Origin of the sequence: Skermanella rosea (genome assembly GCF_016806835.2) — a bacterium.
Classification (GTDB): domain Bacteria; phylum Pseudomonadota; class Alphaproteobacteria; order Azospirillales; family Azospirillaceae; genus Skermanella; species Skermanella rosea.
In genome coordinates, this window is the sequence record NZ_CP086111.1 from 1,201,648 (window position 1) to 1,657,359 (window position 455,712).

At 67.9% G+C, this 455,712-nt stretch carries 413 protein-coding genes, 5 tRNA genes, 1 pseudogene and 1 riboswitch (2 of these 420 cut by a window edge); of the genes and pseudogenes, 248 read left to right on the top strand and 171 right to left on the bottom strand.

What is annotated here, in order from left to right; translation table 11 throughout:
• Positions 1-588, top strand: the final stretch of a protein-coding gene (locus tag JL101_RS05585; RefSeq protein ID WP_203102936.1) for a putative bifunctional diguanylate cyclase/phosphodiesterase. The gene continues 1,662 nt to the left of window position 1, outside the view; the window shows 588 of its 2,250 coding nt (coding positions 1,663-2,250); its start codon lies beyond the left edge, outside the window; it ends in the stop codon at positions 586-588.
• Between the two features lie 231 nt (positions 589-819).
• Here JL101_RS05585 and rpsU read toward each other — a convergent pair whose 3' ends face one another.
• Positions 820-1,023, bottom strand: a complete 204-nt coding sequence (gene rpsU / locus JL101_RS05590; protein WP_012974546.1) for a 30S ribosomal protein S21 — start codon at positions 1,021-1,023, stop codon at positions 820-822.
• Positions 1,024-1,214: 191 nt separating this feature from the next.
• On the opposite strand from rpsU, the gene def reads away from it, so the two are divergent.
• Both def and JL101_RS05600 read left to right on the top strand, forming a co-directional pair.
• A complete protein-coding gene (def, locus tag JL101_RS05595; protein ID WP_203102938.1) occupies positions 1,215-1,823 on the top strand; it encodes a peptide deformylase in 609 nt (202 codons plus the stop codon).
• 11 nt (positions 1,824-1,834) lie between these two features.
• A complete protein-coding gene (locus JL101_RS05600; RefSeq protein WP_203102940.1) occupies positions 1,835-2,506 on the top strand; it encodes a COQ9 family protein in 672 nt (223 codons plus the stop codon).
• A 3-nt stretch (positions 2,507-2,509) separates the two neighbouring features.
• Here JL101_RS05600 and JL101_RS05605 read toward each other — a convergent pair whose 3' ends face one another.
• Complete coding sequence (locus tag JL101_RS05605; RefSeq protein ID WP_203102942.1) at positions 2,510-3,454, bottom strand: NAD-dependent epimerase/dehydratase family protein; 945 nt, start codon at positions 3,452-3,454, stop codon at positions 2,510-2,512.
• 202 nt (positions 3,455-3,656) lie between these two features.
• On the opposite strand from JL101_RS05605, the gene JL101_RS05610 reads away from it, so the two are divergent.
• Positions 3,657-3,935: a hypothetical protein gene (locus tag JL101_RS05610; RefSeq protein WP_203102944.1), complete on the top strand. Its 279-nt coding sequence runs from the start codon at positions 3,657-3,659 to the stop codon at positions 3,933-3,935.
• Here JL101_RS05610 and JL101_RS05615 read toward each other — a convergent pair.
• From JL101_RS05615 to JL101_RS05645, 7 genes are all read right to left on the bottom strand, one after another.
• Positions 3,925-4,878, bottom strand: a complete 954-nt coding sequence (locus JL101_RS05615; protein WP_228435297.1) for a 3-hydroxyacyl-CoA dehydrogenase — start codon at positions 4,876-4,878, stop codon at positions 3,925-3,927. The two genes, JL101_RS05610 and JL101_RS05615, sit on opposite strands and share 11 nt — an antisense overlap.
• Before the next feature lie 248 nt (positions 4,879-5,126).
• On the bottom strand, positions 5,127-6,068 hold the full coding sequence (locus JL101_RS05620) for a hydroxyacid dehydrogenase (protein WP_203102946.1): 942 nt from the start codon (positions 6,066-6,068) through the stop codon (positions 5,127-5,129).
• A gap of 251 nt (positions 6,069-6,319) precedes the next feature.
• Positions 6,320-6,820 carry a hypothetical protein gene (locus JL101_RS05625; protein ID WP_203102949.1) on the bottom strand — a complete coding sequence of 167 codons (501 nt, stop codon included), beginning with the start codon at positions 6,818-6,820 and terminating at the stop codon, positions 6,320-6,322.
• 31 nt (positions 6,821-6,851) lie between these two features.
• The gene (locus JL101_RS05630) at positions 6,852-7,646 is read right to left on the bottom strand and encodes an anti-sigma factor family protein (RefSeq protein ID WP_203102951.1); all 795 of its coding nucleotides are present in this window, start codon (positions 7,644-7,646) and stop codon (positions 6,852-6,854) included.
• Positions 7,643-8,170 (bottom strand): sigma-70 family RNA polymerase sigma factor, encoded by a 528-nt coding sequence (locus JL101_RS05635; RefSeq protein ID WP_203102954.1) that lies wholly within the window; start codon positions 8,168-8,170, stop codon positions 7,643-7,645. The genes JL101_RS05630 and JL101_RS05635 overlap by 4 nt, the downstream gene beginning before the upstream one ends.
• 16 nt (positions 8,171-8,186) lie before the next feature.
• Positions 8,187-8,993 carry an RNA polymerase factor sigma-32 gene (locus tag JL101_RS05640; RefSeq protein WP_407697398.1) on the bottom strand — a complete coding sequence of 269 codons (807 nt, stop codon included), beginning with the start codon at positions 8,991-8,993 and terminating at the stop codon, positions 8,187-8,189.
• Positions 8,994-9,160: 167 nt separating this feature from the next.
• A complete protein-coding gene (locus tag JL101_RS05645; protein ID WP_203102958.1) occupies positions 9,161-9,676 on the bottom strand; it encodes a hypothetical protein in 516 nt (171 codons plus the stop codon).
• A 428-nt stretch (positions 9,677-10,104) separates the two neighbouring features.
• Between JL101_RS05645 and ileS the strand changes: the two genes are divergently transcribed.
• From ileS to mutL, 8 genes are all read left to right on the top strand, one after another.
• Positions 10,105-12,951, top strand: coding sequence for an isoleucine--tRNA ligase (gene ileS / locus JL101_RS05650; RefSeq protein ID WP_203102960.1), 2,847 nt, complete (start codon positions 10,105-10,107; stop codon positions 12,949-12,951).
• Positions 12,948-13,505 (top strand): signal peptidase II, encoded by a 558-nt coding sequence (gene lspA, locus JL101_RS05655; RefSeq protein ID WP_228435298.1) that lies wholly within the window; start codon positions 12,948-12,950, stop codon positions 13,503-13,505. The genes ileS and lspA overlap by 4 nt, the downstream gene beginning before the upstream one ends.
• 33 nt (positions 13,506-13,538) lie before the next feature.
• A complete protein-coding gene (locus JL101_RS05660) occupies positions 13,539-14,168 on the top strand; it encodes a DUF3035 domain-containing protein (RefSeq protein ID WP_203102961.1) in 630 nt (209 codons plus the stop codon).
• Between the two features lie 96 nt (positions 14,169-14,264).
• Positions 14,265-15,791 (top strand): M16 family metallopeptidase, encoded by a 1,527-nt coding sequence (locus JL101_RS05665; protein ID WP_228435299.1) that lies wholly within the window; start codon positions 14,265-14,267, stop codon positions 15,789-15,791.
• A complete protein-coding gene (locus JL101_RS05670) occupies positions 15,788-17,143 on the top strand; it encodes a M16 family metallopeptidase (RefSeq protein WP_228435300.1) in 1,356 nt (451 codons plus the stop codon). Before JL101_RS05665 ends, JL101_RS05670 begins: the two co-directional genes overlap by 4 nt.
• A gap of 155 nt (positions 17,144-17,298) precedes the next feature.
• The gene (pgi, locus tag JL101_RS05675; protein ID WP_203102962.1) at positions 17,299-18,945 is read left to right on the top strand and encodes a glucose-6-phosphate isomerase; all 1,647 of its coding nucleotides are present in this window, start codon (positions 17,299-17,301) and stop codon (positions 18,943-18,945) included.
• Between the two features lie 72 nt (positions 18,946-19,017).
• The gene (locus tag JL101_RS05680) at positions 19,018-20,310 is read left to right on the top strand and encodes a pentapeptide repeat-containing protein (RefSeq protein WP_203102963.1); all 1,293 of its coding nucleotides are present in this window, start codon (positions 19,018-19,020) and stop codon (positions 20,308-20,310) included.
• Between the two features lie 66 nt (positions 20,311-20,376).
• Positions 20,377-22,212 (top strand): DNA mismatch repair endonuclease MutL, encoded by a 1,836-nt coding sequence (mutL, locus tag JL101_RS05685; protein WP_203102964.1) that lies wholly within the window; start codon positions 20,377-20,379, stop codon positions 22,210-22,212.
• 65 nt (positions 22,213-22,277) lie between these two features.
• Here mutL and JL101_RS05690 read toward each other — a convergent pair whose 3' ends face one another.
• A complete protein-coding gene (locus tag JL101_RS05690; RefSeq protein WP_203102965.1) occupies positions 22,278-23,198 on the bottom strand; it encodes a DUF389 domain-containing protein in 921 nt (306 codons plus the stop codon).
• 512 nt (positions 23,199-23,710) lie between these two features.
• Between JL101_RS05690 and JL101_RS05695 the strand changes: the two genes are divergently transcribed.
• Together JL101_RS05695 and JL101_RS05700 are read left to right on the top strand one after the other, a co-directional pair.
• Positions 23,711-26,191: a tetratricopeptide repeat protein gene (locus JL101_RS05695; protein WP_203102966.1), complete on the top strand. Its 2,481-nt coding sequence runs from the start codon at positions 23,711-23,713 to the stop codon at positions 26,189-26,191.
• Positions 26,192-26,487: 296 nt separating this feature from the next.
• A protein-coding gene (locus JL101_RS05700; RefSeq protein WP_228435301.1) for an IS630 family transposase occupies positions 26,488-27,572 on the top strand; the annotation gives its coding sequence in 2 pieces (ribosomal slippage) (positions 26,488-26,977 and positions 26,977-27,572; 1,086 coding nt in all).
• 680 nt (positions 27,573-28,252) lie between these two features.
• On the opposite strand, the gene JL101_RS05705 is transcribed toward JL101_RS05700, so the two are convergent.
• The gene (locus JL101_RS05705; protein WP_228435302.1) at positions 28,253-29,437 is read right to left on the bottom strand and encodes a fumarylacetoacetate hydrolase family protein; all 1,185 of its coding nucleotides are present in this window, start codon (positions 29,435-29,437) and stop codon (positions 28,253-28,255) included.
• Between the two features lie 215 nt (positions 29,438-29,652).
• On the opposite strand from JL101_RS05705, the gene JL101_RS05710 reads away from it, so the two are divergent.
• The gene (locus tag JL101_RS05710; protein ID WP_203103299.1) at positions 29,653-30,072 is read left to right on the top strand and encodes an Hsp20/alpha crystallin family protein; all 420 of its coding nucleotides are present in this window, start codon (positions 29,653-29,655) and stop codon (positions 30,070-30,072) included.
• Between the two features lie 9 nt (positions 30,073-30,081).
• Positions 30,082-32,475 (top strand): endopeptidase La, encoded by a 2,394-nt coding sequence (gene lon / locus JL101_RS05715; RefSeq protein ID WP_203103301.1) that lies wholly within the window; start codon positions 30,082-30,084, stop codon positions 32,473-32,475.
• Between the two features lie 22 nt (positions 32,476-32,497).
• Here lon and JL101_RS05720 read toward each other — a convergent pair whose 3' ends face one another.
• On the bottom strand, positions 32,498-33,223 hold the full coding sequence (locus tag JL101_RS05720; protein WP_203103303.1) for a ThuA domain-containing protein: 726 nt from the start codon (positions 33,221-33,223) through the stop codon (positions 32,498-32,500).
• Positions 33,224-33,360: 137 nt separating this feature from the next.
• Here JL101_RS05720 and JL101_RS05725 point away from each other — a divergent pair, with 137 nt between their 5' ends.
• Positions 33,361-33,618 (top strand): hypothetical protein, encoded by a 258-nt coding sequence (locus JL101_RS05725; RefSeq protein WP_203103305.1) that lies wholly within the window; start codon positions 33,361-33,363, stop codon positions 33,616-33,618.
• 23 nt (positions 33,619-33,641) lie between these two features.
• On the opposite strand, the gene JL101_RS05730 is transcribed toward JL101_RS05725, so the two are convergent.
• Positions 33,642-33,815 (bottom strand): hypothetical protein, encoded by a 174-nt coding sequence (locus tag JL101_RS05730; RefSeq protein WP_192499293.1) that lies wholly within the window; start codon positions 33,813-33,815, stop codon positions 33,642-33,644.
• 12 nt (positions 33,816-33,827) lie between these two features.
• Positions 33,828-33,959 (bottom strand): hypothetical protein, encoded by a 132-nt coding sequence (locus JL101_RS36485; protein WP_267133549.1) that lies wholly within the window; start codon positions 33,957-33,959, stop codon positions 33,828-33,830.
• 55 nt (positions 33,960-34,014) lie between these two features.
• Here JL101_RS36485 and JL101_RS05735 point away from each other — a divergent pair, with 55 nt between their 5' ends.
• The 3 genes from JL101_RS05735 to JL101_RS05745 all read left to right on the top strand — a co-directional run bounded on the left by JL101_RS05735 (position 34,015) and on the right by JL101_RS05745 (position 38,198).
• Positions 34,015-35,139 (top strand): polysaccharide pyruvyl transferase family protein, encoded by a 1,125-nt coding sequence (locus JL101_RS05735; protein ID WP_203103307.1) that lies wholly within the window; start codon positions 34,015-34,017, stop codon positions 35,137-35,139.
• Positions 35,140-35,167: 28 nt separating this feature from the next.
• Entirely contained in the window at positions 35,168-36,613 is a 1,446-nt protein-coding gene (locus tag JL101_RS05740; RefSeq protein WP_203103309.1) for an FAD-dependent oxidoreductase, read from the top strand.
• A gap of 196 nt (positions 36,614-36,809) precedes the next feature.
• A complete protein-coding gene (locus tag JL101_RS05745; RefSeq protein WP_203103311.1) occupies positions 36,810-38,198 on the top strand; it encodes a peroxidase family protein in 1,389 nt (462 codons plus the stop codon).
• A gap of 83 nt (positions 38,199-38,281) precedes the next feature.
• On the opposite strand, the gene JL101_RS05750 is transcribed toward JL101_RS05745, so the two are convergent.
• Complete coding sequence (locus JL101_RS05750) at positions 38,282-38,980, bottom strand: cold-shock protein (RefSeq protein ID WP_203103313.1); 699 nt, start codon at positions 38,978-38,980, stop codon at positions 38,282-38,284.
• Between the two features lie 153 nt (positions 38,981-39,133).
• Positions 39,134-39,571 (bottom strand): nucleoside deaminase, encoded by a 438-nt coding sequence (locus JL101_RS05755; protein ID WP_203103361.1) that lies wholly within the window; start codon positions 39,569-39,571, stop codon positions 39,134-39,136.
• A gap of 176 nt (positions 39,572-39,747) precedes the next feature.
• Between JL101_RS05755 and JL101_RS05760 the strand changes: the two genes are divergently transcribed.
• The 3 genes from JL101_RS05760 (at position 39,748) to rsmD (ending at position 41,560) form a co-directional block, all read left to right on the top strand.
• Positions 39,748-39,957, top strand: a complete 210-nt coding sequence (locus JL101_RS05760) for a dodecin (protein ID WP_201073093.1) — start codon at positions 39,748-39,750, stop codon at positions 39,955-39,957.
• A 96-nt stretch (positions 39,958-40,053) separates the two neighbouring features.
• The gene (locus JL101_RS05765; protein ID WP_203103315.1) at positions 40,054-41,013 is read left to right on the top strand and encodes a pseudouridine synthase; all 960 of its coding nucleotides are present in this window, start codon (positions 40,054-40,056) and stop codon (positions 41,011-41,013) included.
• On the top strand, positions 40,994-41,560 hold the full coding sequence (gene rsmD / locus JL101_RS05770; RefSeq protein ID WP_203103317.1) for a 16S rRNA (guanine(966)-N(2))-methyltransferase RsmD: 567 nt from the start codon (positions 40,994-40,996) through the stop codon (positions 41,558-41,560). Before JL101_RS05765 ends, rsmD begins: the two co-directional genes overlap by 20 nt.
• Here the strand turns inward: rsmD and glmS are convergent.
• Positions 41,547-43,391, bottom strand: a complete 1,845-nt coding sequence (glmS, locus tag JL101_RS05775) for a glutamine--fructose-6-phosphate transaminase (isomerizing) (RefSeq protein WP_203103319.1) — start codon at positions 43,389-43,391, stop codon at positions 41,547-41,549. The genes rsmD and glmS overlap by 14 nt on opposite strands.
• A 205-nt stretch (positions 43,392-43,596) precedes the next feature.
• Between glmS and JL101_RS05780 the strand changes: the two genes are divergently transcribed.
• Positions 43,597-43,941: a hypothetical protein gene (locus tag JL101_RS05780; RefSeq protein ID WP_203103321.1), complete on the top strand. Its 345-nt coding sequence runs from the start codon at positions 43,597-43,599 to the stop codon at positions 43,939-43,941.
• A 28-nt stretch (positions 43,942-43,969) separates the two neighbouring features.
• Here JL101_RS05780 and JL101_RS05785 read toward each other — a convergent pair whose 3' ends face one another.
• The gene (locus JL101_RS05785; protein ID WP_203103323.1) at positions 43,970-45,319 is read right to left on the bottom strand and encodes an amidase; all 1,350 of its coding nucleotides are present in this window, start codon (positions 45,317-45,319) and stop codon (positions 43,970-43,972) included.
• A 257-nt stretch (positions 45,320-45,576) separates the two neighbouring features.
• Between JL101_RS05785 and JL101_RS05790 the strand changes: the two genes are divergently transcribed.
• Positions 45,577-46,713, top strand: coding sequence for an ATP phosphoribosyltransferase regulatory subunit (locus tag JL101_RS05790; RefSeq protein ID WP_407697399.1), 1,137 nt, complete (start codon positions 45,577-45,579; stop codon positions 46,711-46,713).
• 89 nt (positions 46,714-46,802) lie between these two features.
• Positions 46,803-48,095 (top strand): adenylosuccinate synthase, encoded by a 1,293-nt coding sequence (locus JL101_RS05795; RefSeq protein WP_203103327.1) that lies wholly within the window; start codon positions 46,803-46,805, stop codon positions 48,093-48,095.
• Positions 48,096-48,155: 60 nt separating this feature from the next.
• Here the strand turns inward: JL101_RS05795 and lipB are convergent, their stop codons facing one another.
• Positions 48,156-48,878, bottom strand: a complete 723-nt coding sequence (lipB, locus tag JL101_RS05800) for a lipoyl(octanoyl) transferase LipB (protein ID WP_203103329.1) — start codon at positions 48,876-48,878, stop codon at positions 48,156-48,158.
• 129 nt (positions 48,879-49,007) lie between these two features.
• On the opposite strand from lipB, the gene JL101_RS05805 reads away from it, so the two are divergent.
• A tRNA-Leu gene (locus JL101_RS05805) sits at positions 49,008-49,094 on the top strand.
• 75 nt (positions 49,095-49,169) lie between these two features.
• On the opposite strand, the gene JL101_RS05810 is transcribed toward JL101_RS05805, so the two are convergent.
• The 5 genes from JL101_RS05810 to JL101_RS05830 all read right to left on the bottom strand — a co-directional run bounded on the left by JL101_RS05810 (position 49,170) and on the right by JL101_RS05830 (position 57,594).
• On the bottom strand, positions 49,170-50,504 hold the full coding sequence (locus JL101_RS05810; protein WP_203103331.1) for a lipopolysaccharide biosynthesis protein: 1,335 nt from the start codon (positions 50,502-50,504) through the stop codon (positions 49,170-49,172).
• A gap of 192 nt (positions 50,505-50,696) precedes the next feature.
• Positions 50,697-53,990, bottom strand: coding sequence for a glycosyltransferase family 4 protein (locus tag JL101_RS05815; RefSeq protein ID WP_203103333.1), 3,294 nt, complete (start codon positions 53,988-53,990; stop codon positions 50,697-50,699).
• A gap of 15 nt (positions 53,991-54,005) precedes the next feature.
• Positions 54,006-55,583 (bottom strand): FkbM family methyltransferase, encoded by a 1,578-nt coding sequence (locus JL101_RS05820; RefSeq protein ID WP_203103335.1) that lies wholly within the window; start codon positions 55,581-55,583, stop codon positions 54,006-54,008.
• A complete protein-coding gene (locus tag JL101_RS05825) occupies positions 55,583-56,806 on the bottom strand; it encodes an ABC transporter ATP-binding protein (RefSeq protein WP_203103337.1) in 1,224 nt (407 codons plus the stop codon). The genes JL101_RS05820 and JL101_RS05825 overlap by 1 nt, the downstream gene beginning before the upstream one ends.
• Complete coding sequence (locus tag JL101_RS05830; protein ID WP_203103339.1) at positions 56,803-57,594, bottom strand: ABC transporter permease; 792 nt, start codon at positions 57,592-57,594, stop codon at positions 56,803-56,805. Before JL101_RS05830 ends, JL101_RS05825 begins: the two co-directional genes overlap by 4 nt.
• A gap of 476 nt (positions 57,595-58,070) precedes the next feature.
• Here JL101_RS05830 and JL101_RS05835 point away from each other — a divergent pair, with 476 nt between their 5' ends.
• The 4 genes from JL101_RS05835 (at position 58,071) to mgtE (ending at position 65,259) form a co-directional block, all read left to right on the top strand.
• Positions 58,071-60,623: a sensor domain-containing protein gene (locus tag JL101_RS05835; RefSeq protein ID WP_203103341.1), complete on the top strand. Its 2,553-nt coding sequence runs from the start codon at positions 58,071-58,073 to the stop codon at positions 60,621-60,623.
• Between the two features lie 78 nt (positions 60,624-60,701).
• Positions 60,702-61,298: an NUDIX domain-containing protein gene (locus tag JL101_RS05840; RefSeq protein WP_228435303.1), complete on the top strand. Its 597-nt coding sequence runs from the start codon at positions 60,702-60,704 to the stop codon at positions 61,296-61,298.
• A 159-nt stretch (positions 61,299-61,457) separates the two neighbouring features.
• Positions 61,458-63,749 (top strand): NADP-dependent malic enzyme, encoded by a 2,292-nt coding sequence (locus JL101_RS05845; protein WP_203103345.1) that lies wholly within the window; start codon positions 61,458-61,460, stop codon positions 63,747-63,749.
• Between the two features lie 88 nt (positions 63,750-63,837).
• Positions 63,838-65,259 carry a magnesium transporter gene (mgtE, locus tag JL101_RS05850; protein WP_203103347.1) on the top strand — a complete coding sequence of 474 codons (1,422 nt, stop codon included), beginning with the start codon at positions 63,838-63,840 and terminating at the stop codon, positions 65,257-65,259.
• A 72-nt stretch (positions 65,260-65,331) separates the two neighbouring features.
• On the opposite strand, the gene JL101_RS05855 is transcribed toward mgtE, so the two are convergent.
• Entirely contained in the window at positions 65,332-66,222 is an 891-nt protein-coding gene (locus tag JL101_RS05855) for a TIGR01459 family HAD-type hydrolase (RefSeq protein ID WP_203103349.1), read from the bottom strand.
• Between the two features lie 284 nt (positions 66,223-66,506).
• On the opposite strand from JL101_RS05855, the gene JL101_RS05860 reads away from it, so the two are divergent.
• A complete protein-coding gene (locus JL101_RS05860) occupies positions 66,507-66,755 on the top strand; it encodes a hypothetical protein (RefSeq protein ID WP_203103351.1) in 249 nt (82 codons plus the stop codon).
• A gap of 32 nt (positions 66,756-66,787) precedes the next feature.
• Here JL101_RS05860 and JL101_RS05865 read toward each other — a convergent pair whose 3' ends face one another.
• The 3 genes from JL101_RS05865 to JL101_RS05875 form a co-directional block, all read right to left on the bottom strand.
• Complete coding sequence (locus JL101_RS05865) at positions 66,788-67,603, bottom strand: RNA polymerase factor sigma-32 (protein ID WP_456115346.1); 816 nt, start codon at positions 67,601-67,603, stop codon at positions 66,788-66,790.
• A 262-nt stretch (positions 67,604-67,865) separates the two neighbouring features.
• Positions 67,866-68,756, bottom strand: coding sequence for a rhomboid family intramembrane serine protease (locus JL101_RS05870; RefSeq protein ID WP_228435305.1), 891 nt, complete (start codon positions 68,754-68,756; stop codon positions 67,866-67,868).
• A 117-nt stretch (positions 68,757-68,873) separates the two neighbouring features.
• On the bottom strand, positions 68,874-69,263 hold the full coding sequence (locus JL101_RS05875) for a response regulator (RefSeq protein ID WP_203103355.1): 390 nt from the start codon (positions 69,261-69,263) through the stop codon (positions 68,874-68,876).
• Between the two features lie 546 nt (positions 69,264-69,809).
• Between JL101_RS05875 and rpsL the strand changes: the two genes are divergently transcribed.
• The 40 genes from rpsL (at position 69,810) to JL101_RS06075 (ending at position 95,981) form a co-directional block, all read left to right on the top strand.
• Positions 69,810-70,181 (top strand): 30S ribosomal protein S12, encoded by a 372-nt coding sequence (gene rpsL, locus JL101_RS05880; protein ID WP_037461346.1) that lies wholly within the window; start codon positions 69,810-69,812, stop codon positions 70,179-70,181.
• A 14-nt stretch (positions 70,182-70,195) separates the two neighbouring features.
• Positions 70,196-70,666 (top strand): 30S ribosomal protein S7, encoded by a 471-nt coding sequence (gene rpsG, locus JL101_RS05885; protein WP_037461345.1) that lies wholly within the window; start codon positions 70,196-70,198, stop codon positions 70,664-70,666.
• A 42-nt stretch (positions 70,667-70,708) separates the two neighbouring features.
• Positions 70,709-72,787: an elongation factor G gene (fusA, locus tag JL101_RS05890; protein ID WP_203103357.1), complete on the top strand. Its 2,079-nt coding sequence runs from the start codon at positions 70,709-70,711 to the stop codon at positions 72,785-72,787.
• A gap of 52 nt (positions 72,788-72,839) precedes the next feature.
• Positions 72,840-74,030, top strand: a complete 1,191-nt coding sequence (gene tuf / locus JL101_RS05895; RefSeq protein ID WP_201073040.1) for an elongation factor Tu — start codon at positions 72,840-72,842, stop codon at positions 74,028-74,030.
• A gap of 115 nt (positions 74,031-74,145) precedes the next feature.
• Positions 74,146-74,454 (top strand): 30S ribosomal protein S10, encoded by a 309-nt coding sequence (gene rpsJ / locus JL101_RS05900; protein ID WP_037453618.1) that lies wholly within the window; start codon positions 74,146-74,148, stop codon positions 74,452-74,454.
• Positions 74,455-74,526: 72 nt separating this feature from the next.
• On the top strand, positions 74,527-75,273 hold the full coding sequence (gene rplC / locus JL101_RS05905; protein WP_201073038.1) for a 50S ribosomal protein L3: 747 nt from the start codon (positions 74,527-74,529) through the stop codon (positions 75,271-75,273).
• A 5-nt stretch (positions 75,274-75,278) separates the two neighbouring features.
• A complete protein-coding gene (rplD, locus tag JL101_RS05910; RefSeq protein ID WP_203098931.1) occupies positions 75,279-75,899 on the top strand; it encodes a 50S ribosomal protein L4 in 621 nt (206 codons plus the stop codon).
• 5 nt (positions 75,900-75,904) lie between these two features.
• Positions 75,905-76,213 carry a 50S ribosomal protein L23 gene (locus JL101_RS05915; protein WP_201081528.1) on the top strand — a complete coding sequence of 103 codons (309 nt, stop codon included), beginning with the start codon at positions 75,905-75,907 and terminating at the stop codon, positions 76,211-76,213.
• A gap of 14 nt (positions 76,214-76,227) precedes the next feature.
• Complete coding sequence (gene rplB / locus JL101_RS05920) at positions 76,228-77,055, top strand: 50S ribosomal protein L2 (RefSeq protein ID WP_203098930.1); 828 nt, start codon at positions 76,228-76,230, stop codon at positions 77,053-77,055.
• A gap of 12 nt (positions 77,056-77,067) precedes the next feature.
• A complete protein-coding gene (rpsS, locus tag JL101_RS05925) occupies positions 77,068-77,346 on the top strand; it encodes a 30S ribosomal protein S19 (RefSeq protein ID WP_037453604.1) in 279 nt (92 codons plus the stop codon).
• A gap of 2 nt (positions 77,347-77,348) precedes the next feature.
• Positions 77,349-77,738: a 50S ribosomal protein L22 gene (rplV, locus tag JL101_RS05930; RefSeq protein ID WP_201073032.1), complete on the top strand. Its 390-nt coding sequence runs from the start codon at positions 77,349-77,351 to the stop codon at positions 77,736-77,738.
• 1 nt (position 77,739) lies between these two features.
• On the top strand, positions 77,740-78,495 hold the full coding sequence (rpsC, locus tag JL101_RS05935; protein ID WP_201073025.1) for a 30S ribosomal protein S3: 756 nt from the start codon (positions 77,740-77,742) through the stop codon (positions 78,493-78,495).
• A gap of 30 nt (positions 78,496-78,525) precedes the next feature.
• Positions 78,526-78,951, top strand: a complete 426-nt coding sequence (gene rplP, locus JL101_RS05940) for a 50S ribosomal protein L16 (RefSeq protein WP_037453595.1) — start codon at positions 78,526-78,528, stop codon at positions 78,949-78,951.
• On the top strand, positions 78,948-79,151 hold the full coding sequence (gene rpmC / locus JL101_RS05945; RefSeq protein WP_158044275.1) for a 50S ribosomal protein L29: 204 nt from the start codon (positions 78,948-78,950) through the stop codon (positions 79,149-79,151). Before rplP ends, rpmC begins: the two co-directional genes overlap by 4 nt.
• 10 nt (positions 79,152-79,161) lie before the next feature.
• Positions 79,162-79,428, top strand: a complete 267-nt coding sequence (gene rpsQ / locus JL101_RS05950; protein WP_158044276.1) for a 30S ribosomal protein S17 — start codon at positions 79,162-79,164, stop codon at positions 79,426-79,428.
• 17 nt (positions 79,429-79,445) lie between these two features.
• Positions 79,446-79,814: a 50S ribosomal protein L14 gene (rplN, locus tag JL101_RS05955; RefSeq protein WP_158044277.1), complete on the top strand. Its 369-nt coding sequence runs from the start codon at positions 79,446-79,448 to the stop codon at positions 79,812-79,814.
• The gene (rplX, locus tag JL101_RS05960) at positions 79,814-80,134 is read left to right on the top strand and encodes a 50S ribosomal protein L24 (RefSeq protein WP_203098929.1); all 321 of its coding nucleotides are present in this window, start codon (positions 79,814-79,816) and stop codon (positions 80,132-80,134) included. The genes rplN and rplX overlap by 1 nt, the downstream gene beginning before the upstream one ends.
• A gap of 8 nt (positions 80,135-80,142) precedes the next feature.
• The gene (rplE, locus tag JL101_RS05965) at positions 80,143-80,685 is read left to right on the top strand and encodes a 50S ribosomal protein L5 (RefSeq protein WP_201073021.1); all 543 of its coding nucleotides are present in this window, start codon (positions 80,143-80,145) and stop codon (positions 80,683-80,685) included.
• A 19-nt stretch (positions 80,686-80,704) separates the two neighbouring features.
• Positions 80,705-81,010, top strand: a complete 306-nt coding sequence (gene rpsN / locus JL101_RS05970) for a 30S ribosomal protein S14 (protein WP_201073019.1) — start codon at positions 80,705-80,707, stop codon at positions 81,008-81,010.
• A 15-nt stretch (positions 81,011-81,025) separates the two neighbouring features.
• Positions 81,026-81,424, top strand: coding sequence for a 30S ribosomal protein S8 (rpsH, locus tag JL101_RS05975; RefSeq protein ID WP_201073013.1), 399 nt, complete (start codon positions 81,026-81,028; stop codon positions 81,422-81,424).
• A 9-nt stretch (positions 81,425-81,433) separates the two neighbouring features.
• A complete protein-coding gene (rplF, locus tag JL101_RS05980; RefSeq protein WP_158044282.1) occupies positions 81,434-81,970 on the top strand; it encodes a 50S ribosomal protein L6 in 537 nt (178 codons plus the stop codon).
• 11 nt (positions 81,971-81,981) lie between these two features.
• Complete coding sequence (gene rplR / locus JL101_RS05985; protein ID WP_201073011.1) at positions 81,982-82,344, top strand: 50S ribosomal protein L18; 363 nt, start codon at positions 81,982-81,984, stop codon at positions 82,342-82,344.
• Between the two features lie 12 nt (positions 82,345-82,356).
• Entirely contained in the window at positions 82,357-82,962 is a 606-nt protein-coding gene (rpsE, locus tag JL101_RS05990) for a 30S ribosomal protein S5 (protein WP_228435306.1), read from the top strand.
• A 2-nt stretch (positions 82,963-82,964) separates the two neighbouring features.
• A complete protein-coding gene (gene rpmD, locus JL101_RS05995; RefSeq protein WP_201073009.1) occupies positions 82,965-83,162 on the top strand; it encodes a 50S ribosomal protein L30 in 198 nt (65 codons plus the stop codon).
• 25 nt (positions 83,163-83,187) lie between these two features.
• A complete protein-coding gene (gene rplO / locus JL101_RS06000; protein ID WP_203098928.1) occupies positions 83,188-83,679 on the top strand; it encodes a 50S ribosomal protein L15 in 492 nt (163 codons plus the stop codon).
• A gap of 90 nt (positions 83,680-83,769) precedes the next feature.
• The gene (secY, locus tag JL101_RS06005) at positions 83,770-85,113 is read left to right on the top strand and encodes a preprotein translocase subunit SecY (protein ID WP_203098927.1); all 1,344 of its coding nucleotides are present in this window, start codon (positions 83,770-83,772) and stop codon (positions 85,111-85,113) included.
• Positions 85,110-85,766, top strand: coding sequence for an adenylate kinase (locus JL101_RS06010; RefSeq protein ID WP_203098926.1), 657 nt, complete (start codon positions 85,110-85,112; stop codon positions 85,764-85,766). The genes secY and JL101_RS06010 overlap by 4 nt, the downstream gene beginning before the upstream one ends.
• Before the next feature lie 212 nt (positions 85,767-85,978).
• The gene (gene rpsM, locus JL101_RS06015) at positions 85,979-86,347 is read left to right on the top strand and encodes a 30S ribosomal protein S13 (RefSeq protein WP_158044289.1); all 369 of its coding nucleotides are present in this window, start codon (positions 85,979-85,981) and stop codon (positions 86,345-86,347) included.
• Between the two features lie 21 nt (positions 86,348-86,368).
• On the top strand, positions 86,369-86,767 hold the full coding sequence (gene rpsK / locus JL101_RS06020) for a 30S ribosomal protein S11 (RefSeq protein ID WP_201072993.1): 399 nt from the start codon (positions 86,369-86,371) through the stop codon (positions 86,765-86,767).
• Between the two features lie 237 nt (positions 86,768-87,004).
• On the top strand, positions 87,005-88,021 hold the full coding sequence (locus JL101_RS06025) for a DNA-directed RNA polymerase subunit alpha (protein WP_201072985.1): 1,017 nt from the start codon (positions 87,005-87,007) through the stop codon (positions 88,019-88,021).
• A gap of 115 nt (positions 88,022-88,136) precedes the next feature.
• A complete protein-coding gene (rplQ, locus tag JL101_RS06030) occupies positions 88,137-88,559 on the top strand; it encodes a 50S ribosomal protein L17 (RefSeq protein WP_201072983.1) in 423 nt (140 codons plus the stop codon).
• A 90-nt stretch (positions 88,560-88,649) separates the two neighbouring features.
• Positions 88,650-88,988, top strand: coding sequence for a hypothetical protein (locus JL101_RS06035; RefSeq protein ID WP_203098925.1), 339 nt, complete (start codon positions 88,650-88,652; stop codon positions 88,986-88,988).
• Positions 88,989-89,049: 61 nt separating this feature from the next.
• On the top strand, positions 89,050-90,471 hold the full coding sequence (locus tag JL101_RS06040) for a DegQ family serine endoprotease (RefSeq protein WP_203098924.1): 1,422 nt from the start codon (positions 89,050-89,052) through the stop codon (positions 90,469-90,471).
• Positions 90,468-91,769, top strand: coding sequence for a replication-associated recombination protein A (locus JL101_RS06045; RefSeq protein ID WP_203098923.1), 1,302 nt, complete (start codon positions 90,468-90,470; stop codon positions 91,767-91,769). Before JL101_RS06040 ends, JL101_RS06045 begins: the two co-directional genes overlap by 4 nt.
• On the top strand, positions 91,766-92,692 hold the full coding sequence (locus JL101_RS06050; RefSeq protein ID WP_203098922.1) for a hypothetical protein: 927 nt from the start codon (positions 91,766-91,768) through the stop codon (positions 92,690-92,692). Before JL101_RS06045 ends, JL101_RS06050 begins: the two co-directional genes overlap by 4 nt.
• A gap of 31 nt (positions 92,693-92,723) precedes the next feature.
• A complete protein-coding gene (crcB, locus tag JL101_RS06055; protein WP_203098921.1) occupies positions 92,724-93,116 on the top strand; it encodes a fluoride efflux transporter CrcB in 393 nt (130 codons plus the stop codon).
• Complete coding sequence (locus tag JL101_RS06060; RefSeq protein WP_203098920.1) at positions 93,113-94,099, top strand: RluA family pseudouridine synthase; 987 nt, start codon at positions 93,113-93,115, stop codon at positions 94,097-94,099. The genes crcB and JL101_RS06060 overlap by 4 nt, the downstream gene beginning before the upstream one ends.
• Before the next feature lie 89 nt (positions 94,100-94,188).
• Positions 94,189-94,890: an HAD-IA family hydrolase gene (locus JL101_RS06065; protein WP_203098919.1), complete on the top strand. Its 702-nt coding sequence runs from the start codon at positions 94,189-94,191 to the stop codon at positions 94,888-94,890.
• A 33-nt stretch (positions 94,891-94,923) separates the two neighbouring features.
• Positions 94,924-95,619 (top strand): ATP12 family chaperone protein, encoded by a 696-nt coding sequence (locus tag JL101_RS06070; protein ID WP_203098918.1) that lies wholly within the window; start codon positions 94,924-94,926, stop codon positions 95,617-95,619.
• Positions 95,620-95,678: 59 nt separating this feature from the next.
• Positions 95,679-95,981, top strand: a complete 303-nt coding sequence (locus JL101_RS06075) for an SCP2 sterol-binding domain-containing protein (RefSeq protein WP_203098917.1) — start codon at positions 95,679-95,681, stop codon at positions 95,979-95,981.
• 1 nt (position 95,982) lies between these two features.
• Here the strand turns inward: JL101_RS06075 and JL101_RS06080 are convergent, their stop codons facing one another.
• A complete protein-coding gene (locus JL101_RS06080) occupies positions 95,983-96,894 on the bottom strand; it encodes a LysR family transcriptional regulator (RefSeq protein WP_203098916.1) in 912 nt (303 codons plus the stop codon).
• Positions 96,895-97,020: 126 nt separating this feature from the next.
• Between JL101_RS06080 and JL101_RS06085 the strand changes: the two genes are divergently transcribed.
• The 4 genes from JL101_RS06085 (at position 97,021) to JL101_RS06100 (ending at position 100,341) form a co-directional block, all read left to right on the top strand.
• On the top strand, positions 97,021-98,361 hold the full coding sequence (locus JL101_RS06085) for a CitMHS family transporter (RefSeq protein WP_203098915.1): 1,341 nt from the start codon (positions 97,021-97,023) through the stop codon (positions 98,359-98,361).
• A 13-nt stretch (positions 98,362-98,374) separates the two neighbouring features.
• Positions 98,375-99,694 (top strand): acyclic terpene utilization AtuA family protein, encoded by a 1,320-nt coding sequence (locus tag JL101_RS06090; RefSeq protein WP_203098914.1) that lies wholly within the window; start codon positions 98,375-98,377, stop codon positions 99,692-99,694.
• Positions 99,691-100,008 carry an AtuA-related protein gene (locus JL101_RS06095; protein WP_211111201.1) on the top strand — a complete coding sequence of 106 codons (318 nt, stop codon included), beginning with the start codon at positions 99,691-99,693 and terminating at the stop codon, positions 100,006-100,008. The genes JL101_RS06090 and JL101_RS06095 overlap by 4 nt, the downstream gene beginning before the upstream one ends.
• 102 nt (positions 100,009-100,110) lie before the next feature.
• The gene (locus JL101_RS06100) at positions 100,111-100,341 is read left to right on the top strand and encodes a hypothetical protein (RefSeq protein WP_203098913.1); all 231 of its coding nucleotides are present in this window, start codon (positions 100,111-100,113) and stop codon (positions 100,339-100,341) included.
• A gap of 4 nt (positions 100,342-100,345) precedes the next feature.
• On the opposite strand, the gene JL101_RS06105 is transcribed toward JL101_RS06100, so the two are convergent.
• Positions 100,346-103,525, bottom strand: a complete 3,180-nt coding sequence (locus JL101_RS06105; RefSeq protein ID WP_203098912.1) for a PAS domain-containing hybrid sensor histidine kinase/response regulator — start codon at positions 103,523-103,525, stop codon at positions 100,346-100,348.
• Between the two features lie 274 nt (positions 103,526-103,799).
• Here JL101_RS06105 and JL101_RS06110 point away from each other — a divergent pair, with 274 nt between their 5' ends.
• Positions 103,800-105,707: a glycosyltransferase family 61 protein gene (locus tag JL101_RS06110; protein WP_203098911.1), complete on the top strand. Its 1,908-nt coding sequence runs from the start codon at positions 103,800-103,802 to the stop codon at positions 105,705-105,707.
• Between the two features lie 13 nt (positions 105,708-105,720).
• Here JL101_RS06110 and JL101_RS06115 read toward each other — a convergent pair whose 3' ends face one another.
• From JL101_RS06115 to JL101_RS06130, 4 genes are all read right to left on the bottom strand, one after another.
• Positions 105,721-105,861 (bottom strand): hypothetical protein, encoded by a 141-nt coding sequence (locus tag JL101_RS06115; protein WP_203098910.1) that lies wholly within the window; start codon positions 105,859-105,861, stop codon positions 105,721-105,723.
• A 48-nt stretch (positions 105,862-105,909) separates the two neighbouring features.
• Entirely contained in the window at positions 105,910-106,713 is an 804-nt protein-coding gene (locus JL101_RS06120; RefSeq protein WP_407697401.1) for a YihY/virulence factor BrkB family protein, read from the bottom strand.
• Between the two features lie 177 nt (positions 106,714-106,890).
• A complete protein-coding gene (locus JL101_RS06125) occupies positions 106,891-107,907 on the bottom strand; it encodes a YsnF/AvaK domain-containing protein (RefSeq protein WP_203098908.1) in 1,017 nt (338 codons plus the stop codon).
• Positions 107,904-108,341 (bottom strand): YsnF/AvaK domain-containing protein, encoded by a 438-nt coding sequence (locus JL101_RS06130; protein ID WP_203098907.1) that lies wholly within the window; start codon positions 108,339-108,341, stop codon positions 107,904-107,906. The genes JL101_RS06125 and JL101_RS06130 overlap by 4 nt, the downstream gene beginning before the upstream one ends.
• 39 nt (positions 108,342-108,380) lie before the next feature.
• Here JL101_RS06130 and JL101_RS06135 point away from each other — a divergent pair, with 39 nt between their 5' ends.
• On the top strand, positions 108,381-108,593 hold the full coding sequence (locus tag JL101_RS06135) for a hypothetical protein (protein ID WP_203098906.1): 213 nt from the start codon (positions 108,381-108,383) through the stop codon (positions 108,591-108,593).
• Between the two features lie 440 nt (positions 108,594-109,033).
• On the opposite strand, the gene JL101_RS06140 is transcribed toward JL101_RS06135, so the two are convergent.
• Positions 109,034-109,309 (bottom strand): HU family DNA-binding protein, encoded by a 276-nt coding sequence (locus JL101_RS06140; protein ID WP_201072935.1) that lies wholly within the window; start codon positions 109,307-109,309, stop codon positions 109,034-109,036.
• 375 nt (positions 109,310-109,684) lie between these two features.
• On the opposite strand from JL101_RS06140, the gene JL101_RS06145 reads away from it, so the two are divergent.
• Positions 109,685-109,978, top strand: a complete 294-nt coding sequence (locus tag JL101_RS06145; RefSeq protein WP_203098905.1) for a hypothetical protein — start codon at positions 109,685-109,687, stop codon at positions 109,976-109,978.
• Positions 109,979-110,380: 402 nt separating this feature from the next.
• On the top strand, positions 110,381-110,578 hold the full coding sequence (locus JL101_RS06150) for a hypothetical protein (RefSeq protein ID WP_203098904.1): 198 nt from the start codon (positions 110,381-110,383) through the stop codon (positions 110,576-110,578).
• A 154-nt stretch (positions 110,579-110,732) separates the two neighbouring features.
• Here JL101_RS06150 and JL101_RS06155 read toward each other — a convergent pair whose 3' ends face one another.
• Positions 110,733-111,743 carry a glycosyltransferase family 2 protein gene (locus tag JL101_RS06155; protein ID WP_203098903.1) on the bottom strand — a complete coding sequence of 337 codons (1,011 nt, stop codon included), beginning with the start codon at positions 111,741-111,743 and terminating at the stop codon, positions 110,733-110,735.
• 1,143 nt (positions 111,744-112,886) lie between these two features.
• On the opposite strand from JL101_RS06155, the gene JL101_RS06160 reads away from it, so the two are divergent.
• Positions 112,887-114,311, top strand: coding sequence for a GMC oxidoreductase (locus JL101_RS06160; protein ID WP_203098902.1), 1,425 nt, complete (start codon positions 112,887-112,889; stop codon positions 114,309-114,311).
• A 30-nt stretch (positions 114,312-114,341) separates the two neighbouring features.
• Positions 114,342-114,701, top strand: coding sequence for a hypothetical protein (locus tag JL101_RS06165; RefSeq protein ID WP_203098901.1), 360 nt, complete (start codon positions 114,342-114,344; stop codon positions 114,699-114,701).
• Between the two features lie 77 nt (positions 114,702-114,778).
• On the opposite strand, the gene JL101_RS06170 is transcribed toward JL101_RS06165, so the two are convergent.
• Positions 114,779-114,864: transfer RNA gene (locus tag JL101_RS06170), tRNA-Leu, on the bottom strand.
• Positions 114,865-114,952: 88 nt separating this feature from the next.
• On the opposite strand from JL101_RS06170, the gene JL101_RS06175 reads away from it, so the two are divergent.
• Positions 114,953-115,123, top strand: a complete 171-nt coding sequence (locus JL101_RS06175; protein ID WP_203098900.1) for a hypothetical protein — start codon at positions 114,953-114,955, stop codon at positions 115,121-115,123.
• A gap of 14 nt (positions 115,124-115,137) precedes the next feature.
• On the opposite strand, the gene JL101_RS06180 is transcribed toward JL101_RS06175, so the two are convergent.
• The 4 genes from JL101_RS06180 to JL101_RS06195 all read right to left on the bottom strand — a co-directional run bounded on the left by JL101_RS06180 (position 115,138) and on the right by JL101_RS06195 (position 119,111).
• Positions 115,138-115,359 (bottom strand): hypothetical protein, encoded by a 222-nt coding sequence (locus JL101_RS06180; RefSeq protein WP_228435470.1) that lies wholly within the window; start codon positions 115,357-115,359, stop codon positions 115,138-115,140.
• Between the two features lie 109 nt (positions 115,360-115,468).
• Positions 115,469-116,239, bottom strand: coding sequence for a competence/damage-inducible protein A (locus JL101_RS06185; protein ID WP_203098898.1), 771 nt, complete (start codon positions 116,237-116,239; stop codon positions 115,469-115,471).
• 107 nt (positions 116,240-116,346) lie between these two features.
• Entirely contained in the window at positions 116,347-118,491 is a 2,145-nt protein-coding gene (locus JL101_RS06190; RefSeq protein WP_203098897.1) for a hybrid sensor histidine kinase/response regulator, read from the bottom strand.
• Entirely contained in the window at positions 118,488-119,111 is a 624-nt protein-coding gene (locus JL101_RS06195) for a response regulator transcription factor (protein WP_203098896.1), read from the bottom strand. Before JL101_RS06195 ends, JL101_RS06190 begins: the two co-directional genes overlap by 4 nt.
• Before the next feature lie 133 nt (positions 119,112-119,244).
• Between JL101_RS06195 and JL101_RS06200 the strand changes: the two genes are divergently transcribed.
• The 14 genes from JL101_RS06200 to JL101_RS06265 all read left to right on the top strand — a co-directional run bounded on the left by JL101_RS06200 (position 119,245) and on the right by JL101_RS06265 (position 133,543).
• Positions 119,245-119,754: a mismatch-specific DNA-glycosylase gene (locus tag JL101_RS06200; protein ID WP_203098895.1), complete on the top strand. Its 510-nt coding sequence runs from the start codon at positions 119,245-119,247 to the stop codon at positions 119,752-119,754.
• Between the two features lie 240 nt (positions 119,755-119,994).
• Positions 119,995-120,318: an STAS domain-containing protein gene (locus JL101_RS06205; RefSeq protein WP_228435307.1), complete on the top strand. Its 324-nt coding sequence runs from the start codon at positions 119,995-119,997 to the stop codon at positions 120,316-120,318.
• Complete coding sequence (locus JL101_RS06210) at positions 120,315-120,680, top strand: response regulator (protein ID WP_201072913.1); 366 nt, start codon at positions 120,315-120,317, stop codon at positions 120,678-120,680. The genes JL101_RS06205 and JL101_RS06210 overlap by 4 nt, the downstream gene beginning before the upstream one ends.
• A gap of 7 nt (positions 120,681-120,687) precedes the next feature.
• A complete protein-coding gene (locus JL101_RS06215; RefSeq protein ID WP_203098894.1) occupies positions 120,688-122,823 on the top strand; it encodes a chemotaxis protein CheA in 2,136 nt (711 codons plus the stop codon).
• A 10-nt stretch (positions 122,824-122,833) separates the two neighbouring features.
• Positions 122,834-123,376 carry a chemotaxis protein CheW gene (locus tag JL101_RS06220; RefSeq protein ID WP_203098893.1) on the top strand — a complete coding sequence of 181 codons (543 nt, stop codon included), beginning with the start codon at positions 122,834-122,836 and terminating at the stop codon, positions 123,374-123,376.
• A 24-nt stretch (positions 123,377-123,400) separates the two neighbouring features.
• Complete coding sequence (locus tag JL101_RS06225; RefSeq protein ID WP_228435308.1) at positions 123,401-126,118, top strand: methyl-accepting chemotaxis protein; 2,718 nt, start codon at positions 123,401-123,403, stop codon at positions 126,116-126,118.
• 81 nt (positions 126,119-126,199) lie between these two features.
• Positions 126,200-127,108 carry a CheR family methyltransferase gene (locus JL101_RS06230; RefSeq protein ID WP_203098892.1) on the top strand — a complete coding sequence of 303 codons (909 nt, stop codon included), beginning with the start codon at positions 126,200-126,202 and terminating at the stop codon, positions 127,106-127,108.
• A gap of 8 nt (positions 127,109-127,116) precedes the next feature.
• On the top strand, positions 127,117-127,749 hold the full coding sequence (locus JL101_RS06235) for a chemotaxis protein (protein WP_228435309.1): 633 nt from the start codon (positions 127,117-127,119) through the stop codon (positions 127,747-127,749).
• Complete coding sequence (locus JL101_RS06240; protein ID WP_323374714.1) at positions 127,749-128,798, top strand: protein-glutamate methylesterase/protein-glutamine glutaminase; 1,050 nt, start codon at positions 127,749-127,751, stop codon at positions 128,796-128,798. Before JL101_RS06235 ends, JL101_RS06240 begins: the two co-directional genes overlap by 1 nt.
• A 23-nt stretch (positions 128,799-128,821) precedes the next feature.
• On the top strand, positions 128,822-130,015 hold the full coding sequence (locus JL101_RS06245) for a methyl-accepting chemotaxis protein (protein WP_203098891.1): 1,194 nt from the start codon (positions 128,822-128,824) through the stop codon (positions 130,013-130,015).
• Between the two features lie 62 nt (positions 130,016-130,077).
• On the top strand, positions 130,078-130,383 hold the full coding sequence (locus JL101_RS06250) for an STAS domain-containing protein (protein ID WP_201072901.1): 306 nt from the start codon (positions 130,078-130,080) through the stop codon (positions 130,381-130,383).
• Between the two features lie 23 nt (positions 130,384-130,406).
• On the top strand, positions 130,407-131,129 hold the full coding sequence (locus JL101_RS06255) for an ATP-binding protein (protein WP_203098890.1): 723 nt from the start codon (positions 130,407-130,409) through the stop codon (positions 131,127-131,129).
• Positions 131,126-132,364: a response regulator gene (locus JL101_RS06260; protein WP_228435310.1), complete on the top strand. Its 1,239-nt coding sequence runs from the start codon at positions 131,126-131,128 to the stop codon at positions 132,362-132,364. Before JL101_RS06255 ends, JL101_RS06260 begins: the two co-directional genes overlap by 4 nt.
• Entirely contained in the window at positions 132,365-133,543 is a 1,179-nt protein-coding gene (locus tag JL101_RS06265) for a PP2C family protein-serine/threonine phosphatase (RefSeq protein WP_203098889.1), read from the top strand. It begins immediately after the preceding gene.
• Positions 133,544-133,555: 12 nt separating this feature from the next.
• On the opposite strand, the gene JL101_RS06270 is transcribed toward JL101_RS06265, so the two are convergent.
• The 3 genes from JL101_RS06270 to JL101_RS06280 all read right to left on the bottom strand — a co-directional run bounded on the left by JL101_RS06270 (position 133,556) and on the right by JL101_RS06280 (position 137,547).
• Positions 133,556-134,356 carry a ferritin-like domain-containing protein gene (locus JL101_RS06270; RefSeq protein WP_203098888.1) on the bottom strand — a complete coding sequence of 267 codons (801 nt, stop codon included), beginning with the start codon at positions 134,354-134,356 and terminating at the stop codon, positions 133,556-133,558.
• Positions 134,353-135,153, bottom strand: coding sequence for a 3'(2'),5'-bisphosphate nucleotidase CysQ (cysQ, locus tag JL101_RS06275; RefSeq protein ID WP_203098887.1), 801 nt, complete (start codon positions 135,151-135,153; stop codon positions 134,353-134,355). The genes JL101_RS06270 and cysQ overlap by 4 nt, the downstream gene beginning before the upstream one ends.
• Before the next feature lie 69 nt (positions 135,154-135,222).
• Positions 135,223-137,547, bottom strand: a complete 2,325-nt coding sequence (locus JL101_RS06280) for a xanthine dehydrogenase family protein molybdopterin-binding subunit (protein ID WP_203098886.1) — start codon at positions 137,545-137,547, stop codon at positions 135,223-135,225.
• A gap of 220 nt (positions 137,548-137,767) precedes the next feature.
• Here JL101_RS06280 and JL101_RS06285 point away from each other — a divergent pair, with 220 nt between their 5' ends.
• From JL101_RS06285 to JL101_RS06295, 3 genes are all read left to right on the top strand, one after another.
• Entirely contained in the window at positions 137,768-138,532 is a 765-nt protein-coding gene (locus JL101_RS06285; RefSeq protein ID WP_203098885.1) for an SOS response-associated peptidase, read from the top strand.
• A gap of 570 nt (positions 138,533-139,102) precedes the next feature.
• A complete protein-coding gene (locus JL101_RS06290; protein WP_203098884.1) occupies positions 139,103-139,897 on the top strand; it encodes a hypothetical protein in 795 nt (264 codons plus the stop codon).
• An 81-nt stretch (positions 139,898-139,978) separates the two neighbouring features.
• Positions 139,979-140,065: transfer RNA gene (locus JL101_RS06295), tRNA-Leu, on the top strand.
• Between the two features lie 347 nt (positions 140,066-140,412).
• Here JL101_RS06295 and JL101_RS06300 read toward each other — a convergent pair.
• From JL101_RS06300 to JL101_RS06330, 7 genes are all read right to left on the bottom strand, one after another.
• On the bottom strand, positions 140,413-140,712 hold the full coding sequence (locus JL101_RS06300) for a type II toxin-antitoxin system RelE/ParE family toxin (RefSeq protein WP_203098883.1): 300 nt from the start codon (positions 140,710-140,712) through the stop codon (positions 140,413-140,415).
• Positions 140,699-140,998 (bottom strand): type II toxin-antitoxin system RelB/DinJ family antitoxin, encoded by a 300-nt coding sequence (locus JL101_RS06305; protein ID WP_203098882.1) that lies wholly within the window; start codon positions 140,996-140,998, stop codon positions 140,699-140,701. Before JL101_RS06305 ends, JL101_RS06300 begins: the two co-directional genes overlap by 14 nt.
• A gap of 371 nt (positions 140,999-141,369) precedes the next feature.
• Complete coding sequence (locus tag JL101_RS06310) at positions 141,370-142,686, bottom strand: short-chain fatty acid transporter (RefSeq protein WP_203098881.1); 1,317 nt, start codon at positions 142,684-142,686, stop codon at positions 141,370-141,372.
• Between the two features lie 95 nt (positions 142,687-142,781).
• Complete coding sequence (locus tag JL101_RS06315; RefSeq protein ID WP_203098880.1) at positions 142,782-143,273, bottom strand: PIN domain-containing protein; 492 nt, start codon at positions 143,271-143,273, stop codon at positions 142,782-142,784.
• A complete protein-coding gene (locus tag JL101_RS06320; RefSeq protein WP_203098879.1) occupies positions 143,270-143,548 on the bottom strand; it encodes a type II toxin-antitoxin system Phd/YefM family antitoxin in 279 nt (92 codons plus the stop codon). Before JL101_RS06320 ends, JL101_RS06315 begins: the two co-directional genes overlap by 4 nt.
• A gap of 131 nt (positions 143,549-143,679) precedes the next feature.
• Positions 143,680-143,856 (bottom strand): hypothetical protein, encoded by a 177-nt coding sequence (locus JL101_RS06325; protein WP_203098878.1) that lies wholly within the window; start codon positions 143,854-143,856, stop codon positions 143,680-143,682.
• Positions 143,857-143,937: 81 nt separating this feature from the next.
• Positions 143,938-144,933 carry a 2-hydroxyacid dehydrogenase gene (locus JL101_RS06330; RefSeq protein WP_228435311.1) on the bottom strand — a complete coding sequence of 332 codons (996 nt, stop codon included), beginning with the start codon at positions 144,931-144,933 and terminating at the stop codon, positions 143,938-143,940.
• Positions 144,934-145,107: 174 nt separating this feature from the next.
• On the opposite strand from JL101_RS06330, the gene JL101_RS06335 reads away from it, so the two are divergent.
• The 12 genes from JL101_RS06335 to JL101_RS06390 all read left to right on the top strand — a co-directional run bounded on the left by JL101_RS06335 (position 145,108) and on the right by JL101_RS06390 (position 157,266).
• A complete protein-coding gene (locus JL101_RS06335) occupies positions 145,108-145,812 on the top strand; it encodes an RraA family protein (protein ID WP_203098877.1) in 705 nt (234 codons plus the stop codon).
• A 75-nt stretch (positions 145,813-145,887) separates the two neighbouring features.
• The gene (locus tag JL101_RS06340) at positions 145,888-147,255 is read left to right on the top strand and encodes an ABC transporter substrate-binding protein (protein ID WP_203098876.1); all 1,368 of its coding nucleotides are present in this window, start codon (positions 145,888-145,890) and stop codon (positions 147,253-147,255) included.
• Between the two features lie 83 nt (positions 147,256-147,338).
• Positions 147,339-148,211, top strand: a complete 873-nt coding sequence (locus JL101_RS06345; RefSeq protein ID WP_203098875.1) for a carbohydrate ABC transporter permease — start codon at positions 147,339-147,341, stop codon at positions 148,209-148,211.
• 13 nt (positions 148,212-148,224) lie between these two features.
• A complete protein-coding gene (locus tag JL101_RS06350) occupies positions 148,225-149,076 on the top strand; it encodes a carbohydrate ABC transporter permease (protein ID WP_203098874.1) in 852 nt (283 codons plus the stop codon).
• Between the two features lie 33 nt (positions 149,077-149,109).
• Positions 149,110-150,174 carry an ABC transporter ATP-binding protein gene (locus tag JL101_RS06355; RefSeq protein ID WP_203098873.1) on the top strand — a complete coding sequence of 355 codons (1,065 nt, stop codon included), beginning with the start codon at positions 149,110-149,112 and terminating at the stop codon, positions 150,172-150,174.
• A 6-nt stretch (positions 150,175-150,180) separates the two neighbouring features.
• Positions 150,181-151,269: a mandelate racemase/muconate lactonizing enzyme family protein gene (locus JL101_RS06360; RefSeq protein ID WP_203098872.1), complete on the top strand. Its 1,089-nt coding sequence runs from the start codon at positions 150,181-150,183 to the stop codon at positions 151,267-151,269.
• Positions 151,270-151,334: 65 nt separating this feature from the next.
• Positions 151,335-152,558 carry a putative DNA modification/repair radical SAM protein gene (locus JL101_RS06365; RefSeq protein ID WP_203098871.1) on the top strand — a complete coding sequence of 408 codons (1,224 nt, stop codon included), beginning with the start codon at positions 151,335-151,337 and terminating at the stop codon, positions 152,556-152,558.
• A 7-nt stretch (positions 152,559-152,565) separates the two neighbouring features.
• Positions 152,566-153,975 carry a UdgX family uracil-DNA binding protein gene (locus JL101_RS06370; RefSeq protein WP_203098870.1) on the top strand — a complete coding sequence of 470 codons (1,410 nt, stop codon included), beginning with the start codon at positions 152,566-152,568 and terminating at the stop codon, positions 153,973-153,975.
• A gap of 43 nt (positions 153,976-154,018) precedes the next feature.
• Positions 154,019-154,249: a hypothetical protein gene (locus JL101_RS06375; protein WP_201072861.1), complete on the top strand. Its 231-nt coding sequence runs from the start codon at positions 154,019-154,021 to the stop codon at positions 154,247-154,249.
• Between the two features lie 359 nt (positions 154,250-154,608).
• The gene (gene pcsA / locus JL101_RS06380; protein ID WP_203098869.1) at positions 154,609-155,334 is read left to right on the top strand and encodes a phosphatidylcholine synthase; all 726 of its coding nucleotides are present in this window, start codon (positions 154,609-154,611) and stop codon (positions 155,332-155,334) included.
• A 151-nt stretch (positions 155,335-155,485) separates the two neighbouring features.
• Complete coding sequence (locus JL101_RS06385; RefSeq protein ID WP_203098868.1) at positions 155,486-156,667, top strand: S8 family peptidase; 1,182 nt, start codon at positions 155,486-155,488, stop codon at positions 156,665-156,667.
• A 71-nt stretch (positions 156,668-156,738) separates the two neighbouring features.
• Positions 156,739-157,266 (top strand): hypothetical protein, encoded by a 528-nt coding sequence (locus tag JL101_RS06390; RefSeq protein WP_203098867.1) that lies wholly within the window; start codon positions 156,739-156,741, stop codon positions 157,264-157,266.
• A 42-nt stretch (positions 157,267-157,308) separates the two neighbouring features.
• Here the strand turns inward: JL101_RS06390 and JL101_RS06395 are convergent, their stop codons facing one another.
• The 4 genes from JL101_RS06395 to JL101_RS06410 all read right to left on the bottom strand — a co-directional run bounded on the left by JL101_RS06395 (position 157,309) and on the right by JL101_RS06410 (position 164,225).
• A complete protein-coding gene (locus tag JL101_RS06395) occupies positions 157,309-160,413 on the bottom strand; it encodes an efflux RND transporter permease subunit (RefSeq protein ID WP_203098866.1) in 3,105 nt (1,034 codons plus the stop codon).
• Positions 160,410-161,531 (bottom strand): efflux RND transporter periplasmic adaptor subunit, encoded by a 1,122-nt coding sequence (locus tag JL101_RS06400; protein WP_203098865.1) that lies wholly within the window; start codon positions 161,529-161,531, stop codon positions 160,410-160,412. Before JL101_RS06400 ends, JL101_RS06395 begins: the two co-directional genes overlap by 4 nt.
• A 358-nt stretch (positions 161,532-161,889) precedes the next feature.
• Positions 161,890-162,012 carry a hypothetical protein gene (locus JL101_RS06405; RefSeq protein ID WP_203098864.1) on the bottom strand — a complete coding sequence of 41 codons (123 nt, stop codon included), beginning with the start codon at positions 162,010-162,012 and terminating at the stop codon, positions 161,890-161,892.
• Between the two features lie 413 nt (positions 162,013-162,425).
• Complete coding sequence (locus JL101_RS06410) at positions 162,426-164,225, bottom strand: IlvD/Edd family dehydratase (RefSeq protein ID WP_203098863.1); 1,800 nt, start codon at positions 164,223-164,225, stop codon at positions 162,426-162,428.
• Positions 164,226-164,479: 254 nt separating this feature from the next.
• Between JL101_RS06410 and JL101_RS06415 the strand changes: the two genes are divergently transcribed.
• Entirely contained in the window at positions 164,480-165,775 is a 1,296-nt protein-coding gene (locus JL101_RS06415; protein WP_228435312.1) for an EAL domain-containing protein, read from the top strand.
• 24 nt (positions 165,776-165,799) lie between these two features.
• Here the strand turns inward: JL101_RS06415 and JL101_RS06420 are convergent, their stop codons facing one another.
• The 13 genes from JL101_RS06420 to JL101_RS06480 form a co-directional block, all read right to left on the bottom strand.
• Positions 165,800-166,291 carry a hypothetical protein gene (locus JL101_RS06420; RefSeq protein ID WP_203098862.1) on the bottom strand — a complete coding sequence of 164 codons (492 nt, stop codon included), beginning with the start codon at positions 166,289-166,291 and terminating at the stop codon, positions 165,800-165,802.
• Between the two features lie 57 nt (positions 166,292-166,348).
• Positions 166,349-166,948, bottom strand: a complete 600-nt coding sequence (locus JL101_RS06425; protein WP_203098861.1) for a pesticin C-terminus-like muramidase — start codon at positions 166,946-166,948, stop codon at positions 166,349-166,351.
• A gap of 126 nt (positions 166,949-167,074) precedes the next feature.
• The gene (locus JL101_RS06430; protein WP_203098860.1) at positions 167,075-167,764 is read right to left on the bottom strand and encodes a hypothetical protein; all 690 of its coding nucleotides are present in this window, start codon (positions 167,762-167,764) and stop codon (positions 167,075-167,077) included.
• A 230-nt stretch (positions 167,765-167,994) separates the two neighbouring features.
• Positions 167,995-169,176, bottom strand: coding sequence for a polysaccharide pyruvyl transferase family protein (locus JL101_RS06435; RefSeq protein ID WP_203098859.1), 1,182 nt, complete (start codon positions 169,174-169,176; stop codon positions 167,995-167,997).
• 52 nt (positions 169,177-169,228) lie between these two features.
• Positions 169,229-170,593: a glycosyltransferase family 4 protein gene (locus tag JL101_RS06440; protein ID WP_203098858.1), complete on the bottom strand. Its 1,365-nt coding sequence runs from the start codon at positions 170,591-170,593 to the stop codon at positions 169,229-169,231.
• On the bottom strand, positions 170,590-172,776 hold the full coding sequence (locus JL101_RS06445) for a glycosyltransferase family 2 protein (protein WP_203098857.1): 2,187 nt from the start codon (positions 172,774-172,776) through the stop codon (positions 170,590-170,592). The genes JL101_RS06440 and JL101_RS06445 overlap by 4 nt, the downstream gene beginning before the upstream one ends.
• On the bottom strand, positions 172,773-174,074 hold the full coding sequence (locus JL101_RS06450) for a glycosyltransferase family 4 protein (protein WP_203098856.1): 1,302 nt from the start codon (positions 174,072-174,074) through the stop codon (positions 172,773-172,775). The genes JL101_RS06445 and JL101_RS06450 overlap by 4 nt, the downstream gene beginning before the upstream one ends.
• Positions 174,071-174,961 carry a class I SAM-dependent methyltransferase gene (locus JL101_RS06455; protein ID WP_203098855.1) on the bottom strand — a complete coding sequence of 297 codons (891 nt, stop codon included), beginning with the start codon at positions 174,959-174,961 and terminating at the stop codon, positions 174,071-174,073. Before JL101_RS06455 ends, JL101_RS06450 begins: the two co-directional genes overlap by 4 nt.
• The gene (locus JL101_RS06460; RefSeq protein WP_203098854.1) at positions 174,958-177,231 is read right to left on the bottom strand and encodes a glycosyltransferase; all 2,274 of its coding nucleotides are present in this window, start codon (positions 177,229-177,231) and stop codon (positions 174,958-174,960) included. Before JL101_RS06460 ends, JL101_RS06455 begins: the two co-directional genes overlap by 4 nt.
• 85 nt (positions 177,232-177,316) lie before the next feature.
• On the bottom strand, positions 177,317-178,192 hold the full coding sequence (locus tag JL101_RS06465; RefSeq protein ID WP_203098853.1) for a calcium-binding protein: 876 nt from the start codon (positions 178,190-178,192) through the stop codon (positions 177,317-177,319).
• A gap of 264 nt (positions 178,193-178,456) precedes the next feature.
• Positions 178,457-179,707 carry a glycosyltransferase gene (locus JL101_RS06470; RefSeq protein ID WP_203098852.1) on the bottom strand — a complete coding sequence of 417 codons (1,251 nt, stop codon included), beginning with the start codon at positions 179,705-179,707 and terminating at the stop codon, positions 178,457-178,459.
• 14 nt (positions 179,708-179,721) lie between these two features.
• Entirely contained in the window at positions 179,722-181,065 is a 1,344-nt protein-coding gene (locus tag JL101_RS06475; RefSeq protein ID WP_203098851.1) for an HlyD family type I secretion periplasmic adaptor subunit, read from the bottom strand.
• Positions 181,062-182,735: a type I secretion system permease/ATPase gene (locus JL101_RS06480; RefSeq protein ID WP_407697404.1), complete on the bottom strand. Its 1,674-nt coding sequence runs from the start codon at positions 182,733-182,735 to the stop codon at positions 181,062-181,064. Before JL101_RS06480 ends, JL101_RS06475 begins: the two co-directional genes overlap by 4 nt.
• Positions 182,736-183,310: 575 nt before the next feature.
• On the opposite strand from JL101_RS06480, the gene galE reads away from it, so the two are divergent.
• The 6 genes from galE (at position 183,311) to JL101_RS06510 (ending at position 192,057) form a co-directional block, all read left to right on the top strand.
• Positions 183,311-184,336 (top strand): UDP-glucose 4-epimerase GalE, encoded by a 1,026-nt coding sequence (galE, locus tag JL101_RS06485; protein ID WP_203098849.1) that lies wholly within the window; start codon positions 183,311-183,313, stop codon positions 184,334-184,336.
• 492 nt (positions 184,337-184,828) lie between these two features.
• Complete coding sequence (locus tag JL101_RS06490; RefSeq protein WP_228435472.1) at positions 184,829-185,251, top strand: MarR family transcriptional regulator; 423 nt, start codon at positions 184,829-184,831, stop codon at positions 185,249-185,251.
• A gap of 138 nt (positions 185,252-185,389) precedes the next feature.
• Positions 185,390-186,577 (top strand): DUF2336 domain-containing protein, encoded by a 1,188-nt coding sequence (locus JL101_RS06495; protein ID WP_203098847.1) that lies wholly within the window; start codon positions 185,390-185,392, stop codon positions 186,575-186,577.
• Between the two features lie 38 nt (positions 186,578-186,615).
• Positions 186,616-187,374: a gamma-glutamylcyclotransferase gene (locus JL101_RS06500; RefSeq protein WP_228435313.1), complete on the top strand. Its 759-nt coding sequence runs from the start codon at positions 186,616-186,618 to the stop codon at positions 187,372-187,374.
• A gap of 134 nt (positions 187,375-187,508) precedes the next feature.
• A complete protein-coding gene (locus tag JL101_RS06505) occupies positions 187,509-189,083 on the top strand; it encodes a GMC oxidoreductase (protein WP_203098846.1) in 1,575 nt (524 codons plus the stop codon).
• A gap of 487 nt (positions 189,084-189,570) precedes the next feature.
• Positions 189,571-192,057 (top strand): cation:proton antiporter, encoded by a 2,487-nt coding sequence (locus tag JL101_RS06510; RefSeq protein ID WP_203098845.1) that lies wholly within the window; start codon positions 189,571-189,573, stop codon positions 192,055-192,057.
• A 21-nt stretch (positions 192,058-192,078) separates the two neighbouring features.
• On the opposite strand, the gene JL101_RS06515 is transcribed toward JL101_RS06510, so the two are convergent.
• The 3 genes from JL101_RS06515 to JL101_RS06525 all read right to left on the bottom strand — a co-directional run bounded on the left by JL101_RS06515 (position 192,079) and on the right by JL101_RS06525 (position 196,882).
• Positions 192,079-192,825: an SDR family oxidoreductase gene (locus tag JL101_RS06515; protein ID WP_203098844.1), complete on the bottom strand. Its 747-nt coding sequence runs from the start codon at positions 192,823-192,825 to the stop codon at positions 192,079-192,081.
• 59 nt (positions 192,826-192,884) lie between these two features.
• Positions 192,885-194,315: an aldehyde dehydrogenase family protein gene (locus JL101_RS06520; RefSeq protein ID WP_203098843.1), complete on the bottom strand. Its 1,431-nt coding sequence runs from the start codon at positions 194,313-194,315 to the stop codon at positions 192,885-192,887.
• 155 nt (positions 194,316-194,470) lie between these two features.
• Positions 194,471-196,882, bottom strand: a complete 2,412-nt coding sequence (locus JL101_RS06525; RefSeq protein ID WP_228435314.1) for an esterase-like activity of phytase family protein — start codon at positions 196,880-196,882, stop codon at positions 194,471-194,473.
• 149 nt (positions 196,883-197,031) lie between these two features.
• Between JL101_RS06525 and JL101_RS06530 the strand changes: the two genes are divergently transcribed.
• Both JL101_RS06530 and JL101_RS06535 read left to right on the top strand, forming a co-directional pair.
• Positions 197,032-197,193 (top strand): hypothetical protein, encoded by a 162-nt coding sequence (locus tag JL101_RS06530; protein ID WP_203098841.1) that lies wholly within the window; start codon positions 197,032-197,034, stop codon positions 197,191-197,193.
• Positions 197,194-197,616: 423 nt separating this feature from the next.
• Positions 197,617-200,370: a calcium-binding protein gene (locus tag JL101_RS06535; protein WP_203098840.1), complete on the top strand. Its 2,754-nt coding sequence runs from the start codon at positions 197,617-197,619 to the stop codon at positions 200,368-200,370.
• A gap of 75 nt (positions 200,371-200,445) precedes the next feature.
• On the opposite strand, the gene JL101_RS06540 is transcribed toward JL101_RS06535, so the two are convergent.
• From JL101_RS06540 to JL101_RS06565, 6 genes are all read right to left on the bottom strand, one after another.
• Entirely contained in the window at positions 200,446-202,689 is a 2,244-nt protein-coding gene (locus JL101_RS06540; RefSeq protein WP_203098839.1) for a GumC family protein, read from the bottom strand.
• 275 nt (positions 202,690-202,964) lie between these two features.
• Positions 202,965-204,212 (bottom strand): O-antigen ligase family protein, encoded by a 1,248-nt coding sequence (locus JL101_RS06545; protein WP_203098838.1) that lies wholly within the window; start codon positions 204,210-204,212, stop codon positions 202,965-202,967.
• Positions 204,209-205,234 (bottom strand): glycosyltransferase family 2 protein, encoded by a 1,026-nt coding sequence (locus tag JL101_RS06550; RefSeq protein WP_203098836.1) that lies wholly within the window; start codon positions 205,232-205,234, stop codon positions 204,209-204,211. The genes JL101_RS06545 and JL101_RS06550 overlap by 4 nt, the downstream gene beginning before the upstream one ends.
• A complete protein-coding gene (locus JL101_RS06555; protein WP_203098834.1) occupies positions 205,224-206,540 on the bottom strand; it encodes an MATE family efflux transporter in 1,317 nt (438 codons plus the stop codon). The genes JL101_RS06550 and JL101_RS06555 overlap by 11 nt, the downstream gene beginning before the upstream one ends.
• Before the next feature lie 9 nt (positions 206,541-206,549).
• Positions 206,550-207,458 (bottom strand): UDP-N-acetylmuramate dehydrogenase, encoded by a 909-nt coding sequence (gene murB, locus JL101_RS06560; RefSeq protein WP_203098832.1) that lies wholly within the window; start codon positions 207,456-207,458, stop codon positions 206,550-206,552.
• Complete coding sequence (locus JL101_RS06565) at positions 207,434-208,846, bottom strand: UDP-N-acetylglucosamine 1-carboxyvinyltransferase (RefSeq protein WP_203098829.1); 1,413 nt, start codon at positions 208,844-208,846, stop codon at positions 207,434-207,436. The genes murB and JL101_RS06565 overlap by 25 nt, the downstream gene beginning before the upstream one ends.
• 1,094 nt (positions 208,847-209,940) lie before the next feature.
• On the opposite strand from JL101_RS06565, the gene JL101_RS06570 reads away from it, so the two are divergent.
• Entirely contained in the window at positions 209,941-211,467 is a 1,527-nt protein-coding gene (locus JL101_RS06570; protein ID WP_203098826.1) for a calcium-binding protein, read from the top strand.
• Positions 211,468-211,484: 17 nt separating this feature from the next.
• Here JL101_RS06570 and JL101_RS06575 read toward each other — a convergent pair whose 3' ends face one another.
• The 3 genes from JL101_RS06575 to JL101_RS06585 form a co-directional block, all read right to left on the bottom strand.
• The gene (locus JL101_RS06575; RefSeq protein WP_407697431.1) at positions 211,485-212,288 is read right to left on the bottom strand and encodes a beta-1,6-N-acetylglucosaminyltransferase; all 804 of its coding nucleotides are present in this window, start codon (positions 212,286-212,288) and stop codon (positions 211,485-211,487) included.
• Positions 212,289-212,421: 133 nt separating this feature from the next.
• A complete protein-coding gene (locus JL101_RS06580) occupies positions 212,422-213,261 on the bottom strand; it encodes a beta-1,6-N-acetylglucosaminyltransferase (protein ID WP_203098821.1) in 840 nt (279 codons plus the stop codon).
• A 601-nt stretch (positions 213,262-213,862) separates the two neighbouring features.
• Positions 213,863-217,618 carry a vitamin B12-dependent ribonucleotide reductase gene (locus tag JL101_RS06585; protein WP_203098819.1) on the bottom strand — a complete coding sequence of 1,252 codons (3,756 nt, stop codon included), beginning with the start codon at positions 217,616-217,618 and terminating at the stop codon, positions 213,863-213,865.
• Between the two features lie 449 nt (positions 217,619-218,067).
• On the opposite strand from JL101_RS06585, the gene JL101_RS06590 reads away from it, so the two are divergent.
• The 4 genes from JL101_RS06590 to JL101_RS06605 all read left to right on the top strand — a co-directional run bounded on the left by JL101_RS06590 (position 218,068) and on the right by JL101_RS06605 (position 220,355).
• Entirely contained in the window at positions 218,068-218,454 is a 387-nt protein-coding gene (locus JL101_RS06590; RefSeq protein WP_201072794.1) for an NADH:ubiquinone oxidoreductase subunit NDUFA12, read from the top strand.
• A gap of 95 nt (positions 218,455-218,549) precedes the next feature.
• Complete coding sequence (gene mlaD, locus JL101_RS06595) at positions 218,550-219,089, top strand: outer membrane lipid asymmetry maintenance protein MlaD (protein WP_203098817.1); 540 nt, start codon at positions 218,550-218,552, stop codon at positions 219,087-219,089.
• A 58-nt stretch (positions 219,090-219,147) separates the two neighbouring features.
• The gene (locus JL101_RS06600) at positions 219,148-219,918 is read left to right on the top strand and encodes a class I SAM-dependent methyltransferase (RefSeq protein ID WP_203098815.1); all 771 of its coding nucleotides are present in this window, start codon (positions 219,148-219,150) and stop codon (positions 219,916-219,918) included.
• A gap of 23 nt (positions 219,919-219,941) precedes the next feature.
• Positions 219,942-220,355, top strand: a complete 414-nt coding sequence (locus JL101_RS06605) for a DUF2155 domain-containing protein (RefSeq protein ID WP_203098813.1) — start codon at positions 219,942-219,944, stop codon at positions 220,353-220,355.
• On the opposite strand, the gene aat is transcribed toward JL101_RS06605, so the two are convergent.
• Positions 220,325-220,975 carry a leucyl/phenylalanyl-tRNA--protein transferase gene (gene aat / locus JL101_RS06610; RefSeq protein ID WP_203098811.1) on the bottom strand — a complete coding sequence of 217 codons (651 nt, stop codon included), beginning with the start codon at positions 220,973-220,975 and terminating at the stop codon, positions 220,325-220,327. The two genes, JL101_RS06605 and aat, sit on opposite strands and share 31 nt — an antisense overlap.
• A 303-nt stretch (positions 220,976-221,278) precedes the next feature.
• On the opposite strand from aat, the gene JL101_RS06615 reads away from it, so the two are divergent.
• From JL101_RS06615 to JL101_RS06625, 3 genes are all read left to right on the top strand, one after another.
• Complete coding sequence (locus JL101_RS06615; RefSeq protein ID WP_203098809.1) at positions 221,279-223,342, top strand: methyl-accepting chemotaxis protein; 2,064 nt, start codon at positions 221,279-221,281, stop codon at positions 223,340-223,342.
• A 167-nt stretch (positions 223,343-223,509) separates the two neighbouring features.
• Complete coding sequence (locus JL101_RS06620) at positions 223,510-225,006, top strand: sensor histidine kinase (protein WP_203098807.1); 1,497 nt, start codon at positions 223,510-223,512, stop codon at positions 225,004-225,006.
• 112 nt (positions 225,007-225,118) lie between these two features.
• Positions 225,119-225,895 (top strand): CatB-related O-acetyltransferase, encoded by a 777-nt coding sequence (locus tag JL101_RS06625; RefSeq protein WP_203098806.1) that lies wholly within the window; start codon positions 225,119-225,121, stop codon positions 225,893-225,895.
• 86 nt (positions 225,896-225,981) lie between these two features.
• Here the strand turns inward: JL101_RS06625 and accC are convergent, their stop codons facing one another.
• The 6 genes from accC to JL101_RS06655 form a co-directional block, all read right to left on the bottom strand.
• Entirely contained in the window at positions 225,982-227,322 is a 1,341-nt protein-coding gene (accC, locus tag JL101_RS06630; protein ID WP_203098805.1) for an acetyl-CoA carboxylase biotin carboxylase subunit, read from the bottom strand.
• Positions 227,323-227,334: 12 nt separating this feature from the next.
• Entirely contained in the window at positions 227,335-227,793 is a 459-nt protein-coding gene (gene accB, locus JL101_RS06635; RefSeq protein ID WP_203098804.1) for an acetyl-CoA carboxylase biotin carboxyl carrier protein, read from the bottom strand.
• Between the two features lies 1 nt (position 227,794).
• Complete coding sequence (gene aroQ / locus JL101_RS06640; RefSeq protein ID WP_203098803.1) at positions 227,795-228,259, bottom strand: type II 3-dehydroquinate dehydratase; 465 nt, start codon at positions 228,257-228,259, stop codon at positions 227,795-227,797.
• A 214-nt stretch (positions 228,260-228,473) separates the two neighbouring features.
• Entirely contained in the window at positions 228,474-229,037 is a 564-nt protein-coding gene (locus JL101_RS06645; RefSeq protein ID WP_228435316.1) for a MarR family winged helix-turn-helix transcriptional regulator, read from the bottom strand.
• A 269-nt stretch (positions 229,038-229,306) separates the two neighbouring features.
• A complete protein-coding gene (gene hmpA / locus JL101_RS06650; RefSeq protein ID WP_203098802.1) occupies positions 229,307-230,536 on the bottom strand; it encodes an NO-inducible flavohemoprotein in 1,230 nt (409 codons plus the stop codon).
• Positions 230,537-230,846: 310 nt separating this feature from the next.
• Positions 230,847-231,467 (bottom strand): HAD family hydrolase, encoded by a 621-nt coding sequence (locus JL101_RS06655; protein WP_203098800.1) that lies wholly within the window; start codon positions 231,465-231,467, stop codon positions 230,847-230,849.
• 127 nt (positions 231,468-231,594) lie between these two features.
• On the opposite strand from JL101_RS06655, the gene maiA reads away from it, so the two are divergent.
• A complete protein-coding gene (maiA, locus tag JL101_RS06660; protein ID WP_203098798.1) occupies positions 231,595-232,233 on the top strand; it encodes a maleylacetoacetate isomerase in 639 nt (212 codons plus the stop codon).
• Positions 232,234-232,311: 78 nt separating this feature from the next.
• Here maiA and JL101_RS06665 read toward each other — a convergent pair whose 3' ends face one another.
• Both JL101_RS06665 and JL101_RS06670 read right to left on the bottom strand, forming a co-directional pair.
• Positions 232,312-233,079: a DsbA family protein gene (locus JL101_RS06665; protein ID WP_203098796.1), complete on the bottom strand. Its 768-nt coding sequence runs from the start codon at positions 233,077-233,079 to the stop codon at positions 232,312-232,314.
• A gap of 118 nt (positions 233,080-233,197) precedes the next feature.
• Positions 233,198-234,577: a M48 family metalloprotease gene (locus JL101_RS06670; RefSeq protein ID WP_203098794.1), complete on the bottom strand. Its 1,380-nt coding sequence runs from the start codon at positions 234,575-234,577 to the stop codon at positions 233,198-233,200.
• Positions 234,578-234,713: 136 nt separating this feature from the next.
• On the opposite strand from JL101_RS06670, the gene JL101_RS06675 reads away from it, so the two are divergent.
• Together JL101_RS06675 and JL101_RS06680 are read left to right on the top strand one after the other, a co-directional pair.
• Positions 234,714-236,045, top strand: coding sequence for a gamma-glutamyltransferase (locus JL101_RS06675; protein ID WP_203098792.1), 1,332 nt, complete (start codon positions 234,714-234,716; stop codon positions 236,043-236,045).
• Between the two features lie 45 nt (positions 236,046-236,090).
• On the top strand, positions 236,091-237,236 hold the full coding sequence (locus JL101_RS06680; protein WP_203098790.1) for a pyridoxal phosphate-dependent aminotransferase: 1,146 nt from the start codon (positions 236,091-236,093) through the stop codon (positions 237,234-237,236).
• Between the two features lie 185 nt (positions 237,237-237,421).
• Here the strand turns inward: JL101_RS06680 and JL101_RS06685 are convergent, their stop codons facing one another.
• From JL101_RS06685 to JL101_RS06695, 3 genes are all read right to left on the bottom strand, one after another.
• Positions 237,422-238,978, bottom strand: coding sequence for a GTPase family protein (locus JL101_RS06685; RefSeq protein WP_203098788.1), 1,557 nt, complete (start codon positions 238,976-238,978; stop codon positions 237,422-237,424).
• Complete coding sequence (locus JL101_RS06690; protein WP_203098786.1) at positions 238,975-240,234, bottom strand: YcjF family protein; 1,260 nt, start codon at positions 240,232-240,234, stop codon at positions 238,975-238,977. The genes JL101_RS06685 and JL101_RS06690 overlap by 4 nt, the downstream gene beginning before the upstream one ends.
• A gap of 95 nt (positions 240,235-240,329) precedes the next feature.
• On the bottom strand, positions 240,330-241,310 hold the full coding sequence (locus JL101_RS06695) for a 2-hydroxyacid dehydrogenase (RefSeq protein WP_203098784.1): 981 nt from the start codon (positions 241,308-241,310) through the stop codon (positions 240,330-240,332).
• A 146-nt stretch (positions 241,311-241,456) separates the two neighbouring features.
• Here JL101_RS06695 and JL101_RS06700 point away from each other — a divergent pair, with 146 nt between their 5' ends.
• Entirely contained in the window at positions 241,457-242,278 is an 822-nt protein-coding gene (locus JL101_RS06700) for a cell envelope integrity EipB family protein (RefSeq protein ID WP_211111200.1), read from the top strand.
• Positions 242,279-242,288: 10 nt separating this feature from the next.
• Here JL101_RS06700 and JL101_RS06705 read toward each other — a convergent pair whose 3' ends face one another.
• Complete coding sequence (locus JL101_RS06705; RefSeq protein WP_228435317.1) at positions 242,289-243,650, bottom strand: DNA polymerase IV; 1,362 nt, start codon at positions 243,648-243,650, stop codon at positions 242,289-242,291.
• A gap of 351 nt (positions 243,651-244,001) precedes the next feature.
• Between JL101_RS06705 and JL101_RS06710 the strand changes: the two genes are divergently transcribed.
• Positions 244,002-244,415 (top strand): response regulator, encoded by a 414-nt coding sequence (locus tag JL101_RS06710; protein WP_201072736.1) that lies wholly within the window; start codon positions 244,002-244,004, stop codon positions 244,413-244,415.
• A gap of 37 nt (positions 244,416-244,452) precedes the next feature.
• Positions 244,453-245,850, top strand: a complete 1,398-nt coding sequence (locus JL101_RS06715) for a PleD family two-component system response regulator (RefSeq protein ID WP_203098778.1) — start codon at positions 244,453-244,455, stop codon at positions 245,848-245,850.
• A 218-nt stretch (positions 245,851-246,068) separates the two neighbouring features.
• Here JL101_RS06715 and rpmG read toward each other — a convergent pair whose 3' ends face one another.
• The 9 genes from rpmG to JL101_RS06760 all read right to left on the bottom strand — a co-directional run bounded on the left by rpmG (position 246,069) and on the right by JL101_RS06760 (position 257,266).
• Entirely contained in the window at positions 246,069-246,236 is a 168-nt protein-coding gene (gene rpmG / locus JL101_RS06720; RefSeq protein WP_044426262.1) for a 50S ribosomal protein L33, read from the bottom strand.
• A gap of 135 nt (positions 246,237-246,371) precedes the next feature.
• Positions 246,372-247,943, bottom strand: a complete 1,572-nt coding sequence (locus tag JL101_RS06725) for a S41 family peptidase (RefSeq protein ID WP_228435318.1) — start codon at positions 247,941-247,943, stop codon at positions 246,372-246,374.
• Complete coding sequence (locus JL101_RS06730) at positions 247,919-248,314, bottom strand: DUF983 domain-containing protein (protein ID WP_228435319.1); 396 nt, start codon at positions 248,312-248,314, stop codon at positions 247,919-247,921. Before JL101_RS06730 ends, JL101_RS06725 begins: the two co-directional genes overlap by 25 nt.
• Positions 248,315-248,365: 51 nt before the next feature.
• Positions 248,366-250,618, bottom strand: coding sequence for a ribonuclease R (gene rnr / locus JL101_RS06735; protein ID WP_203098776.1), 2,253 nt, complete (start codon positions 250,616-250,618; stop codon positions 248,366-248,368).
• 47 nt (positions 250,619-250,665) lie between these two features.
• Complete coding sequence (gene topA / locus JL101_RS06740) at positions 250,666-253,497, bottom strand: type I DNA topoisomerase (RefSeq protein ID WP_203098774.1); 2,832 nt, start codon at positions 253,495-253,497, stop codon at positions 250,666-250,668.
• Positions 253,498-253,540: 43 nt separating this feature from the next.
• Positions 253,541-254,668: a DNA-processing protein DprA gene (gene dprA, locus JL101_RS06745; RefSeq protein ID WP_203098773.1), complete on the bottom strand. Its 1,128-nt coding sequence runs from the start codon at positions 254,666-254,668 to the stop codon at positions 253,541-253,543.
• Between the two features lie 79 nt (positions 254,669-254,747).
• Complete coding sequence (locus JL101_RS06750; RefSeq protein WP_203098772.1) at positions 254,748-255,719, bottom strand: ABC transporter substrate-binding protein; 972 nt, start codon at positions 255,717-255,719, stop codon at positions 254,748-254,750.
• Between the two features lie 6 nt (positions 255,720-255,725).
• On the bottom strand, positions 255,726-256,481 hold the full coding sequence (locus tag JL101_RS06755; RefSeq protein ID WP_228435320.1) for an ABC transporter permease: 756 nt from the start codon (positions 256,479-256,481) through the stop codon (positions 255,726-255,728).
• 17 nt (positions 256,482-256,498) lie between these two features.
• The gene (locus JL101_RS06760) at positions 256,499-257,266 is read right to left on the bottom strand and encodes an ABC transporter ATP-binding protein (protein ID WP_203098770.1); all 768 of its coding nucleotides are present in this window, start codon (positions 257,264-257,266) and stop codon (positions 256,499-256,501) included.
• Positions 257,259-257,367, bottom strand: a riboswitch (TPP riboswitch). Its footprint overlaps the gene before it by 8 nt.
• Before the next feature lie 100 nt (positions 257,368-257,467).
• Here JL101_RS06760 and JL101_RS06765 point away from each other — a divergent pair.
• Together JL101_RS06765 and JL101_RS06770 are read left to right on the top strand one after the other, a co-directional pair.
• Positions 257,468-258,619 (top strand): acetoin utilization protein AcuC, encoded by a 1,152-nt coding sequence (locus JL101_RS06765; RefSeq protein WP_203098769.1) that lies wholly within the window; start codon positions 257,468-257,470, stop codon positions 258,617-258,619.
• A gap of 59 nt (positions 258,620-258,678) precedes the next feature.
• Positions 258,679-259,152: a DUF192 domain-containing protein gene (locus JL101_RS06770; protein WP_203098768.1), complete on the top strand. Its 474-nt coding sequence runs from the start codon at positions 258,679-258,681 to the stop codon at positions 259,150-259,152.
• A 12-nt stretch (positions 259,153-259,164) separates the two neighbouring features.
• On the opposite strand, the gene JL101_RS06775 is transcribed toward JL101_RS06770, so the two are convergent.
• A complete protein-coding gene (locus tag JL101_RS06775) occupies positions 259,165-259,830 on the bottom strand; it encodes an O-methyltransferase (protein WP_228435321.1) in 666 nt (221 codons plus the stop codon).
• A 186-nt stretch (positions 259,831-260,016) separates the two neighbouring features.
• Here JL101_RS06775 and JL101_RS06780 point away from each other — a divergent pair.
• The 3 genes from JL101_RS06780 to JL101_RS06790 all read left to right on the top strand — a co-directional run bounded on the left by JL101_RS06780 (position 260,017) and on the right by JL101_RS06790 (position 260,520).
• Positions 260,017-260,093, top strand: a tRNA-Pro gene (locus tag JL101_RS06780).
• Between the two features lie 28 nt (positions 260,094-260,121).
• Positions 260,122-260,415, top strand: coding sequence for an ETC complex I subunit (locus JL101_RS06785; protein WP_201072711.1), 294 nt, complete (start codon positions 260,122-260,124; stop codon positions 260,413-260,415).
• A gap of 28 nt (positions 260,416-260,443) precedes the next feature.
• Positions 260,444-260,520 (top strand) — tRNA-Arg (locus tag JL101_RS06790).
• 71 nt (positions 260,521-260,591) lie between these two features.
• Here JL101_RS06790 and JL101_RS06795 read toward each other — a convergent pair.
• Positions 260,592-260,765, bottom strand: a complete 174-nt coding sequence (locus tag JL101_RS06795; protein ID WP_203098766.1) for a hypothetical protein — start codon at positions 260,763-260,765, stop codon at positions 260,592-260,594.
• A 286-nt stretch (positions 260,766-261,051) separates the two neighbouring features.
• Here JL101_RS06795 and JL101_RS06800 point away from each other — a divergent pair, with 286 nt between their 5' ends.
• On the top strand, positions 261,052-261,255 hold the full coding sequence (locus tag JL101_RS06800; RefSeq protein ID WP_203098764.1) for a hypothetical protein: 204 nt from the start codon (positions 261,052-261,054) through the stop codon (positions 261,253-261,255).
• A 73-nt stretch (positions 261,256-261,328) separates the two neighbouring features.
• On the opposite strand, the gene JL101_RS06805 is transcribed toward JL101_RS06800, so the two are convergent.
• Positions 261,329-261,571, bottom strand: a complete 243-nt coding sequence (locus JL101_RS06805; RefSeq protein ID WP_203098762.1) for a hypothetical protein — start codon at positions 261,569-261,571, stop codon at positions 261,329-261,331.
• 260 nt (positions 261,572-261,831) lie between these two features.
• On the opposite strand from JL101_RS06805, the gene JL101_RS06810 reads away from it, so the two are divergent.
• Complete coding sequence (locus JL101_RS06810) at positions 261,832-265,392, top strand: esterase-like activity of phytase family protein (protein ID WP_228435322.1); 3,561 nt, start codon at positions 261,832-261,834, stop codon at positions 265,390-265,392.
• Here JL101_RS06810 and JL101_RS06815 read toward each other — a convergent pair.
• From JL101_RS06815 to malQ, 3 genes are all read right to left on the bottom strand, one after another.
• A complete protein-coding gene (locus tag JL101_RS06815) occupies positions 265,319-266,260 on the bottom strand; it encodes a DMT family transporter (protein ID WP_228435323.1) in 942 nt (313 codons plus the stop codon). The two genes, JL101_RS06810 and JL101_RS06815, sit on opposite strands and share 74 nt — an antisense overlap.
• Positions 266,261-266,634: 374 nt before the next feature.
• Complete coding sequence (treY, locus tag JL101_RS06820; RefSeq protein WP_203098756.1) at positions 266,635-269,439, bottom strand: malto-oligosyltrehalose synthase; 2,805 nt, start codon at positions 269,437-269,439, stop codon at positions 266,635-266,637.
• Complete coding sequence (gene malQ / locus JL101_RS06825) at positions 269,436-273,104, bottom strand: 4-alpha-glucanotransferase (RefSeq protein WP_203098754.1); 3,669 nt, start codon at positions 273,102-273,104, stop codon at positions 269,436-269,438. Before malQ ends, treY begins: the two co-directional genes overlap by 4 nt.
• Before the next feature lie 180 nt (positions 273,105-273,284).
• Here malQ and JL101_RS06830 point away from each other — a divergent pair, with 180 nt between their 5' ends.
• Positions 273,285-273,674 carry a response regulator gene (locus JL101_RS06830; protein WP_203098752.1) on the top strand — a complete coding sequence of 130 codons (390 nt, stop codon included), beginning with the start codon at positions 273,285-273,287 and terminating at the stop codon, positions 273,672-273,674.
• A 76-nt stretch (positions 273,675-273,750) separates the two neighbouring features.
• Here the strand turns inward: JL101_RS06830 and JL101_RS06835 are convergent, their stop codons facing one another.
• The 4 genes and pseudogenes from JL101_RS06835 to JL101_RS06850 all read right to left on the bottom strand — a co-directional run.
• The gene (locus JL101_RS06835) at positions 273,751-274,038 is read right to left on the bottom strand and encodes a hypothetical protein (protein ID WP_202680008.1); all 288 of its coding nucleotides are present in this window, start codon (positions 274,036-274,038) and stop codon (positions 273,751-273,753) included.
• A 119-nt stretch (positions 274,039-274,157) separates the two neighbouring features.
• The gene (locus JL101_RS06840) at positions 274,158-274,406 is read right to left on the bottom strand and encodes a hypothetical protein (RefSeq protein WP_203098750.1); all 249 of its coding nucleotides are present in this window, start codon (positions 274,404-274,406) and stop codon (positions 274,158-274,160) included.
• 556 nt (positions 274,407-274,962) lie between these two features.
• The gene (locus JL101_RS06845) at positions 274,963-276,585 is read right to left on the bottom strand and encodes an ISL3 family transposase (RefSeq protein ID WP_203098748.1); all 1,623 of its coding nucleotides are present in this window, start codon (positions 276,583-276,585) and stop codon (positions 274,963-274,965) included.
• A 1-nt stretch (position 276,586) separates the two neighbouring features.
• Positions 276,587-277,088, bottom strand: a pseudogene (locus JL101_RS06850) (transposase); the annotation flags it as partial.
• A 275-nt stretch (positions 277,089-277,363) separates the two neighbouring features.
• Here JL101_RS06850 and JL101_RS06855 point away from each other — a divergent pair.
• Positions 277,364-277,585, top strand: a complete 222-nt coding sequence (locus JL101_RS06855; RefSeq protein WP_228435324.1) for a hypothetical protein — start codon at positions 277,364-277,366, stop codon at positions 277,583-277,585.
• Here JL101_RS06855 and JL101_RS06860 read toward each other — a convergent pair whose 3' ends face one another.
• Positions 277,586-277,873, bottom strand: a complete 288-nt coding sequence (locus JL101_RS06860) for a LexA family protein (RefSeq protein ID WP_203104621.1) — start codon at positions 277,871-277,873, stop codon at positions 277,586-277,588.
• Between the two features lie 35 nt (positions 277,874-277,908).
• Between JL101_RS06860 and JL101_RS06865 the strand changes: the two genes are divergently transcribed.
• From JL101_RS06865 to JL101_RS06885, 5 genes are all read left to right on the top strand, one after another.
• A complete protein-coding gene (locus JL101_RS06865) occupies positions 277,909-279,042 on the top strand; it encodes an IS630 family transposase (RefSeq protein ID WP_203104623.1) in 1,134 nt (377 codons plus the stop codon).
• A gap of 104 nt (positions 279,043-279,146) precedes the next feature.
• Entirely contained in the window at positions 279,147-279,671 is a 525-nt protein-coding gene (locus JL101_RS06870; RefSeq protein WP_407697433.1) for an EcsC family protein, read from the top strand.
• 377 nt (positions 279,672-280,048) lie between these two features.
• Complete coding sequence (locus JL101_RS06875; protein ID WP_203101086.1) at positions 280,049-280,468, top strand: VOC family protein; 420 nt, start codon at positions 280,049-280,051, stop codon at positions 280,466-280,468.
• A gap of 330 nt (positions 280,469-280,798) precedes the next feature.
• Positions 280,799-282,328 carry a Y-family DNA polymerase gene (locus tag JL101_RS06880; RefSeq protein ID WP_203101088.1) on the top strand — a complete coding sequence of 510 codons (1,530 nt, stop codon included), beginning with the start codon at positions 280,799-280,801 and terminating at the stop codon, positions 282,326-282,328.
• Positions 282,325-285,579, top strand: a complete 3,255-nt coding sequence (locus JL101_RS06885; RefSeq protein WP_203101090.1) for an error-prone DNA polymerase — start codon at positions 282,325-282,327, stop codon at positions 285,577-285,579. Before JL101_RS06880 ends, JL101_RS06885 begins: the two co-directional genes overlap by 4 nt.
• 22 nt (positions 285,580-285,601) lie before the next feature.
• On the opposite strand, the gene JL101_RS06890 is transcribed toward JL101_RS06885, so the two are convergent.
• Positions 285,602-287,311: a hypothetical protein gene (locus tag JL101_RS06890; protein ID WP_203101092.1), complete on the bottom strand. Its 1,710-nt coding sequence runs from the start codon at positions 287,309-287,311 to the stop codon at positions 285,602-285,604.
• A gap of 235 nt (positions 287,312-287,546) precedes the next feature.
• On the opposite strand from JL101_RS06890, the gene JL101_RS06895 reads away from it, so the two are divergent.
• The 6 genes from JL101_RS06895 (at position 287,547) to JL101_RS06920 (ending at position 294,539) form a co-directional block, all read left to right on the top strand.
• A complete protein-coding gene (locus JL101_RS06895; protein WP_203101094.1) occupies positions 287,547-287,732 on the top strand; it encodes a hypothetical protein in 186 nt (61 codons plus the stop codon).
• 129 nt (positions 287,733-287,861) lie between these two features.
• Positions 287,862-288,788 (top strand): patatin-like phospholipase RssA, encoded by a 927-nt coding sequence (gene rssA / locus JL101_RS06900; protein ID WP_211111266.1) that lies wholly within the window; start codon positions 287,862-287,864, stop codon positions 288,786-288,788.
• 159 nt (positions 288,789-288,947) lie between these two features.
• Positions 288,948-290,111 carry a DUF2336 domain-containing protein gene (locus JL101_RS06905; RefSeq protein ID WP_203101095.1) on the top strand — a complete coding sequence of 388 codons (1,164 nt, stop codon included), beginning with the start codon at positions 288,948-288,950 and terminating at the stop codon, positions 290,109-290,111.
• A 131-nt stretch (positions 290,112-290,242) separates the two neighbouring features.
• Complete coding sequence (locus JL101_RS06910) at positions 290,243-293,143, top strand: ATP-binding protein (RefSeq protein WP_203101097.1); 2,901 nt, start codon at positions 290,243-290,245, stop codon at positions 293,141-293,143.
• Between the two features lie 96 nt (positions 293,144-293,239).
• The gene (locus JL101_RS06915; protein WP_203101099.1) at positions 293,240-293,575 is read left to right on the top strand and encodes a hypothetical protein; all 336 of its coding nucleotides are present in this window, start codon (positions 293,240-293,242) and stop codon (positions 293,573-293,575) included.
• 139 nt (positions 293,576-293,714) lie between these two features.
• Positions 293,715-294,539, top strand: a complete 825-nt coding sequence (locus JL101_RS06920) for an MBL fold metallo-hydrolase (RefSeq protein WP_203101101.1) — start codon at positions 293,715-293,717, stop codon at positions 294,537-294,539.
• A gap of 25 nt (positions 294,540-294,564) precedes the next feature.
• Here the strand turns inward: JL101_RS06920 and JL101_RS06925 are convergent, their stop codons facing one another.
• From JL101_RS06925 to JL101_RS06940, 4 genes are read right to left on the bottom strand one after another with little or no spacing between them, the layout of a single operon-like run.
• Complete coding sequence (locus tag JL101_RS06925) at positions 294,565-295,092, bottom strand: protease complex subunit PrcB family protein (protein ID WP_203101102.1); 528 nt, start codon at positions 295,090-295,092, stop codon at positions 294,565-294,567.
• 3 nt (positions 295,093-295,095) lie between these two features.
• Positions 295,096-296,277, bottom strand: a complete 1,182-nt coding sequence (locus JL101_RS06930; protein ID WP_203101103.1) for a M20 aminoacylase family protein — start codon at positions 296,275-296,277, stop codon at positions 295,096-295,098.
• A gap of 58 nt (positions 296,278-296,335) precedes the next feature.
• The gene (locus tag JL101_RS06935) at positions 296,336-297,262 is read right to left on the bottom strand and encodes a ribokinase (protein ID WP_203101104.1); all 927 of its coding nucleotides are present in this window, start codon (positions 297,260-297,262) and stop codon (positions 296,336-296,338) included.
• 43 nt (positions 297,263-297,305) lie between these two features.
• On the bottom strand, positions 297,306-298,145 hold the full coding sequence (locus JL101_RS06940) for a universal stress protein (RefSeq protein ID WP_203101105.1): 840 nt from the start codon (positions 298,143-298,145) through the stop codon (positions 297,306-297,308).
• 258 nt (positions 298,146-298,403) lie between these two features.
• On the opposite strand from JL101_RS06940, the gene JL101_RS06945 reads away from it, so the two are divergent.
• Positions 298,404-298,583 (top strand): BrnT family toxin, encoded by a 180-nt coding sequence (locus tag JL101_RS06945; RefSeq protein ID WP_203101246.1) that lies wholly within the window; start codon positions 298,404-298,406, stop codon positions 298,581-298,583.
• The gene (locus JL101_RS06950; RefSeq protein ID WP_203101106.1) at positions 298,576-298,848 is read left to right on the top strand and encodes a helix-turn-helix domain-containing protein; all 273 of its coding nucleotides are present in this window, start codon (positions 298,576-298,578) and stop codon (positions 298,846-298,848) included. Before JL101_RS06945 ends, JL101_RS06950 begins: the two co-directional genes overlap by 8 nt.
• Before the next feature lie 126 nt (positions 298,849-298,974).
• Here the strand turns inward: JL101_RS06950 and JL101_RS06955 are convergent, their stop codons facing one another.
• Complete coding sequence (locus tag JL101_RS06955) at positions 298,975-300,033, bottom strand: Ldh family oxidoreductase (protein ID WP_203101108.1); 1,059 nt, start codon at positions 300,031-300,033, stop codon at positions 298,975-298,977.
• Between the two features lie 119 nt (positions 300,034-300,152).
• Between JL101_RS06955 and JL101_RS06960 the strand changes: the two genes are divergently transcribed.
• Both JL101_RS06960 and JL101_RS06965 read left to right on the top strand, forming a co-directional pair.
• Positions 300,153-301,061: an SMP-30/gluconolactonase/LRE family protein gene (locus JL101_RS06960; protein ID WP_203101110.1), complete on the top strand. Its 909-nt coding sequence runs from the start codon at positions 300,153-300,155 to the stop codon at positions 301,059-301,061.
• 17 nt (positions 301,062-301,078) lie between these two features.
• The gene (locus JL101_RS06965) at positions 301,079-302,089 is read left to right on the top strand and encodes a C-terminal binding protein (RefSeq protein ID WP_203101112.1); all 1,011 of its coding nucleotides are present in this window, start codon (positions 301,079-301,081) and stop codon (positions 302,087-302,089) included.
• Positions 302,090-302,105: 16 nt separating this feature from the next.
• Here the strand turns inward: JL101_RS06965 and JL101_RS06970 are convergent, their stop codons facing one another.
• A complete protein-coding gene (locus JL101_RS06970; RefSeq protein ID WP_203101114.1) occupies positions 302,106-302,267 on the bottom strand; it encodes a hypothetical protein in 162 nt (53 codons plus the stop codon).
• A 185-nt stretch (positions 302,268-302,452) separates the two neighbouring features.
• Here JL101_RS06970 and JL101_RS06975 point away from each other — a divergent pair, with 185 nt between their 5' ends.
• The gene (locus tag JL101_RS06975) at positions 302,453-302,605 is read left to right on the top strand and encodes a hypothetical protein (protein ID WP_203101115.1); all 153 of its coding nucleotides are present in this window, start codon (positions 302,453-302,455) and stop codon (positions 302,603-302,605) included.
• A 69-nt stretch (positions 302,606-302,674) separates the two neighbouring features.
• On the opposite strand, the gene JL101_RS06980 is transcribed toward JL101_RS06975, so the two are convergent.
• Positions 302,675-303,058, bottom strand: coding sequence for a hypothetical protein (locus tag JL101_RS06980; protein WP_203101116.1), 384 nt, complete (start codon positions 303,056-303,058; stop codon positions 302,675-302,677).
• Between the two features lie 204 nt (positions 303,059-303,262).
• On the opposite strand from JL101_RS06980, the gene JL101_RS06985 reads away from it, so the two are divergent.
• Entirely contained in the window at positions 303,263-303,709 is a 447-nt protein-coding gene (locus JL101_RS06985; protein ID WP_203101117.1) for a hypothetical protein, read from the top strand.
• A 24-nt stretch (positions 303,710-303,733) separates the two neighbouring features.
• Here JL101_RS06985 and JL101_RS06990 read toward each other — a convergent pair whose 3' ends face one another.
• Both JL101_RS06990 and JL101_RS06995 read right to left on the bottom strand, forming a co-directional pair.
• The gene (locus tag JL101_RS06990; RefSeq protein WP_407697405.1) at positions 303,734-304,678 is read right to left on the bottom strand and encodes a DnaJ C-terminal domain-containing protein; all 945 of its coding nucleotides are present in this window, start codon (positions 304,676-304,678) and stop codon (positions 303,734-303,736) included.
• Between the two features lie 77 nt (positions 304,679-304,755).
• On the bottom strand, positions 304,756-305,229 hold the full coding sequence (locus JL101_RS06995) for an RT0821/Lpp0805 family surface protein (RefSeq protein WP_203101122.1): 474 nt from the start codon (positions 305,227-305,229) through the stop codon (positions 304,756-304,758).
• A 125-nt stretch (positions 305,230-305,354) separates the two neighbouring features.
• Between JL101_RS06995 and pdxH the strand changes: the two genes are divergently transcribed.
• From pdxH to JL101_RS07050, 11 genes are all read left to right on the top strand, one after another.
• The gene (gene pdxH, locus JL101_RS07000) at positions 305,355-305,975 is read left to right on the top strand and encodes a pyridoxamine 5'-phosphate oxidase (RefSeq protein ID WP_203101123.1); all 621 of its coding nucleotides are present in this window, start codon (positions 305,355-305,357) and stop codon (positions 305,973-305,975) included.
• A 45-nt stretch (positions 305,976-306,020) separates the two neighbouring features.
• Positions 306,021-306,977 (top strand): cation diffusion facilitator family transporter, encoded by a 957-nt coding sequence (locus JL101_RS07005; RefSeq protein ID WP_203101125.1) that lies wholly within the window; start codon positions 306,021-306,023, stop codon positions 306,975-306,977.
• Between the two features lie 87 nt (positions 306,978-307,064).
• Positions 307,065-307,427 (top strand): hypothetical protein, encoded by a 363-nt coding sequence (locus tag JL101_RS07010; RefSeq protein WP_203101127.1) that lies wholly within the window; start codon positions 307,065-307,067, stop codon positions 307,425-307,427.
• Between the two features lie 295 nt (positions 307,428-307,722).
• Complete coding sequence (locus JL101_RS07015) at positions 307,723-309,195, top strand: hypothetical protein (RefSeq protein WP_228435325.1); 1,473 nt, start codon at positions 307,723-307,725, stop codon at positions 309,193-309,195.
• Between the two features lie 101 nt (positions 309,196-309,296).
• Positions 309,297-310,679, top strand: coding sequence for a methyl-accepting chemotaxis protein (locus JL101_RS07020; RefSeq protein ID WP_228435326.1), 1,383 nt, complete (start codon positions 309,297-309,299; stop codon positions 310,677-310,679).
• A gap of 218 nt (positions 310,680-310,897) precedes the next feature.
• Positions 310,898-311,548, top strand: a complete 651-nt coding sequence (locus tag JL101_RS07025) for a helix-turn-helix domain-containing protein (protein ID WP_203101133.1) — start codon at positions 310,898-310,900, stop codon at positions 311,546-311,548.
• 167 nt (positions 311,549-311,715) lie between these two features.
• Positions 311,716-312,624 carry a YqaJ viral recombinase family protein gene (locus JL101_RS07030; protein WP_203101135.1) on the top strand — a complete coding sequence of 303 codons (909 nt, stop codon included), beginning with the start codon at positions 311,716-311,718 and terminating at the stop codon, positions 312,622-312,624.
• A gap of 19 nt (positions 312,625-312,643) precedes the next feature.
• Positions 312,644-313,414 carry a hypothetical protein gene (locus JL101_RS07035; RefSeq protein WP_228435327.1) on the top strand — a complete coding sequence of 257 codons (771 nt, stop codon included), beginning with the start codon at positions 312,644-312,646 and terminating at the stop codon, positions 313,412-313,414.
• A gap of 32 nt (positions 313,415-313,446) precedes the next feature.
• A complete protein-coding gene (gene ssb, locus JL101_RS07040) occupies positions 313,447-313,848 on the top strand; it encodes a single-stranded DNA-binding protein (RefSeq protein ID WP_201072556.1) in 402 nt (133 codons plus the stop codon).
• A gap of 99 nt (positions 313,849-313,947) precedes the next feature.
• The gene (locus JL101_RS07045; protein WP_228435328.1) at positions 313,948-314,286 is read left to right on the top strand and encodes a hypothetical protein; all 339 of its coding nucleotides are present in this window, start codon (positions 313,948-313,950) and stop codon (positions 314,284-314,286) included.
• Positions 314,287-314,305: 19 nt separating this feature from the next.
• On the top strand, positions 314,306-314,611 hold the full coding sequence (locus JL101_RS07050) for a hypothetical protein (RefSeq protein ID WP_203101137.1): 306 nt from the start codon (positions 314,306-314,308) through the stop codon (positions 314,609-314,611).
• Here the strand turns inward: JL101_RS07050 and JL101_RS07055 are convergent.
• The gene (locus tag JL101_RS07055; protein ID WP_203101139.1) at positions 314,590-314,910 is read right to left on the bottom strand and encodes a hypothetical protein; all 321 of its coding nucleotides are present in this window, start codon (positions 314,908-314,910) and stop codon (positions 314,590-314,592) included. The genes JL101_RS07050 and JL101_RS07055 overlap by 22 nt on opposite strands.
• A 246-nt stretch (positions 314,911-315,156) precedes the next feature.
• On the opposite strand from JL101_RS07055, the gene JL101_RS07060 reads away from it, so the two are divergent.
• Genes JL101_RS07060 through JL101_RS07070 form a run of 3 tightly spaced genes read left to right on the top strand, consistent with a single transcriptional unit; the run spans position 315,157 to position 318,818 of the window.
• A complete protein-coding gene (locus JL101_RS07060; protein ID WP_203101141.1) occupies positions 315,157-315,456 on the top strand; it encodes a hypothetical protein in 300 nt (99 codons plus the stop codon).
• 36 nt (positions 315,457-315,492) lie between these two features.
• The gene (gene recD2 / locus JL101_RS07065) at positions 315,493-317,721 is read left to right on the top strand and encodes an SF1B family DNA helicase RecD2 (RefSeq protein ID WP_203101249.1); all 2,229 of its coding nucleotides are present in this window, start codon (positions 315,493-315,495) and stop codon (positions 317,719-317,721) included.
• Between the two features lie 47 nt (positions 317,722-317,768).
• Positions 317,769-318,818, top strand: coding sequence for a HEAT repeat domain-containing protein (locus tag JL101_RS07070; RefSeq protein ID WP_203101143.1), 1,050 nt, complete (start codon positions 317,769-317,771; stop codon positions 318,816-318,818).
• A 322-nt stretch (positions 318,819-319,140) separates the two neighbouring features.
• Here the strand turns inward: JL101_RS07070 and JL101_RS07075 are convergent, their stop codons facing one another.
• Positions 319,141-319,983 (bottom strand): cell wall hydrolase, encoded by an 843-nt coding sequence (locus tag JL101_RS07075; RefSeq protein ID WP_203101145.1) that lies wholly within the window; start codon positions 319,981-319,983, stop codon positions 319,141-319,143.
• A gap of 712 nt (positions 319,984-320,695) precedes the next feature.
• Between JL101_RS07075 and JL101_RS07080 the strand changes: the two genes are divergently transcribed.
• The 3 genes from JL101_RS07080 (at position 320,696) to JL101_RS07090 (ending at position 324,488) form a co-directional block, all read left to right on the top strand.
• Positions 320,696-321,376: a LuxR C-terminal-related transcriptional regulator gene (locus tag JL101_RS07080; protein ID WP_203101147.1), complete on the top strand. Its 681-nt coding sequence runs from the start codon at positions 320,696-320,698 to the stop codon at positions 321,374-321,376.
• 186 nt (positions 321,377-321,562) lie between these two features.
• On the top strand, positions 321,563-324,085 hold the full coding sequence (locus JL101_RS07085) for a mechanosensitive ion channel domain-containing protein (RefSeq protein ID WP_203101149.1): 2,523 nt from the start codon (positions 321,563-321,565) through the stop codon (positions 324,083-324,085).
• A 106-nt stretch (positions 324,086-324,191) separates the two neighbouring features.
• Positions 324,192-324,488 carry a hypothetical protein gene (locus tag JL101_RS07090; RefSeq protein ID WP_203101150.1) on the top strand — a complete coding sequence of 99 codons (297 nt, stop codon included), beginning with the start codon at positions 324,192-324,194 and terminating at the stop codon, positions 324,486-324,488.
• Between the two features lie 18 nt (positions 324,489-324,506).
• On the opposite strand, the gene JL101_RS07095 is transcribed toward JL101_RS07090, so the two are convergent.
• A complete protein-coding gene (locus JL101_RS07095) occupies positions 324,507-325,559 on the bottom strand; it encodes a tartrate dehydrogenase (RefSeq protein WP_203101151.1) in 1,053 nt (350 codons plus the stop codon).
• A 149-nt stretch (positions 325,560-325,708) separates the two neighbouring features.
• Between JL101_RS07095 and JL101_RS07100 the strand changes: the two genes are divergently transcribed.
• The 5 genes from JL101_RS07100 (at position 325,709) to nadC (ending at position 331,276) form a co-directional block, all read left to right on the top strand.
• Positions 325,709-326,731 carry an NUDIX hydrolase gene (locus JL101_RS07100; RefSeq protein WP_203101152.1) on the top strand — a complete coding sequence of 341 codons (1,023 nt, stop codon included), beginning with the start codon at positions 325,709-325,711 and terminating at the stop codon, positions 326,729-326,731.
• Between the two features lie 130 nt (positions 326,732-326,861).
• Positions 326,862-327,626 (top strand): hypothetical protein, encoded by a 765-nt coding sequence (locus JL101_RS07105; protein ID WP_203101153.1) that lies wholly within the window; start codon positions 326,862-326,864, stop codon positions 327,624-327,626.
• A 159-nt stretch (positions 327,627-327,785) separates the two neighbouring features.
• Positions 327,786-328,793: a quinolinate synthase NadA gene (nadA, locus tag JL101_RS07110; protein WP_203101159.1), complete on the top strand. Its 1,008-nt coding sequence runs from the start codon at positions 327,786-327,788 to the stop codon at positions 328,791-328,793.
• A 16-nt stretch (positions 328,794-328,809) separates the two neighbouring features.
• Complete coding sequence (locus JL101_RS07115) at positions 328,810-330,462, top strand: L-aspartate oxidase (protein WP_203101168.1); 1,653 nt, start codon at positions 328,810-328,812, stop codon at positions 330,460-330,462.
• A complete protein-coding gene (gene nadC / locus JL101_RS07120; RefSeq protein WP_203101170.1) occupies positions 330,440-331,276 on the top strand; it encodes a carboxylating nicotinate-nucleotide diphosphorylase in 837 nt (278 codons plus the stop codon). Before JL101_RS07115 ends, nadC begins: the two co-directional genes overlap by 23 nt.
• Positions 331,277-331,327: 51 nt before the next feature.
• Here the strand turns inward: nadC and JL101_RS07125 are convergent, their stop codons facing one another.
• The gene (locus JL101_RS07125) at positions 331,328-333,772 is read right to left on the bottom strand and encodes a Tex family protein (RefSeq protein ID WP_203101172.1); all 2,445 of its coding nucleotides are present in this window, start codon (positions 333,770-333,772) and stop codon (positions 331,328-331,330) included.
• A gap of 508 nt (positions 333,773-334,280) precedes the next feature.
• On the opposite strand from JL101_RS07125, the gene hyfB reads away from it, so the two are divergent.
• From hyfB to JL101_RS07155, 6 genes are read left to right on the top strand one after another with little or no spacing between them, the layout of a single operon-like run.
• Positions 334,281-336,290, top strand: a complete 2,010-nt coding sequence (gene hyfB / locus JL101_RS07130; protein WP_228435329.1) for a hydrogenase 4 subunit B — start codon at positions 334,281-334,283, stop codon at positions 336,288-336,290.
• The gene (locus JL101_RS07135; protein ID WP_203101174.1) at positions 336,287-337,252 is read left to right on the top strand and encodes a respiratory chain complex I subunit 1 family protein; all 966 of its coding nucleotides are present in this window, start codon (positions 336,287-336,289) and stop codon (positions 337,250-337,252) included. The genes hyfB and JL101_RS07135 overlap by 4 nt, the downstream gene beginning before the upstream one ends.
• A gap of 9 nt (positions 337,253-337,261) precedes the next feature.
• The gene (locus JL101_RS07140; protein WP_203101176.1) at positions 337,262-337,924 is read left to right on the top strand and encodes a hydrogenase-4 component E; all 663 of its coding nucleotides are present in this window, start codon (positions 337,262-337,264) and stop codon (positions 337,922-337,924) included.
• Entirely contained in the window at positions 337,921-339,369 is a 1,449-nt protein-coding gene (locus JL101_RS07145; protein WP_228435330.1) for a hydrogenase 4 subunit F, read from the top strand. Before JL101_RS07140 ends, JL101_RS07145 begins: the two co-directional genes overlap by 4 nt.
• A 16-nt stretch (positions 339,370-339,385) precedes the next feature.
• Positions 339,386-340,894 (top strand): hydrogenase large subunit, encoded by a 1,509-nt coding sequence (locus JL101_RS07150; RefSeq protein ID WP_203101178.1) that lies wholly within the window; start codon positions 339,386-339,388, stop codon positions 340,892-340,894.
• A 9-nt stretch (positions 340,895-340,903) separates the two neighbouring features.
• The gene (locus tag JL101_RS07155; protein ID WP_203101180.1) at positions 340,904-341,419 is read left to right on the top strand and encodes an NADH-quinone oxidoreductase subunit B family protein; all 516 of its coding nucleotides are present in this window, start codon (positions 340,904-340,906) and stop codon (positions 341,417-341,419) included.
• Positions 341,420-341,421: 2 nt separating this feature from the next.
• Here JL101_RS07155 and JL101_RS07160 read toward each other — a convergent pair whose 3' ends face one another.
• Both JL101_RS07160 and JL101_RS07165 read right to left on the bottom strand, forming a co-directional pair.
• A complete protein-coding gene (locus JL101_RS07160) occupies positions 341,422-341,955 on the bottom strand; it encodes a hypothetical protein (protein ID WP_203101182.1) in 534 nt (177 codons plus the stop codon).
• Positions 341,956-341,960: 5 nt separating this feature from the next.
• Positions 341,961-344,528: an ankyrin repeat domain-containing protein gene (locus JL101_RS07165; RefSeq protein ID WP_203101184.1), complete on the bottom strand. Its 2,568-nt coding sequence runs from the start codon at positions 344,526-344,528 to the stop codon at positions 341,961-341,963.
• A 267-nt stretch (positions 344,529-344,795) separates the two neighbouring features.
• Between JL101_RS07165 and JL101_RS07170 the strand changes: the two genes are divergently transcribed.
• The 7 genes from JL101_RS07170 to JL101_RS07200 all read left to right on the top strand — a co-directional run bounded on the left by JL101_RS07170 (position 344,796) and on the right by JL101_RS07200 (position 352,965).
• The gene (locus JL101_RS07170) at positions 344,796-345,941 is read left to right on the top strand and encodes an ABC transporter ATP-binding protein (RefSeq protein WP_203101186.1); all 1,146 of its coding nucleotides are present in this window, start codon (positions 344,796-344,798) and stop codon (positions 345,939-345,941) included.
• Between the two features lie 39 nt (positions 345,942-345,980).
• Complete coding sequence (murJ, locus tag JL101_RS07175; protein ID WP_203101188.1) at positions 345,981-347,531, top strand: murein biosynthesis integral membrane protein MurJ; 1,551 nt, start codon at positions 345,981-345,983, stop codon at positions 347,529-347,531.
• Positions 347,532-347,630: 99 nt separating this feature from the next.
• Positions 347,631-348,674 carry an ABC transporter substrate-binding protein gene (locus JL101_RS07180; RefSeq protein ID WP_323374715.1) on the top strand — a complete coding sequence of 348 codons (1,044 nt, stop codon included), beginning with the start codon at positions 347,631-347,633 and terminating at the stop codon, positions 348,672-348,674.
• Positions 348,675-348,681: 7 nt separating this feature from the next.
• The gene (locus JL101_RS07185; protein ID WP_228435331.1) at positions 348,682-349,932 is read left to right on the top strand and encodes an ABC transporter permease; all 1,251 of its coding nucleotides are present in this window, start codon (positions 348,682-348,684) and stop codon (positions 349,930-349,932) included.
• A 7-nt stretch (positions 349,933-349,939) separates the two neighbouring features.
• Positions 349,940-350,776: an ABC transporter permease gene (locus tag JL101_RS07190; RefSeq protein ID WP_203101190.1), complete on the top strand. Its 837-nt coding sequence runs from the start codon at positions 349,940-349,942 to the stop codon at positions 350,774-350,776.
• Positions 350,777-350,860: 84 nt separating this feature from the next.
• Positions 350,861-352,339: an ethanolamine permease gene (eat, locus tag JL101_RS07195; RefSeq protein ID WP_203101192.1), complete on the top strand. Its 1,479-nt coding sequence runs from the start codon at positions 350,861-350,863 to the stop codon at positions 352,337-352,339.
• Positions 352,340-352,392: 53 nt separating this feature from the next.
• Positions 352,393-352,965, top strand: a complete 573-nt coding sequence (locus JL101_RS07200) for a histidine phosphatase family protein (protein WP_203101193.1) — start codon at positions 352,393-352,395, stop codon at positions 352,963-352,965.
• 321 nt (positions 352,966-353,286) lie between these two features.
• On the opposite strand, the gene JL101_RS07205 is transcribed toward JL101_RS07200, so the two are convergent.
• Positions 353,287-353,478: a hypothetical protein gene (locus JL101_RS07205; protein ID WP_203101194.1), complete on the bottom strand. Its 192-nt coding sequence runs from the start codon at positions 353,476-353,478 to the stop codon at positions 353,287-353,289.
• 68 nt (positions 353,479-353,546) lie between these two features.
• Complete coding sequence (locus JL101_RS07210) at positions 353,547-353,882, bottom strand: hypothetical protein (protein ID WP_203101195.1); 336 nt, start codon at positions 353,880-353,882, stop codon at positions 353,547-353,549.
• A 176-nt stretch (positions 353,883-354,058) separates the two neighbouring features.
• On the opposite strand from JL101_RS07210, the gene JL101_RS07215 reads away from it, so the two are divergent.
• The 8 genes from JL101_RS07215 to JL101_RS07250 all read left to right on the top strand — a co-directional run bounded on the left by JL101_RS07215 (position 354,059) and on the right by JL101_RS07250 (position 363,127).
• Entirely contained in the window at positions 354,059-354,886 is an 828-nt protein-coding gene (locus JL101_RS07215; RefSeq protein WP_203101197.1) for an NAD-dependent epimerase/dehydratase family protein, read from the top strand.
• A gap of 232 nt (positions 354,887-355,118) precedes the next feature.
• Complete coding sequence (locus JL101_RS07220; protein WP_203101198.1) at positions 355,119-356,360, top strand: outer membrane beta-barrel protein; 1,242 nt, start codon at positions 355,119-355,121, stop codon at positions 356,358-356,360.
• A 362-nt stretch (positions 356,361-356,722) separates the two neighbouring features.
• A complete protein-coding gene (locus tag JL101_RS07225; protein WP_201072495.1) occupies positions 356,723-357,295 on the top strand; it encodes a polysaccharide biosynthesis/export family protein in 573 nt (190 codons plus the stop codon).
• 11 nt (positions 357,296-357,306) lie between these two features.
• Positions 357,307-357,858: a dTDP-4-dehydrorhamnose 3,5-epimerase gene (gene rfbC / locus JL101_RS07230; protein WP_203101199.1), complete on the top strand. Its 552-nt coding sequence runs from the start codon at positions 357,307-357,309 to the stop codon at positions 357,856-357,858.
• Positions 357,859-358,176: 318 nt separating this feature from the next.
• Positions 358,177-359,244 (top strand): NAD-dependent epimerase/dehydratase family protein, encoded by a 1,068-nt coding sequence (locus JL101_RS07235; RefSeq protein ID WP_203101201.1) that lies wholly within the window; start codon positions 358,177-358,179, stop codon positions 359,242-359,244.
• A complete protein-coding gene (rfbA, locus tag JL101_RS07240) occupies positions 359,241-360,155 on the top strand; it encodes a glucose-1-phosphate thymidylyltransferase RfbA (protein ID WP_203101203.1) in 915 nt (304 codons plus the stop codon). Before JL101_RS07235 ends, rfbA begins: the two co-directional genes overlap by 4 nt.
• Before the next feature lie 47 nt (positions 360,156-360,202).
• Positions 360,203-361,399, top strand: a complete 1,197-nt coding sequence (locus tag JL101_RS07245; protein ID WP_203101205.1) for a hypothetical protein — start codon at positions 360,203-360,205, stop codon at positions 361,397-361,399.
• Positions 361,400-361,621: 222 nt separating this feature from the next.
• Positions 361,622-363,127 (top strand): AAA family ATPase, encoded by a 1,506-nt coding sequence (locus JL101_RS07250; protein WP_228435332.1) that lies wholly within the window; start codon positions 361,622-361,624, stop codon positions 363,125-363,127.
• Between the two features lie 286 nt (positions 363,128-363,413).
• Here the strand turns inward: JL101_RS07250 and JL101_RS07255 are convergent, their stop codons facing one another.
• Positions 363,414-363,590, bottom strand: a complete 177-nt coding sequence (locus JL101_RS07255; protein WP_203101206.1) for a hypothetical protein — start codon at positions 363,588-363,590, stop codon at positions 363,414-363,416.
• Positions 363,591-364,340: 750 nt separating this feature from the next.
• On the opposite strand from JL101_RS07255, the gene JL101_RS07260 reads away from it, so the two are divergent.
• The gene (locus tag JL101_RS07260; RefSeq protein WP_158044510.1) at positions 364,341-365,021 is read left to right on the top strand and encodes a LuxR C-terminal-related transcriptional regulator; all 681 of its coding nucleotides are present in this window, start codon (positions 364,341-364,343) and stop codon (positions 365,019-365,021) included.
• Positions 365,022-365,182: 161 nt separating this feature from the next.
• Here JL101_RS07260 and JL101_RS07265 read toward each other — a convergent pair whose 3' ends face one another.
• On the bottom strand, positions 365,183-365,872 hold the full coding sequence (locus tag JL101_RS07265; protein ID WP_228435333.1) for a LuxR C-terminal-related transcriptional regulator: 690 nt from the start codon (positions 365,870-365,872) through the stop codon (positions 365,183-365,185).
• A gap of 1,131 nt (positions 365,873-367,003) precedes the next feature.
• Between JL101_RS07265 and JL101_RS07270 the strand changes: the two genes are divergently transcribed.
• The 9 genes from JL101_RS07270 to JL101_RS07310 all read left to right on the top strand — a co-directional run bounded on the left by JL101_RS07270 (position 367,004) and on the right by JL101_RS07310 (position 377,681).
• On the top strand, positions 367,004-367,660 hold the full coding sequence (locus JL101_RS07270) for a LuxR C-terminal-related transcriptional regulator (RefSeq protein WP_203101207.1): 657 nt from the start codon (positions 367,004-367,006) through the stop codon (positions 367,658-367,660).
• Positions 367,661-367,970: 310 nt separating this feature from the next.
• Positions 367,971-368,363 carry an acyl-CoA thioesterase gene (locus JL101_RS07275; RefSeq protein WP_203101208.1) on the top strand — a complete coding sequence of 131 codons (393 nt, stop codon included), beginning with the start codon at positions 367,971-367,973 and terminating at the stop codon, positions 368,361-368,363.
• Between the two features lie 18 nt (positions 368,364-368,381).
• Positions 368,382-369,056, top strand: coding sequence for a response regulator transcription factor (locus JL101_RS07280; RefSeq protein ID WP_203101209.1), 675 nt, complete (start codon positions 368,382-368,384; stop codon positions 369,054-369,056).
• Complete coding sequence (locus JL101_RS07285; protein WP_228435334.1) at positions 369,043-371,508, top strand: sensor histidine kinase; 2,466 nt, start codon at positions 369,043-369,045, stop codon at positions 371,506-371,508. The genes JL101_RS07280 and JL101_RS07285 overlap by 14 nt, the downstream gene beginning before the upstream one ends.
• 174 nt (positions 371,509-371,682) lie before the next feature.
• Entirely contained in the window at positions 371,683-372,186 is a 504-nt protein-coding gene (locus tag JL101_RS07290) for a thioredoxin family protein (RefSeq protein WP_323374716.1), read from the top strand.
• 143 nt (positions 372,187-372,329) lie between these two features.
• Positions 372,330-373,010 carry a tetratricopeptide repeat protein gene (locus JL101_RS07295; protein WP_203101211.1) on the top strand — a complete coding sequence of 227 codons (681 nt, stop codon included), beginning with the start codon at positions 372,330-372,332 and terminating at the stop codon, positions 373,008-373,010.
• Positions 373,007-374,389 carry an outer membrane protein assembly factor BamB family protein gene (locus JL101_RS07300; RefSeq protein WP_203101212.1) on the top strand — a complete coding sequence of 461 codons (1,383 nt, stop codon included), beginning with the start codon at positions 373,007-373,009 and terminating at the stop codon, positions 374,387-374,389. Before JL101_RS07295 ends, JL101_RS07300 begins: the two co-directional genes overlap by 4 nt.
• A gap of 53 nt (positions 374,390-374,442) precedes the next feature.
• The gene (gene der, locus JL101_RS07305) at positions 374,443-375,831 is read left to right on the top strand and encodes a ribosome biogenesis GTPase Der (protein WP_203101213.1); all 1,389 of its coding nucleotides are present in this window, start codon (positions 374,443-374,445) and stop codon (positions 375,829-375,831) included.
• Positions 375,832-375,992: 161 nt separating this feature from the next.
• The gene (locus JL101_RS07310) at positions 375,993-377,681 is read left to right on the top strand and encodes a methyl-accepting chemotaxis protein (protein WP_203101215.1); all 1,689 of its coding nucleotides are present in this window, start codon (positions 375,993-375,995) and stop codon (positions 377,679-377,681) included.
• Between the two features lie 45 nt (positions 377,682-377,726).
• Here the strand turns inward: JL101_RS07310 and JL101_RS07315 are convergent, their stop codons facing one another.
• From JL101_RS07315 to JL101_RS07350, 8 genes are all read right to left on the bottom strand, one after another.
• On the bottom strand, positions 377,727-378,233 hold the full coding sequence (locus JL101_RS07315) for an arsinothricin resistance N-acetyltransferase ArsN1 family A (RefSeq protein ID WP_203101217.1): 507 nt from the start codon (positions 378,231-378,233) through the stop codon (positions 377,727-377,729).
• A gap of 30 nt (positions 378,234-378,263) precedes the next feature.
• On the bottom strand, positions 378,264-378,971 hold the full coding sequence (locus JL101_RS07320; protein ID WP_203101224.1) for an SDR family NAD(P)-dependent oxidoreductase: 708 nt from the start codon (positions 378,969-378,971) through the stop codon (positions 378,264-378,266).
• Positions 378,972-379,022: 51 nt separating this feature from the next.
• Positions 379,023-380,480 carry an amidophosphoribosyltransferase gene (gene purF, locus JL101_RS07325; RefSeq protein WP_201072459.1) on the bottom strand — a complete coding sequence of 486 codons (1,458 nt, stop codon included), beginning with the start codon at positions 380,478-380,480 and terminating at the stop codon, positions 379,023-379,025.
• 41 nt (positions 380,481-380,521) lie between these two features.
• Positions 380,522-381,229: a CvpA family protein gene (locus JL101_RS07330; RefSeq protein WP_203101225.1), complete on the bottom strand. Its 708-nt coding sequence runs from the start codon at positions 381,227-381,229 to the stop codon at positions 380,522-380,524.
• A 41-nt stretch (positions 381,230-381,270) separates the two neighbouring features.
• Entirely contained in the window at positions 381,271-382,680 is a 1,410-nt protein-coding gene (gene radA / locus JL101_RS07335; protein WP_203101226.1) for a DNA repair protein RadA, read from the bottom strand.
• A 211-nt stretch (positions 382,681-382,891) separates the two neighbouring features.
• Complete coding sequence (locus tag JL101_RS07340) at positions 382,892-383,722, bottom strand: ABC transporter ATP-binding protein (RefSeq protein WP_203101235.1); 831 nt, start codon at positions 383,720-383,722, stop codon at positions 382,892-382,894.
• Between the two features lie 5 nt (positions 383,723-383,727).
• Complete coding sequence (locus JL101_RS07345) at positions 383,728-384,501, bottom strand: MlaE family ABC transporter permease (protein WP_203101237.1); 774 nt, start codon at positions 384,499-384,501, stop codon at positions 383,728-383,730.
• Between the two features lie 262 nt (positions 384,502-384,763).
• Positions 384,764-386,278, bottom strand: coding sequence for a replicative DNA helicase (locus JL101_RS07350; RefSeq protein ID WP_228435335.1), 1,515 nt, complete (start codon positions 386,276-386,278; stop codon positions 384,764-384,766).
• 212 nt (positions 386,279-386,490) lie between these two features.
• Here JL101_RS07350 and JL101_RS07355 point away from each other — a divergent pair, with 212 nt between their 5' ends.
• Positions 386,491-386,895: a hypothetical protein gene (locus JL101_RS07355; protein ID WP_203101242.1), complete on the top strand. Its 405-nt coding sequence runs from the start codon at positions 386,491-386,493 to the stop codon at positions 386,893-386,895.
• Between the two features lie 340 nt (positions 386,896-387,235).
• Here the strand turns inward: JL101_RS07355 and JL101_RS07360 are convergent, their stop codons facing one another.
• Positions 387,236-388,267 carry an IS110 family RNA-guided transposase gene (locus JL101_RS07360; RefSeq protein ID WP_203104619.1) on the bottom strand — a complete coding sequence of 344 codons (1,032 nt, stop codon included), beginning with the start codon at positions 388,265-388,267 and terminating at the stop codon, positions 387,236-387,238.
• Positions 388,268-388,662: 395 nt separating this feature from the next.
• On the opposite strand from JL101_RS07360, the gene JL101_RS07365 reads away from it, so the two are divergent.
• Complete coding sequence (locus JL101_RS07365) at positions 388,663-388,848, top strand: hypothetical protein (RefSeq protein WP_203102026.1); 186 nt, start codon at positions 388,663-388,665, stop codon at positions 388,846-388,848.
• A gap of 99 nt (positions 388,849-388,947) precedes the next feature.
• Here the strand turns inward: JL101_RS07365 and rplI are convergent, their stop codons facing one another.
• From rplI to rpsF, 4 genes are read right to left on the bottom strand one after another with little or no spacing between them, the layout of a single operon-like run.
• On the bottom strand, positions 388,948-389,520 hold the full coding sequence (gene rplI / locus JL101_RS07370; RefSeq protein ID WP_203102025.1) for a 50S ribosomal protein L9: 573 nt from the start codon (positions 389,518-389,520) through the stop codon (positions 388,948-388,950).
• A gap of 2 nt (positions 389,521-389,522) precedes the next feature.
• Entirely contained in the window at positions 389,523-390,470 is a 948-nt protein-coding gene (locus JL101_RS07375) for a DUF2232 domain-containing protein (protein WP_203102024.1), read from the bottom strand.
• 45 nt (positions 390,471-390,515) lie between these two features.
• The gene (gene rpsR / locus JL101_RS07380) at positions 390,516-390,782 is read right to left on the bottom strand and encodes a 30S ribosomal protein S18 (protein WP_044425739.1); all 267 of its coding nucleotides are present in this window, start codon (positions 390,780-390,782) and stop codon (positions 390,516-390,518) included.
• Positions 390,779-391,246: a 30S ribosomal protein S6 gene (gene rpsF / locus JL101_RS07385; RefSeq protein WP_203102023.1), complete on the bottom strand. Its 468-nt coding sequence runs from the start codon at positions 391,244-391,246 to the stop codon at positions 390,779-390,781. Before rpsF ends, rpsR begins: the two co-directional genes overlap by 4 nt.
• Before the next feature lie 352 nt (positions 391,247-391,598).
• On the opposite strand from rpsF, the gene fabD reads away from it, so the two are divergent.
• From fabD to mltG, 5 genes are all read left to right on the top strand, one after another.
• A complete protein-coding gene (gene fabD, locus JL101_RS07390) occupies positions 391,599-392,543 on the top strand; it encodes an ACP S-malonyltransferase (protein ID WP_203102022.1) in 945 nt (314 codons plus the stop codon).
• Positions 392,544-392,596: 53 nt separating this feature from the next.
• Positions 392,597-393,334 carry a 3-oxoacyl-[acyl-carrier-protein] reductase gene (gene fabG, locus JL101_RS07395; protein WP_203102021.1) on the top strand — a complete coding sequence of 246 codons (738 nt, stop codon included), beginning with the start codon at positions 392,597-392,599 and terminating at the stop codon, positions 393,332-393,334.
• Between the two features lie 178 nt (positions 393,335-393,512).
• The gene (locus tag JL101_RS07400; protein ID WP_158044532.1) at positions 393,513-393,752 is read left to right on the top strand and encodes an acyl carrier protein; all 240 of its coding nucleotides are present in this window, start codon (positions 393,513-393,515) and stop codon (positions 393,750-393,752) included.
• A gap of 122 nt (positions 393,753-393,874) precedes the next feature.
• Entirely contained in the window at positions 393,875-395,140 is a 1,266-nt protein-coding gene (gene fabF, locus JL101_RS07405) for a beta-ketoacyl-ACP synthase II (protein ID WP_203102020.1), read from the top strand.
• Positions 395,141-395,147: 7 nt separating this feature from the next.
• A complete protein-coding gene (gene mltG, locus JL101_RS07410; RefSeq protein ID WP_203102018.1) occupies positions 395,148-396,140 on the top strand; it encodes an endolytic transglycosylase MltG in 993 nt (330 codons plus the stop codon).
• Positions 396,141-396,147: 7 nt separating this feature from the next.
• Here mltG and JL101_RS07415 read toward each other — a convergent pair whose 3' ends face one another.
• Genes JL101_RS07415 through JL101_RS07430 form a run of 4 tightly spaced genes read right to left on the bottom strand, consistent with a single transcriptional unit; the run spans position 396,148 to position 399,752 of the window.
• Entirely contained in the window at positions 396,148-396,831 is a 684-nt protein-coding gene (locus tag JL101_RS07415) for an HdaA/DnaA family protein (protein WP_323374717.1), read from the bottom strand.
• The gene (locus JL101_RS07420) at positions 396,828-397,916 is read right to left on the bottom strand and encodes an AI-2E family transporter (protein WP_203102016.1); all 1,089 of its coding nucleotides are present in this window, start codon (positions 397,914-397,916) and stop codon (positions 396,828-396,830) included. The genes JL101_RS07415 and JL101_RS07420 overlap by 4 nt, the downstream gene beginning before the upstream one ends.
• Positions 397,913-398,473 (bottom strand): CDP-alcohol phosphatidyltransferase family protein, encoded by a 561-nt coding sequence (locus tag JL101_RS07425; RefSeq protein WP_203102014.1) that lies wholly within the window; start codon positions 398,471-398,473, stop codon positions 397,913-397,915. The genes JL101_RS07420 and JL101_RS07425 overlap by 4 nt, the downstream gene beginning before the upstream one ends.
• A gap of 19 nt (positions 398,474-398,492) precedes the next feature.
• The gene (locus tag JL101_RS07430; protein WP_203102012.1) at positions 398,493-399,752 is read right to left on the bottom strand and encodes a DUF2066 domain-containing protein; all 1,260 of its coding nucleotides are present in this window, start codon (positions 399,750-399,752) and stop codon (positions 398,493-398,495) included.
• A gap of 106 nt (positions 399,753-399,858) precedes the next feature.
• On the opposite strand from JL101_RS07430, the gene purM reads away from it, so the two are divergent.
• The 4 genes from purM (at position 399,859) to JL101_RS07450 (ending at position 402,824) form a co-directional block, all read left to right on the top strand.
• Positions 399,859-400,941 (top strand): phosphoribosylformylglycinamidine cyclo-ligase, encoded by a 1,083-nt coding sequence (gene purM / locus JL101_RS07435; protein WP_203102033.1) that lies wholly within the window; start codon positions 399,859-399,861, stop codon positions 400,939-400,941.
• A complete protein-coding gene (gene purN, locus JL101_RS07440) occupies positions 400,929-401,582 on the top strand; it encodes a phosphoribosylglycinamide formyltransferase (protein WP_203102011.1) in 654 nt (217 codons plus the stop codon). The genes purM and purN overlap by 13 nt, the downstream gene beginning before the upstream one ends.
• Before the next feature lie 93 nt (positions 401,583-401,675).
• Positions 401,676-401,816, top strand: a complete 141-nt coding sequence (locus tag JL101_RS07445) for an aa3-type cytochrome c oxidase subunit IV (RefSeq protein WP_203102010.1) — start codon at positions 401,676-401,678, stop codon at positions 401,814-401,816.
• 54 nt (positions 401,817-401,870) lie between these two features.
• Complete coding sequence (locus JL101_RS07450) at positions 401,871-402,824, top strand: lipid II:glycine glycyltransferase FemX (protein ID WP_203102008.1); 954 nt, start codon at positions 401,871-401,873, stop codon at positions 402,822-402,824.
• A gap of 37 nt (positions 402,825-402,861) precedes the next feature.
• On the opposite strand, the gene ndk is transcribed toward JL101_RS07450, so the two are convergent.
• Positions 402,862-403,284 carry a nucleoside-diphosphate kinase gene (ndk, locus tag JL101_RS07455; RefSeq protein WP_203102006.1) on the bottom strand — a complete coding sequence of 141 codons (423 nt, stop codon included), beginning with the start codon at positions 403,282-403,284 and terminating at the stop codon, positions 402,862-402,864.
• A 175-nt stretch (positions 403,285-403,459) separates the two neighbouring features.
• On the opposite strand from ndk, the gene JL101_RS07460 reads away from it, so the two are divergent.
• A complete protein-coding gene (locus JL101_RS07460) occupies positions 403,460-405,352 on the top strand; it encodes an ABC-F family ATP-binding cassette domain-containing protein (protein ID WP_203102004.1) in 1,893 nt (630 codons plus the stop codon).
• A gap of 9 nt (positions 405,353-405,361) precedes the next feature.
• Here the strand turns inward: JL101_RS07460 and JL101_RS07465 are convergent, their stop codons facing one another.
• Entirely contained in the window at positions 405,362-406,141 is a 780-nt protein-coding gene (locus JL101_RS07465; RefSeq protein WP_203102002.1) for an SDR family NAD(P)-dependent oxidoreductase, read from the bottom strand.
• Positions 406,142-406,273: 132 nt separating this feature from the next.
• Here JL101_RS07465 and JL101_RS07470 point away from each other — a divergent pair, with 132 nt between their 5' ends.
• Both JL101_RS07470 and gmk read left to right on the top strand, forming a co-directional pair.
• Positions 406,274-407,140, top strand: coding sequence for a YicC/YloC family endoribonuclease (locus tag JL101_RS07470; protein ID WP_203102000.1), 867 nt, complete (start codon positions 406,274-406,276; stop codon positions 407,138-407,140).
• A 14-nt stretch (positions 407,141-407,154) separates the two neighbouring features.
• Entirely contained in the window at positions 407,155-407,808 is a 654-nt protein-coding gene (gene gmk, locus JL101_RS07475; protein ID WP_323374734.1) for a guanylate kinase, read from the top strand.
• Positions 407,809-407,820: 12 nt separating this feature from the next.
• On the opposite strand, the gene rsmA is transcribed toward gmk, so the two are convergent.
• The 5 genes from rsmA to lptF form a co-directional block, all read right to left on the bottom strand.
• Positions 407,821-408,657 carry a 16S rRNA (adenine(1518)-N(6)/adenine(1519)-N(6))-dimethyltransferase RsmA gene (gene rsmA / locus JL101_RS07480; protein ID WP_203101996.1) on the bottom strand — a complete coding sequence of 279 codons (837 nt, stop codon included), beginning with the start codon at positions 408,655-408,657 and terminating at the stop codon, positions 407,821-407,823.
• The gene (gene pdxA, locus JL101_RS07485) at positions 408,654-409,691 is read right to left on the bottom strand and encodes a 4-hydroxythreonine-4-phosphate dehydrogenase PdxA (protein WP_203101994.1); all 1,038 of its coding nucleotides are present in this window, start codon (positions 409,689-409,691) and stop codon (positions 408,654-408,656) included. Before pdxA ends, rsmA begins: the two co-directional genes overlap by 4 nt.
• The gene (locus JL101_RS07490; RefSeq protein WP_228435336.1) at positions 409,691-410,869 is read right to left on the bottom strand and encodes a peptidylprolyl isomerase; all 1,179 of its coding nucleotides are present in this window, start codon (positions 410,867-410,869) and stop codon (positions 409,691-409,693) included. Before JL101_RS07490 ends, pdxA begins: the two co-directional genes overlap by 1 nt.
• 92 nt (positions 410,870-410,961) lie before the next feature.
• A complete protein-coding gene (gene lptG / locus JL101_RS07495; protein WP_203101992.1) occupies positions 410,962-412,056 on the bottom strand; it encodes an LPS export ABC transporter permease LptG in 1,095 nt (364 codons plus the stop codon).
• Positions 412,057-412,061: 5 nt separating this feature from the next.
• A complete protein-coding gene (gene lptF / locus JL101_RS07500) occupies positions 412,062-413,183 on the bottom strand; it encodes an LPS export ABC transporter permease LptF (RefSeq protein ID WP_203101990.1) in 1,122 nt (373 codons plus the stop codon).
• Positions 413,184-413,435: 252 nt separating this feature from the next.
• Between lptF and JL101_RS07505 the strand changes: the two genes are divergently transcribed.
• The 3 genes from JL101_RS07505 to JL101_RS07515 are packed head-to-tail and all read left to right on the top strand — an operon-like array spanning position 413,436 to position 415,845.
• Positions 413,436-414,938, top strand: a complete 1,503-nt coding sequence (locus tag JL101_RS07505) for a leucyl aminopeptidase (protein WP_203101989.1) — start codon at positions 413,436-413,438, stop codon at positions 414,936-414,938.
• Positions 414,935-415,399, top strand: a complete 465-nt coding sequence (locus JL101_RS07510) for a hypothetical protein (protein ID WP_203101988.1) — start codon at positions 414,935-414,937, stop codon at positions 415,397-415,399. Before JL101_RS07505 ends, JL101_RS07510 begins: the two co-directional genes overlap by 4 nt.
• Positions 415,396-415,845, top strand: a complete 450-nt coding sequence (locus JL101_RS07515; RefSeq protein WP_203101987.1) for a DNA polymerase III subunit chi — start codon at positions 415,396-415,398, stop codon at positions 415,843-415,845. The genes JL101_RS07510 and JL101_RS07515 overlap by 4 nt, the downstream gene beginning before the upstream one ends.
• Before the next feature lie 12 nt (positions 415,846-415,857).
• Here the strand turns inward: JL101_RS07515 and JL101_RS07520 are convergent, their stop codons facing one another.
• From JL101_RS07520 to JL101_RS07530, 3 genes are read right to left on the bottom strand one after another with little or no spacing between them, the layout of a single operon-like run.
• Entirely contained in the window at positions 415,858-417,822 is a 1,965-nt protein-coding gene (locus JL101_RS07520; protein ID WP_203101986.1) for a M1 family metallopeptidase, read from the bottom strand.
• A gap of 19 nt (positions 417,823-417,841) precedes the next feature.
• Positions 417,842-419,512: a CYTH and CHAD domain-containing protein gene (locus JL101_RS07525; RefSeq protein ID WP_203101985.1), complete on the bottom strand. Its 1,671-nt coding sequence runs from the start codon at positions 419,510-419,512 to the stop codon at positions 417,842-417,844.
• 33 nt (positions 419,513-419,545) lie between these two features.
• A complete protein-coding gene (locus tag JL101_RS07530; protein ID WP_203101984.1) occupies positions 419,546-420,064 on the bottom strand; it encodes a SixA phosphatase family protein in 519 nt (172 codons plus the stop codon).
• Between the two features lie 192 nt (positions 420,065-420,256).
• Between JL101_RS07530 and JL101_RS07535 the strand changes: the two genes are divergently transcribed.
• Together JL101_RS07535 and JL101_RS07540 are read left to right on the top strand one after the other, a co-directional pair.
• Positions 420,257-422,404 (top strand): RNA degradosome polyphosphate kinase, encoded by a 2,148-nt coding sequence (locus JL101_RS07535; protein ID WP_203101983.1) that lies wholly within the window; start codon positions 420,257-420,259, stop codon positions 422,402-422,404.
• 32 nt (positions 422,405-422,436) lie between these two features.
• Positions 422,437-423,951, top strand: coding sequence for a Ppx/GppA family phosphatase (locus JL101_RS07540; RefSeq protein WP_203101982.1), 1,515 nt, complete (start codon positions 422,437-422,439; stop codon positions 423,949-423,951).
• Between the two features lie 2 nt (positions 423,952-423,953).
• On the opposite strand, the gene rnd is transcribed toward JL101_RS07540, so the two are convergent.
• Entirely contained in the window at positions 423,954-425,114 is a 1,161-nt protein-coding gene (rnd, locus tag JL101_RS07545) for a ribonuclease D (RefSeq protein ID WP_203101980.1), read from the bottom strand.
• 206 nt (positions 425,115-425,320) lie between these two features.
• Here rnd and aspS point away from each other — a divergent pair, with 206 nt between their 5' ends.
• On the top strand, positions 425,321-427,171 hold the full coding sequence (gene aspS, locus JL101_RS07550) for an aspartate--tRNA ligase (RefSeq protein ID WP_203101978.1): 1,851 nt from the start codon (positions 425,321-425,323) through the stop codon (positions 427,169-427,171).
• 154 nt (positions 427,172-427,325) lie between these two features.
• On the opposite strand, the gene JL101_RS07555 is transcribed toward aspS, so the two are convergent.
• On the bottom strand, positions 427,326-431,096 hold the full coding sequence (locus JL101_RS07555; protein ID WP_228435337.1) for an Rne/Rng family ribonuclease: 3,771 nt from the start codon (positions 431,094-431,096) through the stop codon (positions 427,326-427,328).
• Positions 431,097-431,617: 521 nt separating this feature from the next.
• On the opposite strand from JL101_RS07555, the gene JL101_RS07560 reads away from it, so the two are divergent.
• From JL101_RS07560 to JL101_RS07575, 4 genes are all read left to right on the top strand, one after another.
• Complete coding sequence (locus JL101_RS07560) at positions 431,618-433,033, top strand: N-acetylmuramoyl-L-alanine amidase (RefSeq protein ID WP_203101976.1); 1,416 nt, start codon at positions 431,618-431,620, stop codon at positions 433,031-433,033.
• A 122-nt stretch (positions 433,034-433,155) separates the two neighbouring features.
• Positions 433,156-435,651: a penicillin-binding protein 1A gene (locus JL101_RS07565; RefSeq protein WP_203101974.1), complete on the top strand. Its 2,496-nt coding sequence runs from the start codon at positions 433,156-433,158 to the stop codon at positions 435,649-435,651.
• 80 nt (positions 435,652-435,731) lie between these two features.
• Positions 435,732-436,857 (top strand): peptide chain release factor 2 gene (prfB, locus tag JL101_RS07570; protein ID WP_203101972.1). Its coding sequence is split into 2 segments (ribosomal slippage): positions 435,732-435,800 and positions 435,802-436,857, totalling 1,125 coding nucleotides; the frame shifts between segments, so codons are not numbered across the junction.
• A 28-nt stretch (positions 436,858-436,885) separates the two neighbouring features.
• Positions 436,886-437,383 (top strand): peptidoglycan-binding domain-containing protein, encoded by a 498-nt coding sequence (locus tag JL101_RS07575; RefSeq protein WP_228435338.1) that lies wholly within the window; start codon positions 436,886-436,888, stop codon positions 437,381-437,383.
• A 66-nt stretch (positions 437,384-437,449) separates the two neighbouring features.
• On the opposite strand, the gene JL101_RS07580 is transcribed toward JL101_RS07575, so the two are convergent.
• On the bottom strand, positions 437,450-438,685 hold the full coding sequence (locus JL101_RS07580; RefSeq protein ID WP_203101971.1) for a YeeE/YedE family protein: 1,236 nt from the start codon (positions 438,683-438,685) through the stop codon (positions 437,450-437,452).
• Positions 438,686-438,859: 174 nt separating this feature from the next.
• On the opposite strand from JL101_RS07580, the gene JL101_RS07585 reads away from it, so the two are divergent.
• From JL101_RS07585 to JL101_RS07595, 3 genes are all read left to right on the top strand, one after another.
• Positions 438,860-439,180 carry a hypothetical protein gene (locus JL101_RS07585; protein WP_203101970.1) on the top strand — a complete coding sequence of 107 codons (321 nt, stop codon included), beginning with the start codon at positions 438,860-438,862 and terminating at the stop codon, positions 439,178-439,180.
• 92 nt (positions 439,181-439,272) lie between these two features.
• Complete coding sequence (locus tag JL101_RS07590; protein WP_203101969.1) at positions 439,273-439,689, top strand: HRDC domain-containing protein; 417 nt, start codon at positions 439,273-439,275, stop codon at positions 439,687-439,689.
• A 110-nt stretch (positions 439,690-439,799) separates the two neighbouring features.
• Entirely contained in the window at positions 439,800-440,096 is a 297-nt protein-coding gene (locus JL101_RS07595) for a hypothetical protein (protein ID WP_203101963.1), read from the top strand.
• Here JL101_RS07595 and JL101_RS07600 read toward each other — a convergent pair.
• The 6 genes from JL101_RS07600 to JL101_RS07625 all read right to left on the bottom strand — a co-directional run bounded on the left by JL101_RS07600 (position 440,093) and on the right by JL101_RS07625 (position 445,915).
• Positions 440,093-441,034 (bottom strand): DMT family transporter, encoded by a 942-nt coding sequence (locus JL101_RS07600; protein ID WP_203101961.1) that lies wholly within the window; start codon positions 441,032-441,034, stop codon positions 440,093-440,095. The two genes, JL101_RS07595 and JL101_RS07600, sit on opposite strands and share 4 nt — an antisense overlap.
• A gap of 76 nt (positions 441,035-441,110) precedes the next feature.
• Positions 441,111-441,554, bottom strand: a complete 444-nt coding sequence (locus JL101_RS07605) for an NfeD family protein (protein WP_203101959.1) — start codon at positions 441,552-441,554, stop codon at positions 441,111-441,113.
• Between the two features lie 15 nt (positions 441,555-441,569).
• A complete protein-coding gene (locus JL101_RS07610; protein WP_203101957.1) occupies positions 441,570-442,568 on the bottom strand; it encodes an SPFH domain-containing protein in 999 nt (332 codons plus the stop codon).
• An 85-nt stretch (positions 442,569-442,653) separates the two neighbouring features.
• Entirely contained in the window at positions 442,654-443,790 is a 1,137-nt protein-coding gene (locus JL101_RS07615; protein WP_228435339.1) for an AI-2E family transporter, read from the bottom strand.
• Between the two features lie 36 nt (positions 443,791-443,826).
• On the bottom strand, positions 443,827-444,954 hold the full coding sequence (locus JL101_RS07620) for an AbrB family transcriptional regulator (protein WP_203101955.1): 1,128 nt from the start codon (positions 444,952-444,954) through the stop codon (positions 443,827-443,829).
• A 7-nt stretch (positions 444,955-444,961) separates the two neighbouring features.
• A complete protein-coding gene (locus tag JL101_RS07625) occupies positions 444,962-445,915 on the bottom strand; it encodes a M14 family metallopeptidase (RefSeq protein WP_228435340.1) in 954 nt (317 codons plus the stop codon).
• Positions 445,916-446,191: 276 nt separating this feature from the next.
• Here JL101_RS07625 and JL101_RS07630 point away from each other — a divergent pair, with 276 nt between their 5' ends.
• Together JL101_RS07630 and JL101_RS07635 are read left to right on the top strand one after the other, a co-directional pair.
• Positions 446,192-447,049: an N-formylglutamate amidohydrolase gene (locus JL101_RS07630; protein ID WP_203101951.1), complete on the top strand. Its 858-nt coding sequence runs from the start codon at positions 446,192-446,194 to the stop codon at positions 447,047-447,049.
• A gap of 103 nt (positions 447,050-447,152) precedes the next feature.
• On the top strand, positions 447,153-447,476 hold the full coding sequence (locus JL101_RS07635) for an invasion associated locus B family protein (RefSeq protein WP_203101949.1): 324 nt from the start codon (positions 447,153-447,155) through the stop codon (positions 447,474-447,476).
• Between the two features lie 21 nt (positions 447,477-447,497).
• Here JL101_RS07635 and JL101_RS07640 read toward each other — a convergent pair whose 3' ends face one another.
• Both JL101_RS07640 and moaA read right to left on the bottom strand, forming a co-directional pair.
• Positions 447,498-448,271: an NAD kinase gene (locus JL101_RS07640; protein ID WP_203101947.1), complete on the bottom strand. Its 774-nt coding sequence runs from the start codon at positions 448,269-448,271 to the stop codon at positions 447,498-447,500.
• A 59-nt stretch (positions 448,272-448,330) separates the two neighbouring features.
• Positions 448,331-449,380: a GTP 3',8-cyclase MoaA gene (gene moaA, locus JL101_RS07645; protein WP_203101945.1), complete on the bottom strand. Its 1,050-nt coding sequence runs from the start codon at positions 449,378-449,380 to the stop codon at positions 448,331-448,333.
• A gap of 311 nt (positions 449,381-449,691) precedes the next feature.
• Here moaA and JL101_RS07650 point away from each other — a divergent pair, with 311 nt between their 5' ends.
• The 5 genes from JL101_RS07650 to JL101_RS07670 all read left to right on the top strand — a co-directional run.
• Positions 449,692-451,755: an AsmA family protein gene (locus tag JL101_RS07650; protein ID WP_203101944.1), complete on the top strand. Its 2,064-nt coding sequence runs from the start codon at positions 449,692-449,694 to the stop codon at positions 451,753-451,755.
• Positions 451,756-451,795: 40 nt separating this feature from the next.
• On the top strand, positions 451,796-452,170 hold the full coding sequence (locus tag JL101_RS07655) for a CidA/LrgA family protein (RefSeq protein WP_203101943.1): 375 nt from the start codon (positions 451,796-451,798) through the stop codon (positions 452,168-452,170).
• Entirely contained in the window at positions 452,167-452,901 is a 735-nt protein-coding gene (locus JL101_RS07660; protein ID WP_203101942.1) for an LrgB family protein, read from the top strand. Before JL101_RS07655 ends, JL101_RS07660 begins: the two co-directional genes overlap by 4 nt.
• A gap of 93 nt (positions 452,902-452,994) precedes the next feature.
• Positions 452,995-453,999 (top strand): C-terminal binding protein, encoded by a 1,005-nt coding sequence (locus tag JL101_RS07665; protein ID WP_228435341.1) that lies wholly within the window; start codon positions 452,995-452,997, stop codon positions 453,997-453,999.
• Between the two features lie 88 nt (positions 454,000-454,087).
• Positions 454,088-455,712 carry the 5' portion of a PHA/PHB synthase family protein gene (locus tag JL101_RS07670; RefSeq protein ID WP_203101941.1) on the top strand. 106 nt of this gene lie beyond the right edge of the window, so 1,625 of the gene's 1,731 nt are visible here — the first part of the coding sequence; its start codon is at positions 454,088-454,090; its stop codon lies beyond the right edge, outside the window.

The window sequence follows — 455,712 nt, forward strand, 5'->3', positions numbered from 1 at the left end:
CACAGGGCCTGCCACCAGATGGTGCGCTGGACGGCGATGCGCGGGCCGGGCGCCGAGCCGCTGTTCATCAGCGTCAATCTCTCCGCCCGGCAGCTCGGCGACCGCGACCTGCTGGACACCGTGGCCGAGGCGCTGGCCGAAAGCGGCGTCGATCCCGCGCAGGTGAAGCTGGAACTGACGGAGTCCGCGGCCATGAGCCACGCCGGCGAGACCATAGGGCTGCTCTGGCAACTCAAGGCGCTGGGACTGCGGCTGTCGATCGACGATTTCGGCACCGGCTACTCGTCGCTCAGCTATCTCCACCGTTTCCCGGTCGACTCGCTGAAGGTCGACCAGTCCTTCGTCGCGGCCATGTGCCGGTCGACCGAGAGCCGGGACATGGTCCGGATCATCGTCGACCTCGCCCACCTGCTGAAGCTGGAGGTCATCGCCGAGGGCATCGAGACGGCGGAGGACGCGAAGCTGCTGTCCGACATGGCCTGCGGCTTCGGGCAAGGCTACCTGTTCGGCGCGCCGCTGCCGCCGCAGGAAGCGGCCGGCTGGATCACTTCGCCCGGAAGCGCGAAGCGGGAGATATCGCTGACCTGATCAACCGTAGGTCTGCCTTCGCCCGTCAGGGCGAACGCCGACACCCTGCGTCAACGCTCCGGTCACGCTGTCGGCTTCGGCCTTCGGCCGAGGCCGACCTACAAGAATCCACAATCGCGACTGATCGCCGTAGGCCGACAAAGCCGAAAACCGCCGCCGGACGGTGCCGGGGCGGTTTTTGCAAGCTTGGCCTGGAATCCGCGGTCTCGACGGGCGCGGATCGTCAGTCGATCAATAGCCTTCACGCTCCATGCGCTTGCGCAGCAGCTTGCGGGTGCGGCGAACGGCCTCCGCCTTCTCACGCGCACGCTTCTCCGAGGGCTTCTCGTAGTTGCGCCGCAGCTTCATTTCACGGAAAATCCCCTCGCGCTGCATCTTCTTCTTCAGCGCGCGCAGGGCCTGATCGACGTTGTTGTCACGAACCAGCACTTGCACGGTTTGGTGTCTCTCCAACAGTTGAATTCAAACGCACGATGCGCAAAAGGCACCCGTCCGACCTTGGCCGCGGGTTCTAGCATGCCGGGGAGCCCTTTCTCAAGGACTAAACGGTGGCTGACCGCATCCGTTCCGCCAAACCGGTACGGCGCGGGCTTTGCTTCCGCAGCTTATACACCCATACTGGGGCCATGGCTATTCTGAAGATCGCCCGCATGGGGCATCCCGTCCTGCGCCGGGTCGCCGACCCCGTCGAGGATCCGTCCGACCCGGAAATCCAGCGCCTGATCGCCGACATGGCGGAAACCATGGCCGACGCCTCGGGCGCCGGGCTGGCGGCACCGCAGGTCCACGTGCCGAAAAGGGTCATCCTGTTCATCGTGCCGGCCGAGCGCGCGACCCTGGAGGGGGAGGCGGACCGGCCGCGCGGGCTTTCGGTGCTGATCAACCCGGTGGTCGAGCCGGTCGGCACCGGGATGGTGCCGGGGTGGGAAGGCTGCCTGTCGATCCCCGGCCTGCGCGGCATCGTGCCGCGCCACGCCCATATCCGCTACCGCGGCCTGGATGCGGATGGCCGGCCGGTGGAGCGAGAGGCGAAGGGCTTCCATGCCCGCGTCGTCCAGCACGAGCTGGACCATCTGGACGGCGTGCTCTACCTGGACCGGATGCCCGACCTCTCCCTGCTGACCTTCAACGACGAAATCCGTTACTTTCCCGACGACCTCTCGGAGTTGGCTTTGCGGGGCCGCGACGCCACATCCTTAAGCCAAACCAACGACGGGAACGGGACCCAGGAATGAACGGGGCTGGAATGGAAGAAAACGGGTTCGATCTCGACCGGATCAGGGACGACATCCTCGAGGCGATGCTGCCCAACGTCATCTTCGACGGTTGGAGCAACCAGTCGCTGCGTGACGCGATCGCCATGACCGGCCATGACGGCGGCATGGCGCAGCTGGCTTTCCCCGGCGGCATCCCGCAGATCGTGGAGCATTTCAGCGGCTGGGCCGACCGCAGGATGCTGGAGGAGCTGGACCGGCACGACCTTGCCGCCATGAAGGTCCGCGACCGCATCACCCTGGCGGTCCGGGCGCGGCTGGAGATCCTGGAGCCCCACGAGGAGGCGGTCCGGCGCGCGCTGACCTTCCTGGCCCTGCCGCAGAACACGGCGCTCGGGGGCAGGATCGTCTACCGCACGGTCGACGCCATGTGGTACGCGGCGGGCGACACCTCGACCGACCATAACTATTATACGAAGCGCGCCCTGCTGGCCGCCGTGCTGACCTCGACCACGCTCTACTGGCTCAACGACCAGTCCGACGGCAAGGCCGAAACCTGGGCCTTCCTGGATCGCCGGATCGCCGACGTCATGCGGGTCGGGCGGACCACGGGCAGGGTCTCGGGCATCGGAAGCGTGCTCGCCAACCTGCCGTCACCCTTCCGGTTCGCCCGGAACGTGCGCCGCCGGGCGTCCGGCTACTGACGCCTACTCGGCGGCGATCCCGCGGGAGATCGCCGCCAGCGTCTCCCGCAATCCCTCCGCGACGGGAGTGTCGGCGGTGAAGCCGAAGGCCGCCGCCGCCCGGCGCGGATCTCCCAGCGACTCGCGGATGTCGCCGGCGCGGGCGGGGCCTTGGGCGATGCGGGGCTCGATCCCGCCGATGCGCGAGATGATCCGCGCCAGGTCTAGCACCGTCGTAGGCCGCCCGGTGCAGACATTGTAGACGGCGCTGCCGTCCGGCCTGCGGTCCATCGCGGCCACCAGATGCCGGACCACATCCGAGACATAGACGAAGTCGCGGGTCTGGCCGCCGTCTCCGTTCACCGTGATCTCGCGGCGCCCGGCCACCCGGTCGGCGAAGATCGCGATCACGCCGGAATAGGGCGACTTCGGGTCCTGGCGCGGCCCGTAGACATTGAAGAAGCGGAATCCGGTGGACGGCACGCCGTGGACCCGCCACGCCACCCGTCCGTGAAGCTCGCAGCCCAGCTTGTCCGCGCCGTAGGCCGACAGGGGGGCGGTGGCATCGGTCTCCGTCAGCGGCATCTCCGGATTGTCGCCGTAGACCGCCGCCGAGGAGGCGTAGACCACCGGGACGGGACCGCCCGGGTTGCAGGTCCGGGCGGCGTCGAACACGGCGACGGTGCCGGTCAGGTTGACCCGGTGGGTGCCCAGCCAGTCCTCGTTGCCCCGCTGGACCGAGGCGACGGCCGCCAGGTGGAAGCACCCGTCCACGCCGGCCATGGCGCGGGACACCGCCGCGGCGTCCGCCACGTCACCGACCATCAGGTCGACGCCCGGCGGCAGGTTGGACCGCCTTCCCGTCGACAGGTCGTCGAGCACCCGCACGCGGTCGCCCCGCGCGACCAGCGCGTCCACCAGATGCGAGCCGATGAAACCGCAACCGCCGGTAACCAACCAGAAAGCCATCAGAGTCCCCAGGATATGCAAACCTGGGGAAAACGACCGGCCCGCCGCCGGGTTGCCTCGGCCGACGCCGTGCAGAAGCATTGCTTCGAAAGGACGCCCTGCCGGCAAGGCGGCAGCCATCCGGCGGCCGGCGGGTTATAAGGGGACGGAAACACTGCCCGCCGCCCTACTTGCCGCCCCCTTTGCCGGAGGAGAGATTATCGTGGAAGAAACCAAAGTCACCGCCGCCCTGCCGACCGCGACCGTCGAGATGACCGTCCGCGAGCACCGGGACGGCGGGTCCGACGTGATGACCATCAGTATCCGGGCCACCCCGTCGTTCCAGTCGGTCGGCGAGGCGTTCCGGCCGGCCGCCCTGATGTGGGCCAACCCGGTCGGGCTCTGGATGCGGATGGCAGCACTGGCGTGGCAGCCCTGGCTCGATCTGGCGGGAAGCGCCGCCGGCCAGCTGCCGAAGCCGGACGGCCCCCCTACTCGGTGATGGTCTTGCCGGCCTGGGCCTTGTGCGCGGCCAGGGCCATCAGCCGGCGGTCGCGCCAGTCCTGCCGGGCCTGGAGCCGGTCTTCCGACAGCAGCAGCCGGCGCTGGCGCTCGATCCTGCCGGTGGTGTTCTCGTCCCAGGCGCGCGGCTCCGCCTGGCTCTGCGCCATCTCGTAATACATCTGTCCGTACCGCGTGATGTAGTCGACGATGCCTCCCGGCGCGTTCAGGTCGATCGTCTCGAACGGGCCCATGAAGGACCAGCGCAGGCCCAGCCCCTCCCGGATGGTCTTGTCCACGTCGTCCACGGTGACCACCCCGTCCTGGACCAGCTTGAACGCCTCGTTCAGCAGCGCCCCCTGCAGACGGTTGAGCACGAAGCCCGGGATTTCGCGCGTGGTGCGGATCGGCTCCTGCCCAAGGGCCGTCATCAGCGCCTGGGTGCGCAGGACGACCTCCTCGTCGGTCCAGGGGGCGGGGATCAGCTCGACCAGCGGGATCAGGTAGGTCGGATTGACCGGATGGGCCACCAGGCAGCGCGCGCGGCCCTTCAGGTGCTCGGTGAAGCTTGATGCCGGCAGTCCGGAGGAGGAACTCGCGATCGCCGCCTCGGGCTCGGCCAGCCGGTCCAGCTCCGAGAACAGCTCGCGCTTCACCTCCACCTGCTCAAGGACGCATTCCTGCACGTGACTGGCCCCGCCGATCGCCTCCGCCAGGTCGGAGGTCGGCTCGATCCGCTCCAGCAGGCGGTCCGGCTCGACCGCGATCAGGCCGAAATTGAACAGGTCGCGCAGGTTGCCTTCGATGACCTTCATCGCCAGGGGCAGGGCTTCGGGATTGCTGTCGTAAAGGGCGACCCGGCGGTTGGCTCGGGCGCAAACGATCGCCCAGCCGCGTCCCACCAGTCCGGCGCCGACAACGGCGATCTTGTCCACCATGGCCATGGGGTTTCTCCACTTTCTTCGGTATCTAGCGGATCAATTACAGGAGCCTCTTTCCCACGCCGGAAGGGACCGGGGAAGAGCGTCTGGCAGCGCGACCCTAGGCCTTCGGCTAATCCGAATCGAGTCCGAAACGATCCATATCACATTTATTTCGTTTCTACTTTGAAATGAAGTTGAGGCTATTGCCCGGGCTCCATTTCCCGACCTGATCCGGTACGTGTCGTCATGGGAGGGTGACCGCGCCCCGGTCATACGACACGGTGGCGCGGCGCGGCACCCGCCAGCACGGCGGCGACATCCGAGACGACGGCCATGCCCATCCGCTCCATCGACTCCGCGGTGGCCGCCCCGATATGCGGCGTGGCGACGAAGTTGGGCAGAGCCAGCAGGGGATGGTCGCGGGGCGGCGGTTCCTCGACGAAGACGTCGGTGGCCGCGCCGGAGAGGGTGCCGCCGGCCAGCGCGTCGCGCAGGGCCGTCTCGTCCACGATGCCGCCGCGCGACAGGTTCAGCACCATCGCCTCGGGGCGCATCAGGGACAGCCGGCGCGCATCGATCATCTTCTCGGTGTCGCGGCTCAGCGGAATGTGCAGGGTCAGCACGTCGACGCGGGGCAGCAGCTCCTCCAGGGTGGCGCAACGCTCGGCGCCGGCTTCCCGGAAGGCATCCTCGGCCGCGAACGGATCATACCCCAGGATCGGGGCGCCGAACGCCGACCTGAACAGGGCCGCGGTGCGCCTGCCGATGCTGCCCATCCCGACCACCCCGACGGTCCTGCCGGTCAGCTCCGTCCCGCGGGGCGGCGGCCCGTCCAGGCTGCCGTCGCGCAGCATGCGGTCCAGCTGGGCGATCCGGCGCGCCACGGAAAGCGCCAGGCCGACCGAGAGCTCGGCCACCGCGTTGGCATTGGCCCCGGGTGTGCTGACCACCACCACGCCGCGGTCGCGGGCGGCGTCCAGGTCGATGTTGTCGACTCCCACGCCGTGCTTGCCGATCACCTTGAGGCGGGGAGCCGCCGCGATCAGCTCGCGCGGGATCCTGCCGGTCCGCACGATCAGGCCGTCCGCATCCTCGTGCCACCGGATCCTGGCCGGGTCGTCCGCGTCGATCACGTCGCAACTTTGTCTCAGGGTCGCGACCGCGCTCGACGCGATCGGTTCCAGCACATAGACGAGAGGGCGTTCCACCATGTCAGCTTCGCATACCTGTCTTTTTCGCCCCGCCGTCGCGATGCCGGGTTCGGATACCCTTTCGCGCCGGTCGGGAACTTCGTCGTGGCTACCGCGGCCGGGTCTTCGGAACGGACCGAGGGTAACGCCCCAGGGGCGCGGAGGTTCAGACCCGCTCCGCAAGGCCTCGGAGGCCAGCGCGACAAGTATGGCAGACGGTGGAAAAATCCATTGAAAACGGACGCACTCCGGCGGGCATCGACCGGATTCCCCTACCGGATCTCTTTTTCGAGGTAACTCCCCTCGGTACGGACGGCGACGCTGAACTCGTGGACCGCGTGATCGCGCCGATAGCGGACCGTTCTCAACTCGCCGTCACGGCATCTCAGGTCTATGCGGTGCGGCACCAGTCCCGCCTCGCCGAAGGTCCGCGGCAATTCGACCACGTCGCCGATCCTGACGACCCCGGCGCCGTGGCTGCCCGGCATCCCGGCGGAACGGAACCGCAGCGTCACGGCGCCGCCGGCACCGGGCAGGTCGATCGGGCCGAAGCTGACCGGCGGCGTGCCGGCTTCGTCCCCCAGGAGTTCCAGCGGAATCTCGACGTTGGCCGTGCCGAAGCCGAGGCAGCCCGCCAAGGTGACGGCGACCGGATGGGCGGAATGCAGATGGGCCGACAGGAAATAGGCCGCCGTGCCCGCCGCCGCGCCGAGCGGGACGAGCAAGGCAGCCGCCATGCCGCGGTTCATGCCGCGTCCGGTGATCCTGCGCATCGGACCGGCCCGCCCGCGGAAGGCCGGGCGCTCAGTAATAGCGGTCCTGGTACGCCCTGTCCCGCATCAGCTGGCCGACGATGGCCTGGAGCTGGGTCTCGCTCGTGTCGGCGACGATGACGTAGCTCTGCTCGCCGTTGCTCCAGTAGCCGACCCGCACGCCCCCGACCTCCGCCATGTGCAGGCCGTCGGCCGGGCCGTCGTCGCGCGGCGACAGGCATATGGTGAGCCGGTGTCCCTCCCTGTCCTCGTAGACGAGGCCGGCCAGGGGATGGTCCAACCCGCCCATCACCCTGCCGCCGACCAACTTCAGGCCGATCGGCGACAGTTCGGGGATGTCGACCTGCTCGCCCAGGCGGGCGGACAGCAGGCGGGCGAGGTCCGCGCCCGTCGGGCTCGAAGCCCCGACCTGCGGCACCGGCCCTTCTGCGAAGACCAGGTGGGCGCCGGTGGCCTCGACCACGTAGGTCGGCAGGCGGTCCGCGATCACGTGGTGATACAGCTCGTTGGTGGTCCAGCCCGCCGCGACGAGCGCCACGATAGCCGCCGCCTGCCGGAGCCAAACCAGGGGACGGCGCCGGCCCAGCGACCGCTGGAGGCGGGTGCCGAGCTCGTCGGCCAGCTCCCGGGTGTGCTCGGGGTCGGAGTCATGCGCCGCCTCGGCGGCCCCGATCGCCGTCAGGAGCTTCTGTTCGGCATAGTCGTGCAGCCGCTTCCGGGCATCCGGATCGGACTCGAGCCATGCCAGGACGACGGCTTCCTGCTCCGCGGTCAGCTGACCGTCGAGAAAGGCGTGAAGGTCATTCTCGTCGATTTCGATCGTCATTCCGACCCCCCGACCAAGCGGAGCTTCGGCCGCCTGGCCTGATTGAGCATGGAGCGCAGTGCCGCGCGACCGCGGCCGAGCCGCGACATGAACGTGCCGATCGGGACGCCCAGGCGCTTGGCCGCCTCCTCGTACTTCAATTCCTCCGTGGCGATCAGCGTCACGGCGCGGCGCTGGTCCTCCGGCAGCTGGGACAGCGCGGCCATGACGTCCTTCACCTCCAGGTGGCGGTGCTGGGCCGGCTCGGTCACCGCCTCATGGCCGGCGGCCTCGGCGTCGGCCTTGACCGCGTTCTCCAGCGTCCGGCGCCGGAGGCCGCTGACATGGACATTGTGCAGGATGCGGAACAGCCACACGCGCAGATCGGCATCGGGCCGGAAGGTGTCGGCCCCTGCGATCGCCCTGGAGAGGCATTCCTGCACCAGATCCTCCGCCTCGTCCGTATTGCGGGTGAGCGCGATGGCGTACCGGCGCAGGCTGGCGATATGGGTCGCCATCTCCTCCTTGAGCTTGCCGTGCGGCATGGTCGCAGCCGTCCCGTCAGGCCATGGCCAGGGACGGCATGCGCCGTCCGCCGGTCATCATGCGCTGGAGCTTCTCGATCGCCCGCGCCTCGATCTGGCGCACCCGCTCGCGGCTGATGCCGAACTGGCGCGACAGGTCCTCCAGGGTGAGCGGTTCCTCCGCCAGCCGGCGGGCTGCCAGGATCGAGCGCTCGCGCTCCTGCAACTGCTCCATCGCCCGCTTCAACTGCTTCCTCCTGCGTTCCATCTCCTGGCGCTGGGCCAGCAGTTCCTCCTGCGTCTCCGACGGGTCGACCAGCCAGTCCTGGGCTTGGCCGTCCTCCATGCCGGGCAGCGGCAGGTTCAGCGACTGGTCGGGACCCGCCAGCCGGCCGTTCATGCCCGTCACGTCGGCGACCGGCACCTTCAGGGTCTCGGCGAGCTGCCGGGCCTCCTCCGGGCTCAGGTCGCCTTCCTGAAGCAGGTTCATGGCGCTCTTGGCCCGGCGCAGGCTGAAGAACAGCTTCTTCTCCGCCCCGGTGGTGCCCATCCTTACCATCGACCAGGATCGCAGGATATATTCCTGCATGGCCGCGCGGATCCACCACAAGGCGTAGGTGGTGAAACGGTAGCCCCGGTCGGGGTCGAAGCCGTTCAGCGCCTGGACCATGCCCATGTTGCCCTCGGCGATCATGTCGGCCATGGGCAGGCCGTAGCCGGCGTAGCCGCGGGCGACCTTGGCGACGAGGCGGAGATGGCTGCCGATCAGCCGTTCGGCGGCTTCCGGACAGCGGCGGTCGCGCCAGGCTCGCGCCAGTTCCTGTTCCTCGGTCGCTTCGAGCATTGGATACTCGCGAATCCGGGAAAGATAACGCGTCAGATCTGTCCGGCTTGGCGAAGGCTGCATCCAAATGCTCCCGTGTTCTCTATCTGTCTTTCGGTTGATCGGTTCGATCGGCTGCGTTTTGCCCAATTACGCGGGGCGTTCGGTTTTCATCCCGGCTTTTCCGATCATTTCGCGGCGTAGTGCGAATCCTCGCCGGCTCCTCCGGCGCCCTCGGCGACCATGGTGCGGATGACGGGGAAATCCGTCGTCCTGCCGCCGCTGCTGACGTACTGGACATGAGCGACGACGTCGTTCCGGCAGTGCAGCAGGATGCGGCGGGGCGGGTCTTCGGGATCGCCGACCTGGACCGGCAGGTGGATCACGTCGTTGACCCGGCTGACGGTCGGCGCGTCCCCCCGGGCCTCTGCGCTGAACCGCAGCCTGACCACGTCGGAGGTCCCCTGGTGGCGGAACGGCCCGAGCCAGACCGGCACCCGATGGGCGGCGCCGGGCTCCGGGGACGCGTGCGCGAGGTCGAACAGGGGGGCGGGCAGGGTGAAGCTGACCGTCTGTTTCGGAAGGCCGCAGGCGATCTGCGCGACCTCGACCGGCTGCGGCGCCGTCCGCCCCGCCAGGAATCCGGCTCCCGCCGGCACGAGGATGGCGACCGCCGCGATCGCGACGATTCGTCCCCTCTTCAAGGTCCACCACTTTTCCCGCCGCACCGCGCTCTCCCGAGGCCACCAGCCCGTTTCGCGACGATTACGCGGGAGGGAGCGGTTTAATCCGGGGAGCCGGCATGTCGGCGGTTTTTTCTCTGATCCGCGGCAAAGGCAGCGGCGAAGGCAACGGGAGTCGCGGCGCCGCCTTGACCCCCGGCCGCCGCCTGCCTAAACTCCCGCCATCATGTTGGGCTTGACGCATATGGCCGCCCCGCGGCCCCGGCGAATTAGCAACCCGGTCCTCCGCTGAGGGCCGGGCATTCCGCCTTTTGACGGCGCCATCTAGTCGCTTCCCCGCCGCCACGGCTGGACGCGGGAGCCTCCGCGATGCTATCGCTCTTCCCTGATTTCACCCGACGGCCTGCCGGTGCCCGCACCTGCCTGCCGCCGGCTGCCTGGACCCGATCATGACCCGCGACTATAAATCGACCGTTTTCCTGCCCCGCACCGATTTTCCCATGCGCGCCGGCCTGCCCGCGAAGGAGCCCGAGCTGCTGCGGCGCTGGGCGGAGCAGGGGCTCCATGACCGGCTGCGCGAACAGTCGGCCGGCCGGGAGAAATTCATCCTCCACGACGGCCCGCCCTACGCCAACGGCAACATCCATGTCGGGCACGCGGTCAACAAGATCCTGAAGGACGTGGTCAGCCGGTCGCAGCAGATGCTCGGCAAGGACTCGGTCTATGTGCCGGGCTGGGACTGCCACGGCCTGCCGATCGAGTGGAAGATCGAGGAGAAGTACCGCGCCGCCGGGCAGGACAAGGACCAGGTCCCGATCCTCCAGTTCCGGGCGGAGTGCCGGCAGTTCGCCCAGGAATGGGTCGATATCCAGGCCGAGGAGTTCCAGCGGCTCGGCGTGATGGGCGACTGGTCGCACCCCTACATGACCATGACCTTCCCGGCCGAGGCGACGATCGTCCGGGAGATCCACAAGTTCCTGATGAACGGCGGGCTCTACAAGGGCGCCAAGCCGGTCATGTGGTCGGTGGTCGAGAAGACCGCCCTGGCCGAGGCCGAGGTCGAGTACCACGACCATACCTCTACCACGGTCTGGGTGCGGTTCCCGGTCTCCGCCCCCGCCACGCCGGAGCTGGACGACGCCTCCGTCGTGATCTGGACCACCACGCCCTGGACGCTGCCGGGCAACCGCGCGATCGGCTACGGCCCCGACATGGAATACGGCGTGTTCAAGGTGGCCGCCGTGGCCGAGGGCAGCGGCGCCAGGGTCGGGGAACGGCTGGTGGTCGCCACCGCGCTGGCCGGCGACCTCGCGAAGACGGCCGGCATCACCGAATGGCGCCAGCTCTACACTCTCCCCGGCGCCCGGCTGGCCGACACCCGCTGCGCCCATCCGCTGCACGGCCAGGGCTACGATTTCCCGGTGCCGCTGCTGCCGGGCGACTTCGTCACGGCGGATGCCGGCACCGGCTTCGTCCATATCGCCCCCGGCCACGGCGAGGACGACTTCAACCTGGGCCGCAGGCACGGCATCCAGGTGCCGCAGACGGTGGACGACGACGGCTCCTACTATCCGCACGTGCCGCTGTTCGCCGGCAAGCGGGTCTACACGCCCGCGGGCAAGCCGGGCGACGCCAACGGCGCCGTGATCTCGGCCATCGCCCATGCCGGCGGCCTGCTGGCCAAGGGCAAGCTGGTCCACAGCTATCCCCATTCCTGGCGCTCGAAGGCACCGCTGATCTTCCGCACCACTCCGCAGTGGTTCATCTCCATGGAGACGAACGAGCTGAGGCAGGTGGCGCTGAAGGCGATCGACGACACCCGCTGGGTGCCGCCCCAGGGGCGCAACCGCATCGCGTCGATGATCGAGAACCGGCCGGACTGGTGCATCAGCCGCCAGCGCGCCTGGGGCGTGCCGATCGCGCTGTTCATCGACAAGAAGACCGGCGAGCCGTTGAAGGACCAGGCCGTCCTCGACCGTATCGCCGATACGTTCCAGACGGAGGGCTCGGACGCCTGGTTCGCCCGGGACCCGCAGTTCTTCCTGGGCGATGCCTACGCGGCGGCCGACTACGACCAGGTGTTCGACATCGTGGACGTCTGGTTCGAGTCCGGTTCGACCCACAGCTTCGTGCTGGAAGCACGGCCCGACCTGCAATGGCCGGCCTCGCTCTACCTGGAGGGCTCGGACCAGCACCGCGGCTGGTTCCACTCCTCGCTGCTGGAGAGCTGCGGCACCCGCGGCCGGGCGCCCTACGACGCGGTGCTGACCCACGGCTTCGTGCTCGACGAGCAGGGCCGCAAGATGTCGAAGTCGTTGAAGAACGTCACCGCCCCGCAGGAGGTCGTGGACAAGTACGGCGCCGACATCCTGCGCCTGTGGGTCGTCGGCTCCGACTATTCGGAAGACCTGCGCATCGGGCCGGAGATCCTGAAGTTCCAGGCCGACCTGTACCGGCGCCTGCGCAACACGCTCCGCTACCTGCTGGGGGCGCTCGCCGACTTCTCGGAGGAGGAGCGGATCGACGTGTCCGAGATGCCGGAGCTGGAACGCTGGGTGCTCCACCGACTGACCGAGCTGGACGAGACCGTCCGCCAGGGCATCCACGATTACGACTTCCACAGCCTGTTCACGGCGCTGCATAACTTCTGCGCGGTTGACCTGTCGGCCTTCTACTTCGACGTGCGCAAGGACAGCCTCTACTGCGACCGGCCCGATTCGGTCCGACGGCGGTCGGTGCGGACCGTCCTGGACCAGCTCTTCTCGTGCCTGACCGCGTGGCTCGCCCCGGTGCTGTGCTTCACCACGGAGGAGGCCTGGCTCAGCCGCTACGGCAACGACGGCCCGGTCCCGAGCGTCCATCTGCGTAGGTTCGTCGACATCCCCCCGGAGTGGTCGGCCCCCGATCTGGCGAAGAAGTGGGAAGTGGTCCGCGACGTCCGCCGGGTCGTCACCGGCGCCCTCGAGCTGGAGCGGGCGAACAAGCGCATCGGCTCCTCCCTCCAGTCGGCCCCGGTCGTGACCGTCACGCCGGAACTGCACGCGGCGCTGGAAGGCGTCGACCTGGCGGAGGTCGCGATCACCTCGGCGATCCGCGTGGTCGACGGCCCGGTGCCCGACGGCGCCTTCACGCTGGAGGATGTGCCGGGCGTCGGGGTCGTTCCCGATCTGGCCGACGGCGACAAGTGCGAGCGCTGCTGGAGGGTCCTGCCGGAGGTGGGGACCGACGCCGCCCATCCGACCCTGTGCCACCGCTGCTCCGACGCGGTCGAACACCTGCCCGAGGCCGCGGAATGACCGACCAGACCCGCGGCGAGGCCGGCCGGATGGCGCGTTCCCGATCGATGATCCGTCCCGGCCTTATCATCGCCGTTTTCGTGATGATCCTGGACCAGGCGTCGAAGTGGTGGATGCTCGAGGTCGTGGGAATGGCGCACGATCCCCGCGTGATCGAGGTCACCTCCTACTTCAATCTGGTCATGGCATGGAACAGGGGTGTAAGTTTCAGCCTGTTCTGGCATGAGGCGGAGTTCATGCCCTATGTGCTATCTGCGGTTGCGCTGGGCATCGTGGGCTTCCTCCTCTCATGGCTGCGCCGAGCGGACCGTCCGTTCCTTGCCGTGTGCATCGGCATGGTCATCGGCGGTGCGATCGGCAACGTGATCGACCGGTTGCGGTTCGGCGCGGTGGCGGACTTCCTGGACTTCCATGTCCTGGGATACCACTGGCCGGCATTCAACGTGGCCGACACGGGAATATCGGTCGGCGTCATCCTGATCGTGCTCGACAGCCTGTTCGGAGGCGGGCGGGACCACTCCCGGCCGGAGAAGGACGATCGGGACAGAGCCTGAAGACAACGCGAGCTGGATAAAGAGAAAACGGCAATGGACGTGATCAGCACCTCTCATCCCCGTCACAACCCGCCCGACCGCGGCCGGCCGGGCCGGCGGCCCATGGCACCGCTGGTCTGTCTGGCGCTGGGCGCCCTGGTGCTTTCCGGATGCAGCGGCGCGCGCCAGACCTTCGGCCTGGACCGCACGCCGCCCGACGAGTTCAGCGTCGTGACCCGGGCCCCGCTCGCCGTTCCGCCGGAATACCGGCTGCGCCCGCCCCAGCCGGGAGCACCCCGCCCGCAGGAGGCGGAGACCCGCCAGCAGGCGGCGTCGGCGGTCTTCGGCTCGGCCCCGGAAACCCGCCAGCAGGCCGTGGCGAACAGCCCGGCCGCCACCACCGGGGAGGCGGCGCTGCTCGCCCAAGCCGGTGCCGTCGAAGTCCAGCCCGGTATCCGCTCGACGGTGAACCGGGAGTCGGTGACGCTCGCGGCCCAGGACAAGCGGTTCATCGACAGCCTGCTGTTCTGGCAGACGCCCGACGAGCCCGGGACCGTCGTCAACGCCCAGCAGGAACAGCAGCGCCTGCGCGAGAACGCGGCGCTGGGCAAGCCGGTGACCGAAGGCGACACGCCGATCATCGAGCGCCGGCGCAAGGCGCCGCTCGAAGGCTTGTTCAATTAGCCTTCCGCGCCCAGCTACTTGTCTGTCCGATGGGGACCCGCGGCATGCCGCGCGCGGGTTTCCGTCCTGCATTGGCCTTTCCAGTGAGGTGTTGCCGTGGCCGAACCGTCGCGCAGGCTGATCGCCGCGCCCGTTCTCGCATCCCTGCTGCTGTTCGGAGCCTGGGGGCCGTCCCTGGCCCAGGAGCCGCCGAGGCCCGCCGAGCCGGTCCCGGCCACCGCCCCCGAGCCCGAGGCCCGCAAGGGGGTCTTCTTCCCCGAGAGCTTCATGCTCGACAACGGAATGCAGGTGGTCGTGGTGACCAACCGGCGGGTGCCGGTGATCACCCACATGGTCTGGTACAAGGTCGGCGCCGCCGACGAGGAGACCGGGAAGAGCGGCATCGCCCATTTCCTCGAACACCTGATGTTCAAGGCCACCGACGAGCTGAAGCCCGGCGAGTTCAGCCGGATCGTCGCCCGCAACGGTGGCCGCGACAACGCCTTCACCTCCTGGGACTACACCGCCTATTTCCAGAACGTCGCGGCGGACCGGCTGGAACTGGTCATGAAGATGGAGGCGGACCGCATGGCCGACCTCCGCCTGACCGACGAGACCGTGCTGCCGGAGCGCGACGTGGTCCTGGAGGAGCGCCGCCAGCGGACCGAGAACGAGCCCGGCGACAAGCTGTCGGAGCTGGTCCAGGCCTCGCTATTCGTCCACCACCCCTACGGCACGCCGATCATCGGCTGGGCGAACGAGATCGCCGGGCTGACCCGCGACGACGCCAACCAGTTCTACCATACCTGGTACGCTCCCAATAACGCCGTGCTGGTCGTCGCCGGCGACGTGACCGTCGAGCAGGTGCGTCCGCTCGCCGAGAAATATTTCGGGCCGATCGCGCCGCGTCCGGTTCCGGCCCGCGTCCGGGTCGAGGAGCCGCCCTTCGCGGCGGAGCGCCGCGTCATCCTGCGCGACGCCGAGGTCCGCCAGCCGAGCCTGCGCCGCCTGTACCACGCGCCCAGCTACAACAGGGGCGAGACGGTCCATGCCTATCCGCTCCAGGTGCTGAGCGAGATCGTCGGCGGCGGGGCCACCAGCCGGCTCTACCGGTCGCTGGTGGTTGAGCAGCGCCTCGCGACCTCGGCCGGCACCGGCTATTCGCCGGACGCCTTCGATACCTCCGTCTTCGGCGCCTATGTCAGCCCCAACTCGGGCGTCGACATGGACAAGCTGGAAGCGGCGCTGGTCGAGCAGCTCGAGAAGGTCGCCCGGGAGGGCGTCACGGCGGAGGAGGTCGAGACGGCCAAGACCCGGCTGGAGCGGGAGGCGATCTTCGCCCGCGACAGCCTGCGCGGCCCGGCGATGAGCTTCGGCGTGGCGCTCGCCACCGGCAGGACCGTCGAGGACGTCGAGGCCTGGCCGGAGCGGATCGCTTCCGTCACGGTCGAGCAGGTCAACGAAGCCGCCCGCGCGGTGCTGGGTCAGGCCAACCCCGTGACCGGCCTGCTGCTGCCCGCCCCGGTGCGCCAAGCCGCCGCCCAGCCCAATGCCCAGCCCGCAACCCAGCCCTCCGGCCAGACTCCAGCGACGGGAGCCGGAGCCGCTCCGTCCCGGTCCAACGATTCGGGAGTGATCCGATGACGCGCCGCCTTTCGATGCCGGCCTTCCTGTCCGTCTTCCTCCTGGCCCTGGCCTGTTTCGCTTCCGATGCCCGGGCGATCGACATCAAGCGGGTGGTCAGCCCCGGCGGCATCGAGGCGTGGCTGGTCCAGGACACCAAGATCCCGCTGCTCGCCATCAAGTTCGCCTTCGAAGGCGGGGTCGAGACCGATCCGGCCGGCAAGGAAGGGCTGGCGAACCTCGCGTCCACCCTGCTGGACGAGGGGGCCGGCCCCTATGACAGCCAGGAGTTCCAGCGGCGGCTGGCCGACAATTCCATCTCGATCAGCTTCACCGCCACGGTGGACGGTTTCTACGGCGGGGTCGAGACGCTGGTGGAGACCCAGGAGGAGGCCTTCGAGCTGGCCCGGCTGGCCCTGACCGAACCCCGGTTCGACAAGGAGGCGGTGGAACGGATGCGCAGCGGCGTGCTCGCCCAGATCCGCCGGGAGCAGGGCGACCCCGACTTCCTGGCCCGCCGCGCCCTGTACGAGACGGCCTTCCCCGACCATCCCTACGGCAGGCGCGCCCGCGGCACGGCGGAGAGCGTCCAGTCGATCAAGCGGGACGATCTCCGCGCCTTCGTCCGCCAGCGCTTCGCCAAGGACAACCTGACCGTCGCCGTGACCGGCGACATCACGCCCGAGCAGCTCGGCCCGGTGCTGGACCGCATCTTCGGCGGCCTGCCGGAAAAGGCGGCGGTCGAGCCGCCGGCCGACACGGTGCCGAAGGGGGCGGGCGAGACCGTGCTGGTGCCGCGTCCGCTGCCGCAGACCGTCGTCCTGATGAGCCAGCCCGGCGTCAAGCGCAACGACCCCGACTGGTTCCCGGCCACCATCATCAACTATGTGCTGGGCGGCGGCAGCTTCAGCTCCCGCCTGATGGAGGAGATCCGCGAGAAGCGCGGTCTGACCTACGGCGTCTACAGCTATCTCGTGCCGTTCCAGCACGCGGCCCTGGTGATGGCCGGCGGCTCGACCGCCAACCAGAACGCCGGCACCATGGTCGACCTGATGAAGGCGGAGTGGCGCAGGATGCAGGAGCAGGGCGTGACCCAGGAGGAGCTGGACAACGCCAAGACCTACCTGACCGGTTCCTTCCCGCTCCAGTTCACGTCGAGCGAGGCGATCGCCGACGTGCTGCTCCAGGTCCAGCGCGACGACCTCGGCATCGACTATCTCGACCGCCGGTCCGACCTGATCAACGCCGTCACCCTGGAGGACGTCAGGCGGGTCGCCGGGCGGCTGCTCGATCCGGCGGCGCTGCTGACCGTCGTGGTGGGCCGGCCGGAGGGGGTCGAGCCGACCCGGACCAGGGACGACGTCCCGAGCTGACGGCTTTCCAAGCGGAGCGCGGGTGCGATAGCATGATGTGCGCGCCCGCGCCGGAGATGCGCACCGGAGATGCACTGGCGGACGCGGGGCCGAAACGGCGTCTGCCGCGTTCATCCGGCGACACTTGGATCGACCGAAGAGAGGTAAACATCTCCATGTCCGCCCTGACCGATTCCCCCGCCTGGCAGGCCCTCGCGGCGCACCGTTCCCGGATGGAAGGGGTGCACATGCGCGACCTGTTCGCGCGCGATCCCGACCGGTTCTCCCGGTTCTCGGCGCGGCTGGACGGACCCGGCGGGGCGGTGACCCTGGACTACTCCAAGAACAGGATCACCGAGGAGACCATGGGCCTGCTGCTCGACCTGGCGCGCCAGCAGGACGTGGCCGGGTGGCGCGACCGCATGTTCGCCGGGGAACGGATCAACACGACCGAGGACCGGGCCGTCCTGCACACGGCGCTGCGCAACCGGTCCAACCGGCCGGTCTTGGTGGACGGGCGGGACGTGATGCCCGAGGTCAACGCCGTGCTGGCCCGGATGGGGCGATTCGCCCAGGCCGTCCGCGACGGCGCCTGGACCGGACACGACGGCGGCCAGATCACCGACGTGGTCAACATCGGCATCGGCGGCTCCGACCTCGGCCCCTACATGGTCTGCGAGGCGCTGAAGCCCTACGCCCATCCGGACCTCCGGATGCATTTCGTCTCCAACGTGGACGGCACCCACATGGCGGAGACGCTGAAGAAGTGCCGGCCGGCCACGACCCTCTTCATCATCGCGTCCAAGACCTTCACCACCCAGGAGACCCTGGCCAACGCGCACACCGCGCGCTCCTGGTTCCTGGAGACGGTCGCGGACGAATCCGCGGTCGCCCGGCACTTCGTCGCGGTCTCGACCAACGCCGCGGAGGTCGCGAAGTTCGGCATCGACCCGGAAAACATGTTCGGCTTCTGGGACTGGGTCGGCGGGCGCTACAGCCTGTGGTCCGCGATCGGGCTGCCGATCGCCCTGTCCATCGGCATGGACAATTTCGAGGCGCTGCTGGCCGGCGCCCACGCAATGGACGAGCATTTCCGGAACGCCCCGCCGGAATCCAACCTGCCGCTCCTGCTCGGGCTGATCGGGGTTTGGAACGCCAACTTCCTCGGCGCCGACAGCTATGCGGTGCTGCCCTACGACCAGTACCTGCACCGGTTCCCGGCCTATCTCCAGCAGCTCGACATGGAGAGCAACGGCAAGTCGGTGGACCGCCAGGGTAACCGCGTCGATTACGCGACCGGGCCGATCCTGTTCGGCGAGCCCGGCACCAACGGCCAGCACGCCTTCTACCAGCTGATCCACCAGGGGACCCGCCTGGTGCCGGCCGACTTCCTGGCGCCCGTCGAGACGCAGAACCCGGTCGGCAGGCACCATCCGATCCTGCTGTCCAACTTCCTGGCCCAGCCCGAGGCGCTGATGCGCGGCAAGACCGCCGAGGAGGTCCGCGCCGAGCTCCAGGGGGCCGGGGTGATCGGCGACTCGCTCGAAGCCCTGGTGCCGCACAAGGTTTTCGAGGGCAACCGGCCGACCAACTCGATTCTGTTCCGGCGGCTCGATCCGCACACGCTCGGCATGCTGATCGCCCTGTACGAGCACAAGGTCTTCACCCAGGGGATCGTCTGGAACATCAATTCCTTCGACCAGTGGGGTGTCGAACTGGGCAAGCAGCTCGCCAAGGCAATCCTGCCGGAGCTTTCCGAGGCGTCGCCGCCCACCGGCCATGATTCGTCGACATCAGCGCTGATCGAGGCGTGCCGGGAGTAGCGCGGACCCGCCTGCGCACGCTATGCTGTCCATGGTATTTCGAAGTAACCAATTCGGCGTGCGCAGGTTCTTATGTCCCAGTCCCGTCCTCTGACGCGGATCGATCAGGCACAGCTCGACAATGTCGTCCGGCGGCACGAGATGTTCCGCAACGCCCGCATGGGGGGATCGCGGGCGACGCTGTCCTTCTTCGACCTGTCCGGGCTGAGCCTGGCGGGCCGGGACCTGGCGCATGCCGACTTCGTCGGCTCCGCCCTGCGGGGCGCCAACCTGGCCGGCGTCCGCCTGGACTGCGCGGCGATGTTCGCCTGCGATCTCCGGCAGGCCAACCTGGAGAACGCCAGCCTGGTCAAGACCGACCTGCGCGGCGCCTGCCTGCGCGGCGCCGTGCTGATCGGCGCCAACCTGTTCGAAAGCGACCTGCGCGACGGCACCCTGGCGGAGACCGACCGGGGCGGCAATTTCAAGATCGTCCAGGTGGAAAGCCAGCCGACCGAAGCTTCCGGGGCGGACCTGAGCGGCGCCAACCTGACCAACGCGCGGCTGTCCGGCGCCATGGCGCTCCACACCGACTTCACCGACGCGGTCATGCGCGGCTGCAAGCTGGTCCGCGCGACCATGCGCGGCGCCAATTTCAGCGGCAGCAACCTTGAGGGGGCGGATCTCAGCGGTGCCGACCTGCGCGGCGCCTGCCTGCGCGGCGCCGTCCTGACCGGCGCGTCCATGACCATGACCGAGACCGCCGGCGCCGACATGGAGGACATGCTGACCGACCAGCCGGCCGGCCAGTCCGCCGATCAGCTTGGCAAGCCGCTGGACGAGCTGGCGCGTCTCCACACGCTCTGGATCGGCAGCGGCGGCGCCCAGGGCAGCAAGATCGACCTGAGCGGCTACGACCTGCGCGGCTGCCCCTCGCTGGCCCGCATGTGCCTGACCATGGTCGCGGCGGCCGGGACGACCTTCTACGGCATGAACCTGGAGGCGGTGCAGTTCCAGGCGGCGAACCTGGAAGGCAGCGACTTCCGGACCTGCAAGCTCGCCGGGGCCGACCTGCGCGGCGCCAACCTGAAGCGCGCGAAGCTCAACAATGCCGACCTCAGCGGCGCCAACCTTCGGCCGCTGATGCTGGACGAGAAGCGGGCGATGCGCTCCGACCTGGAGGGGGCCAAGCTGCGCTACGTCAACCTGAGCGGCGCCTGCCTGCGCGGGGTCAACTTCGCCGGCGCCGACCTGTCCTTCGCCAACCTGTTGGGCGCCGACATGACCAAGACCGATTTCCGGAACGCCAAACTGTTCGGCGCCCGGGTCGAGCGCAGCGCCGTCCAGACCGCCAACCTGGAAGGCGTGGCCGGCCTCAAGCTGTGATTTTCCTCATGTGATTTTCGTCAATGGCTGGTGACAGGACCGGCCGGGATGCGTACATGTCGGTCCATGACAATCCGCCGCCTGCCTGAAACCCTGGTCAACCGCATCGCCGCCGGCGAGGTCGTCGAACGCCCGGCCGCCGCGGTCAAGGAACTGGTCGAGAACGCCCTGGACGCCGGGGCGACCCGGATCGACGTGATCGTGCGCGACGGCGGCCGCTCGCTGATCGCGGTCACCGACGACGGCTGCGGCATGACCGGCGACGAGCTGGAACTGGCGGTCGAGCGCCACGCCACCTCCAAGCTGCCCGGCGAGGATCTGCTGAACATCGCGACCCTCGGCTTCCGGGGCGAGGCGCTGCCCTCGATCGGCGCGGTCAGCCGCATGACCATCACCAGCCGGGCCAGGGGGGCCGACAGCGCGTGGTGCATCTCCGTCGAGGGGGGCGCCAAGGGCGGGGTGGCCCCGGCTTCCCATCCGCAGGGCACCCGGATCGAGGTGCGGGACCTGTTCTACGCGACCCCGGCACGCCTGAAGTTCCTGAAGCAGCCGCGGACCGAGTTCGACCACGCGGTCGATGCGGTGGAGCGGCTGGCGATGGCCCATCCCGGCGTCTCCTTCTCCGTGTCGGGCGACGCGCGCACCCCGATACGCCTGTCGGCATCCCAGGGCGAGCTGCTGGACGCCCGCCTGACCCGCCTCGGCGCCCTGATGGGCCGGGAATTCTCCGACAACGCGATCCCGGTCGTCGCCGAACGCGGCGCGGTCAACCTGACCGGCCATATCGGCCTGCCGACGCTCAACCGGCCGACCGCGCGCCACCAATACCTGTTCGTCAACGGCCGGCCGGTCCGCGACAAGCTGCTGGTCGGCGCGGTGCGGGGCGCCTATGCCGACTTCCTGGCCCGCGACCGCCACCCCATGCTGGCCCTGTTCCTGGACATCCATCCGGAGGAAGTGGACGTCAACGTCCACCCGGCCAAGGCGGAAGTCCGGTTCCGCGATTCGGCCCTGGTCCGCGGCCTGATCGTCGGCGCGCTCCGGCATGCGCTGGCCCAGGCGGGGCACCGCGCCTCCAACACCGTCGGCGCCGCGACCCTGGACGCCTTCACCCCGCGGACCGAGTCCCCCGCCTTCGCGCAGGCGCCGTCCCGGTTCGATTTCCAGTACGCGCCCGCCGGCGCCCGATCGTCCCACATACCCCGCGACCTGGCCGAAGCGGTGTCATCCTTCCAGGCGCCGCTGACCGGCTTCGCCTCCCAGCCCTCGGCCCGGCCGGCGACCGCGATGGCATTCGCAGCGGAGCAGGCCCCGCCGCCCGACCATCCCCTGGGTGCCGCGCGGGCGCAGCTCCACAACACCTACATCGTGGCCCAGACCGGCGACGGCATCGTGATCGTGGACCAGCACGCCGCCCACGAGCGGCTGGTCTACGAGCGGGTCAAGCAGGCGCTGGTCGACGGCGGCGTCAAGCGCCAGGGCCTGCTGATCCCCGAGGTGGTCGAACTGGACGAGCCCTCCGCCGCCCGGCTGGTGGCGCGGGCCGACGAGCTGGCCGAGCTCGGCCTCGTGCTGGAGCCGTTCGGCGACGGCTGCGTGGTGGTTCGCGAGTTCCCGGCCCTGCTCGGCAAGGCCGACATCAAGGGCCTCGTGCGGGACCTCGCCGACGAACTGGCCGAACTGGGCGACGCCCTGAGCCTGCGCGAACGTCTCGACGCGGTCTGCTCGACCATGGCCTGCCACGGCTCCGTCCGCGCCGGCCGCAGCCTGAACCAGGACGAGATGAACGCCCTCCTGCGCCAGATGGAGGCCACGCCCCACAGCGGCCAGTGCAACCACGGCCGCCCGACCTACGTGGAGCTGAAGCTGTCCGACATCGAGCGGCTGTTCGGCCGGCGGTAGGCCGCCATCGCCAGTGCTGCGGCCCGACGCCTGGACCTCGTCGAAACCACCGGGCAGGCCCCTGATCAGCTCGGCCCGACGCGCTTGCGCCGATGCAGCAGCCGCTTCTTGGCGGCGAGGGTGATCCCGCCGGCCGAGAGAACGCAGAAGGCCTCGACAGCCCAACGCCCCAGGGCATCGATCGCGAGTTCGACATTGCCCGAGCCGAGCCCCATGCCGACCAGCGCCATGCTCGGCACCAGCGCAAGGGCGATCATGACGCCCGTGGCGAAGACGGTCTGCCGCGAAGACGTGATGACGCCGCCCGCGATCCCGGCGATCAGCGAGGTCGCGACCCCTGTCGCCTCGACCTTCGACCAGTAGTTCACCCAGTGCAGGCTGGTCAGGTCGGAGACCGTGTTCTCGTGCAGCGCCAGGGCGAGGGCCATGCCGAGCGCCGCCCCGAACGCCAGCAGAAGGTATCCCGCGACGGTCGACTTGATCCCCGCCATCATTCCGCCGCGATGCCCGAGCGCTCCGAAGGCGATGCGCAGCAAGGGCGCGAAACCCGGTGCGATCAGCATCGCTCCGATCACGACATGGAGGGTGTCCGTGACCAGCCCGAACGCGGCGACGGCTCCGGACAGGGTCATGAGGAGAAGATAGTTGATGGAGAGGTTCGACTCCCGCCGCAACAGCGACCCGACCTCCTCCCAGATCGCCTCGTTCCCCTCCTCGTCGAGGGGGCGCGCGTCGCCGGACGAGATCACCACCGAAGGCTCGCTGACCGTGACCGATCCTGCCTCCAGCACTCCCATGGCATCCAGGAGCCTGATCACGTCGAGGGCGGCATTGTTGGTCAGGTCCACGGTCAGGACGTCGTCGTCGGACCCCATGGCGGCGCCTCGGTGCAGAGTGACGCTCGCGATCCCGGGCTGGTCCCGCAGGCGTTCGGCTATGCGGTTCCGCGTGCCTGGCGAGGTCGTGATGGTGATCGTGCGGGGCAATGTGCCCTCCATGCATCGGGGACGGGGTGACCCCTAAACCGGCGGAGAGGCGTGTCGGGCACGTCGAAGAGTGGCCGGAAATTCCATCATCACGTCGGCCCGCTTCCGGCCTGCCTTGAACGAGGCCGGCATTGAACAAAGAAGATTGGCCACAGATCCACGCAGATGGGCGCAGATAAGTAATTCATAAATATCTGTGTTAATCTGCGTGTATCTGCGGCTAAATAAAGATGCCTGCCCTGAACGACCCTGTACCGGGAGAAAGGGATTCTGCCACAGATTACAGTGATATACCCAGATGATCCGGTCCGTATCTATGTCCATCGCCGTAATCTGTGGCAAAAACCTGAATCACGCTTGCGTCCCTCCCACTATCCCAGCCGGCGGTCGATGGCGAAACGGGCCTTGGAGTTCCCGCGCGTGTCGGATCATGTGCATTTTTGGGAACGGCTTCGCGCAATAATGCTCCCCATACGGTTCCCCCGCTGCTATCCTGCCCGCAATGGTTGACAATGCTGTTCCGGGCGGGGCGGTCGATGGGCTGGGACTACGACATCTTCTTCAGCTACGCCCACGCCGACGGCAAGGCGGCGTTGCCGGTCATCGAGGCACTGCGGGCGCGGAACCTCCGCGTCTTCCACGACGACCGGGAGATCACGGACGGCGAGTCCATCGTCCGGCGGATCGTGGAGGGGCTGGGCCGCGCGCGGATGCTGGTGGCCTGGTACTCGTCCACATACCCGACCCGCCGCGCCTGCCAGTGGGAGCTGACCTCCGCCCTGATCGCCGCCCGGCACGAGTTCCCCGACGGCAGGACGGTCGAGCGCCGCATCCTGGCGCTGAACCCGGAAGCGGGCACCGGGCAACTCCATCCGGCCGACATCCTGGCGAACAAATACGTCGATGCGCGCGGCGTCCCGGCGGAGGAACTGGCCACCCGGGCCGCTGCCCTGCTGGACGGGCTGGCCGGCAGCTTCGGCGAGATCCGGACCCTCGGCGGCCCGCGCTGGTACGGCGGCAACCCGCGCGCCGCGTCCAGCCGGTTCGTCGGACGCTTCCCCGACATGTGGCGGATCGACGAGCGCCTGTCGAAGAACAGGATCGCGCTGATCACCGGCGAAAGCGTCGGGCTGGTCCAGGTGCAGGGCATGGGCGGCATCGGCAAGACCCTGCTGGCGGAGGAATACGCCCGGCGCTTCTGCGCCGCATATCCCGGCGGCATCTTCTGGCTCAACGCCGCCCAGGGGCAGGACCTGGGCGCGCAGCGGCAGGGCTTCGCCGGAAACCTCGGCATCGCCACCGCCGGCCTCGGGCCGGAGGCGGTGGCGGGCGCGCTGAAGGAGAAACTGGCCGACCTGGACGGCTACCTGTGGATCGTGGACGACCTGCCGCCGAACGCCGGCTCGGCCGACCTGAACGCCTGGAGCGCTCCGACCGCCAACGGCGCCACCCTGGTCACCACCCGCGGCACCGGGCTGGGCGACGCGGGCTTCGTCCACCGGCTGGGACTACTGTCGGACACGGAAGCCTACGAACTCCTGACCGGCCGCCGGCCCCCGCGCACCGACGCCAAGCGGGCAGCGCGGGAGATCCTTGACCTCCTGGGCAACCACGCCCTGGCGGTCGATGTGGCGGGTGCCGCCGTCGAGATGCTGGGCTACGCGGGCTTCCGCGACCGGCTGCGCAATCCCGCCGAGGACGCGACGGAACTCGCCGCCGAACTGGCCGACGACCTGCCGACCGACCATGCCCGGCAGATCGCGGCCACCCTGCTGGACAGCATCGACCGGCTGGACGCGGCGGGCCTGCGCTTCCTGCACCTCGCCGCCCTGCTGGCCCCGGCGCCGATCCCCCTGTCTCTGGCAGCGGATGTCTTCGCCCGGCTGCCGGGCGGCGCTGACGGCTTGGCCGAAGCCGCCCGAGCCGTCAAGGCGGCCACGCGTGAAGCCCTGGCCGAACACATTCCGGGCGACGGGGAGGATGACGGCGACGCCGTCTCGGTCCACGTGCTGGTCAGCCGCACCCTGCGCTTCCACAAGGGCGAGCCGCCGCCCGCCATGCGCGACGCCGCCGTGGCGGCGCTGACCGAGGCGATGCGGCAGGCCAAAGACATTCGCACCCATGCCGCCCTGCTGCCCCTGGTCCCCCACGCACGCGCCCTGACTGAAGACCTGCCGGAAGCCCCGGCAGCCACGCTCCTGGTGTGGCTTGGAAACTTCAACCGTGCACGGGGAGCCTACGCCGACGCGGCGGCGGACTTCCGCCGAACAGTCGAAGCCGGGAAACGCCTGCTGGGCAACGAGCATCCCAGCACCCTGACCAGCATGAGCAATCTGGCCGAAATGCTGGGGGCACAGGGCGACCACGGCGGCGCCCGAGCGCTCCAGGAGCAGGAGCTGGCGCTCAGCCGCCGGGTGCAGGGCGACGAGCATCCCGGCACCCTGACCAGCATGAACAATCTGGCCTCAACGCTCTGGGCACAGGGCGACCACGGCGGCGCCCAGGCGCTGCTGGAGCAGGTGCTGGCGCTCAGCCGCCGAGTGCTGGGCGACGAGCATCCCCACACCCTGACCAGCATGAACAATCTGGCCGCAACGCTCCGGGCACAGGGCGACCACGGTGGCGCCCGGGCGCTCCAGGAGCAGGTGCTGGCGCTCAGCCGCCGGGTGCTGAGCGACGAGCATCCCCACACCCTGACCAGCATGAACAATCTGGCCGCAACGCTCCGGGCACAGGGCGACCACGACGGCGCCCGGGCGCTCCACGAGCAGGTGCTGGCGCTCCGCCGCCGGGTGCAGGGCGACGAGCATCCCGACACCCTCGGCAGCATAAGCAATCTTGCCCGAACGCTCCTGCATCTCGGTGATGCCCAGGGAGCGCGAGCGCTGGCAGCCGAGGCGTTGCCGGTCGCGTTGCGGAAGTACGGGCGTGCGCCCGAGCTTTCGCGAGCCTTGATCGCCTTGGCCGAGCATCTCGGCGTGCCCGTGCCGTAGTCCGCCGTCCTGCGCGGATCTTCGGACGGGAGCCGCCGAGTCTGCGTTCGGCAGGACCGCCCCGGCCAAAAAATGCGGGCCAACAATCAGTTGCTCAACCGTAGGTCGGGTAAAGCGAAGCGGCACCCGACAAAGCCGGAGCGTTGCTGTCGGCTGCCGCTTCGCGATGAAAAAACTACCGGTTAGCCAAGGCGCTGTCTTATACCAACGGCATTGAAAAGAGACTCGCTGATTGAGGATTCCCCTGAAGGATGAAATGTGATTCGCTGCGCTCATTGACTTGGAGAGATTTAGCAATGGGAACGGCGGTTGCGATCACGCGACGGGATTTGAGCGCGAGCGACCTGCGTTGTCGGGCGCAACGAGCGGGAAGCATCGAAGCGGCCCGGCGTATGTTGGCCCTTGCCTTGGTCTTGGACGGACGGCCTCGGATGGAGGCGGCCCGGACTTGCGGCATGGACCGTCAAACGCTGTGCGACTGGGTTCACCGCTACAATGCCGAAGGGGTTCGGGGCTTGTCCGATCGCAAGCCTCCTGGGGGCATCCCGAAGCTCACGGCCGGGCAGGAGGCGGAAGTGGCGGAGTGGGTTCGTGCCGGCCCCGATGTGGCGGAGGATGGCGTGATCCGGTGGCGCCGGAAGGATCTGGCGGCGCGCATCGAGCGGCGGTTCGGGGTCGTGCTGGCCGAGCGCAGCGTCGGCGCGTTGCTCAAGCGCCTGGCTTTCCGGCACGTGTCGGTTCGGCCCGTGCATCCGCAACAGGACGCGCAAGCCCTTGAAGCGCATAAAAAAACTTCGCCGCCCTGATAGTCAGGGCAGTACCCGAGGCGGCCAGGAGCAAGCCGGTCGAGGTATGGTGGCAGGATGGGGCGGAGGGGCCCCATGCCCGTGTCGGCCAGCAAGGCACCTTGACCTATGTCTGGGCCGATCACGGCAGCCGGCCGCGCGTGGCGCGCGACCTGCGCTATGAATGGACCTACCTGTTCGGGGCCGTCTGTCCCGCCCGGGACGTCGGTGCCGCTCTCGTCCTGCCCCGGGTCAACATCGACGCCATGAACCTGCATCTGGCCGAAATCGGCCGGCACGTCGCCAGCGGTCACCATGCGGTAGTGGTGCTCGATGGTGCCGGCTGGCACAAGCCGGGCGACAAGCTGAAGGTGCCGGACAACATCAGCCTGCTCCATCTGCCGCCCTACTGTCCGGAACTCAATCCGGTTGAGAACATCTGGCAGTTCCTCCGCCAGAACTATCTCAGTCATCGCGTCTTCGACTCATATGAAGCCATCGTCGATGCCTGCTGCAAGGCTTGGACGGCTCTCACAAGTACTCCGCAGCGCATCCGATCCATCGCAACCAGATCATGGGCGAAGGTCGATGTCTAATGCCGTTGGTATTATGTGGAGGGGCGGCGTCCCGCCGCCCATGGTGCGCGGGACGCGCACCCTCCCAGGCGGCGCGTTGCTGTCGGCTGCCGCTTCGCTGTAGCCGACCTACGGAGTACCGAGCGTGCCATGCCTCTACTTGGCCGGTCCTTATCAAACGATCGCCGATCGCCCGGCGGCACAGCGCGGACCAACCTGCCGCGGCACGCTCCAGGAAATCATTCCTTCACGAGTTCCCGCTATGCTTCGGCGTGCGCCCCGCGCCGGATCTTTTCATCGTGAATACGAACCCCAACGCGGGCGGCATCGCGGCACCGCGCCGGAAGCCCCCGTGGCCGGCCCGGCGAACCGGAAGCACGCGCCCCGCCGCGTCGTTTGTTGACATTCGCGTACATTCCCCGGGGGAGGGGGCAGGCCGCCGTCGCGCCGTTCCCCGCCTCCCGCCCCCGAGGATGTAGACGAATCATGACATCCGCCCCGGTTCACACCCACTTCCGCCAACCCCCGCCGCGCCGGGTCCGGCACCGGCGCCTGCAACCACACCAGGACCCCGCCGCGTCGTTTGCTGACATTCGCGTACATTCCCCGGGGGGAGGGGCGAGCCGCCATCGCGCCTTCCCCCTCGCTCCGCCGCCGCCCCCCAGCCCCCCGATGCTGACGAATGCTGACATCCGCCCCCGTCAGATCCTATCCGCCAGCCCCCGCCGCGCCAGGTTGGCGACCAACGCCCGCACGCCGAATTCCCATTTCGGCGCCTTGTCGCTCGTCGTCACCCGGTTGACCAGGGCGCCCAGCTTCGGCGTCGCGATCCGCACCACGTCGCCCACCTTGTGGGTGAAGCCGGCGCCCGGTTCGTCGCGGTCTTCCACGGGAGCGAACATGGTGCCCAGGAACAGCACGAAGCCGTCCGGGTACTGGTGGTTGGCGCCGATCGCCTGTTCGACCAGGTCCAGCGGGTCGCGGCTGATCTTCGCCATGTTGCTGCTGCCGGTCAGCGTGTAGCCCTCGGGGCCTTCCACCGTCATCGCCAGTTCGGCGCGCCGCACGTCGTCGATGCCGAAGGTGTCGTCGAACAGGCGGATGAACGGGCCGATCGCGCAGGAGGCGTTGTTGTCCTTCGCCTTGCCCAGCAGAAGCGCGCTGCGGCCTTCCATGTCGCGCAGGTTCACGTCGTTGCCCAGCGTGGCGCCCACGGTCTTTCCGGCCGACGAGACCGCCAGCACGATCTCCGGCTCCGGGTTGTTCCAGGTGGAAGCCGCCAGGATGCCGATCTCCGCCCCGGTGCCGACCGAGGCCATGGGCTGGGTCTTCGTGAAGATCTCGGCGTCGGGGCCGATGCCCACTTCCAGGTACTGGGACCAGACGCCGCGCTCGATCAGCAGCTCCTTCAGCCGGGTGGCGCTGTCGGAGCCGGGCTGGATCTCCGACAGGTCGGTGCCCAGCGCGTCGATCATGGTCTTGCGCACCGCCTCGGCCTTGCCGGCGTCGCCCCGGGCCTGTTCCTCGATCACCCGCTCCAGCAGGCTCGCCACGAAGGTCACGCCGCTCGCCTTCACCGCCTGGAGGTCGATCGGGCACAGGAACCACGGCTTCGACGGGTCGCAGGAGTCGTGGGCGCTGTTGGCCAGGATCGCGGCAAGGTCGCCGATCCGCGGCAGGTCCGACGATTTCCGGACCAGCGCCGCCGGGTCGTCGGCGTCCAGCAGGGTGCTCATGGTCGGGGCCAGGGCGGTCAGGTCGTAGACGCCGTCCTCGCGCACCACGACCACGGCCGGGCCGGCATCGAGCTGGACTCGGCCGACCAGGGTTCCGGCGCAGCCGTCTTCCGGCAGGCATGTCTCGGGATTCAGCAGAAGGCTATTCACTCCGGTTCCTCCACGCGCGCCCTCGGGCGCGGCTTTCTTGTTCTGACACCAATCACAGCGATCAGGGATTCAAGTGGACATACCAATCCGTCCAATGACCCCGCGTCAACCATGGAATGCGCCATACGCCGGTCTGGCACCGTGCCATCCCCTCGACATCGCCTGTTGGATGCCCACTTGACATAGCGATGAACGTTTGAGGAGGGAAAGGCTCGATGCCCTCGCGTGATCCCCGAATCTGGATGTGGGCGGAAGCTCTCGACATGATGGACAAGGCGGAGCGGATGCGCCGCCAGTTCTTCCAGCCCGGCTCGCCCGGGAATCCCGGCGCCGCGCGGCGGCCGACTTGGCAGCCGCCGGTCGACCTGATCGAGACCGCCGAGGAATACCTGGTCGTCGTGGCTCTGCCCGGCGTCCGGCCCGATCAGGTCCAGGTCGTGATCGACGGCGGCGTGCTGATCGTCGTCGGCGAGCGGGCGTTGCCGGTCAGCGACCGCGCCGGCCTGATCCACCGCATGGAAATACCCCACGGCCGGTTCGAACGGCACATCGAACTGCCGCCCGGCCCGCTCGAACTGGGCCGGCGCGAACTCGCCGACGGCTGCCTTGTGCTGTCCCTGCGCAAGGCCGGCTGAGGAGCTGACATGGCGACATTCACCCTGAACGACACCACCCCCGCCACCAACGGCAATCCCGCCGCCAACCCGGCCAATGCCCCCGAGAACACCCTGGCCCTCCCGGAAGACGCGATCGCGATCGTCCCGGTGCGCAACCTCGTGCTGTTTCCCGGCGCCGTCCTGCCGATCACGGTCGGCCGCCCGCGCACGATCGCGGCGGCCCAGAACGCGGTGCGTTCCGAGAAGCCGTTCGGCGTCGTGCTCCAGCGCGACGAGACGGTGGACGAGCCGACCGGCCTCGACCTCCACCGGGTCGGTACCGTGGGCGGCGTCCTGCGCTACCTGACCGCGCCCGACGGCACCCACCATGTGGTGACCCAGGGACAGCAGCGGTTCCGCGTGCTGGAATATCTCGACGGCTACCCGTTCCTGGTCGCCCGCGTCCAGATGATGCCGGAGCCGGAGGCCACGGACACCGAGATCCAGGCCCGCTTCTACAACCTGCGCCAGCAGGCGGTCGAGGCGGTCCAGCTCCTGCCCCAGGCCCCGCAGGAGTTGCTGGCCGCCGTCCAGAACATCCCGACCGCGTCGGCGCTGGCCGACATGGTCGCCAGCTACATGGACCTGAAGCCGGAAGAGAAGCAGGAGGTGCTGGAGACCTTCGACCTCGCCCGCCGGCTGGAGAAGGTCGGCAATTTCCTCGCCCACCGCATCGAGGTGCTGCGCCTGTCCCGGCGGATCAGCGAGCAGACCAAGGAGACCATGGACGAGCGCCAGCGCGAATACGTGCTGCGCGAACAGCTCCGCACCATCCAGAAGGAACTGGGCGAGACCGACGCCAAGCAGGTCGAGATCCAGGAACTGACCGAGGCCATCGCCAAGGCCGGGATGCCGCCGGAGGTCGAGACCCAGGCGACCAAGGAGCTGCGCCGGCTGGAGCGCATGCCCGAGGCCGCCGGCGAGTACGGCATGATCCGGACCTACCTGGACTGGCTGATCGAGCTGCCCTGGTCGAAGCTGAGCGACACCTCGATCGACATCGCCGCCGCCCGGCGCATCCTGGACGAGGACCATTACGGGCTGGAGAAGGTCAAGCGCCGCATCCTGGAGTTCCTGGCGGTGCGCAAGCTCAACCCGGAAGGGCGCAGCCCGATCCTGTGCTTCGTCGGCCCGCCCGGCGTCGGCAAGACCTCGCTCGGCCAGAGCATCGCGCGGGCGACCGAGCGCGCCTTCGTCCGGGTCAGCCTGGGCGGACTGCACGACGAGGCGGAGATCCGCGGCCACCGCCGGACCTATGTGGGCGCCTTGCCGGGCACGGTGATCCAGTCGCTGCGCAAGGCCGGCACCCGCAACCCGGTGATGATGCTGGACGAGATGGACAAGCTGGGCCAGGGCTTCCACGGCGACCCCTCGGCGGCGCTGCTGGAAGTGCTCGACCCGGAGCAGAACGGCACCTTCCGCGACAACTACCTCGGCGTGCCGTTCGACCTCAGCCGGGTCATGTTCATCGCGACCGCCAACGTGCTGGAGAACATCCCCGGCCCCCTGCGCGACCGCATGGAGGTGATCGACCTGCCCGGCTACACCGAGGAGGAAAAGCTCGAGATCGCCAAGCGCTACCTGGTCCGCCGCCAGCTCCAGGCCAACGGCCTGACGGCGGAGCAGGCCGGCATCACCGACGAGACGATCCGGGAGATCATCCGCTACTACACGCGGGAGGCCGGCAACCGGAACCTGGAACGGCTGATCGGCGGCGTCTTCCGCAACGTCGCGATGCGGATCGCCGAGGGGACGATATCGAACATCATCGTCGAGCCGGGCCATCTGCCGGAGATCCTGGGGCCGCACCGGTTCGAGAGCGAGACGGCCATGCGGACCAGCGTCCCCGGCGTGGCGACCGGGCTTGCCTGGACGCCGGTCGGCGGCGACATCCTGTTCATCGAGGCGACCCGGACGCCGGGCAACGGGCGGCTGATCCTGACCGGACAGCTCGGCGACGTGATGAAGGAGAGCGCGCAGGCGGCGCTCAGCTTGGTCAAGTCCAGGCCCGAGGTGGTCGGCCCGGAGCCGGTGGAGTTCGACAAGTTCGACATCCACGTCCACGTGCCGGCAGGCGCCATCCCCAAGGACGGCCCCAGCGCCGGCGTCGCCATGTTCATGGCGCTGGTCTCGCTGCTGACCGGCCGGACGATCCGAAGCGACATCGCCATGACCGGCGAGATCAGCCTGCGCGGGCTGGTGCTTCCCGTGGGCGGCATCAAGGAGAAGGTGCTGGCGGCCCAGCGGGCCGGGATCACCACCGTCATGCTGCCGGCGCGCAACCGCCGGGATTACGAGGAGATCCCGGAAGCCGCCCGTAACGCGCTGAACTTCGTCTGGCTGGAACGGGTTGACGACGCCATCGCGGCGGCGCTGACCTGACCAAGGGGGATGGGCTGGCCGCCTAGAGCGGCTCCAAGGGGGCGCTGCGGCCGAATTGCCGCGGCGCCACGTCCCGCGGGGCGGCCCAGCGCACCGCGTTGGCGATCACCCGCTGGACGGTCGGGTGGTGGTACGTGGGATAGGTCTCGTGGCCGGGGCGGAAATAGAAGATCCGTCCCTGGCCGCGGGTGTAGCAACAGCCGCTGCGGAACACCTCCCCGCCCTGGAACCAGCTGACGAAGACCAGTTCCTCCGGCGGCGGGATGTCGAACGGCTCGCCGTACATTTCCTCCGGCTGAAGGTCGAAATGCTCAGGCACGCCCTCGGCGATCGGATGGCCGCGGGCGACCAGCCACAGCCGCTCCCGCTCGCCGGCGACCCGGTGCTTCAGGTGGCAGGTGGTGCCCATCAGCCGGACGAAGATCTTCGAGAAGTGGGAGGAGTGCAGGGGGATCAGCCCCATCCCGTCCAGCACCCGCTTCCAGACCCGCTCGACCACCGCGTCGTCCACGTCGCGGTGGTGCCGGTGGCCCCACCACAGCAAGACGTCGGTGCCGGCCAGCACCTCGTCTGTCAGGCCATGCTCCGGCTCGTCCAGGGTGGCGGTGCGGACCTCGTGGCCGGCGGCGCGGAGGGGGGCCGCCAGCGCCTCGTGCATGCCGTCGGGATAGAATGCTGCCACCTCGGGATTGGCTTTCTCGTGGCGGAACTCGTTCCAGATCGTGACCCTGAGGGGCTTGCTGTCCATGGCGTTTCCCATCTGCCGGCCCGTGTCTCGCTGCGACGCACAAACGAGCGGTCCGGGCGTTGGAACTTAAGGCCGTCCCGCTGGTTGCACGACGAACCCACCACATCATAGATCTCTGGCATCGGGAGACCAAGTCCATGGGGCTTTTCAGACATCGCCCGAAGCCGATCGAGCATCTGCGCCGGGACGCGCGGACGCCGAACGGCACGATCTGGACCTGCTTCGCCACGCCCGCGGAGGAGGAGGCGCTGGAGGAGCCGGAGGTCGTGGACAAGAGCTATCAGCTTAATCCCGGCGACATCGTCAACGTCAAGCCGTGTCGAAGCCGCCGGCGCTTCAGCATCCGTGTCAGGGAGCGGAACGACGCCGTGGTGGCGATCTCCAGGATACGCTGAGGCTTGGCGTCCCGGCCGGAACACTAGGCCTCGACCGTATCCAGCAGTTTCTGCACCTCGGCGATTGTGCGGTCGTAATCGGCCTTCGCCGCCTTGGAGGGAGTGGAAGCCTTATGCTCGTACAGCTTGGTGATGTAATCCCTCAACGCGCCGGCCACGTGTCCGCGCAGTTCCCCCTCGATGGTGACGGTCGTCATGGGGCGGTGTCCTCAGGCTGTGATGACGAGGAGCAGCAGGATCGCGATGGCGATCGAGGACAGTACGATCACGTGGTTCATGTTGTTTTCCATGGGGGTCTCCTGGAGGACGGCTTCGTTGAACGGGCGTTCAGATTCAATCACCCGCCGGGGCCGATTGTTCCCTGTTCCCCGAGCCCGGCCAGGAAAAGGTGAGATTTTGCCCATAGTCGGGATATCGGGCTCCTATGGCGGGCTTAACCTGGGCGACGAGGCGATCCTCGCCTCGGCCATCGTCCAATTGCGGAACGCCTTGCCCGGGGTGGAGATCGTCGCCTTCTCCCGCAACGCCGACCACACCAGGGCCAACCAGGACGTCGACCGCGCGATCAATCCCCGCACTGCACTCCGCGACGAGATCATCCCGGAGGTCGAGCGGCTGGACGTCCTGCTGCTGGGCGGCGGCGGAATCCTCTACGACACGGAGGCCCGGACGTACCTGCGCGAGGTGGTGATCGCCCAGGCCCGCGGCGTCCCGACCTTCGCCTTCTCGATCGGCATCGGCCCCTTGAAAGGGGCAGAAGAACGGGCGGCGGTCCGCGACGGCATGGACATGATGGCCGGCATCACCGTGCGCGAGGTCGCCGCCAAGCGGCTTCTGGAGGAGATCGGCTGCACGCGGCCGGTGACGGTGACCGCCGACCCGGCCCTGCTGCTGGACCCGGCCCCCTTCACCGGCGACATGCTGCGCGCGGAGGGCATCCCGGCCGATCGCCGCCTGATCGGCCTGTCGATCCGCGAGCGGGGCGCCGCGGCGCCCGACCTGGATGCCGGCGGCTACCATGGCGTGCTGGCCCAGGCCGCCGACTTCATCGTCCACCGCTACGACGCCCACGTGGTGTTCGTTCCCATGGAGCGCGCCGATCTGCGGGAGGCCCACCAGGTGATCGCCGCGATGTCGGCGCCGCACTGTGCCGGCGTGCTGCGCGGCGCCTATTCTCCCCGCCAGGTGCTGGGACTGATGCGGCATTTCCAGTTCGCCCTGGGCATGCGGCTGCACTTCCTGATCTTCGCGGCGATATCCGGCGTGCCGCTGATGGCCTTGCCCTATGCGACCAAGGTGGAGGACTTCCTGGACGCTCTCGGCGTGCCCCGTCGGCCCGGCGTCCACGAGGACAGCGCCGGTTCCTTTCTGGCGGCGCTGGACCGGCTGTGGGACAACCGGGACGACCATTGCCGCGAGATGCGGGAACGGATCGGTCGGCTCCAGGACCAGGCGCGCCGCACCGTGCCGCTGATGGTCGAGACGCTGAACCTCGGGTCCGCGGCGCCTGTTGACTGTTGATGTAATTATTCCTAAGTTGGAGGCGTAAATGCCTGTCCTGCGGCCTTCCCCCGATGCAGGCCCCAATTCGCCCACCAACCCGCCCACCATCCCGTTGCCGCCCCGCCGGGCGATCCTGGCCGGCACCGCGGACGTGCTGGTGATCGGGGGCGGCCCGGCCGGCATGGGGGCCGCGCTGGGGGCGGCCTGGGCCGGAGCCGACGTCGTGATGGTCGAGCGGCACGGATTCCTGGGCGGGAACGCGACCGCCGCGCTGGTCATGCCCTTGATGTCTTTCCACACCCAGCGCGGCGCGCCTGCCGATGTTGACAATACCCGGCTGATGCCGACCGATCACGGCCCGGGGGAGCCGATCGTGGCCGGAGCGCTGGCGTCGTTCCTGGAACGGCTGATCGGGGCGGGCGGCGCCATACCGCCTTCCGGCGCCACCGGCTACACCGTTCCGTTCGATCCCGAGACCTACAAGGTCGTGGCGCAGGAGGTGGTCGAGGAAGCCGGCGTCAGGCTGCTCTACCACGCCTTCGCGTCGGGCATCCTGGGCGAGCCGGGGCGGCCGGAGGGCGTCGTGTTCGAGACCAAGTCGGGTCCGGTCGCGGTCCGGGCCGGCACGATCATCGACTGCACCGGCGATGGCGACGTGGCGGCGCTCGCCGGGGCCCGTTTCGACGTCGGACGGGACGGTGACGGCAGGGTGCAGCCGATGACGCTGATGTTCCGGGTCGGCGGCTTCGACCGGCAAGCCTTCGCGGACTATGTCCGGGCGCACCCCGACCAATGGCGCGGCGTCCATGGCCTGTGGGACCTGATCGCCAAGGCCACGGCCGACGGCGAACTGGACCTGCCCCGCGAGGACATCCTGTTCTTCGCGACGCCGCACGAGGGCGAGATCGCCGTCAACAGCACCCGGGTCACCGGAGTGCTGGGCACCGACGTGTTCGACCTGACGGAGGCGGAGCGGCTGGGCAAGGTCCAGATGGGCCGGATCGCCCGCTTCCTGCGCGGCTATGTTCCCGGTTTCGGGATGTCCTACGTGATCCAGAGCGGCGTCACGGTCGGCGTGCGCGAGACGCGGCGGATCGTCGGCGACTATCGCATGACCGCCGACGACGTGCTGGAGGCCCGGAAGTTCGATGACGGCATCGCCCGCGGCTCCTATCCGATCGACATCCATAACCCGGCCGGCAGGGGTACGGTCTTGAAGCGCCTGCCGCCCGGCGAATACTACGAGATCCCGTTGCGCTGCCTGCTGCCGCAGGGCGTCGATCGCCTGATGGTCGCAGGCCGCTGCATCTCCGGCAGCCACGAGGCCCATTCCTCCTACCGCGTGACGCCGACCGCGATGGCGACCGGGCAGGCGGCCGGGATCTGCGCCGCCCTGGCCGCGCGGCAGGGCGGAGCGGCGCGCCAGGTGCCGGCGATCGAAGTCCAGCGGGAATTGCGCCGCCAGGGCGCCAGCCTGCGCGATCCGGCCTGAACCGGTCTGTAACAGTTGCTATCGGAAGCAATCAAATCGGCTTCTATAAGGAATTACCGCAGCCGAAGTCTTCATGGGCTTCGCAATTGGTATTATTTTGCGTTGCCGCCCTGTTGTGTCGAGTCAATACTGTTCTATGACTTCTCGGATCATCCGCCAGCTCTATGGCAAAAAATCAATCCAGAGGGAGAGTCGAATGGCATCCGTCATGCAGCATGGCATCGTGGTTCCCGAAGCCCTGGCCGATCATCTCAAGATGAAGCTCAATCGCGAGGGGCCGTTCGATTACATGATCGAACAGGGCGGCGTCATCCCGAACCTGGAAGACCTCACCCTGCTCGAAACCTTCCTGCGCGACAGCGTCGGCGCGGAGAACGACAGCAGGAGCATTCCGGCCGGCTTCACCTTCCTGGGGCAGTTCATCGACCATGACATCACCCTGATGGAACTGAAGATGAACCAGGACGACCTGTCCCGGCGCTTCCCCGCCAAAGCCTTCGTCAACCGGCGCACGCCCTTCTTCGAACTGGATTCCGTCTACGGCCTGGGCCTGGAGGCGCAGGGTTCGGGCGAGATCCTGTTCCACCCCGACGGCAAGTTCCGCCTGGGTACCGATACCGGCGGGATCGAGCAGGACGTGCCGCGCGATGCGGAGACGGAACGGGCGCTGATCGGCGATCCCCGGAACGACGAGAACAAGATCATCCAGCAGATCCACAACCTGTTCCAGCGCCTGCACAACCGGTTCATCGACGAAGGGCAGGGCTATGCCGACGCGCGCCTCTCCGTCATGCGCCATTACCAGTACATGATCCTGAACGACTACTTGGCGCGGACCATCCGGCAGGATGTGCTGGAATGGGTGATCGGGCACCAGGCGCCGGCCTATCGCGCCCTCAGCGCGCGCCACGGCGGCGTTCCCGTCATGCCGCTGGAGTTCTCGGTGGCGGCGTTCCGCTTCGGCCACAGCCAGGTCCGCGGCGGCTATGCTCTGAACGACCAGTTCGGCGCCGCTATCTTTAGCGATAATCCCGACGTCCCGGACCTCAACGGCGGCAGGAGGCTGGAGCCGCGCCACGCCATCGACTGGAAGTTCTTCTTCGGCAAGGTCGGCGAAGGCACGGTCCAGCCGAGCCGGCGCATCGACCCGCTGCTGTCGCCGGCGCTGCGGCTCCTGAAATCGCCCGGTATCCCGGACGCCACGGTGGACAGCCAGGCCAGCCCGCGCTCGCTCGCCAAGCGCAACCTGTTCCGTGCCGCCCAGACCGGGCTGATCAGCGGCCAGTCCGCGGCGGCCGCGTTCGGCTACAAGCCGCTCGGCGACGACCAGCTCGGCCTTGAGATCGTGCCGCCTCCGGCCGGCCAGAAGCTGATCCGGCACACCCCGCTCTGGTACTACGTCCTCCAGGAGGCCCATGTGCAGGAGGACGGCCAGCGCCTGGGCGAGGTGGGCAGCCGCATCCTGGCCGAAACCTTCGTCGGCGGCATGCTGGCGGCCCATTACTCGGTGCTGAAGGACGGCTGGAAACCCGCCAACCCTGCGCTTGGCACCATGGAAGGCATCGCGGCGCACGTCACGGGCTGACGGCCCCGGCAGCGCGGGCATGAAAAAGGCGATGCGGGCATCATGCCCGCATCGCCCTGGCCTGCCTAGGTGACCGGATGCCGTCAGAGCGTTTCGATGCTGACGGCTTCCAGGCCCTTCTGACCCTGCTGGACCTTCATCCGCACGCGCTGGTTTTCCTGCAGCGCGCCGACGCCGGACCGCTCGACGGCGGTGATGTGGACGAAGACATCCTTGCCGCCGCTGTCGGGAGCGACGAAGCCGAAGCCCTTCGTGGTGTTGAACCACTTCACGGTGCCCTCGACCTCCTCGGCCGGGCCGGAGCTGCGGTCGGCATAACCGCCGCCATAGCCACCGCCGCCGTAGCCGCCGCGGTCCTGGCCGTAACCGCCGCGGTCATTGCCATAGCCACCGCGATCCTGGCCATAGCCGCCACCGCCGTAGCCGCCACGGTCATTGCCGTAGCCGCCGCGCGCGGGGGCGCCCATGCGTCCGCCGGGGCGGGCGGCGTCGTCACGGCGCGGGCGCGGGGAAGCGGTCGTGGTGTCCACGTCGTAGATCCGGCTGACCTGATTGCCCTTCTGGCCCTGGACCAGATCGACCACGACCGTCGAGCCCTCGGGCAGACGGTCATGACCGACCGCCGTCACCGCCGAAGCGGGCAGGAACGCGTCGGGAGACCCGTCGTCGGGAGCGACGAAACCGAACCCCTTGTTGGGGTCGAACCACTTAACGGTCGCCTTGATCTTTTCGGCGACGGGAGTTTGCTGCTGGAAGGAATGACGCGGGGCGTTGAAGCGCATGGGATAGCCGATCCGTGGAGTCTCACGAAGAACGCATTTTGTCCGCCGAACACGTCAAAAGGGTCACGGTCTCCCATGCCCCTCGGGTCAGATCTTGCCTACCCATCCCTGCCATGCCCCGCAACAAAACGCGCCTACAACCAATTATTACAGTCACGAGCGCCGCTTTCGGAAGAAGTCCCTCAGCAGCTCCGCCGCCCGGCGCTCATCCAGCCCGCCATAAGTCTCGGGAACGTGGTGGCAAGTCGCCTGGTGGAAGAAGCGGGGTCCGTGCTCGACCCCGCCGCCTTTTACATCATAGGCCCCGAAGTACACTCGGCGCAACCGAGCAAAACTGATTGCCGCGGCGCACATGCCGCAAGGCTCCAAGGTCACATATAGATCACAGTCCGGCAGGCGCGGTTCGGCACGCGACGCGCATGCGGACCGGATCGCCAGCATCTCGGCATGGGCCGTCGGATCGGCCAGTTCCTCGGTCCGGTTCCCCGCCGACGCGAGCACCCGACCGGTCGAAGCCTCGACGATCACCGCGCCGACCGGAACCTCCCCGCGCGCGGCGGCATCCTCAGCCTCGGCAAGGGCGAGCGCCATGGGGGACGGTGTCGGGGGAGGCCTGGTCATGGGGCAGACTGGCCGGCCGGCCGGGGCGGCGTCAAGGGGACGGCGCACCGGCAAACTTGCCGCACCCCGCATTCCGCGCGGCACCGTTGCGCCGCAGCGCGAGGTCTGCCCATGCTTCAACCTCAACCCCCAGGGAGCATTCCGGCATGAGCGACCACATCTACCAGAAGATCGAGATCATCGGATCGTCCTCCATCAGCATCGAGGACGCGATCCAGGGAGCCGTCGCGCGCGCCGCCAAGATGCACGACCACCTCAACTGGTTCGAGGTGGTCGAGACGCGCGGCCATATCTCGGGCGGCAAGGTCGCCCATTACCAGGTCGTCATCAAGGTCGGATTCCGGCTGGAAGACTGACCGCCGGAAGAGGCCGTCCCTTGCGGCGGTGCCGCCGGCCCCGTAATGTCGCGGCATGTCCGAACACATGCCGCCGCACCGGGCCGGAGCCCGCCGATGACCCCGTCCGACACCTCTCCCGAAGAGGCCTCCGGCGGCCCCGAACGCATCGCCAAGCGGCTCGCCCGCGCGGGCCTGTGCTCCCGCCGCGATGCCGAGCGCTGGATCGCCGAGGGCCGCGTCGCGGTCAACGGCACGGTGCTGACCACTCCCGCGGTGGTCGTGGGGCCGGGCGACACGATCGTCGTGGACGGCAAGCCGCTGCCCGAGATGGAGCCGACCCGGCTGTGGCGCTACCACAAGCCAGACGGCTTGGTGACCTCCGCCCGCGACGAGAAAGGCCGGCAGACGGTGTTCGACACGCTTCCGGCGGACCTGCCGCGCGTCGTGTCGGTCGGCCGGCTCGACCTGACGACCGAGGGGCTGCTGCTGCTGACCAACGACGGCGAGCTGGCCCGCTTCCTGGAGCTTCCGTCCACCGGCTGGGCGCGGCGCTACCGGGTGCGGGTGAACGGCATCGCCGACCCGGCCCGCCTCGCCGGCCTGTCCCGCGGCGTCACGATCGACGGCGTGCAGTACGGCCCGATCGAGGCCCTGCTCGACCGGCAGCAGGGCTCCAACGCCTGGCTGACCATCACGCTGCGCGAGGGCAAGAACCGCGAAGTCCGCAACGTGATGGAAAGCCTGGGGCTGACCGTGAACCGGCTGATCCGCGTCGCCTACGGCCCGTTTCAGCTCGGCAAGCTGGAGCGCGGCGAGGTCGAGGAGGTGCCCAGGCGCGTTCTGCGCGACCAGGTCGCGAAATTCTTCTCCGACCGCGGCGACGAGCCGGTCAAGCCGAACACCGGCACCGCCAAGGCGAAGCCCCAGCCCAAGCCCCACGCGAAGCCGCGGACGCCGGGAGCCGCGCCGGCCAAGCGACCGGCCCCGGGGAGGCCCGCGGGCAACCGACCGGACGGCGGCGGACCGGCCGCCGGCGGAGGGCCGAGAGGCAGGCATGAGACTCGTCGGCGGTAGCCTGCGCGGCCGGCGCCTGGAGGCCCCCGCCGGACGCGACATCCGCCCGACCGGCGACCGCACGCGGGAGGCGGTCTTCAACATCCTCGCCCATGCCGACTGGGCGCCCGACATCGAGGGCGCCCTGGTGCTCGACGCCTTCTGCGGCACCGGCGCCCTGGGGCTGGAAGCCCTGTCGCGCGGCGCCCGGCGCGCCGTCTTCATGGACCAGGGCCGGGAATCGCTGGATCTCGTCCGGCGCAACATCGCGTCGCTCGCCGTCGCGGACCGCTGCGACGTCGTCCGAGCCGACGCCACGCGGCCTCCCCGCGCACAAGCCTCCTGTAGCCTGCTGTTCCTGGATCCTCCTTATGGGAAGGAGCTGGCCCCGGCCGCCCTGTCGGCCCTCCGGGAGCGCGGCTGGTGCGCTCCCGATGCCGTCGCCGTGGTGGAGATCGCCCTGGAAGACCCGTGGGAGACGCCCGCCTTCGCGGAGCCGCTGGACGACCGGACCTATGGGGACACGCGCGTGCTTTTCCTGCGGATCGGCGGTCCTACTCCACCGTGACGCTCTTCGCCAGGTTGCGCGGCTGGTCCACGTCGGTGCCCTTGATCACCGCCGTGTGGTAGGCCAGGAGCTGCATCGGGATCGCGTAGAGGATCGGCGACACGAAGGGGTGGACGGTCGGCAGGGTCACGGTCCAACGGACCTTGTCGCGCATGCGCTCGACGCCCGCCGCGTCCGACAGGAGCAGCACCTTGCCGCCCCGGGCCGCCGCCTCCATGATGTTGGACGCGGTCTTCTCGAACAGCGCGTCATTGGGGGCCAAGGCGATGATCGGGACGTCCTCGTCGATCAGGGCGATCGGGCCGTGCTTCATCTCGCCGGCGGCATAACCCTCGGCATGGATGTAGGAGATCTCCTTCAGCTTCAGCGCGCCTTCCAGGGCGATCGGGTAGCTGGTGCCGCGGCCCAGGTACAGCGCGTCGCGCGCCTCGGCGACCTCGTGGGCCAGCACGCGCAGCCGCTCGTCGTGGTTCAGCACGTCGACCGCCCGGGCCGGGACCTCGCGGAGCGCCGCCGAGATGGCGGCTTCCTGCTCCGCCGTGATGGCGCCGCGGGCGCGGGCCATGGCGAGGGCGAAGCAGGCCAGCACGGTGAGCTGGGTGGTGAAGGCCTTGGTCGAGGCGACGCCGATCTCCGGGCCGGCCAGCGTGCCCAGCACCGCGTGGCTCTCGCGGGCGATCGTGCTTTCGCCGACGTTGATCACGGACAGGATGTGCTGGCCCTGGCGCTTGGCGTAGCGGAGCGCCTCCAGCGTGTCCAGGGTCTCGCCCGACTGGGAGATGAACAGGGCGAGGCCACCCTCGGGCATCGGCGCCTCGCGGTAACGGAACTCCGACGCGATGTCCAGCTCGACCGGCACGCGGGCGACCTGCTCCAGCCAGTACTTGGCGACCATGCCGGCATAGAAGGCGGTGCCGCAGGCGACCACGGTCACGCGCGGGATCGCCGCGATGTCGAAGGGCAGCTCGGGCAGGGTGATGCGGCCGGTGGTCGCCTGGACGAAGGCGTTCAGCGTGTCGCCGATCACCTGGGGCTGCTCGTAGATCTCCTTCAGCATGAAGTGGCGGTGCTCGCCCTTGCCGATCATGGCGCCGGACACGGCCGACAGCTTGATCGGGCGGTCCACCTGCTCGCCGGCGGCGTTGCGGATCACCACGGAGCCGCGATTCAGCACGACCCAGTCGCCGTCCTCCAGGTAGGAGAGGCGGTTGGTCAGCGGCGCCAGGGCGAAGGCGTCGGAGGCCAGGTACATCTCGTCATTGCCGCCCTCGGCGTTGCCGTTGCCGTAGCCGACGGCCAGCGGGGTGCCGCGGCGCGCTCCGATCATCAGATCGTGCTCGCCGGCGAAGATCAGTGCGAGGCTGAAGGCACCCTCCAGGCGCTTCAAGGCTTCCGCCGTCGCCTCCACCGGCCGCAGGCCCTGGTCGAGATAGGACGTCACGAGATGGACGATCACCTCGGTGTCGGTCTGGGTCTCGAAGACGTAGCCGCGGCCTTCCAGCCCGGCCTTCAGGTCCTGGTAATTCTCGATGATGCCGTTGTGGACGACCGCCACCTTGCGGGTGGCGTGGGGATGGGCGTTGGTCTCGGTCGGGCCGCCGTGGGTGGCCCAGCGGGTGTGGCCGATGCCGATGGTTCCGGACAGGGGCTGCTCCTGCACGCGCCTGTCCAGGTTGACCAGCTTGCCCTCGGCCCGGCGCCGGTCGATCCGGCCATTGACCAGCGTCGCCACGCCGGCGCTGTCATAGCCGCGATATTCCAGCCGGCGTAGCCCCTCGATCAGCAGGGGGGCCACTTCGTTCTTGCCGATGATGCCGATAATCCCGCACATGTTCTCTTCGCTCAGCTTTCACACGTCGATTCCGCACTGCACCTTACTGCCATACGGAGGTGCGGCAACCCAAGTAAACTTATGTTTCACCATGTTGCGCAGGTGTTCCGTCCCGGCGCGTGCGGCTTATGACTTGACGATCACGGGAACCGGCGCTGAAGTGCGCCCGTTACCCCAAACTGTAACCATTGCATGCAGGACGACGATGCCGCCCAGAGTGAACCCGCTGAAGCTCAACCCGCTCCAGCTCAAGACCTTGACCCTGCTGCAGGAGTTGGGCCGGCTGATCGGCACGCCCGCACCCGACGAGGGGGAGGGCGCCCTTCTGGTCAACCAGTTCCCCCATGCGCACGGCAACCATTTCCATATGGGCGACGCCGTCGTCTCGACCGCCGACGCCAACGGCCTGAGCAACCCGGCGGTCTGGGTGGCGCTGGAGCGCAAGGGGTTGATCAAGTCCCGGTTCCCCCATGCCGCCGTCATCACCCTCGAAGGCATGGGGTACGATACCGGCCTGAGCGACAAGATCCTTCACCGCTCGGACCACTGAACGCAGGGACCCGGGGAGGGCCGAGGCGTCAGGCGACCACCGGCTCGACCCCGCGGGCCAGCGCCAGCAGCCGGCGGTCGTGGCCGCGCCTGCCGACCAGCATGGCGCCGACCGCCAGCCCGCCGGAAGCGCAGGGCAGGGTGACCGAAGGGCGGTCCAGGAAATTGAACAGCGACGGGTTGCGCAGGACCATCATGTTCAGGCGCGTATAGTCCGCGTCGTCGGCCAACTCGTCGAACCGGGGCGCCACGACCGGGACGGTCGGCATCAGCAGGGCGTCGAAGTCCCGGGTCTGCTCCGCCGCCTCGGCCATGATCGCGTCGCGCGCCTCCAGCAACCCGATGTAATCGACCGCGCTCATCTGCGAGCCGCGCAGGATGCGCGACGCCACGCGGGGGTCGTAATCCGCACCGCGGGCTTCGATCAGGTCCTTGTGCCAAGCCAGCGCCTCGGAGGTGACGAAACCGCCCTTGGCGTTGACGGCGGGGATGCGGGCGAGCGCCGGCACCGACAGGTCGGTGATCCGGGCGCCGGCCCGGGACAGGCGGGAGAGCGCCTCGGTGAAGGCGGCGGCGACGGTGGCGTCCAAACCGTCCAGAACGATCTCCCGCGGGACCGCAAGGCGCAGGCCCGCGACCGGGGCGGCATCAGGCACGGCGGGGGACTCCCCGGCCAGCACGGCGTCGAGCAGGGCGCAGCAGGCGACCGAGCGGGCGAGAGGGCCGACGGTGTCCAGCGTCCGGGACAGCGGCAGCGCGCCGGTTCGGGGCACCCGGGCCTGGGTCGGCTTGAAACCGGCCAGCCCGCAGAAGGCCGCGGGGATGCGGACGGAGCCGCCGGTGTCGGAGCCGATCGCGGCAACGGCCATGCCGTCGGCCACCGACACGGCGGCCCCCGACGACGAGCCGCCGGGAATGCGGTCGCGGTCGCGCGGGTTGCCGGGAGTGCCGTAGTGCGGGTTGACGCCCAGGCCGGAGAACGCGAACTCCGTCATGTTGGTTCGGCCGACGATCACCGCTCCCGCCGCCCGCAGCCGGGCCACCACCGGCGCGTCGGCGATGGCCGGGGTCGCGTCCTTCAGCACGGCCGAGCCGGCGGTGGTGACCTGGCCCGCGATGTCGAACAGGTCCTTGACGGAGATCGGCAACCCTGCGAGCGGCGACGGAACGATCCCGGCGGTGCGCAGCCGGTCCGACGCTTCGGCCTGCGCCAGCGCCGCAGCGCGGTTGACCGCGATGTCGGCCAGGATGAAGGCGCGCGCGCCCTCGCCGGCCGGATCGGCGATCCGGTCGAACGCCGCCTCCGTCAGTTCGAGGCTGGTGGTGCGGCCGGCGGCGAGGTCGGCCGCCAGGGAGGCGATCGTCTGGGCTGTAGGCATTCGGGAACTCTCTCCAGGTGACGTCGTGTGGCTTGGCGATGATACAGGTCCGTGCAGGGTCGATCACGCGGGGCTGTCGGGGAACCGGATTGTCGAGGCTCGCCCCGCTTGCCGGCCATGGCAGCCGCGACCCTTTTCCGTTTGCCCAACGGGGCCGGTTCCGATACTTACCGGCCCGGTGCGTCCGGTCGAGGCCGGACCCTTGAAGCGAGCCCCCTGAAGCGAGCCCGGGATCCATTGCCGGCATGACCGAAACGATGAACAGAGCTCTGCTGCCCGCCGGCCTGCACGACGTGCTGCCGCGCGAAGCGGCCTTCGAAGCCACCATCGTCGAACGGCTGATGGCCGAGTTCGCGCTGAACGGGTTCGAGCGCGTCAAGCCGCCGCTGATCGAGTTCGAGGCGAGCCTGCTGTCGGGGCCGGGGGCCGCCATGGCGACCCAGACCTTCCGCCTGATGGACCCGATTTCCCAGCGCATGCTGGCGATCCGGCCGGACATGACCCTCCAGGTCGCCCGCATCGCGACGACCCGTCTCGCCAACGAGCCGCGGCCGCTGCGCCTCAGCTACGGCGGGCAGGTCCTGCGCGTCAAAGGATCGCAGCTCCGGCCGGAACGGCAGTTCGGCCAGGTCGGGGTGGAGCTGATCGGCGCCTTTCAGCCGACCGCAGATGCCGAGGTGGTGCTGCTGGCCTACGCCGCGCTGAAGGCGGTCGGCGTCGCCAACATCTCCGTGGACCTGAACGTGCCGACCCTGGTCCCCTCGGTCTGCCGCGGGCTGGACCTGCCGGAGGACGAGACCGCCCGGCTGCGCCAGGCGCTGGACCGCAAGGACGCCGCCGAGGTGGCGGCGGTGGGCGGCAGGGCCGCCGACCTGCTGGCCGGGATGATGGGTGCTTCCGGACCGGCGGACCGGGCGGTGGAACTGCTGGCCGGCCTGCATCTGCCGGAGGAGGCCGAGGCCGACCGGCGGCGGCTGACCGAGGTGGTCCGGCTGATCCGGGATGCCGCACCCGAGCTGATGCTGACGGTCGATCCGGTCGAGCACCGGGGCTTCGAATACCAGACCGGCACCAGCTTCACCCTGTTCTCGCGCGGGGTCCGCGGCGAGCTGGGACGCGGCGGTCGGTACCGGGCGGGCGGGGGGCCGTCGGGCGAGCCCTCGACCGGCTTCACCCTCTATCTGGATACCGTGCTGCGCGCGGTGCCCGACCCGGCGCCGCTGCCGCGGGTGTTCCTGCCGATCGAGACGGACGCCGCCGAGGGCGAGCGGCTCCGGTCCGAGGGCTGGGTCACCGTGCGGGCGCTGGAAGCGTTGGAAGACCCGGCGGCCGAGGCGCGCCGGCTGCGCTGCACCCATATTTTCACCGGCGGCCAGATCCATCCGGCCGCCTGATCACCAAGGGACCGGCGCGCCGTTCGGCCGCCCGGCCGATGTCCGGAGGGGGCGCCAACCTTCTCCGCTGAGTAGCGTGGAGAGACGAGATGGCAAACGTAGCGGTGGTCGGCTCCCAGTGGGGCGACGAGGGTAAAGGCAAGATCGTCGATTGGCTGTCCAGCCGGGCCGACGTGGTGGTTCGCTATCAGGGCGGCCACAATGCCGGCCATACGCTGGTCATCAACGGAGTCGAGTACAAGCTGAGCCTGCTGCCCTCCGGCGTGGTCCGGCCCGGCAAGCTGTCGGTCATCGGCAACGGCGTCGTGGTCGATCCCTGGGCGCTGGTGCGCGAAATCGACGCGATCCGGCAGAAGGGCGTCGAGATATCGCCGGAGAACCTGCTGATCGCCGAGAACGCGACGCTGATCCTGCCGATCCACGGTACCGTCGACCGCGCTCGCGAGGAGGCGCTCGGCAATCTGAAGATCGGCACCACGGGCCGCGGCATCGGACCGGCCTACGAGGATAAGGTGGCCCGCCGGGCGATCCGCCTGTGCGACCTGGCGGATGAGGCGGTGCTGGAGGAGAAGGTCGAGAAGCTGCTGTTCCACCACAACGCGCTGCTGCGCGGCCTGGGCTCGGACGAGATCAGCCGCGACGAGGTGCTGCAGGGCCTGCGCGAGATCGCGCCGCAGGTGCGGCCCTACGCGGCGGTGGTGTGGGAGAAGCTGGACGAGATGCGGCGCGCCGGCAAGCGCATCCTGTTCGAGGGCGCCCAGGGCGCCATGCTCGACGTGGACCACGGGACGTATCCGTACGTCACCTCGTCCAATACGGTTTCCGGCAACGCCGCGACCGGCTGCGGCATGGGGCCGGGGGCCGTGGGATACGTGCTGGGCATCACCAAGGCGTACACCACCCGCGTCGGCTCCGGCCCGTTCCCGACCGAGCAGGTCAACGAGATCGGCGACCGGCTGGGCCAGCGGGGCCGGGAGTTCGGCACGGTGACCGGGCGCAAGCGGCGCTGCGGCTGGTTCGACGCCGTCATGGTCCGCCAAGCGGTCAAGGTCGGCGGCATCAACGGCATCGCGCTGACCAAGCTGGACGTGCTGGACGGGTTCGAGGAGCTGAAGGTCTGCGTCGGCTACCGCTACCAGGGGCAGGAGCTGCACCATTTCCCTGCGGGGCAGTCGGCGCAGGCCGGTGTCGAGCCGATCTTCGAATCCATGCCCGGCTGGAGCGAGAGCACCCAGGGCGCCCGGAGCTGGGCCGACCTGCCGGCCACGGCGATCAAGTATATCCGCCGGATCGAGGAGCTGATCGAGGCGCCGGTCGCCATGCTCTCGACCAGCCCGGAGCGCGACGACACCATCCTGGTGACCGACCCGTTCCAGGACTGAGGCCGGAAAGCGCTGCGCGGGCATCGGGGGGACGGCGGGCTTTTGCCCGCCGTTTTCCGTTCAGGCCTCGAAAACGTCTTCCCACGCCGCCTTAAGCGCGAGATCCACTTCCGGCAGGGTTGCCAGATGGCCGAGGGCGTGCAGGCTGGTGACGCCATGCTCGCTGATGCCGCAAGGCACGATGCCGGCGAAATGGCCCAGGTCGGGATCGACGTTGAGCGCGACGCCGTGGAAGGTCACCCAGTGGCGGACGCGGACTCCGATGGCGGCGATCTTGTCCTCCTGGCCGGGCAGGCCGCCATAGGGGCGCTTGTCCACCCAGATGCCGACCCGGCCGCACCGCCGCTCGCCCTTGACGTTGAACTGGGCCAGCGTTTGGATCAGCCATTCCTCCAGCCGGTTGACATAGCCCCTGACGTCGGGGCCCTCCATGCCCGCCCGCGGACGCTTCAGGTCGATCATCACGTAGGCCACGCGCTGGCCAGGCCCGTGATAGGTGTACTGGCCGCCGCGGCCCGACTGGTACGTGGGAAACCGGCTCGGCTCCAGCAGGTCGCTTTCCCGCGCGCTGGTGCCCGCGGTGTAGAGGGGCGGGTGCTCCAGCAGCCAGACCAGCTCCGGGGCCGTCCCGGCGCGAATCGCCGCGGCCCTCGCCTCCATCTCCGCGACCGCCTCGGGATAGGGCACGGGGTCGTCCGATATGCGCCACTCGACGGCCGGCCGGATGGGGGAGGCGTCGGCTGGAGCGGCGAGGGGAACGGTCGGCGAAGGAGCGGCTGTCATGGCCATATCCGGGTGTGATCCTGTTTTCTTCGAAGAAGCCGCTTCAATCGCTTGATCGCGGCATCGGGATTTGGTATTCCCCCCGCACGCTTCAAGCAAGCCCCGCGCTCAATGAAGCGGACGATGTATGCGGTCGTGGCGGAATTGGTAGACGCGCAGCGTTGAGGTCGCTGTGGGCTAACCCCCGTGGAAGTTCGAGTCTTCTCGACCGCACCATCTCTCACGCAAGTGATGCTATGAAAAAAGCGCTGCAACGGCCTCAACGTTGCGGCGCTTTTTCATTTCCAGGCCTCAGGCCGGCGTCGGCGTGGCCCCGGCGAGGGTCGCGCGGTGGTCCTGCACCGCGCGCCAGACCAGCACCACCAGGAAGAAGTGGAACAGGAACCCCACCACCGAATAGGCGGCGATCGCGACTTCCACGTCGGCGATCCAGGCGGCCATGGGCAGCACCAGGAAGCGCGGGATCAGGGTCAGGACTTCCAGGATCAGGAAGCGGCGCTGCAGATTGAGCACGGGGACCAGCATCAGGGCGGGCAGGCTGATGAAGCGCATCGCCCACCAGACGACGATCCACTGCGCGAAATAGCCGGCATCGCGCCACGCCTCGCCGAAGGCGAAGGCGTAGAGCCAGGGACCGAGGGCGATCATGACGAGCACCGGAAGGGCGACCATCGCGGCCAGTCCGCCGGTCGTCCGCAGGAACAGGGCCGACAGGTCCTCGCCCTTGTGGAACATCTCCGCCGCGCGCTGGTAGAAGACCCGGCGGACCGCGTCCCCCAGCAGCGTGATCGGCATCTCGAACAGGCGGTAGGTGAACCAGTAGAGGCCGGCCACGTAGGGGCTGAAAAGGGCGGTCAGCAGGATCGACGGCACGGTGATCGTGGTCGAGGAAAGCAGCGCCTGCGGCATGCTGTAGAGCGGGAAATCGCGGTGCTTGACCGCGAGCTGCTTCATCCGCTGGCGCGTGACCATGCGCCGCAGCGACGGCAGGTCGTGGCGGATGATCTGCCAGGCGATGATCAGGGCACCCATCGCCGTCCCGAAGATCAGCCCCAGCACGAGGCCGTCGACGCCCATGCCGACCAAGCCGGCGGCCATCTGGGCGGCGGCCACTCCGAAGGAGCGGCTGATGGTCGACATGGAGATCCGCTTGTACTGCTTGTGCCGGGTCGCCCACACGGCCAGCACCGCCGCCGCGGTGTTGGTCAGGATCAGCAGCGGCAGGAACCAGAGCAGGCCGCTCAGCTCCTGGTATCCCAAAAGGTCGAGGAGGGGATCGCCGAAGGCCCATACGGCCAAGCCCGACGCGATGCTGACCGCGACGACGATGCCGAGGCTCAGCGCCAGAATATTGGCCGCCTCCGTCTCCGACTTCGCCATCACGATGGCCAACTCGTACCGACCGCTCGCGACGACCACGAAAGTCATGTTGAGCGCGCCGAACAGGGCGAAGAGGCCGAACTGGTCCGGCGTGAAGAGCCGCATCAGGATCGGATAGGCGAGAACCGTCAGGACCTGGGCCATGGCCGTCCCGGAAGCAAGGACCGCGATGTTCTTCAGGAAGGGGCCACGCAGGATACGAAGTGCTGCTTGCGACAGACGGTTGGCGTCGACTCGGGCCGTCAAGGGAACTCTCTCACACAATCATTCGCAGGATGAAGCGGCGCAACACTGCCATAAACATCGGCCGGTCGCGCCGGTTCATGGGGTGAACGCATTCACGCTTTTGCTCCCCGGGAATGGGAAGGGCAAGAGCCTCCCCCAACCGGGTGCGCGATATACTCCATCCGGAATGCCCGGCGACCGTCCGGGCGGCGATCAGCCGGAGACGGCGCCCAACGGTTCGGCTGCACGAGCCGTTTCGGCCGGGACGTCCGGCTTCGCTCCGGCGAAGGGCTGGCGCCGGGCGGATCCTTCCCGGTCCGCGTGGTACGTCGCGTCCCACTGGTCGCCGAAGATCACGTCGGTGAACCGGCGGGCAGACTGCTCCCAAGTCAGCCAGGGCATTTCGGCAGTGCCGCGCACCTTTCCAGCCTTCCGGTCCCGCATCCACCGGCGCAACGCGTCCGCCAGATCCCGTGGCGCCGTGCCGGAGAAGTAAGTCGCGTGGTCGCCGGCGATCTCCCGGAACACCGGGAGGTCACGCGCCAGGATCGGCTGCGCGTGCTTCGCCGCCTCGATCAGCGGCAGGCCGAAGCCTTCATCCAGGGAGACCGCCAGCAAGGCCGAGCAGCCGCCATAGAGCGCGTTGAGGTCGGCGTCGGACGCGCCCGCGAACCAGTGCAGGCGACGGCCGGCCTCCGGGTGGCCGCGCAGCTTTTCCACCAGCGCTTCCACTTTCCAGCCCTGCTTGCCGACGATGACCAGTTCCGCTTCCACCCCCTCGGACCAGAGCTGCTCGAACGCGGCGAGCGCCTGGGCATGGCCTTTGCGGGGCTCCACGGTGCCGACCGTCAGGAACACCGGATGCCTGCTGCCCAGCACGCGGCTCACTTCCGGCCCGGGCTCGCCCGCGGCGGTCCCGGATGCCATCGTGCCGATATCCGCGCCCAGGTGGAAATGGCCGATCCTGAGCGGCGTGGCGCGCTGGACGTCCAGCCTGGGCAGCCAGTCGAAGAGCTGGTCGGCGACCGACCGGGAGATGCAGATCAGTCCCTCGCAATTGCTCGCGATCTGCTGCACCCAGATCCGGAAATGATGGAACGGGACGAACCAGTCCGGCTGGATCAGCGGCAGCAGGTCGTAGACGACGAAGTAGCTGCGGATCCCCCTCAGCTTGAGGCTGCGGTTGAGGGCGGCCCGTCCCTCGACCAGATGGGAGGTGAGGTCGAGGCCGATGAACACGTCGCCGTTCCGGGCATCCACCAGGTCCTCCGCCAGGCCGAGATCGGGAAGGCCCATGATCCGGGCGGCGAAGCCGCGGGCGTGACGGAGGGTCCCGCTGCCGTCGTCCAGCACCGGCTCGACCCGGAAGCCGGCGGGCGGGTTCTTCAGCAGCTCGATCAGGATGTTCTTGGCGACCCGCTGGATGCCGGTCCCCGCATCGCGCAGGCCGACCTCCGAGACATCCACCAGGATCTGCCGCAGGCCGCCGCCGGAGGGCAGGTTCTCGGCGGCACAGCGCAGGACGGTTTCCCAGGCCGCCGTCCCGGGCGGCTCCGGCGACGGGATGGCCACGATGTCTTCCGCCAGGTCCTGTACGATCGACAGGCGTGCGTGCCGCCTGCCGGTCTCTATCGCCTCCACGAAGCGGGCGGGCGTGGCGTCCGGTCCCAGGTCGATCAGGTCGATCAGGTCTATCGGGCTCCGCGCTCCTGGGCCTGTCCGGGGGCGCGCATCGCCGGCCCGACTCACGATGCCCGTGGCGGCAGCCGCGATCGCCTCGAGACAGGGGTACCGGTCGCATGCCGCGCCCCGGTCGGCGGACCGCGCGACCTCGACGGCCGCGCTCCAGCCGTGGGAGAGATAGACTTCGCGCAACAGGAAAGGCTCGCCGGTCTCGGCTTCCAGGGCGGCGAGGGTTCGGCGGATTCCGCCGTCGTACAGCACCACCGTGCCGGCGATGCGGCGCAGCAGATCGAGCATCCAGGGCAGGCAGGCTCGGTCGTCCCCGATGGCATAAACCACCCGGTCGAACTCCGCGGCGTTGGCCGTGAACCATTCCACCGTCCTGACCGGCGTCCCCGCGGCGGTCACCGGGGGGAGGATGTCGGTCCGGGCGGCGACGCATTCGACATCGTAGTGCCGGACCAGCTCGGCCGCCAGCGACGCCGACCACGCGGCCACGGACGACCGTTCCGGGGGCAGCGGGCCGACCAGGGCGAGCCGCGGGCGCCTTGCCGCCCGTGCCGGCCACGCGGCCTGGCCGGTGGTCAGGCAGGAATGGCGTGCATGAAGCTCCTCCAGGGCGTCGAAAGCCTTGTCGGCCGTCGCCTCCCAGCTGTAGCGCCTGGCGCGTTCCCGGCCGTACTTGGCAAGGTCGGCCAGAAGTCCCGGATCGCCCAGGACGGCCGCCATCCGGGCGGAAATGGAATCCGGCGAACGCGGGTCGAACATCGCGTCGGCGCGGCCGACGACTTCGGGGAAGCTGGTGGTGTCCGAAGTGATCGCCGGCGTCCCGCAGGCCATCGCTTCCAGCGCCGGGAGCCCGAAACCCTCGCGGAGCGACGGGCAGACGAACAGCCGGCATTCGCGGTACAGGTCCACCAGGTCGATGTCGGATACTTGGCCGGTCACCACATAGTCGCCACCGGAAAGCCCCGCCTCGCGCGCCATGATCGGGACCCTGACGCGGTCAGGCGCATTGACGACGCAGACCAGCACCAATTGGTGGGATTTCCTCAGGTCGCGCGGCAGCCGGGCATAGGCCTGGAGCAGGCCGTCCAGGTTCTTGTGGGGATCGACCGTTCCGACGAACAGCACGAAGGGCCGCGTGATGTTCAGCCGCTTCAGCAGGGCCTTGCCGCCGTCGCGACGGGCCTCCGCCGCGTCGGCGGGGCGGAACCTGGGATCGGCAGCGGAATGGATCGTGCGAATGCGGTCGCCGCCGATCCCGAGCAGTTCCGAGGCTTCCCGCGCCGAATGGTCCGATATGGCGAGAAGCATGTCGGCTCGCCGCAGGGCCATCAGCTTGCGGGCGTACCATTCGGTGCTGCGGGGATCGTCGGGCAGCACCTCGGGATGGGCGAGCGGGATCAGGTCGTAGAGGGTGACCGCGGTCGGCAGGCCGGGCACTGCCGCGGCGACAGACGTCGTCACGTCATGGTAGAGCCCCTCGAACAGGCTGGTGACGTGGACGATGTCGGGACGCAGGCCCTGGAGGAACCGTTCGCGGATCCGTTCCGCCGCCTCGATGCGCCACCGGCTCTCCCCGGTGAGGAAGCTTACGCCGCTCGGCTGCGACCATACCGGCATGTTCTCCCAAGGCACCAGACCGTCGAAAGCCTGCCTGACCGGCTCGACGGTCTGGTCCAGGGCGCCGTTCAGGGCGATGAGGATCTCGTGGCCGCGCGGCGCGCGGGCCATGGCCTTGGCCAGTTCGAGGGAGTAACGGCCAATTCCGCGCAGCCGGCTCGGCGACTGGCAGGCCTGGAGGTCCAGGACGATGCGCATGGGGGGATCTCCTGCTCAGCGGGCTCGTGCCAGGGCATGCCGGAGCATTGTTTCTACGCTGCGTTCCGCCGCGGACAGGGGGCGCCCGGCCAGGGTGGCCGGATCGGCGCCGGCCGGCGCCGGTATGGCTTCGGCGGCCTGCGGCGGAGACGGGATCGGGGAGGAGGACTGCGGTGCCGGGTCCTCCCGTGCCAGCAGGGCGCGCGCCCTGCGTTCGAGAGCGGGGTGGCGCAGGAGGATCGGCAGGACCGCCTGCCTGATCAGCGGTCGGGCCGCCGCCCAGCGGGCCGCCTTGCGGGCGGCACGGACGGCGAGCGCGCGGGCTGCCGCCGGGCGGGGCGGCCCTGCGGCCCTGATCCCGAGCACCGCGAGCGCCCGCTTCGCCCGGCGGACCGGAGCGGTCAGGCGCCACGACGTGCTGGCCCGGACAGCTTCGATATAGCCGTTCAGCGAGGCCACTACGGCATCGAGTTCCGCGATCCGCCCGTGAAGAGCGGCATTCTCGTTCCCGACCCGCTGCCACTCGGCGAGGCGGGCGTCCACGTCGGCGCGCCATGCGGCCCGTTCGGCCGCGCGGTCGGCAAGCTCCGACTGCCGCAGGACGATCTCGCGGTCACGGGCCTGCGCCTCCGCCCGGCGAATCTCGACCTCGCGGCGCCGTGCCGCCGTCTCCGACAGGCGCGCCGTCGCATCCGCCGCCCGCGCGGCCGCCTCCGCCGTCCGGGCGCCGATCTCGCGTCTGCGGGCTTCGACCTCGGCGGTGCGGATCCTGGCTTCCCGCTGGCGAATTTCCGTTTCGGCCGTGCGCGCCGCCGTCTCGGCGCGCCTGGCCTCCCGCTCGGCCTCCGCGGAGACGCGCTGCTCGGCGATCTGCCGGCTCAGTTCCCGGGCCTGCTGGCGGGCGACCCAGTCGTGAGCCCGGAACCAGTCGTCGAAGATGTTCGGCGGCGTTTCCAGGCGCGGAGCGAGCGATGATCTCTCCTCCGCGACATAGAAGCGGTTCAGCCCGTCGAAATAGACGAACCGATAGCCGCGGCCGGTCAGCAGCGGTTCCCAGGTCTGGTGGTTCGGGATCTGCGTGCGGGCGACCGTCGCCTCTACCAGGATGATCCAGGGCCGCACCGTCTCCAGGGAAAGACCGCGCAGGACGGCGGTCTCCATGCCCTCGGCGTCGATCTTCAGGAAGTGGACGACCGATACCCCGTGCGCCGCCAGGATATTGTCCAGCGTGTCCACGGAAACCTGGCGCTCGACCCAGGGAAGTCCGGAGCATTGGTGAGTTCGTGCCAGATCGGCATCGGCGGTCGACAGTTCGCTGCCCGGAATGTCGTAGAAGGTGATCGTTCCCACGGAATCGCCGGCCGCCACCGCCAGGTTGATGTCGTGGGGCCTCGCCGCCGCGAGCTGCTTGTCGAAGCCCTGGGCCGGCTCGATGTTGATTCCGCGCCACCCGCGCTCGTAGAACGCCCGGGTGACAGACTGCTCGTCGGGGCTGTTGGCGCCGACATCGACGTAGAACCCCTGGACGACGTCGCTCAGCGCGCGGTAAAGCACGACATCTTCGAGGTTCTGGGCGAAGGAAATGAACGGCATCAGCGCTCGATCCTGATGGTGGGCGGGATCCAGGCGGTTCCGATGAAATACGGCCTGTCGTGGTTGCTCACGGTGAATATCAGGGCCAGGTCCCGCCACTCGTAGTTGTTGACCAGATGGGTGTCGGAACTGACCAGCGCGGTCGCGACCGAATAGCTTCCGGGGCCCAGATCGGCGGTGAAGGCGGCGGTGTAGGTGACGACGCTGCCCGCCGGCATGTCTTCGAGGATCTGCTCGGTGTGGAATGTGTTGGTTCCGAAGATCGTCTGCCCAAGGCGGTCCTTGATCATGTAGCCCATGACCAGCCGGGGCAGGGCTTGGTGTACCCGGACCCGGACGCGCAGGGTGACCGCTTCGCCGACACCCACGAACTCCACCGGTTCGCCCCTTTGGTCCAGCAGCGCGATGTCCTCGACCGTCGCCTCGTAGCTGCCGGAGACGGTCTGGATTGCGCCGCCCTCCTGCCGCCGCACCTCGACGGTCTGGCCTTCACGTTCCGCCAGGAGCGCGTTGTAGTAGTCCATGACCTCCTCCGGAGCGCCGTCCTTGACCTGGCTGCCGCGCTCCAGGAGGATCGCCCTGTCGCACAGGGTCTGGATGGCGGACCGGTCGTGCGAGACGATCAGCAGGGTCGTGCCGCTTTCCCGGAATGCCCGGATGCGGTCGAAGCTCTTGTGTTGGAAATACGCGTCGCCTACCGACAGCGCCTCGTCCACGATCAGGATGTCCGGCTTCACGGCGGTCGCGACGCTGAACGCGACGCGCATCTGCATGCCGCTGGAGTAGACCCTCAGGGGCTGGTCGAAATATTCGCCGATCTCCGCGAAATCCTCGATCCCGGGCATCATGCCTTCGATCTGCCCGTGGCTGAAGCCCATCAGGCCGGCGACATGGCAGGCGTTCTGGCGGCCGGTGAACTCCGGGTTCATGCCCATGCCCAGCTCCAGGATCGCCGCGATCCGGCCATGCACCCGGACTTTTCCCGTGGTCGGCCGCAAGGTCCCGGTGATCAGCTTGAGCAGCGTGCTCTTTCCGGCGCCGTTCTGCCCGACGAGGCCGATCGCTTCGCCCGCGTGGACGCGGAATCCGACGTGGCGCAGGACCCATTGCTCGGTCAGCGCCAGGGCCGGCAATCCGAACCAGGACAGCACGCGCGACCATTCGCTGCCGTAGGTCCGGAAGGACTTGCCGAGGTTCTCGACTTCCAGCACCGGGGCCGTCATAGCACGTCGACCATTTCGGCCCCGGCGCGCCGGAACATGAACAGGGCGACGGTCAGCAGTGCCAGCGCGAGGACGGCCGTGCCGGCGAGGGCCGTCATGTCGGGCATCCTGCCGAACACCAGGACATCGTGAAAGGCCCCGACCAGCGGATGCAGGGGATTGTAGGACAGGAGCGGCCTGATTTCCGGGGGCAGCACGTCCGGCACATAGACGATCGGCGTGAACCAGAAGCCCACCTGCAGCACCAGCGGCACGACGTGGCCGACATCCCGGATGAAGACGTTCAGGATGCCGAGCACAAGGCCCATGCCGAGGGCCAGGCCCAGCGTCAGCGCGATCAGGGCGGGCAGCATCAAGAGCGGGACGATGGGAATGCCATGGCCCAGCGCGGCGAAGACCACGAGGATCGCCAGCAGGAGCAGGGCATTCGTGACCAGGGCGCTGCCGGCCGTCACCAGGGGCAGGCAGATGCGCGGGAACACGACTTTCTTCAGCAGGTTGCCGTTGTCGATGAAGACGGTCAGGCAGCGCGATACGACATCGGTGAACAGCGACCAGCACAGGATCCCGGCGGTCAGGTAGATCGCGTAGGCATAGGGCCGGTCGGCCATGTCGGGCAAACGGGCCGAAAGCAGGGAAGAAAGGATGAGCGCATAGATGCAGACCTGGACCAAGGGATGCGCGATCATCCAGAGCCCTCCGATCCGGCTGCGGATGAACCGGCCCATGAACTCGGTCCGGATCGATGACAGGATGAAGTACCGGTAAGCCCATGCGCCCCTGAGCATTGACAACATTCACCGATTCCCATTGCCACCGACGTCTCTGATGCGTTCCGTCAACTTCATGATCCGCATACGGGCCGGTTCGCCGACTCCCTGGCGCGCCGTAGGCTGGGGTATGCGAAGGAATTACCCCGAATGCTGGGCGTATAGCATGGCCATTAATGTTTTACGAGCGTTTCCGTGCGGTTTTTCTTCGAAACGGAACAATGTACCTCGATATGCACGTTCTCAGCGCCAGCGTGCGGCTTTAAATATCTCCTGGTTGACATGGATCATCCGCATCCCTCTGGCCGCACGTTATGATCGAAGGCTGATCCGACGCCGACGGTTGAAGCGGCGCGATGGGGGAAATGCGGATCCGGCGGGGCGGTCTGTCGCCGTGCCGGATCGGGGGACCGTGCATGGGCGACAATGCTTGCAGAGAGATTCCGGCGGACGGGCGCAATGAACTCGGCGGCAGGCCGGCCGGGGGAACCTCCGTGCGGCAGGCGCGTGCCGGCGATGTCCGCGCGGCGGAGGAGAACCGGCTGTCCCAGATCGTCGACGGCTGCCCCGTACCCGTCTTCGTGATCGATACCTCCCACCGGGTGACCCACTGGAACAGGGCCTGCGAGGTCGTGATCGGCGCCAGCGCCGCCGAGATGATCGGCACGCGCAACCAGCGGCGGATCTTCTACGGAATCGAGCGGCCCTGCATGGCCGACCTGATCGTGGACGGCGCTCCCGACGACACCGTGCGCCTGTTCTACCAGGACAAGTTCCGGCGGTCCGCGACCGTCTCCGGCGCGTTCGAGGCCGAGGACTATTTCCCGAACCTGGGCGGCGGGCCGTGCTGGCTGTCGTTCACCGCGGCCCCGCTGTTCGACGAGGACGGGGTGATCATCGGCGCGATCGAGACCCTGCAGGACATCACCGGCCGGCGGAACGCGGAAGCGGCGCTGCATGCCGGCGAGCGGCGCTTCCGGGAGCTGTTCGCCAGCATGCGGGACGGCGTCGTGATCTTCGCCCCGCACGACGAGGGCCGCGACTTCGTGCTGGCGGACATCAACCCGGCGGCCGAGGCGCTCTACCGCATGTCGCGCAGCCGCGCCCTGGGTCGCCGCCTGCCGGAAGTGCTGGCGTCCCCGGCCCAGCCGGAGACCACCGCCGCCCAGGCGGCGGAACTGGCCGAGGCGGTCCGGCGGGTCTGGCGCTCGGGCGTTCCGGAAAGCCTGATGACGGTCCACCTGGATTCGGGCGGCAAGCCGCTGGACTGCCGGCACAACCGCCTGGTCCGGCTGCCCACGTCCGAGGTCGCCTGCCTCTCGGAGGACATCACCGACCGGCAGCGCAGCCAAGCCGAGCAGGAAATGGTGGCCAGCGTGTTCCGGCACACGGTCGAGGGCATCTTCGTCACCGATTCCGACGGCGTCATCATATCGGTCAACCCTGCCTTCACCCAGATCACCGGCTACCAGGAGGGCGAGGTGATCGGGCGGTCGTCGCGGCTGCTGCGGTCACCCCTCCAGGAGGAGGCCTTCTTCGACGAGCTGTGGTCCCGGCTGGAAGCCGAAGGGAGCTGGCAGGGCCAGATCTGGAACCGCCGCAAGAACGGCGAGAACTTCCTGGAGTGGGTGACGATCAGCCAGGTGCTCGACGCGACCGGGCGGCCCTACCGGTACGTCGCCATCTTCAACGACATCACGGACCTTCATCGGAAGGACGAGCAGATCAAGCACCAGGCCTACCACGACGCCCTGACCGGACTGCCCAACAGGCTGCTGCTGGCCGACCGGATCGAACAGGCCATCGCGCTGGCCCGGCGCCAGGACCATGGCGTCGCGCTTCTGTTCATCGACCTGGACCAATTCAAGACGATCAACGACTGCCATGGCCACGACATGGGCGACCGGCTGCTGGTCGAGGTCGCGCGGCGGCTGAAATCGTGCGTGCGCGAAAGCGACACGGTCGCCCGCCTGGGCGGCGACGAGTTCATCGTCGTGGTGGCCGACGCCGACGTGGCCGAGGGCGCCCCGCAGGTCTGCCAGCGCATCCTGAAGGCCCTTCGCGCGCCGTTTTCCCAGCCGCAGGTGGAACTGGTGACTGCAAGCATCGGGATCAGCCTGTTCCCGGACGACGGGGGCGATGCCGATACCCTGCTGAAGCACGCCGACATCGCGATGTACGAGGCGAAGCGCCGAAGCCGCAATACGATCAGCTTCTTCACCTCGGAAATGACCCGGACCATGATGCGGCGCCTGGAGATGGAGAGCGACCTGCGCCGGGCGATCGAGCACGACGAGCTTGAGGTCCATTACCAGCCCAAGGTCGACATCCTGAACGGCGCCATCTACGGCATGGAGGCGCTGGTCCGCTGGTTCCACCCGACCCGGGGGATGGTGCCGCCCGACGAGTTCATCCCGCTGGCGGAGGAGATAGGCATGATCGTGCCGATCGGCGAATGGGTGCTGCGCACCGCGTGCCGGGACGCCATGGAATTGCGCCGCCAGGGAATCCCGATGCAGCTCTCGGTCAACCTGTCCATGCGGCAGTTCCGCGAGGCGGACTTGGTCGAGCGGATCGCCGCCACCATAAGCGAGATCGGCCTGGACCCATCCTTCCTGGAACTGGAACTGACCGAGTCGATCCTGATGACCGAGGCGGCCCAGAGCATCGCGGCGCTCAACGAGATCAAGCGGCTCGGCGTCACGCTGTCGATCGACGATTTCGGCACCGGCTATTCCAGCCTCAGCTACCTGACCAAGCTGCCGATCGACATCCTGAAGATCGACCGGAGCTTCATCCAGCATTGCGGCCACGACGGCAACAGCGCCACGGTCGTCTCCGCGATCATCAACCTGGCGGACCAGCTCGGCCATTCCGTGGTGGCCGAGGGGGTCGAGACGGTCGCCCAGCTGGCTTTCCTGCGGGAGCGCCGGTGCAGCAGGATACAGGGGTACCTGGTCGGCAAGCCGGTCCCGCTGAACACCTTCGTGGCGCAGCTGGACCGCTGGCGCAAGATTGCGGTCGCGCTGGCGAACCCGATCATCTAAGAGGCTTGCCCTGTCAAGGCAATTTCCTCTGGAGCGACGATGCCTCATTCACGGGCGAGACACCCTGCCGTAACCAGTTTGCCGGCCGTCTCGGAAGAGAATCCCTGGAAAACCCTGAGCGGCGAGGTCCGCTACGAGAACAAGTGGATCCGCGTCACCGAGCACCAGGTGGTCAATCCGTCGGGCAATCCCGGCATCTACGGCGTGGTCCATTTCAAGAGCGTCGCCATCGGCGTGCTGCCGGTCGATGCCGAGGGGTGCGTCCACCTGGTCGGGCAGTACCGTTATTCGCTGAACGCCTACAGCTGGGAAATGCCGGAGGGCGGCGGCGCGCCCGACATGCCTCCGATCGAGGAGGCCAAGCGCGAGCTGAAGGAGGAGACCGGGCTGGTGGCGCGCCAGTGGCTGGAACTGCTGCCGATCCACACCTCCAACAGCATCTGCGACGAGCACGGCGTGATCTATCTCGCCTGGGACATGGAGCAGGCGGAATCCGAGCCGGAAGACACGGAACAGCTGACCATCGTGCGGATGCCGTTCGCCGGCGTCGTGGACCTGGTGCTGGAGGGCGCCATCACCGATTCCATGACGGTTGCCGCCGTCCTGAAGGCTCAACTGCTGGCTGAGCGGGGCTGTCTGCCCGACGCGCTCTCGAAACTGATGCTCCGCCGCTGACCGGGGCGGCCGGCGGGCGCCGTCAGCCAATCGAATCAAGCCTGTCCGACCCGCGCCGATGCGCGCACTCAAGCCTGGACAAAAGAAGGTGGCGCCTATATTCCGTGCCTCAATCGGGCACGGATGCACCGTCGCCCGTCGTCATGGCCGGGGGGAGCAATGGCTGAAAATCTGCGGGACGCAGCACTCGATTACCACCGTCAGCCGACGCCCGGGAAGATCGCGGTCACGCCGACGAAGCCGCTGGCGACCCAGCGCGACTTGGCGCTGGCCTATTCGCCCGGCGTCGCCGCCGCCTGCGAGGCGATCGTCGCGGATCCCGCCGAAGCCAGCGCCGTGACCAGCCGGGCCAACCTGGTCGGCGTGATCACCAACGGCACCGCCGTGCTGGGCCTGGGATCGATCGGGCCGCTGGCCGCCAAGCCGGTGATGGAAGGCAAGGGCGTCCTGTTCAAGAAGTTCGCCGGCATCGACGTGTTCGACATCGAGCTGGACGAGAAGGACCCGGACAAGCTGGTCGAGATCATCGCGGCGATGGAGCCGACTTTCGGCGGCATCAATCTCGAGGACATCAAGGCGCCGGAATGCTTCTACATCGAGGAGAAGCTGCGCGCCCGCATGAAGATCCCGGTCTTCCATGATGACCAGCACGGCACCGCGATCATCGTCGGCGCCGCGATCCTGAACGGATTGCGGGTGGTCGGCAAGCGGATCGAGGACGTGCGGCTCGTCGCGTCCGGCGCGGGCGCCGCGGCGCTGGCCTGCCTGGACCTGCTGGTCGACATGGGCATGCCGGTCTCCAACATCACCGTGACCGACATCCTCGGCGTGGTCTACAAGGGCCGCACCGAGCTGATGGACCCGCGCAAGGAGCGCTACGCGCAGGAGACCGACGCGCGCACCCTGGGCGAGGTCATCGCCGGCGCCGACATCTTCCTGGGCCTGTCCGCCCCCGGCGTGCTGAAGCCCGCCATGGTCGAGCAGATGGCCGCCGACCCGCTGATCCTGGCGCTGGCCAACCCCGTGCCGGAGATCATGCCGGAGGAGGCCAAGGCGATCCGTCCCGACGCGATCCTGGCGACCGGCCGGTCGGACTATCCGAACCAGGTCAACAACGTCCTGTGCTTCCCCTTCATCTTCCGCGGCGCCCTGGACGTGGGCGCCACCACCATCAACGAGGCGATGAAGATCGCCGCCGTCCGCGCCATCGCCGACCTGGCCATGGCGGAGGCGAGCGACGTGGTGGCCTCGGCCTATGGCGACCAGCTCTCCGGCTTCGGCCCGGAGCACCTGATCCCCAAGCCGTTCGATCCCCGCCTGATCCTCCAGATCGCGCCGGCGGTGGCCCGGGCCGCGATGGACAGCGGCGTGGCGACCCGGCCGATCGAGGACTTCGCGGCCTATGAGGACAAGCTGAACGAGTTCGTCTTCCGCTCCGGCTTGCTGATGCGGCCCGTCTTCGTCCGCGCCAAGCAGGACCCGCGCCGCGTGGTCTATGCAGAGGGCGAGGAGGAGCGGGTGCTGCGCGCGGTCCAGGTGGTGGTGGACGACCGGCTGGCGAAGCCGATCCTGATCGGCCGCCGCGACGTGGTGATGCGCCGGATCGAGAAGGCGGGGCTGCGGATCAGGATCGGCGAGCATGTCGATCTGGTCGACCCGGAGAACGATCCCCGCTACGCCGACTACTGGAACCTCTATCATCGCCTGATGGAGCGCAGCGGCATCTCGCCGGATGTCGCCCGGACGGTGGTCCGCACCAACACGACCGTGATCGCGGCCCTGATGGTCCGCCGGGGCGAGGCGGACGCGATGATCTGCGGCACCATCGGCAAGTACCGCAACCACCTGGGCGACATCCGCGACGTGATCGGCCTGCGGCCGGGAGTCCACAACCCGGCGGCGCTCAGCGTCCTGATCCTGAACAAGGGCACCTTCTTCATGTGCGACACCTATGTGTCGCCCGACCCGACCGTGCCGGAGATTTCGGAGATGACGGCGCTGGCGGCCGAGGAGGTCCGGCGGTTCGGCTTGGCGCCTAAGGTGGCCCTGCTGTCCCACAGCAATTTCGGCAGCCACGACAGCCCGTCCGCCGTCAAGATGCGCCAGGCGCTGGTCGAGATCACGAAGCGCTGTCCCGACCTGGAGGTCGAGGGCGAGATGCATGCCGACAGCGCCCTGTCCGAGGAGATCCGCGCCCGGATCTTCCCGAACTCGCGCCTGAAGGGGAAGGCCAACCTGCTGGTCATGCCCGACCTGGACGCCGCCAACATCGCCTTCAACATGACGAAGGTGATGGGCGACGGCCTGTCGGTCGGCCCGGTGCTGCTCGGCGTCGCCCAGCCGGCGCACATCCTGACCCCGTCGGTGACCGTCCGGGGCATCGTCAACATGTCGGCGCTCGCGACGGTCGATGCCCAGGTCTCGGCCGCGGAGGCGGCCGCGAAGCCGTAGGCGCGATCGACTGGAGCCCGGACGGAGCGACCGGGCTCCAGTCGATCGAAACCGTATCCGCCGGACCGGCAGCAAGGAAGAGGGCAGGATGACCGAGGCGGCTCCGGAAATCGAGCGGCCCGAGCCGGTTCGGCCCGGGTCCGACCGCGACGACGAGGCAGAGAACGAGTTCGGGGTCTCCCCCGATCTCGTCAACGGCGTCCGCGAGAAGCTGGACGACGGTAGGATCGGCGAGGTTGAGGCGGTGGTTTCCGACCTCCACGCCGCCGACCTGGCCGACCTGGTCGAGCAGATCGGACCCGATCACCGGGGCGCCCTGATCGATATCCTGCGTCCGGGCTTCGACGCGGAGATCTTCGCCTATTTGAGCCCGTCGCTGCGCGACGTCCTGGTCGACCAGCTCGAGCCGCGCGAGCTGGCGGCCGCGGTCGCGGAGCTGGAGAGCGACGACGCGATCGACCTGATCCAGGACCTGGACGCCGACCAGCAGCGCGAGATCCTGGAGAACCTGCCGCCTGAGACCCGCGCGCTGGTCGAGGAGGGCCTGACCTTCCCGGAATACAGCGCCGGCCGCCTGATGTCGCGCGACCTGGTTTCCGTGCCGCAGTTCTGGACCGTCGGCAAGACGCTGGATTATCTGCGCACCGAGACCGACAACCTGCCGGAAGACTTCTACGACATCTTCATCGTGGACCCCATGCACCGGGTGGTGGGCGCGGTCCCGCTCAGCCGGATCATGCGGCAGAAGCGTTCGGTCAAGGTCGGCGACATCCTGACCGAGGACATCCGCACCGTTTCCGCGACCACCGACCAGGAGGAGGTCGCCTTCCTGTTCCGCCAGTACGGACTGGTCTCGGCGCCTGTGGTGGACGGGGCCGGGCGGCTGCTCGGCGTGATCACGGTGGACGACGTGGTCGACGTGATCGACGAGGAGGCGGAGGACGATCTGCTCAAGCTGAGCGGCGTGCCCGACACCGACATCTACCGGGCGGTGCTGGACACCACGCGGTCGCGCTTCTCCTGGCTGTTCGTCAACCTGCTCACCGCGATCCTGGCGTCGGCCGTGATCGCCGTGTTCGAGGGGACGATCGAGCAGATCGTGGCGCTGGCCGTGCTGATGCCGATCGTCGCATCCATGGGCGGCAATGCCGGGACCCAGACGCTGACGGTGACCGTCCGCGCCCTGGCGATGCGGGAGCTGTCCGAGGCGAACGCGCTGCGCGTCGTCGCCAAGGAGGCGCTGGTCGGGACGATCAACGGCGCGCTGTTCGCCGTGATCATCGGGCTGGTGGCCGGTCTGTGGTTCGCTGACCCGCTGCTCGGGATCGTCATCGGATCGGCGATGATCATCAACCTGTTCGTCGCCGGCCTGTGCGGGACCCTGATCCCGCTGGGGCTGGCCCGGCTGAAGATCGACCCGGCCGTGGCCAGCGCCGTGTTCCTGACCACGGTCACCGACGTCATCGGCTTCTTCGCCTTCCTGGGGCTGGCGGCGCTGATCCTGCTGTAGGTCCCGCTTCCGGAACAGGAGTTTCGACGGGAGTCGAGGCCGCGCGCCGGTGTCCGGAGCTTCCCGCGGACATCACCAGCGAAGCGTCGGCAGGACGGCGCGCGGGCGCCTGCCCGCGGCGGCGCAGAGGGCGGCCAGCCGTCCGGCATCGGGTGCCTCTCCCCAGGCGGTGCCGAGATCCTGGCGGTGGAGCCCGCCGGTCACGAGGACCGAGTCCAATCCCACCGCCTCGGCGCCGGCCAAGTCGGTGGCCAGATTGTCGCCGATCGCGAGGATGCGGCTGCGGTCGCCGATGCCGAGCAAGGCGAAGCAGCGGTCATAGAGGTCGTTGAACGGGAGCCCGCAGTAATCGACGGCACCTCCCAGCTCGGCATAGCGTCGGGCCAGCGCGCCGCCGCCCGGAGCCCGGCCGTCGCCGGCCAGGATCCACCGCTCCGGATCGGCGCAGAGCATCGGCAGGTCCGCCCTGGCGCAGATCCTCAGCACTTCCTCGTAGTCGGCGAGGCTTTCCTCGACATCGTTCAGGCCGGTGCCCAGGACGAAGTGGGCGAGATAGGGCTGGTCCACCGCTTCCATGTCCAGGCCATGGATCAGCTCGGCGTCCCGGATCGGCCCGAAATGCAGGCAGGCCGTGCCGAGATCCTCGAGCCAGGGTTCCGGCCTGTGGCGCAGCCACTGGTGCGCCAGTTCGCCCGACGTGAGCAGGTAATCGAACAGCCCGGTGGCGAGCCCCAGTCCGTCGAGCAGGCGCGCCGCCGACGCGGTGCGGCGTGCCTGGTTGGTCAGCAGGCAGATGCGCTTGCCGGCGGCCTTGAGGCTTTCCAGCGCGGCCAAGGCCCCTGGGTAGGCCGCGGAGCCGTCGTGGAGCACGCCGCCGGCGTCGACGATGAAGGCGTCGTAATCGTCGGCCAGCCGGGCGAGCCCGTCGAGGAGCGGGATGTCTTCATGCATGCTGTCGGCCATGGTCGCTGATCCCGGCTGGATGGAGGATCCGGACAGTGTCCCATGGCAGGTGCCGCGGACGGGTTGCCTTGGTGTCGCACCCGGCTTGCCCGAAAGATGGAGTTGGTCCCGGGGCGTTCCCGGGGCCATATCGTGATGGTGGTTTCGGAAACTCGGGTCGCCGGGATTGCGCAACGAACGATCCGACATCCTGTTAGGCGGTGGTTAGCGGCTTCTTCAGGATGACTGGATCAAACTGAGTCGGAGAAGGTCGCAAACCCGCGTTGGAGGGGACGGACAGCATTATGGTATTCTTTTCCATCATGGCCCATCAGGCCTATGCCTGCGCGGCCTTCTGGACGTACAGCGCCGAGATGACCCTGGCCATGTACAAGTGCGTCAACACCTCCATGGACGTTTATCTCTCGACCCTGGCGGGAACGGACGTGCCCATCCGCTTTGCCGACAAGGAGGGACGCCTGTCGGGCGAGGGCAGGAGCGCCGACGTGATCCCGTTTCCGTTCCACCGGCTGGGCTCGTCCCGCCTCAAGTGAAGCCTTGACGGGGCAAGCCCCGGGGCCGGGCGTCAGGCCGCCGTCGCCAGCCGGTCGCGTGCGGCCGGGACGGCGGTCAGCATGGCCTTCTGCAGCTTCTCGAAAGCCCGCATCTCGATCTGCCGGACACGCTCGCGGGAAACGGCGTATTCGCGGCTGAGCTCCTCAAGCGTGGTCGGCTCGTCCTTCATGCGGCGCTCAACCAGGATGCGGCGCTCCCGGTCGTTCAGCTTTTCCATGCCGAGCGCCAGCAGGCGCCGGCGCGATGCCAACTCGTCCGCATCGGCGACGATGCTTTCCTGATCGGGCCGCTGGTCGACCAGCAGGTCCTGCCATTCCATCTCGCCGTCGATCGCCGTCACCGCGTTCAGGGAACTGTCCGCGGCGGCCAGTCGCCGGTTCATGTCGACCACCTCCGCCTCCGGGACGTCCAGCTTCGTCGCGATCGAGGTGATCGTCTCCGCCGAAAGGTCGCCGGACTCCAGTTCCTGCATCTCGCGCTTCAGGCGGCGCAGGTTGAAGAACAGCTTCTTCTGGGCGGCCGTGGTGCCCAGCTTGACCATGGACCAGTTATGCAGGACATAGCCCTGCATGGCGGCCCTGATCCACCACATGGCATAGGTGTTGAACCGGAACCCGCGTTCTGGGTCGAACTTCTCGACCGCCTGCATCAGGCCGACATTGCCTTCCGCGATCAGGTCGGCGACCGGCAGGCCGTAGCCGGCGAAATTGCGGGCCATCTTGATGACCAGGCGCAGGTGGCTGCCGACCAGAAGGCGCATGGCGCGCCGGTCGCCCTCGTCGCGCCACCGGCGGCCCAGATCGATTTCCTCCTCGGCCGTCAGCATCTTGAAGCGACGGGATTCCTCGATGAACGGGGTCAGGGTGTCGTCGGTATGAATGCTCAAAACGAACCTCCAAGACACGTAGTGTTCCCGCACACGAGACAGAGCGACCCGTCGCCGTTCCGCCGCTGTCGGGCGGCGGAGGCGCGAGGAGGGTGCTTATGTCGGGAACGACATCAGATATGGGGAGGCTGGACCCTGCTTCAAGAAGAACCTGCATTGAAAATACAGCTTTAAGAGGGGTCTCGAAACGGCGCCTCGAAGTTCACCGGCCGGGCGGCCAGGACCGGCCGCCGGCTGGCGGCACGCTGCCCCGGCGCCTGAACGCGCCGGGCGGCGCCACCTCGAACGGCCGGGTGTGCCGGCGCTCGAACAGCGGCACCTCGCGTCGCTTGAAGAAGGGGATCAGGGCCGCGCCGGCCACGAACCCGCCGACATGGGCCCAGAACGCCACGCCGCCGTCGTCGCCGGTGGTCGGGGTCGTGGCGCCGCTGACGAACTGCAGGATGAACCAGAGCCCCAGCACGACCGCCGCCGGAACGCTGACGATGCGGATGAAGAAGAGGATGATGAACAGCATCCGCACGTTGGCGCGCGGGTGAAGGACGAGGTAGGCGCCCAGCACGCCGCCGATCGCCCCGCTGGCCCCGATCATGGGGATCTGCGACTGCGGTGCCGCGAACCCCTGGGCCAGCGCCGCCGCCGTGCCGCACAGCAGGTAGAAGACCAGGAAGCGGCCCCGTCCCATGCTGTCTTCGACATTGTTTCCGAAGATCCAGAGATACAGCATGTTGCCCAGCAGGTGCATCCAGCCGCCGTGCAGGAACATCGAGGTGAAGACGCTGGCCGAAGCCGGGACCATCCGCAGTTCCGGCGGCAGCTGGGCGGAGCCGAACAGGACGGCCGGGATCAGGCCGAGGGAATAGACGATGGCCTGGCCGGCCCGCGGACCCAGCGAGACCTGCCACAGGAACATCGCGACGCAGGCGGCGATGACCGCATAGGTGACGACGGGAGTGCGCCGGGTCGGATTGTCGTCCGAAAGGGGAAGGGTGAACATCGCGTCCTCGACCAGCCAGGGAGTGTACGGCACGACCCGCCGCGGGACCGGCACCCGGAACAAACCCTGCCGGCGCGGGGAACGTTCCGAGCGCAACGATACACCTGCTCCGGGACCGGCAGGGGGCCGGACGCGTCCGGCGTCACTATATCAATATGCCGACGGATCGATATACCGGTGGCCGGACATGGCTGACCGGGACCCGACGCCCGCTCAGGCGGCGAACACGACCCCGGTGTCGCCGGACCGGTGAACGGACCGCATGGCCTCCGTCAGGGCCTCGATCCCGAAGGGTTTCATCAGGAAATGCCGCGCGCCCGCGGCATAGGCGTCGGCGGGGCTCGCATGGGCGCTGCAGACGATGACGGGAACTCCCAGCCGGCCGGAGATCTCCCGGGTCGCCGCGAGCCCATCCGTTCCGTCCGCCAGCGCCACGTCGACCAGGGCCAGGTCCGGGCCGCTCGACTCGGCCAGATCGACGGCCTGTCCGGCGGTCTGCGCAGTCGCACAGACCTGATGGCCCAGCTGCTCGATCACCATTGTCAACCCCATGACGACGAGTTCATCGTCCTCTGCAATGAGAAGTCGCAATTTGCTCGCCATCCCTGGATCCCACACTTCATCTCTGGCCGCGCGCGGGCGGACCGTCATGATCTCTTTCCCTGATAATGTCCGAAGGACGGTTCACTCTGCCATCGTCATTACGGCATATTTCCGGACCTGTAAGAGGGTCGACCGCCGGGTACGCAAAATCTGCGGGCATTACTCCCTATCCTGTCCGATCGCGGCGCCTGGCCGGCGCCGCGGGTCGAAGACTTCCGGCCCCTGCCTCCTTACGGCGATGCGGCGGCCGACCGGTATGGCCATCCGCCATAAGACTGCCGGGTAAAATATCTGTTACGGATGCTTGACGGTGGGTGGGTACATCCTTATTATCCGCGAACCTTTTCGGGAGGCAGGTAGTAGACCGTTCGCGGGCTAGACGCTGCCGCCCTTGAGGCTCCGACCTGACATAGCCGCACCCGAGCTTTTTCGGACGGCGTTTGATGATTTACCCGCACGAGGCGGAGTTTACGCTTCGACGGCGGGTTTTTGCATCGTCTGGCATCTGGTTTGCCGACGACGGGACTTAATGGAAGAAGGGCTCTGATGCCGACGATCAGTCAGTTGATCCGTAAGCCGCGCCAGCCTCTGGCGGCGCGCAACAAGGTGCCGGCACTGGAAGAGTGCCCGCAGAAGCGTGGTGTCTGCACCCGCGTGTACACGACCACCCCGAAGAAGCCGAACTCGGCGCTTCGTAAGGTCGCCCGCGTGCGCCTCACCAACGGCTTCGAAGTTACCAGCTACATCCCGGGTGAAGGCCACAATCTTCAGGAACACTCGGTGGTGATGATCCGCGGCGGCCGCGTGAAGGACCTTCCCGGTGTCCGTTATCACATCATCCGCGGTTCGCTCGATACCCAGGGCGTGAAGGACCGTCGGCAGCGCCGGTCGAAGTACGGCGCGAAGCGTCCGAAGTAAGGAGATCCTGAAGAATGTCTCGTCGTCGTCGCGCGGAGAAGCGCGAGGTTCTGCCGGATGCCAAGTATGGCGACCGCGTCCTCACCAAGTTCATGAACTGCCTGATGCTGGACGGCAAGAAGTCGGTCGCGGAAGCGATCGTCTACGGCGCGCTGGAGCGCGTCGAAGGCCGCGCCAAGGCCGACCCGGTCCAGGTCTTCCACGATGCCCTGGGCAACGTGAAGCCGCACCTGGAAGTCCGGTCGCGCCGCGTCGGCGGTGCCACCTACCAGGTTCCGGTCGAGGTCCGTTCGGACCGCGCCCAGGCCCTGGCCATCCGCTGGCTGATCAACAGCGCTCGCGCCCGGTCCGAGAACACCATGACCGAGCGCCTGTCGGGCGAGCTGCTCGACGCCGCCAACCAGCGTGGTTCGGCGGTCAAGAAGCGCGAAGATACCCACCGCATGGCGGAGGCCAACAAGGCCTTCTCGCACTACCGTTGGTAATCGCTTCGGCGATCTGACCAGACAGCAGTCCGAGAACTCGACATGTCACGCTCCACGCAGCTCGACCGGTATCGCAACATCGGCATCATGGCTCACATCGATGCCGGTCGGACGACGACCACCGAGCGGATCCTCTACTACACCGGCCGGTCCGGGAAGCCCGCGGAAACCACCGCGGCTTCCGGCGCCGATGCCGCGTGGGCGGGTGAGGACGAGGAGCGGGGCATCACGATCACGTCGGCGGCGACCACCTGCTTCTGGAACGGCCACCGCATCAACATCATCGACACGCCGAGCCATGTCGACCTTCCGGTCGAGGTGGAGCGGACGCTGAGGGTGATCGACGGCGCGCTGGCGGTGTTCGACGCCGCGGTCGGGATCGAGCCGCAGTCCGAGGCAGCCTGGCGGCGAGCGGACCAGCACCGCGTGCCGAGGCTGTGCTTCGTCAACAAGATGGACCGGCCGGGCGCGGACTTCTTCCGCACCATCGGCATGCTGGCCGATCGGGTCGGCGCGACCCCGCTGCTCCTGCAGCTGCCCATCGGCGGCGGCGACGGCTTCAGGGGCGTCGTCGACCTGCTGGGCGAGCGCGCGCTGGTGTGGCAGGACGACGGGCTGGGCGCCTCGTTCCAGGAGACCGGGATCCCGGCCGACCTGGAAGCGCAGGTCGCCGAGTACCGCGCCAAGCTGGTCGAGGCCGCGGTCCAGGTCGATACCGAGGCGGCCGAGGCGTTCCTGGCCGGGACCGTCCCGGACGTGGCGGCGCTGAAGGCGCTGATCCGCCGGGGCACCTGCGCGGCGGAGTTCGTGCCGGTGCTGTGCGGCTCGGCCTTCCGCAACAAGGGTATCCAGCCGGTCCTGGATGCTATCGTCGATTACCTGCCGTCCCCGGCGGACATCGGCGGCATCCGGGGCACGGAAGGCGAGGGGCGCGACGAGGCGGTCCGTCCGGCGGACGACGCCGCGCCGTTCTCCGCCCTGGTCTTCAAGGTCATGTCGGACCCGGTCGCGGGCTCTCTGGCCTTCGCCCGTGTCTATTCCGGCACCCAGGCGGTAGGCGGGACGGTACTGAACCCGCTGAAGGGCGAGCGGGAGAAGATCGGCCGGATGCTGCAGATGCAGGCCACCGCGCGCGAGGATGTGAAGCAGGCCATCGCCGGCGACATCATCGCCTTCGCCGGCCTGAAGCATACCGCCACGGGCGATACGCTGTGCGACCCGTCGCACCCGATCGTGCTGGAGCGGACCGAGTTTCCCGAGCCCCTGATCGAGGTCACCGTGGAGCCTCGGACCGGGGCGGACGCGGAGAAGATGGCCGCCGCCCTGCGGCGCATGGCGCAGGAGGATCCCTCCTTCGCCGTCGCCGCGGACAAGGAGCCGGGCCGGACCGTCCTCCGGGGCGCCGGCGAGCTCCAATTGGAGATCCTGGCCGACCGCCTGAAGCGCGAATTCAAGGTCGATGCCAAGGTGGGCGGCCCACGGGTGGCCTACCGCGAGACCGTCTCGCAGCGGGCCGAGGTGGACCATACCCACCGCAAGCAGGTCGGGGGCGCCAGCCAGTTCGCCCGCGTGCGGCTGGCGGTCGAGCCGGCCGCTTCGGCGAGCGGCGTCCGTTTCGAGAGCAGGGTGGCTTTCGCCGTCCTGCCGAAGGAATTCGTCCAGGCCGTCGAGAAGGGCGTCGAGGCGGCCGGGAACGCGGGAGTCGTCGCCGGCTTCCCGGTGACCGACGTGGCGGTAAGCCTGCTGGACGGTGCGCGCCATGACATCGACAGCTCCGCGCTGGCGTTCGAACTGGCCGGCGCCGCGGCGTTCCGCGACGCGCTGGGCAAGGCGGGGCCGGTGCTGCTGGAACCGGTCATGAGCGTCGACATCGTCACTCCGGCGGATTTCGCCGGCGGCGTGATCGGCGACCTGAGAAGCCGTCGCGGACGGATCGAGCAGGTGGACCAGCGCGGGGACGCGGCGGCGGTGACCGCCCTGGTTCCGCTTGCAAACCTGTTCGGATACGCCAATATCCTGCGGTCCATCAGCCAGGGCCGCGCGCATCATACGATGCAATTCGACCACTACGAACCGGTGCCGCAGGCCATCGCCGATGAGGTCCGCGCCAGGGTGGCGTAAGGCTCTCGAGTGAACTGCCGGTGACTAAGATAGATTATGGAGACTGAGGACCATGGCGAAGGCGAAATTTGAGCGGACCAAGCCGCACTGCAACATCGGCACGATCGGTCACGTCGACCACGGCAAGACCTCGTTGACGGCGGCGATCACCAAGGTTCTGGCCGAGACGGGCGGTGCGACGTTCACCGCGTACGACCAGATCGACAAGGCGCCGGAGGAGAAGGCCCGCGGCATCACGATCTCGACGGCGCACGTCGAGTACGAGACGGCCAACCGCCACTATGCCCACGTCGACTGCCCGGGCCACGCCGACTACGTGAAGAACATGATCACGGGTGCCGCGCAGATGGACGGCGCGATCCTGGTGGTGTCGGCGGCCGACGGCCCGATGCCGCAGACCCGCGAGCACATCCTGCTGGCCCGCCAGGTCGGCGTCCCGGCGATCGTGGTGTTCCTGAACAAGGTCGACATGGTCGACGACCCCGAGCTGCTGGAGCTGGTCGAGCTGGAAGTGCGCGAGCTGCTGAGCAGCTACGACTTCCCCGGCGACGACATTCCGATCGTCCACGGCTCGGCGCTGATGGCGCTGGAGGACAAGAGCCCGGAGATCGGCAAGGAAGCCGTGCTGAAGCTGATGGCGGCGGTGGACGAGTACATCCCGCAGCCGGAGCGTCCGGTCGACCGTCCGTTCCTGATGCCGATCGAGGACGTGTTCTCGATCTCGGGCCGCGGCACCGTGGTGACCGGCCGCGTCGAGCGCGGCATCGTCAAGGTCGGCGAGGAGATCGAGATCGTCGGCCTGAAGAACACGGTCAAGACCACCGTGACCGGCGTCGAGATGTTCCGCAAGCTGCTCGACCAGGGCCAGGCGGGCGACAACATCGGGGCGCTGCTGCGCGGCACCAAGCGCGAGGACGTCGAGCGCGGCCAGGTGCTGGCCAAGCCCGGCTCGATCACGCCGCACACCGTGTTCAAGGCCGAGGCCTACATCCTGACCAAGGAAGAGGGCGGCCGGCACACGCCGTTCTTCACCAACTACCGTCCGCAGTTCTACTTCCGGACCACCGACGTGACCGGCATGGTGGCCCTGCCGGAAGGCACCGAGATGGTCATGCCCGGCGACAACGTCGCCATGACCGTCACCCTGATCGCCCCGATCGCCATGGACGAAGGCCTGCGCTTCGCCATCCGCGAGGGCGGCCGCACCGTCGGCGCCGGCGTCGTCGCCAGCATCATCAAGTAAATCGGTTCGGGTTCGCTGTGGGGTTGGTCCCCACGGGCGCAACGAGTTAGCCGACGAAGAGGGGCCGCTCCCCGGAGCGGCCCCTTCAGCGGCAGAGAAACGGGTTTTGAAGACGATGGACAGTCAGAATATCCGGATCCGCCTGCGGGCGTTCGACCATCGCGTGCTCGACCAGTCGACCAGCGAGATCGTCAACACCGCCAAGCGGACCGGCGCACGGGTTCGGGGTCCGATCCCCCTGCCCACGCAGATCGAGAAGTTTACGGTCAACCGTTCGCCGCACATCGACAAGAAGTCGCGCGAGCAGTTCGAGATCCGGACGCACAAGCGCCTGATCGACATCGTCGACCCGACCCCGCAGACCGTGGACGCGCTGATGAAGCTCGACCTCGCCGCCGGCGTCGACGTCGAGATCAAGCTCTAGGTACAAGTGCTTCAAGAATAGGGGTAAGGGACCTCTCCCCCTGAGGATGTCCCTAGTAAGGAGAAGTAAACCATGCGATCCGGTTTGATCGCGCAGAAACTCGGCATGACCCGCGTCTTCACGGACGAGGGCGAACATGTGCCGGTCACTGTGCTGAAGGTCGACAACTGCCAGGTTGTCGCCGTGCGCACCGAGGAGACCGACGGCTACACCGCCGTCCAGCTCGGCGCCGGTACCGCCAAGGTCAAGAACGTCACGAAGCCCCAGCGCGGCCACTTCGCCAAGGCGAAGGTGGAGCCCAAGCGCAAGGTGGTGGAGTTCCGCGTGGATGCCGACGCCCTGATCGAGGTCGGCGCCGAGATTTCGGCTGCCCACTTCATCCCGGGCCAGCTCGTGGACGTCACCGGGACGACGATCGGCAAGGGCTTCGCCGGCGGCATGAAGCGGTGGAACTTCGGCGGTCTGCGCGCGACCCACGGCGTGTCGGTGTCGCACCGTTCGCATGGTTCGACCGGTAACCGCCAGGACCCCGGCCGCACCTTCAAGAACAAGAAGATGGCCGGTCACCTCGGCTCCGAGCGCGTGACCACCCAGAACCTGAAGATCGTCCAGGTCGACGAAGACCGCGGCCTGATCCTGGTCAAGGGCGCCGTCCCGGGTTCCGAGGGCGGCTGGGTGCTCGTCCGCGATGCCGTCAAGCGCAAGGCTCCGGAAGGCCTGCCGTTCCCGGCCGCCCTTCGCGTCCGGACCGATGGCGCCGCCGCCGCTCCCGCACCCGAGGCCCCTGCCGCCGAGACCGGCGCCGAGCCGACGGAGTGAATGACATGAAGACGACCGTCAAGAATCTGAACAACGAAGAGGTCGGCGAGATCGATCTCGACGAGGCGGTGTTCGGCGTTCCGCTGCGTACCGATCTCCTGTCCCGCATGGTCAACTACCAGCTCGCCAAGCGGCGGTCCGGTAACCACAAGGCCAAGGGCATTTCCGAGATCAGCGGCACGACCAAGAAGCCGCATCGCCAGAAGGGCACCGGCCGCGCCCGCCAGGGCTCGCTGCGGTCCCCGCAGTTCCGCGGCGGCGCCGCGATCTTCGGTCCGGTCGTGCGCAGCCATGCCCACGACTTGAACAAGAAGGTCCGCAAGCTGGCCCTGAAGACCGCGCTGTCGACCAAGCTGGCCGAAGGCAAGCTGGTGGTCCTGGAAGCCGCCACGGCCGACAGCCACAAGACCAGGGAGATGGTCCAGCGCTTCAAGCAGCTCGGCCTGACCTCGGCGCTGATCATCGACGGCGCCAACCTGGATGAGAACTTCGTGCGTGCGTCGAGGAATGTTCCGTTGATCGACGTGCTGCCGGAGCAGGGTGCCAATGTCTACGACATCCTGCGCCGCGACACGCTGGTTCTGACGCGCAACGCTGTCGAGCAGCTGGAGGCTCGTCTGAAATGAGCAAGATCTCGAAACCTTCGGTGAGCCAGGAGCGGATGTACGATCTGATCACCGCCCCCGTCATCACCGAGAAGTCGACGATGGGTTCCGAACACCGTCAGGTCACGTTCAAGGTTCCGATGGACGCGACCAAGCCGGAGATCAAGGCTGCGGTGGAAGGGCTGTTCAAGGTCAAGGTGACGGCGGTCAACACGCTGATCACCAAGGGCAAGACCAAGCGCTTCAAGGGTATCTTGGGCCGTCGTTCGGACTTCAAGAAAGCGGTCGTGACCCTGGCCGAAGGCCACACGATCGACGTTACCACTGGCGTCTAAGGCTGAACTGACCGATGGCACTCAAGAACTTCCGGCCCATCACGCCGTCGCTCCGCCAGCTCGTGCTGGTGGACCGTTCGGAGCTGTGGAAGGGCAAGCCGGTCAAGTCCCTCACCGAGGGCCTGACCAAGAGCGGCGGCCGCAACAACACCGGCCGCATCACCGCGCGTCGGATTGGCGGCGGCCACAAGCGCCGCTACCGCCTGGTCGACTTCAAGCGGCGCAAGTTCGATCAGCCGGCCGTCGTCGAGCGGCTGGAGTATGATCCGAACCGCACCGCGTTCATCGCGCTGGTCCGCTACGAGGACGGCGAGCTGGCCTACATCCTGGCGCCGCAGCGTCTGAAGGTGGGTGACAGCATCGTCTCCGGCGAGCGCGTGGACGTGAAGCCGGGCAACGCGATGCCGTTGAAGAACATCCCGGTGGGCACGATCGTCCACAATGTGGAGCTGAAGGCGGGCAAGGGCGGCCAGCTGGCCCGTTCGGCCGGCACCTACGTCCAGCTCGTCGGCCGCGACCAGGGCTACGCCCAGCTGAAGCTGGCGTCGGGCGAGCTGCGCATCGTGCGCGGCGAATGCCTCGCCACGATCGGCGCGGTGTCCAACCCGGACCAGTCCAACATCAACCTGGGCAAGGCCGGCCGCAATCGCTGGCTGGGCAAGCGCCCGGCGGTCCGTGGCGTCGCCATGAACCCGATCGACCACCCGCACGGCGGTGGCGAAGGCCGGACCTCCGGCGGTCGCCATCCGGTGACCCCGTGGGGCAAGCCGACCAAGGGCAAGAAGACGCGGAACAACAAGAAGACGGACGGCCAGATCCTGCGCCGCCGTCATGCGAAGTAAAGGAGTTACGTCGTGGCGCGCAGCGTCTGGAAGGGGCCGTTCATCGACGGCTACCTGCTGAAGAAAGCCGATAAGGCGCGGGCAAGCGGGCGTAACGAGATCATCAAGATCTGGTCGCGTCGCTCCACCATCCTGCCCCAGTTCGTCGGTTTGACCTTCGGCGTTCACAATGGTCAGAAGTTCCTGCCCGTCCTGGTGACCGAGAACATGATCGGCCACAAGTTCGGCGAGTTCTCTCCGACCCGGACCTATTACGGCCACGCGGCCGATAAGAAGTCGAAGAGGAAGTAGCCATGGGCAAGGCAGCGAATGCGCCTCGCATCGCCGAGAACGAGGCGATGGCGTTCGGCAAGATGATCCGTTCCTCGGCCCGCAAGCTCAACCTCGTCGCCGAGCTGATCCGCGGCAAGAGCGCGCAGGCGGCCGTGGCCGACCTGACCTTCTCCAAGCGGCGGGTCGCCGACGAGGTCAAGAAGGTCCTGCAGTCGGCGATCGCCAACGCGGAGAACAACCACCAGCTCGACGTGGACCGCCTCTACGTGGCCCAGGCCACCGTCGGCCGCGCGCTGGTGATGAAGCGGTTCCACGCCCGGGCCCGCGGTCGCGGCGCCCGGATCGAGAAGCCGTTCAGCAATCTGACCGTGATCGTGCGCGAGCGCGAAGAAGCGGTGGAGGCCGAGTAACATGGGTCAGAAGATCAATCCCGTCGGGCTCAGGCTCGGCATCAACCGCACTTGGGATAGCCGCTGGTATGCGGATCGGGACTACGCCGACCTGTTGCATAGCGACCTGAAGCTGCGTAGTTTCCTCCAGGGCCGGCTTCAGCAGGCCGGGGTGTCCCGCGTGGTGATCGAGCGGCCTGCGAAAAAGGCCCGCGTGACCATCCATTCGGCGCGCCCGGGGGTTGTTATCGGCAAGAAGGGTGCCGATATCGAGAAGCTTCGCGGCGAGCTGGCGAAGATGACCGGTTCGGACGTCAACTTGAACATCGTCGAGATCCGCAAGCCGGAGATCGACGCCAAGCTGATCGCCGAAAACATCTCCAACCAGCTGGAGCGCCGCGTGGCTTTCCGCCGCGCCATGAAGCGTGCCGTGCAGTCCGCGATGCGCCTGGGAGCCCAGGGCATCCGGATCAACTGCTCCGGCCGCCTCGGCGGTGCGGAGATCGCGCGCATGGAGTGGTATCGCGAAGGTCGCGTGCCGCTGCACACGTTGCGTGCCGATGTGGACTACGGTGTCGCCACCGCGAAGACCACGTACGGTACCTGCGGCGTGAAGGTCTGGGTGTTCAAGGGCGAAATCCTTGCGCACGATCCGATGGCGCAGGACAAGCGCGCCAGTGAACAACAGGCCGGTCCCAGCGGACGGCCCGAACGCGGCGAACGCGGCGACCACCACCGGGGTGATCGCGGCGATCGTGGCGATCGCGGCGACCGCTGAACGGCAGGATACTAGTAGAGGGCACATGCCATGCTAAGTCCTAAGCGTACGAAGTACCGCAAGGCACACAAGGGCCGCATCCACGGCACCGCCAAGGGCGGGACTCAGCTCAACTTCGGCGCCTATGGCCTGAAGGCGATCGAGCCGGCGCGCATCACCGCGCGCCAGATCGAGGCGGCCCGCCGCGCGATCACCCGTCACATGAAGCGTCAGGGCCGCGTCTGGATCCGGATCTTCCCGGACGTTCCGGTCTCGACCAAGCCGGCCGAAGTCCGCATGGGCTCGGGCAAGGGCTCGCCCGAGTTCTGGGCGGCCCGCGTCCATCCCGGCCGCATCATGTTCGAACTGGACGGCGTCCCCGGCGACCTGGCCAAGCGGGCTTTCGAACTCGCCGCCGCCAAGCTGCCGATCAAGACCCGGTTCATCACCCGCCTGGGCGAGGAGTTGGATCAATGACGAAGCCGACCGATCTGCGCGCCAAGACCGCCGACGAGTTGAACGACCAGCTCCTGACCCTGAAGAAGGAGCAGTTCAACCTGCGCTTCCGCCGGGCCTCGGGCCAGCTCGAGAACACCGCGCGCGTCGGCCAGGTGCGCCGCGACATCGCGCGCATCAAGACCATTCTGGGCGAGCGCGTGCGCTCGTCCGCGTCGTAGGAGTTTACCCATGCCCCGGCGTGTTTTGCAGGGCACGGTCGTCAGCGACAAGGGCGATAAGACGATTATCGTCCTCGTCGAGCGCCGCGTGATGCATCCCGTGTACAAGAAGTTCATCCGGCAGTCGAAGCGTTACGCTGCCCATGACGAGGCCAACCAGTTCAAGACGGGCGACCAGGTCTTCATCGAGGAATGCCGCCCGATCTCGAAGCGCAAGCGCTGGATGGTCCTTACCGACGCCGCAGCAGCGGCAGCCGCCGGCGCCTCCGCCGGCTGATTGAAGAGGTCTGACATATGATCCAGATGCAAACCAACCTGGAGGTCGCCGACAACAGCGGCGCGCGCCGGGTGCAGTGCATCAAGGTGCTTGGCGGGTCCAAGCGCAAGGTGGCCGCCGTGGGCGACGTGATCGTCGTCTCGGTCAAGGAGGCCATCCCGCGCGGACGCGTCAAGAAGGGTGATGTGCACCGTGCGGTCATCGTCCGCACGTCCAAGGAGATCCGGCGCACCGACGGCAGCTCCATCCGCTTCGACCGCAACGCCGCCGTGCTGATCAACAAGCAGGGCGAGCCCATCGGGACCCGTATCTTCGGACCGGTGACCCGCGAGCTGCGCGGCAAGAAGTTCATGAAGATCATCTCGCTCGCGCCGGAGGTGCTGTGATGTCCGCAGCCAAGATCAGGAAGAAGGACAAGGTCGTCGTCATCGCCGGCAAGGACAAGGGTAAGACCGGCGAGGTGATCGAGGTCCTTCCCAAGGAGAACCGGGTCAAGGTGCGCGGCGTGAACATCGTCAAGAAGCACCAGCGCCAGACCCAGACGTCTGCCGGCGGCATCCTGGAGATCGAGGCGTTCATCCACGTCTCCAACGTCGCCCATGTCGACCCCAAAGACAACAAGCCGACCCGCGTGGGGTTCAAAACCCTCGAGGATGGCCGCAAGGTGCGCGTCGCCAAGCGGTCCGGCGAAGTCATCGATCTGTGAGCGCCACCATGACGACCAGGCTGAAGAAGCAATACGACGACGTCGTACGCCCGAAGTTGAAGGCTGAGTTCAACTACGCCAACGACATGGAAGTTCCGCGGATCGAGAAGATCGTCATCAACATGGGTGTTGGCGAGGCGACCTCCGACGGCAAGAAAGTCAATTCGGCCGTGGCCGAACTGACTGCAATCGCTGGCCAGCGGCCGGTGGTGACCAAGGCCCGCAAGTCGATCGCTCAGTTCAAGCTGCGTGAAGGCATGTCGATCGGCTGCAAGGTGACCCTGCGTCGCGAGCGCATGTACGAGTTCCTCGACCGTCTGGTGACGGTTGCCCTGCCGCGTGTCCGCGACTTCCGCGGCGTGCCGGGCAACAGCTTCGACGGCCGCGGCAACTACGCCATGGGCTTGAAAGAGCAGATCATCTTCCCGGAAATCGATTACGACAAGATCGACGAGATCCGGGGCATGGACATCATCATCGTGACGACTGCGAAGACCGACAAGGAGGCCAAGGCGCTCCTCAAGGGCTTCGACATGCCGTTCGTCAGCTGAGCGGCAGGAGGTTACAGCCATGGCCAAGACGAGTGCCATCCAGAAGAACAAGCGCCGTGAGCGCATGGTCAAGCAGTTCGCCAACAAGCGCGCGGCGCTGAAGGCGATCGCCAAGGACCCCGCTCTGACGCCCGAAGAGCAGTTCGCCGCCCGCCTCAAGCTCGCGGAGATGCCGCGCAACTCGAGCCGGACCCGCGTCCGCAACCGCTGCGAGATGACCGGTCGTCCGCGCGCGTTCTATCGCAAGTTCAAGCTTTCGCGCATCACGCTCCGCGACCTGGCCTCCAACGGCCAGATCCCGGGCATGACGAAGTCGAGCTGGTAAGGGGGGATCGGAAAGATGTCTTTGAGCGATCCTTTGGGCGATATGCTGACCCGCATCCGCAACGGTCAGCGGGCTCACATGACCAGCGTCGACAGCCCGGCATCCAAGCTGCGGGCGAGCGTGCTGGAAGTTCTGAAGCGCGAGGGTTACATCCGCGGCTATTTCCAGGAGGAACTGCGCCCCGGTATCGCGCAGCTCCGGATCGAGCTGAAGTATCACGAGGGCGAGCCGGTCATTAAGACCATCAGCCGCGTGTCCAAGCCCGGCCGTCGCGTCTACTCGAAGATCAAGGACCTGCCGCGCGTCTACAACGGTCTCGGGATCTCGATCCTGTCGACCCCGCGGGGCGTGATGTCCGACAACGAAGCCCGCGCCGCCAATGTCGGCGGTGAAGTGCTTTGCCGCGTGTTCTAAGAGGCAGCCATGTCACGAATTGGTAAACACCCCGTGCCGGTCCCGGCTGGCGTTGACGTCGCCGTCAACGGCCAGACCCTGACGGCCAAGGGCAAGCTGGGCCAGCTCAGCATGACCCTGATCGATGACATCGCGGCCTCGCTCGATGACGGCAAGGTCGTCGTCAAGCCGCGCCATGCGGACAGCAAGCGCGGCAAGATGATGTGGGCGACCTCGCGCACGCTCGTGGCCAACATGGTCAAGGGCGTCAGCGAGGGCTTCACGGTCAACCTCGAAATCAACGGCGTCGGCTATCGTGCCGCCGTGCAGGGCAGCGACCTGGTCCTCCAGCTCGGCTACTCGCACGACGTGACGTATCCGATCCCCGCCGGGATCACGATCAAGACCGAGCGTCCGACCGCGATCTCCGTTTCCGGGGCCGACCGCCAGAAGGTCGGCCAAGTCGCCGCAGAAATCCGTCAGTTCCGTAAGCCGGAGCCCTACAAGGGCAAGGGCATCAAGTACGCGACGGAGACTCTGCTGCGCAAGGAAGGCAAGAAGAAGTAGGGGCACGGCCGATGAAAACGTCAAGGGAACTGAACGTACGCCGCAAGATGCGGGTGCGTACGCAGATCAGGAAGAAGGCGGGCGGCCGGCCCAGATTGTCGGTTTTCCGGTCCAGCAAGCATATCTACGTCCAGGTGATCGACGACAGCGAGGGCAAGACCCTGGCGTCCGCGTCGACCATCGACAAGGATCTGCGCGAGCAGCTGAAGACCGGCGCCGACATCGAGGCCGCCAAGCTGGTCGGCAAGCTGATCGCCGAGCGGGCGACGGCTGCCGGCGTCACGCAGGTGGTCTTCGACCGCGGCGGCTATCTCTTCCACGGGCGCGTCAAGGCGCTTGCCGACGCCGCGCGTGAAGCCGGCCTGTCGTTCTAAGGGGACCCGAATATGGCACGCAATGAAAGAGGCGGCGAGCGCGACCAGCGCGGCGGCGACAACCGGGACCGTCAGAACCGGGGCGGTGGCGACCGCGAAGAGAGCGATCTGGTAGAAAAGCTGGTCGGCATCAACCGTGTCGCCAAGGTGGTGAAGGGTGGCCGTCGGTTCGGCTTCGCGGCCCTGGTGGTCGTGGGCGACGCCAAGGGCCGCGTCGGCGTCGGATCGGGCAAGGCCCGCGAGGTGCCGGAAGCGATCCGCAAGGCGACCGACCAGGCCAAGCGCACCATGATCCGCGTTCCGCTCCGCGAGGGCCGGACCCTGCATCACGACGTGCATGGTCACTTCGGCGCCGGCCGGGTCGTCCTCCGGGCGGCTCCGACCGGTACCGGCATCATCGCCGGTGGTCCGATGCGCGCGATCTTCGAGGCGCTGGGCGTGCAGGACGTGGTGACGAAGTCGATCGGCACTTCGAACCCGCACAACATGATCAAGGCGACCTTCGACGCCCTGGCGCAGGTGGTCAGCCCCCGGGCCGTGGCCGCCCGCCGCGGCCGCCGGGTCAGCGACATCCTGGGCCGTCGCGACGCGACCGGCACCGAGATCAAGGAGGCCTGATCATGGCTGACGAGACCAAGAGCACCGTCATCGTGACGCAGATCGGCAGCCCGATCGGTCGCAAGAAGGATCAGCGCGAGACCCTCGTCGGTCTCGGGCTGAACAAGCTGCACCGCACGCGGGAGCTGGAGGACACCCCTTCCGTCCGCGGCATGATCGCCAAGGTTCAGCATCTGGTTCGCGTCGAGAGCCAGGGCTGAGAACGGGCGAGGGGATAACAAGATCATGAAACTCAACGAGATCCGGGACAATGCCGGCGCCCGCAAGAACCGCATCCGCGTCGGACGCGGCATCGGTTCGGGCAAGGGCAAGACCGGCGGCCGCGGCGTGAAGGGTCAGACCTCGCGTACCGGCGTCGCGATCAAGGGCTTCGAAGGCGGTCAGATGCCCCTGCATCGCCGCCTGCCGAAGCGCGGCTTCACCAACATCTTCGCCAAGGATTATGCCGTGGCGAACCTGGGCAAGATCCAGCAGGCCATCGAGTCCGGCAAGCTGGACGCCTCGCAGACCATCACCGGGGAAATCCTGGTGGCGGCCGGAGTCGCCCAGAACAGCCGCGACGGGGTCCGCCTGCTGGCCAAGGGCGAGCTGACGACCAAGGCGAGCTTCAAGGTGGCGGGCGCCTCGGCGTCGGCCATTGCGGCGGTCGAGGCCCTGGGCGGCACCGTGGAAGTCACGGTGCCCAAGAAGGCAGAAGAGGCTCCCGCGGCCGAATAAAGGTCCGCGATCGACTGGCCGGCGTCTCTTCGGAGGCGCCGGCCATGCCTGTTACGACATACTTCGCACGTGAGCGTCGAGGAATAGAATATGGCATCAGCGGCCGAACAGCTCGCCGCCAATATCAACTTTGGCGCCTTTGCGAAGGCTACCGAGCTGAAGAAGCGGATCTGGTTCACCCTCGGGGCCCTGATCATCTACCGGCTCGGCACCTATATCCCGCTACCGGGAATCGATCCGAACATCCTGGCCGACATCTTCCGCCAGAACTCCGGCGGCATCCTGGACATGTTCAACATGTTCTCGGGCGGCGCCCTGTCGCGTATGACCATCTTCGCCCTCAACATCATGCCGTACATCTCGGCATCGATCATCATCCAGCTCATGACGGCGGTGTCCCCGACGCTCGAGCAGATGAAGAAGGAGGGGGAGAGCGGCCGCAAGAAGCTCAACCAGTACACCCGTTACCTGACGGTCCTGCTGGCCACGGTACAGGCGTACGGCATGGCGGTGGGCCTACAGGGCATGACCGGCTCGGCCGGCGCCGCCGTGCAGAACCCCGGCGTCTTCTTCCTGGCCACCACCGTCATCACCCTGGTCGGCGGCACCATCTTCCTGATGTGGCTGGGCGAGCAGATCACGGCGCGGGGCGTCGGCAACGGCATCTCGCTGATCATCTTCGCCGGCATCGTCGCCGAACTGCCGCGGGCCCTGGCGGGCACTCTGGAACTGGGGCGCACCGGCGCGCTGTCGACCTTCTTCATCATCTTCCTGCTGCTGATGGCGGTGGGCGTGATCTTCTTCATCGTGTTCATGGAGCGCGCCCAGCGCCGGATCATCGTCCAGTATCCGAAGCGCCAGGTCGGCAACCGGATGTTCGGCGGCGAGAGCTCGCACCTGCCGCTGAAGCTCAACACGTCGGGCGTGATCCCGCCGATCTTCGCAAGCTCGCTGCTGCTGCTGCCGTTGACGGTGGCGGGCTTCTCGGGCGGTCAGGGGCCCGAGTGGCTGACCGCGGTCACCACGTATCTCGGCCACGGCCAGCCGCTGTACATCATCCTGTACGTGGCGCTGATCGTGTTCTTCTGCTTCTTCTACACGGCGATCGTCTTCAACCCGACGGAGACGGCCGACAATCTGAAGAAGTATGGCGGCTTCATCCCCGGCATCCGCCCGGGCAAGAACACGGCGGACTATCTGGACTATGTCCTCACCCGCCTGACCGTAGTGGGTGCGGCATATTTGTCCGTCGTCTGCCTATTGCCCGAAATCCTGATTTCGCAGTATGCCGTCCCGTTCTATTTTGGCGGCACCAGCCTTTTGATCGTGGTCACCGTCACGATGGATACCGTCGCGCAGATCCATTCGCATCTGCTGGCGCATCAGTACGAAGGCCTGATCAAGAAGGCTAAGCTGCGGGGGAGGAGAGGATGAATTTGATACTGCTGGGACCGCCGGGTGCGGGCAAGGGGACCCAGGCGAAGCGTCTCGAGGATCGGCACGGACTCGTCCAGCTGTCGACCGGGGACATGCTGCGGGCGGTCGTCGCCAGCGGTGCGCCGCTGGGCCAGCAGGCCAAGGAGATCATGGCGGCCGGCAAGCTGATGCCGGACGAGCTGATGATCGAGATGATCGCCGACCGTATCTCCCAGCCGGACTGCGCCGCCGGCTTCATCCTCGACGGCTTCCCGCGTACGGTCCCCCAGGCCGAGGCCCTGGACCGCATGCTGGAGGAGAAGGGGCTGAAGCTCGACCATGTGATCGAGATGAAGGTGGACGACGCCGCGCTGGTGGAACGGATCACCGGCCGCTACACCTGCTCCAAGTGCGGGCGGGGCTATCACGACACTTTCCAGAAGCCTGCCGTCGAGGGCGTCTGCGACGCCTGCGGCTCGACCGAGTTCACCCGGCGGGCCGACGACAACGCGGAGACGGTGACCACCCGTCTCGGTGCCTACCATAAGCAGACCGCGCCGATCCTGCCCTACTATCAGGCGCGGGGGGTTCTGGAGACGGTGGACGGCATGGCCGACATCGACGAGGTGACCGGGCAGATCGAGGCGTTGCTGAAAGACAAGGCGGCCTGAAAAGGCAGCCTGAAGACTTCCGCAAACCCTCGGTTACGGTTGCAAGACAGACACGGGTTGACTCAAGGAGCGCGGCGGGTATACTCCGCGCTCCTTGGTTCCTGAGGGAGCCGAGACCTGAATACTCGTCCTGATTCGGCGCGGCTGGTCAGGACCGTGACCGAGACGGACGGCCCCTTACGGGCCACAGATCAAATGTTAAGGAGACGAGCGTGGCGCGTATTGCTGGCGTCAATATCCCGGCGCAGAAGCGCGTGGAGATCGGCCTGACCTATATCCATGGTATCGGACCTTCCAAAGCCAAGGAAATCTGCGGCAAGGTCGCCATCCCCGCCGAGCGTCGGGTCAACGAACTGACCGACGACGAGATCCTGAAGATCCGCGAAGTGATCGACAGCGACTACCGCGTCGAGGGCGACCTGCGCCGTCAGGTGGCGATGAACATCAAGCGCCTGATGGACCTGGGCAGCTACCGGGGTCTGCGGCACCGCAAGGGCCTGCCGGTCCGCGGGCAGCGCACGCATACCAATGCGCGCACCCGCAAGGGTCCGGCCAAGCCGATCGCCGGCAAGAAGAAGTAAGAGATAGGACGGACAGGACCCATGGCCAAGCCTTCTGCCGCTTCCGCGCGCCTTCGTCGTCGCGAGCGCAAGAACATCACTTCGGGCGTCGCGCACGTCAACGCCTCGTTCAACAACACCATGATCACCATCACCGACGCGCAGGGCAACACCATCGCCTGGTCGTCGTCGGGTGCCCAGGGCTTCAAGGGATCGCGGAAGTCGACCCCGTACGCGGCACAGATCGCCGCCGAGGATGCCGGCCGCAAGGCCCAGGAGCACGGCATGAAGACCCTCGAGGTCGAGGTCAAGGGTCCTGGTTCGGGGCGTGAGTCGGCCCTGCGCGCGCTTCAGTCGGTGGGCTTCGCGATCACCTCGATCCGCGACGTCACGCCGATCCCGCACAACGGCGTTCGTCCGCCGAAGAAGCGCCGCGTCTGATTTATCGGACGGCTCTCTGCCGGAGCGACCTTCCTCGAAGGCCTCCGGGAGGCGTTTTCTACCGCGCCTCCAGTTGCCCGCCGTTCCGGGAAAACCGGTCATAGAGCCATCATGACCGGTCAAGCATGGGGATGGCGGCCGAGATTGCCGAAACCCTTCCTGTTCAGGGAGGGTGTCGGCATTTCTGCGTTGGCACACTGGAATTGGCGCGTCAACCCGATGGCATGAGGTCAAGACGTGATCCAGAAGAATTGGCAGGAGCTGATCAAGCCGAACAAGCTCGACATCCAGCCGGGCGACGATCCGCAGCGGGTCGCGACCGTGGTCGCCGAGCCGCTCGAGCGGGGCTTCGGTCTCACGCTCGGCAACGCGCTCCGTCGCGTCCTGCTGTCCTCCCTCCAGGGTGCCGCCGTCACCTCGATCCAGATCGAGGGCGTGCTGCATGAATTCTCGTCGATCCCCGGCGTGCGCGAAGATGTGACGGACATCGTCCTGAACATCAAGACCATGGGCCTGCGCCTGCACGGCGACGGACCCAAGCGGATGCGCCTGCGCGCCGACGGCCCCGGCGAAGTGACCGCCGGCATGATCGAGACCGGTCCCGACATAGAGGTGATGGATCCCGACCTGGTGATCTGCACCCTCGACAACGGCGCCCGGCTGGTGATGGAGCTGACGGTCGAGAGCGGCAAGGGCTATGTCCCGGCCAGCCAGAACCGTCCGGAAGACGCGCCGATCGGCCTGATCCCGGTGGACGCGCTGTTCGCGCCGATCCGCAAGGTATCGTACAAGGTCGACAACACCCGCGTCGGCCAGGTCACCGACTACGACCGCCTGTCGATGCAGGTCGAGACCAACGGCGCGGTGTCCCCGGAAGACGCGGTGGCTCTCGCCGCCCGCATCCTCCAGGACCAGCTCCAGCTCTTCATCAACTTCGAGGAGCCGACCCACGCGGTCGCCGAGGAGCGCGGCGAGGAGCCGCCGTTCAACAAGAACCTGCTGCGCAAGGTGGACGAGCTGGAACTGTCGGTCCGTTCGGCCAACTGCCTGAAGAACGACAACATCGTCTATATCGGCGACCTGGTGCAGAAGACGGAGGCGGAAATGCTCCGCACGCCGAACTTCGGCCGCAAGTCGCTGAACGAGATCAAGGAAGTCCTGTCCCAGATGGGTCTGCACCTGGGCATGGAAATCCCGAACTGGCCGCCCGAGAACATCGAAGAGCTGGCCAAGCGTCTCGAAGAGCCGTACTAAGCACCCGACACCATCTCCGTCCGCCGTACCGGTACCCGCCCTCCAGCGGGCCGGGCGGCGGACTTCACCATCGGTCCCGTGAGCGGGGCCAAGCCAGAGGAAGGAGCACGCAACCATGCGTCACGGTATGAGCGGCCGGAAATTCAATCGCACGTCCAGCCACCGCAAGGCGATGTTCAGCAACATGGCCGCCGCGCTGATCAAGCACGAGCAGATCAAGACCACCCTTCCGAAGGCGAAGGACCTGCGTCCGATCGTCGAGAAGCTGATCACGCTCGGCAAGAAGGGCGGCCTGCACAACCGCCGCCTGGCCTACGCCCAGCTGCGCGACGACACCGTGGTCGCCAAGCTGTTCGGCCCGATCGCCGAGCGCTACACCGACCGGCCCGGCGGCTATACCCGCGTGCTGAAGGCCGGCTTCCGGTACGGCGACGCCGCCCCGCTGGCGTTCATCGAGCTGGTCGACCGCGACGTCGCGGCCAAGGGCCAGGACAGCGGCCCGGTCATGGTCGACGACGAGGAAGAGAGCCAGGGTTGATCTGACCGACCCTGCGTTCATGGAAACAAAAGGCAGCCTCCGGGCTGCCTTTTGCGTTTAGAAAGGCATCGAACCTTTCCGGAGGCGGTCATGGTCTTGCAATCCAGAGATTTCTTCAGGGCGGTTACGCTGATCGGCTGCATGCTCTTGGCTGCCTGCAGCGGGCCGGATCGCCCGATACGCGGGGACTCCGCCGTCCCATCCCAGGGCGGCGAGTCTCCCGCGCGTGCCCCGGCGGACGATCTCCGGCCCAACGCGACCCGGGACGACCGCTACTCCTGCCGGCGCGCCTGCGACCGGGACTATTCGGTCTGCATGGATGCCGGGGCCGCGCGGCGCGGTGGTGTACTGGGCAATTCCGGCTATGCGAGCGCCACGTGCGAGCGCCAGCTCAACATGTGCATGGTACGCTGCAACTCCATCCAGTGACGCTTCGGCCAGCCGCTGCGGGCCTCTTCTCCTTTCGATGCGAATACCCAGATTCCGGTGCATGATGCCGCAGCTTCCGTCCCTCCGCCTCGTCCTGCTCCTGGTCGCCGGCCTGGTCACTGTGGATCCAGCCTTCGCCCAGCAGCGCGCCGTCCCGGATACGCGCCAGCAGATCACGCTGTCGTTCGCTCCGCTGGTCAAGCAGACCGCGCCGGCGGTGGTCAACATCTACACCCGGCGGGTGGTCCAGCAGCGTATGTCGCCGCTGTTCGACGATCCCTTCTTCCAGCGCTTCTTCGGCCAGTCCGCCCCCTTCGGCATGCCGCGCGAGCGGGTCGAGCGGTCGCTGGGGTCGGGAGTCATCGTCGCGGCCGACGGGCTGGTGGTGACCAACGACCACGTGGTCAAGGACAGCGACCAGATCACGGTCGTGCTGGCGGACCGGCGAGAGTTCGAGGCGCGGATCGTCTCGACCGATCCCAAGACCGACCTCGCCATCCTGCGCATCACGCCGCCGCGCGGAGAGAGCCTGCCGTTCCTGGCGCTGCACGACAGCGACGACTTGGAAGTCGGCGACCTCGTACTTGCCATCGGGAACCCCTTCGGCGTCGGCCAGACCGTGACCAGCGGCATCGTGTCGGCGCTGGCCCGCACCGCGGTCGGTGTCAGCGACTTCAACTTCTTCATCCAGACCGACGCGGCGATCAACCCCGGCAACTCCGGCGGCGCCCTGGTATCGATGGACGGCAGGCTGGTCGGCATCAACTCGGCCATATATTCCCGGAGCGGCGGCTCGCTCGGCATCGGCTTCGCGATCCCGTCGAACATGGTGCGCACCGTGGTCGAGGCGGTGGCCAACGGAGGCAAGCTGGTGCGTCCCTGGCTGGGCGTGGACGGGCAGCCGGTGACGGCCGACATCGCCAGTTCGCTCGGGCTCGACCGGCCGGCCGGCGTGCTGGTCAACGCGGTCGACCCGAAGAGCGCCGCCGCCAAAGCCGGCCTGCGGGTCGGGGACGTCATCACGGCGATCAACGGGCGGGCCGTCGACGATCCGGAAGCGTTGAAGTTCCGCATTGCCACGCTGCCGGTGGGCGGGCAGGCGGCGCTGACGGTGACCCGCGGCGGCTCCGTCCGCCAGGTCGCCTTCAAGGTGACGGCACCGCCCGAGGATCCCCCGCGCGACACGACCCCGCTCAACGGCCGGCAGCCGCTGGCCGGCGCCACGGTGGCCAACCTGTCGCCGGCGCTGGCGGATGAGATCGGCTTTTCCGGCACGGCCGAGGGCGTCGTCATCCTTGAGGTGGCGCGCAACAGCCCGGCCGCCCGGGTCGGCGTCCAGCCGGGCGACGTGGTGCTCCGGATCGATGATCGCGATGTCTCCAGCGTCGCCCAGCTCGGCAGGCTGCTGTCGCGGCCCCAGCAGAGCTGGCGCGTCACCGTGCGCCGGGGCGATCAGGTGCTGACCTCCGTGGTGGCGGGATGACGCTGTTCTCGGCATCGGCGCCGCGGCCCCTGGCCGACCGTCTGCGGCCCAGGACACTGGGGGAGGTGGTCGGGCAGGACCATCTGCTGAAGCCCGCCGGCCCGATCGGACGCATGGTGACGAGCCATCGCCTCGCCTCCATGATCCTGTGGGGACCGCCCGGCTGCGGCAAGACGACGATCGCGCGGCTGCTGGCCGACCAGACCGAATTCCATTTCGAGCCTCTGTCCGCCGTCTTCTCCGGCGTCGCGGACCTGCGCAAGGTGTTCGACGCGGCCAAGCAGCGGCGGGTCGCCGGGCGCGGGACCCTGCTGTTCATCGATGAGATTCACCGATTCAACCGGAGCCAGCAGGACGGTTTCCTGCCCTATGTGGAGGACGGCACGGTCACGCTGGTCGGCGCCACCACCGAGAACCCGTCGTTCGAGCTGAACGCCGCGCTGCTGTCGCGCGCCCAGGTCTTCGTGCTCAACCGGCTCGACGACGCCGCGCTGGAACTGCTGCTGACCCGCGCCGAGGCCGAGACCGGCAAGACCCTGCCGCTCGACGCGGACGCGCGGCAGGCGATCAAGGCGATGGCGGACGGCGACGGCCGCTTCCTGCTCAACCTGTGCGAGGAGCTGTTCGCCCTGGCGCCCGACAGCCCGCTCGACACGACCGCGCTGGCCGGCACGATCCAGCGGCGGGCGCCCCTGTACGACAAGTCTCAGGAAGGCCACTACAACCTGATCAGCGCGCTGCACAAGTCGGTGCGCGGGTCGGACACGGACGCGGCGCTCTACTGGCTGGCGCGGATGCTGGCCGGCGGCGAGGACCCGCGCTTCATTGCCCGGCGGCTGGTGCGGATGGCGGTCGAGGATGTCGGACTGGCCGACCCCCAGGCTCTTCCCCAGGCGCTGGCCGCGTGGGAGACCTACGAGCGGCTGGGCAGTCCCGAGGGCGAACTGGCCCTGACCCAGTGCGTGATCTACATGGCGACCGCGCCCAAGTCCAATGCCGCCTATACCGCCTCCAAGGCGGCGATGCGCTCGGCGCGGGAGACCGGCTCGCTGATGCCGCCGATGCACATCCTCAATGCCCCGACCAAGCTGATGAAGGGGCTGGGCTACGGCAAGGGCTACGCGTACGACCACGACACGCCGGAAGGTTTCAGCGGCCAGAACTATTTTCCCGACGGCATGCCCAGGCAGCAGTTCTACCGCCCGCCCGAGCGGGGCTTCGAGCGGGAGATCCGCAAGCGCCTGGATTATTGGAGCAAGCTGCGGGCCCAGAAATCCGCCGATCCGGATCCCGAATGACCGGAACCTTCGACGGCTTCGTCGGCATCGACTGGTCCGGCGCCGCCGGCAAGCGCTACCAGGGCATCGCCGTGGCCGAGTGTGCCGCCGGCACCGCGGCCCCGCTCCTGGTCGATCCTCCCGGCGGCGGGCGCGCCTGGACGCGCACCCAGGTGCTGGACTGGCTGGACGCCCGGATCGGGAGGATCGGCCGGGACGGGGGCGGGCGGCTGCTGATCGGGATCGACTGCGCCTTCTCGCTGCCGTTCGACACCGCGGCGGGATATTTCCCGGACGGGAACGGCGACGTCTTCGCCCTGTGGGACCTGGTGGAGCGGGCCTGCCACGCCGATCCCGACCTGTTCGGCGGGGCCTTCCCGCGCGACCCGGCCTATGCCGCCGGCTACTGGACCGCGGGGCCGCGCGCCGAGGGGTTCGCGCCGGGGCGGCGGGCGACGGAGGATGCTTGCCGGGCCGACGGCTACGGCTCGCCGGAAAGCCCGTACAAGCTGATCGGCGCCAAGCAGGTGGGGAAGGGGGCCCTGGCCGGCATGCGCCTGCTGCGGGCGCTTCGCGCCCGGCGGAGCGACGTCGCGGTGTGGCCCTTCCAGGAACCCGGAAACGGCGGCACGCTGGTCGAGATCTATCCCAGGCTGTTCCTGATGCGCGCCGGCTGGGGCCTGCGCAAGGTGCGCAGCTGGACCGACCTGAACCGATGCCTGGCCCTGCTGGACAGCGATCCGGTCGAGGAGGTCCGACGGGAGCCCAGCGACCACGAGACCGATGCCCTGGTCTCCGCCGCCGGCCTGCGCTTCCTGTCCGGCCTGCCGGGAGTTTGGAATCCCGCCGCGCTGACCGACCGTGCCCGCCGGCAGGAAGGCTGGATCTTCGGTGTCGGCATGCGCGGGCCGCCATGCCTTGCTCCAGGCTTCCCGCCCGGCTAGGCTGCGGGCTTCATCGAGGAAGCCCGGCCGCATGACGTTCTCTCCAGCCCTTCTGCTCGCGGTGGCCGCCGGCGGCGCCGCCGGCTCGGTCGCGCGGTTCGTGGTGATGTCCGCGATCGGCCATTGGCTGGGCACCGCCTTTCCCTATGGCACCCTGGCGGTCAATGTCGCGGGCTCCTTCGTCATGGGCGCGCTGGTGGAACTGGGCGCGCTGGCCTGGAGCCCGTCGCCGGAACTGAAGGCGCTGCTCACCGTCGGGGTGCTCGGCGGCTTCACCACCTTCTCCACCTTCTCGCTCGATGCCGCCGTCCTGATGCAGCGGGGCGAATTGGCGGCGTCGGCAACCTATATGGTGGTCTCGGTACTGTTTTCGGTCGGCGGACTGTTCGCCGGCTTGTTCTTGATCAGGGGCATGGTCGGGTGAGCGAGGTCGAAACACGCACTGTCGCCGACGAGGAATCGGAGGTCCGGCTGGACCGCTGGTTCAAGCGGCATTTCCCGCAGCTCAGCCACGGCCACCTGGAGAAGCTGTTGCGGACCGGGCAGGTCCGGGTCGACGGCAAGCGGGCCAAGGCCAATGTCCGGCTGGAGGCGGGGCAGACCGTGCGGATACCGCCGCTCGGCGACCTGCAGGCCGAAACCCCGCCGGGCGCGGCCAAGCCGAAGGTCAGCCGCAAGGACGCGGCGGAGATCCAGGGGCGCGTGCTCTACCGGGATGCCGACGTGCTGGTGATCGACAAGCCGCCCGGGCTGGCGGTCCAGGGCGGCACGGCGACCCCGCGCCACCTCGACGCCATGCTGGACGCGCTGCGGTTCGACGCGGACGAGCGGCCCAGGCTGGTCCACCGGCTGGACAAGGATACGTCCGGCGTGCTGGTGCTGGCCCGCAACGCCTTCGCCGCGACGAAGCTGGCGGCGGCCTTCCGCGGCAAGGATGCCCGCAAATACTATTGGGCGGTGACGGTCGGCGTGCCCCGGCCGTTCCAGGGCAAGGTGGATGCCCCCCTCGCCAAGGAGCCGACCGGCCGGGGCGAGCGGGTCGCGATCGACGAGGAGGAGGGCAAGCGCGCCGTCAGCCTCTACCAGGTGATCGAGCACGCCACCAAGAAGGTCGCCTGGGTGGCGCTGTGGCCGCTGACCGGCCGCACCCACCAGCTGCGCGTCCACATGGAGGCGATCGGCACGCCGATCCTGGGCGACGGCAAATATGGCGGCCCGGACGCCTTCCTGGCCGGCGCCGGGGTTTCCGGCAAGCTGCACCTCCATGCCCGGCGGCTGATCCTGCCGCATCCCCGCGGCGGCCGGATCGACGTGACGGCGCCGCTGCCGGAGCACATGGTCAGGACCTGGGACTATTTCAGCTTCGACAAGGAGGACGACGGCGATCCCTTCGCCGCGGTCGACTGAGGCCGGGCGGGGTTAGCGCTGGCGGATTTTCGTGCTATTGGGTCGGAAAGATACAGGGTCAGAAAAATAAAAGGAAAAGACCGAGGATCATGCCCCTGAACGACAAGTCCCGCCCCGGTTCCAAGCCGCTGCGCCTCGCCCTGTTCGATTGCGACGGGACCCTGGTGGACAGCCAGTACGCGATCGTCGCCGCCATGAACGCCGCCTTCGTGGCGCTGGGCTTGCCGCTGCCCGATGCCGCCGCGGTGCGCCGCGTGGTCGGGCTGCCCCTGGTCCAGGCGATAGCCGTCCTGCTGCCGGACGGCCAGCCGAGGCTCCACGTGACGCTGGCCGACCGCTACAAGCTGGCCTTCGCCGACGCGCGCAACCGCGGCGTCCACGAGGAGCCGCTGTTCCCCGGCATCCGCGGCGCGCTCGACGCGCTGGAGAGCGCCGGGCTGCTGCTCGGCGTCGCGACCGGCAAGTCGCGCCGGGGGCTGGTCGCCACCCTGGACCAGCATGGGCTGCTCGACCGGTTCACGACCCTGCAGACGTCCGACACCGGTCCCGGCAAGCCGCACCCGGACATGGTGTTCCGCGCGCTCGCGGAAACCGGGGTAGAGGCTTCCGACACCGTTGTCATCGGCGACACCACCTACGACATGTTGATGGCCGGCAGCGCCCGCGCCGGCGCGGTCGGAGTCGCCTGGGGCTATCACGAGGTGGCGGAACTGACGGGAGCCGGGGCGCAGCGGGTCTGCGAGACGGCCGACCAAGTGCCCGCGGCCGTCCTGTCGCTGCTCGACCGCTAGAACGCCGCTCAGGCGCAATGGATGAAGTGAGAGATGAAGAGGTTCTACAAGGAAGTATCGGTGGCCCGGACCGACGCCGGACATGAGGTCCGGCTCGACGGGCGGCCGCTCCGGACCCCGGCCAAGGCGCCCCTGGTGCTGCCCCAGGCCGGCCTGATGCAGGCCATCGCCGAGGAGTGGGATGCCCAGCGGGAAAACATCAAACCGGCCGACATGCCGGTGACCCAGTTGGCCAGCACCGCCATCGACCGCATCCCGGCCCAGCGGGCGGAGATCGTCCGCGCGGTCGCCGCCTATGCGGAAACCGACCTGCTGTGCTACAGGGCGGACCACCCGGCCGAGCTGGCGGAACGGCAGGAGCGGGTCTGGCAGCCGCTGCTGGATTGGGCCGCCGTCCGCTACGGCGCCCAACTGGAGGTCCATACCGGCATCATGCCGAAGCCCCAGCCGGCCGAGGCATGCGCGCTACTGGCCCGCGTGGTCGAGGACCTGGACGACATGACCCTGGCCGGCCTTCAGAACGCGACCTCCGCGCTGGGCTCCCTTGTGCTGGCCTTGGCGCTGATGGAGGGCAGGATCTCCGCCGAGGAGGCCTATGCCGCGGCCCAGCTGGACGAGACCTTCCAGATCGAACAGTGGGGCGAGGATGCGGAGGCGACGGCCCGCCGCGCGGCCCTGAGGGCGGACATCCTGGCGACGCGGCGGTATCTGGATCTGGTTAAGGTTTGAATGGTATCAATGGGAACCGGTACCCTTCGGACCGTTCCCAACCATTCCATACGGCGGCCATGACCCTCGACCAGATTGAAGCCAAGATGCGCAAGCGTCTGCCGCAGTTCCGCGCCTTCAACGGCACGGCCCGATTCGACTTCGGCAAGGACGGCCTGCTGCGGCTGGACGCTACCAAGACTCCGGCGACCCTCCAGCGGGAAGACGGCGATGCGGTCTGCACCATCCGCATGACGCTGGAGAATTTCGACAGGATGCTCGACGGCGACCTCAACCCGACGCTGGCGTTCGCGACCGGCAAGCTGAAGGTTCAGGGCTCCATGGGCTCCGCGCTCAAGCTGGCGTCGCTGCTGGAGGAGTGACCTAGAATCCGGAGGGACTCCGGCTGCGGGCCGGGTCCCCGATCAGCAGTTCCCGGAACGCCTCCGCGGCCGGCGGCAGCGAGCGGCCGCCCTTCAGCACGAGGGTGATGGAGCGGCGCAGCCGGGGCTCGGCGATCCGCAGCGACGGGATCGCCGGGTCGAGGCGCAGCTCGATCGCGGTGGAGGGCAGGATCGCGATGCCCAGGCCGGCCCGCACCAGCCCCAGCGCCGTGCTCATGTAGGTGACCTCGTAGGCCGGGGCGGCGAGGTGGCCGAGATCGGCGAAGGCCCGGTCGGTCAGGCGGCGCACGCTGCTCGACATGTCCATCAGGATCAGCGGCTCCCCGGCGAGCCGTTCCAGCGTGACCTCCCGCTCGCGGCTCAACGGATGCGTCGCCGGGACCACCGCCCGCATCTCGTCCTCGAACAGCGGAACGGACGTCAGGCCGGCTTCCGGCTCCAGGTCGGCACCGATGCCGAGATCCACGCTCTCGTCGCGGACCATGGCGTTGATCCGCTCGACCACGGAATCGCGGATCACGACCCGGATGAGCGGATGCCGTTCCCTGAACCGGGCGATCAGCGGCGGCAGCACCGTCGCGGCGACGGAGGGCAGGGCGGCGATCCGCACCACGCCGTAACGCATCGCAGCCATTTCCCGCGTGCCGGCGACGACCGCGTCCATCTCCGCCATCAGCCGGGTCAGGACCGGCAGCAGTTCGCGCCCGATCCGGGTCAGCTCGACCGCCCGGGTGTTGCGGTCGAACAGCTTGACGGCCAGCGCCTGTTCGAGCCGGCGGATCTGCACCGTCAGGGCCGGCTGGGTCAGGTTCAGCAGCTCGGCGGCCCGGGTGAAGCTGCCGAAGCGCGCGACGACGATGAAGGCCCGGATCTGGCGCAGCTCCACATTCATAAAGAAGATTTATTACAGAAATCAGAAAGTTTCAATTCTCTGATCACTCCGCCCAAGTTATGAAAAATAGAGTATTCACAGGCCGCCGCGGAAGAGCCGGCCGGAACCATAAACAATGGAGAGGAAATGCTGGCCGCCCTTGGCTTCGCGACCATCGCCATCTTTCTGATCGCCATCATGACCAAGCGGGTTTCCGTGCTGGTGGCGCTCGTCCTCATTCCCGTCGTGTTCGGCCTTCTGGCCGGCGCCGGCCCGGATCTCGGCAAGATGATGCTCGACGGCATCGTCAAGGTCGCCCCGGTCGGCGTGATGATCATCTTCGCCGTCCTCTATTTCGGCCTGATGCTCGATGTCGGGCTGTTCGAACCCATGATCTCGGCGCTGCTCCGGCTGGCCAAGGGCGACCCGGTGAAGGTGGCGCTCGCCACCGCGGTGCTGACCATGGCGGTCGCCCTGGACGGCGACGGCGCCACCACCTTCCTGATCACGGTATCCGCCATGCTGCCGCTCTACCAGAGGCTCGGCATGGACCGGCTGATGCTGTCCGGCATCGTCTGCCTCGGCGCCGGCGTGATGAACATCCTGCCCTGGGGCGGCCCCACCGTCCGCGCCATGGCCGCGCTGAAAGCGGATGCCTCCGTGGTGTTCAACCCGGTGGTCCCGGCCATGGTGGCCGGCATTTGCTGGGTGCTGTTCGTCGCCTTCATGCTCGGCCGCCGGGAGCGCCGCCGGCTCGGCGTCGCGGATCTCCGCCAGCCCGCCAGCGTCGGGGCGGCGGCGACGCCGGCGTCGCTGCTGAACCAGGGGGGAGGCGTCGAGGAGGCCGGCAAGCGGACCGCGCCGGGCAATCCGATGCTGTTCTGGTTCAACGCCGCGCTGACCGTGGCGCTGGTCGTCGGCCTGCTGATGGGTCTGCTGCCGCTGCCGATCCTGTTCGTCCTGGCCTTCTCGGTGGCTCTGCTGGTCAATTACCCGCGGTGGGAGGATCAGCAGAAGCATCTGGTCTCCCACGCGTCCAGCGTCGTCACCGTCTCCACCATGATCTTCGCCGCCGGCATCTTCACCGGCGTACTGACCGGCACGAAGATGATCGAGGCGATGGCGTCGGCCACCGTGTCGGTCATTCCCGAAGCGGCCGCCGGATACCTGCCGCTGATCGTGGCGGTCGCGAGCATGCCGCTCAGCCTCGTCTTCACGCCCGACGCCTTCTATTTCGGCGTGATGCCGGTGCTGGCCCAGGCGGCGGGAAGCCTCGGCCTGGACCCGGTCGTGATCGGCCGTGCCTCGATCCTGGGCCAGATGACCACCGGCTTCCCGCTGAGCCCCCTGACGGCGTCCACCTTCATCCTGATCGGCCTCAGCGGCGTGACGCTGGGCGACCATCAGCGCTTCATCTTCCCCTGGGCGTTCGGGACCACGCTGGTGATGACGGCCGTCGCCTTCGCCACCGGCGCGCTCTCGAGCTGAGGAGACTTCTTGAATGATACGCATCGGTTGCGGGGCCGGATTCGGCGGTGACCGCCTGGAACCCGCCGTGACGCTCCTGGAGCGGGCCGGCCTCGACTATCTCGTGCTGGAATGCCTGGCGGAGCGGACCATCGGGCTCGGCCAGAAGCGCCGGATGCACGACCCGGAGGCGGGATACGACCCGCTGCTTGACCGTCGCCTCGCCCCCCTGCTGCCGCTGCTGAAACGGCACGGCACCCGGCTCATCACCAACATGGGGTCGGCGAACCCGCTGGCCGCCGGACGGCGCGTCGTCCGCCTGGCGGAGGAGGCCGGCATGGCCTTGACCGTGGCCGTGGTCACCGGCGACGACGTCCTGGGCATCATCGACCCGGCGGCTCCGTCGCTGGAGAACGGCCGGCCGCTCTCCGGCCACGGGCCGATCCTGTCGGCCAACGCCTATCTGGGGGCGGACGCCCTGCTGCCGGCCCTGGAAACCGGCGCCGACGTGGTGATCACCGGACGGGTCGCCGACCCGTCGCTGGTGGTGGCGCCGCTGGCGCACCGGTTCGGCTGGAAGCTCGACGACTGGGACCGGATCGGGCAGGCGACGGTGATCGGGCACCTGCTGGAATGCGCCGGGCAGATCACCGGCGGCTACTTCGCCGACCCCGGCCGCAAGGACGTGCCGGGCTTGGCGGACCTGGGATTCCCCTTCGCCGACATCGATGCCGAGGGCCGCTGCCGGATCGGCAAGCTGGCCGGGACGGGCGGCCTGATCACGGCGGCGACCGTGAAGGAGCAGCTTCTGTACGAGGTCACCGACCCGTCCGGCTATGTCACGCCCGACGCTGTCGCCGATTTCCGCGCCGTGCGGATCACCCCGACCGGCCCCGACCAGGTCGAGGTTGTCGGCGGAACGGCGAAACCGCGGCCGGACACGCTGAAGGTCAGCGTCGGCTACCATGCCGGCTTCGTCGGGGAGGGGGAGATCTCCTACGCCGGGGCCAACGCGCTCGGCCGCGCCCGGCTCGCCGGCCGGATCCTGGACGAGCGCCTGAGGCCGTCGATCCCGGAACTGACCGTCGAGTGCCTCGGCGGCGAGGCGTACCGCCACGGCTTCCTGGAAGGTCTGCCGCCGACCGTCGAGTACCGGCTTCGCGTCGTCGGCCGGGCCGCGGACGCCGCCACCGCCGGGGAGATCGGCCGCGAGGTCGAGGCGATGCTGACCAACGGCCCGGCCGGCGGGGGCGGTGCCCGCGGCAGCGTCCGGGAAACCGTCGGCATCGTGTCCACCCTGGTCGAACGGTCCCGGGTCCGTCCTCAGGTCACCGTCGTGGAGAGCGCCCGATGAAGATCCGCCTGCACGAGATCGCCCATTGCCGGGCCGGCGACAAGGGCGACACCTCCACCCTGTCCCTGTTCGCATTCGACGAGCGGCATTATACGCTGCTGCGCCGGGAGGTCACCGCCGAGGCGGTCGGGCGGCACCTGTCGCGCACGGTCAGGGGCGAGGTGGTCCGGTTCGAGATGCCGAACGTGGCGGCGCTCCAGTTCGTCTGCCGTCAGGCGCTCCGCAGCGGGGTCACCACCTCGCTGGCGATCGACCCCCACGGCAAATGCCTCAGCTCCGAACTGCTCGAGATGGAGATCGAAGCCGGGGAATGATCTCCGTCAGAGTTGACTACAATTAACCTTAATGTAATCCGGATGCGGAATGATCGGCTCCAGGCGGGACGGGTTTGTGCCGGCCGCATCAGGAGAGTGAGCATGTCGGTTGCGGTTGGGCAGTGCTTCGTCAAGGCGGGCGCCTCGTACCCCGACGTATGGCAGGTCGTCAGCATCGACCGGCCGCCGGGTTCCATCGCCCATGCGCGGCTGGTCCGGCTGAGCAACCCCGACGACAGGAAGACGCTGTCGCTGGTTGCCTTGGCCGATCGGCGGCAATATGTGCCCCACGAAGGCAACAAGATCCTGCGCCGCCGGCTGGGGTCGCTCTAGGCGCTCAGGCCGCCGTCTCCGCGGAGGCGAGCGCTTCCAGGGTGTCCTCCAGCGCCGATTCGAGGCGGGCCAGCAGGCCGGCCGACTCGTCGGGAGCGTGGCCGGTATCCTCCAGCAGGTGGGCGATCGCCTGCACCCGGGTCGCGCCGAAGCTGGCGGCCACTCCCTTCAGGCTGTGGGCGGCGCGCCGGGACGACCCTGCATCGCCGGAGGCCAGGGCGGCGCGGAGGGTCGCCAACTCCTCCCGCGCCGATTCGGGGAACATTTCAACCATCATCGCGTAGCTGTCCCCGACGGCCGCGCGCAACTCGTCGAGCCGGCCGGCATCGATCAGCGGCAACTCGACCAGCAGGTCCGTCCCGGGTTCGGGGGCGAAGGCGCCTGCGCCGGAACCTTCCGGAGGGGGGCCGCTCTCCCCGGCTTCGCCAACCGGCCCGTCAGCGCAGGTCAGGGCCGCGATCGCGCGGGCCAGCGCGTTCCAATCGATCGGCTTGGTAAAATAGCCGTCCAGCCCGGCCTGCAGGTAGCGCTCCCGATTGCCGGATACCACGTCGGCGGTCAGCGCCGCGATCGGGACCCGGCCGGCCGGGCCGGGGAGGGCGCGGATCTCGCGCGTCGCGGAGGCGCCGTCGAGCACCGGCATCTGCATGTCCATCAGGATCAGGTCGTAGCCACCGCCCCGCGCCGCTTCGACCGCCGCCCGGCCGTCTTCGACGGCGTCGACCCGGTGGCCCAGCCGTTCCAGCATCCTGACCACCATCAGGCGGTTGACCTCGTTGTCCTCGGCCAGCAGGACGCGCGCCCTGCGCCCGGCCGCGGCGGGAACGGCGCGCTCCGGCTCCGACGCGGGAAGCTCGGCACGGCTTCGTCCCAGCCGCACCGTGAAATGGAAGAGGGACCCTTTGCCGGGGGCGCTGCTGACGCCGATCTCGCCATCCATCGCCTCGACCAGCCGCTTGCAGATCGCCAGCCCCAGGCCGGTTCCGCCGAACCGGCGCGTGGTCGTGGTGTCGGCCTGGACGAACGCTTCGAACAGCCGGGAGCGCTGCTCTTCGGTCATTCCCATGCCGGAGTCCGTCACTTCGAACCGCAGCAGCACCCTGTCGCATTCCTCGTCCCGGACATGGGCGAGCCGGACCCGGACGGAACCCGCCGCGGTGAACTTGATCGCGTTGCCCACCAGGTTTAACAGCACCTGACGCAGGCGGGTCGGATCGCCGCACACGACGGACGGAGCGCCGGCCGGGATGTCCGCAGTCAGCCGCACGCGCTTCTCCGCCGCCCGTCCGGCGAACAGCTGGATCACGTCGGCGACGGTCCGGCGCAGGTCGAAGGCGATCGTCTCCATCTGGAGCTGCCCGGCCTCGATCTTCGAGAAGTCCAGGACGTCGTCGAGGATGGTCAGCAGGATCCCGGCCGAGGCCCCGAGCGTCTGCACGTAACCGCGCTGCTCCCCCGACAGCGGAGTGCCCATCAGGAGGTCGACCATGCCCATCACGCCGGTCATGGGGGTGCGCAGCTCATGGCTCATCATGGCCAGGAATTGCGATTTCGCGTCGCTCGCCTGCTCCGCCACCCGGCGCGCCGCGTCCAGGTCGATCGCCAGCTTGCGAAGCTCCACCGCCTGGGCGGCCAGCCGGTCGCTCGCCTCGCGAAGCTCCTGCTCGTAACGCACCCGCTCGGAGACCTCGCGCATCGCGGTCAGCAGCCCGCCATGGCCCTCGGGCGTTCCTTCCAGCTTCCCTGCCACGCTTTCGAACCACAGCCAGCGTCCGTCGCTGTGCCGGAGGCGGAACACCGCCGACCCGGGCAGGCCGGCCATCATCTCGGCGTGCTTGCGCTCGATCAGCGGCAGGTCTCCGGCATGGACGAACTCGCCCAGGCGGCGGCCCACCATCTCTACCGGGGCGCGGCCGAGTTGCTTCTCGCAGGACGGCGACACATAGAGGATCGTCGTGTCCGGAGCGTGCAGGCAGATGATGTCCGTGGCGCTGTCGGCCAGCAGGCGAAACCGCTGCTCGCTCTCCCGGACCTTCGCCTCCTGCTCGCGCAGCGGGGTGATGTCGGTCAGGATGCAGACGATGCCGCCGTCGCGGGTGCGCCTTTCCGAGACCCGGAAGTGCCGGCCGTCGGGCAGGCGCTGCTCCGCCGGGGCGTCGGGAGGGAAGCGGTGGGCGGCCAGCCGTTCGGCCACCCAGGATTCCCGGTCGGTGCCCGGATCCGCGTCCGGAATCTCGCGCCGGTCGAGGCCGGCCCGGAGGATCTCCTCGAAGGTGACGCCCGCGGGGGAGTCGAAGGCCGCGAGCTGGGGCGTGGCCGCGACGAAATTGTCATTGTACAGCACCAGCCGGTCATCGGCGTCATAAAGGGCGAACCCTTCGGATATGCTGTCGATCACGTCCCGCAGGCTCCGCTGCGCCGTGCGCATGCCTTCCTGGGCCAGCTTGCAGTCGGTGATGTCGTTGCCGACGCTCTGGTATCCCTCGATCCGGCCATCCCGGTCCGCGAGGGCCACGTTGCGCCAGCGGATCCAGCGCTGCTCGCCCGACGGCGTCACCACGGCGTTTTCGTTGACCAGGACGGGTGGACCGCCGTCCCCGACCGTGGTGCGGCTGCCGAACAGCGCGACGACCCGCTCGCGGTCCGAGGCGGCCAGGGTGTCGGCGAAGCGGCTGCCGACCAGGGAATCCGGAGTCCGGCCCAGCATCCGGGCATAGGCGTCGTTGACATAGGTCAGCGTGGTGTCCGGCAGGAAACGCGATATGAGGTCGTGTTGCTCGTCCAGCACGCCGCGGTAGAGCTCCGCCATGCGCGCCAGCTCCTCTCCCGCGGTCCGCCGGACCGTGACGTCGGTCGCGGTTCCCATCAGGCGGGCGGCCCTGCCCATGGAATCCAGCAGCGGGACAACCCCGATCCTCACCCAGCGCGCCCGGCCGTCCGGTGCGAACTGGTGGTCGAACTCGACGGGGCCGACCGGGTTCAGGCGGCCGTGGAGCCGTTCGCCCGGGTCCCGCTCGACGAAGTCCCGGAAAGCCTCGTCGGAGAAACCCGACATCGTCCGGAACAGCCGGTTCATGCAGAGGGGACGGAACGGGCCGCTACGCGGCGCATCCACGACGAAGGTCGGGGCGCCGATGGTCTCGATGATCCCCGGCAGTTCGTTCTCGGCACAGGTCGCGAGCATCGGTGCGTCTGTTCTTTCCCGGTTCGAACGAGGGGAGCGGCACGTTCCCGGCAACCGGTCCGAAACCACCAGGCCGCCGGGCCGGCCTGTACCATGTATAGAGGGGAGCGACATTCCGTCAATCCGGACGTGCGTACCGTTCAAATCGGTCGCAGCCGGCAGCACCGTGGAAACGGAACAACGCGCGCCAAACCATTGCCGTGACTCCTCGGCGCCTTGCACGATATGCTTGCAGCAGACCCTTCCTGCATCGATCGCCCAGATCAGTCCTTCCATGAACGGCACGCCCGCCCACGAGCCCCAGGATCCGGACGGCCGGGAGCCGTCCACCCTGTTCGCCCAAGCCCGCGAGCATCTGCTGGCCGGGAACGCGGCCGCCGCCGACGCGATCCTGCGGCGCGGCCGGACGCTCGTGCCCGACGATGCCGCCATGGCCTATCTCCACGGTCTCTGCCTCGTCCAGGCGGGCGATCCGCCGTCCGCCGCCGAGGCATTCGCCACGGTGCTCCGGCTCGAGCCCGGCAACGGACGGGCCGCCCTGATGCTGGGCCGCGCGCTGTGCCGGTCCGGCGACCGTGCGGAGGCGGCGCGGTGGCGGACGGAGTTGGCGCGCCGGCATCCCGGCGATCCGGCGTTGCTGAACGAACTCGCGGCCGACCTGCTGGAGGAAGGGGACGAACCGGGCGCCGCGCGCCTGCTCGACCAGGCGATCCAGGCGGCACCGAACGATCCGGACGTGCTGCACAACCTGGGCGTCGGCTGTGCCCGGCTCGGCAGCCTGGAGCGCGCCGAGACGCTGCTGCGCCAGTCGCTGGAGCGCCGGAAGGGCATGCCCGCCCGGCGGGACTCGTCGGAAGCGGCGCTGGCCGGGGTCCTGGCGACTCGCGGCTCGTTCGACGAGGCCCAGGCAATCGCGGGCGGATTGCTCGACCGCGGCGCCGAGCAGGTCCATGCCTGGACCGTCCTCGGCACCGTCGCCGCGCGACGGCGTCGGCCCGCGGCGGCGGTCGGCGCGCTCCTGAAGGCCGAGGCGCTGGCCCCGGCCGATCCGGGCGTCCTGTCCAACTTGGCGGCCGCCCTGGACGAGGACGGCCGCGCCGCGGAGGCCGACGCGCGGTGGCGGCGGCTGGCGGCCTCCGGTCATGCAGGGGCGGAAGCGCGGGCACGGCTGGCGTCGCGGACGCCGGCGGCGGGCGAGGCGATTCGCCGGCTGTTTCCCCTGACAGACCTGAGGCCCGGGGACGGCGGGCCGGTGGAACTCGCCCAGGCCGACCTGTGCATCGACCAGTGGCATCTGGTCCAGGGCGACCGCCTGGCGCTCGACCTCGTGTTCACGCCGCCGCTCGGCCGGGCCAACTTCATCGTCAGCGCCGACGGGACCGGCACCGTGCTGGTGCGCGACGACCTTGAGCGGCGCCGGATCGAGGAGCCCGTGGTGTTCCTCGGCGGTACCGCCAACTATTATCACTGGATGCTCGACACGCTGCCCCGGCTGGCGGCGATCGAGGGACTGGACGGGCCGCTGCTGGTCAATTCCGCGCAGAAGGGTTTCCATCTGCGGACACTGGAGCTGCTGGGCGTTCCGCCCTCCCGCCTTATGGTGCCCGACGCGCCGGCCCTGACGCGGTTCGCCCGTCTGACCGTCCCCGGCCTGGTATCGCGCCCGAGGCGCGCCGACGGCCAGATGGACTGGATGATGCCCTCCGTGGACCGGGCCGCGGCATTGCGGGTGCGGGATCGTCTGATGGAGGGGATCGCCGTCCTTCCCGGGAAGCCCCGGCGCATCCTGGTCTCGCGGGAGGGGTCGCTGTTCCGGCGGTGCGACAACGAGGAGGTGATAGCGCAAGTCGCGGCGCGGCGCGGTTTCGTCGCCGTCCGGCTGGAGGAGCTGTCGTTCGACGAGCAGGCGTCGCTGTTCGCCGGGGCGGAGGCCGTGATGGGAGTCCATGGCGCCGGCTTCACCAACATGCTCTTCGCGCCGCCCGGCGCGCTCCTGATCGAACTCCACCCCGCCGGCCATCTGCCGGAGTTCTACCGCCACCTGACCCAACTGCTGGGGCAGGGGCACAGGGCCGTCGGCGGCGCCATCACCCAGGCGCTCCGTCCGGCCCGCGAGTACAATTGGAACTTCAGGATCGATCCGGCCGAACTGGACCTCTGCCTCGCGGAACTGGGAGCCTGAACCGCTCCGCCGGTCAGCCCTGGGCGATCGAGGCGACCAGCAGGAACAGCACGACGGCGCCGAAGACCGTCCACCCGACGCGGGTCAGGCGCCGGCGTACGGCGGGGAATAGGGCCGCCAGGACGGCCAGGATGAGCAGGATCTTGAAGAGCATGGGCCTTTGTGCACGCGGCCCGGCATCTTCGCAAGCCTGCCCGCCCGCTCAGCCCTGAGGGGCGGGCTGCGCGCGGCGGCGTGCCCGGCTGCCGTGCGTCAGGGAGAAGGCCCAGGTTATCTCCGCCCCGAACAGGAAGATCTGGGCGGAGTAGTAGACCCACATCAGGACGATCACAAGGGCGCCGGCAGCACCATAGGCCGACGCTATGTTGCTGCTTCCCAGGTACAGGCTGATCAGCAGCTTGCCGATCGAGAACATCACCGCCGTGATGAAGGCGCCGAACCAGACGTCGCGCCAGGGAATCCGGGCATCCGGCAGCATCTTGTAGATCATCGCGAACAGGGTCGTGACCACGGCCAGCGAGATGACCAGGTTGGCCACCTGCATCAGGAGGTCGAGGCCCGGCATGATGCCGGCAAGATAGTCGCTCAACGCCGCCAGCGCCGCGCTCACCACCAGCGAGACCAGCAGCAGGAAACCGATGGCGCCGATCAGCGAGAGGCTCAGCAGGCGCACCTTGACCAGCCACACGACGCTCGACCCCGTCGGCGGCTGGGCCTTCCAGATGACGTTCAACGAGGACTGGAGCTCGGCGAAGACGGTGGTGGCGCCGACGATCAGCGTGACGACGGCGACGGCGGTCGCGATCGTCCCGGAGACCGGCTTCCCGGCGCTGGCGATCATGGCTTGGAGCGCCGCGGCACCCTCGCGTCCCATCATGCCCTGGAGCTGTCCCATCAGGGCTCCCTGCGCCGCCTCGGGCCCGAACGCCAGTCCGGTGATCGCGATGATCAGCAGCAGCATCGGGGCCATCGAGAACAGGGTGTAGAACGCGATCGCAGCACCCATGCTGGCCGCCCGATCCTCAAGCCACCCGTTGAACGCGGTTACCAGAACATGCCAGGCTTTTCCGAACGGCACGTGACCCAACCCTTTCATGGGAAATCCCCGGCGGCGCCGCGGGCGCCGTCGGGGATCGGTGGTTCCGGACGTGGCCGGAAGCCCGAAGGCTCCCGTAACCCGCCCCTAGATGTCGCGGTCGCGATCGACCGCGCGGTCGGTCGCGGTCCGGTCCGTCATCGTGCGGTCGGTATCGGCGGCCCGGTCGACGTCCACCTCGGTCCGGCGGACCGTGTCCGAGACATGCTCGGTCCGCTCGGTCACGTCCTTGCCGACCACGACCTCCTCGGTGACGCGCGCGGTCTTCGAAACGACGGCCTCTTCGGAGGTTTCGGTCAGGTTGACGGTCCGCTCCCGGAAGGCGTCGGTCCCGGCATCCACCGGGCGGTCGACCGCACGGCGCTCCACATGGACGGATTCCTCGCGCAACCGGACGCTCTCCTCGACCGGAGTCTCCACCACGTAGCTGCGGACCCGCACGCCGCCGCCCTGGACCTGCCGTTTGCCGACGGCGATCTGCTCCTCGGCGATCGGGATGACCGTCTCCTCGCCGGTGCCCGCCGCCGTCCGGTCGCCCAGGCCGGTGGTCGTGTCGGAGGTGGTGTTGGTGGTCCGCATGGACGACGCGGCCTCGGTCAGGCCGGTGCCGGTGTAGGGGCCGGCATTCTCGTCATAGCGGCTCCAGCCCTCGGAGCGCCAGCTCGAGCCGCGCTCGTCGATGTCCACCGCACCATGGTTGCTCATGATCTCCAGGCCGCGCTCGACATTGTCGTCGGCCAGGCGTGCGATCACCAGCGAACCGCCGCGGCGAACACCCTCGGCATAGACGTGCGAGTCGTCCTCGGGAACGCCGGCGCTGCGAAGCCGACTCAGGATGCCGCCCGACGTGGCGCCGGATGCCGCCGCCGATCCGGTCGCGCCGGTCATCCCGGCGGCGCTGGTGATGCCGGGAACGCCGGCGGCCACCGATCCCGAGCCGAGCGCCGGATCGGCGGTACCGGCGTCGGACCACCCGGCGCTGCCGGAGCCGAGCGAGGAACTGTCGATGACCTCGGTTCCGGTGAAGCCGGCGGCGGAAAGATCGCGGGTGACGCTTTCGGCTTCGGTGGCGCTGTCATAAAGGGCGACTACGGTCTTGGTCATTGTTTCGCGTTTCCTTCTGCTGTGGATGATCCGGCCGGGTCGCCGTCGGCGGTCTCACGCTCGACGATGACGTCCTGGGACCGGAGCGTTATGTTTTCCTGATGGCGGCTTTCGGTCCTGCGGCGACGGATGTGGATCTCCTCGCGCAGGAAAAGCCGCTTCTCGACGACGAGACGTTCCTCGACGACCGGTATCACCAGCGTTTCGCCGTCGTCATAGACTTCCGGCGTCTCGTGGATTTCCCGGTCGATCGCGACCCTCTCCACGTCGACGTCGACGGACGTCAACGCCTGGTCTATTGCCTGTTCGTGCTCGCGCGTTACGGTCCGTACCCGGACGCGGCCGGTTTCGACCTCGCGCGTGCCGACCCTCAACTCTTCCTCGACAACCGGAATGGTCTGCGGCCGTGTCTGGTCGTCCGGTCGATCCGACATGTCTTCGGGACCTATCAGAACAGGTAGAGCAGGGCGAGGATGATCAGGACCACCACGACGGCGGGAATGATCCACTTGGCGGGCGACGCCGCCGTGGCGGCACTGGCCCTGCGGTTCGCGTCGCCCGCCGTGGCGGTCGATCCGGGCGCCGTCGAAGCGGTTCCCATGGAGCTGGTGCTTGCCGTTCCGGTGCCGACGGATCCGGTGCCCGGCGATCCCGTGCTCGAGGCGGTGTCGCTTCCGGTCGAATAGACGCCTATCTTGTCGGGATTTGCGCCGCGTGCCGATGTATCGTCCGTGTTCGTCATTGGATGCGAACCTCTCATGATTGTCGATCCTGATGTGCACCCTCCAACAGCGATGGCCGGCATTGATCGCGGGGACTAATTTGCGCCGTGTTTGTTCCAAAAGATAAGGGGGTGCAAGGATCGGCGTCCGCCCGTGGGGGCGGGGACGATGCGAAGCCTTCCTCCGGAAAAGCGAACGCCCCGGAAGCGGCTGCTTCCGGGGCGTTGCACTGCGGCTTTCTGGTCCGCCGTTCCGTATGTCCAGAGCCGCCCTGGACGGGCGGTCCGGTACCGGGCGGCGGAAAAATCAAGGACGGATGCCGGGTTCGGCACCGTTCCGACGCCGGCGTTCCGGGATACCAGTCCTGGAACGTGAATGGTTAATCCGCCGGCCTTTCCGTTGGGTCAGCCGTTCAGGGCGTCCTTCAGGCCCTTGGCCGCCGAAAACTTCGCCTGCTTCGACGCAGCGATGGTGATCTTCTCGCCGCTCTGGGGATTGCGCCCTTCGCGAGCGGCCCGTTCAGCCACGCTGAAGCTGCCGAAATTCGGAACCTTGACCTCGTCGCCGGACGCCAAAGCCTGGGCGATGACAGTGAACGCGGCGTCGACCGCCTTGCCGGCATCCGCTTTCGTCTGCCCCGTCTGGTCGGCCACGGCGGCCACGAGTTCGGCTCGATTCATGGTGCTCCTCGATAGTCACTGGTTTCGGATCTTGCAAACGTCGGGCGTCTATAAGCCACGAACACTAAGAGGTAATGAAGAATGGCGTCTGTCCAGCGCTTTCCCGCAGCACCTGCCTCTTGGGGCGGAGTTGTCACAACGCTGCATCACCGGAACCCCCCTTTCGGGGTGGAAATCGTGCAAAACCCGCCGTGGCTGCACGCGCCGCGTCGGAAATCAAGCGGCAATTTTCAGTTCGGCGGCGGCGCGGCGGCGCCGGATGGAATCGCCGGACGGCACCTCCGCGGGCAGGATCTGTTGTATCCTTTGCCGCCGCGCGCTCGCGTGCGGCGGCCGAAACACGGCTGAACAGCGCCAGCGCAAAGGGGATCGACCATGGCCGACGAAGGCTCGAAAGGCAGCGGGGCACCGCCGAGGACGGAGGCGGTGCCCCCCGCCGTGCCGGAAGCACGGGACAGCGGCATCTCGGCATGGCAGCCGGGGACGGCGGGCAGTTCGCCGCCCGAAACGCCGATGCCGCCGTCCGACGCGCCGGCCGGCGAGACCGACATCGCGGCGGTCCGCGCCCGGATCGCCGAACTGCAGCGCGAGATCGACCGCCTGAGCGCGCTGGTCGATGGAGCTGTCGGCAAGCTCTCGCAAGACGGCGGGAGGAGCGGCGGCCGTTGAGGCGCCGCGATCCCGGCAGCATGGGTGCCGGCCGGTATTCCGTGCGCGGATATTCAACTCAGTATTCATGTTGAAATAAAAGATCCACATTTTAGCCCCCGATACCCTATTGACTTGGTGGGATTTGGGCGCAAATATGACGGTGACCCTTCGGGGTCCGCGGGCATTTGATGGATTCAGCTTGCGCCGCGTCACCAAACGCTAAAGCGCCACGAACAGGATCGTGGCTCGAGTTCGAGGAGACCGATCATGTCCACAGCCCATCCCCCCAGACCATCCGCGCGCGGCTTCGGGAAGATGCCGATCTGTTGTCGCTGACCGCGACCACGTTCGTCCCTATCCCGCATCAGACCGGAGGCGGCACAGGAGTGCCGACCCCCGCACAGGCATCGGAGCCGTGCCATGATCCCTGCGCGTGCATACGCCATCGAAGTACAAGGAAACCAGGCCGGCGTCGTCGTCGCCGACGCCAACCGCTTCATCTTCTTCGCCGCCGACTGGGCCTTCGGGACCCTCGACCGCAAGTCCTTCCGCAGCCCCGCCCACGCGGAACAGGCGGCCCGGGACGTGCTTCAGCGCCGGCGACCCATTCCGAGTTGAGGAGCAGCATATGTCCGACATCGGTGAACTGGTCAGGAACCTGTCGCTCTATTCGGCCGGCATCGCCCTGCTGTGTCTCGCCTTCATGCTGATGGTCCAGGCGTTCTGACCTGGTCCCCGTTCCGGGAAACCCCCGGGAGGGCCGGTCCGCTCCTCAGCGGACCGGCCGGTCGCCGGCTTCCGGCGACAACTCCATAGCGCTCCCGCCGACACCGGCGGCCTCGGCGATGCGGCGGGTGATGCCTCGCGCGACCCGTCCGCCGAATCGCTGCGACGTGGTTAGGGGTTGAAGCGCCAATGCCACCGATGCGGTGCCCAAGGCCTTCAACAGCCGCCGTTCCGCGAAATGGATGCTGGTGTTGCGGTAGTATTGGCTGCCCACTCCGGCCACCGCCTCGCGAAGCCGCACGATGGCCGGCCGTGCCGACCGCGCCGCGAGATGATCGTCCAGTTCCAGGTCGCCGCCGGCCAGGCGCGCCTTGTTCCTCGCCTCGATGAAGGAGAACAGGACACGCTGTTTGGCGGACCGGTGGGCCGTCACGCTCTGGCCGTGGATCCGGTAGAGGGTCAGGACCTTGGGCAGGGTCCGCACCTGGCCGCGTTCGGCCAGCCGGCTCAACAACTCGATGTCCTCGGCCCCGTCGAACCGCGGGTCGTAGCCGCCCAGGTCAAGGGCCAAGTCGCGCCTGAACATGACGGTCGGGCCCAGGATATAGATCACCCTTCCGGCCCTGCGAACTTCTTCGAATTCCCGGGCGTTCACCGGCCCGAGCTGGGTTCCGCGCAGGCGGCGGCCATGACGGCTGATGAGTTGCGCGCCGCCGCCCCAGCAGACCACGTCCGGATGGCGTTCGGCCGCCCTGATCTGGGTTTCGAGCCGGTCCGGCACGGCGATGTCGTCGGCATCCAGCCGCGCGATCCAGGGAAACCGGGCCTCCCGCAGACCGACATTGCAGTTCCGGCTGACGCCGCCATGCTTGTTGAGGATCAGCCTGATCCGTCCGTCCTTCCGCGCCAGTTCCTCGACGATCCTGATGGTGTCGTCCGTGGATCCGTCGTCACAGACCAGAAGCTCGAAATGGGCAAATGTCTGGGCGGTGACGCTGTCGATGGCTTCACGGATGAAGGCCGCCGAATTGTAGGATGGCATGACGATGCTGATCATGGGGCTCACATGAGTTTGCCGTGACGGACGACGGGTGGCGGTGAAATCGATCGTCCCGCGAATGACGGGTTACAGGGCGGGAGCGTCAAGCAACCTTTAAAATTCGGTCAGCAGGCAGGGTAAGGCTCGGCCTCGCCATACCATTCGAAACCTCCGGGAAATCACTGGCAGAACTCTTTGGGAGTCTATTCGATGAATACACGGGCATTCGGGGACTCTTGTCTGATCTGGACCAGCCTGATCCATTACAGAACCCCCTTGGGCCATGATTTACTATCGATGAGCCGCCGGTTTGGGTCAAATGCTAAGCTGTTTTAGGCCGATCGAGTACTCGAAAGATCGGGATATAGCCGGAAGAAGTTGAAATGCCTCATGCGATGGTAAGAAAATCGCCGGAGGCGTTCCCAACGGTACGCTATCCAAAGATCTCCGCGGCTTGTTACTGTAGATTTGGATAAACTAAGCTTGCTTGATCCAGGCTTGTACTTTGATGAGATGGAATAAGGGCGTCGTCGTGCAGTTTGCTGCGGAAGGTGGGGGCTCGGGCGACCGCAGGTCTCGCACTCCGGATCGCTTCCTTGACCGGCAACTTGATTGCCGAGACGTTGCAACAAAGTCAGCGAGCCCTTTCCGTAAAGTTTAAGCTAATATCGAAGTGGGCCGCAATCGGCACACCTCCACCGAGCCGCCGCCGCATCCACCTCCTTGATCTGAATCGCTACTGGTGCCGGTGTCCCGCGGTGCCGGATCCGCTTCGTGTGGATGAAGTGGGGCAGGTGTTTCACTTGGAGAAAGTTCAAAAATGCTTCTGCATTATTCACATTCATTGTCAAAACCCGCTCGTGGCGATTTCGTTAGGGAGAACTCTCAAAGACTTATCCAAAAGGGTGTATGGACATTTCACATTATCGAAGCGCTATATAATTCATCTCTTGCGGAACCTGAGATTCGGTGAGCTTGGCAAGTAATCTCATGATTACAGATCTTCGCAGTTTGCCCGACGAAACATCGGTTGAAACCGATGTCTGTATTGTGGGCGCCGGCGCCGCCGGCATTACCTTGGCGATGGAACTGCTGGGGCATGACTTTCGTGTCTGTCTTCTTGAAAGCGGCGGCCTGGATTTCGAGGACGAAATCCAGGCCTTGAACGATGCCGACTGTGTCGGCGAACATCGGGTCGACCTTCTGTGGAGCCGGCTGCGTTACTTCGGCGGAACCACCGGTCACTGGGGCGGCAACTGCGCGCCTCTCGACGAGCAGGATTTCGAGGAGCGCGCCTGGGTGCCGGACAGCGGCTGGCCGTTCCCCAAATCGGAGCTGGATGCCAGCTACCCCAAGGCGTACGAGTATTGCGAACTTCCGTCGGCCAATTTCTCGGCCGATTACTGGGCGGCGCAGTCCGCGTCGTTCCGGGAACGGCGGATCTCCCTGGCGGGCGATCCGATCGGCGAGAAGATCATGCTGAAGAGCCCGCCGACCCGCTTCGGCGAGGTTTACCGGAACGCGCTCGCCCAGCCCGGCAACCGGTGCGATGTCTATCTCCACGCCAATGTGGTCGAGATCGAAACCAACGAGGAGGCCAACCGGGTCACCGCCCTGAGGACCAAGGGCATCGACGGGCAGACCTGCCGTTTCCGCGCCGGCGTCTTCATCCTGGCGTCGGGCATCGAGAACGCCCGGCTGCTGCTGCTGTCGAACCGCGTGCGCCCCCGGGGGCTGGGCAACGATCACGATGTGGTCGGCCGTTACTTCATGGCGCACACCACTCTCCGCACCGGGCGGGCGATGCTGTCGCTGCCGGAGGGGACCGCCAGCTATTACGCGACCCTCGGGTGGGAGCAGCGTTTCCTGAACGAGATAAGTCCCTTCATCGACGCGCTCCAGCCCAGCCGCGCCGCGCAGGAGCGCGAGGGCATCCTGAACAGCGTCGTGTTCTTCGAGGAAAGCTACGAGGGCGAAAAGACTCCCGGCTTCGTCGCCATGCGGCGGATCGCCAAGCAGATCGTTCATGGGCGCATGCCATCCAACCTGGTGCGCGATCTCGGCATCGTGGTCGGCGACCTGGACGAGGTGGTGAAGGCCCTCTATGCGCGGAGCGTCGGCGATCGCAGTTACAAGATCCTGCAGACCCGCTTCTTCTGCGAGCAGGCGCCGGACCGCGACAGCCGTGTCGGATTGGGGGACGACCTCGATGCCCTCGGGCAACGGAAGCTGGTGCTCGACTGGCGCCTGAACGACCTGGACAAGCGTACGGTCATCCGGACCCAGAAACTGCTGGCGGAGCAGTTCGGCGGGCTCGGAGTCGGGCGGCTCCAGGTGGAGTTCGACTCCGAAACCGATCCATGGCCCCGCGGCGTCGACTCATCGGCCCATTTCATGGGGACGACCCGGATGAGCACCGATCCCCGCCGCGGCGTGGTCGACGGCGACTGCCGGGTCCATGGCATCGACAACCTCTACGTGGCCGGCGGATCGGTGATGCCGACGTCCGGGGCCACCATGGTGACCGTGAACATCGTGGCCCTGGCCGTGCGCCTCGCGGGACACCTGCGGAGCCGGCTCAGTTGAGCCGGGGGACTTCCTGAGCGGAGACCGAGTATGAACCGACGCGAACTTCTCGCCGCCGCCGCCGCGGCGGGCCTGCTGTGCGGCTCGCCGGGGCCGGCCCGGGCCGCGACGGCCGTCCCGCCGGAAGCGCGGCGCCTGCTCACCCTGCTGCGCTCCCCGGCGGCGGCGCGCCGAATCGGCCGGGCATACCTGGAAAAGGCGGGAGATGAGGCGGACCCTGCGAAGCTGGTCGCGCTGATCATGGGCGAGGGCGGCACGGTGGAAGGCGACCTGTTGCGCCACGTCGCCGAACGCCAGCGGGCCGACTTCGCCGCCGGCAGGACGATCAAGCTCGACGGCTGGGTGCTGTCCCGGACGGAAGCCCGCCTGTATGCCCTGGCGGCGGTTTGAGCGATGCGGTGATCCGTCCCGAGGGGGTCGAGCCTTGTCCGCGCCGGTCCGAGCACATCCGTGGCTGATCGTCAAGGTGGTGCCCGCTGCCGGGATCGAACCGGCACGACCGAAGGTCGAGGGATTTTAAGTCCCTTGCGTCTACCAATTCCGCCAAGCGGGCACGGGGGGAGAAGCGAGACACCCTAATCCGCGCATGAACGCCCCGCAAGCATCTTGCCGAAGCCGGCCGTGAAGCCATCTAGCGGGGCATGGAAACCATCAACTGGCTCGGCCTGATATCCCTGCTGCTGGTCGCCCTTCTCGTGGGGCCGGCGGCCTTCCGCATGAACTGTGGTGGCCAGTGGCTGCCCAAGGTGGCGGTCTGGCTCGCGATCCTGGTCGGACTGATGTTCGTGTACCAGACCTTCGGGCCGTTCTGACCCCAAACATCCCGTCAGTCGTGGTCGAACATGCCGTTCATCGTCATGACGCCGATGGCCATGGCGACGGTCCCGAAGGTCGCCATCAGCCCGAAGAACAGCAGCAGGATCGCGAGGACGCCGCCATCGCTCTGTCCCATCAGGGTGCGCAGGCTGGCGATGTCCAGCAGCAGCAGGCCGGTTCCCAGCACGCCGCCGCCCGCGGCACCGCTCGTCAGGTGCTTCAGGAGGAACATCACCAGGGGTTTTTCGAACGACCTCATGCAGAGGTAGGTGGGATGCCGAAGCCCTGCGGCAAACTGTCGCTGACGTTATTCGCCGGAACCAGCCTTCAGGGATACTCCGTCAGGAATACCCGACCGTCACCGACGGCTCGCCGCCCAGGTCCCGGACCAGGGATGCGACAGCGTCGGTCGCTTGCTCCAACATGGCCTCGTCGGTGCCGTGCAGAACAAGGCTGACGCCGTACTCCTTGTTCCGGAGATAGGGGTAGCTGCCGATCTCGATCTCGGGGAAGCGCTTCTGCACCGCTTCGAGCCCTTCGGCCAGCGTGCCCTCCGGCAGGCCGCAGCTCACCGTCCGGGCCAGCATGCGGGCGCCGCCGCGCAACCGGGGAAGCAGGTTCTCGACCATGCCCTGCATGATCATCGGCACGCCGGCCAGCACGAACACGTTGCCGATCTGGAAGCCGGGGGCCTTGCTCACCGGGTTGTCGATCAGGATTCCCCCGGCCGGGATGTTGGCCATGCGCAGGCGCGCCTCGTTGATCTGGTCGGTCTTGTAGTGGGCCTGCAGCCGCGCGACCGCCTCCGCGTTCCGTTCGAGCGCCACGCCGAACGCCTTCGCGATGCATTCCGCCGTGATGTCGTCGTGGGTCGGGCCGATGCCGCCCGTGGTGAAGACATAGGTATAGCGGGCGCGCAGCGCGTTGACCGCGTCGATGATCTCGTCCTCCAGGTCGGGGACGACCCGGGCCTCGCGCAGGCGGATGCCGACTCCGTTCAGCTTCTCCGCCAGGAAGGGCAGGTTGGCGTCCTTGGTCCGCCCCGACAGGATCTCGTTGCCGATGATGAGCAGGGCGGCGGTGACGTCCGCCTCCCGGGTGTTCTGGGTCATGGTCGCGCTTCTTCCCTGGTTCGCCGTGCCGGCTCGAAGATCGATCCCGGTGCAACAGGCCACGGACGGAAAAGTCGGGGATATGCTCGCCGATGGCAAGCTTCCGGTCAGCGCTGGTCCAGCATGCGGCGCACCGTTTGCGCCAGCAGCCCGGCTTCGACCGGCTTGATCAGGATCTGCCCGATCTCCGGGTCGAGGCCCAGCTCGGAGACCGGGTCGCCATAGCCGCTGCACAGGATCACCGGCAGCCGGGGGAAATCCTGCGCCAGCCGCGCCGCCAGATCCTGGCCCGACATGCCCGGCATCATCTGGTCGGAAATCACCAGGTCCCAGGCGCCCGGTTCCTCTCGGATCACGGACAGCGCCTCCTCCGCGCTGATGCAGCAGCCGACCTCATAGCCCAGCCGCTCCAGGCCCTGGGCGATCACGCTGGACACCATGTCCTCGTCGTCGACGATCAGGATGCGCTCGCTGCCGCGCGGCGCGCTGGCCGCCCAGTGGGCCTGCTCGACCACGGCGCCCTCCAGGGTCGGAAGGTAGACCTGGAACCGGGTTCCCTCGCCGGGCTTGCTCTCGACCATCATCGCGCCGCGATGGGCGCTGACGATGCCATGCACGGCGGCCAGCCCGAGCCCGGTACCCTTGCCGATCCCCTTGGTGGTGAAGAACGGCTCCAGCATGCGCCCCATCACCTCGACCGGCATCCCGGACCCGCTGTCGGACACGGTCAGCCGCACGTAGCGGACCGGATGGTCCCGGTTGATCGGCAGCACGCCGATCCACATGCAGGTCGAGCCGGGACGCTCGCCGGGACCCATCCGGGCCGGTATCAGGTCGCCCCGCAGGTCCAGCTCCTCGCGCAGCCCCTCCGCGCAGCCGCCGTCCAGGGTCGGCATGTCGATCTCCAGCGCCAGTTCCCCCGGCCCGGTGCCGATCGCGTCGGCCGCGTTGACGCACAGGTTCATCAGGACCTGGCTCATCTGGGTCGGGTTGGCGTGGACCAGCGCCGAAACCGCGTCGACACGGCAGGTCAGGTTGATCGACTTGGGCAGGGTCGCGCGCAGCAGGGCGACCGTCTCGTCCAGCACCGCGATCATGTTGACGGTCTCGCGCTCCACGCCCTCGGACCGGCTGAAGGCCAGGATCTGCTGGACCAGCCGCTTGGCGCGCTCTCCCGCGACCATCAGCTGGACGGCGAATTCATGCTCCGGCGCGTCGGGGGCGAGATCCTCGACCAGGAACGAGGCGTAGCCCATCATGGCGGCCAGGATATTGTTGAAGTCGTGGGCGATGCCGCCGGCCAGCCGGCCGATCGCCTCCAGCTTCTGGGCCTGGTGGAACTGCTCGGTCAGGCGGGCGCGCTCGTCCTCGGCCCGCCGGCGTTCGCTGATGTCGCGCACGATGTAGACCATGCCGCCGTCGTCGAGCCCGGTCAGCGTCAGGTCCTGGGCGAAGGTGCTGCCGTCGCGGCGGCGGCCGGTCACTTCCCCGCGCCAGCGTCCCTCCTCGATCAGGCGGGGCAGCGCGTCGGACTGCAGGTGGACCCGCTCGGCGGCGGCGTAGAGCGACAGCCAGCTCCGACCCAGCAGGTCGCGGGTGTCGTCGAAGCCGTGCATGCGGGCGTGGCTGTCGTTCAGGTAGGTGAAGGTGCCCGCCTGGTCGAGGATCGCGACGCCGTCGGCCGACGCCTCCAGCGCCGTCAGCCGGTGCCGCAGCAGGTGCTCGGCCTGCTTCTGGGCCGTGATGTCGGTAAAGACGCTGACGGTGTCTCCCCCCGCCGTGCGGCGGCGATCGATCAGGAGCACCCGGCCGTCGCCCAGCGTCTCCTCCCACGGCGCATCGCCGGGGGCGGTCGCGGGGGAGGGTGCCGGCGCAAGCTCGCCGCGCACACGAAGATGTTCCGCATTGCCGAACACCACCTCGCCGGCGGTATCCAGCAGCATGAAGCCTCCCGGCACCGAGTCGATCGCTTCCCGCAGCCGCGCCAGGGAGGCCATGGCGGATGCCTCCGCCTGCCGGGCGGCTTCGCCGCGGCGCTCGGCATTCCGCGCCCTGCGCCAGAGGGGGAGTGCCGCCGCGGCCCCGATCCCCAGGCCGATCGCCAATCCTTCCCCCGTCGGCCAGCCGGCGATCCCGGCCAGCGTCAGGCCCGCGGTCGCCGAGACGAGGGCGGTGCCCATGGCCAGCGATGGCCGCAGCGCCCTGAACTGTCCCGGCCCCCCGTGGGGATGATCCACGCGCTCGGTCGTCACTGGAGGCGGCGCGCCTCCTGCGCCCGCAACGCGGCCTGGGTCCGGTTCTTGGCACCCAGCTTGCGGCAGATGCCCCGGATATGCAGCTTGATGGTGACTTCCTGAAGCTCCAGGGCGCGGGCGATCTCCTTGTTGGACCAACCCTTCTCGAGGTACTGCAAGACCTCCCGCTCTCGCTGGGTCAGCAGGGCGTGGCCGTCCGCCTCGGCGGCCTCATAGGCCGGGACGTCCACCGCGCCGAAGGGAACGAACTTCTCCCCCGCCATGATCAGGCGGATCGCCGAGACCAGCGCCGGGCCGGTGAGCGTCTTCGGCAGGAAGCCCTGCGCGCCCAGGTCTATGGCGGTTCGTACGTCCTCGTGGCTGGCGCCGCCGGACATGATCACCACGGGAACGCCGGGAAGCCGTTCGCGCATCCTGCGCAGCCCGTCCAGGCCGTCCATGCCGGGCATCCTCAGGTCGAGGATGACCAGTGCGAAGTCGCCGGCTTCGTCGACCGCCTTGTAGGCCGTGGTGAAGCTGTCGGCCGATACGATCTCGGCAGCGGGCTCCAAGCGTTCGATATAGCTTTTCAGCGCATCCCGAACCATGTTGTGGTCGTCGGCGAGCAGAATACGCATGCTAAGCAATCCCGAGGTACGAGTTGCTTCAGCTATATCATAAAAAGTTAGTCAAACCTTACTTGAGCCCCCGGAAACCTATACGAAAGTTTGAGGTGGTCCGCGGCCCGGCGGAAGGGCGGAAGCGGTTGCCATGATCCTCCCGGACGTCCTTGCCCCCGACCTCGACCTCGTGCTGTGCGGGACGGCGCCCAGCCGCGCCTCCAAGGAGGCGGCCGCCTATTACGCCAAGCCGGGAAACCGCTTCTGGCCGACGCTGCACCTCGTCGGCCTCACGCCCCGCCTGCTGAAGCCCCATGAATACCCCGAAGTGACCCGGTACGGGCTGGGATTGACCGACCTGTGCAAGACGGAATGGGGCAGCGACCAGGAGTTGACGAAGCACTGCTTCGACGTCTCAGGCTTCGTCGCGAAGATCGACCGCTACCGGCCGGCCGCGGTCGCCTTCGACAGCAAGAATGCTGGCAAGACCTTCTTCCGGCGCGCGGCGGTCCAGTACGGTCTCCAGGAGGAGACCCTGTTCGGCGCCGCGATCTTCATCGTGCCGTCGCCGTCGGGCCGCGCGCGCAGCCACTGGGACACGGCGCCCTGGCAGGAACTGGGCGAGTTCGTGGCCCGGCGCCGCGCCGCCCGCCGGCCCTGACCGCGAGCGGCCGCGACGGGGCGTCGCTATGCCCTGCGTATTACCCCTTTGGTCGTAATTGGCGATAGACCTGTGCCTGCGGTTCTGGTAACAGACAGGCAACGGGACAATCCTTCACACCCGGAAGTTTTATTTATTTAGAGAAAAAAGCATTGGCTGGTCGGCAGGCGGGACGGTGCGCCGGGGTCGCCGGGGTCGGCGGAGCCGTCGGTCCGACCGGACCGTGGGGGTAGATGGGACGTGGCCGATTTGTTGCCCCTGATTCATTCGGAGAACGAGGCAGGCAAGGCCACCTTGAGCCTTCCGGACGATCTCGACCTGCCGGTGGCCGCCTCCCTGGTGGAGAGCCTGCGGGCCGCCTTCAGCGAGTATTCGGACATCGTCGTGATCGCCGCGACGGTGGAACGGGCAAGCACGGCCGCCGTGCAGGCGCTGGTGGCGGCGACCCGGCACGCCGAGGGAACCGGCCAGCGCTTCGCCATCGCCGCGCCGTCGGATGTCCTGACGGACGTGTGCACGGACCTCGGCCTGGCCGGCTGGCTTAACGAGTGGAGCCTGAAATGAAGAAGAAGGTGCTGACCGTCGACGACTCGCGGACCATGCGCGAGATGGTCTCGTTCACCTTGCGCGGTGCCGGGTTCGACGTCGTCGAGGCCATCGACGGACAGCAGGCGCTGGTGGTCCTGGCCAGCCACAAGGTCGACCTGATCCTGGCCGACCTGAACATGCCCAACATGGACGGCATCAGCCTGATCCGGAAGGTCAGGGCCAGCGGCGGCCACCGCACCGTCCCGATCCTGATGCTGACGACGGAGTCGGACGACGCCAAGAAGCAGGAGGGGCGGGCCGCCGGGGCGACGGGATGGATCGTCAAGCCGTTCAATCCCGAGAAGCTGATACAGGTCGTGCAAAAGGTCATGGGCTGAGTCGGCCATGACGGGCGCCTACCTCGACGACCTCGACCGCTTCAAGGCGACCTATTTCGACGAATGCGCCGAACTCCTCGCCGTCGCCGAAGCGGGGCTGCTGCGCCTGTCGCCGCAGAACATCGACCTGGATGAGATCAACGCCGTGTTCCGTGCCGTCCACTCGATCAAGGGCGGCGGCGGCACCTTCGGCTTTTCCCAGCTGGTGGCCTTCACCCACGAGTTCGAGGCGGTCATGGACCGCCTGCGGTCGCAGCAGATCGGCGTCACGACCGAGCTGGTGGATGTCCTGATCCAGGCCAACGACGTCATGGCCCGGCTGCTGACCTGCGCGCGCGACGGGCTGGCGGTTCCGGCCGGCCTGGCCGACGCGTCCGCCTCGGACCTCAAGCGCTTCCTCCAGAAGGACGCTTCCGGTCCCGGCGCGCCGGCTCCGGCGCCTCACCCGGCCGCGGCGCGGACGGCGCCGGCGGCGGCGCGCAGCTTCGTCATCTATTTCATGCCCAAGAGCGACCTCCTGCTCAGCGGCAACGAGCCGGCCTTCCTGCTCCGGGCCCTGAAGCGGCTCGGCCAGGCCGAGGTGGTCTGCGACATGGGGCGGGTCCCGCCGCTCTTCGAGCTGGATGGCGAAAGCCTTCACCTGTTCTGGCAGATCGCCCTGACCGGCACCACCGACGAGGCGGCGATCCGCGACGTCTTCGAGTTCGTCGTGGACGACTGCCAGGTGGACATCGTCGAGACCACCGGCTCCGCCGACGGCGGGGAGGAGGAGGCGTTCGGCGTGTTCGCGGAGAACCTGCCCTATGTCCCGCCCGGCCAGCTGACCGTCTACGAGGCCGGCGCGGTCGACGGCGCGCAGGCAGCCCCGGCCCGGCCGGAAGGCGGCGGCGCGGGACCGGGTTCCGGCACCTCGGCCGGCGGCGGCGGACTGGGCGGCCACACCATCCGGGTCGACCTGGACAAGGTGGACAGGCTGGTCAACCTGGTCGGCGAGATGGTCATTACCCAGGCGATGATCAGCGAACAGCTCCGCGACGTGCCGCCTGGAACGCTCCAGCAGCTGGTCGAAGGGCTGGAGGAGTTGAGCCGCCACACCCGCGAGCTCCAGGAGAGCGTGATGGCGATCCGGGCGCAGCAGGTCCGGTCCGTGTTCTCCCGCATGCCCCGGCTGGTCCGCGAGGTCGCCGCCCAGACCGGCAAGGAAGTCATGCTCGCCACCTCGGGGGAGACCACGGAGGTGGACAAGACCGTGGTCGAGAATTTGGTCGACCCGCTGACCCATATGATCCGCAACTCGATCGACCACGGCCTGGAAACGCCGGAGGAGCGGGAGACGATCGGCAAGCCGCGCAGCGGGACGGTCCATCTCTCCGCGCAGCACCGGTCCGGCCGGATCGTGATCGAGGTGGCCGACGACGGGCGGGGCATCAACCGGCAGCGGGTGCTCCAGAAGGCGGTCGAGCAGGGGCTCGTCCCCGCCGGCGCCGCCCTGTCGGAGGAGGAGATCGACAACCTCATCTTCCTGCCCGGCTTCTCCACCGCCGACGCCGTCTCGGCGATCTCTGGGCGCGGCGTGGGCATGGACGTCGTCCGGCGCAACATCGCCAGCCTGGGCGGGCGGATCGGCGTCCATTCGACGCCGGGCGTGGGCACGCGCTTCGTGCTGTCGCTCCCCCTCACCCTGGCCGTGCTGGACGGCATGGTCATCTCGGTCGGCGAGCAGCGTTTCGTGCTGCCGCTGACCAACATCATCGAAAGCCTGCGGCCCCGCAGGGCCGACCTGCAGAGCGTCGCCAACCAGTGCGACGTCATCATGGCGCGCGGCGAGTACGTGCGTCTGGTCTATGTCGACCGCCTGTTCCGGATCGACGGCGCGATCGGCGATCCGACGCGGGGCCTGGTCGTCCTGGTCGAGACGGAGGAGGGCGGGCGCCTCGGTCTCGTGGTGGACGAGGTGCTCGGCCAGCAGCAGGTCGTCATCAAGAGCCTGGAGAGCAACTTCCAGCGTCTCGACGGCGTCTCCGCCGCGACCATCCTGGGCGATGGTCGCGTCGCCCTGATCCTCGACGTCGCCGGCCTGCAGAGCATGAGCCGCAACACCCCTGCACGCGCGATCCCCGCCGCCGCACTGCCCGCCGCCTAGGATAAGACAGATGGCAACAGTCCCCTCGGCCGCCCTGCCGGCCGTTCCGCGAGGTCAGGCCGGACCGGCTTCGGCCGAGGAACAATACGTCACCTTCACCGTCGGGACGGAGGAGTACGGCGTCAACATCCTGTCCGTGCGCGAGATCCGCGGCTGGACGCCGGAGACCAAGCTTCCCAACATGCCAGACTACGTGCGCGGCGTGGTCAACCTGCGCGGCATCATCATTCCGATTTTCGACCTGCGCGCCCGCTTCGGCGGTAGCCAGACCGAGGTGACCAAGCGCCACGTGGTGGTGGTCCTGCAGGTCGGCGAACGCACCCGGGGCATCCTGGTGGACGCGATTTCCGACATCCTGACCGTCGCCCACGACGCGGTGAAGCCGCCGCCGGACATCGACAGCGGGCTGATCGACCAACAGTACCTGAGCGGGCTGGTCACGGCGGAGAACCGCATGGTGACCCTGCTGGACGTGACCCGCCTGTTCGCCGGGGACGCCGTCGAGGTGCTCGCTTCCCATCCTATCCAGATCCCGCATCAGGCGCAGGCCTGAGCAGAGCCGCAAGGGGATTCCACCATGTCCGTCACCGATCGAACCTCCGCCCCGGCTCGGCTCGGCATCAAAAAGCGCCTGTGGCTCGCGTTCGGCCTGATGGTCGGCCTGCTGGTCGCCGGCTTCGGCTATGGCGGATACAGCCTGATGGCGACCCAGGCCCTTGTCCATCTCCTGAGCGACATCGGGGAGGAGGCGAGGTTCGCCAAGGACCTGGAGTCCGATATGGTGGGTCTCCGCATCACCGCGCGCAACTTCGCGTACAGCGGAGACCAGAGGCTGCCGCCGGTCGTCCGGGACCTGCACGCCAAGCTGCTGGGCCACATCGGCACCACCAAGAAGGCGGTCGACGACCCGATGCGCCTGCGGCTGGTGGCCGACATCGAAGCGCTCGCCGCCGACTACCTGGTCAACTTCGAGAAGCTGGTGGACCTGCGGACCCGGCAGGACACCCTGCTGCGCGAGCGGATGGAGCCCTTGGCCGACAGGGTCTTCGGGCACTTCGCCGAGCTGAAGGACAAGTCCGCGGCCGCCGGCGCGATCGCCGCGTCGTTCGCCGCCGCGGAGGCGGAGGAACACTGGCTTGTCGCGCGGCTGGTAGCCGAACGGTTCCTGACCAGCGGGGACCAGTCGGCCCGGCAGAAGTTCGATGACAACATCGCCGAGCTGCGCCTGCATCTCGAACAGTTCGACGCGGAACTGAAGGATCCGAAGCTGCAGGAGGTCAGGGCCGCTCTCGCCGAGGGGGTCAAGCAGTTCACCGCCGGTTTCAACGAGATCCTGTCGAGCAACGTGGAAATCCTTCGGCTGCGCGACGACGTCCTGCTCAACGTGGGCACGGCGACCTCGAAGAAGGCGGTCGAGATCGTCAACTCGGCGGAAGCGAGCCAGACGGAAATCGAGGCCACCGCGGCGGCGCAGGCCAGGACCGCCCTGACGATCACCGTGATCATCGGCGTGATATCCACCCTGCTCGGGATCATCGCCGCCCACCTGATCTCGCGCAGCATCATCACCCCGGTCAACGCGCTCCGCAAGGTGATGTCCGACCTGACCGACGGCGATCTCGCCGTCACGGTTCCCGGCACCGCCGACCGCGACGAGCTGGGTGACATGGCGCGCGCCGTGGATGCGTTCAAGACCGTCGCCGTGGCGGCGGTGCGGACCCGGATCGGCCTCGACAACGTCAGCGCCAACATCATGATGTCCGACGCGGACGGCAAGATCGTCTATTGCAACCGGGCGATCATGAGCATGTTCGGCGCGTGCGAGGCCGACCTGCGCAAGAGCCTGCCGGCCTTCGACTCGAAATCCCTGATCGGGACGAACATCGATGTCTTCCATCGCGATCCGTCGCATCAGCGCCGGCTGCTCGGCGGGCTGACCGGCAGTCACAAGGGCATCGCCAAGGCCGGCGGCCATACCTTCCAGGTCATCGCCCATCCGGTGTCCGGCCAGCGCGGGGAACGTCTCGGCACCATCATCGAATGGCGCGACCTGACCGAGGAACTCCAGGTCGAGGAGGAAATCGGCGGCATCGTCGCCGGCGCGGTTCGGGGCGACTTCTCCGCCCGGATCGAACTGGCGGGCAAGAGCGGATTCTTCCTGACGGTCAGCGAGGGCATCAACGATCTGGCCGAGAATGTCTGCGCCGTCGCCGAGGATCTGGCCTCCGTCCTCCAGTCCCTTTCCCACGGCGACCTTACCCGCCGGATCGAGAAGGACTACGAAGGCGTCTTCCAGCGCCTCAAGAGCGACTTCAACTCCACGGCCGAAAAGCTCTCGGACATCGTCGGCCGGATCAGCCAGTCCACGGCCGCGATCTCCGAAGCGGCGCGCGAGGTTTCGGCGGGAAGCCTCGACCTGTCCGAGCGGACCGAGCAGCAGGCCTCCAGCCTGGAGGAAACGGCGGCCAGCATGGAGCAACTCGCCGCGACGGTGCGCAGCAACGCCGACAATGCCAAGCAGGTCAACGAGGTCGCCTCGACCGCCCGTACCGCCGCCGATCGCGGCGGCAAGGTCGCCGGCGATGCGGTGGACGCCATGCGCAGGATCGAGAGCTCCAGCCAGAAGATCAGCGACATCATTGGCGTGATCGACGAGATCGCTTTCCAGACCAACCTCCTGGCGCTGAACGCGGCGGTCGAGGCCGCCCGGGCGGGCGACGCCGGACGCGGCTTCGCGGTGGTGGCGCAGGAGGTCCGGACGCTGGCCCAGCGCTCGGCCCAGGCGTCGAAGGAGATCAAGGCCCTGATCATCGACAGCAACACCCAGGTGCGCGACGGCGTCGACCTCGTCGGAAATGCCGGCGGCGCGCTCTCGGACATCGTGGCGGGCGTCAGCCGGGTCGCCGACCTGGTCGCGGAGATCGCCCGCGCGACCGCCGAGCAGGCCAACGGCCTGGACGAGATCAACGGCGCCGTCGCCCAGATGGATGAGATGACCCAGAAGAACGCGGCGCTGGTCGAACAGAGTTCGGCGGCGGCGCGCTCGATGGAAGGGCAGGCCCATGATCTCGGCTCGCTGATCTCGTTCTTCAGCGTCTCCGGTGGCCTGCCCGCTTCCGAAGATCTCCCGTCGCGGCCCGCGCCGGTCCCGATGCGCAAGACCGCGGCCGGCGGGCGTTCCGCCCCCCGCCAAGCGGCCCGCCCCGCCGTCTCCGAAGCCAAACGGGTCGTCCCGCACCCGACCACCCTGCGCCGGGTGGAGACCAATGACGACCCCGACTGGAAGGAGTTCTGAGCGGACGCGACAGCTCCGGCTCGTGACGTTTCATGACCTTTCATGACATCTGGCGACATGCCCCCGCCCGGGAGGGATCGAATGACTGAAGCGGCGCACCGGAGCGCACCGGCCGGCCGGGAACGGGAAGGAAGCCTGTCCCGGTCCACCGGCGAGCGCGAATTCCATTTCACCCGTGGGCATTTCGACCAGATCGCGGCGCTGCTCCAGCAGCTCACGGGCATCCATCTCGCTCCCCACAAGGTGGAGATGGTCTATTCCCGCCTTGCCCGCCGGCTGCGGGACCTGGGCATGGCGGACTTCGACGCCTACTGCGCCTTCCTGGCGTCCGAGTCGGGGGAAAGCGAGATCGGCCTGCTGGTCAATGCCCTGACCACCAACCTGACCCGCTTCTATCGGGAGCCCCATCACTTCGAGCACTTGGCCACGGTGGTGCTGCCCTGGATCCAGGAACGGCAGGCAGGCGCCGCCAAGCCGCGCCTGCGGATCTGGTCGGCGGGCTGCTCCTCGGGGGAGGAGCCCTACACGATCGCGATGACCGTGGCGTCCACGCTGCCCGACCTCCACCGCTGGGACGTCCGCATCCTGGCGACCGACATCGACACCCACATGGTCGAGACCGCGCGCCGGGGGCTTTACGCTGCGGACGCGGCAAGCGCCATACCCGCGGCGGTCCGCTCGCGCCACACCGCGGAGCAGCAGCAGGGGACCCGCCGGGTTCTCTCCATGGGCGAGAGCCTGCGCCGGCTGATCACTTTCAAGCCACTGAACCTGCTTGAAGACTGGCCTATGCGCGGACCCTTCGATGCGATCTTCTGCCGCAACGTGCTTATCTATTTTGACAGGCATGGTAGGACGGAAGTGATAGGGAAGTTCCATCAACTCCTGGATGGCGATGGGCATCTCTATCTCGGCCATTCAGAGAGTCTCTACGGCGTTTCAGAACAGTTTCGCCAAGTGGGGCCGACCAGCTATCAGGCCATACCATGAAGCATGCCGTGCGCGCACTCGACGACCGCAGAGGGGGTGTTCCGAGCCTGGACGAGCCCAACGAAGGCTATTTCCATCCGGGCTTCCGGGCCCATGCCGTCAAGGTCCTGCTCGGCGAGCACAAGATCACCCAGCGGCCCGACGAGATGCTGGTAACCACCCTCGGCTCCTGCATCGCCGCCTGCGTCCGCGATCCGGTCCTGGGTCTGGGGGGCATGAACCATTTCCTGCTGCCGGAAGCCCCCGCCGGGAGCGACGGCGGGGTCGACGCCGCCGCGCGGTACGGCGGTGTCGCCATGGAACGCCTGATCAACGAGATCCTGCGGCGGGGCGGCCGGCGCGACCGGTTGGAGGTGAAGGTGTTCGGCGGCGCCAAGGTGATCGCCAGCAGCAATCCCATCGGGCGCCGCAACGCTGAGTTCGTGCTGGGCTTCATCGCCGCCGAGGGGCTCACCCTGGCCGCGCAGGACCTGGGAGGCACCCTCGCGCGGCGGGTCCATTATTTCCCGAACACCGGGAAGGTGATGCGTCGCCTGATCCGGCAGGACGCGGTGGAGGACACCATCCGCAGCGAGATGCGGTTCATGTCCGACCTGGGCGCCAAGCCGGTCGAAGGCGAAATCGAGTTGTTCGGGGACTGATGATGGGCAAGCCGATCCGGGTCGCGATCGTGGACGACAGCGCGCTGATGCGCCGGATGCTCACCGAGGCGCTGGCCGCAGAGCCGGGATTCGAGGTGGTCGGCCAGGCCGCCAATCCCTATGAGGCGCGGGAGATGATCAAGTCGGCCAATCCGGACGTCCTGACGCTGGACGTCGAGATGCCGCGCATGGACGGGCTGACCTTCCTGGAGAAGATCATGACGCTTCGGCCGATGCCGGTGGTCATGGTCTCGACCCTGACCCGCGAGGGGGCCGACGCCACCGTCCGGGCGCTGGAACTGGGGGCGATCGACTGCATCGCCAAGCCCAACGGCGCCGAGGGGGAGCGCTTCGCCGACTTCCGCGACGAACTGATCGGCAAGCTGAAGGTGGCGGCCCATGTCCGCCTGGGGCCTCCCAGGACGAAGCCTGCGCGGGCCAAGGCGGGAGTCCGCGGCGGCAGCGGCCGGCTGATCGCGCTGGGTGCCTCCACGGGCGGGGTCGAACGGATCCGCGACATCCTGGAGGTGCTGCCCGAAGGATCGCCGCCGATCCTGATCGTCCAGCACATGGGTGCCTTCTACGTGCCCAGCTTCGCCGCCCGGCTGGACCGCCAATCCGCGCTGACCGTCAGGATGGCCGAGTCGGGCATGCGCGTGATGGCCGGCGAGGTGCTGATCGCCCCCGGCGACCGGCACATGGCGCTGCGCCGGGATGGCTTCGGCTATCTGTGCGAGATCGTCGACGGACCGCCGGTCAGCGGTCACCGGCCGTCGGTCGACGTCCTGTTCAATTCGGTCGCCGAGGTGGCGGGCGTCAACGCGGTCGGCGTGATCCTGTCGGGGATGGGGCGCGACGGCGCTTCCGGGATGGCGGCGATGCATGCCGCGGGAGCCTGGACGATCGGTGAGAGCGAGCAGAGCTGCGTCGTCTACGGCATGCCCCGCATGGCCAAGCTGGCCGGCGGTGTCGCCGTGGAGATGCCGCTCGGGCAGATCCCGGCCGAGATGCTGCGCGCTGCGGCGGCCCCTGCCTCACGGTCGACCTGATGACGGACGGGGGAGACTGACCGATGTCGTTCGGATTGTTGAAGAACATCGCCGGCAGCCGTTCCGATGCGCTTCCGGCGGCGATCCGCCCGGTTCCGGCTCCGACACCGGTGGCTGAACTGCCGGCCGACTCCGGTCATGACGAGTTGCTGGGCCGCTGGCTCGGCTTTTCCGAGCTTCAGAACCATTGCCTGGACGCCCTGGCGACCGAGGTGAGGCGGACCAGCGACCTGGTCGAGTCCAGCACGCTGGAGATCAGTTCGCGGTTCCGCGACCTCGCCACTTCGGCGCGGGAGCAGACCAAGCGGGTCGAGGATATCATCGCGGTCGCCAACTCCGTCACGATCGACGGGGAGGCCATCCCGCTTGACCGCGTGGTCGCGACGATGCAGCAGATTCTGGTCGAGATGGTGAATAACATCGTCAACCTTTCCAAGCAGGCCATGACGATGGTCTATGTGCTGGACGATGTGGTCCGGGATGTCGGCGAGGTCGAGAAGAGCATCGCCGACATCGACACCATAAACCGCCAGACCAATTTCCTGGCGCTGAACGCGACCATCGAGGCCAGCCGCGCGGGCGAGGCCGGCAGGACCTTCGCGGTGGTCGCCAACGAGGTGCGTCACCTGTCCAAGGCGACCGGCGACCTTGCCGGCCGCATGCGCGACAAGGTCGGCGCGGTCGTCGTCGGCGTCCGGCGCGGCCACGAGATCCTGCGCGACATCGCGAACACCGACCTGTCGCCCCAGATGCTCGCCAAGGACCGCATCGACATGACGATGATGAGCCTGGTCGCGCAGAGCCAGCATTTCCAGAGCGTGCTCCAGGATGCGGCGCGGGTTTCGACCGAGATTTCCGCCCATATCAGCCAGGTCATCACCCGGATGCAGTTCCAGGATCTGGCCAAGCAGCGCCTGGACCATGTGATCGACGGCATGACCGTGATGTCGAACGGCCTGGGCGAACTGGGCGCGAGGACGCGCCTCGCCCTGCCGGCCGGCGCCCAGGCGGACTTCCCGCAGGAATGGGTGGACCAGCTGCTGTCCGGCATGACCTTGAGCGAGCTTCGCCAGCGCTTCGTCCGCCGCATGCTGCTGGCGGGCTCGGCGCTGGATGCCCACGGCGCGCTGGACCACGAGACGGAGGTCCCGGAAGCCGACGGCGTGGATCCGGGCCTGTCGGACGGCACGGACGACGATAATGTCGAACTCTTCTGATCGCGCGTGAGATTGCCGGGCGGCGGCAGCGCATTCTGCCATTCATGGAGCGGTGTGTAGAAATGGATTATCGTATCGAGCTGGATGACCTGGAAGCGCGCATCTTCGTCACGGGCCGCCTGACCTTCAACGACCATGGCAAGGTCCGGAGCATGATCCAGGAGATGGTGCAGAGCCATCCGAAGCGTCAGGTCATGATGATCGGCGGGCTGGAGTTCGTGGACAGCTCCGGGCTCGGCATGATCCTGGTCGCCCGCGAGGAGGTCGCCCAGGTCGACAAGAAACTGTTCCTCCGCGGGGCGCAGGGGCAGGTCAAGCGGGTCCTTTCGGTCGCCCAGCTGGACAAGATCGTGGATATCCAGGACTGAAGCCGATTTCGGACGATCCGGCCATGCGGGCGAGCACGCTCTACGGTGTCGGACTGACAGCCGAGCACCTCCAGGAGATCGCGGCGCTCGTCGGCCGCGGCGGCCACCCCGTCGTCTGCGGCCTTCCGGCGGACGCCTGTGCCCGGATCGACGGCGCCGCCGTGCTCGCGGCGGACCTTGACCAAGCTTGCCTCAGCCAGGCCCTGGACCGGGGGGCCGGGGCCTGCATCGAGGTCGGTTCGCTCGACGCCACGACGGCGGCGGAGTGCGTGCGGCGTGCGGCGGGCTGCACGCTGTTCCTGTCCCTGACCACGGCGAGCGCCTATCGGCTGCCCGTGGCCCAGGCGGTGGTGGCCGTGATCGACGGGATCGCGTCGCTCGGGCAGGAGAGGCGGGACGACGTCGAGCTGGCGCTCCAGGAAGCCATCAGCAACGCGGTGATCCACGGCAACTTGGCGGTATCGAGCCTGCGCGGCCCCACGCTGGCGGCGCTGGACGCCTTCTCCTGCGATCTCAACGAAAGGCTGGCCGATCCGGCGCTGGCGAACCTGCGGGTCGGGATCGCCGTTTCGATCGACGATGCGGAGATCGCCATCGAGGTGATCGACGAAGGTCCCGGTTTCGTGCCGAAGCCCCGGGCTCCGACGGCGGCGAGCGGGCGGGGCATCGGCCTGATCGAGTCCCTGGCGGCCGCATGGGAGTTGCTCGACGACGGCCGCCGGGTCCGGATGAGGTTCGCCCGATGAACGGCGGGATGGAGATGGCCTCCGCGGCGGCGCTGACCGAGCTCCGGCAGGTCGGGATTCTCGACTGCCTGATCCTGGTGGTGGACGATACCGACTTCAACCGCACCTTGATCACCGCGATGCTCCGGCAGGCGGGGTTCCGCCGGATCGAGCATGCGGTCGACGGCATCGACGCGTTGCGCAAGATCGACCATGAAATGCCTGATCTGGTCATCCTGGACATCGTGATGCCCGGCCTGGACGGGTTCGAGGTGTGCCGGCGCCTGCGCGCCGAGGAGCGATTCGCCGATCTGCCCGTCCTTGTCCAGACCGCTCTGTCCAATACCGAGGACCGCAACAAGGCATTCCAACTCGGCACCACCGACCTGATAACCAAGCCGATCGACCGGAACGAACTGCTGGCCCGGGTCCGCATCCACCTGGAGAACCGGATGCTGATCCAGGATCTCCAGCTCTACCGCACCCGGCTGGAGAACGAACTGGCCATGGCGCGGGAGATGTACGGCCACCTGCTGCCGACCGCGGCGATCTTCGACCAGATCAGCCGCGACAGCGGCGTGCGCATCCGTCATCACCGGGCCGTTTCGTCCGAACTGGGCGGCGACATCTGGGGCGTCATCCCGCTGCCGGAGGGACGCTTCGGGCTCTATCTCCTGGACATGACCGGGACCGGCGTATCGGCGGCCTTGAACGCGTTCCGCATGCATACCGTGCTCCACGAACTGGCGCCGCTAGCGTCTTATCCCTCCCGCTTCCTGACCGAGGCCAATGCTCGCGCGGTCGGGCTGTTCGAGTCGGACGAGCGGGCGGCGATGATCTATGGCGTGGTCGATCCGACCGCCGGGACCTTCTCCTACACCACCGCCTCGGCCCGGCGGCCGATCCTGGTCCGGCACGGCTCCGACACGGCGACTCTGGGCGAGGCCGACGGCGCGCCGGTCGGACATGCCGCCGGGAGCGTCTACCGCACCCGCACCCTGACGTTCGGGCCGGGCACCATGCTGCTTCTCTACAACAATGCCGTGCTGACCGCCCTGCCGGGCGACGGCGGCCGGGCGGCGGAACGGGCGCTCGCCGACCTCGCTGTTCCGGCCCTGCAGGCGCCCGGCCTGGATGAGGCCTGCGACCGCATGGTCGCGGCGCTCGCCCGCGCGGTCGGCGACCGCCCCGGCCAGGACATGACCCTGGTCTTCCTGGCCAAGGATGCCTGTAATCCTCCCTGGGCGGAGCGGTAGATGAGCAGTTCAGCCTCCGCACCGGTCAATATCCGGAATGCCCGGATTCTGGTGGTCGACGACAACCGGGTGAACCGCCACCTGCTGGTCGCCGTGCTCCAGCGCGGCGGGTTTCCCCAGGTGGAGATGGCCGAGGACGGGATCGACGCCCTGGCCAAGATAGAGGCGAACGCGCCCGACCTGATCCTGCTCGACCTGATGATGCCGAAGCTTGACGGCTTCGAGGTGTGCCGCCGGCTGCGCAACGACGCCAGCCGCCGGGACCTGCCGATCCTTGTCCAGAGCAGCCTGTCCAGCTCGGAGGACCGGACCCGCGCCTTCTCCGTCGGAGCGACCGATTTCGTCAGCAAGCCGATCAACGCGACCGAACTGCTGTCCCGCGTCCGCATCCACCTGGAGAACCAGGCGCTGCTGCGCGACCTGCAAGGCTATCGCCGCCGCCGTCAGGGCGAGCTGGCACTGGCCCGGAGCATGCAAGAGCGGCTGCTGCCGGCCCCCTCGCGGCTGCGGGAGACCGAGGCCGACCTGGGCCTGAGCCTATCGGCGCATTTCGAGCCGTCCTCGGAACTGGGCGGCGACTTCTGGGACCTGCGGCGCGACGGGCGCGGCAGGCTGATCGTCTGGCTGGTCGATTTCTCCGGCCATGGCGTCGGCGCGGCGCTCAACACTTTCAGATTGCACGCCATCCTGCGGCAGATGGACCTGAACGATTTCGATCCGGCGGACCATCTGCGAGAAGTGAACGAACGGGTCTGTCCGCTCCTGCGCAGCGGCCAGTTCGCGACCATGCTGGTCGGCGTGGTCGATGCCGAGAACAACACGTTCCACTACGCTTCCGCCGGGGCGCCGGCGCCGATGGTCTGGCAGGCGGGCGATGCCGCGCCGGAGTTCGGCGACAGCAGCGGCTTGCCGGTCGGCATCCTGGCCTCGACCCGTTACCAGAACCGCGACCTGGCCCTGCCGGTCGGCGGCCGGCTGTTCCTCTACAGCGACGGTGCCAGCGAGCTGTGGACCGCCGAGGATACCGTGCTGGGCGAGGAGGGGCTGCTCGACCTCGTCCGCGGGCACATGCACCAGGAGGAGGATGCCGGCTTCCTGGCCGGCCTGCTCGGCTCCCTCACCGCGCTGGGCAGCTTCGACGACGACGTGACCGCGCTGGTGCTGACCCGAAGGGCATGACGCGATCGACCGTCACTCGTCGGCGATCGGGTCGTAGAAGGCGGCGGAGAAGCCCGCCTTGTCCCGGCTCTCCTCGTTGAAGGGACGCTTCAATCCGCCCTTGAAATGGGTGCGGACGAGGTTCTGCCAAGTGGGAATCGGCGGGATGTCCAGTTTGTCGCAGACATGCTCGAACCAGCGCCGGCCGGCGGCCACGTGGGTGATCTCGTCGTCGTGGATGATCTGGAGCGCGTCGGCCCCGGCATCGTCGCCGACGGTGCGCAGGTTCCGGATCATGGCGGGCGTCACGTCCAGCCCGCGCGCCTCCAGCACCAGCGGGACGATGGCAAGGCGGGCGGCGAGGTCGTGGGCGGTGTCCCGGCTGGCCTGCCAGAGCCCATCATGGGCGGGCAGGGCGCCGTAATGGCTGCCCAGGTCGGCCAAGCGGCGGCACAGCATGTCGAAATGCCGCGCCTCGTCGTCGGCGACCTGGACCCAGTCGTCGGTGAAAGCCTTGGGCATCTCCGCCCCGAAGCGGGCGACGATGTCCCAGGACAGGTCGATGGCGTTCAGCTCGATATGGGCGAGGGCGTGGATCAGCGCGGTCCGCCCGGCGACGCTGCCGGCCTTGCGGCGCGGCGGCATGTCGCGCGGCTGGCGCAGCTCCGGATAGTCCGGACGCGCCGGCCGGTCGGGCGGGACCGGCGGGCCGGGCGGCTCGATCCCGGCCAGCGCGCCGGTCCGCCACTCCTCGGCGAAGCGGCGGGAGAGGCGGACCTTCTCGGCAGGATCGGCGGTGGTCAGGACGGTGACGGCGGCAGACCGAATACTCATCGGCGGCCGTAGGCGATGAACTCCCCGTTCAGGAAATCCGGCTTGCCGTAGCCCAGCGGCTTGCCGTCGGGCGTCTCGATGGAGCCGCCGGCCGCCAGCAGGATGGCGTGTCCGGCCGCCGTGTCCCACTCGCAGGTCGGGCCGAAGCGGGGATAGACGTCCACCTCGCCGCGGGCGATCAGGCAGAACTTGAGCGCGCTGCTGGAGTGGCGGTGCTCCTTCACCAGCTTGCCCTCCAGGAACCTGTCGAGCCGTTCGCGGTCGCCGTGGCGGCGGCTGGACAGCACCACCAGCCCGTCCGGCGGAACCATGCGGGCGGAGATCGGCACGTCGCCGCGGCCCTGGACGCAGTGGACGGCGGTGCCGGGGCCGGCGGCGGCGTAGAGATCGCCGTCCACCGGCAGGTACATGACGCCCAGGACCGGGACGCCGTCCTTCACCAGGCCGATATTCACGGTGAACTCGCCCGTGTGCTCGACGAAGCTGCGCGTGCCGTCCAGCGGATCGACCAGCCAATAGGTGCCGTGGTCGCCCGGCGGGGACTTGCCGGCGGCGTGCTGCTCCTCCGAGATGACGGGGATGTCCGGGGTAAGGTGGTGCAGGGCCGGAAGGATTACGGCTTCGGCGGCGTGGTCGGCGGCGGTCACCGGACTGCCGTCGGACTTGACGTGGGCGGTCACGGTGTCTGTGTAATACCGGAGTATGACCTGACCGGCCTCCCGCGCGATGGTGCGCACGGCCGGAAGCAACTTGGCAAAGCCGTGATCCAGGCTCTGATCCGCCCTACGATCTGACATGAGTCCCCCAAAGGTCACAAGATGGGGAGCATACGCCCCCGCGCGACCCTTGGGGAACCCCTGCCGACGTTATTCGGCGGCGATCGCGGGGCGATGCTCCTGGATCAGGCGCCAAATCTTCTGCGGTGTTGCAGGCATGTCCACATGCCGCACCCCGTAGACCGACAGCGCGTCCACCACGGCGTTGATCACCGCGGGCGGCGCCCCGATCGCCCCGGCCTCCCCGGCACCCTTCATGCCGAGGGCGTTGGTCGTGCTGGGCACCTCGTTCAGCTTGAACTGGACGAACGGGATATTGTTGGCCCGCGGCATGCAATAGTCCATGAAGGAGCCGGTCAGGAGCTGGCCCGAATCGGGATCGTAGACGCATTCCTCGTACACGGCCTGCCCGATGCCCTGGCCGACGCCGCCATGGACCTGGCCGGCCAGCATCAGCGGGTTGAGCACCTTGCCGAAATCATCGACCACGGTGTAGCGCACGAACTCGATCCCGCCGGTATCCTCGTCGATCTCCAGCTCGCAGATGTGGCAGCCGTTGGGGAAGGTCGCGGCCGGCGGCGTCCAGCGGGCCTCCTCGTCGAAGGCGAAGCCGCCGTCGGCGGGCGCGCTGGCCTTGGCGACGTCCTGGATCGTCACCTTGCGGTCGGTGCCGACGATGGTGAAGGTCCCGTCCTCGAACCCGATGTCCACGGCCGCAGCCTCCAGCAGCTCCGCCGCCTTGGCCCGGGCCTTCTCGATCACCCGTTCCGCCGTGTCGGACAGGGCGGCGCCGCCGACCGGGATGGAGCGGGAGCCGCCCGTGCCCGAGCCGAAGCTGATCCGCGCGCTGTCGCCCTGGACGATCTCGATGTCCTCCGCCGGGATGCCCAGCCGGTCGGAGACGATCTGGGTATAGGCCGTCTCGTGCCCCTGGCCGTTGGACTGGGAGCCGATCAGCACCGTCACCTTGCCGGCGCCGGACATCTGGATCGTCGCCTGCTCCGGCCCGCCGCCCGAGCATGCCTCGATATAGGTGGCGAGGCCGATGCCGCGCAGCTTGCGGCGCGACCGCGCCTCCGCCCGGCGCTGCTCGAAGCTGGTCCAGCCCGACAGCTCCAGCGCGTCGTCCATGTTGCGGGCGAACTCGCCGGTATCATAGGTGAGGCCCAGCGCGGTGTTGAAGGGCATCGCCTCCGGCGGGATGAAGTTGCGCCGGCGCAGCTCGCCCGGATGCATCCCCAGCTCGCGCGCCGCCGCGTCCACCAGCCGCTCCAGCAGGTAGGCCGCCTCCGGCCGGCCGGCGCCCCGGTAGGCGTCCACCGGGTTGGTGTTGGTGAAGACGCCCTTGACCAGCACGTGGATCGCCGGCGTGGTGTAGACCCCGGCCAGCATGGCCGTGCCGGCGTCGGTCGGGATGTAAGGGCCGAAGTTCGACAGGTAGGCGCCCAGGTTGGCGACGGTGGAGACCCGCAGCGCCAGGAACCTGCCGTCGGCGTCCAGCGCCAGGTCGGCGTGGGAGACGTTGTCGCGCCCGTGGTCGTCGCTGAGGAACGCCTCGCCCCGCTCCGACGTCCACTTGACCGGGCGGTTCAGCTTGCGCGCGGCGAACAGCGACAGGACATATTCCGGATACATGAAGATCTTCATGCCGAAGCCGCCGCCCACGTCGGTGGTCAGCACGTGGAATTTCTCTTCCGGCTCGTTGAAGATCTGGGTCGCCAGCTGGGTGCGCAACCCGTGGACGCCCTGGCTGGAGACGTAGAGGACGTAGCGGTCGGTGTCGTCGATCGAGGCGAGGCAGGCCCGGCCCTCCATCGAGTTCGGCACGATCCGGTTGTTCACCAGGTCGATGCTGACCACCTTGGCGGCCTTGGCGAACCCGGCCTCGGTCGCGGCGTGGTCGCCCTTCTCCCACTCGAAGCTGAGATTGCCGGGCGCCTGCTCCCACACCTGGGGGGCGTTGGACGCCAGGGCGCCCACGGTGTCGGCGATGGCCGGCAGCTCCGAATAGTCGATCATGACCAGTTCGGAGGCGTCGCGCGCCGCGTCCAGCGTCTCCGCGACGATGAAGACGACGGGGTCGCCCACGTGGCGGACGCGGCCCTTGGCGAGGGCCGGGCGCGGCGGCATCACCAGCGGCTGGCCGTTGCGCTGGACCAGCGGGACGTTGCAGGGCAGGGGGGCGATGCTGGCCGCCTCCAGGTCCTCCACCGTGTAGATGCCGAGCACGCCGGGGGCGCTGCGGGCGTCTTCCAGGTCGATGGAGACGATCTCCGCATGGGCGTGGGGCGAGCGCAGGACATACCCGTAGGTCTGCCCCGGCAGGGAGATATCGTCGGTATAGCGTCCGCGCCCGGTCAGCAGGCGGGCGTCCTCGGTGCGCGGCACCGCTTGTCCGATTCCAAACTTGGCCATGTGATCTGAACCCCCCTGAAGGAATGCGCCGGCAGATTGTGCTGCCTGGTTGTGCCGTTGTCTTCGTAAGCCAGAGAGTTTATGCGCGTCCAGCCGGATGACAAACCCCGGAAGTGGTCTTACCTGACATGTCCCGAAAAGATGCTTGGCGGGCGGCGCGGGGTCCTTATGTTGCAGGATGTTTCAAGGATCAGCCGAGCTTGGAAAGCACCGGAAAGCCATGTGCGGACGCTATACCCTCGCGACTCCGGTCGCCGAAATGAGCCGGATGTTCGGCTTTCCCGACCTGCCGAACCTGCCGGCCCGCTTCAACATCGCGCCGACCCAGGACGTCGCGGTGGTGCGCTGGCTGGACGACGGGAAGCGGCGCGCGCTGTCCCTGGTGCGCTGGGGGCTGGTGCCCCACTGGGCCGACGATCCGTCGATCGGCAGCCGGATGATCAACGCGCGGTCCGAATCGGTCGCCGACAAGCCGTCCTTCCGCAGCGCCTTCGCCCGCCGCCGCTGCCTGGTCCCGGCCGACGGGTTCTATGAATGGCAGCAGCATGTGCCCAAGGGGACGAAGAAGCAGCCCTTCCGCATCCGCCGCCGCGACCGGCAACCCTTCGCCTTCGCCGGATTGTGGGAGACCTGGAAGGGACCGAAGGGCGGCCCCGCCCTGGACCACCCGCTGGAGACGGTCACCATCGTGACGACCACGGCCAACGGCGTGCTGAAGCCGCTGCACGAGCGGATGCCGGTGATCCTTGCCGAGGACGACTATGCCGCGTGGCTGGACCCGGAGACCTCCGGGGAAGCCGCCGGGGCGCTGCTTCGGCCCTGCCCGGAGGATTGGCTGGAGGCCTATCCGGTCAGCACGCGGGTGAACAGCGTGCGGAACGACGATCCGTCGTGCGTCGATCCCGTCGAGGGGGCTGGGGTGGCGGCGGGGGCGGGAGGTTCGGCGGAGCCGGCGCCGGAGCCGAGACAGCCGAAGCTGCTGTGACGGGGGGATGACGCCCCCCGGGGTTTGGCCGTGGATGTCATCAAACGTGATCATGGCGGCGGGCGGCGGGCGCTCCTGTTCCGGAGGTGTCGAGGGGGCCACAGATTACGGCGATGGCCACAGATGGGGGCGATATGTGAGCTTTTGTCATGATCGGACGGTGGCGTTCCTTCCTTTCGTCTCCTTATGATCTTCTTTCATCTCCTTCCATCATGCGCGGGCTTGACCCGCGCATCCACGTGCGAACCATCACGGCGAAGGATGCTGACATCATCCCCCCCGGAGCATGTCAGCAAACGTATTCATCCGCGCGTGGGAGCAGGCGGGTACCGTGGGTCCTGATATTCACGCTGCAAAGATCCGGCACCGAGATGCAGCGGCAAGCCTAGCGCGAATTGGTGAAGGAATAGCTTCCTGACAGATCGGAAGATGCTTTCGCGCGAGCGTTTCAACTATTTTTATACAAATAGGAGATAAAGAAGGCGCCAGAACGTCCGCAAGGTAGTGCGGGCACCGAGGCGCCGGCCCGATTCCATGCCGGCCGATCCACAGGCAATCGGGGGCACGGACTTGGACAAGGGCAGGGATCTGGTCGCCGCGCTGGCGGGGATGTTCATGGTGGCCTGGGCCGGCGGCGGGGCGGGTGTCGCCGTCGCGGCATCCTCCGACGGGGCGGACCCGCTGAAGCGCTATATCGAGGCGATCTCCGACGCGGCCGTTCCGACCCCGGCCAAGATCGACGATCGCCTGGTGCCCATCCGTCGCGATAACGCGGCCCTGCGCTGGGAGACCGAGGCTGCCGACTCCCGGGTCAAGGTCGTATCCTGGATGTCGGAAAGCGCGTTCCAGCGTTTCTATTCCCAGCCGGAGGAACTGCCGGCGGACAAGTCGGCCCCGCCGAACTGGGGCACGGTGATGTGGGTGACGGCCGTTCCGCAGGTGCAGGACTTCTGCCGCTCGCTGGGCACCGGCGACACGGTCGCGATCACCAATCGCCTCCTTCAGCTTTTCGGGCTGCCGCCGACCGGTCAGAACGCGCGCTTCGTGGAGATGTGGGTGTCGCCCAAGGACATGTTGCGCCCCTGTCCCGACCGCGAAGTGGACGACAGCCGCTGCGAGGTGGATACGGCGAGCGACGTGGATGATTATCGGACCTGGTTCACCGGCAACTATGCGAAGTCCTACAACGCCTCCGGTTTTCCGTGGACCCGGCTGGGATACACCTATGACTGGGCGCCCGCCGACGACAAGGCGAACCCGAACAAGCCCAAGGGCGCCAGCGAGTTCATCCTGAGGCCGGGAACGCCCTACACGATCACGGGGCGGTACACGACCGCGGAGTATTGCCGGCGGCCGGCGCGGTGAAGGCGGGGCCGTGATGCAGGGCGGTGAATTTGATTGACCCCGGGGTGCCGGCGAGTATGATCCCGGCACTTTCCCCAGGGAGCCCCTGTGGCGGAATCGGTAGACGCGGCGGACTCAAAATCCGTTGCCAGTGATGGCGTGCCAGTTCGAGTCTGGCCGGGGGCACCAATCAAACCAAAGCTTCGTGCGCAAGAGGGTCTGTTGCGGGCTTCACTCAATGACTGTATTGCAGTCTCGCCTGGGTAGCAGGAGATACGTAATCAGACGTGAGCCAGGTAAGTTCCGGGGTATGTTGCCCGGCGGCTGGCCATGTCAAATTGCGGCGCTGTCTTGATAAAGATGCGCCTCACTCACATTGAAGCTTAGTGCGTTGTTTTTCCAAGAGAGAAGTGATTCCTGCATTGTCCTCGGCGAATGAAACCGCTTTCTTTTCAAAATGAACCAGGCATTGAAAGTCATCTTTGTTTCACTGTCATTAGGGAGCTGAACATCACTCGTCCTGTACACGGCCTACCCTATACGCTTTTCCACTCCTGCACAGGCGGCCATTGTTGGGCGGCGTGAAGCACGCGAAGGATCGTCACCGCGCGAGTGTCTTCGGTATAGACAACTACGTAATTTGTTCGAACCACCATTTCGCGTGTGCCGGCGACTCGGCCGGTCCGGTAGAGCTTCGGATGTTCAGGCAGCTTTGCAGTCTTGGCCTCAATGTCGTTCTTTAGACGCTGAGCGGCGTCCAAATTGTCATCTGATATGTAATCAAGTATTGCCAGGAGATCGGCGCGGGCCGTTTCCCGCCACTCAAGCACCGCCACGACGTTTCCTGTCGATCAAGGCTTGAGCTTCGTCCATGACATGCTGATGAGGTGCCGCTGGGCTTGTGTCGGCCAGCGCCTCGTGAACCTTGGCCCGAAACCATTCGTCATAAGCTTCAGGTGTCGCAGTCAATCCGATCGGCAGCGCGCCTTCTTTGGCAATGCGCGTAAGCAAGATACGTACGGCATCCGAGACAGTGAGGCCGACATTGGCGAGCTTTTCCGTTGCGTCAGCCTTGAGTTTGTCATCCACGCGGATGTGCAGCATTGATGTCTGGGCAACCATCGCCGGTTCTCCTGTTGTAGGCTCCTATCATGTATCTCAATTGAGATACGATCAAGGGCGTAATGTCCCCGGGGTGGGCGTGTGGCCAGTGCGTGATCTACGGTGTGTTTACTTGGATGTCGAAACTTGTTCTTCATCCTGATCGGGCTTGCCCTGCGGGGCTCAATCAGCGAAGGCCTGATGAAGCCCGCTGGGAGATGACCGGATCAAGTCCGGTCATGACGGAAGGAGCGCTTTTGGTTGCCTGATACATTGTTGGGTACTGGCAAAACTCTTGTCGGACAGCCTTGGACTTGGCGGATAAATCGGCCTATAGGCAGGCCGGCGTGGGTGTTTGCAATTCCACATCGCCGAGCGCCGTGAAAGGAACCTCACCCCCACAGCAACCCCGCCGAAATCACCACCCCCGACACGACCAGCACGATCAGGCAGAACCCCATCACGTCCTTCGCCTTCAGCCCCGCGATCGCCAGGGCCGGCAGAGCCCAGAAGGGTTGGATCAGGTTGGTCCAGGCGTCGCCCCAGGCGACGGCCATGGCGACCTTGGGGAGGTCGGCCTTCAGCTCCATCGCGGCGGGAAGCATCACCTGGGACTGCACCGCCCACTGGCCGCCGCCCGAGGGGATCAGGATGTTCAGCAGGCCGGCGCTCCAGAAGGTGAAGAGGGGTAGGGTGTCGGAGGTGGAGAAGGAGACGAACCATTCGGACAGGCTCCGGGCCAGGCCCGATTCCACCATCATCCCCATGATGCCGGCGTAGAACGGAAACTGGATGACGATGCCGGCGGCACCCTTCACGGCCTCCTGGAGGCTGTGGAGGAAGCGGTAGGGCGTGCCGTGCAGCAGGATGCCGAGGAACAGGAACGTGAAGTTGACGATGTTCAGGTTCAGCGCCAGGCCCTTGTCGATCACATAGAGCGCGATGAACAGCAGGCCGAGCCCCCCGACGATCCAGGAGATCGCGCGGCTCTGCTCCAGCCGGTCGGCCGGGCGGTCGATTCGGCCGGCGTCCTCCGGGTCGGTGTCCACCAGCTTGGCCGGGTCCACGTGGACGGGTTGGCCGCCGTGGCCCAGCATCAGGCGGTTGGTCAGCGGGATCAGGACGAACAGGGCGGCGACGATGATCAGGTTGTAGCTGCTGAAAAGCGTCTGGCTGGTCGGGACGATGCCGATCAGGCTTTCGGTGAAGTGGCCGGGAGTGGCGATGGTCAGGGGGACCGAGCCGGAGAGGCCGCCGTGCCAGATCACGAAGCCGGAATAGGCGCTGGCGATCAGCAGGCGGTAGTCAACCGTCGGGACGGCGCGGGCGAGCTGGCGGGCGAACAGGGCGCCGATGACGAGGCCGAAGCCCCAGTTGATCCAGCTCGCCGCCAGGGACACCAAGGTGACCATGACGATGGCCTGTCCCGGCGTCTTCGCCAACCGGGCGATGGCGGACAGTATGCGCCTGAAGAAGGGCGTGCTGGCCAGAACGAAGCCGGTCACCAGGACCAGCACCATCTGCATGCTGAATTCCAGCAGCTGCCAGAACCCGCCGCCCCAGTAACGGGCCATGGCAAGCGGCGAGGCGCCTTCGAACAGGATGCCGGCGGCATAGACGAGCAGGGTCAGCAGCAGCACGAGAACGTAGGGGTCGGGCAGATAGCGCTCGACCAAGTTCGTGGACCAGTTGGTTGCTGCGCCCAGCATTGGCGTCTCCCCCTTGTTGATTCCGTGCCGGCGTGCGGTGCCGGGTCGGGTGTTTGCGGGAGATCAACCCGTTGGGGCGGCGGAAGTTCAGGGCTTCAGGACGGAGACAGTGGAACCGGTTGATCGAGTCCGGTGCCGGCATCGGCACCCAGGACGGAACACAGAAGCGGGTGTCGCGGCGTGGCGAAAGGGTCGATGATCGTCACCCCCCGCCAAGTGAACCCTTGGTGCATGTCTTCGGACAGCAGCAAACGGCATCCTGCATCGGCGGCAACTGCCAGGATCACGGCATCCCAAGCGGAAATGCCATGGTCAACGGTCAGATCCATGGCCGCAGCCAGCGCAGACGCGGTCGTGCCGTGGGTCGGGAAGCTGTCTTGCCATGCCAGCACCGCCCCACGCGCCTCGGCGGGCGGACGTTTGGCCTTGCGGGTCAGCACTCGAAACAACTCTCCCAAGACCTGTACCGGAACCACGACGTTGGTCAGCGGAAGCGCCGCGATCAGCGATAATGCGCGCGTTCGGGGCACGGAACCGTTGATGCCTTCCGCATACACCAGGACGTTGGTGTCGAGAGCCACCTTCACGCCCGGGTTCCACCAAGCGGCGTGGTCTCGGGATCACTATCGTAGTCATAGAGTTCGTCCCGGTCCCACGTGCCGATGTCGGTTACCGGCTGGTCTCGCAGCCTGGACAGAAGTGCGTCGTGCGCCCGCATCCTGGCACGAAGCTCGTCATCCGCCGGCGCCAGCGTCGCGACAGGGGTGCCGTGTGACGTGACGATATACGATGTGCCCTTCCGGACTTCATGGAGCAAATGGGAGAATTGCCGGTTGGCTTCCGCCGCGGTGATCGTCTTCATGCCGGCCTCTCCTGTAGGTGATCACGCTACATTCATGCCGGACATTAATGCCGGTGCCGTGGAGAGGGGAAGGGTTTTCGAGGGAAGCGATGCGAAGCCGGCTCCCCGGTGCCGGCTCCGCCCGCAGCGCGTCAGTCGATGATCGTGCCGAGCAGGCCGCCGCCCGCGCCGCCGATCAGGGCTCCGCGCTTGCCGTCCACGGCATAGCCGCCGGCGGCGCCGACTCCCGTGCCGACCATCTGTTCCGTCGAGCATGCTCCCAGCGCCAGCAGGGCGAATACAACACCGATAAGCTGCTTCTTGCTCATGATTTGATCTCCTTCTGAGCATTTAACAGACAAGCCGGTGATTCATTCCCTGGGGCGACGGGGTGCGGCGGCGGTACTGCTTCAGGCCTTGCCGGACTTCTTCGCGGCTACTTCTCGCGTCTCGGCCACCGGGGTCAGCGCGCCGCGGCCGTCGAACCAGGAGACGAGATTGTCCACCACGAGCTGGCCCATGGCGTTGCGGGTGTGGACCGTGCCGGAAGCCACGTGGGGCAGCAGCACCGTGTTCTCCATCGCGATCAGCTCGGCCGGGACGTTGGGCTCGTCGGCATAGACGTCCAGGCCGGCGGCCAGGATCGCCCGGGAGCGGAGCGCCTCGATCAGGGCGGCCTCGTCCACCACGGTGCCGCGGCCGACATTGACGAAGATGCCGTCTGGGCCGAGGGCTTCGAAGATCTCGCGGCCGACCATCCGCTCGGTCGAGGCGCCGCCGGGAATGACCGAGATCAGCACGTCCACCTGGCGGGCCAGATCGACCGCGTCGGCGACATAGGCGTAGTCGACGCCGTCCTGCCGGGTGCGGCCATGGTAGGAGATCGGCAGGCCGAAGGCTTCGAGTCGCTTGGCGATGGCCTTGCCGATCCGGCCCAGGCCGAGGATGCCGACCTTGCGCCCACGCAGCGACGCGGTAAGCGGGAAGGCTCCCGAGGGCCACTTTCCGTCGCGCAGGTGGCGTTCGGCCTCCGGGATGCGGCGGACCGTCGAGATCAGCAGGCCGATCGTGAGGTCCGCGACCTCGTCGGTCAGCACGTCGGGCGTGTTGGTCACGACGACGCCGTTGCCGCCGGCCCACTTGGCGTCGATCTGGTCGTAGCCGACGCCGAAGGCGGAGACGATCTCCAGCGCGGGGAGCCTGCCCATCAGCTGCTCGTTCAGCGGGGCGTGCCCGCCGGCGGCGATGCCGCGGATCCGGGGGCCGTGCTCGGCCAGGAAGGCGTCCCGGTCGGCGACCTCCCACAGACGGTGAACGGTGAACAGCCGGTCGATCTGGTCGGCGACCACGGGCATCATCGGGGCGATCTGAAGGATTTCCGGGCGGGCCATGGCTTGTATCAGCACCTTTGTTGTCTCTTCCCTCCGCCTTGTGTCCGGCGGCTACACACCATGGCGCGTCTGTCAACTCCAGGCAAGTTTCGTTCCAAAAGAAAACAAGCTTTGTCGTGGCATAAAGCCGCGTTACAGTTCTCGAAAGCCTCCGGACCAGAGAGGCGACATCAGGGGGGAGATGAGCCCGTGGCGACTGGCACGGACATTCTCGATACCATACGCACGCGGCTTTTCACGGCCGTGCTGGGCGACGTCATGGACACGCGCGGGCTGACCCGCCAGTTCCTGCCGCCGGCGATCCGCCCGATCGATCCCGACACCGCTCCCGCCAGGGTGATGGCCGGCCGCGCCATGCCCGTGCTGGAGGCCGACTGCTGCGGCGACGTGGAGTGGCGGGGGGCCGGGCAGGGGGGAGGCAATCCTTTTCCATTCGGGCTGATGCTCCGCGCGCTCGACGAGCTGCAGCGGGACGAGGTCTATGTCTGCACCGGCGGCTCGCCGCGCTACGCGCTGTGGGGCGAGCTGATGAGCACGCGCGCCCGTACGCTGGGAGCGGCGGGGGCGGTGGTGGACGGGTTCCACCGCGACACGCTGGGGATCAGGAAGCTCGGTTTCCCGGTGTATTCCCACGGCTCCTATGCCCAGGACCAGCGGATGCGCGGGCGGGTCATCGACTTCCGCTGCCCGATCGAGTTCGGCAACGGCGTCCGGATCGATCCCGGCGACGTGATCGTCGCCGACATCGACGGGGTGGTGGTCGTTCCGGCCGACCATGCCGCCGACATCGTGGCACTGGCGCTGGAGAAGGTCGAGGGCGAGGAGAGCGTCCGGCAGATGATCGAGCGGGGCGAGCGCACCGAGGACATCTTCGGGAGGACCGGCATCATGTAGCGGAGTCGGAGAACGCGCCGGGCCCGGTGTTGCCTGATGGAACAATCAAAAAAACGAGAACGGGGAGAAGAAGCGATGAAGTCACTGTTGGGTGCGGTTCTGGCCGTCTGCATGGCGGCGACGGCGGGCCAGGCGATGGCCCAGGAAAAGCTGAACGTCTATTGGGTCAAGGGCTTCTACAAGTCCGAGGACGACGCGCTGTTCGAGGCGATCCGGAAGTTCGAGCAGAAGACCGGGGTCAAGGTCGAGCTGTCCCAGTATCCCGTGCAGGACATGATCCCCAAGACGGTCGCGGCGCTGGATTCCGGCACGCCTCCGGATGTCGCCTATGCCGACGTCTATGATTTCCAGGTCACCGGCAAATGGGCCTTCGAGGGCCGGCTGGAGGATATCACCGACGTCCTGGAACCGATGAAGGACCGGTTCGCGCCGAACACCGTGGAGACGGCGTACCTGCTGAACGAGAGCACGGGCAAGCGCGCCTATTACGCCTTCCCGATCAAGCAGCAGACCATGCATATCCAGTACTGGATCGACATGCTGAACGAGGCGGGTTTCCAGGAATCCGACATTCCCAAGACCTGGAAGGAATACTGGGCCTTCTGGTGCAGCAAGGTGCAGCCGGCCTACCGCAAGGCGTCTGGCCAGCGGGCCTACGGCATCGGGCAGCCGCTGGGCGTGGACAGCAGCGACTCCTTCTATTCGTTCCTGACCTTCGCCGACGCCTACAACGTCAAGATGGTCGATGACGACGGCAAGCTGCTGGTCGACGATCCCAAGGTGAAGGAAGGGCTGGTCGGCGCGCTGACCGACTATACCGAGCCGTACGCCAAGGGTTGCGCGCCGCCGTCGGCCACGAGCTGGAAGGACCCGGACAACAATGTCGGCTTCCACAACAAGACCACGGCCCTGACCCACAACGCGACCATCTCGATCGCGGCCAAGTGGCTGGACGACATGAACAACGCGACCCTGACCCAGGAGCAGCGGGACCAGGCCAAGAAGAACTATGACCAGCTGATCCGCACGGCGGGTTTCCCGCAGAAGCCCGACGGCAGCAAGATGGTGTACCGCGCGGCGGTCAAGACCGGCGTGATCTTCTCCAACGCCCGCAACAAGGAGCGCGGCAAGGAATTCGTGAAGTTCCTGCTGGAGGAGGAGAACCTGACCCCCTATGTCGAGGGCTCGCTCGGCCGCTGGTTCCCGGTCACCAAGGAGGGGCAGGAGCGTCCGTTCTGGAAGGCCGATCCGCACCGGCTGTCGGTCTACAACCAGTTCAAGGACGGCACCGTGACCTTCGAGTTCACCAAGAACTACAAGTTCACGATCCTGAACAACGAGAATGTCTGGGCCAAGGCGGCCAACCGGGTCATCAACGAGAAGGTGCCGGTGGACAAGGCCGTGGACGAGATGATCGCCCGCATCAAGGCGGTCGCGGGCTGATCCCGGCACGATGAGGCGGAGGGGCGGCGGGACGCCGCCCCTCCGCGGTGCCCGCTTCCTATTCCACCACAATGGCGGACGCGATGAACACGGTAGCGGTTTCCGAAGCGGATGCCGAGGCCCCGCCGAAGCGGCGGGGCTGGTCGCCCACGCGGGTCTGGGGCACCATCCTGCTGGTGCCCTATATCCTGGTCTTCCTGTTCTTCGTGGTCTATCCCGTGTGCTACGGGTTCTGGCTGGCACGGGACCCGCAGAGCTATGTCCAGCTGTTCGAGGATCCGATCTTCGTCCGCTCGATCTTCAACACGCTGGTCTTTCTGCTGATCGGCGTGAACCTGAAGATGCTGGTGGCGCTGCTGCTGTCGGGCTTCTTCCTGCACGACCGGATCTGGATCCGCTGGCTGTCCCTGATCTTCATCCTGCCCTGGGCGGTGCCGTCGATCCCGACGATCCTGTCCGTGCGCTTCATGCTGAACCCGGAATGGGGCGTGATCAACCAGCTGATCTTCCGGTTCACGGCCGAGGACGGGCCGAACTGGCTGAACGACCCGACGCTGGGGCTGACCTTCTCCATCCTGGTCCATATCTGGAAGAGCCTGCCGTTCTGGACGCTGATCCTGCTGTCCGGCCGGCTCGCGATCTCCAAGGACCTGTACGAGGCGGCCTCGGTGGACGGGGCGAGCTCGGTCCAGCAGTTCCGGTTCGTCACATGGCCGTCGATGAAGACGCTGTACGTGACCTGCACGGTGCTGTCGATGATCTGGACGCTGGGCGACTTCAACAGCGTCTACCTGCTGACCGGCGGCGGGCCGGCCGACCTGACCCACGTGCTGGCGACGCTGGGCATCCGTTACCTGCGGCTGGACCAGGTGAACCTGTCCATGGCGGCGATCGTCACGGCGCTGCCGCTGGTGCTTCCGCTGGTCTATTTCATGATGAGGCGGCTGTCCAAATGAAGAGGCTGTCCAAATGAAGAGACTTTCCCTGGCGGGGGTCGCGGGCGAGGCGAAGCTTCTGCTCATCGGCATCCCGGTCCTGATCTGGACCATGCTGCCGATCTACCACCTGTTCCTGTTCGCGATCTCGCCCCGGGACGCCGCCTTCTCCGGCAATGTCTGGCCGGAGGAGCCGACGCTGCGGAACTTCCAGATCGTGCTGAACCAGGACCACTACTTCCTGATCCATTTCTGGGAACAGCTCGCCAACTCGCTGATCGTCGCGATCGCGACCGGGGCGCTGACCCTGCTGGTGGCGACCTTCGCGGCCTTCGCGATCAGCAGGCTGAAGGTGGAGGGCGGGCGCACGGTGATGAACCTGGCGCTGTTCACCTATTTCATCCCGGCGGCCTTCCTGGCGGTGCCGATGTATCGGACCATGGGGATCTACGGGCTGCTCAACAGCAAGTGGGCGCTGATCCTGGCGATGGTCACGGTGGCCTCGCCCTATGCGATCTGGGTGCTGAAGCAGGCCTCGGACAAGCTCCCCTACGAGCTGGACGAGGCGGCGGTGGTGGACGGCGCGTCGCCGCTGCAGCTGTTCTGGATGGTCTATCTGCCGCTGATGAAGCCCTCGCTGGTGGCGGTCGGGACTTATGCGCTGCTGCTGGCCTGGAACGAGTATCTCTACGCCTTCCTGCTGCTGTCCCGCGACACCGAGATCACCCTCCCGGTGGCGCTAGGCAACTTCCTGGCGGCGGACGATTCGCCGTGGGAGCTGCTGATGACCACCGGGCTGATCTACGCGCTGCCGCCGGCGGCGATCTACTACGCCTTCAAGCGCTACATGGTCTCCGGCCTGACCGCGGGTGCGGTGAAGAGCTGATCGGGACCGTCATCGTCATTTGGGGAAGCAATCATGGCCTCGGTTGAGATCAGGGACGTCCGCAAGTCCTATGGCACGGCGCAGGTGCTCCACGGCGTGTCGGTCGATATCCGGGACGGCGAGTTCGTCATCCTGGTCGGCCCCTCGGGCTGCGGGAAATCGACGCTGCTGCGCATGCTCGCCGGGCTGGAGAGCATCACCGGCGGCGAAATCCGAATCGGCCCGCGGGTGGTCAACGACGTGCCGCCCAAGGAACGGGACATCGCCATGGTGTTCCAGAACTACGCGCTCTATCCGCACATGACGGTCGCCGAGAACATGGCCTTTTCCATGCGGCTTCGGCGGGCGAAGAAGTCGGAGATCGAGGTGCGGGTCAACCGGGCCGCCGAGATCCTGGGCCTGACCAAGCTGCTGGCCCGCTATCCCAAAGAGCTGTCCGGCGGGCAGCGCCAGCGGGTCGCCATGGGGCGGGCGATCGTGCGCGACCCCAAGGTGTTCCTGTTCGACGAGCCGCTGTCCAACCTGGACGCCAAGCTGCGGGTCGCCATGCGCGCCGAGATCAAGGAGCTGCACCAGCGGCTTCGGACCACGACGGTCTATGTCACCCACGACCAGATCGAGGCCATGACCATGGCCGACAAGATCGTCGTGATGCGCGACGGCATCGTCGAGCAGGTCGGGGCGCCGCTGGACCTGTACGACAGGCCGGACAACCTGTTCGTCGCCGGCTTCATCGGATCGCCGGCCATGAACCTGATCGAGGGGCGGATCGAGGGGGGGAGCTTCGTCAGCCAGGGCGGGCTGCGGCTGCCGCTGCCGGCGGGGTGGGAGGCGGCGGCCGGCCGGCCGGTCACCTATGGGCTGCGGCCCGAGCACATCACGCTGAGCGACACCGGCGTGCCGGTGGAGGTGGTGGTGGTCGAGCCGACCGGGTCGGAGACCCTGATCGTGGTAAAGGGCGGGAAGACGGAGCTGGACTGCCTGTTCCGCAGCCGCATCCTGCCGGCCCCCGGCGAGACGCTGCGCATCCGGCCCGATACCGCGCACGTGCATCTTTTCGATACCGAAACGGGCCGCCGGCTGGCGGCGCAGGGTTGAGGACCAATGGCGAAACTTAGCTCCATCGAACCAGGATTCTACCGCATCCCGCTGCCTGTGGTGCTGACCGACAGCACCCATGGCGAGATGAAGGCCTTCGAGCTGAACACCGTCCGGCTGCGCGATGCCGACGGGGCGGAGGGCGTCGGCTACACCTTCACCGTGGGGCGGAACGGCGGCGCCGTCGATTCCGTGCTGACCCGCGAGATCCCCGAGCTGATGCAGGGGGAGGAGGCCGACGCGATCGAGTGGCTGTGGCAGAAGGCCTGGTGGGCGCTCCACTATGGCGGGCGCGGCGGCCCGACGGTGCTGGCGCTGTCGGCCTTCGACATGGCCCTGTGGGACCTGAAGGCCCGGCGCGCCGGGTTGCCGCTGTGGCGGCTGCTGGGCGGCTACGATCCCCGGGTGCCGTGCTATGCCGGGGGCATCGACCTGGAGCTTCCGCTGGACGCGCTGCTCCGCCAGACCGACGACAACCTCGCCAAGGGGTTCCGGGCGATCAAGATGAAGGTCGGGCGGCGGAACCTGTTCGAGGACGTCGAGCGGGTCGCGGCGATGCGGCAGCACCTGGGGCAGGGCTTCCCGCTGATGGTGGACGCCAACATGAAGTGGGGGGTGGACGAGGCGATCCGCGCCGCCCGGGCGCTCCAGCCGTTCGACCTGACCTGGCTGGAAGAGCCGACCATCCCGGACGACCCGGCGGGCCACGCCCGCATCGTCCGCGAGGGCGGGCTGCCGATCGCAGCCGGCGAGAACCTGCGGACCCTGTGGGAGTTCAAGCTCTATATCGCGGGGGGCGGCGTGACCTATCCGGAGCCGGACGTCACCAACTGCGGCGGCATCACGCCCTTCATGAAGATCGCGCATCTGGCGGAAGCCTTCAACCTGCCGGTGACCAGCCACGGCGCCCATGACGTGACGGTGCATCTGCTGGCCGCCTGCCCAAACCGGTCGTTCCTGGAGGCCCACGGTTTCGGGTTGGACCGCTACATCGCGGAGCCGCTGCGGATCGAGGAGGGAGTCGCGGTAGCACCTGAGCGGCCGGGGCATGGGATGGAGTTCGACTGGAAGGGGCTGGAGAAGATCCGGGGCTGACCGCTTCCCCTTGACCGGAGACCCGCTCGCACTAGAACATTATGTGAACGAGTGCGGGCGGGAAAATGGAACTGCGAGAGAAGCTGGAGATCCTGGCGGATGCGGCCAAGTACGACGCGTCCTGCGCGTCGAGCGGGTCGGATCGCAAGAGTTCCGCCGGGACGAAGGACGGGATCGGCTCGACCGAGGGCATGGGCATCTGCCATGCCTATGCGCCGGACGGGCGCTGCATCTCGCTGCTGAAGATCCTGCTGACCAATTTCTGCGTCTATGACTGCCTGTACTGCGTCAACCGGCGGTCCAGCAATGTCCGCCGCGCCCGCTTCACGCCGGAGGAGGTGGTCAGGCTGACCCTGGGCTTCTACCGGCGCAACTATATCGAGGGGCTCTTCCTCAGCTCCGGCATCATCCAGAGCCCGGATTATACGATGGAGCAGCTGGTCCGGGTGGCGAAGATGCTGCGGGAGGACCATGGCTTCCGCGGCTACATCCACCTGAAGACGATTCCCGACGCCTCGCCCGAGCTGCTGGCCGAGGCGGGGCTGTATGCCGACCGGCTCAGCATCAACATCGAGCTGCCGTCGGAGCCATCGCTGGACCGGCTGGCGCCGGAGAAGGACGCGGGCGCGATCCGGCGTTCCATGGGGCGGCTGCGGCTTCGGATCGAGGAGGCGAAGTCCAGCCCGCGCGAGCCGCGCTTCGCGCCGGGCGGCCAGAGCACCCAGATGATCGTCGGGGCCGACGGGACCGACGACCGGGGCATCCTGGCGACCAGCGACCGGCTCTATACCGGGTACCGGCTGCGCCGAGTCTATTATTCCGCCTTCAGCCCGATCCCGGACGGCAGCTCCAGCCTGCCGCCGGGAGCGCCGCCCTTGGTCAGGGAGCACCGGCTGTACCAGGCCGACTGGCTGATGCGCTTCTACGGCTTCGACGCGGGGGAGATCGTGCCGGACGGCGGGCTGCTCGACCTGGAGATCGACCCTAAGCTGGCCTGGGCGCTGGTCAACCGCCACCGTTTCCCGGTGGATGTCAACAAGGCGGACCGGGAAAGCCTGCTGCGGGTGCCCGGCATGGGCGTACGTACGGTGGACCGCCTGCTGTCGATCCGACGCCACAAGGCCGTACGCCTGGAGGACCTGGGACGGCTGCGGGTACAGATCGCCAAGGTGGCGCCCTTCGTCACCACGGCGGACCCGCAGGTGGGCCGCTCGCTGCTGGACCGGATCGACCTGCGGCAGAGGCTGGCGCCCCGGCCGGCGCAGCTGGCGCTGCCGCTGTTCGCGTGAGCTTCCGATGCACGCGGTTGAGCTGGCCCATCCCGTCGATTTCGAAGGCTGGCGCGCGGCGGCCCGGCGGATGGTGCTGGCCGACGCCCGGCCGGAGGCGGTGGACTGGCGGGTGGGCGCGCAGGCGGGACTGTTCGGCGATGCGGCGGCGCCGGTCGTTCCGGAAGCGGTACGGAACCGCGCGTTCACCGTGCCGAAGGACTTCCTGGAGCTGGCGGAGACCGTCGTCTGCCACCGCGATCCGGCGCGCTTCGCGCTGCTCTACGGATTGCTGTGGCGGCTGACCCATGGCGATCCGAAGCTGCTGGAGGTCGTGTCGGACCGGGACGTCCACCGGGCCGAGGCCATGGCGCGGGCGATCCGGCGCGACATCCACAAGATGCACGCCTTCGTCCGGTTCCGCGAGCGGGAGGGGCATTATCTCGCCTGGTTCGAGCCGGACCACTTCATCGTGGAGCGCGCGGCGCCGTTCTTCGCCCGCCGGTTCGCCAACATGGATTGGTCGATCCTGACGCCGGACCGAAGCGTCCATTGGGACGGGGAGACGCTGCATTTCACCCCCGGGGCCAGCCGGGCGGAGGTGCCCGACGAGGACGCGCTGGAGGATTACTGGCGCAGCTATTATGCCAGCATCTTCAACCCGGCCCGGTTGAAGATCGCGGCCATGCAGTCGGAGATGCCGCGGAAATACTGGCACAACCTGCCCGAGGCGCGGCTGATCGCCCCGCTGATCCGCGACGCCGGCCGCAGGGCCGCCGCCATGGTCGAGAGCGGCGTGACGCTTCCCGCGCCGAAATCCGGGCGCTGGGCCGAGGCCGTGCCGGATGTCCGGGCGCCGGAGCCCGAGGGCGGCCTCCAGGCCTGTCGGCGCTGTACTCTGTGGCGGAACGCGACCCAGGCGGTCCCGGGCGAGGGGCCGATGGGAGCGCGGCTGATGCTGGTGGGCGAGCAGCCGGGCGACCAGGAGGACTTGGCCGGGCGGGCGTTCGTCGGGCCGGCGGGGCAGCTGCTGGACCGCGCGCTGGCCGAGGCCGGCATCGTGCGGTCGGACTGCTACGTCACCAACGCGGTCAAGCATTTCAAGTTCACGCCCCGCGGCAAGCGCCGCATCCACCAGAAGCCCGACGCCGGCGAGGTCGAGCATTGCCGCTGGTGGCTGGCGGAGGAGGTCGCGGCGGTCCGCCCGCGCCTGATCGTGGCCCTGGGCGCCACGGCCGGCCGCGCGCTGCTGCGCCGCGAGGTCGCGGTCCAGCGCGAGCGCGGCGCGGTCCTGCGGCTGGAGGAGGGCCGGTCGATGCTGCTGACCGTCCACCCGTCGTACCTGCTCCGGCTGCCCGACCCGGCCGCGAAGAGGGCGGAGTACGATCGTTTCGTCACCGATCTGAGGCTTGCTACCTCTTTTGCGATGACGCCGTGAACCCCGGCCGGTGGCATTCTCCGGTTATCGATGGGGAGTGACGATGCAACCACGATTTGGCCATGCCGTACTGACCGAGGACGACCGGCGGCGCCTGCGCGACCGCCTGGAACGGTTGGGCGAGCAGAAGGTCCGGCTGATGTCGGGGGTCGACTGCGTACGCTATTTCGGCAACTGGCAAGCGGCCGAGCTGGTCGACGAGTGGCTCGAGATCAAGGATGCCGAACGCCAGGAGCAGTCCGGACTGCTGAGGCGCCTGTTCGGAAAGAAGTGACCTCTTCCCCTTTCCGGCAATTGAGTTTCGCCGCCCGGGCGGCTAGGCGTACGCTTTCGGCCGTGCCGCCGGAGCAATTCGTCCGGGCAGAAGGGCAGGGACCGGATCATCCCTTCACTCGGCCGCCGCGTGACGTTACTATGGCGAATCCGGTTTACGGCACGGCGATTGAACATTCAGCCGCCGCCGTATGTTCCAGAAGGATCTTGTCGCTGTCCCTGAAAGGCCATGAGCCCACGAACCTGGCCCATGAAACCGATCATGAAACCGATGCGGCCCCGAAGAGACCAGGCTGAAGAAGTAGCAAGCGCTTGGCGTGAGGCCGGTGCGGAGATTTGCAGGTGGAAATGACTTCCAGGATGACCGAAGTGACCGAGCCTTATTCCCACGTCCAGAAGGCCGCCGCCTGGGTGGTCCACGCCGTCACGGCGAGCGGGGTGGTGCTCGGGCTGATGGCCCTGCTGGCGCTGGTGGACAACAACGCCAAGGGCTGCCTGCTCTGGCTCGGCGCGGCCCTCCTGGTCGACGGGGTGGACGGGACGCTGGCCCGGAAATTCTCGGTCAAGCGGGTCCTGCCCAATTTCGACGGGGCGATCCTGGACCTGGTGATCGACTATCTGACATACGTGTTCATCCCGGCGATCTTCATCTACAAGTTCATCCCGCTTCCGGGGCCGCTCGAACTGGTGGCGGTCGCCTTCATCCTGCTGTCGGCGCTCTACTGTTTCTGCAACGTCAACATGAAGAGCAACGACAACTATTTCGTGGGATTCCCGGCGGTCTGGAACGTCGTGGCGCTGTACCTCTTCATCCTGGACCTGGATCCGGCGGTCACCTTCGCCCTGATCACCTTCTTCGCCCTGATGACCTTCACCACGGCCAAGTTCGTGCATCCCTTCCGGGTGCCGCACCTGATGCCGGTCAACCTCGCGATGACCGCGGTCTGGATGATCAGCAGCCTGCTGCTCGTGCTGGGCCAGCCGGACGACCCGCTGGTGCTGATGGTGCCGTGGATCGTCGCCTCCGCCTGGTTCACCGGCATCTGCGCCTGGCGGACCGTGCTGGGATACGCGCGCGGCGGCTGACCGGCCGGCGCCAAGCCCGAGATCACCGGGGCCCGCGGCTTGCCGCGGGCCTCTCTTTTTGCCCACTCCGTTTGTCCGGTGGACAACCCGGCACGGGTTCGTGGGAAACTCGACGCCGGTCGGTAGAGTCCTGGTAGGAGGAAGCATACCCATGCGAAATTATGCGATCCTGCGAAATCTATCTCCCCTGGCAACCGCGGAGCCGTTCGAGCGCCGCGCCCGGAGCCTCGGCCGCGGAGCCGCGGTGATCCCGCCCGAGCCGATGATCGACGTGGCCCGGCTGACCTCGCGCCAGGTGCGGGAGGTCGCCCGCGATCCGGAAGTCCGCGGCATCGCCCCGATCATGCCGATCGCGCTGGTCCGGCCGTTCGAGGTCCCCGAGGCCGAGGCCGCGACCCAGGCCTGGGGCATCGGCGCGGTCCGGGCCGACGTCTCGGCCTTCAGCGGGGCCGGGGTCACCGTGGCGGTGCTGGATACCGGGATCGACGCCGCCCATCCCGCCTTCGCGGGCGTGGAAGTGGTCCAGGAGGATTTCTCCGGGTCGGGGAACGGCGACAGGCAGGGGCACGGCACCCACTGCGCCGGCACGATCTTCGGGCGAGACGTGGACGGTACGCGGATCGGGGTCGCCCGCGGCGTCAATCGGGCCCTGATCGGCAAGGTGCTGGGCGACGACGGCAGCGGCAACAGCGACATGATCTTCCGCGGCATCCAGTGGGCGGTCCAGGAGGGCGCGCAGGTGATCTCCATGTCCCTGGGCTTCGACTTCCCCGGGCTGGTCGCCCGGCTGGTGGCGGACGGCTGGCCGCCGGAACTGGCGACCTCCGTGGCACTGGAGGGCTATCGCGGCAATCTCCGCATGTTCGACGCGCTGATGGAGATGGTCGAGGCGCGGGCCGCCTTCTCGACCGGGACCGTGCTGGTGGCCGCCGCGGGCAACGAGAGCCGGCGCGACCAGAACAGGGACTTCGAAGTCGCCGTGTCGATCCCGGCGGCGGCCCAGGGCATCATCTCGGTCGGCGCGCTGGGCCAGACCGGGGCCTCCCTGGGCGTGGCGCCCTTCTCCAACACCTTCCCGCAGGTCAGCGCCCCCGGCGTCAACGTGCTGTCGGCCCGGGCCGGCGGCGGGCTGGTCGCCCTGAACGGCACCAGCATGGCGACACCCCATGTCGCGGGCGTCGCGGCCCTGTGGTGGGAGGCCATGGGCGGCGCGCCGGCCCGGATCGCCGCGACGGCGGTCTCGGCGAAGATCCTGGCGTCGGCTCGCACCGAGGTCTTCCTGTCGGACGCGGACCCGGCGGACCGCGGGCTGGGGCTCGTCACGGCGCCGTGAGCCGGCGGCCGGGGTGAACCACCGGGCCGGGCGGCGTGTTGTCGAGGAGGTTTCCGTCCCGTGAGGTCTCCTTGAAACGCGTCGTCCCCGGCCTGCTGCTGGCCGCCCTGCTGGCGGGCTGCCAAGCGCCCGTCCGCATGTCCAACATGATCGTCCCCGGCACCGAGCGGATCGCCGGGCAGACCGACCGCGCGCTCGCGGTCCAGGTCGGCAGCGTGGGCGGAGGAAGCTCCCTGAATGTCCTGAACCAGATCCAGGTCTCCGACCTGGACCTGCGGGAGGCCCTGATCAATTCGCTCGCGGTGCGCGGCGCCCTGGCGGCGAGCCAGCCGCGCTACCGGGTCGATGCCGAACTGGTCCGCACGACCCGGGGCCTGCAGGAGATCCTGCTGGGGCTCAACGTGACGGCGGAGGTGGAGATCCGGTACCTGGTCACCGACGTGGCGACCGGAGCGGTCGTCTTCTCCCGGCCGATCGCCTCGACCGGGACCGCGTCCTCGTCGGACTATTTCAGCCCGACCGAGCGGACGCGCGTCGCGACCGAGCGGGCCATCCAGGACAACATGCGGAAGCTGCTGGCGGAGCTTTACGGTTTGTGACCCGCCCCGGTCGCCCCCATTGCCCTTGAATCATCTGTATCATCACTCCGCCGGCTGGCGGTTTCGCAGGCCCTGGAGTTGGCGGTTCAGGTCCTCCGCGACGGAATTGGCGGGGCGGGTGAAGCGGGCCAAGAGGTCGTAGAGCACCGGCGTGACGAACAGGGTCAGCAGGGACGCGACCGTCAGCCCGCCGATGATCACGGCGCCGATGGCGACCCGGCTCTCGGCGCCGGCCCCGCTGGCCAGCAGCAGGGGCACCGCGCCCAGCACGGTGGACAGCACCGTCATCAGGATCGGGCGGAACCGGAGCGCCGATCCTTCCGTGATCGCCTGCCGGACGTCCATCCCCTCGGCGCGGAGCTGGTTGGCGAACTCGACGATCAGGATGCCGTTCTTCGCCATCAGGCCGATCAGCAGCACCATCCCGACCTGGCTGTAGATGTTCAGGGACAACCCGCCCAACGCCAGCGCGGCGAGAGCGCCGGCGAGGCCGAGCGGCACCGTCAGCATGATGATCAGCGGATGGATGAAGCTTTCGAACTGGGCGGCCAGCACCAGGAAGACGATCAGCAGCGCGATCCCGAAGGTGACGGCGATGCCGCCCGAGGTCTCGAGGAACTGCTGGCTCTGCCCGGTATAGCTCAGCCGGCCCTCGGGCGGCAGTTCCTCCGCGGCGATCTCGTTGATGTAGTCGATGGCGGACCCCAGGTCGTACCCGTCGGCGAGCGACGCCGAGATGGTGATCGAGGGCAACCGGTCGAATCGCTTCAGCTCGGGAGCCGCCGCCAGTTCCTCCAGCGTGACCAGGGCGTTGAGCGGGACCAGCGAGCCGTCGTCGCCGGACCGGACGAAGATGTTCTTCAGGTCGGCGGGCGTCTGGCGGTCGCTGTCGCGCGCCTGGATGATCACGGGATAGACCCGGCCGCGGTTGATGTAGTCCGTGACCTCGCGGGAGGCCAGCATGGTCTGGAGCGTGCTGCCGATCCGCTCGATCCCGATCTCCAGGTCGTCCGCCTTGCGGCGGTCGATCAGCACGTTGAACTGGGGCCGGGTCGCCTCGAAGTCGGTCTCCACGTTCTGGAGGCCGGGGTTCTCCAGGGCGCGGGCGACGATGCGGTCAGACCATTCCTGGATCGTGTCGTAGTCCTGGCCGCCGATCACCACTTGGAGCGGCGCGCTGCTGCCGCGCTGGCCCAGGCCGGCGGGATTGACCGGGAAGGCGCGGACGCCGGGAATGCCGCTGATGCCGGGGATGATCGAGTTCACGATCTCGCGCTGGCTCCGCTCGCGCTCGGCCCAGTCGGCCAGGCCGACCACCACGAAGCCGCGGCCCGGCTGGTTGCGGAACCCCACGATGGCGAAGATGCGCTCGGCCTCCCCGGACTCCCGCAGGGGAGCGAGGACTTCCTCGATGCGCCGCGCGTTGGCGTCGGTGTAGCCGGCCGTGGCCCCCTCGGGCGCGGTCACCGGGATGAAGAAGACGCCGCGGTCCTCCGTCGGGGTCAGCTCGCGCGGGAGGATGTCGTAAAGCAGGACGGTCCCGGCGGAGATGGCACCGGCCACCGCGAGCACCAGGACAGGCATGCCGAGCGCGCGCCTGAGGAGACGCCGGTAGCCATCCGCCATGGCGTTGAAAGCGCGCTCCAGCCCCCGGCCGATCCGTCCGGGCTTCTCGCCGCCGCGCAGCAGCTTGGAACACAGCATGGCGCACAGGGACAGCGCCACGAAGGTGGATATCGCGACCGCCGCGGCCATGACGACGCCGAACTCCGCGAACAGGCGGCCGACCTGCCCCTCCAGCGTCGAGATCGGCAGGAAGACCGCGACCAGCGTCAGCGAGGTCGCGATCACGGCGAAGGTGACCTGCCTGGTGCCGAGGAAGGCGGCGGCCAGCGGATGCTCGCCTTCCTCCACCCGCCGCTGGATGTTCTCCAGCACGACGATCGCGTCGTCCACCACCAGGCCGATGGCGAGCAGGAGCGCCAGCAGGGTCAGGACGTTGATCGAGAAGCCGAAGGCATAGATGAAGGCCAGCGTGCCGATCACGGCGACCGGGATCGTGACGGCCGGGACGATCGTTGCGCGAACGGAATGAAGAAACAGGAAGATCACCGCGATCACCAGCAGCACCGACATGCCGAGCGCGATCACCACCTCCTCGATCGACTGGGAGATGAAGGTGGCGTCGTCGGAGCTGACCATCACCGACATGCCCTCGGGCAGGGTGGGGCGCAGCGCTTCCAGCTCGGCGCGGACCTGGTTGCTGACCTCGATCGTGTTGGCCTGGGACTGGCGCAGCACGCCCAAGCCGACCGCGGCCTGGCCGTTGGACCGGACGACGGAGTCGTCATCCTCGACCCCCAGCTCGACCTGGGCCAGGTCGCCGAGGCGGACCGGGAAACTGCCGACCTGCGCCACGACGATGTCGCGGAACTCCTCCACCGTGCGCAGCCTTGTGTCGGTCCGGATGGTGAACTGGCGGGACACCGATTCGAGCTCGCCCGCCGGCAATTCCACATTGTTCCGCCGCAGGGCCGATTCCACGTCGGCGACGGTCAGGTTGCGGGCGGCCAGCGCCTCGCGGTCCAGCCAGATGCGGATGGCGTAGCGCCGCTCGCCGAAGATCTCGACCTGCGCCACCCCGTTCAGCACCGACAGCCGGTCCACGATGAAGCGGCTGGCATAGTCGTTGATGTCGGCCGGCGTCATGCGGTCGCTGGTGATGGCGATGCGCATGATCGGCTGGGCGTCGCTGTCGGTCTTGACGATCTCCGGCGGGTCCGCCTCCTCCGGCAGGTCCACGGACACGCGGCCGACCGCGTCGCGCACGTCGTTGGCGGCCTGGTCGATATCGCGGGAGGTGACGAATTCGACCACGATGCGGCCGCGGCCGAGACGGCTGGACGAGCGGATGCTGCGGATGCCGTCCACGCTGCTGATGCCGCCCTCGATCACCTCGATGATCTCGGTGTCGATGATCTCCGGTGCTGCGCCGGGATAGGTCATGGTGATCGTGACGACCGCGGTATCGACGTCCGGCAGTTCGCGCACCGGCAGCCGCATCAGGGCGGCGATGCCGATGACGACGATGAGCGCGCTGAGGACGATCGCGAGGACCGGGCGCTTGATGCTGAGGTCGGAGATCATCCCGCCCGCTCCGCCACCTTGTCGGCGCTGTCCTCGGACGAGGGCGCCGGCTCCGACGGCAGTCGGACGGCCGCGCCGGGGCGCAGCCGCTGGAGACCCGCGGTGACGACGCGGTCGCCGATCCCGATCCCCTCGACCACCTCGACCTCGCCGACGCGGCGCTGGCCGAGCCGGACTTCGACCCGTTCCGCCCGGGGCTCGGCCGGCGTCCCGACGATGCGGTAGACGAAGTTGGAACGCCCTTCGGCCAGCACGGCCTCCTCCGGGACCAGGATGGCGTCGGGGCGGGTGGACAGGGTGACCCGGGCCAGCATGAACAAGCCACCGGGCAGGCGGGCATCGGGGTTGGGAAACTCGGCACGGACCCGGAACGACCGCGACACCGCGTCGATCCGGGTGTCTATGGCGGCGACGGCGCCGGTGAAGTCCGTGTCCGGGAACGCGGTGCTGGTGGCGCTCACGGGCTGCCCCTGGCGGATCGCGCCGAAGAAGCGCTCCGGCACCGCGAATTCGAGCTCGATGACGGACAGGTCGTCCAGCCGGGTCAGCACCGTGCTGTCGGTGACGCGGGCGCCCACATCGACCTCCCGCAATCCGACGATGCCGGCGAAAGGCGCGTTGACCGTGCGGTCGCGCAGCCGCTGCCGTTCCGCCGCGACCCGGGCCTCGGCCGTCAGGAAGGCCGCCCGCAACTCGTCCACCCGCGCTTCCGAGACGGCGCTGTTGGAGACGAGCTGCCGGGCGCGCTCAAGCTGCGCCCTGGCATCGACCAGGACGGCCTCGGCCTCGGCGAGGTTCGCTTCCTGGATGCCGCGGTCGAGGCGGACCAGGGGCTGGCCCTGTTCGACGCGCTGGCCGGTCTCGAACAGGATCTCGTCCACCCGGCCGCTGTCGTCGGCGATCACCTCGATCGACTGGCGCGGCCGGGTCGTGCCGACCGCCTCGATCACCTCGGAAACCTCGCCCCGGCGGGCTTCGGCGACTTCGACGGGAACGGCGCGGGGACCCTCCTGGGCCTGCTGGGCGGCGTCGCCTCCCGACGGGTCCAGGTACCACCAGGCACCGGCGGCAAGGGCGATCAGGACCAGGACGATGACGATCTGGCGGACCATGGTCATCGAGCGGCTCGTAGCATGGAGAGTTCCCCGGCGGTGATTGGACCCCCTATAAGCTTGCCGCAAAGCGGCTCATGACAAGGGCAAAACGAACCGGGCACTTTTCGGCGCGGGCGCGCGAACCCCAAGCGGTTGCATCTTTCCCGGGAGGTTCGCGCAAGTGCCTGTCTGCGCCGTTATCCCAAAAGTAGATAACAGGACCAGGTCGCCTCTCATGCGGGGGCGTGGATTGAAACGATCACGGGGCTCCAATCAGCGACCTCAATGCTCGGTCGCCCTCCGCACGGTAAGCGCCTGCGCCGCTGGCCACCGGGCGGAAGATGCGGTTGCCGCCAAGGCTGCCGCTCCAGGGGCCGGCGACTCAATCCGACAGGCCGATCGTGAACGCCACGGCGGACGTGATCCGGGCCAGATCGTCGTCCGAGACCCGGCCAATCACCGACCCGATGCGGCGGCGATGCACGGTCGGAGGCTTGTCTGCCATGGCCTGGGAAACCTCAGGCAGCCCGTTTTCGATGCTCGGCTAAGCGTTATGCGCAGGTCGCCGGCCACCAGTTCTTTCGTGCACTGGACGATCGCCACTGATGGATGGTGCTGCGGAATAGCGTCTGTCTGGAGGATCACCGCAGGGCGCGGTTTGGATGCATTCTCTGCTTCAACCAAAAGCGGAGAATGCCTGTGTGAAGTTGCTCCGCATGGGGCGGAGTCGGAGCCGTCGCTTTTCTTCTTTCCGTTCGTCATCCGTGGGCTTCACCTGCGCATCCCTATGTAAGGAAGCTGGGTGAAGCCCGCGGGGAGATGCCCGGATCAAGTCCGGGCATGACGAAAAGGGAGTGCTATTGCCTGTCCACTGTTCTCCTGAGGGCTGTGGCTCAGGCTCGACCGGGCCGCGCTACCTCAGTGCGAGTGGCGCGGCATGCCGCTGGTGTGGACGATGTCCTGGTACTTGACCGCCATCTCCAGGCATCCGCCGTCCGAGAGCTGGCCGACCAAGCCGCGGTAGAGTTCCTGCCAGGGCGTCTGGTGCTTCAGCTCCGGCAGCTTGAGCGCCGCGCGGCGGGCCGCGATCTCCTCGTCGGAAGCGAGCAGGTCGACGCGGCGCTTGCGCAGGTCCACCCGCACCTTGTCGCCGGTCTTCAGCAGGGCGAGCCCGCCGCCGACCGCCGCCTCGGGCGAGGCGTTCAGGATCGACGGGCTGGCCGAGGTGCCGCTCTGGCGCCCGTCGCCGATCGTCGGCAGGGAGACGATGCCCCGCTTGATCAGGTGGTCGGGCGGCTGCATGTTCACCACCTCGGCGGAGCCGGGATAGCCGACGGTGCCGCAGCCGCGGATGAACAGGATGCAGTTCTCGTCGATGTCGAGCGACGGGTCGTTGATCCGCGAGTGGTATTCCTCCGGCCCGTCGAACACGATCGCCCGGCCCACGAAGGCGTCGGGATCGTCCGGGTTGGACAGGTACTGCTTGCGGAACTCGGGGCTGATGACGCTGGTCTTCATCACCGCCGAATCGAACAGGTTGCCGCCCATGACGAGCATGCCGGCTTCTTCCATCAGCGGCTTGTCGTAGGGACGGATCACGTCGTCGTCCGGATCGGGCGCCCGCTCGACGTTCTCGCCCATCGGCTTGCCGGTGACGGTCGGCGCGCCGGTGTGGATGCGGCCGGCCTTGATCAGTTCCTTCATGACCGTCGGGACGCCGCCGGCCCGGTGGAACGCTTCGCCCAGGTAGAATCCTGCCGGCTGGCAGTTGACCAGCAGCGGGACGTCGTGCCCGAACTTCTGCCAGTCTTCCAGCGTCAGGTCCACGCCGACATGGCGGGCGATCGAGATCAGGTGCGGCGGGGTGTTGGTCGAGGCGCCGATCGCGGAGGCGACCACGATGGCGTTCTCGAACGCTTCCCGGGTCATCACCTTGCGCGGGGTCAGGTCCTCGCGGACCATGTCCACGATCCGCTTGCCGGTCAGGTAGGCGATCTGGCCGCGCTCGCGGTAGGGGCCGGGGATCGCGGCGCAGCCCGGCAGGGACATGCCCAGGGCCTCGGCGATCGAGTTCATCGACAGGGCGGTGCCCATGGTGTTGCAGTGGCCGACGCTGGGCGCCGACGAGCTGACCATGTCCATGAACTCGTCATAGCCGATCTTGTCGGCGGCGAGCAGGCGGCGCGCCTCCCACACCACCGTGCCGGAGCCGGCGAGCTTGCCCTTGTAGTGGCCGTCCAGCATCGGGCCGCCCGACAGGACGATGGCCGGGATGTTGACGGTCGCGGCACCCGCCAGCATGGCTGGCGTGGTCTTGTCGCAGCCGGTGGTCAGCACGACGCCGTCGAGCGGATAGCCGTACAGGACCTCGACCAGGCCGAGATAGGACAGGGTCCGGTCGAGCGCCGCGGTCGGCCGCTTGCCGGTTTCCTGGATCGGGTGGACCGGAAATTCCAGCGGGATGCCGCCGGCTTCGCGGATGCCGTCCTTGACGCGGGACGCCAGTTCGATGTGGTGGCGGTTGCAGGGCGCCAGGTCGCTGCCGGTCTGGGCGATGCCGATGATCGGGCGGCCGGACTGGATCTCCTGCCGGGTAAGCCCGTAGTTCAGGTAGCGCTCGATGTAGAGGGCGGTCATGTCGGGGTTCGACGGATCGTCGAACCAGGCTTGGCTGCGCAGTCTGCCCGAGGCGTTCTTCGCGGATGTCTCTGAGGTCATGGTTCTCCCCTCCCTCCGTTCTTGTGACCGCCAGTTTGGCTGGTATGGCAGTCCGGAACAATAGGGCGGAGGCAATAAATCTGCGGACGCAGGGTGAATGGCGCGGCGGAATCAGCCCGTCGCGCCCAGCCGGAATTGGCTAAAATTAACGATTTGTTGCCTCTCCTGATGGTATTCGACTCCTCTGGCAGTCGCGAGGCCTATGCGGGAAGAAAGATGAGCGCGCCCAACGGTCCAACCGGAGTGATGTGGCCATGATGAATCGCCCGAGGCAGGATCGCCCGCCTCGCGACTGGGTACGCGTCAAGCCGGGGGAGAAGGCTGCGGCGGTTCCGGAAAAGCCGCAATACGACGACGAACGCCTGCTCAAGTTGCTGCAATCCGCCAAGCGCGAGTTGCAGGGACTTCGGCTGATTCATCTTCACCTGTCGCTCCTTCAGGACAAGAACTACGGCGACATCCACGAGATCAAGCGGGCAGTCCAGGCGATCGCCGACAATTCGGCTTATCTCCAGATGTTCACCCTGTCCAACGACGACGTGCTGATCCTGTACAAGGGCATCAAGTTCTCGACGATCACGGAGGCCTGCCAGAAGATCGAGAAGATGATGCTGTCCCGGACCAGGATGACCGGGCCGAACGCCTACCGCGAGAACTCGCTCTACTCGATCATGGAGCTGTCGCTCAACTTCGTGAACGTCATCCGGTTCATCGAAGGCCTGGACAAGGACGGCGGCGGCGGGGATGCCTCCAAGGCGGCCACGAAGGAGCCGATCAGCCTGGAGGAACTGGCCAAGATCGAGCGCCAGATCGGAAACTTCGACCTGTCGCCCTTCATGCTCAACCAGCCGATCGTCGATATCCAGGCCCAGGAGGAGAACCGGCGCGAGTATTTCGAGGTCTACATCGCGGTCAAGTCCCTGGAGGATCGCCTGAGCCCGGAGTTCGACCTCACGGCCAACCGGTGGCTGTTCAACTATTTCACGTCCAGCCTGGACCACGCGGTCCTGAAATCGCTGAACCACGGCGTCGACTTCATCCGGGGGCACAAGATCGGGCTCAACCTCAATCTGAGCACGATCATGTCATCGGCGTTCGTGAAGTTCGACGAGCGGCTGACCATGGAGCTGCGCGGCAACATCGTGCTGGAGATCAACAAGGCCGATCTGGTCGAGAACATCGACACCTACAAGGATGTCGTCGAGTTCGCGAACAACCGCGGCTACTCGATCTGCATCGACGGCATCACTCCGATGTGGGTCGAGCACATGGACCTGGAATACATGGCCTGCGACTATGCCAAGATGTTCTGGAGCAACGACCTTCTGGACATGGGCGAGGCCGCGCTGGAAAATTTCAGCGCGAAGATCCGCAGCCAGGAGAATTGCCGCTTCATCCTGGGCCGGTGCAGCACCGTGACCGGCCTGCTGTTCGCCCAGAAGCACGGCATCAACCTGGTCCAGGGGCGCATGGTCGATACCATCCTGCGCAAGGGCGTCAGGATCACGGACGCCCTGAAGATGGCCAATATCATGGAGGCGGACGAGTGAGGGGCGGACCGATGCGGGGGGCGATCAGCGTTTCAGGAACAGCAGGACGCCGTCGAACCAGTTCATGGCGATGAGGTCGGGTGACAGTTGGGTGATCCAGGAGCCCCGGTCGTAGGAGGGTCCGATGTCGCCACTTGCGCAGGTGATGAAATGGGTCGGGTGCGGAACGTCGGGGGACGCGACGCCCATCGCGTCGGGCGAGGCGTCATAGGTTTCCTCGATCAGCGTCCGCAGCGGCAGGGCTTCCGTCGCGACGGCCGGCGACTTGCAGGTGTGGCCATCCATGGCGAGGCTGTCGCCGGCGACGTGGAGGCGCAGGGCCAGCAGGGCGGGATCGTCCGGTAGATAGGCGGTCACGCCCGCCGTGTTGACCTTGGCCGACGATGCCGACCAGGTACCGGCGAGGGCCGGCGGCACTTGGCCGGAGGCTGCCGGCGGCGCGTCGGCCACGCAACCTGCCAGCAGGAACGCGGCGGCCAGGGGTGCCCATGATCTTGCCGCGTTCCCGATGCTCATCGTCGAAAGCCCCTGTCACATGCCGATCCGGTCGGCCCGATGCGGTCGGCCGGGAGCTTACACGGGCGTGTTGAACAGTTCCACTTCGAGATTGCGCCGGTTGACGAGGCCCTGGACCACCTGGCCGCCCGACTTGTTCCAGAGCTTGAAGCTCTCCGCCGCCGCGGCGAAGTCGCCCTTGTTGATGTTGGCGACGACCGAGCTGTTCTTGAAGTTGCCGCCGCCGATATTGTAGTCGAGCGACACCATCGCATCGAACTGGTTCTGGTTCACCGCGACCTTGACGTAGGTCTTGACGTCCTTCTCGTAGGGCGGAAGGGCGATGTTGAGCAACGCCTCCTCCTGCGCCTGGGTCAGGGTCACGACGCCGGAATTGGCCTGGACGAAGGCCTTGGCGTTCTCGCCGGTCTTGCCCGCCGCCAGGGACAGGGTCTGCGCGGCGGCGGCGGAGACGCCGATATTCGTCAGGTCGGCAACGATCTGCGCCGCGGTGCGATGGCCGAGATCATAGCCCGGCCCGAGCGTCACGCCGCTGCTGCCGCCCGGCCAGTGGGGTTTGTTGCTGACGTTCTTCTGCGCTTCCCGATTGTAGAGGAAGGTCAGGCCGTTGGGGGAGACCCTCTTGTCGGCATTGGGGCCGCCGGCGTTTCCTGTCATCGCACACCATAGTATTGAGTTGCATAGATCTAGCCCAATTGGCTAATCGGATAGTCTTATCGGGATAGATAAAAAGCAATATCTCTTTGGCGTGCAATGGATGGAGTCCCGGCACCGTAAAGGTTGTCAGATCTTCATGAAGACGACAGCGGCGCCCAGCGCCACGGTGCAGGCGGCAAGTACGCCCATGGCGATCCATACCCCTTTGTTCGCGCTGGCGGCGGGGCGCTGCTTGAGGCTGTTGTTCAGTTCGTGCAGGCTTTCGTCGATCCGCAGCAGGAACACCTCGATCCCGCCGACCTGCTGCTGAAGGGCCTCCTGGGCCGCCGCCAGAGCGTCGAGGCGCTGGTCCGCCCCGGGGGCGGCCTGCCCCTGCTTGAGCAGTTCGCGAAGGCCGCGCAGGACCGTCTGCTGGTTGCGCTGGGTCGCGTCCATCAGGGCGGACATACGGAGCAGGGTCGGGCCGAGGACGCTTTCGGTCACGGCTTCGACGTCGGACGGCAGGCGCAGCGGGACGGTCTCGCCGGTGACGGGGGAGCGGGCGAGCGCGGTCGGCGCCTCGCCTTCGGCCAGGTCGAGGGCCGTTTCGAAGGCATGGCAGCCGTCCCCGACGCCGTTGGCCTTGAGGTCGTCGCGGGGCTGGTTGGCGAAGACCTTGGCGACCAACCGGTCGCCGACCCGGATCTCCACCTCCAGGTGGTCGGCCGGACGGGCGCGGTCCCAGGCCCATCCATAGAGCCGGCCGCCCTTGATCGCGTCGATCCGGCCGTCGATGTCGGCCGGCTGCGGGGCGAGTGTTTGTAGCACTGCGGACATTCGAATTTCCCGTACTGCGGACAAGTGCGTGGCGGCACTTTCTTATGCTTGGCTGTCCGGCACCTGATGCTAGCCGGTTCGCCGTAGGTCGGCCTCGGCCGAAGGCCGACGCCGACAGCGTGGCTGGAACGTTGATGCAGGGTGTCGGCGTTCGCCCTGACGGGCGAAGGCCGATCTACGACCGCCCCCTTCTCGTCATTCGCGGATCAAGTCCGGTCATGACGGAGAAGTTATGCCACCTGGAGGCGGCGGGGACGCGCGACGCCGTGGTGCATCTTGTGGTCGATGAAGTTCTCGTCGAGGAAGGCGCGCATGTCGCGGAAGCGCTGGTAGTAGGTGCGGTTGAAGCGGTCGAACCGCGCCTGGTCCCAGTAGTCCTCCAGCACGAAGGGCTTCTGCGAGAACACGTCGTAGCAGGGGATCGCGAAGGTCTCGGCGAACTCCACGGTCCGGCTGTCATAGCTGAAATAGATCGACGGCGTGCGGTTGGCGAGCGCCATCAGGTTGCCGTGCAGGCGGTAACCCAGCACGAGATCCTTGGAGCGCACCAAGTCCTCGTAGTCGGAGACGACGTCGGAATACCAGAGCTTGGTCTTGTAAAGCTCCTCCATCTCGGCGTCGAGGAACCACTTGCCGATCCAGCCATTGTTCTTCAGCTCGGCCAGGGCGTGGGCCTTCTGCTCGTCGGTGCCCCAGAGCAGCTTCTTCTCCTCGACCTCGCCCTGCATCATCATGACGATGTCGAAGCGGCGGGCCATCTCCTTGACCACGTCGCGGTGGCGGGTCAGGTAGGTCTCGATGTTCTGGGCGTAGGCGGCCGAGACCTCGCGGCGCATGGTGAACCCGACCTTCTTCACCTGGTCGAGCGGCGGCAGGTCGATGCGCAGGTCGGGATCGTTGTTGCGGAAGGCGGTCGGGCAGCCGACGATCCGGACGTTCTTGATGCCCAGGTCCCACAGCACTTCCGCGGTGTAGGTGCCGCGCACGCCGAGCGACGCGGACTTGTCGGCGATGATGCTCCAGATCCGCTTGCTCTGGTCGGACAGCTGGAGCTTGCCTTCCACCGGGGCCTGCGCGCCGACGCCGAAGGCCAGGATCGGAATCTTCAGCTTGGGCAGGACCTGCTCGGCGTTCTCCCAGTCCATGTGGCTGTGGATGTAGTTCGAGCCGCGCAGGAAGACATAGTCGTATTCGGCGTTGTAGCGCTCGACGTCGCCCGGCTTGACGTTGCGGATCGCCAGGACGTCGAGCTTGTCGTAGTTCAGCAGCTTCAGCGAGGAGTCGAAGACGAAGGCGTCGCCGATGTTGTGATAGTGGTCGATGTGCTTCTGGACCTGCTGGTACTCGTACCAGCGGACGCAGTCGTGGTTATAGACTTCGCCCGACGGGATCATGACGAGGATCTTGGCCAAGGGATTTCTCCTGGTGACTTTTTGACAGGTTGGAAGCGGCGGTTGGGAAGATCTAGAGGGGCTGGGCCACGGCGCGGTCCAGCACCTGCGTGCCCTGCGCCGCGGCGGGTTTCGCCGGGATGTCCTGCGCGGCGGAGGCGCCGAGCAGGGCGTTGAAGATCTCGGTGTGCCGGCGGGCGCATTCCTGCCGGTCGATCGGCCGCTTGATCCGGGCGCGCAGCCGGTCCCACAGATCCGGGGTGCGGAGCACGTCGGTCAGGCGGTCGACCAGGTCCTCCACGCTGGCGTTGCGGAAATGCAGGCCGTCCACGTTGGCGGTGACCTTCTCGGCCATGCCGCCGATATTGCTGGCGATGACCGGGCGGCCGTGCAGGAAGGCTTCCTGGATCACGACCGGCGAGTTCTCCCACCAGATCGACGGGATGATCAGCCAGTCCACGTCCTTCATCAGGCTGGGCAGTTCCGCGGAGCGGTAGCTGCCGTAGAAGCGGACGCGGTTGCCGGCCTTCTCCGTCAATTCGTTGAACTTCTTCTGGAAGGCCTCGGGCTGGCGTTCCAGGTTGCCGCCGAAGATCATCAGCGCGCTGTCGTCGCCCCAGTCCTTGTCGGAGACACGCGACACCGCCTCGACCAGCACGTGCAGGCCCTTGAACTCGGTCACCTGGCCGAAGAAGCCGAAGCGGTTGCGGCGGCCGCCCTTGGGCAGGGGACGGGGCGGCACGATGTCCTCCACCGTCAGGCCGTTCTCGATCATGCGGAACTTCTCGCGCGGCAGGCCCCAGTCGACGTAGCGGTCGATCAGGAATTCGCTCGGGCTGACATAGAAGTCCGCCATCTCCAGGAAGGTCTTGAGGAAGGCCTCGCGCTTGAAGAACTGGCTCTCCGGGATGTGGGGGAAGCAGTTGGTGCATTCCGCCGGCGAGGAGCGGTAGCACAGCGTGTTGCGGCTGGTCTTCACCATCTGGCCGTGATGGTGGCAGATCGACAGGTATTCGTGGAAGGTCACCACGACCGGGACCCGCGGCAGCGCCTGCTTGATCGCGAAGATCGTCTCCACCCCCAAGCCCAGGAAATGGTGGAAATTGATCACGTCGGGCTGGAGGTCCACCACGTAGCGGACGAAGTCCTGGCGCAGGCCGGGAAGATTCCGGTTCGAGCAGCGGAAATGGTCGTAGTCGTTGGCGTAGTAGAGGATCTCGCGCTCCTTCTGGCGGAGGCTCATCAGGGCGCTGTCCTTGTGCCGGTTGACCGGCGGGCCGACGCGGGCGAGGTAGAAGCTCTCCCAGCCCGGCAGGTCGTGGATGCCGTTGAACAGGTTGTAGGACGCCACCTCGGCGCCGCCGAGCGAGAAGGTCGGGTGGCCGTGGCTGATGATGAGGACTCGCTTGTCCGTCTTGACGCTGTCGGTGACGGTCATCGGTCAACGCTCCCGAGCGTGTGGGTGGAATGGAGGCGGGGCCATTTGCGCTCGAACCCCCAGCGGTCGACGAGGCCGCCGGTCTGGAGCCAGTATTCCTGGGCCTGGTCGCGCGGGCCCTCGTCCAGGGCGATCAGCTCGACCGTCGGCAGCCACAGGCAGGCATGGCCGGCGGCGCGCAGCTTCAGGCAGAAATCCACGCCCTTGTAGTCGGAGCCGACGAAGTCCCGGCTGAACCCGCCGGCTTCCAGGAAGGCGGCGCGGGGGATCAGGGCGCAGTCGGTCGAGGCGGCCTGCACGGCCGTGATCTCGCGGCCCTTCAGCCAGTCGCGCGAATAGCCGGCATATTGCGACACCGCCGAATCGGCGCTGATCCGCTGGATGCCGGCGAACCGGATCGAGTAGTCCTCGTAGAGCAGCGTCGGGCTGAGCATGCCGGTCCTGCCGCAGGCCTTGTAGGCCCGCTCCAGCTTCGACAGCCAGCCGGCACCGGTCGGCAGCACGGAGGGCGAGAGCAGCAGCAGCATGTCGGACGCGGCGTGCCGGACCCCCTCGTCCATCGCCTGGTAGGCGTCATGGGCATGGGGGCAGGGGATCAGTCGGATCGAGAGGCCGTAGAAGTCGGCGAAGCGCCGGAGCGACGGGGACAGCCGCTCGTGGGCGGCGGCTCCGGCCGCGATGACGATCTCGGTCCCGTCGAAGTCCCGGTCCACCGCCAGTTTCGCCAGGGTCACGTCGATGTCGTCGCGCCCGTCGGCGACCGGGATGACGACGGACAGCCGGGGAGCTTCCGCGGCGGTGCCCATGGCGTAGGCCGGGACGGTGATCTCCGAGGCGACGGGCGTCCGGCCCGCGGCCTGGACCAGCGGACCGATGTGCCGGGAGATGATGGTCTCCGCGGCGGGGTCGTTCAGGTTGACGGCGGAGAGCAGACGGCGCAGCGCCGGCGCCGTGGCCCGGGAGGTCGGCACGGGAACGAAGGCGCAGGAATCGTCGCTCAGCGACAGTTCCAGGTAGCGCTCCGGCTGTTCGGCGCAGGCGGCGGGTTCCGGAACGAAGGCGAGGAAGCCGTGGGCGTCCTGACCGGGCACGATCCTGCCGGCGAACAGGGCGTCGGCGGCGAAGGCCTCGCTGACGTCGCGGCGGTTGGTCCGGCACCAGTCCTGGTCGAAACGCGCCGACAGCCCGATGCCCTTCAGGGTGATCGAGGAGACATGGCGGTCGGGGTCGAGCACCCAGCCCGTCACCAGGGTGCCGGCGCCGGGGACCCGGACGGCGGTGTCCAGGCCGACGCGGACCGGCAGTTCCAGCCGGCTGATCGTCTCGAATCCCTCGTACTGGGCGTTGGACAGGCGCTTCAGCGCCCGCAGGACGGCCGGTTCGCCGGTCAGCGTCGGCAGCATCGCGCGCAGGTGCGGAACCGCGCTCCGATCGGTCAGGAGCGTGCGGTTCTCGAAGATCTCCAGGTAGCACCAGCCCTTGGCGGCCTTGTGGTAGATCCGGCGGATCGCCGGCAGGTCCAGGGCGTCGGCACCGTGCAGGACGCCCAGCACGCCGCGCGCGGTGGACGGCAGGTCGGACCGTTCGAAGCTGCCGACCGTGCTCGGGAAGGTGAGGCAGCCGTCGGTCTCCACGATCAGGTCGCGCTCGCCGGCGGCGAGGCTGAACGACCAGCCCTGCACCAGCGCGCCCAGGCCGGTCATGCAGCCGAAGATCTCGGCGAAGCCGTCGGGCTGGGCCATGGCCTGGAGGAAGGCCAGCATCAGCCGGGTCACCCGCTCCGACGGCCCGGCCTCCCCGAGCTTCGCGTGCAGGAAGTCGAACACCACCGGCATCGCCTCCGGCATGTCCTCCTTCAGGGTGGACAGAAGCGTCCAGGGATTGATCTTGATGTTCTGGATCGCCGGGATCGCGTAGCGGGTGCCCCGGTCGGCTCCCGTGATGGAGAGGCGCTGGGGCCGGATCTGCGCGATGTTGTCGAACCGCAGCAGGGCCACGAACCACTGCGAGACCTCGTCCCGGTGCCAGAAGTGCCCGTCATAGCTGCCGGCGGCGCTGCCTTCGGAGAAGCTGGCGGTTCCCGAGGTCGGCAGCGCCCGGTCGATCCAGCCGAACAGCAGCAGCGTCTTCTCGTCCACCAGGACCGCGATCTGGATGTCCGCCTTCGGGGTGATCTCTTTCATCGTCGTGAACTCCGCAACGTCGCGGCTGTCGTCAGGCCGTCATAGAGGCTGCGGTGCTCGGCGGCGCTCTCGGCCACCGTCTGCACCGGCGAAATGTTGGAGGCGAGGCGCTGCCACAGGCCCGGCAGGGTCATCGCCCTGCGCATCGCGCGCGCCAGGTCGGCTGCGTCGCCGGTCCGGAAATGCAGCCCGTCATGGTCGTCGGTCACCGCCTCGGCCATGCCGCCGATGTCGCTGCAGATCACCGGGCGGCCCTGCTGGAAGGCCTCCTGGATCACCAGGGGGGCGTTCTCCCACCAGATCGACGGCGTGATCACCCAGTCCACCGCGTTCAGCAGCCGCGCCATCTCGTCCCGGCGGTAGGCCCCGTGGCGGATCACCCGGCCGCCGCAGGACTTCGCCGCCTCGTCGATCTCCGCCTTGAAGGCGTCGGACTGGAACGGCATGCCGCCATGGACGTGGAGGACGAAGTCCTCGTCCTTCTCCGCGAGCATCCGCGCCGCGTCGAGCGCCACCCGGATGCCCTTGTAGGGGTTGAGATTGCCGAAATAGCCGAAGACGTTGCGCCGCGCGGGGGACTGCCCGGCGGTGGGTGCCGCGTCCGCCGGGGCGGGAGGGCGGCCGTTGCGCAGCACGGTGATCCGGTCGGCCGGGAGGCCCCAGGCGACGTAGCGGTCGCGCAGGAAGTTGCTGGGCGAGACGAAGCGGTCGACCAGCGACAGCATGCCCTTCAGGTGTTTTTCCCGGAGCACGAACTTGTCCGGGGTGCGCTCCGGGAAGCAGCGGTGGCAGGCGTCGGGGGAGGCGCCCGGGCACAGCCGGTGGCCGTCGGTCGTGACCATCTGGCCGTCGTTGGCGCAGATCGGATAATAGTCGTGCAGGGTATAGACGATCCGCGCCCGGGGCAGCACCCGGCGGATCAGGAACAGCATCTCCACGCCCAGCAGCAGGGTGTGGTGGATATGGACGATGTCGGGCCGGAACGACTGGAGCAGCGTCGAGAGGTCGGGGACGATGCCGTGCAGGTCGATCTGGCTCTGGTAGAAGCGGTCGAAATGCCCTGCCCACAGGACCAGCTCGTCCGAGCTGCGGCCGACCGTCTGGAAGTTGGTGCCCGGCTTCTGGTCGCGGTGGACCTTGTTGGTGCAGGCGAGGAACATCGCCTCGATCCCGTCCACGTCCTTCATGTGGCGGAACAGGTCGTGGGCGAAGATCTCCGTCCCGCCGGGATGGAAGCTCGGATGGTTGTGGCAGACGAACAGGACGCGCGGGGCGGGGCGGGACCGGGACGACGTCATGGCAGGGCGGCCTTTTCCAGCACCAGCAGATCCTGGTAGCTGACCGCGTTGGTCCGGCCGCACCAGGTGCCGTAGACGGTCGGCCGGGCCGGCTTCAGCCCGACCGAGGCGAAGAGGTCGAGCAGGAACGCCTCGTCGTGGGCGACCGCGGCCGAGGGGATCGCCGGGTCGGCCAGCCAGGTCGGGCCTTCCGCGTCCGGGTCGAAGGCCAGGCGCCGGTCGCCGCCGCGCAGGCCCTCGCGGGCGACATCGTTCATCAGGAACAGGCTGAGGAAGCAGCGTCCGCCAGGGCGCAGCAGGCGGCTGATCTCCCAGGCGTAGGCCAGGGCCTCGGCCGCCTGGAGATGGGTCAGCACGGAGGTCAGCAGCACGAAGTCGAAGCCCTGGTCGCGGAACGGCAGGGTGACGGCGGTCGGCTCGATCCGGCCCTGCGGATTGTACAGGTCGTTGGCCACGTCCATGTGGTGGAACCGGAACGCCGGATAGGCCGGGGTGATCGCGCGGGCACACCAGGCGATGCCGTCCGGCACCACGTCCATGCCGTCATAGGTGCCGTCCGTCAGGTACTGGGTCAGCGGCAGCGCCATGCGGCCGATGCCGCAGCCGATCTCCAGCACGCGGTCGGCCGGGCGCAGGTCGCCCAGCTTGACGAAATGCTTCAGGAACTCGGCCCCGATGGCGCGGAAATCGCCGTCGCCGACGAAGACGTTCTCCGGCGGGGGAACCGGCATGAAGCGGTTGCGGACGATCTGCTCGCACAGCCAGTCGATCCGCTGGGCGTCCCGCACGTCCTGGCGGACCAGCAGCTTGATCACGCGCTGGTTGGCGGGGACGGGGGTGGTCTGGGCGGGAACGGACGACGGGAGGATGGGTTGGGGCGTGCTCATGCTGCCGTAGTCTTTCTGCTGCGGTTGCGGCGGCGGGCCAAGGGACGGGGGGAGTCTTCGGCCGGCCAGTCCCGGCCCATCAGGTCTTCCATCAGGCCGGACCAGCGGCCGGCATGGAGCCAGGCGTTGTATTCGGAGGCGACGCCGCGGGTGTAGCCGGCATGGCGGCTGATCGACTGGCGCTCCAGGTGGTAGAGCTCGACCGCCGGCACGTACCGGATCGCGCGGCCGGACGCCCGGACCTTGAGGCACAGGTCCGAGTCCTCGTAGTCGCCGATGATGTAGTCGGTGGTGAAGCCGCCGACCTCGCGGAAGACGTCGGCCGGCATCAGCAGGCAGGCCCCGGTGACGCCGGGGACCGCGCGGGGCACGCAGGCGGGGGCGAAGTCGCGCGGCATGCCCTTGTGATAGTGCTGGTTGATCCAGCGTCCGCGGTAGTCGCGGCCGAAGAACAGCCCGGCATGCTGGAGCGAATCATCCTCGAACAGCAGCTTCGGGCCGACGGCGCCGGTATCCGGCGACGCCTCCAGCGCCGCGACGAGCCGCGGCAGCCAGCCGGGCCGGTCGGGGATCACGTCGGAATTGAGGAACAGCAGGTGCCGGCCGCGCGCGACCGCGGCGCCCGCGTTGTTGGAGGTGGAGTAGCCGTGGTTGGCGGCGTTCACCACCAGGGTCAGAGGCAGCGCGTAGAGCCCGTGGAGTCCGTGCAGGTAGTGGCGCAACTCGTCGCGCTGCTCCGGGCTGTCGAGCACCAGGATGATCTCGGCCCCGTCCGCCATGGCCGGGTCGATCGCGAAGGCGGCGAGCTGGAAGCGCAGGAATTCCAGGTTGCGGTAGAGCGGGATCACCACCGACACCGCGGGATCGGCGACCGGAGTCCCGTAGCGGAAGGCCTCCGGGGCGGGAACCTCCGCCGTCATGGCGGCGTGGATCGGCGCCACGGCCGGGGCGATGCAGGTCTCCAGTGCCGCCTGGGTGACGAAGGGCGGGGGCATGCTGCCCAGCACGGCGGCGCGCACGTCGGCCGGGTTGAGCGGGCGGGGCGGCGGCACGATCTCGATCCGGCCGCCCGAGCGGAGCAGCAGCTCGCACCGGTACTGGAGCGCCGGGGCCGGGTCGGGCGTGCCGGGGATCCAGGCGGCGAACCCGGCGGGCGAGGCCGACTTGTACATGGCCGCGACGTCCTCGCGCGGGAAGCGGTGGGGCAATGCTGCGAGGGTGCGCCGGTCGCCGAAGGGCGAGGTGATCCGCAGCTGCTCGACCATGCCGTGGGGATCGTGCAGCCAGCCGGCCAGGAACAGCCCGCCGTCGCCGGTCGACACGGCGACGTCGATGTCGCCGCCGACCGGCCGGTCCGCCGCCGCCACGTGGCGGCGGGGTAGGGGCATCAGCACCTGGAACTCGCCCACGGCGGCCGCGGCCTGGGGCTCGTCGGCGGCGCGGAGCGCCAGCGCCCGGAGGACGTGGTCGCGGAGATACTGCGGGCACGGCTGGCGCCGTTCCAGCCATTCGAGCAGGGTCGGGAGGTCCGCCGGGGATGCCGCGACGGTGCGGCAGGCGAGGCCGCCGCAGCCGAGCAGGACGACCAGCGTCTCCGCACCGCACAGCGCCCGGTCCATCACCAGGTGGAGGGGCAGGCGGGCGCGCTTGTCCGGCACGGTGCCGACCGCGGGCGCGACCTCCAGCCGGCGCATGCCGCCCGGGGTGATCACGACGGTCGCGGCGATCTCGCCGAACCCGGCCGAGACGCTGCCCTCGCACAGGGCGAGCTGCCGGGTCGGGGCGCAGCGGACCGTCAGGGAGGAGGGATTGGGCGACAGCTCCAGGATCAGCCGGCGGCACAGAAGGGCGAACCGCCCGTCGTTCTGCAGGCTGAAGGCGCTGCGGCAGAAATCCAGCAGCAGGCGGACCACGCGCAGGCGGGCGGCGCCGTCCAGGCCGCTCATCAGCAGGGCCGCGTCGAATTCGGTCCGGTCGGCGGAGTGGGACGTCGCGACCAGGCGGGAGGCTTCGTTCCGGAACGAGACGGTCCCGACGTCGGCCGGGCAGCGAAGCACCGCGATGCTCCGCTCCCCGCCCCAGGCGGTCGGCACGGTCAGCAGGGTGTAGGGGCGCGGCACGTCCGCCCCGTCGATCGAGGGAACGATGCGGCCGGACCGGCCCGGCGCGGCGGTTTCCCAGACCGCCATGACGAAGTCGCCGCCGACGCCGTGCAGGCGGGCGGTGGGAACGGCGGCGTCGGGATGGAGGGCCAGGACCGTCGGGAGCATCGGCATCCGTGGAGTGTCAGGAGGGGTGGGATCGCGATGGCGCCGGGGGAAGCTGCGGCGGCCCGGAAGCCGCCGCGGCAAGCCCTTAGCTGATCACGAAGAAGGCGTTCGGGTTGTTCTGGACGTCCTCGGCGTTGACGTTCATCAGGGTGATGGTGTCGCCGTTGCCCAGGTCGACGACCGCGTTGCCGCCGGCGTCGAGCACCCGCGCCGCCATGTCGGCCGCGCTGGAGATGTCCAGGCCGTTGATGTTGCGGGCGATCTGCAAGATGTCCTCGCCGGCCTTGAAGTCCATCACGACGTCCTGGCCGCCGCCGCCGGTGAAGACGAAGGTGTCGCTCTCCGAGCCGCCGGTCAGGGTGTCGTTGCCCGCGCCGCCGTTGATGATGTCTTTGCCGGAACCGCCGAAGATGACGTCGTCGCCGGCCCCGCCGAACAGCACGTCGCTGCCGCTGTCGCCGCGGATGATGTCGTTGCCGTCGCCGCCCATGATGATGTCGTTGCCGGCGCCGCCCGACAGGGTGTCGTTGCCGGCGCCGCCGTCGATCACGTCGTGGCCCGCTCCGCCGTTGACGATGTCGTTGCCGTCGCCGCCGGTGATCACGTCGTCGCCCGGGCCGCCGTCGATGATGTCGTTGCCCGTGCCGCCGTCGATGATGTCGTTTCCGGCGCCGCCGGTGACGATGTCGTCGCCGGCCCCGCCCTGGAGCACGTCGCTGCCGGCGCCGCCGAGCAGGGTGTCGTTGCCCTCTCCGCCGAACAGCGTGTCGTTGCCGGCGCCGCCGTCGAGCAGGTCGCTGCCCTCTCCGCCGAACAGCATGTCGCTGCCGGTTCCGCCGAAGATCTGGTCGTCGCCGCCTTCGCCCATGAGGATGTCGTTGCCGCCGCCGCCGAAGACCACGTCGGCATCGGCCGAGCCGGTCAGGTAATCGTCGTAGGAGCCACCGGGAAGGGTTGCCATATCAAGCCTCCAGTAAAGGGATCAGCGAAGCATTGTTTCCATGCTCTCGATAGGAGGAAACTAGCGCTCCAAATGTTAATCGAAGGTTAAATTTGGTTCTCTGTCGCAACTTTGTACCGAGACTAAAATAAGCTTTGGAAATACTCAAGCTCAGATTTGTAAATTCATAATCCTTTACTTTTAAAGGGGTGCTCAACAGCATGCGAATTGGTTAGAAAATCGAAGCAATAAAGCGTGATTCATTGTTTCCCCTTTAAGACGGGGTCAGGCCGTCGCCAATTCCCGCTGCGGTTCCCCGTATGTCTCCGCGCTGCCCGCGAGGTGGCGGATCAGTTGCAGATGCCGGGGAAGGAGGTCGGCCAGCGCGTAGCGTTCGAGCACGCGGCGGCGGGCGGCGGCGCGGATCGCGTCCGTCGCGACGCGCCGGTCGAGCGCGTCGGCGATCCTGGCCGCGATGTCGTCGGGCGAGAAGAAGTCGGCCAGCAGGCCGTTGACGCCGTGTTCGACCACTTCCCGTACCGCGGCGTTGTCGGCGGCCACCACCAGGCAGCCGGTCGAGAGCGACTCGAGCAGGGACCAGGACAGCACGAACGGCACCGTCAGGTAGACATGGACGTCGGTCGCCCGCAGCATGTCGCGGTAGATCGGGTATTCCAGCGGGCCGACGAAGTGCAGCCGCGAGCGGTCGAGGCCGGGCAGCTCGTCCAGCATCATCTGCTTGTAGGTCCGGCCCGGCGGCGGCAGCCTGCTGTAGGACACGCTGTCGTCGCCGCCGACCACGATGTGCAGGCCGGGACGCTCCCTGAGGAGGATGTCGGCGGCGCGCATGAACTGGGGAAAGCCGCGGTACGGCTCCATCCCGCGGGTCGCGTAGGTCACGACCTCCCGGGCGGCGGAGAGGTCCAGCCCGGGCAAGACCATCGGCGCGCCCGGCTCCGGCGAGAAGAAGCCGGTGTCGATGCCGTCATGCATCAGGGTCAGCTTGTTCTGGAACGCCGCCGGGAACTGGCCGCGCTGGAACACGGTCGGGCAGACGCCCCAGTCGCAGTTGGCCAGCTCCATCTGGATCGCCGCGTTGCGGCTGCGGATCCGGCAGGCCTCGTCGGCGTTGACGGGACCGTCCAGGTAGTCGGCGTCGCTTCCCTTGGCGTGGTAGAACCACTCGAAATAGCCCAGCAGGGGCGTGTCGGGGAAGGCGTCCTTGATGAACAGCCCCGGGCCGAATCCGGCATGGGCGCAGACCAGGTCGGGCACGAAGCCGTCGCGCTTCAGCCGGTCGCACAGCCGGTAGACCGCCTGCCCGTGCAGCACGGCGTCCTCGAACGGGCGGACATAGTGGTGGGTCTGGGGACCCGGCGGGCGCGACGGCGTGAAGACGCGCTTGTCCACGCCGGGGATCGACCCGGTCCGGTCCTTCGTGATGAAGACGACCTGGTTGGCAGGGTCTGCTGCCAGGGCCGCGGCCAGATGCTGGTAATGGCCGGGAAAATGGTTGTGCACGAACAGGATGCGCATGGCTCGCCGTCCGGTCATTCCTCTCGGAACGCCCGCCTCATGCTGTCGGTGATGGGGCTGAGGAAATAGTCGATCGCCCGCCGCTTGGCGTTGATCATGATGACTTCCGCGGGCATGCCGGGGACCAGCTCCACATGGTGGAGCGACGCCAGCGACTCGGGGTCGAGCTTGACCCGCGCGGTGAAGTAGGACTGTCCCGTGCGCTGGTCGAGCACCTGGTCGGCCGCGACATACATCACGTGGGCGTCGATCGTCGGGACCTTGCGCTGCTTGTAGGCGCTGAGCCGGACGTTGGCGACCTGGCCGACCCGGATGCTGTCGATGTCGGCCGGGCTGACCTGGGCCTCGACCACCAACTCGTCGTCGACCGGGACCAGGTCCAGGATCGGGGCGCCCGCGCCGATCACGCCGCCCGGGGTGAAGAAGCGGATGTCGGTGACCTTGCCGTCCTGGGGAGCGACGACCTCCTTGCGCTGGACGATGTCGGTGGCGCCGCGGGACCGCTCGGTCATGTCCGCCAGCGTGCCCTGGGTCTGCTGGAGGGAATCGGCGATCTCCGTCCGGCGGTCGTGCTTCAGGGACAGGATCTCCAGCTCGGCGGCGGCGATCGCCTGCTCGGCCTGGGACTCGTTGGCCGCCAGCTCGCCGACCCGGCCCTTCAGCTCGGCCGACAGGCGCTGCATCTCCAGCAACCGGGGACGGCGCTCGTAGCCCTTCTCCAGCAGGGCCTTGATGGTCCCCAGCTCCTCGTCGGTGTAGCGCAGGCGGTCGGCGGTGGCGCGGGACTGCGCCTTCAGGGCCGCGATCTGTTCCCGGAGCTGGTCGATCTTGCGCCGGTTGATCGCCAGCGACCCGTCGTAGCTGTCCCAGCGCGCCGCGAACAGCCGCTGCTCGGTCGCCATGGCGTCCGCCGCGACCGTGCTGCGCCTGCCGGCCTCGACCAGATCGTCGGGAAAGACCAGCGAGCGCTGCTCCGCCTGCTCGGCGCGCAGGCGGGCGACCCGGGCCTGCGCTGTCCAGAGTTGGTTCTCGACCTGGCCCAGCAGGGCCTGGGCCTGGGTGCCGTCCATCCGCAGCAGGACCTGGCCCGCCTTGACCTGGTCGCCCTCCTTGACCAGCAGCTCGTGCAGGATGCCGCCTTCCAGGTGGGAAATGGTCTTGCGGTGGCTGTTGGCGATGACGGTGCCCTGGGCGATGGCGGCGCTGCTGAGATCCGCGGTCATCGCCCAGCCGAGGAAGCCGCCGAACCCGACCAGCACGGCGACCGTGCCGGCGATCATGGTGTTGCGCAGCGACGGCTCGGGCGGCTCCGCCTCCAGGGTCACGGTCCAGACGGGATTGTTGGTCGGAAGCGTCATGATGCCTGTCCTGCCTGCGCGCCGTCCGCCAGGGTCTTGCCGGCCTTGACCAGCCGGGCCACATTGGGCGCGGTCGCGACCTGGCGCGTGCCGGGCGGGGCGGAGATCGCCTTCAGCACGTCGGCGCGGGCGCCGAACTGGTCGATCATGCCGTCCTTGAGGACCAGAAGCTTGTCCACCGCGGCGACTACCGAGGGCCGGTGGGCGATCAGGACGACGGTCGTCCCGGCAGCCTTTGCCTTGGCGATCGCCTGGAGCAGGGCCTGCTCCCCGGCGTTGTCGAGGTTGGAGTTGGGTTCGTCCAGGACCAGCAGGCGCGGGTTGCCGAACAGCGCGCGGGCCAGGCCGATCCGCTGGCGCTGGCCGCCGCTCAGGCTGTAGGCGCTGTCGCCGACGCTGGTGTCGTAGCCGAACGGCAGCCGGCCGATCATCTCGTGGACATCGGCCATCTTGGCCGCGTTCACCACGTCCAGCGGGCTCGCCTCGGTCATGCGCGAGATGTTGTCCCGGATCGTGCCGTCGAGCAGGGATACGTTCTGGGGCAGGTAGCCGACGCTGAGGCCGAAGCTCTCCCGCTCCCACAGGAAGGTGCTGTGGCCGTCCAGGTAGATGCCGCCGGAGGTGGGCTCCCAGATGCCGACCAGCAGCCGCGCCAAGGTCGACTTACCGGCGGCGGAGGGGCCGATGATCCCCAGCGTCTCGCCCGGCTCCAGCGAGAAGGAGATGCCCTTCAGCACCGCCTTGTCGACTCCCGGCGGAATATAGACGAGCCGGTCCACGCTCAGCCGGCCCTCGGGACGGGGCAGGGGCATGCTCTGGCGGCGGCCCTGGGTGCCGTTCAGCAGGCCGCGCACCCGGCCGAAGGCCGATAGGGCAAACACCCACTGGCGCCAGCCGTCGATCAGCTGCTCGAACGGCTGGAGCATGCGGCCCATCAGGATGCCGGCGGCCATGGCGCTGCCGGGCGACGCCTCGCGGTCGATCACCAGCACGCAGGCGGTCGAGATCATGGCGATCTGGAGGATCAGCCGGAGCGAGCGCGAGGCCGCCGTCAGCGCCTTGGCCGAGCTGTTGCCCCGGTTCAGCAGGTCGATCATGCGGTACTGGCTGCGCTCCCACCGCTTCGCCACGGCCGGCAGCATGCCCATCGCCTCGATCACCTCGGCGTTCCGGACGGTCGAGGCGATGTCGCTGAAGGACCGCGCCGCCGCCTCGTTGGCCTGGGCCAGCGGCCGCCGGGTCAGCAGGTCGGTCAGCACGCTCATCAGGAACAGCAGCACGGCGGCGCCCAGGGCCAGCCAGCCATAGATCGGGTGCAGCAGGAACAGGACGACCAGGAACATCGGCACCCACATCACTTCCAGCGGCACCGTGATCGCGCTGCCCGTGATGAAGGAGCGGAGGTCGTTGAGGTCGCGGATCGCCTGGGTGGAATTGCGCTGGCTGCCGTGCAGGGTGTCGATCACGGCGGCCTGGAGGGTCGGGACGTTCAGCCGCCGGGAGATCAGGTCGCCCATGATCAGGAAGATCCGGGTCCGGATGAAATCCAGCACCGCGTAGAGCATCAGTCCGCCGACCGCGACGACCGCGAGCATCACCAGGGTGTCGGTGCTGCGGCTGGTCATCACGCGGTCGTATACCTGCATCGTGTAGAGCGGCACGATGAGCATCAGAATATTCACGAAACAGCTGAGCACGGCAGCAAAGACCATGCCCCTGCCGAGATGCCGCAGCGTGCTGCGGAGTAGTGCGTGGTCATTCATGCAGGGGACGGGCTCCAAAGCGGGCGCTGGGTGCAATGCAATATTGGGGCAAATTGTTAAACGGGCGTTAAACGGCCGTTTCCCGGAAAATCGAGCTGATTGAAACCTTCAGCTTTCTTTGAAAAAAGGGATAAATTCGAAACAAAATGGTGTGCTGACCGGTACGGTATGAAGAACCGGCCCGGATCCGGGCGGTGCGCCGACGCGGCTGGATCGGAACTGGATTCAAACGAAATTCCGTTTGGTTTAACTGGATGTCTGTAGTGCTTTTTCTCAAATAAAACTGGTTAATATTCAAATATGCATCTAGGATGCATTAACTTGCGGGTAATAATCGCATGATAATTCTTGTGCTCAATGGGGCCGGAACCAGCCGGCCTTCAGAGTTTCCCGCATCAAGAGTCGCCGAAACCGCGGTAGGAAGGACCAGAAATCCTCCTGTGCCCTTCGGAGCTTGGCGCGGCTCAATAAAGGAGCTTTACATGCCTCATCAGGAAACGGTTCTGGTCACCGGCGGCGCCGGCTTCGTCGGCAGTCACTGCGTCGCCGAACTGGTCGCCCGCGGCTATTCGGTGGTCGTTTTCGACAATCTGCAGCAGGGGCACCGCGCCGCCGTCCCGGCCGAAGCCGAACTGGTGGAGGGCGATCTCGCCAGCCCGGCGACGCTGACCCGCCTGTTCAGCGCCTTCCGCTTCGATGCCATCCTGCACTTCGCCTCGAACTCCCTGGTGGGGGAGTCGATGCGCAACCCGCACCTTTACCTGCACGACAACGTGGTGAACGCGCTCAACCTGGTGCAGTTCGCGGCCGACAACGGCGTCCGGCGCTTCGTGCTGTCGTCCACCGCCAACCTGTTCGGCATGCCGGACCGGATGCCGATCGACGAGAACACCGAGATCGATCCCGGCAGCCCCTATGGCGAATCCAAGTTCATGATCGAAAGGATCCTGCACTGGGCCGACAAGGTGCACGGCATGCACTCGGCCTGCCTGCGCTATTTCAACGCAGCCGGAGCCCATCCCGACGGGCACCTGGGCGAGGACCACGATCCCGAGACGCACCTGATTCCGCTGGTGCTCGACGTCGCGGCTGGAAAGCGGCCGCATATCGAGATTTTCGGCGACGACTACCCGACCCATGACGGCACCTGCATCCGGGATTACATCCACGTGTCCGATCTGGCCGATGCGCATATCCGGGTCCTGTCGGCGCTGGATCACCGGAGCTGCCGCTACAACCTGGGCAACGGCAAGGGCTATACGGTACGCGAGGTCATCGAGACGGCCCGCAGGGTGACCGGGCGCGACATCGCGGTGAAGGTCGGCGCGCGGCGCCCCGGCGATCCGCCGGTCCTGATCGCATCGAGCGAGCGGATCCGCAAGGATCTCGGCTGGGATCCGCGTTTCCCTGATCTGGAAACCATTATCCGGCATGCCTGGGATTGGCGTTGCCGCAACCCTGGCGGATACGAGTCCGGACCGGTTCGCGAACTGGTCGCTGTCGGGTAGCAAGATAAATACAGCGGATTTACGGTTCTTTTACAACTCTGAGCAAGGGTAAGAGACGAATGTAAGTACGGGTTTTACCCTGTCGGGGATGGGAAGAATGAGCGGGAAAATCGCACATAAGAATAGTTCGAATTTAGCGACGAATTCCCGCTCGGAATACCGCTGGGAGGAGACGGCCGACTGCCGGACCCGGTACCAAACACAGAAGCGCAGCTTTATTACCTCGACGAGGAAAACAACGTGCCTACCAATGGACTGGCCTTCAAACACAGCATCCAGCCGGCTCAGACGGAAAAGCTGTCCAATGGCGTGCTTCCCAGGCCCGACGGGATCGAAGCTGCACGCATCGGACGAGGGGAAGAGGGCATGAACGGCTTTTCCCGCTCCGAAACCGCGGCCACCAATCAGGTTTCCGACGGTGCCGACGAGCAGCGGCCGGGACGGACCCCCGCGACCGCGATCTACCACGACATCGCCCGCATCGTCGAACGCATGCACCGCCGCTTCCTCGACGTCGTCCGCGTCGAACTGGGGCGGGTCGGCATCGACGACATCAGCCCCGTCCAGGTGCTCATGCTGATGAATATCGGGACCGAGGAACTTTCGGTCCGCGACCTGATGGAGCGCGGGTACTATCTCGGTTCGAACGCGTCCTACAATCTGAAGCAACTGGTCGAGACGGGCTATGTCGACCGGGCCCCGTCGCTGCGCGACCGCCGGTCGGCCCGCCTGCGGCTGTCGGAGAAGGGCATGAACCTGTGCGGCGAACTGCGCAGGCTGGAGGCGACCCAGGCCGACGCGCTGATCCGCACCGACGACGACAACGTCGATTTCGACACCACGTACCGCACCCTCCGCCGGCTGGAGCGTGCCTGGAGCGACATCATCCGCTACGACGAGCGCGATTTCGACTAGCGGACCGGGAAACCGGGGTCGGACCACCATTTCCCCGGAATGTTGTCGCGATGGAACGCTTGGGGAAATGGTGGTCCGACCCCGGTTTCACTCGCCGGCGCCCGAACTGGTATCGTTCCCGACGCGGAAACGAAGGACATGATCACTACTTCCGTCAATTGCGCGCTGAGCTATGCCGACGTCCAGCGGCTGCTGGCCGATCCGTCGCCCGATGCCCGGATCGCGACCGTGTCGAAGCTGGTCGCCGATCTCGAAGGCGGTGACCTTGCCGGCCTCGAGGAAGCCATCGCGACCGACATCCTGCACCGGCTTGCGATGGATGCCGAAGCCGTGGTCCGCGAGGCGGTGGCCTGGCAGATCCACAACAGCCCCCTGCTGACCGGCTCGCTGGCCGCCCGGCTTGCGCGCGACATCGGGCGGGTGGCGTTCCCGGTCCTGCGCAACGCTCCCCATTTGACCGACGAGCTCCTGCTTCAGGTCATCGCCGACCGGGATGCCGAGAAGCAGCTGGCGATCGCCGGGCGCCCGGAGGTGTCGCCGCGGGTCGCCGACGCCATCGTGGAAACCGACAATGTCACGGTGATCGTCCGCCTGCTGCGCAACGACGGCGCGGCGATCCGCGATGCGACGCTTCAGAGAACCCTGGACCGGTACGGTACGCTAGGCGCGGTCAACGAGGCCATGGCCGGCCGCTCCGGCCTGTCCCTGGCGGTGATCGAGAAGCTGATCGCCTACGTTTCCGAGGAGATCCGCAGCCGCTTGGTGGAACAGCACCGCCTGTCGCCCGTCCTGGTCGCGGAGATCGTCGGGCGCGGCCGGGACGCCGCGACCATGCTGCTGCTGAAGCCCCTGGCCGACAGCACGGCCGACCTGGAAACGATGGTGCGCCATCTCGACCGCGACGGACGCCTCAGCCCCTCCCTGATGCTGCGCGCGCTGTGCGCCGGCGAGATCGACCTCCTCACCATCGGCCTTGGCGTACGGGCCGGCGTCCCGGTGGAGACGGCGCGCCTTCTGGTCTGGGACGACGGCCCGCTGGGCCTCCGGGCGATCTTCGAGAAGGCCGGGTTTCCGCAGGCGCTGCTGCCGCCCTTCCGCGTCGCGATCGAGGTGGTCAAGCGGATGGGCTATGACGGGCACGACGCCGGACGGGAGGACTACCAGGTCGCCGTCCTGGCTCGGGTCTTCCAGGAGTGCGGCGCGATCGAGGAGCGGATGGTCGACGACCTGCTGCTGCAGCTTTTCGACCAGAAGTCGGACGAGGTGATCGAGCGGGCGATGGAGCGGGCGGGAATGCCGTTCCATCCCGTCCGCGCCGCCCGCTGAAAGGGGCTTCCGGCTGCAAAGGCGTTGAAAAAGCCGCGATGCTTGACGATGTTCGGCATCGCCGCCTTTCCGCTTCCGGTACGATTGCCGCCTTCATGCCTCTTTCAGACCAGCCGACGCCTGTCCCGCTGACCCGCGAGGAACTTCTCGACCATGATCGCCGCCGCAGGATGATGGAGGCGTATCCATGGATGAAGACCTGGACCGACGAGGAACTGGACCGCTCGCTGGAACAGACCCTGAAGGCCCGTCCGGCGCACGGCGCGGGGAACGGGGATGTCTGGGTCTTCGCCTATGGCAGTCTGATCTGGAACCCGACCTTCGCTTTCGTCGAGCGGCGCACGGCCCGGATCCGCGGCTATCACCGGCGCTTCTGCCTGCGCGCCGACATGGGGCGGGGATCGCTGGAGCGCCCCGGCCTGTTCCTGGGCCTGGACCGCGGCGGCCAATGCGCCGGCGTCGTTTTCCGCATAGCGGAACAGCAGGCCCTGCATGAGTTGACGCTGCTCTGGCGGCGCGAAATGATCACCGGGGCCTATGTTCCGCGATGGTTGAAGGCCGAAACCGAAGAGGGGCCGGTTCATGCCATCGCCATGACGATAAACCGGAATTACTCGCGCTATGTGGGCGACTGGACCCACGCGGAGACAATCAAGGCCATAGCCATGGCAGAGGGGCGGTTCGGCCGTTGCTCGGACTATTTGTTCAATACGGTTGAATACTTGGCGGAATTGGGGTTGCGGGATCGCATGCTGGAGCGCATTGCCGCAGAGGTACGCCGATTTCTTTCTGACTAGAGTCGCGCCACTGCCACACCCCCAAAGAGAGAGTGGACATTGCAGGTCGGATATCACTTAGTTCATGAACCCCAAAGGTTCTCCTGCCAACCAGTATCCGGTTACGTCCAAGTATGATCACAGATGTGCGCAACTTGTCCGATGGGACGGTGATCGACTCCGACATCTGCATCGTGGGAGCCGGTGCGGCCGGGATCACGCTGGCGATGGAGCTGATCGGACATAATTTCTCGGTCAACCTGCTGGAAAGCGGCGGGCTCGACTTCGAGGACGACGTCCAGGCGCTGAACGACGGCGACTGCGTCAGCGAGCACAAGGTCGACCTGATGTGGACCCGTCTGCGTTATTTCGGCGGCACGACCGGCCATTGGGGCGGCAACTGCGCTCCGCTCGACGAACGCGATTTCGAGGCCCGTTCCTGGGTGCCCGACAGCGGATGGCCGATCGCCAGGAAGGACCTCGAAAGGTTCTACCCGCGGGCGTACCGCTACTGCGAGCTGCCGTCCGACGACTACTCGGTCGAACACTGGGCCGAGGTATCGGAGAAGTTCCGCAGGAGCCGGATCCCGGTCACCGGCGAGGAGATCGGCGAGAAGCTGTTCCTGAAAAGCCCGCCGACCCGTTTCGGCGACGTCTACCGCGCCGACCTCGCGAAGCCGGACAGCCAGTGCACGGTCTATCTCCACGCCAACGTCGTCGAGATCGAGGCCGGCGAGGACGCTTCCGAGGTCCTGGGCCTCCGGACCCGCGACGTGAGCGGGCGTGGCTGCCGCTTCACCGCCAGGATCTTCATCCTGGCGACCGGCATCGAGAACGCGCGTCTCCTGCTGCTGTCCAACAAGGTTCGCCCCAACGGGCTGGGCAACGACCACGACGTGGTCGGCCGCTACTTCATGGCCCACACCACCATCCGCACCGGCCGGGCGATGCTGGAGGTGCCTAAGGAGACGGTGCGGTTCTACGGCCTGGACACCTGGGCCACCCGGTTCGAGAGCGGCGGCGCGCCCTTCATGAACGCCCTGCAGCCGACCTACCCGGTCCAGGAGCGCGAGGGCATGCTGAACAGCGTCGTGTTCCTCGACGAGTCCTACGAAGGGGAGCACGCCCCGGGCTTCGTGGCGCTGCGCAAGATCGTCAAGCAGATCATCCAGGGTCGCATACCCGACCGACTCGGCGAAAATCTCGGCAAGGTGATCGGCGACCTGGATTCGGTCGCCAAGGCGCTTTATGCGCGGGCCAGCGGCAACAGCGACTACCGGGCCGTGGAAATGCGCTATTTCGCGGAGCAGGCGCCCAACCGCGACAGCCGCGTCATGCTCGGCCCCGAGCGCGACTCGCTCGGGCAGAACCGGCTGGTGCTCGACTGGAGGCTCCAGCAGATCGACAAGCACACGATCCTACGGACCCAGGATCTGGTCGCCCGCGAGTTCGGCAAGCTCGGCGTCGGCCGCCTTCAGGTCCAGTTCGAGAACGAAGAGGATCCCTGGCCGACGACCATCGATTCGTCGGCGCACTTCATGGGCACGACCCGGATGCACAAGGATCCGCGCCAGGGGGTCGTGGACGAGAATTGCCGGGTCCACGGCATCCGGAACCTGTACATCGCCGGCGGGTCGGTGTTCCCGACGGCCGGGGCGACGATGGTGACGATGAACATCGTGGCCCTGGCCGTGCGTCTGGCCGACCACCTGATCGGCAAGCTGGCCTGATTCCAACCTTCCTCCGTCCTGCGGGAGATGGCCGGATCAAGTCCGGCCAAGACGGAGGGGGAGCGAAGCGGCGCGCGGCAGCCATGTAGGTCGGCCGCGCCCGGCTACGATGAAGGGGTATTGGCGCCAGCCTCAGTCGGAAATCGGGTACGTGACGATGTCCACGGCGGCGCCCGTCACCGTCACGGCGGCGGAACCGACGGTGGTGACCGCCCCGACCGTGGTGCCCACTATGCCGCAGCCGCAAAGGTTAGTGAGCAGGCAAAGTAAAGCGGTAATTCGAACCATGGATGCGCTATCCTGAAGCCGGCCATACCTCGATGGTATCGGCCATGCCTCCTTTGATGCACTATCCGGTTCCCGGCCACAAGACCGTCATGATCGATCCTCAAACTGTTCCAGGCCCGAGGGCCGCGTTGATGCAAACTGGCCGGGGCCGCGCACGCGGCCTTACGTTCTCCTGATCGATGCTCACCGGGTTTCCGACTTGAACGACCTCATCCTCTTCATCCTGGTCATCAGCGCCCTGCTCGTGGTCGCAAGCGTCCTTCAACCCCTGGCCGACCGGCTGCGGCTGCCCCATTCGGTGCTGCTCGCCGCGGTCGGAGTCGCGATCGCGGCCGCCGCGGTGACGCTGGTCCCGACCGGGGAGCCGCGGATGGTCAGCGAGGCGGCCGCGGCCATCGCCGAGATGTCGTTCAGCTCCTCCACATACATCCTGGTGTTCCTACCGGCGCTGCTGTTCCAGGCGGCGCTGACGATCGACGTCCGGCGGATGATGGAGGACGCGGCCCCGATCCTGCTCCTGGCGGTGGTCGCCGTGTTCGTCGCCACCGCGGTGATCGGGCTGGCGCTGTGGCCGCTGGCGGGGGTGCCCCTGGTGGTCTGCCTGATGCTGGGATCGATCGTGGCGACCACCGACCCGGCCGCGGTCATCGCGATCTTCCGCGACATCGGGGCGCCGGCGCGGCTGGTCCGGCTGGTCGAGGGCGAGAGCCTGCTCAACGACGCCGCCGCCATCGCGATCTTCTACGTCCTGCTGGAGATGATCGTCTCGGGCGACGAGCCCGACCTGCTGATGGGCGCCTGGGACTTGGCGCTGGACCTGGGCGGCGGCACCGTGCTGGGAATCGTCGGAGCGCGGCTGGCGGTGGCGGTGATCCCGCTGCTGCGCGGCAGGCGCACGGCGGAGGTGACCCTGACCCTGGCGCTGCCTTACCTGATCTATGTCACCGGCGACCACTTCCTGGGGGTCTCCGGCGTCGTCGCGGTGGCGGTGGCCGGGCTGGTGTTCGGTGCGGGCAGCCGCTCCCGGTTGTCGCCGTCGGGATGGGCTTACCTGGACGCGGTCTGGGAGCAGGTGGCCTTCCTGGCGGGATCGCTGGTCTTCATCCTGGCGGCGCTGATGGTGCCGAAGCTTCTGGTGGGAGTCAGCGCGCACGACGGCTTCCTGCTGCTGGTGATGGTCGCGGCGGCGCTGGCCGCGCGCGCCCTGGTCCTGTTCCTGCTGCTGCCGCCGCTGACCCTGCTGAAGCTCAGCGCCAGGATCAGCAATTCCTACAAGCTGGTGCTGACCTGGGGCGGGCTGCGCGGGGCCGTAACCCTGGCGCTGGCCCTGTCCGTGACCGAGGCGCGCGGCATCGAGGGCGAGGAGCAGCGGCTGGTGACGGTGCTGGCGACCGGCTTCGTGCTGTTCACCCTGTTCGTCAACGGCACGACGCTTCGCACGGTGATCAAGCTGCTCGGGCTGAACCGGCTGTCGCCGCTCAACCAGGCGCTCCGCACCCAGGTTCTGGCCCTGTCGCTGGCCGAGGTCCGCGACTCGGTCCAGGAGACCGCCCAGGAATACGAGTTCCCGCCGACCGTCGCCCGCGCGATCCAGAAGCCCTACGACGCCCGGATCGCGGAGGTCACCTCGGCCGGCAGCCTGGAAGAGCGGATCTCCGACCGCGACCGGATCACGCTGGGGCTGATCTCGCTCGCCAACCGCGAACGTCAGCTTGTGCTGGAGCACCACGGCCTTCAGACCGTGTCGGGCGACATCATCGAGGCGCTGCTGCGCAACGCCGGGGAGATCTATGACGGCGCGCGGACGGGCGGCAGGATCGGCTACAACCGTGCAGCGCGCAAGATCCTGCGGCTGCCGCGGGCGTTCCGATTCGCCTATTCGCTGCACCGCTGGACCGGGGTGGAGCGTCCGCTCGCCCGGCAGGTGTCGAAGCGGTTCGACAAGTTCCTGGTGCGCCGCCTGGTGCTGGAGGAGCTGATCCGCTTCAACAGCCGCAGCCTGAAGCCGCTGCTGGGGGACCGGGTCGCCGAACTGCTCGGCGAGGTGCTGGGCGGCCGGATGGAAGCCTCCTCCAAGGCGTTGGACGCGCTGGAGCTGCAATATCCCGAATACGCCGAGGCGCTGAGCCAGCGGTTCCTCCGCAAGTTCGCGCTCCGGCGGGAGATGGCCCGTTACGAGAGCCTGTTCCACGACGGGCTGATCGGCCAGGAACTGTTCGAAGACCTCCGCCGAGGCGTCGAGGTGCGGCGGCGCGAGGCCGACCGGCGGCCCAAGCTGGACCTGCGGCTCGACAAGGTGGCCCTGATCGCCCAGGTGCCGCTGTTCAACGGCCTGGAGCCGAACGACATGGCGCGGCTGGCCAAGATCCTGCGGTCCCGCCTGGCGCTGCCCGACCAGACCTTCATCCGCGCCGGGGACCGCGGCAACGCGATGTACTTCATCTCCTCCGGCGCGGTCGAGGTGGTGCTGCCGGATCGCCGCATCCGGCTGGGACGCGGCGACTTCTTCGGCGAGATGGCCCTGCTGGACGGCGGGCCGCGCCGGGCGGACGTGGTGGCCCTGACCTACTGCACGCTGCTGGAACTGCGCTCCGGCGACTTCAGGAAGTTCCTGAAGGCCAACCCGCACATCAGCGAGCGGATCGACCAAGTCGCCCAGGAGCGCGGGGTGAAGCGGGTGGCCTGAACGACTCTACCGCTCCCATCCTTATCGGCCGCCGGAGACCGGCACCAGCGCGCCGCAGACATAGGACGACCGCTCCGACAGCAGCCAGACGATCGCCTGCGCCACCTCCTCGGCGGCGCCGACGCGCCCCTCCGGGACGCCGCCGACCAACCTTTCGAGCCGGCCGGGGATGCCGCTGGCGTCGTGGATCTCGGTGTCGATCAGGCCGGGATTGACGGCATTCACCCGGATGCCTTCCGGCCCCAGCTCCTTCGACAGGCCGATGGTCAGGCTGTCCACGGCGCCCTTGCTGGCGGCGTAGTGGACGAACTCGTTGGGGGAGCCCAGCGCCGCCGCGCGCGACGATACGTTGACGATCACGCCGCCCTGGCCGCCGCGGCTCCTGGCCATGCGCCGCGCCGCCTCGCGGGCGCACAGGAAGGGGCCGACGACGTTGATCGCCATCACGCTCTCGATCGTCTCCGCGGCCAGGTCGAGCAGCTTGCCCGCGGGGCCGGTGATGCCGGCATTGTTGACCAGCCCGGTCACGGGGCCGAGCTGGTCGTCCACGGCGGCGAACAGGCGCATCACGTCCTGCTCGCGCGCCATGTCGCCCTGCACGGCGATGGCCCGGACCCCGTGGGAACGGGCGTTGCCGGCGACCGCCTCGGCCTTGGCCTTGTCGCGCAGGTAGTTGACGCAGACGTCCCAGCCCGCCTGGGCGGCCAGGCGGACCGTCGCGGCGCCGATGCCGCGGCTGCCGCCGGTCACGACGAGAATTCCAGCCATCACCTTGTCTCCCCTATCAGTCTTCTTCTTGTTGGTCCCCGCAGGGTCCGGCCTTGCCGTCAGGGCAGGATGTAGGAGGTCTTCACCGTGGTGTAGAACTCCGCCGCGTAGCGACCCTGCTCGCGGGGGCCGTAGCTGGACGCCTTCCGGCCGCCGAACGGCACGTGGTAGTCGACGCCGGCGGTCGGCAGGTTGACCATCACCATGCCGGCCTGGGAGTTGGCGCGGAAATGGTTGGCGTGCTTCAGCGACGTGGTGGCGATGCCGGCCGACAGGCCGAACTGGGTGTCGTTGGCGACGTGCAGCGCCTCCTCGTAGTCCTTCACCCGGATCACCGTGCCGACCGGGCCGAAGATCTCCTCCCGGTTGACCCGCATGTCGTTGGTGGTCTCGGCGAACAGGCAGGGCGACATGTAGAAGCCCGGCGTGTCGCGGTTGAGGCGGTCGCCGCCGAACACCTTGCGGGCACCTTCCTCCTGGCCGATCGCGACGTATTTCAGGTTCTGGTCGAGCTGGCGCTGGTCGACCGCCGGACCCATCTGGGTCTCCGGCTTCAGAGCGTCGCCGACCACAAGCTTGGAGATCCGCTCGGCCACGGCATCGACGAAGCGGTCGTGGATGCCCTGGGTGACGACCATGCGGGACGATGCCGTGCAGCGCTGGCCGGTCTGGAAATAGGCGCCGTTGACCGCGATGGAGACGGCGGTGTCCAGGTCGGCGTCGTCGAGCACGACCAGCGGGTTCTTGCCGCCCATCTCCAGCTGGAACTTGATCATGCGCTCGACGGCCTGGGCCGCCACCTTGCGGCCGGTCGGCACCGATCCGGTGAAGCTCAGCGCGTCCACGCCGCCGATCAGCGCCGAGCCGATCTTCGATCCCGAGCCCATCACGAGGTTGAAGACGCCTTCCGGGATGCCGGCCCGCGAGATGATGTCGGCCAGCGCCCAGGCGCAGCCGGGGGTCAGCTCGGCCGGCTTCAGGACGACGCAGTTGCCGTATGCGAGGGCCGGGGCGATCTTCCAGGCGGGGATCGCGATCGGGAAGTTCCAGGGCGTGATCAGCCCGACCACGCCGATCGGCTCGCGGGTGATCTCGATCTCGACGCCGGGGCGGGTCGAGGCCAGCTTCTCGCCCTGGAGGCGCAACACCTCGCCGGCGAAGAACTTGAAGATATGGCCGGCGCGGGTCGCCTCGCCGACGCCGTCGGCCAGCGGCTTGCCTTCCTCGCGCGCGAGCAGCCGGCCCAGCTCGTCGCGCCGCTCCAGGATCTCGTTGCCGATCTTCTCCAGCATGTCGGCGCGGTTCTGGATCGGGGAGCGGGACCAGGCCGGGAAGGCGGCCCGGGCCGCCGCGACCGCCTGCTCGACCTGCTCCGCCGTCGCGGCGGCGTATTCCCCGACCACGTCGTCGGTGTTGGACGGATTGATGTTGCGGATGACGTCGGTGCTTTCGACCCAGTTCCCCGCGATGAGATTCCTGTTGATCGTCATGTCTGCCGAGTTCCCCTCTCGTCCTTGGTCGCCGCGTTGGTCGCGGCGCTGATCGTTGGCTGCCATGCTGGCAGGACCGAGCCGGTATGACCACCCGTAAATGCGCCTGGACGGGGAAGGTTCGCGCAAGGCTGATATGGCGTGCTGCCGCACCGCTATTCCGGGGAGCCGGCACCCAGGGGCTCCGCTCCGCCCGGCAGGTCCAGGGCGAAGCCCAGGAACCGGGTTGTCTGCGTCCTGCTGAAATTGTTGTCGCTGACGAGGACGAGGCTCTGGCGGCCATCCGGAAGCACCGGTCCCAGCGCCAGCCCTTCGACGTTGCCGAGCGGAAGTCCGAGCTTGGACAGGTCCAGCAGCAGTTCCTTGGCCGCCGGTACGGGAGCCGGCCGGCCGGCGAGGCCGTGGATGCCGGAGATATCGTCGGCATCGCCGATGCGCATCTCGAACAGCTTGATCGCGTGCTCCGCTCCCGTGCCGAAGGACCGTTCCAGCGCCAGCAGGGTGCCCTGGTCGTCGAGGGCGAGCAGTTCGACCAGGCCGCTGAGCGCGAATCCGCCGGCGGTCTTCGGCGCGGCGGCGATCGCCTCGGTCGGGTAGAGGTATTCCGCCTTCACTCGGCCGCTCGCGGTATCGAAGGCCAGGATCCGCACGGGACTTCCGCGGTCGAGGCTCGCTTCCGGGCCATCCTGGGCCAGCGCGTTCTCCGTGGCGGAATAGAGAGTGCGGCCGTCGGGCGTGAGGGTCAGGCTCTCGAAAGCGAGGTTGTTTCGGACACCCTGGGCGCCTTCCCCGTCGGGCAGGAACTTCGACGGCACCTCCAGCGACCGGAGCTGCCGGCCGTCCGGGCCGAACTCCGCCACGAAGGGCGGCACACGGTTGCCGGCGTCGCCTTCCGACGCGATGAACAGCGTTCCCCCGGCGCTCAGGGCGATGCCTTCGGGGTCCGCCGCGCCGTCCGGGAAGGGCCGCCCGTCCGGGGTGGTCAGGTTGACGGCCGCCGTGACGGCGACGTCGCCGTCGGCCAAGCGCCCGTCCGAGAGATCCAGGTCGAGCGTATGGAAGCGCGGCGCGCCGGTCTCGCCGCCGCGGCTGTCGGAGATGGCGTGGAACGATCCCGTCGCCGGGTTCCAGGCGAGGCCCGACAGCCCGCCGACCTCCGTACCCTCGAACCTGAAGCCGGCGGGAAGGGTCGCGACGCCCAGGAATTCGATCTCGGTTCCGTCGCGGAGCACCCGGGCCGCGATGCCGGGATGGTCGGTGAAGAAGCCGTCCGCGCCGAGCTCGGCCAGCAGCCTGACCTGTTCGGGCAGGGTCAGCGCCGTGCCGTCCGGCTCCAGCGGAAGGAAATTCTCCTCCGCGCGCAGGGTATAGGGATGGACCAGCAGGCCGGCCTCGTGGGCATCCCGGATCAACGGCCGGATCTCCCCGGTCAGGCGGGAGACGACCCGGGCGGCGCCGTCGCCGTCCGCATCCACCGGCCGGTCGAGCCTTTCCCGCAGGAGGATGCTGTCGATCCAGGGGCCGATGCCTTCGGCATACCGGGCGGAGATGTGCTTCAGGACGTCGGGCGCGACGAGATCGCCGTAGCCGGTCTGCCGGCCGATCGCGATCGGAAACCCGTCGTAGACCGACATGTCGGCGCCGCGTGCCGCGTTGTCCGGATCGGCGTTGAAGGCGATGTCATAAGGTGCCGAGAAACCGCCGGACCCGCGGAGGCTGCCGAGCAGCTGGACCAGCGGCAGGTCGATGCCGGCGGCCGGCATGGTCTTGTCCTGGAGTTCGATCAGGTTGGCGACTTCGAAGCTCTGGATGAAGACCCGGGATGGATCGGTGAAATCCTGCTCGGCCAGGGTCCGGACCAGGGTGCCGCCCAGGTCGGCCCGGATCGACGAGCCGCCGTCGATGACATCGAGCTGCCCGTTGCGGTTGGCGTCCTCCCCGGGGTCCAGGATGCCGTCGCCGTCCCGGTCCTCGTTCTGGCGGGTGCCTTCCAGGGCGTGGTAGGTGGGGTGCTTGGTTTCCGCATATATCCCGACCTTGCGGCCGGTCTCGGCTTCCACCTGTTTGACGAGCCGGACGATCTCCTCCAGCGTCGGGATCTCGAACCGGCCGTCATAGGCCGCGTTGTCCGGCCGGATCGCGGGGATGCGCTCCCGCGCGCCCAGCTGCTTGATCTCGGCCAGCGAGAAATCCTCGCTGAACCATCCGGCCACCGCCTCGCCGTCCATCAGCTTGATGGCGAACCGGTCGGCGAAGTCGGGCCTGCCGTCGCCATCGCCGTCGAATTCGGCGACGTCGGTGGTTCGCTGGGTGACGACGGGACGGCCGTCGGCGCCGAACAGGATGTTGCCGTCCGCATCGAGGCGGACCTGCGCCAGCAGGTTCTCGTGACGGGCGATCAGGACGCCGTCCCGCGTCGTCACCAGGTCGGGTTCGATGAAGTCGGCGCCCAGTTCGATGGCGAGACGATATGCCTCAAGCGTGTGCTCCGGGCGGGAGCCGCTCGCTCCCCGGTGGCCGATGACGATGGGGGTTGCGGCGATCTGCGTCCCCTGGCCCTGCATCATGGTCTCCTCCGTCCCGGCCCGGTCTGGCGCCGATGGGAGAACAGGTGGGGGTGCCGTGTCGATCGGTCGCATGAAATTTCCATGTCAGGCACAGCGAACGGGCGGCCCGGCGGTTGGCATAGTCGAGGAAACCACGGGACGGCGGAGCCATGCTGAGCAAACTGCGTGAACTGATCGGGCGGATGGGCCGGGCCATGCGAGAGCGCGCCCATGTCATGTCGGAACTGGAGAAATCGGAAGGCGACCTGGACAGGAGCCTGCGCCGGTACGGCAAACCGCCGCGTCGCCGCGGATCGGACGAGGACTCGTGACGCCCAGCCCGCCGCCGGTACTCAAGCGGACGTTGGAATGGTATGGATTTCGATGAACTTTCGGTCGGTTACCGAAGCATCTTCGATGAAACGGCAGGATCAACGTCAAATAGAACGACTATCTGCGATGTTCTATGAAGAATATTCACGCAAAGTCGAAGCATTGTCAAATTTGTCCTAAAGATGTAATTAACTGGTCACGGGTATCTTTTGGAGGTCTACTTTTGAGGTGCCTCCATGTCCAGCGCTCCCGTTCTTTGGTCTGCCCCAATCCTTAAGTTGAATCACACGGTCATCGATCTGAGCAAGACCGGAGCGAGAACCTCGTGGGAGTTCTCGAGTGATGAAGACGTCCTGTTCATCGCGTCCGATGAAGTCAGGACCCTCGATCGGCTTCAGACGAAAGGTGGAAACAACATCGTCGTGATCGGCGGCAAGTTCGAGCCGAACGATCACACGACGGCGGTCGCCACCCTGAACTTCACCCATGTTTCCGGATCGGTCTATGTGGAAGGCGTCCATATCGACCATCAGTATGCCGGCGAGAAGGACGCCATCTCCGTCTACAGCGCGGAAGGCAAGCAGGCCAACTTCACCCTGCAGAACTCGCTGATCGAGAACGTCAAGGGCAGCTACTACGGCATCCACGGCGATGTCTTCCAACCCCAGGGGCCGATCGGCGACATCAAGTTCTACAACGTCACGGCGTCCACGACTTACCAGGGCCTGTTCCTGCAGCCCAGGGATCCGATCAAGTCGGTCGAACTCGAGAACGTGGAGATCCGGAAGCTGCCGGGCGGCGACACAAAGTCCTGGTTGTATTACTTCTCCCAGCCCGGCGACCACTTGTATCCGGTCTCGCTCAAGAACGTCTACGTCACCGAGCAGCCGGGCCAGCGGGCCGAGTACAACTCCGTCTACCCTCCGATCGGGCTGGGCGGCGCGGTCCGCTCCGGGGACACGATCACCTTTCCCAATCTTCCCTATTCCGGGTCCATGAAGGTCGGAACCGCGGGGTTCGTCTCGGCGGACAAGGTCGGCCTCGGCTATGAGGCGAGCGGCCTCCCGGCTTCCGGCGCCTTCCGCGGAACCGCCGGCGACGACGTGTTCCAGGGCGGCTCCGGGACCGATACCCTCGACTACGGCTGGGTCCCGTCCGCGGTCGTGGTCGACCTGGTGCTCGGCAAGTCGAGCGGCGGGGGCGGCAACGACCGGTTCAGCGGCATCGACAATGTCAAGGGCTCCGCCCATGCGGATCGGATCGTCGGCAATTCCGGAGGCAACGTGCTGGCGGGCGGGGCCGGCGACGACAGCCTGTCCGGCGGGGGTGGCAACGACCGTCTGGTCGGCGGGGCGGGCAGGGATACCCTCCGCGGGGACGCGGGCGACGACTGGCTCGAGGGCGGGCAGGGCGACGATGTCCTGGACGGCGGTTCCGGCTTCGATACCGTCGACTATTCGGCCGCCCCGGGCGCGGTGGCGGTCGATCTCAATGCCGGGACCGCGTCGGGGGGCGACGGGACGGACACGCTCATCTCCATCGAGGCGGTGGCTGGTTCGGCCTTCGACGATACCCTGATCGGCAACTGGACCGTCAATTATCTGGCGGGCAACGCCGGAAACGACGTGCTGCGGAGCGGCGGCGGTGACGACTGGCTCTCGGGTGGAGCCGGCAACGACATCCTGGACGGCGGGACCGGTGCCGACAGGATGCTGGGCGGCGCCGGAGACGACACCTATTACGTCGACAATGTCGGCGACACGGTCGAGGAGAACGCGGGCGAGGGCGTCGACACCGTCTATTCCACGGTTTCCTGGACCCTGGGCGCCAACGTCGAGAACCTGACCTTCACCGGCTACGCGAGCCTGACCGGGCGCGGCAACGGGCTGGCCAACGTGATGAGGGGCGGCAATGGGTCGGATACGCTCCACGGGCTGGGCGGCGACGACAGGCTCTATGGCGGTGCCGGTGGAGATTTCCTGTATGGCGGCGACGGCAACGACACCCTGGACGGCGGCGACGGCAACGACACCCTGAAGGGCGGCAACGGCAACGACACCCTCCAGGGCGGCGCCGGCAACGACTGGCTCGAAGGCGGGGCGGGTGCCGATACGATGATCGGCGGCGCGGGGAACGACACCTATATCGTCAACGACGTGACCGACATCCTGGTCGAGCGCCCCGGGGAGGGTACAGACACCGCCAGGGCGACGGTATCCTACGTCCTCGCCGCCGAGGTCGAGAACCTGAACCTGGAAGGGGGTTCCGCCCTGTCCGGAACCGGCAACGCGTCCGCCAACGTGATCCGGGGCAACGCCGCGGACAACATCCTGAGAGGGAGGGGGGGCAACGACACCCTGCACGGCAACGCGGGGAACGACTGGCTGGACGGTGGCGACGGCAACGACATGCTCTACGGGGGCGACGGCGACGACCTGCTGGAAGGCGGCGCCGGCAACGACCGCCTCGACGGCGGGACGGGCGCGGACCGGATGATCGGCGGGTCGGGCGACGACACCTACTACGTGGACAATGCGGGAGACGAAATCTTCGAGGTGCCCGGCGGCGGCATCGACCTCGTGTGGTCCTCGGTCTCGCTGGCCATGGCGAACGAAGTCGAGAACCTGATCCTGGTCGGGACGGGCAACCTGGACGGCACCGGCAACGGCCTCGGCAACAAGATCCAGGGCAACGGCGGCGCGAACCTGCTGCGAGGGGGCGGCGGCGACGACTGGCTCCGGGGCTGGGACGGCAACGACCGGCTCGAAGGCGGGGACGGGAACGACGGCCTGGACGGCGGGGCCGGGAACGACATCCTGATCGGCGGCGCCGGGCGCGACCGGCTGTCCGGCGGAGCGGGGGCGGACCGGTTCGTCTTCAACTCGGTCGAAGACAGCGGGCCGGGATGGGGACAGCGGGACAACATCCTGGACTTCCAGCCCGGGATCGACATCATCGACCTGAGGGCGATCGATGCCGACACCACGCTGGCGGGCGACCAAGCCTTCGCCTTCATCGGCGGTTCCGCCTTCGGCAAGGTCGCCGGCCAGCTCCGGTGGTACGAGGCGAACGATTTCCGGATCGCCCAGGGCGACGTGAACGGCGACGGGGTGTCCGACTTCGAACTCCAGATCACCGGCCCCGCGACGATCGAGAAGTCGTTCTTCCTGCTCTGATCCGGTCGCCCAAGGCGGAAGGAGCCGCCCGGCGGTCGTGCCGGGCGGCTCCTTCCCGTTCGGACGACTTCCGGATCAGTTCCGGAAGTAGCTTTCGTACTTGGCGCCGTAGGGGCTGTAGATCCCCTTGTCATAGCTGGCGTAGCGCCGCATGTGGACCTGGGTGAGGACGGACGTCACATGGATGTCGTCGGCGAACCGGCGAAGCTTGCGCAGGCCGGCCAGGGCCGCCGACTTCGGCGTCTTGCCCCACTGGACCAGATAGATGCACTGGGCCGCCATGGACGCCAGGATCGCCGCGTCATGGACCGCGCCGATCGGCGGGCTGTCGATGATCACCAGGTCGTAGTCGTGCGACGCCATGGTGACGAACTGCTGCATCCGGTCGGAGTTCAGCAGGAAGTCCGGCTCCGGCGTGGGTGTGAAGGACGGGGCGACGTCCACGCCCAGGCGCGGGTCGTGCCGGGGAACGGATTCGTAGGGCAGGCCCCGCTGAAGCATCGTGCTGAGGTCGATGCCGCCTTCCCGCTGGCGTCGGCTGGTTGCGCGCCGGCGCAGGTCGCCGTCGATGATCAGGACCTTGCGGCCCATCCGGGCCATCTGAACGGCGAACGCCTCGCAGAACGTGGTCTTGCCTTCGCCCGGCGCCGTCGAGGTCACGAGGATCACGTTCCGGCCGGTGGTCGCCGTTCCCGCCTGGGTGGCATGGGCGATGTCGCGCATTCCCTGCGCGAAGGTCGAGCCGGGCCGGTCGCGGAGATAGGCGCCGGGGTTCTTGGCCCTGGACCGGGTCAGGCGGGGCACCAGGCCGAGGACCGGGACGTTCAGGGACGCCTCGACGCTTTCCAGGCTGCGCATGCTGCGGTCGAGCAGGTCACGCAGGATGGCGGCGACGGCTCCCAGCAGGATGCCCAGGATGGCGGCGCCCACCAGCATCGGGACCTTCTGCGGGAAGGAGGGGAAGATCGGCGCCGCGGCGGCCGACACGACCGACAGGTCGGGAGCCGACAGGCGTTCCGGGTTGTCGATCGCCTTGTACTGGGCGAGCGTCTCCTCGAAGGTCGCCCTGAGCGCCCGGGCCTCGCTTTGGAGTTGGTCCAGCTGGGCGCGGGCCTGGCCCTGGCCGCCGATCTCCTCGGACAAGGTGTTGTAGGCCCGTTCCAGGCTGACCTCGCGCGCCTTGAACGCGACCACGTTGGAGGCCAGGCCGGAAACGATCCGGCGCATCTCCGCCTGGATGTCGTTCTGCACGGCCGCGAGCCTGGAGCGCAGCTCGATGATCACCGGATGGCGCCGGCCCAACTGGGACTGCTCCGTCAGCTGCCGCGACAGCTCGCCTTCCTGGTCGCGCAGCCGCTGGATGACCGGAGAGTCCAGCATCTCGGCCACCGCGCCGCCATTGCTCATCGCGTCACGCGCCGACTGCAGCTTGGCTTCCGCCGTCTGCCGCTCGGCCCGGAGCTGGACGAGCTGGGCGTTCATCTCCGACATGCGCTGGACGAGCACGGGGCCGCTTTCCGTATCGACCAGGTTGTTCTCGGCGCGGAAGGCCTGGACCTTCTGCTCCGCGTCGCGAACCTGCTCGCGCAACTGGTTGAGGGATTCGCCGAGCCAGCCGGTGGCCGAACGGGCCAGGTTCAGCTTCTCGGCGCTCCGATAGGCCAGATACTCCTCGACCAGCGTGTTCGCGATGCGGGCCGACTTGGACGGATCGGAGGAATGGAAGCCGACGAGGATCGACAGGGACCCGGCATCGTTGGAGACGCTCAGGTTCTTCACCGTCGAATCCACGGTCATGTAACGGATGCCCTCCTCGGTGGGGGGTGGCCCGCCGCCGCGGACGAATCCGACGACCGTGGAATAGGCCTTCTCCCAGATCCGGGAGAGCGCGCCCTGGTTGGGGTCGTCGAGCACGGGATTGAACTCCGGGTCCTCGACGAGGCCGAGCCGGTCGACCACCCGCCCGACGATCGTGCGGGACTTCATCACGTCGATCTCGGAGCGCAGGCCGGCGTCCTCGCCGGAAAGGCCCGGCAGCAGGGCTTCCAGGCCGCTCCCCTTGGCGGCCCCGCTCTCGGCCTTCAGAAGGACCGACGACGAGTATTGGGGAGCCATCTGCGTCAGGACCGTGCCCGCCAAGGCGGCTGTCAACAGCGCCACGGCAAGGATCAGCCATCGCTCCCGGTACAGCAGCGAGAAGAACCTCGACAGGTCGATGATCCGGTCTTCCTCGGGTGGACGTATCTGGAGGACGACGGAGCCGCCCTCTCGTGCTGGAGGCAGCTCCCTGGATGGGGCGGAAAGTTGGTTACGTGCCACGGTAAGTTCCTCCAGCGCAACCTTTCGGTTCGGTCACCACAAATGCGAGAGAAGAAGATCGCAATACATGTTGATCTTGTTCCTGACCGGCTATCATGTAACTCTGCATGTTCCTCAACATACTATTTCACATCAAATGACGTGTACTCTCGCCCGGTATTCCAGGACGCTAGCTTTAGCATCGATTCTTTGCATCTGCAAAGGCGCGACTTGTTCGAATCTCCGGATGCCTGGGGCTATCCGGATACCGGCGGTCTTTCGGAAGGTTCACGACCCTACGATCGGATTGCCTCTCGCGTAGTCACGATGGAGACAGGATAACCTTCCCCGGCGTTCGACCGGGGGTTCGGCGTGATGCGGCGGAGCAGCGCCATTTCCCGCGCTTCCTGGCAGATCAACAGGATTATCAGGCCGTAGATCGGGCTGAGCTTGTTGCTGCCCGCGGTGATTCCCATCATGCCGGTGATCATGCAGTAGACCGAGGTCACCAGCGCGGGAGACAGCACGCCGAAAGCGCGGGTATAGGCGATACCGCTCCTGATGGTGGAGATGAAGAAGGCGGTGAGCAGCAGGGCCGCCGGCCAGCCGTTCTCGAACGCGGCGTTGAGCCACATGTTGTGGGCATGGGCGGGAACCCAGTTCCACTTGTCGACCGCGCCGAAACGGAACGTCGCCAGCCCGTGGCCGACGATCGGTTCATCGCGGATGGCGTCGAGCGTCATCAGCCAGATCGGGATCCGGTTGGTCAGGGTGCCGTCGGCATCGCCCCGGGACAGCAGGGTCGCGGCGATGATCATCAGGCAGGCTCCCGCTACCCCGCTGAGGGTCAGCAGCAGGAACGTGCTGCCCATGTCCCGGCGGAGGCGGTAGATCATCACCCCCAGGATCATGAGCATGGACACCGCCGTGAAGAACCGCGCCTGCGTCCCGGCGAGGGATGCCAGGCAGACGGCGAGCACGGAGCACAGGACGAGGACCCGCCGGCTCAGGCCGTGCTCGCGGTCGGTCAGCCACATCATGACGAAGGTCGCCGCCAATCCCGTCAGGAGCGCCAGACGCTGCTCGTGGGTCAGGATGCTTTTGAACCGCCAGATGAAGGGATTGTCCGACAGCATGGCGGTCTGCCCGGCGGCCAGCCCCAGCCAGCCCATCAGGCTGACCACGACGGCCGAGGCGACGAAGGCGCGCATCGACAGGTCGGTGGGCAGGCCCGACAGGCCGATGCCGACCAGCACCGCCAGGACGAGTATGGTCAGGGCGAAAGCGGATTCCGCGACGTTGCCGGACCAGACCGTCGTCACGGCGACCCATCCCAGGTATGCGAGCAGCCAGACCACCGGAGGCGACGCCACCACGGCGTGGGGCATCCGCATCAGGCGCGGGCTCAGCAGGAGCACCGCGCCGCCGAGGATCAGCGGCACGAAGGGGGCGAACAGGCGGCGCTCCTCGTCGCCGAAGCGCGGCGACTGCACCTCTGTCAGGGTGAAGGCGACGAACGCCAGAAACAGGAGGAAACGACTCATGGAATTGCCTTGGGTGCGCGGCGCTCGATCGTGAGTATACGATCAAGAAGCGGGCGCGTGACCCGGTCCATCGGCTTTCCTGCCAGGCTACTCAGGATGAGATAAGCAGCCTTGAAACGCCGCGAGGACAGGTGTTTCGCCGCCAGCTGGTGGGCCTGCGCGGCGTTCCCGAAGAGCATCAGCTTGGAGGCGGCCTTGAAGATCTGGGCCTGGATCGACTGCTCTCGGAGCGCCACCATGGTGTCGATGCCGTGCGCCTTCAGCTCGGTCAGCCGCTCCTCCTGGAGGGCCGGGCTCAGGTGCGAGAGCTGGACCGCCAGCTGCGTGAAGCGGACCTGCCTGCTCAGCTTCGCGGGCTCGAACGAGACGCCGTCGAACTGGACATAGCGGTCGTACAGGACCTCCGGAACGACCGCGAACCTGCCTTGCCCGATCAGCCTGAGCCACAGGTCGTAGTCCTGGGAGAAGGTGAACTCGCTCCTGTAGCCGCCGGCCCGCTCATAGGCGTCCCGGCGGAACATCACCTCGCCGTGCGAGAAGATGTTGCTCTTCCTGAGCTTTTCGACGGTGAGGCCGTCGGCCGACGGGGTCCGCACCCGGACCATGCCGCTGCCTTCCACGATGTTGCGGTAATGGCAGCCGACCGCGACCACGTCGGGGTTCCTCTCGAACATCTCGACCTGCCGGGCCAGACGGTCGGGAGCCGACGCGTCGCCCGACCCCTGGACCGCGACGTAGCGCCCCCTGGACCGGGCGATCGCGTTCATGATGCCCCGGGTGAACCCGGTGTTCCGCTCGTGGTGGATCACGGTCAGGCGGGGATCGTCATAGGCGTCCAGCTGCCTTCCGGTATCGTCCTTCGAGCAGTCGTTGAACGCGATCAACTCGAAGTCCCGGAAGCTTTGGCCGAGGATCGAATCGACGGTCCGCCGGACCAGGGGGCCGCGGTTGTAATAGCCGGTGACCACGGAAACCAGGGGCGCGGACGGGCGCACGGGATTTTGGTTTCGTTCAGGCGACATGGAGCTTCCTTTGGCGGCGCACGATCTTCAGGGACAGGTTGCGAAGGATGCTCCACAGTTCCCGGGGGCGGATGAGCAGAACATCGATCGGGGACGTCTTGAACCGTCTGCAGAACAGGATCAGGATTCCGACCGCCCCGGCGGCCTGGACGATCACGGTGGCTGCCGCCGCGCCGATCAGGCCGTATTCCGGGATCAGCAGCCAGCACAGAACCCCCTGGACGACGATGGAAGGCCCGAGCACCGCCGTGCCGGCGAGGGGCTGTCCCTGGGAGGCGAGATACATCTGGAGCATGCGCGCCAGCGCCCCGAACGGTGCGCCGATCATCAGGATCCGCAGGGCACCGACGGCTGGCAGGAAGTCGCTGCCGAGCATCAGGTACACGACCGGCTCCGCCCCGACCGCGAGGACGACCGAGATGCAGATGAAGAGGAAGACCGAGAACCGGATCATGCCCAGCGCCGAGGCGAGATCCTCGGCGCGGCCCGACTCCCTGACGCCCTGCGAGAAAAGGGTGGTGCCCACGGCGACCGCGATCTCGGAGAAGATCTCGCAGAGCTTGGACACGCCGAAATAGCGGCCGGCATCGGCCAGCGAGGAAAGCGTGTTGACCAAATGGGCGACCAGGAGGCCGTTGCCCATGTAGAGGGAGTAGGGAAGGATGTACTTCATCCCCGTCCGCTGCAGACGCCAGAACCCCGCCAGTTCCAGGGGAGCCCGGCCGGCGGCGCCGAGGCGCAGGGTCCACCCGACATAGGCGGCGGCCGCCAGCTGGCCTCCGAACGTCGCACCCAGCGCGAATTCCAGGGTCACGTCGTCCAGGAGCGCCATGGGGGCGAGAAGCGCCAGGGGGATGATCCGCCCGATCAGGTCGGCCCAGGCGAGCTGCTCGACCTTGCCCTCGCCCAGGTTCATTCCCTGGTAGATGTTGACGAACAGCATCGGCAGGAGCATGGCGACGGCCAGCCCCTTGGAGACGGGCGAGATATCCTCGTAGGGCCACAGGAGCAGGGTCGCGATGGCCAGCGACGCCAGCGAACTGAGCACCCAGCTGATCAGGCTGGCCTGCTCGATCTGCGCGCGGCTCGCCGCCTGCTGGCCCAGGCTCCTGGCTCCGGCCTGGCGCATTCCCAGATGCCCGACCGAGGACAGGAAAAGGGCCACCAGCGCCGAATAGGCGTAGAAGCCGAACTCGTGGGAGTCCAGCGCCCGCGCCACCACGAGCAGGGTCAGCAGGGCGGTGAAACGGACAAGCAGGCGCGACGAGAACAGCAGCGCCGCCTGACCGAGGGGTTTGAGCCGCATCGCCTATTCTCAAATCAGGAAGGTGACTTCGGGGTCCAGGGCGACATCGAAACGCGATGCGACGGACTCCTGGATGTGTTCGACCAGGTTCCTGATGTCGTCGGACGTGGCCGCACCGGTGTTCTCGATCCAGTTCGCATGCTTGTGGCTGATCATGGCGCTGCCGATGCTGCAGCCCTTCAGGCCGGCATTCTCGATGTACCAGCCGGCCGCGGCGCCGCCCGCCGGCTGCTTGAAGGTGCTTCCGGCGGTGCGGCGGTCCAGCGGCTGCTTGGCATGCCGGTCCGCCATGTGGGACCGGATCTCGGACATGAGTTCCTTCGGATCCCCCATCGAGGGGCCGCGGAAGACGACTTCCGTGACCATCCACCGCTTCTCCGCCAAGCTGCTCTGCCGGTAGTCGAGGCCGAGTTCGGCGGCGGGGACGGTGGCGATTTCACCGGAGGTGAGGTCGACCACCGTGGCGGCCTCGAGGATCGTCGAGATCTCCCGGCGTCCCTTGGCGGTCAGGCCCGCGTTCATGGCGGTCCCGCCGCCGACCGAGCCCGGGATGCCGACCAGGAACCCGAAGCCGGCGATCCCGGCGCGGGACGCCGTGCGCGCCAGCTTGGGCAGCTGCACGCCAGCGCCGGCACGCACCGTCGATCCCTCGACCTCGATGTCGGTGAAGCTGTTGCGCAGGCAGATCACCAGGCCGTCGAAGCCGCGGCTGTCGATCAGGACGTTGGAGCCGCGGCCGAGCACCCGGACGGAGATGCCGGATTCCCGGCACCGCCGCAGGACGTCGGGCAGGGCATCGCCGTCGGGTTCCCAGAACCACCGCGCCGTTCCGCCGACCTTCCAGGTCGTGTAGGGGTGGAGCGGTTCGTCGCACCGGATCGGCCGTTGCGTAGTCAGCCCGGCAAAGGGGTCAGGCATGCTGCGCCTCGCTTGTTGAGAGGAGTATTCTGTTCCGCGGACGACGCGGGAGAGTAGGCTGCGTTGACCCGCTGGATTCTGGCCCCGAGGGACGACAGCACGGTCGCCAGGTCGGCATAGCCGCGGTCCAGCTGGTAGACGTTTCCGATCGACGTCCGGCCCTCGGCCGCGAGGGCGGCGACGACGACCGCGGCACCTCCACGGATGTCCGTTGCCTGAACGTCGGAGGCGTGAAGCCGTTCCACGCCCTCGACCACGGCAATCTTGCCTTCCTGGCCGTTGACGCAGGTGAATCCCCCGTCGATCACGTCGATGCGGGCGCCCATCCGCACCAGTTCCGGGCAGTACCGGAAACGGTCGTCCAGGATGGTCTCGGTCACCCGCGAGGTGCCCCGGGCAAGGGACATCATGACGGTATGGAGCGGCTGGATGTCGGTGTGGAAGCCTGGATAGGGGCGGGTGGAAACGTCCCGGGCGGTCAGCCTGTCGGGGCAGGCGACGCCGAACCCGGTCGCCGTCGGCTGGACCCGGAGGCCCGCGGCCTGCCAGACCTCGAATTCGTTGGCGAGGTATTCCGCGCCGACGCCGGTCACCAGGGCCTCGCCGCGGGTGCAGGCCACCGCCGCCGCCAGCGTCGCCGCGAAGACGCGGTCGCCCAGGATCTGGTGCGAAACGCCCCGCAGCTTCTGCGGGCCGGTGACCGAAAGGGTGCGGTTGGCGTCCCAGGCGATCTCGGCTCCCATGGATTGCAGGAGCGTGATCGTGTCGATGACTTCGGGGTTCAGGGCGGCGTTGTGCAGGATCGACTGTTGCCCGACCCGTCCCACGGCCGCGAACAGGAAGTTCAGGGTGGCCCCGAACGACGGATAGTGGAACGACGTCGTGACGGTTTCCGGCTTGGGGCCGCCGCAGATGCTGAACGACCGCTCGTTGTCGAAGACGAAGTAGCCGAAGTCCGAAAACAGCTGCGCGTGCAGGTCGTGCTTGCGGCTCCCCAACGAGCAGCCGCCGACGCCGGTCAGGTCGGCGGGAACCTGGTAGAACGCCGACAGGCCCATGAGCAGCAGGACATGGCGGAACCGCGTCGACAGTTCGGGCGAGAAGGCCCCGCCGTGCCAGCCGCCGCCGTCCAGGGTGAGGGTGCTGGGTCCATCGAAGGTTATCCGCACGCCGTGAGCGCCCAGGGTCGTGATCATCAGCCTGACGTCGGCGAGATCAAGCGGCACGTTGGTCAGCGTGGTCGGCTCCCTGGACAGGCACGCCGCGACGAGGGCCGGCAGCGTGGCGTTCTTGGCGCCGGGGACGCGGACCTGCCCGGTCAGACGCGCGCCGCCCTCGATCGAGATGAAATCCGTGGCGTTGTTGGCAACGGGGCGAGGGGTCCACATGCATCAGGTCCTTTCGATGTGGGTTCGGCCGGCCTCGGCTTCAAAGACTGAGGGCCGTCGGGCCGGTACCCTGAACGATCGGTTCGAGATCGCGGGTGCCGTGAAGAATTCGGGAAACGGGAGTGGATGACCGGAGAAGCCCGGTCACCGGAACATCCCGGAGTGCATAAGGGAAACGGATCGCCACCGGGCGACCCGTCTGGCGATGCCGGCGCGCGACGCCTGCCGGTCCGGCTTGTCGCCGCCGGGTCATCTTCCTGGCGGGCTCCGGTTCGGGATCGTTCGCAGGGGGACTTTCGGCATGTCCGGGGATCGGACTGTAAGCAGGGGTCTGTGGACTCATCGATCGTGGTGAGGCTTCCGGGGCGGGAACTTCTGTCGTCGCGTGACGCTTCCAATAGGCCAAGTGCCTATCAAAGCCGGTTGTGAAAGTCGGTTCAATACTGTCCGACTCAAAGAATAGGATTGGTATAAATTTGTCACCGACAACGTTCCTTAAAAAGAATGCAATTCGACTGGGTTGTGCGCTGTAGCATCACTATTGTATCTCTAAGGGCAAAGGGCAAAGCAAAAAAATGGGGCCAGGAAAGGCCGGTCGGTTGCCTGTCAGCTCCTGGCCTAGCGTATTACATGCTCGTGGTAACACTTTCAAGGCGTCGAGGTGCTAATCTTATAAGATATTTCAGCTGAAACCATAGCGAAATAGAGCTTTGGCACCCCTGAAACTATGTTTTTTAGCGGAATTTATTGCGTAAAGGACGACGAAATTTGTTTTTGTCTCTTTTTTGCCCGCTTTGCGATCCAGATTTATCGTCGATAGGAGAGGAGTTTAGTCTTTGACATTCATTCCGTTCGTGAAAACGGGTGTCGTGACGGCGGCCGATGACCAAAGAGGTATGAAGTTTGAGCGCCGTCCATCCCCGGCGCGTGCGGACAGAGGGGGCACGGGAATTACTCTCTTTGTCTGTACGTTCGTCACGATGATTGCAGTGGTGCTTGCGTCGGCAGGCGGTCGTGCCTGGGCCGGGCAAACGTCATCCGGAATGCCGGACAGGGTCGTGCCTTTCGGGATATCGGTATCGGAACTCCGGGGGATGATCGAGGACGCCCCGGCCGGGTCGGTCATCCGGTTCCAGGCCGGACATTATGAATTCTCCTCCAAGCTGGAGATCAGGCGGGGCGATGTCGCCCTGGTGGGCGCGGGGGTCGGCAGGACGATCCTGGAGTGGAATTTCCCGCCGGGCACCGGCGACGACGCCATCGAGTGGCGAGGCGGAACGGAGGGTCCTTCCTTCGAGCTGGCATCGGATGCCAAGGCGTCGGACCGGACCATCAGGATCCGGAGCAAGGATGCCGTCCGGCCCGGCGACGCAATCCATCTGTCCGAGCCCAACGACCAGGGCTACTTCGACGCGATCGGCTTCCGACGGGATGCGGTCAGGCCGTGGATGTTCAAATTTCCCTTGAGGGAAACTCTGGCAATCGTGGAGAGGGTCGATGGAAACGAAATCCTCCTGAGCCTTCCCCTGGGCTTCGACTATTCGGCGGGCTCGGCGGTGGCGACGCGGGTGGACCTGCTGAAGGGCGTTTCCATGTCCGACATGACGATCACCTATGGCTATGGGCGGGCGGACCCGCTGAAATGGGGCAAGGACACTCTCCCGGACTTCAAGATGCATACCTACGCGCTGCGGCTGGAGGGCCTGAGGAACCCGCACCTGAGGAACATCCGGGTCCAGGATGCCGCCAGCGGCGCGTTCGGCTTCTACAGGATCTACGGTCTGGAAGGCGAGCGTCTTTCGTCCGACGGCGCGCACAACAAGAAGGGTGGGCAAGGCTACGCCGTCCATCTCGGGACGGTCTTCGCCAGCCACCTGCGCGACCTTTCGGACCGGGGAATGCGGCACAGCGTGACTTTCCACAGCTGGGCGGCCAGCGCCTACAACGACATCTCGATCGTCTTCACCGACCGCGACGTCAATTTCCACGGGGGAAGGAGCCATCACAACCAGGTGCTGGTGAAAAGGTCGGATGTTCATGACGGACACGGCATGTGGATTCCGGCGGTCTACTGGAACATGGACGGCGAGCGCTGGGGCCCTCCGTCCGACCGGCTCACCAACCGCGTGACGTTCGGGAACGCCGTCGGCGGGCGCAACAAGGACGACCTGCTGATCGCGGCCGCGGGCGGTGCCCGGCTGGAGGGAAAGTCCGGAAACAACATCCTGGTGGCCGGACCCGGCAACGACGTCCTGGTGAGCGGCACCGGAGCCGACACCTTCGTCATCTGCGCCGACGGCAGCCACGACACCATCGTCGGCTTCGATCCGCGCACGGATATCCTCGCCGTCTGCGCCGGCGGCCGGCAGGAAAGCCGGTCGGACGTGACCGCCCTCGCCGTGGCGAAGCTCGCCTCCGGCCAGGCGGGGGACGGCGGGACCCGCGGGGGAGATGGCGGGGGGAGCCCCGCGGCGGCGCACCGGACGAAGAACGGCACGCGGGTCGACCTGGGAAAGGTCGGGGGAGGGACCGTCGATGTCGAGAATGTCAGCCCGTCCGACCTGCGCATCCTCGAGACGCGCGATCTTCCCGAGGCCGTGAAGCGGATGGGACTGTTCTGAGAAGGGGCCTCGGGCCCTTACCGCCTCAGCTGGGCGTCGATCAGGTCGAAGATCCCGGGATCGGCATCCAGGTCGAACTTCCGGGCGAAGAATTTCCCGCTTTCCCGCAGTTGGGGAACCTGGGCCGCGGTCAGGGTCCGCGGACTCATCCCCTTCTGCTCCCAGGTCGTGAACATCAGGGCCGGCTTGACCCGGTCCTCGAAGGGCGACCTGGACAGGATGGTGTGGAACATGATCTCGTCCGGGATCTTCACCTTCCTGAAGAACGAGACGAACTCCGGGCGGCTCTCTATGAACTGCAGGATGTACCGGATGCAGGGTTCGGAAAGGCACCACCACTGGGACCCGCCGTGCGGTTCCAACTCGCCGAGCACCTTCTTGTAGTTCTGCTTGGGGAGCAGTCTCAGGAGGCCGTTGATGATGCGGGCCTGCGGCTTCCGCGGGTCCCGGGTCGCCCGGTAGGGATGCTGGAGGCGGCTGATCGGTTTGCCGGCATGGTCCGCCGGCATCCTGTGGCGGTTGATGTACTCGTGGCGGGCCGCGCCGAGTTCCGCCAGGAGATCGGAGGACGACCGGATGGGATAATCCGAACCGCTCAACAGGATGTAATAGTCGTGCGTGCCGGCCGCCAGCGCCGCGCAAAGGGTGTCGATCGTCGCCTGGACCATGCTGTAGCCGCCCCACAGGACGTCCTGCCTGTCCGGGACGAATTGCGTGTCCAATCGGCTTTCGCCGACGGCCGCCGCGAAGGGATCGATCGCTACCTTCCGGTCGATGTGGACGAAGAAGGATGCTCCGTCATGGTCGAGGGCCTGCAGCATTCTCGCCAACTGCCGCGGATTCTTGTGAGCGAGTATGATGTATGCGATCTTCATATCGGTCTCTCTAGACCCTCGCCGCTACGGGATACCGGGGGCAACTTTCCTGTAATCAATGGACCAAAGGTCTCCTGGATTATTCGGGCGTCGGATGGCCGATCTTTTCCGCGATGGCCCGGATGATGTCGATGTCCTGGTCGTTGTCGAACTTGCGGGCGAATATCTTTCCGCTTTCCATCATGCGTTCGAAGTCGTTCCTGCGGAGCACGGTGGGCCGGGACGAGGCCTGTTCCCACAGCACGAACCGGCCGTTGTCGCTGGAGCGCAACGGCTGGAAAGGGCCGTCCATGATGACGTTCTGGAAGTAGAATTCATCCGGGAACATTACGCGCCTGCAGAGCCTGCGCCATTTGACCGCCGTCGGGCTCGATACGACCCACTCGCTGAACCCGCGCGAGAGAGTGTGCCATCCAGATCCTTTCCATTTTATCCTGCGGACAAGCAGATCGACCCTGGGCAAGGGAAGCCGATGGACTCGGTGCCCATATTCTATGCATTGGAACCAGGTGCGACGACGGATGCTTATGCCGAGGTCGGGCAACGACATGCATGCTATGCCGCTCGATCCGTTCAATCCAGTCAGATATTCGATGATGCCTTCACGGCGGCAGAGTGGATAGTCCTGACCACTTATGTTTAAAAAATATTGCCAGTCGGGCCAACGCTTGAGGGCCTCCTGCAAGCCTTGCAACTGCGATTCGACGATGCTCCAGCCGCCCCAATAGATCGGAAGGGCATGCTGGAAATGGATGTTGGGGCGATTGCCGCAAATCTCAACTATTTCGCGAACATAGCTCTCGGGAGAGTTCTTGTCGATATGAATCAGAAAATAATCGAGGTCGTTGTAAAGCGCGGCCATCAACCATCGAAACTGATCCTCTTTATGGTAAAGGGTAATCTGGTAAACGACTTTCATAAGAGGGGCTACTCCAGCCGGCGGGGCAATGTTCATTGATGCCACTCGCCAACAGCACCAGTCGATTGGGTTCGTCTCGGCCCGCGTCCGGTTTGATTATCGTTCAAGCTGAGACCTCAAGGCGCCATGCGCCGCATCATGAAGATGTTCGGGGCGCATCCCGGACACCCGACGACATCCTCGAACGTTATCCCTTGGCTTTGAGCCAATCAAGTAACGAAGACAGGGGTAAAACATCAGGATTCCGGCTTTCCGGGCATCTCCAGGCAACTTCGCAAGGAAAGGAGATCGTCCGTCGTGCCTCGTGAGATTAGTCGAGCCGGTTTCCCCAGCGGTGCCTCTGATCGATCCTGCGATCGGATCGTGGAATAGTTGTTCCCTCCGGACTGCTCTGGCTGGATTTGCAGGGGGGATGCCTCTCCGGACCGAGCCATTTGAAGAAACAGGAAACGGGGCGGAAAACGACTTTCCTCCGGTATCCGCGCCGGGAGGCCGGAACGAATCTGCCCGCCGCGACCATCCGGTCGCGGCGGGCAGATGAGCCCTATCGATGCAGGCGTGGCGGGCGGCGGCCCCTGGGAGGGACCGCCTCCGTCCCCGGTCAGGAGCAGCCGGTCGTGGAGCCGCAGGTGTCGCACTTCATGCAGGTGCCGTTGCGCACCAGCGTCATGTTCCCGCACTCGCCGCAAGGATCGCCCTCATATCCCTTGGCGCGGGCCTCGCGGATGCGCTCCATCCGCTGGTCGGCCGCCGGCGCGGTCGCGACCGCCACGGCGACGGCCGGCTGGGACTGGTCCGGCGACAGGGCGCGGGCGGTCGCCTCGTTCCCCATCCCGGCCCCGCCGCTGGTCAGCGCGGTCGCCTGGGAACCCGTGGCCACCGCCATGGCGGCGACGGCGCGGGTGGACTGGCCGCCCGGCAGGACGCGCAGGTTGGACCGGACATAGCCCTTGCTGGCGACCTTCTGCACGGCGTCGAGCGTGTCCTTGGTGAAGCGCTCCGCCGCCGGGGGCAGGTTGCCTTCGCCGTCGCCGGTGCCCAGGCTGTCGGGGAACAGGTCGTCCGGCGTGGCGTGGGACAGGTCGGTGCGCTGCAGGTAGCTGATCGCCAGTTCGCGGAAGATGTAGTCGATCACCGACGTCGCCATCTTGATCGCGTCGTTGCCCTGGACCGGTCCCGACGGCTCGAAGCGGACGAAGGTGAAGGCTTCCACGAACTCCTCCAGCGGCACGCCGTACTGAAGGCCGATCGAGATCGCGATGGCGAAGTTGTTCATCAGCGACCGGAAGGCGGCGCCTTCCTTGTGCATGTCGATGAAGATCTCGCCCAGCCGGCCGTCCTCGTACTCTCCGGTGCGCAGATAGACCTTGTGGCCGCCGACCACCGCCTTCTGGGTGTAGCCCTTGCGCCGGTGCGGCAGCTTCTCGCGGTCGGCCCGCTCGCGCATGCGCTCGACCACCTTCTCGACGATCCGCTCCGCGACCATCGGCGCCCGCTCGGCCGGCGGGGCGTCGATGATGGCCTGGACGGTATCCTCGTCCTCCGACTCGTCCTCGCCTTCCAGGATGCTGCTGGACAGGGGCTGGCTGAGCTTGGAGCCGTCGCGGTACAGCGCGTTGGCCTTGGTGCCCAGGCGCCAGGACAGCATGTAGGCGTCCTTGCACTGCTCGACCGTGGCCGAGTTCGGCATGTTGATGGTCTTGGAGATGGCGCCCGAGATGAACGGCTGGGCCGCCGCCATCATGCGGATGTGGCTCTCGGTCGAGAGGTAGCGCTTGCCGATCCGGCCGCAGGGGTTGGCGCAGTCGAACACCGACAGGTGCTCCTCGCGGAGGTGCGGGGCGCCCTCCAGCGTCATGGCGCCGCAGCAATAGGTGTTCGCCGCGTCGATCTCGGCCCGGGAGAAGCCCAGGTGGGCCAGCATGTCGAAGCCGAAATCATCCAGGGCGGCGGCCGGGATGCCCAGCACCTCGGTGCAGAACTCCGCGCCCAGCGACCACTTGTTGAAGGCGAACTTGATGTCGAAGGCGTTGCCGAGGCCCTGCTCCAGCGCCTTCAGCGTCTCGTCGGTGAAGCCCTTGGCCTTCAGGGCGGCGTGGTTGACGCCGGGTGCAGCCTTCAGCGTGCCGTGGCCGACGGCGTACCGCTCGATCGCCTCGATCTGCTCGGGCGTGTAGCCCAGCTTGCGCAGCGCCTCGGGCACCACCCGGTTGATGATCTTGAAGTAGCCGCCGCCGGCCAGCTTCTTGAACTTCACCAGGGCGAAGTCCGGCTCGATGCCGGTGGTGTCGCAGTCCATCACCAGGCCGATGGTACCCGTGGGGGCGATCACCGTGGCCTGGGCGTTGCGGAAGCCGTACAGCTCGCCCAGTTCCAGCGCGCTGTCCCAGGCGCGCCGGGCCGCCGCGACCAGGTCCCGGTTCGGGCACTCGTCCTCCCGGATCGCGACCGGCAGGACCGACAGGCCCTCGTACTCCTGGCCGTTGCCGGACGCGTCGCCGTAGGCGGCGCGGCGGTGGTTGCGGATCACCCGCAACATGTGGTCGCGGTTGATCTCGTAGCCGGGGAAGGTCCCCAGTTCCTGCGCCATCTCGGCCGAGGTGGCGTAGGACACGCCGGTCATGACGGCGGTGATGGCGCCGCACAGCGCGCGGCCCTCGTCGCTGTCATAGGAGATGCCGGCCGCCATCAGCAGGCCGCCCAGGTTGGCGTAGCCGAGGCCGAGCGTGCGGAACTCGTAGCTGAGCTGGGCGATCTCCTTCGACGGGAACTGGGCCATCAGGACGGAGATTTCCAGCACGACGGTCCACAGCCGGCAGGCATGCTCGAACGACTCGATGTCGAACTCGCCGTCGGGGCTGCGGAAGGTCATGAGGTTCAGCGACGCCAGATTGCACGCCGTATCGTCCAGGAACATGTATTCCGAGCACGGGTTCGACGCGTTGATCCGGCCGGACGCCGGGCAGGTGTGCCACTCGTTGATGGTGGTGTCGAACTGGACGCCGGGATCGGCGCAGGCCCAGGCCGCCTCGCCGATCTTCTCCCACAGGTCGCGCGCCTTCAGGGTCTTGGCGACCTTGCCGTCGGTGCGGCGGATCAGCTGCCAGTCGGCGTCGTCCAGCACGGACTCGATGAAGTCGTTGGAGATCCGGACCGAGTTGTTGGAGTTCTGGCCCGAGACGGTCAGGTAGGCTTCCGAATCCCAGTCGGTGTCGTAGGTCTTGAACTGGATCGAGGTGTAGCCCTGGCCGGCGAACTGGATCACGCGCTGGACGTAGTTCTCCGGGATCATCGCCTTCCGGGCGGCGATGACGGCCTTCTTCAGCGCCTTGTTCTCCTTGGGGTCCAGGCGCTTCGGGTCGGTCGGGGAGAAGCCCTCGGTGGCGGCGGCCATGACCGCGTTCATGTGCTTGGAGGCGAGCTTGGAGCCGGCGACCAGCGCCGCGACCTTCTGCTCCTCGGTGACCTTCCAGTCGATATAGGCCTCGATGTCCGGGTGGTCGAGGTCGACCGTGACCATCTTGGCGGCGCGCCGGGTGGTGCCGCCGGACTTGATGGCGCCCGCGGCGCGGTCGCCGATCTTCAGGAAACTCATCAGGCCGGAGGACCGGCCGCCGCCCGACAGCTTCTCGCCGTCGCCGCGGACCTTGGAGAAGTTGGAGCCGGTGCCGGAGCCGTACTTGAACAGCCGCGCCTCGCGCACCCACAGGTCCATGATCCCGCCGTCGCCGACCAGGTCGTCGCGCACGCCCTGGATGAAGCAGGCGTGCGGCTGCGGGTGCTCATAGGCCGACTCGGAAGCGGTCAGCTCGCCGGTGCGGAAATCGACGTAGTAGTGGCCCTGGGCCGGGCCGTCGATGCCGTAGGCCCAGTGCAGGCCGGTGTTGAACCATTGCGGGCTGTTGGGCGCCGCCATCTGGCGGCACAGCATGTAGCGCATCTCGTCGAAGAAGGCGCGCGCGTCCGACTCGGCGTCGAAATAGCCGCCCTGCCAGCCCCAGTAGGTCCAGGTGCCGGCCAGCCGGTCGAACACCTGCCGGGCCGAGGTCTCGCCGACCAGCCGGTTCTCCTTGGAGACGCGCTTCAGCGCCTCCTCGTCGGCGACCTTGCGCCACAGCCAGCTGGGGACGGTGTTCTCCTCGACCGCCTTCAGGGCCGCGGGAATGCCGGCCTTGCGGAAATATTTCTGCGCAAGGATGTCGCAGGCGACCTGGCTCCAGTCGGCCGGGACGTCGATGTCGGCGAGCTGGAACACGACCGAGCCGTCGGGATTGCGGATCTCGCTGGTGGTACGGCGGAACTCGATTCCGTCGTAGGCGTCCTTTCCTTCGGTCGTGAAACGTCGCTCAATCCGCATCTCAGTGATCCCTTGGCTCTGGCGGGCGCCATCCCTGGCCGGCGCCGGCTGAATAATCCTTGCTGCCCCATCGCACCGCGGCCTTCGCCCGTCCGGGCTGGCCACGATATCCTGTGCTTGGGTTGGAGTGTGCCACAAGTTCTGGTGCAGGCAACCACATTTTGACGTCGATGTTCCGTCACCCACAAAATGTCGTGGGTGTCTGTGTTCGGCGCGACACGGTGTCTCAGGGGGAAGTCCGGGGAGACGAAGACCGTAGCCTCGTCCGGCCGCCGCGTAAAGCCGTTGACAGGGGTGCGCCGATTCAGCCGCCGGGCCGCATCGGAGTCGCCGTCCGGCGATTATCGGACTCCCCTCTTGCGTCCGGCTGGACGCGGGCAAGCCCAAGTGCCATATTCGGCGGCGACGAAAAGAGCGGAACGCGGGTTCGAACCCGTCAGCGAGCGGCCATGAAAGAACGCATATCCTTCAACACGTTTCTGTCCAACCTGCAGATCCGCCTGTTCACGTGGCGCCGCGGCGAGCTGGTCGGGACCGACCAGTTCGGCAACGCCTACTACCGGGAAAAGAAGGCCAAGGGACGCCGCGAGCGCCGCTGGGTCATCTACAACGGCGAGCCGGAGGCGACCAAGGTTCCGCCGGAATGGCACGGATGGCTGCACTTCACGGTCAACGAGCCGCTGAAGGAGAACAGCGCGTTCCACAAGCCCTGGCAGAAGCCGCACGTGCCCAACGCCACCGGCAGCCTCGGCGCCTACCGGCCGCCGGGCCACACGCTGGAGGGCGGCCAGCGCGGACGTGCCACCGGCGACTATGAACCGTGGACTCCGGGCTGACCGCCCGGCCTGCTCCCCGGTCGCCCGCCCGTCCGGCCGACGGTCCGATCCCGGACGCGACGGCCGCAGCGGGCCCATCCACCGAGGAATCATGAATGCGCAGGAATACCATTGAAACCGTGCTCGGCGGTGTCGTCATCGCCGTGGCGGGTTTCTTTTTGGTCTTTGCCTACACCAGCGCCGACCTGCGGCGGGTCGAGGGCTACGAGGTCTCGGCCAACTTCTCCAGCGTCGGCGGCCTGCAGAGCGGCAGCGACGTCCGGATCAGCGGCGTCAAGGTCGGCACGGTGACCAGCCAGACCCTGGACCCTTCCACGTATCTCGCGGTCGTCCACATGACGATCGACCCCAGCATCAAGCTGCCCAAGGACACCGTCGCCCTGATCGCGAGCGAGAGCCTGTTGGGCGGCAAATACATGGCGCTGGAGCCGGGCGGCGATCCGGACATCATCCAGCCCGGGGGCCGGATCGACTTCACCCAGTCCACGCCGGGCCTGGAACAGCTGCTGGGCCAGGTCATCTTCAGCATGCAGGGCGGCGGCCAGCAGGGGCAAGGGCAGGGGCAGGGCGACGGAGCCCAGCCGGCGCCTCCCGCGGCGGGCGGCGCCCAGGGCGGCGGGCTGCTCGGCAACTGACCGCCGGACCGGCCGGAGGCCGGCTGGACAAGGCCCGGCTGAACAAGGGGATTCGGGGATGACCGACCGGACCGGACCTTCGCAGAGCTGGGATGCCTGCGGCTACGCGGAAAACGCCCGGTTCGTCGCGGATCTCGGCCTGCCGGTCGTCGACCTGCTGGCCCCCCGGCCGGGCGAGCGCATCCTCGACCTCGGCTGCGGCGACGGCGTCCTGACGGAAAAGCTGGCTGCCGCCGGCTGCCGGGTGGTCGGCGTCGATGCCAGCCCGGAACTGACCGCCGCGGCGCGGGCTCGCGGGATCGAGGTCCATCTGATGGACGGGCATGCGCTGGCCGTGGGCGGCGGGTTCGACGCCGTCTTCTCCAACGCGGCGCTGCACTGGATGCTCCGGCCGGATGACGTGATCGCCGGAGTGTGGAACGCGCTGCGGCCCGGCGGACGGTTCGTCGGCGAGTTCGGCGGGGCCGGCAACGTCGCCCGGATCGTCGATGCGCTGGAGGTGGTCCTGGGCCGGCGCGGCATCGACGGCAAGGCCGCCAATCCCTGGTTCTTCCCCACGCCGGACGATTATGCCGCCAGGCTGGCGGCGGCCGGCTTCCGGGTGCGCTCGTGCGAGCTGATCGAACGGCCGACGCCCCTGCCGACCGGGATGGCCGGCTGGCTCGCGACCTTCGCGGGGAGCTTCCTCGCCGTCGTGCCGGAGGGGGAGCGGAACGCCGTGCTGGACGAGGTGATGGCGGCGATCGCGCCGGACCTGCTGAAATCCGACGGGACCTGGTACGCCGACTATGTCCGCTTGAGGTTCGCCGCGGACAGGCCGGGCGGCTGACGGTCCAGCGAACGGGAGAATTGATGGACAGACGGAATTTCCCGGCCGGCATCGCCGGCCTTGCCTTCGCGGCCCTGGCATTGGCGGCGGTGGCCCGGACGGAACCGGCCTCGGCGCAGACCGGCGCGTCCGAAGGGATGGAGAGCATGCCCCATGCCGTGCTCCAGGGGCTGGACAAGGTGACCGCCCGAGTCGTGACGATCGAGGTGCCGGTCGGCCAGCCGGTCGAGTTCGGCTCGCTGCGAATCACCGCGCAGACCTGCCGCAAGGCGTCGCCGGTCGAGCCGCCGGAGTCGGCCGCGTTCCTGGAGATCCTGGAGGAACGGCCCGACGAGGCCACCGAGGCGCTGTTCAGCGGCTGGATGTTCGCGTCGAGCCCGGCGCTCTCCGCCTTGGAGCATCCGGTCTACGATGTCTGGGTGATCGACTGCAAATAGGCGTCGATCACCTGCTGCTCGGTCCCGGCGGCGAAGTCGGGCGTGACCTGGAGCGCGCGGGCGAGTTGCGCCCGGTAGCTTGAGCGGGGAATCTCCACCGTGCCGAACTGGCTGAGATGCTCGGTCACGAACTGGGTGTCCAGCAGGGTGAAGCCGTTGTGGCGCAGGCGGGCGACCAGATGGACCAGCGCCACCTTGCTGGCGTCGGTCTCCCGGCTGAACATGCTCTCTCCGAAGAAGGCGCCGCCCAGCGCCACGCCGTAGAGCCCGCCGACCAGCCGCCCGTCGCGCCAGGCCTCGACGGAATGGGCGAAGCCCAGGTCGTACAGGACCGAATAGAGCCGGATGATCTCGCCGTTGATCCAGGTCTTGGGCCGGTCCCGCGTCGCCTCCGCGCAGCCCTGGATGACGCCGTCGAAATCGCTGTCGATCCGGACCTCGAACCGGCCGCTCCGGACCGTCCGGCGCAGGCGGCGCGGGACATGCATGCGATCGAGCGGCAGGATGCCGCGCTGTTCGGGATCAAACCAGTAGAGCTCGTCGGATTCCGCGCTCTCCGCCATGGGAAAGATCCCGGCGGCATAGGCCCGCAGCAGAAGCTGTGCCGTCAAACCAGTCATTATGATGTCGTCGTCTCCCGCTCCGGGTCGAACTCGCCGGGATACTATATAGGGCGCCACCGGGATTGGGGAGGGCGCTGCCGGACCCCGGCGGCGGGCCGCTTCGGACCGGTTCGCCCGATGACGCGGGCCGGCAATATAGGGCGCGACATATCGGCCATGCCCGAAATCGAAACGATTTGTTTAGAATCTCAGGCCGAAAGTCCTCGTGTAATAGTTCAATAATCACTTTGCAGGCGCGTCCTGAAGACTGTCCTGAAAAGGGCAGTTTTGTGAAATTCCTGTTTCAGGATGATGAACATCATGTCGATTGCGGCCACCCTGGATGGATTGACAGAGTCCGAAGCATCTATTCTTCTGTCCGGATCCGCCGACGCCGCCGACAGGCCCGGCATCCTGTCGCGCCTGGGGATCGGCACGCGCGTCGGATTGCTGGTGATCGTCGCCCTCGCCACGGTCTTCGTCATGGTGGGGCTGTTCCTGCTGGCGGACCGGCATATGAACCAGGCGACCGGCCGGCTCGGGTCCTTCGGCAACCTGGTGGTGCTCGCCGCCTCGGCGGAGCGGCGGGTGGCCGATCTCCAGATCCAGGCGCGGGACTTCATCGCCAACCGTGATTCCCGCGCGGCGGCCGACTTCCGGACCCGCGCCGCCGAGGTCGATCGCCTGCTCGACCGGATCGCCGCCCATCCCGCGACCGGCACCGCCGCCGGCCAGGTCGACGCCATGCGCTCGACCCTGCGCCGGGCGGCGGAGCAGTTCGCCGGCGTGGAGGAGACCCTGAAGGTCATGGGGCTGGACGAGGAGAGCGGCCTGCGGGGCAAGCTGCGCGCCTCGGTCGGCGCGGTCGAGACCGAACTGCGCAAATGGCCGATCGGCATGGTGGCGCAGACCTACGTGCGCATGCTGACGATGCGGGTGGTCGAGAAGGACTTCCTGCTGTACGGCGACATCGGCGTCATGGGAGCTCATAGGAAGGCGTTCCGGGAGTTCGAGTTCGGTATGATGGACTCGGGCCTGGACGCGCCGACCCAGGAGGCGCTGGTCACCCTCGCGACGGCCTATCGCGCCGACCTCGCCGCCCTGGTGGAGCACCAGGGCAAGCTGGTGCAGGAGGTGGCGGCGTTCAACACCGCCCTGGCCGCGATGCCCGGGCGTTTCGCAGGCCTGTTCGACTTCGCGAGCGCCGGGATGGAGGCCGCCCGGACCGACAAGGACTATGTCCGGGATGCGATCGGCCGGACGGGGCTGATCGCCGGAGCCGGCATCATCGTGCTGTTCCTCCTGTTCAGCCTCGTGCTGGTCCGCAGCATCACCAGGCCCTTGCGGTCCATCGAGCGCGCCATGCAGCGGCTGGCGACCGGCGACCGGTCCTCCATCGTGCCGGGAGCGATGCGCCGCGACGAGATCGGCGCCATGGCGCGGGCCATCGAGGTGTTCCGGAGCAACGCGGAGGAGATGGAGCGGCTGAAGGCCGAGGACGAGATCAAGGAACGCCGCCGCAAGGAGGAGTTCGCCGCCCGCCTCGCCAGCCTCGCGAGCGCCTTGGAGTCGGAGGTCCAGTCGACCGTCATGGCGGTGGTCGAGCAGGCCACGGGCATCGCCGACCTCGCGGACCGGCTGAGCGCCGCGGCTCGGCGCACGGGCGAGCAGTCGGCCGGCGTGGCGGAGGCGGCACGCGATGCGACGGCCAACGTGCAGACCGTCGCCTTTTCGACCGAGGAGTTGGCGACGTCGTCCCGGGCGATCGGCTCCCAAGTGGCCGAGGTGATGGACATCGTGAAGCGGGCGGTCGGGCAGGGCGAGCAGACCCGGCAGGTCGTGGCGAAGCTGGCCGACGCCGCGCGCAACATCGGGGACGCGGCGAAGCTGATCACCGGCATCGCCAGCCAGACCAACCTGCTGGCCCTGAACGCCACGATCGAGGCGGCGCGCGCCGGCGAGGCGGGCAAGGGCTTCGCCGTCGTCGCCAGCGAGGTGAAGGTCCTGGCGACGCAGACGGGGCAGGCGACCGATCAGATCAGCGGCCAGATCGTCGCGGTCCAGGGCGCCGCCGAGACCGTCATCTTCCATATCCACGAGGTCCAGGAGGTGATCAGCCGGATCGATGCGATCGCCGAATTGATCACCGGGTCGGTCACCGACCAGGGCAGCGCCACCGAGACGATCAGCCGCAACGCGACATCGGCCGCGAACGGAACCGGCGAGGTCTCCCAGCGGATCACCGCGGTTTCCGAGGATGCCAGCGAGACGCGCGGGCTGGCGCTGGTGCTCGACAATAGCGCCGTGGTGGTCACCACCCAGGTGAAGCACCTGAAGGAACGGCTGAACCAGCTCCTGAACGAGTCCCGCAGCCTGGATGCCTGACCGCCCGGGGAACAGGATGAATATGATAAACTTTAGCTTAACTTAATTGGGATCAACTGCCTGGTACCGTTGGGGTCGATTTCCGGCAGCAGGACCCGGGCGGCGCCAGCGTCCCGGAGACCGGCCGGGACGGACGGCTCATCCGGACCGGCTGCGGACATGTGGGGATGATGGCTCGCCTATTCGACCGGCTTTCCTTCCGGCAGGCCCGCAACACGGTCATCATCGCACTCCTCCTGGGCATCGTCGCCAGCGGGCTCGACCTGGTGGACGATGCCCACCGCGAGCGGGAGGTGCAGCGCCGCACGCTGGAGGAGGTCACCCGGATCATCGAGGAGGCCGCGGCGAAGGCCGCCTATGATCTGGACTCTTCCCTGGCCTCCGATGTCCTGAAGGGCCTGCTGAGCTACCAGCCGATCTTCCAGGCGCGGATACAGGACGAATTCGGCGCCAAGCTCGCGGTGCGCGAGCGTCCCCTGGTGGAGACCCGGCTTCGGCTCTTCTCGGAATGGCTGTTCGGCACGTCGCTCGACATCACCGTGCCGCTCTATTACGAGCCGGTAAACCGGCCGAGGCTGGAGATCGGCAAGCTCTACGTCGCCGTCGACAGCCATATCATCGCGACGGCCTTCCTGGAGCGGGCGCGTTCCACCCTGATCAGCGGCCTGTTCCGCAACCTGCTGCTGGGGCTGCTGCTCACCGCCATGTTTCATTTCATGGTGACCAAGCCGATCCTGGCGATCAGCAAGGACTTCACCCGGATCGACGCCCAGTCGCCCGGCAGCCATCTCGTCGAGGTTCCGCCGGGCCACGATACCGACGAGATCGGATTGCTGGTCGGCAGGACGAACCAGTTCCTCAAGGCGTTCGACGCATCGCTGCGCGAGCGGGCGCGCTATGCCGACGAACTGCGCGGCGCCCTGATCCGCGCGGAGGAGGGGAGCCGGGCCAAGTCACAGTTCCTGTCGACCATGAGCCACGAACTGCGCACGCCGCTGAACGCGATCATCGGCTTCTCCGAGTTGATCCGCGACGATCCCGCGTCCGTTGCCAGGGGAGCGACGCTGGGCGACTACGCGCGCGAGATCCACGGGAGCGGAAACCAGCTGCTCCGGATCATCAACGACCTGCTCGACCTGACCGAGATCGACGCCGGCCGGCACTCCATCAACCCGGAGATCCTCGACGTGCGCCATATGCTGGAGGCCTGCGTCCGCCAGATGTCCGCGACGGCGCGCGAGCGCAAGCTGACGCTGACCGTCGGCATCGATGCCGGCTGCCCGGCACTGCGGGCCGATCCGCGCGCCGTCCGACAGATCCTCCTGAACGTCCTGTCCAACGCGCTGAAGTTCACGCCGGAAGGCGGCGTCGTGACGGTGGACGCGGCGCCCCTCGGCGATCGGGTCGTCCTCACCGTGGCGGACACCGGCATCGGGATCGATCCGGTCAACCTGCCGCGCGTCTGCGAGCCGTTCTGGCAGGCCGAACCGGTCCTGTCGCGCCGGTACGGCGGCACGGGGCTGGGTATGCCGCTGGTCCAGGCCCTCGTGGATCTGCACGACGGCACATTGCGGATCGGAAGCGTCGTGGGAGAGGGGACCACCATCACGATCGAGCTGCCGGCAGCAATCGCCGACCGGCCCGTCAGTACGGCCCGGGCATAACGGGGCAGCCGGGAGTATACTCGGCTGCATGCGCCCATAAACTCTTTGTAAAGCTGAAGACTTACATAATCAAGGAGGCGATTCACATATGCATTGGATTTGAGGCGATATCATGAGTTTTGTGACTGTCGACTTCGGGACGAACCCTGCCGCAGGTCTGGCGACACTGGGATTGAAACTGCCTCAGACCCGCGGCGTCCTGGCGCTCAACCAGACCTCGTTCTTCGAGCCGCCGACCATGGTCCAGGCGCATATCGCCGCGAAGACGGTCGTCCAGGTCGGAGCCTTCTGCTCGATCGCCGGGGGCAAGATCGGCAATGTGCGGGTCGGACGCTACTGCTCGATCGCGCCGGAAGTGATGATCGGGTCGAACGAGCATCCGGTCGACTGGCTGACCAGTTCGCGCGTCACCCATGTCGCGGACCTGCACGACTGGGCCCGCTTCTGCGCCCCGGACCGGGTGGACGAGATTCGGCGCCAGCGCGTGCCGTTCAAGGACGCCTGCAAGATCACCACGATCGGCAACGATGTCTGGATCGGGCAGGGCGTGTTCATCAAGGCGGGAGTCACCATCGGCGACGGCGCGATCGTCGCCGGCCGGTCGGTGGTGGTCAAGGACGTGCCGGCCTATTCCATCGTCGCCGGAACCCCGGCCACGGTGAAGCGCATGCGTTTTCCCGAGGCGACCGTCGAGCGCCTGGTTCGACTGCAATGGTGGCGCTACTCGATCTTCGACCTGTTCGGCCTGCCGTTCGACCGGATCGACGAGACCCTGGACGGGATCGAGGCGAAGGTCGAGGCCGGCGCGCTGGCCGAATACGCGCCGGAGAAGGTCACGATGGATCGCCTGCGCGCCCTGTTCGAGCCATCCGTCCAGGCCGCGGAGTAGATGCACGGAGGGGCGGCGTCGCGCCGCCCAAGGTGCGCGGGACGCGCACCCTCCCCATGAGCAGCACTCCAGCCGGCGGCCGCCGGCTATTTCAGCTTCATCAGCTGTTCCAGCCAGTGGATGTCGTAGTCGCCGTTGATGAAGTTGGTCTCGGCGATGATCCGGCGGTGCAGCGGCAGGCTGGTGTCGACGCCGCCGATCACGAACTCCTCCAGCGCGCGGCGCAGGCGCATCATGCATTCGTTGCGCGTGGTGCCGTGGACCACCAGCTTGGCGATCAGGCTGTCATAGTGCGGCGGCACGCGGTAGCCGTCGTAGAGCGCGCTGTCCACCCGCACGCCCAGCCCGCCCGGTGCATGGTAGCCGTCGATCCTGCCAGGAGAGGGGACGAAGGTCTCCGGGTGCTCGGCGTTCACGCGGCACTCGATCGCGTGGCCGTGGAAGCGGATGTCGTCCTGGGTGTAGCCCAGCGGCGCGCCGGTCGCGATGCGGATCTGCTCGCGGACCAGGTCGATGCCGGTGATCATCTCGGTGATCGTGTGCTCGACCTGGAGGCGGGTGTTCATCTCGATGAAGTAGAATTCGCCATCCTCGAACAGGAACTCCATGGTGCCGACGCCGCGATATCCGAGCTGCGCGGTGGTGCGGGCGGCGAGGTCGCCGATGAAGGCCCGCTGGGTCGCGTTCAGCGCCGGCGAGGGCGCCTCTTCGATCACCTTCTGGTGCCGCCGCTGGACCGAGCAGTCACGCTCGCCGAAATGGACGGCGTTGCCGTGCATGTCTCCCAGGAGCTGGATCTCGATATGGCGCGGCCGGGACAGGTACCGCTCCATGTAGACCTGGTCGTTGCCGAAGGCGGCGCGCGCCTCACCGCGGGCGAGCTGGTAGGCCTCCTTCAGCTGGTCGGCCGAATAGGCCACCTTCATGCCCTTGCCGCCGCCGCCGGCGGCCGCCTTGATCAGCACCGGATAGCCGGTGCGCTCGGCGACCTCGACCGCCTCCTCCAGCGTGTCGACCGGGCCGGACGAGCCGGGCACCACCGGAAGCCCCAGCTCCAGCACCGTCTTCTTGGCGGTGACCTTGTCGCCCATGATGCGGATATGCTCGGGCGTCGGGCCGATGAAGGTGAAGCCGTGCTCCTCCACCATCTGGGCGAACTGGGCGTTCTCCGACATGAAGCCGATGCCGGGATGGATGGCGTCGGCGCCGGTGATGGTCGCGGCGGTCAGGATCGCCGGGATGTTCAGGTAGCTTTCGCGGGCCGATGCCGGGCCGATGCAGACCGCCTCGTCGGCAAGCCGCACATGCATGGCGTCGGCGTCCGCCGTGGAATGGACGGCGACGGTCTGGATCCCCATCTCGCGGCAGGCGCGGTGGATGCGGAGCGCGATTTCGCCTCGGTTGGCGATCAGAACCTTTTCGAACAACGGGATGATCCCTTATTCGATGATCAGGAGGACTTCGCCGAACTCGACCGGCTGGGCATCCTCGACGAGAACCTGGGAAACCGTACCGGCCTTCGGGGCCTTGATCGGATTCATCACCTTCATCGCCTCGATGATCAGCACGGTCTGGCCGGCCTTGACCGTGTCGCCGACACGCACGAACGGAGAGGCGCCCGGCTCCGGCGAGGTATAGGCGGTGCCGACCATCGGCGAGGTCAGCGCCCCGGGGTGGCTCGAGACGCCGAGGGCGGCCGGAGCCGATGTCGGGGCCGCGGCCGCCGCGGGGGCGGGAGCGGTGCCGGCCGGGGCATGGGAGAAGAACGCCGGCGTACCGCCCTTGGTGACCCGGATGCGCTTCTCGCCTTCGGCGAACTCGATCTCGGTCAGCCCCGTTTCGTCCAGCAGGCCCGCGAGCTTGCGGACCAGTTCACCATCGATGTCGAAAGTCGCCATGTCAGTTCCCGTCATTCATGTCGGCATCGATCAGCCGCGCCAACGCGTCCAGCGCGAGGAGATAGCCATGCGCGCCGAAGCCGCAGATGACACCCTTCGCGACAGGCGACACATAGGAGTGGTGGCGGAAGGCCTCGCGCCGGAAAACATTGCTCAGATGCACCTCGACAACCGGAAGCTCGGTGACCGAGAGGGCGTCCATGATCGCGACCGAGGTGTGCGTGTAGGCCGCCGCGTTCAGGATGATGCCGTCATGCTCGCCGCGGGCCTGCTGGATCCAGGAGACCAACTCGCCTTCGAGGTTGGACTGCCGGAAATCGATCGCGATGTTCAGCGACTCGGCATGCTCCAGGCACAGCGCCTCGATGTCGTCGAGGGTCTCCGTCCCGTAGATGGCCGGCTCACGGACGCCGAGCATGTTCAGGTTTGGACCGTTGAGGATCAGGACTGAGGGCTCGATCGCCAAGGGAAGCGGCTTTCCGGCTGCGGTTGCGTTGGCGCGTTTATAGCACTTGTCGATCCTTCGGCAATGGCCGCGGGGCGCCGGCGGCCGGCCTGCGGCGAAATCACCACGATTTCGAAGTATCTCGGCCGACCTGTGGCGGAAAAGCCGCGACGGTGGCAGCGCGCCCGCATGCGCCGTTCAGCGCTCCGCATGCGGCGTCAACCGGGGCGTCTCCTTATTCCTCGTCCTGGGGGCCGTGAAGCTCCCGCGCCCGGGCATGGAGTCGGGCCAGCATGTCGTAGAGCTGCACGTTCTCCTCGGCCGTCAGCGACGCCAGCAGATGGGTCTGGAGGTTCGCGGCCAGGGGTACGATCTGGTCGTGGATGCCGCGTCCCTTGGCGGTCAGGGTGAGCACCGACCGGCGCCGGTCCACCGAGTCGATCCCGCGGTCGACCAGCCCGCCGTCCACGGCGCGGGCGACTGCCCGGCTGACCTGCACCTTGTCCATCGCGGTGCGGTCGCAGACCGCGTTGGCCGACAGCGGACCGAACCGCGCCAGCACGGCCATGATCCGCCACTCCGCGACGGTCAGCCCGAACCGTTGCTCGTAAAGGCGGGCGAGCGCCCGGCTGACGGTGTTGGACAGCACCGACAGCCGATAGGGCAGGTAATCCTCCAGGATCAAGGCCGGAGCGGGGGGCAGGTCGCGGGTCAGGTCCTCGTCGGGCTGCCTGGTATCGGTTCTCTGGTCCAACCGGTTTGCGGTCGCGACTTCCATCTCGGCAGGGTGAGCGGTCATGGGAAATTCCTTTGACAAGGTTTCACCTGCTGCGGGTTTCTTTTGCGCTAAATCCCGGCATTCGACATCATGAACCCCTTGGAGGGGCTGGGTGCAAATGAAATCATTGGTCGTCGATAAGATTGTGCCTCAAAGAGTCCGGAAAATGAACATAATTGGCAGGTACTGAGCCCTCTGGGCGTAATCTTGTTGCGAATCTCTCGCAGAAAGGCCGGTGCCGCGGGACGGCACCGGCCACAGGATCAGGCTACAGGATCAGGGTGTGGGGCTCAGGCGTAGAGTTCGTCCGCCGGACCGAAGAATTCGTAATGCAGGCGGTCCCGATCCACGCCGAGATCGGTCAGCGTCCGGGCCAGCAGCCTCATGAAGGGCTTGGGGCCGCAGAAATAGAAGTCGGCGTCCGTGTGCGGCACGGCCCGTCTCAGCCATTCCGGGGTGATCACGCCGGCATGGTCGAAGTCGCGGCCGGGCACGTCCTGCGGGCGGGGCTGCTCATAGAAGGTCACGGCCTTGACGCCGGGATGGGTGGCGGCGACCGTCCTGACATGGTCCTTCATGGCATGGTGGGCGCCTGATCGGGTTCCATGGACGAACAAGGTCGGTCGCCCGGCACCGGCGGCGACGATGCTGTCGAGCATGCTGACCATGGGGGTCAGGCCGACGCCGCCGCTCAGCAGGACCACCGGACGTTCCGCCACCGGGTCGTCCAGGAAGAAGTCGCCGGCCGGCGCCGCGACCTTCAGCACGGTGCCCGGAGCGCCGTGGTCGTGCAGGAACCCGGAAACGAGGCCCGGCCCGGCGGCGGGATTGCCGGCGGGCGCCGGTTCGCGCTTCACGCTGATGCGGTAGTGGTCCGCTCCCGGAGCGCAGGAGAGGCTGTAGTTCCGGACGACGGAGCCGTGGCCCGGCAGGTCGAAGCGGAAGGTCAGGTACTGGCCGGGCTTGAAATCCATCAGCGCGCCGCCGTCGGCGGGCCTGAGGTAGAACGACTTGATGATGTCGCTTTCGGCCGTGACGCGGTCGATCACGAAATCGCGGTAGCCGGTCCAGCCGCCCGGCTGGGCCGCCTGTTCGCCGTAGATCACCTGTTCACGGCCGATCAGCACGTCGGCCAGGAACCCGTAGGCTTCCGCCCAGGCTTCCATGATCTCGTCGGTGGCGGCGGGGCCGAGCACGTCGCGGATCGCCTGGAGCAGCGCCGTCCCGACATGGGGATAGTGCTCGGGAAGGATGCTCAGCGCCACGTGCTTCTGGGCGATGCGCTCCACCATGGGGCCAAGCACCTCAAGCCGGTCGATGTTCTCGGCATAGGCCAGGACGGCCAGTGCCAGCGACCTGGGCTGCGATCCGGTCTCGCCATGGTGGGACTGGTTGAAGAGATCCCGGATCTCCTCGTTCCGGAACAGGATCTGATACATCCTGCGGGTGATATCCAGCCCCTTGTCCTTGAGCGCCGGGACGGTCGCCTTGACCACCTGGACCGTTTTCGCTGACAGCATTGGTCTTCCCTTCCGGTTCGAATGCGCGACTGATCGATAAAACATATATGTTGAATACATGTTTATGTCGGCATCATTCGGTGCGGCGGATTGTCATCGCCCGAACGCGCGGGTAGCCGGAACCGTTCCACGGCCGTCCGGCATGGTACTTGTCCTATGAGAGAAAGTATTGGCCGTAGGCAGAAACACTCCCCTTTCGTCATGGCCGGACTTGATCCGGCCATCGTCTCGCAGGTCTCACCGGGGCTCCGTGGCCGGAGATGCCCGGATCAAGTCCACGGCTGTCCGGCAGGTTTTTTGCTGGTCGCGTTCAGAGCATCCCGTAACAGGCCAGGTCCCTGCGCAGGGATTCGGCATCGGTGAAGCGGACCGCGTGCATGCCGACGTGCCGGGCGCCCTCGACGTTCTTTTCCACGTCGTCGATGAACAGCGTGTCACCCGCCGACAGGCCGTGGTCGTCCAGCAGGCGGCGGTAGATCGCGGGATCGGGCTTCAGCAGGCGCACCTCGCCCGAAACGACGATGCCGTCGAAGGCGTTCAGCACGTCGAAGCGCCGGCGCGCCCGGTCCAGCTTGTCCACCGAGAAGTTGGTGATGCAGTACACCTTTTGTCCGCGCCGCTTCAGGTCCCACACGATGTCGGCGGTATCGGGGATGGGGCCCGGCACCATCTCGTCCCATTCCAGGTCGTAGGCCGCGATCAGCTCGGCCTTTTCGGGGTGGCGGGCGCTCAGTTCCTCGACCGCCTCCTTCCACGGCCGCCCGGCGTCCTGCTGAAGGTTCCAGTCGGGCGTACAGACGGTCGCGAGGAATTCCTCCATGGCGGCGGTATCTTCCGCGAACAGCTTGCGGTACAGGTATCGGGGGTTCCAGTCGATGAGAACACCGCCGATGTCGAACACGGCGATGCTGGGGTCGGCAGATCTCGGCATGGAGTCGGGCCTTGTGATATTGAAGGGTGCGACCGTGCGGCCAGATGCGGATGCTGGGTGACTCGGTATACTAACAGATGCGCGGACGGGCGGCATCCCGCAACCGCGAAGGAGCGGAGTATCGTTAATGAAGCTTTTTGGTTATTTCCGGTCGTCGGCGGCCTACCGGGTTCGAATCGCCCTTAATCTGAAAGGGCTTGAGGTCGATCACCGGTTCGTCCACCTCCGAAAGGGGGAGCAGTCGGCGCCCGAATATGGCGCGCTGAACCCGCAGGGCATGGTTCCCTTGCTGATCGACGGCCCGCATGTCCTGACCCAGTCGCTCGCGATCATCGAGTACCTGGAAGAGACCAATCCCGAGCCGAGCCTGCTGCCCAAGCACCCGATCGAACGGGCGCGCGTACGCGCCATCGCCCAGGCGATCGCGTGCGACATACACCCGCTGAACAACCTCCGCGTCCTGCGCTACCTGGTCGGGCCGATGAAGGCTTCCGACGAGGCGAAGAACGAGTGGTACCGGCACTGGGTCGTCGAGGGGCTGACGGCGCTGGAGCGGAGCCTGACTCCGGCCGCCGGGACCGGCACCTTCTGCCACGGCGACCAGCCGACCCTGGCCGACGTGTGCCTGGTGCCCCAGGTCTACAATGCCGAGCGTGCCGACATCGACCTGTCGCCTTTTCCGCGGATCATGAAGATCGTGTCCGCCTGCCGGGAGCTTCGCGCGTTCCAGGACGCGGATCCGGCCAAGCAGGCCGACGCCGAGTGACCGCCGGCCACCGGCGCCGGGCCCGTCCAGGGTCCGGTGCCGGCGGCGACGCCTTTCCCGCCGGGCGGTCCGCGCCGGTCAGCCGGCGCGCCCGGCGGCGACCAGTTCCTTCAGGCGGTCGAGGCCGACGGCACCGGGGATGATCTGGTCGCCGACCACGAAAGCCGGGGTGCCGCGGATGTTCAGTTCGCTCGCGAGCCGCAGGTTCCGCTGGAGCGTCTCCTGGATCTCCGGCGAGTCCATGTCCTTCTTCAGCCGCTCCATGTCCAGCCCGACCGAATTGGCGATGCGGAAGATCTTGTCGTCGTCGAGCTGGCCGCGGTTCTCCATCAGCGCCGCATGGAGGGCCTCGTACTTGCCCTGGCGGTGGGCCGCCAGCGCCGCCCGCGCAGCGGTCAGCGACGCCGGGCCGAGGATCGGGAACTCCTTGTAGACCAGCCGAAGCTTGCCGTCGGATTCCAGCAGGCGGCGGACGTCGGCATGGACCGCCTTGCAGTAGCCGCACTGGTAATCGAAGAACTCCACCAGCGTCACGTCGCCCTGCGGGTTGCCGGCGACCGGCGAGGCCGGGTTGCGGAACAGCTCCTCCTGGCGGCTGACCAGCGCGCCGCGCTGGGCCTCCACCTGAGCGGCCTCTTGCCGCTCCTGGAAGGCCGTCAGCGATTCGACCAGGACCTCGGGATGGGCGAGCAGGTAGTCGCGCACGATCTGCTCGATCGCCGCCTTGCCCGCGGGCGTATCGAGCGCGGGCTGCTGGGCCTGTGCGCCCGTCGGCGGCGCGAGGCCGACCAGGGCCGACAGGGCGGCTGCGGCGAACAGGCGGGGCAGGAATGCTGGGCGGTGCATCAGGTGTTCTCCGAATGGGGCTTGCCGCACGATGGCGAATCGGGAGCCCGGCGACAAGCCCTCTCACGGCCGGCTTCGCGGCCTGGGGCGGCCGGCTTAGTGGCCGGCGATGGATGGATCAGCGTGTCGGCAGACGTTCGGTGGCGGTCCGGATATCCTGGGCGCGGATCCAGCCGGGCGACCCGGCGGGGAGCTGGTTCTCCGCCTTCTCGGCATGGAACCGCGCGACCGCCCGGTCGCCGCGCGCCATGGCCTCCTCGGCCAGGGCGTATGACAGCATGCCCTGCTGGTTCTCGCGGCCATAGACGGTGGCGATCAGGCGCCAGGTGAAGGGGGTGCGCGGCTCCCTCGATGCCGCGGCCTTCAAGTGCTTCAATGCCTCGTCGAGCAGCGAATCGTCGTTGGTCTCTACCAGTGCGTGGGCCAGGGAACTGCGCAGCAGCGCCGAGTCCGGCAGCAGCTCGACCGCCTTCCGGTAGGGCGCGATCGATTCCGCCACCCGGCTGTTCTCCAGCAGCACCTGTCCCTTCAGTTCGTGGAAGAACGGGTTGTCGGGTTCCTCCTTGATGAGCTGGTCGATCAGGGGGAGCGCCTGCCTGATGTCGCCGCGCTGGTACAGCGCGATCGCCCGGCCGTAGCGGGGCGCCACCTCGGTGTCGGAGTCGCGGTAGCGGTGAAGGGCGATCTGGGGCTGGATGAAGCCCAGCAGCTTGGCCTTCATCCGGGCGTGCATCTCGACATACTCGGCCGGCGCCTTCCGGTCCGACACGCGGGAATGCTCGACATGGTAGCGGACGCTCTCGATCCGGTCCTGGGTCAGCGGGTGGGTGCGGACGAAGGCGTCCTGGCGGTCGGTCGGCCGCAGGTCCTGTCCGGCGAGCTTTTCCAGGAAGTTGAGCAGCCCGCGGGCGGAGACGCCCGCCTGGTCCATGTAGCCGAGCGCCGCCTGGTCCGCCGTGCTTTCCTGGGCCCTGCTGTAGGCCAGGTAGGAGCGCCGGGCCATCTCCTGCCCGCCGCCGAGGATGGCGGCGCCGGCGCCCGCCTCGCCGGTCGCCAGCGCTGCGCCGATGCCGAGCAGCGCCGACAGGATGGCCTGGGCCGAGGCCCCCTCCATCGCCTCCTGCGAGCGGATCAGGTGGCCGCCGGCGATATGGCCGATCTCGTGCGCGATCACGCCGATCAGCTCGTCCGGGTTCTCGCTTTCCTGGAGCAGGCCGGTATGGATGAACAGATTCATGCCGCCCGCCACGAAGGCGTTCAGGGAGCTGTCCTTGACCAGCGCTATCTCGACGCTGTCCCCGTTGATCCCGGAAGCTTCGAAGATTGGCCCCGCGTAAGTGCGGATGATATGTTCGATCTCGGCGTCGCGGATGAACTGGAGGCGACGCTGCTGCGCTTCCGCCGGCGCGGCCGAAACCACCACCAATGCTAAGGCCGAAAGCGCCGCGGCGAGGATACGAATCTTGACCACCAGTTTCCGCGGTAAACGCAAAGTCATGCCCTCTCCCACATGCGCGTCCGGATCTCGAGGCCGGACGGCGATCCCGCGTCCAGCTTATACGCGAATCTGGCAACGCTTGGGCATTATTACCATGGTCGCCGCCGCCGTGGGGGGCTGCGCATCCAATCAGCCCATGCGCGTGGGTGCCCACCAGGTGAACGCGGGAGTCGCGGCGGACGAACCGCGGGCCACGGTCATCGGCCGGGACATCCTGGCGCAGGGCGGCAACGCGGTCGATGCGGCGACCGCCATGGGGCTCGCGATGGCGGTGACCCTGCCGACCCGTGTCGGGCTGGGCGGCGGCGGGATCTGCGTCGTCCACGACGCGGCCACCAAGCAGACGCGCACCCTGGATTTCCTGCCCCGGTCGCCGAATGGCGGACAGGTCGCGGTGCCGGCCATGCTGCGCGGGCTGGCGACCCTGCACGCGGCCCACGGCAAGATGCGCTGGGAGCAGCTGGTCGCGCCGGCGGAGGCGAAGGCCCGGTTCGAGACCCAGATCTCCCGTGCGCTGGCCCGCGACCTCCAGGTGTTCGGCGACGTCGCCGGCGAGGATCCCGAGGCCCGGCGCCTGTACCTGCCCAACGGCCCCCAGCCGCCCGGCGAAGGACAGAAGCTGGAGCAGCCCGATCTCGCCGGCGTGCTGGCCCAGGTGCGCCAGCGCGGCGCCGGCGTCTTCTACACCGGGCAGCTGGGCGCCCGGATCGCCGAGAGCGTCGGGGTCGACGCCGCCACCCTGGCGTCCTACCAGGCCCAGTGGCGCGGCACCGCCGAGGTCAGGCACGGCAACGAGGTGATGCATTTCGCCGCACCTCCTGAAGGCGCGCCGGCCGCCGACTCCCTGCGGGCGGCGCTGGAGGCTCCGTCCGGCGGGCGCAACGCCGGGCTGGTCAAGGCGCTGGAGAAGGTCGAGCCCGAGGGACCTCCGACGGCGGGCCTGGTGACGTTCGACCCGTTCGGGCAGGCGGTCGCCTGCACCTTCTCGGTCGGCGCGCCGATGGGGACGGGCAAGATGATCCCGGGGACCGGCATCCTCCAGGCCGCGGCGACCGGCGCGCGCGGCATCGGCGGTCCGGCCGTCCTGGTCAATCCCAACCTGAACCAGCCGCTCTTCGCCGGCAGCGCCGGGCTGATCGGCGTCGGCGTCGGGGAGGAAGGGGCGGGCGCCGCCCCGGCCGCCCTGGTCAACGTGGCGCTCCGGGCCCTCGAGCAGGACATGAATGCCCTCGACGCGGTGACGGCGCCCCGGCTGGCGCCCGATCCCGCCGGCGGGACCCTGATCGAGGAGACCGCCGAACGGCCGGCCAGCCGCGAGACGTCAGGCGTCCAGGGCGAGATCTACGGCGTCCAGGCGCTGGGCCGGGTCAACCTGGTGAGCTGCAAGGTCAACCGCAGCGACGGCAGCCGGTCCTGTTCCGCGGCGACCGACCCGCGCGGCTTCGGCCTCGCCTCCAGCATCCAGTAGACACGGTTCCGTCGTTTTTCATAATCAGGGCTTCATGGTCAGGGTATGTCACTGAAAATAGCAAAGCGGGGAGCCATCTCCCCGTTTATCGTGATGGAAGTCATGCGTGCCGCCGCCGAGCGGGAGGCAGCCGGCGGGGACGTGCTCCACCTGGAGGTCGGCCAGCCGTCCACCGGGGCGCCGGCCGCGGTTATATCGGCCGCCAAGCGGGCGCTCGATGGCGACCGGCTGGGCTATACCGACGCGCTGGGCATCCCGCCGCTGCGCTCCGCCATCGCGCGGTTCTACCATGACCGCTACGGCCTGAACGTGCCGGAGCGGCGCGTGGTCGTTACGACCGGGTCGTCGGCCGGTTTCCTGCTGGGCTTCCTGGCGGCGTTCGAGCCGGGCGACCGGGTCGCCATGGCGGCCCCGAGCTATCCGGCCTACCGCAACATCCTGATGGCGCTGGGCGTCGTTCCGGTGGAGATGCCCGCCGGGCCGGAAACCCGGTTCCAGCCGACGGTCGAACTGCTGGAAGGGCTGGGGCACCCGGTGGAAGGCCTGATCGTCGCCAGCCCGTCCAACCCGGCCGGCACCATGCTGGGGGCGGACGACCTGCGCCGGCTGGCGACCTACTGCCGCGACAAGGGCATCCGGCTGGTCTCGGACGAGATCTATCACGGCATCTGCTACGAGGGGGCGGCGGCCTCGGCGCTGACCGTCACCGACCAGGCGCTGGTGATCAACAGCTTCTCCAAGTATTTCTCCATGACCGGCTGGCGGCTCGGCTGGATGGTCGTGCCCGATGACCTCGCCCGCTCGATCGAATGCCTCAGCCAGAACCTGTTCATCTCCCCGCCCAGCCTGTCGCAGCATGCCGCCTGCGCGGTGTTCGGCTGCACGGAGGAGTTGGACGCCAACGTCGCCCGCTACGCCCGCAACCGGGCGCTTCTGCTGGAGGAGCTGCCGAAAGCCGGGTTCGACCGGCTGGCCCCGGCGGACGGGGCGTTCTACGTCTACGCCGACATCTCGGCGATGACCGACGACAGCGAGGCGTTCTGCCGCCGCATGCTGGCCGAGACCGGCATCGCGGCGACCCCGGGCGTGGATTTCGATCGCGCCCGTGGCCACCACTTCATGCGCTTCTCCTTCGCCGGCTCGACCGACGACATGGCCGAGGCGGTGAAGCGGCTGAAGGCGTGGCGCTGAGAGGAGCGGAAAAGCGGGTGGTTCGACATAGGCGGTCCGGGAGGTCTGTCCGGAGGGACGGATCGTAGATCATCCACAGATGAACGCAGATGGACACAGATAAGCGAGATTAGAGCTGAATATCTGTGTCCATCTGCGTTCATCTGTGGGTAATAAAAATGCTTAACCCCGCTTAGTGGAAAGCTTCAAGTCTTTGTCCGGGTGCCGGCGATTCCTTCGATCACCAATCCGGACAGCAGGCGACCTCCGGTCACGATCTGGCGGGCGACGCCCGCGACTCCGCCCGCCGAACCGGCCAGCCGCAGCAGGCGGATGAGTTGGCTTTGCCGGGCTTCGGGGACGCGGGCCAGCACCGCGGTCCAGACGGCGTCGATATTGTAGAGCATCCCGGCGTCCAGCCGCGCCGGTATCACGTCGGTAGCGGCGACCCCCAGGGACTGCGCGACCGCTTCCATCGCAGCCCGGATGGTTTCCGCCTTCCGGCCCGAAGGGACCGCGACGTCGTAGGGCGGAGCCCACTCGTTGAACGGCCGCAGCCGGTCGATGTGGGACATGACGACCACGACCGGCGGTGCCCGGAACTGCGGACGGCCCGCGAAATGGCCGCGCACCGCGTCGAGCAGCCGGCGGTCCAGGTCGCGGGCGCCGTCGTTGGCCAGGGCGACCCACAGGACCAGGTCGCAGTTCTCGGCCAACGCGACCAGCTTGGGAATGGCCGTTTCCCGCTCCAGCCCGGCGCAGTCGACCAGTTCGAGCGCCGGCCGGTCGTCGGCGCAGCGCACCGAGTGGCTGGTCGGCTGGCCGGTGGCCGCGAGAACGTCGACCGCCGCGACCACGTCGCCGCACAGGGCGTTCACCAAGCTTGACTTGCCGGCGTTGACCTTGCCCGCGACCAGCAGGCGCAAGGGCACGGCCGGGGCCGCCGGCTCGGCCACCGCGGGCGGCTCAAGCCGGTCCAGTTCGTCGATGTCGGCGCGCAGCCGGCCGCTGTACAGGTTGATCGCCTCGCGACCGATCTCCTCCACCACGATGCGGGCGATCCGGTCCAGCATCAGGGACGACAAGCCTTCCGCGGCGAAACCCTGGAAGCGGCGGCTCAGCTCGGCCGCGGCCGCCTGCACCGGGTTGATCGCCAGGCGGATGGCGCGCCAGGGACCGTCGGCGCTGTGCGCGACGCTGGCCACCGTTCGCTTGACCCGGTAGAGCCGGAGCACGTCGCCGATCCTCACCGAGCGCGAACCCGGCACCGCCTGGACCGTCAACGCGCGGGTCCGGCGGCTGATCCGCTCGGCCAGCAGCAGCGCCTCGGGCAGGGTGAAGTGCCACAGCGGCTCCGCCCGCTCCGGATGGTAGTGGCGGGCGACCTCCTCGATCACGGCGCGCCCGGTGGCGAGCAGCGCCCGCTGGTCGATCAGCATTCGGCCGGAGGTCTGCGCCGCGAAGCCTTGGACCCTCTGCCAGGCGACCTTGTCGCTCGGCGACCAGCCGGGATCGGGCGGCGTCTCCTCGCCCGCGGCGGTCGCCGCGTCGCCCGAGGGCACCCGGTCCCCGGCCCGGTGCGCCCGCCGGAACAGCAGCCCCGCCGCCAGGAAGCACAGCGCCGTCCCCAGGAACCAGTAGACGAAGCCCTGCCTTTCCCACAGCCAGACGGCGCCCAGCGGGACCAGGGCCAGGAAGGGCAGGCAGGCGGCGGCCAGCGCGCCCAGCCACCAAGCCCCCTGCCGGCCGACGATCCGTTTCACGACCCGGCCTTCCCATCGGAATCGCGGGAGAACATGCGGCTGGCCCGGGCGACGCCGGTGGCTTCGGCCATGGCGCGGCGGAACTCCTCCGCGACGGCGTCGGCGTCGAACCGCGCGCCGGACCGGCGGCTGCTCAGATAGAGGATGGCGGCGTGGCCGAGCCCGTAGGTGGTGGCGAAGCTGGCCGCCCCCGCCGCGGCGCCGCCGATCACGGTGCCGTAGCCCGGCACCAGCTTGACCAGCTGCCGCACGCCGAACTGGGCGCCGAAACGCAGCAGCGCCCCCGCGCCCAGGCAGCCGGAGAACTCCGCCAGGGTCGCCCGCGTCCAGGTCACGCCCAGCATGCCGGCGAGGCTGTGCAGCATCTTGCCCTGGACCACCGGCACCCCGATCACGCCGGCCACCGGCAGCATGTCGATCGCGCCGGCCGCCGCCGCATAGCCCCAGATGTGGGAGGCGGCCCGGCCGACGCCCGGCTTGCCGGAACTGCCCAGGCTGCGCCGCATCATCGACACGACTCCGTCGGCCGAGCCGGCTTCCAGCGCGGTCCATAGCCGGTCGATCCCGTAATCGGCGGGGGCGAGCCCGTCCTCCTCGGGCGTGAAATCGATCGGGGCGAAGCGGACGGCGCCGCTGCCCGGCAGCTTCGCGAAGGTCTCGCGCTGGGCGGCGAGGCTGCGGTCGAGCGCCTCGATGCCGCTAGGCCGGGTGCCGTCGCCGAACGGGTAGGGCAGGGGATGCGCCAGGGCTCCCGGCCCTTTATAGAAATCGTGCAGGGTGGTCTGGGCGACCACCACGGGCCAATCGGGATGGCGGCGGCGCACGCGGGTCAGCGCGTCGAGCACCGGGGCCGGCACCGGCCCCATCGCCCGGACGACGACGAGCACCAGATGCGCCTGCTTCTCGCACAGGGCGAGGTCTTCCGCCGGGTCGTAGGCGACCTCGCCCAGGCCGCGGGTGTCGAGGAACCGGACGACCGGCGCCTCCTCGGGGAATTCATAGATGCGGGCGGTCGCCGTGCAGGGCCGGTAGCCGGTACCGACCTCGGCGTCGCTGCTGCCGGTCAGCGTGCGGATGATGGAGCTTTTGCCGGAGCCGACCATGCCCAGCAGCCAGATCACCGGCGCCCGGGCCCGCGCCTCCTCGGCGATGCGGGTATCGCCCCGCGCATCGGGCTTCGGGTTCAGGACCGTGTCGTAGACGTCCTTCCAGAAAGAGGAGATCTGTTCGCCGGCCCGCCCTAGAATCGACTGCATGGTTCATCCGCCCCGGTCGGGTTCAGTCCCTCCGCGCGCCCGGCGGGCCGCGGCTCAGGATCGAAGTGGTACAAAACCGGCCGTCCGCACGCAAGCTACACCACCCGGTTCGGCGGCTCCTTGCCCGCGAAGAAGGCGTCCAGGTTATCGAGCGCCGTAAAGCCCATGGCGTCGCGGGTCCGGTCGGTGGCGCTGCCCATGTGGGGCAGCAGGAAGGTGTTGGGCAGGCCCGCGTAGCCGGGGTGGAGCTTCGGCTCGTTCTCGAACACGTCCAGGCCGGCCGCCGCCAGCTTGCCGGAGCGCAGCGCCGCGATCAGCGCTTCGTCGTCCACCAGCGTGCCGCGCGCCGTGTTGACCACGACGGCGCCGTCGGGCAGGCGGGCGATCCGCTCCGCGTTCAGCCAGTGGCGGGTCTCCGGCGTGGCCGGGCTGTGGATCGACAGGAAGTCGGCGACCGACAACATCTCGTCGGCATCGGCGTGGTAGACCGCGCCGGCTTCCTCGGCGGCCGGCAGCCGGCGCCGGTTGTGGTAGTGGATCTCCATGTCGAAGCCGCGCGCGCGGCGCGCCATCGCCTGGCCGATCCGCCCCATGCCCAGGATCGCCAGCCGCTTGCCGGTGACATGAGTGCCGATCAGCTGGGTCGGCGCCCAGCCGTCCCAGCGGCCTTCCCGGATCATCCGCTCGCCCTCGGCGGCGCGCCGGGCCGCGCCCAGCAGCAGCAGGAAGGCGATGTCGGCCGTGGCGTCGGTCAGCACGCCGGGCGTGTTGGATACCGCGATGCCCCGTTCCTTCGCGGCGGCCAGGTCGATATGGTCGGTGCCGACCGAGAAGGTGGCGATCATCCGGACCGAGTCGGGGAGCGCCCGGATCAGGGCGGCCGGGACCGGATCGACCGCGCAGACCAGCAGGGCGTCGGCGCCGTCCGCCCGGCGCGCCATCTCCTCCACGCCATAGGGATGGTCGTCCTCGTTGGGCAGGATGCGATAGTCGCGGCCGGCACGGGCCATGACCGCGTCGGGATACCGGCGGGTCAGGAGGAGAACTGGTCGGGTGGTCCCGTTCGGAGCGTTCATCGGGCTGTCCTCTGGCGCTTGAACTCGCTAATTCCGGGGGAAATGCCGAAAAAGGATGTTTCGGCTTTTTCCCGCGCGCGAAACTACTATGCTTACCCCTGGGCTTCACGCCGTAAACCGCTGTAAACCAATTTGTGGTCGTCACCTTGAAAGATTTCCGCCCCGCTGCCCGCGTCGCCTTCACGGCGTTGCTCGGCCTGCTGACCATCGTGCCGTCGGCGTTTCCCGCCCGAGCCGCCGTGGAGATCGCCCCGCACCGGGCGATCTACAAGATGTCGCTGGCCTCGGCGCGCAACAGCAGCACCGTGTCCGACGTCCGCGGCCAGATGATGTTCGAATGGGCGGATGCCTGCGACGGCTGGACCATCGAGCAGCGCTTCCAGCTGCGCTTCCAGTATTCCGAGGGCGAGCAGGTCGACATGTCGACCAACTACGCCACCTGGGAGTCGAAGGACGGCGAGTCCTACCGCTTCAACGTCCGCAAGCTGGTCAACGGCGAGCTGGACGAGGAGCTGCGCGGCACCGCCGAGGCCTATGGCGACCGGCCCGGCGTCGCCCGATACGTCAAGCCGGAGGAGCAGGAGATCGAGCTGCCCGGCGGCACCCTGTTCCCCAGCATGCACACGATCCAGCTGCTGAAGCATGCGGCGGCCGGCGACAAGCTGTTCGGCACCACCGTCTTCGACGGCTCCGATACCGACGGGGCGACCGAGATCAGCGCCGCCCTGGGGCTGCGGACGGAGCCGGCGCTGGACGGCAAGTTCGACGCCAAGCTGCTCCACGGCGCCGTCTGGCCGGTCCGCATGGCGTTCTTCCCCATGGACAGCGACGATGCCGCCCCCGAGTACGAGATGAGCCTGAAGCTGTTCGAGAACGGCGTCGCCCAATCGATGCTGATCGACTACGGCGATTTCACGGTCGCCGCCGTGCTGGAGCAGATCGAGTCGATCCCCCGGCCGCGCTGCTGATCCTTCCCGTTCAGCGCCGTCTCCGGCGGGGCGGCATCGGCAGGCCGGGCAGCAGCGGGGTGGAGCGCGGAACGAATCCGCGCCCCTTGACGACGGCCGTGTCGCCCAGCCGGTCGCGGACCTGGTCCATCGCCCGCTCCACCTCGTTGCGGCGCATGCGGTCGGGGTCCAGCAGGTCGGGCGGATCGGCGCGCCGGGCCTCGGCCAGGTCGGCGCAGCCGATGCCGATCAGGCGGTACCGGGTGCCGGTCGCCTCGCGCTCCAGCAGGGGCAGGGCCGCCTGGAAGATGGCGTCCGCCATCCGGGTCGGAGAGCCCAGCTTGCGGCTCCGCGTCACTTGGCGGAAATCGGCGGTCTTGAGCTTCAGCACCACCGACCCGCCGGCGAGATCCTGGGCCTTCAGCCGCCGGGCGACCGTCTCGCACAGGGGCCACAGCCGGTTGCTCAAGTCTTCCAGGTCGGCGATGTCCTGGCTGAAGGTGGTCTCGGCCGAGATGCTCTTGGTCTCCTCGTCAGGATCGACCGTGCGCAGGTCCTCGCCGCGGGCGAACCGGAAGAGACGGCGCCCCATCACGCCGTAGCGCTTCATCAGGTGGTGCTCGTCGCGCTCGCGCAGTTCGGCGATGGTGCGGATGCCGTCCTGCTCCAGCTTGCGCTGCAGGGCGGCCCCGACGCCCCAGATCAGGCCGACCGGCTGGGGAGCCAGGAAGTCCAGCGCCTCGGCCCGTCCGATCGCCTTGAAGCCGCGCGGCTTGTCGAGGTCGCTCGCCACCTTGGCCAGGAACTTGTTGTAGCTGAGCCCGATGGAGGCGGTGATGCCGATCTCCGTCTCCAGCCGGCGCACCAGCCGGATCAGCGTCCGCGCCGGGCTGCCGCCGTGCAGCCGTTCCGTGCCGGTCAGGTCCAGGAAGGCCTCGTCGATCGACAGCGGCTGGACCAGGGGGGTCAGCTCCAGCATCCTGGCCCGGACCTCGCGCCCGACCGCCTGGTACTTCCTCATGTCGGGCGGCAACACCACCGCGTTGGGGCACAGCGAAAGGGCCTTGAACATCGGCATCGCCGACCGTACCCCGTAGAGCCTGGCCACGTAGCAGCAGGCCGCGACGACTCCGCGCTGGCCGCCGCCGACGATCACCGGCAGGTCCGCCAGCTTCGGATCGTCCCGCTTCTCGACGCTGGCATAGAAGGCGTCGCAGTCGATATGGGCGATCGACAGGGCGTGCAGTTCGGCATGGCGGGTAAGCCGCCGCGAGCCGCAGGCAGGGCATCTCGCCGCTCCCGGCGGCGCCTCCCCGCCGCAGTCGCGGCACAGGCCGGGAACGGCCGGCCCCGATCGAATCAGGCGTTCAGCGCCCATCGCGTCGGATTCCATCGCATGGTCTCGAACCGGTCCTTCGTGATCCCGTCCGGCGTGATCCCGTCCGGGGCGCCGCCGCGCCGAAGTCACAGTACATGGACGCGTGCCGGGTTGCCGTGTAAGGTTGGCGCGGGTTGCAGTGCCGGGATCATGCCACGCCCGTGCCGCTGCTGTCCGTATAGTTCGCTCGGCCTACCATTCGGAATATGCGTTTCGTGCATCGAACATCCCTGCAACAACAGCGCGGTAACCACACCTTAACCTTCGCCTTCTAGAAGTGGATGAGGTGTGCGGCCACCGGCACGCCCGGCGCTACCGGCCGTGAGCCGCGGCGGTGCCGGTTGTAAGAGGTCATGGAGAGTTATAATGTCTGCCGATCAAGCTTGGGACGATGTCAAGTCCGCCGACCCCGAGGGTGCCAAGCGGGTGCTGATCGTGGAAGACAACGAACTGAACATGAAGCTGTTTCATGACCTGCTCGAGGCCCACGGCTATGCGACATTGCAGACCAAGGACGGGATGGAAGCGCTGAAGCTGGCGCGTCTCCACCGGCCCGACCTGATCCTGATGGACATCCAGCTCCCGGAGGTGTCCGGGCTGGAAGTAACCAAATGGATCAAGGAAGACGATGACCTCAAGGCGATTCCCATCATCGCGGTCACCGCGTTCGCCATGAAAGGCGATGAGGAGAAAATTCGCGAAGGAGGTTGCGAGGACTACATCGCCAAACCGATCTCCGTCGCTAAATTTCTCGAAACCGTTCAACGCTTCCTGAGCTGACGGGGCTCTCGTGGAAGCGGCCGGAAACTGAGGGGCCATGTCGGCGCGCGTTCTCGTAGTTGACGACGTTCTGCCCAACGTAAAGTTGCTGGCGGCGAAACTCACCCGCGAATATTTCGATGTGATAACGGCCTATAACGGGCCGGAGGCGCTCGAACGCATCAAGAAGGAATCTCCGGACATCGTCCTGCTGGACGTCATGATGCCGGGCATGGACGGATTCGAGGTTTGCGAACGCATCCGATCCGATCCGACCACGATGCACATCCCGGTGGTGATGATCACGGCGCTATCCGACGCCTCCGACCGGGTGCGTGGGCTGGAGGCGGGCGCCGACGATTTCCTGACCAAGCCGGTCAACGACATCGCGCTGTTCGCGCGGGTCCGGTCGCTCGTCCGACTCAAGATGATGATGGACGAGTGGCGGCTGCGGGAATCGACCTCCGGCCAGTTCGGCATCCTCGACCAGGCGATGACCGTCCGCAACGAGACCGCGGCCGAAGCCCGGGTATTGGTGGTCGAGGACAGCCCGATCGACCTGGAGAAGATCGCCGACACCCTGCGGCGGGACACCGACAGCGTGATCGCGGCGGAGACCTCCGCCCAGGCGCTGGAGCTCGGCCTGTCCGAGGATTTCGAGCTGATCATCGTCAGCCTCACCCTGCTCAACGAGGATGCGCTCCGGCTCTGCTCTCTGCTGCGCAGCCATGAGCGCACCCGGCAAGCGCCGATCCTGCTGGTCGCCGACGAGGGCGACCTCTCCCGGGTCGCCAAGGGGCTGGAGCTGGGAGCCAACGACTACCTGCTCAAGCCGATCGACCGCAACGAACTGCTGGCCCGCGTCCGGACCCAGGTCCGGCGCAAGCGGTACCACGAGAAGCTCCGGCACAATTACGAGCAGAGCCTGTCCATGGCCCTGACCGACAGCCTGACCGGGGTGTTCAACCGCCGCTACGTCAACGCCCACCTACCGCGGCTGATGGAGCGGAGTTGGGAGAGCCAGAAGCCCGTCGCCATCCTGATGTTCGACATCGACCACTTCAAGACCGTCAACGACACGTATGGCCACGGCGTCGGCGACGAGGTTCTGAAGGAGGTCGCGGCGCGCGCCAACCGGAACCTGCGCAACTTCGACCTCGTGGCGCGCTATGGCGGCGAGGAATTCATCGTCGTGATGCCCGACACCGACCGCGAGTCGGCCATCGCCGTCGCCGAGCGGCTCCGCCGGCGCGTCGGCGAGGACGTCTTCGCCGTCAGCGCCCCGGTGGGGGAGATCACGGTCACCATCAGCATCGGCATTTCCGTGGTGGACGGCGCCACGGACACCGCCGAGGCGATGCTGAAGCGGGCCGACGACGCGCTCTACCGGGCCAAACGCTCCGGCCGCAACAAGACGGTCGCCGCCGACGACGCCCAGGCCCCGATCCGGGCCTAGCTGCCGGGCACAGTGAATTTGACGTTCGGGTGTCGGCCGTCGGTGCCGGCGAGGGTTACCGGGGCCAGACCACCATATCCCTCCGAGATTGTCGCCTGGGAGACCTCATGGGATATGGTGGTCTGACCCCGGCAACCCGGTTCCGCCGACCCGCGCCGGAATTGCAGAAACACGAAAGGCCGCCCGAGGGCGGCCTTGTCGTTTCCGTCTGAAACGGATTACTTGATCTTCGCTTCCTTGAAAGCGACGTGCTGGCGCACGACCGGATCATACTTCCGGAACTCAAGCTTTTCGGTGGTCTTGCGGGGGTTCTTCTTCTTCACATAGAAGAAGCCGGTGCCAGCCGAGCTGACAAGCCGGATCAGAACGGTATTCTGTTTCGCCATAACTCTGGATCCCGTGTTCGTCCGCGATGCCCCAGGATCGCGTTGACCCGGTAGCACGACAAAGTGAGCGCGGAAGATACAAGGATGGCCGCCGGAGTCAAGTCCCGGGCCGGGAAACCCTCACGATTTCCGCCTTCACCGCTCCGCGAGCAGCGTCGTCGAAAGCTGGAGCGCGCGCTGGTACAGCGTCTTGTCCGCCAGCAGCCGTTTCGCGACCCGCAGGTCCAGGTCGGCCTCGTGGGTCTTCCAGGGGCAGGCGTCGCGGAGCTGATGGAGCGCCGTCTCGTCGTCCGGGGCCGCCGAGCGCCAGCTCGCCAGCGTGCCGGGCATGCCGAGCCGGCCGGCCTGGAGCTGGCTGATCACGGTATCGGCGTCGCTGGAATCCTTGCTGGTGCAGATCGTCGGCGTGACGCCTTGGCGGTGCAGCGTGTAGCCCGACGGGGCATAGATCCTCGACCAGGTCAGGAACAACTCGCCGTCGTTGGGCAGCCGCGTGACGGTCTGGACGCTGCCCTTGCCGAAGGAGGAGGCGCCGACCACCACGGCGCGCCCGCTGTCCTGCAAGGCCGCCGCGACGATCTCGGACGCGGAGGCGGACCGGCCGTCCATCAGGACGACCAGCGGCAGGCCCTCGGTCTGGTCGTCATGGGTGGCGTCGAACTGCTGGATGCTGTCGGGATGCCGCCCGGCCGTCGTGATGATCCGCCCCTGGGGGATGAACAGGTCGGCGACGGCGACCGCCTGGTCCAGCAGGCCGCCGGGATTGCCCCGCAGGTCGAGCACGAACCCGACCGCCTTGCGCCCCATCTGGGTCCGGGCGACGTCGATCGCCTCGCGCACGTTCAGGGACGTGGCCGCGTTGAATCGCTCGATCGAGAGCACGGCCACGCCGTTGTCGATCGAAACGGCCACCGTGTTGGGGATCACCCGCTCGCGCCGGAGCGGAACGCGGCGGCTCTGCCCGCCGGCGGCGGCCTCCACCGTGACCAGCACGAGGGTGCCCGACGGCCCGCGCAAGCGGTCCCGGACGTCCTGGAGGCTCATATAGCCCGTGAGGTCGCCGTCGATGGCGACGATGGCCTCGCCCGATTTCAGCCCCGCCCGGGCGGCCGGGGCGTGGCCGACCACTTCGCTGATGACGAACCGGCCGTCCTTCCCCTCCACCCCGACGCCGACTCCGCCATAGCCCTCGCGCTGGGCCCGCTCGTTGCCCGCCCGCTGGGCGCTGGTGTAGCGGGAATAGCTGTCCAGGTCGGCCATGATGGCGTCGAAGACGGTCTGGTAGATGTCCTCCGGCGTGGCCTGGCGCAGGGGAGTGGAACTCAGCCGCACCCGCTCGATCGCCTGAGCCGTGACGGCGGCCCAGCCGCCCGCGTCGTTGGCCGGGGGAGCCGTGAACTCGCCGACCGGATGGCCGTTGCTGGTGACCCGGACGGTGCTGGGGGACCGGTCGACGGCGATGGCCGAATCCATCTTGGACAGCCCGCGCAGCCCGTCGGTGGTCAACTGCCCCATGTCCACGGGGTTCAGGTAGATCTCCGCGATCCTGCCGTAGCCGACGGCGAAGACCTGCTCGCCGATCTGCGGTGGCGGAGGCTGGGCCGCCAGCGAGGTCGGTTCGGCCGTGCATCCCGTGAGCAGCAGGATACCCATCAGCGCGCCGGAAAAACCGCGGCGCGGCCTCAGCTTTTCATGCGAAGTGCCCATTGCGCTCCGATTACGGCTCCCTTGATCGGCGGAAGCAAGGCCAGGGTCAGCAGCAGCGTCATCGGGACCCAGGTCACCATATGGACCCACGGCTCCGGATGGAATTTCTGTTCCAGCAGCAGCATGCCGGGAATGACCACGTGGCCCACCACGAAGATCGTGAAGTAGGGCGGCGCGTCGTCGGCGCGATAGGCGCTGGTCTCCAGCCCGCAATCGGGACAATTCGGGACGACCGTCACGTACCGGGAAAACAGGTGGCTTCGGCCACATCCCGGGCAGCGGCGGCGGATACCCCGCAGCAGCCCCGTCAGGAATGAGCCTGGCGGCGGTTCGAGTTCCCGGGAGCGCTGCATCTGGGGCGGTTCGTCCATGGAACAGAGTATTATCATGAATCGCGGTTTTTGCCAGTGGCGCGGGCGGCTTTACCGATCGCGCCGTTTGCCGCGGCCCCCGGGCCTGTCCTTCGGCCTGCCCGGGCCGGCCGGCTTGCCGGGGGATCCGCGCAGCCAGGGCAGGTCCGCGCCGTCGTCCTCCAGCAGGGCGAAGAGCGTGCTGCCGAGCACCGGGTCCGCCTCGACCAGCTTGACCTTGACCGGGGCGCCCAGCCGGTAGACCCGGCCCGACCGCCGGCCGACCAGCGCGTGGCTGCGCTCCTGGTGCTCGTACTGGTCGTCCGGCAGCGAGCTGACCGGCACCAGCCCGTCGGCGCCGGTCTCGTCAAGCTCGACAAACAGGCCGAACCGGGTCACCCCGGTGATCCGTCCGCTGAAGGTGGCGCCCACCCGGTCGGCCAGGAAGGCCGCCGTGAAGCGGTCCACCGCGTCGCGTTCGGCCAGCGCCGCGCGGCGTTCCGTGGAGGAGATGTGCTCCGCGATCTCGGTCATCCGGGCCGCCTCCGCGTCGTCCAGGCCGCCGGGACCGAGCCCGTAGGCCCGGATCAGCGCGCGATGGACCATCAGGTCGGCATAGCGCCGGATCGGCGAGGTGAAATGGGCATAGCGCCGCAGTGCCAGGCCGAAATGGCCGATATTCTCCGGGTCGTAGGACGCCTGGGCCTGCGAGCGCAGGATCACTTCGCTGATCACCGCCGCTTCCGGCCTGCCGCGAACCCGCTCCAGGATGCCGGTGAAGTCGGAGGGCTTCAGGGCGCCCTGGGCCAGCTTGTGGCCCATGCCGTGCAGGAACTCGCGCAACGACTCCAGCTTGTCCATGGAGGGCTGGTCGTGGACCCGGTAGAGGCAGGGAGCGCCCTTGGCCTCCAGCGCCTCGGCCGCCGCGACGTTGGCGCAGATCATGAATTCCTCAATCAGGCGGTGGCTGTCCAGGCGCTTCCTCGGCGTGATCGCGACCACGCCGCCCCGCTCGTCCAGCCTGACCTGCCGCTCCGGCAAGTCAAGCTCCAGCGTCCCGCGGCGTTCCCGCGCCGCGTTCAGCGTCCGGAAGGCGCCGTACAAGGGTTCGATCACCGGTCCCAGGAGAGGTCCGGCGTCATCGTCCGGGGCGCCGTCGCGCGCCGCCTGGACCTGCTCGTAGGTCAGCCGCGCCGCCGAGCGCATCAGCCCGCGGACGAAGCGGTGGCGCGTCAGTTCGCCGCGCGCGTCGATCCACAGATGGACCGCCAGGCAGGCGCGCTCCTCCCCCGGCCGAAGCGAGCAGAGATCGTTGGACAGCGCCTCCGGCAGCATCGGCACGACCCGGTCGGGGAAATAGGCCGAGTTGCCGCGCTGGAACGCCGCCCGGTCGAGCGGCCGGCCGGGGCGGACATAGAAGGCGACGTCGGCGATCGCGACCAGCGCGTGCCAGCCGCCTGGCACCTCCGGATCGGGCTCGGCCCAGACCGCATCGTCGAAGTCCCGCGCGTCGGCGCCGTCGATCGTCACCAGCGGGATGTCGCGCAGGTCGGTGCGCCCCTCCAGGGTCGGCGGCTCGGCGCGTCCGGCCTCTTCCAGCGCCGCCTCGCTGAACACGGTGGGGAGGTCCTGGGAATGGATCGCGATCAGGCTGATCGAGCGCGGGTTGGCCATGTCGCCCAGCCGCTCGACCACCTTGGCCTGCTTGAGGCCGAACCGGCTGGATGGCAGCACCTCCGCCACCACCAGTTCGCCGTTCTCCGCGTCGCCCGAATTGGCCGGGGTGACCAGGAACTCCGCGCGCTGGCGCTTGTCGGTCGGGCGCAGCCGGGCGCCGTCGGGCGTCATCTCATAGATGCCCAGCACCCGCGCGGTGCCGTGCTTCTCCAGCTTGCGGATGGTCCGCCCGGCATAGACCCGGTCCTTCTGCCGGCTCAGTTGGGCCAGCACCCGGTCACCGGGCAGCAGGGCAGGGTGCCCGCGTCGCTCCGGCTGCATGTAGATCTTCGGCGGCGGCTCGTCCGAGGTCCAGGCCACGGGACGGGCCAGGACCTCGCCGTCGGTGTCGATCTCCACCACCTCGAGCACGCCGACCGCCGGCAGCGCCGCCGGCGGGGCGAGCCGCCGGGCCCGGTCGCGCTCGACCGCGCCCTCGCTCTCCAGGTCCCTCAGCATTTCCTTGAGGGCGATCCGGTCGTCGCCCCGCAGCTTGAACTCCCGCGCGATCTCCCGCTTGCCGACGGGAACCGGGCTGTTCCGGATGAAGGCGAGGATTTCATCCCGTGACGGGAGGGCGGCGGGCTTCTTCGGGTTGTCTTCGGTCAAAGCGGGACTGTTTTCTCCATCAGGGGCTGTGATGGCCCGTAGGTCGGCTAATCTCCCGACGCGACGGCGCGGGCCTTCGGCTTCGCCGGGGCGGCTTTCGAGGCGGTGGCCGGCTTCTTGGCCGGTGCCTTCTTCGGTGCCGCCTTGGCCGCCGGCTTCTTCGCCGGGGCTGCCTCGGCGTCCTTCGTTTTTTCCTCGGGAGCCGCCTTGGCGGCCTTGCCCTTCGCCGCCGGGGCCTTGCCGCCGTCCTTGGCCGCCTTGGCGTCCAGCAGCTCGATCGCCTGCTGCAGGGTCAGCTCCTCGGCGTTGGGGACCATCGCCTTGGGCAGCGACGCCATCAGCTTGCCGTGCTTCACATAGGGACCGAACCGGCCGTTGTTGAGGCTCACCGGCTTGCCGTCGCGCGGATGGTCGCCGAGGGCGCGGCCGGGCACCTGGGCCGGCCCCTTCTTGGCTTCCGCCAGCAGCACGACCGCCCGGTTAAGCCCGATGGTCAGCACGTCGTCGTCCGGGGCCAAGGACTTGTAGGTCGAACCGAGCTTCAGGTAGGGCCCGAACCGGCCGATGCCGGCCGTGATCATGTCCTTGGTCTCCGGATGCGGCCCGACGTCGCGCGGCAGCGCCAGCAGCTTCAGCGCGGTCTCCAGGTCGATCTCGGTCGGCGACATGCCCTTGGGCAGGGAGACGCGCTTGGGCTTCTCCACCTCGGCCTTGGGCTTCGCCTTGGCCTTGCCCTTGGTCTTCTTGGCTCCGGCCTCGGGCTCCGGCTCGGGCGCCGCCACCTCGACCGGCGGAGCCGCCTCGCGGCGCGGCCCCAGCTGGACATAGGCGCCGTACGGCCCGCGCCGCACGCTGACCGGCAAGCCGGTCTCCGGGTCGTCGCCCAGCTCGCGCGGACCGTCGGCCAGGGCGTCGGCCTCCTCGTCGCCGGTCGCGACCGCCAGCGAGCGGGTGTAGCGGCAGTCCGGATAGTTGGAGCAGCCGATGAAGGCGCCATTCCGGCTCAGCTTCAGGCCGAGCCTGCCGGCGTGGCAGGACGGGCAGACGCGGGGGTCGGTGCCGTCCTTGGCCGTGTTGGGGAAGAAGTGCGGCCCCAGGTCCTTGTCCAACTCGTCGATCACCTGGGTGATCGTCAGGTCCTTGGTGCCCTCCACCGCGGCGGAGAAAGCCTTCCAGAAGTCCCGCAGCACCGTCTTCCAGTCGAGCCTTCCGCCGGACACGTCGTCCAGCTTGGTCTCCAGGTCGGCGGTGAAGTTGTACTCGACGTAGCGCTCGAAGAAGCTGGTCAGGAACGCGGTCACCAGCCGTCCGCGGTCCTGCGGGACGAAGCGCCGCTTGTCCAGCTCGACATAGTCGCGGTCCTGGAGCACCTGCATGATGCTGGCATAGGTCGACGGCCGGCCGATGCCCAGCTCCTCCAGCTTCTTCACCAGGCTCGCCTCGGTGTAGCGGGGCGGCGGCTGGGTGAAATGCTGCTCGGCATCGACGGCGCCGCGCTTCATCGCGTCGCCTTCCTTGACCGGCGGCAACCGCGCCTCGGCCTCGTCTTCGGCGGCGAGCTTCTCGTCCACCGAGTCGTCGCGCTCCTCCTGGTAGACCCGGAGGAAGCCGTCGAACAGCACGACCGAGCCGGTCGCCCGCAGCACCGCCTTGCCGTCCGACGACGCGATGTCCACCGCCACCTGGTCGAGCACGGCGCTTTCCATCTGCGAGGCGACGGTCCGCTTCCAGATCAGCTCGTAGAGACGCAGCTCGTCCCGCTCGAGCTGGTGGGCGACATCCTCCGGCCGGCGCAGCAGGTCGGTCGGCCGGATCGCCTCGTGCGCCTCCTGGGCGTTCTTGGCGGCCGACTTGTAGATCCTGGGGCTGTCCGGCACGTAGTCGCCGCCGTACTGGGAGCCGATCAGCTCGCGCACCTGTCCGATCGCGTCGTTGGAAAGCTGGACGCCGTCGGTACGCATGTAGGTGATCAGGCCGACCGCCTCGCCGCCGATATCGACGCCCTCGTAAAGCTTCTGGGCGACCCGCATGGTCCGGGTGGCGCCCATGCCCAGCTTGCGCGACGCCTCCTGCTGGAGGGTGGAGGTCGTGAAGGGCGGGTAGGGGTTCCGCTTGACCTGCTTGTGCTCGACCGAATGGACGGCGTAGCTCAGCGGCTTCAGCCGCTCGACCACCGCGTTCGCGACGCCGGCCTCGCCCAGCGCGAACTTGTCCAGCCGCTTGCCGTCCAGCTGGGTCAGCCGCGCCCTGACCTGGGCGCCCCCGGCGGTTTGGAAGACGACCTCGATCGACCAGTATTCCTGCGGCTTGAAGACCTCGATCTCGGCCTCGCGCTCGCAGATCAGCCGCAGCGCCACGGACTGGACGCGCCCGGCCGACCGCGATCCCGGCAGCTTCCGCCACAGGACCGGCGACAGGGTGAACCCCACCAGATAGTCCAGCGCGCGGCGCGCCAGATAGGCCTCGATCAGCTCGCGGTTCAGGTCGCGCGGACGCTTCATGGCGTCCAGGACGGCGCCCTTGGTGATCTCGTTGAAGGTGACCCGGCGGACGTCGACCTTGTCCAGCAGCTTCGCCTCGCGCAGCACCTCCTGGACATGCCAGGCGATCGCCTCCCCCTCGCGATCCGGGTCGGTCGCCAGGAAGACATGGTCCACGCCGCGGATGGCGCGCGAGATTTCGTCGACATGGCGCTTGGACCGGTCGCCCAGTTCCCAGGACATGGCGAAGTCTTCCTCCGGACGAACGGAGCCGTCCTTCGGCGGGAGATCCCGAATATGGCCGAAGCTGGCCAAAACGGTGAAGTCCGGACCAAGATACTTGTTGATCGTCTTCGCTTTGGCCGGGGATTCGACGATGACTAGATTGCTGCCAGACAAGCGAAATCCGCCTCTTGTTTGCGTTCGGTCACTTTTTCAGTTTTTATTGCTGAATCAGGACGACCTGATTTCCGGGCAGATGCTGAACCCGACCGGCAAGGTCAAGCTCAGTCAGCACGCTCCGTACTACCGACGCAGACAATTGGCACCCTCTGACCAGTTCGTCAACGGGGACCGGCGTATAACCCAGGCATTCCAGCAGCCGGTCGCGGATTTCCTCGAAGCTCGCATCATCCAGGTGCATGGGCTTCGCGACGGAGAACAGGTCCGGTTCCCGCTCCCGCATCTTCGGCGCCTCGACTCCCGCGAAGGCCTGGATGATGTCCTCGGCGCCCTCGGCGAAATTGGCGCCGCTGCGCAGCAGGTCGTTGGGCCCGCGCGAGCGCGGATCCAGCGGCGAGCCCGGCACGGCGAAGACCTCGCGGCCCTGTTCGCCCGCCGTCCGCGCGGTGATCAGCGACCCCGACTTGGGCGTCGCCTCGATGATGACCACGCCCAGCGACAGGCCGGAGATGATGCGGTTCCGCCGGGGGAAGTGCCGCGCCATGGGCTGGGTGCCCATGGGGCATTCGGCCACCACGGCGCCCTGCGCGGCGATCCGGGCATAGAGCGCCGCGTTCTCCTCCGGGTAGATCACGTCCACGCCGCCCGCCACGACAGCGACCGTGCCGCTATCCAGCGATCCCAGATGGGCGCTGGTGTCGATCCCGCGCGCCATGCCCGAAACCACGACGAACCCGGCCGCGCCCAGCTCGCGCGCCATCGTGTCGGCGAAGCGCTTGCCGTTGGTCGAGGCGTTGCGGGCGCCGACCATGCCGATGCAGCGGCGGCTCAGCAGATGGGCATGCCCCTTCACCGCGATCACCGGGGGCGCGTCCTCGATCATGGCCAGCGGCAGGGGGTAGTCGGGTTCGCAGGAGGCGATAAGCCGCACCTCCGCCTTGCGGGCCACCGCGATCTCCCGCTCGGCCTCCGCCTTGGGGCAGATGCGCAGCGGTGCCGTGCGGCCTCCCCGCCGGGCGAGGTCGGGCAGCGCCTTCAGGGCCAGCGTGGCGGTGTCGTAGCGTTCCAGCAGACGGGCGAAGGTGACCGGGCCGACATTCTCGGTCCGGATCAGCCGCAGCCAGTCGATCCGCTCGGCATCGGAGAGTGCGCGTCGCAGTTGAGTCATGCCGCACGATACCGCAGCCCGCGGCATGATCAACGCCCGCCGCACACGCAGGCATGCGGCATAATGGCAAAGCCGGCCCTCAGCGAAGCTCGACCGCGTAGTCGGCCAGCCTCGGCACCTCCCCGATCAGCTCCCGCTCCTTCAGGAACTTCGCGAACCGCTCGTAGCGCCTCGCGTCGAGCGCCCCGGGGCTGTGGGCGAAGCGGGGCAGGGTGTCGCGCCAGGCGCGCCGGTTCAGCTCGTCGTCCAGTTCGGGGTTGGCCTTGACGAACAGCTTCCACGACTCGTCCGGATGGTTGATCAGGTACAGCGTGCCGCGCTCGACCGCGTCCAGGAAGCGGGGAAGGCGGGGATCGGCGACCTTCTCGCGGTTGGCGACGATGACCAGCTCGTCATAGGGCGGGACACCGTGCTCCTCCGGATAGAAGGCGCGGCCGGCCTTGCCCTCGATGTCGAGCTGGTTCAATTCGAAGTTCCGGTAGGCCCCGACCACCGCGTCGACCTGTCCCGACAGCAGCGCCGGCGACAGGCTGAAATTGACGTTGACCAGTTCCACGTCGGACAGCTTCAGCCCGGCGTTCTCCAGCATCGCGCCGAGCAGCGCGTCCTCCAGCCCGCCGACGGAGTATCCGACCTTGCGCCCCTTCAGGTCCGCGATCGACTTGACCGGCCCGTCCGCCAGCACGACCACCGTGTTCAGCGGCGTCGCGATCAGGGTGCCGATCCGGGTCAGCGGCAGGCCCTCGGCCGCCTGCATCTGGAGCTGCGGCTGGTAGGATACCGCCAGGTCGGCCCGGCCGGCGGCGACCAGCTTGGGCGGGTCGTTCGGGTCGGCCGGGGCGACCATCTCGACCTCCAGCCCCGCGTCGCGGAAGTAACCCATCTCCCGAGCCACATACAGCGGCGCATGGTCGGGGTTGACGAACCAGTCCAGCAGGACCGTGAGCTTGTCCTGGGCCAGTGCCGGCGCCGAAGCGGCGAGGCCGGCCGCCAGGACCAGCCCCGCCAGTCCGGCCTTCAGGAATGATCGGCGCGATGCTTCGGTACGCATGGGTGTTCAGTCCCTCTCTTCGTCTGGATTCTTGTCCCGTTGCCACGGCAGGGCGCGGCGCAGCAGCGCGTCCACCGCGAAATAGAGCGCCACCGCGATGGCGGCCAAGGTCAGCAGGGCCGCGAACATCAAGTCCACCTGCATGCGCCCGTTGGCGTGCAGCATCAGGTATCCGAGCCCGGCCGAGGCCCCGACCCACTCGCCGACCACGGCGCCGATCGGCGCCACCGCCGTGGCGACCCGCAGGCCGGAGGCGAAGGCGGGCAATGCTGCCGGCAGGCGGATCCGGACCAGCGTGGTCCAGCGCGACCCGCCCATGGTCCGAGCCAGGTCCAGCCAGCCCGGCTCGGTCCGGCGCAGCCCGTCGAAGAAGGCCGAGGTGACCGGGAAATAGATGATCAGGGTCGCCATCGCGACCTTGGACGCCATGCCGTAGCCCAGCCACAGCACCAGCAGCGGCGCCAGCGCGAACACCGGGATCGCTTGGCTGAACACCAGCACCGGCATCAGCCAGCGGCGCGCCGGCCGGAAATAGCTGAGCGTCAGCGCCGTGGCGGCGCCCAGCACGACGCCGAGCGCCAGCCCGCCCAGGATCTCGCCCATCGTGAACAGGGCGTGGTAGCCGATCAGGCCGGCCCGCTCCCACAGCGCCACCGCCACCCGCGCCGGATCGGGCAGGATGAATCGCGGCACGCCGGTCGCCCAGACAAGCGCCTGCCACGCGGCGATCAGGACCGCCGCGGTCACCAGGGGGCGCACCATGGGCCGTACCGCCCGCATCATGATGACAGCCGCCGCAGCAGCTCGGCCTGCCGCGCCAGAAGCGCCGGATCGTCGGCCGGCCGCGGCGGCGAACCCTCGGGCGAGATCGCCGGCCCGATTTCCGCCGGCTGTCCCGCCATCACATGGATCCGATGTCCGATGCGAAGCGCCTCCAGCGGGTCGTGGGTGACCAGAAGCACCGTCTTCCCCGCCAGCAGCCCGGCCGCCAGTTCCTGGAGCCTGAGCCGGGTGATCGCGTCCAGGGCCGAGAAGGGCTCGTCCATCAGCACGACGGGACGGTCCTCCATCAGGGTGCGGGCCAGGGCCACCCGCTGGCGCATGCCGCCCGACAGCTCCGCCGGCCGGGCTTGCAGCCGGTCGCCCAGCCCGACCGCGTCGAGCAGCCCGCGCGCCCGGTCCGCCAGGGCGGCGCCCACCGCCTCGCCGCGCAGCCTCGGCCCCAGCAGCACGTTGTCCAGCGCGCCCAGCCAGGGCAGCAGCAGGTCCTGCTGAGCCATGTAGGCGACCCGGCCGTCCAGCGGCTTTCCGTCCTCCGCCGCCAGGACCGTGGGCGGCTCCGGATCGGCCAGCCCGGCGATCAGCCGAAGCAGCGTGGTCTTGCCGACGCCGCTCGGCCCGAGCAGGCAGGTGCAGCGGCCGCCTTCGAGCTCGAAATCCAGGCCGTCGAACAGCCGCGCGCCGCCATAGGTCAGGCGGGCCCGCTCAATTCTCACGCCGATGCTGGGAGGATGGGCCGACACGGTCGGCCGCACGAGGTCGTGCATGGGTCACTGATCCCTACGCCGGTATCAACCGGATCAGGTTCCAGGGGTCGTCCCGCGGCTTGGGACCTCTCAGCCGACCATCGGCTCCCCCCAGTGAGGTTGGGACAGACTATTGCAAGTCCGTGACGCCCTGGCAAGGCGCTGGAATACCGAATACGCACATAGTTGACGAAGCGCGGGGGGCGGCCTAGGTCAGCTTCCATGTTGAACCAGCCCCAGCCCGCCCAGTCCCAGCCCGCCCAGTCCGAGCCCATCGGCCCGCTCTTCATCGGAAGCGAGATCTACCGGGCCTCCACCTATGGCAAGAAGCACCCGCTCGCGATCCCGCGGGTCTCCACCGCGATCGACCTTTCCCGCGCCATGGGATGGCTGGACCACCGGGACTATCTGGACAGCCCCAGGGCGACCCCCGACCAGCTCGCCCGTTTTCACGACCGGACATATATAGAGACGGTCCGCCGGGCCGAGGCGGAGCAGCGGCTCGATCCGGAGGCGCGCGACCGCTACAATATCGGCCGGCTGGAGAACCCGATCTTCGCCGAGGTCTTCCGCCGTCCCGCCACGGCGTCGGGCGGCTCGATCCTGGCCGGCCGGCTGCTGGCCGAGCACGAAGGGGTGATCTACAACCCCGCGGGCGGGACCCACCACGGCCTGCGCGACCGGGCCAGCGGCTTCTGCTACTTCAACGACCCGGTGCTCGCGATCCTGACCATGCTCGACGGCGGCCTGCGCCGCGTCTATTACGCGGACCTGGACGCCCATCACGGCGACGGGGTGGAATATGCCTTCGCCGACGACGACCGGGTGCTGACCGTGTCGGTCCACGAGGGCACCCGCTGGCCCTTCACCGGCAAGGTCGGCGACCGGGCCGGCGGCATGGCCCGCAACCTGCCGGTCCCGGTGGAGTTCAACGACTCCGAACTGGACTACATCCTGGAGAACGCCCTGATGCCGCTGGGCCGGTGCTTCGCCCCCGACGCCGTGGTGATCCAGTGCGGCGCCGACGCCCTGGCCGACGACCCGCTGAGCCGGCTGGAACTGTCCAACCGCGCCCTGTGGAACGCCGTCCGCTCGCTTGCGACCCTCGCTCCCCGGGTCCTGGTCCTGGGCGGCGGCGGCTACAATCCGTGGTCGGTCGGCCGCTGCTGGACCGGGGTCTGGGCCACCCTCAACGGCATCGACCCGGACGTTCCGGTGACTCAGGACGCCGAGGAGGTGCTGCGCGCCCTGACCTGGAGCCGCCGCCAGGGCCAGAACCCGCCGGAACACTGGTTCACCACCATCGCCGACGCCCCGAGGCCCGGCCCGGTGCGCGACGAGATCCGGCAGGTCGTGGACGCGGTCATGTCCTGACGGTACAGGATTCGCCCAAATGCTTTACATATAGTGCGGGCTCCTGTAGCGACTGGACCATGGCTGCCGCGATCATCCGAACCTTCACCCTCGTCCTGCTGCTGGTTGCGGCCGGTCAGGGCTCCCTGTCCGCCGCGGAGACGTTCCGCACCGACCGACTGGTGATCGAGACCGCCTCGGGCGGCAAATTCCCCTTCGCGATCGAAATCGCCGAGACTCCGCGCCAGATGGCGCAGGGGCTGATGTTCCGCGAGACCATGGCGCCCGACGCCGGCATGCTGTTCATCCTGCCGCAGCTTCAGACCATGTCCATGTGGATGAAGAACACCTTCATCCCGCTGGACATGGTGTTCATCGGCCCCGACGGCCGGATCGTGAACATCCACGAGAACGCGGTGCCCCAGTCGCTGGACACCATCAGTTCCGCGGGCCAGGTCAAGGGCGTGCTGGAGATCAACGGCGGCATGGCCGCCCGGCTGGGCATCCGCGCCGGCGACCGGGTGGTCCACCCGGCCTTCCAGCAGCAGGGCTGACCGGGCTGACCCTCAGGGGCGCTTGCGCGCCAGGGTAAGCCCGTCGCCCAGCGGCAGCAGCACCTGGGTCACCCGCTCGTCGGCATGGACGAAGGCGTTGAACGCCCGGAACGTCTCGGTCTTGGGCTTGGTCGCTTGCGGATCGGCGACCGTGCCGCGCCACAGCGTGTTGTCGATCGCGATCACGCCGCCCGGCCGGACGAGGGTCAGCGCCTGCTCGTAATAGGTCGGGTAAAGCTCCTTGTCCGCGTCGATCAGCGCGAAGTCGAAGCTGCCCGCCGCTCCCTCGCCGATCAGGGCCGCAAGCGTCTCCGTCGCCGGGGCCAGCCGCAGGTCGATCTTGTCGGCGACTCCGGCCTCCGCCCAGTAGCGCCGCGCCACGTCGGTCCATTCCACGCTGACGTCGCAGGCCACCACCCGGCCTTCGGGCGGCAGCGCCAGGGCCGCCACCGTGGCGCTGTAGCCGGTGAACACGCCGATATCGAGCGTCCGCCGCGCCCTGAGCAGTTCCAGCACCAGGGTCAGCATCTGCCCTTCCTCCGGCGCTATCTGGTAATAGCCCTGGGTCAGGCTGGCCGTCTCGGCGCGCAGCCGGGTCAGCACCGGCGGCTCCCGCAGCGAATTGTCCAGGATGTACTGGTGGATCGCCGGCGGCAGGAACATGGATTGCTGGGTCACTCGGGATCCTCGTCTCGGGTCGATATCTTGGGACGACACATGGTGTTGATGAAGGGTCGGCCGCCGACCGCCGAATGCCACGGTGCCCTGCATAAGTCCATATGGCAAAGCTTCGGAACTTTCTTCGAGGGCCGCCGGGGGCAGTGGGTTGCTGAGTTTGCCCCGATGATGTATGTCACGCTCTGGCGGAGCGTAGCGCAGTCTGGTAGCGCATCTGCTTTGGGAGCAGAGGGTCCCGAGTTCGAATCTCGGCGCTCCGACCATATGCGAGAAGTCGTGGAGAAGCGAACCATGCAGGTGCGTATCTATCAGCCCAGCAAGTCGACCATGCAGTCCGGTCGCGGCAAGATGGGTGACTGGGTCCTGGAATACGAGATCGCGACCCCGCGGCGCGCCGAGCCCCTGATGGGCTGGATCTCGTCCGGCGACACCCTCAACCAGGTTCGCCTGAAGTTCCCGACCAAGGACGACGCCGTCGCGTTCGCCGAGCGCAAGGGCTGGGAATACATGGTCCAGGACGCCCACCAGCGCCGCGTCCGCCCGCGCAACTACGCCGACAATTTCCGCCCCGACCGCGTCCGCTGAGGACGCGCGGGGTCCCTGCCTCCTTCAAGCGCCCTTAGCTCAGCTGGATAGAGCACCCGCCTTCTAAGCGGACGGTCGCTGGTTCGAATCCAGCAGGGCGCGCCAACTTTTCAAGAGCTTGGCAGCGAATACTGCTGCGACCTCACCGCAGAACAAGCTCATAGCAACTAACAATGTCAAAATCGCACCTGTTCGGCTTCCGTTGCGTGGCGATCATGCGTTCCGTCCTCCATCCTACGAGCAGCCAACGTCAAGCCAACTACGGTGCCCATCAGGATCTTCGCCATCACCTTGTTCGTATCGGCAGCCGTCGATCCGCCCGAGGCAGCTGATCCGATGCGTTGCGCCATGGGCACAACCTACGACCGTCGGCTCGCAACACCTCCGCCCTGCATCGAGCCGTAGGTTGCGCCCATGGCGCAACACAGTGCGGCGAGGGGAACGGCAGGCTGCGAGGACCGGAGCGGTTCAACCCGCAGGCAAGCAGATCCTGGTGGCCACGCACAGCACCGAACGTGACAAGCTGTCATACATCCCGGTCCATCAAGTGATATATCGTCCCGCCTGAAAGCGGCCCATTGTATGCGACGTTGAATTCATTGTCTGGAAATGTAAATTTTCACCGAGGAAGCCCCGATGACGACGATGCAGAGCGAAGTCTACGAGGCCTTCCGGTCCATCGACGTACCGGAGGACAAGGCGGTGAAGGCAGCTGCGGCACTCAGTAAGCGGGACGACGACGTAGGTACCCTGAAGTCGGACATGAACCTGCTGAAATGGATGATGGGCTTCGTCCTCGCCTTTCAAATCGGAATCTTCGTGAAGCTGTTCATTCATTGACAGGGTTCGTCACCTCGTGGCCTGGACGGGCCCAGGGCCGGGAAGCGCTTTCAGGCAACCCCCGGCCACCACCTCAGCCCTCCGGAACCAGCAGCGCGAACGGGAACATGCCCAGCAGCTTGCCGGCTGGGAAGGCGGCGCCGTCTTCCCTCGGCTCCGCCTCGATCACGGCTTCGGTCAGCAGCAGGTTGCGCCAGCGGCCGGCACCGACCGAGGTCGGCAGCACCACCGCCGTATCGCCCCGGTCGGGATTGTCCTCCAACTGCACGACCAGCCGGGGCACCGCGACGAGCCAGCCGGTCGGGTGAACGGTCACCGGAGGCCGTGCCGGCCAGTCGTCGGGCCTGGATCTCTTCCATCCCTCCAGGTCGAACGTCTTTAGCCGTATTAAGTAATGCTATCAGATATTCAAATACAAATTCGGTGTGTTTCTTAGTTAGTTAAATATTAACTTCACCTTCACGCAAGTGTCATCCGGGGTGTCCAGGATCCCGACGCCGGCCAACCGCTTCAACGACAACGAATTTACTGGCGGCCGGCGTCATGGGAAGCAGGGCCAGGAGAAGGGAACCCGTCATGCAATCATCCGACATTCCGGAAGGCCGACCGCTGGACGGTGGGCTGCCGCTCGTCATCGGGCATCGCGGCGCCAGCGGCTCCCGCCCCGAGCACACGCTCGAAGCCTACAGCCTCGCGATCGAGCAGGGCGCCGACATCATCGAACCCGATCTGGTCACCACCCGCGACGGCGTCCTGATCGCCCGGCATGAAAACCTGCTGGCGCAGGTCGCGCTGGACGAGGACGGCGACATCGTGTTCGGCGAGGACGGCCGGCCGGTGGTGACCCAAGCGACCACCAACGTCGCCGAATTCGACGGCGACGGGGACGGCGCGCCCGACTTTCTCGACCGGCTCAGCGTCAAGGTGCTCGACGGCGATCCGGTCGCCGGCTGGTTCAGCGAGGATTTCACGCTGGCCGAGATCAAGCAGCTGAACGCCCGCGAGCGCATCCCCGACATCCGGCCGGAGAACGCCGCCTTCGATGATCAACTCAAGATTCCGACCTTCGAGGAGGTGATCCAGCTCGTCCGGCAAGTCGAGGCGGAAACGGGCCGGAAGATCGGCATCATCCCGGAAACCAAGCACCCGACCTATTTCGAGTTCGAGGGCACCCACCAGGACGAGGACGCCGACGGCGACGGCACGCTGGACGACGGCGAGGACGCCAACGGTAACGGGCAGCTCGACGTGGTGGACGGCGGCTCGCCGATCGGCGTGGACACCGGCCGCGTGCTGGTCGAGACCGTGACCGAGCAGGGCTTCGCCGATCCCGGCCGCGTCACCATCCAGAGCTTCGAAGTCGCCAACCTGCTGGAACTCCAGGACGAGATCATGCCGGCCGCCGGCATCGACCTGCCGCTGGTCCAGCTCCTGGGCGACGTCGAGGGCGCCTTCTTCAACGAGGCGGGCGGCGGATTCTCCATCCCCTACGACATCGCGTTCAACGCCAACCCGGACAATGCCGGCCTCGGCGCGGACCTTTCGGTCTATGACGGACTGCCCTTCGAGGTCACGGGGGAGACCGACTATGCCGACCTTGTCACGTCGGAGGCGCTGAAGCAGATCGCCGACTCCTATGCCGAGGGGATCGGCCCCTGGACCGACAGCTTCATCATCCGCGAACCGCTGGAAACCCCGGTGGATGCCGACGGCGACGGCCGGGCGCAGGTCACCTCGCGCCTGACCGGCGAGATCCGGCCGCTGGTCGCCGACGCCCATGAGGCCGGCCTGAAGGTCACCCCCTACACCCTGCGGGCGGAGGAGCCCTTCCTGGCGCTGGAGGAGGACGGCACCGCCCAGACCCTGCCGGAGCAGGTCGCGCTGCTGACCCGGCTGGGCGTGGACGGCATCTTCACCGACCAGCCCGGCGCCGCTGCCGACGTGATCGAGGACCTGACCGGCGTCGGCGACCGGATCCGCGTCGCCACCTATAACGCCTCGCTGAACCGGGCGGAGGAGGGCGAGCTGATCACCGACCTCTCCACCGGCGCCGACGGGCAGGCCCGGAAGGTCGCCGAGATCATCCAGCGCACCGACCCCGACATCGTGCTGGTCAACGAGTTCGACTATGACGCCGAGGGCAAGGCCGCCGACCTGTTCCGCGACAACTACCTGAAGGTCGGGCAGAACGGGCAGGACCCTGTCGATTACCCGTACCAGTACGTGGCGGCGAGCAACACCGGCGTTCCCTCCGGCTTCGACCTCGACAATGACGGCTCGGTCGGCGGCCCGAACGACGCTTACGGCTTCGGCGCCTTCCCCGGCCAGTTCGCCTTCGTGATCTATTCCAAGCACCCGATCGTCGAGGACCAGGTCCGCACCTTCCAGGAGTTCCTGTGGAAGGACATGCCCGACGCCCGCATCCCGGAAGGTTTCTACAGCGACGAGGAACTGGACGTCCTCCGCCTGTCGTCCAAGAACCACGTGGACGTGCCGGTAGAGATCGACGGCGAGATCGTCCATGTCCTGGCGGCCCACCCGACGCCTCCGGTGTTCGATGGGCCGGAGGACCGCAACGGGCTGCGAAACTATGACGAGATCCGCTTCTGGGACGACTATGTGACGCCCGACGGCGGCGGCTACATCCAGGACGATGCCGGCAAGACGGGCAGCCTGGGCGCCGGCGAGCGCTTCGTGATCGTCGGCGATTACAACACGGACCCGTTCGACGGCGACAGCGTGCCGGGTGCCGCCCAGCAGATCGTCGGCAATCCCTGGGTGGATCCCACCGTCGCCCCCGACAGCGAAGGCGCCGTGGTGGACAGCTTCGCCGATGGCGGCGTCAACCTGGACCATCTGGGTCATCCCGCCCTGGACACCGCCGACTTCTCCGAACCGCCAGGCAACCTGCGGGTGGATTACGTCCTGCCGTCCGTCAACGGCCTCGACGTGAAGGATGCCGGCGTCTTCTGGCCCGCGCCGGGCCGGCCGGGCGCCGACCTGATCGACGCGTCGGACCACCGGCTGGTCTGGGCGGATCTGCGGATCACCGAGCAGCCTGCCGTGGACGTCAAGGGGGTCGAGTTCCAGGGTGCCGCGTTCCTCGCCACCGGCACCGAGTTCGAGGGGACCGAGATCGGCGGCCTGTCCGCCCTGACCTGGGACGCGGAACGCGGCGTCTTCCACGCGCTGTCCGACAGCCGCGGCGGCGACACCGGCGCGCCGCGCTTCTATACGCTGGAGCTGGACCTGGCCGACGGCCGCTTCGCCAATGACGACCTCACCGTCACCGGCGTGACCTTCCTGTCGGACGCCGACGGCGAGCCCTTCGCCGAAGCCGCGGTCGATCCGGAAGGGCTGGCCTATGCCGGCTCGGGCAAGCTCTATATCTCTTCCGAAGGCGACGCGAGCGCCGTGATCCCGCCCTTCGTCAACGAGTTCTCCTTGGAAGGCCGGCAGACCGGGGCCTTCGACATCCCGGAGAAATTCCTGCCGGCCGGGGACGGCGGGTCCGGCATCCGGAACAACCTCGCCTTCGAGAGCCTGACGCTGACGCCGGACGAGCGGACGCTCTATTCCGCCACCGAGAACGCGCTGGCGCAGGACGGCCCGGCCGCCGGCCCGGACCAGGGCAGCCCGTCGCGCATCCTTGCCTTCGACACCGCCGACGGGACCGTCAAGGCGGAATACCTGTACGAGACCGACGCCGTCGCCGAGCCGCCGGTGCCCGGGGACGCCTTCGCCACCAACGGCCTTGTCGATCTGCTCGCCCTCGACAATACGGGGACGCTGCTGGCGCTGGAACGGTCGTTCAGCACGGGCGTGGGCAACACGATCAAGCTCTACGAGGCGCGGATCGGCGGTGCCGACGACATCTCCGGGATCGAGGCCCTCGACGGCCTGGACAAGGCGCCGAAGGCGGTGGAGAAGGAGCTGGTGTTCGACTTCGCCGGGATCGGCCTGCCGCTCGACAATGTGGAGGGGATGGCGCTGGGTCCGGTGCTGCCCGACGGGCGGCAGAGCCTGACCTTCGTCAGCGACAACAACTTCAGCGACACCCAGTTCACCCAGTTCCTGGTCTTCGCGCTGGACCAGGAGGGTGGCCTGGGCCTGATCGGCACTCCGCCGGCGGAGTAGCGGCCGGGGCCCGGCGCCCGGGGACGATGCCGTCGGCGAAGGCGACCACCGCCGCCGACGCGACGATCACCAGGGCGCCGGCCAGCCCGAGGGGCGACGGCAGCATGCCGAATATGGCCGCGTCGAAGAGGAGCGCCCAGATCATGGACGTGTACTCGAATGGCGCCAGCGTCGAGGCCGGGGCCCGGGCCAGCGCCTCGGTCATGGCGATGTGCGCCAGCCCGCCGGCGATCCCGGCCCCGATCAGACAGGCCAGCGCGGCGCCCGTGGGCGAGGCCCAGCCGAGGGGGAAGGTGGCGAGGCCCGCCAGGGCGCACACCACGGCGAAGTAGAAGGCGATGGTGCCCGCCGGCTCCGTTCCGGTCAGCACCTTGATCTGGACCTTCGCGGACGCCGTCGTGACCGCCATCGCCAGGCCGGCGGCGACGCCGATCAGCGTGCCTGAGTCGAGCGACGGCCCCTCGAACGCCGGCGCCAGCATCAGGGCGACGCCGAGGAATCCTGCGAGCGCCGCCCCGACCACGACCGCGCCGGGCCGTTCCTTCAAGGCGACCATGGCGGTCGGCACCAGCAGCAGCGGCGCCAGGAACGCCAGGGCGGAGGCCAGCGCCAGCGGCAGGTGGGCCAGCGACACGAAGGAGAAGAACATGGCGGTGCAGCCGAACAGGCTGCGCTTCAGGTGGCCGCCCGGCCGGCTGGTCCTCAGCCCGTGGGGGAACTGCCGGCGCCAGAGGAGATAGGCCACGATCGGCACCAGGGCGAAGGCGCTGCGATAGAAGACGATCTGCCCGACCGGCGCCTCGAAGGACGCCAGCCGGACGAACAGCGACATGAGCGTGAAAAGCCCCGCCGCCGCCAGCCGCAGCATGATGCCGCCGGCATCCGAAAGCGATCCGGGCCGGGCCGGCGTTCCAGGCTCACATCGCGCCATGGGACACCCGGCGCAGCATTTCCCCGTGCGGCAGCAGGTCGCTCCCGCTCGCGTGCGAAGAACCGATCGGCGCCCCTTCCGCCGCCAGGAGGGGGGTCGGGGCGTGGCGCGCCGGCGGTATCAACCGCCGGGCGAGGAGCGGCAACGACCGCCGTCCATTCCGCTCCCTCGCCGTGCCGCCCGTCCGCATGCCGCCTGTCCGATCCGTGGTTCCGCCCTGAGCCCGATCACTCTTGGCGAGTCCTCGACGGATGGAAGGCGGTATCGTTCCCGCCCCGGCCGGCGTCGCCCGATCAGCAAGGTGCTTGATCTCACCCCTCCGGAACCAGCAGCGCGAACGGGAACTTGCCCAGCAGCGTGCCGGCCGGGAAAGCGGCGCCGTCTTCCCGGGGCTCCGCCTCGATCACGGCGTCGGTCAGCAGGTTGCGCCAGCGGCCGGCGCCGACCGAGGTCGGCAGAACCACCGCCGTGTCGCCCCAGTCCGGATCGTCCTCCAGCCGGGCGACCAGCCGGGGCACCGCGACGATCACGCTGTCGCCCTCATGGATCCGCGCGAAGGCGCAGACCTGGTCGGCCTTGGCGCCCTGCGCCGCCAGCGCCTCGTAGGAGCCGTGGGCGAACAGCTCAGGCTTCTCGGTGCGCAGCTTCAGCGCCTGCCGGGTCACAGCCAGCTTGACGACGCCGTCCTGCCAATGGTCGAACAGGGCGGGCAGGCAGGCCGGGTCCTGCTCCAGCTCGCCTTCCAGCTGGTCGAGCGCCCGCTGGTGCATGTCATAGTCCACCGGCAGCCGGTTGTCCGGATCGACCAGGCTGAGGTTCCACATCTCGGAGCCCTGGTAGATGTCGGGCACGCCCGGGACGGTCAGCTTCAGCAGCGCCTGCGCCAGGCCGTTGAGCGCGCCCAGCTTCGCCACCCGCGCCTGGAACGGCACGAAGGCTTCGAGGAAGGGACTGCGGCGGGAGACGTCCAGGCATTCGTGCAGGAAGGCGATGACCGCCTCCTCGTACTCCGTGTTGGGGGCGGCCCAGGTCGAATGGACCTTGGCCTCGCGGATCGACTTGATCATCGCGCCCTCGACACGACCGATATAGCCCTTCAGCAGGGCCGCGTCCGGCTGCGTGACGTTGGTCAGCTCGGCCGGCCATGAACCGACCAGGAGCTGGTACAGCAGGTACTCGTCGTTCTTGTCCGGCGGGGCGGTGCCGGCCATGTCGCCGCGCCGGGCGCGGATCATCCGGCTCCAGGTGCGGATCTGGCGTTCCCACTCCTCCGGCATCTCCGACAGCACGTTGATGCGGGCGCGGGTGTCCTCGCCCCGCTTGGTGTCGTGGGTCGAGGTGCCCAGCATCGCGTGCGGCCAGCGCCGCGCCCGCTCCGCGTTGGCGTAATGGAAGGCGCTGACGCTGACGCCGAACAGCTCGGGGTGGCCGCCCACCTCGTTCAGGGAGACCAGCCGGTTGTAGCGGTAGAAGGCCGTGTCCTCCAGCCCCTTGGCCATCACCGGCCCGCTGTACTGTTGCACCCGCATGGCCAGACGGATCACGGCGAAACGGCTGTAGCCGCTGCGCGGCTCGGCCACCAGGTCGCCGGTCAGCAGCGCCTGGAGGAAGTCGAACACGCTGGGGTCGGCCGCGTCCACCGCCCGGCGCGCCTGGGCGATGGCCCAGTCGATGTAGCGCCGGTCGCTCTCCGCCGGGGTCGTGCCGTCGATATAGGTCCGGTAGACCGGGAAGCGGGCGACGATCTCCTTCAGGGCGGAATGAAGGATGTTGTTGGTGAAGTCGGCCGTCCGCCAGTTGGACCGGGCGATCCGGGCGGCGTCGCGGGCGAGCACGTTCAGCTCGCTCGCCATCTCGTGCTCCATGATCCGGATCTTGCTCTCGTGGACGATGTCCTCGAAAGACCGGGTCTGGCCGGTGAAATCGGTGTAGATCCGGTTGAAGGCCTCCTCGCCCGCCGCATCCACGAAGATGCCGCCCACCAGGTTGGTGAACTCGTAGCCGGTCGTGCCCTCGATCGGCCAGTCCTCGCGCAGGTGCTCATGGTGCGCCAGGATCTTCTCGACCACCAGATAGAACGGGCGCGGCGCCTTCTCGCGCAGGCGGATGCAGTAGCCCTTGGGATCGACGAGGCCGTCGATATGGTCGATCCGGATGCCGTCCAGCGTGCCGTCCTCGACCAAGTCCAGCACCAGCCGGTGGCTCAGGTCGAACAGCTCCGGCTGCTCCATGCGCAGGCCGGCCAGCTCGTTGATGTTGAAGAAGCGGCGATAATTGATGTCGTCGGCAGCGACCTTGAAATAGGCGGCGCGCCAGTTCTGCTGCTGGATCAGGTCGTGCAGCGCCCGGAAGCTGTCGGGCTGGCCCGCCGTCCCGGTGAACCGCTTGATGCCCGCCTCGACGGCCTGCGCCACCTCCGGCTTCTCAGCGACCAGGCTCGCCAGCTCCGCCTTCAGCTCGGAGGCGCGGCGTTCCACGTGGGGCCGGAAGGTCGGCAGCGCGCCGAAGGCGTCGCCCAGGTTCTCCAGGTCGGGATTGTCGTGGCCCAGGATCTCGGCATAGTTCAGCGGGCAGATCGGCAGCTTGTGGGTGCCGTACGCCCAGACCGCGAAGGTGCCTTCCTCCGGGTCGAACTTCAGCGCCAGGTCGCCGTCCTCCAGCACCTTGCCGTACTGGTCACCCAGGAACGGGATCAGCAGCTTGCCCTGGAGGAAGCGGCGGTCGGGCTCCCAGTCGATGTCGAGATAGCCGGCATAGGCCGAGTCCTGGCCCCATTCCAGGATGTTCAGCCACCAGGCATTGTCGGAGCCGCCGACGCCCATGTGGTTGGGCACGAAGTCCACGATCTGGCCCAGCCCGGCCTCCTTCAACGCCGCGATCAGCCGCCTGAAGCCTTCCTCGCCGCCCAGCTCCGGGTTGATCGCGTTGTGGTCGACGATGTCGTAGCCGTGCGTGCTGCCCGGCCGCGCCTTCATGTAGGGCGAGGCATAGAGATGGCTGACACCCAGCCGCGCCATGTATTCGGCCAGCGCGCTCGCGTCGTCGAACTGGAAATCCTTGTTGAACTGAAGACGGTAGGTTGCCCGCGGAATGGGCGTGCCGCTGGAATCATTCATCGAATATCGGCCTTCTTGGCGGAGGAAGAGAGCGGGCGGGCGTCCCGGAAGATCCGTGCCAGCGCGACAACGCGCGGGTTGCCGTTTAGTTCCTCAAGGCTCAGCGACTGCTTGCGGCGCCAGTTGGGGTGCTGATCGGTGGTGCCGGGCAGGTTGACCTGGTGCGGCTCCTCGGTCAGGTCGTCGATCTGGACCATCGCGATGCCGGAGCGGGTTCGCGCCAGGAACAGGTGGACCGCCTCCGACAGCGCGTCGTCATAGTCGGACTCCGCCGAGAAGCCCGACGGCAGGTCCAGCCCGGCCGCCTTCAGGGCGTCGAGCAGCGCCTGCTTGTCGCGGGCGCGCAGGTCCCGCTGGTTCCGGGCCTCGTCGGCGCCGGGGTAGAGGCCATGGCGCTCCTTCAGGCCGATATCGTGCTCCTCCCACCAGCCGCGCAGCGTCGCGAGGTCGTGGCTGCCCACGGTGGACAGCGCCAGGTGCGGATAGTCCTCCGGCCCGACGAAGCCGCCGCCCTCGGCATATTCGAAGAAGACCACCCGGTACGACAGGATGCCGGCCTCGGTCATGCGCTCGCGGAAGCCTTCCGGCACGGTGCCCAGGTCCTCGCCGACCACCAGGCAGCGGTTGCGCTGGCTCTCCAGCGCCAGGATGCCGACCATGTCGTCCATCGGATAGGAGACGTAGACCCCCTCCGACGCGGGCTTGCCCTCCGGGATCCAGTAGAGATGCTGGAGCGCCATGACATGGTCGATCCGCAGGCCGCCGGCATGGCGCATGTTGGCCCGCACCAGGTCGATGAAGCCGGCATAGGCCTGCTCGCGCAGCGCCTGCGGGTCGAACGGCGGCAGTCCCCAATCCTGCCCGGCCGGGTTGAACAGGTCGGGCGGCGCCCCGACATGGGCCGACGACACCACCAGCCCGGGGTTCGCCCAGGTTTCCGCGCCGCTGCTGTCGGCCCCGACCGCCAAGTCGCGGTAGAGGCCGACCGCCATGCCGCGCGCCCCGGCCTCCGCGGCGGCTTCGGCCAGCTGCTCGTCGGCGACCCACTGGGCCCAGGCGTGGAAGTCGATCCGGTCGGCGTTTTCGCGGGCGAAACGATCGACGGCCTCGCCGTCGGGCTTCCGGTATTCCGGCGGCCAAGTGCGCCAGTCCGCCTTGTCCGGCGCGAAATGCGCCCGCAGCGCCAGGAACCGGCAGAGCCGCTCCAGCGGCTCGCCCTGCTCGCGGCGGAACCGGGCGAAGGCGTCCCGGCGCTCCGCCGAGGCCCGCTCCTTGAACTGCTGGAACAGTACCTCCAGCACGGGCAGCTTCAGGGCCGTCGCCTCGGCGTAATCGACCAGGTCGGCGTCGCGGGCGGCCTGGAGCCTGCGCTTGAACTCCGGCGCCTCCATCAGCACCCGGCACCGTTCGCATCCGGCATAGTCCGGGACCTTGGCCGGATCGATGTAGAGGATGTTCAGGTAAAGCCGGCTCGCCGGGGAGTAGGGGCTGGCATGGTCCGGGTTGTCCGGGAACATGGTGTGCAGCGGGTTCAGCCCGATCACCGACGCGCCCAGGTCGGCGGACTTGCCGACGAAGCTCTTGAGGTCGGCGAAATCGCCGATGCCCCAGTCGTCACGGGAGCGCAACAGATAGAGCTGGGCGGAGATGCCCCAGATCCCGTTGCCCTGCGACACCTCCGGCGGCAGGTAACAGCGGTCCGGGGTCACGATCAGCGGCATGGTCGCCTCATCCATCCCGCCGCCGCCCACGGCCAGGGTATGGTATCCGGGCGGAAGCTCCTGCTCGATCACCAGCCGCCGACGCTCCACCGCGCGTCCGGCATGCTCGCCGGTATGCAGCAGTTCCAGGTCGGAGAACTTGACGGTCCCCTCGTGCCGCCGGCCGCCTTCCTCCGATACATGCCAGCGCAGCTGGGCGGCGCTGGGGGTGAAGGAGAGCGGCACCTCGATCCGCCGCCGGCTGGCCCGGACCACCGCGACCGGCGGCAGCGGCCGGCCCAGGTCGGCCTGTTCCAGGGCCTCCAGCCGCGCGCCCGCGGCGCGCTCGTCGGGCACGTCGTGGCCTAGGGCGGCCAGCATGTTGCGCTTGGCGCTCTCCGACATGCGCACCATCTGCCCGGTGGCGCTCTTGTATTCCAGCTCGATGCCGGCCCGCTCGGCCAGCTTGTCGAGCGCCGGCGTGGCCGATGGGGCGGGGGAGGATGAGGCCCCGTCCAGCAGCTCCACCACGCCCTTCAGCGGGATCGCGACCCAGTCCGGCCGGTTCGCCAGCTCGTAGCCGACCTCGTAGAGCGCCTTCTCGAACAGGAACAGCCGGAGCAGGCTGTCGGCGTGGGCGGGGTTTTCGGGATGGCCCGGCGCGCCTTTCACCGCCTCGCGATAGGCGGTCAGGAAGGTCTCGGTCACCGTCCGCGTCCAGTCCTCCGGCCGGTCCGGCTTGGCGGTCGCCGCGGCATAGGCGAAGGAGCGCAGCATGCCCGCCACGTCGCGCAGCGGCGAATGCTTGGCGCGCCGCTCCGCCAAGGGGCGCATCGGTTCGCCTTCGAAATCGATGATGAAGACGTCGCCGCGCGACACCAGGACCTGACCCAGGTGATAGTCGCCGTGCAGCCGGGTGCGGCTCACCTCCAAATCCTTGGGCGCCAGCGCGTCGAACCGTCCCATCAGCTCGTCCCGCCGGGCCAGCAGTTTCTCGGCATCGCCGCGCACCTCCGGGGACAGGCCGGGCAGGGCGCGTTCCAGCGACGCCAGGGTGGTCCGGGCCATGGTCCGCACCGCCTCGACCCACTCGCCGATCGTTTCGCCGCCGACCGGCTCGGCCCGGAAGGCCGGGTCGTCGGTCCGCGCTGCCAGCGCGTGGTGCATCTCGGCGGTGCGCTGCCCCAGCCGGCCGACCAGCGCCAGCAGCTCCGGGCCGGGCGGCGTCTTCGCCCGCTCCAGCACGTGCCCCCAGGCGTCCTCCGCGTCCGGCACCAGAGCCTGGAGGACGCACAGCGCGATCGGCCGGCCGGACTCGTCGGTCTGCTCGATCGTGCCGAGCAGGGCGGGGGTATTGGCGAACTTGGCCGTTCCGGTCAGGAAACGACCGACCTCCACCTCGGGATGGATGCCCGGCTCCAGCTTGCGGAAGCCCTTCAGCATCGCGCTGCCGCCGATCCGGATCGAGGTGTTGGACTGTTCCGTCCGGGAGCGCTGGATCGCAGGCGCCGCTTCCGCCGTGACGGTTTTCCCGCCGCCGCTCTCCGCCGCCATCCGCGCCAGCAGGGCCCGCACGAAGGCGTCGCGGGCGAAGGCGTCGATCAGCACGCCGGCGCGCCCGTCCTGGCGGATGCTCGCCAGGACAGCCGGGTCGCCGGGGTCGGCCGCGTCGCCCCATATCAGCATGAGCGGCAGGAAGTAGCGCTGCTCGGCCGCGCCCGGCGGCTGCACGCGGAGCGTCGCCAGCAGCGCCGGCCCGTCTTCGGTCGGCAGCTCCTCGCCCGCCGCCAGGGCGACGGCAGGCGTGCCGGCATCCTTGGCGCCGTACCAGCGGTGGCGCAGGAGATATGCCGGAAGCACATCCCTCTGGAGAATCTGCAAGGCCTCGCCGCGCAGCACGGCCATCACGGTACGTTCGGAAGAAGCCAGTTCGATCGAGGTCGGAGCGGCGGCTGAGGTCGCCATCGGATGCACCCTTGGTTTGTACGGTGTCCGCCCAACCCTCAGGGTGCGGTTAAGTTCCGGGCGTCAACCTCTACTCCTACCCGACCTCTACTCCTTCGTTGTCATCGACCGGAGGCTTTCGGCGTTAGAGTGTGCTGTCGCGGCGCGCCCCGGGGCAGCGCCGGTGAGCGGGAGGCTTTTATGACGGAAGGCTGCAAGATTCTGATCGTCGAGGATCAGATGCTGATCGCGATGGATCTGGAGCGGCTGATCGAGGGAATGGACTATACGGTATGCGGACTGGCGCGTACCCGGACCGAGGCCCTGCGCCTCGCCGAGGAGCATCGTCCCGACTTGGTGGTGATGGATGTCCGGCTGGCCGACGGCAGCGACGGCATCGCCGCCGCGCGCGAGCTTCGCCAGCGCTTCAACATCGGCGCTCTGATGATCTCCGGCCAGATCGACGCCGCCCAGGCGGAGGAGGCCGAGGCGGAGATCTTCCTGCGCAAACCCTTCGAGCCGCGCCAGCTTCGCCGCGCCATCGCCGACGCGCTCCGCCTGCGCCGGGTCGATCCGGGCTCGGCGGCCTGACGCTTCCTTTTCGCGGAGGGGCGGCGTCCCGCCGCCCGTGGTGCGCGGGACGCGCACCCTCCCGAATCCGGCGTGCCTACCGCTCCAGCGCCCTGTCCATCCGACGTGACTCGTCCCGCAGGTCCAGCAGCTCGCGCCGGTCCAGGATGTCCGCCTTGCCTTGGCGGTCCAGCAACTCGCGGCGCTCCTGGCTTTCGCGGAGCTGGTCCCGGTATAGCTCTGCCCGTCCCCGGTCGGACGGGTCGATCCGTTCGCCCGGCACAGGGGTGCGGTGGGGAGAAATGACGTTGCGTTCCCCCGGCACCTGAGCCGCCGCCGTGCCGATGGGCAGCAGCAGGGCGGCCATGATGATCAGTTTTCTCATGACAGGCATGTGGGGTGCTGGGGGACGCCGGTCCAGGCTGCTATTCCGGAAGCGTAATGATCGTGGCGCCGGCCTGGGCGGCGGCTGAGGGTTCCGTTTCGGCCCAGCAGGCGCCCCGGCTATTGCAGCCGGTTGACCGAGCCGCCGCCGACCACGAGCATAGCCCGGAAGATGGTCCGGACCTGTTCGGCACTGTTGCCGGCCACGGCCATCCCGGCCCTTAGCATGGCGTCGGTCGGTTCCAACTCGGTGACGGTGACGCCGCTGTCCTTCAGGACGGCCAGTACGTCGAGGGCGTGGTTCATCAGGGCGGAGCCCAGGACGGAGTCGCCCGTTCGCTCCCCGCCGGGGGGATCGTCGTTCTTCATGTCGAAGGATGCCTTCACGCTGCCATGGAATCGCGAACGGTCATGGCCTGGGCTGACGCCCGATCATGGTCCCGTTCAGGCGCATGCATGCCTGTCGATGCCGGCGGCGGTCAGGAATCGGGAACGGGTGTTCCCGCCGCCGCAGGGATCGAAACCCCTGCGGCGGCGGAGAACAAAGATTGGCGCAACAAGGCGCCGGGTGTGGTATGGGCTTGGGTAGCCATCGATTTGGTCCTTAGACGGTCGGATCGGTGGTTAGGCCGGGTGGGGAGCTGGTAACTCCTTGCTCGGCCGCCTCGCGGGGTACGACGGCGTGCGAAGAGTGCGCCGAATGCACGTGTGTTGTCAATTGCGCTGAAATAGCAGTATGCGGGCGTGCGATGCCATCTGTAGTGGATGCCTCGCCGAGCTTCGCCCTTTCGTGGTGCTATATGTGCCCGTTTGAAGAATCATGAATGGGTGATTCTTCTGAGCATGAGTGCGCCCATGGCAAGGTATGTCATGCTGCCCGAGACGAGAGTGTCAGGAATTTCGGTTCTCCCGCACTTTGCGTGGATCAGGCGGCCAGGAGGACACGGCGGCGGATGAGATCGAAGTTTCCGCGCCCGTACATCTGCCTCTTGATGAGCTTGAGCTTGTTGATCTGTCCTTCCGCTTGGCCGCTGCTCCACGGCAGGGTCAGAGCGGCCTGGATCGCCGCTTGATCCTGACGCAGGCCGGCGGCAAAGGTTTCGACGACCGGGGTGCCGCAGGCCTCCGCTTCATCCAGCCAGCGCGCCAGGATCGCCGGAGAATCCTCCGGGGCTTTTCCCCGAGTGACGCCGCAGGCGCGCACCAGGTCGCCAAACCGGGCGATCAGAGGATTGAGGCGCGCAACCTCGGCATCCTGGGCGATCCACGCCAGTGTCGCCTTCCCGGTTTCGTCCAGGGCGTCCGGGGAACGTACCAGAAGCCAGGCAAGCTGCCGGGCCGACGCCAGTATGGGCTTGCGCTCCGACGGCCGGCCGGATGGTGCCGGAACCTCGCGTCGCCGGTCCACCCACCGATGCAGTTGCTGGACCGATCCGGGATAGCCCCTTTCCCTGATGTCACGCCACAGCTCCGCCACGTTCGCACATCCCTCCGCGAGCCGGCTTTCCAAATGATCGAGCCAGGGATCCAGAGCGCTCGTGACAGGACGCCTTTCGGCGTGCTCGGGGAAGCTCTGCGCGGAGGCGAAGGATCGAACCGTCTGCCGGGAGATCCCCATGGCGCGGCTGATCGCCAGGATCGTCTCGCCGGCCTGGAGACGTCTATGCACCTCCTCATGCCGGGCCAGGCGCCGGGCACGGCTATCTTGCGTGCGGGCCGTCTCGCTTCGGGTCCGCGAGAAGGTTCCGCGCCGTTGCCGCGGTGACAACTCGCCGGTGTGCACCGGAGGCAGTTGGCGCAGGCGGTCGTGAATGCCCGCCAGCCAGCGCTCGATCATCTCCCGCAGGTTTCGAAGCAGGTGCCAGCGGTCCACGACCTGAGTCGCGCCCGGCGCGCCGAGGTTGGCACCGCGGGCATACTCGGTGGACCGGTCCCGCGCGATCACGCTGACCGTGTCGTGCTCGCGGAGCCATGCCGCCAGGGTCTGCGCCGTGCGATCAGGCAGCAGGTCGACGACATGGTGCTCCTCCAGGTCGACCAGGATGGTGCCGTAGGTCTGCCCTTTCCGGCGCGCCCAGTCGTCAACACCCAGGACCCGCGGCGGGGCACGGACTGGAAGGGGAACGGCGCGCACGAGCCGGACAACGGTGTCGGCACTGACGGGCATGCCCAGGAACCGCATCAGGCGAGCACCGGTTTCCCCGCCGCAGGCGATGCCGATCCGCCCTTGGGTAGCGGCAAGCCGCCGTGTCCGTCGTGCTTTCGGCGCCAGCAGATCCGGTATGGTTTCGGCAAAGGTCAGGCGAGCGCAGGCCGGGTTCCGGCAATAGAACCGGCGGACGCTGAGAAGCAGGCGAACCTCGCCGCCCAGGCTTGGCAGATCGGCAGGATGACGCTGGTATCGGCTGTGGACCGCCTGGCTGGCAGTGCCGCAGTCGGGGCAGATCGCCTCGTGCCGTACAACCTGGGCTGAAATCTGGATGCTCGTTGGGCTGATCCGCGTCACATGCTCAACGCAGCAGCCCGGAACTGGGAAGAACTCATTCACATCATGATATGTGATCTCGGCCGGAAGGTTTGCGAGACGGTCTCAGACCAGACGTTCCACGCAAAGTGCGGGAGAACCGAAATTCCTGACACTCTCGCCCGACGTCGCAACGGACCTCGTAGTTGTGGACCGGCCTGCGCCAGCGTGTCATCCAGCCGAAGGATCGTTCGACCACCCATCGCCGTGGCAGCACCTGGAAGCCCTTCTGTTCCGCCACCTTGTGCACGACCTCGAGGGTGAAGTCCTGGTAGTCTGCGGCACTCATCAGCTTGCCGCGATCGTAGGCGCCATCGGCGAAGAAGTGCCGGCAGCATGCGCCAGCCGCAGCCCGTCCGGGCCAGATAGCGCAACGCGTTCAGGATCTCCCGAAGATCAACCTTGATCTTCCGGCCCCGGCTTGCCGCTCCGGGCAGCAACGGCTGGATGTACGCCCACTCCGCATCACTCAAATCCGTCGCATAACGCCGGCGTTCGAACTGCTTCTGACGATCACGATGTTCTTGGGTCTACATACCCTTTGGGTAGGTGACTTTACCTCAAGCCTACACCCCCACGCATTTCTCAAACGGGCACTAAAGCGAATTAGAGATTTAAGATAGTTTTAATACATCGGGGCAATAATTGCATTGCCTTCGCAGAAGTATAGAATTCTTAGTTTTGTGCACTCCGCTGAAGCAATAAGTACTTTGTATTTCTATTAAAAAATATAGACAATTGTGATGGAAGACAGACTTTTTTGATAATTACCTGATAACAGCCATCCCAAAAGGAAATTAACATGGAAGAATCAATGAACGAATATGAGAAAAATCAACACTGTGGTATTCAGGCTTGGAAGTCTCAGAAGCCAAGCATTATTGATAATGCTATTGGCGTAGCTTTCACTCCTGTAACTTGGGTGGTCGGGAGGGTCGTTCCGACATCGGCTATAGAAGGAGCCCTTCATGCATCTGACTGGATTGCCCAGCAAACAATTCCATCTAGTGGCTCGGCACAGTGATTATGATGAGCTGGCTTCGGGCCTTTGAAGGACCGGCAGGCTCTCCGGTGGCACGAGCAGCCTGATGCTGCGGGCGGCACCGGGGGTGCGCTGGATGAGGCCGGTGCGTTCGAGGGCGAGGACCATCTGGTGGATGGTGGGCGGGGTGACGCCGAAGAAGCGCTGCAGGTCGGCCTCGGCGGGCGGTCGGGCATTGATGCAGGTGTAGGCGTGGATGAACGCCAAATACTGCCCTTGCTTGGGCGTGAAATTCGGTTCCGGGTGGGGCTGTGACATCGCGGCGGCCATCGGGTTGTCGGGGCTTTGAGCGTCGAGGAGGCCCGATGACTGTACGCTACCGCGTGGATCTGAGCGAAGCCGAGCGGACCGAGCTGCAGGCCCTGGTCAGCGGGGGTCGGCAAGCCGTGCGCAAGGTCAAGCGGGCGCAGATCCTGCTGGCGGCCGACGCGGGCCACGGCGACGAGGCGATCGCCGCCACCCTGGCGGTCGGCACGGCCACGGTGCACCGGACCCGGCGCCGCTTCGTCGCGGGCAACCTGGACGCCGCGCTGGGCGAACGGCCGCGGCCGGGGGCGCCGCGCAAGCTGTCGGGCAAGGAGGAGGCCCTGCTGGTGGCGACCGCCTGTTCCGAGCCGCCCGAGGGCCGGGCGCGCTGGACGCTCGACCTGCTGGCGGGAGCGCTGGTCGCGTTGACCGGGCACGACGCCGTGTCCGGCGAGACGGTCCGGCGGCGGCTGGCCGAGAACGACCTGAAGCCGTGGCGCCGGGACATGTGGTGCATCCCGCGCGTCGACGCCGAGTACGTCGCGCGCATGGAGGACGTGCTCGACCTCTACGCCGAGGCGCCCGACCCGGCGCGCCCGGTGGTGTGCTTCGACGAGAGCCCGACCCAGCTGATCGGCGAGGCGCGCGAGCCGGTCCCGGCCGCGCCGGGGCAGCCGGAGCGGTTCGATTATGAGTACCGGCGCAACGGCACCGCCAACCTGTTCGTGTTCCTCGACGCGCACCGCCCCTGGCGCGCGGTCAAGGTCACCGACCGGCGCACGGGGCGCGACTTCGCCGCGTGCATGCGCGACCTGGTCGACGTCCACTACCCCGAGGCCGAGCGGATCCGCGTGGTGCTGGACAATTTGTCAACCCATTCGGCCGGGGCGCTCTACGAGGCGTTCCCGGCGTGCGAGGCGCGCCGGGTGCTGCGCCGGCTGGACTTCCACTTCGTGCCCAAGCACGCGAGTTGGCTGAACATGGTCGAGATCGAGATCGGCGTGCTGCGCTCCCAGTGCCTGGACCGCCGCATCGCCGAGCGCGAGCGCCTCGAGGCCGAGGTGGCAGCCTGGCAGCGCCGGCGCAACGCCGAGGGCGCCCGCATTACCTGGATGTTCACCACCGAGCGGGCGCGTGAGAAGATGGGCCATGCCTATCCCGATCCGGAGCCCTCCCTCAAGCAAGCCGCCTGAACTCATCAAAACCACTGTGCCGAGCCACTAGTAATGTCTGCGTAAAGGAGTTCAATGATTTAGAAATTGCGGATGCGCAAGCAGACTCGATCCAAAATTGGGCAATAGGCTATGCTGTAACTGAAGGCAGTCTGGCGGGTGCTGCTGGAATATACGGAATTCCTGTAGATGTCCCGGCAGTTATTACTTTATCTCTTAGGACTATTAGAAGCATTGGGAATGCCTATGGATATGATAGAAAAGACGATATTGAAAAGAAATTTGTAATGTCTGTTCTTGGGGCGGCAGGAGCGAATACTATGGCAGAAAAGACGGCAGCTGTAACGACTTTGCGAAGCTTGCAGGTAACTCTTCTTCGTCAAAGCTGGAAGAAAATGGCGGAAATAGCCGCTGAGCAGACTTTAAGCCGCGAAGCTGCGCTGATTGCCATTCGTACATTAGCAAGTCAACTTGGAATCAATCTAACAAAAAGAAAAGCATTGCAAGCAATTCCCTTTATTGGTGCTGGTGTGGGAGCGGCTGTTAATGGCACATACATGCGAGATGTTGGATGGGCAGCTCGTAGAGCCTACCAGGAACGGTGGCTTATTGATCGTGGCAAATTGATTCTAGAGGGTGCGGATCGATGACTACGATAGTCTTTGGTTGGCTGATCGCCTTACGGTCGATCGCTCCTACCCGCGGAGGTCCGATGGTTGCCAGCAAGCTTACTCGCAAGTGAAAGACGACCATTCGGCAGCGGGTGCGTGCCGCACTCGGGCTGCGCGAAGGCGATAGGATTGCTTACAGCCTTGAAGAAGGCCGCGTGATCCTGAGGCGCGCCGTCCCCGAACAGGTCGATGATCCCTTCCATGTCTTCCACGAATGGAATTTGGAGGCGGATCGGCGGGCCTATGCTGGGCTGTAGTATTCGGGATGCCGGCATGTCGAATATCGAGCCGGGACGATCGCGCGGACTATGCTTCCCGTCTCCTGTCCAACCACCAATCCGATGGGGAAGAAGCCGATGCTGTCCCATGTCTATGTCGGGATCACCGATTTTCAGCGCGCCTTCACCTTCTACAGTGCCCTGATGGCGGAACTCGGATATCCGCTGAAGTTCCGCGAGCCCGAGAATTCCTGGGCAGGCTGGATGCCGAAGGCGGGCGGGCGGCCGTTGTTCCTGATCGGCGCGCCTTATGACGGGCAGCGGGCCGATTCGGGCAACGGGCACATGGTCGCTCTTCTCGCCCCGAGCCGGGAAGCCGTCGATCGGTGTCACGCCATCGCCATGGCCGCCGGAGCGAGGGACGAGGGAAAGCCGGGTCTCCGGCCCCATTATCATCCCGATTACTACGGTGCGTATTTCCGCGACCCCGACGACAATAAGATCTGCATCTGCTGCCATGATCCCGTCCCGGCTTCGGGTACTGACCGGCCGGCCTGATCCCCAGCCGGTCGGCACGGTAATCGCTCGTTCATCAGGAAAATGTAGGTCAGGTAGAGCGAAGCGGCACCCGACACAAGCCGAAGCGTCGCTGTCGGGTGCCGCTTCGCTCTACCCGACCTACGTGCCATCCATTTGTCTCTTTCTGCGGGAAGGGCCCGGCCATGGCAAACGAGAGGGCGCCGGGCGGACCGATCCAGGACATACCCCCTCCTGAAGAGCGTAAAATTTTCTCCACCGCCTTGACCTCCTTCCGCGTCTAGTGTGTTCTTGTTTTGTTCTGAGCGTGATGGCGCCACATGGCAAGAGGACTGACGGAGTGGAGTATCGATGGCGCGGCGGGTTCTCTCCCTATGGCTTCCCGGCCTGGCAACCGACCGGCTGGCCCGCCGCAAGCCGGAATTGCGGGATCGGCCGCTCGTCACCATCCTCGGGGACCACGGGCGGATGATCGTCGCGGCGGTCAACGGGCATGCCGAGTCGGCCGGCATCCAGCCGGGCATGACGCTGGCCGACGCCCGCGCGCTGGAACCCTCCGTCCATCCCGTCGATGCCGATCCCGCCGCCGACGCCCAGGCGCTGGACGGGCTGGCGGACTGGTGCGGGCGCTATACGCCCTGGGTCGGGCTGGACGCGCCGGACGGCATCTTCCTCGACATATCGGGCTGCGCGCACCTGTTCGGCGGCGAGCCGGCGCTGCTCCGCGACGTGGTCGGCCGGCTGAAAGGGTTCGGCTATCAGGCCGGGGCGGCGGTCGCCGATTCGGCGGGGGCCGCCTGGGCGGTGGCGCGGCACGGCGGGGAGCGGATCGTTGCCGTGCCGCCGGGACGCGGGCGGCAGGCGCTGGCCGGGCTGCCGGTGGAAGCGCTGCGCCTGCCGGCCGAGACGGCGGCCGGGCTGCGCCGGGTCGGCATGCGGCGGGTCGGCGACCTCTACGGCATGCCGCGCGCCGCGATCACCGCGCGATTCGGCGTGGTCGTCACCCGGCGGCTCGACCTCGCGCTCGGCGTGTCGCCGGAGCCGATCTCGCCGCGCCGGCCGGTCCCGCCCCACGTCGCGCGCGCCGCCTTCGCCGAGCCCATCTCCACGCCGGAGAACTTGGCGGACGCCACCCGGCGCCTGCTGGACGACCTGTGCGCCGGGCTGGAGCGGGCGGGCAGGGGAGCCCGGCGGCTGGAGCTCCGCTTCTTCCGGGTGGACGGGCGGGTCGAGCGCTCCACCGTCGGGACCAGCCGGCCGGTGCGGGCTCCCGCCCATCTGGCCCGCCTGTTCGCCGAAAAGCTGGACCGGGTGGCGCCCGGCCCCGGCATCGAGATCATGATCCTTTCCGCCACCGCAGAACCGCTCGGCCCGGAGCAGATCGAGATGCCGGTCGGCGACTCCCGGCCTGCCTCTGCTGCCTCCGGGGAGGTCGCGGATCTGGTGGATCGGCTGGGCAGCCGCCTGGGCCTGTCGCGGGTCCGGCGCCTGCTGCCGCGCGAGAGCTGGTGGCCGGAGAACGCTGTCGAGCCGGCCCCCGCGCTGTCCGGCCCGTCCCCCGGATCGAAGGATGCCGCTGCCCCCTGGCCGGCGGACCGCGCCCGCCCGCTCCGCCTGCTGCCCCGGCCCGAGGCGATCGACGTGATCGCCCCCGTCCCGGACGACCCGCCCCTGGCGTTCCGCTGGCGGGACGGGATGCACAAGGTCGTCCATGCCGAGGGGCCGGAGCGGCTGGAGCCGGAATGGTGGCGCCAGCTCGACGAACTGCGCGACTATTACCGGGTCGAGGATGCGGACGGCCAACGCTTCTGGGTCTACCGCGCCGGCCTGTACCAGCCGGGCCGGGCGGCGCGCTGGTATCTCCACGGGTTCTTTCCATGACCCCGGTTTCCCGGCCCAGCCCTGCGGCGGTCTATGCCGAGCTCCAGGTCTCGACCAATTTCAGCTTCCTGCGCGGCGCCTCCCACGCGGAGGAGCTGGCGACGACCGCCGCGGCGCTGGGCCATTCGGCCATCGCGGTGACCGACCGCAACAGCCTTGCCGGGGTGGTGCGCGCCCATGTCGCGGCCAAGGGGGCCGGCATCCGGCTGGTGGTCGGCTGCCGGCTGGACCTCACCGACGGGCCGAGCCTGCTCTGCCTGCCGACCGACCGCGCCGCCTATGGCAGGCTGTCGCGGCTGCTCACCGCCGGGCGGCTGCGGGCGCCCAAGGGGCAGTGCCACCTGACCCGGGCCGACCTGCACGACCATGCCGAGGGGCAGGTCCTGATCGCCCTGGCGCCGGACCATCCCGGGCCGGATTTCGCCGACGCGCTGCGCGCCTATCGCGAGCTGTTCCGCAGGCGCCTGCACCTCGCCGCCAGCCATCTCTACCGGGGCGACGACGCGAGGCGGCTCGCCCGGCTCGCGTCGCTGGCGGCCGACGTCCGAGTGCCGCTGGTCGCCACCAACGACGTGCATTACCACGCGCCGCACCGCCGGGTGCTCCAGGACGTGCTGACCTGCATCCGCGAGCACCGCACCGTCCACGAGGCCGGCTACCTGCTGGCGGCCAACGCCGAGCGCCACCTGAAGGCGCCGGAGGAGATGGCCCGCCTGTTCCGCCGTCATCCCGACGCCGTCGCCCGCACGGTCGAGATCGCGGAGGCCTGCACCTTCTCCCTGGACGAGCTGCGCTACGAATATCCCGACGAGATCACCACCGGGGGCCGCACCCCCCAGCAGGAGCTGGCCCGCCTGACGGAGATCGGCGCCGCCGAGCGCTATCCGCCAGACCTGCATCCCGGTGGCATCCCGGCCAAGGTCCGGGCCGCCATCGACCACGAGCTGCCGCTGATCGAGCAGCTGGGCTACGCGCCCTATTTCCTGACCGTCCACGACATCGTCCGCTACGCCCGCTCGCGCGGGATCCTGTGCCAGGGCAGGGGGTCGGCGGCCAACTCGGCGGTGTGCTACTGCCTGGGCATCACGGCGGTGGACCCGGCGCGCTCCGACCTGCTGTTCGAGCGGTTCGTCTCCGCCGCCCGCAACGAGCCGCCCGACATCGACGTGGATTTCGAGCACGAGCGGCGCGAGGAGGTGATCCAGTACATCTACGCCAAGTACGGCCGCGACCGCGCCGGCATCGCCGCCACGGTCAGCCGCTACCGGGCGCGCGGCGCGATCCGCGAGGTCGGCAAGGCGCTGGGCCTGTCGGAGGACACGGTCGCCCGGCTGGCCGGCTCGATCTGGGGCTGGGGTCGGGACGGCATCGACGAGGACCGCGCGAGGGAGCACGGGCTGGACCCGGCCGACCCGACGCTTCGCATGGTGCTGGACCTCTCCGGCGAGCTGATCAACTTCCCCCGCCACCTGGGCCAGCATGTCGGCGGCTTCGTGATTACCCGCGGTCCCCTGTCGGAGCTGTGCCCGATCGTCAACGCCGCCATGCCCGACCGCACCACGATCGAGTGGGACAAGGACGACATCGACGCCCTGGGCATCCTCAAGGTGGACGTGCTGGCGCTCGGCATGCTGACCTGCCTGCGCAAGGGCTTCGACCTGCTGCGCGACCACCGCGGCATCGACCTGGCGCTTGCCACCGTCCCGGCCGAGGATCCCGACGTGTACGAGATGCTGTGCAAGGCCGACAGCCTGGGGGTGTTCCAGGTGGAGAGCCGGGCGCAGATGTCCATGCTGCCGCGCCTCAAGCCCCGCACCTTCTACGACCTGGTGGTCGAGGTCGCGATCGTCCGCCCCGGCCCGATCCAGGGCGACATGGTCCATCCCTATCTGCGCCGCCGCCAGGGCAAGGAGAAAGTCGAATACCCCTCGGACGAGTTGCGCCGGGTGCTGGAGAAGACCCTGGGCGTGCCCCTGTTCCAGGAGCAGGCGATGAAGATCGCCATCGTCGCGGCGGGCTTCACCCCATCGGAGGCCGACCAGCTCCGCCGCGCCATGGCGACCTTCCGCAAGGTCGGCCTCATCCACACCTTCGAGGCCAAGATGATCGAGGGCATGGTCGGGCGCGGCTACGACCGCGCCTTCGCCGAGCGCTGCTTCCGCCAGATCGAGGGCTTCGGCACCTATGGCTTTCCCGAGAGCCACGCCGCCAGCTTCGCGCTGCTGGTCTATGTCTCGGCCTGGATGAAGTGCCACCATCCCGACGTGTTCGCCTGCGCCCTGCTCAACAGCCAGCCCATGGGATTCTACGCCCCGGCCCAGATCGTGCGCGACGCCCGCGACCACGGGGTGACCGTGCTGGGGCCGGACGTCAACCGGTCCGACTGGGACTGCACGCTGGAGCCGGCGGGCACCGGGTATCATGCCCTGCGCCTGGGGCTCCGGCAGATCAAGAGCTTCCGGCAGGCCGACGCCGCGGCCCTGGTCGCGGCGCGGTTCGAGGCGCCGTTCCGCGATCCCCACGATGTCCGGCGCCGCGCCCGGCTGTCGGCGCCGGCGCTGGAACTGCTCGCCCAGGCCGACGCCTGGCGGTCGCTCGGCCTGGACCGGCGGGCGGCCCTGTGGGCCGTGCAGGCGCTGGGGCCGGAGCCGCTGCCGCTGTTCGCCCGGCTCGACGGGCCGGCGGCGCCGGAGCCAGAGGTGACGCTGCCCGACATGGCGCTGGGCGAACACGTGGTCGAGGACTATGCCAGCCTGTCCCTGTCGCTGAAGTGCCACCCGCTCCACCTGTTGCGGCCGGGACTGGAACAGGCCGGCGTCGCCCCTTCGAGCCGCCTCGACGAGGCGCGGCACAACACGCGGCTGACCGTCGCCGGACTGGTGCTGGTGCGCCAGCGGCCGGGCAGCGCCGCCGGGGTGGTCTTCATCACGCTGGAAGACGAGCACGGCGTCGCCAACCTGATCGTCGTGCCGCCCGTGTTCGAGCGGTTCCGCCGGATCGTCCTGACCGCCCGGCTGATCGCCGCCACCGGCCGGGTCGAGCGCCACGACGGGGTGATCCACCTGCTGGTCGACCACCTGTCCGACCAGAGCGCGCGCCTGCGCGAGCTGACCGACGGCACCGCCCCCGGTCTTGTCGACGCCCCCGGATTCGCCGGCGCCATCGCCCGCGCCGACGAGGTCAGGCGGCCCCCGCCGGAAAAGGGGCCGGAGGTGACCAGGGTCTTCCCCGACGGCCGGAATTTCCGGTGAGGCCCGGGGAACCCGCCCCGACCTACCGCCCTGCCAGCCCCGACGACTTCAGCAGGCTGCGCAGCGACAGCAGCGCCTGCTTGCGCTCGGCCTCCGCCTTGAACCGCTTCAGGAACGGCTCCAGGAACTCCGGGCTGTTGACCGCGCGGCCGACCGCCTCCACCGCGCAGGCGCGAGCCTTCCCCTCGGGCAGGGGGGAACCGGCGCACAGCTTCATCAGCTGAAGGATCCTGTCGGTGAAGCTGCGGTTGGGCGCGTTCAGCACGTCCAGGCGGACGATGTCCAGCATCGTGTTGTCCAGGTCGGCCAGCAGTTTGGACTTGGTGTCCTCGTCCATCTCCGCGCCGGCCACGTCGCGGTGCATGCCGACCAGGACGGGCAGGGCGGCGGGCCGGTCCTTGCCGCCGCTCTCGCGGATCAGGTCCTCGGGCGACCAGGCGGCGCGGACGAACTCCGTCATCTTCGCCTTACTGGCGACATAGGGCATCAGGTCGACGATGCGCACCAGCGTCCGCACCTTCTCCGACGGCAGCTTGCACTGGCCGATCGCCTCCGCCACGCTTTCCGGGTTGATCAGGCGCAGCGCCCGCTGCTCCAGCGTCTCGAGCATCTCGATGTCGTCGGCCAGCGGCGGGGTCGCCTTGAACAGCTCCATCAGCAGGTGGAGCGTCTGCGCCTGGTTCCACAGCGCCCGCTCGGCCTTCAGCGGGGCGATGTTGGTCAGCTCCCGGATCACCCGGCGCTCGATCGTGCTGCGGGTGCGCGGGCAGCGGCCCTGCCGGATCAGCCAGTTCAGCGCCATGATGCCATCCGAGGCGCGGTTCGACGGCGGCTCGTAGCGGCCGGCATGCAGGTCCAGCAGCGCCCGGATCTGGGTCAGCCGGTCGGCATGGTCCGGGCCGGTCAGGTCGGCGGTGGCGTTGGTCGCGTTGGCGATCTCCGCCATGATCGCGTCCAGCGGCATGGCGTGGCGCGCCGGCAGGTCCTCCTCCACCAGGTGGCCCAGCGCGTCGAGCTTGCCGATCCAGCCCTTGGCGTCGGCCAGGTAGAGCGCCAGGGCGCGGAAGATGTGGTACTGGGCCGAGCCGGGATGCTTCGACTCCAGCGCCGCGCACTGGGCGCCGTATCCGCCGGGGGCGCAGGCGCGGACGGGAGCCCGCTTGGCGTCGGCCCGGAGATCGTTCAGCAACTGGTCGGTCAGCGCCAGCAGCTCCTTGAAGCGGCGCTGGACCGGCACGTCCGACCCCTGGACCTGGGCGATCGCGGCCTTCTGCAAGGCACCCTGCAAGGTGGTGCCCGCGTCGTTGAGACGCAGGGCGTGGGCTTCGGAATGGAGAAGCTCCAGCGGGGTCAGCCGGTTGTCGTCCAGATAGCGCTGCAGGGCCGCGGCGATGGCCTCCCGAGCCCGGTCCCCGCGCAGGTCGGCGGGGGTCCGGCAGATCCCGTCGCCGCCCGGGACGGGCATGATCAGCGGCGCGGACGGATCGACCGCGCCGTCGCGCCACAGCGCGCGGAGCAGGATGGTCCGGCTGACATGGCCGTAATCCTCGTATTCCGTGCAGAGTGCCACCCGCGCGCCCATGCCGACCTTGTCCGCCTGCGCGTTGCGCGCGCCGATCTCCGCCTCCTCGCGGTCCTGCGTGGTCTTCGCGCACATCCAGTAGCTGCCGTGATAGGTGTGCAGCTCGTAGTAGACGCGGGTTGTCCCGATCGCTTGAGAACTTTCAGACACGCAGGAGGCCCTTTTCCGGATCTTGAATCGTTGGGAACCGCCCGGATCGAACCGGCCGGCCCGGCGGCACCCAGCCGTTCCATAACTTTCGTATGATGCTAGTGGACAACAAGTTAAAACTTTAGGCAAAAGAATCGTACCGAATATGGCGCGACAATGTCGCCCATCTTCGTTGACCTGTTCGATCTAAAGGGTTAACATGTTTTCGCAATCACGCAAAATGCGGAGCGGAACCATGGAAGTCGGTCAATATCCTTCGCCCCTCGGCGTCGTCGGCCTGAAAATCGGGCAGAAGAGCCAGCAGACCCAGGCCCAGGTGGTCACCCAGGCGCTGGAAAGCACCAAGGAACTCGTCCAGAACTCGGCCCAGGCCTCGGGCGGGGCGAACGGCGGCGGCAAGCTGCTCGACATCAAGGCCTGATCCCATCAAGGCCTGATCCCGGCCCGGACACCGCTCTTCCAATCCGCCGCGGGATCGTCCAAGAATTCCCCGAGCCCCCGCCGGAGGGGCACGGCCCGTCGGGACGGGCCGTCAGGATCGGGGATCGCCTTGAAGATCGGTCTCGCACTGGGCAGCGGAGCCGCGCGCGGCTGGGCGCATATCGGCGTGCTCCGCTCGCTGGAAGCCTCGGGCATCAGGCCCGACATCGTCTGCGGCACCTCGGTCGGTGCCCTGGTCGGCGGCGCGTGGTTGACCGGCCAGCTCGACGCGCTCCAGGAATGGGCCTCCACCATGGGCCTGTTCGGCGTGCTCAAGCTGCTGGACGTGACCTTCTCCCGCGGCGGCCTCGTCTCCATCACCAAGGCCTTCGAGCAGTTCCGCAACGACCGGACCGACGTACTGATCGAGCATCTGCCCACGGTCTTCGCGACCGTCGCGACCGACCTGGCGACCGGCCGGGAGGTCTGGCTGAGGGAAGGGCATCTGCTCGACGTGGTCAGGGCCTCCGCCGCGATGCCGGGACTGTTCCCCGCCGTCCTGCACGACGGCCAGTGGCTCGTCGACGGCGCGTTGGTCAACCCGGTACCCGTATCGCTGTGCCGGGCGCTGGGCGCCGACGTGGTGATCGCGGTCAACCTCAACGGCGACCTCGCGACCCTGCCACGGCTGGCCAAGGGCTCAGGCTCCCCGGAGGAAAAGCCGCCCGCCGAGAAGCCCCCCGTGCTGGCCGCCCTGCTGAACACCCGGATCGGCAGCCATCTCAGCGACAAGACCCGGTTCCTCGCCAGCCAGCTGACCGCGGCGCGCGAGCCCGTCCCCAACGTGCTGGAGATCCTGGCCGGCTCGATCGACATCATGCAGGACCGCATCACCCGCTCCCGGCTGGCGGGAGAACCGCCCGACGTCCTGATCGCGCCCCGGCTGGGCCATATCGGCATCCTGGACTTCGACCGCTCCGACGAGTTGATCGAGCTGGGCCGGACCTCGACCGACGCGATGGGACCGGCGATCAGGCTCGCCGTGAGGCGCGCCTGAAGGCATATGCACGACGTGCAGGGGGCAGCGGCGATGTTGTGGCATCTACCCTTTAGTGCTAATGATACTCCATAAAGATGAAACAATAAGTCTCGTATCTGCGGCCGTCCCTTCGGGCGGGAGGGAATGATGACCGGATCAGGCCTTTCGGAACAGGATGTGAAGCGTCTGCTGGTGGATCGGTCGCCGCAGGCCCGCATCGAAACCATGTCGAAGGTGATCGCCGATTTCGAATCCGGGCGGTTCTCCGACAAGGAGCAGGACCTGGTCCGCCAGATCCTCCAGCGTCTCGCGATCGACGCGGAGATGGCGGTCCGCGAGGCGGTCGCCTGGCAGATCTACAACAGCCCGCTGCTGAACGCCGATCTGGCGAAACGCCTGGCCCAGGACGTCGCGGAGGTGGCCTTCCCCGTGCTGCGCCACGCCACGGTGCTGCCGGACGACTTCCTGGTCGAGGTGGTGCAGCAGCGCGACAGCAAGAAGCAGGTGGCGATCGCCGCCCGCGACGAGGTGTCGGCCCGCCTGTCCGACGCCATCGTGGACACCGCCAACATCACCGCCATCGAGCGGCTGGTGCGCAATCCCGGCGCCATCCTGGCCGAGCCGACCCTGCACCGCACCCTGGACCGCTTCGGCGCGATCGAGACGATCAGCGAATCCATGGCCGGGCGGGACGACCTGCCGATCACCGTGATCGAGAAGCTGATCCACTACGTCTCGGAGGAGATCCGCGACGAGCTGGCGGCGCGCCACGACCTTCCCGCCGGACTGCTCGGCGGGCTGGTCGAGCATGGCCGGGAGGCGGCGACGCTGCTCCTGCTCAAGCCCATGGCCGGCCGCTTCCGGGACGTCGAGCTGTTCGTCAAGCACCTGCACGCCAACAACAGGCTCAGCCCGTCGCTGCTGTTCCGCTCGCTGTGCTGCGGCGACGTGGACCTCTTCGTGGCCGGGGTCGCCGTCCGCTGCAACCTCAGCATGGCGAACGCCCGGCTGCTGGTGTTCGACGAGGGCCAGCTCGGCCTGCGCGCCGCCTTCGAGCGGTCCAGGATCCCCTTGAGCCTGCTGCCGCCGTTCCGCTCGGCCCTGGCCGTGGTCCGGGAAACCGGCTACCGGGGGGAGGAGGCCCACCGGGCCGATTTCCAGAGGAAGGCGGTGGCGCGCGTCTTCAACGACTGCGCCGGCAAGGGCGACAGGGATATCGAGGAGCTTCTGCTCCAGCTCTTCGACCACAAGACCGACATCCACCTGAAGGACGTCGTCCCGGCCCCGCCGTCGGCCGATGGGCTCGGCGGCGCGGCGGCGATGCGCCGCACCATGCCGTGAGCTCCTGACGCGGGAAAATGCCTCCCGCGATACTGCCTGGGGCGACGCAAGCCTGTATTCGGTCGCCTTGGAAGATCAGTCTTGTTATCAATTGCGAGCATCCGCTCTTCGATCCTCGGGTCCATTCGGGAATGGCAGACACCATCGCAGGAAAAACGACTCCGGGGTGTTCGTCCAGCGGGCGCCGCGACGACGCGGATCGGACCGGCGACGGCCGGGAGGATGTCCGCTCCCCCGAGTTCCTTCCCCCCGAAGCCCGCGCGGTCCTCGACCGGGCGCCGATCCCGATCCTGCTGGCGGGGCCGGCGGCGGACTCCCGGTCCGGCGGTCCCGTCGGGCGGATGGCGGTGATCCACGCCAACCCGGCGCTGGCGCGGCTCGCCGGCCGGGCCGGCGTCGAGATCCCTCCGGGATGCCGGCTCGACGCGCTGTTCCGCGTGGCACCGGGCGCGCAGGGCTTTCCGGCCGAGGACGGCGCCGTCGCGGCGGGCCTCGCGGAGGCCTCCCCGGCCGCGCCGGCCGGCAAGCTCCTGCTCGCCGTCGTCACCGACCGCCTGGGCAGGGGGAACCACCGGCTCGCCGCCTTCCTCGACGGGGCCGCTCCGCCGGACCAGCAGGCGACCGCGGAAGCCCTGCTGGCCGCCGCGTCGCTCGCCCTCGCCTCCACGGTGGAGGCGGCGACCGCGCGCTCGACGCTGAACACCGTCCTGTCCAGCCTGACCGACGCCTTCATGTCGGTCGACCATGCCTGGCGCTTCACCCGGGTCAACCGGATGGCCGCCGAAGCCTGCGGCATGGCGCCCGAGGACATGATCGGCCGTTCCTTCTGGGAGCTGTTCCCGGAAGCGGTCGGCAGCCCGCTCCAGGCCGCCGCCCACCGGGCGGAGACCGAGCAGGTCCCGGTCCACGCGGAGGCATTCCATCCCCGGCTCGGCCGCTGGTTCGAATACCATGTCTACCCCTCGCCGGACGGCCTCGGCATCATCGAGACCGACATCACCTCGCGCAAGCAGCAGGAGGCGCGCCAGCGCCTGATGGCCGACCTCAACGAGGCGGTCCGCCTGCTGGTCGACCCGATCGAGATGATGGAGGTGGGGCTCGTCCTGGCGGGCCGGCATTTCGGCGTCTCGCGCATGGTCTTCGCCGAGATAGACCCCGGCCGGCTCGTCGTGACCGGCCTGCGCCAGTACCGGGACGGCGTGCCCGAGGTACCGGGCGACATCCGGCTCGCCGACTTCGGCGCCAGGGCGCTGGAGACCCTCCAGCGCGGCCATACCCTGGTCATCGACGACGTTCATGCCGACGCGCGCACCGCCGGGAGCATCGCCGCGTTCGAGCGGATCGACGCGCGGGCCATGCTGGTGGTTCCGCTGACCCGGTCGGCCCGCCTCCTGGCGCTCCTGTCCCTGCAGGAGCGGACCCCGCGCCAGTGGACCATGGACGAGATCGACCTGGCGGAGCGGGTGGCCGAGCTGATCGGGGAGGCGGTCGAGCGGGCCCGGGCGGAGCGGGCCGTCCGCGACGGCGAGCGCCGGCTGCGCCTGGCGACCCAGGCGGCAGCCCTGGGGGAATTCGAATACGACCCGGTGACCGGATCGGTGATCCGGTCGGTGCTGGTCGACCGCCTGTTCGGCTTCCAGCCGGGCGAGGTCGGGTCCCATATCGATCCGTTCTTCGGCCGGATCCATCCCGACGACATCGAGGCGTTCCGCCGCGGGCTGGAGGACGCGGTCGCCGGCAGGGCGGACTGGAACCACATCTTCCGGGTCGTCCACCGCGACGGCCGGATCTGCTGGATCGCCTCGGTCGGCGAAGTCATCCGCCGGTCCGACGGGACCGCCCAGCGGATGGTCGGGATCATCCGCGACATCACGGTCGACTGGCTGGCCGAACAGGAGCTGCGCCGCGCCCGCGACGCCGCGACCGAGGCGAGCGCGGCCAAGACCCGCTTCCTCGCCGCGGTCAGCCACGACCTGCGCCAGCCGATCCAGGCCGTGTCGCTGTTCCTCGACCTGCTGAACCACAAGATGCTGCCTCCCGACGCGCGCGACCTGATCGGCATGATCGACGTCTCGGTCAAGGGACTCCAGGGCATGCTGAACGGGCTGCTGGACGCCGCCCGGCTCGACGCCGGCATCGTCAAGCCGGTGGTCCAGCCGTTCAACCTGGACGAACTGCTGGAGCGGCTCGCCGCCGAGTTCGAGGGCCAGACCACCGCCGCCCGCCTGTTGTTCGAGGTCCGGCCGGCCAAGGTCGCGGTCTCCAGCGACCCGGTCCTGCTCGAACAGATCCTGCGCAACCTGCTGTCCAACGCGGTCAAGTTCACGATGCGCGGCTGCATCCTGCTCGAATGCATCCCGAACGAGACCACGGTCGACATCCATGTCGCCGACACCGGCCCGGGCATCCCGGAGGACAAGACCGAGGCGATCTTCCAGGACTTCCTGCAGCTGGACAATCCGGCCCGCGACCGCAGCCGCGGGATCGGCCTGGGCCTGGGCACGGTCGCCCGGACCGCGCGGCTGCTCGGCCATCCCGTGGCCGTGCGCTCCAAGGTCGGCGAAGGCGCCATCTTCACCGTCACGGTGCCCATCGCCGACGCGCCGGTGAAGCCGCCGGAGAAGCTGTGGCGCGGCCACGAGCAGTGGCAGGACCGCATCCTGGCCGACCGCGCGATCCTGGTGGTGGACGACGACCACGCCGTCCTGACCGCCCTGGTGATGCTGCTGGAGGACTGGGGCATGCGGGTGATCCGCGCCGGCGGGCTGGACGAGGTGGCCGAGTTGCTGGCCGAACTGGACAGCCCGCTCGACCTCGTGCTGACCGACTACCGCCTGCCCAACGGCGCCACCGGGGCCGAGGTGATCGACCTGGTGAGGCAGAGCGGCCACCACGCGGAGATCGCCGGCCTGGTCATGACAGGCGACACGTCGCCCGAACGGCTGATCGAGGCCCAGAAGGCCCAATGCCGGCTGCTGCACAAGCCGGTCAATCCGGACGACTTGAAGCGCGCCCTGATCGCCTGCTTCTGACCGTTCCCGGCGTGGGCCCGGACGGGCTTGTAACGATACGGCGCGGGGCCATCTGCAAGGCAGCGAATTTTGGACATCGGCCGGAGGATGACGATCATGTTCGACTCTGATACCAACCGGCGCCGCGACCCGGAACCCGTGGACCCCAACGCGCGCAGCATGATGCGCTTCGCGCTGCTGAGCGGGTTGTCCCTGGTCCTCGCCCTGCTGTGGCCGCCGCACCTGTTTCCGGTGATGCTGGCCGGGTTCCTGTTCATCAATGCCATGACCAGCGCCGCCGTGGCGGCGATTCAGCGCCAGCCGCTCTGGGGCCCGACCCTGACGCGCTGGGACGAAGGGGCGGCATTCTATGTCTTCGGCTTCATCGCCGGCCTTTTCATCGATCCTGCGGTGGTTGAGGAGACCCTGAACCTCACCCGCGCCGCGGACTGACATACCGGGGTCTGGCGGGACGCTGAAAAAGCGCAAACCCGTTTTTGGAAGATTGTCCAAAGTTGTGATCCGCGTCACTATGGCGGTGCGCCCGTGGTGGTAGGGTGCGCTCTTGTCTTGATTCCGGTACGGGTTTGCCATGGCGTTCAGTGCGACCTTCTGGGGGGTGCGCGGCACGATTCCCTGTCCATCTCCGACACATGTCCTGTTCGGCGGGAACACGAGCTGTGTCGAGGTGGCGGTGGGTGACCACACCGTCATCCTGGATTGCGGCACCGGGTTCCGCGGCCTGGGCAAGCACCTGATGAAGCGGACGACGCGGCGGGCGACCATCCTGCTCAGCCATTTCCACCTGGACCATATCGCGGGCTTCCCGTTCTTCCATCCCGCCTACAGCCAGGATTTCTCCTTCAGGATCATGGCGGCGCGTTTCCAGGGCTGCCCGAACATCCGCTCGATCCTGGCCAGCCAGATGGAGCCGCCGCTGTTCCCGGTGCCCATGCGCACCATGAAGGCGGACATGACGTTCGAGAATTTCAGCCCGGCCGACACCCTGACGCTGGACGGCGGCATCCGGGTCCGAACCGCCGCGCTCAACCACCCCGACGGCGCCTGCGGCTACAGGATCGACCACGAGGGCCGCTCGCTGGCCTACGTCACCGACACCGAACATGTGCCGGGGGCACCCGACCGCAACATCCTCGACCTGATCGCGGGAGCCGACCTCGTGATCTACGACGCGACCTACACGGAGCAGGAGTTCGCCTGCAAGGCCGGCTGGGGCCATTCGACCTGGGTGGAGGGCGTCAAGCTGTGCCGGGAGGCGGGAGCTCGCCGCCTTGCCCTGTTCCACCACGAGCCCGACCATGACGACGCCTTCATGGCCGGGCTGGAGGCCGAGGCGCAGTCCGCCTGGGCCCCCGTCTTCGCGGCGCGCGAAGGCACGACCGTCACGCTGGAGTGACGGCCGACTCCCGGCCCCGCTGCCCCTATCGTGCCTGGACGAACCGGACCTGCGAGTCGTCGCGGCGGATGATCCTGATGACGTAGGGCGACGTGAGCACCTGGGCGGTCATGGCCCCGGGCGCAGGCGCCCGCTCGCCGTAGGAGACCACCAGTTCACGGCTGCTCGGCAGCCCCTGTTCGATGAACTGGCGGTCGGTCGTCACCTGTTCGGCGATGTTCTCGATCGCCACGCCGTAGCCGGCCGTCTGCCGCATGCCGAGGAAGACGCCGATTCCCATCCAGCCCCGGGGGAGCGGACCCGGCGCCGGGGTGCCGGTGAGCTGCCAGAGGTTTTCCCACTGCTCCTGGGTGCGGGCGACGATCGTGGTGCGGCCCTGCACGGACGCCTGGGTGCCGCTCCACTCGAACTGGCCGTCGATGCCGGGTGTCTGGGCGGTCAGGGCGCCCTCCGGGTTGGAGAGGGGTTCGCCGGCCAGCAGGTTCATCGCCGTGGTGCAGCCGGTGGCGGACATCAGGGCGGCGCCGAGGGCCGCCAGAAGGATCCTGCGCATCGGTCAGGCAGCCCGCGGCAGCGCTGATTCGACCAGTTTGGCCCAGTAGCTGGCGCCGACCGGCAGGATCTCGTCGTTGAAGTCGTAGCGCGGGTTGTGGACCATGCAGGCGCTGGGTCCGCCCGCCTGGCCGATCCAGACATAGGAGCCGGGCCGCTCCTTCAGCATGAAGGCGAAATCCTCCGCCCCCATGCTGGGCGCGGGATCATGGATCACCTGGGCCTCGCCGACCACCTGGGCCGCGACGCGGGCGGCGAAATCGGTCTCGGCGGCGGTATTGACCGTGGCCGGGTAGTTCCGCCGGTAATCGACCTCCGCCGCCGCGCCGAAGGCTTCCGCCGTGGCCGTCGCGACGCGCTTCAGGCCGGCCTCCACGCTGTCCTGCACCGCAGGCTCGAAGGTCCTGACGGTGCCGCTCAGGACCACCTCCGCCGGGATCACGTTGTACGCGGCGCCGCCGTGGATCTGGGTCACGCTGACCACGGCCGAGCGCAGCGGGTCGGTGTTGCGGCTGACCAGGCTCTGCAGCGCCGTGACGATGTGGGCGGCGACCACCACCGGGTCGACGCCGTGGTGGGGCATGGCGCCGTGCGCGCCGTGGCCGCGCACCCGGATGTCGAACTGGTCGGCCGCGGCCATGATCGGCCCGGTGCGGACCGCGATCGAGCCGGCCGGCATCTCCGGCCAGTTGTGCATGCCGTAGACTTCCCGGGCCGGGAACAGGTCGAACAGCCCCTCCTGCACCATCTTCTGGGCGCCGCCCTTGCCCTCTTCCGCGGGCTGGAAGATGAAATGCACCGTGCCGTCGAAGTTGCGGGTCTCCGCCAGGTACCGTGCCGCCCCCAGCAGCATGGTGGTGTGGCCGTCATGGCCGCAGCCATGCATCTTCCCCGGGACCCTGGACGCATGCGGGAAGTCGTTCTGCTCCTGCATGTTCAGCGCGTCCATGTCGGCGCGCAGTGCTATCACCCTGTCCGACCCGGCGGCGCTCCCCGCCGTCAGCGTGCCGACGACCCCGGTGCCGCCCAGCCCCCGATGGACCGCGATGCCCCATTCCTCCAGCTTCGCCGCGACGATGCCGGAGGTGCGGAATTCCTCGAAGGCGGTCTCCGGATGGGCATGAAGATCGCGCCGCCAGGCGGTCATCTCGTCATGGAAATCGGCGATGCGATTGATGATCGGCATGTATCGTCTCGGTTCGAATCAGGGAGTCCGCACCCGCACGTTAGCAGAGAGAAGCGGGTCAGGACAGTCGCAGCGGCGCCGAAACCTCCGCCAGCCGCGCGTCGATCGCCTCGGCGGTCGGCAGGCTCTCCTGCGCGCCCAGGCCCAGGCAGGCGATCGAGGCGCCGACGCTGGCCCGGTGCAGCGCCTCGTCCGGGCTGGCGCCGCCGTCGAGCGCCGCCGTGAGGATGCCGCAGAAGGCGTCGCCCGCACCGGTGGTGTCGACCGGGTGTATCTTCAGCGGCGCCGCCGTCCACAGCGCGCCGCCCGATTCGGCCATCAGCGCGCCGGCGCCGCCCAGGGTCACGACGCAGGTGACGCCGCAGGTGCGGGCGAGGTCGCGGGCGAGTCCGGTCGCCGAACTGGCGGAAAGCTCCAGGCGCTCGGCGATCTCGGCGGCCTCGATCTCGTTGACCACCAGGATGTCGATCAGCTTGAGGATGTCCGGCGGGACGTCGGCGGCCGGCGCGACGTTCAGGACCGTACGGGCGCCCAGCGCATGGGCACGCCGGATCAGCGCCCAGTTCTGCTCCGCCGGGACCTCCATCTGCATCAGCACGGTGGTGCCGGCGCCGAGCCTGTCGTCGGGGATGCTGTCGGCCGACGCCGACAGGTTGGCGCCGCTGGCGACCGAGATGAAGTTCTCGCCGTCGCCGTCGACGCAGATCATGGCGCAGCCGGTCGCCGTCTCCGCCACCTGGATGCCAGACGTGTCGACCCCGTCGCGCACCAAGTTCTCGACCAGCGTCGAGCCGAAGGCGTCGGGGCCGATACAGCCGGCCATGGCGACCGCGGCACCGGCGCGGGCCGCCGCGATCGCCTGGTTATTGCCCTTGCCCCCCGGTTTCAGCTGGTACGCGGGGCAAAGGACCGTCTCTCCTGGTTTCGGAAGCGAGGGGACCGTCATGACGAGGTCCATGTTGAGCGAGCCGAAAACCAGAATCATCGTTGTCCCAATCCGAAATGCGCCGGTGCGGAACCGGCGCCGCTCAGTGGGAGAACAGCACCGGTATGGTCATGTGCTGCATAATATGACGCGTGACGCCGCCCAACACCAGTTCGCGCAGCCGCGACCGGCCGTAGGCTCCCATGACCAGCAGGTCGGCCGACATGTCGGTCGCATAATTCAGGATCATGTCGCCGGGATCCATCCCGCGGGCATTGACGTGGTCCGCCGTGACCGGCACGCCGTGGCGCGCCAGGTGCAGGCTGATGTCGGCGCCGGGCTCGTCGCCCAGCCCGTTGATGCCGGTCTTCGGGTTGACCGCTAGGACGCTGACCTTCTTCGCGGTCTCCAGGAACGGCAGGGCGTCGTTGACCGCGCGCGCCGCCTCGCGGCTGGCGTTCCAGCCGACCACCACCTGCTCGCCGATGGTCGGGAACCTGCCTGCATAGGGCACCATCAGCACCGGCCGGCCGCAGTCGAACAGGACGTCCTCCGGATGGACCGGCGGGACGTCGCGGTTCCGGTCGGGGTCGATCTGGCCCAGGATCACCAGGTCGGCATAGCGGCCGACGATCCCGGCGACTTCGGTCGGATCGCCGCGCAAGGGCCGCCATTCCGCCCGGGAGCCGATGCCGGCCAGCTCGACCCGCTGGCGGAACAGGCCGGCGGCCTCGTCGGCGATCTCCTGCGCCATGCGCCGCTGGAGGGCGATCACGCTGTCGCCCAGCTCGCCGGCGACATAGCTCGGCAGCGCCGGCGGCGCCGACACGAACAGGCCCGTCAGGTGGGCGTCGTGCCGCGCGGCCAGCATGGCCGCGGCGTCGATCCGCGCGGCGGCAGGCTTGCTGGTGTCGACGACGACCATCAGGTTCTTGAGCGCCATGGAATTTCTCCCCCTCTTCTGGTTCCGTCACGAATCGGCGTGACCGGCTTTCCTGTCGCATGCAGCATCCCCCCATGGACGGACCTGTTCATTGATCAGGATCAAGACGGGGTGATCGTCCGGCGCGGTCGGTCTCTCTCATGGCTCTTGGGGCCGGCAGGGCAGCGGCACCGGCCTCGTGCCCTGCGAGATTGATGCAAGTGCGCTAACAGCGTATGGTGGGATCATCACCTGTCGCTGGCGTCTGGAAAGCGGGTCATGGCCGGTCGGGTCTTCGAATTTTCCGATACCCGATTCGCCTACGGCGAAGAGCGACGCGTATGTTTTGGCTATGTCGAGGGCCGGCTGCATGTGTGCGTCTATACCGTCCGCGAAGATACGGTTCGGATAGTCTCCGTTCGCAAGGCGAATGACCGGGAGATCAGGAAATATGGCTGACACTCTGCCGAACGACGACAATCCCGACTGGAGCGGGCTCGATCCCGCGCCGCTGGATTATGCCGCCAAGCTCAAGGCGACGAGGACCCGTCTTTCCCTGAGCCAGGACAGTTTCTCGGCGCTTCTCCACATTCCGCGCTCGACCCTGCAAAACTGGGAGCAGCGCCGGACCGAACCGGACGCATTCGCCCAGACCATGATCGACGTGATCTACGACGATCCGGAGGGGATGGCCGAAAGGCTGAAGCGCAGGCTTGTCGCCTGAATTCGACGTGACGCGAGACAGCCGGGGTGGAAGCGCCGACATGGATTGCCGACGCTCACCCTCGGCGACGGCCGGACTATGGTCGCGCCATGGAACCCTGCCGTCGGCGTGCGGAGTCCCGCCTGGTCAAGGCTTCGACATCGCTTCCGGCGGTTCGACGCCGAACCGGGCCGCCCAGGGCTCCAGCGCCTCGCCGACGCCGGCGTAGAGGTCGACGCCGTTGCGCAGCTGCTCCGAGCGGCGCTTCAGCCCGCCCTCGCCGGGCAGGCGGACCGGCGGAGCGCCGGGGCGCGGCGGGATCGAATGGGCCTTGTCGGCCAGCCAGCCCGTCTCGCGCAGGAAGGCGTCGCGCCCGCCGAACGCGTCCGGGTCGAACACCTGCAGGAACACCGAGGCGCCCCAGCCGGTGGCGCCGTCGGCCCGGCCGTAGCCGCCCAGCGCGGAGGTCATCATCTCGATCATCAGCCCCAGCGCGTAGCCCTTGTGCCCGAGATCGAGACCGCCGAGCGGCAGGATCGCGCCGGGCGGATCGGCGAAATAGGCCGAGGCGTCGGCGGTCGGCTCGCCGTGCCCGTCGATCAGCCAGGGGTGGGGCAGGGGCTTGCCCTCCGCGTGGCAGCGGTTGGTCAGGCCGTTGGTGGTGGTCGACATGCTGACGTCCAGCAGCACCGGCGCGCCCGTGGTGGGCCAGCCCGCGGCCAGCGGGTTCGGGGTCATCAGCCGGCCGATGCCGCCGTGCGGCGTGACGCTGGCGCCCGCCGGGTCGGAGCTGGCCAGGATGATCGCGAGGCCCCGGTCGGTTGCGCGCTTCAGGTACGCGGCGAGGCAGGCGATATGGTGGCTGCGGCGGATGACCACCGTGGCCGTGCCGTACTGCACCGCCCGCTGGCTGGCGAGGTCGAGCGCCTGGACGACCAGCCAGGGGCCGGGCAGGCGGCGGCCGTCCCAGGTGACGGCGGGGCCGGTGTCGGCCAGGGTTTCCGGATCGCCCGACACCGCCATGGCGCCGGAGTCGATCTCCTTGAGGTAACCGGGCAGCAGTTGCAGGCCGTGGGTGGTGTGGCCGAAAAGGTCCCCTTCCACCAGGATCTCGGCGACGGTCCGGGCGCGGGCGGGCGCCAGGCCGGCGGCCTGAAGCAGGGCGGCGGCGTAGCCGACCAGTTTGTCCGCGGCGAAGCGGGGCATGACAGTTCCTCCTGGATATCCTGCGTTTTTCGAGGGTTGACGGGACCCATGGGGCAGCGGATCGTTCGCCATGACAACTAAAAACCGACATCGGAACCGACATTAGGGGGGATCAGGCCATGGATCGGGCTTTCGAAATCATCGACGAGCGCTTCAAGCGCTACGCGCTCGGCAACGTCTTCGTGGAGCGCCTGCACACCGGGATGCGCTGGGCGGAAGGGCCGGTCTGGTTCGGCGACGCCGGGCAGCTCCTGTGGAGCGACATCCCGAACAACCGGATCATGCGCTGGGTCGAGGGCGGCGGCGTCAGCGTCTTCCGCAGCCCGTCCAACTTTTCCAACGGCAATACCCGCGACCGGCAGGGCCGGCTGGTCACCTGCGAGCACGGCGCGCGGCGGGTCACCCGGACCGAGCATGACGGCACGGTGACCGTGCTGGCCGACAGCTACCAGGGGCGCCGGCTGAACTCGCCCAACGACGTGGTGGTGAAGTCGGACGGCTCGGTCTGGTTCACCGACCCGCCCTACGGCATCCTGACCGACTACGAGGGCCACCGGTCCGAGATGGAGCAGGACGGCTGCCACGTCTACCGGATCGACGCGGAGACGGGGCAGGTGACGGTGGCGGCGGACGATTTCGACAAGCCCAACGGCATCGCCTTCTCCCCCGACGAGCAGATCCTCTACGTCGCCGATACCGGCGCTTCGCACCGCAAGGACGGCCCGCACCATATCCGGGCCTTCGCCGTGTCGCAGTCCGGCACCCTGTCCGGCGGGGAGGTTTTCGCCACCATCCAGCCGGGACTGGCCGACGGCTTCCGGCTTGACACCGACGGCAACGTCTGGACCAGCGCCGGCGACGGGGTCCATTGCTACTCGCCCAACGGCGACCTGATCGGCAAGGTGCTGGTTCCGGAGGTGGTCTCCAACCTGGCGTTCGGCGGACCGAAGCGGAACCGGCTCTTCATCACCGCCACGACATCGCTCTACAGCGTCTATGTCGGGGCGAACGGCGCCGGGCCGTTCTGAGGGAAGGAGGGATCGGGATGCGTATCCTCATTCCAGACGCGCAGTTCCTCGACGATGCCGAGATCGAGCGGGCCGCCGCCGGCCCAGGGGTCACGTTCGACGTCCATCGGGCCGTGCGGGAGACCGACGTGCCCGAGGCGAGCTGGCGCGCCTGCGACGCCGTGATCTGCTACCATGTCATCCAGTACCGCGGCCCCTGGCTGGAGTGGCTGGAGCGTTGCCGGGTGATGGTGCGGGCCGGGGTCGGCTTCGACAACATCGACGTCACGGCGGCCGCCGCGCGCGGCATCCCGGTCTGCAACGTGCCGGACTACGGCACGACCGACGTTGCCGACCACGCCATCGCCATGATGATGACCCTGACCCGCGGCGTCGCGGCCTATGACGCCCAACTCCGCGCCGACCCGGTGGGGGCTTGGCGGTTCGACACGCCACCCCTGGTCCGCCGCATGCGCGGCCAGACATTCGGAGTCGTCGGGCTGGGGCGGATCGGGACGGCGGCGGCGCTGCGCGCCCGCGCCTTCGGCATGGAGGTGCTGTTCTACGATCCGGCGCTGCCCTCCGGCGCCGAGCTGTCCTTCGGTTTCGGCCGTACCCGCTCCCTGGCCGACCTGATGGCGCGTTCCGACATCGTCAGCCTGCACTGCCCCCTGACCGGGGAGACGCGCGGGATGATCGGGGCGGAGGCGCTGACGGCTTCCCGGCCCGGCCAGATCCTGGTGAATACGGCGCGCGGCGCGGTAGTCGACCTGGACGCCCTGTTCGGCGCCCTCAAGGACGGCAGGCTGGCCGGGGCCGCGCTCGACGTCCTGCCGGTCGAGCCGCCCGAACCGGACCATCCGCTGATGCGGGCCTGGAGGGCGCAGGAGCCCTGGATCGCCGGCCGCCTGCTGCTCAGCCCCCACGCCGCCTTCTACAGCCCGTCCAGCATCGTCGACCTGCGCCGGAAGTCGGCCGAGACGGTCATGGCGGCACTGGCGGGGGAGCCGGTCAACTGCGTCAACGGCGTGGTGCCGCGGCACGGCTGAGGGCGCCGGCCGGCGATCAGGACCGCGGTTCGGCAGGCGCTGCCGGTTCATACCGGTCGCGCTCGTCGGACGGGTCGGTTTCCTGCGGGTCCGACATCGACGAGGCGTCGCGGCCCAGTTCGGACTGGACCTGTTCAAGGCTGCGCAAAGGGTTCAGGAGATAACTGCTGACGGGCATTCAAAACGGCTCCTTGGCGATAGGCAAAAATATCGAGCAGCCGGTGAATGACTGGTTAATGACAGAGATTTAATAATCGTCCCTGCTGCAGGCCATGAAATAGTCACCATCTGCAGACCAGATCAGGGACCCCACCCTGGTGGGCGGTTCTACTACTATCGATAACGGGATTGGACAAGACTAGGATGTGGAAATTACTGGCTCTCTCCCTGGCGACCGTCGCGCTGGTGGTGTTCCATACGCCGATCGCGGCGCTCGCGTTCTTCGGCGTGATCGTGGCCGTCTTCATCGCCGCGGTCTTCGCGTCGACGCCGAACTCCGGCCAGCGTGAGGTCTGAGAGGGAAAGGCCGGGTGGGGCCGTCCCGTCACGGCCCCCGCTTCCGCGATCCTGACCGATCCGCCGCCGCTACTCCGCCGGATGGTGCGACAGCGCGCCCGGCTTGGCGGCCGAAACCTGCCGGGCCTGTTGCGGCATTCCGGCGCGCAGCACGATCGACGTGCCGAACATGATCAGCCCGACCATGAAGATCAGGACCGATGACAGGGCCGCGAAAGCCGAACGCGTCTGATCCATCCACAGCATCAGTCCGGCCGCCGCGAAGCAGGCGAAACCTCCCAGGCCGATCAGGTCCGCCGCCGGGCCGATATTGAAGGGAGTGTTCCTCAACCGCTGCTTGATATCCTGTGCCCAGGTGCTTGCCGTTGCGTAAATCATGATCTCTGCCCGACCCGTTCCTTGATTTGATTTGCTGTTGACCAGAGTAAGCGCGGTTCGCCGCGCCAGCGTCAAGCCTGTCGGCCGGTAAAGCCTCGATGGAAAATGCGGCGGGAACGAGACGCCGAAAAGCCCTGTGTTTAACCGCTTATTGACTAAGCGGGCCTAAAATTGTCTCGAACAGGCGGAGGCTCCGCCGCACGGGTATTGGAGAACAAGGTGTCTGGCAGTTTCGAAATCCGCCCTCGCGGGGTTGATCTGGATGGTGGAACTTCCGGGGTGCGGCGCCCGGCGGAGTACCAGCGCGGCGGCGACGACGCCCTGTTCGACGAGTTCAACAACACCCTGGCTCGCCTCGAGGGCGCCGGGCGGGACCGGCCCGGCAACAGCGGACTGATCACCCAGATCGAGACCCTCGCCGCGGTGGTGGAGCGCCAAGCGCAGGAGCTTCGCGTCGCCCGCTCCGCCGCATCCAAGCTCGAGGCCGAGAACGAACGCATGCGCCAGATGCTGCGGGCACTGCTTGCCGCGATCGACGCCGGCGAGACCCGGATCTTCAGCACCGTGGAGCGCGCCGAACGCCGCCTGCGGGAGCTGATCGACACCGGCACCGCCTTGCCCGATCCCTCTCTCAGCCAGCAGGCGCCGCGCTCACGCAACCCGCGCCCGGTCCGCGAACAGGAACCGGGCTTGCCGAGCAGGCCGTCGATCCGGGTGATCGAGTAGCCCGGTCCCGGGCGCCCGGGGGAATCACCCCAGGCCGAGTTTCTTGCGGACGTCGTAGCTGCGGTCCTTGGACCAGCGTTCCAGGAAGCTGGCCAGTTCGCTGTCAGGCGGTTCGGGCAGCACGACCTTCAGCTTGACATATTGGTCGCCGGCCAGTCCGGTCTTCGGATCGACGATCCCCTTGCCCTTCAGCCGCAGTGTTCCGCCGGTGTTTGAGCCGCGCGGCACCTTAACGGCGACATGCCCGTCCAGGGTCGGCACCTTGATGGTGGCGCCCAGCACCGCCTCGGGCAGGCTGATCGGCAGTTCCAGATGGATGTCCCCGTCCTTGCGCACGAAGAAGGGGTGCGCCTCGACATGGACCTCGACGATCGCGTCGCCGGCCGGGCCGCCGCCGATCCCGTTCATCCCCTGGCCCTTGAGCCGCAGCTTCTGCTGATCCTCGGTCCCCGGCGGGATCGCCACGTCGATGCTCTTGCCGGTCGACAGGTTGATCCGCCGCTTGGTCCCCAGCGCCGCCTCGGTGAAGGGGACGGTGACGGAATAGGCGATATCGGTGCCCCGCGACTTGAAGCCGCCGTGGCCGGCGCCGCCCCGCCGGCGCCCGGCGCCGAACAGGTCGGAGAAGATGTCGTCGGCGTCGAATCCGCCGAAGTCGGCTCCGCCGCGTCCGCCACCGGCATAGGCGCGGTGCAGCGGGCGCTCGTTGCCGTTGGCGTCGATCTCGCCGCGGTCGAACCTGGCGCGCTTCTCCGCGTCGGACAGAAGGTTGTAAGCGCCGGAAACATCCTTGAAGCGCTGCTCGATATCGGGCCTGCCCGGGTTGAGATCGGGGTGGAACTGCTTGGCGAGGCGCCGGTAAGCCTGCTTGATCTCTTCGGCGGAGGCCGACTTGGTCAATCCCAGAACCTGATAAGGGTCGCGCATCACGGCCACGAGATAGCGTATCCTGTAAAAAAGGGTCGGCACTACGGCGGACGCCCGCCGGCCGGTACGGCGGCGGGCGCCTGGTCAGTGCCTCGGGCTGGATGGCCGATCGGTGGCGTTCAGCTCACGATCTTCCAGGTGCCGTCCGGTTGCTGGCAAGCCTGACCAAAGGCCTGTTGGGTTCTGCCCCCGACAGTAACCGTTTGCTGGTATTCTCGGCAATAGGCGTTGGTGCCGGGCTGGCGGCCCTCTCGCGTCGGCACGATGACGCCGGAGTTGCCGCTCTTGGGATTGCTCCAGACGATCTCTTCGCCGATCGGGGCCTCGTAAGCCTGCTGAACCGCCCGGCCGGCGTAAACCTGGTCGGCCCGGTCGAGCGAGGAGCCGATCTCGCTGCCGAGGAAGGCGCCCAGCAGGGTGCCGGCGCCGACCGCGACCAGCTTGCCGGTGCCGCCGCCGATGGTCGAGCCGAGCAGCCCGCCGGCCGCGGCGCCGCCCAGCGTTCCGAGGCCCTGCTTGGGGCCGAGCCCGTCCGTCGTGCAGCCCGAAAGCAGTGCGAGCGCGACCAGCGCGGGAGCCACTCTCTTCAGCATCTTCCTCAAAACCTCGTCGAAATGTACCAGTGCGCCGGCATGAAGCGGCGGCCAAGCTGGCACTCGGTATCCACGAGAATGATGTATATTGTGTTGTCGCCCGAAAAATATGACCGGCATCACACATGATCGAATTTAAAGAGAATGATCCCTATGGCCTGTTCCGGACCTGGATGGCCGAGGCCGAGAAATCGGAACCCGAGGACCCCAATGCCATGGCGCTGGCGACCGCCGATGCCGCGGGCGTGCCGTCGGTCCGCATGGTCCTGCTCAAGGGATTGGACCCGCGCGGGTTCGTCTTCTACACCAACCTGGAGAGCCGGAAAGGCGTCCAGCTGGCGGCCAACCCCAATGCCGCCCTGTGCTTCCACTGGAAATCCCTGAGGCGCTCCGTCCGGGTCGAAGGACCGGTCGAGCAGGTCTCCGACGCGGAGGCCGACGAATACTACCACAGCCGCCCGCGCGGCAGTCAGATCGGTGCCTGGGCGTCCCGGCAGTCGCGCCCGCTGGAAGGCCGGTGGGAGCTGGAGAAGCGGGTGGCGGAGTTCACCGCGCGGCATGCCGTCGGCACGATCCCGCGTCCGGAATTCTGGTCCGGATTCCGCGTGCTGCCCAGGCGCATCGAGTTCTGGGCCGACCGCCCGTTCCGTCTCCACGACCGGGTGGTCTTCCACCGGGTCCAGGAGGGCGGCGACGGCGCGGCGGATGCCGCGCCGGGGTGGACAACGGAACGCCTGTTTCCCTAAAGGTGTTGCCGTCAGCATTCTGAAGGCGGCAGATAGGGAACCGGGATGGCAGAGACCATCGGAGACGATGCGGAACGGGATGACGACGGCCGTCTCCGCCGCGCCGCGACCTATGCCAGCGTAGGCGTCGCGCTGACGCTGATCGCGGCGAAGCTGGCGGCCTATCTCTACACCGAGTCGGTCAGCATCCTGTCCTCCCTTATCGACAGCTCGTCCGACCTCCTGGCTTCCGTGGTCACGCTGCTGGGGGTCAGGGTCGCCCTGCGGCCGCCCGACCGGTCCCACCGCTACGGGCACGGGAAGGCCGAGCCGCTGGCGGCTCTGGCCCAGGCCGCCTTCGTCGCCGGGTCGGCCGTCTTCCTCACCTACGAGGCGATCAACCGGCTGTTCAACCCCGTGGCGCTCCAGGAAAGCTCCGCCGGCATCGCGGTGATGGTCTTCTCGATCGTGCTGACCGTCGGGCTGGTCGCGTTCCAGCGCCGGGTGATCCGGCGGACCGGCTCCATGGCGATCGGGGCCGACAGTCTCCATTACAGCGGCGACCTGTTCATGAACCTGGCGGTCATCGCGGCGCTGGTCCTGACCGGCATGACCGGCATCCCGATCCTGGACCCCCTGTTCGCGCTGGGCATCGCCGCCTTCCTGATCGTCGGGGCCTTCCGCATCGCCAAGGGATCGCTGGACACCCTGATGGACCGCGAGCTTCCCCACGGCGACCGCAAGCGCATCCGCGAGATCGTCATGGCCCATCCCGCGACGCGCGGCATGCACGACCTGCGCACCCGCAACGCCGGGATCACGCTGTTCATCGAGCTTCATCTGGAACTGGACAGCGAGCTGACCCTGGCCGAGGCGCACGACATCACCGACGAGGTCGAGTGCCGGCTGACCGATGCCTTTCCCCAGGCCGAGGTGATCGTCCACCAGGAGCCTTTCGGCTTGTCCGACGACCGCCTCGACACCCGCATCGCCGAGGCCGGGCGGCTGCGCCGCGGATCGTGAACCGCTCCGCTTCGGCGATTTCTTAACCGCGCCCCTTCATGATGTCGGCGGTTCGGGCCCAGGAGGGGCCCCAGGAGGGGGATTGGGGTGCTGAAGCGTCTGGCCGTACTCGCGCTGCCGATCCTGGCGCTCGCCGCCTGCCTGGACGAAGTCCCGTCGAACGAGGTCATCGCGAACCTGCTCGAAGCCTCGGCCAACCAGGAACTGGCCGTCGTCAGGGCCGCCGGCACCCTGCCGCCGCCCGGCCAGTTGGTGCCCGACGCCGTCCGCATCGTGAACCTCAGGACGATCGGCGGCGTCACCGACAGCAAGGGCATCCATGTCGCTTCCATCCAGTTCGACCTGATGGTCGAGCTGAACGGCGCCCGCATGCTGAGCCAGCGCGGCGCCAAGGCGCGCCTCAAGCTTGCCCGGGAGGGCTCCGGCTGGCGCATCGTCGAGAAGCAGTAGCGGGGATTCCCGGCTGCGGCCCACTGTCACGTCCCGCGCTCGCGAAGTCGTTTCGCCCGATCCCTTCGCTCGACCGACCTATACGGAAGAGCAGTGCTGAAAGACGCGGCCATTCCGGCGCATTCAAGTTTGAATGCTCTTGCATCCATTTCAAGGATGACATCCGAACCCCTCCCAGGTTACCGGGTTTTTACGCAGTTTGTTCAATGGGACCGATTAGGTATATGTGACCCCCGTCGGCTTTGACCGATTTGATCCCGTGGATACTTCGATCGGATCGTCATTCGGGGTTTGGATGTCGATTTTTTCTTCCCTCTCCCATATCCGGTTGCCTCGCCCTCCCGGACCTTTCCGGTCCCGGCGGCTGGGAACGGTTCGGCCCGACGGCGGCGGCGATGCCCCGGATACCGGTTCCGTCGACCCGCTCCAGGTCGGCCAGGGCGAGATCTTCCACGAGGTGGGCGAGTTCGGCGGCGACGTGCTGGAGGCGCTGATCGCCGAGGCCGGCGGCGGCAGCGGTGGCGGCGGGGACCTGGAGTTCGACAGGGATATCCGCCGGCAGGGCGCGGACGCCGAGACCGGTCCGCGCGACTGGGGTCCGGACTATGGCGCCGCCGGTTCGGTCGCCTCCGGGCTGGATGTCAGGACGCTCGCCACCCGGATGATGATGGCGTTCGGCGTGGCCGATGGCGATTTCGGCAGCGCCGACCCGTTCTTCGATGCGGACGGCGCCGACGGCTGGTCCGATCTCCTCCAGGGGGATGCCGGCCCGGCCGGCGGAGTACGGTTCGGCGGCGGTGGCGCGGGCATCGAGGCTGCGGAGGAACCCGACCCACCGCACTCCGCCGGCCTGGGCGCGTTGCCGACGCTGCCCGGGCGCGGATGCCTTCCGGACCTGGGCGACGCGCTGGCGGCGAACTCGGGGCTGCGCGACCGTGCCGCCGCATTCTCGGCCGCGGGGACCGCCGGCGCCGACGCCGGCCTGCTCACCGCGCTGGAGGACGAGGTCACCGGAGTGCTGTACGGCTGGGCCGGGCTGGACGCCGCTCCCGGCGACGGCCGGGAGGCCGCCTTCCTGGAGAAGTATTTCGGTGTCCATGCCGCCGGCGGGATCGCCGAGGCGCTGTCGCCCGACGCGATCTCGGAAGTCTTCGGACAAGTCCGCGATGCCGCTATCCTCAAGCTGACCGGGCAGGGCTGCCTGTCCGGCCTGTTCCGCGACCTGGCCTACGACCCGAAGGCCGATCGGCTGACCGGCAGCGCCGTCATCGACCATGACGGGCTGGCGGCCTTCGGCAACAGCGCGGCGGCCCTGGGTCCGGAAGGGGAGGCCGGTGCCTGGCAGGCCTTGGCGGCCCTGACCCGCGGATTCGAGGAGGCCCTGGGAGAGGCGGACTCCCTGCCGTCCCTGCTGGGCGCCGTCCTCGACCGCGGGGCCGACCTCGCCGGCCGCGTCGGGCAGGGGCTCCGGACGCTCGGCATCGACGTCGACAGCGTCAAGCTGAAGCTTCCCGGCGGCGACGAGGAGGAGACCGCCGAGGCTTCGTCCGAGGAGTTCGGCCCCGGACCGCAGGAGGACGCCGAAACCGCCGAGACCCTGGACTGGAGCCGCCACGATGCCCGCCACGACTGGTCCGATCTCGGCGCCGCGCATTCCGGCGAGCGGCACGATGCGGGCGCCTTCATGCTCCACCCCGCCATACCCGACATGTTCGCCTTCACCGGCATGCCGATCTTCGACGGCTTTTTCCAGCCCCAGGCGGCCTGAGCGATTAAGCCTCGTTTAATAAAATGCGCCGAAGATTTCGAAACGGATACGTTGCCGCCTGAAACAATCAAGAAATACGGGCTTGCCGGCTGATGGACACCATGATGAACGAAAAGTCGTTCCTGATCGGCGCGGTCGCGCAGGAGGCGGGAACGCTCGGCATCGAGATCGCCGATGTCGCCGGCAGCGTGGAGGACGTCAGCTCGCGCATGACCAAGAAGGCGGCGGTCTTCGTCGACCTGCGCGACGCCGCGGCCGGCATGTCGGAAAGCAGCGCCGGCATCCAGTCCGCGGCCAAGGCCACCCGCTCCGTCGCCCGGGACGCCCTCTCCGAGGTCGAGGGCTCGCGCGGCCGGCTGCGCGAGTCCCTGGAGGACATCGGCGCGCTAGTAGAGGGCGTCACCGGCATGGAGCGCCAGCTCGGCGGGCTGCGGGAGGCCCTGATCCGGATCGGCAAGGTAGCCCAGGAGATCAATGCCATCGCCAAGCGGACCAACCTGCTGGCGCTGAACGCGACGATCGAGGCGGCGCGCGCGGGAGAGGCCGGCCGGGGCTTCGCCGTGGTCGCCGGGGAAGTCAAGGCGCTCGCCTCCAAGACGGGCGAGGCCACCGCCGACATCGACGCCACCCTGCGCTTCCTCAACGAGCAGGCCCGCCTGCTGCTCGCCGAGAGTTCCGAGAGCATGGAGAAGGCGAAGGCCGTGGGAACGGGCACCAAGGCGCTCGGCACCATGATCGACACCGTGGGGTCAGCGATGGTCCAGGTCGACCGCGAGACCACGCGGATCGACGACGCCGCCACGGCCATCCGCGAAAGCTCCCGCCGGGTAGAGGAGCAGATCGCCGACATGGCGGGCGACGTGGAACTGTCCAGCGGCGACCTCAACGCGACCCGCGACCGGGTGATCCGGCTGCTGGGCGTCAGCGAGCGGCTGATCGGGATCACCGCCGAACTGGACGTGGAGACGATCGACACCCCCTTCATCCGCCATGCCCGGAACGCCGCGGCGCGGATCTCGGCCCTGTTCGAGGACGCCGTCCGCTCCGGGCGCCTGAGCGCCGACGCCCTGTTCGACGAGAGCTACCAGCCGATCCCGGGGACCAATCCCCAGCAGGTCCGAACCCGCTTCACGGAGTTCACCGACCTTGTCCTGCCCGGGATACAGGAGGCGATGCTGACCGCAGACCCCCGCATCGTGTTCTGCGTGACGGTCGACCGCAACGGCTACCTGCCGACCCACAATGCCAAGTTCTCCAAGCCGCACGGCTCCGACGTCGCCTGGAACACCGCCAACGGCCGCAACCGGCGCATGTTCAACGACCGCGTCGGCCTCGCCGCCGGCCGCAACACGCGGCCCTTCCTGCTCCAGACCTACCGCCGCGACATGGGCGGCGGACAGTATTGCCTGATGAAGGACGTCTCCGCCCCGGTCACCGTCCTGGGCCGGCACTGGGGCGGCCTGCGGCTGGCCTACACGGTCTGAGGAGCCCGGCACGCTGATTCGTCCGCGCCGGGCTCGCAAAGCACTGGAATCTAGGCTAGATTTCCTTAAGCTCTGGTCCTTGGTCCTATAATTGCCGCTGCATCATGCGAAAACGCAGGAATATCCGCTGATCTCTTCCTGTTCTCGGGCGCTTCCTTGCGAATTTGCATGATTGTCATCATGGTGCCGCGGTTTTTCGCAGTCGGGGAAATTGGCCAATGCAGCAGATCAGGGAGTCGCTCCACCGCTGGCTTCGGTCCGTGATGGAGGAGCGGGGCTGGACGGCTGCCACCTGGGCCAAGCGCGCCGACGTGACCGCGACCAACCTGACCCGCTTCCTCAAGGACCCCGAGGGGGCCAGCCTGCCCAGCGCCGAGACCATCGGACGGCTCGCCTTCGCCGCCGGGTCGGAGCCGCGCTTCCTGTCCAGCAACCAGCCCTCGACCTCCTCCTGCCGGGTCCCCGTGCTCAGCCACGAGCAGATCCGGACCGTCATGGACCTGCCGCGCGCCGGGGCGGCGGAGTACCTGGCCGATGCCCTGCGCCGGGGCGCCCCGTGCGTCCTGATGGACCGGCCGACCTCCCCCCGCGCCTTCGGGCTCCAGATCACCTCGCTGCACATGAACGCGGGCGGACTGCTGCCCCAGGACCAGATCGTGATCGAGCCGGTCGACCATGTCCCGCCGCGCAAGGGCGACATGGTGATCACGATCGACGGCACGTCGCTGTGCGCCTACCGCTATTACCACCCCCAGCTCGTCCCGATCAGCACCGATCCCCATTGCTGCCCGATGGTCATCGACGGCGCCGAGATGGTCGGCGTCGCGATCCTCGTGGTACGCCCCCTGAGGGTCGAACTGATGAGTTGACCGGGCGCCGCCGGCCCCTCTGAAACCCTCCCTCGGGCCTGCAAGATTCCTCCCCGCAGTTCTCATTTTGTTCTTTGTTAAATGCGAAATCGCAGTTAACATTGGCGGAGCTATGCCCATATAGGGATGACTCAAATGCGAAGCTGCAGCGGGTCAGGGATCGACAGATGGCTTTGTCCAAGGATCAGGTAGAATTCCGGGCCCGCCGCCTGGGCTCCAGCGACGCGGTCCGCGTGATGGCGGGCCACTGGGTGGAGCTGTGGCGCGAGAAGACCGGCCGGGCCGCCCCGCCCCGGCTGGACTTCGTGCCCGCCGTCCAGATCGGGATCGCGACCGAGCCGCTGCACGCCCGCTTCTATACCTATCGCACTGGGATCGGAGCCTATCCGGCCGGCCACCGCACCCACGTGCATCCCGACCACGACCATATCGTCGCCAACCTGGACTTCCTGACCTGGAGCGTCCCGCCGGCCGACCCGGCGATGGCCCCGGACACGATCCTGGAAGCCAAGTTCCATTCCGGCTTCAAGACCGACGAGGATCTGGCGGAACAATATTACTGGCAGATGCAGCACCAGATGATGGTGTCGGGCCTGGCCCGGTGCGTCCTCTCCGTGCTCCGCCCGTCCGGCTATTCCTTCCTGACCGTCGACCGGAACGAGGTGGACGCCGCCCTGCTGCTGGAGACCATCCAGGCCTTCTGGTGGCACGTCGAGAACGACCTGGAGCCGGCCGACCCGCTGCCGGTGGAGGCACCCGACTTCGACGACATGGGCGTGCTCGACATGTCCATGCACAACCGGTTCGTCGCGGTCGGCGACGTCCTGGTCAGCAACCACGACGGCGTCCAGGCCTACCGCGCGGCCGAGGCCGAGCTGAAGGCTCTGATGCCCGAGCGGGCCAAGGTCGCCTACGTCCCGGCCGCCGCCGAAGCCCGGGGCATCGTGATCAGCCGCTCGCGCGACGGCAGGCTGTCGATCCGCGTCGGCGAACTGCCGAGGAAGTACCGGGCCCGGGCGCGCACATGGCTGCCGGACCACGCGCCCGACTTTCTGCCCGACCTGATGAACGACTGAGCGTTGGAGAAACCGTCCCATGCCACGAGCAAGGAGGCCGGCCGACGGGCCGGAAACGGAGACCATGACCACCGGGATGCCGGGCGACACCATCGTGCGCGACAACCTTGAATTCTGGAACGCGCTGAAGCGCACGGACCCCAAGGCGACCAAGCCGTTCCAGCGCGCCGGCGGCTTCCGCGGCACCCAGATCGACCCGGCCTGGCGGCTCCAGATGATGACCGAGGTGTTCGGCCCGGTCGGCAAGGGCTGGGGCTACGAGCAGCTGGAATGGACCATCGCCGAGCGCATGGTCTTCATCTGCTGCCGCGTCTGGTACGTCGATCCGGAGACCGGCGAGAAGCATTTCACCGGCCCGCAATGGGGCGGCACCGAGATGGTCCGGCGCAACCGCGACGGCACCGAGCGCCCGGACGACGAGTGCTTCAAGATGTCGATGACCGACGCCATCGGCAAATGCATGCTCCAGATCGGCCTGGCCGCCGACATCTATCTCGGCCAGTTCGACGACAGCAAGTACCGCGAGGAGTCCGAGACAATCTACGCCGTCAAGGCCAACCCCGACCTGCAGCCCGCCGGGATCGCCAAGCTGGAGGCGGAGATCCGGGACAAGCTGGCGGAGGTCGAGGACCTGGAAGCCCTGGACGACCTGTGGCGCAGCGGGATCAACGCCCGCATCCGCGAGATCGGCGCGGTCGACAAGGCGGCGCAGAACCGCATGATCACCTGCTTCTCGCAGAAGAAGAACGAAATCCTGAAACGAGAGGAGAGCGACCGCGAGGCGGCCTGAGGCAGCACTCCCGGTCCCCGAAGAGGCAAGCCATGTACCAACGTTTCATCGCCGTCGGCCGCCTGGGCCGCGATCCCGAGATCACCACGACGGCCGGCGGCGCCCGCATGGCGAGCTTCAGCCTGGCTACCAGCGAAGTCGCCAAGGGCGAGGAGCGGGCGGAGTGGCACCGCTGCGTCGTCTGGGACGAGAAGCTGGTCGACGTGATCGCCCGGCGTGCCCGCAAGGGCACCCTGGTGGCCCTGGAAGGCCAGGTCCGGACCCGCCGCTGGAACAGCAAGGACGGCCGCGAGAACCACACGACGGAGGTCGTGCTGGACCGCTTCACCAGCCGGTTCCAGATCCTGTCCGGCGCCAAGCCGCAGGACGACGTGGTCGAAGCGAACCAGCCGGTTTTCGACAAGAGATTCGCCTTCGACGAGCTGCCATTTTGATGACTGCGATATCGCAATTTTCGGCGGCGACACCATCTATAATCGGCTGCGCAAGCGCAGCTCCCCGCTAGGGGAAGCCGCACCGGAGTATCCTCCGCCATGACGATGATAGCTTCTTCCAACAAGATCGACTCCACCCCCGGCGAGCTGTTCCGCTCCCCCAGCGGGCTGCTGACCCGCACCGCCTGGGAAGACGAACTGGAAAGCACGTTCGACCAGATGCCGCGCTGGTACCGTTCCGCGGCGGAGCGAGACCGCCGGTTCGCCCGCTGGGTCCATGCGGAGGCCAAGGGCCTCGCCTGCCATCTCGACCGCCTGCTGCGCCCGGACACCAAGCCCGCGCTGGCGCGCCATCTCAGGGCGGTCTCCGAAGCCCTGTGGGCCGACGCCGAATGGGCGCGCCACCGGATCGACGGCAGCCTGGACGAGGCGGCGTAAGATGCGAAGGAAGTCTGAAATGACCATAGAGCAATTGCAGAAGCGCCTACGCGAGGCCCACGCCCGCATCGGTTTCGAGGGCCGCTTCGCCTTCACCATCGGACAGCAGGCCGCCGATGGCTGCTATATCACGCACTGGTTCCGGCCGACGCCCTACGCCTTCGAGGACTGCAGGTCGGTCGGGGCCGGCACGGTCGCTGACTGCATCGCGGCGCTGGACCGCTACGTCGCGGATTATCCCAGGCCCATGACCAACGAGGAAGTCGGCATGACCCTGGGTATCATCCCGCCCCACGAGGAGCGTTACAAGGTCGCGGCGGAATGACCGCCGCCCTCGTAACGGTACCGGCCGGGCCGGGCCGGCCTCAGCCCCTCGTAGCGTGACGCGTACTTGCCCACGTAACCCTTCATGCAGGCGCGGTGGAACCGCTGCGACTGGGTCTTCCAGTCGTCGCCGGGCCGGACCCAGCTGACATAGGTCGTGCCGGTCCTCCGGTCGGTCCGCAGGTAGCGGCCCATTCCCTTGTCGCCCGCCACCCACTGGCCCGGCTGCAGATGCAGGGCTCCGGCGGACAGCAGCAGGGAAACCTGCGGCGTCATGTCGATGGTCGGTAGGTATCTCATCTATAGTGCCTCTCCTGGAAATGTCCACGGAACAGGCATGCCCAAGGCCGACGGCCATGGCGGCGCGCCAAGGCGGTCGGGACGGAAACGGCAGCTTTCGGGGACGGCTTATATGTGGTGTTTCTTGTGCATATTTCAAGAAGCATTGTCAGAACAAAGCATGAACTTGTAAGCTGCCCGAAGGCCCCTTTCGAGATTTTGGAACAGGAAAACATGGCAGTTTCAAAGAACCGTGCATCGGACACAGTGACCGCCCGAGTGGAGCACGCCCTCAACCTGACGCGGGGCCGCCTGAAGCTTTGGCTGGTCTTCGAGGATGACGCCGCCGTGGCGGAGGCCCGCTCCCTGATACAGCTCAAGAAGGCCCGCAACCTGCTGGCGCTCTCCCGCTCCGACCTGGAGCACCGCCACGAGAAGGCGGTCCGCCAAATCCTGGAACGCTACGCCGGCCACACGCCCCCTCCGGTCGAAACGGCGGAGGAACCGAAGCCGGCTCCCCGCCGCCGTGCCGCCTCCCGGCAGCCCGCCGAAGCGGTTTCCGGATAGGGCCTGCCGGGTTAGACTGAGGAACCAGCGGTGGCAATGACAGCGGTCCAGCACAGGGTGGAACAGCCCAACAGGCCGGCGTCGCCCGCGCCGGACCGGGAAGTCCTTGCCGGTCTGGTCGAGCGGGTGACCTTCCACAATGCGGAGAACGGCTTCTGCGTTCTCCGCATCAAGGCGCGCGGCCATCGCGACCTGATCACCGTCGTCGGCCATGCCGCCTCGATCTCGGCGGGCGAATTCGTCCAGGCCAGCGGCGCTTGGCACAACGACCGCACCCACGGCCTCCAGTTCAAGGCCGGGTTCCTGCGCACGACCATGCCGACCACCGTTGAAGGGATCGAGAAATATCTCGGCTCCGGCATGATCCGCGGCATCGGGCCGGTCTATGCCAAGAAGCTGGTGCGGGCCTTCGGCGCGGACGTGTTCGACGTGATCGAGCAGCAGGCCGACCGGCTGCGCGAGGTGGCCGGGATCGGGCCGGTGCGGGCCAAGCGGATCATCGCCGGCTGGGCCGACCAGAAGGTGATCCGCGAGATCATGCTGTTCCTGCATTCCCACGGCGTCGGCACCTCGCGGTCGGTCCGCATCTTCAAGACCTACGGACCCGACGCGATCCAGCTCATCTCGGAGAATCCCTACCGCCTCGCCCGCGACATCCGCGGCATCGGCTTCGTCACGGCGGATGCCATCGCGGCCCGCCTCGGCATCGAGAAGACCGCCATGGTCAGGGCGCGGGCCGGCATCGCCTATGCCCTGGCGGAGGCCATGGACGAGGGGCATTGCGGCCTGCCGCGTGGCGACCTGCTGGCGCTCGCGGAAAAGCTGCTCGACATCCCATCGCCGCTGATCGAGGAAGCCATCGACCTCGAGCTGGCGGACGGCACCGTGGTGGCCGACCGGCTCGACGGGGCGGAGGCCGTGTTCCTGGCGGGCCTCTACCGCTCCGAACGCAACATCGCCACCCGCCTGCTGGGCCTCGCCGCGGGCCGGCCGCCGTGGGGCGCCATCGACGCCGCCACCGCGATTCCCTGGGTCGAGCAGCGCACTGGCCTGACCCTGGCCGAGAGCCAGCGAGCCGCTGTCCGGCTCGCGGTCTCGTCCAAGCTTCTGGTCGTCACCGGCGGCCCCGGGGTCGGCAAGACCACGCTGGTCAACTCGATCCTGAAGATCCTGGCGGTCAAGGGCCTCGCCATAGCGCTCGCCGCCCCCACCGGCCGGGCGGCCAAGCGCCTGTCCGAGAGCACAGGGATGGAGGCCAAGACCATCCATCGCCTGCTGGAGACCGATCCCGCCGCCGGCGGCTTCAAGCGGACCGAAACGAATCCGCTGGAGTGCGAGCTGCTGGTGGTGGACGAGACCTCCATGGTCGACGTGCCCCTGATGAACGCCCTGCTGCGCGCCGTGCCCAACGGCGCCGCCGTGCTGCTGGTCGGAGACGTCGACCAGCTTCCCTCCGTGGGGCCGGGGCAGGTGCTGGCCGACGTGATCAATTCCGGCGCCGTGCCGGTGGTCCGGCTGACCGAGGTGTTCCGCCAAGCCGCCGAGAGCCGGATCATCGTCAACGCCCACCGGGTGAACAAGGGCCTGATGCCGGAGCCCTACGCCGGCGAGGGCCTGACCGATTTCTACTTCGTGGATGCCGCCGACCCGAAGGACGGGGTGCGCAAGGTGCTCCACATGGTCAAGCACCGAATCCCCGACCGCTTCGGCCTCGACCCCGTGCGCGACATCCAGGTGCTGTGCCCGATGAACCGGGGCGGGCTGGGCGCCCGATCGCTCAATATCGAGCTTCAGAAGGTGCTGAACCCCCCGCGCGATCCCCGCGTCGAACGGTTCGGCTGGACCTTCTGCGAGGGCGACAAGGTGATGCAGATCGAGAACGACTACGACAAGGAGGTCTATAACGGCGACCTCGGCGTGGTCGCCCGCATCGATCCCGACGACAATTCCCTGCTGATCGAGTTCGACGGCCGCGAGGTCGCGTATGACGCCGGCGAGCTGGACCAGGTGGTCCTGGCCTACGCCACCACGATCCACAAGTCCCAGGGGTCGGAGTACCCGGCGGTGATCCTGCCGGTCACCACCCAGCACTACGCGATGCTCCAGCGCAACCTGGTCTATACGGGCATCACGCGCGGCAAGCGCCTGGTCGTCGTCGTCGGCCAGCGCAAGGCCATGGCTATCGCCGTCAAGGGCCAGCAGAGCCGCCGCCGCTGGTCGAAGCTGCGGGACTGGCTGGGCGGCGGAGCGGGTAACGCGCCGTAGGGCGTCATTGACAACGCCGCCCCGGGCTGCTTCCTATCGCGGAGGCTGTGAAACGAATCTCCAAACCCAGGGCCGGCCGGTTGAAGAAGCGCGTCGATACCGGCCAGGGCGATCTTTTCGCGCAAGGGCAGGGGACTCCGGTTTCCGCCGATCCGCCGCCCGTCCCGGCGGCGGAAACGCCGCCCCCGCGCCCCATCGGGGACTGGCCGACGGGTCATCTGCTCGACGCCCTGAACCTTCATCTGCACGCCGAACCACCCGAGCATCCCTCCCTCGTCGCCACGATCGAGGAGCTGGCGAAGCGCCGCGAACCCGAGGCCGTCCGGCACCTGATCACGGCCTGCCGCCGCTTCGCCGCCTTCGACCAGCAGCAGCCGGCCCCGGAGGTCGTGGCCGCCCTCAACGCCCTTGCCCATATCGGCCCGCCCTCGGCCGCCGTCCCGCTGATCGACCTGATCCGGCGCGGCCTGTTCGGTCCGGCCTCGACCGCCGCGGCGCTCGACTGCTTCGGCGCCTTGCGCTGCCGTCCCGCCGCCGACCTGATCCGCCCGAACCTTCAGCACCCCGACCCTCAAGTGCGCCAGTCCGCCTGCGGACTCGCCGCCGCCCTGGACCGCCGCGACGACGCATCGCTCCTGGCGCCCCTGCTCAACGACCCGGACCGGGGCGTCGCCAAGGCCGCCCGGCTGGCGCTGGGCGAACTGGGACATGTCCCGGCGCGTGAACCGCTCGAGGAGCTTCTCGACCGCGCCACGCCGATCGACATCCCGCGGGTCGCCCGCGCCCTGGTCGGCGTCGCCGATGACGACACGCCGGTCAAGCTGGCCCGCGCCGCCGACCGCTGCGACGAGGAGGGACGGTGCGCCATCGTCGCGGCCCTCGGCGCCATGGAGCAGCCCGGCGCCGTCACGCAGCTGATCCGGCTGTCCCGCGACACCCGTCCGGCGGTCCGCCTCGCCGTGATCGAGGCGCTGTCGAACCATGAGGATCAGCGCATACCGGCGGCGCTGGGAGCCCTGTCGCACGATGCCGATCCGGCCGTCCGCGACGCCGCCGAAGCGGCGCTGCGATCGTTCGACGCAACGCCCGACTGGTAGATCAAGGAAGATGGCTGGTGGCTTTCAGGTAAAGCCGTATGAAAAGACCGCCGGGCCACCAGGACCCGGCGAGTCGAACAGGGAGGCTTCACGTCATGAGGACGTTGCGTCAAGACTGATCCCGGCCACCGGCTGGGACTATAGTGAATGCTGAGACAGAGCACTCACGGTTACAGCATAAACCCAGTTCTCCAATGGGCAAGATTACTTTGGATCAGTGCCCGAACGCACATGGCCTTTACCCGCCTATGCCCCAGGTTCCGTCATTCGACAAGGTGACGGAGGCGGGTTCACGACCGTTCTTCCGGGGGTGGGGCTGCGGTCAGGCGGTCCGGACGCGGCGGGCGCCCGAGCGGATGCGCCGGTCCGCGGTGGTTCCGGCGACATGGCTCCAACTCCAAGGTTGGGGCTTCGGGTGGCGGTCTCCTTGCCGGTGCGGCGTCCGAACATCGGCTCCTTCCGAGTCGAGAGCCAACGCCGCCTCGACCTTGATCGTGGGAAGTACGTACAGGGTGCCGCAACGGCTCCTGGAAGTGCCGGCCTCCACTGCGCGATAGGCTTCCGCAATTCCCGCGGCCATCGCGACGCGCTTCGAGTCGCCGCTTTTCCGATCCTCGCCGGCCGCTGCAAGGACCGGGCGGGGCGCGTTTCGGCGCGGTCCTGCCGCCGAGGCCGCCTTGACGGCTCGCCGTTCCGAGAAGAACACATGACCGTCGATGCGGTGGCTGACCGCCATGGCGGCGGTCCAGACCGGCATGCGGCGCAGGCGCTTGGGTGCGACATAATGTGTCGCCCCACGGCTGTAATCCGGCGCCAGACCGACCAGCGACAGCACCGCGACCTCGGCCGCGCGCTGCCAGGCGGCGCGGTCGTCGATCACGGTCGGCCGCGACATCGGGCGAGAGATGGTCCAGGAGAACTGCTTGCTCTGATAGACCACCCCGCAGATGCCGCCCGGCCAGCGCTTCTCCCGCACCCGGTTGAGGGTCACGGCGGCGACGGCGTACTGGCCGCGCGAGCTTTCGCCGCGCGCTTCGAAATAGATGTTCCGGGCGAGGCACAGGGCATCGTTCCGGTCGACCGCCGCCGCCTGGGGGTGCCATGAGGCGATTGCCGAGATCATCTGGATCACGGTGAGCAGGGGTGTCCACTCGGGTATCGGCATCGCACCACCTCCGGCTGGGTTGACCGTCGGGACGACGCGCGTTCCTGGGCAACCGGGTCGTCAACCGTGTCCAGAACAACGGCGGGGAGGGGCTTGTTCCTCTATCACAAGGGGTGCGACGATTCGCGACTCCGGCGCGGGAACAGTCCGGGCCGGTGGTTTCCTTTGATGTGCGGTGCGGATCAAGCTATCATAAATTTTCCATAAGTCACAGCGTGTCACAACTTCCACACCCTGGAGGTCACGATGAAAACCGACAAAAATCGCACCCGGGATGGGCTTTCGCCAGTTTATTTGATGGCTGGTACGGTTACCGCGATTTTGGTGTTCATGCTGCTGTCGGTTGGCATGGGCTGAATCGGAGCCTTCCGAAGCCCCGCCGTACCCATCTGGAAGGCACCCGTTCGAGACGACCGCATGCCGCGGCCGCCAGGCCGTTCGGCCTGCCCAGCGCTGCCTTGGTGTTAGTTCCCGGCCAAGTCATAGGCCGCGGGGATTAGGTATTGCGGAACGGTTCTATCCGATAAATCGGTTAAAAAGCCGTTAAACAAATGTTGACCGCAACAAGGACTGCAAGCATTATGCGCTCAAGAGAGGTAGGGACCCCTCGGAGTGAGCGGATCCGAATGCCTCCAAAGGCCGCCTCAGGAACTTTCTTGTGGCAGCCGGCAAGCTGACGCCAAACCAATGCGCTGAATTGAGGGAATTCGAGATGACCGAACACGACACCATTCTCATCGAGCCGAATCGTTTGTTCCGCGAGGGTATCAAGCATCTCCTGGCAGGTAGCCCCTTTCGTCTTGTCAGCGAGTACGCTTCGATCGAACAGGCCGTCGCCGGCGAGGCCCCAGCGGCCAAGCTGGTGATCGTGGACTACCCCGTCGATGCCGACGAGACCCTGTCCGACCTGCGCGCCGGATTCCCGGACACGCGCATCGTCGTCCTGGCGTCCGAGCTGTCCGCCGACCGCCTCAAGGCCGCCATGGGCGCCGGGGCCGACGGCTACCTGCTGAAGGACGTTTCTCCGGAAGCGCTGATCCAGTCGCTCCAGCTCGTCCTGATCGGCGAGAAGGTGTTCCCGACCAACCTCGCCAGCCTGCTGCTGAACCAGATCGCCCCCCAGGCTCCGCAGGGCTCCTGGCGTGGGCTGTCCGGCCGCGAGCGGGAGATCCTCCAGCATTTGGTGATGGGCGCCAGCAACAAGCTGATCGCCAACAAGCTCGGCATCACGGAAGCGACGGTCAAGGTCCACCTGAAGACGCTGCTGCGCAAGATCGACGTCAACAACCGCACCCAGGCCGCGATCTGGGCGATGAACAACGGCATCACGCCTGACCAGTCCATGTCCGGCGACATCCCGGCCACGCGCCGCCTGCAGGCCGTTCCGGCCTGACCGGACCCGCCCTCGGTTCGGCTCCGGCCATCTCGTTCCCCATCGGCTCGCTCCCCGGCCGGCTCGGCCCCGATCCCATCGGGTCCGGCCGGTCCGGGGCCGTCTTCTTCTCGTCACCATAAAATCCCCGCCGTTCCCCGGGAGGCATGCTAAACCTGCGCATCCGGCCTGGCCGGATTTTCCGCCATGGGTTTATCGGTCCAGATGCGCCAATCGCTTTCCGCGTGGTTCGGCCGCTCGCAGCATCTTCTGCGGACGGCCTTTCTCCTGTTCCTTGTGTGCCTCCCGCCGTTGCCGGCGGGCGCTCAGGCCACGCCTCCCGATTTCAGGGCGGCCCTGGCCGGCTGGCAGTCATCGCTCGACAAGGCCGCGGCTCGGCTGGCGCGCGGCGATCTCGAGGAGGCCGAGTACCAGGCCCTGCGCTCGGACCTGTCATCGCTGTACGACTCCGCGCGGGGTGCGGCATCGGCCGCCACCGCCGAGCAGGAGGTGAACCGCCAGCTCGCCGACGCCCTGGGGGCTCCGCCGGCCGAAGGGGCACCGCCCGAGGCGCCGGCCGTCGCCGCCGACCGTCAGCGGCTGTCAAAGATCATCGCCGAACTCGACGGGCGGGCCCGGCAGGCCGAACTGATCGCCACGCGCGCCGACATCCTGATGCGGACCGCCACCGACAAGCGGATGCAGCAGTTCACCGACGCGCTGTTCCAGCGCGGTCCCCTGCCCCTGGAGCGGGGGACCTGGAACAGCCTGCCGGTCCAGGCCGACTATCTGCGCGACCGCGTGGTCCAGGCGGTCGCCGTCACCGCCGCCGATCGGGCCTGGCGCGACCGCGGCTTCGAACTGGCCGCCGCCTTCCTGGTGGCGCTGGGCGTCGCCTGGCCGCTTCGGCGCTGGCTGCTCCGCCGCTTCGGGCATCGGCCCGTCGAGACCCATCCCGGCTACCGGCAGAGGGTCGTCGCGATGGCGGTGGAAGCCGTCGGGCGCTGCCTTATGACGGTGCTGCCGACCGTGGCGGTGGCGGTGGCCCTCCATCACATCATCGGAGGCGACGTCCGGACCCTGCCGCTGCAGGCGCTGATCATCGCCGCGGCCGGCGGGCTGGCGTTCTTCCTATTCTTTTCCGGGCTGGCGCGGGCGACCCTGGCACCCGACCATTCCGCCTGGCAGCTGACCGGGCTGGAGCCCGCCTCGGCGCGGGCGCTGGTCCGCCGCATCACCCTGTTCGCCGGCGGCCTCGCGGTGGCCGGCGGCGCGGTCGTGCTTCAGAACCGCATGCTGTCCCCGCCGGAACTCCAGGCCGTCACCGGCTTCGCCGCCATGCTGCTGGCGACGGCGGCGCTGATGTTCCTGCTGCCCGGCCGGCTGTGGCGAACCGTGCCGCCGGTGCAGGAACCGGCCCAGCCGCCGCCGGGCGACGCGGCGGCGGAAGCGCCGGCTGCCGCCGGGGGCTCCTGGGTGCATCTGCGCTTCCTCGGCGGCGCCGTCGCCCTGGCGGCGCTCGGCGCCTCGGCGGCGGGCTACCATAACCTGTCCGTCTATGTCGGCATGCTGTCGCTCGCCGCCGTGGCGGTCGGCGGACTGCTCCTGCTGGTGCGCGGCGTCGCGCGCGAACTGCTGACCATGGTGATGGAGCGCGAGCAGGGTCCGGTCGCCGAGCTGCGCCGGCTCCTGGTCCGGTCCGAGCGGGGAGTGCAGGCGGCGGACTGGTGCGGCAGGGTGGCGATCGACTTCGCGCTGATCACCCTGGCGGCGGCGATCCTGCTGCCGCTCAGCGGCATCGACTGGTCGGAACTGCGCAGCCTGTTCGACACCTTCATGAGGGGGGTCACGATCGGCGGGGTCCGGCTGGCGCCGGCCGACATCATCGCCGCCATCCTGCTGTTCAGCGCCGCGGTCATGGTCACCCGCTACGTCCAGCGGACGCTGGACGTCCGGGTGCTCCAGCGGCTCCAGATCGACCGGGGCGTCCAGAACTCGATCAAGACCGGCATCGGCTATTTCGGCTTCATGGTGGCCCTGCTGGTGGCGATCGGCGCGCTCGGGCTTGATCTGTCCAACCTGGCGCTGATCGCCGGCGCGCTCTCGGTCGGCATCGGCTTCGGCCTGCAGAACGTCGTCAGCAACTTCGTCTCCGGCTTGATCCTGCTGGTCGAGCGGCCGATCAAGGTCGGCGACTGGGTCGTGGTCGGCGACAAGGAGGGCGTGGTCAAGCGCATCAGCGTGCGCGCGACCGAGATCCAGACCTTCCAGCGCGCCTCGGTGATCATCCCGAACTCCGAGCTGGTGTCGTCGGCGGTGGTCAACTGGACCTTCAAGGACAAATTCGGCCGGATCGACATCAAGGTCGGGGTCGAGTACGGCTCGGACCTGAAGCTGGTCCGGGAGACCCTGCTGGCCTGCGCCAACGCCCATCCCCGGGTGGCCCGGATGCCCGGGCCCATGGTGGTGTTCCGCGACTTCGGCCAGAGCTCCCTGGATTTCGAACTGCGCTGCTTCATCCCGGACGTGGATTTCTTCCTGTCCACCGCCAGCGACCTGCGGTTCGCCATCGCCGAGGCGTTCGAACGCAACGGCATCGCGATCCCGTTCAACCAGCAGGTCATGCATATTCCGCAGCTCGACGGGCTGCGCGACCTGATCGAGCGACGGGGCGCCCCGGCGGCACCCTCCTCGGCGCCTCCCGCACCGCGGCTGGAGACCATTACGTAGAGTTCATCTGCAGGAAATGATGGCGCAAGGGCGATTGCCCCAGTTTGGCCATATGGGAGTCACCATATATCCCGTGATAATCGCCAAGAAAGAGGATCCGCCCGCCATGTACGCTTCCGAGCACTTTTTCCGCCAAGCCCCTGGACGACCGGCCGTACCCGCCTGGTTCAAGGGCCTGATGGTGCCGTTGCTCATCCTCGTGGCGTTGCCGCTGACCCTGCTGGTGATGGCCTTCGTCCTGGCGCTGGCGGCGGTGCGCGTGCTGCTGCGGCTCGTCCTGCCGCGGCAGGCCCGGCCCCGGGCGCAGCGCGCCGGGCATTCCGGCCCCAGGCCCACGGGCCGGCCGGAGATCCTGACCGACGTGGACTACGTCGTCCTCGACGACACCGCGCCGCGCCGCTGATCTCCGGCGGCATTCACCTCAGAGCGCGTCCGCGACCGCCTGGCCCAGCCCGGCAGTCGTGGCCTTGCCGCCCATGTCGGGCGTCAGCAGGTCGGGCTGGACCAGGACCTTCTCGATCGCGCTGACGATCGCCTGTCCCGCATCGGGATGGCCCAGATGGTCCAGCATCATCGCCCCGGACCAGATCTGCCCGATCGGGTTGGCGATGCCCTTGCCCGCGATGTCGGGGGCGGAGCCGTGGACCGGCTCGAACATCGACGGGAAATCCCGTTCCGGATTGATGTTGGCCGACGGCGCGATGCCGATGGTGCCGGTGACCGCCGGCCCCAGGTCGGACAGGATGTCGCCGAACAGGTTGCTGCCGACCACCACGTCGAACCGCGACGGGTTGCGGACGAAATGGGCGGTCAGGATGTCGATGTGGTACTGGTCGGTGCGGACGTCGGGGTAGGCCTCGCCCATCGCCTTGAAGCGCTCGTCCCAGAACGGCATCGTATGGATGATCCCGTTGGACTTGGTCGCCGAAGTCAGGTGCTTCTCCGGCCGCGAGCGGGCCAGCTCGAAGGCGTAGCGCAGCACGCGGTCGGTCCCGCGCCGGGTGAAGACGTTCTCCTGGACCGCCATCTCGGCGTCGGTCCCGGCATAGAGGCGCCCGCCGATCTCGGAATATTCGCCCTCGTTGTTCTCCCGCACGATCCAGAAATCGATCTCCGGCCGGCCGGCGAGCGGGCAGGGGACCCCGTCGAACAGGCGCACCGGGCGCAGGTTCACATATTGCTGGAAGTTGCGCCGGATCGGGATCAGCAGTTCCCAAAGCGAGACATGGTCCGGCACCGTCGGCCAGCCGACGGCGCCCAGATAGATCGCGTCATGGTTCCTGATCCGATCCAGCCCGTCGGCGGGCATCATGCCGCCCGCGCTGTGGTAGCGGTCGCAGCTCCAGTCCAGGTGCTCCCACTCGAATTCGATCCCGAACCGGGCGCCCACCGTATCGAGCACCCGGATGCCTTCCGGCATCACCTCCTTGCCGATGCCGTCCCCGGGGATCACGGCAATCCTGTACTTCGCCATATCGCTTGTTCCCTTGTTCTTCTTGCGATGCATATGAACCCTTCACAACCCGTCCGGTAAAGCCGGAATTCCCTTCGGCGCTTGTAAATCCTTCGCTGCACTGCCACACACGGGGCCTGTATCGTGACGAATTTCGGGATTGTTCGGGGATGAATGCCACCGTGGTCGGACTGACGGCCGTCGTGGTCGCCGTGACCGGCGAGACGCCGCGCATCCTGGTCGTGCGGACGCAGCAGCCCACGGCGGCGGAAGGCGTGCCGGCGCCCCACCGCGACGCGCTGCCGTTCGGCCCGTTCGAACCCGGGCACCACCGCACGCTGGAAAGCGCCCTGCGCAGCCGGGTCGAGCGGCAGACCGGGCTGCCGCTCCGCTATGTCGAGCAGCTCTACACCTTCGGCGACCGCTACCGCGACCATGGCGAACTGGCCGGCGGCCCCCGCGTGGTGTCGGTCGGGTACCTGGCCCTGGTGCGGGAAGCGCCGCTGTCCGGCGCCGGCGAGGCCGAATGGCGCGACTGGTACGAGTTCCTCCCCTGGGAGGATTGGCGCGGCGGCCGCCCGCCGCTGGTCGAGCGGGTGATCCGCCCGGCGTTGCGGCGATGGATCGGTGCGGCGGCCGACGATGCCGAGACCGGCCGACGGGCCGAGCGGGTCGGCCTGAGCTTCGGGCCGGAGGCGGACGACGCCGCCTGGGATTTCGAGCGCGCCCTGGAACGGTACGAGCTCCTCTACGAGGCGGGGCTGCTGGTCGAGGCGCAGCGCGACCGCGACGCGATCCGGGCGGCCGGGCTGCACGATCCGGTCGCGATGCGCGGCGCCGAGACCCCGAGGGCGCTGGGCAAGCCGATGGCGTCAGACAACCGGCGCATCCTGGCATCCGCCCTCGGCCGTCTGCGCGGCAAGCTGAAGTACCGGCCGCTGGTGTTCGAGCTGCTGCCGCCGACCTTCACGCTGTTCCGGCTGCAGCAGGTGGTCGAGGCGCTGTCGGGCGTGGGGCTGCACAAGCAGAACTTCCGCCGTCTGGTGATCGCGGGCGGCCTCGTCGAGCCCACGGGCCAAGTGGAGAGCCGCACCGGCGGCAGGCCCGCGGAACTCTTCCGCTTCCGCCGTGATGTCCTGCGCGAGCGCGCCTCGCCGGGCGTGGGGGTGCCCGCCGTCCGGGTGACGGACTGACGGCGCCGCTGCGCCCCGCGCATGACAGTGTGGCGCCTTGGCGCATGGTGCCGGCCCTCGATTTCGGGTAAGTTTTGTTGCGATGCAGCATAAGCCGCAGATGGCTTGACCGTAGCACGCAGGGCCGCCCATGCCACCGTCCCCCATCCTTCCCGACCTCGACCGTCCGTTCCCGCTCTACCGCGTCGTCATCGCCGGCGTTTTCCTCCTGGTGCTTCTGATCGTCGCCACGATCGGCTCCATGGCGCCTGCCGGCGAAGCCTCGGACCATGGCCGCTTGGCCGGGGTGCTCGACCCCGACCTGCGGGGCAAGCTGGAACGGTACGCCGAAAGCATGTCGGCCCCGCGGCCCCTGATCGAGGTTGAGACCCCGGACGGCCGCTACAAGACGGACAGTTGCGCCGGGTTCGTGGCCTTCTCCAGCCGTGACGGGCGCGGCAAGGCCCTGATGGAGCATCCGCTCGCCTCCGCCTACGAGGATTGCACCGTGATGCGGATCCTGCACAATGCCCGCCAGCCGGAGGAGCACGTGGCGCCGCTGGGCGGTCTCGGCCATGCCGTGTTCAGCCGCCTGGACCCCGCGACCCTCCAGGAGATGGCGCCGGCCTGGGCCGGCAAGGCGGCAAGGCTGTCCGGCATCGCCGCCGACCGGACCGAGGTGGACGGCCGCCGGATCGAACTGGCCCGCGGCAAAAGTGCCTGGGCGATGGAGATCGTCGCATCGGTCGATGTCGCCGGTCCGCCGGTGGAGGATCTGGTCGTCCGGATCAGCCGGGATGGCAGGACCGCCGGCTTCATGGTGCTGATGACCCGCAACGACGGCAGCCTCACCGCCCTGCCGCTGGACGTCTTCGTGGTCGGCGGCGGCCTGGCGATGGCGCAGGCCGCCTACTGAACCCATTCTCCCTCCGGGCAGGCGGCCGCTTCGGCGGTCGCCTGTCTTTTGCGCCCAAATATACTCACATAGAGCATTACGTAATATACTCATTGAGATTATAAATACGATATGCTCATCTGGAGCAGAAAAGCCATCCTGGAGAACTGGAGCCAAGCCATGTCCGCAGCCGCCCAACTCGCCTATACGCCCGACGTCGCCGAGGCCACCGCGCCGATCTTCGAGCGCCTGAGTCGCGTCGTTCCCGCGGTCGAGTGGCCGTTCCATGCGCCGCTGGTCCATGCCATCAATACCCTGAAGCGGGAGCGCAACGCCGTCGTCCTGGCGCACAACTACCAGACGCCGGAGATCTTCCACGGCGTGGCGGACATCGTCGGCGACAGCCTTGCCCTGGCGCGGCAGGCGGCCTCCGTGGACGCCGACGTCATCGTCATGGCCGGCGTGCACTTCATGGCGGAGACGGCGAAGCTGCTGAATCCGGGCAAGTTGGTCCTGATGCCCGACATGTCGGCCGGATGCTCGCTGGCCGACAGCATCACCGGGGCCGACATCCGCCTGCTGAGGCAGAAATATCCCGGCGTCCCGGTCGTCACCTACGTGAACACCTCGGCCGAGGTGAAGGCCGAGTCCGACATCTGCTGCACCTCCGGTAACGCGGTGCAGGTGGTGGAGAGCCTGGGCGTCGACCGCGTGCTGTTCCTGCCGGACGAATATCTCGCCAAATACGTGGCCTCCCAGACCAGGGTCGAGATCATCGCCTGGAAGGGCCACTGCGAGGTCCACGAGCGCTTCACCGGCGACCAACTCCGCGAGTACCGGGCGCGGTTCGACGGGCTGACCATCATCGCCCATCCGGAATGCCCGCCCGACGTGCTGGAAGCCGCCGACTTCGTCGGCTCCACCGCCCATATGATCGACTATGTCGGGAAGCGGCGCCCGGCCCGGGTCCTGATGGTCACGGAATGCTCCATGAGCGACAACGTCGCGGCCGGCCTGCCGGACGTGGAGTTCATTCGTCCCTGCAACCTGTGCCCGCACATGAAGCGCATCACCCTGTCGAACATCCTGGAAAGCCTCACCTCGCTGGAGCCGCGGGTCGAGATCGACCCCGCCGTCGCCGGCCGCGCGCGCCTCGCGGTCGAGCGCATGATCGCCGTCGGCCGGTGAGGGGGAGCGTTCCGCCATGGCAAGCATCCGCGATGCCGGGACGGTGGTGGTCGGTTCCGGCCTGGCCGGGCTGACCGCCGCCCTGCGCCTCTCCCCCCGGCCGGTCACGCTGCTGACGAAGACCGGCCAACTGGCCGGCGGGTCGAGCCCCTATGCCCAAGGCGGCATCGCAGCGGCGATCGGCCCGGGTGACGATCCCGACGAGCATGCCGCCGACACCATGATGGCAGGGGCCGGCATCACCGACGCGCTGATGGCCCGCCTGCTCGCCGCCGAGGGGGCAGATCAGGTGCGCCGCCTGCTGGCGTCCGGCATGCCGTTCGACCGGGCGGCGGACGGGACGCCGAGGCTCGGCCGGGAGGCGGCCCACGGCCGCGCCCGGATCGTCCATGCCGGCGGCGACGCGACCGGGCGCGTCGTGGTCGACGAGTTGGCGGCCCGGGTCCGGCGGACGCCGTCGGTCGCCGTCATGACCCGGGCCTTCGCCCACGAACTCGTCGTCCGCGACGGGCGGGTCCAGGGCGTGCTCGCCTGTCACGCGGAGGAGGGCTGGGTCCTCCATCGCGCTGAAAACGTGGTGCTGGCGACCGGGGGCATCGGAAGCGTCTATCTGCACACCACCAACCCGGTCGAGAATACCGGCGACGGGCTCGCCATGGCCGCGCGGGCCGGGGCGCGGCTCGGCGACCTGGAGTTCGTGCAGTTCCACCCCACGGCGCTCGCCGTCGGGGACGGCTCCGGCCGGCCGCTGCCGCTGCTGACCGAGGCCCTGCGCGGGGCGGGGGCCGTGCTGCTCGACGGAGCCGGCCGGCGCTTCATGGTGGCCGAGCACCCCGACGCCGAACTGGCACCGCGCGACATCGTCGCCCGCGCGGTCTGGCGCCGCATCGCCGCGGGCGAGCGGGTCACCCTTGACCTGCGCGCCGTGCTGGATCGCGAGCCGGACCATTTCCCGACCGTGCTGGGCCTGTGCGCCGAAGCCGGGCTCGATCCCGGGCGCGAGCCGGTCCCGGTCGCGCCGGCCGCCCACTACCACATGGGCGGCGTGGCGACCGACGTGGCGGGCAGGACCAGCATCGCGGGTCTCCATGCCTGCGGCGAAACCGCCGATACCGGAGTCCACGGGGCGAACCGGCTGGCCAGCAACTCGCTGCTGGAGGCGCTCGTGTTCGGGGACCGGGTCGCGCGGTCCATTTCGGCCACCCGTCCGGGCAGGCCGCCTCCGCCGGTCGCGGTGCCCTCGCTTCCCGAGGTTCCCGGCGGGTCCGAGGCCGCTCTCGCCCTGCTGCGCCACCGCCTGCGGTGCACGATGTACGACCGGGTCGGCCTGTCCCGCGATGCCGCGGGGCTGGCCGATGGGCTCGCCCGTATCCGCGATCTCCAGGCGGAGTTCGACCGGATCTCCGGCGGTCCGGCCGGTTTCGAGGAGACCGTCGCCTGGGGCGAGATGAGGAACCTGCTGCTGGTCGCCCGCTTGGTCACCCATGCGGCGAGCCTGCGGCAGGAAAGCCGGGGCGCCCATTTCCGCGCCGACTTCCCCCAGGCTTCCGAGGCGCTCCGGCGCCGGAGCTTCCTCACCCTGGCCGATCTCGGCCGGTTCGACGCTCTCCAGCCTGATTGCCGCCAGCCCCCGAAGGAGGCCCGCCATGCCGTACCCGCTGGTCTATGAACCCCTCGTCCGGGCCGCCCTGCTGGAGGACCTGGGGCGTGCCGGAGACCTGACGACCGATACCGTGGTCCCGGCCGAGGCGACCGCACGCGCCCGGCTGGTCGCCCGCCGTCCCGGCCGGGTCGCCGGACTGACGGTTTCCCTCTCCGCCTTCAGCCTGCTCGATCCTGGCCTGTCGGTGGAAGTCCAGGCGCCCGACGGCAGCGACGTGCTGCCGGGTGACACGCTGGCCGTGGTCGCCGGGGCGGCGCGTCCGATCCTGTCGGCCGAACGCACGGCGCTGAACCTGCTCGGCCGGATGTGCGGCATCGCGACGGCCACGCGCTCGCTGGTCCAGGCGGTCGAAGGATGCAAGGCGCGGATCACCTGCACGCGGAAGACGACGCCCGGATTGCGGGCGCTGGAGAAGGAGGCCGTCCGCCAGGGCGGCGGAAGCAACCACCGCTTCGGGCTGGATGACGCCGTCCTGATCAAGGACAACCATCTGGTCGCCGCCGGCGGCATCCGGGCCGCCGTGGCCCGGGCCCGTGCCGGGCTCGGCCACATGGTCAAGATCGAGGTGGAGGTGGATACGCTGGCGCAACTCGCGGAACTGCTGCCGCTGGGCGTCGACGCGGTGCTGCTCGACAACATGACCCCGGGACAGCTGCGCGAGGCGGTGCGGATGGTGGAGGGCCGCATGCTGACCGAGGCTTCCGGCAACATCAATGCCGATACGGTCCGCGCCGTGGCGGAAACCGGGGTCGACATGATCTCGGTCGGCTGGCTGACCCACAGCGTCACCAACTTCGACGTCGGCCTCGACTTCGACTGAGACTGAGTCCGGGGGCCGGGGCGGAGTTCCGGAGGGAACCCCGCCTGCGCTTCACTGCTTCTGCTTGGCAGCCTGGGCCCGGGCGAAGGCTTCGGCCAGGGCGCCGCCGAGGGCGGGACCGGCCGACATGACCGCCGGCTCGCGCTGCGGGCGCTTCTCCGTCCGGTCGGGACGCTTGCCGCCACCGCCGGCACCGCCGCCGTTCGGGCCGCCATGGGCCGGCCGCCGCTCCCGCGGCTGGTCGCTCCGCTTCTGGCCCTGGGCCGGCCGGGACTCGGGCGGACGCTCCGTCCGTTCGGTCCGTTCCGGGCGGCCCGCCGGCTTCGCCGCCGGTTCCTCCAGACGCATGGTCAGCGCGATGCGCTTCCGCTTGAGGTCGACCTCCAGGACCTTGACCTTCACCACGTCGCCCGCCTTGACCACCGTGTGGGGGTCCTTGACGAACTTGTTGGCGAGCTGGGAGATATGGACGAGGCCGTCCTGGTGGACCCCGATATCGACGAAGGCGCCGAACGCCGTCACGTTGGTCACGGCGCCTTCCAGCACCATGCCCGGCTCCAGGTCCTTCAGCTCGTTGACGCCCTCCTTGAAGACGGCGGCGCGGAACTCCGGACGCGGGTCGCGGCCGGGCTTCTCCAGCTCGGCGATGATGTCCTTCACGGTCGGCAGGCCGAACTTGTCGTCGGTGAACTCCTCCGGGCTGAGCGAGCGCAGGAACGGCGCGTCGCCGATCAGCTGGTTCAGCGGCTTGCCGGCCTGGGCGAGGATGCGCTCGACCACCGGATAGGCCTCGGGGTGGACGGCGGAGGCGTCCAGCGGATCGTCGCCGTTGGCGATGCGCAGGAAGCCGGCGGCCTGCTCGAACGCCTTCGGCCCAAGGCGGGCCACGTCGTTCAGCTGCTTGCGCGTGCGGAAGGCGCCGTTGCGATCCCGGAACTCGACGATGTTGCGGGCCACGCTCTCCGACAGGCCGGAGACCCGGGCCAGCAGCGGCACCGAGGCGGTGTTGAGGTCGACGCCGACCGCGTTCACGCAGTCCTCGACCACGGCGTCCAGGCTGCGGGCCAGCTTGGAGGCGCCGACGTCATGCTGGTACTGCCCGACGCCGATCGACTTCGGCTCGATCTTGACCAGTTCGGCCAACGGGTCCTGGAGCCGGCGGGCGATCGACACGGCACCGCGCAGCGACACGTCGAGGTTGGGGAATTCCAGCGCCGCCACTTCGGAGGCCGAGTAGACCGAGGCGCCGGCTTCGGAGACGACCAGCTTGGAGAGGTTCAGCTCCGGATGGCGCTTCATCAGGTCGGTGACCAGCTTGTCGGTCTCGCGGCTGGCGGTGCCGTTGCCGATGCTGACCAGCTCGATCTTGTGGCGGATCGCCAGGGCGGCCAGCACGGCGATGGAGCCGTCCCAGTCGTTCTTCGGCTGGTGCGGATAGACCGTCGTCGTCTCCACCACCTTGCCGGTGGCGTCCACGACGGCGACCTTGACGCCCGTCCGGATGCCCGGGTCGAGCCCGATGGTCGCGCGCGGGCCGGCGGGTGCCGCCAGCAGCAGGTCGTGCAGGTTGCGGGCGAAGACGCGGATCGCGTCGTCCTCCGCCCGGTCGCGCAGGTCGCCCAGCAGGTCCAACTCGACATGCAGGCCGATCTTGGTCTTCCAGGCCCAGCGCACCGTCTCCAGCAGCCATTTGTCGGCCGCGCGGCCGGCGTCCTGGATGCCGAGGTGGCGGGCGATCATGGCCTCGCAGGGGTGCTGAAGGTCGGTCGCGGGGTCGCCGACCTCGATCTTGAGGTCCAGCACGCCCTGGGTCCGACCGCGGAACATCGCGAGCGCCCGGTGGGACGGGATCTGCTTCAACGGTTCCGAGAATTCGAAATAGTCGGAGAACTTCGCCCCTTCGTCGCGCTTCGCCTCGACCACGCCGGAGACGACGCGGCCCTGCTCCGCGACATAGGCGCGCAGCCGGCCGACCAGCTCGGCATCCTCGCCGAACCGCTCCACCAGGATGTGGCGCGCACCTTCCAGCGCCGACTTGACGTCGGGCACGCCCTTCTCGAGATCGACGAAGGCGGTCGCCGCGGCTTCCGGCGCCACGACCGGGTTCTCCAGCAGGCCCAGCGCCAGCGGCTCCAGGCCGGCCTCGCGGGCGATCATGGCCTTGGTGCGGCGCTTCGGCCGGTAGGGCAGGTAGAGGTCTTCAAGCCGGGTCTTGGTATCGGCTTCCTCAAGCTGGGCCTTCAACTCGTCCGTGAGCTTGCCCTGCTCGGCGACGCTGGACAGGATCGCCGCCCGGCGCTCCTCCAGCTCGCGCAGATAGCGCAGGCGCTCTTCCAGGGTTCGGAGCTGGGTGTCGTCGAGACCGCCCGTGGCTTCCTTGCGGTACCGCGCGATGAACGGGACGGTGGAGCCTTCGTCCAGCAGCGCGATGGCTGCGTCGACCTGGGCTTCCCGGGCTGAGAGTTCGTCTGCGATACGTTTGCTGATGCTGATCATGTGGCGAAGGCACGGCTGCAGTGAAAACCGAAGGTCGGGTGCCACCCCCTATACCCTGTAGAGGCGGCCCAAGGCTAGGGACCTTATCCAGCCCAAGGCATATCCGGGTCTTGGTTAACGGCACATTAACCTTGTGTGGAATGAATTCATGCGCGGGATGATCCTGCGGGGATCGGCTGTGGCCCTTCCCGGAGCGAGTCCTGCGGCAAACTCGACAACCCCCGTCTTCGGGGCCGGGATTTAACCGATTCTTGACCGGAACGGCGCGATCCTGACGTCACGAACGCACGGTGGTGCGTTTCCTCCCTGACTGAAAACCTCCGGCCCGCGCGTCAGCGGGGGCCGGCCTTTTCGTGCCTCCGGCCCCGGCACGCTTTGTCGCACCCCCGATATCCCGACCGGCCGAAGGGATGTTTGCCTCCGGGGCGCGACCGCATGTTATAAGTCTCGCGCTCATCCGAATACCCCCGGTGGTTTCAATCCATGCTTTCTCAGGCGGTTCCCGGTCTTGGCGTCCATTAGTCTGTGCATCGCGGCCATGCTGCTCCTGGGCATCGTGGGAATGGCGCGGTCCTGGCTGGGTCGTGCCCACGAGGTCGTCCATGGCGGCATGGCGCTGGTCTGCGGCGCCGCGGCGCTGACGGTGCTGGTCCGCCTTGCCGGTGACGGGACGGACGTGGAAATCCTGGCCCTGCCGGTCGGGCTGCCCTGGCTGCGCGCGAACCTGCGCCTCGACGCGCTTTCCGCCGTGTTCCTGCTGGCGGTGAACCTGGTCGGCTGCCTGTCCGCCGTGTTCGGCTGGAGCTATGCCCGGCACGAGGCGGAGCCGGGCCGCGTGCTGCCTTTCTTCCCCCTGTTCATCGCCGGGATGAACCTCGTGCTGGTCGCGGACGACGCCTTCGTCTTCCTGATGGCCTGGGAGTTCATGTCCCTGTCGTCCTGGCTGCTCGTCCTGGCGAGTCACCGGGAGGAGGAGACGCGCCGCGCCGCCTATGTCTATCTGGTGATGGCCAGCTTCGGCACGGCCTGCCTGCTGCTCGCGTTCGGCATCCTGGCCGGGCAGGCCGGCGGCTACGGCTTCGAGGCGATCCGCGCCCATCCGCCGGGGGCGGTGCCGGCCAGCGTCGCTGCCCTGCTGGTGCTCCTGGGCGCCGGGTCGAAGGCCGGCCTCGTTCCCCTCCATGTCTGGTTGCCGCTGGCCCATCCGGCGGCGCCGAGCCACATCTCCGCGCTGATGAGCGGAGTCATGACCAAGGTCGCGATCTACGGCCTGATCCGCGTGCTGTTCGATCTGGTCGGGGAACCGCTGTGGTGGTGGGGCGCCGTGCTGGCGGTGCTGGGCGCGGTCACCGCCGTGGCCGGCGTGCTCTACGCGCTGATGCAGGACGACGTGAAGAAGCTGCTGGCCTATTCGACGGTCGAGAATATCGGCGTCATCGTGATCGGGCTGGGGCTGGCGCTGGTCTTCAAGTCCTCCGGGGTGCCGGCGCTGGCCGCGCTGGCCATGACCGCCGCCATGCTGCACGTGCTGAACCACGGGCTGTTCAAGTCCATCCTGTTCTTCGGCGCCGGCGCGGTGCTGACCGCGACGGGGGAGCGCGACCTCGACCGGCTCGGCGGACTGATCCACCGCATGCCGGCGACGGCGCTGTTCTGCCTCGTCGGGGCGGCCGCGATCTCCGCCCTGCCGCCGCTCAACGGTTTCGTGGCGGAGTGGATGCTGTTCCAGGCGGTGCTGAACGGCCCGCTGCTCGAACAGTGGGAACTGAAGATCGGCTTCGCGGTGATCGGCGCGCTGCTGGCCCTGTCCGCGGCGCTGGCCGCCGCCTGTTTCGTGCGCTTCTACGGCATCGCCTTCCTGGGCCGCGCCCGCTCGCCGGGGGCCGCGCAGGCGCGCGAAGTGGATGCCGTCATGCTGTCTGCGATCGCGGTGCCCGCCGTGCTGTGCGTCGTGGTCGGGGTTTTGCCGAAACTGGCCATCGCGATGATCGAGCCGGCCAACCGGCTGACCACCGGCGAGGGCATGTTCGACGCCGGCGGGCACGGAGGCTGGGTCTGGCTGGCGCCGGCCAGCGCCTTCGGCAACAGCTACAGCGGCTTCATGATGTTCATGACCATCCTGATCCTGACCATCCTGGCCGTCTTCATGATCCACCGCTACGCCTCCAACCGGGTGCGCCGCTCGATCCCGTGGGCCTGCGGCTTCACCGATCCGGCGCCGCTCGGCCAGTATTCGGCCAGCAGCTTCGCCCAGCCGCTGCGGCGGGTCTTCGCCGGCCAGATCTTCGGCGCGCGCGAGACCGTCGATATGCCGGCACCGGGCGAGACGCGGCCCGCGCGCTTCACCCTGGAGATGCGCGACCCCGCGTGGGACAGGCTGTTCACGCCCGTGGTCCGGCTGGTCGGCTGGCTGGCGGACCGCATCGACGGCCTGCAGTTCCTGACCATCCGACAGTACCTGTCGCTGATGTTCTTCGCCCTGGTGCTGCTGCTGGTCATGGTGGCGGTGTCGCAATGATCTTCGTCCAGGCGCTGCTCGCCGGAATTTTCCAGGTCGTCCAGATGCTCCTGGTGCTGGCCCTCGCCCCGGGGCTGACCGGCCTGGTGCGCGTCCTCAAGGCCCGTCTGCTCGGTCGCCGCGGGCCGCCGCTGGTCCAGCCCTACCGCGACCTGTCGAGGCTGCTGCGGAAGGACGTCGTCCTGGCGGAGAACGCGTCCTGGCTGTTCCGGGTGACGCCCTACCTGGTATTCACCGCGATCTGGCTGGCGGCGGCACTGGTGCCGACCTTCACCACGGCCCTGGCCCTGACCGCGACCGCCGACTTGATAGCCCTGGTCGCCCTGCTGGCGAGCGCACGGTTCTTCCTGGCGCTGGCCGGGATGGACGTGGGGACGAGTTTCGGCGGATTGGGGTCGTCGCGCGAGATGATGATCGCGACGCTGGCCGAGCCGGCCATGCTGATGGTGATCTTCTCCATCGCGATCCTGGTGCGGACCACGTCGCTCTCGCTGATCGTGGATTTCATGCTGGCGGGAGGCGTCGGGCTGCGGGTCTCCCTGGGGCTGGCCCTGATCTCCCTTCTGATGGTCGCGATCGCCGAGAACGCCCGGATCCCCGTGGACAATCCCGCGACCCACCTGGAACTGACCATGGTCCACGAGGCCATGGTGCTGGAATATTCCGGCCGGCACCTGGCCCTGATCGAGGCCGCCAGCATGCTGAAGCTGGTGCTCTACATGGCGCTGATCGCCTGCATCTTCCTCCCCTGGGGGATTTCCGAACCGGGGGAGGGGCCGCTCGACCTCGCGATCGGGCTGGTGACGTTCGTGCTGAAGCTGGCGTCCGGCGCGGTCCTGCTGGCGCTGTTCGAGACCGGCGTCGCCAAGATGCGCGTCTTCCGATATGGCGAGTTCCTCGGCGGTGCGCTGCTGCTCAGCCTGCTGGGCGCCATCTTCCTCTATGTTTCGACCGGATTGTGAGGCGCCGGCATGCCCGGGATCCATTATGACATAGCCCATATGCTCGGCGCGGTCGTGCTTCTGATGAGCTTCGCGCTGCTCTATCAGCGCCGGCTGTTCGCGATCATCCAGGCGTTCGCCCTGCAATCGGTGGTGCTGGCGGCAGCGGCCGCATGGCAGGGCTACATCCAGGACGCCCCCCACCTCTACATCACGGCGCTCCTGGCGCTGAGCATGAAGGCGATCGCGATCCCTGTGGCGCTGCACCGCGTGATCGACCGGCTGAACATACGCCGGACGGTCGATACCGCGCTGGGCGTAGGGCCGACCATGATCGCGGGCGTCAGCCTCGTGACGCTGTCGATCCTGCTCGTCCTGCCGGTCACCGCCGACGTGACGGCGCTGACCCGCGAGGACCTCGCCCTGGCGCTGTCGGTGGTCCTGCTGGGGCTGCTGACCATGATCACCCGGCGCAACGCGATCGGGCAGGTCGTGGGCTTCATGTCGCTGGAGAACGGGCTGATCCTGGCCGCCATCGGCGTCGAGGGAATGCCCCTGATCGTCGAGATGCTGGTTGCCTTCGCGGTGATGGTCGCCTTCATCATCTTCGGCATCTTCTTCTTCCATATCCGGGAGCGGTTCGACACCCTCGACCTGCACACCTTGGAGAATTTCCGCGGTGAGCGCCGGTGATCGAGCTTCCGGTCAATCCAGTCCACGTCATCCTGGCGCTGCCGTTCCTGGCGGGACTCGTCCTGGCCGCCGTGGCGGACCACAAGTTGGCGTCCCGGCTGAACTCGCTCGCCTCCGGACTGACCCTCGTCGCGTCGCTCAGCCTGTTCGCCGACCGGCCGGAAAGCACGGCGCTGTTCCTGGTCGACGATTTCAACATCTACCTGGTGGCCCTGACGGCCTTCGTCGGTTTCACTACGGCCCTGTTCAGCGCCACCTACATCGAGTACGAGATCGGGACGGGACGGTTGAGCCCGCTGTTCGTCCGCTTCTACCACGCCATGTACCAGGCCTTCGTCTTCACGATGCTGCTGGCCCTGCTCGCCAACAATCTGGGCGTGCTGTGGGTGGCGGTCGAGGGGGCGACCCTGACCACCGTCCTGATGGTCAGCCTGTACCGGACGCCGGAGGCGATCGAGGCGGCTTGGAAATACTTCATCCTGTGCGGCGTCGGCATCGCGCTCGCCCTGTTCGGCACGATCCTGATCTTCCTGGCCGCCCGGCCGGTGATGGGCGGCGGCATGCCCGCGATGACCTGGTCGGCGCTGATGCTGGAGATCCACCGGGTCAGCCCGGACCTGCTCAACCTCGCCTTCGTCTTCATCCTGATCGGCTACGGCACCAAGGTGGGGCTGGCGCCCCTGCATGCCTGGCTGCCCGACGCCCATGCGGAGGGGCCGACGCCGATCTCCGCCGTGCTGTCCGGGCTGCTGCTGAACGTGGCGCTCTACGCGGTGCTGCGCTTCAAGATGCTGATGACGGCGAACGGGCAGTCGCTGGCGCCCGGGCCGCTGATGATGGTCATGGGACTGGCCTCGCTGCTGCTGGCCGCCTTCATGCTGTACCGCCGGCGGGACATCAAACGGCTGTTCGCCTACAGCTCGATCGAGCATATGGGGATCATAACCTTCGCCTTCGGGTTCGGCGGTCCGATCGCGAACTTCGCCGGGCTGCTGCACATGACGATGCACAGCCTGACCAAGTCGGCGATTTTCGTCGCCGTGGGCCTGGCGACCCAGGTGAAGGGCACCCAGCAGATCTCCGAGATCCGGGGACTGACCGCGAGCCACCCGGTGATCGGCTGGGGGCTGGTCGCCGGCGTGCTGGCGATCGCCGGGCTGCCGCCGTTCGGCATCTTCCTCAGCGAGTTCCTGCTGGTGACCACCGTCTTCGCCCAGGAGCCGTTCCTGGCCCTGCCGCTGGTCGCCGGCATCGTCGTCGCCTTCGGCGCGCTGATCCTGCGGCTGCAGTCGCTGGCCTTCGGCGAGCCGACCGGATCGACGGCGCCGGCGGCGTCCAGCGCGTTCCCGATGGCGCTTCATCTGGTCCTGGTGCTGGTCGCGGGGGTCTGGCTGCCCGAGCCGCTGGTCGAGTGGTTCCAGGCCGTCGCCCGGCTGCTCGGCTGAGGGGAGGGAGGACCGCATGCTCGACCATCTCGACTCGATCGGGACCCGCGCCGGGAACCACCGGCCGTTCCCGCGCTTCGACCTGGACCGCGAAGCCTGGAGCGCGCTGGTCGCGACCCTGGCGGACCAGCCGGACTGGTCCCTGGTGGGGCTCTGGGCGGATACCGGCGTCGTGCACATGGCCTTGCGCGACGAGGGTCCGGGGACGCTCGCCGTGGTTTCGCTGGCCTGTCCGGAGGGACGGTTCCCGTCGGTCGGCGGAGCCCGGCCCGGAGCGATCCGGCTGGAGCGCGCGGCACAGGACCTGTTCGGCGTCACGGCCGAGTCGCTGGTGGATCCGCGTCCCTGGCTGGACCATGACTCCTGGCCGATCCGGCTGCCGCTCTCTGCGGACCCGCCCGATCCGCTGGGCCATCCCGAACCCTATCCCTTCCTGCCGGTCGAGGGGCCGGGCCTGCACCAGATCCCGGTCGGACCCGTCCATGCCGGCATCATCGAGCCGGGCCATTTCCGCTTCACCTGCAACGGCGAGACGGTGGTCCGGTTGGAGCAGCGGCTGGGCTATGTCCACAAGGGGACCGAATGGCTGATGGGCGGTCGCTCGGTCGCCGAGGTCGCCAAGCTCTCGGCCCGGGTGTCGGGCGACAGCACGGTCGCGCACTCCTATGCCTTCGCGCGGGCCGTCGAGTCGGCCACGGGCGCCACGGTTCCGGCGCGGGCGGTCTGGCTGCGGGCGCTGATGGCCGAACTGGAGCGGCTCGCCAACCATCTCGGCGACATCGGGGCGATCTGCAACGACGCCGCCTTCGCCTACATGCTGGCGGAGTGCGGGCAGTTGCGGGAGAAGGTGCTGAGGGCGGCCGACGCCTGCTTCGGCCACCGCCTCATGATGGACCGGGTGATCCCGGGCGGGGTGGCGGTCGATCTGGCGGAGGACGGAAGACAGGCATTGTCGAGGCTGGTGGCCGACCTGCGGGAGGCCTTTCCGCCCCTGATCCATACCTACGACGCGAAGGCCTCGCTCCAGGACCGGACGGTCTCGACCGGGCGCGTGGCGAAAGACCTGGTCCGCCGGTTCGGTGCCGGGGGCCATGTCGGGCGGGCGTCCGGCCGGGCGCACGACGCCCGGCGCAGCCCCGGCTACGCGCCCTACGGCGAGCTGGAGTTCGACGTGCCCGTGTTCATCGACGGCGACGTCAACGCCCGGGTCTGGATCCGGATCCGCGAGGTCGAGGCGAGCCTGGGCCTGGTTTCCCAGATCCTCGACCGCCTGCCGGAAGGGCCGGTCCACGCGCCGGTTCCCGCCGCCGCGGGGCAGGGAATGGCGCTGGTGGAGAGCTTCCGGGGCGAGATCATGACCTGGGTCGCGGTGCGCGAGGACGGCATCGTCACCCGGTGCCATCCGCGCGACCCGTCCTGGTTCCAGTGGCCGCTGCTGGAGGCAGCGATCGAGGGCAACATCGTCGCCGACTTCCCGCTGTGCAACAAGAGCTTCAACTGTTCCTATTCGGGGCACGACCTGTAGGACGACGCCATGCTGAAGACAATCGCCCGGAACCTGCTCCGCGGGCCCGTCACGATGAAGGGGCCGGCTCCCGCCGAGGACGGCATCGAGGAGCTGGCGGGCCGCCTGGACCGGGCGTCCCGGACGCGGCTGGGCCGGAGCCTGTCGATCCGCCAGGTGGACGCCGGGTCGTGCAACGGCTGCGAACTGGAGATCCACGCGCTCAACAATGTGATCTACGACCTGGAGCGCTTCGGGATGCGATTCGTCGCCTCCCCCCGGCATGCGGACGTGCTGATGGTGACCGGACCGGTGACCGCCAACATGCGGGACGCCCTGTTCCGCACCTGGGATGCCACGCCCGATCCGAAATGGGTCGTCGCGGTCGGCGGATGCGCCCTGGACGGCGGCCTCTTCAAGGGCAGCTACGGTATCGTGGGAGGGGTCGGCGCGGTGGTTCCGGTCGACCTGCACATCCCCGGCTGCCCGCCGCGCCCGATCGACCTGCTCGCCGGCCTGGTGGCCCTGGTGGAGGCCGCGAGGTAACCTTACGAGCCCTTGGTCAGCGGGAACAGGGTGAAGGTCAGGTCCCGGATGAACCGGTCCATGCGGTCGGGCTTCGAGGCATCCTCCGCCTCGATCGTGCCGATGGCGCCGGTCAGCGGGCGTCCGCCCCGGCAATAGGCGGCCCGCACGGTCACGTCCTCGTCGAAGGGCTGCGACGGCGGGATCTGGGCGGCGCAGAGTTCCGCGTCGACCACCTGGTTCACCGGGTTGAACACCATCACGACCTTGTACAGGTCCTGGCCGCCGGGGCCAGCGTCCTGGGCGAACTTCAGGCTGGCGCCGACCTGGACGCGGTTCATCGAGGCCAGGACCTGGCTCGCGAACTGTGCCGCGCCGACGTCGCTCGGATTGCCGTAGATCAGGGTGGTCAGCGTGGCGTTCCGGCCGCCGGCATAGCCCAGCTCGTCCGGATTGTAGGCGGGGTCGACCTGGGTCTGGGTGACCCGGCCGTAATCCTCGCACCCGGCCAGCGCGAATAGCGCCGCCAGGGCGGCGCCGATGCGATGCAGTTTCATGATGATCAGTTCAGTTGTCCGACTTGGTTGTCGAGGGCGGAACGCCGCGAACTCGCCTGGGGATCGAAGGAGTTCAGCAGGTCGACCACCGCGCGATGGCCGCCTTCCTGCGCGTAGCTCAGCGCATTGCGGCCGTGGATGCTGGTGGTGCCGATATTGGCGCCGTTCTCCAGCAGGATGCGGACGGTTTCGACCTGCCCGCGCGACGCGGCGGCCATCAGGGCGGTCTTGCCCTCCACGTTCATGGAGTTGACCGAACCGCCGGCCTGGATCAGGGCACGCACGATGGCGTTGTTGCCGATCGAGGCGGCATACATCAGGGCTGTGCCCCCGTTGCGGCTGCGCGCGTTGGGAGCGGCACCGGCACTGAGCAGCCGGCGGACGGCCTGGGCGTTGCCCTGTTCCGACGCGAGCATCAGGGCGGTCTTGCCGTCGGGCAGTTCGTAGTCGATGTCGCGGCCGGCCTGGATGACCGCCTCCAGCACCGCGGGCTGCTGGAAGGCCTGGAGCATGTCCTCGCGGGTCACGAAACGGTTGGGTGCCGCCGGCGGCAGGTCTGAGGCGGCACCGGCACGCTCCGCCCCCTCGTCATAGTCCGGCGGCAGGCGCAGGATCTGGTCGGGGGCCGGCTGCGGCGGGGCGGCTGCGGTCCCGGCGGCCGGCGTCGCCGGCTGGGAGGCGGCTTCCGCGGCGACGGCGGCCTGCCGCTTGGCGTCCAACTCCCGGAGATGCGCCTGCAGGGTCTGGTCGGTCGGGTCGACCGTCAGGCCGCGGCGATAGAAGCTGGCCGCGTTGTCGAACTGCCCCCGCTCCTCAGCGGTGGCACCCCAGCGCCGGTAGGTGTCCTTGATGGTCGCCAGGATCGTCGCCGCGCGGGGATCCTGCGGGGCGATCTGGACGATCTGCTGATAGACCTCGAAGGCGTTGCCGCCCGGCGGCGTGGTCAGCAGCCGCTGCTCGACATACCTGTTCGCCTGGTTCACCAGATCGGTGACGCGCTGCTCGTTGGCGGCTTCGGCGGAGAGGGCCGGTGCCGGCGCAGGCGGTGCCGGGGGCGTCGCCGCGGCAGGTTCCGGTTCGGGCTCGGGCGCCGGGAGCGGAGGTGCCGCCGCGGTCGGCGGCTGGGCCGGCTGGGCAACCGGGGGAGGTGCCACCGGGACGGGCGGCCGGGATTCCCAATCCGTCTCCGGTGTCAGGGCGGCGGTTTCGGAGGGCGGCGGCTCGGAACTCCAGGGGACTTGGTCGCCGGTCGCCCGGGCATAGAGGCGCTGGACGGCCTGGGGCTCCAGCAGCGCCGCGGCGATACCCGCCCCGGCCAGCAGGGCCACCACGCTCGCGGCGACCTGCGGCCAGCGTCTGCGCCGGTAGGCCAGTTCCGGACGCTCGTGCGCGTATGCCGATGCGCTCAGCGGAGCGGCCGCGCTGCGGCGCAATGGGGGAGGCGTCCGCTGTTCGGTCTCGTCCCAAGGGGGATAAGCGTCGCGGACCGGCTCCGACCTGCGGGCGGAGGGCCGGTGGACCGGGATCGGAGCCTCTTCCGCCTCGTACGGCGGGGGCGGCTGGACGGGATGACGGGGGGCGCGGCCGAACGGGTCTGGCGGCGGAGCGGCGCGCGGCGGCGTGGGCGGCGCCGGCGTGAACTGGGTCGGCGCGAATTGGGGCGGAGCGGGCGGCGGGGGAGACGGCCGGATGCGGGCGACCGGTTCCTGCACCTCCGTCTGGATCCGACCCGCCGGCTGGACGGGCTGAAGTTCATGGGCCGGCTGCAGGCCGAGGTCCCGCGCCACCTGCTCGACCCGGGCGCGCGTGATCGTCCGCTCGCCGGCACGGGAGGCGCCGCTCACGGCGACGTCCGCCAGCGTGTTGACCAGTTGCAGCAGGCCGCCGGAATAGTGGGCGATGGCCTCGATCGCCGCCGGTTCGAAGATGTCGTCCCTGATCGCGCCGGCGGCGCCGAGGCGCTCCTGGATATAGGACTCGACCTGATCCCGTTCCAGCGGCGGCAGATGGTACGTCACGCCGAGGCGGCGTATGGTGTCTTCCAGGCCGGGTTCCGCCAGCATGCGCTCCAGGTCGGGCGTGCCGGCCAGCAGCACCTGCAGGAAGCGGCCGGTCTCGGTGTCCGATGCCGCCATCTCGACCAGGTCGTACAGCACGCCGACATCGAGTTCCTGCGCCTCGTCCACGATCAGGACGCCGGTGCCAGCCTCCTCCAGCCGCTGCTCGAGGCGCTCGATCAAGGCGTCCATGTCGGACAGGGGCTTGCCGCCGTTCTCGTCCAGGAACAGTTCGCCGCCGGCCTGCTGGATCAGGTCCTCCACCGTCATGCCAGGCCTGGCGGCGATCGCCAGCACCATCGTGCCTTCCGATTCAAGCTGATCCAGCAGGGCCTGCAGCAGGGTCGTCTTGCCCGACCCGGTCTCTCCATAGAGAGCCATGACCCGGCGCCGAGCCACCACGGCAAGGGTGAAGCCGTTGAAAGCTTCCTCATGCTCCTGCGACGCGTAGGTGAAACGCGTGGCGGGCGTAATCGTGAATGGCTCTTCGCGAAGACCGAAGCGGTTATTGATCATGGCATGTTCTATCAAAAGGATTACCCAACGCCGCCCGGTACCGGAATTTCGCAGGCGGAGTACCTTCGGTTCTCATGTGTTGAGCCTCGGCACTCTATCAACCCTGGTACCATTCACGAACGCAAAAAACGGATGAATGATCCGCGTCCATCGGAGTTGCCCGCTATCGTCCCGCGTATCCCCTAATCGCATCAATATCATGGCGGACAGAAACTCCCGGCCCACTCGGGGGCTGGCCGGGGCCTTGATTTGCGATATCCTGCAGCCATGACCCAGACAGACCTCTCCGGCGCCACCGTCGCTTCCCCTGCCGACTTCCAGTCCCATGTCGAATTCAAGGACGTCAGGAAGACCTATGACGGCGAGACGCTGGTCGTCAAAAACCTCAACCTGGACATAAGCCGCGGCGAGTTCCTGACCCTTCTGGGGCCGTCGGGTTCCGGCAAGACCACGTCGCTGATGATGCTGGCCGGGTTCGAGGTGCCCACGTCGGGAGACATCAGGCTGGCCGGCCGGTCGATCGCGGGTCTCCCGCCGCATAAGCGGGACATCGGCATGGTGTTCCAGAATTATGCGCTATTCCCCCACATGACGGTGGCCGAGAACCTGGCCTTCCCGCTGTCGGTCCGGAAGAGGCCCCGCGCGGAGATAGAGGAGCGGGTCGCCAGGGCGCTCCGCATGGTCCACCTGGAGAAGTTCGGCGCCCGCCGGCCGGCGGAGCTGTCCGGGGGCCAGCAGCAGCGGGTGGCGCTGGCCCGCGCCCTCGTCTTCGACCCTCAGCTGGTATTGATGGATGAGCCGCTGGGAGCCCTGGACAAGCAGCTGCGCGAGCATATGCAGCTGGAGATCAAGCATATCCACCAGTCGCTCGGCGTCACCGTGGTCTATGTCACCCACGACCAGACCGAAGCCCTGACCATGTCGGACAGGATCGCCGTGTTCAACCACGGCATGATCCAGCAGATCGACCTGCCGGACCGGCTGTACCAGCAGCCCTGCAACAGCTTCGTCGCCAACTTCATCGGGGAGAACAACCGGCTGACGGGCGTCGTCCGGGATATCTCGGGCGGCAGGTGCAGCGTCGAACTGCCGACCGGCGAAAACGTCCTGGCGACCGCCGTGTCGGTGGACCGGGCCGGGCAGCCGACCACCCTGTCCATCCGGCCCGAACGGATCGTCCTGGACCGCGGAGCTTCGGACGGTCCCGCCACCGGGCGGGAGAACCGGCTGGGCGCCCGCGTCCTGGAGCGCATCTATCTCGGCGACCATCTAAGGCTTCGGCTGGCGGTTGCGGACAATGACGATTTCATGGTCAAAGTCCCCTTCGCCGATGACGCCCAGACATTCCAGGCGGGTCACGAGGTTTCAGTCCGCTGGGCCGTCGAGGACTGCAGGGCGCTCGACCCGGTCTGATCCTTCCCCGTTCCGCTCCAGGCGCAAGGCCACTCCACCGTGTTCCGCAAGATCCTTTCCGTCGGCGGCCTGACGCTCGCCAGCCGCGTCCTCGGCTTCGTCCGGGATATCCTGACCGCGGCCCTGCTGGGTGCGGGGCCGGTCGCGGACGCCTTCTTCGTGGCGTTCCGGCTGCCCAACCATTTCCGTGCCCTGTTCGCCGAAGGCGCGTTCAACGCCGCCTTCGTGCCGATGTTCTCCTCCTTCCTGGTCGGGCAGGGCCGGTCGCAGGCCCGGATCTTCGCCGAGCAGGTGCTTGCCTTCCTGCTGGTCGCGCAGCTTGTCCTGCTGCTGGCGTTCGAGCTGATCATGCCCTGGTTCATGGTCGTCTTCGCACCCGGCTTCGCGGACGAGCCGATGAAATACGATCTGGCGGTGTTGTTCACCCGCATCACCTTTCCCTACCTGCTGTTCATCTCGCTCGTGTCGCTGATGGGCGCCGTGCTGAACAGCATCGAGCGGTTCGGCGCGGCGGCGGCGGCGCCGATCCTGCTCAATCTCTGCCTGATCGGGGCGCTGGTCGGACTGACGCCGCTGCTGCCGACCCCGGGCCACGCGCTGGCCTGGGGGGTGCTCGCCGCCGGCGTAGCGCAGTTCCTGTACCTGGCGTGGGACTGCCGGCGCGCCGGCATGTCGTTGAGGCTGCCCTGGCCGCGGCTGACGCCGGGCGTCAGGCGGTTCCTGACGGTGCTGGGGCCGGCGGCGCTGGGCGCGGGCGTCACCCAGATCAACCTGTTCATCGACACGCTGATCGCCTCGCTGCTGCCGACCGGCGCCGTGTCCTATCTTTACTATGCCGACCGGATCAACCAGCTGCCCCTGGGCGTGATCGGGATCGCGGTCGGGACGGTGCTGCTGCCGGAACTGTCCCGCGCGCTGAAGGGCGGCAACATGGCGGCCGCCAGCGACAGCCAGAACCGCGCGATCGAGCTGTCGCTGCTGTTCACCCTGCCGGCCACGGCCGCCTTCCTCGCCGCGGGCTTCCCGATCATCTCGGTGCTGTTCGAACGGGGAGCGTTCCAGGCCGCCGATGCGCGGGCGACGTCGGCGACGCTGATGGCCTACGCCCTGGGGCTGCCGGCCTTCGTGCTGATCCGAAGCCTGCTGCCGGGCTTCTATGCGCGCGAGGATACGAAGACGCCGGTCAAGATCGCCCTTGTCGTCGTCACCGTCAACGTCGCCCTGAAGCTGGCGCTGATGCAGCCGCTGTCCCAGGTGGGCCTGGCGCTCGCGACCTCGGCGGCGTCCTGGGTCAACTGCGCCCTGCTGGCGGTGCTGCTGTTCCGGCGGGGGTTCCTGGTGCTCGACTCGCGGCTCCGGCGGCGGGTGCCGCGGCAGTTGCTGGCGGCCCTGGCGATGGCGGGGGCGCTCCTGGCGGCGCAATGGGGGCTCGCCGGCATGCTGGCCGCGCCGGACCTGGGAACGCGCTCGCTGGCCTTGGGACTGCTGGTCGGGGCCGGGATGGCCGCCTACGCGGCGGCGGGCGTCGCCCTCGGCGTGGTGTCGGTGGCCGAACTGAAACTCTATACCCGGCGGCGCCGGAAGGCGTGACTCCGCATGTCGGCCCCTCCTTCGACGATGGATACTCTGGACACGCCGGACAAGGTGATGAAAACTCGGGATAAATCATAAAACAGGAACAGGGTGACGATGATGGGATGCAAGACCAGCCTGCTTTTCGGTGCGCTTCTGATGGCCTCGGCGATGGGCGGTGCCCAGGCCCGCGATCTCACCGTCACCTCCTGGGGTGGCTCCTACCAGGACGCGCAACGCGAGGTCTATTTCCAGCCCTTCATGAAGCAGACCGGGACCAAGCTGGTCGAGGACAGCTGGAACGGGGGAGTGGGCGCGCTCCGCGCCAAGGTCGAGGGCGGCAACGCCGACTGGGACGTCGTCCAGGTCGAGGCCGAGGAACTGGTGCTGGGCTGCGAGGAAGGGCTGTTCGAGGAGTTGGACTGGGCGGCCTTGGGCGGGCGCGACAAGTTCATTCCCGCCGCGGTCCACGACTGCGGAGTGGGGGCCATCGTCTGGACCACGCTGATCACCTATGACGGCGCCAAGATGAAGGAAGGGCCGAAGAGCTGGGCCGACTTCTGGGACGTCCAGAAGTTTCCCGGCAAGCGCGGACTCCGCCGCGGCCCCAAATACACGCTCGAGTTCGCCCTGATGGCCGACGGGGTCGAGCCGTCGCAGGTCTACCAAGTGCTCGGCACCGACGCCGGGGTCGACCGCGCCTTCAAGAAGCTCGACCAGATCAAGCCGCACATGGTCTGGTGGGAGGCCGGCGCCCAGCCGCTCCAACTGCTGGCGTCGGGCGAGGTCGCGATGACCAGCGCCTACAATGCCCGCGTGACGGCGGCCAACAAGAGCGACAACCGCGACTTCAGGATCGTCTGGCCGGGCGGCGTCTATGCCGTGGACAGCTGGGTGATCCTGCGCGACAGCCCGAACCGGGAAGCGGGCATGGACCTGATCGCCTTCATGAGCGACCCGGCGCGCCAGAAGGACCTGCCGCCCAAGGTGCCCTACGGCGTGACCGCCAAGGAGGCCGCGGCGCTGGTCGATCCCGCCGTGCTGCCGATCATGCCGACCGAGCCCGGCAACCTGGAAGTCGGGCTGGAACTCGACACCGAATTCTGGGTCGCCAACGTCGAGCGGCTGACCGAACGCTTCAACGCCTGGATCGGCCAGTGAGCGGCCGGTGACGGCAACCATCCCGTCGGCGCGGCCGCAGGAGCGACCGCGAAACCTGAGGGCGCAACTGCGGCGGACCGAGCGCCGCCGCAAGCTGGAGGCGGTGGCGCTGGTGGCGCCCCTCTTCGTCTTCCTGGCAGTGTTCTTCCTGGCGCCGATCGGGCTGATGCTGGTGCGCAGCGTCGACAACTCGGAGCTGCCGTCGGTGATGCCGGACACCGCGGCGGCGCTTCGGCAATGGGACGGCGACGGCCTGCCGCCGGAGGCGGTGTTCGCGAGCTTCGCGCGGGAACTGGCGGCCGGCCAGCGCGACCGGTCGCTGTCCGGGGTGGCGAAGCGGCTGACCTACGAGATCCCGAACATGCGGTCGGTGCTGTTCGCCACGGCCCGCGGCCTGCCCGAAGCGCCGGACGGGACGTGGCGGCAGACGCTGGCGGCGCGCAACCCGGCCTGGAGCGAACCGGCGACCTGGGCGGTCATGCGCCGGGCCGCCGCACCCGTCACGCCGTACTACCTGCTGGCCGCGCTCGACCGGGAGATCGACGCCTCCGGATCGATCGTGCCGGTTTCCGCGGACAGGGCGATCTATCTCGACATCTTCGCGCGGACCTTCTGGATCGCGGCGGTGGTCACCCTGTGGTGCCTCGCTCTCGGATACCCGCTGGCCTACAAGCTGGCGTCGCTGCCGCCCCGCATCTCGAACCTGCTGATGATCCTGGTGCTGCTGCCGTTCTGGACCTCCATCCTGGTGCGCACGGGAGCCTGGGTCGTTCTGCTCCAGCGGGAGGGGCCGATCAACGAGGCGCTCCAGTGGATCGGCCTGATCGGCGAGCCGATCCAGCTCGTCTACAACAGGGTCGGCGTCTATGTCGCCATGGTCCACATCCTGCTGCCCTTCATGGTGCTGCCGCTCTACAGCGTGATGCGCGGCATCTCGCCGGCCTATGTGCGGGCGGCGACGTCGCTGGGCGCCACGCCCTTCACGGCTTTCAGGCGGGTATACCTGCCGCAGACGATCCCCGGGGTAGGGGCCGGCTGCCTGCTCGTCTTCATCCTGGGAGTCGGCTACTACATCACGCCTGCCCTGGTGGGCGGGGCCGGGGACCAGATGGTCAGCTATTTCGTCGCCTTCTTCACGAACCAGACGATCAACTGGGGCATGGCGGCGGCGCTCGGCTCGGTGCTGCTGGTGGCGACGCTGCTGCTCTACTGGGTCTATGCCCGGCTGGTCGGAGTCGACCGCATGCGGATGGGATGAGACGGGCATGAGACCGATCCTGAACCTGCCGCCCCACGCGACGGCCACCCAGCGCGCCTGGCATGTCGGCCTGTGGGCGATCACGGCGCTCGTGCTGGGTTTCCTCATCCTGCCGATCCTGGTGATCGTCCCGCTGTCGTTCAGCAGCGGGTCCTTCCTGAACTTCCCGCTGCCGGGGCTCTCGCTGCGCTGGTACGAGGAGCTGCTGGGGTCGGAGCGCTGGCTGTCGTCGCTCCGCAACAGCGTGGTGGTGGCGTGCGCCGCGACCCTGCTCGCCACGGTGCTGGGAACGCTGGCCGCGCTGGGATTGCAGCGGGCGCGATTTCCCGGCCGCTCGCTGCTGCTGGCGCTGGTGATCTCGCCCATGGTGGTGCCGCTGGTGATCGTCGCGGTCGGCGTCTATTTCTTCTATGCCCCGCTGGGGCTGACCGGCGGCCTGGTCGGCCTGACGCTCGCCCATACCGCGCTGGCGGTGCCCTTCGTGGTCATCACCGTGTCGGCGACGCTCCAGGGGTTCGACACCAACCTGTCGCGGGCGGCTGCCAGCCTGGGGGCCGACCCGGCGACGGCGTTCTTCCGGATCACGCTGCCGATCATCCTGCCCGGCGTGGTGTCGGGCGCCCTGTTCGCCTTCGTCACCTCGTTCGACGAGGTGGTGGTGGCGCTCTTCCTGACCGGTCCGCAGGACCGCACCCTGCCGCGCCAGATGTTCGACGGCATCCGGGAGAATATCAGCCCGGTCATCGCCGCCGCCGCCACCCTGCTGATCGTCCTGTCGGTCCTGCTGATGACGGTCATGGAGGCCCTGCGGCGGAGGGGCGAGCGCCTGCGCGGCATCCGCTGACGAAAACAGACCAAGAAACAAGAAGAAGATAGAGGATCGTCCACCGGCCGCCAAAATGCCTGAAACCAAGGGTTGGAGGTCATCATGTCAGAGCCTGAGAGCATAGACGGTGTCCGGTATCATGCGGTGGATGCCGCCTATTTCGAGAAGCGGGGGCTTAGAAAATATGCCGGGGTGTGGTCGCTGTGGGCGCTGGGCGTCGGCGCGGTCATCTCCGGCGACTTCTTCGGCTGGAACTTCGGGCTGGGCGCCGGCGGCTTCGGCGGCCTGTTCATCGCGACACTGATCGTCGTCGTCATGTATCTCGGCCTGTGCTTCAGCCTGGCCGAGATGTCGCCGGCGCTGCCGCACACCGGCGGGGCCTACAGCTTCGGGCGGTCGGCGCTGGGGCCGTGGGGCGGCTTCCTGACCGGCCTGGGCGAGAACATGGAATATGTGCTGACCCCGGCGGTGATCGTGGTGGGCATCGGCGGCTATCTCGGTGCCATCTTCGGGACCCCGGCGGAACTGGCGCCGATGTGGTGGCTGTTCTGCTATGTGATCTTCGTGGGACTGAACTACTGGGGCGTCGAGCTGAGCTTCAAGTTCACCCTGGTGATCACCTTCATCGCGCTGGCGATCCTGATCGTCTTCTTCGTCGGCGCCATCAGCCATTTCGACTTCGCGGCGAACGCCCTGAACATCGAGCCGGGTCCCGGCGGCAGCGCCTTCCTGCCGTTCGGCTGGGCCGGCGTCCTGGCGGCGCTGCCGTTCGCCATCTGGTTCTTCCTGGCGATCGAACAGCTTCCCCTGGCCGCCGAGGAGGCGCACGACCCCAAGCGCGACATGCCGCGCGGCCTGTTGCTGGGCATCCTGACGCTGATCGCGCTGGCCTTTCTGACGCTGTTCCTGTCCGCCGGCATAGCGCCTGGCGCGAAGGAGGTCGGGACCTCGACCGAGCCGCTGTTCCTGGGCTTCCAGACCATCTTCGGCGACGGCATCGGGGTGAAGCTGCTGGCGATGATCGCCGCCGCCGGGCTGATCGCCAGCTTCCACGCGATCATCTACGCCTATGGCCGGAACATCTACAGCCTGGCCCGCGCCGGCTATTTCCCCAAATGGCTGTCGGTCACCCATGGCGAGCGCAAGACGCCCCACGTCGCCCTGTTCGCCGGCGCCACCCTGGGCTTCCTGGTCGCCTTCGTGATGCAGTATTCCGGCAGCGCGCTGGTGGGAGCGGCCTTGCTCAACATGGCCGTGTTCGGGGCCATGATCAGCTACATCATGCAACTCGTGTCCTTCATCCTGCTGCGTTCCAAGCTGCCGCACATCGAGCGGCCCTTCGTCAGCCCGCTCGGGGTTCCCGGCGCCGTCGTGGCGCTGGTCATCGCGGTGGTGACCCTGGTGTCGCTGTTCTTCAATCCGGAGTACCGGCCGGGGGTGTGGGGATGCGCGATCTGGTTCCTGACCGGCATCGCCTATTTCGGACTCTATGGGCGCCATCATCTGGTGAAGTCGCCGGAGGAGGCGTTCGCGATCAGCCACCGGTCCAAACCGGGGACGGTGCCCGGCTTGGCGGATTGACCGGGCGGCCTACCTGATGCGGGAGGGATAACGGACCGGGAACGACCATCCGCATGCTTCGCCAGACCATCCTCCGAACGGGCCGCCGACTCGCGCTTTGCCTGATCCTGCTGCTGGCCGCCGCGCCGGGCCGGGCCGACGAGCCGGCGGCCTGGGCGGCCCTGGAGCAGGGCGGTCACGTGGCACTGATGCGGCATGCCGTAACCGTTCCCGGGGTGGGGGACCCGCCGGGATTCCGCCTGGACGACTGCTCGACCCAACGGCTGCTGTCCGAGGCCGGGCGGGATTGGGCCCGGCGGTTCGGAGTGGAACTGCGGGAGCGTGGCGTGACGGGCGCACGGGTGCTGAGCAGCGCCTGGTGCCGTTGCGTCGACACCGCCGAACTCATGGAACTGGGGCCGGTGGAGGTCTTCGAGCCGCTGAATTCCTTCTTCGGCAACCGTGACGACGGCGCCGCGCAGACGGCGGCCGTCAGGGACCTGATGGCCGGATGGCAAGGGCCGGGGACGCTGGTAATGGTGACTCACCAGGTCAATGTCACCGCGCTGACGGGAATCTACCCCGCATCCGGGGAAGTCGTGGTCCTGCGCCCGGGAGGGGAGGTCGTGGGCAGGATCCGGCCGTGAAGCCCGTCGCCGCCTATACCCAAAGGCAGTGTCTTACGTCGTCTGTACAGGCTTGCCCAAGCTTTGGCGATCTGGCAGAAAAAAGGCCGCCTCGAGAGCGGCCTGAGTCTAGGGAGGAAACGCCCAACAAGGGCGAAGCAGCAATCGCTTGCTGCAATGCAAAAATTAATGAATGCGCTCGCAGATGCAATATGGAAGCGAGCGTCAGGCCGATTTCCGAACACATTAACGAACAACTGTTGCATCGAGGCAACACGGCAGCGGAGTGGCGGCGCTGGTGGTTCCGTTGCCCGCGCCGCTCCGGATCACTCCCCGGATCGTTCAGGGAGCGCGCTTGGGCGGAAAGCCCGACGGCGGGACTTCCCGCTCCTCGGTCGTACTGGCGGTTTCCTCGCCCTGGGTCGGTTCGGGGACTCCGCCGGGCGCATAGGGCGGCATCGCGGGATCGTTGCCGGGGTGACGCGGCGGAACGGGCCTTTCCCCCGGCTTCCTGAGATCGCGCTCGTCGGTCATGTCTTTCCTCTCCCTGATTCTCTTCCACGCTTGCGGTACGGGAATAAGGGACGGGGAGGCGAAAAGGTTCAGGAGCCTGGGCTCCGAAGCAGAAAGCCGGTGATCAGGAACGCGGCGATCCCCAGCAGCACGGAAACGCCCAGGAGCATCCAGGCGTTGACCTCGAACCTGGGCGGGGTCGCGCCCTCCTCTTCGAAGACGGTGGTCATGACGGCGCGCTTGGCTCCGGGATCGGTGAAGCATTGCTCGACCTTGACCCGTTCGACCTTGCCGGTGCCCAGCGTCTCGCGTGCCTTGGCGAGGGCGGAGTCCAGGCTGTCGATCGTGCCGCTGGTCTGCCAGACGCCCCGCCTGAGGGTTGCCAGGGTATAGGTCACTCGGCGGTTCGACGCTGGCATGGACATGGACGGTTCCCGGATCGCTGTTGCCTGATCATACGATAATATTTCTAAACATTTTACCGGAGGTTAATCCGATCGAATGCATCCGATTGCCCTGTCGCGCGCCGGCGGAGCGGGCCTATGATGCCAACCCCGTGAAGGGCCAGCCTGAACCGAAATCGACTTGCCCGAGAGGACTGATGGGCGACGCTACCCTGATCGTCGGCCGCAACAGCCTGCTTGCCAGGGCGTTGCGCGACTGCGGAGGCGTTCCGAACTGCCGTTACGTCGGCCACGACGAACTGGACCGGCCGGATCTGCTCGACGGTATCGGCCGGATCGTCAACTTCGCCTATCATCCCGAACTCCGGAGCGGGCCTTACAGGGCCGACCTGGATATCGACCTTCGCCTGGGACGGGCGGCGGCGGAACTGGGCCTGGATTACGTCATGCTCAGCACCCGCAAGGTCTATGCGCCGGAGTACGCCTTCGGGGCGGCGGAGGACAGTCCGGTCGGCCCGATCGATCCCTACGGGCGGAACAAGCTGACCATCGAGCGGGTCTTGGTCAACCTTCTCGGCGAGCGGCTGACGATCCTCCGGATCGGGAACGTGGTCGGGTACGATCGTCTCGAAGCCCGGCCCAGCTTCATGAGCCTGATGCTCGGGCGGCTCGCCGGCGAGAACCGGATAATGCTGGACGTCAGCCCCTTCGTGCGGCGCGACTTCCTGCCGGTGGAGCAGGTGGCGGCGGCGATCAGGGCCGCGCTCAACCATCGGCTGGTCGGGACCTACAATGTCGGATCCGGCGCCTGCGTCGAGGTGGGGCGCATGGCGCTCTGGGTGATCGAGGGGTTCGGCCGGGGCGAGCTGGTCGTCACATCGCCGCGCATCCATGATGAATTTGTCCTGGACGTGACCAAGATCATGTCGGTGACCGACTGGTCATGGCCAAGCGGCGGGCTTCCCGAATATTGCCGCAGTCTGGGGCGCCGCCTTGCGAAGGCGGAGAGTCGGGTCGACGGGTAGCGCGGGCGGCTAGGGCAAATTCACCGAAGACTCTGCCGCATTCGGCGGAATTGCCTATCCTATTGGATATATGTTGTCTATTGGGCACACATGATGCACAAACGCGCATCAATGCGCCCGCATGGTTGCTTGCATTGGCGTTTCTGGCTTCATTAGGGTCCGCCGGTTCGTGAAGAGCCGGCCTGAGGGGCTTTTTAGTATGTTCAACAGATTGCCATTTTCGGTGGGGGCGATGAAGATCAAGACTTTGCCACTGCTCTTCGGTGCGGCCGCTCTGCTGGCGGGGACCAGCACCGCGGTGATTGCCCAGGAGCTTCAGCGCGGGGCCAGCATCCTGGACCGTCCGCGGCCGGAACTGGATCCGTTGGGCATCCGCCAAGGCGGTTTCCTGATCTTCCCGAAGATCGAGCTTGGCACGACCTACGACGATAACGTCTTCGCCTCCGACACCAACGAGGAAGGCGACTTCCTGTTCCAGGTTCTGCCGTCGGTCGCCGTGCGGTCGGACTTCAACCGGCACCAGCTGCGCTTCGGAGCCGGAGCCGACATCGGCCGTTATGCCGACAACACCAGCGAGAACTACGTCGATTATTTCGTCACCGGCGGTGGACGATTCGACATCACCGGCGAGTCGGCGGTGTCGCTCGACCTGGCGCACCGCAAGCTGCACGACGACCGCGGCGACCCGGACACTCCCGACGCGGCATCCGAGCCGGTGGAGTTCACCCGGAGCGGTGCGGAACTGGAGTACACGCAGCGGTTCAATCGATTCCTGACCAGTTTCAGCGTCGGTGCCGAGAACGAGGACTACGACGACGTCGCCTCTATCGGCGGAACCATCCTCGACCAGGACGACCGCGACAACTGGGCCTACTCCGTCTCGGGTCAGGTCGGTTACGACCTGTCGCCCGGATACCGGCCGTTCGTGCGCCTGACCTATGTTCGCACCGAATACGACGAAGGTGTGCTGCCGCCCGACAGCGACGGCTATGAAGCGGTGGTCGGCACGACCATCGACCTGACCTCGCTGCTGACCGGCGAAGTCTTCGCCGGCTACCTCTCGCGCGATTACGATGAGGATGTCTACGGCGATTTCACCGGGGCCGCCTATGGCCTGTCGCTCGATTACGCCGTCACGCAGCTCACGACGATTTCCGGCGACGTTTCCCGCGGGATCGAGGAAGGTTTCGGTACCACCCCCAATCCCCGCGATCGTTCGACCTTCCAGATCGGAGTCGATCACGAGTTGCTGCGCAACGTGATCCTGTCGGCGCGGGCGGAGTATCGGATCGACGACTATCAGGAGACCGATCGGGAAGAGGACTTCTACCTGTTCCAGGCCGGCGCTACCTACACGCTGAACCGGAACTTCTATCTCCGGGGCACCTACACCTTCTCGCGCCGCGACTCCAACCAGGCGGGTGACGATTACGACCGGAACCTGATCGCGTTGCGCCTCGGCGCCCAGCTCTGACGGTTTTCCAGATCGCTTCGTTAGACCGGCGGCGCCTGCCCAGCAGGCGCCGCCTTTCGTTTTGAACTTATCCGAAATTTCCGATAGTGGAGACAATGGGCTGCCGAAGGCTCTGGCGGCGATATCGGCCCGAAACCTCGGTAACGCAGACGTCTACCGAACCATGGATAAAAAATCAGAATCAATGCATTCTATTAATGCCATAGGCTTAATTCCTCTCCTCTTTTTCAGTTTAGGCGCATTGTCGATAGTATTCGCGTGGTCGTAAGGGGGCAGGGATGCGGAGTGCCCGCATTCCGGAGGGCCGGTCAGGCGTGATATAGCCCCGCGACGATCCGGCAAGGCCCAGAGAAGAGGAACCGATGCTTTTTGCTACCTGGAAGAAAGTTGCGACCGGTTGCGTCGTGGCCGTGAGCTTGGCGGCCTGCCAGAACACCGGCTCGAACGCGCCGCTGGAGACGCAGACCGCGACCGTGGGCGAGTACCAGCTCGGAGCAGGCGACGAAGTCCGCATCACCGTTTTCGGCCAGGAGCAGCTCTCCGGCACTTTCCGCGTCGACGGCGCCGGATATGTCGCGATGCCGCTCGTCGGCGAGGTCGAAGCCAAGGGCAAGACGTCCCGGCAGCTGGAGACGGCCATCGCCCAGAAGCTCAACGAAGGCTATGTGCGTGACGCCCGCGTCAGCGCCGAAGTGATCACCTTCCGGCCCTTCTACATCATCGGCGAAGTCAACAATCCCGGTCAGTACCCCTATGCCAACGGCATGACGGCCACCACCGCCGTCGCGATGGCGGGCGGCTACACCTATCGCGGCCGCCAGGACTACATCCTGGTCACCCGCGGCAACGATCCGGAAAAGATCGAGCGGCGCGCTCCGATCAATACCCGGGTTCTGCCGGACGATGTCGTCCGCATTCCGGAACGCCTCTTCTGAGTTGCGGCATCATGGAAATCGTTGAAACCGAAATCCCCGACGTCAAGCTGCTGACTCCCCGCAAGTTCGGCGATCACCGCGGCTTCTTCGTCGAAACCTACAACCGGAAAGCCTTGGAGGGCATCGGTTTCACGAAGGAATTCGTGCAGGACAATCACTCCCTGTCGGTTCCCGTGGGTACCGTCCGCGGCCTCCACTTCCAGCTCGAGCCCTATGCGCAGGACAAGCTGGTCCGCGTGATCAGGGGAGCGATCCTGGACGTCGCGGTCGACCTGCGGCGCGATTCGCCGACGTTCGGCCGGCACGTCAAGGCCCGCCTCGATGCCGAGTCCGGCCGGCAGATCCTGGTTCCCACGGGCTTCGCCCATGGGTTCGTGACTCTGGAGCCCGATACGGAGGTCATTTACAAGGTGACCAACTATTACGCTCCCAGTCACGACCGCGGCCTCCTGTGGAACGACCCGGACCTGGGAATCGATTGGCCGGTGGCCGGCGACCAGGCCGTGTTGTCTGACAAGGACAAAGTCCAGCCGCGCCTGCGCGACCTGAAGGATGCCTTCTGAGGAGAGTATCGCAGGGGTCTGGAGAGTGTGAAAGGGGGACCCTGATAAGAGCACCCCGATTTCCTCTCCAGACATCGCGGAACGAATGCTAGGCATCTCCGTTCGATTAATCGAGTAACTACCGAAGCGATAGCTGTGAACAGCGTCACGGTCGCTTAAAATGGTCACAGACAAGGGACGAAGAACGCGACCCCTTGTTTCTAGACCTGAAACGTCTCTAGACCCGAAACAATTACGGTCAACGCACCGGGGCAAGATATTCGCGGAGTTCGCGGAACCCGTGCTTTGCACCATTATGCACCAGCCGAGGAATATACAATGCAGCGTGTGATGGTCACCGGCGCCGGCGGTTATATCGGCACAACTCTCGTTCCGATGCTGCTCGAACAGGGCTATGCCGTGCGTGCGGTCGACCGGTTCTTCTTCGGTCATGAACTGCTGAAGTCCCACCCGGACCTGGAAATGGTCCGCGAGGATGTCCGTCGCCTCTCCGTGTCGGATTTCGCCGGAATCGACGCGGTCATCGACCTCGCCGCCATCTCCAACGATCCCAGCGGCGAGCTGTTCCAGGACGTGACCTGGGCGGTCAACCATCGCGCCCGGGTGCGGTGTGCCGAGCTGGCCAAGCAGGCCGGCGTGAAGCGCTATGTCCTGCCGTCGTCGTGCAGCATCTACGGTTTCCAGCCCGACGGAGTTGTTGCTAACGAGGAAACGGCAACCAATCCGCTCACCACCTATGCGAAGGCGAACGAGCAGGCCGAGCATGGCGTGCTGCCGCTGGCCGACGACAATTTCACCGTCATCGTCCTGCGCCAGGCGACCGTCTACGGCTACAGCCCGCGCATGCGGCTGGACCTGGCCGTCAACGGAATGACCTTTGGCGCCTGGAAGACCAGCAAGCTGCCGCTGATGCGCGACGGCTCCCAGTGGCGCCCGATGGTCCATGTCCGCGACACCGCGTCCGCCCAGATGTTCATGCTGACCGCTCCCGCCGAGAAGGTGAACGGCCGGATCTTCAACGTCGGCTCCGAGGCCAACAACTACCAGATCGGCCAGCTCGCCCAGATCGTCGTGGACACCCTGCCGAACAAGGTCGAGATCGAGTGGTACGGCGATGCCGACACCCGCTCCTACCGCGTGTCGTTCGACCGGATCGAGTCGCTCGGCTGGAAGGCCCAGCGCGTCGCCGAGGACGGCATCCGCGAGATCGCGGCCAAGCTGGAGTCCGGCGAACTGGACCGCACCACCGAGACGATCACGCTGGACTGGTACAAGAACCTGGTCAAGTGGCACGAGATCATCCGGAAGGTCGAGCTGTACGGCGGCATCTTCGATATCCCGGAAGCCGAGGCCGAGAGCCTGCGCCGTTCGGAGGCGGCTGAATGAAGGGGATCATCCTGGCCGGCGGGTCAGGGACGCGGCTTGCTCCCATCACCAGCGTGGTGAGCAAGCAGCTTCTCCCCGTCTACGACAAGCCGATGATCTACTACCCGCTCAGCACCCTGATGCTGGCGGGTATCCGCGACGTGCTGATCATCACCACGCCGCAGGACCGCGACCTGTTCGCCCGGCTGCTGGGCGACGGCTCCCGCTGGGGGATGAACCTCAGCTACGCCGTCCAGCCCAGCCCGGACGGCCTGGCCCAGGCGTTCCTGATCGGCAAGGACTTCATCGGCAACGACCCGGTGTCCCTGATCCTGGGCGACAACATCTTCTTCGGCTACGGCATCACCGACCGCCTCCAGCGCGCGGCGAAGCTGACCGACGGCAGCGTGGTGTTCGCCTACCAGGTGAGCGATCCGGAACGGTACGGGGTGGTCGCCTTCGACCACGACGGCCGGGTCACCGACATCGAGGAGAAGCCGGCCAAGCCGAAGTCCAACTTCGCCGTCACCGGCCTGTACTTCTACGACAGCGACGTCGTCGGCATCGCCAAGGACCTGAAGCCCAGTGCCCGCGGCGAGCTGGAGATCACCGACCTCAACCGCGTCTATCTGGACCGCGGCAAGCTTTCGGTCGAGCTGCTCGGCCGGGGAACCGCCTGGATCGATACGGGAACCCACGACAGCCTCCTGAACGCCGGCAACTTCATCGAAGTGATCGAGGCCCGGCAGGGCCTCAAGGTTGCCTGCCCGGAGGAGATCGCCTGGCGCATGGGGTACATAACCGATAGCCAGCTTGCGGACCTGTCCGCATCGCTGATGAAGTCGGGATATGGAAAATATCTGCTTCGGCTGCTCGAGCAGGATTTCTCCGGCTGGCGGCCGGAGTTCAAGTCGGACAGCGAACACATCTGATTGTCGGGGCGCCGTCGCCTGACGGCCGCCCCCCAAGGGAGATTATCATGCAGCACAATCCGGAGATCCGGATCGGTGTCGTCGGCACCGGCTTCATTTCCTCGCATTTCATCATGGCGCTGGACCGGCAGAAGGGCTTCACGGCGTCGCGCGTCCTGACCCGCCGCCCGATCGAGGGCTGCACGGGCTTTCCCCGGCCGGAGCTGCTGACCAACTCGCTCGCCGACCTGATCGAGAACTCCGACGTCGTGCTGGAATGCACCGGCGACGCGATCCACGCGACGGACGTCGTGGCTGCGGCGCTCAGCGCCAACCTGCCCGTGGTCACGATGAACTCGGAGTTCCACATCACCGCCGGATCCTATTTCGTCGGCAAGGGACTGGTGACCGAGGCCGAGGGCGACCAGCCGGGCGATCAGGCGGCACTCCGCGAGGACGCGCTGGAGATGGGCTTCGAGCCGCTGGTCTACGGGAACATCAAGGGCTTCCTGAACCACGACCCGAGCCTGGAGGACATGACCTACTGGGGCAACCGGAGCGGCATCAGCCTGCCGATGGTGACCTCCTTCACCGACGGCACGAAGGTCCAGATCGAACAGGCTTTCGTCGCCAACGGCCTGGGCGCCGAGATCGCGAAGCCGGGCCTGCTGGGCGTCCCCGAGGACGACCTGAAGGCCGGCGGCACCCAACTCGCCGAAGCCGCGGACCGGCTCGGCAAGCCGATCAGCGACTATGTCCTGTCGCTGAAGCTTCCGCACGGCGTCTTCATCGTCGGCAAGCACGACCCCCGTCAGAAGGGCGCGCTGCGCTACCTGAAGCTGGGTGACGGCCCCTACTATGTCATCCTGAAGCACAACATCTTCGTGCATCTGGAGATCCTGAAGACGATCAAGCGGGTCGTCAACGAGCGGCGCATCCTCCTGGACAACTCGGCGACGCCGGTCGCCAGCGTCTGCACCGTGGTGAAGCGCGACCTGAAGCCGGGCGACCGGATCGCCTCGGGCATCGGCAGCTTCGACGTGCGCGGGGAGGCGGTGCGCATCGCCGACACCGTGGGACACGTTCCGATCGGGCTGCTCGCCGATGCGGTGATCACCCGTCCGCTGAAGCGCGGCGACATCATCCGCATGGACGACGTCGAGCTTCCGGACAGCCTGGCCCTCCGGGCCTGGAAGGAAATCGAGCGCTCGGTTCTGAACGCAGGCTACGGTCAGCCGGAGGAGCGGACCGCGATCGCATCCTGACCGAGGGGAAATCCCTCCGAGGTATATACCATCGCACCCCGGAGGGAACCCGCGACCCGGCCCCAAATTGTTATGGGCATGGTTTCCGACGACTGACCGTGGCATCAACCGTGTGTTCAAAGGTACAACCGACGTATGCGTAACTTTTTCCGGAAGCGGCGTAATCCCCAGTTCGGTGAGGCCGGCGCAGGTGAGAATGTCCGGCCGGATCTGGACCCGCGCGTGACACCGTTCGGGCCGCGGCTGGTGTCCGACCTCGGCGATCCCGACCTGGACGACTCGGACCGGGACGACTCGGACCGGGACGTTGGCGAGGACGAGGATCTTGCGGTTTCCCGGCAGGGCGGACTCGGTCACGCCGGTCATGCGGCCGAGGACCGGGGCCTGATGATGCGGTCCGCATCCGACCTGCTGCATGCGCGGAAGGGAGACGACCATCCGGCGCCGCGGCCTCGGGGCGACGACGAGGAACTGGAACTGCCGCGCTTTTCGCTGCCGGTCGCCGGCACCTTGCGGTCGCGTTCCAGCGGGCATCTTCCCGGCCTTACCCCCGAGCTCAACAAGGCGTTGCGCGAGGCCTTCACCCCGACCCGGCCGAAGCAGGAAGTCAATTCCCTGTTCGTCGGCAGGCTGAACACCCTGCGCCGCATCATCGCGGCGATCGAGGAGGAGCGGGCGCACGTCGTCCTGTTCGGCGACCGAGGCCGGGGCAAGACGTCGCTCGCCAACGCCATCCAGCAGATCGCCCAGCAGGCCGGTTACTTCACGTTGAAGCTGACCTGCAGCGCCGAACTGAGCTTCGAGGATATCTTCCGGAACTTCCTGAGGCGGATCCCCGGCACCTTCTACCGCTCCGAGGTGGACAACCCGTTCGCCGCCAGGCGCACCCTGTCGAGCTTCGACGAGCTGTTGCCGGCCGGCCAGTTCAGCGTGACCGAGCTGAACGACGTGCTGGCCGAAATCCAGGGTGCCCATGTCCTGCTGGTGCTGGACGAATACGACCGGGTGACCAGCGAGGATCTGCGCAACAAGCTGGCGGAACTGATCAAGAACCTGACCGACAGCTCGATCCCGGTGACCTTGTTCGTCGTGGGCGTGGCCGAAAGCCTGGACCAGTTGCTGGGCAAGCATCCCTCCATCCAGCGCTCCCTCGTCGCGGTCCACCTGCCGCTGATGAGTGACAAGGAGATCGACCGGATCATCCTGGCCGGCTCCGATGCGGCCGGGGTGGGGTTCAGCGAAGAGGTGCGCGACCGGATCGTGATGCTGGCCAAGGGGCTGCCGTACTACGCGCAGCTCCTGGCGCTCCACGCCGCGCGCAGCGCGGTCAGCCGGGGTGCCACCCATGTGAACGGCGGGGACCTCGCCTATGCCGTGGCGCGCTGCGTGCAAGAGGCGGAGCGCGGAATCGTGGAGGCGTACAACAAGGCTCTCGGCCCCGACCGCAAGGCGTCCTTCTCCGACGTCCTGTACGTCGCGGCTCAGTGCCGGTCCGACGAGTACGGCAGCTTCCACCCCGGGGACATGGCGCAGGTTCCCATCCGCGAGTCGGGCGAGCCCCTGCCGTTGCTGTCGCTGCAGTATCCCCTGAGCCGGCTGAGCGACGACGAGCGGGGCGGCGTCCTGCAGCGGATCGTCGAGCCCGGTGGCTTCCGCTATCGTTTCCGCAATCAGATGATGCGCCAGTACGTGCTGATGCGCCAGGCCAAGGAGCGCGGCCTGATCTGATCGGCCGAGACATGAGTTCCGTACGGTGTCGGCGCCGGTGCCGACACCGTACGGAACTTCAGGGCCTACCCGGAGTCGGACTCCGGCCGGAGGACTTCGTCGGGGCCGCTAGTGGTTCGGCACAGTATTTTTGATGATGTTCTGCGGAGCGGAGTGCGGTAGGTCGGCCTTCGCCCGTCAGGGCGAACGCCGACACCCCGCGTCAACGCTCCGGCCACGCTGTCGGCGTCGGCCTTCGGCCGAGGCCGGTCTACGATAAATCAATCGAAACCACTGTGGCGAGCCACTAGTGGGTCTTGAAATAGATGTAGGCCGAAATCACTGTGGCCAGCGAGGCGAACAGGGCCGCCAGGATCAGGCAGCTCATCAGGAACTGCTTGATCTCGCCTTGCTTCCAGGCGCTCCGCGCGAGCAGGGCCAGATAGGCCGCTACGAACAATCCAATTCCCTGCAGGATCGTCATTTCGGTCGGTTGTCCTCCCGCCGGCCTGTCCGATGCCTCGTCAAGGGCGTGTTTCCTTCTCGTTTCTGCACTGCGGACCACCCCTTCGGGGGTGTCCGTTGGGTGATGGTGTGCTCGAAAGGCCGCACCTCGCATGAATGCTGCGATGGGCGGGGTAATTCGCCTCAACCGAGTCTGGCGTAATTCGTAAATTTATATTAACCATATTTGCGGCGGTTTTGCTGGCGGGTGCCGGGCGATCATATCCGGCGCTCCTGGCGCGTGCCAGATTGAAGAACGTCATTGGGTTCTCGACGACCGATGAAGACCGAAGCAAATACCTGCGCTGTCAAGTCAACATTGCTCATTTGGTGAATGTCGGCCCGATACGATATTGACCGGAGCGATTGTGCAGTGCACTATATGCTCAATAGCGCAGTAATCTGAAGTAACGCAGTGAGTTCGGGTAAGATCGTTCGTCCGCGGAAACGGAACTGGCTAGTCTTTTTTCGCGACGATACCTCGAAATTTCGGATGAACGGGGCTGAGAGAATTACCCTTAACATTGGCGAGCTTTGGACCTATGTCTAATGCGCGCTCGGTTTATTCCAATGGGGAGATATCCTGTCAGTCGTCCCTAGGGTAAGTTCATCCGAAAGAGAGAAGAAGGTGCGACCTGGAAAGAGGCTGGACGGCTAGCGATGGCCATCTGATCGATTAACCGGCGCAAGAAACAAGAACTACAAGTACCTTTCAGCGCGGGAGCGGATTATGCAACGCATCGAAGCTTTTCTGATCGACTCAAACAAACTTTTCCGCGAAGGGCTGAAGCGCCTTCTGGACGACTCTCCGTTCCAGATCGTCGCCGAGGCGGGAAACCTTCGCGAAGGCGTGGCGATCGCCGAGTCCGGACTTCGGCCCCAGCTCGTGCTGCTCGACCTGGTCAACGGCGGTGACGACGAAGCGGAAGCCATGCGCCGGCTGCGGTCCCTGCTGCCGGACACCCGCATGGTCGTGCTCACGACCGACCTGTGCACCCGCCGCCTGGCCAACGCCCTGGAGGCCGGGGCCGACGGTTACCTGATGAAGGATCTCTCGGCCGACGCGCTGGCGCAGTCGCTCCGTCTGGTGATGATGGGCGAGAAGGTGTTCCCGACGCACCTCGCGGCCCTGCTTATCAGCGGCCGGGTGAACGGCAACGGGCTGGAAATGCCGATCTCCCGCAAGGGCCTGTCCCAGCGCGAGGTTCAGATCCTGCGTTGCCTGCTCAACGGCGACAGCAACAAGATGATCGCCAATCACCTGAACATCACCGAGGCGACCGTCAAGGTTCACCTGAAGAGCCTGCTGCGCAAGATCAATGCATCGAACCGCACCCAGGCCGCCATCTGGGCTCTGAACAACGGCATCGGCGGGGAGCTGACCGGCGGCGCGGCGGCTTCCATCGCCTGAGCTTGACGCGGATCTTTGTCCATGCTGCCCGGAGCCGGCGCCTGCCAATGGGCGCCCGACCTCCGGCGGAATGAAAAAAGAAGGCCGGCCTTCCGCCCTACGCGGATGCCGGCCTTCTTATCGTCCGCACCGGCATGGTTCCGGGACCCGGTCCCCGGGGATCAACCTTCGGAGCTTCGGACCGCGAGGGGCGGCGCTGGCTCGGCGTTGCGGGCCTGCTCCAGGGACGGTTGCTGGCGGGCGGCGAACACGCCGGCTTCGGTCCGATTGCGGAAGTGCAGCTTCGACAGGACGCTCCGCACCATCGACTTGATGACCGCTTCCGACAGGTCCAGCTGGTCCGCGATCGTCCTGTTGTTCAACCCCTGGCCGAGTAGCAGGAGCGTCTGGAATTCGACCGAAGACAGGCGGGGCAGCAATGTCAGCCTGATCTCGTCGACTCCGAGACGCGACAGGAACTGCTTGGGCATCAGGCAATGCCCCTCAAGCCCGAGATCGATGAGCTCGTTGATCCTGTCGACGTTGATGTCCTGGAAAACCCAGGCGTCGGCGAAGGCCAGTATGTGTGCCGCGTCGAGGAGTTCGCGGCTGCTCAGGACGACGACGATGCGGCTCCGGCGAGAAAGCCGCAGGTAGACCATCGGCTCGTTCTCGCGCAATGCCGCGAACTGCTGGACGCCGATCAGGATCGCATCGGGCGTTATGTTGCTCTGCTGCAGATCCGAGATGTCGTGGAACACCGAGATCCGGTGTCGACCAGCGCTTTCCAGCGCCGATACGAGTGGCTCGGCGATGGTGTCGTCGTCAACGACGAGGCAGACATGCATGGGCGTCACTGTGTTCAACTTCATATCATCCAAACCGGGGGCGAAGACCTGTCGGGTGGTCTGATCGTTCGGCGCATGCATAGCACTGCTCTGAATTTCTGCCCGGCGCCGCAGGAAGCGGCACCGTGCGGTGGTGGGTGGCAGGGCATCGGCTGATCTGTCGTCATCGTCAAGGTCTCAAAGAATTGACCAGTGGGAGGAAAGAAACGAGACAACAAACATCAAATTTAGGCCGTTCGGCAAGCTAAAATCCAAAGTAGTTTGCTTTGGTTAATTTACAATATCGCAGGCATTGCGTTGCGGAAATATAGCAATGAGGTTATATTCCTGCTTATCGTGGCAACCCATCCGGTTGGGACTGGCGCAAAAGTGCGTCTTCCTGGCCCAGTCAGGTTGTGGGTTACAGAGTTGGTTATCTCTTTTGATTGTATCTGCGCTGTTCATGGCAGAGGCAATATCTGGCGTGCCAGTCCGTTGCTACGTTACGTTCAAATTCGGCTAGGCGCCTGACGAGCGTCTCGGCGCTGGAAATCAGGCTTTATTGGGGCGAAGTCGCATAACATTCTAAGCATTGTGGCGATCCGATGGCCCGAAATAAACGAGGTTTGCCCGAATACAGACGGTATAACCCCGATACACCCGCGGAATGACAGTCTTGCTTGAGCAGGCCGGATTGGGGTAGGTGCCGTCTTTAGCCATATCGACCGGCGGATTCGGACGAACTTCGCGGATCCGCAAAGCCGGGATGCCTGAGCCTCTTACGAGGGTGCACATTCGCCACGGTACCCCGAAAGGGGGATCCGGGTGACGATTGCTGTGCCCATTTTCGCTGCCGTCGTGCTATATCGTCTAACAATAGGAAATTGGACGTTCCCGGGCGGTCCGTGGCGAGCGGGACGTATCGGGGTTAAGTTCCCGCGCGTGGGTGGCAAATCGCTCCCTTGGACCGTCGAGGGTAGGGGGCCGTCGGGCCCGGGTCGGGACTGGGCAAGGTCAAGGAGCGCTCAAGGCAGGGGCCTTTCGAAACTCATGTTGGCAGGTCGTATTGGTCTGGAGAAATGTTCGGTGAACTGAAATCGACCGGCACTTCTTGTGCCAAAATCCCTTTGGAAACGTTTCTGTCGTATGACGGTTGTCCGTCTTTGAGGTGCAGCGATGAAAATATTGATTGGCGACGACCATTTGCTGTTCAGGGAAGGGTTGCGTCGTCTGCTGGAACAGCTGAGTGCCGAGGCGACCTTCACCGACGCCAGTACGTTCGATGAAGTGCTGGAGCTTGTCCAGAACGGCGGCGACACGTTCGATCTGATCCTGATCGATCTCCAGATGCCCGGGTGGCCGGGGTTCTCCGGATTGGAGCAGGTCTGCAACGAGGCTTCGGACACCCCCGTCGTCGTGGTATCGGCGTCGGAGAACCAAGCCGACGTCCGCAGTTCGCTGGATGCCGGTGCCGCCGGCTTCATCCCGAAGTCGTCCAGCGTCAAGATCATGCTCAGTGCCCTGAACCTCGTGTTCTCCGGCGGGATCTACCTTCCCCCTTCGGCGATCCATGCCGATGTCGCGGCCAAGGCTACTCCCATCAAGGTCGAGACGGAGCATGGCGGCGACCGGGGCTCCAACCATCACCAGTTGACTCAGCGCCAGTGGGAGGTGCTGAACTGCCTGCGCGAAGGCAAGTCCAACAAGCAGATCGCCTATGAGCTGGGGTTGTCCGAAGGGACGGTGAAGATCCATGTCACCGCCATCTTCAAGTCGCTCGGCGTCAAGAATCGGACCCAGGCGGTCATCGTCGCTTCGGAACTCCAGCGCTGACACCGGATCGAGCGCATTCCTCCCTCGTGACGACAGGTGCGTGACAGCTTGATCCGATAGACTTCTTCAGGCTGCGCGGGCCGGCAACAGTCCCCGCGCCGGAAACGGCGAAACCTGGAGTAATCCTGATGCCGGCGTCGGGCACGCGACCCTCCCTGTCACCCCGGGTTCCATCACGGCCGGTCCAGCACCTCCCGGCGGAATTCGGCCCGGCCGTCGTGACGGCATGTTCCGCCTCGTCCGAGGGGGGCCGGCGCTGGCCGGGCATAGGGAACGGCCGACAGGGACGGACGGGGAGGAAGTGACCAGCATGGCGAGATCGACTGCCCTGCCGAGCGGCGAGCCCGTGATCCGGACGGTCGCCATGCCGGCCGATACCAACCCGGCCGGCGACATCTTCGGCGGCTGGCTTATGGCCCAGATGGACCTTGCGGCGGGGAACGCGGCGGCCCGGCGCGCCCGCGGCCGCTGCGCCACCGTGGCGGCCGACAGCATGGTGTTCCATTCCCCCGTGTTCGTCGGCGACGAGGTCAGTCTTTACGCCGAGATCCTCCGCGTCGGGCGGACATCCATGAACATCCGCATCGAGGCATGGCGGCGCAGCCGGGACGGCGACGATTGCTTCAAGGTGACCGAGGCGACCTTCACCTTCGTCGCGATCGACGAGAACCGCCTGCCGCGTCCGGTGCCCGCCGCGGCCTGAACCGGAACGGGAGACCCGATGCGCATCCTGATGGTGGAGGACACGGAGGACCTGGCCGACGCCGTGGTGCGGCGGCTCCGTCATCTCGGCTATGCGGTGGACTGGGCGCCCGACGGCGAGGCCGCCGAGGAGTTGCTGGCCCAGGAAACCTATCAGCTCGTCATCCTGGACATCATGCTGCCGGGGATCGATGGGCAGGCTTTGCTGACCAAGCTCCGTCGGCGGCGCGACCGGACCCCGGTGCTGGTCGTGACCGCCCGCTCCCAGGTCAACGTGAAGGTCGACCTGCTCGATCTCGGCGCCGACGACTTCATCGTCAAGCCGTTCGACCTGCGCGAGCTGGAAGCCCGGTGCCGCGCCCTGTTGCGCCGGTCGCACGGCATCGCCGCCTCGGCGACGCAGTTCGGCAACCTTTTGTTCGACATGGCCGCGAAGCGCGCGACGGTCGAAGGCCGACTCCTGGACCTCAGCGGGCGTGAATTCCGCCTGCTGGAACTGTTCCTGACCAACCTGGACAGCGTCCTGGGCAAGGACGATCTGCTCAACCGGCTGTTCAGCCTGGACCAGCCGGCAGCGCCCAATGCGATCGAACTCTATGTTTCCCGCCTGCGCCGAAAGCTCCAGGGGACTTCGGTGGAGATCCGCACCGTGCGGGGCCTCGGCTACGTGGCGGAAGTCCGTGCCGAAGCCTGACGGATTCTCGCTCAGGCGGCGCCTGCTGGTCCGACTGTTCGCGGCGCTGGCCGTCCTGGCGGCAGGGCTGTTCGCCTTCGTCAACGCTTATGCGCAGCGGGCGGCGGACAGTGCGTACGACCAGCTTCTGCTGGCGGCCGCCCTGTCGATCGGCGACACGGTCAGGGTCGAGAACGGCCGGATCGCCGTGGACCTGCCGTACTCCTCCCTCGGCATCCTCGCCATGGCGCGGCGCGACCGGATCTTCTACCGGATCACCGCGCCGGACGGGGGGCTCGTGACCGGATATGGGGACCTGCCCATCGCGGCTGGCGGCGAGCGCGAAGCGCTCTCCAGCTTCCGGAACGCCTCTTACAAGGATGCGCCGGTCCGGGTCGCCGTGCTGGACCGGCTGATATCGCATCCCCAGCTCTCCGGCTGGGTCAGGATCGCGGTCGCGCAGACCCGGGAGGAGCGCGACGGTCTGGCCAAGGACATCTTGGCCAACGCCTTCCTGCCGATCGCCCTGGCGGTCCTGGTCGGCGCGGGGCTGATCTGGTTCGGCGTCCGGCAGGCGCTGGCTCCGCTCGCCTACCTGGAGCAGGTGATCCGGGCGCGGCAGCCCCACGATCTCTCGCAGATAGCGATCCCGCCGCCGGCCGAGGTCTCGCAGCTCGTCCACGCGATCAACATCCTCCTGGCGCGGCTTCGGGGCAACCTGGATACCATGCAGACCTTCCTGGCCGACGCGGCGCACCAGATCCGCACGCCGCTCGCCAGCCTTCGGCTCCAGGCCGAACTGGCGGCGGACGAGCCGGATCCCGACATGGTCCGGCGCTCGGTACTGCGCATCCACCGCAACGCGGTCGAGGCGAGCCAGCTTACCAGCCAGCTGCTCAGCCACGCCATGGTGATCCACAGGCGCGAGGCGCTGGAGCCCGAAAGCGTCGATCTCGCCGCCCTGCTGGCCCATGTGGTCCAGCGCGCCGATGCGGTCAGCGAGCAGGCCGAGGTGAGCCTGGCCGTCGGCCGGGGAGCGGCGGAGGCACGGGTGCCGGGCGACCCGATCAGCCTCGTCGAAGCCTTCACCAACCTGGTCGACAATGCCGTCAAGTACGGCGGGGAGGGTGGTCCGGTCGAGGTCAGGATCGTGCTGCGGCCGGACGGCGGCGTGCGGGCCGAAGTGGCCGATCGGGGCCCCGGCATTCCGGACGCCGAAAAACAGCAGGTGCTTCAACGCTTCGGGCGCGGCAGCACCGGGACCGGAAAGGTCGGCAGCGGTCTCGGGCTCGCGATCGCCAAGGCCGTGGCGGATGCCCACGACGCCGAACTCGGCCTGTTCGATCGGACGGGCGGAGGGCTGGTCGTCCGGTTGGACTTCCCGTGTAGGCCACCCCTGGAGCGCCCTCGCGGATCGGCCGTCCCGGCGGCGCTGCTCGCCGCGGTTCTGGTCTGCTGGACGGCGTCGGACGCCAGGGCGGTCGAGACGGCCTATCCCGCGCCCGGGGAGTCCCGGGAAACGCTGCGGATCGACGCCGCCACGGATACCGGGGCGATGGAGCCGCTGATCCTGGATTTCCAGGCGGTGGATCCCGGCGTTACGATCGCCTATTCCGAGCTTACCACCCGCGAGCTGTACGATCGCACGGTCGCCGGAGCGTCCCGGGCCGACCTTGTCATCAGTTCGGCCGCGGACCTCCAGGTTAAGCTGATCAACGACGGCTATGCGCAGCCCTATGTCTCCAGCGAGACGCTGGCCCTGCCGGACTGGGCGAACTGGCGCGACGAGGCGTTCGGCTTCACTTACGAGCCGGCGGTGATCGTCTACAACCGCGACCTGGTGCCGGAATCCGAGGTGCCCAGGTCGCGCGACGAGCTGATCCGCCTGATCCGCGAGAACCGGGGCCGCTACGCCGGACGGGTCGCGACCTACGATCTCGCCACCAGCGGCATCGGTTATTTCTTCGCCAGCCAGGACTCCGTGCTGTTCAGCCAGTTCTGGCAGCTCGTCGCTACGTTGGGCAGCGCGCGGGCGCGGCTGGCCTGCTGCACCGGCGACATCCTTGCGATGATCAGGCGTGGCGAGGTGCTGATCGGCTACAACGTGCTGGGGTCCTACGCGAGGGCCCAGGCGGAGGCCGGGGCGCCGATCGGCATCGTCCTGCCGGAGGATTACACGCTGATCCTGTCCAGGGTCGCGATCATCCCGAAGACGGCGGAACGGGGGGATCTGGCCGGCCGATTCATCGACTACCTGCTGTCGGAACGCGGGCAGCGGGTGATCGCCGGACGGTCGGCGCTGTATGCCCTGTCTCCCCGCATCGAGGGCGAGGCGACTTCGGCCGGAGTCCGGCGGAGCACCGCGGGGCCGGTCATTCCGATCACGCTCAGCCCGGCCCTGCTGGTATTCCTCGACACGCTGAAGCGCGAACACTTCCTGCGCCAGTGGCACCTGGCCTTCCAGGCGCCCTGATCTTGGGGCCGGGGCGGGATTCTTTGATCTTCGCGCGGGGCGGGTTAGACTGACGATCCACCGCACGTTCGGCGTTCCTGTCCGTGTTGCGGTGCAACAAACGGTAAGAATCGATCGGGAGCGAAAAGCCAAATGGCGGCACAGTCGGCGATTTGCGATTTCGGATGGAAAGCCGTGGATTTCAGCCTGCCGGCCACCGACGGCAGACGCTACGGTCTGGCCGACATACGGGGGTCCAACGGGACGCTCGTCATGTTCATCTGCAATCACTGCCCCTACGTGAAGGCGGTGATCGACCGCATCGTCCGTGACTGCCGCGACCTGGAGGCACACGGGGTCCGGGCCGTCGCCATCATGTCGAACGACACCGAACGGTATCCCGACGACGGCTTCGACAACATGAAGCGATTCGCGGAACGGCACACCCTGCCGTTTCCCTATCTGATCGACGAGAGCCAGCAGGTCGCCAAGGCCTATGATGCCGTCTGCACGCCCGATTTCTTCGGCTTCAACGCCGATCTGGAACTGCAGTACCGCGGCAGGCTGGACGCCTCCAGGGTCCAGCCGGTGCCCAATGCCCGGCGCGAGCTGTTCGACGCCATGGTGCGCATCGCCGAGACGGGGCAGGGGCCGGCAGAACAGATCCCCAGCATGGGCTGCTCGATCAAATGGCGCTAGGCGAAGCCAGGCGGGAGGACAAATCGGGTGCCCGGGCATGCTCCGGGTCGCTATGCCGCCTTGACCGCCATCGGGCCGTCTGGTAATCGGCCCAACCCGGACGCATGAGGACCGGCGGACTTCGTCTGCCCGGAAAAAGCTATATGACCGATATCTTCCGCGAAGTTGACGAAGAGCTTCGCCGCGATCGATTGGAAAAGCTCTGGAAGCGATACGGCGTGCTGATCGTGGTCGCCGTGGTCGCCGCCGTCGCCGGTACCGCGGGCTTCATGGCATGGCGCAACTGGCAGCAGTCGCAGGCCGAGACCCAGACCCAGCAGCTTGCCGACGCGCTCCGCCTGGCCGGCGCACCGGACGGGCAGGGCGGCACCGCGGGCGGAAATCCCGAGGCCGCGGCCGATGCGCTCGCCGCCTTCGCGGGGCAGACGGGTGCCGGACCGGGAACGCTGGCCCGCTTCTACGAGGCCGGGCTGCGCGCCCGCGAAGGCAACGGCGAGGCCGCTGTCTCCATCTACGACCAGCTCGCCCAGTCCTCGGACGTGGCGCAGGTCTACCGCGATCTCGCGACGGTGCTGTCGGTGATGCATCAGGTCCAGTCCGGCGACCCGGGCCAGCTTCGCGCGCGGCTCCAGCCGCTGACCGCGGAGACCAGCCCGTGGCGCCATTCGGCCCGTGAGTTGACCGCCCTGCTGGCGATTCGCGCCGGCGACCGCGACGCGGCCGCCAAGCTGTTCACCCAGCTCCAGGGCGATGCTTCCGCCCCCTCCGGTGTCCGCAACCGCGCCACCGAACTCGCCGCCCTCTACGCTGTCGAGCCGCAATGACCCAAAGCTGCGCCCAATCGCCTTCCCGGCCCGCTGGCCGGTCCGTCACCCGCTCGCTGAGCGCCAGGCTGCTGGCCGCCGGCATGGTGACCCTGTCCCTGGCCGGCTGCGGCTCGGGAAGCTGGTTCGGCGACAGCGAGCCGCCGCCGCTTCCCGGCGAACGGATTTCCGTGCTTCGGCTGGAACGGCAGCTGGAGCCCGATCCGCGGCTGGCCGACCTCCGGGTCGAACTGCCGGCGCCGACCGCGAACGCGGATTGGCCCCAGGCCGGCGGCAATCCCGACCATGCCATGGGTCATCTGGCCCTGGCGGCGCAGCCCCGCCAAGCCTGGACCGCCGACATCGGCTCCGGTTCGTCCAGCAACACGCGCCTGCTTGCCCAGCCGGTGGTGGCCGGCGGCCGGGTCTATACGCTCAACACCGATTACGAACTGACCGCCTTCGACACCGCCACCGGCCGCCAGGTCTGGCAGGTCAGCGTCGAGCGCGAGAACGAGTCCGGCGGCGCGCTGGGCGGCGGGGCTGCCTTCGCCGACAACAGGCTGTTCGTGACCACCGGCTATGGCGAGCTGCTGTCGGTCGATCCGGCCACCGGCACCATCGGCTGGCGGACCCGGGTTCCCGGTCCGGTCCGGTCCGCGCCCTCGATCGCCAACGGCCGGGTCTTCGTCATCACGGTCGACAACCAGCTGATCGCCTACTCGGCCAACGACGGCGCCACCCTGTGGACCCACACCGGCATCCTGGAGACCGCGGGACTGCTGGGCGCCGCCAGCCCGGCGGTGGACGGGACGATCGTCGCGGCACCCTATTCCTCCGGTGAGCTGTTCGCGCTGCGGGCCGAGAACGGGCGGGTCGCCTGGTCGGACAACTTGGCGGCCGTGCGCCGGGTCGGAGCCCTGTCGAACCTCGCCGACATCCGCGGCATGCCGGTGATCGACCGGGGCCTTGTCGTGGCGGTCAGCCACAGCGGCCGCATGGTCGGCATCGACGAGCGGACCGGGGGGCGCGCCTGGGAGCAGGAGATCGGCGGCGTCGATACCCCGTGGGTCGCCGGCGACTTCATCTTCGTGCTGACCAACGACAACGAGGTCATCGCACTCACCCGCCAGTCCGGCCGGGTCCGCTGGGTGGCCCCGCTGGCACGCTACGAGGACCCCGACGACCGCAGCGGCCCGATCATCTGGACCGGCCCGGTGCTCGCCGGGGGACGCCTGTGGCTGGCCAATTCCGTCGGCGAGCTGGTGGCTCTGTCCCCCGAGGACGGACGGGAGCAGCAGCGCTTCGACCTGCCCGACGGCGCCTTCATCTCTCCGGTCGTGGCCGGCGGCACGCTCTACGTCCTGACCAACGACGGTACCCTCGTCGCCTATCGCTGAGGCGGCCGATTATTGGAGTGGTGGAGCCGTCCGCGGCTCCCTACATGGAAGCAATGTCTCTCACCGTCGCGATCATCGGCCGGCCCAATGTCGGCAAGTCCACCCTGTTCAACCGGCTTGTCGGCAAGAAGCTGGCGCTGGTGGACGACACTCCCGGCGTCACCCGTGACTGGCGCGCGGCGCCGGCACGGCTGGCCGGCATCGACCTGACCGTGATCGACACCGCCGGGCTGGAAGAAGCCTTCGACGACAGCCTCGAGGCGCGCATGCGCCGCCAGACGGAGCGGGCGATCGAGGAGGCGGACGTCGCCCTGCTGCTGATCGACGCGCGGGCCGGCGTCACGCCGCTGGACCAGCACTTCGCGACTTGGCTCCGCAAGGGCAAGACGCCGGTCATTCTGCTCGCCAACAAATGCGAGGGCAGGGCGGGTGCGCCCGGCCTCTACGAGGCGTTCGAACTCGGCCTTGGCGAGCCGGTGCCGATCTCGGCCGAGCATGGCGAGGGTCTGGCTGAACTGGTCGAGGCCCTTCTGCCCTACGTGCCGCCCGAGGAAAGCCAGCCGGACACCGATCGGGAGGCCGAGGCCGGCATCGAACCGGAAGCGCGCGAGGACGGCAGGCCCGAGCCGGTGCGCCCGCTTCAGCTCGCGATCGTCGGGCGGCCCAATGTCGGCAAGTCGACCCTGCTGAACAGCCTTGTCGGCGAGGAAAGGGTCCTGACCGGTCCCGAGGCCGGCATGACCCGCGACGCCATCACGGTGGAGTGGACATACAGGGACAGGCCGATCCGGCTGGTCGATACCGCCGGGATGCGCAGGAAGTCGCGCGTCGACGACAAGCTGGAGAAGCTGGCCGTCGCCGATGCCCTACGGGTGATCCGGCTGGCGCAGGTGGTCGTGCTGGTGGTCGATGCCGAGGCGATCCTGGACCACCAGGACCTGACCATCGCCCGCATGGTGCTGGACGAGGGGCGCGCCCTGGTGATCGCGGTCAACAAGTGGGACACCGTGACCGACCGTGCCGGCACGCTGAAGCAGATCAACGACAAGCTGCAGTCGCAGCTCGCCCAGGTCCGGGGAATCCCCGTCGTGACCCTGTCCGCCCTGCGCCGCCAGAAGCTCGACGCCCTGCTCGACGCCGTGCTGGACATCTACGAGATCTGGAACAGGCGCGTCGGCACGTCGGACCTGAACCGCTGGCTGGCAGGCATGACCGAGGCGCATCCGCCGCCGGCGGTCGAGGGACGGCGGATCAAGATCCGCTACATGACCCAGGTGAAGGCCCGCCCGCCCACCTTCGCCCTGTGGGTCAGCAAGCCGCTCGACCTGCCGGAGACCTATATCCGCTATCTGGTGAACGGGCTTCGAGAGTCGCTCGACCTGCCTGGGGTGCCGATCCGCATGCTGACACGCAAAGGCAAGAACCCGTATGCGGAGGAATAGCGCCGAAGTTGGCGCGAACTTCGGATAACTCCTTGTAATTGTTACCTCTTTTGAAACTTCTCCAGGGTATGGGTCAGATTCCCTGCCCATATGGCACGACCTGACCGGGCCGTGCCGGCGGGCGATCTCCTATCCGCCTCAGGGAAGAGTTCAGAAGACCGATGAATACCCTCACCGACTTCAAGATCCAGACGAAGGTGTTCATTTCCTTCGGGCTGGTGCTTGCCGTGTCCGCAGGGCTGGGGCTTTTCGCCCTGGTCCGGCTGGCCGACATGAACGCGATCACCGAACAGCTCCGGGACCGCTGGCTGCCCAGCATCGGCTATGTCGGGGAATTCCTCACCGGCGCCAACGAGTACCGGACCTACGAGTCGGGCCACGTGTCCGAGGTGAATATCGACCTTATGCTGGAACGGGAGCGTTTCGCCCAGGCGCTGGTCGAGCGGATCGAGGCGACCCGGAGGAAATACGAGGAATTCGAGATCTCCGGCCGCGAACGGGAGGTCTATGATCAGTATCTGGCAGCCTGGAACCGCTACGTCCAAGCGACGAAGACGGTCTTCCAGCTCTCGCGCGAAAGGCAGAAGGAGGAGGCGTCCAAGGTCTTCCTGAACGACTCCCGCAACGCTTTTCGCGACATGAAGAAGCATGCCGAGGAACTGGTACGGGTGACCATCGCCTCCGGACAGTCGGTCGGCGACGTCTCCTCGACGATCTACGGGATGACCTGGAAGCTGGTCGTGGCCGCGATGGTCGCGGCGCTGGTCGTGTGCAGCCTTGCGGGCCTGTTCCTGGTCGCCTCGATCTCGCGGCCGATCCGAGCGCTGTCCGAGACGATGGGGTTGCTTGCCAAGGGGCGGCTCGACACCGCCGTGACCGGAGCCGGCCGCCGCGACGAGATCGGGCAGATGGCTTCCGCCGTCCAGGTATTCAAGGACGGGCTGGTGACGGCCAAGGAACTCCAGGCGGGGCAGGCCGCGGAGCAAGTCGCCAAGGAGCAGCGCTCCGCCCGGATCGAGGGCCTCATCCGCCAGTTCGAGCAGCAGGCCGTGGCGGTGCTCGGCGGCGTGACGGCGGCGGCGGACCAGCTCGACGATACCGCCCAGGGCATGACCGCGGTCGCCGACCGGACCCTGCGCCAGTCCACCGCGTCGGCCGCGGCGGCCGAGCAGACCTCGGCCAACGTCCAGACCGTGGCAAGCGCCACCGAGGAGATGACCAGCACGCTCCAGAGCATCTCGCGCCAAGTGTCCCAGTCGAGCATGGTCGCCACTTCGGCGGTGGAGGAGGCGGGGCAGACGAACGAGACGGTCCGCGGCCTGTCCGACGCCGCCCAGCGCATCGGGGAGGTGATCGGGCTGATCCAGACCATCGCCGAGCAGACCAACCTCCTGGCGCTCAACGCCACCATCGAGGCGGCCCGCGCCGGCGAGGCGGGCAAGGGCTTCGCGGTCGTCGCCTCCGAGGTGAAGAGCCTGGCGAATCAGACGGCGCGGGCGACGGAGGATATCACGACCCAGGTCGCCGCGATGCGCGAGGCGACCGGCGGGGCGGTCGGCGCGATCCAGGGCATCGGCAAGACGATTTCCTCAATCCACGAGATCGCGACCAGCATCGCCGGCGCGGTCGAGGAGCAGAACGCCGCGACCTATGAGATCGCGCGCAACGTCCAGCAGGCTGCCCAGGGCACGCAGGAGGTTTCGGCCAACCTGTCGGAGGTATCGCAGGCGGCGGCCCAGACCGGCGCGGCGGCCAGCCAGGTGCTGGGCGCCGCCAAGGAGCTGGGCAGGCAGGCGACCACCCTGCGCCGGGAGATCGAGCAGTTCCTGTCCGGAATCAGGGCGGCGTGATCCGGGACGGCCGGGCGGTCCCGCCGCCCGGCCGCAGTCGCCCGGTCAGGTCAGGTTTTCTTCTATCAGCCGTTCGACTATCACGACGTCGCGCCAGACCCCGTCCAGCTTGCCGTGCTTCAGGTATGTCCCGACCTCGCGGAAGCCCACGGCGGCGCAGGCGCGGCGGCTGGCACCATTCTCGGTGAAGATGCGGGACACCAGCTTCCAGTAGCCGGCCTGGCGGGCCGCCTCGATCAGCCCGGCGAGCGCCGCGCGGCCGGCGCCCCGCCCGCGTTCGTCCCGGGCGACATAGACCGAGAACTCGGCGATGCCGCCGTAGCAGCCCCGGGACCGGTAGGAGGAGGTGGAGGCGAAGGCGACGACCTTGCCGCCGTCCTCCGTCACCACGATGGGGTAGGGGCCGAGCGGTCCGGTCGCCTCGAACCAGGCCCGGATCTGCTCGACGGTCCGGGGTTCGGTCTCGAAGGTCCCGATCCGGTCGGCGATGCCCTGGTTGTAGATTTCAGTGATCGAACCGGCATCGGCCGGGGTGGCGGGTCGGGTCAGCATGGCGGCGGCTGGGAGGGAGCGAAGCCTGGGTCAGACGGAAACGACTTCGCCATGCACTTGGCAAGCGGGTTCGGCCAGTTCGACGAAGCGGTCCGTGATCTCCTCCGGGGCGGGATGGATCATCGGGTCCTCGCCGGGGAAGCCGTGCGCCCGCATCTTGGTCCGCACCACGCCGGGATCCAGCAGGTTCACCTTCAGCGGCGAGAGCGCCACTTCCCGGGCGTACATCATGACCATCATCTCCAGCGCGGCCTTGCTGGCGGCGTAGGCCCCGAAATAGGCCACCGGGCTGCGTGCCACTCCCGAGGTCACGAACATCGCGCGGCCCGCGTCCGACCCGCGCAGGAGCCGGTCGAGGCTTCGGATCAGCCGGTAGTTGGCGGTGACGTTGAGCGCGAAGACCCGCTCCCAGGTCTTGGGCGCATAGTGCGAGACCGGGCTGAGGTCGCCCAGCATCGCGGCGTTCCCGACCAGGATGTCGAGCCGGCCGAACCGCTCGAAGATCGACTGGCCGAGCTGGTCGATCTTGTCGAAGTCCATCAGGTCCACCGGCACCAGGGTCGCGGTGCCGCCCTTGGCGCGGACCCGGTCGTCGGCTTCCTCCAGCCCCCCGACGGTGCGGGCCGCGAGGATGACGTGCGCCCCCTCCGCGGCGAAGCGTTCCGCCACGGCGGCGCCGATGCCTCGGGAGGCGCCCGTGATCAGGGCGACGCGGTTCGACAGTCGGGGTTCGGACATGGAGGCTGTTCTCGTGGTCAGGTATCTGGATGGGCAGGTATTGTTACGGGATCAGCCGCGCGCTTCGGCGCGGTAGGTGATCTCCGAGGTTTCGCCGGGCGTATCGCGGTCGAGCAGCGGGATCGGATAGTCGCCGGTGAAGCAGGCGTCGCAATATTGCGGCCGGGCGTTGTTGCGGCCGGGTTCGTTGACCGCCTTGTACAGACCGTCGATCGAGATGAAGGCCAGGCTGTCGGCACCGATATACTTGGCCATCTCGTCGATCGAGTATTTATGCGCCAGCAGCTTCTCCTTCTTCGGCGTATCGACGCCGTAGAAGCAGGCATGGCTGGTCGGCGGGCTGGAGATCCGCATGTGGACTTCGCTCGCCCCGGCCCGGCGGACCATCTCGATGATCTTGATCGAGGTCGTGCCGCGGACGATGCTGTCGTCCACCAGGACGACGCGCTTGCCCTCGATCATGTGCCGGTTGGCATTGTGCTTCAGCTTGACGCCGAGGTTGCGGATCTGGTCGGTCGGCTCGATGAAGGTGCGGCCCACATAGTGGTTTCGGATGATGCCCAGTTCGAAGGGGATGCCGCTTTCCGCCGCGTAGCCGATCGCCGCCGGCACGCCGCTGTCCGGCACCGGAATGACCACGTCGGCATCCACCGCGCTTTCCCGCGCCAGCTCCATGCCGATGCGCTTGCGCGCCTCGTAGACCGAATTGCCCTCCATCACGCTGTCTGGCCGGGCGAAGTAGATATATTCGAAGATGCAGAAGCGGCGGTGCTGCGGCAGGAACGGGCGGAGGCTGTGGACTCCGGAGCTGTCCAGGACGATCATCTCGCCCGGCTCCACGTCGCGGACGAAGTCGGCGCCGATGATGTCGAGCGCGCAGGTCTCGCTGCACAGCACGTGGCTATCGCCCACCCGGCCCAGGACCAGCGGGCGCACGCCCAGCGGGTCGCGCACGCCGATCACCATGTCCTTGGCCAGGGCGATCAGCGAGTAGGCGCCTTCCACCTGGCGGAGCGCCTCGACCATGCGGTCGATCACCGACCCGCTGCGGGCCGTCGCCATCAGGTGGACAATCACTTCCGTGTCGGTGGTGGACTGGAACAGGCAACCGCGCCGGACCAGCTGACGCCGAAGCATCAGCGCATTGGTGAGGTTGCCGTTGTGCGCCAGGGCGAAGCCGCCGAATTCGAAGTCCGCGAACAGCGGCTGGACATTGCGCAGGACCGTGTCGCCGCTGGTGGCGTAGCGGACGTGACCGATCCCGGCATGGCCGCGCAGCTTGGCGATGACCGACTGCGAGCTGAAATTGTCGCCGACCTGCCCCATGGCATGCTGGATATGATAGTGCTCGCCGTCGAAGGTGACGATGCCCGCCGCCTCCTGCCCACGGTGCTGGAGCGCGTGGAGACCGAGCGCCGCGACGGCAGCCGCCTCGCCGTGGTTGTAGACGCCGAACACACCGCACTCCTCGCGCAGTTTGTCGTCATCGAACGGATGGGTCGTCAACATGGGTGCTAAACCCTTTCGCGGGGTTTGTGAACGGTAGGCTGTCAGCGGTTGGTCTCGATCAGGCGGTCGAGCTCGGTTCGGTCCCGGTCTTTATACCCCGAGTCGGGCACCTGCGCACCCGCGTTCGTCGCGGCGGCCGGCGTCGGCCGGGGGGTGGACAGGCGCTTCAGGGCTTCCTCCTGGATCGCGCGGTTCGCCTTGTCGGCGGCCGCCTTGGCCGAGGCGGCACCGGACGCGGCCTGCGTCTCGACCGCCGATCCGGTCCGGCCGGGCACCAGGTTGCGCAGCATCTCGGCGCCGGTCTGGATCACCGGCATGGTCCGCGCGTCGCGCAGCCAGCGCGGCTGTTCCGTGGGAGGAAAGACCCAACTCACCGAGATATAGGCAAGGCAGACGATCACGGCACCCCGGGCGATACCGAAAACGAACCCGAGGGAGCGGTCCACGGCGCTGAGCGCCGAGCCGCGAACGCCTTTGGAGATCTGGTGGCTGACGATCGACAGCAGGATCAGCGAGGTGACGAACACTCCCAGCCCGGCCACGGCCTTGGCGATCAGGTCCTTGGCGACGATCTGCTGGACCAGCGGCAGGACATGGGGAAACAGGTACAGGGTCGCGAAGGCGGCGCCGACCCAGGCGCCGACCGACAGCACCTCGCGGACCAGTCCGCGCGCGAAGGCCAGCAGGGCCGACAGCAGCAGGATGACGATGACGGCGATATCGGTCGGGTTGATTGATGTCGAGTCCATGTCGGGGATCCGTCACGTCATCTGGTGGATCAGGGGAGGCATCAGGTGCGCGCCCGCCCGGCGGACGCTGCGGCGCGGGGTTCCTGGAACATGGGGATCAGGTCCTCCAGGTGGGCCAGTTCGATCCTGCGGATGCCGGCATCGCTCCGGCCGCCCGATTTCCGGCTGCGCTGCGTTGGCATCAGGGACTTCTCGAAACCGAGCTTCGCGGCCTCCTTCAGGCGGACGTCAGTCTGGCTGACCGCTCGGATCTCGCCCGATAGCCCGATCTCGCCGAACACCACCGTGTCTGCCGGCACCGGCTCTCCGGTCAGCGACGACACCAGCGCCGCGGCGACCGCCAGGTCGGCGGCGGGCTCGCCGATCCGCAGGCCGCCGGCCACGTTCAGGTAGACGTCGTTGGCGCCGATCGCGACGCCGCAGCGCGCCTCCAGCACGGCGAGCACCATGGCGAGCCTGCCGCTGTCCCAGCCGACCACCGCGCGGCGCGGCGTGCCGAGCGGGGAGGGGGCGACCAGGGCCTGAATCTCGACCAGCACGGGACGGGTTCCTTCCAGCCCGGCGAAGACGCAGGCGCCGGACACGTCGCCCCGCCGTTCCGCCAGGAACAGCTCGGACGGGTTCGACACTTCGGTCAGGCCGGAGTCGGTCATCTCGAACACGCCGATCTCGTCGGTCGGGCCGAAGCGGTTCTTGACGGCGCGCAGGATACGGAACTGGTGGCCGCGCTCCCCTTCGAAATAGAGCACGGTATCGACCATGTGCTCGAGCACCCGCGGACCCGCGATCGTGCCTTCCTTGGTGACATGCCCGACCAGGACCAGGATGATGCCGCGCCGCTTGGCGACCCGGATCAGTTCCTGGGCCGAGGCGCGCACCTGGGCGACCGTGCCCGGTGCGCTGTCCAGCGTGTCGACGTACATGGTCTGGATCGAGTCGATGATGCACAGGCCCGGCGCGTCGGCGGCGTCGAGGGAGGCAACGATGTCGCGGACGTTGGTCGCCGCGGCGAGCTCGACCGCGGACTCGCTGGTGCCGAGGCGAGAGGCGCGCATCCTGACCTGATCGACCGCCTCCTCGCCCGAGATGTAGGCGCAGCGGAGGTTCCGGGCGAGGCTGCACACGACCTGGAGCAGAAGGGTGGATTTGCCGATCCCGGGATCGCCGCCGACCAGCAGGGCAGACCCCGGCACCATGCCGCCGCCGCAGACGCGGTCATACTCCGCGATGCCGGTGATGCGCCGGGGGGCCTTCTCGGAAACACCCTTGAGATCGACGAAATCGATCCGCCGCCCCGTGCCGGCCGTGCGGCCCAGCCCCTTGGGGGCGCTTTCCGGGACCGCCTCTTCCACCAGGGTGTTCCACTCGCCGCATGAGTCGCACTTGCCGCTCCATTTCGGAGAGCTGGCGCCGCAGGACTGGCAGACGTAACGTGTGTTGGAACGGGCCAATGTAACCGGGTTCTCGACGTGTTTGCGGTGCAGCAATGGATAGCACGCGCGAACTTTCCGACCTATGGGAAACATTCGGCGCGAGACATTGCCCCGGGCTGTGCCCAGACCGGGAACTATCCTCAAATCGCTCGATGCTTATCGAAACAGGGTTTATTTAAGATGAACAGAACAGGAATACCAGAGCCCGATCCAGGTTCGGGATCGCGGATCAGGGTTGCATGACCTCCATCTGGATCGGCCCGTCGGCACGACCGTGGATGAACTGGTCGACATAGGGATTGCCCGAATTGTCGATCTCCGACACCGGGCCGCTCCAGATGATCTTGCCCTTGTAGATCATCGCGATCCGGTCGGCGATCTTGCGCGCACTCGCCATGTCATGGGTGATCGACAGGGCGGTGGCGCCCAGGTCCTTGACGCATTTGATGATCAGGTCGTTGATCACGTCGGCCATGATGGGGTCGAGGCCGGTGGTCGGCTCGTCGAAGAATATGATTTCCGGCTGGGTGGCGATTGCACGGGCCAGGCCGACGCGCTTCTGCATGCCGCCGGACAGTTCGGCGGGGAACAGGTCGGCCACTTCCCGGGCGAGGCCGACCGCGGACAGCTTCTCGACCGCGATCTCCCGCGCCTTGCCCCGGGACATGTTCTCGCCCTGGATCAGACCGAAGGCGACGTTCTCCCACACGGGCAGGCTGTCGAACAGGGCGGCCCCCTGGAACAGCATGCCGAACTTGCGCATCACCCGCTCGCGGTCGCGCGGGCGCAGGTTGGCGGTCTCCTCCCCGTCGATCTTGATCGAGCCGCTGTCGGGATGCATCAGGCCCAGCGCGCATTTCAGCATCACCGATTTGCCGGTGCCCGACCCGCCGATCACCACCAGCGATTCCGCGCGTCCGACTTCCAGGTCGAGGCCGTTCAGCACATGCTTGCTGCCGAACGACTTGTGGACGCCGGACAGCTTCAGCTTCGGCGTCCCGGCCTCGGCCCGAACCCCGGGCGCTGCATCGGCCGGCTTCCCCACTGCGGTATGTGTCATGGCGCTCATCGCGAAAAGAACAGGCCGGTGATCAGGTAATTGAACACCAGGATCAGGATGGAGGAGGACACGACCGCGTTGGTCGTCGCGGCGCCCACGCCCTGGGCGCCGCCGCGCGACTGGTAGCCGTGGTAGCAGCCCATCAGTGCGATCACGAACCCGAAGACCGCCGCCTTCACCAGGCCGGAGATGACGTCCATCGGCACCAGGTATTCCCAGGTGCGGCCGATATAGGCGGCCGGGTTGAAGTCCAGCCGGTAGACACCGATCAGGAACCCGCCGAAGACGCCGATGATGTCGGCGACGACGACCAGCAGGGGCAGCATGGTGAGCCCGGCGACGAGGCGGGGCACCACCAGGTACTTGAAGGGGTTGGTCGCCAGGGTGGACAGTGCGTCGACCTGTTCGGTCACCCGCATGGTCCCGATCTCGGCAGCCATCGAGGCGCCGATGCGGCCGGCCACCATGAGGCCGGCGAGCACCGGCCCCAGTTCGCGCGTGACGGAGAGCACGACCACCGTCGCCACGGCGCCTTCCGCCTGGAAGCGGGCGAAGCCGGTATAGCTCTGCAAGGCCAGCACCATGCCGGTGAACAGGGCGGTCAGCCCGACGACCGGCAGCGAATAATAGCCTATGTCGATCATCTGCCGGCCGATCAGGCGCAGATAGAACGGAGGCCGGAAGCAGTGCGAGACGGCGACACCGGTAAACAGCATCAGCCGGCCGGTCGCCTCCAGAAATATCAGGAAGGCGCGGCCGGTCGTGGTCAGGAAGCCCATTGATCCCCCGTGGCAACCTAGCGGGCGGCGCTCCCGCTCACCCGTGCCCCCGTGCCGGGCATGACACTCGGGCCGGACGCGTTGAGGGAACGGCTGAAACCACACACCCAAACCGCTGGTGCCGTTGCAACTTTACCTCAGCGCGCAACCTTGTGCGGCGCACCCTAGCCAACCGTCATAACACTGTCAACGGCAGGGGCACCCGAGGGTGCCCATAGGTGGATGGGGGCGGGCCGTCTCCGGCCGCGCCCCCCGATTTCCCTCACTCGTAGTCGCCGCCGCCGCCGCCCGGGTGGCTCTGGTCCAGGTCGCCGAACTTGGTGTACTGGCCGTCGAAGAACAGGCGAACCGTACCGATCGGTCCGTGGCGCTGCTTGGCGATGATGACTTCGCCTGTATTGTGGACCTCGCCCAGCCGCTGCTGCCAGCGCTGGTAGCGGTCGTTGAACTTGTCGTCGGCCTCGTCGGGCCGCCGGCTCGGTTCGGCCCGTTCCAGGTAGTACTGCTCGCGGAAGACGAACATGACCACGTCGGCGTCCTGCTCGATCGAGCCGGACTCACGCAAGTCGGACAGCTGGGGCCGCTTGTCCTCGCGCTGCTCGACGGCGCGGGACAACTGGGATAGGGCCATGACCGGGACGTCCAGCTCCTTCGCGATGGCCTTGAGGCCGCGGGTGATCTCGGAGATTTCCTGCACCCGGTTCTCGTTGCCCTTGCCTCCGGAGCCGCGCAGCAGCTGAAGGTAGTCGACCACGATCAGCCCGAGGCCGCCCGACGTGCGCGCCAGCCGGCGCGACCGGGTCCGGACCGCCGCGATGCTCAAGGCCGGCGTGTCGTCCACATAGAAGGGGACGCGCGACAGGATGCTGCTGGCTTCCGAGAAGCGCTGGAAGTCTTCCGGCTTCAGGTCGCCGCGCCGGATCTTCTCCGAGGCGACCTGCGCCTCGTCTGCCAGGATACGGGTGGCCAGCTGCTCGGCAGACATTTCCAGCGAGAAGAAGGCGACCCCGGCGCCCTCCTTGCCGTCGGTGCGCAGGTGTGCCTTGGCCGCGGCGAACGCGATGTTGGTGGCGAGCGCGGTCTTGCCCATGGACGGGCGCCCGGCGAGGATCAGCAGGTCGCTGGGATGGAGGCCGCCCAGCTTGCGGTCCAGATCGATCAGGCCGGTGGTGACACCGGTGACCTGGCTGTCCCGCTTGAACGCCTCCTCCGCCATCTCAATGGCGACTCGGAGCGATTGGCTGAACGGCTGGAACCCGCCCTGGATGTCGCCCGTGGTCGCCAGGTCGAAGAGCTTCTTCTCCGCCCCTTCGATCTGCTCGAGGGCCGCCCCCTCGAGGTTGTGGCTGTAGGCCTCGTTGACCATGTCCTCGCCCATGTCGATGAGCTGGCGGCGGAGGTACATGTCGTGGATGATTCGGCCGTAATGCTCGGAATTGACCACCGAGACCACGCTGCCGGCCAGTTCGGCCAGGTAGCCGACGCCGCCGACGCTCTCGAGCGCCGGATCGCCTTCGAAATAGCGCTTCAGCGTGATCGGGTCCGCGACCTCGCCGCGCTGGATCAGGGTATGGATCGTCTCGAAGATTCGGCTGTGGACCGGATCGTAGAAATGCTCCGGCTTCAGGAACTCGCCGACCTTCTCGTAGGCCTTGTTGTTGGTCAGGATGGCGCCCAGCAGGCTCTGTTCAGCCTCGGCGTTGTGCGGGGTGATTCGGTAGCTGGGGCGTCGTCCGGCAGCATCCGCGGGGCGGGCGGCGCGAGGATCAGTGGTCATCGTTTCCATGTCCGGGAGACTAGCAGAGCACGCCCGGCCGAGATAGACGCCGCGGCTGTGGATAGCTTGTGGAACCCGGCGAGTGAAGTTATCCACAGGCTGTGAAGATGGCGGAAATTAGCTCTCGCCATGAGGATTTCCGGATGCGATTATGCGTTGAGGCATGGGTGTATTAACCATGCCATCGCCCGCGTTAAGGAAGGATTGGTTGAGTGGCCCGGAAATCCGACGGCGATAGCCGCCCGACGGCGGCTCAGGTGGAGCTGGCCCGGCTGGTGGCCGACCGGCACGAGGTGCGGCTTCCGACCGGGTTCGAGAGCGACGGGATCTGGACCCGCAAGTTCCTGGACGTCTTCGCCTACGACCCCGAGGTGGAGGAGGATGTCTTCCGGCGGGTCCGCAATCTCGTCCAGTATGTCCGGGAAGGGCGTGACACGCCGGAGATGGCACGCAAGGTGGGGCTTCGGCCCGACCAGGTCGAGTTCATGATCTCGGTGCTGAGGTGGTCGGACTATGACATGGAGGAAGTGGTCGAGGATTTCGACACCGACCCGGAGGATGCCGCCTGGCGCGACATGGACCGCGACGTCGAGGCGCGCTCCTACGAATATTACTAGTAGTCCCGCACAGTGTTTCATATGACGCTCGGCGGAGCGGAGCGCCGTAGCAACTGTTATTTGGCGGTTGTTGTCTCCTCATCAAGCACAATTTTCCACTGTGGTGGTGCAGACGTGTAGCCGTGTCCTGCTTTGGACTGTGTCAGTGGTCAAACAGTGGGAGTTGGAGCCGCCCCCCGTTCGGGCCAAGTGTGACGGCGCGTGGAACGGCCCTCAAGGACGCTGCGCGCCGCTCCGCGGTGGCCTTCGGCCATCCTTGACCGCCGTTCCACGCGCCGCCAAGTGGACCCCAGGTCGGGACGGAGGGATGGTGCCGCCGATCGAACAAAGGGATGGAGCCTCAGGCGGCGGCCGGGGACGTAGCCTCGGCCACAGCCGTGGCCGTCTTGCGCAATGCCGCCTGGTCGGCCTTTTTCGCTTCGTGGTCCGGGTCCCAAGGCTCACCCGCCTTGAGCAGGGCGTTGAGCATCACCAGGGCCTTGCGCATGCAGGCGACCAGCGCCACCTTCCCCGCTTTGCCGCGCGCCTTGAGGCGCTCGTACAACTTCTTGAGCACCGGGTTCCAGCGCAGACCGATGCGGGCGACGTGGAACAGCGCATGGCGCACCTTGGCGCGGCCGCCGTAAATCCGGCGCACCCCCCGCAACGTGCCGCTGTCGCAGGCGAACGGCGCAAGCCCGGCCAGGCTGGCTACCTGCTTCTCGTTCAGCGAGCCGAGTTCGGGCAGATAGGCGACCAGCATGGCCGAGGTCAGCGGCCCGACGCCCTTGAAGCTGCGCAGCAGCGCAGCGCGCCGGCTCAGCTCGGCGTCGCAGTAGACGGTCATCGCGATCTGCTCGGCCAACTCGGCCGCCTGGCCCCGGAGCGCCTCCAGCGCGGCGCCGGCAACCTGGCGCATCGCCTCGGAGTGGAAGTGCTCGATCTGATGAGACCGGGCAGTGATCTCGGCCAGCACCTGGTCGCGGTAGTCGAGCAGCTCGATCAACTCGGCGCGGACCGGCTCCGGAATCGGGGTGGCGCGCGGCCGGTTGGCCTCGCCGAACGCCTTGAGCGCCCGGGCGTCGACCCGGTCGGTTTTGGCCAGCCAGCCGTTCGAGCGGGCGAAGTCCCGCACCCGCTTGGGGTTGACGATGGCCGTCGCTACGCCGGCCGCGGCCAGGGCGTGATGCAGGCCGCGCTCGCAGCCGCCCGACGCTTCCATGACGACCAGCACGTCGTTGCCGCCCTCGCGCAGCGCGCTCAGGATAGTGGCCAACTCGCCATGGCTTTCCGGGCTGTTGGGCAGGCGCCGGCGGGTGTGGCCCGGCAGGCCGTGGGTATCGAGAAACTGGGTGGAGGCATCGATGCCGATGCAGTAGACTTGGCAAGGCATGGCGAACTCGTCCTTGTCTGCGGCGTCCGGCTCAAGGCCGGCGCCTGGCAACTGTGCGAGGAACGCCGAGGGTTCGGGGCAGGCACTTCGCTACGTACGGTGTCGAGCCTTGGTCGGCCACAGTGTCCTGACCCCGCGTACCGGCGTCCCCGTCAGGGGGCGCCGGTATCCCTCGGACACCGCCTTATACCCCACCGCCATAAGACAAGGTCGGCCTTCGCCCGAGGCCGACCTACGATAAATCGATCAAAAACACTGTTCCGAGCCACGAGCGGCATTCTTCCGGAAGGGACGGCGTCCCGCCGTCAACGGTGCGCGAGGTCGGCCAGGCATTAGGTTTGTCGCAACAACTGTCCGGATAGCCTGTTGGACCGGGCAGTTGTTGAGAGGATCTCATGCAGTATCACGAGCAGAATGAAGACCCGAACGCGGCGGCCGGCCATATCGGTGCCGCGGCCGGCCTGATCATCGGCATCGTGCTGGGATCGGTCATGTTGAACTTCACCGGTTCGGAGATATCCGGCGAAGCCGGTTCGAACTCCGCGTTCACGCGCGAGCTGAAGACACTCACGCACGGCTGACCGCGACCGTTAAGAACTTTCCCCAAGCACGAAAAGCGCGCCGGCTGCCACAGCCGGCGCGCTTTCGCATGGGAGCGACGGATGGTCCGGCGACGCCGATCAGGCGTTGTCGGTATCCTCTTCCTCGCCGGCCGCGGCAGCTGCAGCCGCCTCGGCCTCTTCCTCGTCCGCCAGCAGGTCGGCCGTGGTGACCATGCCGCCGCGCTGGGCCTGCATCTCGGCCTCTTCCAGCGAGCGGGCGACGTTCACCTTGACGTTCACGCTCACCTCCGGGTGAAGGATGATGCGGACGTCGAACAGGCCGAGGCTCTTGATCGGGTCGCTGATGGCGACCTGGTTGCGCTCGATCGTGAAGCCGTTGGCGGTCACCGCCTCGGCGATGTCGCGGCCGTTGACCGAACCGTACAGCATGCCCGACTCGGCAGCCTGCCGGGTGATGACGACGGCCAGACCCTTCATCTTGCCGGCGACTTCCTCGGCTTCCTTGCGGCGCTCCAGGTTCTGCGCCTCGAGCTGGGCCTTCTGCGTCTCGAAGAAGGCGAGGTTCGCCTTCGTCGCGCGCAGCGCCTTCTTCTGCGGCAGCAGGAAGTTGCGCGCATAGCCGGGCCGAACCTTGACGACCTGACCCATCTGGCCGAGCTTCTCGACCCGCTCCAACAGAATGATATCCATGACTAACTCTCCTGATCCGGGCCGGTCCGGGAGAACCGCCGGCGCAGCCCGGCCCATTGCTCAATCACACCAAGGCCGACGACCATGGCGATCGGCCAGCCGGACACCAGCAAAAAGAAGTAAAACACCGCCAGCAGCAGGGTCCGGGCCTGCCGCCCGCCGGCAAAGGCGTGAACCACGGCCAACCCGGCGAAGAAGAACGGTACCAGCAGAACGATCGCCGCGTTCACCGCCAGGTATCCCAGCTGTCCCTCGCCGCCGATCAGGGCCAGCACGCCGGCGGCCGCAAGAAGCATCGGGGTCCAGTTCGGCAACTCGACCTCCGCCACCCGCATCGCGGGACGCAAGTTCCGGCCGAACCGCATCAGCACCCCTTGGGCCAGGGCGGCGTTGATGATCGCCATCGTAAGCCACGACACGATCACCATCCCCGGGAACACCTGGGCGAACCCATCGACCAGATCGGTCAGTGGCTCCTCCGCCCCGGCGGTGCCGGCAGCGGCGTCGCCGAACGCGATGCTGAGGAACTGCCGGACCGATCCTTCCAGCCCGCCCGGATCCCCGAGCGTCAGCAGGGCCGCCAGCAGCAGGCCCGACAGGCCCAGGCCGGTCAGGACCACCAGCAGCAGCCCCGGCGGGTACCATTCCAGCGTGCCGTCGGGAGCCGTCCGGGCCAGCAGCGCCTGCCGGACGATCACCGCCACCACGATCCCGTTCGCCAAGCCGTAGGACAAGCCGAAGAGCGGGCCGCCGAACCCGGCCACCACGAGGACGGCCACGGTGCCGGCGATCAGGAACGACCGCAGTCCCAGTCCCAGCCCCACCATCAGCAGCGGGAGCGGCCCCAGGTAGGCCAGGATCACCGTGCCCAAGCCGCCGGCCGTCACGGAAAGGTAAAGCAGCGCGCTGAGCACGCCACCGCCGATCGCCATCAGCAGGGCATTATGCATGGCGCCGCTCCATTCCCCCGCAAGCCGTCCCGGTCGATCGGGTGCTTACTTCACCACGTACGGCAGCAAGGCCAGGAAGCGGGCGCGCTTGATGGCCCGCGCCAGCTCGCGCTGCTTCTTGGTGGACACCGCGGTGATACGGCTCGGCACGATCTTGCCGCGCTCGGAAATGAAGCGCGAGAGCAGCTTGATGTCCTTGTAGTCGATCGCCGGAGCGTTCGGGCCCGAGAAAGGGCAGGTCTTGCGGCGGCGGAAGAACGGACGACGCGGACCGCCACCCGAGCGGCCGCCAGCGGACGGTGCGGCACTCATGCCTGCTCTCCTTCGAATTCAGTGCGGCGGGGAGGACGGGGGCCGCGGTCGCCGCGGTCACCACGATCGCCGCGGTCACCGTCGAAACGGCGGCCGCCGCGGTCGCCACGATCACCGCGGTCGCCACGCTCGCTCCGCTCGTTGCGGCTCTGCATCATGGCGGACGGGCCGGGCTCCAGCTCGTCGACGCGAACCGTCATGTAGCGCAGCACGTCCTCGCTGATGCTCATGTTGCGCTCCATCTCGGCGACGGCCGGGGCGGGGGCGACAAGATTGAACAGGACGTAGTGGCCCTTGCGGTTCTTCTTGATCTTGTAGGTAAGGGTCTTCAGACCCCACTGCTCGGTCTTGGCAACCTCGCCACCGTTCTCGCGGATGATGTTCGAGAAGGTTTCGGTCAGCTGCTCGACCTGCGCGGACGAGATGTCCTGGCGTGCAATGAACACGCACTCGTAATTCGCCATTTGGTCTCCCCATGGCTGTTAACGGTCCGGCGCTGCGGTCCGGCGAAATGCCGGAATCAGCCGCCCGGGCCTAGCCGGACGCTTGGCGTGCGCCGGCAAGGAGCTTTGGAAGCGGCGCACTATACACACCCGCGCCAGCGGAGCAAGCGAATAAGCTTGACAGCGCGGAGCTGCGGCATCTTCGCTTCCGAGCGTCGCGGCAGGCCGTTTCAAGTGCAGTGCAGCATACGGTTCTCGGCGTAACCGTTCGCATCGCTGTTTCGGCCGGCCTTGACTTCATTCCGGCAGGCGGTATGACTATCGGCCATTTTGGCGCCTCCCGAAGGCGCCTTTCAATTATACGGGTACAGTGATGACGCGCGCATTCGTCTTTCCGGGCCAGGGCAGTCAGGCGGTCGGCATGGGCCGGGAACTGGCCGATGCCTTCCCGGTCGCCCGTCACACCTTCGAGGAGGTGGACGAGGCGCTGCAACAGAACCTGTCCCGCCTGATGTTCGAGGGGCCCGAGGGTGACCTGACCCTGACCGAGAACGCGCAGCCGGCGCTGATGGCGGTCAGCATGGCCGTCCTGCGCGTGCTGGAGCGCGAAGGCGGGATCGAGCTGCACAAGCACGCCGCCTTCGTCGCCGGCCACTCGCTCGGCGAATACTCGGCCCTGGCCGCCGCCGGCACCTTCAGCCTGTCCGACACCGCGCGCCTGCTGAAGCTGCGCGGCCAGGCCATGCAGAAGGCGGTGCCGGTGGGCGAGGGCGCCATGGCGGCGCTGCTCGGCCTCGACCTCGCCGCGGCGCAGGAAGTCGCGGCCGAGGCGGCGCAGGGCGAGGTCTGCTCCGCCGCCAACGACAACGCTCCCGGCCAGGTCGTCGTCAGCGGCCACCGCGCGGCGGTCGAGCGGGCGATCTCGATCGCGGCGGGTCGGGGTGCCAAGCGGTCCATCCTTCTGCCGGTCAGCGCGCCGTTCCACTGCGAGCTGATGGCGCCGGCCGCCGAGGCCATGGCGGAGGCGCTCGCCAACGTCGAGCTGCGCGGCCCGGTGGTCCCGGTCGTCGCCAACGTCACGGCCGAGGCGGTGGTCGGCCCCGACCAGATCCGGCGCCTGCTGGTCGACCAGGTCACCGGCCTGGTGCGCTGGCGCGAGAGCGTCCTGTTCATGAAGGGGCAGGGGGTCGATACCCTGGTCGAACTGGGCTCCGGCAAGGTGCTGAGCGGCCTCGCCAAGCGGATCGATCGGGAAGTCTCCGGCCTGTCGATCCAGGGGCCGGCCGACATCGAGACCTTCATCAAGACCGTATCCTGAGTCGCTCAACTGCTGTCGCCGCTTCGTGCCGCACGTTAACTTCGAGGCCATCGATGTTCGATCTGACGGGTAAATCCGCGCTGGTGACCGGCGCTTCCGGTGGGATCGGGGCCGCCATCGCGCGGGCCCTGCATGCCCAGGGGGCATCCGTCGCCCTGTCCGGCACCAAGGTCGAGGCGCTGGAAGCGCTCGCGGCGGAACTGGGCGGGCGCGCCTTCGTGGTGCCGGCCAACCTCGGCGACACGGCTGCCACCGAGGCGCTGGTCAAGAACGCCGAGGCCGCCATGGGGCAGGTCGACATCCTGGTCAACAATGCGGGACTGACTCGCGACGGCCTCGCCATGCGGATGAAGGACGAGGACTGGCAGTTGGTGCTGGACGTCAACCTGACGGCAAGCTTCCGGCTGTCGCGCGCCGTCCTGCGCGGCATGATGAAGCGCCGCTGGGGCCGCATCATCGGGATCACCTCGATCGTCGGCGTCACCGGCAACCCGGGGCAGGCCAATTATGCGGCCAGCAAGGCCGGCATGATCGGCATGTCCAAGGCGCTGGCCGCCGAGGTCGCGTCGCGCAACATCACCGTCAACTGCGTGGCCCCGGGCTTCATCGCGACCGCGATGACCGACGTGCTGCCCGACGAGCAGAAGCAGAAGCTGACGGGCGCCGTTCCGGCCGGCCGGCTTGGCGATCCGGGCGACATCGCCGCCGGCGTCGTCTACCTGGCCAGCGAGCAGGCCGGCTACGTCACGGGGCAGACATTGCATATCAACGGCGGCATGGCCATGATCTAAGGGAACATGGCGGGGCCGCACCGGTTGCCAGCGAGGGACGCTGGTCAACCCCGTTCAAGTGTGTTATGTGACGGCACTTTTCATGGGGCCGACACTAACGGGTTGGGCCGATAATATCTGGTGTCCAGACGTCGGGGCTCACCCCAATCAAACGAAAGATTTGGGAAGGTTTGTAAAGATGAGTGACATCGCCGATCGCGTGAAGAAGATCGTCATCGAACACTTGGGCGTCGAAGAGTCCAAGGTCACCGAGAATGCCAGCTTCATCGACGATCTGGGCGCCGACAGCCTGGACACGGTCGAGCTGGTCATGGCGTTCGAAGAGGAGTTCGGGTGCGAGATCCCCGACGACGCCGCCGAAAAGATCCTGACCGTCAAGGACGCGATCGATTTCATCAAGGCGAACGCCGCGGCCTGAGCCCCGGTACCGAGTAGGGGCACGGCCAGGTCGGCGACCTGGCCGACCGAGGCCCTTGCCGTTCACCCCCCGGCCTTGCCAAGGCATCGGCTTTCCAAGCCACGAGCAGTTCAGGATTGATCATGAGACGTGTCGTCGTAACCGGTCTCGGGATGGTGTCGCCCCTCGGGGTCGGCGTTCAGAACAACTGGGAACGTCTCATCAAGGGCGAGTCCGGCCTGCGCGCCATCACGTCGTTCGACGTTTCCGACCTGCCGGCCAAGATCGCCGGGCAGGTGCCGCGCGGACCGACCGCCGAGGGTCTGTTCAACGCGGACGACCATGTGTCGTCCAAGGACCAGCGCAAGATGGACGAGTTCATCGTCCTGGCGATCGCCGCCGCCCGCGAAGCCGTCGCCGACAGCGGCTGGCAGCCGCAGACCGACGAGCAGCGCGAGGCCACCGGCGTCATGATCGGCTCCGGCATCGGCGGCCTGATCGGCATCTATGACGGGTCCATCACCCTTCACGAGAAGGGTCCGCGCCGGATCTCCCCCTTCTTCATCCCCGCCAGCCTGATCAATCTGGCCTCCGGCCACGTCTCGATCATGTACGGCTTCAAGGGCCCGAACCATTCGGCCGTCACGGCCTGCTCGACCGGCGCGCACGCCATCGGCGATGCCGCGCGTCTGATCATGTGGGAAGACGCCGACGTCATGCTGGCCGGCGGCACCGAGGCGGCGGTCAGCCGACTCGGGATCGCCGGCTTCGCGGCGGCCCGCGCGCTGTCGACCGGCTACAACGACCGCCCGACGGAAGCGTCGCGCCCTTACGACAAGGGCCGCGATGGCTTCGTGATGGGCGAGGGCGCCGGCGTCCTCGTGCTCGAGGAACTCGAGCACGCCAAGCGCCGCGGCGCCAAGATCTATGCGGAGGTGACCGGCTACGGCCTGTCGGGCGACGCCTACCACATCACGTCCCCGCCGGAGGACGGCAACGGCGGCTTCCGGTCGATGCGGAACGCCCTCAAGCGCGCCGGCATCGATCCGTCCGAAATCGATTACGTCAATGCCCACGGCACCTCCACGCCGCTCGGCGACGAGATCGAACTGGGCGCGGTCAAGCGGCTGTTCGGCCCTGCGATCGAGACGGTCTCGATGTCGTCCACCAAGTCGGCTATCGGCCACCTGTTGGGTGCCGCCGGCGCGGTCGAGGCGATCTTCTCGATCAAGGCGATCAACGACGGCGTGGTCCCGCCGACGCTGAACCTGGAAGACCCGTCCGGCAGCTGCCTCGGCGTCGACCTCGTGCCGAAGCAGGCCAAGGAGAAGCGGGTGAAGGCAGCCTTGTCGAACTCCTTCGGGTTCGGCGGCACCAACGCCTCCCTGGTCTTCAAGGAATACAAGTAGGTTCGCCATGCGTCTTGCCGTCCGGGTTGCGATCGGGGCGGTCGTCGTCATCGGCATGGTCGCCGGCGCGGCGCTGTGGGGGCTCCACCTCGTCAACCGCGCCGGTCCCCTCGAGGCCGACAGCGCCGTCGTGATCCCGCGCGGCAGCGGGCTTGACGCGATCAGCGCGTCCCTCACCGAGGCCGGCGTCGTGGACATGCCGCTGGCCTTCGTGGCCGCCGCCAAGATCACGGGCGCCAACCGGGCCTTGAAGGCCGGTGAATACGCCTTCCCCGCCCATGTCAGCATCGCCGAAGCCCTGCGCATCCTTCAAAGCGGCAAGACGGTGGTCCGGCGCTTCACGGTGCCCGAGGGCCTGACCTCGGCGCAGGTGGTGGCCTTGCTGCGCGACGAGCCGTCGCTTTCCGGCGAGGTCACGTCCGATCCGGCGGAGGGCACCCTGCTGCCGGAGACCTATCATTATTCCTGGGGCGACGGTCGCGCCGACATGCTGAAGCGGATGCAGACCGCCATGCAGTCGGCGCTGAAATCGGCGTGGGACAAACGTTCCCTGTCGCTGCCGCTGGACCGTCCGGAGCAGGCGCTCGTCCTGGCGTCGATCGTCGAGAAGGAGACGAGCGTGCCGCAGGAGCGGGCCAAGGTGGCCGGCGTCTTCGTCAACCGGCTGCTCGCCAACATGCGGCTCCAGTCCGATCCCACGGTGGTCTATGCACTGACCCAGGGGGGCGGAACCCTTGGGCGTGCGCTGACGCGGGCCGACTGGAAGGTCGAGTCGCCCTACAATACCTACGTCGTGGACGGCTTGCCGCCGTCGCCGATCGCCAATCCGGGCAAGGCCGCGCTGGAGGCCGCCATGAACCCGGAGCAGCATGACTATGTCTATTTCGTCGCCGACGGGACGGGCGGCCACGCGTTCGCGAAGACGCTGGCGGAGCACAACCGCAACGTCAGCCGCTGGCGGGAGGTCATGAAGCGGCAGGGCGACGACGCCGCGGAATAGCCTCCGGTCAGGACTTGGCCAGCACCCGCCGGGCCAGCGGCACCGTGATCCGCCGACGCGCCGCCAGGGCCGCCGCATCCAGGTCGGCGACAAGGCGTCGGGCGGCATCGAACGACCGCTCCATATGGGTCACCAGGAAGCGGATCACGTCGTCGCCGACTCGAAGCTGCCGGTCGGCGAACAGCTTGACCAGGATCGCCGCCAGGAGCGCGTCGTCCGGAGCGCCGACGGCGACCGCGGGAGCCGCCATCAGCCGCGACCGCAGGTCCGGCAGCTTGATCCCCCAGTGCGCGGGTGCCGACTCCGACGTCAGCAGCAGATACCCGCCGGTTTCCCGGGCCAGATTGTAAAGGTGGAACAGGGCGCGTTCGGTCCGCGCGTCACCGGTGCCCTTGTCGGCATTGTCGATCACGACGGCGGCGGCTTCGCACAGCAGTTTCGGCAGCGTCTCGATCCGGAGATCGCCGGGCTCTACCCGGGGCGCCTGGGTGCGGGCGCGCCAGACCTGGGCCAGATGGGTCTTGCCGCATCCGGCCGGCCCGAAGATCACCAGCGCGGGCGCCGGCCAGTTGGGCCACAGGTCGAGCCAGGCGACCGCCGCCTCGTTGCTGGGTGCCACCAGGAAATCGTCCGCTCCCATCGCCGGCCGGTGGCCCAGATCCAGGGGGAGCTGCGCCGGGGTACCGGTCACGGCCTCCAAGCCTCGTCCGCGGCCCCGGAGTCCGGGCCCGAATAGTAGGAGCTGGACAGATACTGCTGGAGCGCGAACCGGGTGAGAACGCCGATCACGGCTGCGACCGGCACGGCCATCAGCACGCCGACGAAGCCGAACAGGCTGCCGCCCGCCAGCAGCGCGAACATCACCCAGACCGGGTGCAGCCCGACCTTGTCGCCGACCAGCTTGGGCGTGAGGAAGTTGCCCTCCACCGCCTGCCCGACCAGGAAGATGGCGACCACGACGACGACCGGCGTCCAGGTGTCGTACTGGACCAGCGCGATCCCGACGCTCGACACGAAGCCGACCAGAGACCCGACATAGGGAATGAACGACAGCAGCCCGGCGACCGACCCGACCACGAGGCCGAAATTCAGTCCGAAGACCGACAGGGCGACCCCGTAGAACAGCCCGAGCACGAGGCAGACGGTGGCCTGCCCGCGGACGAACCCGGCCAGCGTCCTGTCGATCTCGTTGACCTGGTCCAGGATCGTCGCGGCGTGCTGCCGGGGCAGCCAGCCATGGATGGTGCCGATCATCACGTCCCAGTCCCGCAGCAGGTAGAAGGCGACGATGGGCGTGATGAACAGCAGGGTCAGCACGTCGAACAGGGCGACGCCGCCGGTCACGATCGACCTCAGGACGGCGGCGAGCCAGCCGACCACCTCCCCGGCATAGGAGCCGACGGCGGTGCGCAGCCGCTCCAGGTCCTCGGGCGACAGCTGGGTCAACAGGCCTTCGACGGTGGGGATCGCCGTGTTGTTCACCCAGGCGACGATGCGCGGCAAGGTCTCGACCAGCTGGACCACCTGCGACTGGATCAGCGGCACCAGCAGCAGCAGCGCCAGGACGAGGCAGAGCAGGAAGAACAGCAGGACGCCGGTCGTCGCGAGCCAGCGCGGCGTTCCCATCTGCTCCAGGCGGTCGGCGACCGGGTCGAGGAAATAGGCGATCGCCATGCCGGCCACGAAGGGCAGCAGCATGTCGCGCAGCACGTAGAGCGCCGCGAAAGCGACGAGCGCCGCGATCAGCCAGAAGCGGCGCTGCCGCCGCCGGCTCATTTCGTGCCGCCGAGCCGGCTGAGCAGCCGGCTTCCCGTCACCACGTAGCCCAGTCCCGACCAGGTCGTGGTCGCGGCCACGACCCAGGTCATGATCGGCGTGATCCAGGCCAGGTCCACCGGCGGCTCGGTCAGTCCCAGCCCCGACGTGGACAGGACGAGGGCCGCCAGGGCGATCTGCATGGTCGTGTTGACCTTGCTGATGAAGGACGGCTGCATCGCGAACGACTCCTTGAGCGTGTAGAGCAGCAGCACGCCGCCGACGATCAGGATATCGCGGAACACCACCAGGATCACAAGCCAAAGGGGAAGGTAGCCGGTGTGGCCGAGCGCCAGATAGACGCTGACCAGCAACGCCTTGTCGGCCAGCGGGTCCAGGTAGCCGCCCAGCATGGTGCGCGCCCGGAAGGTTCGCGCGATGAAGCCGTCCACCGCGTCGGACACGCCGGCGGCGACGAACAGCCAGAACGCCCAGAACAGCTCGCCGTCCAGGATGAGCCACACCGCCAGGGGCACCGACAGCAGGCGCCCCATGGTGATGATGTTGGGGATGCTCATGATGCTTGGACCCGGGCCGTCACCGGAACATGCGGCCGAGCGGTCCAGGTGCCTGCGATCCGGACCAGCGCAGCTGCCAAACGGGTCCCGGCTGGTAGACGCCGATCGGCTGCCCGGCCGGGCCAAGCACGGAAACCGGCGCCGCGACCGTTCCCGGCACCGCAGGCAGACCGGCCTGTGCGGCGCCCTGGTCGAGCGGCGGCGCCTCGGTCAGTTCCAGGTCCTGCTGCGCCAGGGCGGTCTTCAGCACCTCGGGGGAGCCCCGGTAGGTCAGTTCGACCCGCGCCGCGGACCGGGTCAGTGACATCAGGTCGGCGCTGGTCACGGTCGGAACCTGCGAAAGCCGCCGCTTGGTCTGGACCCAGTCGTCGAGCCGGGAGATCGGCACGGCGACCTGCATGGTCTGCTCCGGGCCGGCGGCCACGGTGTTGGCCTGCCGCCACTTCTCCTCCAGCGAGCGGACGACGGCGGCGACCCCGCCGGCCAGATAGGCGTCCACGGTCTGGCCGGGAGCGGCGGGAACGGTGACGGTATCGCTGCGTCTCGTCCCGTCCGGCGAGTAGCGGGTCAGCCTGACGGTGTTGGGCTGCGACGGATCCGGCTCGGTCCCCCGCACGCCGAGCACGGCCACCAGCACGTCGCTGGCGCCGTAGCGCTCCGCGATCGCGTTGAACCCTCCGGTGTCGCCTTCCAGCGCGGTGGCGGCGCTGACGTCGGCGATGTCGGTCAGCTCGCCGTAGGGGACGACGATCGGGACCATGCCCTGGGGCGGCGGGAAATTCTCCCACGCGGCGCGCCAGGCGCTGCGGTCTTCCCACAGGACCGGCGGGCTGCCGCTCGACTGGTAGACCGGCAGCACCAGCACGGGCCGGCTGCGGACCTCCACGTAGCTGGCGCCCTTATCCTGGAGCAGCGTCCGTACGTTCGCCGGGCGGAAGCGTACGGTCAGCGTCGCAAGGTAGCGCACGGCCGAACTGCGTTCCCGCTGCACCTCGAAGTCCTGCACCAGCCTTGCCACCTCCAGGTCGCTCAACTCCGGCGGGCGGGCGCCCGGGACGGGGCTCAGCCGGCCGTAGAGTTCGGCGAACGCCTTGCGCTGCGCCTCGGTGATCGCGCGGTCGCGCGCCGCCGCGGCATTGTCTGCCGTGACGTCGACGGCGACGTCCTTCACGGTGAAGATATCGCTGCTTTCCTGCGCCCGCGCCGGGGCGGAAAAAGCCAGCAGCGCGAAGCCGAGGACTAGCTGGAACAGGCATGCCAGCGGACGGCGGTGAAGCATTGCAAAGCCTTCCGTTTCGAGTATGTTCGGCCCTTGATGCCGGCCCGTGATGCTGTTCATGACCTGGGACCGGCCCGGTTTATAACCCAGCGCACGCGAGGACGCCATCAGCACCACACCGAATAACACCGGCGACGCCTATAAGGATGCCGGGGTTGACATCGACGCGGGCGCTGCTCTCGTCGATGCGATCAAGCCGCTGGCGAAGGCGACGGCCCGGGTCGGAGCGGATGCGGGACTGGGCGGTTTCGGTGCCCTGTTCGACCTGAAGGCGGCCGGCTACAAGGACCCGATCCTGGTCGCCAGCACCGACGGCGTCGGCACCAAGCTGAAGATCGCCATCGCGGCGGGCAAGCATGACACGATCGGCATCGACCTGGTCGCCATGAGCGTCAACGACCTCGTGGTACAGGGCGCCGAGCCGCTGTTCTTCCTCGATTACTTCGCGACCGGAAAGCTCGACGTCGCGGCCGGCCGGGATATCGTCGCCGGCATCGCCGAAGGCTGCCGGCAGGCCGGATGCGCGCTGATCGGCGGCGAGACGGCCGAGATGCCGGGCATGTACGCGGGCAAGGACTACGACCTCGCCGGTTTCGCCGTGGGGGCGGCCGAGCGGGGGCAGATCCTGACCGGCGCCGACGTGGCCGCAGGCGACGTGGTGCTGGGGCTGGCGTCGAGCGGCGTCCATTCCAACGGCTATTCGCTGGTGCGCCGGATCGTCGAAAAGGCCGGACTGTCCTATCAGGACGAAGCGCCGTTCGCGCCCGGGACCACGGTCGCCGAGGCCCTGCTGACCCCGACCCGGATCTACGTCAAGCCGGTGCTGGCCGCCGTGCGGGCGGGCACGGTGAAGGCGCTGGCCCACATCACCGGCGGCGGCCTGACCGACAATATCCCCCGGGTCCTTCCCGAGGGCCTGGGCGTCTCGCTGGACGCCGCGGCCTGGCCGCTGCTCCCGGTGTTCCGCTGGATGGCGGAGTCGGCGGACATCGGCGACGACGACCTGGCGCGAACCTTCAACTGCGGCATCGGGATGGTCGTCATCACGGCGGCGGACAAGGCCGACGAGGCTCAACGCATCCTGGCCGAGGCCGGCGAGACGGTCTACCGGATCGGCGAGGTGCAGCCCGCGATCGGCGATGTCGAGCGCGTGGTGATCGACGGAGTGGACGCGGCGTGGCACGGCTGAAGGTCGGCGTCCTGATCTCGGGCCGCGGAAGCAACCTCCAGGCCCTGATCGATGCCTGCGCCGATCCCGCCTTCCCGGCGGAGATCGTGCTGGTGCTGTCCAACAAGGCCGATGCCTACGGGCTGGAACGGGCCAGGACGGCCGGCATCCCGGCATCCGTGGTCAGCCACCGGGACTTCGCCGACAAGCCGGGCTTCGAGGCGGCCATGGACGAGGCGCTGAGGTCGGCCGGGGTCGACCTCGTCTGCCTCGCCGGCTTCATGCGGCTGCTGACGGCCGATTTCGTCGAGCGCTGGCGCGACCGGCTGATCAACATCCACCCCTCCCTGCTGCCGTCCTTCAAGGGGCTCGACACCCACGCCCGCGCGATCGAGGCGGGCGTGAAGTTCACCGGCTGCACCGTGCATTTCGTCCGCCCCGCCATGGACGAGGGACCGATCATCGTGCAGGCCGCGGTTCCCGTCCTTCCCGAGGACGATGCCCACGCCCTGGGCGACCGCGTGCTGGTCGCCGAACACCGATGCTATCCCCTGGCGCTCCGCCTCATCGCGGAGGGCAGGGCCCGCGTCGAGGGGGAGCGGGTCGTCCTGTCCCACGGCGCCTTCCTGGCGGAAGAGCCGGTGCTGAACCCTCCCGCATGATTCCCGCCACGGATAGCGCTTGTAAATGAAGCGGCCGTCCCTTAAATCGGGACCGCTTGAAATCGAACAACAACGCAGAGGTTGGAGATGGCCGTGGCCGACAATAACGACGATCTTCGGAACGAAGAGTTCCGCGCCCATTTGGAAACCTATGAGCGTTTCACGATGCTGACGAAGTACGGCACCATCGCCGTCGTCGCCATCCTCGTTCTCATGGCGATCTTCCTGCTCTGACGCCTTGACCGGGCGGCGCCCGTCTCCTCCAGCGCGGCGGTCGCGCCCGGTTCCATGACTCCCCCGTTCAATCCCTTCCAAATCGACTGGAACGACTGCACCTTCTCCCAGTGGGATGCCTTGCTGGCCCGGTGCAAGCGCCCGACGCTGCTCCAGTCCTGGCAATATGCCCTGGCGCTTGCCAAAACCGAGGGTTGGAAGGCCGATTTCGGCATCATCCGCTTCGAGAACAAGCCGGTCGGCCTCGTCCAGGTGCAGACCAGGCGCTGGCTGCCGTTCCTGACCACTTGCAGGATCTATCGCGGGCCCCTCTGGATCTATGACGAGATCCCGGGAGAGATGCTGAAGCTGGTCCTGCGCATGATCCGGGACCGCTATCATCTGCTGCGCGGCCGTCCTCTGGTCTTCCATCCCGAAATGATCGACGGCGAGGCTGCGCGGAAGCGCCTCGCGGACACCGGCTTCTATCGGAAGGAGGAGGGGTACGAGTCGGTCTGGCTCGACCTCGCGCCCGAACCCGACGCCCTGAGGGCCGGGCTGGACCGCAAGTGGCGCAACAAGCTCCATCAGGCGGAGCGCAGCGGGCTCACCGTCGAGGTCGACACGTCGGCCGTCCATTTCGACTGGCTGATGGAACATTACCTGCAGGACAAGATGGCGCGGAACTACCGCGGGCCGTCGCCCGCCTTCCTGCGCGTCCTGCATAACCTCTCGGCTGAAACGGCGCCGCCGGTGCTGCTTCGGGCGGTTCATCAGGGCAGGCCGGTCGCCGGCGTGCTGCTTGTGCGGCATGGTGCCGCGGCCACCTATCAGGTCGGCTGGAATGGGGAGGAGGGACGCGGCCTGCGCGCCCATCACCTGCTGCTGTGGCAGTCGGCGCTGTGGCTGAGGGCCCAGGGCCATACCGGCTTCGACCTCGGCGGCATCAACGATACGACGCCGGGGATCGCCCGGTTCAAGATCGGCATGGGCGGCCAGCCGTTCCGCCTCGTCGGCGGATACGTCTGACCGTCCCGATACCGTCAGTTCCCGATCAGGACCCGTATCAGGGAACGATTTCGCTCTTGCTGAAGAAGAACTTGATCTCGCGGGCGGCGTTCTCCGGGCTGTCCGAGCCGTGGACCGAGTTGGCCTCGATCGACTCGGCGAAGTCCTTGCGGATCGTGCCGGGGGCGGCGTTCGCCGGGTTGGTGGCACCCATGATGTCGCGGTTGCGCTGGACGGCGTTGTCGCCTTCCAGGACCTGGACCACCACAGGACCCGAAATCATGAAGTCGACCAGCTCGCCGAAGAACGAGCGCTCGGCATGGACCTCGTAGAACTTTTCCGCCTGTTCCTTGGTCAGGCGGATGCGCTTCTGCGCGACGATCCGCAGCCCGGCTTCCTCGAAGCGGGCATTGATCTTGCCCGTAAGGTTCCGGCGGGTCGCGTCCGGCTTGATGATGGACAAGGTCCGTTCGACGGCCATGTTGGAAGGCTCCTGTGTGCTCTCGCAAAATTCGCGGCGTTATATACGCGCATCGACCGGGTTAGCAACGGGGCTTTTTCAACGGACCCTTCCGGCGCCCCTTTCGGCACCATCGCGATTTCCGTTTCCAGTCCCTTCAAAACCGCCCGTCCGCCATGCTATCACCAGCCCCGGCATGCTTCACATCAACGATCTGATTTTCCGCTTCGGCGGGCGTGTGATCTTCGACCACGCCACCGTCGCCATTCCCAAGGGCCATCGCGTCGCGCTGGTCGGCCGCAACGGCACGGGCAAGACGACCCTGCTGCGCCTGATCGCCGGCCAGATGGCCCCGGACGGCGGGTCCATCACCATGCCCGCGGAGACCCGCCTCGGCATCGTCGCCCAGGAGGCGCCGAGCAGCGACGTCAGCCTGATCGACACGGTGCTTGCCGCCGACGTCGAGCGCACGGCCCTGCTGGCGGAGGCGGAGACCGCCCGCGACCCGCACCGCATCGGCGAGATCCACACGCGCCTGGCCGACATCCATGCCCACTCGGCCCCAGCCCGCGCCGCCCAGATCCTGTCGGGCCTGGGCTTCGACGCGGAGGCGCAGACCCGGCCGTGCAGCGACTTCTCCGGCGGCTGGCGGATGCGCGTGGCGCTGGCCGGCGTGCTGTTCGCCCAGCCGGAACTGCTGCTGCTGGACGAACCGACCAACCACCTGGACCTCGAAGCGACGATCTGGCTGGAGAACTACCTGCGGAACTACCCGCACACGATCCTGCTGGTCAGCCACGACCGCGAGCTTCTGAACAAGGTGCCGACCACCACGGTCCACCTGGACCAGGGCAAGCTGGTCTCCTACGCCGGCGGGTACGACCAGTTCGAGCGGACCCGGCGCGCCAACCTGGAGCGGCTGGCCGCCAACCAGGCGAAGCAGATCGCCCAGCGCAAGCATATCCAGTCCTACATCGACCGATTCCGCTACAAGGCGTCCAAGGCGCGGCAGGCCCAGAGCCGCATCAAGATGCTGGAGCGGATGGAACCCATCATCAGCATCGTCGAGGACCATACCGTCAGTTTCGACTTCCCGTCGCCCGAGCCCCTGGCACCGCCGCTGATCCAGCTCGAGGACGTCGATGTCGGCTATGACGGCAAGCCGATCCTGCGCGGGCTGGACCTGCGCATCGACCTGGACGACCGGATCGCGCTGCTGGGTGCCAACGGCAACGGCAAATCGACCCTGGTCAAGCTGCTGGCCAGCCGCCTCGCCCCGATGAAGGGCGAGATGCGGAAATCCGGCAAGCTGAAGATCGGCTATTTCGCCCAGCACCAGGCCGAGGAGCTGGACCTGAACCTGACCGCGGTTGCCCAGGCGCGGCTGTGGATGAAGGACGTGGTCGACGAAAAGGTCCGCGCCCATCTCGGCCGCTTCGGCTTTCCCCAGCAGAAGGCCGACACCCAGATCGCCAAGCTGTCGGGGGGCGAGAAGGCCCGCCTCCTGTTCGCCCTGATGACCCGCGACGCGCCCCACGTCCTGATGCTCGACGAGCCGACGAACCACCTGGACATCGACAGCCGCGAGGCGCTGATCCAGGCGATCAACGGCTTCGAGGGGGCGGTGATCCTGATCAGCCACGACCCCCACCTGATCGAGCTGACCGCCGACCGGCTATGGCTGGTCGACGGCGGAGCCTGCCGGTCCTACGACGGCGACCTGGAGGACTACCGCAAGCTCCTGCTGGAGAGGAGCCGGGCCGACCGCTCGGACGGGAGCGACCGCGACGCCGGGCCCAGCAAGAAGGACCAGCGGCGCGCCGCCGCCGAATTGCGGGCAGCCCTGGCGCCGCTCAAGCGCAAGGCGGACGATGCCGAGAAGCTGATCGCCAAGCTGACCCGCGAGCGGCAGGCGCTGGAAACCAAGCTGGCCGACCCCGCCCTCTACAGCGGCCCGGCGGACAAGGTGACCAAGCTCCAGATCGACCTGGGCGAGGTGCAGAAAAAGCTCGGCGCCGCCGAGGACACCTGGATGGAGGCGCTGGAGGCGCTCGAAGCCGCCGAGTCGGAGGCGGCCGGCGCCGCCTGAGCGCGCCGGTCAGTCCTTGGCCGGCGTCCTGGCCAGCAGGACGTCGGCCAGCTCGGCGGGCAGGGCGCCGACCAGCCAACTCATGAAGTATGTCGGGAACGGGAAGGCGATGCGGGCGCGGTCGCGCTCCAATCCGCGCCGGATGATCCGCGCGGCCCGGTCGGCATCCATCAGGAACGGCATCGGAAAGCGGTTGCGGTCGGTGATCCGGCTGCGCACGAAGCCGGGGCAGATCACCGAGACCTCAATGCCGTTCGGCCGCAGGGCCAGCCGGAGCGACTCGCCGTAGCTTCTCACCGCCGCCTTGCTGGCGCAGTAGGCCGGAGCCCCGGGATAGCCGTGGAATCCGGCGAGCGAGCTGACCAGCCCCAGCTGGCCGCGTCCGCGTTCCACCATCGGGCCGATCAGCGGGTGGATGGTGTTCAGCACGCCGTCCAGGTTGACCGAGAAGATGCGCCGGGCCTGCTCCTCGCTCTCGCCGCTGCCCCGCTTTCCGTCACCGCCGCCGGTCCCGCCGCTGATCCCGGCATTGGCGATGCACAGGTCGATCGGCGACACGGCGTCGACCCCGGACAGCCACTGCCGCATGCCCTCGCGGTCGGTCACGTCGATAACCGCCGCCCGGACATCGGCCCCGCGCGCGGAGCAGCGGGCCGCCACCTCGTCCAGCCGGGTCCGGTCGCGCCCGGTCAGAACCAGCACCGTCGCGGGACCGGCATAGGCTTCGGCCAGGGCTTCGCCGATGCCGCTGGAGGCGCCGGTGATCAGGATCGTACGGGGATCGCGCATGACGTGTTTCCGGGCGTCGGGATCGGAGCGGAGGCCGGTGTCGCTTGTTGTCAAGGGACGCGAGGGGTATAACGGCGGCCACCCAACGGTACTAGCGAGGCAGCGTTGAGCGCTCAACAACAAGTCGCCAGCATGACTGGTTTCGCCCGGGCCGAAGGGCGCGACCAGGGTTATGCCTGGACCTTCGAGATCAAGAGCGTCAACAGCAGGAACCTCGATCTCCGCTGCCGGCTGGCACCGGGCTTCGACGCGCTGGAGCCGGTCGCCCGGACCGCCGTTCCCCAGCGGGTGCGCCGCGGCAGCGTCAACGTGTCCCTGGCGGTCACGCGGACTGCCGCGCCGAACCAGATCCGGATCAACCGCGAACTTCTTGACCAACTCATCGCCCTCGCAGCCGAACTCGGCGGGACGACGGAGAAGCCGCGGCTGGACGCGCTGCTCGCGGTGCGGGGCGTGGTCGAAACGGTCGAGGACGCCGATTTCGGCGACGACCGCGAGCGACTCGAAGCGGCGATGGCAGCGACCCTCCAACAGGCGCTCGACAGCCTGGGCGCGGTCCGGCTGGCGGAAGGGACCCGCCTGGTCGAGGTGCTCAACCAGCACCTGAACGAGATCGCCCGGTTGACCGACCAGGCCTCCGCCTGCGCGGCGCTCCAGCCGGACGCGCTCCGGCAGAAGCTGCGCGGGCAGGTCGCCGCCCTGCTGGACGCGGTGCCCAGCCTGACCGAGGAGCGGCTGGCTCAGGAAGCGGCACTCCTGATCACCCGAGCCGACGTGCGCGAGGAACTGGACCGCCTGCGCGCCCATGTCGCCGCCGCGCGCGACATGCTGGCCAAGGGCGGCGCGATCGGCCGGCAGCTGGATTTCCTGTGCCAGGAGTTCAACCGGGAAGCCAACACCCTGTGCTCCAAGTCGTCCGACGTGGAGCTGACCCGCACCGGCCTCGCCCTGAAGGCCGCCATCGAACAGTTGCGTGAGCAGGCACAGAACATCGAATGACCGTACCCATGGACATGCAGCCAGCCGGACCCGGCCCGGCCAAGATTGGACGCCGCGGGCTGATGCTGGTGCTGTCGTCGCCGTCGGGCGCCGGCAAAACCACGATCGCGCGCCGCATGCTTCAGCGCAACAGCAGCCTGACCATGTCGGTATCGGTCACCACCCGCCCGATGCGACCGGGGGAGGTCGACGGGGTCGACTATCACTTCATCGATCGCGAGAGGTTCGAGCAGATGGTCGCCGAGCGCCAGCTGCTGGAACACGCGCGGGTCTTCGGAAACTACTACGGAACACCGAAGGAGCCGGTCGAGCAGGCGCTCGCCAAGGGGCGGGAGATCCTGTTCGACATCGACTGGCAGGGCACGCAGCAGCTCGCCGAGAATGCCCGCGACGATCTGGTCAGCGTCTTCGTCCTGCCGCCGTCCGCGAAGGAACTGGAGCGCCGGCTGTATGCGCGCGCCCAGGACAGCGCCGAGGTGATCGCCGGCCGCATGGCCAAGGCGTCGGACGAGATGAGCCATTATTTCGACTACGACTACGTGATCGTCAATTACGACATCGAGTCCAGCGTTCATCAGGTGCAGACCATCCTCGAGGCCGAGCGTCTCAAGCGGCGGCGCCAAGTCGGCTTGGCCGACTTCGTCCGGCAACTCCAGGACGGCCTCTGAGGATTTTGCGACTTAGCGCTCTCCGCGTTGCCGGTAGGCCCGCGCCAGGGCGGCGAAGCCGGCGACGGGGATTTCCTCCGCACGTTGGGTCGGCACCAGCCCTGCCTCCTCGATCAGCGCCTCGGCATCTCCCAGAGGTCTCAGGCTCGCCCGCAGCATCTTGCGGCGTTGGCCGAAGGCGGCGGCGGTCACCGCTTCCATCGCCTCGAACTCGGCGGGTTCCGGGGCCTGCCTCGGGACGAGCTGCACGACCGTCGATTCGATCTTCGGCGGCGGCGTGAAGGCCCGGGCGGGCAGATTGAACAGCGGACGCACCTCCGCCCGCCACTGGGCGATCACCGACAACCTGCCATAGGTCTTGCCGCCGGGTTTCGCCGCCAAGCGGTCGGCGACCTCGCGCTGGAACATCAGCGTCAGGCTGCGGAACCGCTCGATCCGGCGCAGCCAGCCGATCAGCAGCGGCGTCGCGACATTATAGGGCAGGTTGGCGACGATGGCCCGCGGGGCGGGGGCCAGGACCTCGACGTCGGCTTCCAGCGCGTCGCCCTCGACCAGCCGAAGCCGTCCCTCCGCCGCCTCCACCAGGTCGGCCAGCGCGGTGATGCAGCGGGCGTCGCGCTCGATCGCGACGACCGCGGCGGCATCCGTGTTCAGCAGGGCCCGGGTCAGTCCTCCGGGGCCGGGGCCGACCTCGACCACCGTGACGCCGGCCAGGTCGCCGGCCGCCCGGGCGATCCGTCCCGTCAGGTTCAGGTCGAGCAGAAAGTTCTGTCCCAGCGCCTTGCGGGCCCCCAGGTCGAAGCGCGCTATGACGTCGCGGAGCGGCGGGAGGTCGTCGATTCGGCTCATCTCCCGCGGCGCTCTGGAACGTACCGCCGGGCGGCGCGGTAGCCCGCCATCTCCACGGCCGTCTTCAGCGCCGCGATCAGGCTCGCCGGGTCGGCTTTGCCGGTGCCGGCGATGTCCAGGGCCGTGCCGTGGTCCGGCGACGTCCGCACGAAGGGCAGGCCCAGCGTGATGTTCACCCCGGTGTCGAAATCCACCGTCTTCAGCGGGATCAGCGCCTGGTCGTGGTACATGCAGAGCACCGCGTCGTACCGCCTGCGGGCGGCGGCGTGGAACAGCGTGTCGGCCGGGAGCGGGCCGATCACGTCGTACCCCTCGCGCTTCAGGACGGTCGCTGCCGGCGTGATGATCTCGATCTCCTCGGTGCCCAAGGTGCCGTTTTCGCCGGCATGGGGGTTGAGCGCCGCGAGGGCAAGGCGGGGCTCCTCGATCCCGAAGTCCGCGCTCAGCGCGGCGGCCGTCACGCGGGCGCACTGCACGATGCCCTGGGTGGTCAGGGCGTCGATCGCGTCGCGTAGCGGCAGGTGGATCGTCACCGGGACGACCCGCAGGCCGCCGCCCGCCAGCATCATCACCGGCTCGGTCACCATCCCGGCCAGGGCGGCCAGGTACTCGGTATGGCCGGGATAGCCGAAGCCGGCCTGGTACAGCGCGCTCTTCTGGATGGGGTTGGTCACCATGGCCGAGCAGGCGCCGGCCTGGACCAGCATGACCGCGCGCTCGATGCTGGCGAGGACGGCGGCGCCGTTCTCCGGGTCGGGCTTTCCCGGTACCACCGCATGGTCCAGCGGGACGGGCAGGATCGGAAGCGCATGGTCGAACGCGGCGACCGCTTCCGCCGGATCTCCCACCCGGGCGACCGGGACCTGCAGGCCGACGAGGCGGCCGAGCGCCTCTATCCGGGCGGGATCGTCCAGCAGCACGAACGCCGGAACCGACCGATCCCGCCTCGCCGCCCAGGCCATCAGCGCCAGTTCGCCGCCGATGCCCGACGGCTCGCCCATGGTCAGGGCGAGCGGCGCGCCGCCGGCGCCCATCAGACGCGCAGGTCCACGAAGGCCGACATGCGCAGGTCGCGCAGGAGCCTGCGCTGCAGCATGTCGAGGCGGTCCTGGCCCAGGGCTCCCAGGATCTGGTCGCGCGGCGGCAGCACCGTGCCCGTGGTGCGCTGTTCGCGCAGTAGCAGGATATGGTAGCCGGTCAGGCTGCGGATCGGGCGAGAGACTTGGCCGGGGCGCAGGTCGCGGAGGGTGGTGTCGAGCTCCTCCGGAAGCTGGCCCTGCTGGACCCAGCCCAGGTCGCCGCCGTTGGTGGCGCCGGCCGATTGCGAGAACTGCCGCGCCACGGCGGGGAAGCTGGCGCCCTGGCCGATCTGCTCGACCAGCCGGTCGGCCAGGCGCCGGACCTCCTCCTCCCGCTCGGGCGAGTCGACGGCCAGGTAGATCTCGGCGGCCAGGTACTCGGGCTTCCCGGCGTTGGCCTCGATGCGGCGGAGCACCGCGTCGATCTCCTCCTCGCCGATTTCGATGCTGGGCCTCAGGCGGCGCTGGACCAGCTTGCCCCAGCCTATGGTGGCCCGGATCTGGCTTTCCAGGGCGCTCCGCGGCACGCCCTGGCTGGAGAGCATCTTCTCCAGCTGGTCCCGCTTCATCTGGTTCTGCTCGGCGACCCGGCCGAAGGCGTCGTCGATCTCCTTGTCGGTCACGGAGATGTTGGCCCGTGCCGCTTCCTGCATCTGCAGCCGCTCGTCGATCAGGCTGCGCAGCACCTGGGGGGTCAGCCGCTGGCGGACCTCGGCGGTGCCGGGCAGGCCGGAGGAGACCAGTGCCAGCTGCAGCCGGGCCGAGAGATCGGACATCGAGATGATGTCGTCGTTCACCACGGCGGCGATTCCCTCCACCGAACGGGGTGGTGGCGGAGCGATGGCGGCAGGCTCGGCGGGGCGCGACTGCTGGGCGGGTGCCGCCGGGCGTGGTGCTGCCTGCGGGGCGGCCCGCGGCGCCGTCTGCTGGGGAGCCGTCTGCTGGGGAGCCGTCTGCTGCGGCGCCGGACGCGGCTGCGGTTGCTGCTGGCCGCCCTGGGGAACGGTCTGCGGCGTGGCGAACTGGGCGGCCGCCGGAAGAGTTCCCATGATGCCGGCCGAAGCGATCAAGGCCGCGGTGAAGACTGCGGCGCTCCAGCTCTGTCGTATGCGGCGGCTGATCGGGTAAAGCATGAATCTATGCACTTTCGGCCCTTTCAATGCTTTGGGCGGTCACGGGTTCGAATACGGGTCGGAAGCGAGCGCTTGGGCGGTCGTCGGCATGGTCATCCGTCTTCGAGGTGGAGCAGCACGGCGATGCCGAGCAGCAGGCTCGCCCCGGCCGGAGCCCAGGCCGCCAGGGGCACGGGGATCGTCTCGGATATGCCGAAGGCGCGGACCACGTCGCTGAACAGGAAAAGCACGAAGCCGGTCACGACGCCGCCCGCCACCATCATCATGGTTCCGCCCCGCCGTGTCTGGCGCAGCGAGAAGGCGGCGGCGAACAGCACCATGGCGCAGAACAGCAGCGGCGTCGACAGCAACGACTGGAAATGCAGCCTGTGCCGGGTCGCGGAGAACCCCGTTTCCTGCAGGGTCCGGATGAAGCCCGGCAGTTCCCAGAAGGACATGCTGTCGGGCGAGGCGAAGCTCTCCTGGATGCGCTCCAGCGTCAGGTCGGTGTCCAACCGGTAGGAATCGAAGGCTTCCGCGGGACCCACCCCGGTGTTCAGCCAGCCCTGGCGGATCATCCAGTGACCCGGCTCCAGCGTCGCCGAGGTGGCGTCGATCCGGCTCGCGAACTCGCCGTTGGCGTCGTACATGAAGACGTTGACCGGCCGCAGGGTGGTGGTGCCGGCCTCGGCGGTGTCGGCGTGGATCAGGTACTGGCCGTTCTCCTGGATCTGGCGGAGCCACAGGCCTGAGCCGGAGACCACCAGCGAACTGGTCCGGCCGCGCAGATACCGGTCCTCCATCTTCTCGTACCGGGCGACCAGCACCGATCCGGCCGGGTTGATCACGGTCACCTGGAACACGGCGATCAGTGGCGCCACGATCAGCACCGGCGCCAGGAACTGCCAGGCCGACACCCCGACGGCGCGGGCGACCACCAGCTCCTGGCTGCGGGTCAGCCGCCAGAAGGTGAACATCCCGGCGAACAGGATCACGAAGGGGAACACCTGCTGGCCGATCTCCGGCAGCTTGAACAGCGCCATCTGCACGACGACCGAGAAGGTCGCGTCGGGCTTCCCGGCGGCGCGGCGAAGCAGCTCCACCGTGTCCAGCAGCAGGATGATCGCCAGCAGGATGCCCAGCAGCATGCAGAAATAGAGCAGGAACTGCCGTCCGATATAGCGCGAGAGCGTGGCCGATGTCCTCATCCCGATCACCCCGCCGTCGGCTGGAAACGGGATGCGCGACCGCCCCGCAGCCGCTGCCCGATCATCAGGAAGGCGCCGACCGCCAGCGGAACGGCGACGACGACGTAGAGGAGCGGAATGAAGGCGTTGTTGTTGACCGCCAGGTTGGTGATGCCGAGCGCCGCGCTCTGCAGGACCAGCACGCCGGCCACCGCCGCGACGATTCGCCGGCTCTGGCCGCGCCGGTTGAACTCGCCGACCAGCAGGATCGCCACGCCCATCATGGTGAATCCCAGCGCGAAGATCGGGCTGGTGTAGCGCTGGTGCAGCTCGGCGGTCAGCCGGCTCTTGAAGGGCAGAAGGTCCGGGTCGTCGGCCGCATGCAACAGTTCGGCGGTCGAACGCTCCCGCGCGTCGGGGACACGTTCGGCGAACTGCTTCTCGAAGATGCGGAGGTCGACGGCGTAGCGGTCGAAATACAGCTGCGACATGCGGCCGGTCGCGAGGTCGACCTCCTGGCGGTTGCCGTCGAACACGACGACGCGGGTTCCCGCCTCGCCCTCCACGGTCATGCCGCGGTCGGCATTGATCGTGACCGGCTTGCCCGGCACGCGGGTGTCATGGATCAGGAGGCCCTGCAATTCGCCGTCCGGCATCCGCCGCCGGACATAGACGGTGACGCCGTCGCCGGCCTCGTTGAAGACCCCTTCGCGCAGGAACACGGTCGAGAACTCGCTTTTCGCGAGGCTTTCCAGCCGGCTCAGCTCACGGTGCGCCGCCGGGGCGAGATAGAGCGTCAGACCGTAGCCGATCATCGTGACCAGCAGGGCCAGGATCAACGCGGGCTTGGCGAGCCCCCACGGACCCAGCCCGGCGGACCGCATCACCACCAGTTCCGAATCCATCGTCAGGCGATTGTAGGTGAACAGGACGGCGGCCAGCAGGCTGATCGGCAGCACGATCGACAGGAACGTGGGAAGGGTAACCAGCATGAGCTGAAGGAACAGGTAGACCGGGGCGCCGCCGTCCACCACGATCTCGAGAAGGCGCAACGATTGCGTGAGCCAGATGACCAGCGTCAAACCGGCGGTGACGAAGACCGTCGCCACGGCGAGGTGGCGGAAGAGATAGAGCGTCAACCGTTTCATGGACTCGCACTTATACCCGGCCAATTCGCCGTCCGGCACCCGGAGTATCGGCCCTGCCAGCGGCCCGACGGACGAAAGTGGCGCGCGAGCCCTGGTCGGCATAGCTTGACAGCGTATCGGCCGTGTTCTTTATCGGACACGCGCCGTCGAAACAACCATCCGATGCCGGGCTGGCCAAATTGCCGCCGGGACAAAAGGCCCCATCAGGCCCCATACGCTCAAACATGAGGGCGATAACCCATGAGGGTAGACATGAAATTCACGTTCTCCGATCTGACCCCGTCGCTGCCCGCATCCGGCTCGCTCGTCCTGCCCGTCCTGGCCGAACGCACGCTGACGCCCGCCGGCACCGACCTCGACGGGAAGACCGGCGGCATGCTGACCCGCGCCATGGCCGCCAACAAGTTTTCCGGCAAGACCGACGAGGTCCTGACCATCGTGGCGCCCGGCGGAGTCGACCTCGACCACATCGTCCTGGTCGGCCTCGGCAAGCCCGAGCAGGTCACCGACCTCACCCTGCAGGACGCCGGTGGCGCCATTGTGGCGACACTGGGGAAAAACGCGGCCGAGGTGTCGGTCGTGGTGGAGCAGGCCCCGGGCGTAGCGCTGGAGCCGTCGGCCATGGCGGCGGAGATCGCCTTCGGCGCGCTGCTGCGCTCCTACCGGTTCGACAAGTACCGCACGAAGGAGAAGCCTGAGGCCAAGCCCGCGCTGAAGGCGGTCAATCTCCTGACCAAGGGCCCGGACGCCGCCGAGAAGATGTTCGCCGACCGCGAGGCGGTCGCGTCCGGCGTCTTCCTGACCCGCGACGTGGTCTCGGAGCCGGCCAACATCCTCTATCCCCGCACGCTGGCCGACCGCTGCCTCGAACTGTCCGACCTGGGCGTCGAGGTCGAGGTGCTCGACCAGGAGCAGATGGCGAAGCTCGGCATGGGCGCTTTGCTCGGCGTGGCGCAGGGCAGCGTGCGGGAGCCGTACCTGGTCGTCATGAAGTACGACGGCGCTCCCGATGCCGCGGACAAGCGGCCGGTCGCCTTCGTCGGCAAGGGCGTCACCTTCGACACCGGCGGCATCTCCATCAAGCCCGCGGCCGGAATGGAGGACATGAAGTGGGACATGGGCGGCGCCGGCGTGGTCCTGGGCCTGATGAAGGCCCTGGCCGCCCGCAAGGCCAAGGTCAACGCGGTCGGCGTGGTCGGACTGGTCGAGAACATGCCGTCGGGCAGCGCCCAGCGTCCCGGCGACATCGTGACCAGCCTGTCCGGCCAGACCATCGAGGTGCTGAACACCGACGCCGAGGGCCGGCTGGTCCTGGCCGACGCGCTGTGGTTCACCCAGGACACGTTCAAGCCGACCGCCATGGTCAACCTTGCGACCCTGACGGGTGCCGTCATCGTGGCGCTGGGGACCGAGCATGCCGGGCTGTTCTCCAACGACGATACCCTGTCGGAGCAGCTGACCGCCGCGGGCCGCAAGGTCGGCGAGAAGCTGTGGCGCATGCCGTTGAACGAGGCCTATGACAAGGCGATCAACTCCGACGCCGCCGACGTCAAGAACATCGCGGGCAGCCGCGATGCCGGCAGCATCATCGGCGCCCAGTTCCTTCAGCGATTCGTCAACAACGTGCCCTGGGCGCACCTGGACATCGCCGGCGTGACCTGGTCGAAGAAGGACGCCGGCACGATCCCGAAGGGGGCCACGTCCTTCGGCGTTCGCCTGCTCGACCGCTACGTCGCGGACGTGTACGAGGGGTGATCGGACGAGGCGCGCGGGAACCGGTTTTTTCGCGCGCCCGAGCGGATCATGTCGCTGGGACGGAGTTCCAGGGAACGCCGACCGGCGTACGCTGGCGCCTGTTCGGCGACACCCGCCCGCCGCTGACCGCCACCTTCTTCCTGCCGGAGGACGCCGACGGCGAGGGCGTGCTGGACCATGTCCTGATCACCGCGTCGGCGGGTTTCGGCCGCGACGCCGTGGACTCCCTGGCGACCCACGACCGGCTGTTCGACGGCCGGAACGGCGAGCGGGCGGTACGTTGCGATCGGCTGGGGCTGTCATTTCGGGCTGGGTCTGTTCCGTCCCTCTTCGGCCGTGTCGATCGCGGCCGACCCGGCGCCGGGTCCGTCCTGACGCCGCCGATTGTCCTTTCAGGGCCTGTCCCGCTACGATGCCGTGAAGTCCAAGCCTGCCTGACAGCATCCCGGATCGAATCATGACGGAAATCCGCTTCTATCATCTCCAGCGCAAGACGCTGGAGGACGCGCTGCCGCAGATCCTGGAGAAGACCCTGGAGCGCGGGTGGCGGGCCGTCGTCGTGGCCGGATCGGAGGAACGGGTGGAGGCCCTGGCCCAGCACCTGTGGACCTACAAGGATTTCGGGTTCCTGCCCCACGGCAGCGCCCGGGACGGCGACGCGGAGCACCAGCCGGTCTGGCTCACCACCGAGGACGAGAACCCCAACGGTGCCACGGTCCTGATCCTGACCGACGGCGGGGTCTCGGACCGGCTCGACGGCTTCACGCTTGTCTGCGAGATGTTCGACGGCAACGACTACGACGCGGTCCAGGCTGCCCGCCGCCGCTGGAAGCAGTACAAGGACGACGGCCACGCGCTGACCTACTGGCAGCAGACCGAACGCGGGGGCTGGGAAAAGAAGGCCTGAGCCCCGGACGGCTCACTCGACCGCGACGGTCCGCTTCAGCGGGTTGTCGCCCGGCGGCCAGATGCCCCGCTCCACGGCCTCGCGCCCCTGGAAGACCAGATAGCTCTGGCGGCCGTAATGGGGCAGGGGGCGGAGCAGCGCCTCAAGCGCCGCGCGGTCGTCCGCCGCCACCACCAGGGCCGGCGCGCCGCCCGCCGTGCGTCCGGTCCAGACCCGGGCCGTTCCCTGGCCCGCCAGCCCGTCGGGAACCGGTGCCAATCCGAGCCGGGGCAGGGCCTTGTACACGTCGGCCGTGATGCCGATCACCGCGACCGGCGCTCCGCCCAGGGGTTCGCCGGCCGCCGCCCCGGCATCCATCAGGCGGGAGGCCAGGGTACGCCCGAGATCCTGGTGAGGACCGGCCAGCACGAGGCGGGTGGCCGGGTTCAGGGTCACGTCGCGGAGGATCGGCGCCGCCTCGCCCGGAGCCAGGCGGCGGAACAGCCGGTACTCGGGATCGACGGCGACGCTCAGCGGCGGCGCGTCCAGGTCGATCGTCGCGGCGGCCTCGCTCCCGGCCAGCGGGATCGTCCGCCGGACCTGTCCATCCGTCGTCTCGACGACCATGGGCACGTCCAGTCGGTATGCCGGTTCGCCCTGGCCGATCCGGACGGCAAGGGCGTAGCGATCGCCCAGCCGGGTTGCCGACGCTTCCATCAGGCGAAGCGCCGGGGCTCCGGTCCGGGTCACCCACTGGTCGAAGAAACCGCCCAGGTCGCGGCCCGAGGCGGCCTCGAAGGCCGCGCGCAGGTCGCTCCAGCCCGCCTTCCGGAAGCGGTGACGCTCCCAGAACAGCCGGATTCCGCGGTCGAACGCCTCGTCCCCCAGCATGTCGCGCAGCATCAGGAACAGGTACGCCGACTTGTTGTAGCCCACGATCTTCGCGGCGCCATGGACCCGCGCCGTGAAGTCGGCCAGTGAACCGTCCCGCGCGTCGGGCAGGGCCGCGTAGTCGCGCAGCCAGCCGAAGCGCATTTCCCGCGCGGCATCGGGATCCCGCTCGGCGGTGAGACCGTAGTCGGCCATGTAGGTCGTCAGCCCCTCGGACCAGTTTCCGGAGGCGTAGTCGACCAGCACGCCGTTGCCCCACCAGTTGTGCAGGATCTCGTGAGGCAGCGACTGGCCGCGCATGAAGGGCAGAGGAAGCACCTGCCGGCCGATATAGGTCAGGCCGGCGAAGCCCAGTCCCACCGGCAAGGGAGCCGAGAGGATGGAGAAGCCGGAAAAGGGATAGGGCCCGATCCGTTCGGAGAAATGCGCGATATAGGTTTCCGATGCCTGGAGATAGTCGTCGGACAAATGTTCCAGGTCGGGCTCGAACAGGGTCCTCAGCCGCAGCCCGCCGGCCATGCGCTCCCGCACCTGCCAGCGGCCGGCGAACAGCGACGGCTCCTCCACCGCGGGGTCGATGGTGAAGACCGCTTCCTCATCCGTCTCCTCCGCAAGGTCGCCGGTCACGGCGGCGCGGTATCCTTCGGGGACCCGGACGGCCAGCCGGTAGGTCGTGCGGTCCGCGTCGAATCGGGGCAGCCAGCCCGTTCCTCCCGGCAGGAAGCTTCCCGCCTCGCCCGACCCGGGCTCATCGCCGCCGAACGGGCTGCCGCTGTCGTCGAGCGGCGCCAGCGTGCCGGAATAGCGGATCGTCACCCGACCGGCGCCCGCGCCGGCGGCCGGGACGCGCCAGCGCGTCGGGCCGCCGACCGCGTCGGCCGGGCGGCCGTCGATCTCGAGGCGGACAGGCGAAAACCTCGGCGACAGATGGAATTCCAACGGTGCGCCGCCGGTCACCGTCACCTGGTCCGTGACCTCCAGGCGCCGCGCCGCCGGATCGAGGTCTATGGCGGCGTCATGGGTCACTTCGGCAGCGGAGGCGGCGAGGCATGGCGAAGCGAGGGTCAACCAGAAGATGGCGCCGATGGCCGCCAGGCCGCTCTTCATGCCGGATCGTCCCAATTCTTCATCCCCAGAACGGTTCAGCCTTCTCGTAGTCGCGCCAGCGCTCGGGCAGGTCGGCCATGTGCCGACGCATCCGCCGGTCGAGCCAGTCGGCGAAGTCGCCCGCCGCCCGCCTGACGTCTCGCCCGGCATCGGCGGACAGCGCGTCGATCATGCGGCGGCTGACCGCGGCGTCGTTGAGGGTGCCCAACAGGTCCTGCAGGGTCTCGACCGAGTCGAGGTACGGGCGGACCGCGGCGGCGGGGTAGAGGCCGCGGAAGAACTCGACGGCGTAGCGCAGCTTCTTGAAGCTGATCCGCAACTGGTGCCGCTGGTCGGCGTCCAGCTTGCGGATCTGCCGCCCCGACTTGTGGGACTTGCGGTGTCGCTGGGCCAGCCAGCTCCCGGCCAGTTCGGGCATCGGCCGGGCCAGGAGCAGCCGGACGTCTGGTGCGGCATCCTCGTTCCAGCGTCCCGACTCCAGCCAGCCGCCGAGGCCAAGCATCAGCGTCGTGTAGCGCGGCGCATGCAGGGCTTCGGCCGCGCGGGCATGGGCGGAGCGGCGCGAATCCGCGATGGCCTGGCCCAGCAGGCGGACGCCCTTGTCGCTGCCCTGCTTCTCGGCATATGGCTCGAAGAACAGCGTCTGGAGGTTGTCCCAGTCGCGGGCCGGCCCCAGGCGTTCGGCCAGCCACTTGACCTCTTCCTTCAGCATCCGCGCATCGGGCGACGCGATGACCTCGTCGAACAGGGTCAGCGCGGAGCGCAGGCGCCTCAGGGCCACCCGCATCTGGTGGATGCCCTCGGCCTCCACGCCGGTCACGGCGCAGGCCTGGTTGGCGAGCGCGTGTACCATGCAGTTGCGCACGATATGGCGGAAACTCTCGGCCACGGTGGTGGCGGGCGTCAGGCCCAGGGGCGGAGCCTTCGACGACCGCGGCAGCGCGCCCGTGACCAGGGCGAAGCCGGCTTCCGCCTTGCTCTCCGTCGCGATGCGCAGCGGCACGATCCGCTGGAGTTCGTGGGCCAGCTCGAACAGGGCGGTGATCGATCCGGCCTTCAGCTCCAGCTCGACCTCGCTGATCGGCCGGTGCGCCACGCCCGCCCGGATCTCGCCCGTATCCAGGGCGACCTCAATCGCGGTCAGCGGATCGGGCCGGAGCATCAGGGTGGTGCGCTGGAAGTCCGTCAGGAACATCGGCCGGATCGCCGGAAGGGCGTCCTGGGGCACGACCTCGCGCACGCCGTCCAGGGTGAGCAGGGAGATATCCGGGTCGTCGGAAGGGATCTGCCAATCCCACTCGCGCCGGACGGCGACGGCCGCCGCGTCTCCCGGCGTCCCGCTGTTCATGGTCTTGACCGTCTGGATACGCTGGGCGCCCTGGCGGCGTACGCGCAGGGCCACTCCATAGGCCGCGAGCGCCAGGTCCGGCGTGTCGTAATAGACGGTATAGAGGCGCTGGCTGGCCGCGGTGCCCTGCTGCAGCCCGACCAGGGCGGGGTGCCTCACCAGCCGGGCGAGATTGCCTGGGGCGACGTACAGCTTCAGCTCGATTTCCCGCGCCGCCTGCGGCGTCGCTGGAGCCGCTCCGGGAAAGTTCCTTTCCCGTGGAGCCGTGTCCGTCGGTTGCAGGTTCGTGCTGTCGCGGTTGTTCGGCACGGGCGGAGCAGCCTCGCTGATCGGGGGCGTCATCCTTTTGTAGATACTCGACCCTCGTACCCAGCGTTAAGTTAATTTTTTCGGAAGGACGAGGTTGGAGAGCGTTCCTGCACGCGACCCGATGTCGCTCCAGGAACCCTGGGCGAAGGTGAGCACCGCCAGGGCCGCCGTCGGAAACTTTCCGGCGAGACCGCGCAGGAGGGAGGCGTCGCCGTCACCCGCCAGATCCTGCGCCAAGTTGTGCAGATCGGGGTTGTGCGCGACCAGCAGGACCGTCCCGGCATCGTCGGGCAGCCGGCGAAGCCGATCCAGTAGCGCCCTCTCGCCGCTCAGGTAAAGGCCATGATCGTATTCGGCCGGCACTTGGCCGGTGCCCAGCTGGGCTGTCACCAGCGCCAGGGTGTCGACCGCCCGGCGCGCCGTCGAGCAGAGGATGACGTCGGGATGGAACCCTTCGCCGCGCAGATGGCGGCCGATCAGGGTCGCGGCGCGGGCGCCCCGGGGAGCCAGGGGCCGGTCATGGTCGTCGAGGGAGGGATCGATCCAGGCGGATTTCGCGTGCCGGAGCAGGTAGAGCGTCTTCATTGCGTTGACGTAAGCCTCAAGGTATTCCCTATTCGGGTTCGGCAGACACAGATGCCGCGGAATCCGGCCACCCCGATTGGAATCCGTTGTCGCGGGTGGCGGAATCCGGCGATGGCGGCCGTTCGCCTGTCAAAGCGTAACCGAGTCGCGCTATCGTGACCATTCCGTTAATCGTTGAGCCCCGAGGAACCCGTGACCAGCGCGCAGGAAATCGAGACACCCGACATCGATCCGACCTCTCCGGACCGGTTCATCAATCGTGAACTGTCCTGGCTGGCGTTCAACCAGAGGGTTCTCGAGGAATCGCTGAACGTCAACCATCCCCTGCTGGAGCGGCTGCGGTTCCTGTCGATTTCCGCGAGCAACCTCGACGAATTCTACATGGTCCGCGTCGCGGGACTGAAGGCACAGGTCCGCGCCGGGATCACGACGCTGTCAGACGACAATCTCAGCCCGGCCCAGCAACTGGCCGCCGTCAACCAGCGCGTGATCGAGCTGATGCGCGACCAGCAGAACGGCTGGCGGACGCTCCGGAAGGAACTGCGCGAGGCCGGGATCACCGTGGTGGATCCCAGCGAGCTTACCGACAGCGAGATGGATTGGCTGGAGGCCCGTTTCCTCGACGACATCTTCCCGCTCCTGACGCCCATCGCGGTCGATCCGGCCCATCCGTTCCCGTTCATCCCCAACCTCGGATTCAGCCTGGCGCTCCAACTCTACGACCCGGACCGCAGCCAGAACCTGGACGCCCTGCTGCCGATGCCGTCCCAGCTGGACCGCTTCGTCCGGCTGCCCGGATCGGACGTGCGGTTCGTCCTGCTGGAACAGCTCGTCCTTCTGTTCCTCGACCGGATCTTCCCGGCGCCGTTCAAGCTGACCGGGCACGGCGTGTTCCGGATCCTGCGCGACAGCGAGATGGAGATCGACGAGGAGGCGGAGGACCTGGTCCGCACCTTCGAAAGCGCGCTGAAGCGTCGCCGGCGCGGCAGCGTCATCCGGCTGGCGGTCAATATCGGGATGGCGCCGGACCTGCGGGAGTTCCTGCGCAACCAGCTCTCCGTCTCCAACGACGACGTGTTCGTGCTGGAAGGGCTGATCGGCCTGGCCGATACCAAGCAGCTGATCATCGAGGAGCGCCCGGACCTCGTCTTCCCGCCCTACAATGCCCGCTTCCCGGAGCGGATCCGCGACTTCGGCGGCGACTGCTTCGCGGCGATCCGGCACAAGGACATCGTCGTCCACCATCCGTACGAGAGCTTCGACGTGGTGGTCCAGTTCCTGCGGCAGGCGGCCCGCGACCCGGCTGTGGTGGCGATCAAGCAGACGCTGTACCGGACCAGCAAGAACTCGCCCATCGTGGCGGCCCTGATCGAGGCGGCGGAGGCCGGCAAGACGGTCACCGCCATGGTGGAGCTGAAGGCCCGCTTCGACGAGGAGGCCAACATCCAGTGGGCCCGCGACCTGGAGCGCGCCGGAGCCCAGGTGGTCTACGGCTTCGTCGACCTGAAGACCCACGCCAAGGTGTCGCTGGTGGTCCGGCGCGAGGCCAAGGGCTTGCGCAGCTACGTCCATTTCGGCACCGGCAACTACCACCCGATCACCGCCAAGGTCTACACCGACCTGTCCTTCTTCACCTGCGACCCGGCGCTCTGCCACGACGCCGCCTTCATGTTCAACTACATGACCGGCTACGCGACGCCGAAGTCGCTGGAGAAGGTCTCCATAGCGCCCCTGGCGCTGCGGGAGAAGCTGGTCGAACTGATCGACCGGGAGATCGCCTTCGCCCGCGCCGGCAAGCCGGCCCGGATCTGGGTCAAGCTGAACTCGCTGGTCGATTCGCGCCTGATCGACAAGCTGTACGAGGCGTCCCAGGCGGGCGTGGTGATCGACATGATCATGCGCGGTATCTGCTGCCTGCGCCCCGGCGTTCCGGGCCTGTCCGACAACATTAGGGTCAAGAGCATCGTCGGCCGCTTCCTGGAGCATGGCCGGATCATCTGCTTCGGCAACGGCCACAGCCTGCCGTCTCCCGAGGCCAAGGTCTACATTTCCTCGGCGGACTGGATGCCGCGCAACCTGGACCGCCGGATCGAGACCCTGGTCCCGATCGAGAACCCGACCGTCCACCAGCAGATCCTGGACCAGATCATGGTCGCCAACCTGAAGGACGAGGCCCAGAGCTGGTTCCTGGTCTCCGACGGCTCCTACCGGCGGGCGAAGGTCGACAAGGAGGCGTTCAGCGCCCATACCTATTTCATGACCAATCCCAGCCTGTCCGGCCGCGGCAGCGCGATCTCCGGGGCGCGGATCCCTCCGCGCCTGGTCCTCCAATCCAAGTAGCAAGTCCATAAAGGCGCGACGGGCACTACGACATGACCCTCACCCTCGATCGGCGTCCGGCTGCCGACCTCCAGCGTTCCGAGCGGATCGCCGTCATCGACATCGGCTCGAACTCTATACGGCTCGTCGTCTATGACGGCCTTCACCGGGCGCCGGTGCCCCTGTTCAACGAGAAGATCATGTGCGGGCTGGGCCGCACGGTCGAGAAGACCGGCCGCCTCAACCCGGACGGCGTGACGCTGGCGCTGGACAACATCGCCCGCTTCGGCCGCCTGATCGACGGCATGGACGTCTCCCGGACCGACGTGCTGGCGACCGCCGCCGTGCGCGACGCCGCCGACGGCGCCGAGTTCGTCGAGGCGGTCAAAGCCAGGACCGGCCTGACCGTCCGTACCATCGCCGGCGAGGAGGAGGCGCGCCTGTCGGCCATGGGAGTGCTGTCGGGCACGCCCGGTGCCGACGGGCTGATGGGCGACCTGGGCGGCGGCAGCCTGGAACTGGTCGGACTGGACCGCGGCGCCATCGGTCCCCAGGTCACGATGCCGCTCGGCCCGCTCCGGCTGGCGGAGTCCTGCGGCGGAAAGCTGGCGACGGCGTCCCGGACCATCGACCAGCACCTTCAGGCGCTGCCCTGGCTGGCGGCGCACAAGGGACGGCCCTTCTATCCGGTGGGCGGAAGCTGGCGCGCGCTGGCGAAATTGCATATGGAGCAGGTGAGCCACCCGCTCCACGTCATCCATCACTACACGGTCGGCGGCGCCCAGCTCCGCGATTTCGCGGGGGAGATATCCCGGCTCAACCGGTCGGCGCTGGACAGGATATCCGGCGTTTCGAAGCGCCGGTCGGACACGCTGCCCCTGGCCGCGCTGGCGCTAGAACGGCTGCTGACGACCGTCGAGCCGTCCGAAGTGGTCTTCTCCGCCTTCGGACTGCGCGAGGGGCTGCTGTTCGACATGCTCGGCGCGCAGGAGCAGCGGGAGGATCCCCTGATCAGCGCCTGCGCCGGGCTGGCCAAGCGGATCGGCCGGTTCGACCAGGGGGAGATCATCACGAACTGGACGGCATCCCTGTTCGCCGGGGAAGACGAGGCAGCCGCCCGGCTGCGCCGGGCCTCCTGCCTGCTCAGCGATCTCGGCTGGTCCGAGCACCCCGATTATCGCGCGGAGCACGCCTATATGCGGATCCTCCGCATGCCTTTCGCCGGCATCGACCACGGGGAACGGGCTTTCCTGGCCCTGGTCGCCTATGCGCGCTACGGCGGCCGGATCGAGGATCCGCAGGTGGCGGTGGCGCGTGGGCTGGTCCAGGAGGGCAGGGCGGCGAAGGCGGCCATCCTGGGCTTGGCGCTGCGTCTGGCCCAGACGCTGACCGGCGGCGTCGCGGCGCTGCTTCAGCGAACCAGCCTGTCGATCGACGAGGAGGCGCTCATCCTCTGCGTTCCGGAGGACGCCCGCGTGCTGGTCGGCGACACGGTGCAGCGCCGGCTGGACGCGGTCGCCAAGGGGCTGAGCCGGCGGGGCGAGATCGTGATCGCGCCGCCGAGATAGGCCTACCGGCCTTCGTCGAGCGGCACCAGCCTGACCCGCTTGCCCTCGATCGCGAGGCCGACGCGGCCGTGCTTCAGCTTCAGCGCCAGATCGCCGAACAACTCGCGGCGCCACCCCTTGAGGGCCTGGACCGGCGCCTCGTCGTCAGCGGCGATCGCTTCCAGGTCGGCCGAGCTGGCGACCAGCTTGGTCGCCACCTGCTCGTCCTCGCACCGCATCTTCAGCAGGACGCGCAGCAGCTCGACGATCGGTGCCAGCCCCGGCGGCAGTTCCGGCCGGGGCTCGCCGGCCGGACATTCGCCGACCGGCATGGAGACGCCGCGTTCCACCGCCGCCAGCAGTTCGGTGCCCCAGCGGCCCTCGGCGACGCTGCGCCCCAGGCCCCGCGTGCGGGCGAGGTCGTCCACCGACCTGGGCGCGTGGGAGGCGATCTCCAGCAGGGCCTCGTCCCGCAGCACGCGGGAGCGCGGGATGTCCTTGCGCTGGGCCTCGCGTTCCCGCCAGGCCGCCAGTTCCTTGAGGATGGCGAGGAAGCGCGGCTTGTCGGTGCGGACCTTGAGCCGCTTCCAGGCGTCGTCCGGCTCGACCCGGTACGTGGCCGGGTCGGTCAGCACGGCCATCTCCTCGTCCAGCCAACTCGCCCGGTCGGTCCGGACCAGCCTACGCTTCAGCTTCTCGTAGGCCGGGCGGAGGTGGGTCACGTCGGACAGGGCGTAGGTCAGCTGCCGCTCGGTCAGCGGACGGGCCGACCAGTCGGTGAAGCGCGACGACTTGTCCACCCGCGCGCCGGCCAGCTTGGCGATCAGCGTCTCGTAGCCGACGCTGTCGCCGAAGCCGCAGACCATGGCGGCGACCTGGGTGTCGAACAGCGGCTTGGGAATCTCGCCCGCGAGGTTGTAGAAGATCTCCACGTCCTGGCGCGCGGCATGGAACACCTTGAGCACCGACGGATCGCCCATCAGGCGATAGAGCGGCGCCAGGTCGATGCCGTCGGCCAGCGGGTCGACCGCGGCGGCCTCATCGGGCCCGGCGATCTGGACCAGGCACAATTTGGGCCAGAACGTCTTCTCCCGCATGAATTCGGTGTCGACGGTGATGTATTCCGCCGCCTTCAGACGTTCGCACAACGCCTCCAGATCGGCTGTGGTCGAGATCAGAGTCATGCGACAGTCATACAACACCGGAGCCGCCCGGAAAAGCGGGGCTGCTTCAACTTGACAACCGCCTTGCATCCATGTGCTTCTGCGCCATCATCCAACCTCCAGGGCGGGATCGCGGGCCGATGCCTTCGCCGTCCCTCCTGGCCGAGCCGGCGCCGCGGCATTCCGTTTCGCGGCGCCCATAACTGTTATTTCAAGGTGCGCTCCCCATGCATCCCTACCGGACCCACACCTGCGGTGCCCTGCGCGATACCGATGCCGGCCAGATCGTGCGCCTGTCGGGCTGGATCAATCGTAAGCGCGACCACGGACAACTGCTGTTCATCGACCTGCGCGACCACTACGGCATGACGCAGTGCGTGATCGACAGCTCCAGCCCGCTGTTCCAGGTGGCCGAGGGGCTGCGCCTGGAGTCGGTCGTCACGGTCACCGGCAAGGTTGTCGGCCGCACGCCCGAGACGATAAACGACAAGCTGCCGACCGGCCGGATCGAGGTGCAGATCCAGGAGCTGGCGGTGCAGAGCGCCGCCGATCCGCTGCCGCTCCAGGTCAACAGCGACGCCGACGCCGGCGAGGAGATCCGCCTGCGCTACCGCTTCCTGGACCTTCGGCGCGAGAAGATGCAGCAGAACATCCTGCTGCGCTCCCAGGTCATCGCGTCGGTCCGCCGCCGCATGATCGAGCAGGGCTTCAACGAGTTCCAGACGCCGATCCTGACGGCCAGCAGCCCGGAAGGGGCGCGGGACTTCCTGGTGCCGAGCCGCATGCATCCCGGCAAGTTCTACGCGCTGCCGCAGGCGCCGCAGCAGTTCAAGCAGCTGCTGATGATGGCCGGCTACGACCGCTATTTCCAGATCGCTCCCTGCTTCCGCGACGAGGACAGCCGCGCCGACCGCAGCCCGGGCGAGTTCTACCAGCTCGACTTCGAGATGTCCTTCGTCACCCAGGAGGACGTCTTCGCCGCGATCGAGCCCGTGCTGTACGGCATCTTCGACGAGTTCGGCGGCTTCCGCCGTCCGGCCAAGCCGGAGCTGACCCCGTACCCGTTCCCGCGCATCCCCTATGCCGAGTCGATGCTGAAGTACGGCAACGACAAGCCGGACCTGCGCAACCCGCTGGTCATCACCGACGTGACGGCGGTGTTCCAGCGCGACGACGTCGAGTTCAAGGCGTTCAAGTCGGTCATCGCCAAGGGCGGCGTGGTCCGCGCGATCCGCGCTCCCAACGTCGGCGACCGGCCGCGCAGCTTCTTCGACAAGCTGAACGACTGGGCGCGCGGCCTGGGTGCTCCCGGCCTCGGCTACATCCTGTTCGAGTCCGGTGGCGGCAAGGGGCCGATCGCCAAGTTCGTGCCGGAAGCGGCCCAGGCGGCCCTGCGCGAGACGGTCGGCCTGAGCGACGGCGACGCCGTGTTCTTCGTGTGCGACCAGCCCGGTCCCGCCGCCAAGCTGGCCGGCTTCGCCCGGACCAGGATCGCCGAGGAACTGGGCATCGTCGAGAAGAACGCCTTCCGGTTCTGCTGGATCGTCGATTTCCCGATGTACGAGCGGGACGAGGAGACCGGCAAGATCGACTTCAGCCACAACCCGTTCTCGATGCCCCAGGGCGGCCTGGAAGCCCTCGAGAACCAGGACCCTCTGACGATCAACGCCTACCAGTACGATATCGTCTGCAACGGAATCGAGCTGTCGTCGGGCGCCATCCGGAACCATCTGCCGGAGGTCATGTACAAGGCCTTCGCGATCGCCGGCTACCCGCCGGAGGAGCTGGAAGCCCGGTTCGGCGGCATGCTGTCGGCGATGAAGCTGGGCGCCCCGCCGCACGGCGGCTCGGCTCCCGGCATCGACCGCATCGTCATGCTGCTTGCCGACGAGCCGAACATCCGCGAAGTCATCGTCTTCCCGCTGAACCAGCGCGCCGAGGACTTGCTGATGCAGGCACCGGCTCCGGTCCCGGCGGAGCGGTTGAAGGAGCTGTCGATCAAGCTCGACTTGCCCAAGCCAAAGACGGTCGCCGCCCCGCCCACGGCGGAAGGGACCGTTTCACCCAAGGGTGCGTAAGGGGGCATCGGGTTCCAGGGGTCGCCTTTCGCCCTGATGGGCGAAGGTCGGCCCTGCCCGGACCCGGAAGCGAAGAAAGCCGCTGCGGAGGATGCTCCGCAGCGGCTTTCTTCATGCCCCCGGCCCGCAGGCCGGGGGCGGCATCGTTGCCGGCTTACTCTCGGTTCCACCAGCCCCGGCGGGCGGGACGCGGCGGCTGCTCGGGAGCGGCAGGCTCCGCTTCCGGAGACGGCTGCGTTTCCGGCGCGGGTTGCGGGGCCGGTTCGATCGGTCCCGGCGCCACGTCCATGAAGAGGTCGTCGCCGGCGCTGGGCTCCTGGGGCAGGGGCTCGGGTACGGGCTCGGGCACCTGTTCGACGGGAGACGCCTCGACCACAGGCTCCGGTTCCGCGACCTTCTTCTTGCGGGGAGCCCGCTTGCGGACCGGCTTGGCAGGAGCCTCCGCGGCCGGAGCTTCCTCGGCAGGAGCCTTCGCGGCCGGGGCCTTGGCGGCAGTCTCCTCCGCGGCCGCAGGCGCGGCATCGGCCGCGGGTTCCGCGACCTTCTTCTTGCGGGGAGCCCGCTTGCGGACCGGCTTGGCGGGAGCCTCCGCAACCGGGGCTTCCTCGGCCACGGGTGTCTCCGCAGCCGGAGTTTCCGTGGCCGGAACCTCGGCAGCGGGTGCCTCCGCGACCGGTGCCGGCTCGGGCTGCTCGGCCACGATCTCCGCCGGAACGGCCGGTTCGCCCACCGTCACGGGTGCGATCTCCTCCGGGGCCGCGGGTTCGGGCACCCGTTCGGGCTCGGCCCGGGGCTGCTCGGCGACCGGTTCCGGCTGGGGAGCGGGCTCGGGTGGCGGCTCGGGCGTGTGGGGCGCGCCGATGTCGCCGAACGGATCTCCAAGATCGTCCACATAGGCCGGGGCATGCGCCTGGGCATAGGCGGGTTCGGGCTGGGGCTCGGCCGGGGGCTGCCCGGCAACCGGTTCCGGGGCCGCGGGCTGCCCGTCCGTCGGGGCCGTCTCCGGTCCCTCCTGCTGGTCGCCGTCGTCGGTGAAGCCGTTCTCGAAATCACCCTCGGCCCGCCCGCGGCCACGGCGGCGTCCACCGCGCTTGCCGCGCCGGCGCTTCTTGCGCAGGCCGTTCGCGTCGGTCTCGTCAGCCTGGCCGTTCTCGGACTCGTCCCCTTCCTCGCCATCGTCGGCATCATCGTCGCCGCCGGTGTCGATATCGCCGTCGAGTTCCTCGGACTGCTGGTCGAGCGCGGTCTCATCCACCGGTTCGTCGGCGGCCTCTTCCCGCTCCTCCTCGCCCTGGTCGTCGGTCCGGGCTTCCGTCCGGTCGTCGAAACGGCGGCGGCGGCGCGACCGGCGGCGTCGGCGGTCGCCACGCTCCTCGCCCTGCTCCTGCGGAGCGGCCGCCGCGGCGGGCTGCGCCTCCGCGGTCTCGACGGCCTCCACCTGTTCGACGGCTTCGTCTTCCTCCGCCTCCCGCTCGAGCAGGCGGTCGGTCTCGGCGTAGATCCGCTCCGGGCTGATGACGGGCGCGGTCTCCTCGCCGGCTTGGCGGGCCTTGATCCGCTCCAGGCGGTATTCCGGCGGGATCAGCGTGTCGTCGCCGAACAGGAAGACCCGGAAACCGTAGCGTCGCTCGATATCGGCCAGCGCGTCGCGCTTCTGGTTGAGGATATACAGCGCGATCTTGGTCGCCACATGGACCGTGATCTCGCTGGAGCGCTTGCGGATGCCTTCCTCCTCGATCGCGCGGAGGACATAGAGGGCGGCGGATTCGATGGAGCGGACCATGCCGGTGCCCGTGCAGTGCGGGCACTTCTCGAAATTGGTCTCCATCAGGCTCGGGCGAAGCCGCTGGCGCGACAGTTCGAGCAGGCCGAAGGGGGAAATGCGGCCGAGCTGGATGCGCGCCCGGTCGTTCTTCATCGCCTCCTTGATGCGGCGTTCGACCGCGGCGTTGTTCCGCGCGTCCTCCATGTCGATGAAGTCGATGACGATCAGCCCGGCGAGGTCGCGCAGCCGCAACTGGCGCGCCACCTCGTCGGCGGCCTCAAGGTTGGTCTTGTAGGCCGTCTCCTCGATGTTCCGCTCGCGGGTGGAGCGGCCGGAGTTGACGTCGATCGCGACCAGCGCCTCGGTCTGGTTGATGACGATGTAGCCGCCGGACTTCAGCTGGCAGACCGGGCTGTGGATCGCGTCGATCTGGCTTTCGACCTGGTAGCGGAAGAACAGGGGGATCGTCTCGTCGCGGTAGCAGTGGACCTTCCGCGTGTGGCTCGGCATCAGCATGTGCATGAAGTCGCGGGCGACGCGGTAGCCCGCCTCGCCTTCGACATGCACCTCGTCGATGTCGTTGGTGTAGAGGTCGCGGATCGACCGCTTGATCAGATTCGCTTCCTCATAGATCAGGGCCGGCGCGCTCGACTGGAGCGTGAGGTCGCGGATGCTGTCCCACAGCCGCAGCAGGTACTCCAGGTCGCGTTTTATCTCCGGCTTCGTCCGCTCCATTCCCGCGGTGCGCAGGATCACCGCCATGCCTTCGGGAATGTCGAGGTCCGACAGCATTTCCTTCAGGCGCTTGCGGTCCTGCGGATTGGTGATCTTCCGCGAGATCCCGCCGCCGCGCCCGGTGTTGGGCATCAGCACGCAGTAGCGGCCCGGCAGGGACAGGTATGTCGTCAGGGCGGCGCCCTTGTTGCCGCGCTCCTCCTTGACGACCTGGACCAGCAGGATCTGCCGGCGCTTGATGACTTCCTGGATCTTGTAGCTGCGCAGCGGACGGGGACGGCGGCGCTGGACGTCCTCGGCCTCGTCGCCGACCAGTTCGTCCACCGGGCCCTCGTCGGCATCGCCCCGGCCGCGGCGGCCCTGCCGGTCGTCGCGGCGGCCGCGGGGCGCATCGTCGCCTTCATCCTCGTCGGCATCGGCGTCCCGGGAGTCGTCCCGATCGTCCTCGTCGTCGGACTCGACGGCGCCGGGATGCTCGGCTACCGGCGCCTCGGCCCCGGCGCCGAATTCGGCTGCCGGGGCGGGCAATTCCTCCGCGCCGGGGCGGATGACGTCCCCGGCGGAGGGAACCGCCCCGGGCTCGTCGGATTGCGCCGCGGCGGCATCGGCCTGGTGGTCGCCGGAATAGCTCTCGTTCGGGTCGTAGGGCTCGCTGCGCTCCTCGCGCGGCAGGCTCGCCGGCTGGTACCGGGTCGGCTTGTCGTCGTCGGGACCGTCATCCTGCCCACCGGTGTCGTCGCCGGGCGTCCCGTCGGGGCTGGAGTCGCTCTCCGCCTGGAAATCGGGCGCCGGCTCATCGGGCGCGAACCAGTCGTGGGGGATATCGTTCTCGGCGTGATGGACGGTGCCGGCATCGCCGGTGGTTCCGGCCTGCCGATCCTCGGCCGGTGCCGCGGCCCCTCGCTCCGAAGCGGCGGGGACGGTGGACTGGCTTTCATAGGGGGGCTGCTCGCCGGTCCCGGGAACCTCGCCGGACGGCCCGGCCGCCGGGATTTCAGAGGCGGGCTGGCCGGAGTCGCCGCCCGATTCGTCGCGACCTTCCCCGAACGACTCGGAGCGGCCCTGGCGTCGTGAGCCGCGGCCCGGCCGGGGATCTCCCATCTCGACGTCGGCGCCGATGGTGTCCTCGCGCTCTTCCAGGTCGCGTTCCTGGGCGAGCAGCGCTTCGCGGTCGGCGACCGGGATGCGGTAATAATCCGGGTGGATTTCGGAGAAGGCCAGGAAACCGTGACGGTTGCCGCCGTACTCGACGAAGGCGGCCTGGAGCGATGGCTCGACCCGCGTCACCTTGGCCAGGTATATGTTGCCTTTTAACTGCTTCTTGCTGGCGATTTCGAAATCGAGCTCGTCCAGCTTGTTACCATTGACCACGACCACCCGAGTCTCCTCGGAATGGGTCGCGTCAATCAACATGCGCTTTGCCATATGTCTACCTCGTGACGCCGCCGGGCCCCCGCGCGACTTACGGGTGGCGGCGCGTCATCGTCAAAGGCGAAGCGTTCGGCACGGTTCCCACCGGATCGTCTAACGGCGCTTTCCACAGCAGCCAGGACGGGCGGGGCACCGGACGCCGGGCTCACGGCCCGACGGGGCCGAAGCCAGCTTCAAGGTTTCTCCTCCACCGCAGGTTCCGTAAGCGCCACCCGGCCGGTGCGCTGCCTGAAAAAAAACCGATAAGCGGCAGCACGTTACCCGAAGGCGACGCCGCCTCTCCCAAGTGGGGATCGGCGGAATGCGGTATGTCGCACCCCTACCATAATGGGGGGCGCCGCATTCCTCAATCACAGAATTGTCTTGTTGGAATGGTGACAGTGTGCGGCGGCTCAACCGGCGCGGCACACGGCGGCCCTCCGGGCGGCGACGTGGCGGGACTGAGGCGGTTTGTGATGATCATGCTTGAACACTTTGATTTTCTTAGGGTATATCTATGGCAAAATCGATCGTTCGTGCCCTTTCGGAGACCGACGCTGCGCGCGCTGTTCCTGATCCTCGCCGTCTTCTGGCTGGCCGCGGCGCACGCGGGGCAGGCGGCTGCGCGGCCCGCGGTGGTCGATGCGCGGCTCGGCGTCCATCCGGACAAGACCCGATTCGTGATGGAGGTCACCGACCAGATCGATTTCAGGGTATTCACGCTGCCCGACCCCTACCGGGTCGTGGTCGATCTGCCCGACCTGGACTGGGACGCCTCCGCCAACCGGGGCGGTGCCGCGGCCGGGCTGGTGCGCGGCTATCGTTACGCCTCCTTCCGTCCGGGCACCCTCCGGCTGGTGCTGGAGGTTGCCGGTCCGGTCCGCATCCGGGAAGCGTTCCTCATCCCGCCGCGCGACGGCAGGCAGCCCCGGTTCGTGCTCGACCTCGAGTCGGTGGGGCCCGGCACCTTCGCGGCGGAATTGAGCCGGGTTGTCGGAACGAGGGGGAGCGCCGACGGCGCGCCGCCGGCGCCGGCCTACACCGTCCCCCTGAGCACCGCCGCCGCCCGCTCGGTTCCACGGCTTCCGGACCTGCCGACCGACACGGTCGCCGTCACCATGTCCCCCACGGCCGCCGCGGTCGTCCCGCCGCAGATGCCGGCGGGCCTTCGGGAAGATGCTGGTGACGGGCCGGCGACCCTGGCCGCCCTGGGAGCCGTGCCGCTGCCGCCCCGCCGGCCAAGCCCACGGACCGACGCGCGGCGGGTCATCGCGCTGGACCCCGGCCATGGCGGCGTCGATCCCGGCGCCATCAGCGTCACCGGGGTCTACGAGAAGGACATCACGCTGGCGATGGCCCGGGTGGTGCGCGACCAGCTCGTCGCCACCGGGCGGTACAGGGTCGTCCTGACCCGGGACAGCGACGTCTTCCTCCGCCTGCGCGACCGCGTGGCACTGGCGCGCGAGGCCGGCGCCGACCTGTTCATTTCCCTGCACGCGGACTCGATCGGCAGCAGCGACATGCGCGGCATGTCGATCTATTCGCTGTCGGACAAGGCGTCCGACCGCGAGGCCGACATGCTGGCGGCCCGCGAGAACAGGGCCGACGCCCTGGGCGGCGTCAACCTGACGGCGGAGAACGACGAGGTCGTGAGCATCCTGATCGACCTGGCCCAGCGCGACACGATGAACCAGTCCCGCCGGTTGGCCAACCTGCTGGTCGAGGAGGTCGGGCGGCATGCCAGGCTGGTGCCGCGCCCCCACCGCTCCGCCGGATTCGCGGTGCTGACGGCTCCGGACGTGCCTTCGGTGCTGATGGAACTGGGTTACCTGTCGAGCCCGCAGGACGCGAAACTGCTGGAGCAGGCGGAACACCGGGCGCGGATCGCGCGTTCGATCCAGCGGAGCATCGATGGGTATTTCGCCGCAAGGACCGGCGTAAGCCGGTCTTGACCTCAACATAGCCGCATTCGATCTGCTAGAGTGTGCGCCCGCAGGTTAGATCCTGACAGGCTGGTCCGTTCAGGCTGCGGCCGGACGGGCCGCGAGGCCTTTTCATCGTTCGTGGAATACTAATGCGTATCTTAGCCGGGATCCTGTCCGCCGTTCTCTTCCTCGTCGTGGTGGCTGCCGGCGGCGTGGTATTCGCAATCCACCATTACAGCCAGGGGCTGCCGGAATACAGCCAGCTGGCCGACTACCAGCCGCCGACCGTGACCCGCGTCCATGCCGGGGACGGGCGCCTGCTGGCCGAGTTCGCGACCGAGCGGCGCGTCTTCATCCCGATCGAGGCGATGCCGAAGCGCGTGATCCGCGGCTTCATTTCCGCCGAGGACCAGAACTTCTACAGCCACCGGGGCGTGGATTTCGGCGCGATCCTGCGGGCGATCGTCGTCAACGTGGAGAATGTCGCGAGCGGACGCCGGATGATCGGCGCCTCCGGCATCACCCAGCAGGTCGCCAAGAACTTCCTGCTGACCAACGAGGTGTCGTTCGAGCGCAAGATCAAGGAGGCCATACTGGCCTTCCGCATGGAGCAGGCCTTCACGAAGGACCGGATCCTGGAGCTGTACCTGAACGAGATCTTCCTGGGGAACCGCTCCTACGGCGTAGCCGCCGCCGCGCTGAACTATTTCAACAAGCCCCTGGACGAACTGACGATCGCCGAGGCGGCCTATCTCGCGGCGCTGCCCAAGGCGCCGAACAACTATCATCCGGTCCGCCAGCACGACGCGGCCGTGGCGCGCCGCAACTGGGTGATCGGCCGGATGCAGGAGGACGGCGCGATCACCGCGGAGGAGGCCGCCCAGGCCAAGGCCGAGCCGCTGGAGGTGCGCCGGCGCGACGAGACCGAGTACGTCACCGCCGACTATTTCGCGGAGGAAGTCCGCCGCCAGCTTCTCGCCCGCTTCGGGGAGCAGAAGCTCTACGAAGGCGGCTACTCCGTGCGGACGACCGTCGACCCCCAACTCCAGGACATCGCGACGCGCAGCCTGCGTGACGGCCTGATCGCGTACGATCGCCGCCACGGCTGGCGCGGCCCGGTCGGCAAGCTCGAGAGCTTCCAGAACTGGGCGAAGCAGCTTGCCGAGATGCCGGTGCCGGCCGGCGGCGAGATCTGGCAGATGGCCGCCGTGCTGGAGGTCGAGGCGGGCGAGGCGCAGATCGGCCTTGCGGACGGCGGACGGGGCCGCATCCCGCTGTCGGAGCTGAAATGGGCGCGCCGCTGGGTCGAGGGCGAAAGGACCGGCCCCGAGGTCAGGCAGGCCGGCGACGTTCTGGCCCAGGGCGAGGTCATCCTGGTCGAGCCGGTCGCCAAGGACGCGAAGGGCAAGGACCTGCCCTCCGGCACGTACGGGCTCCGCCAGATCCCGGCGGTACAGGGGGGCTTGGTCGCGATGGACCCCCATACCGGCCGCGTGCTGGCCATGAGCGGCGGCTTCAGCTCCCGGATCAGCGTGTTCAACCGGGCCACCCAGGCGCTGCGCCAGCCCGGCTCGTCGTTCAAGCCGTTCGTCTACATGGCGGCGCTGGACAACGGCTTCACGCCCTCGAGCCTCGTGATGGACGCGCCCTTCGCGATCCAGCCGGGTCCAGGACAGGCGCTGTGGCGGCCGCAGAACTATTCGGAAGACTTCCTCGGGCCGACCACGCTGCGGGTCGGCATGGAGAAGTCCCGCAACGTCATGACCGTACGTCTCGCCAACAGCATCGGCATGGACAGGGTCGCCGACTATGCCGAGCGGTTCGGCGTGGTCGACAAGCTTCCGCCCGTCCTGTCGATGTCGCTCGGGGCCGGCGAGACCACCGTGCTGAAGATGACCACCGCCTATTCCATGATCGTGAACGGCGGCAAGAAGGTGATCCCGGCCTTCATCGACCGTATCCAGGACCATACCGGCAAGGTGGTCTTCAAGCACGACATGCGGCCCTGCCCGAACTGCGGCGGCATCCAGTGGTCGCCCGACCTCGCGGTCCCGGACGTGCCCGACGCACGGGAGAGCGTGATCGACCCGCGGACGGCCTACCAGATGGTCTCCATCCTCGAAGGGGTCGTCCAGCGCGGCACCGCCAGGATGATCTCGTCGATCGGCAAGCCGCTCGCCGGCAAGACCGGCACCACCAACGACTCGCTGGATGCATGGTTCGTCGGTTTCTCCCCCGACCTGGCGGTCGGCCTCTATATCGGCTTCGACCAGCCCCGCTCGCTGGGCGCGAAGGAGACCGGCGGCTCGGTATCGGCTCCGGTCTTCAAGGATTTCATGGCCGATGCCCTGAAGGGCGAGCCGGCGACGCCGTTCCGCATGCCGCCCGGCATCCGGCTGGTCCGCGTCGACGCCGCGACCGGCCAACTTGCCGAGCCCGGCCAGCGCAACGCGATCTGGGAGGCCTTCAAGCCGGGGACCGAGCCCCGTCCCGGCGACTACGTCGTCCTGGACGGCAGCGAGATCGCGTCCGGCTCCGGTCCCGGTGGCGGCGCATTCCTCCCGCCGGGCAGCGTTCCGCCGCCGGGCCGTCCCCAAGGGCAGGAGCAGGCGCCTGTCTCGACGGGCACGGGCGGTCTCTATTGACCCTTGGCGCGGAAGCCTCAAGGGTCTAAGTAAGCGTCACTGAACAGAGATCTTGAACAATAGCGACGAGGAGGCCCGCCATGCGAGCCGAGATCGAAGCGGCTGCCGAGGCGATCAGGGAATCGCTGGCGCTGCTGAGGAGGCATCTTTGACTGGGAAAATGCAGTCAGGCGCCTGGACGAACTGAACGCCATCTCCGAGGATCCCAATCTCTGGAACGATGCCGACCGCGCGCAGAAGGTGATGCGCGAGCGGACCCAGCTCGACTCCGCGGTCAACGGCTATCGGGCATTGGAGCGCGAGCTGAACGACAGCATCGAGCTGATCGAGATGGGTGAGGCGGAAGAGGACCAGACCGTCGTCACCGACGCGGAGAACACCCTGCTGGCGCTCAAGGACAAAGCCGCCAAGCTGGAACTGGAAAGCCTCCTGTCCGGCGAGGCCGATGCCAACGACTGCTTCCTGGAAGTCAACGCCGGCGCTGGCGGAACCGAGGCCCAGGACTGGGCCGAGATGCTCCTGCGCATGTATCTGCGCTGGGCGGAGCAGCACGGCTACAAGACCGAATGGTTGGAAGAGAGCGCCGGCGAAGAGGCGGGCATCAAGTCCGCGACGGTGCAGATCAAGGGCCATAACGCCTATGGCTGGCTGAAGACGGAGGCCGGCGTCCATCGTCTGGTCCGGATCAGCCCCTATGACAGCCAGGCGCGCCGGCATACCAGCTTCGCCAGCGTCGCGGTCAGCCCGGTGATCGACGACAAGATCGACGTCGAGATCCTGGACAAGGACCTGCGCATCGACACCTATCGGGCGTCGGGCGCCGGCGGCCAGCACATCAACAAGACCGACTCGGCGGTCCGCATCACGCACATCCCGACCAACATCGTCGTGCAGTGCCAGCAGGAACGGTCCCAGCACAAGAACCGTGCCAAGGCCTTCGACATGCTTCGGGCGCGCCTTTACGAGGCGGAACTGAAGAAGCGGGAGGATGCGGCCGCAGCGCTGGAGGCCACCAAGTCGGACATCGGCTGGGGGCACCAGATCCGCTCCTACGTGTTGCAGCCCTACCAGATGGTCAAGGACCTGCGGACCGGCGTGGAAACCAGCCAGAGCGGCGCCGTGCTGGACGGGGACATCGACGAGTTCCTTGCCGCGGCCCTGGCCCAGCGCATCAAGGGGCAAGGCGACAGCGAAGCGGCGGACTGAGGACAGGGTGATCGAAAGAGGTGTGTGGATGAAGGGTGCGGGATGGTGCGTCGGCGCGGCGATGCTGACGCTCTTGGCGGGCGGCCCGGCCTGGGCGGCCTGCCAGCCCGCCCCGACCGCGATGGTCGAGGGCATTCAGCGGGAGCTTGCCGTCAACGGGTTCGACCCGGGGGGCATCGACGGACGGTTCGGGCCGCGCACCGCGGAAGCGATCCGGCAGTACCAGCAGGCGGCTCGGCTGCCGGTGACCGGCTGCGCGAGCCAGGAGCTGCTGGACCATGTCAGCTTCCACCTGCCGAAGGTCTATTCGCGGAACCGGCCCGATACCCCGACCCCTGAGGTCGAGGTCCAGGAAGGCCTGACGATGCGGGGCTTCTATGTCGGGGCCGTGGACGGCAGGATCGGCGAACGGACCCGCGCCGCCATCCGCCGGTACCAGCAGGAGGCCAACCTGCCGGTCGACGGGCAGGTGACGCCGGCACTGGCGCAGCGCCTCCGCGAGGATACGGCCACCCGGGCGCGTTGACCCGAAGGCCGGCGGCTTTGGATCGGGCCGGCGCTTCCCCGCGGGGAAGTGCCGGCCCGTTTCGTTTCAGCAGGCGGTTTCGCGGGGAGTCTTCTCGACCTCCAGCCCGAACAGCGGACGCAGTCTCGTCCCGACCACGTTCCCGACCAGGGCGGCGACAAGCCAGACCCAGCCGTGCAGGCTGCCCGACGCGATGCCGCTGAAATAGGCGCCGATGTTGCAGCCATAGGCGAGACGCGCGCCGTATCCCAGCATCAGCCCGCCGATGACGGCCGCGGCAAGCGACCGGAGCGGCACCCGCCAGACCGGGGCGAACCGCCCGGCAAGGCCTGCCGCCAGCAGCGCTCCCAGGATGATGCCGAAATTCATCACCGAGGTGATGTCCTGGAAGATGCTGTTCTCCAGCGACGCGGCACGGTCCGGCGCGGAGAAGTACGGCCAGAAGGCCACGTCGAAGCCGAGCGCGTCCAACGGCTTCGCTCCCCACAGCACGAAGGCGGAGGTGATGCCCCACGGCCGGCCGGCGAGGGCGAGCGTCGCGAAGTTCAGCACCGCCAGGGCCACGCCGCCCCAGACCAGCGGCCAGGGTCCCTGCACGAAGCGCTGCCAGCCCTGATGGGTGGTCCGGTTGCCCGGGCGCAGGGCGCCGTGGCGCTTCCGTTCGAGGAGCACGGTGCCGCCCGCGATCGCCGCGAAAACGGCGAGGTTCAGGGCCAGCGCGGGCAGTGCACCCAGGCTGCCGACCAACGAGACCGGGCCGATCGAGGGAAGCGCCGACCACCAGTGCAGATGCGCGGCGCCGACGACCGATCCGACGATGAAGAAGAGCAGGGTGACGATCATGCGGGTATTGCCGCCACCGGCCGTATAGAGCGTTCCGGAGGCGCACCCGCCGCCGAGCTGCATTCCGACGCCGAACAGGAAGGCGCCGAACAGCACCGAGACGCCGACCGGAGCGACCAGCCCGGTGACCGGCTGCCCGAACAGCTCACCCGCCGCCAGGGCGGGGAAGAACAGGGCGCAGGCCAGGGCGAGCATGACCATCTGGGCCCGGATGCCGGCGCCGCGACGGTCCGAGATGAAGACCCGGAACGAGGAGGTGAAGCCGAACAGGGCATGGTAGAGGGTGAGTCCCAGAGCGCCGCCCACGAGGTACAAGGCTGCCTGCCGGGCCGACACGGCGTCGGTCAGCCAGACCGCGCCTCCGAGGAGCAGCAGGGCGGCCACGGCCACCACGCGCGGATCCATGGTCCGGTCCCGCGCCGGGATGCCGCTCGGCCTGCCGAGTGAAATGTCCGTCATCGCAATTCACGCCTTCTGAATCGTTTCCACCCATGTGGGTAGGATGATCGCGATGTGAATAGTAAATTAAATGCATATCTGGCGTGTGGAAATGACGCGCGCGGCTCCCCGATTGACCGGAGCGGCCGAGGGGCGTAATGCTCCCTCGCGAAGGCTGAGCGAAGGGGACTGCCAATGAGCACCGGCATCACGAGGCGCGACATCCTGCGGCATTCCGGAGCCATATCGGTTTTTGCCGCCGGTCTTGCGATCGCCGGCCCGGCCGGCGCGTTCCGACTGCTTCCGGCCGAGGATTATGCCGGCGTGATCGAGGACAGCTGCGGTGCAGCCAACCAGCTCCATCGCGCCATGGTGGCGGAGGTCGAGCGGCAGCTCGGAGTCAGCCTGGACGACACGCAGGCGCGCCGGATGATCGAGGCGATCCAATGCCCCAACTGCGGATGCTCGATCCTGAAGGGGATCGCCGAAGCCGCTCCGGGCGACGCGCCTTTCTGAACGGATTAGTCCTGTCGCAATCGTATCTTTAGTGGCAAAGAATCCCCATAAAGGGTAATCCTATGCGGGGGAAACCGCCGCGTGGAGATACGATGAGCAGCGAAATACGCACCTTCAAGATCCGTGACGCCGCCATTCACGAAGACGAACTGGCCCTGGCGGAGTTCCTGCGCACCGTCGAAGTCAGCAGGATCGAAACCGCTTTCGCCGACGGCGCCTGGCACATCCTGGTGATGTACGAGGAACTGCGTAAACGCGAGGAGACGGCGCAGATCCAGAGCGCCATCGTCGCGGCGCTCAATGCCTGGCGTGCCCAGACCGCTACCTCGCTCGACCTGGACCGCGAAGCGATCATGTCCTCGTCCGCGGTCCAGGAGATCGCCCGCTACGCGCCGACGACCGAGATCGAGTTGGGCGTCGTCGGCAGCGCGCTCGGCATCGACACCTCCGCCCACGGCGCCGCGATCGTCCATGTGGTCCGCCAGACGCTGGAGGACCTGACCAGCTAGGCCGGCGACCATCCCGGCACTCCCGATTGGCCCCTGACGCCGGGCGGGCGGCGCGCTATCCTGCGTCCCCGGTTCGGAGACCGCCCGAAGGGCGGCGAGGAGGGACTATCATGCGCCTGTCGATTTCGATGCTGTGCGTCAGCGCGATGCTGGCCGCGGCGCCCGTCGTGGCCGACCCCGCGGTTCCGCCGCAGCGGGAGCCGAGCGGCACGGACCTCGCCATGGAGGGGCTGAACAAGCTCATGCTCGGGCTTCAACAGCTGGTCGAGGAACTGCCGCGCTACGACCTGCCGGAGATCACCGAGAACGGGGACATCATCATCCGCCGGATCGATCCGAAGGCAGCCCCCGAGGCGCCCCGCATTCCCCTGGACCCCGGCAACCCCGAAGGCGGCGTCGATCTCTAGGCGGGCCGGGACCGTCCCGGCAGCAGGCTCGGCAGTACCAGGACGATGAACAGGCCGGTGACGACCAGGGCCAGCGCCAGCAGGTCGGCGCCCGCAAGGGGCTCGCCCAGGATCAGGGCGCTGGAGAAGACGCCCACCACCGGAATGGACAGGGTCCCGATCGCCGCGATGTTCGCCGGGAACAGCGCGACGATCCGGAACCATGCCCAGTGGCAATAGATCATCGGGATCAGCGCCGCATAGATCACCCCGAGGGCCCCCGGGGTCGACAGGTCCAGCACCGACGAGGGACGGCCGAACAGGAATGCGGCGGCGATCACCGGCAGTCCGCCGATCGCGAGCTGCCACGCGGCGAGCTGGACCGTCTCCATCCGCCAGGGGATCGCCTTGAGCATCACCGTTCCCGCCGCCCAGGAGACCGCGGCGGCCAGCATCATGGCGGCTCCCCAGGGGGTTCCCCCGATGCGCCCGAACTCCGGGATCAGCAGGATCGCCAGCGCCGTCAGGCCGAGGGCGAGGCCGACGACCCGAAGCGCCGTCATCCGCTCGCGCAGGAAGATGACGCTCAGGATCGAGGCCCACAGCGGCATGGTGAAGGCGATGATGGAGGCGCGCCCGGCCGCCATCAGCGTCAGCCCGAAGGCGGAGAAGACCTGCCAGCAGGTGACGTTGATGAAGGCCGTCAGGATCAGCGGACCGAGATCGCCGCGCGGGATGCGGAGGCTGAGGCCCCGGGCGCGCGCGAACAGCATCAGCCCGCCGGCACCCGCCACGAAGCAGATCGCCCGGAAAGTCCAGGGGTCCATGTCCAGGACGGCCAGCTTCATCGCCGGCCAGTTGGTGCCCCAGAACAGGGCGAGCGACGCCAGCAGGAAGAACCCCTGGCGGGGCAGCTGTTCGGATGCCGGGGCGGTCGTAGACAGGGCTGGCTGGGCCAAGGCGATTCCTCGAATCCGGGATAGGTGGTTGGCTCCCCAACATTAACCCGTCACCGGGCGGGATGGCACCGGCTAATCAGCCCGCCCGGTCGGGGGAATCCACCTTCAGCATGATGCCGTCGGTGCCGACCACCTTGACCGTGCTGCCGGCCGGCTGATCCTTGCCGGTGACGGTCCACAGGGTGTCGCCGACGAAGGCATGGCCCCTGCCGTTCACGATCGGCCTTTCGAGCACGACCAGCCTGCCGACCAGGGACGCGCCGCGCCGGTTCAGGGTCGGGTCGGCGCTGGTCTCGGGATGGCGGCGCTGGTACTGCCGGAACCCGACCGCCGAGCCGATCGACAGGATCGCGAAGGTCAGGAACTGGACCTGCCATGGCAGATCCGGCAGCGCCAGGAGGGTCAGCCCGACCACCGCCGCCGCGACCGCGAGCCAGATGAAGAAGGTGCCGGGCACGAAGGCTTCTATCGCCGCGAGGACGAGGGCGGTCACCAGCCAGTACCAGGATTCGATTTCCATGGCGCCTCCGGCCGCTCAGGTGGTGGACCAGGGGCCGGCCGGGGGAGGCGGCGGTGCCGGCGGGCTTGGCGGCGGCGCGGGCGGCGGGTCGCTCCTGAAGCCCCCCTTCGCCAGTTCGGCGATGCCGCCGATCGTGCCGATCAGGCTGGAGGCTTCGAGCGGCATGAACAGGATCTTCTGGTTCGGCGCGGCGGCGATCCGGGCCAGGGCCTCGACATAGCTCTGGGCGACGAAATAGTTCAGCGCCTGGACGTTGCCGCCGCCGATCGCGTCGGAGACCACCCGCGTGGCCGTCGCCTCCGCCTCGGCTTCGCGTTCGCGCGCCTCGGCATCGCGGAAGGCGGCCTCGCGCCGGCCCTCCGCCTGGAGGATCGCCGCCTGCTTCTCGCCCTCGGCCCGCAGGATCGCCGCGGCGCGCTGCCCCTCGGCCTCCAGGATCGAGGCGCGGCGGTCGCGCTCGGCCTTCATCTGGCGGGCCATGCTGTCGACCAGGTCGCGTGGCGGCTGGATGTCGCGGATCTCGATCCGGGTGATCTTCAGGCCCCAGGGCGTGGTCGCCTCGTCCACCACGTGGAGCAACTGGGTGTTGATCTTGTCCCGCTGGGACAGCAACTCGTCCAGGTCCATCGAGCCCATCACCGTGCGGATGTTGGTCATGGTCAGGTTGAGCACGGCGGTCGGAAGGTTGTTGACCTCGTAAGACGCCTTGGCGGCATCGAGCACCTGGAAGAACACCACGCCGTCGACCTTCACCATGGCGTTGTCCCGCGTGATGACCTCCTGCGAGGGCACGTCCATCACGGTTTCCATCATGCTCTGCCGGGCGCCCACCCGGTCGATCACGGGGACGATCAGGTTGAGGCCGGGCGACAGGGTCCTGGTGTAGCGGCCGAAGCGCTCGACGGTGAATTCCTGCCCCTGCGGTACCGTCTTGACGCCCAGCAGCACGGTGATGACCGCGAACGCGACGACCGCGATCACGAACAGCGAAAAGCCGTTCAGAACCAGTTCCACAGCCGATCTCCCCCTCGTTTCCGTGATCCGCAAAATGCCACAGATCGGACCGGGGGTGCGAGCCTATCCGCACCGGCGGGTGCGGCTACATGCCCGGCTTGCCGCCGAGCAGCGCGCCCAGGGGATGCAGCGGCTTGTGGGCATCGCACAGGATCTTGAAGACGGCCAGGATGGGCACCGCCATCAGCGCGCCGGGAATGCCCCAGAGCCAACCCCAGAACAGGATCGTCAGGAACACCCCGATCGGGTTGAGCGTCAGCCGGCGGCCGACGATCATGGGAGTCACGAAGTTGCCCTCGATCGCGGTCAGGACCAGGAACGCCAGCGGCGGGGCGGCGATCTGGAGCAGGTCGTCGAAGGTCAGGGCGGAGACGACGCCGATGACCACCAGGCTGACGCCGGAGCCGAGATAGGGGATGAAGTTGAGCAGCGCCACCATGACGCCCCACAGCCCCGGATTGGGCATTCCCAGCACCGTCATGATGCCGGCCGTCAGCAGTCCCAGGGCGGTGTTGATCAGCGTGACGGTCGCCAGGTAGGCCGCGATGTTCTTCTGGACCGTCCCGGCGATGGTCGCATAATGGATGCGGGCCTCCAGGTTGGTCATCGAGCCCATGACCTGTTCCAGCATGCTGCGCCCTCCGGCCAGGAAGAAGAACAGCAGCACCAGCACGATGAAGGCCTGGGCCACCACCACCTGGGTCTGGGTCAGCACCTGTTCCGCCAGGGTCGGTCCCCGGACGATGACCGCCTGGGCCTCGTCGTCGGCCGCCGCCGCCATCTGCTCTATCTGGTGGGAGGCGCGACGGGCGCTCTCGATCGAGTCGCGCAGGTCGCCCAGCTTGAACTCCATCTCGCGCATCACGACCGGCGCCCGTTTTATCCAGGAGGTCGCGGGCTCAGTCAGGCTGAAGGCGGCGCCGACCAGCCCCGCGAGCAGCAGGGCCACCAGGAAGATGGCGCTCACCACCTCGGGGATGCGCAGGCGGCGCAGCGCCTTGACCAGCGGCCGCAGCAGCAGGCTCAGCAGCAGCGCCAGGAAGACGGGCAGCAGAAGGTCGCGCGCCAGATACAGCGTGTAGAGCACGGCGAGGCTGAACAGACCGATCAACGCGACCCGCTCGGCGGTGCTCCGGCCTCCCGCACCCTGGGAGTGGTTCGGCATCGGTCCGGTGGCCCGGGGGCGGCCTTCCAGATGGGGGGCGGCGATATTGCTGGTCATGCAGCGACAACGCTTGGCCCGGCCAGATGGTTCGCCTTACCGGCCGGAGGGGGCGGGTGGCTCTTCGGAGTCCTTCGGCAGTCGGCGGGCCGCCATGTGGCGGTACACCCGAAAGACCAGCGGGACCAGCGACACGATCAGGACGATGCGCACGATGTGGTGGGTCGAGACGAAGGCGGCATCGACGCCGAGCGCCAGGGCCACCAGGCTCATCTCCGCCAGCCCGCCCGGCGCGAAGGCCAGCACCAGGGCCGGCAGCGGTATCCCCGTGAGCCAGTGCAGCGCCACGGAGAAGACCATCGTGACGGCCAGCAGCATCAGCGTCAGGCCGGAGGCGATCGCCAGCGTATGGGCGATCCGGCTGAGCCTGACCCCGGAGAACCGGCTGCCCAGCGCGGCGCCGACGACGATCTGCGCCGCGGCGACCAGCACGCCCGGCGGCTTGCCGGCGGTCAGGCCGGCCAGGTGGATCGCGGCGCTCAGCAGCATCGGGCCGACCAGCATGTAGGCCGGCAGGCGGAGCCATTTCCCCAGGAGGGCGCCGACGGCGCAGGACGCCAGCAGCGCGAGGTCGACCGGCGGAACCTCCGTCAGGCCCGGCCCGAGCGGACCCCTGGCGGCGGGGCTGTAGCCCTCGAAGAACTGGAACCACACCGGCACCACCATGACGACCAGCATGACCCGAGCGCTGTGGGCGACCGAGATGGTGCGGTCGTCGCCGCCCATCGCCCCGCCGACGATCACCATCTCGTTCAGCCCGCCGGGCGTCGCGGTGAAGAAGGCGGTGATCGGGTCGTAGCGGGCGACCCGCCGCAGGAACAGGATGCCGAGCGCGCCGCCGGTCAGGATGTAGAGCGCAAGTCCGGTCAGGCTGAGCACCCAGTCGCCCAGCCGGCCCACGATGTCCGGGTTGAAGGCGCTGCCCAGCATGATGCCCAGGATCATGATCATGGCGGAGCGCAGGCCGCCGGGCACCTGGACCGGCAAGCCGCCCATGGCCGCCGCCGTGCAGAACACCATGGAGCCGATCATCCAGGCGAGCGGCAGGTTGAAGAAGGCGAACAGGGCGCCGCCGGCGGTGCCCAGCGCGAGGGTCAGCGCGAGCAGGCCGGGCTTGAGGCTGCGGATCGCGTTCCGCCACCGGTCGGCAGGAGGATGGGTCATCGGCCGGTCAGGAGACGATGCGGCCGAGCCGGACCGCCGTCTGTCCCCGGCGCAGCCGCCGGGACGGCATGATCAGCACGCAATCATCGTAGGGCGTGCGGATTTCCCGGTCGTCGTCATGCGCGATCAGGGTTCCGGCGCGCTCGATGATCTCCATCCCGACATAGTCCGCCTCGTACAGGAAGTCGCTCCCGGCCATGGTGACCGCCTCGGTGATCTCGATCACCTTCTGGGGCGGCGGCGGGGTGGGCGGCAGATGGGGGGCGGCGAACTCCGGCGTGACGGTTCCCGTCGCGAGCAGGAAGCGGAGCGTCACCTCGATCGCCACGTCGGCCGACGATGCCGCCCAGTGCTGCCCGCATTCGGCCAGCAGGGCGGTCTTCCGCGCGGCAGGATCGACGAAGGGGGCGTAGTCGAGCAGGCGGCGTCCGGCGGCATGCCCGGAATCCCTCACCACCCATTCCGGCACGCCGACCGCCTTGGCCAGGTCGCACCCGCGGTCCGTGGCGCCGCACAGCACCAGCGGGGCGGTCGCGTTCTGCATCGAATGCAGGTCCAGCAGCAGGTCGACGGTGTCGTAGAGCGGACGCAAGGTCCGGGCCCGCTCCAGCTCGACGGAGCGGCGCGGGCCGTCCAGGACGTCCTCCGCCCATACGCGGTTGAAGTCCTCGTCCACGAAGCGCGAGTTGCCCGGCCGCTTCGGATCGAAGCACTGGTAGGCCGCCGTATTGGCGAAGCAGAGGGTCAGGGCTCCCCGGACCGGGCGTACGCCTTGGCGGAACAGGAAGTCCAGCGCGACCGGGCCGCAGAGTTCGTTGCCGTGGGTCAGCGCGTTCACCAGGACGTGCGGGCCGCTCCTGCCGCTGTCCAGCGTCGTCACGAAATCGATGCCGGTGTTGCCGGCCCGGTAAGGCGTGATGTCCGGCGGCGTCAGTTCGATCCGATAGGCGGTCTGGGTCAACGTACTGGTTCCCTCGGGGCCATGGGCGGCGGAGTGCTGCGTCGCGGCTGTCCCATTTCGGCCGGCCGGTCCACTATAGGAGGGGGCGCGACCATGGACAAACCTGTACAGGAGCAAAGCCGTGCGAATCAGGCATGCGACGGAAACGCTCCAGCCTCCGGTATGGACCGGAACCCCGAAGGTTTCCATCGACGGTACGCACGGCACGGGGTATATCGTCGGTGTAACAATTTCGAAACTCCAATCCGGAGCGGCTTTGTGCCGGGCGGAGGTCTGATGAGCTTTGTGATCGAAGATGTGCTGGTGCGTGACGATCCGGTCGGGCAGATGGTCCCGCTCGTGCTCGACTCGCCCCACAGCGGCTCCGTCTACCCCCGGGATTTCAATTTCGTCTGCCCGCTGCCGGCCCTCCGGCAGGCGGAGGATACCCATGTGGACGAGCTGGTCTCGGCCGCGCCGGAGGCCGGGGCCACGCTGATCGCCGCCCTCTTCCCGCGGAGCTACATCGACGTCAACCGGGCGATCGACGACATCGAGCCGGAACTGCTCGACGGGCATTGGCCGGAACCGCTCAGGCCGAGCGACAAGAGCAATGCCGGCATGGGGCTGATCCGGCGCCTGTGCAAGCCCGGCATCCCCATGTACGACGGCCGCCTCCCGGTGCCCCACGTGGCCGAAAGGATCGACCGCTACTACCGTCCCTACCACGAGCAGGTCGCCGGCGCGATCGACCGTGCCTATGCCCGCTTCGGTACGGTCTACCACCTGAACTGCCACTCCATGCCGACCTTCGGCCGCGATCCGGTCACCCGGGCGGACTTCGTCCTGGGGGACCGGGACGGAACCACCTGCGAACCGGATTTCACCCGGTACGTCGCCGCGTTCCTGACCAGCCTGGGCTACAGGGTCAGGATCAACGATCCCTACAAGGGGGTCGAACTGGTACGGCGCTATTCCGACCCGAAGCGCGGTCTCCACAGCCTGCAGTTCGAGATCCACCGCGGCCTCTACATGAACGAGGAGACGCTGGAGAAGAACGAGGGTTTCGGCCGCCTGCAGTCCCATCTGACCATGCTGATCCGGCATCTCGCCGCTTACGCCGGCGATGCTGTCAAGCTGGATGCCGCCGAGTAGGGCGTTTATCTCGACCAATGCACCGTTGCGCTGCGGCTGGCGGGCGGGTTAGACGGGGATCCTTCCGAGACGGCTCCGGATCCCAGACCATGATTTCGCATCCATGATCCTGCCTCGCCGGCCCCTCCTTGCTGCCGTGCTGTCGTTGCTCACGGCGCTTGCGCCGTCGGTGGCCGCCGCGCAGTTCTCGCCCGAGAACGAGGCCCCGCCTCCCACCGTCGAACTCGCCCGCGAAGGGCCGTTCGAGGTGGTCTGCGTCGACAGCCGCAACCAGGAGATCACCAGCTTCGGGCCGCTGTTCCGGGTCCTGAGGGACAACGGGCGCGAGGTGCGCTGGCAATACGAGATGGAGGACGGGCTGACTTTCATCGGCCGCTTCGACGACCTGCTGACCTGCCGCTACGAGGATCGGCGACGGAAGCGCTGATCCGTCCGGCGGGCGGAAACGTCAGGGGGCGAACTGCTCCTTGAGGATACGTTCCTCCAGATTGTGCTCCGGGTCGAACAGCAGGGTGAGGGAGACGTCGCGATCTTCATGGACCTCGACCCGGATCACCTCGCGGACCTCCGTGAAGTCGCCGACCGCGCTGACCGGGCGCTTGGAGCATTCCAGCACGTCGAACACGATGCGCGCCGATTGGGGCAGCAGCGCGCCGCGCCAGCGGCGCGGGCGGAACGCGCTGATCGGCGTCAGGGCCAGGATGCTCGATCCCAGCGGCAGGATCGGGCCATGGGCCGACAGGTTGTACGCGGTGCTCCCGGCCGGCGTCGCGACCAGGCAGCCGTCGCAGATCAGCTCCGGCAAGCGGACGACGCCGTCCACGGTGATCCGGAGCTTCGCCGCCTGCCTGGTTTCGCGCAGCAAGGCCACCTCGTTGATGGCGAGGCCCTCGGTCCGTTCGCCGTTTTCCCGGATCGCGACCATGCGCAGCGGGTGGAGCGTCACTTTCTGCGCGCGGGCGACCCGGTCCACCAGGTTCTCCTCGCTGAATTCGTTCAGCAGGAACCCGACGGAGCCGCGGTTCATGCCATAGACCGGAACCGGCCGCTTCAGCGTCCTGTGCAGCGTCTCCAGCAGGAAGCCGTCGCCGCCGAGTGCCACGACCGTGTCCGCGTGGTCGAGCGGCGTGTTGCCGTAGCGATGCGCCAGCCGCACCTGCGCATTGCGCGCCTCGTTCGTGTCGGCGGCGACGAACGCGATCGTCGGATGTCCCTCGGGCATGTCTCTGGACTGCTCTTCCGTCGTCTTGGGATGGACAGGCCAGGGGCCCGGTACCGGTATCAACCGCCCGTCACGCTCATATGTCGCGGCACGGGCGCCGCCTTGCTGCGGCGGTCGATGATGAAGTCGTGGCCCTTCGGCTTGCGCCCGATGGCTTCCCGGATGCGCTCCACCAGCAGCGCGTCGTCGTCGCTCATGCGGACGGGGGTTCGCAGGTCGGCGGCATCCTCCTGGCCCAGGCACATGTACAGGGTGCCGGTGCAGGTCAGCCGGACCCGGTTGCAGCTTTCGCAGAAATTGTGGGTGAGCGGCGTGATGAAGCCGATCCGGCGCCCGGTTTCGCGCACCTCCACGTAGCGCGCGGGGCCACCGGTGGTGTAGTCGATCTCGTTCAGGGTCCAGCGCTCGGCGATCCTGGAACGGACCAGGGAGAGCGGCAGATACTGGTCCAACCGGGCCTCTCCGCCGATGTCGCCCATCGGCATCACCTCGATGAAGGTCAGGTCGAAGCCCTCGTCGCCGCACCAGGCCACCAGCCGGTGGAATTCGTCGTCGTTGACGCCCTTCAGGGCGACGCAGTTGATCTTGACGGCAAGCCCGGCCTCGCGGGCGGCCTTGAGGCCGGCCAGCACCTTGTCGAGCTTGCCCCAGCGGGTGATCGCCTCGAACTTGTGGGGATCGAGGGTGTCGATGCTGACGTTGATCCGGCGGACGCCCGCGTCGTAAAGTTCCGTCGCGTAGCGCTCCAGCTGGCTGCCGTTGGTCGTCAGCGTCAACTCCTTGAGGGCGCCGCTGCCGAGATGCCGGCCCAGCGACCGGATCAGGTTCATGATGCCCTTGCGGACCAGCGGCTCGCCGCCGGTCAGGCGGAGCTTGGAGACGCCCAGCCCCACGAAGGCGCTGCAGATCCTGTCCAGTTCCTCCAGGGTCAGGACCTCCGCCTTCGGCAGGAAGGTCATATCCTCCGCCATGCAGTAGACGCACCGGAAATCGCACCGGTCCGTGACCGAGACGCGGAGATAGCTGACGGAACGGCCGAACGGGTCGACGATGGGAGAAGACGACCTGGGAGAGTCGTTGGCCGCTGACGGAAACACTGTGCTGCTCATGGTATCCTTTTTCCTCTCCCCCGCGCCGCGGCTCGTCTTGCGTGGACGGCAGCCGTCATTGGAAGATCCATTCTAGCAGGTTAGATCATGGATGCCTGCAATTTCACCCTTGGCTGTCCTGCGGTGCTGGCGCATGACATATGCATGTGGCAAAGCGCTCTATACGGTCAGATGTAGCGATCCCGGGCAACTCCGTAAACCGGGGTCCGCCGGTCCACCGCCGATTTGCGGGAGTTTACACCTTCGGGCGCCGCATCGGCCTGGCCGGAGAGGCGGCCAGCCGGGACCGGCCAGAGAAAAGGACATAACGGATGAAAAAGTTCCTGATCGGCCTTGTGCTGGTCGCCGTCGTCCTGGTGGCGGGGGTGGTCGCGGTGCCGTTCCTCGTTCCGGTGGAACAGTACAAGGGACGCATCGAGGCCGAGGTCACCCAGCGTACCGGCCGTGAATTCAGGATCCAGGGGCCGATCTCGCTCTCCCTGCTGCCGACGCTCGCCATCGAGCTGAACGACGTCTCGTTCGCCGGCCCGCAGGGTGCCCGTACTCCGGAGATGGTCCGCCTCGGCCAGCTCGAACTCGAGCTGAAGCCCTGGCCGCTGCTGCGGGGAGAGGTCCAGGTCGACACGCTGGTCCTGCGCGAACCGCGGATCGCGCTGGAGGTCGATGCCCAGGGGCGCCCCAACTGGGTGCTCGACCAGCCCCGGGCGACGGACCAGCCGGAGCCTGCGCCGGCCGGGCCGGGCGACGGGCAGGAGCAGGCCGCCGGCCTGCCGGACCTCCGGTTCGGCGAGGTGGAGCTGGTGGACGGCCAAGTCAGCTATTTCGACGCCCGCACGCAGGCGCTGCACGAGGTCACCGACGTGGACGTCACCCTCATGGCGCCCGACCTCTCCCAGCCGGCCGACATCAAGGGCCGCCTCGTGTTCCGCGATCGGCCGGTGACGATCGACGCCCGCATCGACCAGCCGCGTGCCCTGGTCGAGGCCGGCGCCTCCGGGCTGACGGCGGCGGTCACCGGCGACCTGCTGTCGATCCGGTTCGACGGCGCGCTGGAACGGGCGGCCGCGGGACCCGGGGCGACCGGCAGGCTGGACCTCCGTGCGCCGGAACTGCGTCAGCTTGTGGCCTGGGCGACCGGGAACGACCCGGGCGACCTGCCTGTCCAGTCGGCGTCGGTGGCCGGCGGGCTGGCGGCGAACGCCGACCGGATCGCGCTCACCAACGGCACCTACAAGGCGGGTGACGTGGAGGCGGCCGGCAATGTCGCGGTCGCCCTCACCGGACCTCGGCCGAAGATCGACGGCGTGCTGACTGTTGCCCGGCTCAACCTGGACCGGTATCTGAACCAGCCCAGGCCTGCCGGGGAGCAGGCGCCCGCGCAGCCGGCGTCGGCGGCACCGGCGCCCGCCTCCGCTCCCGGCGAAGATTCGTCGGGGTGGAGCACCCGTCCGATCGACCTCGGCGCCCTCCGCACGGTCGATGCCGACCTCAAGATCGCCCTGGCCGGGCTGACCGTCAAAGGGGTCGATGTAGGTGCTTCGGACATGGCGATCACGCTGGACGGCGGCCGGCTCCGGACCGTGCTCGGCGAGACCGCCCTGTTCGACGGAACGGTATCGGGCCAGATGAACGCCGATGCCTCCGGCGCGGTGCCGGCCCTGGCGCTCGATCTCCGGATCAACGGGGTCCAGGCAGAGCCGGTGCTGACCCGGTTCGCCGATTTCGACCGGCTGGCCGGCACGGCCCGGGCGGTCGCCTCGCTCAAGACCACCGGGGCCAGCGAGCGGGCGATGGTCGAGGGGCTCAACGGGCAGGGGTCGGTGACCTTCACCGACGGGGCGATCAAGGGCATAAACCTGGCCGCCATGGTCCGCAACGCGACGGCCGCCTTCCAGGGGCAGCCGGTCGGCAACGAACCGCAGCAAACCGACTTCGCGGAACTGGGTGGCAATTTCACCGTCCAGAACGGCGTGGTCCGGAATGACGACCTGCGCCTGCTGGCGCCGCTGCTCCGGCTGGAAGGCCGCGGCACAGTGGCGCTGCCGCCGAAAACGATCGACTACCGGCTGCAGCCCCGGCTGGTCAGCACGATCGAGGGGCAGGGCGGTACCCGCGACGTCACCGGCATCGCGGTGCCGATCCTGGTGCGCGGCAGCCTGACCGACCCGAGCTTCGCGCCCGATCTCGCCGGCCTGGCCGAGGAGGCGATCCGCAATCCCGAGGCGATCCGCGAGCAGATCGAAGGGCTGAAGGGCAAGAAGCCGGAGGAGGCGGTCAAGGGCCTGATCGAGGGGCTGACCGGTGGCCAGAACGCGGCGCCGGGCCAGGGGTCGAGCAATCCGGCACAGCAGTTGCGGGGCCTGTTCGGCCGCTGACCTCCCTTGCAGCGGCGCCCAAGTCGATTTGAGAGGACGAATGATTGCCGCCTTGATGGGCCTGCTGGCCTGCCAGCTGGCGGGTGAGCTGCTGGCCCGCCTGCTCGGCCTTCCGGTGCCCGGTCCCGTGCTCGGGACTATCCTGCTGTTCCTGGTCCTGATGGCCCGGGGTCGCATTCCGGACACGCTGCGCGACGTGTCGCGGACCCTGCTGGCCAACCTGTCCCTGCTGTTCGTTCCCGCCGGGGTCGGCATCATCCAGCATCTCGACCGCCTGCGCGGTGAGTGGCTCGGGATCGCGGCCGCGGTGTTCGGCAGCACCGTGCTGACCATGGTGGTCGCGGTCCTGGTCTTCCGCGGCGTCTCGCGCCTGACCGGGGCCGACGCGGCGCCATCGGACCGGGGGCGGGCATGATCACGGACGTCATCGAACCGGCGATCCAGGATGTCTGGGTCTATCTGACCGCCCGCCCGCTGGTCTGGCTGACGGTGACCATCGCGGCATACCTGATCGGCCAGTGGCTGTTCGAGCGGGCCGGCCGCAGGCCGCTGGTCAATCCCGTCGCGATCGCGGTGGTCCTGCTGGTGGCGCTGCTGATGGTGACCGGGACCGACTACCAGACCTACTTCGACGGTGCCCAGTTCGTCCATTTCCTGCTGGGGCCGGCCACGGTGGCCCTCGCCGTGCCGTTGTTCCAGAACTTCTCCCAGGTCCGGCGCGCGGCCCTGCCGATGCTGGCGGCGCTGGTGGCGGGGTCGGTCACGGCGATCCTGTCGGCGGTCGGCATCGCGATGCTGTTCGGCGTCAGCCTGGAAACCTCGCGCTCGCTCGCCTCCAAGTCGGTCACCATGCCGATCGCCATGGGCATCACCGAGCAGATCGGCGGCATCCCGTCCTTGACCGCCGTCGTCGTGATGATCACCGGCATTATCGGGGCCATGGTCGTGACGCCCCTGATGGACCTGCTCCGGATCGGCGATTGGCGGGCACGCGGCTTCGCCGTGGGGGTGGCGAGCCACGGGATCGGCACGGCCCGGGCGTTCCAGGTCAACGAGATCGCCGGCACCTTCGCCGGCATCGCCATGGCGCTCAACGGCATCGCGACCGCGATCATGGTTCCGCTGCTGATTTCCCTGCTCGATTGAGCCATTTTTGTGCTGCGTGCTCCCCGGCTTTGCCCCCAAACTGGGCTTGGCGAAGATAATCCGGCTGATGCCGTCCGGTTCAGGGAGGAACGCGTGGACACTCCGCAGGCCCGCAACTCGGCGCCGCCCGTGGCGCCGCTGGTCGTCGTCCTGGAGGGCGGCTTCGGCAGCTATGACAAGGAACGTGACGTCCTGCGGCCGTTCGGCGCCAGCCTCGTGGAGCGGGCCTGCCGCGGCGACCGGGATCTGCTGAACGGTGCGATTCGCACGGCCGACGCGGTGCTGGTACGCGAATGCCCGCTCGACAGAGCCGCCTTCGAGGCGATGGAGCGGTGCCGGGTGGTCGTCCGTTACGGCGTGGCGCTCGATACGATCGACCTGGCGGCCGCGGCAGAGCGTCGCATTCCGGTCGCCCACGTGCCCGAGTTCGGGGTCGACGAGGTCAGCAACCACGCGCTCGGCCTGCTGCTTGCGGTGGCGCGGCGCATCCCGGCGCGGGACCGGGACGTGCGGTCCGGCCGGTGGAACGTGGCGCGGGCGGAACCGATGCACCGGTTGGCCGGCGGCACGCTTGGGTTGATCGGCTACGGCAGGATCGGGGCGGCCTTCCATCGCAAGGCCGCCCCCCTGGGCTTCGCCCGGACGCTTGTCCACGACCCGGCCCTGGCAGAGGCGCCGGAGGGCACGGAACTGGTCCCGCTCGGTCGGCTCTGCCTGGATTCGGACGTGATTTCCCTGCATGCGAGCCTCGGCGCGGAGTCGCGCCACCTGATCAACCGCGCCATGATCGGCCTGATGAAGCCCACGGCCATCCTGCTCAACACGGCCCGCGGCGGCCTGATCGACGAGGCGGCGCTGGTCGAGGCCCTGATAGAGGGCCGGCTGTTCGGTGCCGGGCTGGATGTCTTCGAACGGGAGCCGCCGGGAGCCGACAACCTGCTGATGCAGGTTCCGGGGGTCGTCATGACCGACCATACCGCTTGGTATTCCGAACAGTCGGTCGCCGATCTCCAGCGTTCCGCCGCCGAGGAGATCGCCCGGGTGTTCGGGGGCGGGAAGCCGCTCAACTGGGTCAATCCCTGGCAGGACGGCGCCTGACGCCGCCCGCCCGGCCGCCGCGCAACCGGGTTGCGCGGCGGCCCGCTCTGGGCGACCATCGCGCCGGTTTCGTCCAGGGGGAACGGTCATGTCGGGCTTGCAGGGCGATGGGACGTCGAGCGACCTGGAAGTCGTCGATCACCTGATGAACGCGATGATGGCCCAGGCCACCGGGGGCGTGTCGCCCGCGGCGGTGATGCTGGCCTGGATGGACTGGGCACTTCATCTCGCCTCCTCGCCGGCCAAGCAGATCGCCCTCGGCCAGAAGGCGGTCAGCAGCATGGCCCACTGGGGCGACTATGTCGCCGGTGCCGCCGCCGGTCGCAGTCCCCCGCCGGTCGCCGAGCCCCACGGGGGCGACCGGCGCTTTTCCGCCCGGGAATGGAGCTTCTGGCCCTTCAACGCGATGGTGCAGGGTTTCCTGCTGACCGAGGAGTGGTGGAACGCCGCCACGACGGGCGTCTCGGGGGTCAGCCGACGCCACGAGAACCAGGTGAATTTCATGGCGCGCCAATGGCTGGACCGGCGCGCGCCGTCGAACTTCCTGTCCACCAACCCGGAGGTGCTGGCCTGCACCCTGCTCGAGGCGGGCGGAAACCTCGTCCGGGGCGCCCGCAACCTGGTCGAGGACATTCGGCACCAGGTCGGCGGCGAGCCGCCGGTCGGGACGGAGCATTATCGGGTCGGGCGCGACATCGCGGCGACGCCCGGCCGGGTGGTCTTCCGCAATCACCTGATCGAGTTGATCCGCTACGATCCGGCCACGCCCCAGGTCCGGGCCGAGCCGCTGCTGATCGTGCCGGCCTGGATCATGAAGTACTACATCCTCGATCTGTCGCCCGAGAACTCGCTGGTCCGGTACCTGGTGGGGCAGGGCCATACCGTCTTCATGGTCTCCTGGCGCAACCCGACCGAGGAGGACCGCGACCTCGGGATGGATGCCTACCGCACCGACGGCGTGATGGCCGCGCTGGACGCGATCGGCGGCATCCTGCCGGGACGGCGGATCCATGCCTGCGGCTACTGCCTGGGCGGCACCATGCTCGCGATCGCCGCCTCGGCCATGGCGCGCGACGGGGACGACCGGCTCGCGTCGGTGACGCTGCTCGCCGCGCAGACCGACTTCACGGAGGCCGGCGAGCTGACCGTCTTCATCGACGACAGCCAGATCGCCTACCTGGAGCACATGATGTGGGCCCGGGGCTTCCTGGACACCACGCGGATGGCAGGGGCCTTCCAGCTCCTGCGGTCCACCGACCTGATCTGGTCGCGCCAGGTGGAACAGTATCTCAAGGGCCGCCGCGAGCCGGCCAACGACCTGGTCGCGTGGAACGCCGACCAGACCCGGATGCCCTACCGCATGCATGCGGAGTACCTGCGCAGCCTGTTCCTGGAGAACCAGCTGATGGGCGGGCGCTTCCTGGTCGATGGCCGGCCGGTCTCGCTCAGCGACATCCGCGCCCCGATCTTCGCGGTCGGCACCACGCGGGACCACATCGCTCCCTGGCGGTCGGTCTACAAGATCAACCTGCCGACGGACACCAAGGTGACCTTCGTGCTGACCAGCGGCGGCCACAATGCCGGCATCGTCAGCGAGCCGGGCCATCGCGGCCGTGGTTACCAGATCGCCACCCGCCGTCCGGAGGACCGCTACGTCGATCCCGACGCCTGGGTCGAGTCGGCGCCCCGCCGGGACGGCTCCTGGTGGCCGGC

What these genes read in the sequence shown, in the direction of transcription:
- JL101_RS05765 (WP_203103315.1), top strand. Translation starts at nt 40,054, where the DNA reads ATGACCCCGTCCGACACCTCTCCCGAAGAGGCCTCCGGCGGCCCCGAA.
- JL101_RS06010 (WP_203098926.1), top strand. Translation starts at nt 85,110, where the DNA reads ATGAATTTGATACTGCTGGGACCGCCGGGTGCGGGCAAGGGGACCCAG.
- lon (WP_203103301.1), top strand. Translation starts at nt 30,082, where the DNA reads ATGGCGACATTCACCCTGAACGACACCACCCCCGCCACCAACGGCAAT.
- JL101_RS07190 (WP_203101190.1), top strand. Translation starts at nt 349,940, where the DNA reads ATGAGACCGATCCTGAACCTGCCGCCCCACGCGACGGCCACCCAGCGC.
- JL101_RS07425 (WP_203102014.1), bottom strand. Translation starts at nt 398,473, where the DNA reads ATGAGCATCCCCAACATCATCACCATGGGGCGCCTGCTGTCGGTGCCC.
- JL101_RS06695 (WP_203098784.1), bottom strand. Translation starts at nt 241,310, where the DNA reads ATGAACGCTCCGAACGGGACCACCCGACCAGTTCTCCTCCTGACCCGC.
- JL101_RS07320 (WP_203101224.1), bottom strand. Translation starts at nt 378,971, where the DNA reads ATGTCCGAACCCCGACTGTCGAACCGCGTCGCCCTGATCACGGGCGCC.
- JL101_RS07640 (WP_203101947.1), bottom strand. Translation starts at nt 448,271, where the DNA reads ATGCCCGAGGGACATCCGACGATCGCGTTCGTCGCCGCCGACACGAAC.
- JL101_RS06340 (WP_203098876.1), top strand. Translation starts at nt 145,888, where the DNA reads ATGAAGTCACTGTTGGGTGCGGTTCTGGCCGTCTGCATGGCGGCGACG.
- JL101_RS06865 (WP_203104623.1), top strand. Translation starts at nt 277,909, where the DNA reads ATGACTGTACGCTACCGCGTGGATCTGAGCGAAGCCGAGCGGACCGAG.
- JL101_RS05865 (WP_456115346.1), bottom strand. Translation starts at nt 67,603, where the DNA reads ATGCTGACGGCCGAGGAGGAAATCGATCTGGGCCGCCGGTGGCGCGAC.
- def (WP_203102938.1), top strand. Translation starts at nt 1,215, where the DNA reads ATGGCTATTCTGAAGATCGCCCGCATGGGGCATCCCGTCCTGCGCCGG.
- crcB (WP_203098921.1), top strand. Translation starts at nt 92,724, where the DNA reads ATGACGTTCTCTCCAGCCCTTCTGCTCGCGGTGGCCGCCGGCGGCGCC.
- JL101_RS05750 (WP_203103313.1), bottom strand. Translation starts at nt 38,980, where the DNA reads ATGCGCTTCAACGCCCCGCGTCATTCCTTCCAGCAGCAAACTCCCGTC.
- JL101_RS06280 (WP_203098886.1), bottom strand. Translation starts at nt 137,547, where the DNA reads ATGGCCAAGTTTGGAATCGGACAAGCGGTGCCGCGCACCGAGGACGCC.
- JL101_RS06430 (WP_203098860.1), bottom strand. Translation starts at nt 167,764, where the DNA reads ATGTCCGCAGTGCTACAAACACTCGCCCCGCAGCCGGCCGACATCGAC.
- JL101_RS07125 (WP_203101172.1), bottom strand. Translation starts at nt 333,772, where the DNA reads ATGATCAGCATCAGCAAACGTATCGCAGACGAACTCTCAGCCCGGGAA.
- JL101_RS07400 (WP_158044532.1), top strand. Translation starts at nt 393,513, where the DNA reads ATGAGTGACATCGCCGATCGCGTGAAGAAGATCGTCATCGAACACTTG.
- JL101_RS07105 (WP_203101153.1), top strand. Translation starts at nt 326,862, where the DNA reads ATGCCACCGTCCCCCATCCTTCCCGACCTCGACCGTCCGTTCCCGCTC.
- JL101_RS05660 (WP_203102961.1), top strand. Translation starts at nt 13,539, where the DNA reads ATGGACGTGATCAGCACCTCTCATCCCCGTCACAACCCGCCCGACCGC.
- JL101_RS06370 (WP_203098870.1), top strand. Translation starts at nt 152,566, where the DNA reads ATGCACGCGGTTGAGCTGGCCCATCCCGTCGATTTCGAAGGCTGGCGC.
- JL101_RS07150 (WP_203101178.1), top strand. Translation starts at nt 339,386, where the DNA reads ATGCTCGACCATCTCGACTCGATCGGGACCCGCGCCGGGAACCACCGG.
- JL101_RS07245 (WP_203101205.1), top strand. Translation starts at nt 360,203, where the DNA reads ATGCAGCACAATCCGGAGATCCGGATCGGTGTCGTCGGCACCGGCTTC.
- JL101_RS06670 (WP_203098794.1), bottom strand. Translation starts at nt 234,577, where the DNA reads ATGACTTTGCGTTTACCGCGGAAACTGGTGGTCAAGATTCGTATCCTC.
- JL101_RS06930 (WP_203101103.1), bottom strand. Translation starts at nt 296,277, where the DNA reads ATGCCGATCATCAATCGCATCGCCGATTTCCATGACGAGATGACCGCC.
- JL101_RS07085 (WP_203101149.1), top strand. Translation starts at nt 321,563, where the DNA reads ATGGGTTTATCGGTCCAGATGCGCCAATCGCTTTCCGCGTGGTTCGGC.
- JL101_RS06200 (WP_203098895.1), top strand. Translation starts at nt 119,245, where the DNA reads ATGATCCTCCCGGACGTCCTTGCCCCCGACCTCGACCTCGTGCTGTGC.
- JL101_RS05635 (WP_203102954.1), bottom strand. Translation starts at nt 8,170, where the DNA reads ATGCCGCACGGCAAGCTCAAGGAGGAGATGGCGACCCATATCGCCAGC.
- JL101_RS07530 (WP_203101984.1), bottom strand. Translation starts at nt 420,064, where the DNA reads ATGAAGACGCTCTACCTGCTCCGGCACGCGAAATCCGCCTGGATCGAT.
- JL101_RS05625 (WP_203102949.1), bottom strand. Translation starts at nt 6,820, where the DNA reads ATGCGCAGGATCACCGGACGCGGCATGAACCGCGGCATGGCGGCTGCC.
- JL101_RS07310 (WP_203101215.1), top strand. Translation starts at nt 375,993, where the DNA reads ATGAATACCCTCACCGACTTCAAGATCCAGACGAAGGTGTTCATTTCC.
- JL101_RS06145 (WP_203098905.1), top strand. Translation starts at nt 109,685, where the DNA reads ATGGCCGACGAAGGCTCGAAAGGCAGCGGGGCACCGCCGAGGACGGAG.
- JL101_RS06710 (WP_201072736.1), top strand. Translation starts at nt 244,002, where the DNA reads ATGTCTGCCGATCAAGCTTGGGACGATGTCAAGTCCGCCGACCCCGAG.
- JL101_RS06260 (WP_228435310.1), top strand. Translation starts at nt 131,126, where the DNA reads ATGAACGGCGGGATGGAGATGGCCTCCGCGGCGGCGCTGACCGAGCTC.
- JL101_RS07180 (WP_323374715.1), top strand. Translation starts at nt 347,631, where the DNA reads ATGATGGGATGCAAGACCAGCCTGCTTTTCGGTGCGCTTCTGATGGCC.
- JL101_RS07035 (WP_228435327.1), top strand. Translation starts at nt 312,644, where the DNA reads ATGCCACGAGCAAGGAGGCCGGCCGACGGGCCGGAAACGGAGACCATG.
- JL101_RS06465 (WP_203098853.1), bottom strand. Translation starts at nt 178,192, where the DNA reads ATGGCAACCCTTCCCGGTGGCTCCTACGACGATTACCTGACCGGCTCG.
- JL101_RS06445 (WP_203098857.1), bottom strand. Translation starts at nt 172,776, where the DNA reads ATGAAAGAGATCACCCCGAAGGCGGACATCCAGATCGCGGTCCTGGTG.
- JL101_RS07430 (WP_203102012.1), bottom strand. Translation starts at nt 399,752, where the DNA reads ATGCTTCACCGCCGTCCGCTGGCATGCCTGTTCCAGCTAGTCCTCGGC.
- rpsC (WP_201073025.1), top strand. Translation starts at nt 77,740, where the DNA reads ATGGGTCAGAAGATCAATCCCGTCGGGCTCAGGCTCGGCATCAACCGC.
- gmk (WP_323374734.1), top strand. Translation starts at nt 407,155, where the DNA reads ATGCAGCCAGCCGGACCCGGCCCGGCCAAGATTGGACGCCGCGGGCTG.
- JL101_RS06320 (WP_203098879.1), bottom strand. Translation starts at nt 143,548, where the DNA reads ATGAAGACGATCACCGCGGCGGAAGCCAACCGGCAATTCTCCCATTTG.
- JL101_RS06995 (WP_203101122.1), bottom strand. Translation starts at nt 305,229, where the DNA reads ATGCTGAAGAGAGTGGCTCCCGCGCTGGTCGCGCTCGCACTGCTTTCG.
- JL101_RS06575 (WP_407697431.1), bottom strand. Translation starts at nt 212,288, where the DNA reads ATGCTGCAGGCCCTCGACCATGACGGAGCATCCTTCTTCGTCCACATC.
- JL101_RS06395 (WP_203098866.1), bottom strand. Translation starts at nt 160,413, where the DNA reads ATGATCTCCGACCTCAGCATCAAGCGCCCGGTCCTCGCGATCGTCCTC.
- rpsR (WP_044425739.1), bottom strand. Translation starts at nt 390,782, where the DNA reads ATGAGTGCCGCACCGTCCGCTGGCGGCCGCTCGGGTGGCGGTCCGCGT.
- malQ (WP_203098754.1), bottom strand. Translation starts at nt 273,104, where the DNA reads ATGGCGACCTCAGCCGCCGCTCCGACCTCGATCGAACTGGCTTCTTCC.
- JL101_RS06130 (WP_203098907.1), bottom strand. Translation starts at nt 108,341, where the DNA reads ATGTCGGATCGACCGGACGACCAGACACGGCCGCAGACCATTCCGGTT.
- JL101_RS06600 (WP_203098815.1), top strand. Translation starts at nt 219,148, where the DNA reads ATGACCGACCGGACCGGACCTTCGCAGAGCTGGGATGCCTGCGGCTAC.
- mgtE (WP_203103347.1), top strand. Translation starts at nt 63,838, where the DNA reads ATGACCGAGGCGGCTCCGGAAATCGAGCGGCCCGAGCCGGTTCGGCCC.
- JL101_RS05615 (WP_228435297.1), bottom strand. Translation starts at nt 4,878, where the DNA reads ATGGCCATGGTGGACAAGATCGCCGTTGTCGGCGCCGGACTGGTGGGA.
- JL101_RS06520 (WP_203098843.1), bottom strand. Translation starts at nt 194,315, where the DNA reads ATGACGATCAACAGGAATCTCATCGCGGGGAACTGGGTCGAAAGCACC.
- JL101_RS07025 (WP_203101133.1), top strand. Translation starts at nt 310,898, where the DNA reads ATGCAGCAGATCAGGGAGTCGCTCCACCGCTGGCTTCGGTCCGTGATG.
- moaA (WP_203101945.1), bottom strand. Translation starts at nt 449,380, where the DNA reads ATGAGCAGCACAGTGTTTCCGTCAGCGGCCAACGACTCTCCCAGGTCG.
- rplD (WP_203098931.1), top strand. Translation starts at nt 75,279, where the DNA reads ATGAAGACGACCGTCAAGAATCTGAACAACGAAGAGGTCGGCGAGATC.
- JL101_RS06090 (WP_203098914.1), top strand. Translation starts at nt 98,375, where the DNA reads ATGATACGCATCGGTTGCGGGGCCGGATTCGGCGGTGACCGCCTGGAA.
- JL101_RS07630 (WP_203101951.1), top strand. Translation starts at nt 446,192, where the DNA reads ATGAGCTTTGTGATCGAAGATGTGCTGGTGCGTGACGATCCGGTCGGG.
- lipB (WP_203103329.1), bottom strand. Translation starts at nt 48,878, where the DNA reads ATGACAGCCGCTCCTTCGCCGACCGTTCCCCTCGCCGCTCCAGCCGAC.
- JL101_RS06045 (WP_203098923.1), top strand. Translation starts at nt 90,468, where the DNA reads ATGACGCTGTTCTCGGCATCGGCGCCGCGGCCCCTGGCCGACCGTCTG.
- JL101_RS06655 (WP_203098800.1), bottom strand. Translation starts at nt 231,467, where the DNA reads ATGCCGAGATCTGCCGACCCCAGCATCGCCGTGTTCGACATCGGCGGT.
- JL101_RS06975 (WP_203101115.1), top strand. Translation starts at nt 302,453, where the DNA reads ATGTGGAAATTACTGGCTCTCTCCCTGGCGACCGTCGCGCTGGTGGTG.
- rfbC (WP_203101199.1), top strand. Translation starts at nt 357,307, where the DNA reads ATGGAAATCGTTGAAACCGAAATCCCCGACGTCAAGCTGCTGACTCCC.
- JL101_RS06810 (WP_228435322.1), top strand. Translation starts at nt 261,832, where the DNA reads ATGCAATCATCCGACATTCCGGAAGGCCGACCGCTGGACGGTGGGCTG.
- JL101_RS06345 (WP_203098875.1), top strand. Translation starts at nt 147,339, where the DNA reads ATGAACACGGTAGCGGTTTCCGAAGCGGATGCCGAGGCCCCGCCGAAG.
- JL101_RS07280 (WP_203101209.1), top strand. Translation starts at nt 368,382, where the DNA reads ATGCGCATCCTGATGGTGGAGGACACGGAGGACCTGGCCGACGCCGTG.
- JL101_RS05760 (WP_201073093.1), top strand. Translation starts at nt 39,748, where the DNA reads ATGAGCGACCACATCTACCAGAAGATCGAGATCATCGGATCGTCCTCC.
- mutL (WP_203102964.1), top strand. Translation starts at nt 20,377, where the DNA reads ATGACAATCCGCCGCCTGCCTGAAACCCTGGTCAACCGCATCGCCGCC.
- JL101_RS06400 (WP_203098865.1), bottom strand. Translation starts at nt 161,531, where the DNA reads ATGACCATGGTCCGCCAGATCGTCATCGTCCTGGTCCTGATCGCCCTT.
- rfbA (WP_203101203.1), top strand. Translation starts at nt 359,241, where the DNA reads ATGAAGGGGATCATCCTGGCCGGCGGGTCAGGGACGCGGCTTGCTCCC.
- JL101_RS07605 (WP_203101959.1), bottom strand. Translation starts at nt 441,554, where the DNA reads ATGGAAATCGAATCCTGGTACTGGCTGGTGACCGCCCTCGTCCTCGCG.
- JL101_RS06915 (WP_203101099.1), top strand. Translation starts at nt 293,240, where the DNA reads ATGTTCGACTCTGATACCAACCGGCGCCGCGACCCGGAACCCGTGGAC.
- JL101_RS05875 (WP_203103355.1), bottom strand. Translation starts at nt 69,263, where the DNA reads ATGGCGAGCAAATTGCGACTTCTCATTGCAGAGGACGATGAACTCGTC.
- JL101_RS07635 (WP_203101949.1), top strand. Translation starts at nt 447,153, where the DNA reads ATGATCCTGCCTCGCCGGCCCCTCCTTGCTGCCGTGCTGTCGTTGCTC.
- JL101_RS06150 (WP_203098904.1), top strand. Translation starts at nt 110,381, where the DNA reads ATGATCCCTGCGCGTGCATACGCCATCGAAGTACAAGGAAACCAGGCC.
- JL101_RS06480 (WP_407697404.1), bottom strand. Translation starts at nt 182,735, where the DNA reads ATGCTCATCGTGCCGCTCTACACGATGCAGGTATACGACCGCGTGATG.
- fabD (WP_203102022.1), top strand. Translation starts at nt 391,599, where the DNA reads ATGACGCGCGCATTCGTCTTTCCGGGCCAGGGCAGTCAGGCGGTCGGC.
- rplC (WP_201073038.1), top strand. Translation starts at nt 74,527, where the DNA reads ATGCGATCCGGTTTGATCGCGCAGAAACTCGGCATGACCCGCGTCTTC.
- rpsQ (WP_158044276.1), top strand. Translation starts at nt 79,162, where the DNA reads ATGCCCCGGCGTGTTTTGCAGGGCACGGTCGTCAGCGACAAGGGCGAT.
- pdxH (WP_203101123.1), top strand. Translation starts at nt 305,355, where the DNA reads ATGATCGAATTTAAAGAGAATGATCCCTATGGCCTGTTCCGGACCTGG.
- recD2 (WP_203101249.1), top strand. Translation starts at nt 315,493, where the DNA reads ATGACAGCGGTCCAGCACAGGGTGGAACAGCCCAACAGGCCGGCGTCG.
- JL101_RS07450 (WP_203102008.1), top strand. Translation starts at nt 401,871, where the DNA reads ATGACTCCCCCGTTCAATCCCTTCCAAATCGACTGGAACGACTGCACC.
- JL101_RS06585 (WP_203098819.1), bottom strand. Translation starts at nt 217,618, where the DNA reads ATGCGGATTGAGCGACGTTTCACGACCGAAGGAAAGGACGCCTACGAC.
- JL101_RS05740 (WP_203103309.1), top strand. Translation starts at nt 35,168, where the DNA reads ATGCCTGTCCTGCGGCCTTCCCCCGATGCAGGCCCCAATTCGCCCACC.
- JL101_RS06070 (WP_203098918.1), top strand. Translation starts at nt 94,924, where the DNA reads ATGAAGAGGTTCTACAAGGAAGTATCGGTGGCCCGGACCGACGCCGGA.
- JL101_RS06840 (WP_203098750.1), bottom strand. Translation starts at nt 274,406, where the DNA reads ATGAAGAACGACGATCCCCCCGGCGGGGAGCGAACGGGCGACTCCGTC.
- JL101_RS06945 (WP_203101246.1), top strand. Translation starts at nt 298,404, where the DNA reads ATGGCCGGTCGGGTCTTCGAATTTTCCGATACCCGATTCGCCTACGGC.
- JL101_RS06885 (WP_203101090.1), top strand. Translation starts at nt 282,325, where the DNA reads ATGACCCCGGTTTCCCGGCCCAGCCCTGCGGCGGTCTATGCCGAGCTC.
- rpsF (WP_203102023.1), bottom strand. Translation starts at nt 391,246, where the DNA reads ATGGCGAATTACGAGTGCGTGTTCATTGCACGCCAGGACATCTCGTCC.
- JL101_RS07170 (WP_203101186.1), top strand. Translation starts at nt 344,796, where the DNA reads ATGACCCAGACAGACCTCTCCGGCGCCACCGTCGCTTCCCCTGCCGAC.
- rplI (WP_203102025.1), bottom strand. Translation starts at nt 389,520, where the DNA reads ATGGATATCATTCTGTTGGAGCGGGTCGAGAAGCTCGGCCAGATGGGT.
- rpsJ (WP_037453618.1), top strand. Translation starts at nt 74,146, where the DNA reads ATGGACAGTCAGAATATCCGGATCCGCCTGCGGGCGTTCGACCATCGC.
- rpmD (WP_201073009.1), top strand. Translation starts at nt 82,965, where the DNA reads ATGGCTGACGAGACCAAGAGCACCGTCATCGTGACGCAGATCGGCAGC.
- JL101_RS07375 (WP_203102024.1), bottom strand. Translation starts at nt 390,470, where the DNA reads ATGCATAATGCCCTGCTGATGGCGATCGGCGGTGGCGTGCTCAGCGCG.
- rsmA (WP_203101996.1), bottom strand. Translation starts at nt 408,657, where the DNA reads ATGAGCCGAATCGACGACCTCCCGCCGCTCCGCGACGTCATAGCGCGC.
- JL101_RS06570 (WP_203098826.1), top strand. Translation starts at nt 209,941, where the DNA reads ATGATCGAGGACGCCCCGGCCGGGTCGGTCATCCGGTTCCAGGCCGGA.
- JL101_RS06265 (WP_203098889.1), top strand. Translation starts at nt 132,365, where the DNA reads ATGAGCAGTTCAGCCTCCGCACCGGTCAATATCCGGAATGCCCGGATT.
- JL101_RS07555 (WP_228435337.1), bottom strand. Translation starts at nt 431,096, where the DNA reads ATGGCAAAGCGCATGTTGATTGACGCGACCCATTCCGAGGAGACTCGG.
- JL101_RS07340 (WP_203101235.1), bottom strand. Translation starts at nt 383,722, where the DNA reads ATGACACATACCGCAGTGGGGAAGCCGGCCGATGCAGCGCCCGGGGTT.
- JL101_RS07360 (WP_203104619.1), bottom strand. Translation starts at nt 388,267, where the DNA reads ATGCCTTGCCAAGTCTACTGCATCGGCATCGATGCCTCCACCCAGTTT.
- JL101_RS06550 (WP_203098836.1), bottom strand. Translation starts at nt 205,234, where the DNA reads ATGTCGCCTGAACGAAACCAAAATCCCGTGCGCCCGTCCGCGCCCCTG.
- cysQ (WP_203098887.1), bottom strand. Translation starts at nt 135,153, where the DNA reads ATGTCAGATCGTAGGGCGGATCAGAGCCTGGATCACGGCTTTGCCAAG.
- JL101_RS07580 (WP_203101971.1), bottom strand. Translation starts at nt 438,685, where the DNA reads ATGACGGACATTTCACTCGGCAGGCCGAGCGGCATCCCGGCGCGGGAC.
- JL101_RS06065 (WP_203098919.1), top strand. Translation starts at nt 94,189, where the DNA reads ATGCCCCTGAACGACAAGTCCCGCCCCGGTTCCAAGCCGCTGCGCCTC.
- JL101_RS07460 (WP_203102004.1), top strand. Translation starts at nt 403,460, where the DNA reads ATGCTTCACATCAACGATCTGATTTTCCGCTTCGGCGGGCGTGTGATC.
- JL101_RS06325 (WP_203098878.1), bottom strand. Translation starts at nt 143,856, where the DNA reads ATGAGCAAGAAGCAGCTTATCGGTGTTGTATTCGCCCTGCTGGCGCTG.
- JL101_RS06250 (WP_201072901.1), top strand. Translation starts at nt 130,078, where the DNA reads ATGGATTATCGTATCGAGCTGGATGACCTGGAAGCGCGCATCTTCGTC.
- JL101_RS07215 (WP_203101197.1), top strand. Translation starts at nt 354,059, where the DNA reads ATGGGCGACGCTACCCTGATCGTCGGCCGCAACAGCCTGCTTGCCAGG.
- JL101_RS07225 (WP_201072495.1), top strand. Translation starts at nt 356,723, where the DNA reads ATGCTTTTTGCTACCTGGAAGAAAGTTGCGACCGGTTGCGTCGTGGCC.
- JL101_RS06085 (WP_203098915.1), top strand. Translation starts at nt 97,021, where the DNA reads ATGCTGGCCGCCCTTGGCTTCGCGACCATCGCCATCTTTCTGATCGCC.
- mltG (WP_203102018.1), top strand. Translation starts at nt 395,148, where the DNA reads ATGCGTCTTGCCGTCCGGGTTGCGATCGGGGCGGTCGTCGTCATCGGC.
- rpsH (WP_201073013.1), top strand. Translation starts at nt 81,026, where the DNA reads ATGTCTTTGAGCGATCCTTTGGGCGATATGCTGACCCGCATCCGCAAC.
- treY (WP_203098756.1), bottom strand. Translation starts at nt 269,439, where the DNA reads ATGAATGATTCCAGCGGCACGCCCATTCCGCGGGCAACCTACCGTCTT.
- JL101_RS05845 (WP_203103345.1), top strand. Translation starts at nt 61,458, where the DNA reads ATGGCTGAAAATCTGCGGGACGCAGCACTCGATTACCACCGTCAGCCG.
- JL101_RS07275 (WP_203101208.1), top strand. Translation starts at nt 367,971, where the DNA reads ATGGCGAGATCGACTGCCCTGCCGAGCGGCGAGCCCGTGATCCGGACG.
- JL101_RS06135 (WP_203098906.1), top strand. Translation starts at nt 108,381, where the DNA reads ATGATCAGGACCACCACGACGGCGGGAATGATCCACTTGGCGGGCGAC.
- JL101_RS06950 (WP_203101106.1), top strand. Translation starts at nt 298,576, where the DNA reads ATGGCTGACACTCTGCCGAACGACGACAATCCCGACTGGAGCGGGCTC.
- dprA (WP_203098773.1), bottom strand. Translation starts at nt 254,668, where the DNA reads ATGACTCAACTGCGACGCGCACTCTCCGATGCCGAGCGGATCGACTGG.
- accB (WP_203098804.1), bottom strand. Translation starts at nt 227,793, where the DNA reads ATGGCGACTTTCGACATCGATGGTGAACTGGTCCGCAAGCTCGCGGGC.
- rplV (WP_201073032.1), top strand. Translation starts at nt 77,349, where the DNA reads ATGGGCAAGGCAGCGAATGCGCCTCGCATCGCCGAGAACGAGGCGATG.
- JL101_RS06365 (WP_203098871.1), top strand. Translation starts at nt 151,335, where the DNA reads ATGGAACTGCGAGAGAAGCTGGAGATCCTGGCGGATGCGGCCAAGTAC.
- JL101_RS05780 (WP_203103321.1), top strand. Translation starts at nt 43,597, where the DNA reads ATGCCGCCCAGAGTGAACCCGCTGAAGCTCAACCCGCTCCAGCTCAAG.
- nadA (WP_203101159.1), top strand. Translation starts at nt 327,786, where the DNA reads ATGTCCGCAGCCGCCCAACTCGCCTATACGCCCGACGTCGCCGAGGCC.
- JL101_RS05630 (WP_203102951.1), bottom strand. Translation starts at nt 7,646, where the DNA reads ATGACGATCGAAATCGACGAGAATGACCTTCACGCCTTTCTCGACGGT.
- JL101_RS06230 (WP_203098892.1), top strand. Translation starts at nt 126,200, where the DNA reads ATGACTGAAGCGGCGCACCGGAGCGCACCGGCCGGCCGGGAACGGGAA.
- maiA (WP_203098798.1), top strand. Translation starts at nt 231,595, where the DNA reads ATGAAGCTTTTTGGTTATTTCCGGTCGTCGGCGGCCTACCGGGTTCGA.
- JL101_RS06100 (WP_203098913.1), top strand. Translation starts at nt 100,111, where the DNA reads ATGTCGGTTGCGGTTGGGCAGTGCTTCGTCAAGGCGGGCGCCTCGTAC.
- pcsA (WP_203098869.1), top strand. Translation starts at nt 154,609, where the DNA reads ATGACCGAAGTGACCGAGCCTTATTCCCACGTCCAGAAGGCCGCCGCC.
- der (WP_203101213.1), top strand. Translation starts at nt 374,443, where the DNA reads ATGTCTCTCACCGTCGCGATCATCGGCCGGCCCAATGTCGGCAAGTCC.
- JL101_RS06785 (WP_201072711.1), top strand. Translation starts at nt 260,122, where the DNA reads ATGCAGGTGCGTATCTATCAGCCCAGCAAGTCGACCATGCAGTCCGGT.
- JL101_RS05855 (WP_203103349.1), bottom strand. Translation starts at nt 66,222, where the DNA reads ATGGCCGACAGCATGCATGAAGACATCCCGCTCCTCGACGGGCTCGCC.
- JL101_RS06875 (WP_203101086.1), top strand. Translation starts at nt 280,049, where the DNA reads ATGCTGTCCCATGTCTATGTCGGGATCACCGATTTTCAGCGCGCCTTC.
- JL101_RS06925 (WP_203101102.1), bottom strand. Translation starts at nt 295,092, where the DNA reads ATGCGCAGGATCCTTCTGGCGGCCCTCGGCGCCGCCCTGATGTCCGCC.
- JL101_RS06920 (WP_203101101.1), top strand. Translation starts at nt 293,715, where the DNA reads ATGGCGTTCAGTGCGACCTTCTGGGGGGTGCGCGGCACGATTCCCTGT.
- JL101_RS06385 (WP_203098868.1), top strand. Translation starts at nt 155,486, where the DNA reads ATGCGAAATTATGCGATCCTGCGAAATCTATCTCCCCTGGCAACCGCG.
- JL101_RS06220 (WP_203098893.1), top strand. Translation starts at nt 122,834, where the DNA reads ATGGCAACAGTCCCCTCGGCCGCCCTGCCGGCCGTTCCGCGAGGTCAG.
- secY (WP_203098927.1), top strand. Translation starts at nt 83,770, where the DNA reads ATGGCATCAGCGGCCGAACAGCTCGCCGCCAATATCAACTTTGGCGCC.
- JL101_RS07090 (WP_203101150.1), top strand. Translation starts at nt 324,192, where the DNA reads ATGTACGCTTCCGAGCACTTTTTCCGCCAAGCCCCTGGACGACCGGCC.
- JL101_RS07490 (WP_228435336.1), bottom strand. Translation starts at nt 410,869, where the DNA reads ATGCTTTACCCGATCAGCCGCCGCATACGACAGAGCTGGAGCGCCGCA.
- pdxA (WP_203101994.1), bottom strand. Translation starts at nt 409,691, where the DNA reads ATGGGCGCCGGCGGCGCGCCGCTCGCCCTGACCATGGGCGAGCCGTCG.
- JL101_RS06495 (WP_203098847.1), top strand. Translation starts at nt 185,390, where the DNA reads ATGATCACTACTTCCGTCAATTGCGCGCTGAGCTATGCCGACGTCCAG.
- aat (WP_203098811.1), bottom strand. Translation starts at nt 220,975, where the DNA reads ATGACTGGTTTGACGGCACAGCTTCTGCTGCGGGCCTATGCCGCCGGG.
- lptG (WP_203101992.1), bottom strand. Translation starts at nt 412,056, where the DNA reads ATGAGGACATCGGCCACGCTCTCGCGCTATATCGGACGGCAGTTCCTG.
- JL101_RS06475 (WP_203098851.1), bottom strand. Translation starts at nt 181,065, where the DNA reads ATGACGCTTCCGACCAACAATCCCGTCTGGACCGTGACCCTGGAGGCG.
- JL101_RS06225 (WP_228435308.1), top strand. Translation starts at nt 123,401, where the DNA reads ATGTCCGTCACCGATCGAACCTCCGCCCCGGCTCGGCTCGGCATCAAA.
- JL101_RS06530 (WP_203098841.1), top strand. Translation starts at nt 197,032, where the DNA reads ATGCTGAGCAAACTGCGTGAACTGATCGGGCGGATGGGCCGGGCCATG.
- JL101_RS06970 (WP_203101114.1), bottom strand. Translation starts at nt 302,267, where the DNA reads ATGCCCGTCAGCAGTTATCTCCTGAACCCTTTGCGCAGCCTTGAACAG.
- rplP (WP_037453595.1), top strand. Translation starts at nt 78,526, where the DNA reads ATGCTAAGTCCTAAGCGTACGAAGTACCGCAAGGCACACAAGGGCCGC.
- JL101_RS07660 (WP_203101942.1), top strand. Translation starts at nt 452,167, where the DNA reads ATGATCACGGACGTCATCGAACCGGCGATCCAGGATGTCTGGGTCTAT.
- JL101_RS06545 (WP_203098838.1), bottom strand. Translation starts at nt 204,212, where the DNA reads ATGAGTCGTTTCCTCCTGTTTCTGGCGTTCGTCGCCTTCACCCTGACA.
- JL101_RS06110 (WP_203098911.1), top strand. Translation starts at nt 103,800, where the DNA reads ATGAACGGCACGCCCGCCCACGAGCCCCAGGATCCGGACGGCCGGGAG.
- JL101_RS06240 (WP_323374714.1), top strand. Translation starts at nt 127,749, where the DNA reads ATGATGGGCAAGCCGATCCGGGTCGCGATCGTGGACGACAGCGCGCTG.
- JL101_RS07315 (WP_203101217.1), bottom strand. Translation starts at nt 378,233, where the DNA reads ATGCTGACCCGACCCGCCACCCCGGCCGATGCCGGTTCGATCACTGAA.
- JL101_RS05785 (WP_203103323.1), bottom strand. Translation starts at nt 45,319, where the DNA reads ATGCCTACAGCCCAGACGATCGCCTCCCTGGCGGCCGACCTCGCCGCC.
- JL101_RS06680 (WP_203098790.1), top strand. Translation starts at nt 236,091, where the DNA reads ATGTCACTGAAAATAGCAAAGCGGGGAGCCATCTCCCCGTTTATCGTG.
- mlaD (WP_203098817.1), top strand. Translation starts at nt 218,550, where the DNA reads ATGCGCAGGAATACCATTGAAACCGTGCTCGGCGGTGTCGTCATCGCC.
- rsmD (WP_203103317.1), top strand. Translation starts at nt 40,994, where the DNA reads ATGAGACTCGTCGGCGGTAGCCTGCGCGGCCGGCGCCTGGAGGCCCCC.
- JL101_RS06855 (WP_228435324.1), top strand. Translation starts at nt 277,364, where the DNA reads ATGGAAGAATCAATGAACGAATATGAGAAAAATCAACACTGTGGTATT.
- JL101_RS06645 (WP_228435316.1), bottom strand. Translation starts at nt 229,037, where the DNA reads ATGACCGCTCACCCTGCCGAGATGGAAGTCGCGACCGCAAACCGGTTG.
- JL101_RS05600 (WP_203102940.1), top strand. Translation starts at nt 1,835, where the DNA reads ATGGAAGAAAACGGGTTCGATCTCGACCGGATCAGGGACGACATCCTC.
- rpsL (WP_037461346.1), top strand. Translation starts at nt 69,810, where the DNA reads ATGCCGACGATCAGTCAGTTGATCCGTAAGCCGCGCCAGCCTCTGGCG.
- pgi (WP_203102962.1), top strand. Translation starts at nt 17,299, where the DNA reads ATGTCCGCCCTGACCGATTCCCCCGCCTGGCAGGCCCTCGCGGCGCAC.
- JL101_RS05860 (WP_203103351.1), top strand. Translation starts at nt 66,507, where the DNA reads ATGGTATTCTTTTCCATCATGGCCCATCAGGCCTATGCCTGCGCGGCC.
- JL101_RS05790 (WP_407697399.1), top strand. Translation starts at nt 45,577, where the DNA reads ATGAACAGAGCTCTGCTGCCCGCCGGCCTGCACGACGTGCTGCCGCGC.
- JL101_RS05725 (WP_203103305.1), top strand. Translation starts at nt 33,361, where the DNA reads ATGGGGCTTTTCAGACATCGCCCGAAGCCGATCGAGCATCTGCGCCGG.
- JL101_RS06405 (WP_203098864.1), bottom strand. Translation starts at nt 162,012, where the DNA reads ATGGCAGACAAGCCTCCGACCGTGCATCGCCGCCGCATCGGGTCGGTG.
- rplR (WP_201073011.1), top strand. Translation starts at nt 81,982, where the DNA reads ATGAAAACGTCAAGGGAACTGAACGTACGCCGCAAGATGCGGGTGCGT.
- rplE (WP_201073021.1), top strand. Translation starts at nt 80,143, where the DNA reads ATGACGACCAGGCTGAAGAAGCAATACGACGACGTCGTACGCCCGAAG.
- JL101_RS07210 (WP_203101195.1), bottom strand. Translation starts at nt 353,882, where the DNA reads ATGTCCATGCCAGCGTCGAACCGCCGAGTGACCTATACCCTGGCAACC.
- JL101_RS06800 (WP_203098764.1), top strand. Translation starts at nt 261,052, where the DNA reads ATGACGACGATGCAGAGCGAAGTCTACGAGGCCTTCCGGTCCATCGAC.
- JL101_RS07265 (WP_228435333.1), bottom strand. Translation starts at nt 365,872, where the DNA reads ATGAAGTTGAACACAGTGACGCCCATGCATGTCTGCCTCGTCGTTGAC.
- JL101_RS06730 (WP_228435319.1), bottom strand. Translation starts at nt 248,314, where the DNA reads ATGGACGAACCGCCCCAGATGCAGCGCTCCCGGGAACTCGAACCGCCG.
- JL101_RS05710 (WP_203103299.1), top strand. Translation starts at nt 29,653, where the DNA reads ATGCCCTCGCGTGATCCCCGAATCTGGATGTGGGCGGAAGCTCTCGAC.
- JL101_RS06180 (WP_228435470.1), bottom strand. Translation starts at nt 115,359, where the DNA reads ATGTTCCTCCTGAAGCACCTGACGAGCGGTGCCGCGGGCGGCGGCGTG.
- JL101_RS07235 (WP_203101201.1), top strand. Translation starts at nt 358,177, where the DNA reads ATGCAGCGTGTGATGGTCACCGGCGCCGGCGGTTATATCGGCACAACT.
- JL101_RS06360 (WP_203098872.1), top strand. Translation starts at nt 150,181, where the DNA reads ATGGCGAAACTTAGCTCCATCGAACCAGGATTCTACCGCATCCCGCTG.
- JL101_RS06355 (WP_203098873.1), top strand. Translation starts at nt 149,110, where the DNA reads ATGGCCTCGGTTGAGATCAGGGACGTCCGCAAGTCCTATGGCACGGCG.
- JL101_RS06615 (WP_203098809.1), top strand. Translation starts at nt 221,279, where the DNA reads ATGTCGATTGCGGCCACCCTGGATGGATTGACAGAGTCCGAAGCATCT.
- JL101_RS06040 (WP_203098924.1), top strand. Translation starts at nt 89,050, where the DNA reads ATGATGCCGCAGCTTCCGTCCCTCCGCCTCGTCCTGCTCCTGGTCGCC.
- JL101_RS07100 (WP_203101152.1), top strand. Translation starts at nt 325,709, where the DNA reads ATGAATGCCACCGTGGTCGGACTGACGGCCGTCGTGGTCGCCGTGACC.
- murB (WP_203098832.1), bottom strand. Translation starts at nt 207,458, where the DNA reads ATGCCTGACCCCTTTGCCGGGCTGACTACGCAACGGCCGATCCGGTGC.
- JL101_RS07160 (WP_203101182.1), bottom strand. Translation starts at nt 341,955, where the DNA reads ATGAAACTGCATCGCATCGGCGCCGCCCTGGCGGCGCTATTCGCGCTG.
- JL101_RS06035 (WP_203098925.1), top strand. Translation starts at nt 88,650, where the DNA reads ATGGTCTTGCAATCCAGAGATTTCTTCAGGGCGGTTACGCTGATCGGC.
- JL101_RS05755 (WP_203103361.1), bottom strand. Translation starts at nt 39,571, where the DNA reads ATGGCGCTCGCCCTTGCCGAGGCTGAGGATGCCGCCGCGCGCGGGGAG.
- rnd (WP_203101980.1), bottom strand. Translation starts at nt 425,114, where the DNA reads ATGACTCTGATCTCGACCACAGCCGATCTGGAGGCGTTGTGCGAACGT.
- JL101_RS07520 (WP_203101986.1), bottom strand. Translation starts at nt 417,822, where the DNA reads ATGAAGAGCGGCCTGGCGGCCATCGGCGCCATCTTCTGGTTGACCCTC.
- JL101_RS07300 (WP_203101212.1), top strand. Translation starts at nt 373,007, where the DNA reads ATGACCCAAAGCTGCGCCCAATCGCCTTCCCGGCCCGCTGGCCGGTCC.
- JL101_RS07055 (WP_203101139.1), bottom strand. Translation starts at nt 314,910, where the DNA reads ATGAGATACCTACCGACCATCGACATGACGCCGCAGGTTTCCCTGCTG.
- JL101_RS06665 (WP_203098796.1), bottom strand. Translation starts at nt 233,079, where the DNA reads ATGCACCGCCCAGCATTCCTGCCCCGCCTGTTCGCCGCAGCCGCCCTG.
- JL101_RS06095 (WP_211111201.1), top strand. Translation starts at nt 99,691, where the DNA reads ATGAAGATCCGCCTGCACGAGATCGCCCATTGCCGGGCCGGCGACAAG.
- JL101_RS07140 (WP_203101176.1), top strand. Translation starts at nt 337,262, where the DNA reads ATGCCCGGGATCCATTATGACATAGCCCATATGCTCGGCGCGGTCGTG.
- JL101_RS06715 (WP_203098778.1), top strand. Translation starts at nt 244,453, where the DNA reads ATGTCGGCGCGCGTTCTCGTAGTTGACGACGTTCTGCCCAACGTAAAG.
- JL101_RS07620 (WP_203101955.1), bottom strand. Translation starts at nt 444,954, where the DNA reads ATGACCCATCCTCCTGCCGACCGGTGGCGGAACGCGATCCGCAGCCTC.
- JL101_RS06765 (WP_203098769.1), top strand. Translation starts at nt 257,468, where the DNA reads ATGTTGAACCAGCCCCAGCCCGCCCAGTCCCAGCCCGCCCAGTCCGAG.
- JL101_RS07220 (WP_203101198.1), top strand. Translation starts at nt 355,119, where the DNA reads ATGAAGATCAAGACTTTGCCACTGCTCTTCGGTGCGGCCGCTCTGCTG.
- JL101_RS06460 (WP_203098854.1), bottom strand. Translation starts at nt 177,231, where the DNA reads ATGCTCCCGACGGTCCTGGCCCTCCATCCCGACGCCGCCGTTCCCACC.
- JL101_RS06795 (WP_203098766.1), bottom strand. Translation starts at nt 260,765, where the DNA reads ATGGCGCAACGCATCGGATCAGCTGCCTCGGGCGGATCGACGGCTGCC.
- JL101_RS06350 (WP_203098874.1), top strand. Translation starts at nt 148,225, where the DNA reads ATGAAGAGACTTTCCCTGGCGGGGGTCGCGGGCGAGGCGAAGCTTCTG.
- JL101_RS06215 (WP_203098894.1), top strand. Translation starts at nt 120,688, where the DNA reads ATGACGGGCGCCTACCTCGACGACCTCGACCGCTTCAAGGCGACCTAT.
- JL101_RS07080 (WP_203101147.1), top strand. Translation starts at nt 320,696, where the DNA reads ATGACCGAACACGACACCATTCTCATCGAGCCGAATCGTTTGTTCCGC.
- JL101_RS07330 (WP_203101225.1), bottom strand. Translation starts at nt 381,229, where the DNA reads ATGGACTCGACATCAATCAACCCGACCGATATCGCCGTCATCGTCATC.
- JL101_RS06080 (WP_203098916.1), bottom strand. Translation starts at nt 96,894, where the DNA reads ATGAATGTGGAGCTGCGCCAGATCCGGGCCTTCATCGTCGTCGCGCGC.
- JL101_RS06935 (WP_203101104.1), bottom strand. Translation starts at nt 297,262, where the DNA reads ATGATTCTGGTTTTCGGCTCGCTCAACATGGACCTCGTCATGACGGTC.
- fabG (WP_203102021.1), top strand. Translation starts at nt 392,597, where the DNA reads ATGTTCGATCTGACGGGTAAATCCGCGCTGGTGACCGGCGCTTCCGGT.
- JL101_RS07565 (WP_203101974.1), top strand. Translation starts at nt 433,156, where the DNA reads ATGCGTATCTTAGCCGGGATCCTGTCCGCCGTTCTCTTCCTCGTCGTG.
- JL101_RS07205 (WP_203101194.1), bottom strand. Translation starts at nt 353,478, where the DNA reads ATGACCGACGAGCGCGATCTCAGGAAGCCGGGGGAAAGGCCCGTTCCG.
- JL101_RS06195 (WP_203098896.1), bottom strand. Translation starts at nt 119,111, where the DNA reads ATGCGTATTCTGCTCGCCGACGACCACAACATGGTTCGGGATGCGCTG.
- JL101_RS06050 (WP_203098922.1), top strand. Translation starts at nt 91,766, where the DNA reads ATGACCGGAACCTTCGACGGCTTCGTCGGCATCGACTGGTCCGGCGCC.
- JL101_RS06420 (WP_203098862.1), bottom strand. Translation starts at nt 166,291, where the DNA reads ATGAGCATCGGGAACGCGGCAAGATCATGGGCACCCCTGGCCGCCGCG.
- JL101_RS06515 (WP_203098844.1), bottom strand. Translation starts at nt 192,825, where the DNA reads ATGGCTGGAATTCTCGTCGTGACCGGCGGCAGCCGCGGCATCGGCGCC.
- JL101_RS06375 (WP_201072861.1), top strand. Translation starts at nt 154,019, where the DNA reads ATGCAACCACGATTTGGCCATGCCGTACTGACCGAGGACGACCGGCGG.
- JL101_RS07095 (WP_203101151.1), bottom strand. Translation starts at nt 325,559, where the DNA reads ATGGCGAAGTACAGGATTGCCGTGATCCCCGGGGACGGCATCGGCAAG.
- JL101_RS06770 (WP_203098768.1), top strand. Translation starts at nt 258,679, where the DNA reads ATGGCTGCCGCGATCATCCGAACCTTCACCCTCGTCCTGCTGCTGGTT.
- JL101_RS06115 (WP_203098910.1), bottom strand. Translation starts at nt 105,861, where the DNA reads ATGCTCTTCAAGATCCTGCTCATCCTGGCCGTCCTGGCGGCCCTATTC.
- JL101_RS07590 (WP_203101969.1), top strand. Translation starts at nt 439,273, where the DNA reads ATGAGCAGCGAAATACGCACCTTCAAGATCCGTGACGCCGCCATTCAC.
- rpmC (WP_158044275.1), top strand. Translation starts at nt 78,948, where the DNA reads ATGACGAAGCCGACCGATCTGCGCGCCAAGACCGCCGACGAGTTGAAC.
- JL101_RS06440 (WP_203098858.1), bottom strand. Translation starts at nt 170,593, where the DNA reads ATGACCGTCACCGACAGCGTCAAGACGGACAAGCGAGTCCTCATCATC.
- ileS (WP_203102960.1), top strand. Translation starts at nt 10,105, where the DNA reads ATGACCCGCGACTATAAATCGACCGTTTTCCTGCCCCGCACCGATTTT.
- JL101_RS06580 (WP_203098821.1), bottom strand. Translation starts at nt 213,261, where the DNA reads ATGAAAGTCGTTTACCAGATTACCCTTTACCATAAAGAGGATCAGTTT.
- JL101_RS06450 (WP_203098856.1), bottom strand. Translation starts at nt 174,074, where the DNA reads ATGACGTCGTCCCGGTCCCGCCCCGCCCCGCGCGTCCTGTTCGTCTGC.
- JL101_RS06830 (WP_203098752.1), top strand. Translation starts at nt 273,285, where the DNA reads ATGACGGAAGGCTGCAAGATTCTGATCGTCGAGGATCAGATGCTGATC.
- JL101_RS06590 (WP_201072794.1), top strand. Translation starts at nt 218,068, where the DNA reads ATGAAAGAACGCATATCCTTCAACACGTTTCTGTCCAACCTGCAGATC.
- JL101_RS05720 (WP_203103303.1), bottom strand. Translation starts at nt 33,223, where the DNA reads ATGGACAGCAAGCCCCTCAGGGTCACGATCTGGAACGAGTTCCGCCAC.
- rpsN (WP_201073019.1), top strand. Translation starts at nt 80,705, where the DNA reads ATGGCCAAGACGAGTGCCATCCAGAAGAACAAGCGCCGTGAGCGCATG.
- JL101_RS07575 (WP_228435338.1), top strand. Translation starts at nt 436,886, where the DNA reads ATGAAGGGTGCGGGATGGTGCGTCGGCGCGGCGATGCTGACGCTCTTG.
- JL101_RS06075 (WP_203098917.1), top strand. Translation starts at nt 95,679, where the DNA reads ATGACCCTCGACCAGATTGAAGCCAAGATGCGCAAGCGTCTGCCGCAG.
- eat (WP_203101192.1), top strand. Translation starts at nt 350,861, where the DNA reads ATGTCAGAGCCTGAGAGCATAGACGGTGTCCGGTATCATGCGGTGGAT.
- JL101_RS05730 (WP_192499293.1), bottom strand. Translation starts at nt 33,815, where the DNA reads ATGACGACCGTCACCATCGAGGGGGAACTGCGCGGACACGTGGCCGGC.
- JL101_RS06835 (WP_202680008.1), bottom strand. Translation starts at nt 274,038, where the DNA reads ATGAGAAAACTGATCATCATGGCCGCCCTGCTGCTGCCCATCGGCACG.
- JL101_RS07655 (WP_203101943.1), top strand. Translation starts at nt 451,796, where the DNA reads ATGATTGCCGCCTTGATGGGCCTGCTGGCCTGCCAGCTGGCGGGTGAG.
- JL101_RS05620 (WP_203102946.1), bottom strand. Translation starts at nt 6,068, where the DNA reads ATGGTGGAACGCCCTCTCGTCTATGTGCTGGAACCGATCGCGTCGAGC.
- JL101_RS06425 (WP_203098861.1), bottom strand. Translation starts at nt 166,948, where the DNA reads ATGACAGGAAACGCCGGCGGCCCCAATGCCGACAAGAGGGTCTCCCCC.
- hmpA (WP_203098802.1), bottom strand. Translation starts at nt 230,536, where the DNA reads ATGCTGTCAGCGAAAACGGTCCAGGTGGTCAAGGCGACCGTCCCGGCG.
- JL101_RS07155 (WP_203101180.1), top strand. Translation starts at nt 340,904, where the DNA reads ATGCTGAAGACAATCGCCCGGAACCTGCTCCGCGGGCCCGTCACGATG.
- lspA (WP_228435298.1), top strand. Translation starts at nt 12,948, where the DNA reads ATGACCGACCAGACCCGCGGCGAGGCCGGCCGGATGGCGCGTTCCCGA.
- JL101_RS07255 (WP_203101206.1), bottom strand. Translation starts at nt 363,590, where the DNA reads ATGACGATCCTGCAGGGAATTGGATTGTTCGTAGCGGCCTATCTGGCC.
- JL101_RS07650 (WP_203101944.1), top strand. Translation starts at nt 449,692, where the DNA reads ATGAAAAAGTTCCTGATCGGCCTTGTGCTGGTCGCCGTCGTCCTGGTG.
- JL101_RS06690 (WP_203098786.1), bottom strand. Translation starts at nt 240,234, where the DNA reads ATGCAGTCGATTCTAGGGCGGGCCGGCGAACAGATCTCCTCTTTCTGG.
- JL101_RS07260 (WP_158044510.1), top strand. Translation starts at nt 364,341, where the DNA reads ATGCAACGCATCGAAGCTTTTCTGATCGACTCAAACAAACTTTTCCGC.
- JL101_RS07075 (WP_203101145.1), bottom strand. Translation starts at nt 319,983, where the DNA reads ATGCCGATACCCGAGTGGACACCCCTGCTCACCGTGATCCAGATGATC.
- JL101_RS06555 (WP_203098834.1), bottom strand. Translation starts at nt 206,540, where the DNA reads ATGCGGCTCAAACCCCTCGGTCAGGCGGCGCTGCTGTTCTCGTCGCGC.
- JL101_RS07295 (WP_203101211.1), top strand. Translation starts at nt 372,330, where the DNA reads ATGACCGATATCTTCCGCGAAGTTGACGAAGAGCTTCGCCGCGATCGA.
- JL101_RS05815 (WP_203103333.1), bottom strand. Translation starts at nt 53,990, where the DNA reads ATGCGCATCGTCCTGGACCTCCAGGCCTGCCAGTCGCCGAGCCGGCTG.
- JL101_RS06760 (WP_203098770.1), bottom strand. Translation starts at nt 257,266, where the DNA reads ATGCACGACCTCGTGCGGCCGACCGTGTCGGCCCATCCTCCCAGCATC.
- JL101_RS07525 (WP_203101985.1), bottom strand. Translation starts at nt 419,512, where the DNA reads ATGACGCCCCCGATCAGCGAGGCTGCTCCGCCCGTGCCGAACAACCGC.
- JL101_RS05820 (WP_203103335.1), bottom strand. Translation starts at nt 55,583, where the DNA reads ATGCCGTTCATTTCCTTCGCCCAGAACCTCGAAGATGTCGTGCTTTAC.
- JL101_RS07050 (WP_203101137.1), top strand. Translation starts at nt 314,306, where the DNA reads ATGACCATAGAGCAATTGCAGAAGCGCCTACGCGAGGCCCACGCCCGC.
- JL101_RS06410 (WP_203098863.1), bottom strand. Translation starts at nt 164,225, where the DNA reads ATGACCTCAGAGACATCCGCGAAGAACGCCTCGGGCAGACTGCGCAGC.
- JL101_RS06470 (WP_203098852.1), bottom strand. Translation starts at nt 179,707, where the DNA reads ATGCGCATCCTGTTCGTGCACAACCATTTTCCCGGCCATTACCAGCAT.
- rplQ (WP_201072983.1), top strand. Translation starts at nt 88,137, where the DNA reads ATGCGTCACGGTATGAGCGGCCGGAAATTCAATCGCACGTCCAGCCAC.
- purF (WP_201072459.1), bottom strand. Translation starts at nt 380,480, where the DNA reads ATGTTGACGACCCATCCGTTCGATGACGACAAACTGCGCGAGGAGTGC.
- JL101_RS06105 (WP_203098912.1), bottom strand. Translation starts at nt 103,525, where the DNA reads ATGCTCGCGACCTGTGCCGAGAACGAACTGCCGGGGATCATCGAGACC.
- JL101_RS06605 (WP_203098813.1), top strand. Translation starts at nt 219,942, where the DNA reads ATGGACAGACGGAATTTCCCGGCCGGCATCGCCGGCCTTGCCTTCGCG.
- JL101_RS06860 (WP_203104621.1), bottom strand. Translation starts at nt 277,873, where the DNA reads ATGGCCGCCGCGATGTCACAGCCCCACCCGGAACCGAATTTCACGCCC.
- JL101_RS06705 (WP_228435317.1), bottom strand. Translation starts at nt 243,650, where the DNA reads ATGGAATCCGACGCGATGGGCGCTGAACGCCTGATTCGATCGGGGCCG.
- JL101_RS05680 (WP_203102963.1), top strand. Translation starts at nt 19,018, where the DNA reads ATGTCCCAGTCCCGTCCTCTGACGCGGATCGATCAGGCACAGCTCGAC.
- JL101_RS06525 (WP_228435314.1), bottom strand. Translation starts at nt 196,882, where the DNA reads ATGATGCAGGGCCAGGGGACGCAGATCGCCGCAACCCCCATCGTCATC.
- rplX (WP_203098929.1), top strand. Translation starts at nt 79,814, where the DNA reads ATGTCCGCAGCCAAGATCAGGAAGAAGGACAAGGTCGTCGTCATCGCC.
- JL101_RS06165 (WP_203098901.1), top strand. Translation starts at nt 114,342, where the DNA reads ATGAACCGACGCGAACTTCTCGCCGCCGCCGCCGCGGCGGGCCTGCTG.
- JL101_RS06500 (WP_228435313.1), top strand. Translation starts at nt 186,616, where the DNA reads ATGCTTGACGATGTTCGGCATCGCCGCCTTTCCGCTTCCGGTACGATT.
- rpsG (WP_037461345.1), top strand. Translation starts at nt 70,196, where the DNA reads ATGTCTCGTCGTCGTCGCGCGGAGAAGCGCGAGGTTCTGCCGGATGCC.
- JL101_RS06175 (WP_203098900.1), top strand. Translation starts at nt 114,953, where the DNA reads ATGGAAACCATCAACTGGCTCGGCCTGATATCCCTGCTGCTGGTCGCC.
- JL101_RS06185 (WP_203098898.1), bottom strand. Translation starts at nt 116,239, where the DNA reads ATGACCCAGAACACCCGGGAGGCGGACGTCACCGCCGCCCTGCTCATC.
- JL101_RS06255 (WP_203098890.1), top strand. Translation starts at nt 130,407, where the DNA reads ATGCGGGCGAGCACGCTCTACGGTGTCGGACTGACAGCCGAGCACCTC.
- JL101_RS07045 (WP_228435328.1), top strand. Translation starts at nt 313,948, where the DNA reads ATGACGATGATAGCTTCTTCCAACAAGATCGACTCCACCCCCGGCGAG.
- JL101_RS06120 (WP_407697401.1), bottom strand. Translation starts at nt 106,713, where the DNA reads ATGGGTGCTGCGATCGCGTTCTACACCCTGTTCTCGATGGCCCCGATG.
- JL101_RS07115 (WP_203101168.1), top strand. Translation starts at nt 328,810, where the DNA reads ATGGCAAGCATCCGCGATGCCGGGACGGTGGTGGTCGGTTCCGGCCTG.
- nadC (WP_203101170.1), top strand. Translation starts at nt 330,440, where the DNA reads ATGCCGTACCCGCTGGTCTATGAACCCCTCGTCCGGGCCGCCCTGCTG.
- ndk (WP_203102006.1), bottom strand. Translation starts at nt 403,284, where the DNA reads ATGGCCGTCGAACGGACCTTGTCCATCATCAAGCCGGACGCGACCCGC.
- JL101_RS06910 (WP_203101097.1), top strand. Translation starts at nt 290,243, where the DNA reads ATGGCAGACACCATCGCAGGAAAAACGACTCCGGGGTGTTCGTCCAGC.
- JL101_RS06140 (WP_201072935.1), bottom strand. Translation starts at nt 109,309, where the DNA reads ATGAATCGAGCCGAACTCGTGGCCGCCGTGGCCGACCAGACGGGGCAG.
- rplF (WP_158044282.1), top strand. Translation starts at nt 81,434, where the DNA reads ATGTCACGAATTGGTAAACACCCCGTGCCGGTCCCGGCTGGCGTTGAC.
- rpsK (WP_201072993.1), top strand. Translation starts at nt 86,369, where the DNA reads ATGGCCAAGCCTTCTGCCGCTTCCGCGCGCCTTCGTCGTCGCGAGCGC.
- JL101_RS05745 (WP_203103311.1), top strand. Translation starts at nt 36,810, where the DNA reads ATGGCATCCGTCATGCAGCATGGCATCGTGGTTCCCGAAGCCCTGGCC.
- JL101_RS06565 (WP_203098829.1), bottom strand. Translation starts at nt 208,846, where the DNA reads ATGTGGACCCCTCGCCCCGTTGCCAACAACGCCACGGATTTCATCTCG.
- JL101_RS06750 (WP_203098772.1), bottom strand. Translation starts at nt 255,719, where the DNA reads ATGCGTACCGAAGCATCGCGCCGATCATTCCTGAAGGCCGGACTGGCG.
- JL101_RS07020 (WP_228435326.1), top strand. Translation starts at nt 309,297, where the DNA reads ATGATGAACGAAAAGTCGTTCCTGATCGGCGCGGTCGCGCAGGAGGCG.
- JL101_RS05695 (WP_203102966.1), top strand. Translation starts at nt 23,711, where the DNA reads ATGCTGTTCCGGGCGGGGCGGTCGATGGGCTGGGACTACGACATCTTC.
- JL101_RS06415 (WP_228435312.1), top strand. Translation starts at nt 164,480, where the DNA reads ATGATGAATCGCCCGAGGCAGGATCGCCCGCCTCGCGACTGGGTACGC.
- JL101_RS07200 (WP_203101193.1), top strand. Translation starts at nt 352,393, where the DNA reads ATGCTTCGCCAGACCATCCTCCGAACGGGCCGCCGACTCGCGCTTTGC.
- JL101_RS06270 (WP_203098888.1), bottom strand. Translation starts at nt 134,356, where the DNA reads ATGAGTATTCGGTCTGCCGCCGTCACCGTCCTGACCACCGCCGATCCT.
- JL101_RS07135 (WP_203101174.1), top strand. Translation starts at nt 336,287, where the DNA reads ATGATCTTCGTCCAGGCGCTGCTCGCCGGAATTTTCCAGGTCGTCCAG.
- JL101_RS07540 (WP_203101982.1), top strand. Translation starts at nt 422,437, where the DNA reads ATGACCCTCACCCTCGATCGGCGTCCGGCTGCCGACCTCCAGCGTTCC.
- JL101_RS07515 (WP_203101987.1), top strand. Translation starts at nt 415,396, where the DNA reads ATGACGGAAATCCGCTTCTATCATCTCCAGCGCAAGACGCTGGAGGAC.
- JL101_RS07585 (WP_203101970.1), top strand. Translation starts at nt 438,860, where the DNA reads ATGAGCACCGGCATCACGAGGCGCGACATCCTGCGGCATTCCGGAGCC.
- JL101_RS06960 (WP_203101110.1), top strand. Translation starts at nt 300,153, where the DNA reads ATGGATCGGGCTTTCGAAATCATCGACGAGCGCTTCAAGCGCTACGCG.
- JL101_RS06880 (WP_203101088.1), top strand. Translation starts at nt 280,799, where the DNA reads ATGGCGCGGCGGGTTCTCTCCCTATGGCTTCCCGGCCTGGCAACCGAC.
- JL101_RS07465 (WP_203102002.1), bottom strand. Translation starts at nt 406,141, where the DNA reads ATGCGCGATCCCCGTACGATCCTGATCACCGGCGCCTCCAGCGGCATC.
- JL101_RS05795 (WP_203103327.1), top strand. Translation starts at nt 46,803, where the DNA reads ATGGCAAACGTAGCGGTGGTCGGCTCCCAGTGGGGCGACGAGGGTAAA.
- rpmG (WP_044426262.1), bottom strand. Translation starts at nt 246,236, where the DNA reads ATGGCGAAACAGAATACCGTTCTGATCCGGCTTGTCAGCTCGGCTGGC.
- JL101_RS07470 (WP_203102000.1), top strand. Translation starts at nt 406,274, where the DNA reads ATGACTGGTTTCGCCCGGGCCGAAGGGCGCGACCAGGGTTATGCCTGG.
- JL101_RS06625 (WP_203098806.1), top strand. Translation starts at nt 225,119, where the DNA reads ATGAGTTTTGTGACTGTCGACTTCGGGACGAACCCTGCCGCAGGTCTG.
- JL101_RS06940 (WP_203101105.1), bottom strand. Translation starts at nt 298,145, where the DNA reads ATGGCGCTCAAGAACCTGATGGTCGTCGTCGACACCAGCAAGCCTGCC.
- galE (WP_203098849.1), top strand. Translation starts at nt 183,311, where the DNA reads ATGCCTCATCAGGAAACGGTTCTGGTCACCGGCGGCGCCGGCTTCGTC.
- JL101_RS06125 (WP_203098908.1), bottom strand. Translation starts at nt 107,907, where the DNA reads ATGACCAAGACCGTAGTCGCCCTTTATGACAGCGCCACCGAAGCCGAA.
- glmS (WP_203103319.1), bottom strand. Translation starts at nt 43,391, where the DNA reads ATGTGCGGGATTATCGGCATCATCGGCAAGAACGAAGTGGCCCCCCTG.
- JL101_RS06245 (WP_203098891.1), top strand. Translation starts at nt 128,822, where the DNA reads ATGTCGTTCGGATTGTTGAAGAACATCGCCGGCAGCCGTTCCGATGCG.
- rplO (WP_203098928.1), top strand. Translation starts at nt 83,188, where the DNA reads ATGAAACTCAACGAGATCCGGGACAATGCCGGCGCCCGCAAGAACCGC.
- JL101_RS06955 (WP_203101108.1), bottom strand. Translation starts at nt 300,033, where the DNA reads ATGCCCCGCTTCGCCGCGGACAAACTGGTCGGCTACGCCGCCGCCCTG.
- JL101_RS05640 (WP_407697398.1), bottom strand. Translation starts at nt 8,993, where the DNA reads ATGCTCGAAGCGACCGAGGAACAGGAACTGGCGCGAGCCTGGCGCGAC.
- JL101_RS07420 (WP_203102016.1), bottom strand. Translation starts at nt 397,916, where the DNA reads ATGAGCCGGCGGCGGCAGCGCCGCTTCTGGCTGATCGCGGCGCTCGTC.
- lptF (WP_203101990.1), bottom strand. Translation starts at nt 413,183, where the DNA reads ATGAAACGGTTGACGCTCTATCTCTTCCGCCACCTCGCCGTGGCGACG.
- JL101_RS06965 (WP_203101112.1), top strand. Translation starts at nt 301,079, where the DNA reads ATGCGTATCCTCATTCCAGACGCGCAGTTCCTCGACGATGCCGAGATC.
- ssb (WP_201072556.1), top strand. Translation starts at nt 313,447, where the DNA reads ATGTACCAACGTTTCATCGCCGTCGGCCGCCTGGGCCGCGATCCCGAG.
- JL101_RS06155 (WP_203098903.1), bottom strand. Translation starts at nt 111,743, where the DNA reads ATGATCAGCATCGTCATGCCATCCTACAATTCGGCGGCCTTCATCCGT.
- JL101_RS06490 (WP_228435472.1), top strand. Translation starts at nt 184,829, where the DNA reads ATGCACCGCCGCTTCCTCGACGTCGTCCGCGTCGAACTGGGGCGGGTC.
- JL101_RS07030 (WP_203101135.1), top strand. Translation starts at nt 311,716, where the DNA reads ATGGCTTTGTCCAAGGATCAGGTAGAATTCCGGGCCCGCCGCCTGGGC.
- JL101_RS06675 (WP_203098792.1), top strand. Translation starts at nt 234,714, where the DNA reads ATGCGCGTGGGTGCCCACCAGGTGAACGCGGGAGTCGCGGCGGACGAA.
- JL101_RS05830 (WP_203103339.1), bottom strand. Translation starts at nt 57,594, where the DNA reads ATGCTCAGGGGCGCATGGGCTTACCGGTACTTCATCCTGTCATCGATC.
- JL101_RS06895 (WP_203101094.1), top strand. Translation starts at nt 287,547, where the DNA reads ATGGAAGTCGGTCAATATCCTTCGCCCCTCGGCGTCGTCGGCCTGAAA.
- JL101_RS05670 (WP_228435300.1), top strand. Translation starts at nt 15,788, where the DNA reads ATGACGCGCCGCCTTTCGATGCCGGCCTTCCTGTCCGTCTTCCTCCTG.
- JL101_RS06285 (WP_203098885.1), top strand. Translation starts at nt 137,768, where the DNA reads ATGTGCGGACGCTATACCCTCGCGACTCCGGTCGCCGAAATGAGCCGG.
- JL101_RS06455 (WP_203098855.1), bottom strand. Translation starts at nt 174,961, where the DNA reads ATGAGCACGCCCCAACCCATCCTCCCGTCGTCCGTTCCCGCCCAGACC.
- rplB (WP_203098930.1), top strand. Translation starts at nt 76,228, where the DNA reads ATGGCACTCAAGAACTTCCGGCCCATCACGCCGTCGCTCCGCCAGCTC.
- JL101_RS06310 (WP_203098881.1), bottom strand. Translation starts at nt 142,686, where the DNA reads ATGCTGGGCGCAGCAACCAACTGGTCCACGAACTTGGTCGAGCGCTAT.
- JL101_RS07270 (WP_203101207.1), top strand. Translation starts at nt 367,004, where the DNA reads ATGAAAATATTGATTGGCGACGACCATTTGCTGTTCAGGGAAGGGTTG.
- JL101_RS07615 (WP_228435339.1), bottom strand. Translation starts at nt 443,790, where the DNA reads ATGACCAGCAATATCGCCGCCCCCCATCTGGAAGGCCGCCCCCGGGCC.
- JL101_RS06815 (WP_228435323.1), bottom strand. Translation starts at nt 266,260, where the DNA reads ATGCTGCGGCTGGCGGCGGCGGGGCTTTTCACGCTCATGTCGCTGTTC.
- JL101_RS07015 (WP_228435325.1), top strand. Translation starts at nt 307,723, where the DNA reads ATGTCGATTTTTTCTTCCCTCTCCCATATCCGGTTGCCTCGCCCTCCC.
- JL101_RS07005 (WP_203101125.1), top strand. Translation starts at nt 306,021, where the DNA reads ATGGCAGAGACCATCGGAGACGATGCGGAACGGGATGACGACGGCCGT.
- JL101_RS07345 (WP_203101237.1), bottom strand. Translation starts at nt 384,501, where the DNA reads ATGGGCTTCCTGACCACGACCGGCCGCGCCTTCCTGATATTTCTGGAG.
- aspS (WP_203101978.1), top strand. Translation starts at nt 425,321, where the DNA reads ATGCATCCCTACCGGACCCACACCTGCGGTGCCCTGCGCGATACCGAT.
- JL101_RS05605 (WP_203102942.1), bottom strand. Translation starts at nt 3,454, where the DNA reads ATGGCTTTCTGGTTGGTTACCGGCGGTTGCGGTTTCATCGGCTCGCAT.
- JL101_RS06305 (WP_203098882.1), bottom strand. Translation starts at nt 140,998, where the DNA reads ATGGTTGCCCAGACATCAATGCTGCACATCCGCGTGGATGACAAACTC.
- JL101_RS06755 (WP_228435320.1), bottom strand. Translation starts at nt 256,481, where the DNA reads ATGGTGCGCCCCCTGGTGACCGCGGCGGTCCTGATCGCCGCGTGGCAG.
- fabF (WP_203102020.1), top strand. Translation starts at nt 393,875, where the DNA reads ATGAGACGTGTCGTCGTAACCGGTCTCGGGATGGTGTCGCCCCTCGGG.
- JL101_RS07595 (WP_203101963.1), top strand. Translation starts at nt 439,800, where the DNA reads ATGCGCCTGTCGATTTCGATGCTGTGCGTCAGCGCGATGCTGGCCGCG.
- tuf (WP_201073040.1), top strand. Translation starts at nt 72,840, where the DNA reads ATGGCGAAGGCGAAATTTGAGCGGACCAAGCCGCACTGCAACATCGGC.
- JL101_RS07365 (WP_203102026.1), top strand. Translation starts at nt 388,663, where the DNA reads ATGCAGTATCACGAGCAGAATGAAGACCCGAACGCGGCGGCCGGCCAT.
- JL101_RS06725 (WP_228435318.1), bottom strand. Translation starts at nt 247,943, where the DNA reads ATGGGCACTTCGCATGAAAAGCTGAGGCCGCGCCGCGGTTTTTCCGGC.
- JL101_RS07165 (WP_203101184.1), bottom strand. Translation starts at nt 344,528, where the DNA reads ATGATCAATAACCGCTTCGGTCTTCGCGAAGAGCCATTCACGATTACG.
- JL101_RS07350 (WP_228435335.1), bottom strand. Translation starts at nt 386,278, where the DNA reads ATGACCACTGATCCTCGCGCCGCCCGCCCCGCGGATGCTGCCGGACGA.
- fusA (WP_203103357.1), top strand. Translation starts at nt 70,709, where the DNA reads ATGTCACGCTCCACGCAGCTCGACCGGTATCGCAACATCGGCATCATG.
- rpsE (WP_228435306.1), top strand. Translation starts at nt 82,357, where the DNA reads ATGGCACGCAATGAAAGAGGCGGCGAGCGCGACCAGCGCGGCGGCGAC.
- JL101_RS05825 (WP_203103337.1), bottom strand. Translation starts at nt 56,806, where the DNA reads ATGACGGCCCCGGTGCTGGAAGTCGAGAACCTCGGCAAGTCCTTCCGG.
- rplN (WP_158044277.1), top strand. Translation starts at nt 79,446, where the DNA reads ATGATCCAGATGCAAACCAACCTGGAGGTCGCCGACAACAGCGGCGCG.
- JL101_RS07505 (WP_203101989.1), top strand. Translation starts at nt 413,436, where the DNA reads ATGAAATTCACGTTCTCCGATCTGACCCCGTCGCTGCCCGCATCCGGC.
- JL101_RS06210 (WP_201072913.1), top strand. Translation starts at nt 120,315, where the DNA reads ATGAAGAAGAAGGTGCTGACCGTCGACGACTCGCGGACCATGCGCGAG.
- JL101_RS06620 (WP_203098807.1), top strand. Translation starts at nt 223,510, where the DNA reads ATGATGGCTCGCCTATTCGACCGGCTTTCCTTCCGGCAGGCCCGCAAC.